This is a genomic window from Kribbella sp. NPDC056345, from assembly GCF_042262745.1.
Classification (GTDB): domain Bacteria; phylum Actinomycetota; class Actinomycetes; order Propionibacteriales; family Kribbellaceae; genus Kribbella.
The window spans coordinates 829944-1266152 of record NZ_JBHJQQ010000001.1; the positions used below are offsets into that span (position 1 = coordinate 829944).

Sequence of the window (436209 nt, forward strand, 5' to 3'; positions counted from 1 at the left end):
TGAAGGTTGCCGAGGCGGCCGTGGACCCCCTTCGCGTCTCGGTCGTGGTCACCGGCGGCGCCGGCGCGATCGAGCCCGCGGTGATGTGGGCCCGCCGTTCCCCCGACGTCGAGCTGGCCGGCATCGAGGTGCGGCTGCGGCTGTCCGAGGACATGTCCTGGAACGCCGACCGCGTCGTCCGTATGTGCGACGAGTACCTGGACGACGAGCAGGCGTACATCGAGACCGGGATGGACGGCAACTGGGAGAGATCCCTCGACCTCATCGCCGAGCACGGGTACCACGCCAAGCTGCGCACCGGCGGCCTCGAGGCGGACCTGTTCCCGACCGAGCAGCAGGTCGCCGCTTACATCACGGCCTGCCTCGACCGCGAGGTCGCCTTCAAGTGCACGGCCGGTCTGCACAACGCCGTCCGGCACACCGCGTCGGACACCGGCTTCGAGCACCACGGTTTCCTGAACGTGCTGCTGGCGACCCGGGCCTCACTCGACGGCGCCGCGCCGGACGAGGTGGCCGCCGTACTGGCTTCGCGCGACGGTACGGCGCTCGCCGCGCAGGCGCGTGACCTGTCCGAGGCGCAGGCGACGGGGACCCGCCGGTGGTTCCACTCGTTCGGATCCTGCAGCATCGACGAGCCGCGCGCCGACCTGACCGCGCTGAACCTGATGGAGGGCCTGTGAGCTGGATCGACATCCCGGACGGATCGCCGTTCGGGCCGGACAACCTGCCGCTCGGCGTGTTCCGGCACGGTGACGAGGAGCCGCGGATCGGCGCCGCCATCGGCGACCAGATCATCGACCTCGCACCGGTCGCGTCCGCGCAGATGCTGGACGGCGCGCAGTTGTTCGCCCAGCCCACCCTGAACGGTTTCCTCGCGCTCGGCCGGCCGGCCTGGCGCGCGACCCGCGCCTGGCTGCTCGACCTGGTCAACGATCGCGACGCCGTCGAACCGCACCTGATCCCGCAGTCCGCGGTGACCATGCTGCTGCCGATCGAGGTCGGCGACTACGTCGACTTCTACGCCTCCGAGCAGCACGCGACGAACCTCGGCCGGCTCTTCCGCCCGGACGCCGAACCCCTGCTCCCCAACTGGAAACACCTCCCGGTCGGCTACCACGGCAGGGCCGGCACAGTCGTTGCCAGCGGCACCGATATCGTCCGCCCGTCGGGTCAGCGCAAGGCTCCCGACGCCGCAGCACCGACGTACGGGCCGTCCCAGCGCCTCGACATCGAGGTCGAGCTCGGCTACGTCGTCGGAACACCGTCCGCACTGGGGAAGCCGGTCTCGGTCGACGACTTCCGCGAGCACGTGTACGGCGTCGTCCTGGTGAACGACTGGTCCGCCCGGGACATCCAGGGCTGGGAGTACGTCCCGCTCGGCCCGTTCCTCGGCAAGTCGTTCGCCACCTCGATCTCCCCCTGGGTCGTCTCGCTGGACGCGCTCGAATCCGCGACAGTCGAGTTGCCGACCCAGGATCCGCCCGTGCTGCCCTATCTGGCCGGCAAGAGCCTGGTGAACTACGACATCACCTTCGAGGTCCGCATCAACGGCCACCTGGTGAGCACCCCGCCGTACCGCGACATCTACTGGTCACCCGCCCAGATGCTCGCCCACATGACCGTGAACGGCGCCTCCGTCCGCACCGGCGACCTCTACGCCTCCGGCACCGTCAGCGGCACCGAGCAGGACCAGCTCGGCTCCCTGATCGAGCTCACCAAAGCCGGCCGCGAACCGATCACTGTCGACGGCAAGGACTACACCTTCCTTCAGGACGGTGACGAGGTCACCATCACCGCCCGCGCCGGCACGATCGGCCTCGGCGAGGTCACTGGACGGATCACCCCGGCGGTCAGTTGAGCAGCAACAACGTGTCCCACTCGCTGCGGGGATCCGCGTTGCGCGCATAGGAATCCAGCGCCAGCGCGATCCCAGCGGCACCCTCCAGGAGCCCCGGCAGATCGAGCCACAGCTCGGCCATCGGTTGGTAGTAGCGATAGCCGAACGGCGTGTCCGGGTTGTACGCCGTGATCAGCCGCTCGGCAATGGTCTCGGTGACCGCGGTGAACTCGCCGGGATGCCGACGATCCAGGCCGGCAAACATGTGCAGCAGGCCGGACCAGCCGTGACACAAGGCCTCATCGGTCACCGCCCAGTCGTCCATCGGCCGCGCGACGAGCGACCGGACGGCGTCCAGCCCGGCCGACTCCCACTCCGGGCGATTCAAGGCCTTGGTCGCGAGTTCGAGCGACCTGGCGATACCCGGCGCTCCGTAGCACCAGGACGCCCGGGCCGGCTTCGGTTGCTGCACCCGGTTGACGTAGTAGTCCAGGTTGATGTGGCCGGTCCAGTAGGGGCCGAAGGCATCGACCTCCTGCCACTCGACCAGCCAGTCGGCCATCGCCGCGATCGCTTCGGCCTGACCCGGGACCCGGACATCGGCAGTCCAGGCCAGGGCGAGCAGACCGAGCGGGCCGGGGATGCCGTGCGCGAGGCCGAAGTTCAGCTGCCCGTGCTCGAACCCTGCACCCACCACGGTCTTCGAGGTCGCGTCGTACCACCAGCCCGGGACCTTCACCCCGGCGACCTCGACCGGTTCGGTCAACGTGACCAAGGCCTTGAGTACGTCGGGCAGCGCGTCCGAACCGCGGTGCAGCAGATAGCGGCCGATGCCGGTGAGGCCGCCGATCAGATCGACCACGCCGGCGGTGGTCGGCCGGCCCGCGCCACGTGCCGCCGCGTGGGCGGCGATCAGGTACCGCGCTTGCTCGGCCGCCCGCGCGTCGAGTCGCGCCAGCAACGGCTCATAGGCGCCGCCCGCGATGCGTGCCGCGGAGACCAGAGACCCGAGTCCCTCGAACGGTCCGTCAAGCGGCAACTGCGCACACGCATCCATGGTCAGCCGAAGGTAGCGATGCGCATCCTCGGCCTGCCCGAGTTCACTGAACAGGATCGCCAGCGCGCCCGGTCCACGCGACAACGTCGGCGGATCCCACGGCGGGCAAGGAACATTGCCGATCTCGACCTCGGTGCCGTTGGCAACTGTTGCCGCGATCACCCGATCGGGATCCCGGAGCCGGTCGGCCAGCTCGGCGGCGATACCTGCCGCGCGTTCCCGGGTCATCGATGCTCCCTCCGCCCAACCTGCCGACGGACCGCCGCTCGCAGCAGCCCGTACGCACGGTGCTCAGCGGCCCGATCGGTCCCGAGCAACCGATTGGCGTGCAGATGGAGGACCGCGCCGATCGCCTGATGCTGTACGTCGTTCGTGCCGATTCCGATCAGTTCGCCGTACTCGCGGGCGGCCGCTCGTCGCGGTGTCCACAGCGGTACGACGTCGGCCGGCGGCTCGTCGATGACCGGCATCGCCGCCTTCCGGTGTGCCGGTGGGACGTCGTTCGACAAGGCGATCGGGAACGCGTTCAGGACCCAGTGCTGCCAGTCCCAGTCACCGAGGGAGGCGAGCAGATCGGCCTGGTTCGCCGCGACCAGCGTCTCGATCGGTAGGTCGAGCCGGCGGACCGCCCGGAGCTGGAGCTGACCGATCACGGCCGCACTGTCGGCCTGGAACAGACGCTCGGCGGGCCGCATGGCATCCGGACCGCCGTACCGGGCGACCTCGGGCTCGTACTCGTCCAGGACCAGCGAGCGCAGCGCACCCGCGGCCGCCGCTTCCTCGGCCCAGTCGTTGAGCACCGGCAGCACCTCGGCGCCATGGAAACGCAACCGGAGGTGTGCGTCAGGATCCTTGTAGCGAAGGAAGAACCAGCTATCGACACCACCAGGCAGCCGTCGGAGCAGGGCGTGGACCTGCTTGGCGAGCAACCCGTCATGACTGTCGGGTTGCGCGTAGACCTTGGCCGAGATCCACTCGCCACCCGGCCGATGCCGCTTGCCGGTGGTCGTCTGCCACGCCCTCGTCCGCGGTACGGCGGGGCGCGGAGCGCGCGCAACGACCGGTACGACGAGCTCGTTCGCATGACCCGCGGTGACGCCGAAGCCGCCGTACTCGAGTGGTGACTCGGTGATGATCCGGGTGCGCTTGAGTTCGTCCTCGAAGATCCGGCGGTGGATCGGCGACCGGAGATCCAGGTCGAGGTGGTTGTCGCCGCTGGTGATCCGGACGAGGTCCGGCACCTGCTGCCGGGTCCGCCAGCGGTCGAGTCCGGATCCGGTGAGTCCCCGCGGCACCCGCCAGCGGGCCGGTGCCAGGACAGTGCGGCCGTAGCTGACCCGTGGCAGTCGCGCGAGGGCGTCAAGGCGTCCCCATTGCCATGGGGTCCACAAGCGTCGACCGGCCAGCGCGACTCCGGCGACGAAGCGGGCCGCGTTCGGTGCGGCGGTGGCCATGTTGATCATGTGTGGCCGGATGACAGTGATCTCCCGATCGATGCCCTCGGCCACCAAGTAGAACCGCTCGCCGGTACTGCCGACCCGCACCTGGTCGATCCCCAGCGCACCTTCGGCGAACGTCCCGACCGACAGCGCGGGCAAGAGCCGCGGCACCCTCAGTACGTTGCCGAACCTCGGGTCGGCCGGCTGGAACTCCAGCTGGAACGGAACCGGGGCGTCCTGGTCAGCCGCCACGAGCTCTTGCAGCTCGGCCGTCAGGTCCAGCATGTCGGCGAACCGGCCGGACATGGCCCCGGCACTCACCGCGCCTGCTCCGGCGCCGCAGACGAGTAGGTAGTCACCCCGCGCGGCCGCGTCCGGTGACTCGGCCAGAACCTGCATACACAGGTCGAGCGAATCCGGCGGTGTGTCGTCCTGTTCACCGGCGAGCTGGTCGATCATGGCGTCGTCGAGCTCCAGCTCCCATCCGTCGAGCTCTGCGACCCACTCCCCCAGGAGCTCGTCCCGCCAGGCCGGGTAGGGATTCCCCGGCATCGGGATCTTGTTCCGCTCGGTCGGCGGCTGCCGATACTCCGACGGTGCACCGAGCCCGAGATGCGGATCGAGCAACTGCCGAACCGGTACGACGCGATCCACGCCGTACCGCTCGAGGAACTCCTGGTGGAACGCTTTGAGGTTCGGCAGCGCCTCACCGTGGGGCGCCAGCCGCCAGAGCACTTCGGCGATCCGGGCCGCGTCGTCGGCAATCGCCGCCGGCAGGACGACGTCTGCGTCCATCCGCAGATCCACCTGCACCGGGGGCCGCTCGCTCGGTACGAGCTCACGCATCGCGGTGACGAGCTCGCCGAAGCTGCCGTGACCTTCGGCGTACGCGGTCAGCTGACGAGCGGCAGGGCGGAGCCGATCGTCATCGAGCCGGTCGGCCAGCTCACCGAGGGTCAGTCCGGTGAGGTCGGTCAGCAGGATCTCGCGGTCGATCAGGCCGCCCAGCAGCGTGTCCACGTGCTGTGGCGTGGCCTCGGGGATGTCGCGCAACAGCAGCGCGTGTAGTTCGGCGTACTTGATCGGCTGTTGGGCCGCGGCGAGGACAGCCTGGACGGCTGCGCCGTTGGCGATCGAGAGGGCACGGCCCGAGGTAGTGCCGGCGTCGAGTTTGCGCAGATACGGGAGGACGACTCGGTCACCGCGGACCTCGACGAGGTTGCTCACCACCACGCGCAGCGTCTGCCGGTTGGCCGGCTCCCGGCACAGGTCGCGGACCAGCAGGTGCAGCCAGCCCGCGTCCGCGTGTGCGACGCGCTGATGCGCCGTACCGATGCGAACCTTGGCGTCGTCCTCCAGGGTGACTCGCGTGACGCCGGCCAGCAGTCCGAACGGCGTCGGACGCCCGCCGGCCCGGAGTTGGTAGCGGCTCACAGCCAGCAGGACACGCTCGAGCTTCGCGCGGTCGAGGTCGTCGATCCGGTCCAGGCTCGCGGCCAGCGAGGCGCTGGAGACGGCGATCGCCTCGGTCAGCAAGGGATCGGCGGCCAGCGCGCGAATGGCGTGCCGCAGCTCGTCGAGGCTGGTGGGATCAGCATCGGCGACAGCGCCGCGGCGGGTGGCCGACAGGCGGAGGACAGCGGGTCGCCCGGCCCGGAACAGTCCCGGACCGGGCGTGCGCTCGGTCAGCGTGCGCCTGTCAGCAGCACAGCCAGCATGCGGCGATGCCGACCGGATAGGTGTTCACGGTGCCCGGCGTGAGACTGCACTTCTCGTCCACCTGCTGGGCCTCATCGGGGCCGACCGGCTCGTGGCGGGTCGGGTCGGACACCGGGATGACATCGATGTCCAGGTCGAACGCAGTGGGGGTCATGAATGGTCTGCCTTTCGCTCAGGGATCGCCTTTGCTACAGGGGGAAGTCAGTCCAGCACTGTCGGTTGTTTGAAAGCAACACCTAACACCTGCACAACGGTGCCTTTTCACCATCTCGCCACTACCCACTGCTTTGTTCATTAGTGTTCGTTTCTCTTGACTAGTTAGCGCTTACGTGCGAACTTTCTGCGCATGAAACGTTCAGTGGGGTGTGCGGTGGTCCTCGTCGCTGGGGTCCTGACGGTCCCGACGGGGGCCCAGGCAGCGAGTGACCTGACGCTGCGGTCGCCGGAGTTGACGGTCACGGTGGGAGCTGATTTCCCGCGCGTGATCAAGTACGTCGAGAACGCGTCCGGCCAGGCGTTGGCCGGGCGCGCCGAGGCCTTGTCGGCGGTCACGATCGACGGGGTCGCGCGCACCGCGCACCTCGCCGCGGCGCCGACGGTCAGTGGCGGCACGGCGTCGTACAAGCTGGCGTTCGACGCGCTGCCGGGGGTTGAGCTGGACGCGAGTCTGAGCCTGGCCGGTCGGGTCACGACGTTCCGTATCGACGCTGTTCGTGACACCGAGAGCAGCCGCGTCCACACCATCGACATCCCGGACCACGACCTGGTCTCGGTGGCGAGTACGGATGCCGGGGCGACGACAGCGTTCACCACGCTGGACCCGGACTCGACGCGGACCGCGGACAAGATCACGCCGGTCACCGGTACGACGCCAGCCGATGCAGCGGCGGTCGGAGCGACGTACGCGTTCGTGAACACCAGTGGACTGGCCGCGGGGATCGAGTCGAACTCGGTCTACGACAAGCCGTCCGGGCAGTCGGTCGACGACGGGGCGCGGCTCTGGCATCGCGCGCGGAAGGGGACCGACGGGAGCACCCGGGTCGGCGTGTGGAGTGGTCAATGGACCTACCGCGCGGACACGTCGCCGTACACGGAGCCGTTGCCGTGGGCAAAGGTCGTGGTGACTCCGGATGCGAACAAGGACAAGGTCGTTGACTGGCAGGACGGTGCGCTCGCGTTCCGCTCGATCATGACCGAGCCGAAGGGCGGCGATCAGGTCAAGGACCGGGTGATCACGCACATCCCGTTCAACTTCGCGAGCCAGGCGACCCATCCGTTCCTGCGCACGCTGGACGATGTCAAGCGGATCTCGCTGGCCACCGACGGGCTCGGACAGATGGCGATCCTGAAGGGCTACGGCTCCGAGGGACACGACTCCGCGCACCCCGACTACGGCGGCAACTACAACCTCCGTGCGGGTGGGCTCGCCGACCTGAACACCCTGCTGAAGAAGGGCAAGAGCTGGAATGCCGGCTTCGGCGTGCACGTGAACGCGACCGAGTCGTACCCGGAGGCGAACGCCTTCAGCGAGGACCTGGTCGACAAGAACGCCAAGGGCTGGAACTGGCTGAACCAGAGCTACTACATCAAGCAACGACCAGACCTTGCCTCGGGCAACATCGTCAAGCGGTTCCAGCAACTGCGCGATGAGACCGACAAGAACCTCCAAGAGCTCTACATCGACGTCTACTACCAATCCGGCTGGCTCGCCGACGGTCTGACCCGGCAGCTCGGAGATCAGGGATGGCAGATCGCGACCGAGTGGGCCGATCGGCACGAGCGCACCTCGTTGTGGTCGCACTGGGCCACCGATCTCGACTACGGCGGCGCGACCAACAAGGGCCTGAACTCGCAGATCATCCGGTTCGTCCGCAACCACGAGAAGGACGTCTGGAACAACGACCCGATCCTGGGCCAGGCGAGCCTGGTCGAGTTCGAGGGCTGGACCGGTGAGGTCGACTGGAACAAGTTCTACGCCAACATCTGGCAGAAGAACCTGCCGACGAAGTTCCTGCAGCAGCAGAAGATCAGCGACTGGAATCCCGGCGAGATCAGTTTCACCGGCGGCGTCCGTGGCACGGTTGCCGACGGCAAGCGCACTCTGTACGTCGGGAATGCGAAGGTGCTCGACGGTGACAAGTACCTGCTGCCCTGGGACGGGAACAAGAAGCTCTACCACTACAACCCGACCGGCGGCAGCACGACCTGGCAGGTCCCCTCGGCCCTGGCATGGGCCCCGAAGTTCGGCGTCTACAAGCTGACCGACGCCGGTCGCGTCCAGGTCGGCACAGTGCCGGTACGGCGTGGCTCCGTCACGCTGAACGCGGTCGCCGGCCAGCCGTACGTGCTGTACCCGATCGCCGCGCCTGCTGCGAAACCGGCGTACTGGGGTGATGGCACCCATCTGCAGGACCCGGGCTTCAACGCCGGCAACCTGCAAGCCTGGAACGCTTCTGGCGGTGCGACCATCGACACGCTGCCGAACGGGCAGCATGTTGCCTCGCTCGGCACACGTTCCTCGTCGGTGCGGCAGCAGATCACCGGTCTGACTGCTGGCAAGACTTACAGCACGTCGGCGTGGATCGAGGTCGAACCGGGCAAGTCCCGCCCGACCACGATCACTGTGGACGGTGTTCGCAATGTGGTGGTTCGGTCGACTGCAAAGAACCAGGTCGCTTCGGACGACAAGCACGGGGCCTACTACCAACGGGCGCGGGTTGTGTTCACCGCCAAGGGTTCGACGGCTTCGTTGAGCATCACCGCCGCAGCCGGTGCGGCGAAGGTGCGGATCGACGACGTGCGGGTGGTCGAGACGACGAAGACCACCACGGAAGGCTTCGAGAACGTCGATCAGGGCTGGGGACCGTTCGTGAAGGGTGACGCCGGTGGCGTGACCGATCCGCGCACCGTGCTCGCCCGCAAGCACGCGCCGTACACGCAGGCCGGCTGGAACGGGAAGCTGGTCGACGACGTACTGGATGGCGAGTGGTCGCTCAAGTCGCACGAGGAGAACGAGGGCCTCGTCTACCGGACAGTGCCGTGGACGGTGAACTTCCAGCCGGGGCACAAGTACAAGGTCAGCTTCGACTACGCGAGTGGTCGGGCCGGGCAGTACGCCTGGGTGCATGGTGTGGATCGGCCGGATGCTGTTGAAATCAAGGCGATCCCGATCGGTGAGCAGCGGACGAAGGCGACGTTCGGGCAAGAGTTCGTGGCCGGGTGTGGCGGCGACAACTGGGTCGGGCTGCGCAAGCTCAGCGACGGCGGCAACCAGACCGACTTCATCATGGACAACTTCGCGATCACCGACCTCGGTGCGACCTCCGAGCCGGCCGACTGCACGTCGGTCGCGGTGACCGGGACGAGCGGCCTGGTCTCCGGTGAGGCGAACACGATCACGACCTCGTTCACCAACAACGATGTCGTGGCCGCGGCCGACATCACGCTCGGCCTGACCGGGCCGGCAGGGTGGACGATCGCGGCGACCTCACCGGCGACGTACAGCTCGGTTGCCGCCGGGGCCACCGTGAAGACGACGTGGGATGTCACTCCGCCGGCGGGAACGGCCGAAGGAAAGTACGTGCTGACGGCAACGGGTGGCCGGTCCGTGACGACCGCGGAGGCAACAGTGCTGCCGCCGGGGATCGTGCCGCAGTCCCGGATCAAGGTCGCCGACGTGAGCAGTGAGGACAGCGGAACCGGCGGTGCGGCGACCGCTGCGCTGGACGGGAATCCCAGCACCCTTTGGCATTCCGCGTGGTCCGAGGTGAGCACGCCGGCGACCTTCCCGCATCACCTCACGCTCGACCTCGGGTCGACGTACCAGGTGAACGGTTTGGGCTACCTGCCCCGGCAGTCGGGGACGAACGGCATGTTCAAGGGCTACGAGATCTATGTGAGTGCGGACGGACAGAGCTGGGGCTCGCCGGTCGCGACCGGGCAGTTCCCGACTCCACAGCGGTGCAGCGGGTCGACTTCACGGCTGTCGCCGGCCGCTACGTGAAGTTCGTCGGAACGAGTTCCTTGAATGGGGCAGTCTTCGGATCGGCCGCCGAGCTGAACGTCTACGGCACGCGGTAGGCGACAAACAAGCGGCGCCTGGCTTCTCCCCGAGGGGAGCCAGGCGCCGCTGGTGTTTTCAGATCACTTGGTGATGGTGACGGAGACCGGGGCGCTGGCGGTCTTCGCGGCGACGACGCGGAACTTGTTGACGCCGACGCGGCCGCTCTGGACCCACACCGAGTAGGTGGACTTCGAGGTCACCTTGGTGGTGGCGGGGAAGTTGACCCACTTGTTGTTCTCGAGCCGCTGCACCTGGACGACCGTGCCCTTGGCGATCCCGGTGGTCTTGCCGGTGAACGAAACCTTGGCCCACGCCTTGGCGGTGGTCTTGTCGGCCTTGATGGTGACGGACTTGGCCACGGCCGGCTGGGTGACTGCGACCGGCTTGGTGTCCGCGGCGTTGGCCTGCAGCGCGCCGGCGACCCCGAATCCGGTGGCGGCGAGAGCGATACCCGCGACGGCGGCGGCGGTACGACGGACGAACTGCGAACGGTTGCGCATGATGTTTGTTTTCCCCTCGTTGTCCAGGCCCTCGGTGAGCCTTTCACCAGAGGAGACGCCCGGACTCCGCAAGAGGTTGTGTTAAGACTTCGTCACAGGTCCTTCTCCAACGCAGGAAGGACAAGCCGAGCCAGCGCTCCGCCGTCCGGCGCGGTACCGAACGTGAGCTCGGCGCCGAGCACCTTGGCATGGCCGGCCGCGATGGTGAGACCGAGACCATGGCCGACACCACGCTCGGCCATCCCGGAGCGGAACCGGCGGGGGCCCTCGGCAATCAGTTCCTCGGGGTAGCCGTTGCCGTGGTCAACGACCTCGACGATCCGGCCGGTGACCGTCACCTCGATCGGTGGGCGGCCGTGGCGCAACCCGTTGACGATCAGATTCGCCAGGATGCGTTCGATCCGGCGGGAATCGGTCGAGACTGTTTCGTCCTTCCCGTTCACCTGTACGACGACGCTGTCCGGAGCGAGCGACTGCTGCATCCGCAACCGGGCGACCGCGGACCCGACGAACGCCCCGAGTCCGACGAGCTCCAGATCAGCCTGCTCCACGCCCGAGTCGAACCGGGCGATCTCCAGCAGATCCTCGACCAGCCGGCGCAGCACCTTCGCCCGGTCCCGGACCAGCTCACTGGGCCGGCCGGGTGGCAGCAACTCGGCCGCAGTCGTCAGCCCTGTGACCGGCGTACGGAGATCGTGGGCAACGTCGGCGGTGAACCGGCGCTCCGCCTCCAGCTGACCGCGCAGCGAGCTGGCCATCGTGTCCAGGGCCGCGGCCAGGGACGACACCTCGTCCTTCCCCTTGCCGACCGCCTCGGTCGCCGACGCGTCCAGATCACCGGCGGCGATCCGGCGCGCCGTACTGGCGACGGCCACGATCCGTTTGGACAGGCCGCCGGCCAGGATCACGCTGACCAGCGCGACCAGGCCGACGGTGCCGAGACCGCCGACGATCAGCGCCTGCTGCAGCGCCCGCATCGAGTCGTCGGTGGTCTCGTAGTCCTGCACGATCGAGAGGATCTTGCCGTCCTTGACCGTCACCGCCGCCCACATTTTCGCGTTCGGCGAACCGGTCTTGAACGTCGCCCGCTTCCCCTCCAGCACCGCCGACCGCAACTGCGCCGGCAACTGAGGATCGTCCACCTTCGACCCGAAGACCGGGATCTCGGTCTGGTCGTAGCTCTGCGCCGCGAGCTGCAGCCGCTCGTCGGCGAAACTCCGTGTCCGGTCCAGGCGCGCCGACTGGGCCTGCGTGTACACCGCCACGCAGAGCACCAGAATCGCCAGCGCCGAGACCAGCAGGAAGATGAGCCCGAGTTTGCCCCTCAGGCCCATGTCACGCCCTGAGCTTGTATCCGAATCCGCGGACCGTCTCGATGCGGTCGGCACCGATTTTGGTCCGCAGACGCTGCAGGTGGACATCGACGAGGCGGCCGTCGCCACCCCACTCGTAGTCCCACACCCGCTGCAGCAGCGTGGACCGGCTGAGCACCACACCCGGGTTGTTCGCGAACTCGATCAGCAACTTGAGCTCGGTCGGCGTCAACTGGACGGTCGCGCCACTGCGGCGTACCTCCAAAGCCTCCCGATCCAGCTCGAGGTCGCCGAACGACTCCACACCGGAGCCCGCGGCCGGAGCCGGGCGCTCGGGGTCGGAGACCGCCCGCCGCAGCACCGCCCGCAGGCGGGCCACCAGGACCTGGGTGTCGAACGGCTTGGTGACGTAGTCGTCGGCACCCGCCTCGAGCCCGAGTACGACGTCCAGCGCGTCACCGCGCGCGGACACCATCACGATCGGGACCGTACTCGTCTCCCGGATCCGGCGGCACACCGAGATCCCGTCCAGCCCGGGCAGCATGATGTCCAGCATCACCACATCGGGATGGATCTTCTCGAACCGCTCGATCGCCTCCAGGCCGTCCTCGGCCGTGGTGACGTCGTAGCCGTGCCGCTCGAGGGTCAACTGTGTCGCCTCACGGATCACCGCGTCGTCCTCGACCATGAGAATGCGCGCTGCCGGTTCTTCCGGTACCACCGAACTTCAGTCTCCCTTTTGGTCCGTCGAGCTCACCATGGTCATCTGCCGACCGTCCCAACGGTAGACCTCGACCTTGCCCTCGGAGGGGCAGCAGGGCTTGTCATTCGGCTGGAAGATTTCGGATGCGACCACCAGGTCGCCCTGGGGATTAGCGTTGATCGTCGGCTGATCCACCTTCAGGGTCCAGACCCGCCGAGGGCCAGCCGGTTCGAGCGCCATCAGGAAGGCGCCGAACACGAACTTTTCCAGGGTGTGGATGTAGACGACCTGCTGGTGAACACCGTTGTGCATAACATCAACGGTCGGACCAGGCCCGAGGCAACGCGAAATCACTGTGCATTTCACCAGAATCGCCCGCGAGTGGCTGTCGAGCCCCTTGTCGGCGAGCAATCTGGTCCGGATCTCGGTCAGCGGAGCGGGCGGTACCGGCTTCGCGCGCACGCTGGGAGAGGTGGTCGCTGACGGCGCAGCCACCCGCGGGCTCACCGAAGTCCCATCGGCCGGCTCGGCGCCTTCGACCCGCAGGCCGCTGCCGTTCCCGCAGCCGGACAGGACGGCCAGTGCCACCACGGCCGCGACGGCAGGGGCGAGCAGGCGCTGCATACGCATAGGGCGCCTCCTACCCTGCCTCATCGATTCCCCCGGGAGATTCAGACAACTACCTTCCATAGTGCTGGGCTCACGTCACATTCGACGGCCATGGACGTCGAATGGCCCCGGCAGTTCCGTTGCGGTTGGGTCACAGCCCTCAGCTCTCCACCACTTTGCCGGGATTGAGCAGGTTTTGCGGGTCGAGCGCGGCCTTGATCGCGCGGTGCACGTCGACCGCGACCGGACCGATCTCCTCGGCCAGCCAGGCTCGTTTCAGTACGCCGACGCCGTGCTCACCGGTGATAGTGCCACCCAGCTCAAGCCCCACCTCCATGATCCGGTCAAACGCTTGTTGCGCCCGCTCGGCCTGGCCTGGGTCGGTCGGATCGAAGACCACCGTCGGGTGCATGTTGCCGTCACCAGCATGCCCCAGGACACCGACAGTAATGTCGAGCTCGGTGGCCAGGGCCTCGACCGCACCGATGAAGTCGGCCAGCCGGGACCGCGGAACGCAGACGTCGTCGATCATCGTCGTACCGAGCTGATCGAGCGCGACCAGCGCGGCCCGCCGGGCCTCCAGCAGCAGCTCGCCTTCGGCCGGGTCGTCCGCCTCGATGCACTCGATCGCACCGTTGTCGCGGCAGAGCTTGGCCACCGCGGCGACATCGGCCGCGCCCGCCTCACCACCTGCGTCGGACTGGGCGATCAGCATCGCGGCCGCCTCGGTCGGCAGATCCATCCGCTTGTACGAGTTCACCGCGGCGATGGTCGTCCGGTCCATGATCTCCAGCAGGCTCAGCGAGACCCCGCTGCGGATGATCTCCACGATCGCCTCGCCGGCCGCGACGCCGCTGCTGAACAATGCCGCCATCGTCCGCGGGCGGGCAGTCTCCGGACGCAGCGCCAGGGTCGCCTCGGTGATGATGCCGAGCGTCCCCTCGCTGCCGACGATCAGCTTGGTCAGGTCGTACCCCGCGACACCCTTGACGGTCTTCCGGCCGGTGCGCAGGATCCGGCCGTCCGCCAGCACCACCTCGAGACCGAGTACGTAGTCGGTGGTGACGCCGTACTTGACGCAGCACAGACCGCCCGAGTTCGTGGAGAGGTTGCCGCCGATCGAGCAGAACTCCCAGCTGGACGGATCCGGCGGGTAGAACAGCCCCTGCTCGGCCACCGCCCGGGACAGTACGGCGTTGAACACGCCCGGCTGGGTGACGACGTACCGGTCGATGGGCTCGATCGCGAGGATCTTGTCCATCTTCTCCAGCGAGATCACGATGCAGCCGTCGAGGGCGTTCGCCGCACCCGACAGCCCCGATCGCGCTCCTTGCGGGACCACCGGAACGCCGGCGGCGGCGGCGACTTTGACCGCTGCCTGGACATGCGCGGTCTCCCGGGCCAGGACTACAGCGATCGGCATCCCGGCCGGGCAGAACATGGCCCGGTCGTACCGGTAGCTCTCCATCCGGTCCGGATCGGTCACCAGCGCCTCGGGCGGCAACACCCGCCGCAGCTCCTCGAGCACCTCACTCATACTGCGAGCCTAAGTGGTCCGAGTGCCGTGGCGGGTGGGTTGCCGTGTCCTGATTTTCAGCGGGCCTTGGCGGTGGCGTTCTCCGAGATCTCCTCGTAGCCGCCGCCGTAGTTGTGATACTCGCGCCCGATGGCGGCGAAACTGATGTTGTTGTTGGTGGCCCGCACCTTGGGCGTGCGACAGGTGCGCTGGCCCTGGACGATCTGGCCGTTGCCACCACTGCTGTTGCAGCTGAGCACGCGGCCGTTGTTGGAGCCGCCGTACTGCACCAGGAACGCGTTGGCCCTGGCGTTGGCGGGCAGTCGTGAATCCATCACGACCTCGGCCCAGTACTGCGAGCAGTTGTCGCGCATCAACCGGACCGAGCCCCAGCTCGGCGGACGGTGATCACGCAGCATCTGCGCGGACGAAATGGATCGTGCACCCGAACAAGCAGCGGCTTCGGCTGCCTGGGCCGGCGCCACGGCGAGCGCGATCGCGCCCACCCCGGCCAGGCCGGCGGTGCTGAGCAGAATGCCCAGAGTCCTCATGATGAAACCCTTCCTGAACACACGCCCCGACGCGCGTTCAGGAACGCACACTACGCCAACAACCCCTGCCTCAACAGTCATTCCGGTAATCGGACGGCGACACGCCGTACACGCGGTGTTTCGCCGCCGCCCGTTGCCAGTGGCAAGCGATTACAGGTTGCCGCGACGCTCCTGCTCGCGCTCGATCGCCTCGAACAGGGCCTTGAAGTTGCCCTTGCCGAAGCCCAGCGAGCCGTGCCGCTCGATCAGTTCGTAGAAGACCGTCGGCCGGTCGCCGAGCGGCTTCATGAAGATCTGCAGCAGGTACCCGTCCTCGTCGCGGTCGACCAGGATCTTGCGCTTCTGCAGTTCCTCGATCGGCGCCCGCACGTGACCGATCCGCTCGCGCAGCGCCGGGTCCTCGTAGTACGAGTCCGGCGTGGCCAGGAACTCGACGCCGTTGGCCCGCATGATGTCCACGGTGCGCAGGATGTCGTTGGTGGCCAGGGCGATGTGCTGCGCGCCGGGGCCGTCGTAGAACTCCAGGAACTCGTCGATCTGCGACTTCTTCTTCGCGATGGCCGGCTCGTTCAGCGGGAACTTGACCCGGTGGTTGCCGTTGGCCACCACCTTGCTCATCAGCGCCGAGTAGTCGGTGGCGATGTCGTCGCCGACGAACTCGGCCATGTTCACGAAGCCCATCACCTTGTTGTAGAAGGTGACCCACTCGTCCATCAGGCCGAGCTCGACATTGCCGACCACGTGGTCGATGGCCTGGAACAACCGCTTCGGGTGGCCCTCCGGGCGCTGCACCTGGGTCTCGGCCGCGACGAACCCGGGCAGGTACGGGCCGTGGTAGTTGCTGCGGTCGATCAGCGTGTGCCGGGTGTCGCCGTACGCCGCGATGGCCGCCCGGCGGACCGTGCCGTGCTCGTCGCTGATGTCGTTCGGCTCCTCGAGCACGGTCGCACCCTGCTCGCGGGCGTGCTTGATGCACTTGTCCACGTCCGGCACCTCGAGCGCGATGTCGGAGACACCGTCACCGTGCTTGCGGTGGTGGTCGTTCAGCGGGCTGTCCGGGGCGACGCCGCCGGTGATGACGAACCGGCCCGATCCGGCCTTGAGCACGAACGCCTTGTGGTCCTTGTTGCCGTGCTCCGGACCGGAGTAGGCGACCAGGTCCATCCCGAAGGCGAGCTGGTAGTACTTCGCGGTCTGGGTGGCGTTGCCGACGACGAACACCACGGCGTCCATCGCGGTCACCGGGAACGGGTCGGTGCTCTCGTCGTACGGCACCAGGCCGACGAGCTGCTTGAGCTGGTCGAGGTCGAGATCGGCGTCGAGCTCTGCGGGGGTGAGGTCGGTGCTGGTCATCGGTGGCTCCTCCAGAATCGGATCAGTACGCCGAGCCTGGTAGTCGGCATGCAGGTTGCGCAACAGTTCCTTGTTTCACTGGTCAGTTTGCGCAGTATGCTGGTGACTCTGCTGGACTATTTGGTCAGTCTGACCATCGCGGGAGGCGTCATGTCGGTGGATGCACTGGATGCCCGGATCCTGGAGCTGTTCGCGGCCGAGCCACGGGTCGGCGTACTGGAGGCGTCCCGCCGGCTCGGCGTCGCCCGCGGTACCGTCCAGGCCCGCCTCGACCACCTGCACCGCGACGGCGTCGTCCGCGGCTGGGGCCCCGACATCGACACCACCGCCATCGGCTACCCGGTGACCGCCTTCGCCACCCTCCAGATCGAGCAAGGCTCCGGCCACGCCGGCGTCGCCGCCGCCCTCGCCCGCATCCCCGAAGTCCTCGAGGTCCACACCATCACCGGCGCCGAGGACCTCTGGTGCCGCATCGTCGCCCGCTCCAACGCCGACCTCCAACGAGTCATCGACCAGGTCGTCAAAGTCCGCGGCATCCAACGAGCCAGCACCGTCATCGCCCTGGCCGAACAAATCCCCCACCGCGTCCTCCCCCTGGTCCAGGCCGCCACCCGCCCCGCCTAACCCGCACCCCACGCCAAGAACGCCCGCCCCCGCCCCTGGCAACACCAACGGATATCAGTTGGTGTTGCCCCTTCTCTCGCCGTATACGAGCTGAGCAGGGGCAACACGGACGGATATCCGTTCAAATGCACCCGGGGCAGGCGAGCAAAGGCGGGCCTGCGGAGACGCGGGAGTACGGCGGGGTGGTGTGGCGGGGTACGGCGGGTGGGTCAGGCGAGGCGTTTGGCTACTTCTACGGCGGCTCGGGCTACTCGGGGGCCGACGAAGTCGCGGTCGAGTTTGCCGAGGACGACCACGCCGATGGAGGCTTCGACGCCTGGTACGCCGAGGACCGGCGAGGAGACGCCTTGGGCGCCGGCCTGGAGTTCGCCGGAGGTGACGACGAAGGGGCGGCCGGCGGGGTCGGGTTTACGGCGGCCGGCCAGGATTGCCTTGCCGGCGGCGCCCTGGTCGAGGGCGTGCCGGGAGCCCATCCGGTAGGAGACGTGGAAGTCGGTCCAGGAGGGCTCGATGACTGCGATGGCCAGGGCCTCGTCACCGTCTGCGACCGTCAGGTGCGCGGTGGCGCCGGTGTCTTCGGCCAGTGAGCGGAGGACCGGGAGGGCGGCGTCACGGAGCGTGGGCTGCACTCGGCGGCTGTAGTGCAGGACGGCGAGACCGAGCCGGGCCCGGCCCTCGCTGTCGCGGCGCACCAGCCGGTGCAGCTCGAGGGTGTTCACCAGGCGGTAGACGACCGTCCGGCTGACCCGCAGCGCCGCGGCCAACTCGGTGATCGAGAGACCGTCCGGCGCGTCCGCGAGCAACTCGAGGACGGTGAGTCCCCGGTCGAGCGTCTGGGAGGTCTCTGCGGGCACCTGAGAAGCCTATCCGCTTTTACCTGAGGAACCCGTCGACCCCGTATCTTGCTGACGTGCGAAATTACTGGGCGCTCCTCCCCGCCATCGCCGTCATCGTCGGGCTGATCCTGCTCTACGCGATTCCCACGCTGATCAATCCGCAGTGGACCAAGACGGTGCTGAACCTGTTCCGTCAGTACCCGGAGGACGACCAGGCCGACGCCGGGCAGCCGGCCGGGACGCTCGGGGCGCAGCAGATCAAGTCGCGGCGGCGGCTGGCCGCGCTGCTGGTGGTCGGCGCGCTCGCGCTGGTCGGCTTCAACGTCAGCCTGAACCGCGAGTCCAACGGCTGCTACACCGCCGCCCAGGCGTTCGGCGCCATCGACGGCAAGCCCGCCGAGGACCCGTGCATCTCGATGATCTTCGGGACGTTCATCGGTGACGGCGCCGGCATTGCGACCGAGGACAAGCCCCAGCCGGTCACCGTCTACCAGGTGGTGGAGAAGAAGAACCCGAAATACCTGCGCTGGATCCAGAACCCACCGAAGTACGAGAACGACACACTGCTGTTCGGTACGTCGATCGAGTGCGCGATGGATCTCAAGGTCGAAGAGGACGACGACCAGATCACGGCCGTGATCGACGCCGACACGCCGTGCCCGCCGGCGAACCATGTGTCGCTGACCCCGGTCAAGCTCAAGCAGCCGCTCGGCACCCGCAAGATCGTCACCGTCGGGGACAAGGAACTGCAACGCATCAACCCGGACGCCGCCTCCTGGCCCAAGGTCCTCGGCAAGCTCGTCACCGGCGGTTAACTGAGGGCTCGGACCTCGGAGTCGTAGACGCGGAACGGGCGGTTGCGGGCCAGCAGGATGAGCAGGCCGACGATGCAGACCGCGGCGCCGCCGAGCAGGGCGATGGTCGGGGTGGTGAGGGAGGCCGACGTACCGGCGACGAAGTCTCCGAGGCGCGGCCCACCGGCCACGACCACGATGAAGACACCCTGCAGCCGCCCGCGCATCGCGTCCGGCGCCGCCGACTGCAGCACGGTGTTCCGGTACGCCGAGCTGACCATGTCGGCCGCCCCCGACAACGCGAGCAGCGCGACCCCCAGCCAGATCGTTCGGGCCAGGCCGAACAAGCCGACGGCCGTCGCGTACACCGTGATCGCGACCACGATCGCGACCCCCTGCCGCCGGACCCGCGTCACCCAGCCGGAGAACAGCACCCCGATCAGCGCGCCGATCGCCGGCGCCGCCTGGAGCAATCCGACTGTCCGCACTCCCCCGGCGAAGAACCCGCCCGCGACCGCCGGGAACAGCGCCCGCGGCTGCGCGAACACCATCGCCAGGATGTCCGCGAGGAACGTCGCCAGCAGGGCCGGCGCGGCACGCAGGAACGTGAACCCCTCAAGGACCGACCGCAGCCCGGCCCGCCGTACCAGCCCGGTCGGCGGCACCGGCGGCAGCCGGAACAGCGCGTAGAGCGCCGCCGTGAACGTGATCACGTCGACCAGGTACGCCGCCGCGAAGCCGTGCCAGGCGATCACCGCCGCACCGATCAGCGGTCCGGCGGTGAAGCCCAGGTTGAACGCGGCCTGGCTGAGCGTGTTCGCGGCCGGCAGCAGCTCCGGCCGGATCAGCCTCGGGATGATCGCCGCCCGCGCCGGGTTGTTCACCGCGAAACACGCCGACTGGCAGGCGACGACGCCGTACAGGACCCAGGTCTGGTTCCAGTGCAGCTGGGACTGGACGACGAGGACCATCGACAGCAGCCAGAGACCGCCCGACGAGAACAGCGCGAGCATCCGGCGGTCGATCGCGTCGGCCATCGCGCCGCCGTACAGGCCGAAGACGACCAGCGGCACGAGTGAGCACAGGCCGACCAGCCCGACCGCGAACGTCGAGTGCGTGAGCGCGTACACCTGGATCGACACGGTCACCGCGGTCATCTGCTGACCGAGCTGCGACACCGTCGACCCGATCCACAACCGGCGGAAATCGGCGGACTCCCGGAGCGGTCGGATGTCGGTGAGAAGCGGCACGAATCCGCACTTTATGTCATGCCGACCTCGGGGAAGTTCGCGTGCTCCAACGATTGACCTGCGGTGAGACCGAGACCATCGGTGACGACATGCCCGCCACCTGTGTACGTCGTCTCCGCGTCGACGTAGATCGTCACGTGCGCGATCCGCGGGTCGTCGGTGAGGTTGGGGGTCGCGGAGTGCGCGAGGTAGGCGTTGTGGAAGGTGCAGTCGCCGGCCTTCAGAGGGATCGTCAGCCGTTCCTCCCACCGCAGATCGGGTGCGACACGGAACAGGTCGTCGCGATCCGCGAGGTCCTGGGCACGCAGTCCTTGGTGGTCGTGCGAGCCCGGGATGAACGTCATACAACCGCGCTCGACCGGTACGTCGACCAGCGCGATCCACGCCGACAGCGACTGCCGCGAACCGCTGTGCGGCCAGTACGGCGCGTCCTGGTGGAACTCGGTCGCCGCCCCGTTGTGCGGCGGTTTGATCAGCAGGTGGTCATGCCAAATTCGGAGCGGCACTCCGGCGAGCGCAGTCGCAGCCGCAGCGACCCGCGGATGCAGGGTCAGCTCACGCAGTACGTCGTTCTGCTGCCACACGTTGACGTACTGGTTGAAGATCGCAGAGCCGGGGGCGTAGTCACTCGCCCTGCTGCTCTCCTCGAGGGCTGCGTCGCGGAACTTCGCCGCCTCCTCGGGGGTGATGACGTTGCGGATCCGGACCACGCCGTCCCGGCGGTAGGCAGAAATTGACTTGTCGTCGATCATCACGGCTCCTTGAATTTGGCAGCTGGTGCATCCAGCCTCGTCGTACAGCGGAACCGGCGACCAGACGACTGTTGACCACTCCTTGACTGGAATTGACCTCATGCACAAGATTCTGAGCAGTGACGTCTTCGGAGACCCCCGGCTGCCCGTCGCCGAGGAACTGCTCGAGGTGAACGCTGACGTCGCACCGCACAGCCACGCGTTCTTCGAGATCGCGGTGGTGGTCGCCGGCACCGCCGTCCATGTGTCAGCCGATGGGTCGCGCGAGCTGTCGGCCGGGTCGATCGTCGTACTGCGGCCTGGGCAGTGGCACGGGTACTCGGAGTGCTCCGGGTTGGTCGTCCGCAACGCTTATCTCGGGACCGACGTCTTCGGGCTGCTCTCCGGCGCGACCTCGCCCGCGGCAGCGCACCCCGCCGTACAGCATGCGATGCGGTTACTGGAGTCCGACCTCGCCGCGGCCTGGACCCTCGACCACCTCGCCGCCGCCGTGAACCTTGCCCCCGGCTACCTCGTCCGCCTCTTCGGGCGGGCCATCGCGGTGTCCCCGATGGCCTACCTGCAGCGCCTCCGCGCCGAGCGCGCCGCCGGCCTGCTGATCGAGACCGAGCTCCCGATCGCCACCATCGGCACCCTCGTCGGCTGGCCCGACCCGAGCCACGCCACCCGCCGCTTCCGCGCCCATTTCGGTCTGAGTCCAACCCGCTACCGAGAGGCATTTCGGCCCTAGGACAAGATGTCCCTGTGACTTCTGTGCGTACGCCTGACCCGAACCCCGGCTGGCTGTCCGATCTGGCCCTGCAGGAGACCCGTTCCCGGGTCCCGATCCTGTACGTCGAGGCCGTCCCGGCCCGCGTCGACTCGTCCGGAAACATCGAGCACGTCGGCGTCCTGCTCCGCGGTTCGACCCAGACCAACCAGATCGTCCGGACCCTGGTCTCGGGCCGCGTCTTCCACGGCGAGACCATCCGCGACGCCCTCCAGCGCAACATCGAGAAGGACCTCGGCCCCGCCGCCTTCCCGCGCCTCCCGGTCAGTCCGGTCCCGTTCACCGTCGCCGAGTACTTCCCGCTCCCCGGCTTCACTCCCCTGCACGACCCCCGCCAGCACGCCGTGGCCCTCGTCTACGTCGTCCCGGTCACCGGCGAGTGCAACCCCCGCCAGGACGCCCTCGAACTCACCTGGCTGACCCCCGAAGAGGCCCTGGCCCCCTCTCTCCTGGCCGACCTCGAAGGCGGCCGCGGCCAGTTGCTGAAGCAAGCCCTCGCCTGGTCCGGCGTCCTTATCTAGCGATCTACCACGGGAGTTGGCCTTCCTCGGCGTGCACCTGGCCGGTGGGTCCGTCGGTGTCGAGGGTGGCCAACCGAACCGCCACCGCAGCGCCCTGGGCCGGGGTGCGGGCGGCGTCCCAGCCACCCATGTCGGTGGCGCAGTTGCCGGGGTCGGCGGCGTTGACGAGGATGCCGGTGCCGCGGAGTTCGTTGGCGAGCATGACGGTGACCATGTTCACCGCTGCCTTGGTCGCGTTGTAGCCGACGATCCGCAGAGTCGACATCGGCGAATCCGGATCGCCGACCAGCGTGAACGAAGCCAGTCCGGTGGACAGGTTCACCACCCGCGCCTGCTCGGCCTTCCGCAGGAGCGGCAGCATGGCCTGCGTCACCGCGACCAGTCCGACCACATTCGTCTCGAACCCGTCCCGCAGTACGTCGCTCGCCACCTCCGACACCGCGGTGTCCCCGGCCGGGATGATCGCCGCGTTGTTGATCAGCACGTCCAGTCGCCCGTACTCGGCCGCGATCCGGTCCGCGGCCGCCCGCACCGACTCCGGGTCAGTCACGTCGAGCTGGATGGCCGTCGTACCGGCGAGGTCCTTGGCTGCTTCCTCGCCGCGGCCCAGGTCGCGCGATCCGAGGAGCACCTGGTAGCCGGCCTCCCCGAGCTGCCGTGCGATCTCCTTGCCGATGCCCTTGTTGGCGCCCGTGACAAGCGCAATCTTCTTCTCAGTCATGGCCCCAGGCTGGTGCCGGGACGCCGGGCGTGGCAGAGCGAGCCGAGCCTGGGATCGGCAGTCCCTGCCTGGCGTTCCCGCCGCCTGCAACCATGGACGCGTGGACCGAACACAGCTGGCCGAGTTCCTCCGGGTACGGCGAGAGCGCCTGACGCCCGCCGATGTCGGCCTACCCGCCGGCCTCCGCCGCCGTACGCCGGGCCTCCGCCGTGAAGAGGTCGCCACCCTCGCCACCATGTCCACCGACTACTACACCCGCCTGGAGCAGGCCCGCGCCCCGCGCCCGTCCCGCCCGGTCCTCACCGGCCTGGCCCGAGCGTTGCGGTTGAGCGACGCCGAACGAGCCCACCTCTTCCGCCTGGCCGGCGAACAACCCGGCCCACCCCCAGGCCCACCCTCCGACGTCCGCGACGGCATCCTCCGCATGATCGCCCGCCTGGACCTCCCCGCAATCGTCCTCGACGCGAAGTACGACGTACTGGCCTGGAACCGCCAGGCCGCCGCCCTCCTCACCGACTTCTCCGCCCTCCCACCCCGCGAACGCAACCTCCTGCGCCAACGCTTCCTGCACGGCGACCAGTCGCACTTCAGCCCCGAAGCCACCCGCGAGTTCGCCCGCGAAGCCGCCGCCGACCTCCGCGCCGCCTCCGCCACCTACCCCGACGACCCCGGGGTAGGTGGTTTGATCGCCGATCTGTTGGCAGGCAGCCCCGAATTCGCCGCCCTCTGGTCGCACCACGAGGTAGCCCGCCAGCAAACCCTCTGCCAAACCATCCTGCACCCCGAAGTCGGCCGCATCGACGTCATCTGCGAAGTCCTCGTAGTCCCCGATCGAGACCAACGAGTAGTCCTCTACACAGCCGACCCCGGCTCCCCCTCAGACCAAGCCCTCCGCCTGTTAGACGTCATCGGCACTCAGTCCCTCGCTTGATCCCCCACGCGGCGGAGTGCGGCGGGCCGGATCGGGATGGGGTGACGACGGGAGGATGCGGCCCCGGCAGGTACTCCCAGCCGAGCGTGATCGTCGGCCGGCGCCCTGTCCTCAGCCGTCTTCCGCACGGACGGTGGCATCTCTCCGCGCCCGTCCCGCCGTTCCACGCAGGCTCAAGGTTGACGCCGCTTCGTCGGTAACGACACGTAGTACTCGTCGCCCACGGCGCGTCTCACGCTTGGCCGTCTGCGTCGGAACGCCCTCGAACCGACTACTACGTGTCCTTCCCGACACGGACCGACAGGACCACCGCAGCCCCCGGCAGCCGCCGCGAGGGCTTGACTACCGCGTGGGTTGGCTGCGGGCTGCGAGTTCTTCGATGGCGGCGGCTACTTCAACGGGGGCTGAGATGAGGGTTAGGTGGCCTTGGTTGGGGAGGATTGTGGGTGGGGGTGCGCCTACTCGGGTGGCTGTTTGCTCGGCGGAGCCGCCTTGGTTGTCGAGGGCACCGAAGAGGACTGCTTTGGCGACTGGGGAGTTCTTGAGGAGGGCCAGGCGCTCGGGTTGGACTGAGGGGAAGTCGCGGCCGACCATTTGCCACAACGCTTTCTCGGCGCCCTCTTGGCGGAAGGGGCGGGTCCAGACCTGGATCTCGTCGTGGGTGAGTGGGGCGCAGCGATCCGCGCAGGCGTCGTTGTAGATGTTGCGGATGAGGCTGTCGGAGCCAAGGACCAGGCGGAGGGCGCTGGTTCGGTAGGGGTCGACGATGAGGGTGTCGACTACGGCTCGGGGTGGGCCGCCGCCGGGGATGGGGAGGCCGTCGCCGTCGAGGAACATGATGCCGCCGACCTTGGCGGGCTGTTCGAGGGCTGCTTCGGCGACTACGCCGGCGCCCAGGGAGTGGCCGACCAGGACGGGCTTGGTGAGTTTCATCGCGTCGATGAAGCCGAGTAGCTGGGCGGCCAGGTGCTCGATCGTGTACGGCGCTTTGCGTTCGCTGTAGCCGTAGCCGGTGATGTCGTACGCGTAGACGCGATGCGTGCGGGCCAGCACGGGCACCAGTGCGGACCACGATTCCACCGACTCGGCTGCGCCGTGGACGAGCACGATCGGAGTCCCCGTCGTACCCCAGGAGTCGTATCGGGTCTGCAGGTCCGCGGTCTGGACGAACCGCAGTCCAGGTGGCGGTTCAGCGCGTTCCCGGGTGGCGAAGTTGTAGGTCAAGGACGCTCCGGTGATCACGAGCCAGATGGCCACCAGTACGACGAAGATTCGCCGCAGTACTCGCACGAGCCGCTTCACGGGTCAAGTTTGTCGGACGGCTCAAGGGCCTCGCACCCTGGGGCAGCAGGGTGCGAGGCCGGAGAGCGTTACTGCCCGGTGAAGGTGAAGGTGGAACCGGGCTCCTTGACGATGTCACCGTCGCGGGAGTTCGTGACGACGACGTTGGTCAGGGTGGCGCTGCCGCGGGCGCCGCCCATCGCGAGGATGCCGGAACCGTTGTTGGACTTGTCGATCCGGATGTTGGTGAGCTGCACGTTCGGCATCTCACCGCCGCCGGTCTTGAACTGGATTCCGTCGTACGTCGAGTCGTGGATCTCGGTGTCGCGGATCGTGACACCGGGGATCGGCAGATTCGACGGGAACAACGTGATCGCGCCGAACTCCTGGTCCTCGTTCCAGAAGGCACCGCCGCAGCGGTAGAGCGCGTTGTTGGCGATCAGCGTGGTCCCCGAGAACGGCAGTGGGTCGTGGTCGGTGGCCAGCATGATGCCGGGGTAGTTCATCGTGTCGTAGATCAGGTTGTTCTCGATCTTGTTGCCGTACCCGCCGTAGATCGCGATGCCGTTGGCGCGCCACGGCAGCGCGACGGTGTTGTTGGTGAACGAGTTGTCGTGGCCGATGTCGATCGACTGATCCTTGACGTACTTGCTCGCCCACACCGCCAGCGCGTCGTCACCGGTGGTCCGGAACGACGAGTTGAACACCTTGGAGTTGCGGGTGCCGTTGGCGAAGTTGATGCCGTCGGCATAGGTGTTGCGGATCCGCATCCCGGAGAACTCGAGCCCGTCACCCGGACCCCACAGCTCGGGGATGTTGTCGAAGTCGCGGCCGACCCAGGCGCCGACGTTCGCGTGCTCGATCCAGACGTTGCTGATCTTCGTCCCGGTCCCGAACCGGCCGTTCAGCGCGACGCCACCTTCGGCGTTGCCGTCACCGCCGCGGATCCGGCCGGAGCCGAAGATCGCGATGTCCGACAGTTGCACGTTCTTGTCGATGTCGAAGCCGAAGTTGCCTTCGTGCGGGTGGTTGATCCCGCCCGCGTTCTGCGGCTCGATGGTCGAGTAGAGCTGCGAGTACCACATCCCCGCACCGCGGATCGTGGTGTTGCTGATCCCCACCTGGTTGAACTGACCCCGGTTCAGCGGGTCGTCGGTGAGGATCTTCTTCTCCTGCCGCCACTGCCCGGCCGGGATCCAGACGCAGCTGATCACGCCGTTCTGGTCGTCGGTGACCGCACGCTGGATCGCGTCCGCGTCATCGATCCCGTCGCCGGGCACCGCGCCGTACTGGGTGATCGACGTACAGCCGGCCGGCTGCGAGAGGGCGGGGGCGACCTGCTCGAGGTCGATCGAGTCGACGATGTAGTACGACGCCGTGTCGCCGGAGTCGCGCTGCAACTTGAACTTCGTTCCGGCCGGGTACGACGTACCGAGCAGGGCATGCGATTCGTCGAAGAGCCGGCGGGCGTCGCCGCCCGGGGTGTTGGTCAGCGCCTCGGGGCCGTCGCTGTTGCCGTAGAGCCAGCTGTAGTGCGAGGACAGGTTCAGCTTCTGCTTGAACGTTCCGTTCACGTACAGACTGATCGTGGCGTCGATCCCCTGCCCGTTGGCCGAGTCCGGGATCGAGTTGCGGACCACGATCGAGTTGGTCTGCACGGTCGAGGTGAACTCGACGTACTGACCGGTCGAATTGAGCCGGACCGACGAGCGGCCCGACGACTCGGTGGCGAAGTTGGTGTGACCGAAGGTGCGCAGCGGGTCCGTGGTCAGGAGTGCACCCGTGTACGCCGCTGCCTCCGCCTCGTACGACGTGTACGGTACGGCGGCGCCGCGGCCGACCACGATCGCCTTGGTGAACGTGTTGTTGTTCTCGTTGGTCTCGGCGACCGTGCTCCCAGAGTCGGCTGTGGCGACCAGGTTCGCGCCGCCGTTCACCGCGGTCCAGGTGCCCGAGATCGCGACGTTCGCCGTGGCGCCGGCCGCGATCGTTCCGGTTGCACCGCTCAACGTCGTCGAGCCGACCACCACGCGGGTCGTGCTGGCGCCGGCGGCCGTCGTACCGCGGTTGTTCACGGCAACTGTGAAGGAGACCGCGGTACCCGGTGCCGGGTCCGACGGGGTTGAGGTGATGCCGGTGATCAGGAGGTCCGGGCCGGGGGCCTGGGCGACCTGGAGCTGGCTGGTGGCCTGGAGCGTGTTGTTGGTTTCGCTCTGCTCCGTGACCGCGTTGCCGGCGTCGGCGACCGCTGCGACGGTGTAGCTGCCCTGGGGCTTGGTTCCGACGTTGGCCGTGACCGTGGCCGAGGCTCCGGCGGCGAGTGCGCCGACGGACGCCGTACCGGCGACGGAGCCGCCGAGCAGGAAGTTCAGGCTGCTGGCGGGCGCGGCCGCCGTACCGGAGTTCTTGACCGTGGCCGAGAGTGTGATCGGCGTGGTCTCGGACGGGCTGGCCGGGGACCAGTCGACCGCGGTGACGGTGAGGTCCGGGTTCGGGGCCGCGGCACCGAAGACCTGCAACTCCGCGACCTGGCCGCCGGGGGCGCCGGTGTTCGAGAAGACCTGCAGCCGTACGTCGGCGTACCGGCCGGTGACCGGGATCGTGATCGTGTTGGCACCGCTGTTCGGATTGAACTGGTAGTCGGCGCGCGCCTTGATCGAGGTGAAGGCGGTCGCCGACTGCTCACGGCCGAGCACCTCGATGCTCTGCGTGCGTGGGCCCCAGACGGAGTCGGGGTTGAGTTTGACGACCACGGAGCTGAGGTCGGCGTTCGCACCGAGCTTGGCGGTCAGGGTCGACGGGAAGCCGTTCGACTCCCAGTAGGTGCCGACGTTGCCGTCGTTCGCGTTCGTGGCGACGAAGTTGAAGACCGCGCTGGAGGCCTCGATCGGCTTGTTCGCCGCGAGATCCGTACCGGTCGGGGGTTCGACGGGCCCGCCACCAGGTCCGGCCAGGTCGAACTCCGACAGCTGGGCGGCCGGCCAGCCCGTGTTCGCGGTGAAGTTCAGCCGGACGTAGCGCGCCGCGGTGGTACCGAAGTCGATCGTGACGACATTGCCGGCGCCGAAGTTGTACGCCGTACCGGTGACGATCGTGCCGTACGTCGTTCCGTTCGTGCTGCCCTGGATCGACAGGGTCTGGGTGCGGGCACCCCAGCCGCTGGGGAGCTTCAGGGTGATCTGGTTGACGTCCGTGGTGGAGCCCAGGTCGGCCTGGATCCACTGTGGGAACGCGTTATTGGCACTCTCCCAGTACGTGTTCTGGTTGCCGTCACCGGCGTTGGTGCTGGGGTATCCCCCGACCGAACTGCTGGATGACAAGGTCTTGGCGAGGTTCGCGGTCACGGCCGCGGTCGCAGCGGGCACCAGACCCACTGCGACCACCACCGCCACCAGCACCCCGGTCAGGATCCGGCGGACAGGACTCTTCTTCCCTTGCATAAAGGGCTCCTCCGTCAGAGGGCGGATAGACGGACAGCACCGTGTGATCTGAAATTTTCAATACCTTGCCAATTTCTTGCACGACGGTAGTCGCATGTTGCAGCACCTCGTCCGGAAGGTCAACAGCTCGCGCACGCAAAAACGCCCCACCCGGAACCCGGGTGGGGCGTTAGTCGAACGAGGTCAGGCTCGGCGCTGGCTCGCCCAGTCGCGGATGAGCTCGATGCGCTCCTTCAGCTGCGTGGAGGAGGCCTGGGCGGCGGCCGGACCGCCCAGTTTGCGGCGCAGGTCGTTGTGGATGACGCCGTGCGGCTGGCCGGTGCGGTGGTGCCAGGCGGCGACCAGACCGTTGAGCTCGCGGCGCAGCAGGGAGATCTGCTCGTGGGTGGCGAGCTCGGTCGGAGTCGGATCCTCGCGCTCGTCACCGGAACCGCGTTGCGACCGCTTCTGCGCGGCGATCGACTTCGCCTGCCGCTTGCGCAACAGGTCGCGCACCTGGTCGGGCTCCAGCAGGCCTGGCAGCCCGAGGAAGTCCAGCTCCTCGTCAGATGCCTGATCGCCGCCCGTCCCGTAGTCACCGCCGTCGAAGACGACCCGGTCGAAGCTCGCATCCGACCCGATCGCCTCGAACTTCGCGTCGAGCTCGTCGCTGGCGCCCTCGGCCTCGTTCGCCTTCTTCAGCAGGTCGTCCTCGAGGGCGAAGATGTCGCCGTCCTCGTTGTTGTTCTTGCGGCCGAGGACGTGGTCGCGCTCGACCTCCATCTCGGCGGCGAAGCTCAGCAGCCGGGTCACCGACGGGACGAACACCGACGCCGTCTCACCCCGCTTGCGCGCTCGCACGAATCGCCCGACCGCCTGTGCGAAGAACAGCGGCGTCGAGGTCGGCGTCGCGTAGACCCCGACCGCCAGCCGCGGTACGTCGACACCTTCGGACACCATCCGGACCGCGACCATCCACCGCGACTCGTCCTCGGAGAACTTCGCGATCTTCTTGCTCGCGGCCTTCTCGTCGGACAGCACGACGGTCGGCGCCTGCCCGGTGATCTCGCGCAGGGTCTTGGCGTAGGCACGGGCCGAGTTCTGATCGCCGGAGATCACCAGACCACCGGCATCCGGCATGTGCCGCCGCACCTCGGTCAGCCGCTTGTCCGCGGCCGCCAGTACGGCGCCCATCCACTCGCCGGTGGGGTCGAGCGCGGTCCGCAGCGCCTGCGCGGTCAGATCCTTGGTCAGCGGCTCACCCAGCCGCGCCGCGACCTCGTCACCGGCCTTGGTCCGCCACCGCATCTCACCCGAGTACGACATGAAGATCACCGGCCGTACGACGTGGTCGCGCAGCGCGTGACCGTAGCCGTAGGTGTAGTCGGCCTTGCTCCGCGCGTGCCCGTCGGCCCCGTGCTCGTACGTGACGAACGGGATCGGGTTGTCGTCGCTACGGAACGGCGTACCGGTCAGGCACAACCGGCGGGTGGCCGGCTCGAACGCCTCCCGCACTCCCTCACCCCAGCTGAGCGCGTCGCCACCGTGGTGCACCTCGTCCAGGATCACCAGCGTCTTGAACCGCTCGGTCCGGACCCGGAACGCCAGCGGATTCACCGCGACCCCGGCATACGTGACCGCGACCCCGGTGAAGTCCTTGTTCGTCTTCCCGCGCCGCCCGGCGAAGGCAGGATCGATCGCGATCCCGGCCTTGTCCGCCGCATCGGCCCACTGCACCTTCAGGTGCTCGGTCGGCGTCACCACCGTGATCCGGTCGATCACCCGCCGATGCAACAGCTCGGCCGCGACCGTCAGCGCGAACGTCGTCTTACCGGCTCCCGGCGTCGCGACCGCCAGGAAATCGCGCGGATTGGTCTCCATGTACTGCGTGAGCGCCTCCGCCTGCCAGGCCCGCAGCTTGCTCGCGGTACCCCAAGCAGCACGGTCCGGATAGGCCGGAGGAAGCACGCCCGATCCACCAGGCACGTGCATTTCCACAGGCGGAACTCCCCCGAATCGACGACAAGTACGCCGTACAGGAACGTTACCCGACATCACCGACAGAACAGATTCGCCGCCCCTGGCAACACCCCCTTCGGTCGGGTCTGACCTGTGGATAAGTACCTGTGGCTGGTGGGGCGGATTACACTCGGGGGATGAGCACGCAGTTGAGTCCGGGTGCGGACACCGTTGTCGATGAGCGGACCCAGCCTCTGGAGGGTGGGGACCACGAGCGGTTCTCGCACTATGTGCCGAAGGACAAGCTGACCGAGGCGATGGTGATGGGGACGCCGGTGGTCGCCTTGTGCGGCAAGGTGTGGGTGCCCAGTCGCGATCCGCAGAAGTTTCCGGTCTGTCCGGAGTGCAAGGAGATCTGGGAGTCGCTGAACCCCGGGGACGGCGACGGCAAGGGCGACGAGTAGCCGCTCAGTTGTGCGTGGGGTCGTCCGGGTAGGTGGCCAGGTAGGCCAGCTGGTCGTTCTGGCGGCGCAGGACGCGGCGCCAGAGGGTGTCCGGGTCGAGGCCGAAGACGTCGTCGGGTTCGGACTCGACGACGTACCACGCGCCTTCGGTGATCTCACCTTCGAGCTGTCCCGACGCCCAGCCGGCGTACCCGGCGAAGATCCGCATCCGCTGGATCGCCCCGGCCAGGAGCTCCGGCGGTACGTCGAGATCGACCAGCCCGATCCGGCCGAAGCACTCACGCCAGCCGGGCGGGTCGGCGGACTCGATGACCTCGGCAACGGCCAGCGCGCTGTCGGTGCCGACCGGGCCGCCGATGAAGAGCACACCGGGTTCGTTGACCGTGTCGGACCAGTCCGGGAGGACCCGGTCGACGGTGAGATCGGCCGACCGGTTCAAGACCACCCCGAGCGCGCCGTCGTCGTCGTGATCGAGCAGCAGGATCACCGATCGGCGAAACGGCGGCTCGTCGAGCAACGGGGTCGCCACCAGCAGTGAGCCGGTGAGGGTCGTGGCCGTCATACCCCCATCATGTCGTGCGCGCGGTTCGGCGCACCACGGCCCACCCCATCCAGGCACCTGCAGCGACCCCGAGCAGGTCCGCGAGGGCGTCGAAGACGTCACCATCGCGATGCGGCAGGAAGTAGTGCTGGACGAGCTCGCTGCCGATCGCGTTGGCCGCCAGCACGGCCAGCAGCCAACGCGCGGGGACGCCGACGTTCAGCCCGGTGAACGCCACCGCGGCGAACAGGCCGAAGTGCGCGACCTTGTCGACCCCCGGGAACAGCTCCGACGGACCCGGCTCACCTGGCGAGTACACGCCGTACAGCTGCAGGGCGCAGGCCGCGACGAACGCGACCCGCCACGCCCACACCGAGAACGACGTACCCGTCGCCCCCGCAACCGTCGAGGTCATAGAACCGGTGAGTCGTCCGGGAAGAGCTCCGCGGCCGGCGCCTTGCCACCGGCGGCCTCCCGTACGGCGTGCGCTACGCGCTTGTGCACCTCGGGGTGGAAGACGCTCGGCACGATGTACGTCGCGTTCAGCTCGTCGTCGGTGACGACCCCGGCCAGCGCCTTCGCGGCGGCCAGCTCCATCTCGATCGACACCTTCGACGACTGCGCGTCGAGCAGGCCGCGGAAGACGCCCGGGAAGACCAGCACGTTGTTGATCTGGTTCGGGTAGTCGCTGCGGCCGGTCGCGACCACGGCCGCGTGCTCGCCGGCCTCGGTCGGGTCGACCTCGGGGGTCGGGTTCGCCAGCGCGAACACGATCGACTTCTCCGCCATCGTCGCGATGTCGGCACCGGTCAGGATGTTCGGTGCCGAGACCCCGATGAACACGTCGGCCCCGGCCAGCGCGCCCTTCAGGTCACCGCTGTACTGCGCCGCGTTCGTGTTCTCCGCGATCCAGCGCAGCTCGGGCGACAGGCCCTCACGCTCGGTGTGGATGATGCCGCCGATATCGGCGACACAGGTGTCCTTGACCCCGGCCGCGATCAGCAGCTTCAGGATCGCCGTCCCGGCCGCGCCGGCGCCGGACAGCACGATCTTCACGTCGCTGATGTCCTTGCCGACCACCCGCAGCGCGTTGTAGAGCGCGCCGAGGACGACGACCGCCGTACCGTGCTGGTCGTCGTGGAAGACCGGGATGTCGAGCTCCTCGCGCAGCCGGGCCTCGATCTCGAAACAGCGCGGCGCGGAGATGTCCTCGAGGTTGATCCCGGCGAAGCCCGGCGCGATCGCCTTGACGATCTGGACGATGGCGTCGGTGTCCTGGGTGTCCAGGCAGAGCGGCCAGGCGTCGATGTCGGCGAACCGCTTGAACAGCGCGGCCTTGCCCTCCATCACCGGCAGCGCGGCCTTCGGGCCGATGTTGCCCAGGCCGAGCACGGCCGAGCCGTCGGTGACCACGGCGACCGTGTTCCGCTTGATGGTCAGCCGGCGGGCGTCGTCGGGGTTCGCTGCGATCGCCAGGCAGACCCGCGCGACCCCCGGCGTGTAGATCATCGAGAGGTCGTCACGGTTGCGGATCGGGTGCTTGGCCTCCATCGAGATCTTCCCGCCGAGGTGCATCAGGAAGGTCCGGTCCGAGACGCGGCCGATCTCGACGCCCGGTACGGCGCGCATGGCCTCGACCAGCCGGCCCGCGTGCTCGGTGTCGGCGGCGGCGCACGTCACGTCGATCCGCAGCCGCTCGTGGCCGGACGCGGTCACGTCGAGCGCGGTCACCAGGCCGCCGGCCTGCTCGACCGCGGTCGTCAGCTTGCTCACCGTCGAACCGCCCGCGGGCACCTCGAGGCGAACGGTGATGGAGTACGAAACACTCGGCATGGCAGTCACGCGGGTGATCCTCTCATGTCACTGGTAAGGCGCCGGGGTTCCGTAAGTAAAGTGCACGGCAGACCTCTGGGAAATCCATTACCCGAGCGGTTAGGGTGCGGACTGTGCCGACGATCAGTGATGTGGCCGCGCGGGCGGGGGTCTCGACCGCGACCGTGTCACGAGCACTGAACGGGAAGGCGACCGTCGACCCGGAGCTGGCCGCGCGGGTCCGCCAGGCCGCGACCGAGCTCGGCTACCAGCCCAACGGCCCGGCCCGGAACCTGCGCCGTCAGGAGGCGGCCGTGGTCGCCCTGATCATCTCCGATGTGGAGAACCCGTTCTTCACCGCGATCGCCCGCGGTGTCGAGGACATCGCGCACGAGGTCGGCTACTCGGTCGTCCTGTGCAACTCCGACGAGAGCGCCGAGAAGGAGAACCGGTACATCGACATCGCGATCCAGGAGCGGGTCGCCGGCGTCATCCTTTCCCCCAGCGGTCCGGCGACGTCGGTCACCAAACTGACCGAACGCGGCACCGCGTACGTCGCCATCGATCGCCCGCTCCCGGATCACGCCAGCGACCTGGTCCTCGTCGACACCCGCCTCGCCGCCGCGGAGGCGACCGAGCACTTGGTTGCCCAAGGCTACGAACGGATCGGATGCCTGACCGGCCCGGCCGGCGTCCGGACCGCCGACGACCGCCTGGCCGGCTATCGCGATGTCGTGAAGACCACGAAGAAGCTGGTCCGACGCTCCGAGTACAAGGCCGCCGGGGCCCACCGTGCCGCCGTCAGCCTCCTCTCCCAACCCGATCCGCCGGACGCCCTGCTCGTCGCCAACAACGCCATGGTCGTCGGCGTCCTCCAAGCCCTCCGGGAACTCGACCTCCGCCCCGGCCGGGACGTCGGCCTGGTCGCGTTCGACGACGCCCCGTGGGCCGAGCTGCTGGATCCCCCACTGACAGTCGTCGCCCAACCGGCGTACGAGATCGGCACCGAGGCGGCCCGCCTGCTCCTGGCGAGAATCGCCGACAACACCCGCCCGCCCACCGTCACCACCCTCGGCGCCCGCCTGATCGAACGCGCCAGTTCCCACCGCTAACGACAGGTAGTAGGTATCTACGTATACCCCTCCGCACGCCTGGACCCGGGCGCCGAGGCCCGAATCCGGCGCACACCTCCTGTCGTTAGCGTCGCCAGCTCAGCCGGTGGGGTTCTCCTCGGCGTAGATCTTGGCGGCGTTCTCCTTGTCGATCAGGCGGGTCGGGAGGATCTGGGACTTGTCGATCGTGCCGCAGTCCACCAGGAGCTTCTTGGCGGCCGTGATCGCTTCCTTGCCGTTGGTCGGGTACGTGAAGGTCGCGCTGAGGCGGCCCTGCTCGACGGCCTTGATACCGCCGGACGGGATCGGGAGCGCGTCGATACCGATGAACTTCATCTCCTTCTCCCGGCCGACCGCCTTCGCCGCCAGATACGCGCCCTCGGCCATCGGGTCGTTGTGCGCGTAGACCACGTCGATCTTCGGGTTCGCCTTGAGCAGCGCGTCCATCTGCGCCTGCCCCTTCTCTCGCAACCAGTCGCCGCTCGCGTCCGCGATGATCTTGATCTTGGGGTTCCCCTTGATCGCGTCCACGAAGCCCTCGTGCCGCTCAGCCTGCGGAGTCGCGCCGGCGAGTCCCTTCAGCTCCACGATGCTGCCGCCGTTCGGGAGAAGCTTCTCGGCGACGTACTTGCCGGCCTCGGACCCGATCTGGACGTTGTCGCCACCGATGAAGCCGGTGTACGCATCACCCTCGACCTTGCGGTCCAGCACGATCACCGGGATGCCCTTGTCGAACGCCTTCTTCACCACCGCGGTCAGCGGCTTCGCCTCGTTCGGGCTGATGATCAGCAGGTCGATCTGCTGGGTGATGTAGTTGTCCACGTCCGCGACCTGCTTGGCGTTGTCCTGCGCCGCGTCGGCGAACTTCACGTCGAACTGCGGCACCTCCTTGGCCGCCGCCCGGATGTCGTCGTCCATCCGCTGCCGGTACGGCTCGGCGACGTTCGCCTGACTCATCCCGATCGTGTACTTGCCGTCGGCCCCCTTGCAGGACTTCGACGAACCGGCCGACGGGCTGTCCGAGGTCCGGTCGCTGGTGGTGCCACAACTCGCCAGCACCAAGGCGGCAACAGCGACTAGTGAAATCTGCACAGAACGCATGGGGGAACCTTCCTCACGAAGCGGGCCGGAGCCGTTGCAGCGCAGCCGCGGCAACGATCACGAGACCCTTGATCAACAGCTGGATGTTCGAGTCGATGTTGTTCAGGGCAAGGATGTTGTTCAGTACGCCGAGTAGCAGCGCACCGGCGACCGTCCCGGCGACCGAGCCACGGCCGCCGGCCAGACTGGTACCGCCGATCACCACCGCGGCGATCGCGTCCAGCTCGTAGCCGATGCCGTCGTTCGGGCTGCCCTGGTTGAGCTGGACCGCGTGCACGATGCCGGCCAGCGACGCCAGCAGACCGCAGATCGCGAAGACCGCGATCTTGACCCGGACCACCGGTACGCCGGACAGCCGGGCGGCCTTCTCGTTCCCACCAACGGCGTACAGGTGCCGGGAGAACGCGCTGACCCGCAAGAAGACCACGGCCGCGATCGCGACCACCGCGAAGATCAGCACCGGGATCGGGACCAGTCCGCCGAACGTCCGCTCACCGAGCAGTGCGAACGAGGCCGGCGCTTCGTTCGGACCGTCGCCGTACGAGATCGCGACGCCCTGACCGCCGGACCAGATCCGCGCCAGGCCGCGCGCTATCTGCAGACCGGCGAGGGTGACGATGAAGGACTGGATCCCGATCATCGCGGTCGCGACGCCCTGCAGCGCTCCGAAGATCAGGCCGATCACCAGCACCAGCAGGACCGACGGTATGAAGCCCCAGTCGTTCTCGACCATCAGGACGGCGGACCCGACCGCCGCTAGACCGAGCACCGCACCGACCGACAGGTCGATACCGCCGATCAGGATCACGAACGTCATGCCGACCGCGATGATCCCGATCTCGGACACCGCCCGGACCACGTTCGCGAGGTTGTCCGCGCTGACGAACAGGATCGCGCCGTTCTTGCGGGGCGAGAAGATGATCGCCGCGACGAACACCGCCAGCAGCCCGAACACACTCTGGAACCGAAACAGCGTCGCCACCACCGAAGGCTTCTCGGTCACAGGACATCTCCGATCACTGCTGCTTCTCCCATCGCGGCTGCCAACAGATCACCTTCACCCGAGTCCGCCGTACTGAACGACGCCACGTCCCGACCGTCCCGCAGTACGACGACGCGGTCGCAGACGCCGATGAGCTCCGGAAGCTCGGACGAGGCGAGCAGTACGCCGAGGCCCTGGCCGGCGAGTTCGCCCAGCAGGCGGTAGATCTCCGCCTTCGCGCCGACGTCGACACCGCGGGTGGGTTCGTCGAGCAGGAGCAGTTTCGGTTCGGTCAGCAGCATCCGGCCGAACACGACCTTCTGCTGGTTGCCACCGGACAGCGTCCCCACCTCGTCCTGCAGCCGGCCGAACTTGAGCCGCAACCGATCCGCCATCTTCACGGACGCCGCCCGCTCAAGACGGCGCACGATCACCCCGAGCCGCCCGTACGCCGGGAGGCTCGACAGCACGGTGTTCGCCAGGATCGAGTGGAACAGCACGAGTCCCGACGCGCGTCGATCTTCGGGGACGAGACCGATGCCGTGGGCAAGCGCCTGCCGCGGGCTTCGGGGGCGAATCTCCTTACCCTGCAGGAAGATTCGGCCCGACCGCGTTCCGGTCGGAGCGACGCCGTACAAGGTCTCGAGCAGTTCGGTCCGCCCTGCGCCGAGCAGGCCGGCCAGGCCGACGATCTCGCCGGCGCGGACGGTGAGCGAGATGCCGTCCGGGTCGCGGCGGCCGGGTCGCGGGCGGCGGGCGGTCAGCTTGAGGTCGTCGACGCGGAGCAGTTCGTCGCCGGTGTCGGTGTCGGGGGTGGTGAACATGGTCTGCACCGGGCGGCCGACCATCGCCTCGACAACCTCCGCCGTACTGAGTTTGCGTGGGTCGAAGCTGGTCACGATCTCACCGTTGCGAAGGACGGTCGCGCGGTCGGCGACCTGGGCGATCTCCTCCATCCGGTGCGAGATGTAGACGATGCCGACACCGGCCCGGCGGAGTTCGCGGATGACCTCGAAGAGCCGCTCGACCTCGGTGGTGGTCAGGGCCGAGGTCGGTTCGTCCATGATCAGCACCCGGGCGTCGAGCGAGATCGCCTTGGCGATCGTGACGAGCTGCTGCTCACCGACCCGCAGGTCGCCGACCGGGCGGCGCGGGTCGATCCGGACGCCACTGCGTTCGAGCAGAGCGCGCGCCTCGCGGTCCATCCGGCGGCGGTCGACGGTTCGTAGCGGGGTGCGCAGTTCGCGGCCGAGGAAGATGTTGTCGGCGACGGAGAGTCCGGGGACGAGGTCGAGCTCCTGGTGGATCATCGCGATCCCGGCCGCCTGCGCGTCGGTCGGCCCACCGAACGACACCGGTGTCCCGTCGATCTCGATCTGCCCGTCGAAGTCGGTGACATCACCGGACAGGATCTTCATCAGCGTCGACTTGCCCGCGCCGTTCTCCCCGAGCAGCGCATGCACCTCACCCGCGCCGAGGGTGAAATCCACCGCCCGGCACGCCTGCACACCGCCGTACCGCTTCCCGATCCGTTCCATCCGGACCAGGGCAGCGTTCCCGCTCATGGGGCCTCCGCCGTCGGGGTCAGTAATCGATTTCCCGGACGCTATGCCGCACCGTCGCAGCCCGTCAACCCCTCACCGACCGGCACGCCCGAACCGTGACCCAGCTTCGTCGGGGGACTGAGCAGGCGGGAGCTTTTCGATCTGGATGGAATAGGGCCGGACGCCCAGGCCATCACAATTGGTGCCGCGCGGGTCATCCCCCGCCTACGCGCCCCGCGGCGCGGCAGTTGTGATGGCCTGCAGGTCCGGGCCTACTGCTCGAGCCACGCCCGGACGGACTCGTCGTGCTCGCCCAACCGCGGCGGGGCGAGGTTGGTTTCGCGGGCACCGGCATACGGCTGGTCGTCGAAGCGGAGCGGCGGGCCGGGGAGCTGGATCGAGCCCAGCGTCGGGTGCTCGACGTCGATCAGCAGTCCCTGCGACAAGGTCTGGTCCCACTCGTACACCTGCTGGATGTCACGCACCTTGCCGGCCGGAATCCCCTGCGCAGCCAGCGTTTCCAGCCACTTGTCGGCCGGCGCCGCCGCGAACGCCGCCTCGATCACCGCGATCAGCTCATCCCGGTTCCCGACCCGCTCCGCATTCGTCGCGAACCGCGGGTCGGCCGGATCCAGCCCGACGATCGGCGCGAACGTCCGCCACTGCCCTTCGCTCCCGACGGCCACCTGCACACTGTCGTCCGCCGTCCGGAACATCCCGTACGGCGCGATCTGCGCATGGTGATTGCCGACCCGCCCGGGCACCTGTCCGGCGACCGTCCATTTCGTCCCGTGGAACGCGTGCACTCCGACCATCGCGGCCAGCAGGCTCGTCCGAACCACTCGGCCCTTCCCGGTCACCGAGCGCTCGTGCAACGCGGCCAGCGCGCCATAAGCGCCGTACATGCCGGCCAGCAGATCGGCGATCGGGACACCGACCTTCGTCGGTTCGGCGTCACCGGTGACGCTCATCAGACCGCCTTCGCCCTGCGCGATCTGGTCGTACCCGGCCCGGCCGCCCTCCGGCCCGTCATGCCCGAACCCGGTGATCGACACCACGATCAGCCCCGGGTTCAGCTCATGCAACCGCTCGACCGAGAACCCGAGCCGATCCAGCACCCCGGGCCGGAAGTTCTCCAGCAGGATGTCGGCCTTCCGCACGAGCCTGGTCAGGAACTCCTTGCCCTCGTCGGACTTGAGGTCCGCAGTCACCGACTCCTTGTTCCGGTTCGCCGACAGAAAGTACGTCGACTCCCCGTCCAGGAACGGCGGCCCCCACCCCCGGCTGTCGTCCCCACCGGCCGGCGTCTCGACCTTGATCACCCGGGCCCCGAGATCCCCGAGCATCATCCCCGCATGCGGCCCGGCCAGCGCCCGAGTCAGATCCACCACAACAACATCCGAGAGCAGCTGCATACCCCCGACCCTAGAGCTCCGCCCGACACAGCGGCGCGAAATGAGACTGACCCCTCAGCCGAGCGCCCCCGCCCAATTTGCCTGGCTAGGCACCGCACTTGGGGGTTCCGCACCGTGGTTAAGGGTGTAGAACCCCCGATTTGAGTGCCTAGCCAGCGAAATTGCTGGGGTCAGGCGAGGGCTTTGCGGGCTAGGGAGGCGAGGCGGTGGGTTACGTCGCGGGGGCGTTCCTGGGGGAGCATGTGGCCGGCGCCGGGGTACATCCAGAGGCGGGCGCTCGGGAGCTCGGCGGCGATCCGGTTCGCGTGTCGCGGCGGGAGGAGGCGGTCGCGGGTGCCGTGCATGACCTCGACCGGGATCTGGTCCAGCACCTTCAGGGCGTGGGCGCGGTCATGCTGCAGGATCGCCTCGAAGAAGCCGCTGTACGACGCTCCGGGCAGCAGCGCGAGTCCTTGCTGGAAGATCGCGATCTCGGCCGGGTCGACCTTCTTCCCGAACACGACCTGCCGCAGCGCGGGACGTTGCAACAGCGCGGCCACGTTGCCCGGGCGGCACGGGCCATCTCACGCCCGCCGACAACTCGTCCCGCGGCTCCACTGGCACTCACCGCCACACCTTCGACGGCGCCGGCGGCAGTCGTCGCCGCACGTCCAGCAGCGTCAGCGACTGCAGAAGCTACCCCTTCGGCAGCGACCACAGCGGTATCCGCAGCAGCAGCGGCCGCGGACGCCAGTCGCTCGGCGCGGCGGTCCACTCGCGTGCCGACCACGGCAGCGACGCGCGGCGCGATCCGTACGGCGGCCGGCTCGAAGCGCACCGGGATACCGAAAGCACCCCGAGCCGCCTGACCGGACGACGTACTGACCAGCGCCGCCGCCTTGATCCGCGTACCGAACAGATCCGGCCGCTTGTCGGCCAGCTCCATCAACGTCATCCCGCCCATCGAGTGCCCGGCGTACACGACCGGACCGTCACCGACGACCTCGTCGAGCACGGTCACCAAGTCATCGGCCAACTGCTCGATCCGCAGCGATCCCGGCGGTGCCGCATCCGACCGCCCGTGACCACGGTGGTCGTAGGTCACCACCCGTACGGCGTTCGCCCCGAGAATCCGCGGCAGATCGTCGACCTGGTGGTGCCAGGCGCGGGTCGAACACGTCCACCCGTGCACCAGCAGCACCGTGACCGGCGCGTCGGCCGGTCCGGTGGTCTCGACGTTCAGATGAATGCCGTCGGTTGTCGTTACACCCAGTCGCCCGAAATCAGACACACCCTGGATCGTCACGCAGTCTCCCGTTCCCGCTCACCGGCCGCCAGATGAGCCGCGCGCAGCCGCCCACCACGGGCGCCGCGCCCGACCAGCCAGGCGATACCGGCGATCTCCAGTAGACCGACCACACCCAGCAGGGCGTAGCCGCCGTTCCACATCCATCGTGGCACGTCGGTGCGCTCTTCGCGACGCAACGTCTCCTGCTCGTTGACGAAGGCAACGGTCTGACCGTTGGACACCTCGATCGCGGGCTTCTCGATCGCCGCGTCTTCGGGTGCGTAGACCCACATCGCGGTCAGGTCGCGCTGGCCGGTGTGCAGCCGGATCATCGACTTCCACTTGCCGTACATCGGCAGCGCGTCCGCGGACCGATAGGTGCCATCAGCAACCTTCTGCATCGGATGCAGGACCATCCCACCACCCTGCCACGAGAGCGCCTCGAACCAGCGCGCATCGTCGGCCGCGGTGGCCGGGTCGAGCTTGACCGTGACGTACGCGGTCGGCTCGGCCCCAGTGGCGACCCGCTCCAACGACACCGTCCCGGTCACGCCCGGCTCGGCCGACCGCGGTACACAGAAGAAGATGATTCCAACGACCGCGACCAGCCCGACCGCGCCGAGCTGATGGGTACGGCGAACGGCCTCCGGCCGCGTGCTCCGTACGTCGGTAGCCCGCTTCTCGCCCGCGACTTCGGCGTACCGGGTGGCCAGCCAAGCGCCGACCAGACCCGCACCGGCCCCGACCACGACGCCGTACCCGAGGGCCGACGGGAGGATCGACGACGGCCAGGCGATCGGCATCCAGACCTGACTCCACGCGTACTCGGCGATCACGCCGACGGTCCCGATCAGGGCACCGGCGACCAGGCCGAGACGGAAGCGGTTCTTGTTGCCGAGGACAAGGGCCACGGCCTCGACCAGGATCGCCTCGACGATCAGCAGCGGGAAGTGGCCGAGGATCTCGCCGAGCGGCTGATCCACCGCCCAGGCGATGATGCCGCGGACGATCAGGAAGATCGCGAGCGCGCCGAAGGTGATCCCGGGGCCGCGGCGGGCGCGCAGGATGGTAAAGGCCATCGCCGCGCCGAAGGCGATCAGCAGCGGGTGCAGGATCAGCGGGAACTGCGGTACGCCGTAGTTGAACTCGGTGCTGAACAGGTCCCAGGCGATCAGCAGCGCGCCGACCGACGCGACCTCCTGGAAGAGGCGGCGCTTGTTCATCCCCATCAGCTGCTCGACCTCGGCGACCGCCAGCAGCCGGGCGAAGATCGAGAAGACCACGCCGCCGATCATCAGCAGGTGGGTCGGGCCCCAGAGCGTGACATCCTCACCGAAGAGCCGGTGCCAGGTGTCGTCGAGCGGGAAGCCGATCAGCGCGAACGTGCCGCAGAACAGGATCAGCGCGGCGCTGCACGGGATCCGCCAGCTTTTGGTGAGCTTGATCGTCCGGGCCGGCAGCGGCTTCCCGGCGAGCGCGATCGGCAGCACGCCGGTCACGATCACACCGAGGATGCCGAAGAAGATCGGATAGTGCGCCGGCGTACCGAACGGGCCGGTGTCGCGCCCCTTGTCGATGTGGACGGCGATATCCCACCAGACGCCGAAGGCGCAGGCGAGCAGCGACACGACATGGAGATATGGCGACAGTGCGGCCCACCGGGGGACTCCGTCCAGCCTCCCGATGGTGTCCGCGAGCCTGCCGACGAGCGTGACGCGCCCGGTCCGCTCCCGCCACAGGAAGACGGCCAGCGCGACGTACAGCAGTCCCACCACGCCGGTCACGATCGCGATCTGATCGAACGTCGCCGTACCGGTCGTGGCCAAGGGGATCGCCATCGTGGAGCTCCTTCGGGACATCAAGCATGCGCCATGGCAGATGTTACATCTTCCATGTAACGTCCGATCTGGAAGACTGTCAAGAGTGGAACGAGACGAGGAGCTCACGGTCGACCAGCTCGCCGCCAAGGTGGGCATGACGGTGCGCAATGTCCGGGCGTACGCCGGGCGTGGACTGATCCCGCCGCCCCGGCTGGTCGGCCGCACGGGCTACTACGGCCAGGACCACGTGGCGCGACTCACGCTGGTCCGCGAACTGCTCGACAAGGGCTACACCCTGGCCGCCGTCGAGCGGATGCTCAGCGACCTGCCCGACGGCGCGATGGCTCTCGGCGTCTTCGAGACCCTGGTGAACCCCTGGACCCCGACCGAGCCCGAGGTCATCACCGAACAACAGCTCGCCGACCGCGCCGGCATCCCGCACGACCCCGCCACCATCGACAAACTGATCGAGCTCGGCATCGCCGAACGCGAGGACGGCGACCGCCTCCGGATCCCGAACCCGGACCTGCTCCGCACCGGCCTCGAGGTGATCAAACTCGGCGTCCCCCTGGACGCCATCCTCGTCATGCTCCCCAAGCTCTTCGACCACGCCGACGCCGTCGCCAAGGTGTACGTCGAACTCTTCCGCAGCACCGTCTGGCGCCAGTTCGCCGACGCCGGCCTACCCCCCGACGGCTGGCCCGAGATCCAGCGCACCCTCGAAGGCATCATCCCCCTCGCCGGCCAAGCCCTGGTCGCCGCCTTCCGCGAAGCCATGGGCCGCGAAATAGAACTGGTCGCCTACGAAGAACTAGGCGTAGCCCCCAAACAACTCCCCTCCACGGGCTGAGCATGCCGAAGCCCGGGCAGCCTGGTGGGCTGCCCGGGCTTCGGTGGAGTCGCTCAGCCGGCGAGGGCGAAGGACTGGGTGGCCTTCAGGAGGGCGGTGCCGAGGAGTTTGTAGTCGGTGGGGGCGCCGCCGACGGTGATCTCGCGCTCGGCCTGGTTGCTGCCGTGCTGGCCGAAGTAGCGGGTGGCGACCCAGCGGGTGGTCGTGCCGCTCCGGTAGGTGTAGACGACGGTGGTGAGGGTGATCTTGCCCTGGTTGTTGTTCGACTGCATCGTCGTCGTGTAGACGTTCTGGATCTTCAGCCCGGGCGTCCCCTTGAGCGCGGCGACCTTTCGCTGGCCGGCGACCACGGTGGTCGGAGCCTTGTCCCCGAGCGACAGGTTGAACCTGATCATCCTGTTCGCCGTCGGATCCTGGAACGCGGTCTTGCTGTCACCCTGGTCGACAGCCTTCCAGGTCTTCGGCAGTACGGCGGAAGCGTGGCACTCCTTCGGCTTCCAGCACTCGAAGTTGCGCCAGGTGTAGGTGACCGCACTCGTCGCCTCGACCTTCGTGGTCGTCTGCTCGCCGGAAATGTCCGCCGAGCTCGGCAGCATCGTCGCCAGCACCAGACCGGCCGCCCCCAGCGTGGCCCCCACCCCGGCCAGTACGGCGAAACGCTTCTTCTGCATGTGAACCCCTCAAAGCTCCGCGCCGGGCCCGTTGTGGACCCCGGCACGGAACCAGACGCAGCCACCGGCGGAATAGTTGCCGTCAACCGCGAGTCTCGACCGAGGTGGTTGCCTTGAGCAGCACAGTGCCGAGGAACTTGGAGTTCTTCGGGGAGCCGGCCACGGTCAGCTCGATGGCGGCGTCGGGGTAGCCCCAGGTGCCGATGTAGCGAGTGGCGACCCAGCGGGTGGTCTTGCCGCTCTGGTAGGTGTAGACGATCGTGCTGACGGTCAGCGGGCCTTGACCCGAGGTCGACTTCAGCTTGGTCGTCGCGGTGCTGACGATGCGCAGACCGCGGGTGCCCTTGAGCGCCACCTGCTTGTTCTTCATCGCCTGCGCGGTCGACACCTTGGCGCCGTAGCTGGTGTTGAACGTGGCGGTCTGATTCGCCTTGTCGGCGAAGCGGGTCCGGTACTTCGCAAGGTTCACCTGCTTCCAGGCACTCGGCAACTGTGCACTCGCCGTGCAACCGACATGCGCGAAGCAGTCGAAGTCGCGCTTCACGAACTTCACCGCCGGAACCTGCTGGGTGGTCGTCTGCGTCGTGCCGGCATTGCTGTGCAGCGCGACCCCGCCGAGCACGACTCCGCCGGCCGCGATCGTTGCCGCGACACCGCTGATGATCTTTCGCATTGGTCTACTCCCCCAAAGTGTTGGCGACTTGTGGAAGGACAGACGGCTGCACCACCTCGGCGGTTGGAGCTAGGCCGCGGGTCGGCACCTTCGGGCAATCAGCCGGCCGATGCGCGGTCGTTCTACCTCGACGGGAGGTCGCCCAGGTCGGCGTCCCAGTCGTCGTCGTCGCCTGGTGCGGCTTCGTTCCTGCGGGCGATGCGCAGGAAGGCGATGATCAGCAGGATCGGTCCGAGCACCATCGCGGTCTCCGGGATGCCGCCCATGTGCAGCACGATCATGAGGCTGTCACCAGCGCAATCCCGCCGGCGGTGAAGGCGACCATTGCCGCCAGCATCGGGTACTGCGCCTGCCGGAGTTGCCGCCGCCGGAACAGACCGGCCGCACGATCGTGCGCGGACACGACCCCGAGTACGTGTCCGAGCACGATCGCACCGATCTGTACGCCGGCGATCACCCCGGTACCGAGGAATGCGTAATCAATCCGCATCCCGCTGGTACCGAGCAGATCCCAGCCGCGCCCGAACGGATCGGTCGCGAGCAGCACACCTTCCTGCCCCTGGAACATCGCGAACGAGAAGTAGTGCGCGACCGCATACCCGATCGCGATCGGGACCAGCGAGTGCACGAACGCTCCGGGCAGCCCGGCTTCCCCGACCGCCCCCGGCCGGATGTCCGCCGTACCGGTGGCCCGAGCGGCAAGCACGAAGAGCGCGGTCACGATCGCCACCGCGACAATCAAGCCCCCGGTGTAAACAACGACATGGTTCAGCTCGGCGGTGCGGCTGGTCCAGGCCGACCAACGCGAGATCCCGTCGAACGCAGTCGAACCAAGCAGCAGGCAGAGCAACGCGACGATCCCCGGCCGCTGCGGCATGGTGGCCAGCCCGGCCAACGGGTTGCGGATCACCAGTCGGCCGTCGGCCCCGCGACCGAGCGGACTCAGCCGCGCCAGGATTTCGGCGTACACCTCGAAGGCATCGCCGATCCCGAACCACGCCGGCCCGTAAACGATGCCTGCGGCAACATTCACCACCGCGTAGACCGTGACGAAGGCTGCGACCACGATCGGTTCGGAGGCGTCCGGATAGACGAGTTCCAGCCAGAGGAACCCGGCGAGCCCGGCAACCGCCGGCCAGTAGGCGATCCGGTCGGGAAGACGCCGGTACGACGTACGCCGTACCAGGCTCGCGATCGTGCGCAGTGGATTGGCGAGCCGCCAGATCGGGCCGAACAGCAGGGACAGCGGGATGATGCCGACCCAGATCCACACATATAGCCAGGTCGGCGCGGGATTCTCCGCGGGAGAGTCACTGCCGAACCAGGCCGCACCGATCAGCAGCCCGAGCGCCAGGAGGCCGGCCAACTTGAGCGACCAGCGCACCAGGCGGGCATCGACGAGACGGGTCAGCCGGGCGAGCGCCGTACCGCCGGTGGTCTCGAAGCGCGGGCGTGACCAGAAGGCCGCGAGCGCGAAGAACGAAACGGCCACCGCGGCACCGGCCGAGTAGATCGCCAGCCAGAGCGGCACCGGCAGGTCTCCGCGACCGCCGATCCCGTGCAGCGGTACCAGCAGGTCCAGCACGGCGGCCCCTCCGATCAGCTATCTGACTGATCGAATGTAACACGCACGATGTCACATAGCGAGGGTCCGGTATTCGTCCGCATCGAAGCGCCGGGTGAGCTGCCGGAACCGGAAGGTGAATGACGGCCAGAGCGTGGTGTTGCGACCCTGCGCGTCGAGGTACCAGCTCGTGCAGCCACCCCGGGTCCAGATGGTGTTCTTCATCGAGGCCCGGACGCCGTCGACGAACGCCCGCTGCACCTCCGGCCGGACCTCGACCTCCCGCAGGCCCTGCGCGTCGATCGTTTGCAGCGCGTCCAGGATGTAGGCGATCTGGGACTCGATCATGAAGACCATCGAGCTGTGGCCGAGGCCGGTGTTCGGGCCGATCAGCAGGAAGAAGTTCGGGAAGCCGGAGACCGCCGTACCGAGGTGGGCCTCCATGCCGTCCGACCACGCGTCGCGGAGCAAGAGCCCATCGCGGCCGTGCACCATGTCCATCACCGGGAGGTCGGTGACGCGGAAACCGGTGCCGTAGATGATCGTGTCGACCTCGTGCTTCACGCCCGCGCTGTCGACGATGCCGGTCGGGGTCACCTCGGCGACGCCGTCGGTGATCACGTCGACGTTCGGGCGAGCGAGGGCCGGGTAGTAGTCGTCGGAGATCAGGACGCGCTTGCAGCCGAGGGTGAAGTCCGGCGTCACCTTGGCACGCAGCTTCGGGTCGCGGATCTGATGCTGGAGATGCTTCTCGGCGACCTTCTGCGCCTGCTTCATGATCGCGGGCAGCTTGGCGAAGCCGAGCACCATCGACTCGCGACCCCAGTAGATCGCGGCCCGAACCGCCTTCTGCACAAGGGGGAACCGGCGGTAGATCGCCTTTTCGGCCGCGCTGATCTTGCGATCCGGCCGCGGCATCACCCACGGCGGCGTCCGCTGGAACAGGTGCAGCTCCTCGACCTCGGGCTGGATCGCCGGGACGAACTGGATCGCCGACGCACCGGTGCCGATCACGGCGACCTTGCGGCCGGCCAGATCGAGATCGTGGTTCCAGCGCGCGGAGTGGAAGACCTCGCCCTCGAAGTCCTCGATCCCGGGCAGCTTCGGGACCGACGGCTCGGCCAGCGGACCCATCCCGGACAGCATGAACCGGGCGACGAAATCACCCTGGTCGGTGCGGATCCGCCACTCGCCGTCCTCCCAGTTCGCGGACTCGACGGTGTGACCGAACCGGATGTGCCGGCGAACGTCGTACCGATCGGTGACGTCGCGGAGGTACTGCTCGATCTCGGGCTGCGGGGAGAACGTCGACGACCACTCCGGGTTCGGCGCGAAGGAGAACGAGTACAGATGGGACGGTACGTCGCAGCGGCAGCCCGGGTAGGTGTTGTCCCGCCAGGTGCCACCGACGTCGTTCGCCCGCTCCAGTACGACGAAGTCGTCGTACCCGGCCTGCTTCAGGCGGACCGCCATCCCGATCCCCGCGAACCCGGTGCCGATCACCACGATCCGGTGCTTGTTCTCCATCGCAGACCTCCCTGTGGACGAACTTACTCTTAGTAAGTTACTCGGAGTCAGTTACGCTGTGCAAGTGACGTCCACCACTGAGCAGCCCCCGAAGCGCCGTCGCGACCGAGCCGCCCGCGAGCGCGAGATCCTCGCCGCCGCCGAGCGGATCTTCGGCGAACGCGGCTACCAGGGCACCTCGATGGACGACGTCGCCGCCGCGGTCGGAGTCTCGAAACCGCTGATCTACCAGTACTACGGCTCCAAGGACGGCCTCTTCCTCGCCTGCCTGGCCCGCCTCCGCGCCCAGCTCCTGGAGACCGTCTCGGACGCCGTGATGGCCGCGACCGATGCCGAGGACGCGCTCTACGCCGGCTTCGTGGCCTGGTTCCAGTTCCTCGACGAGCACCCGCAGGCCTGGTCAGTCCTGATCGACGAAGGCATGCTCGCCACCGGCCCGATGGCCGCCACCACCGACGAGGTCCGCAACGCCTTCGTCGAACTGATCGCCGCGATGGTCCGCCTGAACCTCCCACCCACTCGCCCGACGGACGACGACGAGATCGAGATCCTCGCCCACTCCATCTCCGGCGCCACCGAGCGCCTCGCCATCTGGCGCACCCGCACCCCGAATCCCCCCACCCCGCAAAAGGTCGCCCGAACCCTCAAGGACCTCCTCTGGCAGGGCCTCCAAACCCTCAGCAAAAGCTGACCCGGCAAGCGTTGTCCTAACCCGGTACCGCTTTCCCAGCGAGGTTTTCCGGGGGCGGTGAGAATGCGCATTCTCGGATGTCGTGACGCCTTGACGCGACTGGGTTGACGCAGGAAACTAACGGCACTTCGGTCAGATCTTTACTTATCTTCGCCTTCGCAACAACCGCCCCCGGAAGGTGCCGAGTCGACCGTTCGCTGGCTGCTGCCCGGGGGTCCCTCCGAAAGGACACCGCCCCCATGAAGTTTTCCCGAAGTCGCCTTGCGATTGCCGCCCTCGCCCTGGTCACCGGCACGGCCGGGCTGATCGGCAGCACCGTCTCCGCACCGGAGGCCGAGGCCGCGCCGGCGGCCACCACCGCGGCCGAGGCCTTGCCACCCGGATTCAAGAGTGTCGGTTACATGCCGTCCTGGTCGGGCAGCGTCACCGCGATCCAGTACAGCAAGCTCACCCACATCAACTACTCGTTCGCGCTGCCGAACTCCAACGGTTCACTGCAGGCCATCCCCGACCCCGGGAAGCTGAACCAGCTGGTCAGCCTCGCGCACCAGAACGGCGTCAAGGTGTCGCTGGCCATCGGTGGCTGGAACAACGGCAACGACTCCGCGTTCGAGCAGCTGGCCGCGAACTCCGGTTCCCGGACCACCTTCGTGAACGCCGTCATGGGCGCCATCAACCAGTACAACCTGGACGGTGTCGACATCGACTGGGAGTACCCGGATCCGGGTGTCTCGGGCGATCGCTTCACGCTGCTGATGCAGCAGCTGAGCACCACGTTGCACAACAACGGCAAGTTGCTCACCGCGGCCGTCGTCTCCGAGGGCGGTACGGCGAACGGCGTCCAGCCGGCCGTCTTCAACGCCGTCGACTGGCTGAACATCATGGCGTACGACGGCGGTAGCCCGCACGCCAACTACGACTGGTCGATCGGCGCTGCGAACTTCTGGAAGAACCGCGGCCTGCCGAAGGCCAAGACCGTGCTCGGCGTTCCGTTCTACAGCCGGCCGACCTACGTCGCCTACAAGGACATCGTCGCGCAGAACCCGAACAACGCGAACGTGGACTGCTACAACAACGGCGGTCAGCAGTGTTACAACGGCATCCCGACCATCAAGCGCAAGACCCAGTGGGCGGTCGCGAACGCCGGCGGCATCATGAACTGGGAGCTGTCCCAGGACGCCACCGGCAGCCTCTCGCTGCTCAGCGCCATCTTCGACGCGGCCGGCGGCACCCAGAACCCGCCGACCGGTAAGACCGGTCAGATCAAGGGCATCGCCGGCAAGTGCGTAGACGTTGCCGGCGGCAACAGCGCGAACGGCACCGCCGTACAGCTCTGGGGTTGTGGCACTGGCGCCGGCCAGACCTGGACGGTCAGCACCGACGGCACGATCCGTGCCCTCGGCAAGTGCCTGGACGTCGCCGCGGCCGGTACCGCCAACGGCACCGTCACCCAGCTGTACGACTGCAACGGCACCGGCGCCCAGACCTGGCAGGCCCAGAGCAACGGCAACCTCCGCAACCCGAACTCCGGCAAGTGCCTCGACGCGACCGGCCAGAGCTCGGCCGACGGCACCCGCCTGCAGATCTGGGACTGCGCAGCAACCGCCAACCAGATCTGGACCCTCCCGGCCTGATCGGCTCAGGGCAAGCGGGTCAGCCGCCCGTCCGGGGCGATCTTGATGCTGACCGCTGGGCGCCGACGACGAGATCGAGTACGGCGTCGGCGCCCGCCTCCCGGATCGTGTAACTGACCTGGTCCGCCACCGCCGCAGGCACGACGGCGGAGAGGATCCGGGCGTTCTGCCCGGTGTGCGTGAACTTGACGACCGGTGCCGGCGACACCGTGAAGATGTCCTTGAAGAACCAGCCCTGCGGCGGACTCTTGGTCCCCTCTTCGACTGTGGTGGTCCCGGACTCGCCGCCGATCGGAATGTGGAAGAGATGGGTCCGGAAGGTGTCGCCGGGCTTGGCGGCCACGGCGGTCGTCGGCGACTGGACAGCGACCTGCTGTCCCGGCGGCAGATGCCACAGCGTCTCGTACCGCTGCGGGTTGCTCGACTGCCCACGGTCCAGCGTGATGACCAGGTCAGGATCCTTGAGGACCAGCACATCCCGGGTCCGGTCGACGCCCTCGGCGGGCTGGTCGGACAACCCGAAGTAGTCCGCGTTCGACGTACTGGCTGATCGCACCAGGCGCGTGACCGGGCTCTTGGCCGTGGCGGTCGGGATCGTCATTTGGTTGTGCGCGGCCGGCCCCTTGGCCCACTCCTGCCGGGCATCCGCCTGATGACCGCCGTACCCGGGGTCGATCAGGATGTCGTGACCCTTCCAGTTGTAGGTGACCGCTGTGTGGTCCTGGTGACCGTGCCATTTGCGCGCGGGACCGAAGCGGATCGAGTACGTCGACTCCTCGGCGAACGGCCGCTTCTCACCCCAGCCCGTTCGCCCGAACACGTAGCCCGCCTTGTAGATCGCGGTTCGGGCCCGTGGCTTGGTTCCCTTCTTGCCCTGGGTCGCGACGTACTCCATCGGCGTACCGGGGACGTTGGGCAGTTTCTGCTGACCGGTGTTGCCGATCTGATGCAGGTATCCGCTCGAGGTGGTCGCCGTGGCCAGCCACTCCCCGAGTGCCCGCCGGCGATTCGCGATCGCCGGCCCGGGGTCCACTCCACAGTCCCGCAAGCGATCCGCGGCGCGTCCCCAGAGCCGATAGTTGAAGTCGGCGTACCCGACCGCCTGTTCGTTGGTCGACCCCTGCTCGTCGATCGCCGTCCGCACCGCCTTGTTCAGGCGCTGGGCAGCGAGCTTCATCAGGTCGGTCCGCCCGTACGTGCATCCCACGCCGAGGAGCGCGATGCTCTGATCGGTCCCGTGGTTGTGCGCACCGCTCCAGTTGTCGATCAGGTACCGGGCGTGCGTCAGCAGCGCATCGTCGAGCCACTTGTACTGCGGCGGTAGCGTCTTGGCCTTCAGCTGTGTCAGTAGCGACTGCCGCACACAGATCAGCACATTCGTCCGATGCATCGTCGATTCCGACGCACTCGTGTTGCGCTTCCACGAGAACGGGTTGTCCCGCACCCAGTCCTGCACGATCGTCAGTACCCGCTCGGTCGCCTTCGGGTCACCGGCCTTGATCGCATGAACGCCGTTCCCCAGCCAGCGCAGCGAATGCAGCCACAGGTGCCAACTCAGGTTCTGATAGGGATCGGAGTCCCACCTGATATCGCCGGCTCCGTCTCCCACCTGGTACGGCGCAGTGTTGCCCCAGGCAAAGGTGTCGGTCATCAACGCGGTCAGCGGCACCTTCTTCTCGATCCCGCTGAACCCCTGACACGGATACCCCGGCGTGCCCACCGCCGGCGCCGACATCACGATCTCAGGCCCCACCATCGCCCCAATTCTCTTACCAGGCTCGGATTGCGCCAGCACCCGGGGCAGCACCACCGCAGTTCCACAGACCATCACGATCGCCACGCCCAGCCCAACATGCTTCGCCCGTACGCCCATCGCCGTCGCCTCCGCATCCGCCGCCGTGCAGGCAAAACGGGTCGGCGGAAGCGAACCGTTGCACGGAGCTAACGATCCGGAACCAGGCGTTCCCCCGTCGGGAAGGACACGTAGTAGTCCACACACGCGCTGCCCGCTGAGCGCACCGCGCCGATGCGCAGGCCCGAATGCAGCACCTCTACGTGTCCTTACCGACTGCACCACCCCCGAGCGGGACCCTGAGTGGCGACCCTGGGTGGCGGCTGACGGATGTCATGGGCGGGTGGTGACGAGTGGCCGAGGGATGGCAGAGGCCGCGGCAGGAAGCTTCTTGGTATGACGACAACTACTGCGGTCAGCCTGATGGGCGTGACCAAGAAGTACGGGGCGGTGCAGGCTGTCGCTGGGGTGGATCTGAGTATCCGGGCCGGTGAGGTCGTCGCACTGCTGGGGCCGAACGGGGCCGGCAAGTCGACCACGATCGAGATGCTGCTCGGACTGGTACGGCCGGACCAAGGCAGCGTGCAGGTGTACGGCGGGTCTCCGGAGGAGGCGATCGCCAAGGGGCAGGTCGGGGTGATGCTGCAGAGCGGCGGGATCATCGAGGACGCCAAGGTCGGCGAACTGCTGAACCTGGTGGCCGGCCTGCACAGCAAGCCGATGCCGGTCCACGAAGCGCTCGACCGGGCCGGGATCGCCGACCTGTACGACCGCAAGATGAAAGCTCTGTCCGGCGGTCAGCAGCAGCGGGTGCGGTTCGCGATGGCGATCATCCCGCAGCCCGATCTGATCGTGCTGGACGAACCCACGACCGGCATGGATGTCGAGTCCCGACGCGACTTCTGGGCGTCGATGCACGCCGAGACCGCCCGCGGCCGAACCGTCCTGTTCGCCACCCACTACCTCGAAGAGGCCGACTCGTACGCCGACCGCGTGGTCCTGATGCGCAACGGGAAAGTCGTTGCCGACGGCACCGCTACACAGATCAAGGCGAGCGTCTCCGGCCGGACCATCCGGGCCACCGTGCCCGGCGCGGACCTGACGACCCTCGCGTCGCTGCCGGGTGTCCGCACGGTCGAGACCCGCGGTGACGTCGTGCTGCTGCAGTGCGCGGACTCCGACGACACCCTGCGCTACCTGCTCACCAGCACCAACGCCCACGACATCGAAGTGACGTCGGCCGACCTCGAGGACGCCGTACTCGCGATCAGCGCTCAGACAGTGTCTCAAGGGGAGGGGAGCCTGGCATGAACCGCAACTACCTGATGTTCGACATCCGCCGCACCCTGCGGAACAAGCGGGTGATGATCTTCGCGATCCTGATGCCCCTGGTGCTGTTCGCGGTCTTCGGCCTGAACCTCCCCAAGGACGCGTCCGAGGGCGGGATCTCCGCGATCGCCTACGTGATGGTCAGTATGGCGATGTTCGGTTCGATGTCCGCCGCGATGAGCAGCGGCGGCGTGATCGCGGCCGAACGCGACGGCGGCTGGAACCGGACACTGCGGCTGACTCCACTGAAGCCACAGGCCTACGTGATCAGCAAGGTGATCCTGTCGCTGCTGGTCGCCGTACCGCCGCTGCTGGTGGTCTTCCTCTTCGGGATGACCGTCGGCGATGTCCACCTCGGGGCCGGCCAGTGGATCACGGTCGCGCTCGTCTCCTGGCTCGGTGCCCTGCCGTTCGCCGCGATCGGGCTCGTCATCGGGTACGTCGCCAAGCCGGACAGCGTGCAGCCGATCACCGGACTGGCGACCATGCTGATCGCGGCGTTCGGTGGACTGTGGTTCCCGGTCGAGCAGATGCCGTCGGTGATGAAGCACATCGCGCAGCTGACCCCGGCGTACTGGACCGGACTGACCTCGCGGAGCGCCCTGACCGCGGGCGGGGTCGATACCCAGGCGCTGCTGGTGGTCCTCGCCTGGACCGTCGTGCTCGGCTTCATCGCCTTGCGCCGGTTCCGCGCCGACACCGCGCGGGCCTGATCGCATACCGTGAGCTTCATGAAGCGAACCCTGCCGGCCGCGCTGGCCGAGAACGACCGGCCGCCCAGCCGGTGGGGTTGGCTCGCGGTCGCCGTCTGGCTGGTCTATCTGGCCCAGCCACTGACCGAGATCTGGCAGACCCAGCACGGGATCACCCGGCTGCTCGGCCTGCTGAACCTCGCCGCCTTCGGTCTCTCGTACGTCGGCTTCTTCGGCATCCTGCGCTGGCAGGAGTTCCGGCCGGACAAATCGCCGTTGTGGCAGCGACTCGGCTATCTGGCCGTGATGCTGGGCCTGGCGCTGCTCCTGACCCTGACCGCGGGTGAGACCGCGCTCACCTGCATGGTCTATATCGCCGCGACCGCGGTGCTCTCGCTGGACCTGCGCCTCAGCGTGCTGATCGTCCTGCTGCTCCTCGGCGGTGTGGAGCTGTCGATGCGAGTGGTCCCCGGCTGGTCGGACGACAGTAGCTACGGGTTCGCGATCTTCCTCGGTGGCATCGCCGTCCTGGCCATGCGCCGAGCGGTCCAGCGCGGCTCCGAGCTGGATCGGGCCCGCAAGGACATGGCCGAGCTCGCCGTCCAGGAGGAGCGGAACCGGTTCGCTCGCGACCTGCACGACATCCTCGGCCACTCCCTGACCGTGATCACTGTGAAGGCAGAGCTGGCCGGACGGCTGATCCAGGTCAACCCGGAGAAGGCGGCGGCCGAGGTCGCCGATGTCGAGAGCCTCGCCCGGGCCGCGCTCGGCGATGTCCGCGCCGCCGTCGCCGGCTACCGCGAGCTGAGCCTGGCCGGCGAGCTGGTCTCGGCCCGGACCGCGTTGCAGGCGGCCGAGATCAAGGCCGACCTCCCGACCACCATGGACGAGGTCCCGGAGGAGAACCGCGAACTCTTCGCCTGGGTGGTCCGCGAAGGTGTCACCAACGTCATCCGGCACTCCGGCGCCAAGCGCTGCACGATCAAACTCTCCGCCCGCCAGATCGAGGTCCGCGACGACGGCAAAGGCCCCGGTGGCAGCACCTCCGGCCACGGCCTGATGGGCCTCCGCGAACGAGCCGACCAAGCCGGCGCCGCTCTCCAGGTCGGCCAGTCCCCCGACGGCGGCTTCCGCCTAGCTGTAAAGGTAGGCGTGTGAGTATTCGACTGTTGATCGCCGACGACCAGGCCTTGGTCCGCGGGGCCCTCGCTGCCTTGCTGGAGCTCGAACCGGATCTCGAGGTGGTTTCCCAGGTCGGGCGTGGTGACGAGGTGATCGCCGCCGCCAAAGCCAGTACGCCGGATGTCGCGCTGCTGGACGTGGAGATGCCCGGGCTCGACGGGATCGAGGCCGCGGCCGCGCTGCGGGCCGCCGTACCGGGTGTTCGCATCCTGATGGTGACCACCTTCGGCCGGCCCGGCTACCTCCGGCGCGCGATGGAGGCCGGAGCTGCGGGGTTCGTCGTCAAAGACACCCCTGCCGCTCAGCTGGCCGACGCCGTACGGCGGGTGCACCAGGGACTGCGCGTGGTCGATCCATCGCTCGCCGCTGAGACCCTCGTGGCCGGGACGAGCCCGCTGACGGGTCGCGAGTCCGACGTACTGCGAGCAGCCCGCGAAGGCGGCACTGTCGCCGACATCGCCAAGGAACTCCACCTCTCCGAAGGCACCGTCCGCAACCACCTCTCCGCCGCCATCGGGAAGACCGGCGCCCGTACCCGCGCCGAAGCCGCCCGCATCGCCCTCGACAACGGCTGGCTCTGAGGGATTTACCGTCCTAGGGTGAAGTATGTCGATCGAGCAGTTCAGTGTGCGGGGGCGGCTGGCGGATACCGGTGAGGGGATCACGGGTGACGAGCTGCAGCTGGCGGCGCGTAACCATGGGATTCCGCTGGAGGCATTGCGGTACGACGTGACGCCGGCCGGACTGCACTACGTGCTGGTGCATTACGACATCCCAGCGGGGAACGACGCGACCTGGCGGCTGGAGGTCAACGGATGCGTCGAGCAACCGATGTCGTTCGGGCTGACCGAGTTGCGCGCGATGGGGCGTCGAACCGTGCGGGTGACGTTGGAGTGCGCAGGCAACGGGCGGGCGTCCTTGCAGCCGCGGCCGATCAGCCAGCCGTGGCTGAACGAAGCAGTCGGTACGGCGGAATGGACCGGCGTGCTGCTCTCCGACCTGCTGCAGAATGCGGGGATCCGGTCGGATGCCGTCGACGTCGTCTTCACCGGCGCGGATCACGGTGTCGAGCGCGGGGTCGAGCAGGACTACCAGCGCGGCCTGTCACTCGGCGAGGCAATGGACTCCGGGGCGATCATCGCGTGGGAGATGAACGGCGATCCGCTGCCGCCGCAACACGGGTATCCGCTGCGCCTCGTCGTACCGGGCTGGTACGGGATGGCCAGCGTGAAGTGGCTGCGATCGATCGAGCTGATCGACCACGAGTTCGACGGTTTCCAGAACGCGGTCGCCTACCGGATCCGCCAGGAGGCCGGCGAGCTCGGGACCGCGATCACCCGGATCGAACCGCGCGCTCTCCTTGTCCCACCTGGCTTCCCGGACTTCATGAGCCGGCACCGATTCGTTGCCGCAGGCACCGTCACACTCGAAGGCAAGGCCTGGTCGGGCTGGGCGCCGATCGAGCGGGTCGACGTAAGCACCGACGCCGGCGTCACCTGGCACCCCGCCAAACTCGATGCCGCTAGCAACGATGCGCTCGCCTGGCGGTCTTTCAGCCACGACTGGGAGGCCGCTCCGGGCGAGCACGTGCTCACCGTCCGCGCTGTCGACAGCAGTGGCCGTGAGCAACCAATCGAGGCTCCCTGGAACCGCGGCGGCTTCGCCAACAACAGCGCACAGCGGATCACGGTCCTCGTCACCTGACCGCGTGTCGCTGGCGGATTCCGGCGTACCGCAGTCACATCCTGGAGAGGTACACGGTTCTCACTCCAGGAGTGATGCGGTGAACGAGTCGGACGAGCAACTGCACCTGCACGCACGGATCTTCCGTACGTCGGACGAGTGGTACGCGGACATCGACGACGGACTGTTCCCACAACCCGACAACCCCCTGTGGTGCGGCTCCTACGCCAGCCAGCGCGCCGCAATCGACGCCGCCTGCACCCGAATCGCCGCCATGCGCCGCCGACAACCCGCCACCCGCGACGACCAGGCCTCTTGACGCGTCGGGTCTCCTACTCGGGCTCGTTGTGGGCGTCGCCGCCGACGACGTAGGGGGTGGTGTAGCCGGCGTACATGAGGTGGGTCATGAGGCCTTCGGAGGCGTGGGGGAGGTTGTGGCAGTGGTCCATCCAGACGCCGGGGTTGTCGGCGCGGAAGGCGATCTCGTAGGTCTCGTTGTTGCCGACCTCGAGGGTGTCGGTCCACCACGGGGAGCCGGTTGAGGGGGCGCCGTTGCGGGTCAGGACGACGGCGTGGTGGCCGTGCAGGTGCATCGGGTGTGCTTGGCCGCTGGTGTTGCTGATCGTCATCCGGACCACGTCACCCTCGGCCACCATGTACATCGGTACGTCGGGAAACTTGTGCCCGTTGATCGTCCACCACAACCCCGGGACGCCGTCCAGGAACCCGGGCCGCCGGCCGATCCGGTACTCGAACCGCCGATCCGCCTTCGCCGGATCCAGTCCGAACCCCTTCGCCGTCCCGTAGCTCAGCAGGTCGACCGTCTCCCCCGGCAACTCCACGCTCGGCGGATCCACCGGGCCGATCCCGAGCGACAGCGCCGCCGTACCGGCGACGAGCCGCATCCCGCCGACCGGCACCACAGCTTCGAGATCCACCCGACCGCCCGCGGCCAGCGCATACCCCTTGCTGACCGGCGTCGGGCCGTTCACCTCACGCCCGTCGACCGCAACCACCTTGTACGGCGTTCCGGTCAGCCCGACCCGGAGGATCGCGTTGTCGGTGTTGATCACCCGCACTCGTGCGGTCGTCCCGGCCGGCAGATCGACACGCTGGGTACCCGTCTGCCCGTTGATCGTCCGCTTGCCGTCGTACGTGTGGATCGTGGCCAGCACCTCACCAGATGTCTTGGGCGCGATCACGATCGGGCCGAACAACCCACCCTTGACCTCATCACTCGACACCTGATGCGAGTGATACCAGTACGTCCCGGCATCATCCGCGCGGAAGCGATAAACATGCCGCCCACCGACCGGTACGGCGTCCTGCGTGACCCCGGCGACTCCGTCCTCCGCGTTCGGTACGTCGATGCCGTGCCAATGCAGAGTCGCGCCGGCGGGGACCGATTCGTTGACCAGCGTCACCTCGACGAGATCACCGCTCTCGGCTCGGATCAGTGGTCCCGGTGAGCTCCCGTTCACCGTGTATTCGGCCAGCCCCTTCTTCTCCTTCCGCGCAACGAGCGTGACCGCCACATCTGGCGTACCGGTCTTGGGCCCGGTCAGATCCGCGATGCTCATCTGGTGGTGCTCGTGGCCGCCTGCGGCTCCACCGCCGTAGTCGGCGTACCCCATGTCGGCCGCGTTGTAGGTGCCGGGGACGAGGCTGGTCGCCCAGAGGTACCCCAGCGGCACAAGTACCGCCAGGATGATCCCCAAGGCGACCAACCGGCCCCATCGACGCTGTGGCTTGTAGTCGGCCCCGGCGCCGGACACCGGCTCCTCAGCCACTGGTCGCGGGCTGCCGCGGCGTGGCCGCCCGCCCGATCGCGGTTCCGGCCATCGCACCGATCGCCAGCCCGTTGAGCCCGTGCAGCAAACCCAACGCCGGCAGCCCGAACGAAACCGTCGCCAGCACGATCTGCAGAACCACGAGCCCGACGAGGCCCCCGGCCAGCACCCGGCCCCGCGGCACGTCGGTCAGGAACGAAACCACCAGCAGGATCAGTGCCAGCAACGCGATCACCATCCCGGCGATGCTGTGGTAGCTCTGCCCGAAGTTGCTGTAGTCGGCCCCGATCGCAGCACCGTCGTTCGCATCCTTCGCCACCGTGAACCCGGCCAGCGCGATTGACGCCACCTGCAATCCGACCGCGAGCGCGATCAGCATCGCGACCACTCGATAGACGTTCCTCATGCCATCCGCCGCTTCCGGTACACAATCACTCCGGCCACGACCGCCGCGAACAGCAACACCGGCGGATGCCCACCAACCACCGTGCAGGCAACGGCCGCAAGCAGCGCGATCGCGCCCAGCGCCACCAGCAACGGCAGCGGAACCTTCCCGAACGGCGGACCCACCGGCCGAGCCTTGCGCGGTTCCTGAGCCTGCTGCTCGAACGGCAGGTCGGTGAACACCTCACCCAACTCGTTCTTCGTCTTGGCCCGCAACGCAGCCTCGACCCGCTCGCCGTGCTCGTCCGCACTCAGCCGTCCGGCCTCGTAATGCTCTCCCAATCGTCGGACCGCCTCTTCCCGCTCGGCGTCCCCGATCCGCATGTCGTCCATGACACTCCTCGATGCTCGCAGTTGGTTCAACTGCACCGATCGTGTCGCGACAGCACCCCCCACCGCGTCGGCCCGGCGGCGGCTCCTCACCTACCCCCGCAGGCGCACCACACCCCACAAGACGCAGTACGCCGTACTCCCCACGGAGTACGGCGTACCGGGGCGAACCCCTAGGCGTTGGCCGAGAGGATCTGGTTCACGTCGTCGTTCGCCTTGGCCAGGGACGCGGGCTCCGCCTCGAACGACATCACCGCGTCCATGGCCGGGGTCATCACGGCGGTGACGTCGGCCGCGTTCGGATTGGCCGGGAACGGGAAGACGTCACCCGCCTCGACGGTCTCCAGGAACGGTGTCACGTCCCAGCCGTTCTCCGCGAACTTCGCCTTGGCCGCCGGCAGGCTCGCCGACACCGCCGGGAACACCACGCCGGCCTTGGCGACGATGTCCTGCGCGGTCTGCGACCCCAGGAACTTCACCCAGGCCCACGACGCATCGCGCCGGGTGGTCCCGGCCCAGATGGTGTCCGCGAGCCCGTTCATCATCGACAGCCGCTTGCCGATCGGGCCGATCGGAAGCCGGGCCAGCTTCGTCTTGACGCCCTTCAGCGTCTGGTACGTGCCCAGCATCCAGGAGCCGTTCGGGGTCATCCCGTACTTCCCCGCACCGAAGGACGTGGTCACATCGACCCCGGACTTGGCCTGCGCGTACGTCGGCATGTACCCCTTGGTGATGAGTCCACGCCACCACCCGATGGTGTCGGTGAACTTCGGGTCGCCGTAGAAGAACTTCGTCCCCCACGGTTCACCCTCGGAGTACTTCCACCCGTTCGACGCGGCGTACCAGCTCCAGCTGGTCTGACCGTCCGCTCCGCCGGCATCGCCGTACCCGAGTCCGTAGACCTTGATGTTGTTCTTGTCGAACCCCGGCTGGTCGCCGCGACGCCCCTTCGAGTCGACGGTGAGGCGCCGCACGATCTCCTCGAACGTGCCGCCGTCCTGGGGATTCCAGGTCATCGAGTTGAGCTGCTCGGTCGTGATCCCGGCCGCCTCGGTGAACGCGCTGTTGTAGAAGTAGACCTCGGAGTCGAAGTCCTTCGGCAGTCCGTACCGCTTGCCATCGGCACCGATCCAGCGGTCGGCCAGACCCTTCTGATAGATGCCCAGGTCAACGGCATCCTTCGTGACGAACTCGTCGATCGCCAGCACCTGCCCCTTGTCCGCGAACAACGGGTACTTCGCGGAGTGCGAGGTGAATACGTCCGGTGCGGTCTCGGAGATGAACCCGGTGACCAGCTTCGACCAGTAGTCGCCCCAGCCGTACTGCTCGATCCTCACGCTGTACTGCGGGTTCTGTTCGTGGAAGACCTTCGCGCACTCGGTGTACATCGGCAGCTGGGCCGAGTCCCAGAGCCAGTAGATGACTTCACCCGGGCCACGCGCCGCGGCCCCGTTGTTACAAGCAGCAAGCGACGGTACGGCGAGCGCGGCGAGCCCGGCCTTCAGCAAGGTCCTGCGGGACACGTTCATCATTTGATCCCCGAGAAGCCGATGGAGTTGGTGATGCGCTTGGCGAAGGCCAGGAACAGGATGATCATCGGCAGCGCCGCGATCAGGGTGGCTGCCATCAGACCGGCCCAGTCGGGGCCGCCTTGAGGTGTCTGCGAGCGGAAGACGCCGAGGGCAACGGTGAGCACGCGGACGTTCTCCTGCTGACCGACCAGCAGCGGCCAGAAGTAGTCGTTCCAGGAGTTGATGTAGGTCAGGATCGCGAGCGTGGCGATCGGCGCGGCGCTCATCGGGATGATCATGCCGAAGAAGATCCGCCGGTGCCCGGCGCCGTCGATCATCGCGGCCTCTTCGAGTTCGCGGCTGATCCCGAGGAAGAACTGGCGCAGGAAGAAGATCGCGAACGGCGTCATGAACGCACCCGGCAGGATGATGCCGGCGAAGCTGTTCAGCAGGCCGAGGTTCTTGATCAGCACGAAGTTCGGCAGCGTGGTGAAGATCGGCGGCACCATCAGTGCGGCCAGGAAGACGGCGAACACCTTGTCCCGTCCGGGCCAGCGCAACCGGGCGAACGCGTAGGCCGCCATCGCGCTGAAGAAGACCTGGCAGACCGTGGTGATCGTTGCCACGACCAACGAGTTGCGCAGGTACAGCCAGAAGTTGACCGAGGCACCGGAACCACCCTGGGCCTGGGCCTCCTCGATGGTCGACAACCCGAGCACCCGCTTGAAGGCGCCGAGCGTGGTCTCGACCGGGAGCAGCGAGCTCGGGTTCCCGGCCAGCGCGGTGTTGTTCGAGAGCGCCGTACGGAGCATCCAGTAGAAGGGGAACAGCGTCAGGAGCAGCAGGATGATCAGGAACGCCCAGGCGAGGATCCGGCCTACACTGAGTTGCTTTCTCATGCGAGGTCACTCTCCTTGGCGCGGAGCAGGCGCAACTGCAGCAGCGAGACGATCGCCAGGATCGCGAACAGGACCATCGCCATCGCGGACGCGTAACCGAAGTCGAAGCGGGTGAACGCCCGCTCGAAGATGTAGTAGTAGATGACCCGCGTCGAGTTGATCGGACCACCTTGGGTCGTCACCGCGACCGTGTCGAAGATCTGGAACGAGCCGATCATGGTGACCACCAGGACCATCACCAGAACGGGGCGCAGCAGCGGCAGCGTGATCCGCCAGAACGTCTTCATCTCGCCCGCGCCGTCCACCTCGGCGGCCTCGTAGACGTACGACGGGATCGTCTGCAGGCCCGCGAACACCAGGAGCGCGGTGTAGCCCATGTGCCGCCAGACGTTGATCCCGGCAATCGTCGGGATCGCCCAGTTCGAGTCGCCGAAGAAGGCGATCGGGTCGATCCCGAGCCAGGTCAGGCCCTGGTTCACGATGCCGACCTGGAAGTCGAGCATCCAGTACCAGACCAGGGCGACGACCACGTTCGCCACCAGGTAGGGCAGCAGGATCGCGGCCCGGACGGTGATGGACCGGGTCAGCCGGTACATCACCATCGCGATGGCCACGGCCAGGACGGTCTGGACGCCGATGTTGATCACGACGTACTCGAGGGTGACGCCGAGTGCGTTCCAGAAGAAGCTGTCGTGGATCATCCGGTCGTAGTTGTCGAGACCGTTGAATTTCGGTGCTTCAAGCAACGAATACTCGGTGAAGCTCAGGTAGGCGCCACGCAGGGTCGGCCAGATGTAGAAGACCACGAACCCGATGGTCGCCGGCAGGAGGAAGACCATGGCGACCTTGAGGTCTCCCAGGCGCCGTCGCTTCCGTGGCGTCGGCGCCTGCTCCCCGTGACTTCGTTCGACATTAGGTGGTGCGTTGGTAGCAGCTGTCACGGGGATCTCCTTCGTTGGTACAGCAGGCGGTCAGTCGATCGCGGTCACGTCCAGCAAGAGCGCGTGCTCGGGCCACTGCACCGGGAGCTGGACACCGGCCGCGGCGAGCGCGGCACCGTTCAGCTCGACAGGTTCGGTCCAGGCCGGCAGCGAGCGGGGTTCCGGACCCGGCGTCGCGATCCGGGACACGCGGTAGGTGCGCTGCGGGTCGAGGCCCGGCAGCCGGACCCGGCCGACGGCCGAGGTGACGGATTGCGTCAGCTGGACGGCGGCGTACACGGCGCGGGAGGCGTCCTGGGCGACCACGCCGTGCAGCAGGAAGTCGTTCGGACCACGGTCGGCGCGAACCACCCGGCCAGTGTGCAGCAGCGGCCGGAGTTCCTTGTGCAGCGCGACCCATCCGGCGAGTTCGGTCCGCTCCTCCTCCGAGGCGAGCGTGATGTCCCACTCGATACCGAAGTGCCCGAAGAGCGCAGTGATCGCGCGGAACGACAGCGCCTGTGTGCGGCCGGTGGTGTGTGCCTTCGGCGGACCGACGTGGCAGCCGATCAGCTCGGGCGGCAGCAGCAGTTGCGTATACCGCTGGATCGTCTGCCGCTCGAGCGCGTCGTTGCTGTCACTGCCCCAGACGCGATCGGTGCGCTCCAGGATCCCGAGGTCGACCCGGGCACCGCCGGACGAGCAGGACTCGATCTCCAGGCCGGGGTGGCGACGCTTGAGCTCGTCGATCAGCCGGTACACGGCCAGCGTCTGCTCGTGGATCCCCGCCGTACCGGTCAACTGGTTGCCGCCGTCAACGAAGTCGCGGTTGTGGTCCCACTTCAGGTACGCGATGTCGTACTCGGTCAGCAGGCTGTCGAGCCGCTCGAGGATGTAGTCGTACGCGGCCGGTACGCCGAGGTTCAGGCCCTGCTGGTGACGCGCGGTCGGCGGGAATCGGTTGCCAGTGGCAAGAATCCAGTCCGGGTGCTCGCGGGCCAGATCGGAGTCCGGGTTCACCATCTCCGGCTCGACCCACAGGCCGAACTGCAGTCCGAGGCCGCGCACGTGGTCGACCAGCGGGTGCAGACCCTTCGGCCAGATGCCCTCGTCGACGTACCAGTCACCAAGTCCGGCGTGGTCGTCACGACGACCACGGAACCAGCCGTCGTCCAGCACGAACCGCTCGGCACCGACCTCGGCGGCCGCGTTCGCCAGACCCTTCAGCTTGTCCAGGTCGAGGTCGAAATAGACGGCCTCCCAGGTGTTCAGTACGACGGGCCGGTCGGTCTGCGGGTGGTTCTCGCGGGACCGCAGGTACTCGTGGAAACGGGCCGAGATCCGGTCGAGGCCAACGCCGTACGTGCCGTAGAGCCACGGGGTGCTGTAGGTGCCCTCCGGCGCCACGCGCCCTTCGCCCGGCAGCAGCAGCTCGCCACCACCGATGACGGCGTACCCGCTCATGCCGCGCTCGGCGTACGAGCGGTGGTTGCCGCTCCACGCGGTGTGCACAGCCCAGATCTCGCCGTCCCGGAACCCGAAGCCCTCGATGCCGGCGAGCAGCAACAGCGTCGCGTCGGCGCCGGTGCGCCCGCGGCGGTTGTCGCGAACGTGCGCGCCCTGGGTGAACGCGTGCCGCTGCGGGTGCCGCTCACCGATGTGCCGCCCGGTCAGATCGAGCAGCTCGGTCGCCTCGGTCGGCACCGGCAGTGCGAGGTGGAGTCCGTCGACCGTGTACGTCGTCGCCCCGGTGTTCGTGAGATCCGCCTTGGCGCGGACCAGCCCGGAGTCGGTCAGCTCGACGGTCAGGCGGATCGTCAGCCCGGCCTCGGTGTCGGCGGCATCGACGACCACGGTGTTGTCGGTCTGCGCGACGCTGGTGATCCGGAAGCTCGCCGAGAAGTTCTGCCCGTCGCGGTGCCCGTTCAGCCCCGGCAGCCCGAACCAGCCCGCCGAGTACTCCGGCACGATCGCGATCGGCCGGTTCTCGTCCAGCCCGTTCCCGTCCTGAACCGCGCCGGCGCCCCGACGTAGTTCCAACAGTGCCCGCTCGCTCAGCTCGCCCAGATCCGCGCCCCAGTGCAGCACGGACGGTAAGGCCGGTCCCGAGCAGTCCAGCACCAAACTGACCCCGGCAGCCCGTAGCTGCAGCACCTCAATGTTCGACACTGTTGATTCACTCTGCTTTCTGATTGATTTCAGGACGAAACTATTTACCTCGCCAGCCCTGTTGTCAATGCTTCACGAAGTTAAGTAAGTACCCTAAGCCTCCGCCAGGGTCTCTACAACGCTGCAAATCAGCGCGAGAGCCGGACGCGCACCAGGAAGTCGTGCAGCCCAGCCTCCGCAGCCGCACTCTCCGGCAGCCGACTGACCGCTTCTGCCTCATCGAGCGCGGCCTGCAGCGCCTCGATGTCAGCGGTCAGCGTCTCGACCGAGGGCCCCTCCACGGCACCGTGCTCAGCCTCGGCCTTCGCCGCCATCAGCTCCGGCAGGTAGCCCGGCGCCTCGTCGAGCAGTTCCCGCAGATCCGCCTGGACGACGCCGGTCCGCATGAGGTGGATCCCGGTCAGCAGCACCCGGAACGTGTACAGCAACGGCTTCAGCTCACCGGTCTTCCCGAAGAACTCCCATTGCGTCTTCGCGAACCCGCGGTAGTGGTGGGCGTGCCACTTGGTGATGCAGCCGCCCGCCAACGCGACCAGCTCCTCGTGTTCCGGCGTACTGAGCACAACCAGTGGCGACAGGACCTGCTCGAGCACATAACCGTTCCGCCGCAGCATCAGGCGGGCGAACTTCGCCAGGTCGTGGGTGACGAGGTCAACCTCAGCCTCGTTCTCGAACCAGGTCCGGTCCAGCGTCTCCGGTCCGGTTCGCAGCCCGACCACCTCGGCAGCCGGGAGCACATGCACCCCGCGCAGGTCGACATCCGAGTCACGCGACGGGAAGCCGTACAGGTGGGCACCGGAAACTGTTGCGAAGAGCAACGGATAGGGCTGCTCACCCATGATGTTCCGCAGCTCGGCATAGTCGAGCATCCGCATGTCACGCGTCATCGAGGCTCCTTCTCCGGACCGATCGCAGCCAATCGTCCACCCGCGGCACGTCCGGTGTCGCCGGCAATACCGTTCGACCGAGCGCGTCATCCAGGTCGGCGTGGAGCCCGAGGCGCCACTTCTCGACCTCGTCCCACGGGAGTTCACCACGCTTAACAGCAAGGAGGCGGTCCCGGTCGGAACCCACGTCGACAATCAACTCGGCAGTGAGCAGCAGGGATCGGGCCGAGAGCAGCAAGCGGATCAAGTGCATGACGTGCTTCCACTTCGGGGCGCCGTCTCGCCGGAAATCCGCCTCCAGCTTCTTGAACTGGCTCAGCACGTAGCCGGAGTAGGTCTGGTAGGCGAGCTGGGACAGGAACGCCTCCCGCAGTTCGACCAGCTCAGCCCCGAACTCGGTCTGCTGCACGACGAGTGGCGAGTGCAGGACCTCGAGGAGATTCGGGTTCGCCTTCAGCGCGAGCTCACAGAAGCGCTCGACCTCCCACGAGAACCACTCCGGCTCCGGCCCGTCCACATGGGTCGGCGGCTTCGCCAGCGACCAGAACGACTCGGTCGGCGCGACGTACACCCCGCGGGTGTCGGTGTCGGAGGCGTCAGTGTCGAGCCCGAACGCCCGCGACCCCACCACGACCGCAAAGATCGTGTGCTCCCGCACCAGCCGGTCCCCATCAGGCTGGGCCAGCTCAAGCGCCTCGTCCTGGTACGCCGTCCGCAGGCTCAACTGATCCCGCCGGGCAACCGTCTCCCGCCCATCCACCAGCCGAACCGCATACCGCCCGTCCGGCGTGATCCCGGCAACCCGCCCGGTCGACCCACGCTGCGCCGTACCGCCCCGGTCATCAGCCGCCGCGACCCGGATCACCACCTGCGTCCCCACCGGCAACTGCGGCCCCTCAACAGACATGCCGCCATCCTCCCCCAGCCGAACTCCATCCCCCGAACGACAGGACGTATACGCCCACTACACCGGCCCCGCACGCTCAGCCGCAGCCGCCGGGGCGCCGAAGTCGCCCACACCTCCTGTCCTTCCGCAGATCATCGGTGTATTGACAGATTTTCCTGTCAAGTGTCAGATTGGGCGCATGCTCGGTTATGTCGAGGAACCGGAGAAGGTGCGGGTGGCGTTGTCGCCGATCCGCCGGCAACTGCTGGAGCTGCTCCGCGAACCGTCATCCGCCACTCAGCTCGCGGCCGCGCTGGAGCTGCCGCGGCAACGGGTCGGCTACCACCTGCGCGAGCTGGAGAAGGCCGGGCTGGTGGAGCTGGTGGAGGAGCGGCAGCGGCGCGGGTTCACCGAGCGGATCTTCCGCGCCGCGACCCTGGTGATCGATCCGGCCGTGATGGGTCAGGCGTTCACCGGGATCCAGGACCAGTACGCCGCCGAGCATCTGATCGAGGTCGCCGCCGGAACCGTGCAGAACGTGGCCCGGATGCAGAGCGCGGCCGGCAGCAAGCGGCTCCTCACGTTCACCCTGGAAGCCGAGGTGCGGTTCGCCGAACCCGGCGACGTGCACCGCTTCACCGACGCCCTGACCGAGGCCGTTCGGCAGGTCGTCGAGCAGTTCGACACCGAGGGCGGACGGCCCTATCGCCTGATCGCCGGCGGCCACCCGGCACCCCGTCGTACCGAAGGAGAGTCATGACCAAAATTGTGGTGACCGTGGCGGCACCGGTCGACGCCGTGTGGGACGCCTTGCGGGACAAGGAGAAGATCCGGCACTGGCACGGCTGGGAGTTCGAAGGGCCGCAGGGCGGTCTGGAGCAGGAGATCGACCTGATCTACTTCACCGAGGTCGCCGAAGCCGGTACGACGCTCACGATCGGGAACGGCGACGTCTTCGCCGTCGAACCGGTCGAGGGCGGCAGCCGGATCACGCTGACCCGGGCTCCGAAGGGCACGAACCCCGACTGGGACCAGTACTACGACGACGTGACCGAGGGCTGGATCACGTTCCTGCACCAGTTGCAGTTCGCGCTCGAACGGCACCCCGGCGAGCCGCGCCGCACGCTCTTCTACTCCGGCACCGGCCCGGTCAACCCGATCACCGAGCTAGGCCTCCCGGCCGCCGAGGTCGACCTGCCGGACGGGCGCACCAAGGCGTCACCGTTCTACACCTCCGAGCACCAGACCGGGGTCGCAGTAGATGCCTGGGGCAACGGCTTGCTGGTACTCAGCCACATCCCGCCCGGCGATCTCCACCCCGAGGGCGCGACCATGGCCATCCTCTCGCTGTACGGCGAGGTCGACCGCGACGAGCTCGACTCCCGGTGGAAGGCCTGGTGGTCGGAGCGGTATCCGAAGAGCGTGGAGATGTACGGCTGACCCAGCGGTGACAGTACGCAAACGTGCCAGCACGCTCGGTCTGTTCTTCACCGGTTACCTGTGAGTACATAGGGGTCCCCTCCAGCAAGAGAGGACCCCCGGTGAAGAATCCGCCCAGTTCGCTCCGGCTCGCCCTGATCCTTGCGCTCGCCATGACCGGGCTCTGCCTGGTCGCCGCTCCCGCCCAGGCCGACGGCCCCGGCACCGGCACTCCGTACGTCGTCACGCTCGGCGACTCCTACATCTCCGGTGAGGCCGGCCGCTGGGCCGGCAGCTCCAACAACTCCGAGGCACCCGCCGACGCGCTCGGCGCGCATGCCTACCACGACAACGCGAGCGGTACTGCGGAAGCGATCCCGAAATGCCACCGCAGCCGCTCGGCCGAGGCGTTCATCGGCGGTGGCGTCGGCGGCCTCAACCTCTCGTGTTCCGGCGCGCGGACCGCGACCGGTACGGGCGACGACTTCAAGCCCGGCATCGACTTCTACGACAACGGCGCCGGCCGGGTCGGTCAGGCGAAGGCGCTGCAGCAGTTCGCGACCAGCCACAACGTGCGGCAGGTCGCCGTCTCGATCGGCGGCAACGACTTCAACTTCGCCGCGATCGTCACGCAGTGCGTGCAGAACTTCCTGCTCTCGCCGTCGTGGGCACCGGACTACTGTCGCGACGATTCGTCCGTGCTCGCCAACTTCACGTCCGCGAACGTGACCGCCGTCCGCGGCAAGATCGCCACCGCGCTGCAGAACGTCCGAACCGCGATGCGCAACGCCGGGTACGGCGACACCGCCTGGACCCTCGTCGTACAGACCTATCCGTCACCGATCCCGAACGGCAGCGGCTTCCGCTACGGCCAGACCGGCTACTCCCGGCAGAGCGTCGGCGGCTGCGGCTTCTGGAACGCGGACGCCGACTGGGCGAACAGCACCGCCCTCACCACCATCAACAGCACGGTCCGCGCAGCCATCACCCAGTCCGGCCTGGCGAACATCCGCCTGCTGGAGCTCCAGTCCGCCTTCAACGGCCGCCGCCTCTGCGAGAAGACCGTCGGCCTCTACGAGGAGGTCGGCCTCAGCTCCTGGACCCAATCCACCGCGGTCGACAGGACCGAGTGGATCAACCAGATCCGCACGGTCACCACGGTCGGCTCGAATTACTTCATCCAGGAATCCCTGCACCCCAACTACTGGGCCCAACTGGCTTTGCGCTCCTGTCTCCGCCAGACCTACACCCAGAACCGCGGCGGCACCTGCGCCATCGCAGGCACCGGTCTCACGAACGGTGAGCCACGTATGACACTTGGTTAGTTCCGGACTCAAGGGTCTCGGTACGGCGGTCTCCCCCGCGAGGGCGCCGTACCGCCTTGGTGCACTAGTGTTGCGAGTCTCACCAGGGCGGGGGCCCTGGACCCGATGTAGGTAGGAAAGGCAGAATCGCGCCGACGGGGTCGGCTGCCGGGTGGGGTGTTGGTGGAAACGGAATTTGCGCTGTCGCTCGGCACGCAACGCTGGCCCCTGCCCTCCAGTGCCGAAGAGATCACCCTCGGCCGCGCCGCCAACGCCGACGTCCGCCTCCCGGCCGACGACCAGATCTCGCGCATCCACGCCCGCCTGGTCCGCACCGGCGCCGCCTGGACCCTCCACGACGCCTCCCGCAACGGCACCGGCCTGAACAGCCGCCGCCTCACCGCCCCCACCCCCCTCAGCAACGGCGACCAGATCCACATCGGCCGCTCAGTCCTCACCTTCCACGCCACCCCCGCTGCACCACCCGCCGCGACCCCGGCAGCACCACCCTCCAACACGCCCGCCGCCGACCCGGGAGCAGCACCAGCCGCCGGCACGCCCGCCGCCCCTGAGGCAGCACCAGCCGCCAGCCCGCACGCCGCCGCCCCCGTGGCAGCCCCGACGCCCAGCCCGCCCGCGGCTGCCGGCGCGGCGCTGCCACCGCCCCCTGGCGGAGCTCCCACCTCACGTGAGGGCGGCACACCGACCACACCGCCCGGTGCACCCGCCCACGAGCCACCTGCCGCCGACCCGAACCGGCGGAACGAGCCAGCACCAGCCGACGCGGCCTCGAACCAGGGCAACTGGCAGCCGGCCTCCACCAGCGAGGACGGACGGTACGGCGGCGCAGAATCTGACTCGCGCCCGTCCGACGGGCACGACGCGGGCGCCGCGTCGACCACCCCGCCGCCTCCCGCACCCACCAGGCCGCTCACACCACGCCCGGCCCCCAGCAAACCAACCGCGGCGCCCAGCGGTCCGCCCGCGGACGCCGTACCGCGCAACGATCCGTATCCGGCCGACCGCGCAAGCATCAGTCAGCCGAACCCGGCCGACGCGAGCAACAGCGCGTCCTGGCCCGGCTACCCATCGGCGGACTACCTCGAGTCGGCCCGCTCACCGCTGTCCGGCGGCGATCGCGCCCAGATCATCCAGCCCGACACACCCCGCACCCCGTACGCCGATCGCCCGGACTACCCCAGCTATCCGGACGAACCGACCCCGACCCGCCCGGCACCCCGTCCGGCGAAGCGTCCGGAACGCCGTCCCCGCGAGACCACCGACGAGGTCGGCCAGGTCCGCCTGGCCCGGGTCTTCGCGATCGCCGGCGCCATGCTCGCCGTCGGCCTGGTCATCAACCTGATCGCCACGTTCCTCGCCGACGGACCCGGCGGCCTCCTCCGCTGGCTGATCGCCCCGACGCTCGCGCTGCTCGGCGCGATGACGTTCGCCATCCTGGACGCCGTCAGCCCCACCGAACGCGAACCAGGCCGGCTCGACGTCTCGGTGATCGTCGCGATCGGCGCCGTCCTGCTCGGGGTCGGCGTCGGCGGCTTCGCCGTCACCTCCGGAGCCGAGTACGCCGCCGGCTACCTCAGCGGCAACGAGTCCGGCGAGGACCGCCTGATCAAACCGGTCGGCAAAACCACCGCCGGCCTCACAATCACCATCGACAACGTCACCAACACCAGCCACTTCACCCGGATCCGCGTGACCGTCAACAACAAGGGCAAGGATTCCGTCAGCCTCCCGCTCGACGGCAACGCGACCTTCACCAGCGCCGAAGGCAACTCGATCCGCGCCGACGCCTCCCGCAGCAACTGGCCCGACCAGTTCGCCGCCGGCCAGTCCGAACAGGGCACCATCGTCTTCAAGGGCCACCTCCCCCAAGGCCAGAAGACCGCCATCCTCACCCTCCGCCCCGGCGACACCCCAGTAGTAGTCACCGGCATCCCCCTCAGCAACTAGCCGTCACCTCCGTCGGCAACGACACGTAGTAGTCGATCGCCGCCACCCGGCTCACGCCTGAAGCTCATCCCCGCCGGCACCCCCACGGCACCACTACGTGTCCTTACCGACGCCTGCAAGAATATCGATTCTTGTCCGTTCGACAGATGCCTGAGGCAACCATGCACCTGCAACCGGCACCGATCCACGTCTCCGACGAGGTTCTCGACGATCTGCGCCGCCGTCTCCGGGCTACCAAGTGGCCGCGCGACACCGGGAACGAGGACGGGTTCTACGGCGTCCGCCGTACTGACCTGCAAGAGCTCGTCGAGTACTGGGCCGACGGCTACGACTGGCGCGCGGCCGAACGCGCGATCAATGCCTATGACAACTACCGAGTCGACGTGAGCGGCGTACCGGTGCACTTCCTGCACAAGCCGGGCGTCGGGCCGGCGCCGATCCCGCTGATCCTGAGTCACGGCTGGCCGTGGACGTTCTGGCACTGGTCGAAGGTGATCGACCAACTGGCCGACCCGGCCGCGTACGGCGGCGATCCGGCGGACGCGTTCGACGTCATCGTCCCGTCTCTGCCGGGCTTCGGGTTCTCGACCCCGACCAGCCCGGACATGAACTTCTGGAAGATCGCCGACGTCTGGCACGAACTGATGACCGGCGTCCTCGGTCACGCGAAGTACGCCGCGGGTGGGTGCGATGTCGGCGCGCTGGTGACCGGTCAGCTCGGCCACAAGTATGCCGACGAGCTGTACGGCATCCACATCGGTTCGGGCCTCAAGCTGTCCTTCTTCAACGGCGACCGCGCCTGGGACCTCACCGGCGGCAATCCCCTGCCCGACAACCTCCCGCCCGCGATCCACGACGGCGTCATCGCGTTCGAACGCCGGTTCGCCGCCCACCTCGCCGCGCACGTCCTGCACCCGAGCACCCTCGGCTTCGGCCTTGCCGACTCCCCCGCCGGCATGCTCGCCTGGATCCTCGAGCGGTGGCAGAGCTGGTCCGACGGCGACCCCTTCACCCCCGACGACATCCTCACCCACGCCACCATCTACTGGGCCGGCAACGCGATCGACACCTCGATCCGCACCTACGCCAACAACAACCGCTACCCCTGGACCCCGTCCCACGACCGCCACCCCGCGATCGAGGCGCCCACCGGAATCACCTTCGTCGGATACGAGAACCCACCCGGTATCACTACCCCCGAAGCCCGGGTCAACCACTTCCTCGCCAGCGACCGAGCTCCCTGGTACAACCACACCAACCTCACCGCCCACCCGCACGGCGGCCACTTCATCCCCTGGGAAGTCCCCACCGAGTGGACCGCCGACCTGCGCAGAACCTTCCGGCCCCTCCGCTAGCCGTTCTTCTTCGCGGCCTCGGCGAGGGCAGCGTTGAGCGGCGACATCACCGCAGTCGCCGCCGCCAGCGCCTGCTCGAGGGACTGCCCAGCCGCGATCGCGTCGTCGAACGCCCTGCGGGCGTGCGCACGCTCGTCGACGGTCTGCGCGTTGTACCGAAGCATCCAGAGCGCCTGCCCCCGGATCTCCTGGCGGTTCGCCATGTCCTGGGTCTTCATCTCCTTCATCAGGTTCTCGTACTGGGCCGCGGTGAAGGGCTCCCGCCAGCCCGGGTGGGCCTTCTCCCACTTCTCCCAGGTCATGTTCACCCATTTGCGCGGCCCGTCGTCCGGGCCGTTCGAGGCGAGGCCGTTGCGGCCGTTCTTGTAGTCGGTGACCTGGTTGCGGGCAGCGCTGGACAGATCCGGGTCACCCATCGCGATCGCGTGCAGGTGCCACGGCCAGTCCCCCTGGGTAGGATCGCGGATCCAGGACGCGAACCCGACCTGCCGGGTCGCGCTGCGGATGCGTTCCCGCCTGACCTTCGGGAACAGCGCTCCCGTCCGGGCATCCTTGAGCGCGATATCCACCGCCCCGCCACCGTCGTGCGTGCCGGCCGACCCTTGGACGCCGCCGGGGTTGTAGGAGCCCTGGGTCAGGCGAAACGTCAACCCACAGACGAACTCCGCGCCCTCGATCATGTTGATAGTGCGCTGGTTGAGGCGCACACCTCGGTAGTTGAGGATCGTCTGCATTTGCTGACCTCACTTCGTCGGTAGGCGAGCCGGCGTTACCTCTCAGCTAACAGCACCCGGGGATCACCCAGCGTACGGGTGGCTCCACGGATCAGCACGTCGGTGCACGTCCGCCTGCCCCTGGCTTCGCGGTAGGTTCCGGCCATGTCGCCGAGCAAACCTCCTGCCACAGCAGGCATTGCGCTGCTGGTCGCCGTCGTACTCGGACTCACCGCGTGTTCGAAGATCCCGGGGTACGACCCGAGCGCTCCCACCACGTACACGACGAACCGGCCCATCACGCAGCCGGCCACCGTCGACACCCGCCCGACGGCCCCGCCTGCCCCCGAGCCCACGGTCGCCAAGATCGGCGAGTCCATCGAGGTCGCCGAACTCGGCAACGTCAAACTCTCCAGCTACGACCCGCCGCAATGGGCCAGGGCGACGATCACCGTGACCTCCTTCAAGAAGCTGACGACCGTGCCCGGCATCCCGGTCCGCTTCAAGCCAGGTCCGCACACCGTCTACGGCCGCGTCGACATCCGCACCAAGATCACCGCGGACCCCTTCACCCTCTGGGACCAGCACTTCACCCTCGTCGCCCCCGACGGCACCACCTACCCCCAGGACGCCAACGTCGCCTACCTCGACGACGAGTTCCGCAACGTCACCGACTCCAAGACCAGCGACACCCCCAAGAACCCCCGCCGAAGGCGTTCTCCTCTTCCAGATCCCCGACCGAGGCCTCCCCACCGGCACCAAACTCACCGCCGAACTCTGGAAGGGCCACCCCTTCAGCTGGCAACTCACCTGACCTGGGCCATGTCAGGGCGGTGTCAGTACGGCGTCCGTGGGGGTCGCAATCGTTGTTGGCATGAACAGTCGAGTGAAGAGGTTTTTAGCAGCGGCGGTGTCCATCGGGGTGCTGGCGGGGATGGCGGTGCCGGGGGCCGCGAGCGCCGTACCGGCTGGTCGGCCGGAGGTGCAGGCGGCGATGCAGTCGTTTGTCGACGCCGGGTTCGGCGGGATCCAGGTGCGGGTGAACGACCGGCAGGGTGAGTGGGTCGGTAGTGCCGGCGTACGGAAGCTCGGGTCCCCGGCCAAGCCGTCGACGGACGGGTCGTTCTGGGTCGGCAGCGTCACCAAGACCGTCACGGCAACCGTCGTCCTGCAGCTCGTCGCCGAGGGCAAAGTCGAGCTGGACGATCCGGTGGCCGGCTACCTGCCGCGGCTCGGCCTGGACCGGCGGATCACCACGCGGATGCTGCTGCAGCACACCAGTGGACTGTTCGCCTACACCGGCGAGTACTACGACGACGGCACCGTCGTCCCCGGCATCCCCGTTGTCGGCCAGGAATGGGTCGACAACCGCTTCCACCGCTACTCCCCGGAGGAGCTCGTCCGCTTCGCCCTCTCCAAGCCGCCGCGCTTCGCCCCCGGCACCGACCAGAACTACTCCAACACCAACTACACCCTCGCCCTGCTCCTGATCGAGAAGGTCACCGGCCACTCGTACGCCGACGAGGTACGCCGCCGGATCATCCGCCCGCTCGGGTTGACGCGAACCGTCGTACCGGGCAACCGCACCCAACTCCCCGGCCCGCACGCCCACGGCTACTACCGCTACACCCACAACGGCAAAACCAAGCTGGTAGACGTCACCCGCCAGAACCTCTCCCTGCTGGCCGGCGCCGGCGACATGATCTCCACCACCAAGGACCTCCACACCTTCATCTCCGCCCTGATGAGCGGCAAACTCCTCCCCGCCCCACTCCTGGCCCAGATGCGCGACCCCCACGGCAAACTCGGCTACGGCCTAGGCCTCTTCATCCAAGACCTCGGCCCCACCTGCGGCGGCACCATCTACCAGCACAACGGCAGCCCACCCGCCGGCTACGGCGCCATCATGTACAGCACCCCCGACGGCACCAAAACCCTCACCGCCTCCGTCACCATGGGCAACCAGAACATCAACCCCACCACCGAATTCCCCAAGGCCTTGGGCAAGCTCCTCACCGCCACCTTCTGCACCAGCTGATCCGTACAGACGGACGGGTAGTAGTCGCAGCCAACCGGCCCCTTCAGGCGCAGGGTCAGCCCTCGCGAGCCCGTCGAAGCCACCACTACCCGTCCTTCTGTACACCCAGGTCCCCAGGGTTGCCGTGGACTTCCCCGGACGCCCGCAGCCCTACACTCGTCAAGTGGTTGATCAAGGTTTCGGCGCGCTCCTGCGCGAACACCGCCAACTCGCGAGGTTGTCCCAGGAGGAGTTGGCACATCGCGCCGGCCTGAGCCCGAAAGCAATCTCGCTCCTCGAACGAGCAGCCAGAAAACACCCGCGGCGCCAAACCATCGACGCGATCGTCAACGCACTCGAGCTCGGAGCGGATGATCACGCGAAGTTCCTCAAAGCCGCTCGGCGCAACCGAACTGCGGCCGGCCGGGGGCATGAATCTCAGCTACCTCAACTGACTGCAGCGTTCACCGGACGAGAAGGTGAACTCCGTGCCGTTATCGAGGCTCTGTCCAACGAGTCGGCCAGGGGTCCCGCAGTCGAGATCATCGTGATCGACGGTATGGCGGGATGCGGCAAAACCACACTGGCGGTCAAGGCGGCACACGAGCTGGCAGCGCAGTTCCCCGACGGAACCCTGTTCATCGACCTCCACGGGTTCACGAAGGGCCTGTCGCCTGCGGATCCCATCGACGTACTGGGTCAGGCGCTGAGGTCACTCGGACTGCCCGGACAAGCAATTCCGGAAACACTCGACGAGCGATCGGCCCTGTACCGAAGCATGCTTGCCGACCGGCGGGTACTCGTCGTCCTCGACAATGCTGCCGGCGCTCAGCAAGTCGTTCCGCTCTTGCCCGGGAAAGCGAGCTCTGCGGTGATTGTGACGAGCCGGGTGAGGTCACTCGGCATCGCCGGCGCGCGAACAGTCACACTCTCGCCGATGGAGACAGCGGATGCCAGGGCTCTGTTCCGCCACATCGCCGGGGATGGCGACGACGAACAAGAGATCGACGATCTGGTCAGACTCTGCGGGAATCTGCCGCTCGCCATCGAGATGGCGGCTGCTCGCGCGGTAGGTGAGCATCGACCGCTGAAGGAACTGGCCAAGCGCCTCACCGACCAGAACAGCTCCCTGACCGCAACCGAGTCCGTCTTTGGCCTTGGCGCCGTCCTGGAGTCGTCCTACCGACCACTTGCGGAGGACCATCGGCTGGTCTTCAGGTTGATGAGTCTCAGTCCTGGGCCGAGACTGGACGAGTACGCCGTTGCGGCGGTCTCCCAGCTGCCCGTGCGAACAGTCCGGACGATCCTCGATGACCTCGTCGACCACCATCTGCTCATCGAGGACGAGCCATCCGTCTACGGATTCCACGATCTGATCCGCACGTACGCGTTCGGCGAAGCCACCGCGCAAGGGCTCGAAGCCGAGCGTGCGACCGCAGTCCGTACCTTCGAGCTCCACTACCTGCGCATGGCAGCTCGAGCGATGGACGTCATCCATCCCGCTGAGGCCGGCCGCCGGCCTCAGGTGGCGCAATCAGCGTTGTACTTGTCAGCACTCACGGACAAGGAAGAGGCTGAGAACTGGCTCGACCGGGAGACCGGCACCCTGCTCAAGGTCGCCGCCTCCAGCGACGAACTTGCCATGCAGGTCATCGACAACATCATGCGTCACCTCCAGACGCGGGGAAGGTGGCACGACGCGGGCGCCCTTCTCCCGGCGGCTTTACGGGCCGCCGAGCGGATCGGCGGCTCACAGCACGCGCGAACTCTTCTTCACCTCGCACTCTTCAGCCAGATCCGGGGTCGATCAGCCGACGCGACGGACTTGTACGAGCAAGCTCTGCCGATCGCTGAGCGCAGTTCCTGGGTTGTGGGCCAGGTGATGGCGGTGTTGGGTCTCGGTGAGATCCAACGGCTCACGGGGCGGCAAGCAACTGCAGCAACGCATTATGAGCGGGCCTTGCGCCTGGCCGATTCCATCGACGACCGACCCGGACAACTGCGAGCTCTGCTCGGGCTCGGCGACGTTCAATGCGAGCAGGGTGACTTCGACGAGGCAGGCGTGAGCTATCGGCGCAGTCTGTCGATCTCGCGCGAGATCGGAGACGATTTCAATGCGGTCAACGCCCAGGTAGGACTTGGTGACATCGACTACGACCGCGGCCACTTCCAGACCTCTATCACCAAGTACGAGCAGGCACTGGCACTGGCTGATCGAGTGCAGCACGGTCCCGTCCGTAAGTATGCTCTTGGGAGTCTCGCCAATGCCTACCGGAAGGCGGGCCGTTATCACGAGGCCATCGCGCGCCTCGAGGAGTCCTACCAGTACGGAAGGAAGATCGGAGACCGCGTAGCCGAGCTCTGCGACCTCCTGAATCTCGCCGACTGCAGGCTGGCGATCGGCCAGCTGGACGAAGCCGAAGAACTTCTCACGGCTGCACTCCCGCTGGCGATCGAGCAAGACGATCGCGACCGCATGGGGAGAATGCACAGCTCTCGAGGAGTACTGCACCAGAGACGGGGCGAACTCGACCTCGCGTTGAAGGAGTTCCGCGAAGCGCTCCGGTTTGCCGAGCTCGGCGATACTCCGCTCGACCTGGCACGTGCCCATCTGCGGATCGCCACCTGTCTGGTCGATCTCGAGCGAGTCAGCGAGGCGCTGCCCAGCGTGAAGTCTGCCGCTGACCTCTACACGGCGATCGGCAGCTTGGAACTCGCCGACGCGCTCGCCTTGCAGAAGCGCATCCAGCCTTGAGGCTGTGACAACAGCGCGCCACGACGGGGACCCGACGCGGGGGAGAAACAAAAGACCGGCCCCCCGGGGGGCCGGTCTTTTCAAGGGGTGGAGGTGGCGGGAATCGAACCCGCGTCCTTCAGCGTTGCTTCAAGACTTCTCCGAGCGCAGTCTGTTAAGGCGTTTTCTCAGTCCCAGCGCTCATACAGACATGTCGCTGACAGACTCAGTCACTGTAAATGTCCCGTGCCAACCCCGTGACCGAGTTGACAAAGCAAGCTTCCTAGCTGAGGCCAGGAACCGGGCCGGAAGCATTCCCGGGCTGACCGCTACGTTAAGTTCTCAGGCCGTCAGGCGGCGAGAGAGTAGCTGCTGCGAACTGTAGAGTTGGCAGTTATTGTTTTCCAGAGATCGTTTACGAGATAACCCTGGATCCTCGGCTCGCTTCTCTTGAAACTAACGTCCAAAGTCGAAACCGTTCACCCCCTGTTGAGTTTTCAAACTCCCACCGCTGCCCGAAGGCCGAGGTGGAAGGTCCACACTATCAAGTCCAACAAGCTGGGCGCACCTGGGATTCCCCTACTTGATCAGGCGCAGGGTGAAGGGGTAGCGGAAGTTGGAGCCGGCTGCGGTGGCGATGCCGCCGACGCCGGTCAGGATGAACCACATCACGCCGAGGATCGGGAAGGCGAAGCCCAGGAACGAGCCGACCACGCCGGTCAGGATGCCCAGGGCGGCGAAGGCCATGAACGCGGTCAGCTGGAAGTTCAGCGCTTCCACGGCGTGCCGGCGTACGGCGGGGTTCTGCTTGCCCGCGGTGGCGACCACCAGGGCGGGGCCGACGAAGAAGGTCGGGTAGCCGAGCCAGTGGGCGACCGTGCCCAGACCGCGGCCGTCGCCGGTGTAGCGCTGGATCGGGGCCGGGCGGCTGAAGGCGGCCGGGACGTGGGTCGGGACCGGGCGCGCCATCAGGCCGTCGAACGTGCTGTTCAGCTCGGCCCGCGTCCGCGCCTTCAATGCCAGTTCCAGGCGGGTGTCGAACTCGAACTTGTCGACCCGGCCATCGGCGTACATTTCCTGGAGAATCTCGACGGCGCGATCCCGCTGTTCGGTCGTCACCCGCAGCTCTGAAGTGGACATGCCTCCACTGTGTCCGCCGAACGTCGTCCACCCCATCGGGTGCGCCCCGGAGCCATCCCTGAGCGGACCCGGGGGCTAGTCCCGGCGGCGGGTGCGGTCGGACAGCGCGCGCTGGGCCTCGCGGCTCGCTTGACGCTCGGCGAGGGCGTGGCGCTTGTCGTAGTCCTTCTTACCGCGCCCGGTGGCGAGCTCGACCTTGGCGTACCCGTCCTTGAAGTACAGCGACAGCGGGATCAGCGAGACGCCCTGCTGCTCGACGGCCTTGACCAGCTTCGCCATCTCGTCCTTGTGCAGGAGGAGTTTGCGGGTACGGCGAGGCTCGTGGTTGGTCCACGTACCGTGCTTGTACTCCGGAATGTGCATTCCCTGCAGCCACAGCTCGTTACCGCGGACCGCGGCGAACGCGTCGACGAGGGAGGCCCGGCCCTGCCGCAGGGACTTCACCTCGGTCCCCGTCAGCACCAGCCCGGCCTCCACAACGTCCTCGATGTGGTAGTCGTGTCGCGCCTTCCGGTTCTGCGCGATCGGCTTCTCCTGGCCGGTCTGTTTCACCATCCGACCAGTATCTCAGACCGTCTACAACCACTTCATCGGATTAACCACGCGACCGTCCTGGTAGACCATGAAGTGCAGGTGGCAACCGGTCGAGTACCCCGTCGTACCGACGTACCCGATGATCTCGCCGCGGGTGACGCGTTCGCCGACGCGGGCCTTGTAGCGAGACAGGTGGTTGTAGACGGTGGTGACGGACGAGCCGCCGATCACTCCGTGTGAGATGAACAGCCGGTTTCCGTAACCGCCGTTGTAGTACTTGTCGGTCACGCGCCCACTGGCCGCGGCCCGGATCGGCGTACCGCAGCCGCCGCCGAAGTCGGTGCCGTCGTGCAGCTTCCAGTAGTGCAGGACCGGGTGGAACCGCATTCCGAACGGCGACGTGATGTAGGTGTTGAGCGGCATGCTCAGCCGCCCGCCGCCCTCATCCGGGTCGTTCGGCACCGGCCGCGGCGGACGGTTCTCGCGACGGGCCCGCTCGCGCTCGGCCTTCTCCCGGGCAGCCTTGCGGCGCTCGGCCGCGGCCTTCTCGGCGCGGGCCCGGGCGATCAGGATCTGCTCGACCCGGTTGCGCTCGGCAAGCAATGCGTTGTACTGAACCTGCTCGGAGATCTTCTCGCGCTCGGCCCGCTTGTAGAGGACGAGCTTCTCCTTCGTGACCGCCTCGGCCTCGGCCTTGTCGGCAGCGACCTGCCGGGTCAGCTCGGTCACGTCCTTGACCGTCCGGGCCGCCTCGGCCCGCGCGGCCGCCGCGGACTGCTCGGCGGCGGCGACCTTGACCTGCCGGCTGGCGAGCTGCGCCTGCGCGTTGTTCAGGTTCGTGATCGCGTTGCTCTGGATGCCGAACACGTTCCGCTGCACCTGGATGCCGGTGGCAACATCAGCCGGCGAAGCGCCTTGCAGCGCAATGCTCAGGCCGACCAGGCTGTTCTGTTGCTGGTACGCCGATCGTACGGCGCGACCGGCCAGTGCTCGCTTCTCCGCGAGTGCCCGCTGCCCTGCCTCGACATCGGCCACGGCCTTCCGCAGTGCTCGTTCGGCGCGCGCGAGCTTGCCCGCGGCAACGGCATCAGCGGCCTTGGCGGCAGCCAGCCGGCCCTGGGCGGCGGCGTACCGGGTCTGGACGACCTTCAGCTTGGCGTCGGCCTTGGTGTAGGCCGTGACGGACTGGCTGAGCTGATCGGAGGCCTCGGCCAGTTCGGTCTTGGACTTGCCGATCTGGGCGTCGAGTTCCTTCTTCTTCTTGGCTGGATCGGGCGGATCCGCCTGGGCAGGCGCAACCGCCGCCAGGACTCCGGCGGACAGGGACAGGACAAGGCAGCATGCGGCAACGACCGTCTGCCGCCCCTGCGATCTCGTGCGGGAACGCGGGCGCGGTGTGGCCGAGGTGCCGGTGCTGTCGTCTCGCTGGATGCTCGCCCGCTCACGCGGGTCTGCACCGGGGAAGTGCGGGACCACAGGTCGACCCCTTGCTCTGGGTTTAGTTGTCGTGCGATGAGACTTCTACTGCACGATAAGTCACCCGGGTCAGACTTTGAGGTATTTCCGCGTCGTCAGGAATGTCGGGATCACCGCGAGGACCAGGCCGACCACGACCATGATGAGCGTGGCCCGGAAGGTTTCGGTGGCACCGACCCACTGCCAGACCTTGAAGGTTTCCTGGGCGCGTCGCATCACCACGAAGTACACGCCGAGCCACAAGGTGCCGCAGGCAAGGACCGCGCCGATCAGCGCGGCCAGGATCGCTTCCAGCAGGAACGGCAGCTGGATGTAGAAGTTCGAGGCGCCGACGAGCCGCATGATCCCGATCTCCCGGCGTCGCGCGTACGCCGCCAATCGGATCGTGTTCGAGATCTGCATCAACGCGGCGATCAGCAGCAGGCCGGCCGAGATATAGGCACCCCACTGGACGCCCTCGAGGGCCTTGAACAACGGATCGAGGTACTGCCGCAGGTCCTGCACGTTGTCGACACCCGGCAGGCCGGCGACCGCGCTGACCAGGTTCTGGTACTGCTTGGGGTCGCGGAGCTTGACCCGGAACGACTCCTGCATCTGGTCGACCGTGACCGTCGAGGCGATCGGCGAGTCCTTGTAGAGCTTCTGGAACTGCGCGAACGCATCCTTCTTCGACTCGCCGAAGACACCGTCGGGCGCGGTGTCCGGGTTCGACTCGATCACCTGGCGGATCCGGTTCTTCTGGTCCTGGGTCACCTCGGCACCCGAGCAGCCGCGGCCACCGGTGTCCTTGGTGCACATGAAGACCGAGATCTGGATCTTCCCGTACCAGTTGCCCTTCATCAGCCCGACCTGCTCGTTGGCCAGCAGCGCGCTGCCGAACAGTGCCAGCGAGACCCAGATGGTGACGACGACCGCGATCGTCATCGACAGGTTCCGCTTCAGGCCGATGCCGAGATCGGAGAGGATGTAGTTCAAACGCATTGTTCAGTCAGTCCCTACTCGGCGGCGGTCAGTGCTGGTAGCCGTAGACGCCGCGCGACTCGTCGCGGACGACATGACCGTTCTCCAGCTCGATCACGCGCTTGCGCATCTGGTTCACGATCGACACGTCGTGGGTGGCCATCACCACGGTGGTCCCGGTCCGGTTGATCCGGTCGAGCAGCTTCATGATGCCCTCCGACGTCGCCGGGTCCAGGTTTCCGGTCGGCTCGTCGGCGATCAGGATCATCGGCCGGTTCACGAACGCCCGCGCGATCGCGACCCGCTGCTGCTCACCACCGGACAGCTCGTCGGGCAGCCGGTCCTGTTTGCCCTCGAGCCCGACCAGCTCCAGCACCTCGGGAACGGTCTTGCGGATGTGCGAGCGCGGCTTGCCGATCACCTGCAGCGCGAAGGCGACGTTCTCGGCGACCGTCTTGTTCGGCAGCAGCCGGAAGTCCTGGAACACCGTCCCGATCTGCCGCCGCATCTGCGGGATCCGCCAGCTCGCCAGCCGGTTCAGGTCCTTGCCGGCCACCATGATGTGACCCTTGGACGTCCGGTGCTCACGCAGGACCAGGCGCAGGAACGTCGACTTGCCGGACCCGGAGGTACCGACCAGGAAGACGAACTCGCCTTTCTCGATCTCGACGTTGACGTTCAGCAGAGCGGCCTTGGTCTGGCCCTCGTACGTCTTGGAAACATTCTCGAAGCGGATCACGGGATCATCCGGCCGTGGTCGGGAACAGGAAGCGACGCAACGGTAACCACGTGGTGCACCGTACGCCACCGGAGCGGCCGCGGTCAGTCTAGGTGGTCCCCGGGCGTGCCGCCGACAACGGAGTCCGATACCCGGCGTACGGCGAAGTGTGGACTCCGGCTGGATCAGGCCGGGGCGGGGGTAGGGCCGTTGCCGGGGGCCGGGCGGGCGCCGGCGATGCGGGCTACGGCGGCGTCGGGTTTGCGGCCGGCGCGGCGGGCTGCCTCCACGTGGAGGCGGGCCAGCTCTACGGCTTGGCGGGAGACCGTGACGGTCTTCTTCTCAGCCATGCTCATCGTCTCCCTCGACGACCTCGATCTCGGCGTCTGCAATCTCAGCGTACGCGGCCGCGCCGACGCGGTCGATGGCCACGGCGGCGGTCAGCGCGGCGACCAGGTCGTAGTCCTCCGGTTGTAACAGCTCCGACCTCATCAGTGAGCGGAGCGTGACGACACCGGCGTCCGTGCCGGCCTCGTCGTCGTCGAGGATCTGCTCGACCGCCCAGCGCACCATCCGCATCGTCTCCTCACGATGCCGCCAGGTGTCGAGCTCGCGGTCGGACTTGCGGGTCAGGTAGGCCCCCAGAGCGACGCCGCCGAGCGCCAGCAGCGGGCTGAGCGCCGTCATCACCACCCCGATGACCACCATCCAGCTCGGAATCACCGACACACCCCCCAAACCATCGGCTTCCTCCACTGTTCTGCTGCGTTGACCGGTCGATGATGTTACGTAGGAGCATTCCATCCGCCACCGACAAAAAGCGCGCCCCCGCGGTCGGCCGAGAGTTGTCCCAGAATGACAAGGAACGAGGTCACCGTGATCGACGAACCCGAGGCGTACGACGTGTTCGTCCAGGGGACGGTGTTCCTGGACATCGTGCTGACCGGACTGGAGTCCGCGCCGACGACCGGGACCGAGATCTTCGCCGAAGGGATGGGGTCCTGCCCGGGCGGGGTCGCGAACTTCGCGATCGCCGCCAGCCGGCTCGGTCTGCGCAGCGGCCTGGCCGCGGTCTTCGGTGACGACGTGTACGCCGATTTCTGCTGGCGGACCCTGGCCGACCAGGAAGGTGTGGACCTCTCGCACTCCCGCCGGATCGGCCACTGGCACTCCCCGGTCACCGTGTCGATGTCGATCGACCGGGACCGGGCCATGGTCACCCACGCCCACGAAGCGCCCGGCGACCCGAGCAAACTGGTCGGTCCCGGGCTGAACACCCGGTCCGCGATCGTCCCGGTCGCCGACGATCTGCCCGACTGGGTGCAGCAGGCGAAGCAGTCCGGCGCGCTGCTGTTCGGTGACGTCGGCTGGGACCCGACCGACGAGTGGTCTCCGGCGGTGCTCGACGTACTGGACGGTTTCCACGCCTTCACCCCGAATGCGGCCGAGGCGATGGCCTACACCCGCACCGACACCCCGAAGGCCGCGCTCCACAAGCTGGCCGAGCGGGTGCCCCTCGCCGTCGTCACGAACGGCGCGGACGGCGTACTGGCAATCGACTCCGAATCCGGTGAAGAGGAGCACATCCCGGCTCTGCCGGTGCGTTCGTACGACCCCACCGGCGCCGGCGACGTCTTCCTCGCCTCGCTCGTGCTCGGCACGCTCCGCGGCTGGCCACTGGCCCACCGCCTCGCCTTCGGCAACCTCTGCGCCGGTCTGTCCGTCCAGCACTTCGGTGGTTCGCTGGCGGCGCCCGGCTGGGGCGACATCATCGACTGGGTCCGCGACCACAGCCGGCACCGCCCCGGCGACGTCGACCCCGAGATCCTCAAGCACTACACCTTCATCGGCGACGTCCTGCCCGCCGGCCCGGTGCCGATCGTCCGCCGCGCCTCCGCCACCATCGCCCGCCTCTCCGACGCCTGACTCCTCAGGAGCCCGACCACGCTGCGGAAATCCCCGCGACGAGAGCCCCGGGAGTCGTAGGGTCGAGGGACCCTACGGTTCTGGAGGCGGCGTGATGGGTGGGTTCAGCAGGCGGCAGGTGCTGGGGCTTGGCGGCGGGCTGGCGGCGGTCGCCGTGGCAGGTTGCGGGTCCAACTCAGGTCGCCCCGACAGCGGCGACGGCTCGAAGGTGACGCTGTCGCAGTGGTACCACCAGTACGGCGAGGCCGGCACCCAGCAGGCGGTCGAGCGGTACGCGAAGGAGTACCCGGACGCGACCGTGACGATCCAGTGGTCGCCGGGTGACTACGACAAGAAGGTGGCCACCACGCTGCTCACCGAGCAGGGTCCGGACGTGTTCGAGTACGGCAACGGTCCGACGATCGACATGATCAAGGCCGGCCAGGTGGTCGACCTGAGCGACGTACCGGGTGATGCGAAGGCGGACTTCACGCCGGCGCTGATCAGCCGGATGTCGTACCAGGGCAAGCTGTACGCGATCCCGCAGGTCGCCGACATGCAACTGCTCGTCTACCGCAAGAGCCTGCTCAGCGCGGCCGGCGTCCAGCCGCCGCAGACCGTCGACGAGCTGCTCGACGCGGCGAAGAAGCTGACCACCGACAAGGTGAAGGGGCTGTTCGTCGGGAACGACGGCGGCGTCGGCGTACTCGGCGGGCCCGCGCTGTGGTCGGTCGGTCTCGACTACCTGACCGAGGACGGCAAGTTCGGCTTCGACGACCCGCTCGCGGCCGAGTCCCTGAAGAAGCTCCGCGAACTGTTCACGTCGAAGGCGCTGCTGCTCGGTGCGCCCGCCGACTGGTCCGACCCGTCGGCGTTCACGCAGGGCCTGACCGCGATGCAGCTCACCGGTCTGTGGACTCTCCCCGCGATCGAGAAGGCGCTGAAGGACGACTACGGCGTACTCCCCTGGCCGAAGCTGAACGCGACCACCGGCGCCCCGAGCGTCCCGGTCGGCGCCTACGGCTCCTGCGTCAGCTCGAAGTCGAAGAACGTCGACGCGGCGAAGAAGTTCGTCAAGTGGCTGTGGGTCGATCAGACCGACAAGCAGCTCGACTTCGCCCAGGCGTACGGCTTCCACATCCCGGCCCGCAAGTCACTCGTCGAGAAGGCCGAGAAGCTGAAGTCCGGCCCGGCCGCCGAGGCCGCCAAGTTCGTCAACGAGCACGGTCACGCCCAGACGCCGATCCTGTGGTCCCCCAAGTCCGGTACGGCGTACTCCGACGCCCTGAACCGGATCATCCGCAGCGGCTCCGACCCGGCCACCGAGATCAAGACGGTCAAGTCCGTCGTCGAAGCCGAACTGAAGCGGATCAACGGCTGATGGACCTGCGCCCCCTCACCCCCGAAGACCACGAGCTGATCGAGCTGGCCCGCCGTACCGTCGACGAGAACACCGACGGCCCCGACGGCATCTACACCATGGGCGCCGCCGTCCGCTCCGCCGACGGCCGCCTGTACGCCGGCATCAACCTCTACCACTTCACCGGCGGCCCCTGCGCCGAACTCGTTGCCCTCGGCCACGCCCGAGCCTCCGGCGCCCGCGACCTCACCACCATCGTCGCCGTAGGCAACGAAAACCGCGGCCTCTTCGCCCCCTGCGGCCGAGACCGCCAGATCCTCGTCGACTACCACCCCGGCATCCGAGTCCTCCTCCCCACCCCACAAGGCAACCGCTCAGTCCCAGCCACCGACCTACTCCCCACCGCCTACCACTGGCAACCCTGAGGCAGTCTGACTCAGGCGACCTTCCAGGTGCGGTCACCGAGGGTCGCCACCACGTCGACTGTGCCACCCAGGGCAGTCACATACGCGCGAATGATCTCGATGCCGGAGACCTCACCGCTCTCGATCTTCGAGATCCGCGCCTGCGAGACCTGAAGCAGCTCAGCAAGCCGAACCTGCGTGACCCCAGCAGCCTTCCGCATCTCCGCAAGCTGGTGCCCGCGCACGTACGCTTCGGTCCGCTCGCGCGCAGCCTGCTTCGCCGCCGCACGCTCCACAGGCGTCCGCGGGTCAACCGCCCTTGCCTTGGCCTTGACGTCTTCCCAGTTGGAGTATGTATTCATTTCACTCCTCCGCTTTCAGTGCGATCAGATGCTCAGCAAACCGCTCGTCCGCCAGCGGAACTGCCACCCGATACCAGCTCTCCCACTGCCCCGACTTGTCCCCGGCCACCAGAATGATGGCCTCACGCATCGGATCGAAGGCGAAGAGCATTCGGATCTCGCTCTGACCCGATGATGCCGGACGTAGCTCCTTCATGTTGTGGAATCGACTGCCTTTCAGCCGGTCAACCAGCGGCCGACCGACCGTGGGGCCCTCGCAGGCCAACAGGTCGACAGCACGCTCGATCAGGCCAGCCGTCTCCGGCTCGCTTTCGCAGAGTTCCAGGTACCACGCCTCGACCTCGGAGTGCAGTCTGATCGTCCAGCTCATGCAACCAAATATAACTTATTCATCATACCGACGAGCGTCGCTCAGGGAAAGGCTGGGATGATGTCTTTGGCGTAGGCGGCGAGGGTTTGTTCCTTGGCGTCGTGCTGGAGGTAGACGGCGAACTGGTCGACGCCGAGTGCTTTGAGCTCTTCCAGGCGGGCGAGGTGGTTCTCGACCGGGCCGAGGATGCAGAAGCGGTCGACGACCTCGTCGGGGACGAAGTCGGTGTGGGTGTTGCCGGCTCGGCCGTGCTGGCTGTAGTCGTAGCCTTTGCGGCCCTCGATGTAGTCGGTGAGGGCCTTGGGTACGCCGCCGCTGTCGCCGTACCGCGCGACGATATCGGCCACGTGGTTGCCGACCATCCCGCCGAACCAGCGGGTCTGCTCGCGCTGGTGCTCGAGATCGTCGCCGACGTACGCCGGGGCGGCCACGCAGAACTTGATGGCGTCCGGATCCCGGCCGGCCTCCTCCGCGGAACGCCGTACCGCGGCAATCATCCAGGCCGCGATGTCCGGATCGGCCAGCTGCAGGATGTAGCCGTCGCCGACCTGACCGGTCGCCGCCAGCGCCCTCGGCCCGTACGCCGCCACCCACACGTCGAGTGCGCCGTCCTTGACCCAGCCGAGCTTCAGCTCCTGACCGCGATGGGTGACCGTCTCGCCACGCGCCAGCGACCGGACGACCTCGACACACTGCTTCATGTCGGCGATCGTGCCGGGTTGCGCACCGAGTGTCCGCAAGGCCGAGTCGCCGCGGCCGATGCCGCAGACTGTGCGGTTCCCGAACATCTCGTTCAGTGTGGCGAACTGCGACGCGATCACCGTCCAGTCCCGCGTCCCCGGATTCGTCACCATCGGGCCAACGATCACGCGCCGGGTCGACGCCAGGATCTGGCTGTAGATGACGAACGGCTCCTGCCACAGCAGGTGCGAGTCGAACGTCCACACGTAGTCGAACCCGGCGTCCTCCGCCTTGCGCGCCAGCTCCACGACCGCGGACGCCGGCGGATCACACTGGAACACCACTCCGAAGTCCACAGCTGCCCCCTAGACCAGGTACGTCGACAGGCCGCGCTTCAGGTACCGGCCGCGACCCTTCCGGCCATGGTAGTTGCCGTCAGCCACGATCACCTCGCCGCGCGAGATCACTGTGCCCACCCGGCCCTGGATCTCGACCCCTTCGTACGCCGAATAGTCCATGCTCATGTGATGCGTCCCGACCCCGATCCGCGTCGTACCGTTCGGGTCGTAGATGACCAGGTCCGCATCCGAGCCCGGCGCGACGATCCCCTTCTGCGGGTACAGCCCGAACATCCGGGCCGGCGTGGTCGCGATCGTCTCCACCCAGCGCTCCAGCGACAACTGCCCGTCGACGACGCCTTGGTAGATCAGGTCGACCCGGTGCTCGACCCCGCCGATCCCGTTCGGGATCTTCGAGAAGTCACCGAGGCCGAGCTCCTTCTGATCCTTCATGCAGAACGGGCAGTGGTCGGTCGACACGATCGCCAGATCGTTGCTCCGCAGCCCCTTCCACAGGTCCTTCGCATGCGACTCGTGCTTGCTGCGCAACGGCGTCGAGCAGACCCACTTCGCCCCTTCGAATCCGGGCGCGCCCAGCTGGTCCTCGAGGGTCAGGTAGAGATACTGCGGGCAGGTCTCGGCGAAAACGTTGCGTCCGGCATCTCTCGCCTTCGCCACCGCCTCCAGTGCCCCGCTCGCCGACAGGTGCACGATGTACAGCGGGCAGTCCTTCGCGACCTCCGCCAGCGCGATCGCCCGGCTCGTCGCCTCGGCCTCCAGCGCCGCCGGCCGCGTGATCCCGTGATAGATCGGATCGGTCTCACCCCGCGCCAGCGCCTGCTGCACCAGGACGTCGATCGCGATGCCGTTCTCCGCGTGCATCATGATCATCGCGCCGTTCTCCCGCGCGGTCTGCATCGCCCGCAGGATCTGGCCGTCGTCGGAGTAGAACACCCCGGGATAGGCCATGAACAGCTTGAAACTCGTGATCCCCTCGTCCGTGACGAGCTGATCCATCGCCTTCAACGCGTCGTTGTCCACGCCGCCGAGAATCATGTGGAACGCATAGTCGATATGACAGTTCCCCTCGGCCTTGGCGTGCCAAGCGGCCAACCCGTCCTGTACGACGTCGCCCGTCTTCTGCACGGCGAAGTCGATGATCGTCGTCGTCCCGCCCCAGGCAGCCGCCCGGGTCCCCGTGTCGAACGTGTCACTGGCCGCCGTACCACCGAACGGCAGCTCCATGTGCGTGTGCGCGTCGATCCCGCCCGGTATCACATACTTGCCGGAGGCATCGACCACCTCGTCCGGGGTGATCGTTGCACTGAACAACGGATCGAGCAGGGCAACGATCTTCTCCCCCTGCACCAGGACATCGGCCAACTGCGTCCCGGTCGGCCCGATCACGGTCCCACCCTTGACCAGCAACGTCATTCTGGCTCCCTCTACGGCTTCGTCAGGTCCCCGTAAGCGTCCGGCCGGCGATCCCGGTAGAACTGCCACCGGTCCCGCACCGTGTCCAGCAGGCCGAGATCCAGATCCCTGATGATCAGCTCGGGGTCATGGTCGTGCCCGACCTCCCCCACGAACTTCCCCTCCGGATCCACGAAGTACGACGTACCGTAGAAGTCGTTGTCCCCGTAGTCGGACTCGATCCCGACCCGGTTGATCGCCCCGATGAAGTACTCGTTGGCCACCGCCGAAGCCGGCTGCTCCAGCTGCCACAGGTACGCCGACAACCCGCGACTCGTCGCCGACGGATTGAACACGATCTTCGCCCCCGCGAGCCCGAGCGCCCGCCACCCCTCCGGAAAATGCCGGTCGTAACAGATGTAGACCCCGATCCGCCCGACCGCGGTGTCGAACACCGGATACCCCAGATTCCCCGGCCGGAAGTAGAACTTCTCCCAGAACCCCTTCACCTGCGGAATATGGTTCTTCCGGTACTTCCCCAGGTACTTGCCATCAGCATCGATCACGGCGGCCGTGTTGTACAGCACCCCCGCCTGCTCCTGCTCGTACATCGGCAGCACCATCACCAGACCCAGCTCCGCGGCCAACGCCTGGAACCGCTCGGTGGTCGGCCCCGGCACACTCTCGGCGTACTCGTAGAACTTGGGATCCTGCAGCTGACAGAAGTAAGGCCCGTAGAAAAGTTCCTGGAAGCAAATAACCTTCGCCCCCGCCTGCGCAGCCTGCCGCGCATACTCCTCGTGCGCCTTGATCATCGACTCCTTGTCACCAGTCCAAGAAGTCTGCACCAACGCCGCCCGCACAACCTCCGCCACCGAAACCTCCCGAAGTCGCCGAGCACCCATACTCCATCCGCACCCCGACAGAGTCAACGGATGTTTCGGCGTACCTCTCCAGCGCCCCACCGCGGGCCTTGGCGGGGCCGCCGTGCGGCGGCCCCGGTTGCGATGCTGAACCGCTGTCAGCGGACAGGGTCACCCGGGAGGAGGGCCCTCCACCACGGGGTGTCGATCCATCGGCTGTAGCGGGCTTCCTGTGCTGCGATGGTGCTGATCTCGCTGGGCGGGGCATAGTCGAACAGCCACGCCCGGTGGCGGATGCCGAAGAAGGTTCGTCTGGTCCAAAGGTCGACCAGATCGCCGTCGACGGACCTTCCGTGGCGCATCCATGCGTCGGTCCTGGCACCCGCACAGCACAGCTTGTAGCCGTGTGGTTCGAGCCGGCTCCACAGTTCGACGAATGCTGTCCACAGGCCCTGGCCGGCTCCGGACCAGGTGCGGCCGTCGGGAGCCGTCAGGACCAGCGTCCAGTGCGAGTCCGTGGTCGAGCTCAGCTCCAACGAGCCGCACTGCTCCACCTCGTCGATCCAGACTGTGATCGGCCTGACCTCGTGATAGTCGACGTCTTCGCTCATCCTCTGAATCCTGGATTCGGTATCGAGTCTCCGATCCAGCCGAACGGACCGGACTGCCGCGCAGATTTGATGAATTCGGGCGGGATGGCTCGATCGAACGAGATCTCCTTCTCGGTCCGCAGGATCAGGTTCTTCAGCCCTCCGAGGTAGGGGCGCGCGTTCACGCCGCCACCCGGGTCGGCGATCTCGTAGACCCAGACCGGCTTGAAGGGCCTCTGCAGCCCGTTGGTCTGGGCGTTGCGAGCGCCGACCGCGGCCAGGCGTGCCTGCTCCCTGGACTTCGAGGTCGAAATCCATCGGCTCTTGTCCCCGAGCTTCCCGTACAGGTGATCCTTGAGGCTACCAATGCTTCCGCGTGCCTTGAAGCCGGTCTCGAAGATCTCCTTCGGCCCCCGGGTGTCGCCGCGCCAGAGGGTGCGGGTCTTGGCTGCAGCCTCGCCGGCGGTCTTGCCGACGAGGGCTTTGCCCACGCCGGAGGCGGCTGCTCCCGCAGCGGCGCCGGCAACAATGCCCAGTGCGCTGCCGGCGGCGCCCATGACGGCGCCTCCGACCACTTCTTTGGCGAAGTTGGCGGTGCTGAAGGATTCTTTGTCGTCGAGGGCTATTCGAGTGCCGTAGCCGAGGCTGGCGCCGGCGGCACCCATGACCGCGCCGGCCGCGATCAGGCAGCCGATACCGGCGGTCGCGCCGCAGAACGCGGCCACACCGACAACGGCGACACCGATGGCGACGGCGTTGCCGATCTCGGAGGCGTGGTCCTTGGCCCAGTCGTGAGCCTCGTCGACCTTGTCCTTGACGTCGTTGACGCGCTTCTTGAACCAGCCCCCGATACCGCTCTTCTTCTTGTGGCCGTCGTCGTTGTTGTTGTTGGTGCCGCCGTCGTTGGACTGGTTGTCGTTGTCGCCGGTGGAAACCTCAGGTGTCTCCGGCGTCGTGACGGTGACGGTGCCGCCACCACCTCCGCCACCGCCACCGCCATCGTCGTGGGCATTGATCATGCCGGACGGGTCGGAGCCGGAGACCGGGTTGTCGTTGGCATAGGTGTAGCCGAGCAACTGCTGGGGATCGCCGGCGTCCAGCAAGGGGTCGACGCTGATGAACCGGCCGATGGTCGGGTCGTATTCACGAGCGCCGACAGTGGTGAGCCCGGTGTCCTTGTCCTCGGGTTTGTTCAGGAAACCGTGGTTGTCGGGCCACGCTGCCGGGCTGGCGCCTCGAGGGTCGCCGAAGGGTTTGGCGTAGCGCTTGGTGGCAACCTGGGTATCCGCATCCACGGCCACTTGGGAGGTGCCGTGATAGTCGGTCACCAGCCAGGACATGTCCGAGACTGCGGTGCCGTTGGCCGACCGGACACCGATGGTCTGGCCGGCAAAGCCGTACTGCCGTTTGCCGGCGACCTTACGGGTGGCCTTGTCCAGGGTGAGCTCGAGCTCGCCCAGGAACAGCGTGGTCTGAGTGGGACCGCGCCGTACCAGCAGAGCACCTTCGGCGTCGTACACGTAGTTGGTGTCTCCGTTGGAGCCTGTCAGCTTGCGTAGCCGGCCCTGCTCGTCCCAGTCCAGCGTCTGACCGGGACGCACGGTGGTGTTGCCACGGGCGTCGTAGTCGTAGGACTTGGTCGGCACGCCGGTCTGGGTGACGCTCGCCAACGTATGCGGCTGGTCCGTGTTGTAGTTGTAGGTACTGGTGCTGTTACCGGCAACCGAGTGGTCGACCTGCGTCTTCCGCAGCCCGATCGAGGTGTAGGTCCACGACTGCCAGTACGGCGCAGTTCCGCCGAGGCCGATGGCGCTCGGGGCCTGCGTGCAGTCGGCGTCGGCCGGTGTCCAGGCCTCGGTCAGGCGACGCTGGCCGTCGTACGTGAAGCACTGGGCGTCGCCGCCGTCCACCAGGTTGTGATCCTTGAGCACATTACCGCTGGGGTCGTACGTGTACAGGTGGTCGGAGAAGGTTTTCGCCTTGCCGGCCGTGGTGCGAGCGAGACGGCGGGTGCCGTCTTCGTAGATGTGGTTGATCTCCATGTCGAAGCTCGCACCGAGCATGACCTTCGTGACGTCACCGAACGGGTTGTACTCGGTCCCGTTCACGTAGATCCGGTCGCTGCGCATCTTGAGCGGCAGACCGAGCGCGTTGTACTCGTAGTGGATGTCCTCGGCACCCAGCCCACCACCCGCGGACAACGAGGTCATCTCCAGGGTCTTGCCGTCGGGCTTGTAGCCGAAGTTGGTCCAGTAGCTGCCGTCGACCTCGATACCTTCGACGGACGGGATGACCCGGGTGACCTGCGTGGGCTTGTAGAGCACGTTCCGGTCGTTGATCAGTGTCCGGTAGGCCGGGCCCGACTTGCCCGCGGTGTAACTGGCAGACTCCGCGACCTGTCCGAGCAGGCCGGTCTTGTCGTACTTCCAGTCCGCCAGCAGGTTCTCCGGCGCAACACTCGACTTGTACAGGCCGGTCCTGCGATCCAGGGCGTCGTACGTCGTCACCATGGTCTGGTTCGCCGAGTCCGTGCTCGACACCAGCCGGTCGGCCTCGTCGTACGTCGAGGTTGTCCTGCCCGAGTCGGGGTCGACCCCTTCGATCCTGCGGCCACGGAGGTCGTACTTGTACGTCCAGGACGCGCCGGCACCGTCCATCCGGGTGATCCGGCCGGCCATGTCGTAGCTGTACCTGGTCACATCCGGCGTGCCGGTCGCGGTGTTGCCCTTGAACTCGCGCCGCTCGACGACCTGCCCCTCGGCATCGGTCACGGTCGCCGTTGCTGCCGTACCGGACGGCGGCAACACGGTCGTGATGTCGCCGCCGTAAACGGTCGAGGTCGACCACTTCGGTTGCAGCATGCTCATGAACGTCGACTTCACGTTCCGCCCGGAGCCGTCGTACTCGTTGAAGGTCTGGTTCGGAACCGACGCGTTCGGAATCGCAACCAGAGCCGGCGCAGGCGCTGCTGAGTTCCAGATGTCGCTGTTCGTGTAGACCGGCAGACCGCGGGAGTTGTACCGGGTCTCACTGATCACCCGGCCACCGTCGGCGCCCGGAGACTGGCTCTGCCGGTCGCGCAGCAGCGAGTCGAACAGCTGGTACCCCGTGTTGTACCCGTTCGCCTCGATGTTCAGCTGGTCGGTGCGGATGGTCGAGGCCACGGTGTTCGAGATCGTGTAGGTGTACTTCGTGTTGGCGAGCTTCGTCGACGCCGGCGCCTGGCTCGGCAACCAGACGCCGGTCAGCCGGCCCAGCGCGTCGTACGCGAGCTCGGTGACCTTGCCGTTCACGTCGGTCGTCTTCGACGGCACACCCCACTCCGGCCGGTACGTCGTGGTCGTGCTGAAGCTGACCGGCGTACCGCTGTAGTTGTTGACCGTCGGTTGCTTGACCACGCTCTGGGTCAGCGGCCCGGTCGTTGCCGGGGTGTAGGTGGTCGACCTGATGCGTCCGAGCGCATCCCCCGAGGAGAGGACGCGGCCGAGAGCGTCGTACGTCTTCGTTCCGGTCGTCTGGTAGACCGGCAGTCCTGCCGTGTAGTGATGCAGGCGCTGAACAGAGGTCGCATCGCCGAGTGTGGCGTCGCCGTAGGGCTTGCCGTCGTAGAAGGTCCGGACGTCGGTCAGGACCCGATCCTCCGGTGGGTTGGCAGAGTCCGCGTCGCAGGCACCGGTCGAGGTCACGTTGCGGATCGGCAGCGCGAGCAGCCAGGATGCCGGCTTCTTCAGGTAGTTCGTGACCGTGCAGGTCTCGTCGCCGGATTTTCCGGCATCACCGTGGTCGGTGACCGTGGTGGGCAGTGTGTTGTCCGGGTCGTACGTGGTGGCCGTTGCGCTGACGAGGTTCGGGCGGCCGCCGTCGCGGGCGATGCGGTTCTGCGTCGCGGACGATCCGACGAAGGTGGACTTCAGGGTGCCGCCGGGGACGGCGTACGACGCTTTCTGGGTGATGAGGTAGTCGGTGATGACGCCGGCTACCTCGGTGTTGGAGGTCGCGTGCTGGTAGGTGATCTGCTCGCGCGGGCTGCCGGCCAGCGGCTCGGCATCGGCCCGTACGCCGCCTGTCGTGTCCGTGACGTCGACGTTCTTGACGGCGGTGGTGCCTTCGAGTTTGTCGCCGTCCATGCCGCGGAAGTACTTCGTGACGGAGCGGCTGCGCGGGGAGGTGGTGTCGCTCGCGTCACCGGAGTACGTCGTGACCAGGCTGTAGCCGCGCCACTCGGACCAGGTCTTGTCGGCGTCCTTGAGCATCGGTGACTGCTGGTAGTGCCAGGCACCGCCGCCGGAGTAGACGTACTGCGTGACCATCGTTGCGCCGTTGCCGGTCTGGTCCGAGGTCACGACGCTGTCGACGACGTACTTGTGGAACCAGTCCTCGCGCTCGACCTCGAGCGGTGGCTTCCACTTCACCGGGTAACAGCGCTTGGTGTTGGTGTCCTTGGCCGGCCGCTCGCCGGACATGCACTCCTTGCCGGCGTAGTTGACCATCACCTTGGCACCGGTCTCGGTGTTGATCTCGCCGACCCGGTACCGCACGAGCCCCGGCAGGCCGTCCGAGGTCGTGTCGACCCGGTTGGCCAGTCCGACGGGCTTGAAGGTCACGTCCGGCACAGGCAGCGTCGTACCGACCTTGCCGCTGTGTGAGATGCCGTTCAGCCACATCGGCCGACCGTCGCTGCTGCTGCCTGGTGTCGGGAACGTCAGGTTGGTCTGCCAGAAGTCGACCGGCTGGTACGTCGTACCGGTCAGCACCTGGGTCTGAATCTGGTAGAGACGCTTGCGGGTGAAGAAGGTCGGCGAAACCTTGTTGGTGCAGGCCGTCGTGCCTTCGCAGACCTGGTCGAACGGGACGTCCGGCCAGTTGGCCTTGGTCGTTGCGTTGAGCACCGAACAGTTCGCGAGGCAGCGTTCGGCCGCGGTGAAGACGACCTGCTGCGGTGCCTTCACCCCATCGGCCAGCGACGCGTCCCGCAGGCCGTAGTCGATCCGGTTGAGATATCCACCACGCACGTACGGCGTACCGGGCGAAGCGACGCCGTTCTTGGCGTAGTTGTTGAGCTCCTTGGTGTACCAGTACGACATCGCGTTGCCGTGCAGGTCGACCACGTAGTCGAGGTTCCAGCGCCAGCCCAGGTTGCAGCCGGTGGACGTGGTGTTGCAGGGCTCGCCCGCGTCGTCGCCGTAGACCGGCGCGGTGAAGACCGAGTTGGTGACGGCAGTCAGGCCGGCCTTCAGCTTGTGCTTGCCGAAGAAGTACTGCGTCCCGTCGGTGGTGGTGACCTTCCAATACTCCTTGAGAGCGTCACCGTTGTCGTCGGCACCGATGATCTTCTCGACCTTCGACCCGTCGTCGTTCTTGAGCTTCCAGGTGCTGGCGCCGATCACACCACCGGAGGCCCGGACGAGCTCGTTGGACTTGCCGTTGAGTGTCAGCGTCGCGTTGTCGTACTTCCAGCACTGGTCGTACTTGCCGACCTTCCCGTCCTCGTCGCAGCTCGTGTACTTGCGCTCGACGAAGGATTCCGTCAGGTCGAACCCCTCACCGACCCACGAGACCTGGTTGTTGGTGGCCGAGGTCCGGCCGTCGACCGACTGCGCCGAGTACGAGAAGGCCAGGCTTGGCGTCGGGCCTGCCGCGGCGGGTGGTACCCGCAATGGGTAGGACCAGGTGAAGTCGCCACTCGACCCACCACCCGACCAGCTCGAGGACGCCGACAGGCTCGTCGCCGAGTAGTCACCGGCGCTCGAATCCGAACCGGCAGTAATGGCGAAGACCGACTGCTGCGCCCCCAGCGGCGCGGTGGTCGTGACAGTCTTCTTCGCCGAATCATTGGACGTCTGCAACGGCGTACTGGTCGCACAGCCCGGCGCCTTGGGCGTCGTGAGGACACAAGCCGGAAGCGCAACCACCTCCAGCCGCGAGGCCCAATCACCGCCGTACGCGTTCTCGTAGCCGGAGTAGTCGAAAGACAGCTGTACGTCGGACTTGGCGGCCGTGCTCGCCTTGACCAGTACGCCGCTCACCCCGGCGCGCGTACTGGCCGCCTGGTCGAGGAAGTCGAGATCGACCGTGGCCGGGGCCGCACGATTCGCGGAGCGTGCGGCCACCGGCCCGGCCGGCTTGTCGGTCGTGGCGTTGACCACGACACTCTGGCGTCCGGGAACTGGCCATTGCACCGGACGATGAGCGAACTCGGCCGTCTTGGCGACGGCCTTCTGGAGGTCGGCCGACTCGGCCGGTGGCGCGATCGGCGGGACGTCCTTGACCTTGACGCTCTTGACCTTGACCGGCTTCGGCCGGTTGGGGCTATTGGCCTCCGCCGAACTGGTCGGCCCGACGACCGCCACTGTCGCGGTCAGCGACAGGGCGACCAGGATCGGAAGTGCACGGGTCTTCAGCTTGAGTTTCATGAGCACTCCGTCGGGTCGCCGCCGAATTCGATGCAGAGCTGGCGTTGCGGGACGACGCCGGTGTAGACGCGCAGGTCGTCCAGGTAGGCGTTCAGATGTCCGTACGTCGTATCGGTCTCGTCCGGCCGGGCGATGATCATCGCGCCGCCCTGGACCGGGGTCGTGAAGCCCGCCGTACCGCCGTCACCGGAGCGATCGGTGACCAGCAAGGTCATCTGATCGGTAGCGGCGTTGTACTGCGCTGCCAACGCCGTCCACTCGCCCACTGTCGTCTGGTTGGTCGGCTGGGTCGCTGTCACGTAGGGGCCGGTGGCCGTGTTGTTCGCCGCCCGGCTGAAGACCCACTCGGCTTCGTCGTCCACGCCAGGCCGGTACTCGATCCGCCAGGCGTCCTTGTTCACGCCGATCTGCCGCACGATCACTTGTCGCTTGGTGGGATCCTGAACGCGCACCCAGACAGTCGCCGTGAAGCTCGCCGTCGCGTCGACCAGCGGCCGGTTGACGGCCAGGAGCTCCGAGGCGGCTCCGGTGGTGGCGAGGACGTTGCCGCGCTCGGGGTCCTCGACGATCGCCGCGGACTGGTCGGGCGAGCCGGCGAAACCGGAGACTGCCATCTCCTGGCCGTAGACGATCTCGTCGGTTGCCCACACCCCGTTGCTGCGGGCCGCGACGTTGTCGAACGGATACTTCGCAGCGAGCGAGGCAATCGTCGTGTCACTGCCGGCCGGACCGGTCCGCGGATCCGCCACGCTGTTGGCCTCGGCGGCCGAGAGCACCCGGGGATAGATCTTCACGTCGTCGATTGAGCCCGGGAACACGCCCTTCGCGGCGTTGAGGCGATAGGAGCCGACCTCGACCGAGCCGGTCGCCTTCCATGGCGTGTAGCCGTAGGCGGCCGTGGCCTGCAGGCGGCCGTTCACGTAGAAGGAGATCGTCTTGTCGTTCGCGTTGAACACACCCAGCAGGTGGGTCCACGCGTTCAGGACCGGTGGTGCGATCGAGTCGATCCGGGCCTGGGCTGCGGTCGCCGTGTCACTGACGTTCTGATAGAACGCCCAGTGGTTGACCGAGGCGGCGTACCGGAGGATTCCACCGGTCCCGGCGGTGCCATTGATCGTCACCACGCCCGCGTCCTTGAACTCGGTCAGGCGCACCCAGGCCGAGATGCTGAAGTTCTGCGAGGTGTCGACGATCGGGCCGGCGGCTGTGGCCCGGTTGGTACCGGCGTCCTTGCCGTCGAAGGTCAGCGATCCGGCAACCCGCCCGGCATCGTCGAACTGAGCGCCGGTCACGGCCAGCGGGCGGTTGTTGCCCGAGGAGTCGGCGGCCGTCGTACCGGATCCTTCGTCGAGGTTCCAGGCCGCGGCCGGTGGCAGGCCCGGGCCAACGTTGATCCGGAATCTCGCCGTCGTGCTTCGGGCGTTGGCCGCATCGTAGCTGGCCGCCTCGAAGTTCATCAGGGTCTGCCCGGGAGTGAGGATGTTCACCGTGACCGTTCGCCCGTTGACGCGGGTCAGCTGGTTGTTGAAGCCGTAGCCCAAGGCAACGACATCCGCACTACCGGACGAGATCGTGTAGGTCACCTTGGCACCGAACGGCACCACCTCGGGGCAGACGTCCGGCGTCGAGGTGGTGAAGCAGTCGGTCAGAGGGGTGCCGTTGTAGCTGGCGGTAATGGTCGGCGCAGGTGGTGGCGTGAGGTCGACTTTGAAGTAGCAGGGCGCTGACCAGGCCGACTCCAGCGGTGCCGCACCAGGGATGGGGTACAGCGTTCGGGCCTTGTAGGTGAACAGCGAAGCGGCCGACAGGTCCGTTGGAACGGGCAGCGACTGGAGCACGCCAGGTGCTACCAGCGCGCTCGTCATCTTCCAGGAGCGCTGGGACGGGTCGAGGATGAGGAACTCGATCACGACCCGAGCGCTGGGGTCACCGGTACCGACCCGTCCCTTGGCGGATATCCGGGGCCGAAGGGAGGCAACGACCGTCGGGTCGTTCGACGGTGAGCAGGAGTCGGGGAAGTCGGACGGAGTTGCCGCACCGAGCTCGTACGCCGGGAGCGGGTAGGCGACGTACTCGATATCCAGCTTGCCGGTGCTGTCGAACTGCTTCCACGCGATCGCGTCGGACTCGTTGGTCGCCCGGAGCCGGAACGTCGCGATCTTGCTGTTCGCCTTCGAGGTGTACTGGATCGAGTTGGTCACATTGAACTCGACCGCACCCGCCGGACACGACGAGTTGTAGCCCTTGGCAACGTTCGCACTGGCCACATCAGCTTGTACGGCGGGCTGCTTGTTCCAGGTCGTGGCGGTCGAGATCGCGGCTGTCCGCGACACGGTGATCGAGCGCGCGGCGCAGCTCGCGGAATGGATCTCGTAGGTCCGCAGCGATGCGCCGATGATCTTCTTGCCGGTGAACGCCGCGACGTCGAACTGGAAGAACGAGCGCACGATCTTGTGCTGCTCGAAGCCCTCGTACCCGACCCCGAGGCTGTGGGTCGTCTTCCAGAACGAGGTGGTCGGGTACAGCTCCCAGGCAGCGGTCCAGCCGTTGCGGTCCCGCGTCACGTTCATCGTCGGGTCGATCACCACCGGGAACACGGTGTCCGCCGCCGTCAGCAGCTTCTGGTCCGGAGTCACCGTCAACCCCTGCTTGCTACCGGAGAACCCCATCAAGGCACGCTTTGCCCGACCCGACGGCCCTCGTTCGACGCCCGCCGACTTCATGCTGGTTCCGGCGGAGTCCCACATGACCGGCTCACCGACCGTCAGGACCTGACGGCCGTTGGAGTCCACGTACGACGGTCGCCCGGGCTGCGTCGTACGGAGGTTCAGGTTCTTCGTGCTGACCGGGAAGGTCAGGCTGCGGAGCGCGGGGTTCGAGGCGGCTTCGCGGTTCTGAACCACCAGGTTGTAGCTGAACCTGCTGTCGGCCGCGTCGACGACGAGATCGACGCCCGGCAGCACAGCGGCGTACGTCGCCTTGGAACCGGACAAGGTAGGTGCCGGAAGCAACCAAGGTGCCTTGAGCTCGAAGACACCACCGTCCCGCACGAAACGGGCGAGCGGGCCGTTGCCACCGGCCGAGAACGCGATGTCGGTCGTCGACGCCTTGGGCGCCACCATGCCATCAGCACGCGGTGCCAGGGTTGTGTCGATGGCCGTCCAGACGCCGCCCTTCTGAACGCGCACCGGCTCGTTGGAAAGCTCAGTACTCAAGGTGCCGCGCGGAGTCGCGACAGTCCGCGTGTACTGCGTCGTCTTGTCCTCCACCTCCACCGAGGTGTTGAACTGAGCCGCGAGCCGACTGGCCTCGGCGACCGTCTTGGCCGACGTCGGGCCGGCCGTCTCAGCCGAGGCGGCTGGCCCGCTGACCGCCACTGCCGCGGTCAGCGACAGGGCGAGCAGGAGAGGAAATGCTCGAGTCCTCGTCATGAGCACTGCGTCGGGTCGCCGCCGAATTCGACGCACAGCTGACGCTGCGGTACGACGCCGGTGTAGACGCGAAGGTCATCCAGGGCAGCGTTGAGCGGGGCGAACGTCGTGTCGCCTTGCGGTCCCCACGAGAGGACGTTCGCGGTGCCCTGGAACGGAGTAGTGAACGACGCGGTGCCGCCGTCGCCGGACCGGTCGGTGATCAGCAGGGTCATCTGATCGGTGGCGGCGCTGTACTGGGCGGCCAGGGCCGTCCATTCACCCGCCGTCGTCTGGTTCGTCGGTTGGGTGACCTCCACGTACGTGCCGGTGGTCGTGTCGCTGGAGGCCCGGCTGAACACCCACTGGGCGTCGTCGTCCGTCCCAGGCCGGTACTCGATCCGCCAGGAGTCCCTGTTGGCCCCGACCTGCCGGATGAACACCTGCCGCTTCGCCGGATCCTGGATCCGCACCCACAGCGTCACGGTGAAGCTCGCCGACGCGTCGACCAGTGCCCGGTTGACGGCGAGCAGCTCGGAGGCCGTTCCGGTGGTGGCCAGGACCTTGCCGCGCTCGGGATCCTCGACGACCGCCGAGGACTGGTCAGGTGAACCGGCGAATCCGGAGACCGTCAGGTTCTGGCCGTACACGATGTCTTCGGTCGACCAGAGGCCGTTGCTCTGCGCAACCATGTTGTCGAAGGGGTACTTCGCGGCGAGCGAGGCGACCGGCTCGTCGCTGCCGGCCGGGCCGACGCGCGGATCGGCGACCCGGTTGGCTTCGGTCGCGGACATGACGCGGGGGTAGATCTTCACGTCGTCGACGGCACCGGCGAACACGCCGACGCTGGTGCCGGCCCGGTACGAACCCACGTCGACCATCCCCAGGGCCTTCCACGGCGTGTGGGCGAAGGCGGCGGTCCCCTGCAGCCTGCCGTTCACATAGAGCGAGATCGTCTTGTCCGTCACGTTGAAGACGCCCAGGAGATGCGTCCACACATTCAGGACGGGCGGTGCCAGTGAATCCACGCGGGCTTGTGTCGCGGTGCTCGAGTCGCTGGCGTTCTGCATGAAGGTCCACCGATTGCTGTTGGTGGCGTAGCGCAGGAGGCCGCCGAATGCCTGGGATCCGCTGACGGCCACCACTCCCCCGTCCTTCACGGCGGTCGGGCGGGCCCAGGCCGAGATGGTGAAGTTCTGCGAGGTGTCGACAACGTTCGCGGCGCCGGAGACGTTCGCTCGGTTGTTGCCCGCATTGTTGCCGTCGAAGGTCAGCGAACCGGCGACCCGGCCGGCGTCATCGAACTGGGCGCCGGTGACGGTCAGCGGGTGGTTCTTGCCGGAGGCGTCGGCGGCCGTCGTACCGGATCCTTCGTCGAAGTTCCAGGCGCCGGAAGCCGGCAGGCCCGGTCCCACGTTGATGCGGTGGTACCTCGTCGTACTGCCGTGGTCGGCCGCGTCGTGGCTGACCGCTCCCAGGGTCATCAAGGTCTGGCCCGGGGTGAGCAGGTTGACCGTGACCGAGCGTCCGTTGACGCGGGTCATCTTGCCGTTGAAGCCGTAGCTCAGCGCGGTGACATCGGCGCTGGTGGACGAGATCGTGTAGGTGACCTTGGCGCCGAACGGAACCACCTCGGGGCAGACGTCAGGCGTCGTACTGGTCAGGCAGTCGGTCAGTGTCACGCCGTTGTACTTGGCCGTGATCGTTGGCGCCGGTGGTGGTGTGGTGTCGACCTTGAAGTAGCAGGAGGGCGACCACGCCGACACCAACGTCTGGCCAGGAACTGCGCGGATCGTGCGGGCCCGGTACGTGTACATGATTCCGGTCGTCAGGGCGGTCCTCGGCTTCACCTTGACCAGGACGTTGGGCGTGACGGGAGCGGCGTTCTGGAACTCCTGCACGACCTGCGACGGGGTGACGAGCTGGAACTGAACGTAGATCGACGCGCTGGGCTCGCCGGCCCCGACCAGGCCCTTGGCGGAGACCTGCGGCAGCAGGGACGCCACGATGGTCGGATTGGTGGACGGAGCGCACGGGCTGGGCAGATCGGTGTCCGTCGCCACGCCGAGCCCGTACGCCGGGAGCGGGTAGGCGGCGTACTCGACGATCAGCTGGCCCGTGCTGTTGAACTGCTTCCAGGCGATCTCGTCGGACTCGTTCGTGGCGCTCAGGCGGAAGGTCGCGATCTTGCCGTTGGCCTTCGAGGTGGCTTGGACGGAGGCGGTGACCGGAAACTCGACCCCCCCGGCCGGGCAGGACGAGTTGTAGCCCTTGGCAACGTTCGCGCTGGCGACGGTGGCCTGGACCGCGGGCTGGTTGTTCCAGGTCGTGGCCGTCGAGATCGCTCCGGTGCGCGACAAGGTGACCGAGCGCGCCGCGCAGCTCGCGGAGTGGATCTCGTAGGTCTTCAACGAGGCCTTGATGATGTGCTTGCTGGTGAAGGCCGCGACGTCGAACTGGAAGAACGAGCGCACGATCTTGTTCTGCTCGAACCCCTCGTAGCCGACGCCGAGGCTGTGCGTGGTCTTCCAGAACGATGTGGTCGGGTACAGCTCCCAGGCAGCGGTCCAGCCGTTGCGATCGCGGGTCACCTCGATGCTCGTGGTCGGATCGATGACCACCGGGAAGACAGTGTCTGCCGCTGTCAGCATCTTCTGGTCAGGCGTTACCGTCAGGCCGCGGGCAGTGCCGGCGAACCCCATCAGGGCGCGCTTCGACTTGCCGGACGGTCCTCGCTCCACCGCCGCGGCCGCGGCCACCTTTGTCTTCATGCTGGTGCCGCCGGCGTCCCACATGACCGGTTCGCCGACGGTGATGACCTGGCGGCCGTTCGAATCCACGTACGACGCTCGCCCGGGCTGCGTCGTACGGAGGTCGAGGTTCTTGGTCGTGACCGGGAAGGTCAGGCTTCGGAGCGCGGGGTTCGAGGCGGCTTCGCGGTTCTGGACAACCAGGTTGTAGCTGAAGCTGCTGTCGGCCGCGTCGACGACGAGATCGACGCCCGGCAGCACCGCGGCGTACGTCGCCTTGGATCCGGCCAAGGTAGGTGCCGGAAGCAACCAAGGTGCCTTCAGTTCGAAGACCCCGCCGTCCCGGGTGAAGCGGACGAGCGGGCCGTTACCGCCGGCGGAGAAGGCGATGTCGGTCGTGGACGCCTTGGGCGCGATCAGCCCGTCGGGGCGGACAGCCAGATTGGTGTCGACGGCGGTCCAGGCACCGTCCTTGCGGACGCGGACCGGTTCGTTGGAGAGCTCGGCCTGCAGCGTGCCCTGCGCGGTCGCGAGGGTCCGGGTGTACGGCGTCGTCTTCTCCTCCACCTCCACCGAGGTGTTGAACTTGGCCGCCAGTCGCGTGGCCTCGGCCTCGGTCCGCGCCGAGGCCGGCGCGACCTCCGGCTTCGCCTGCGCGACCACCGGGATGGTTGCAAGCCCCGCAGCCAGCACCGATGTGATCGAAAGGACGCTGATCGGGCGCACGAACGCGCGCAAGGACCACCGATTGGAAGACATACCTCACCCCTGGAATTCAGCACCGCCGAAAACGCGAACCTCCCCCGAGGCGCACCACTCGGAGGTCGGCCGAGGGCGGAGCAAGACTGACCCGCGTCTTCGCGGCGGGTCAATGAAATTGCAGGTAGTGACAGACTTCGGCGAAGTACCTGGTGAATTTCCAGGGACGGTGTTTGCGCAGGTCAGAGGGCTATTCGACCCATACAACCCGGCCGCCGACCGTCGCCTGGGACGGCGGGAGGTGGGTGGTGTAGAGGTGCGAGCCGCGGCCTTGGACGATGTGCAGGTCGCGACCCAGCAAGGCGGTCAGCTGGGTCGCGGCGGAGCCGGTGGCTTCGTCCTCGGCAACGCCCATGGCGGGGGCGAAGGCACGGGAGCGGAGGATGCCGGCTTCCTCGTCCTGCCAGGACCAGAGGTAGGTGTGGCCCGCCGAGTAGGAGGCGGGATCTGCGGCGACGACGTCGGCAGGGGTCGCCAGCTCGGTCCAGTCCCAGGTGCTGCCCCAGCTGGTGTCGGCCTGGACGGAGACCAGGTCACCGTCGAAGGTGACGGGAATTTCGCCGGCCGGGGTCTGCAGGACCGGTACGGCGTGCCCTTGGCTGCGGAGCCACCAGGCGACACCGACAGTCGGGTGGCCGGCGAACGACATCTCGCCGGTGGCGGTGAAGATCCGGATGGCGCCGGCGGCCGCGTCGTCGACGTACACGGTCTCGCTGTAGCCGAGGTGGGCAGCCAGTGCCTGCCGGTCGGCGGGTGCGACGAGGTGACCGGCGACGATGCCCAAGGGGTTGCCGAACTTGCCGTCCGGGTCGGTGAAGACCGTGACGACGTCGACCGGGAGGTCGGTCAAGGGTTCAGAGGACCGCGATGAGAACGACGACCACGACCAGCAGGGCCGCCGCGGCGGCAACGGCGAGGATGCGGCCGTTGGGCTTGGACTCGGCCGGAGCGGCGCCCTCGCTGACGAAGGCCTTGAACATCTGGGTGTTCGCGCCCGGGTCCTGCTCGTTCTCGGGAAGGTTCTGGTTTGCCATGGCCCCTGACCCTACCGTGTACCATTTGGTACATGAGATTCGATCATTCTGTCACGATCCAGGCACCGGCCGAGCGGGTGTGGGCGGTGTACAGCGATGTCGAGCGGTGGCCCGAGTGGACGCCGACCATCACGAGCGTGGAACGGCTCGACGAGGGACGCATCCACCTCGGGGCGCGGGCGCGGATCCGGCAGCCGAAGCTCCCGGTGGCGGTGTGGGAGGTGACCGAGCTCGTGGAGGGGCAGTACTTCGAGTGGGTCTCCACTGCCCCGGGCATCAGGACAACAGGTGGTCACCGAGTGGTGAGTACACCGGAAGGCACGGTCGCGACGGCGACGGTCATTCAGGAGGGGCCGCTCGGCTGGCTGTTCGGCACGCTGTACGCCGGGCTGACGCGCCGCTACATCGCCACCGAGACCGAGAAGCTGAAGGAGTTCACCGAGCGGTGAGCCGGGACACCTTGCTCGGGGACGCGGTCGAGTACTTCGCGAAGAACGGGATCGGCGACGCCAGCCTGCGCGGAATCGCGGCCGGTATCGGGACCAGCCATCGGATGCTCATCTACCACTTCGGATCCCGCGAGGGGTTGCTGTCGGAGGTGGTCCGGGCGGTCGAGCAGCAGCAGCGCGACCTGCTCCAGGAGCTGACGGACCTGCCGGTCGCCGAGCAGTCGGAGCAGTTCTGGCGAAAGGTGACCGAGGCAACGTTGATCTACGGTCCCTTGTTCTTCGAGCTTTCCGCGCAGGCGATGCAGGATCGACCACACACAGCCGCGTTGAAAGCGGACCTGATCAACGTCTGGCTACCACCACTGGTTGCCCTGTGCATCAAAGTCGGCATCCCCGCCGAGGAGGCACCAAGTTATGCACGCCTCGGATTGGCGGCGTCCCGCGGACTGCTCTTCGACCTGCTGTTGACCGGAGACAGGACAGGTGTCGACGAGGCGTCGGCGTTGCTCAACCGGTTGTTCGGCCTGCCTCGGTAGGCGACTCGATCCAACCGGCAACGATCGGCAGCCGCGACTCCCGCAGGACGGCGGTAAAAGCAAAGGGACGATCCAGTACGACGTCCAGCCGCTTGGCCTGGCGAGTCACCATCGCAGCCCGCGTCATCGCCATCGACGTCACGGCCGCGGCCTCGAACCCGGTCGCGAAGAACCGCGCGAGGACCTCTTGCTTGGCCTGCCCGATGGCCAGCGGCGCCGGGCTGATCGCACTGAAATGACCGCGCTCCCCAGGGTTCGAGGTCACCGCGGACAGCCCGAACAACTCCGCGGACTCCAACAGGTCGTGCGACGACGAGACCTGGAACGACGGCAGCGACAACCGCACATCCGGCCGCGCGCTCGTCGTCTTCCCGATCCGCACCCCCGGAGCGACCTCGCCGGATCCTTCGATCAACGCACTACCCGGTACGCCGTCCGCCGGCCGACCCGCCGCGTCCAGGAGCCCGCCGACGACATCCCCGGAACCGAGACCGAGCAGTACGTCGACATCCGCGTCACCGCGGACCGTGATCACGGTCAGATCGTCGTACCGGCGTACGGAGTCGAGGTCGTGGTCGGTCCGCTCCAGCCAGTGCCAGGAGCCGGCCCACTGCCCCTGAAGGTGCTTGATCTGCTCGGTGAACGGGCGGGCCCAGGTCGTGCGCAGGCAGAGCGCGGAGGCGAGGACGAGCATCACGTCCGGGTCGATCTCGACGGGCATCTCCCGGATCAACCCGTCGGTGTGCTCGGTGGCCCACGCGTCGAGCTTCGGCTTGTCGACGGCTGACCGGCCGGTCAGCATCCCGACGACCGGAGCCGGGACGACGTCGCCGAAGGTCTCGGCGAGTTTGAGCTGCTCGCTCACCCAGACGCCGAGCGCGGCATGGAGGTCGGCGGACTCGTCGAGAGCCTCGATCAGCTGCGTGGCCAGCCGCGAACCGTCAGCCGCGGGCACCTCGGCAGCCGCCGCGAGCTCGGCGCGGCCGGGTTCGTCGGCGGCGGTGGCGAGGATCGCCAGCAACGGCCACAGACCGAGGCCGGACACGACCGCGTTCCCCGGCCCCAGGCTCCGGACCCAGCGGCCGGTCAGGTCGTTGACTGCACGCGCATTCATGAACCCAGCGTGCCACGCTTGAGCCAGCCCGAGCGTGGTGAGCCGGACCTGCACGCCATCACAACTGGTCCGACCAGCTCGCGCCCCCGCGGGAAGCCGCGGAACCACGGCAATTGTGATGGCCTGGAGATCCGGCCTGATCACGACTATTTCCCGATCTGACGCTGATTTTCATTTCGGCGGCGCGCTGAGTCCTCGTTCGAACGCGCTCCGTTGTGTCAGGATTCCGCCCATGAGCGCCCCCGCCGACGTCGACGAAAAGGCCGAGCAGCCGCCGAAAGAGCCGGCTGGATCGTCGATCGCGTTCACCGCGACGCTGATCCTGCTGGTGGGTCTGGCCCTGTTCGGCCGCCGGATCTTCGCTGGAGTCTTCACCGACGAGGTCGTCCGCACGTGGGCGACCATGTTCGTCGGGGTGACCGTGCAGGCGCTGCCGTTCCTGGTGCTCGGGGTGCTGCTGTCGGCCGCGCTGACCGCGTTCGTCCCGGCGTCGTTCTTCGCGAAGGCACTGCCCAAGCACCCGGCCCTCGCCGTACCGGTCGCGAGTGCGTCCGGGGTCATCCTGCCGGGCTGTGAGTGCGCCTCGGTGCCGGTGTCGGCCGCGTTGATGGCCCGCGGGGTCACGCCGGCCGCCGCGATCGCGTTCCTGCTGTCCGCGCCCGCGATCAACCCGGTCGTCCTGGCGTCCACGGCGGTGGCGTTCCCCGGGCAGCCGAAGGTGGTGGTGGCCCGCGCGGTCGCCTCGATCGCGATCTCGATGATCATCGGCTGGCTGTGGCTGCTGACCGGCAAGGGCGGCGCCTGGCTGAAGATCCCGAAGAACCGGCACGCCGAGGGCACCGGCAAGCTCGAGGTCTTCCGCTCGTCGATGCTGCACGACTTCCTGCACGCCGGCGGCTTCCTGGTGGTCGGCGCCGCCGCCGCGGCCACGTTGAACGTGATCGTCCCGCGGTCCTGGCTCGACACCGTCGCCAGCAACCTGCTGCTGTCGGTGCTCGTGCTCGGACTGCTCGCCGTACTGCTGGCGATCTGCTCGGAGGCGGACGCGTTCGTCGCGGCCAGCCTGAGCCAGTTCTCGCTCACCGCGCGGCTCGCGTTCATGGTCGTCGGTCCGATCGTGGACGTGAAGCTGATCGCCCTGCAAGCAGGTACGTTCGGTCCGAAGTTCGCCGTCCGATTCGCGCCCGCCACGTTTGTGATCGCGATATTGGTAAGTCTCGGAGTGGGGTGGTGGTTGCTGTGAAGCGCAACGTAGCCGGACTCGTGATCGTGTTCGTCGGGGCCGCGGTGGTGCAGCTCGCGGTGTCGAACACCTATCTGCGGTACGTGAAGCCCGGCATGCGCTGGATGCTGCTCGCGGCCGGACTGATCCTGATCGTGCTCGCGGTGGCCGACGTCCTCGCGGACACCCGCAAGAAGCCCGAGGGAGAAGAGCACGACCACAGCGGGGACGACGGGCACGGCCACCACGGCCTTCCGCGCGCGGCCTGGCTGCTCCTGATCCCGATCTTCGCCCTCCTGGTCGTCGACCCGCCCGCGCTCGGCGCCGCGGCGGCTCAGCGCCAGTCACCGGTGGCCTCGAAGCCGATCCAGCCGAAGAGCAACTCCTGGCTGGCGGACAACCCGCAAGGCGGCCCGGTCAACCTCGCCGTCCGCGATTATTCGGTCTGGGCGGTGTGGGAGAAGGAGAGCATGAAGGGTCGCTCCTTCTCGCTCACCGGCTTCGTGACCCCGGCCAAGAACGGCAGCTGGTACGTGACCCGGATGGGCCTGACCTGCTGCGTCGCCGACGCCACGGCCTTCATGGTCGAGGCCCGCGGCCAGGCCGCCCCGCCGAAGAACCAGTGGGTCACGGTCACCGGCGAGTGGGCCGAGCCGAGCAAGCGTGTCGACGGTGACGTCGCCGCCCTCACGGTCAGCTCGGTCAAGTCGGTCACCGCACCCGCGAACCCGTACGAGTAGCCCTCACACATCTGCGCGCTCCGACGTTCTATGGGGCATGAAGCGCACAGTCGAGCCCAAGGTCCTCTACTTCGGTACGCCGGTCGTCCTGATCAGCACGCGGAATCCGGACGGCTCCACCAACCTCGCCCCGATGTCCTCTGCCTGGTGGCTCGGCTACCACGCCATGCTCGGGATGGGAACGAGCTCGCAGACGGTCAAGAACCTGGTCGACCGCCCTGAACTCGTCCTCAACCTGGTTGACCCGGCGATGGTCGCCGCCTTGGACCGGATCGCACTGCTGACCGGCTCGGCGGAGATGTCGGACTCGAAGCGCGCTCGCGGCTACCGCTTCGAGCCGGACAAGTTCACCGCAGCAGGACTCACCCGTACGCCGGGTGCCCTGACCGGACTGGACACCGTCGAGGAGAGCCCGATCACGCTCGAGGGCCGGATCGAGGCGATCCACCCGATCGGCGGCCCCTCGGAACACCTCTGCGCACTCTCGATGAAGGTCGAGCAGGTGCAGGTCCGCGACGACCTGCTGATGAGCAACGACCGCTACATCGACCCGCTCCGCTGGGACCCGCTGATCATGAAGTTCACCGAATACTTCGCTGGCGGAGCTCCGGCGTACGAGTCGTCACTGGCTCGGGGATGGCAGATGCCCCCGCTGAACGTCTGATGACGGTACAGGCCATCCCACCGATGACCAGTACGGCGGCGATCGCCTGCTGCACGCCCACCGTTTCACCGCGCAGCAGCCAGGCGGCCGCCATCCCCACCACCGGCACCAGGAGCGAGAACGGTGCCACGGTGCTGGCGTCGTACTGGCGTAGCAGGTAGCCCCAGACGCCGAACCCGAACAGCGTGGCCACAGCAGCCAGATACGCCAGTGCGCCGACCCCGGTGAGCTCGATCCCCCGCAGCGCATCGAGGTCGGCCCGCGGCCCTTCGGTGAGCAGCGACAACAGCATGAGCGGTACGACGGCGACCGCACTGACCCAGACCATGAACTGCAGCGTGTCCTGCGGCTTCGCGTACCGGGTGATGGTGTTGGAGACGCCCCAGCATGCTCCGGCGAGGATCACCAGCGCGAGCGCGCCGAGCGGCGCGGACAGACCGCGGTCGAGCATGATCAGCAGCATCCCGCCACACGCGATGGCGATCCCGGCGATCTGGGCCGGCCGTGGGCGCTCCCGCAGGACCGTGATCGCGAACAGCACGGTGAAGATCACCTGGCATTGCAGAACCAGCGACGCCAGCCCGGCCGGAACCCCGCGATCCATGGCGACGAACAGCAGCCCGAACTTCGCGGCGCCGAGCGCGAGCCCGACCCCGATCACATAACGCCAGGCGACCCGCGGCCGGCCGAGAAAGAAGATTGCCGGAACGGCCGCGAATAAGAATCGCAGGGCGGTGAAGAACAGCGGCGGGAATTCCTCCAGCCCGACCTCGATCACCACGAAGTTCACACCCCAGGCGGTGGCGACGGCGAGCGCCAGGAGCAGGTCACGAGGTTTCATGCGGCCAGTCTGGTTCCGGATTAGACTTAAGCACCAGCACCGATTACTACCGCTGTCTCTGTAGGAGTGCTACATGATCGATCTCGGCCGCCTGCGGGCCCTGTACGCCGTCGCGCAGTACGGCTCGGTCAATCGTGCGGCCGAGGCGCTCGGCTACACGCCGTCCGCGGTATCGCAGCAACTGGCGAAACTCGAGCGCGAGACCCGGACCACCCTGGTCGAGCGGCAGGGCCGCGGGATCGCGCTCACGGACGCCGCGCTCCAGCTCGCCGCCACCGCGGCCCGCGTTCTCGAGTTGGTCGAGGACGCCGAGCTGACGTTGGAGGAGCAGCGTGGACAGGCGATCGGGAAACTGCGGATCGCAGCCTTCCCCACCGCCGCCCGGGGCCTCCTGCCGACTGCGCTGAGCCGGCTGATCGTCGATCACCCCGAGCTCGACGTACGGGTGAGCGAGATCGACCCGTTCGAGGCCGTTGCCTCGGTCAACCGGGGCGACGCCCAGCTCGCGGTGGTGCACGACTGGCACAACACTCCGCTGGCGCTGCCCGAGGGCCTGTCGCGGGTCAAACTCGGTTCCGACCCGGCCGACGTACTGGTGCCTGCGTCCCATCGGCTGGCAGGTAAGGAGTTCGTCCGCGCCGAGGACCTGGTCGGCGAGCGCTGGATCTGCCAGATCCCGGGATCGATCTGCCACGAGTGGCTGCTCCGGACCATGCGCCGGGCCGGCGTCGAGCCCGATGTCGCCTATTCAGTGGCTGAGTACCAGACCCAGCTGGCGATGCTTGCCCGCGGCATCGGGATCGGCCTGCTGCCGCGGCTGGGCAGAGGGCCGGTGCCGGACGGGGTGGTCGCCGTACCGCTGCATCCGGTGCCGAGCCGCCGCGTCTATGCCGTCTGGCGGACCGTCACCTCGCGCCGACCGGCCCTGGTCGTCACGCTGTCAGCGCTCAAGCAGGCGTGGCCGGAGCGCACTACCGCATGATCGGTTGCGATCACTTTGCGCGACCCGTTGACAACACTCAGCGCCGATATTAAGTTCCTCTCAATTATCAGGAAACTTTCCTAATAGTTTTAGTACTACCTCCCCGCCCTGATGTCATTGGAGGCAGTCAATGATGCGTTATCTCATGGCCGGCGTACTGCTTGCGGCAGGCGCTCTGGTCCCCAATCTCCCGGCTACAGCGGCAATCCCGGCGCCGGCAGCGGAGACCCCAGTATCGCGGAACGGGCAGCTGCGTGTCTGCGGTCTGAAGCTGTGCAATCAGAACAACCAGCCGGTCCAGCTCCGCGGGATGAGCACGCACGGCATCCAGTGGTTCTCGAGCTGTATCAAGACCGCGTCGCTCGACGCCCTGGCCTACGACTGGAAGGCCGACATCCTCCGCATCTCGATGTACGTCGCGAAGGACGACGGTGGTTACGAGACCAACCCGCGCAAGTTCACCGACATGGTGCACGGCTACATCGAGGAGGCCACCAGACGCGGGATGTACGCACTGGTCGACTGGCACCAGCTCGACCCGGGCGACCCGAACATCTACACCGCCAAGGCCAAGACGTTCTTCGCCGAGATCGCGGAGCGGCACAAGAACAAGAACAACATCATCTACGACATCGCCAACGAGCCGAACGGTGTCTCCTGGTCGAAGGTGAAGTCGTACGCCGAGCAGGTGATCCCGACCATCCGGGCCAAGGACTCCGACAGCGTGATCTTCGTCGGTACCCACGCCTGGTCGTCACTCGGGGTCTCTGACGACCGCGACGAGTCCGACGTCGTGAACAACCAGATCAACGCCTCGAACATCATGTACACGTTCCACTTCTACGCCGCCTCGCACCACGAGGACAATTTCAACGCCCTGTCGCGGGCGTCCACCAAGATCCCCTTGTTCGTCACCGAGTTCGGCACTCAGAACTACCTCGGTGAGGGTGCCAACGACTTCACCTGGTCGAAGAAGTACCTGGACTTCCTGAAGAGCAAGCAGATCGGGTGGATCAACTGGAACTTCTCCGACGACTGGCGCAGCGGCGCCGTCTTCAAGTCAGGCACCTGCTCCGGTAGCAGCTTCACCGGTACGTCGAAGCTCAAGGAAGCCGGTATCTGGATCCGCGCGCGGATCATCGACCGCAATCTGTAAAGCAGTAACCCCGCCCCCCGCCCCCGCAAGAGGAGGAACCCCTCCATGATTCGTTCCCTGTTGGCCGGTGCACTTCTGACCGCAGCCACTCTGATCCCGACCACCGCCCCCGCGACCGCGGCTCCCGCCGCGGACACCCCGGTCTCCCGCAACGGCCAGCTGCACGTCTGTGGCGTGAAGTTGTGCAACCAGAACAACCAGCCCGTGCAGCTCCGCGGGATGAGCACGCACGGCATCCAGTGGTACGCCAACTGCATCAAGACCGCGTCGCTCGACGCGCTGGCCTACGACTGGAAGGCCGACATCCTGCGCATCTCGATGTACGTGCAGGAAGGCGGGTACGAGACCAACCCGCGCAAGTTCACCGACATGGTGCACGGCTACATCGAAGAGGCCACCAAGCGCGGTATGTACGCCCTGGTCGACTGGCACCAGCTCACGCCCGGTGACCCGAACGCCAACCTGTCCAAGGCCAAGACCTTCTTCACCGAGATCGCCGACCGGCACAAGAACAAGAACAACATCATCTACGACATCGCCAACGAGCCCAACGGCGTCAGCTGGGCCGGTATCAAGTCGTACGCCGAGCAGATGGTGCCGGTGATCCGGGCCAAGGACGCCGACGGTGTGGTCTTCGTCGGCACCCACGGCTGGGCCTCGCTCGGGGTGTCCGACGGCCGCACCGAGGCCGACATCGTGAACAACCCGGTCCGGGCGACGAACCTGATGTACACGTTCCACTTCTACGCCGCGTCGCACAAGCAGGCGTACTTCGACGCACTGTCCCGGGCCTCGACCAAGATCCCGATCTTCGTCACCGAGTTCGGCACCCAGACCTACACCGGTGACGGCGGCAACGACTTCACCTGGTCGCAGAAGTACCTGGACTTCCTGAACAGCCGGCAGATCGGCTGGACCAACTGGAACTTCTCCGACGACTCCCGCTCCGGCGCAGTCTTCAAGCAAGGCACCTGCGCCGGGAGCACCTTCACCGGTACGTCGGTCCTGAAGCCGGCCGGCGTGTGGATCCGGGAACGGATCCGGAACCGCTAGTTCAGAACCTGCTCGCGTGAGTCTTGTCCCGGGCTCACGCGAGCGCTCGCCGGCCGCACCGCCCCGCGGCCGGCGGGGACCTTCGCGGTGACGAGCGTCTGCAGTTTGACCTCGGTCTCCGCGTCAGCGGCGGTGTAGACGTTCATCCGGCACTGGTTCGCCTGCGACAGCCACATGATCGCCGGGTCCACCCGCAACAACCCTGCCTCGGGGTGGTCGAGGACCTTGACCTGGGCGCTCGGCGCAGCGACGTCGTACCGCTCCCACATCGCGGCGAACTTCGGCGACCGGGCCAGCAGCCCCTGGGTCAGCTCCTGCCAGGACGGCTCGTTGAGATGATTGGCCAGCGCCGCGCGGTAGGCGGCGACCATGTGCAGACTGGTGGTCTCCGCATCGACGAACAGGCAGCGCCAATCGTCGGACACGAAACTCAGCCAGAGCATGTTGCGCTCCTCGACCGGGATCTCTCGCAGGTCCAGCACCACCTGGCAATAGGCGTCATTGAACGCGAGGATGTCGTACCGCTCGTTCATCACCAGCGCCGGGTACGGCGAGACCGCGTCGAGCGTCTTCTGGATCGACGGCGGTAACAGGGCGTCCTCCCCCGGCGCAGGACCGAACCGCAACCCGGCCAGCGTGTAGAGGTGATTGCGCTCCAGCCGGTCCAGCCGCAGCGTCCCGGCGACCGCCTCCAGCACCTGCGCGGAGACGTTGATGTCCCGGCCCTGCTCGAGCCAGGTGTACCAGGTCACCCCGACCCCGGCGAGCAGCGCAACCTCCTCCCGCCGCAATCCCGGCGTACGGCGGCGGAGTCCCGGAGCGAACCCGACTTCCTCGGGCTGGATCCGCTCGCGCCGGGTGCGCAAGAACACGCCGAGCTCTCGTCTCCGTGCATCCATGGTCTTATGGTGCACCGGCGCGCAAGCTGGTGCCAGGTGGTGTCAGTACCAGGATCAGCAGGCTCTCACCACCAGGATCCAGCCGCGTGCACCCTGGTACTCATGACTGACCAGCTCACCGCCACCCGACCGCCGGCAGCCTCGCTGGCACCGGCGGCGCTCACCTCGCTGCTCTTCGGCTCGCTGCTGCCGATGCTCTCGTTCTTCATGATCAACGTCTCGCTGCCCGCGATCGGTACCGACCTGCACGCCAACGCCGGTGAACTCCAGCTCATCGTCGGCGCTTACGGCATCGCGGTCGCCACCCTGCTGGTGGTCGCGGGCCGCCTCGGCGACGGCTTCGGCCGCCGCCGGCTGCTGCTGGGCGGACTGGCCGGGTTCGTCGTGGCGTCCGTGATCTGTGCCTTCGCACCGTCGGTGTGGGTGCTGCTGATCGCTCGGGTCATCCAGGGCGCGTCAGCCGCTGCGGTCACTCCGCAGGTGCTCGCGTCGATCACCAGCCTGATGACCGGCGAGCACCGCGCCCGCGGGATGGCGCTGTTCGGTGTCGCCAACGGCATCTCGGCCGCGCTCGGCCAGATCCTCGGCGGCGTACTGGTCGACGCGAACCCGTTCGGGCTCGGCTGGCGCTCGATCTTCGTCGTCCTCGCACTGGGCGGCCTGCTGGCGCTGATCGCCATCGCAGCATCCGTTCCGGACACCAAGGCCGCTGCGGCCCACCGGGTGGACCTCGTCGGCGCCGCACTCCTCGCAGTCACCCTGGTACTCCTCCTACTCCCCCTCACCGAGGGCCGCGCACTCCACTGGCCGCTGTGGACGTGGCTCAGCCTGGCGGCCGTCGTACCGGCTGTTGGCCTGTTGGCTCTGCACCAGCGTCGCGCTGAGCGGGCTGGGCATGCGCCACTGATTCCACCCTCGGTACTCCAGCACCGCGCGATGCGGATCGGTCTGGTGATGGCCGTCGGGTTCTTCACCAGCTTCGGCGGCTTCATGTTCGTCTTCGCCCTCGCCACCCAAGCCGGCGCCCACATGACTGCCCTGGAAGGCGGCCTGAGCCTCCTGCCACTGGCCATCGGCTTCCTGATCACCTGCATCTGGGGACCAGCCCTACAACGCCGGTACGGCGTCGCCATGGTCGTCTGCGGCTGGATCATCCAGGCGGGCGGCTACGTACTGCTCGCAGTCGCCGCACTGGCGCTCTGGCCAGACGTAACGGTCCTGAAGCTCGCCCTGCCCATGCTGGTGATCGGCTTCGGCGGCGGCTTCGTCATGATCCCCCTGATCGGCGTAGTCGTCAGCCAGGTCCCACCAGCCCAAGCGGGCCTAGGCAGCGGCATCCTCCTCACCACCCAGCAAACCTGCCTAGCCCTAGGCGCCGCCACCGTAGGCACCGCCTTCCTGGCCCTGGCCAACACCCCCTGGGGCCACGGCGGCGCCCTAGCCGCAGTATCAATCGCCCTAGCCGCCACAGCCATCCTCATGGCCCCCATAACCAACCAACTCCGCACCACCCGCCCGTAGCCACCTCGAGCGCCGTTCAGTCACCCGCCCGCCCAATTCATGGCCGAACCGCACACAAGGCCCCCGCACGAATCAACCATCCGCCGCAGGTGAACGTGGTCGACGCGTGCCCAAGGCCGCCCGGTCGGCCCTCGCCGAGCGGGTGCAGTCCGTCGAGTGGGTGCAGTCTGTCGAGTGGAACATGCGTGCTGCCGGCAAGCGATTGCCGGCAGCCATCTGTTTCCAGTCGACACGGTGGGTTCAGTGGCGCGATGCCAAGGCTGCACGGTGGGTTCAGTGGGCGGGGAGGGACGGGGTGGCGCATAGCATTCGGCGTGGAAGGGGGGATCTATGGCGCCGAAGCATGCACCCGACAATCCGCGAGCTCGGACTGTCGACCGCGTGCTCACCAGGCTCGGCTCGGTCGTCACCAGCGTGGTCTATCCGTTGGTAGCCGTGGGTTTCCTCGTATTCGTGATCGTCGATCTGCCGAGCATGCTGCGAGTCGCCCACGACGAGGGCATCGCCGGGACATTCACCGTGACGCGCAAGGAGTGCCGGGCCTGGTACGAGAAGGGCGGCTGCAGCACGTACGGCGACTTCGTCAGCACCGACGGCACCATCCGGCGGACGAACGTCCTGTTCGAGAACAACCCCGGCCGCGTCGGCACCCAGGTCCCCGGCCAGTACCTCCGGGAAGATCCCCCGATGATCTACGCGCAAGGATCCGGCCAGTGGAAGTTCTCGGTGGCGATCGGTGTCGCGGCGATTGGCTACCTCGGCTATCGCTTGTGGCGGTTGGTACGGCGGCGTCCGGCTACCAGTGAGACGGACGAGTGAGGGCTGCCGGGAGTTTCGTCTGAGCGTTGCCTTGGGCGGCGTTGAGCTGGGATTGGGTGAGGAAGAGGGTGTTGGTGAGGTCGGCACCGGCGAGGTTGGTGTCTCGGAGGTCGGCGCCGATGAGGTCCGCGCCGCGGAGGTTGGCGTTGGTCAGGTCGGCGGCTATCAGGTAGGCGCCGCGGAGGTTGGCGTTCGCGAGGTCGGCGTTGCGGAGGCGTTTGCCGATCAGGTCGGCGCCTCGGCGGTCCTTGGACTTGGGTTGTTTGCCGCGGCCGAGTTTGCTGGTTTTCAGCAGCAGCTCGTTGACGACGGCACGCTCCGCCATCACGTCCACGGCGGCAAGGTCCGTGGTGCGGCTCACGTGCTCGACGCGGGCGAACGCCGTACGGAGGTCTGCGTGGAGGGGCTCGGTTCCCTTGTAGGTAAGGGCTTCCGTCAGGTACCAGAGCAGTTCGTGCAGCTGGCGGAGGATCGGCAGGGCGGCGAACATGTCGGCGCCCGGCTGCTCGCGCCAGCTCTTACCTGCGCGGCGGGAGATCTCCTGGCCGGCACCGAAGCAGTCGTAGACCGTGCACCCCTGGAAGCCCTTGGGCCGTAGTTCGGTGTGGATGCGGCACCGGAAAGCGTCGTCGAGATTCCGGCAGGCCTCGCCCGCCGGCTTGTCGATCGCGAAGTCGGCGGACTTGCTGAACGTCAACGCGACACAGCAGAGCCCGAAGCAGCTACTGCAGTCGGCGCGGAGGTCAGTTCTGGTCGGCAACTGTCTGGCCGGTACGGCGCCAGCGGATGCCGGCCTCGACGAAGTCGTCGATCTCGCCGTCGAAGACGCCCGAGGTGTTCCCGGACTCGAACTGCGTCCGCAGGTCCTTCACCATCTGGTACGGGTGCAGGACGTAGGACCGCATCTGGTCGCCCCACGAACCCTGCACGTCACCACGCAGCGAATCCAGGTGGGCGCGCTCCTCGGCCTTCTTCAGCGCGAGCAGCTTGGCCTTCAGGATGACCATCGCGGAAGCCTTGTTCTGCAGCTGGGACTTCTCGTTCTGGCAGGAGACCACGGTGCCGGTCGGGATGTGCGTGAGCCGGACCGCGGAGTCGGTCGTGTTGACGCTCTGGCCACCCGGGCCGGACGACCGGTACACGTCGACCCGGATCTCTTCGTCCGGTACGTCGATCTCGTCGGTCTGCTCCAGCACCGGAACCACCTCGACCGCGGCGAACGACGTCTGCCGGCGGCCCTGGTTGTCGAACGGCGAGATCCGGACCAGCCGGTGCGTCCCGGACTCCACGCTCAGCGTCCCGTACGCGTACGGCGCCTTGACCGCGAAGGTGGTCGACTTGAGCCCGGCCTCTTCGGCGTACGACGTGTCGTAGACCTCGGTCGCGTAACCGTGCCGCTCGGCCCAGCGCAGGTACATCCGCTGCAGCATCTCGGCGAAGTCCGCGGCATCGACACCACCGGCACCGGAACGGATGGTGACCAGGGCGTCGCGCTCGTCGTACTCACCCGAGAGCAGCGTGCGGACCTCGAGGGACTGGATCAGCTTCGCGACCGAGGCGAGCTCCTTCTCCGCCTCCGCGATGCTGTCGGGGTCGTTCTCCTCGCGGGCGAGCTCGATCAGGACGCCGACGTCCTCGACCCGGGAACGCAACCCGGTGACCCGGTCGACATCGGCCTCCAGCCTGGACAGCCGTGACGTCACCTTCTGCGCGTTCGCCTGGTCGTCCCACAGGTCCGGCGCGGCCACCGCCTCACCCAGCTCGGCGATCTCCGCACGCATTGCAGGGAGATCGAGCACCTTCTCGATCGAGGTCAGCGTCGCGTCGAGCTGCTTGAGCTCAGCGTCAAAATCCAGTCCAGCCACAACAATGCAGCGTACCCGCTAACCCCTCGGCGCCGTTAAACCGTTTCCCATGCCGTTTCTGAGCACGGCGAACACCTCCGCCACCATCTCCTCCAGCTTGTGCTGCACCTCGACAAGCGTGTCCGCCGACGCGTTGTCCGGAAGGATCCGCATCAGCTCGTCCTCCAACGTGTTCTGAGCGGCGGCGTACTGAGCCGCGAGCAGGCGGTTCCGCAGCCGGTTGTCGGATCGCTCCTCGAGCACTCTGGCCAGAAACCTCACTAGCTCATCGCTGTACAGCCGGCGCCGCGCGAGCAGCGCGGGGCTGGCCTCGATCGTCCGGACGAACTGCTTCCAGGTCGCCAGGTGCCCGACCGCCAGCCGCTCGCGGGCCATGGCCAGGTAGTGCGCCTCGAGCACGTCGAGCGGCTCCCCGTCGGACTCGTGGATCGCCCGCGCCGGCCCGACCCACCAGCCCTTCTCGTCGAAGAACAGATCCTCCTTCGCCGGGAAGTGGTTGAACACGGTCTGCACGGCGACATCCGCGGCCTGGGCGACCTCGGCCACGGTCACCGCCTCGAACCCGCGCTCGAGGAACAGCTGCGTCGCGACCTGCGAGATCGCCGCCTTCGTCTGCTGTTTCTTCCGTTCCCGCCGCCCGAGCTCCATTGGACAACCGTAGAGCATCCTGCTTTACTGAACCCAATCTTGTAGCGACTACATGTTTGGAGTTCATACAATGACTATCCTCGTCACCGGCGGCCGCGGCGCGATCGCCCGCGCCGTCACCACCGGTCTGACCGCCGCCGGTCAGGACGTCCGGATCGCCAGCCGCGAGCCCGCCGACCTCGGCCCGACCGCCATCGCGTACGACCCCGCCGACCCAGCACCCGCTCTCGAAGGCGTCAGCCAGGTCTTCCTGTACGCCGACCCCGAGTCCGCACCGGCCTTCGTGGCCGCCGCCGATGCCGCCGGCGTGAAGCAGGTCGTCCTGCTCTCCTCGCTATCCGCGGCCTGCGGCCCCGACGACCCCCACGCCAGGACCGAGCGGATCATCGCCTCCGGCGGCTACGCCACCACGCGGATGCAGCCCGGCGCCTTCATGAGCAACGCCAAGTTCTGGGCCTACCAAGTGCGCGCCACCGGCCAGATCCGCCTCCCCTACCTCGACGCCGAGGAGGCCCCGATCCACGAGCAGGACATCGCCGACGCCGTACTCCAGGTGCTCCTCGACGGCCCAGGCCACGGCCACGACGACCGCGCCTACCCGCTCACCGGCCCCGAGTCCATGACCCGCCGCCGCCAGATCGCCCTGGTCACCGAAACCACCGGCGTACCGATCGAGGCCGTCGACCTCACTCCTGACGAAGCCCGTGCCGAGATGCCGATGCGCGACGTCGGCCAACGCGAAACCCTGTTCGCCTACTGGGCCTCACGCGTCGGCACCCCACACCCGATCGAGCCAGGCGTCGAGCTGCTGACCGGCCACACAGCCCGCCCCTTCACCACCTGGCTCACCGACAACCCCGGATTGTTCGGCTAACGGCCCTGGAGGGATTTGACGTTGTCGGCGAAGGTCCAGTTTTTGGAGCCGTCCCAGTTGATGGACCAGGTCATCAGGCCTTTGAGTTGGCCGTTGAAGCTGTTCCAGGACTGGGAGACCAGGGATGGGGACATGTAGCCGCCGCCGGCGCCGCTTTGCGCGGGTAGGCCGGGGACCTGTTTGTCGTAGGGGACCCGGATGGTGACGCCCTGGATTACCAGGCCGTTGTTGAGGCAGGTGGTCTGGGCTACGAAGCCTTGTACGGTGCCGGCGGAGTAGGAGTCGCCGGAGCAGCCGTACATGCTGCCGTTGTAGTACTGCATGTTCAGCCACCACAGCCGGCCGTTGTCGGCGTACTTCTTGATGATGGGGAGGTAGGACCCCCAGATCGAGCCGTAGGTGACGCTGCCGCCGGTCACGTAGGCCGTTTCCGGTGCCATCGTCAGCCCGAAGTTCGACGGCATCTGCGCCAGCACGCCGTCGATGATCCGGATCAGATTCGCCTGGGAGGTGGAGAGCTGGTTGATGTTGCCGCTACCGGTCAGGCCGGTCTCGATGTCGATGTCGATCCCATCGAAGTTGTACTGCTTCAGGATCGGTACGACGGTCGCCACGAACCGGTCGGCGACCGTGGACGAGCTGAGGTCGATGCCGGCCGTCGCGCCACCGATCGAGAGCAGGATGGTCTGGCCGGCCGCCTTCGCCGCGCACATCTCGGCCGGGGTGGCGACCTTCACGGTCGCGTCCATCCCGTCCTCCCATTTCACGGTGCCGTCGGAGAGGATCACCGGGAAGGCTGCGTTGATCACGTTGTAACCGTGCTGACCGATTCGCGAGTCGGTGATCGGCGTCCAGCCGAAGGGCGGGTGGACGCCGTTCGAGGAGCCGTCCCAGTTCTCCCAGTAGCCGTGCAGCACCTTGCCGGCCGGGCGCGACTTCACCGCGCAGGTCGCATTGGGCGGCGGGGTCGTCGGTGGATCGGTGGGCGGCGTGCTGTCGCACGCCCCGAGGTCGAGCCAGAGCGACGGGGCGGCGACCGGGTTCCAGCCGGAACCAGGCGGCGCGGTGTGCGCGGATCGGGCTTGGTAGGTGCGGCTCTGGTAGGTGACCTTGGCACCCGCCGCGTAGGCAACTCCCTCAGCCCAAGCGGGCGCCGTACAGGCTGCTTGGACGGACGACCCACCGGCCTGAGCCACCAGGCCGGCCGATCCGAAGAGGAGCCCGGCCGCGATGGCACTCGCGAGAACAACGCCGACCCGTCGATTCATGGCGACCCCTCAGTCAATACGTAGCGACCTTTCGTTTACCGTAAGGTGCTACTCCCCCGGGCCGCCACGACATGGCGGAAACCCGCCACGGACGTTGCCGGCAGGGGTTTACGGCAGGATCGAATCGACGTACCCACCGTCGACGCGGAGCGCCCCGCCGGTGGTCGCCGAGGCCTGCTCCGAGCTGAGGTAGACGACCAGGTTGCCGATCTCGTGCGGTTCGATCAGCCGCTGGATCAATGAGTACGGGCGGTGCTCCTTCATGAACTGCCGCTGCGCGTCCTCCCACTCCTGGTCGTCGCCGACCAGCTCGTGCACGAAGTCCTCGACGCCGGGAGTGTGGGTCGGGCCCGCGATCACCGAGTTCACTGTCACACCGGTCCCGGCCGCGGCCTTCGCGTAGCCGCGGGTCACCGCGAGCAGCGCCGTCTTCGTGACGCCGTAGTGCACCATCTCGACCGGCGTCACGATGGCCGAGTCGCTGGCGATGTTGAGTACCCGTCCGAAGCCCTGCTCGGTCATCCCCGGCAGGTACATCCGGATCAGCCGGATCGCCGACAGCACGTTCACCTCGAAGTACCGCCGCCACTCGTCGTCATCGACCTCGAGCACCGGCTTGGCCCCGAAGATCCCGAGGTTGTTGACCAGGATGTCCAGCTCCGGAACCTCCGCCCGCAACTGCTCAGCACCTTCACTCGACGCCAGATCCGCCGCAACAGCCACGACATCAGCACCCGGTACGTCGTTCCGCACGTGCGCGGCCGCAGTTTCGGTCTTGTCGGCGGTCCGTCCATTCACCACGACTGCCGCTCCGGCGCGCGCCAGTTCGGTCGCGATCGCCAGCCCGATCCCCTGACTCGATCCGGATACCAGTGCCCGTCGCCCGCTCAGCTCGATCTGCATTCCCCCATGGTGCCCACGCCGTACCGGCGAAATGCGAAAGACAGTGCCGAGCGATGTCAAGAAGCCGTGGTCGTCTCCGACCGAGGGGTGAGCACACCTCAGAAGGAGAGCATCATGCGGAAGATCATCTACTGGGTCCACACCTCGGTCGACGGGTTCATCGACGGGCCGAACGGCGAGTTCGACTGGCCGACGATGGGGCCCGAACTGTCGGCGTACTCAGACCGTCTCGACCAGCGGGTCGACACCTTGCTGTTCGGCCGGCCCGTCTGGGAGATGATGGTGGGCTTCTGGCCCAACGCCGAATCGATCACCGACGATCCGCACGTGGCCAGGTTCGCGCCGTTCTGGCGGGCCACGCCGAAGATCGTGTTCTCCAACAGCTTCCACGGCGACGAGTGGACGAGTCGGGTCATCAACAGTGACCTGGCAGCGGAGGTCGGCGCGCTCAAGGCTGCGCCCGGCGCCGACCTGTTGCTCACCGGCGGCGCCGCGCTCGCCGGAACCCTGGCCGAGCTCGGGTTCATCGACGAGTTCCACGTCGCGGTCCACCCGGTCGTGCTCGGCGGTGGCCGTCAACTCTTCGCCGCTCCCGACCAGCGGCGCAACCTCCGGCTGGTCGATTCGGCGGTTCTCGACAGCCAGGTCGTCGTGTCGCACTACCAGCCCATCGCCCAGTCTGCGTGAAGGAACCTCATGACAACTTCTACCTCCACAAAGCCCCGCAGCCCTCGGCTCGCGCTGGCGTTACTGGCCCTGCCGTCGTTGCTGATCGCGATCGACGTCAGTGTGGTCGGGGTGGCGCTGCCCAGGATGTCCTCCGATCTGCGCCCGTCACCGGCAGAACTGTTGTGGATGAACGACATCTACGGGTTCATGGTCGGCGGCACGATGGTCACGATGGGTGCCGTCGGCGACCGGATCGGGCGTCGCCGGCTGATCGTGATCTGTGCGGCGGTGTTCGCGCTCGCGTCAGCTGTCGCGGCGTTCTCGACCGCGCCGTGGATGATCATCGTCACCCGCGCGGTGATGGGACTCGCCGGCGCCGCGATCATGCCGGCCTCGATGGCGCTGCTCGGCCAGATCTTCCCGGATCCGAAGGCGCGGGTCTCGGCGATGGGCGCCTACATGACCTGCTTCCTGCTGGGGATGGCCGTGGCTCCGCTGATCGGCGGCGTGATGCTCCAGTTCTGGTGGTGGGGTTCGGTGTTCCTGCTCGGTGTACCGGTGATGGTGCTGACGCTGCTGGCCGCACCTCGGCTGCTGCCGGAATCGCAACCACAGCCCGAGACTCGATTGGATCTGCGCAGTGCCGCGTTGTGCCTGGTGTCGATCCTCAGCCTCGTCGCCGCGCTCAAGTGGGCCGTCAACGGCACTGAACTCTGGAAGATCGCCGGGCTGGGCGTGGTCGGTCTCGCCCTCGGCATCGTGTTCGTACGGCGGCAGCACACCCTCGAGCACCCGCTCGTCGATCTGTCGTTGCTGCGGCAGCCGGGGGTGACTCGCGCGCTGTGGGTGCTGTTCCTCACCGCGCTGCTGATGGGCGGTACGTCGATCTTCATCGCGTTCTACCTGCAGTCGGTGCACGGTCTGGAGCCGTTGACGGCGGCACTCTGCCTGATCCCGTCGACCATCGCGATGATCGCCGCCTCGAACCTCGGCCCCTGGCTCGGCCATCGGATCGAACCGAAGTGTGTCGTGGTCGGTGGTCTGGTGATGATGGCGATCGGCTTCGTACCGTTCGCGCTCCTCCCGGTAGGCGAATCCGGCATCGCCTGGGCGATCGGCGGTGCCGTCCTCACGACAGCCGGGGTCGGAGCCGCGTTCCCGTTCCTGATGAACGACATCATCTCGCACGCACCACAGGAGCGAGCCGGTTCGGCGGCATCGCTGGCGCAGACGGCCAACGAGATCGGGATCGCCACCGGCCTGGTGATTCTGGGCAGCCTGGCCACGGTCGTCTACCGGGCGCGGCTCTCCGGCGGCTCCGCGAGCGGCAGCTGGGTCGACGGCTTCGAACAGGCGAGCGGCGTACTGCTGGAGCAGGTCAAGCACGCCTTCGTCAGCGGCTATCACGCGGTCGGGATCGCTGGTGTGGTGACGATGGCAATCGTCCTCGTCCTCTACTTGCTCCCCTTACGCCGGACTGATTCAGCGAACCGGTACGACGGCTGACGCCTCGGTGGCGATATCCGCAGCGCTCGGGAAGCCGGGTGGCTGGAACGGCAGGTCGACCGACGACGTCAAGCGCACGGTGACCGTCGTACCGGTGACGTCGGCAGACCAGTCGAGCCCGTCGAAACGGTTGCTCGCGGCAACTTGATCCAGGTACTCGGCGGTCAGCCGGCGGGCTTGGTCGGGATCGAGCTCGGCGTTGCCGTCGGCCGCGGGCTGCGCGTAGACCGCGGCCAGCCCGTTGGCAGCAGCCAGTACGGCGCCGTCGGCGGTCGCGTCGAGATCGCGCCGGACCAGGAAGACCTTGGAGACGTCGGTGACCACGACGATCATCAGCAGGATGACGAAGGTGAAGCCGATGATCAGCACGGTCATCTGGCCCTGGTCATCACGTGGCCGGCGGTTCATCCGTCGCCCTTCGGCTCGCGATAGTCGCCGTACGGCTCGGTGTGCGAGGAGCTGATCGCGATCGCGGGCGGTTCGCCGCCGAGCGCGTCGGGGATCAACGGCAGCCGGACGCTGGTGTTCAGCGTGACGGTGACCGTCGAACCGGGTTGCAGGCAGGCGGGGTTGCAGCTGATCGTGAGTTGGTCCGAGGTCAGCTCCATGCCCTGGTCGCGCATGGCCAGTCGGGCCGCCTCGAACGCACGGGAACGGGCCTCGTCCTCCGACAGGCCGTCCGGCACGATGATGAACGCGCGCCCGGCCGCGCGGGTCGCCGCGGTCGCGCCGTACGAGGCTCGTTGAACGTCGAAGACGCCGAGCATCACGTAGATCAGCGGAACCATCAACAGCAAGGCCAGCCAGGAGAACTCGACCACCGCGCTGCCGCGTTCATCCTTCGTCATCGGCCGGTCTCCTTGACGGCGTGCCCGGCAACGCTGAAGTCGACCGCCGGACCCCACAGACCCAGCGACGGCATGTGTGCGCGGACGACGACCTCGACGCCCGGCTGACCGTCGATATCGGTCGCGCTCGCGTCGACGGAGTTGACCAGACGATCGTTCACGACGCCGCTGATCAGCTCGCGGGTCCGCGCCTCGCCTTCGACCGGTGTCCGGTTCAGGACTGCCGCGTAGTGGGCGCCCTCCGAGGCCGCGGCGGTCACGGTGTTGCGCACGTACAGGTAGAGGCCGACCTGCAGGATGCCGAGGAACAACGGCACCACCAGCGTCGAGACCAGCACGAAGTCCACGACCGCGGATCCACGGTCGCTCCTCCGTCTGAGTCGTTGGATCACTTGTTGGTGACTGAGTCCAGCGCGTTCTGCAACATCTTGGCCAGCTGATCACCGGCCAACTGCCAGATCGCCACCACCAGACCTGCAGTCATCACGGTGATGAGAACCCATCCCGGTACATCACCACGTTCCTTGCGCGCAGGCCGCGGCGTCAGCAACGCCACGCACAGCATCGTCGTCAATCGGGACATGACCTCTCCTCGTTTCATCCGGCAATCAACCGGATTCCGACAGCGCCTGGGAAAAAGGCGAACGCGATGGTGACCGGCAGAACCAGGAAAATCACCGGAACCATCATGGCGACCTCGCGACGGGCGCCGGACTCGATCAACTCGCGACGCCCGGCCTCACGGATGTCACCGGCCTGCGCCCGCAGTACGTCGGCCAGGGGTGTACCGCGTTCGAGGGCGACAGCCAGACCGTCCGCGAACCGGGACAGCGCCATCAGACCGGTCCGATCCGCCAACGCATCCAGCGCGCGGACCAGTGTGTCGCCGGCCCGAGTCTCAGCCAGCACCTGCTTGAGCTCGTCCGCAAGGTCACCACGGCAGGACCGCGCGACCCGGTCGAGCGCGGCGGCCGGGCCTTCCCCGGCGGCTACCGACAACGCCAGCAACTCGGCCACCGTGGGAAGCTCCATGAGCAGCCTGCGCTCGCGATTGCGAACCTGAGTGGTGAGATAGGTGTCGCGGGCAAGGACTCCGAGGACGCCCAGCAATGCGCAGAAGACCAGCATCCCGACTGGGCTGCCTATCCCGAACGCAACTGCCACCAGCGACGCAACCAGGCCGGCACCGAACGCCGCCGTACCCCACAGCAACTGCTCGATCCGGAACTCCTCGACCGTCCGGTCCAGCCCGGCACGGGCGAGTCTTCGGCGGATCGAGTTCGCACCGCCGAGCACGCGCTCCAACCGTCGGGCCCCAGCGCGCAACGACGGTCCGAACAGCCGCAGGATCGCGTAGAAGGGCGAGTTCGACGCGGCGACGCCGAGGAACACCTCGGAGCCGTCGATATCACGCAGGTACGGCGCGATCCGGGCGTCCGGCGTCGGTCGGCGCAGGAACGGCAAGCGCCGTACGACGATGAGCAGGCCGGCACCGAACAATGCGCCGAGCACACCACCGAGCAGGAGCGGAGTCATCGCAGCACCCGCTCCGGCTCGGGCAACCGGCCGATCCGCAACATCAACCGGTATGCGAGCACGCAGATCACGGCGCCCGTGCCGATGACGATCGCGCCCACTGCCGAGTTGTACCGCTGGATCACATCGCCCTGGAACGACAGCATCGCCAGCACGAGCCACGGGGCCGCGACCGCGACCCGCGCGCCGTTCACCGACCAGGACTGCCGGGACTCCAGCTCGGACCTGGTCCGTGCATCGTCGCGCAGGAACGTCGACAGGGATCGCAGCAGCCGACCGAGATCGCCACCGCCGACCTCGCGCGCGATCCGCAGGGCTTCCACGACCCGGTCACCAACCGGATCCGCGAGCCGTGCCTTCAACCTGTCCAGCGATTCCGCGAACCGGCCGGTCGAGGCGTAGTCCGCACCGAAGCGCCGGAACGGCTCCCGCAACGGCAGCGGTCCGCGCTCACCCACCTGCGCCAGCGCCTCGGACAGCGACAGCCCGGCCCGGACGGCGGACGCGATGTTGTCGACGACATCGGGCCACAGCTCGCGGAACTCGGCCAGTCGCCGCCGGGCGCGACTCCGCACCAACGCGATCGGCACACCGCCGGCCATCAGACCGAACACCACACCGACCGGCCAAGCACCCGACACCGCGAACATCACCACGAGCCCGATCAGGCCGGTGATCAGGCAGGCGCCGATGAAAGCGATCGGTGTCACGCCCTCGACCCCGGCGCTGGCCAGCAGGTCGCGGCTGCGCGTCACCAGGCGACCGTCCTGCGCAACGCGGGCCTCGGCGGGCGCCACGAAAGTCGCGATGATCAGCAGCAGGCCGACCCCGAAGAAGAGTCCGAGCAGAAGCCCCATCAGCCGGCACCTAACGGCAACTCCGTGAGCAGACCGGACACGTTGTACCCCGCCTGCTGGAACCGCTCGGGATGCGGCAGATGCCCTTCGGCCCGCCGCAACCGCCCGTCCACGGTGCCGAACAGCGTCTCGGTCTCGATTGCCTGATCCTCGATCCGCCCACTGACCGCCAGAATCTCCCGCACCCGACGGCGTCGGTCGGCAGCGATCCCGAGATGTACGACGAGGTCGACACAGCCGGCCACCGTCGGCAGCACGAACCTCGAACCGATGTTCTCACCGGCCAGCAGCGGCAGCGTGCACATCTTGGTCAGCGCCTCACGCGCCGAATTCGCATGGACCGTGCACATACCTGGGATGCCTGAGTTCAAAGCCAGCAACAGATCCAGGCACTCCTCGCCGCGAACCTCGCCGACGATGATCCGGGACGGCCGCATCCGCAGCGACTCCTTGACCAGGTCGCGCAGCCGGACCTCGCCGGTCCCCTCCAGGCCGGCCTGCCGGGTCTGCATCGACACCCAGTCCGGGATCGGCAGTTTGATCTCGAAGACCTCTTCACAGCTGATCACGCGTTCGCTGCCGGGGATCGAGCCGGCGAGTGCGTTCAACATCGTGGTCTTGCCGGCCTGGGTGCCGCCCGAGACCAGGATGTTCAGCCCACAGGCGACCGACGCGTCCAGCACGGCCGCGGCGTGCGGGGTCAGCGAACCGAGCTGGACCAGGTCGTTCAGCCGGGTCGCGCGGACCGTGAACTTCCTGATGTTGATCGCGGCGAAACGATGTGTGATACCGCCAAGCACGATGTGCACGCGACTGCCGTCGGGCAGGCGGGCGTCGGTGAACGGCTGCGAGACGTCGATCCGGCGGCCGGTCGTCTTCAGCATCCGCTCGACCAGGTCGCTGACCTCTTCCTCGGTCAGCACCGTGGTGGTCAGCTCGTGCCGGCCCTCGCGGGCGATGAAGACCCGGCTCGGCTCGTTGATCCAGATCTCCTCGACCGCCGGATCGTCCAGATATCGCTGCAGCGGGCCGAATCCGGCGACCCGGTCGTGGACCTCGCGGCTGACCGCCTCGATGTCACCGATCGGCGGAACCACGCCGGTCAGGCTGCGCTCGTCGTACTCCTTGACGACGGTGGCGACGATCGCGTTCACCGCGCCCGGGTCGCGGAGCGGGTCGATGCCCTCGCGCCGCACGACATCGCGAACCTGGGCGTCGATGAGCTCGACGGCACCGTCCCAGCCCGACCGGCGCGCGGCAAGTCGGTCGGCTGTCATCGGTCTCCCCGGGCATCGCGGCAGTTAATTGGTCACGGTGAGCGACCATCCTCCCAAGTACAGAGAGTTATTGCCACTAGCTCGGAGTTACCTGTGGATAAGTGTTGGCGTCAGCGGTGGATCAGGGTGTGCTCGAAGGAGTAGCGGCTGGCGCGGTAGAGGTGCGACCCGAACTCGACCGGCTGACCGTGGTCGTCGTACGTGATCCGGGTGGTCGCCAGCAGCGGGTGTCCCGGCTCCTCGGCGAGTAGCCGAGCCTGCTCCGGGGATGCCGGTACGGCGGAGATGGTCTGGTGCGCCACCTTCAGCCGCACGCCCTCGGCCCGCAGCAACTCGTAGAGACCGTGCTCGGCCAAGGTGGTCGGGTCGGTCTCGAGCAGGTCCGGCGGGAGCCAGTTGCGCATCAGAGCGAGCGGCTCGCCGTCTGCGCGGCGCAGGCGCTCCAGGCGCAGCACGCGGTCTCCGACCTCACACTGCAGCGCCGCCGCCACGTCTGCGGTCGCGGGCGCGATGCCGAGTCGCAGCACCTCGGTCTCCGGCTTACGGTGCGCTGCGGCCAGGTCGTCGTACAGGCTGGTGAGCTCGAGCGAACGCCGCACCTGGCCGGAGTTGCCGACCACCTGCGTCCCGACGCCACGCTTGCGCACCAGCAGTCCCTGGTCGACCAGCCGGGCGATCGCCTGCCGCACAGTGGGCCGGCTCAGCCCGTACGCCTCTGCGAGGTCCACCTCGTTGCTCAGCCGGGATCCGACTGGAAGCTCTCCCCCCTGGATCGCCGCCTCGAGCTGCTGTGCCAGCTGCACATGCAACGGCGTCCGACTGCTCCGATCAACCTGGACCTGCACGGTACTCATGGGCACATCCTGAAGCCTCCACCCTGATCAGTCGACCCGGGGCGGTGATTTGATCAGATCCCTTCCGATTACCCAACGTTCAACTACCACGACACACAGCGGCATGAACGGTGAGTGAACGTGCCCGAATCCGGGTCCGGATGGCGGTCCGGGGATATCTGCCGGGGCTTGTATACGGGAGGATGTCGCCTTCTGGATCATCCCGCCGGCCCACTCGGGGGGCTGTGCTGGCTACAGGCTGAGATGAGGAGAAGCATGGAACCGCTGCGTATCGGGATCCTTGGTGCGGCCCGGATCGCGGGCCGGGCGATCGCCGAACCGGCCCGGCTGACCGGCGCCCGGCTGGTCGCCGTCGCTGCCCGGGACCGGGATCGGGCCGTTGCGTTCGCGGCGGAACACGGTGTCGAACGCGTGCACGCGTCGTACGACGAGGTGCTCGCCGACCCGGAGGTCGAGGCGATCTACAACCCGCTGGCGAACGCGTTGCACGGCCCCTGGAACCTCAAGGCGATTGCCGCAGGCAAACATGTGCTGACGGAGAAGCCCTCGGCCAGCAACGCAGCTGAGGCAGCGTTGGTGCGCGACGCTGCGGCAGAGCGCGGTGTGGCTGTCATGGAAGGCTTCCACTACCTCTTCCACCCGGTGACCCGCCGGCTGCACGAGTTGCTCGCCAAGGGTGAGCTGGGCGAGCTGCAGCATGTGGAAACCACCATGGTGATGCCTCCGCCGCCTGAGGACGACCCACGCTGGTCCCTGCCACTGGCCGGCGGCGCTCTGATGGACGTCGGCTGCTACGCCCTGCACGCCCAGCGCTCTGTGGCTCCCTGGGCAGGCGGTGCGCCGCGTCTGGTCAGCGCTCGCGCCGGTGAGCGCAAGCGGGTACCTGGGGTGGACGAGTGGCTGAACGCCGACCTGGAGTTCCCGAACGGCGCTACCGGCGCAGTGCGCACCAGCATGGGCGCCGAAACCCTCGACTTCAGCTGCAAGATCATCGGTACTCGCGGTGAAGCCTTCGCACCAAGCTTCGTGCTGCCGCACAACGACGACCGCGTCATCGTCACCACGAAGGAAGACCACTGGGTCGAGCACCTCGGCCGCAAGTCGTCGTACGCGTACCAACTGGAGGCCTTCGCCGCCCACCTCCGTACTGGTGCCGCACTGCCGACCGACGCCGACGACGCGGTCGCCACGATGCAGCTCATCGACGAGGCCTACCTGGCGGCCGGCCTCAGCCCACGCCCCACTCTGGCTAGCTAGCTCTTGGTGCAGGCTGCGCGGGCGAAGGCCTCGATCAGTGCATGTGGTCGAGTGCCATCGCCCGCCAGCTCCGGCTGGAACAGCGTCGCCAGGTAGAACGGGTGGTCGGGCAGCTCCGCAATCCGCGGATCACCTGCGTCGTCGTACGCGCTGAAGACCATGCCCTGCTCGCGCAGCACGTCCAACCGACTGCTGTCGAGCCCGTAGGCACAGTGGTAGCGCTCCATCGACCGCTCAACCCCCAGTACGTCGGCCGCGCGCGTACCGGGCGTCACGTGGACCATGCCTTCGTGGCCGACGAGTGAACAGGCCAGCGGCACGATCAACTGATCCGGGGCATCCGGGTTGCTCTCGCCGTGCTGCACGGCCGTCCGGCCGCAGACGTTGCGGGCGAACTCCAGCATCGCATGGTGAAAACCGGCGCAGGTCCCGAGGAACGCGATCCCGTTCTCCCGGGCGATCCGGATCGCCTCGACCGCGCCGGCCTCGTCGCGGTACGGACTGCCCGGCAGCAGCCAGATGCCGTCGAACCCCTTGATCGCGGCGTCGACCTCGTCGGTCGGCACCCAGTAGACGTCGAGGTCGAGGCTGTCGCGTTCGCGGAGCCGGTCCAGCAGACCGGGCACCCGCGCATGCGATCTCACGTGGGGCGAACGATCACCGACGAGGGCGATCCGTGCGGAATAAGCGTTCATGACTTCATCCTGCGGCCTGGGGCGGCATCAGCGCCAACGATGATCTCTGCATCGGGTATCAGCGATACTTATCTCGTGGATCCGCATCTGCTTCGCACCTTCGTCACCGTTGCCGAACGCGGCTCGTTCTCCGCCGCGGCCGCCGAACTCGGATACACCCAATCGGCGGTCTCGCAGCACATCGCCGTGCTGGAAGCCGACCTCGGTACGCCGCTCCTCGGGCGACGGCCGGTGGCTCCGACGCCCGCGGGTGAGCGGCTGCTCGAACACGCCGGCGCGATCCTGCTCCGCCTCGCCGCCGCCCGCGCCGACGTCCACCGCACGGCGGGCGACCCACCGGGCACGCTCACCATCGCCGCATCCCCGCTGGCAGCCGCCGGCGGCCGGCTCGCCACGGCTCTCACCGCCGTACGCCGTTCGCACCCGGGAACCGTGGTCACGCTGACGGTCTGTGGTCGTGCCGAGGTCGCCCATGGGGTGGCGGTCGGCGAATACCACCTGGGCCTGATCGACGGTGTGGCCGCGCCGACCGACCCGCTCCTGCTCGTCGACGCCGGCACCCTGCGGACCAGTGCGGTCACACACGACACCCTGGTCGTTGCCCTGGCCAACGATCACCCGCTGGCGCAGCGGCGACGCATCGCGCTGCAAGACCTCATCGACGCCCGCTGGATCGACGCACCCGACGTCGCCGCACCCCTGGCCGCCCTCCGCGCCGCCACCGACTCCGACGGCTTCCGCCCAGCCCTCACCTACACCGGCACCGACCTGGCCACCCTCCTGGACCTGATCACCGCAGGCCACGGCCTCGCCGTACTCCCAGCGGCTCTGGCCGCGACCGCCGCCACAGTCCCTCTCACGACTCCACGCCTACAGCACCGCATCGACCTACTCCACGGACACCTCCCGGGAACCGCCGCGGACGCACTCGCCACCACACTGGCCGGCTGAGCAGGCAGGTACGGAACACCCGCACCTGCCTGCCGGACGATCAGTCGTGAGTGGGGAAGCCGAGGTTGATACCGCCGTGGCTCGGGTCGAGCCAGCGGGAGGTGACGACCTTGGAGCGGGTGAAGAAGTGGACGCCGTCCATGCCGTGGGCGTGGGTGTCGCCGAAGAAGGAGTTCTTCCAGCCGCCGAACGAGTAGTAGGCCATCGGGACCGGGATCGGGACGTTGATCCCGACCATGCCGACCTCGACCTCGTTCTGGAAGCGGCGGGCGGCGCCGCCGTCGTTGGTGAAGATCGCCGTGCCGTTGCCGTAGGGGTTGGAGTTCACCAGGTCGAGGGCCGCGTCGTACGACGGGAGCCGGAGCACCGACAGCACCGGGCCGAAGATCTCGTCGGTGTAGATCGACATCTCCGGGGTCACCTTGTCGAACAGGGTCGGGCCGAGCCAGAAACCGTCGGCGCCGCCGTCGAACTCACCGTCACGACCGTCGACGACGAGCTCCGCGCCTTCCTCGACACCGGCCGCCACATACCCGGAGACCTTGTCGCGGTGCGGGCCGGTGACGAGCGGGCCCATGTCGCACGAGCGGGTGCCGTCGCCGGTCTTCAGCTTCGCCATCCGGTCGGTGATCTTCGCGATCAGCTCGTCGGCGATCGGCTCGACCGCGACCAGGGCCGAGATCGCCATACAGCGCTCACCGGCCGAACCGAATCCGGCGTTCACCGCGGCGTCCGCGGCCAGATCCAGGTCCGCGTCGGGCAGCACGATCATGTGGTTCTTCGCACCGCCGAGCGCCTGGACGCGCTTGCCGTTCCTGGTGCCGTTCTCGTAGACGTACTTCGCGATCGGCGTCGAGCCGACGAACGAGACCGACTTGATGTCCGGGTGCTCGAGCAGCCGGTCGACGGCCTCCTTGTCGCCGTGCAGCACGTTCACCACGCCGTCCGGCAGGCCGGCCTCCTTCCAGAGCTCGGCCATCGCGTTCGCCGCCGACGGGTCCTTCTCGGACGGCTTGATCACCACGCTGTTACCGCAGGCCACCGCGATCGGGACGAACCACATCGGCACCATCGCCGGGAAGTTGAACGGCGAGATGACCGCGCTGACACCGAGCGGCTGCCGGATCGAGTAGACGTCGACCTTGGTCGAGACACCTTCGCTGAACCCGCCCTTGAGCAGATGCGGGATACCGCAGGCGAACTCGATCACCTCGAGGCCACGAGTGACCTCACCGAGCGCGTCGGACAGCACCTTGCCGTGCTCGGCGGTGATCAGCGCGGCGATCTGCTCCTTGCGCGCGTTCACCAGCTCGCGGTAGGCGAACAGCACCTGGGTGCGCTTGGTCAGCGAGGTCTGCGCCCACGCCTTCGACGCGTCGTGCGCGACCTTGACGACCTCGTCGACGGTGGCCGCCGAGGCGAGGTCGAGCTCACCGGTGACCTCGCCGGTGGCCGGGTTGTAGACCTTGCTGGTCCGCTCGGCGACACCGGTCCACGGGCTCCCGCCGACCAGATGGGTGATGCGCTTGATGTCAGTACTCACGTTCGGGTTCCTTCTTTCAGCGTCAGCCGAGAACGGCTTGGCGGTCGGCAAGGTCGACGGTCACAGGCTGGCCGGTGGTCAGCGAGGCAACCCCAGCTTCACAGACGGCCGCGGCGGCGTACCCGTCCCAGGCACTCGGACCGTCGATCTCGCCCCGGCCCACAGCCTCCACCCACCGCTGCACCTCAATGTCGTACGCGCGGTCGAAGCGGACTCTGAAGTCCGCCGGCATCGCGCCACCCCACTGCCCGGCAGCGCGGGTCAGCACGCCGGAGCCGAGCCCGATGGTTGCACTCCCGCGCTCGGCGACGGCTTCACAACGGACCTCGTAGCCGACCTGGAAGTTCACGAACACCTCGACATCGGCCATCGCGCCGTTGGCCATCTCGAACACGGCGAACTGCGGGTCGAACACGCCCTCTGGGACGGCAGCGGTCGGCTTCGGCCTGTGCACGGTGATCCTGGTGATCTCGGAGTCGAGCAGCCAGCGTGCGACGTCGACCTCATGAACCATCGAGTCCCGCACGATCATCTCGCTGCGGAACCCGGGCCCGTTCGCCTTGTTGCGGTGCACGTTGTGCAACAGCAGCGGGCGACCGAGTTCCCCGGAATCGAGCAGCTGCTTCAGGGCGGCGTACTCGGGGTCGAAGCGTCGCATGAAGCCGACCTGGATGAGCTGACGGCCGAGCTTGTGCTCGGCCTCGACCACCTGCAGCGAGGAAGCCGCATCCATCGTCAGCGGCTTCTCGCAGAGCACCGGTTTGCCGTGCTCGAGACAGGCGAACAACTGCTCGGCATGCGCGAAACCGGGCGAGGCCAGGATGACCGCGTCCACCTCCCGCGCGCCGATCAACTCCAACGGATCGGCAATCACCCGCACCGCGCCGTTGGCAGCCGCACCCCATCGCGCCGCGAGTTCCTCGGCGCGTGCGGTGTCGGGATCCGACACCGCGACCAGTCGCGCGCCGGAGATGTGCCGCACGATCCGCTCGGCGTGGTCCGCGCCCATCGCGCCGACCCCGACGATGCCGATCCGCAGATCACTCATCACTACTCCTTCTTGTCCTGTACGTCGGGCGCGAGGTCGCGCAGCTCGTGGGTCAGCGCCTCCAGCTCGGAGCCGCCGGCCATCTCCGTGGTCAGCTGCTCCAGCGTGATGTCGGCCCGCTGCGTGTCGAGCGCGACCCGTCCGAGCTTGAGCACCACGAAGTGATTGCCGACCAGGTAGGCGTGATGCGGGTTGTGGGTGATGAAGATGACCCCGATCCCGGCGTCGCGGGCCTTCACGACGTACTTGAGCACCACACCGGACTGGTTGACGCCCAGCGCCGCGGTCGGCTCGTCCAGGATCAGCACCTTGGCGCCGAAGTGGATGGCACGCGCGATCGCGACACACTGCCGCTGACCACCCGACAGCTTGCCGACCGGCTGCTCCAGGTCGGGGATCGAGATCCCCATCTTGGTCAGCTCCTCGTTGGCGATCCGCTTCATCGCCCGCTCGTCGAGCTGCCGGAACGGCCCGCGGGTGAGCTCGTTACCGAGGAAGAAGTTCCGCCAGACCGACATCAACGGCGCGAGTGCGAGGTCCTGGTAGACGGTCGCGATCCCGCTGTCCAGCGACTCCCGCGGGGAGGCGAAGTGCCGCTCCTCGCCGTTCACCGACATGGTGCCGGAGGTGTAGTCGTGCAGACCGGCGATGATCTTGATCAGCGTCGACTTGCCGGCGCCGTTGTCGCCGAGCACGCAGGTGATCTCGCCCTGCCGCACCGACAGCGAGACTCCACGCAGTGCCTGGATGTTGCCGTAGCTCTTGCCGACGTCCTCCAGGTGGACGATCGGTGCGGTCGGGCTGTTCGCGGCCTCGGACGCGAAGCTCTCCGTGGTGGTCATCGTGCCTCCGCCCGGTTCTTGACGATCAGGTTGACGATGGTGGCCAGCAGCAACATCGTGCCGAGGAAGGCCTTGAACCAGTCCGGGTTCCAGCCGGCGTACACGACGCCGAGCTGCACCATGCCGAAGATCAGTGCCCCGATCGCGCCACCGGCCACCGAGCCGTAACCACCGGTCAGCAGGCAGCCGCCGACCACCGCGGCGATGATGTAGACGAACTCCTTGCCGACACCTTCACCGGACTGCACAACACCGTTCTGGACGAACAGCAACTGCATCCCGGCGAACCAGGCGAAGAACCCGACGGCCATGAACAGGCCGATCTTCACCTTCTTCACCGGTACGCCGACCGCGCGGGCGGCCGCGGCATCGCCACCGACCGCGAAGATCCAGTTGCCGATCTGCGTCTTCAGCAGCACCCAGGCGGCGATCGCGACGAACACGATCCACCAGACGATGATGATCTTGATCGTCACCCCGCCGAGTTTGAATTCCGACGCGAAGACGTTCTGCGCGGCACTGAAACCGTCCATGTCGCTGATCGAGTTCGACGCGACCGCGCCCGAGGCCAGGCGGGTGACCGCGATGTTGAGGCCCTGCAGGATGAAGAAGGTGCCCAGCGTCACCAGGAAGCTGGGCAGACCCGTCCGCATCAGCAGCCAGCCGTTGAACGCACCGACCGCCAGTGAGACGGCCAGCGCGATCAGGATGCCGACCCACACGTTCACACTGAACTGGTAGGCGAACAGGCCCGCGGTCAGGCCGGACGTCGTCACGGCGACGCCGGCCGACAGGTCGAACTCGCCACCGATCATCAGCAGTGCGACGGGCACCGCCATCACTCCGACCAGCGCGGCCTGGTACAGGATCGTGCCGGTGTTGTTGATGTCGCGGAACGGCGGTGCGGCGATCAGGAAGAACACCAGGATGACCGCCGCGCCGACCAGCGATCCGATCTCGGGCCGGCTGAGCAGCCGCGCCCCGATCGACCGGGCCGAGACCCGGTCGTCGGCCGCGGCCGGTGAAGTGATGGTCGATGCCATGTCGCCTACCTCAGCGGGTCCCGGCCGCGGCGTACTTGGCGACGGCCTCGATGTTCGTCTTGTCGATGAAGGCCGGTCCGGTCAGGGTGGCCTCGCCACCGCCGATGGTGTCGCCGTTGGTCTTGTTCAGCCAGATCGCGTCCACCGCGAGGTAGCCCTGCAGGTACGGCTGCTGGTCGACGGCGAACTGCACGGTGCCGTCCTGGACCGCCTTGGCCATCTCCTTGCTCATGTCGAAGCTGGCGATCTTGGCCGCCGAGCCGGCGCCCTTGGCCGCGGTGACCGCGGTCAGCGCGATCCCGGCGTTCAGCGCGACGACGTAGTCCGCGTTCTTGTCCTGCTGCAGCTTCGCGGTCAGCGTCGCCTGCGTGCCCGGCTGGTCGGTTCCGTTGACGTTCACGTTCTCGACCGCGCCGAACTTGTCCTTGATGCCCTGGCAGCGTGCCTCCAGGCTGACGTTGCCCTGCTCGTGGATGACGCAGATGACCTTCTTCGCGCCGAGCTCCTTCAGCTTGTCCCCGGTCGCCTGACCGGCGATCCGCTCGTCCTGGCCGAAGTACCCGATCGCGCCGGTGCCCTTCCAGCTGTCGAGCCCGCCGTTCAGCACCGTCACCGGGATCCCGGCCGCGACCGCCTTCTTCAGGTTCGGGATCACGGCGTCCGGCTTGTTCAGGGTGAGCGCGATACCGTCGACCTTGGCGTCGATCGCGGTCTGCACCAGGTTCGCCTGGGCCGCGCCGTCGGGGTCGCTGGAGTACTGCAGCTCGATGTTGTCCTTCTTCGCCGCCGCCTCGGCACCCCGCCGGACGATGTCCCAGAAGGTGTCACCGGGCCCCGAGTGGGTGATCAGTGCGACCTTCATCCGCGGCGTGTCCGCGACACCGCCACCGTTGCCGCTCGAGCCCTGCTCCTCCTGCTTGCCCCCGGAGGAACTGCACGCGGCGAGTGCCGTGACGAGCACGACCGCCGCGCCCGCGGCCACTGCCTTCCTGTGCCACCGAACCATGACTCCAACCAGCCTTTCAGATGTTCCGCGGTCGACCCGCGGAGAGTTGCGTTGGGACCAGCGAGTTTCACACTCTGCTGGCCATCACACCGATACGCCACCCCCGTGGGATCTCAGATAGGCCAACGTCCGGGCCGCGATCGGCAGCGGCACGTCCGGCGGGCAGGGATACATGTCCTGCTCCACGATCGCGAACAGCTCCACGTCGAGGCCCGCGAGCTCCGCCAGCAGCGGCGGGAACTCCGGTACGCCGTGGGGTGGCTCGGCCATCACACCACGCTCGATCGCCTGGTCGAAGCTGAGCCCCTGCCCCTGGATCGCGGCCAGCACCTCGGGATTCACCTGCTTGAGGTGCAGGTAACCGATGCGGTCCGGATACTTGCGGATGAGCGCGAGGTTGTCACCACCGCAGTAGCTGATGTGACCGGTGTCGAGGCAGAGGCCGACGTACTGCGGGTCCGTCTCCTCGAGGAAGCGCTCGACGGTGTCCTGGTTGTCCACGTGACCATCCGCGTGCGGGTGGTACTGCAACCGGACACCGAACTCCTCCGCGACCCGGCGACCGAGCTCGCTCACCTGCTTGCCGTGCGCCGCCTGGGCGGCGTGGTCGAGGCGCTCCTCGGTGATGCTGCCATCCGCGTCACGCCACATCGACGGCATCACGACGAGGTGCTTGGCGCCCATCGCCGCGGCCAGCTCGGCCGTCGGCGCGACATCGCGCCACGTCGTCTCCCAGCCCTCCGGGCGGTGCAGCTGCTCGAACGTCGTCCCGGCCGTCATGGTCAGGCCGCGCTGGTCGAGCTCCGCCTTCAGCTGGGCCTTGTCGGTCGGAAGATAGCCGTACGGCCCCAGCTCGATGCGTGTGTACCCGGCCTCGACGACCTCGTCGAGGAACCGGGTCCACGGCGTCTGCCGCGGGTTGTCGGCGAACCAGACTCCCCACGAGTCCGGCGCCGTACCGACGTTGATCGCGCCCATGTCAGTCGCCTTCGACCGGTGCGAGGTAGCCGTGCTGGGCTTTCTTGCTCTCCTCGTACGCCGCCGCGGCGGCCTGCGTGGATTGCAGCTCTGACACCTCGCTCACCGGCACGTCCCACCACGCCTCGCTGTCCGGAGAACCGATCAGCGGGTCGGTGGTGACGTGGATCGCGATCGGGCCGGTGGCCGCCTTGGCGGTGTGGATCGCCTTCTCCAGCTCGTCGCGGCTGTGTACGTCGAGCACCTCGATTCCGAAGCTGCGGACGTTCGCCGCGAGGTCGACCGGGAGGTAGTCGCCGTCCAGCCGGCCGTCGCCGGTGCGCTTGCGATACGCCGTGCCGAACCGCTGCGAACCCAGTGACTCCGAGAGGGCACCGATCGACGCGAAGCCGTGGTTCTGCACGAGGACCACGATGATCTTGAGGTTCTCCTGGACTGCGGTGGCCAGCTCACTCGACATCATCAGGTACGACCCGTCGCCGACCATGACGAAGACATCGCGCTCCGGCGCACCGAGGCGGACACCCAGACCGCCGGCGATCTCGTAACCCATACAGGAGAAGCCATATTCGACGTGGTATCCCTTCGGGTCCCGGGCCCGCCAGAGTTTGTGCAGGTCGCCCGGCATCGATCCGGCTGCACAAACGACTACATCAGACGGCGCCGACAATTCGTTGACGGCACCGAGAACCTGGCCTTGGGTGAGCAGTCCTTCGGCCAGCTTCCCGGTCACCTCGGCGGAGGGCTTGTAATGTGCCGAGACAATGCCGTCCCAGTTCCTTGAGAGTTCCGTGGCCGTCGCGGTGTACTGGCTGTCCACGGACCAGTCACCGAGCGCGGATCCCAAGGAAACAAGGGCTTCCCGCGCATCCGCGACGAGAGGAAGGCCGGCATGTTTAGCACTGTCGAAGCGCGCCACGTTGATGTTCACGAAGCGCACCGCCGGGTTGGCGAAGGCGGTCCGGGAGGCCGTTGTGAAGTCGCTGTAGCGAGTGCCGATCCCGATCACCAGGTCGGCCTCGCGGGCCAGCGCGTTCGCTGCCGTCGTGCCGGTCGAGCCGACCGCGCCCATCGACTGCGGGTGATCGTAGGTCAGCGATCCCTTACCTGCCTGGGTTTCCGCGACCGGGATGCCGGTCGCTTCCGCGAAGACACGCAGCGCGTCCTCGGCACCGGAGTAGTGCACGCCACCACCGGCGACGATCAGCGGCCGCTGCGCGGACCGTAGGAGATCTACCGCCTTGTCGACAATTGATGCTTCCGGCAACGGGCGCGCGACGTACCAGGTGCGCTCGGCGAAGAGCTCCTCCGGCCAGTCGTAGGCCTCGGCCTGCACGTCCTGCGGGAGTGCCAGCGTCACCGCACCGGTCTCGACCGGGTCGGTGAGCACGCGCATCGCGTTCAGCAATGCCGACGGGAGCTGCTCGGGACGCCACACCCGGTCGAAGTACTTCGAGACCGGGCGGAAGGCGTCGTTCACCGACACGTCCCCGGCGGCGAAGCTCTCCAGCTCCTGCAGCACGGGGGTTGCCACCCGGGTTGCGAACACATCCGAAGGGAGGATCAGGACCGGGAGCCGGTTGATCGTGGCCAGGGCCGCGCCGGTCACCATGTTGGTCGACCCCGGGCCGACGCTTGCCGTGCAGGCGTAGGTCTGCAGCCGGTCGCGGGTGCGGGCGAAGGCGGCTGCCGTGTGCACCATGGCCTGCTCGTTGCGGGACAGGATGTACGGAAGGGCCGTCGGGTCCTCGAGCTCGGCCTGCAACAGTGCCTGGCCGACACCGGCCACGTTCCCGTGCCCGAAGATGCCGAGGGTGCCGGCGATCAGCCGCTGCCGGACTCCGTCGCGCTCCGAGTACTGGACGCTCAGGAATCGCACCAACGCCTGCGCGACCGTGAGACGCACCGTCATGACTCTTCTCCTTCGGCTCCGAGAGGCTGTGCTTGTTCGAAGGGCAGGCGGGGATCGATCTGTTGCGTGGCCCAGAGCTCACGCACCCAGCCGTGCTGCGGGTCGTCGGTGATCAGCCACTCGCGTTCCGTGCCGGGACCGGCCATCACGTTCAGGTAGTACATGTCATAGCCAGGAGGCGCCATCGCGGGACCATGCCAACCATGAGGTACCAGGACCAGATCGCCGTTGCGGACCTCCGCCAGGACGTCGATCGGCCGGTCCGCGGTGCCGTAGACCCGCTGGTAACCGATCGGGTCGTTGCCCTGGACACCTTCCGGGGCCGCGTCGGAGAGCTGCAGCTCGAAGTAGTAGATCTCTTCGAGGACGCTCTCCTTACCAGGCTTGTGCTCGTCGTGCTTGTGCGGCGGGTACGACGACCAGTTCCCTGCCGGGGTGAGAACCTCGCAGGCGATGATCGAGTCGGCCTCGAGAACACCCGGCGTACCGAAGTTGCGGACCTGACGGGACGAGACGCCCGCACCACGCAACTCGGACTCCACCTGCTCGGTGCCGATCCGGCGGAAGGGGTAGTCGTTCGCCGCCTTCGCATGCGGGAAGGCAATGCGGGCACCACCGGCGCTGGTGACGGCGACGGTAGTTCCGCGCGGGACATACGCGAAGTCAGTCGGCCCAGCGAAAACATCGGCCCGGCCACCGAGCGGTACGGTCTCGCCGTCGACGACGACTTCGGCGGATCCGCTGAGCGGGAGCACGAGGTACTCGCAGTCGTTGGTGTCGAACTCGACCGATTGCCCGGGGCGGAGCGTGGCGACGTACAGACCGCTGTACTCCCACTCCTTGTCCCCCGGCGTGACGGCAACATCGAAGCCGTTCCGCGCAGTGCTGCCCGCCCGCTTGAACCACTCTGTCATGCGGGGCCTCCGTGGACGAGGGATGCGGCTTGGTCTACGGCGTAGGCGACGTTGCCGTCGGGTGGGAAGAGGAGTGCTCTGCCGACCACCAGGCCGCGGACCGAGGGGAGGGAGAGTGCTTTGCCCCAGCGTGCGTAGGTTTCTTCGGGGGCGACCGTGGGGTCACCGCCGAGGAGGAGCGTGGGCAGGGTGGTCGCGTCCATCACGCGGTCGAGGTTGTCGACGACCGGGAGCTTGAGCCAGGTGTAGGCACTCGTCGCGCCGAGGCCGGCGGCGATGTGGACGGACTTGATCACCGAGTCGGCGTCGAGGACGTTCGTGACGCGGCCGTCCTTGCGGGTCGACCAGAACGGCTCGACCATCGCCATCAGCTTGTGTTCGGCGAGTTCGGTGACGGCCTTCGCGCTGGCTTCCAGGGTGGCGACCGTGCCGGGGTCGGCGAGGTCGATCCGGGTCAGCATCTTGCCGCCGTCGAGGCGGCGGGACGCGATGTCCGCGGCCGAACCGTAGGCGGTGAAGCGATCGTCGAGTTCGAAGGACGAACCCTGCAGGCCGCCGCGGTTCATCGAACCGATGACGACTTTGCCTTCCAGCGCACCGAGCAGCAGGAGGTCTTCGAGTACGTCAGGGGTTGCCAGTACGCCGTCGACACCGGGACGCTCGAGAGCTGTCACCAGTCGCTCGATCAGGCCGGGGCGACTGCCCATCGCGAACTGGTCGTCGCGGACACCCAGCGCACCGCGGGCCGGGTGGTCCGCCGCGACAATCAGGAGACGACCGTCGGTGCCCACCAGTTCGCGAGTACGGCGGCGCTGCCAGGCCTCGGCAATCCGCTCCGGCTGCCGGACGCGGATCTCGGTCAACTCGTTCAACCGAGCCAAGAGCTCCTCTCGCGCCGGCGGTGTCTCGGACCGTCCAACCGGTTCCACGGCCGGACGCGGCCGTCCACCTTCCGTCGCCGGATGCCAAGAGTCCACCGCAGGCACCACCCGAGCCTCCTCAACCGCAGCCGGTACGGCGACCGCCGGGTCGGCAACGCTCTCCGGAGCTCTCTCCTGGGCTGCAGCGGGCGACGCGACAACCGTCGGATCGTCAGCCGGGTAAGCGACTCCAGGCGCGGCCGCCACCACGCTAGGAGGCGGCGGGTACGCGGGACCGCTGGCCCCGGACGGGCTGGTCGGCACAGCGACAGTCGGGTCGTCGGCACCGGCGTAGGTGGCAGCCGGCACGACAACAGTCGGATCGTTCGCAGCCACGGACATGGTCGGCTCGCCCGCCGTACCACCCGCTTCGTTCATCGGAACCACCGTCGTCGGGTCGTCAGCCCCAGGCACCTGAACCCGCGCCACGATCGTCGGATCGTTCGGCACCCCAGCCCGCCGCCGAGCCCGAGCCGCCTGCACCGACTGCACCGCAGTCGGATCAGTCGCACTCACCCCACCCGCCTGCGCGGGATACCCCTGCCCAGGCATCGAGTCACCCGAGGGGCGCCGCTGCACCACCGTGGGATCCGTCGGGCTCACCCCACCCGCCTGCGCGGAGGGCGCGGATTGCGCGTGCGCGGGCGTCGAGTCACCGGAGGGGCGCTGCTGCACCACGGTCGGGTCCGTCGGGCTCACCCCACCCGCCTGCGCGGGATACGCATGCCCAGGCGTCGAGTCACCCGAGGGGCGCTGCTGGACAGCCGTGGGATCCGTCGCACTCACCCCACCCGCCCGCGCGGAGGGCGCGTGCGCGGGCGGCGCGTCACCGGAGGGGCGCCGCTGCACGACCGTGGGATCCGTCGGGCTCAGCGCGCCCGCCTGCGCGGAGGGCGCGTGCGGGGGCTTCGCGTCGCCGGAGGGGCGCCGGTGGACGACTGTGGGGTCGGTGGGGCTTGCTTCGTCGGGGTGGGGCTGGGGGGCGGGGATGGTGGGGTCCTCCGGGGTGGGTTGGCGGACGGGGATGGGGCGGCGGGGGTCGGTCATGAGGCCCCCTTGGAGAGTCGGGGGGAGGAAGGGGGCCAGGGCTCGGGGCTCGGTGGGGCTGTGTGTGGGTTCATTTGTTCTCACCCATTGTGGTGAGGACTTCGGTGGTGGTGGGCATGGCGGTGGAGCATTCGAGGCGGGAGGCGACGATGGCGCCGGCGGTGTTGGCGAAGCGGATGATCTTTTCCAGGGGCCAACCAGCCAGGAGGCCGTGGCAGAGGGCGCCGCCGAAGCCGTCGCCGGCGCCGAGGCCGTTGACTACCTCGACCGGGTGGGGTGGGACCTCGACGCGTTCGTCGCGGGTGCGGGCGAGGGTGCCCTTGGGGCCCTGTTTGACGACGGCGAGGTCCAGCCCACGGTCCAGCAGGGCCTGGGCAGCCTTGTCGGGATCGGTCTCGCCGACCGCGACCTCGCATTCCTCACGGTTGCCTACGGCAACTGTGCAGTGCTCCAGAGCCCGGCTGACCTGCGCGTGCGCCTCGGTCGGGTCGGCCCAGAACATCGGCCGGTAGTCCAGGTCGAGGACGGTGATCGCCTTGCGGCCCCGCGCTTCCCACGCCGCGAAGTGTGCCGAGCGCGACGGTTCCGCGGACAGGCCGGTGACCGTCGACCAGTAGATCCGGGCGTCCCGGATCGCGTCGAGGTCGAGTTCGGACGGGTTGATGACCAGGTCCGGTGCCTTCGGGAACCGGTAGAAGTACAGCGGGAAGTTGTCCGGCGGGAAGATCTCGCAGAACGTGATCGGCGTCGGCAGGCCCTCCACCGGTGTCACGAAGCGGTCGTCGACGCCGAGGTCACGCAGTGAGCTGTGGATGAAGGTGCCGAACGGGTCGTTCCCGGTCCGGCTGATCACCGCGGACTTCCGCCCGTGCCGAGCCGCCGCGACCGCGACATTGGTGGCACTCCCACCCAGGAACTTCCCGAACGAGGTCACGTCCTCCAGATGCGTGCCGATCTGCAGCGGATAGAGGTCGACCCCAATACGCCCGATCGTCAGTACGTCGTCCGCCATCAATCTCCCCGTCTCACAGCAGCAGCGTCCCAGCTCATCCGACAGCCTCCGCGATCGCCTGCAGGTGCGCGATACTCACTCGTACGTCGACCACCGGGCCCTCGTCGGCCGGCCGGTCCGGCAGGATTGTGTCCTGCTCCAGCACGTACCAGCCGTCGTACCCGGCCTGTTCCAGCGTGCTCACGATCGCGCCGAGGTCGATGTCACCGTGCCCGAGCGGACGGTACATCCCCTCGCTCACCGCGTCCGTGTACGTGACCTCACCGGCCTGCACCTTCGCGGCCCACGCGGCGTCCACGTCCTTCAGATGCGTGTGCTTGATCCGATCCGTGTGAGCCAACGTCAGCGCCACCGGATCCACCCCGCCGATCAGCAAGTGACCGGTGTCCAGCGTGAGCCCGATCGAAGATCCGTCGAGTACCCGCTCAACCTCAGCAGCGTTTTCGACCATGGTCCCGACATGCGGGTGGATCGTCGCCAGCACGCCACTCCGGGCAGCCAGTGCGGACAGCTTGTCCAGGTTGCCCAGCAGCGTGCTCCACCCGGTCTCGTCCAGCACCGGGCGATCGTCGTACCCATCGCTGCCAGTAGCCGCCGCCAGCACCAGCGTCCCCGCACCGGCGGCCACGAACCCCTCGAGCGCAGCAGCGACCTCAGGCGCGGGATCGTGCGCCGGATCATGCAGTACGACGGGAACGAACCCACCGACCGCCCGCAGCCCGAGATCGGCCAGCGTCTTCGCCTTCTCGGCCGGGTCCTCGGGCAGGAACCCGTCCGGCCCGAACTCGGTCGCGGCGAGTCCGACGGCGCGCATCTCGGCCAGGACGGTTTCGGCGTCGTACTGATAGCCCCAGCCGGGAACTTCGCAGACACCCCACGAGATCGGAGCACCCGCGATCCGGGCAGCCAGGTCAGTCATCGAGCACAGTCTCCTCTATCGCAGCAATGGGAAGGTTCAGAGCGTGACAACACGGTTCTCGGCCCGGGACAGCTCACACGCGTCAGCGACCCGGAACGCGGCGAGCGCGTCGCGGACCGTGCACGGCACGTCACGCGTCCCGGCGGCCACTTCGGTGAAGGCGGTCAGCTCGGCCACGTACGCCGGCTGGAAGCGATCCATGAAGGTGAGATGCGGCGGACCGGCCGGGAAGTTCACGCCTGGCTCGGCCGACCGCAGCGCGGTGTGCTCGTCGAGCCCGACCGCGATCGACCCCAGGCTGCCCTGGAGCTCCATCCGCACATCGTGGCCGGCCCCGTTGTAGCGAGTGCCGCTCACCATGGCGAAGGTGCCGTCGTCCAGCGTGAGCAAGGCGGCGGCAGAGTCCACATCGCCGTACTCGCCGAAGAACGCCTCACCGCGGTTCGCGCCGGTCGCGTAGGCGCTGACGATCTCGCGGCCGGTGACATACCGGATGATGTCGAAGTCGTGGACCGTGCAGTCGCGGAAGAAGCCGCCGCTCTGCGGAATGTACTCGCGGTGCGGCGGTACGGCGTCGTTCGTGTTCGCGCGGATGTGGTGCACGAAACCGAGCTCGCCCGACTCCACCGCGGCCCGCGCAGCCTGATACCCGGCGTCGAACCGCCGCTGGAACCCGATGTGCACCGGTACGTCGCCGGCCTCGACCAGCTCGACCACCCGCTGCGTCTCGGCCAGGTCGAGCGCGACCGGCTTCTCACAGAACGTCGGTACGCCGGCCGCGACACCCGCCGCGATCAGCTCCGCGTGCGCACCGGTCGCGGCAGCGATGACAAACCCGTCCAACCCGCTGCCCAGCAGCGAAGCGACATCCGGAGCGAACGCAAGGCCCAGCTCCTTGGCGACCGTCTCGGCCCGGCCGGCATCGGCATCGGCGACGACCACCTGATCCACCGCCGGTAACCCTTGGAGCGTCGACGCGTGGAACGCACCGATCCGCCCGACCCCGACCAGCCCGATCCGCATCCGCCACCCTCTTCCGTCGTCACACACCCTGGCCGGCAGCACCCGCAGCTACCGCGGCCAGCTTTCCCGCCCAGACCAAACGTGTCAATAGTTTGTTAACACATTCGCACGTAGAGACATACATACCTGAGCCATGTAATATCCGGCCCCATGGCGACCCTCCCGATCAGCATCGATCGGACGAGCCCGGTGCCGCTCTACCACCAGCTCGCCGAGCAGCTGACCGCTGCCATCAGCGGCGGCACCCTGCGCCCCGGCGACCCGTTCGAGAACGAGATCGCCATGTCGGACCGCCTCGGCCTGTCCCGGCCGACCGTGCGCCGGGCGATCTCCGAGCTGGTCAACAAGGGCCTGCTGGTCCGCCGCCGCGGAATCGGGACCACGGTGGCGAACCGGATGGTGCACCGCAAGGCCGAGCTGACCAGCCTGTACGACGACCTGGTCCGCGAGGGCCGTACCCCGCGCACCGACGTACTGTCGCTGACCACCGAGGCCCACGACGACCGTGCCGCCGAGATGCTCGGCCTACCCACCGGCACGGCCCTGGTCTCGATCGTCCGCCTCCGCTACGCCGGCGACCAGCCGCTCGCGATCCTGCGCAACTGGTTGCCCCCGGCCCTCAACGACCTGACCGTGGCAGACCTCGAACGTGACGGCCTGTACGCCGTCCTCCGCGCCCGCGGCATTCGTCCCACCGTCGCCCGTCAGCGCATCGGCGCCCGCAACGCGACCGCCGAGGAACGCCGTACCCTGCACATGTCCAAGGCCGAACCGCTGGTCACGATGACCCGCTCGGCCTACGACTCCGACGGCGCACCGGTCGAATACGGCAGCCACTGCTACCGCGCGGATCAGTACTCGGTGGACGTTCTCGTCTCCGAGCGCTAGTCCGGAAGCCGATCGGCGACGCCGGGAATGATGCCCCAGTAGTGCTGGGTGTCGGCCAGGGTCATCGACTTGCCTTTGAGCGGCACCCTCTGGCGAGTCTGGATGAGGACGCCCTGGTCGGCGTAGAAGTCTTCGTCGAACGGGCGGACGCCGAGGGCGGCCGCGTACTCGGCGAGCATCTCCGAGGTGAACTTGTCGCGCACACGGCGGGCCTCGTAGCGATCCGTGTCCTCGAAGGCCTGGACCGTGCCGTTCGCCTCGAAACTCCACCGGCTGCCGTCGTGCGCGGCCGAGATCGTCCTGACGTAGTTGAGGAAATCGGTCTGCAGCGGCCCGAACAGCTCGAACTGCACCGCGCCGTACCTTCCCGGCGTCTCCAGCCCCGTACCCACTGTGTGCGGCGTCGAGTCGATAGCCAGCCCCTGACACTTCAGTTCCTCAGCCAGGTACCCCACCGTGCTCACCGCGTCGGTGCCCTGAAATCCACAGTCGAAGTACGCCGTCCAGCGATCTCCCACCGTGCCGACGAGCAGCTCGCGCGGCCGCACGCCACCTGTCAGTGGTGGCAGCCGCCCGAGCATCTCCGCCAGACTCCCGCCGACCGGTTCCGCCTTCGCGCGGCCGTGCAGCTGTTGCCGCCACACGCCGAGCCCCGCGGCCGCCACGTCGAGCGGCACCTCGAGAAACCCGAACCGCGAGGTGGTCGGCGCGAACCGGTCGGACAGGAGGGTGATCACTCCAGCATTCTCCTTGCTGCCATCAGGGAACCGTGTAGAGGTGCACCTTGGCGGTCGGATCGTTCGCGATGATCCGCTGCTTGTGCCCCGGCGCCCGGGTGGGCGGCGGTACGTCGTACTCCGCGTAGTGCCGTCGGCCGTTCAGAGTGTATTGGAGGTCAGGCCGATTGACGCCGACCCTATCGCCGTTGATGTTCACCTGCTGCTGATTGACACGCATGTCGGTGGCACCGCGCGCCCGGAGCGCCCGGATGTCGTTCTGCAGCTGGGCATTCTGGGTCGGACTGTTCCCGATCGGGCGGTTCAGTGACTTGGCCGCCGGCGCGATCGGGCTGACTGCCTTGTCCCGAGCGGTGCGTGGCGCCACTCTGCCGGTTGCCTGCCGGGCGACCGCGGCGACCTTGCCCGCTGTCTTCCCGCCGGCGGTCTTGATCGCACCGGTGGCGGCCTTCGCCGCGCCCGATACGGCTTGGCCGGCCGCGGAGTTGGCGATCGACGTACCGGCCTTGCTGGCGGCCGCGGTCACCGCCTTGCCCGCGGTCGTGTTGGCGAGCGCTCTGGCCCCGGCTCCGACGCCTGCGCCGATTCCCGCGGTCAGACCACCGACCGCGGCCCCGACACCGACTTCGGTGGCCAGGCCGCCCCAGGAGAAGTCCTTCTTCCCCTCGGCGACATCGACCCCGTACCCGGCCGCCGCACCGGCCGCGCCGGCCGCCACACCAGCCATGACCAGGCATCCGACACCGGTCGCACAGACAGCGCCGATGGCGATGCCGACACCGATGCCTACGGCAATGTTGGTGATCAGTCCCTTGTGCTCGTCGACCCAGTCGACCGCCTTGCTGACACCGCTCTTCACGGCGTTCCAGGCACCCGACAGACTCCACAGGCCGGTCGGGTCGACGTACGTGATCGGGTTGTTCTCGGCGTACGAGTACGGGTTCGCCGCCTGGGCGGACGATCCGTCGGTCGCCGGGTCGGTGGACAGGAACCTGCCCAGGGTCGCGTCGAAGTACCGCTCACCGAGCGCGTTCAGCCCGGTGGTCGGATCCTTGATCTTGTTCAGCCAGCCGTGCTCGGATGGTAATGGTGGCAGCAGGTTGCGGATCTCGCCGTACGGCGAGTAGTAGGTCCGCGCCGCGATACTGGTGCCGTCGGCAACCGAAATCTGCGCCGACCCCTGCTGGTCGTTCAGCTGCCAGACCACGTTGCCCAGGGTCTGGCGGACCGCGATCGACACCCCCGCCTGGTCGTAGAACCGGCTGGACACCTTGAGGACACCGGCGACGATCGTGAGCTCCTGGCCGTCGATGTACAGCGTCGCGGTCACTCCGAGCGGATCGACCCGGGCCATCCGGGTCCCGTCCGGCAGATAGACGAACTGCGTCTGGCTGACCAGCGTGCTGGTCTCGGACTCGAGCCGCTGCTGGGCGTCCCACTCGAGCTTGGTCGGGACCAGTCCACCGAGCAGGCCGGGCCGCTCGATCATCGCGCCGTTCGCGTCGTACTTGAACCCGGCCGCGCCCGCCTTCGTCACCGCGTGCGGGTGCGCCGGATCGCCGTACGTGTACTTCTTCGTCACGCCCAGCGTCGTCTCCGACAGCAGGTTGCCGTCCGGCGAATAGGTCCAGGACTGGTTGTAGCCGGCCGGTCCGTCGTGGACGGTGTCCGACGAGCCGTCCGAACAGTCGGTCTGGTACGTGGTCCAGCTGTGGCTCAGCCGGTTGAGGCCGTCGTAGTCGAAGCAGGTGGCGACCGACTTCGGACCCGTGACGTCGGTGATCTGCTGAATGTTCCCGTCCGGATCCCAGGTGTAGCTGTCGTCCTGGGCAGCCTTGTCGTCGTCGATCAGGGTCTGGATCCGGGACAGTCGCTGGGTCTGTGGCTCATAGGCGTAGGCCCGCCGCAGCGAGTGATGCGCGTTCGCGTACTCGCGGCCGGCCAGCTTGCCGTCCGCCGCGTAGCCGGTCGACGTGACATACGGGTCCGTATGTGTGGAACCGGTCAGCGGATCCGTGAGCTCACCGGACAGCGTCGTCGGATTCCCCAGATTGTCGTACCCGGTGGTGATCGTCTCCTTCGGGTTGCCGAGCGCCGGCTCCTGGTACGTCGTGGTGACCTTGTTGTCGGCCTCGTCGTACCCGTAGTTCACCGTGTACGACGAGCCGTTCAGCAGGCCGCCCACACCCTGCGGGAACGTCCACTTGCGACCGGTGATCCGGCCGCGGGCGTCGTACCCGGTGGCGGCCCGGCTGAACGCCTTGCCCTTCCAGTACGTCGTCTGCGCGGTGCCACGGCCGATGCCGTTCGGGATGTCGGTCGAGTCGTACGTCCAGGCGGCGATCTTCTCGCCGGTCCCGGCCGGACCGGCGTACCGGGCGGTCGGCCGATCCAGAGCGTCGTACTGCGTGGACAGAGTCGGGCCCGGCCGTCCGGACGCCAGGGTCTTCGCGTCCCAGGTCGCGAGGACGTTCCCCTCGTCGTCGTACTCGGTACGGCTCCGGCCGGAGTCGGCGTCCACGGTCTCGGTCCTGCGCGCGAGCAGGTCGTAGCTGAACGTCGACTTGTGACCGCCCGGATCCGTCGTACTGGCGAGCTGACCAGACGGGTAGTACGTGTACGTCGTCGCCGCGATCGACGACCCGGTCCCGTCCTCGGTCTTCACCTGGCGACCGCGGACGTCGATCCAGGACGTCTTCACGACGCCGCCTTCGGGAGGTGTGGTCCGCACATGATCGCCGAAGTACGCGGTGGACGTGCTCCACAACTCCTTGCCCTGGGCAAAGTGTGCGGCCTTGGTATTACGCCCGAGGGCGTCATAGCTGTGCCGCGTCTCGATCACCTGATCACCCGGCACTGCTCGGAGCGAACTCCCCGCAGCACCGTCGACGACGACCGGAAGCGACTCCGCGGCAACATGGCCGGTGTCGTCGTAGCGGGTGTCGGTGACGATCGTCTTCGGCTTCTCGCCGGTCGACGCCGGCGAGACCTCTTGGGTCTGGCGTTCGCGGCCGGTCGAGTCGAGGAAGGACCACGACGTCACGTAGGTCGTCCCGGACTGCAGCTCCTTGGTGGTCACCAACGGAGGCTGTTTGTGGTCCGGGTCGAGCTGGTAGCTGAACACCTTCGCCGCGGGAGCGTCCGCGGCCTGACCGGGCAGCCGGACTGTCGCCAGACGGCCGAGCGGGTCATAGGTCTGGGACGTGATCTGGTTGTTGGCGTCCTTGACCGTCGACGGCTGCTGGCGATCGGGGTCCATCGTCGTGACCTCGGCCTGACCGAGGGCGTTGGTCTCGGTCACGGTGACCGGCCGGCCGGTCGCCGGGCTGTAGGCGGTCTTGTTCGTGTGACCGTTGGCGTCGGTTTCGGTGATGCCACGGCCGTAGGCGTCGAAGGTGGCTGAGGTCGTGGTGGTCTTGGTGATGTCGTTCGGACCGCTGGCGGTCACCGCCGAGACGGTCTTGGTGACGTCACCCTTGCTGACCGGGCCACCGACCGTCGCGGAACCGTCGTAGTACTGATCCTTGGCCGAGATCAGGCTCTTCGGTGCGGCACAGGTGCCTTCGTAGGTGCGAATCCGGTACGGGAACGCGAGCATCCAGTCCTGGATCGTGGCGTCGTCGCGCGCATAGCTCGTGCGCGTACAGCGGACATCGTCACCGGCGGTGTCCAGGACCTCGGTCGCCTGGCCGTACTCGTCGTACGTCGTGGTCAGCTTCGTGGTCCGGGTGCTGCGCGTTCCGCCTGACTCGGGGACGACGGTCTCCCGTTTCACCGATTCGCTCTCGACGACCAGGTGCGCATCGTCGTCTGCATCGGTCTCGCCCGGCTTGATCGGGGTCGTGTGCGCCGAGATGTAGGTGTGCAGCGAACCACCGAGCTCGTACGACGGGTTGCCGTCGGCGTCCAGCGCGAACTGCTGGGTCTCCCGTTCCTTCCCGCGCAACCAGGGCACGTCCTTGACCGAACCGCCGGTCGAGTCGACCACGTCGACGGACTTCTTACCGCCGTTCGCGAGCCGGTCCCCGTCCATCCCCTGGAAGAACAGGTTCCTGGTGAGCTCGAGCGGCTTACCCGCCTGGGACAGCTTGGCCACGTCGACCGAGCCGTACCCGCGCCAGTCGCTCCACGTCTTCCGCTTGGTCGGTGTGACGTCGTCATCGTCGTAGTGCCAGGACGGCTTGCCGCGGTAGCGGTACTCGTTCACCTGCTGTGGCGCGCCGCCGGCCTGGTCGACGACAGTGACCTTGCTGACCAGATACCGGTGCCACCAGCCGAAGCCGGAGCTGTCGCCGTTCGAACGCCAGCCCGGGAAGCAGGTCTGGGCGTTGGTGTCGGCCTTACCCTCGGGGAAGTTGTCGATCGTGCACCCGTCCGGCTGACCGTAGCCGACCTCGACCCGGCGGCCGAGCTCGTCGGTGACCGTGGTGACCCGCAACTTCTCGAGCTTCGGTACGCCGCTCCCGGGGGCGGCGTCGACCCGGTTCGGTGACTCGCGACCCGCGATCACGACCGGGGGCAGCTTCTCCGTACCGGAACCGCCGAGGCCGACCTGCTGGAACTTCTCCAGCCACAACGACGCGCTGGTCCCATCGGACGGCTTCGGGAACGAGTACGTAAAGTCCACCCGATCGACGTCGACGAAGTCGGTGCCGTCATTGCGCTGAGATGTGACCGAACGCAGCAGCTGGTTGGTGAAGAAGCTCGGTGACTTCTGCTCGTCGCCGGTACAGCTGCCGGTGCACACCTGGTCCATCGGTACGTCGGGATACGAGGACGCGTGGTCCTTGTCGAACGCGGGACACGTGCCGGACCCACCGTTTGCCTCGATACACCGCAGTTCGGTCGTGAAGTGCAGTCGCGCGGGCGCCGTCGTACCCTCTTCGCCGGAGCGCTGGGAGTAGACGATGTCGCGGACGTGGCCGCCGCGGATGTAGTCGGTCGACTTGCCGGACTCGCCGTTGCGGGCGTACCTGTTCTTCTCGGTCTCGTAGAAGTACGTCGTACTGTTGCCGTGGGCATCGACTACGCCATCGAGGTTCCAGCGCCAGGCCTGGGTGCACCAGGAGTCCTCCACGCTGCTCTTGTGACACGGTTCGCCGTCGTCGTCGCCGAAGACGGGCGCCGTGAAGACGGAGTTGGTCGCCGTACCGGTGGTCGCCTGCTTGCCGCGGCCGAAGGTGAAGGTCATCCCCTGCGGCGTCTGGACGACCCAGTACTCGCCGTCGTTGTCGCCGTTGTCGGCGTCCTTCTTGCGTTCCACTCGCCAGCCCGGATCCTGTTTGGCGCGCCAGACATCGCCGCCGGCGGCCTTGTCCTTGACCAGCTCGGAAGAGGTGCCTTCGAGGGACAGCATCAGCTGGTCACCGGCCCAGCACAGGTCACCGGTGTCACCGCCGTCGTCGGAGCAGCCGTTGTACCGGCGCTCGAGGTACGGCGTGTCGAGGTTCCAGCCGAGGCCCGCCCATGAGGGCTGGGCGTTCTCGGACGCGGTCATACCGTCGACGGACTGCGACGAGTAGGACAGGTCCAGATCCGGCGCCTTGCCGGAGAGCGCGGCGACCTTCGGGATCGGGTAACTCCAGTTGAAATCACCCGACTGCAGGCCGACGGACCACTTGCTCGACGACGAGAGCTTGGTCGCCGTGTACGAGCCGGCTTCGCCGTTCGGTGCCGCTGCGACGACGTACACCAGACCCTGCTGGGCGGCGGGCAACGTCGCGGTGAGCTTGTGGTTGACGAGGTCGAGCTTGCTCGGCACCGGCCGGCTGGTTGCGCACGCGGCCGCTGCCGGAGTCTTCAGAGCGCAAGCGGGCTTGGCGATCAGTCGCAGCCGGGACTCGAAGTTGCCGCCGTAGGCGCCGGCGAAACCGCTGATGTCGACGCTGACGCCGACCGGCGCGGAACGGCGGCTGCCGTCGGCGCGGGTGAGCTTCAGCGCGAGGCCGTGACCACCGAGCTTCTCGGCGACCTTGTGGTCGTAGGTCGCGACGGTCACCTGCTCCGGACCACCGGTGACCGGTTGCAAGGAAACGGCCCCAGCGCTACGGGAGCGGCTGGAGCCGGTGAGTTCGACGGTTGCGGTGCCGGCGGTGGGCCACACGACTTTCGTCGGGGTCGCCTGCGGCCGGGCGGTGCCGGCGGTGGACGGATCGAGTTGGGTCGGCACTGTCCGGTCCGATACGGAGATGACCGAATTCTCGGCGGACACCGGATCCGGCTTCTTCTTCGGACCGGCCGCGGCGGCCGGTGGTCCTTGCAGAACAGCGGCCGCGACAACGAGCGCCAGAACAGCCGCAGTGATGGATTTCGGGCGGGACGAATCCATGCCTCACTCCCCCAGAGAGTTGCGTCGTGTCGGGCGTAACACGACGCGATCAAACTTCTCTGAGGGTTCGGCCTTCTGTCAAGATGTTTGCTGAGGCTCGAATCTCTAGGCCTGGTTGGCCAACAAGGTCCGGACCAGACGCAGGCCGACCGAGAGGTGGGCGAGTTCGGGGCCCTCGGTGTCGACGATCTCTTCGAGCATGGTGGCTGCGCGGGACAGTGCCGTGGCGTTCTGGTCCTGCCAGGCGATGACCCTGGTTTCGGGGTCGGCGTTGGCGTCCGTGGTGGCCAGGACCTGGCGGGTGAGGCGGGCGTGGACGGCATGCAGGTCGTCGCGGAGGGCGGCCCGGGCCATCGTCTGCCAGCGGTCGGTCCGCGGGAGGCCGATGATGCGCTCGAGGAAGAGGCCCAGCTGGAGCCGTTCGTTCAACGCGAAGTGAACCTTGGCGACCTCGAAGATGTCGAGGTCGTCGGCCGAAGCGGTCTCGACGATGCCCAGACCCGCGTACGCCGGGGGCAGGATCGCGATGCTGGTCGCGACCTCGACGGGCACGGCCTTCTCGACCAGCGTCTCGCGACGGTGCTCGAACAACGCCAGCTCGCGCCCGCGCAGCAGCTCCGGCAGCGCCGTGGTGAGCTTGGCGATACCGGGACCGAAGGTGTCGATCAGGTCCTGGATGTCGACCGGCGGCCGGCGGTTGCTGACCAGCCAGCGGGTCGCGCGCTCGACGAGCGTGCGGGTCTCCAGCCGCATGTGCGTCTGGGTGGCCGCGTCGACCACGTTGTCCAGCTCGGCATTCGCCGACAACAGGTCCGGCTGCGCGAAGATCCGGGACGCGGCCAGGTTCGCCCGTACGACGTCCTCGACCGAACCACCGGTCTCCAGCGAGAGCCGGTGGAACGCGGTGATGCCCGACGTGTTCACGAACTCGTTCACCACCTGCGTGGTGATGATCTCGCGGCGCAGCTGGTGGGACTGGATCTGGTCGGCGAACCGGTCCTGGATCGCCTTCGGGAAGTACGACGCGAGTTTGTGCTTGAGGAACGCGTCGTCGGGCAGCGTGGTCTTCAGCAGCTCGGCTTCGAGCACGATCTTGGTGTAGGCAATCAGCACCGACAGCTCCGGCGAGGTCAGCCCACGCCCGTCGGCCTTGCGGCGCTTGAACTCCGCGACACTCGGCAGGAACTCGAGTTCGCGGTCCAGCAGCTTCTGCTTCTCCAGCCGCCGTACCCAGTCCTGGTGCACGTGCATCAACGCCGGGGCCTGCGCGGTCGCGTTCGCCAGGGCGATGTTCTGCCGGTAGTTCGACTTCAGCACCAGCCCGCCGACCTCGTCCGTCATCGACGCGATGATGTCGTTGCGCTGCTTCTCGGTCAGATCGCCGTCGGCGACCACCGTGTCGAGCAGGATCTTGATGTTGACCTCGTGGTCGGAGGTGTCCACCCCGGCCACGTTGTCGATGAAATCGGTGTTGATCCGCCCACCGGCCGCGGCGTACTCGATCCGGCCGAGCTGGGTGAAGCCCAGGTTCCCGCCCTCACCGACCGCCTTGGCCCGCAGCTCCGAACCGTTGATCCGGATCGAGTCGTTGGCCTTGTCGCCGACATCGCCGTGCGACTCGGCGGCCGCCTTCACGTAGGTGCCGATCCCGCCGTTCCAGAACAGGTCGACCGGAGCCTTCAGGATCGCGTTCATCAGCTCGGCCGGGGTCAGCCGGGCCGGTGAACCCGCGATCCCGAGCGCGTGGCAGATCTCGACCGAGACCGGGATCGCCTTCTCGGTCCGCGGGTAGACACCGCCGCCTTCGGAGATCAGCGCCGGGTCGTAGTCGGCCCACGACGAGCGCGGCAGCTCGAACAACCGGCGCCGCTCCGCGAACGACTTCGCCGCATCGGGCGTCGGATCCAGGAAGATGTGCCGGTGGTCGAAGGCCGCGACCAGCTGGATGTGCTCCGACAACAGCATCCCGTTACCGAACACGTCACCGGACATGTCGCCGACACCGACCACGGTGAACGGCTCGTTCTGGCAGTCGTGGCCCATCTCGCGGAAGTGCCGCTTGACCGACTCCCACGCACCGCGCGCGGTGATCCCCATCGCCTTGTGGTCGTAACCCACCGAACCACCCGACGCGAACGCGTCGCCCAGCCAGAAGCCGTACTCCTTCGCCACACCGTTCGCGATGTCGGAGAACGTCGCCGTACCTTTGTCCGCGGCAACGACCAGGTACGCGTCGTCGTGGTCGTACCGCACCACGTCCCGCGGCGGAACGATGTCACCGGCAACAATATTGTCGGTGATGTCCAGCAACCCGGAGATGAACGTCTTGTACGACGCGATCCCCTCCGCCAGCCACGCATCGCGATCCACCGAGGGATCCGGCAGCTGCTTGGCGTAGAACCCGCCCTTCGCGCCGACCGGCACGATCACCGAGTTCTTCACCATCTGCGCCTTGACCAGCCCCAGCACCTCGGTGCGGAAGTCCTCCCGCCGGTCCGACCAGCGCAGCCCACCACGCGCAACCGCGCCGAACCGCAGGTGCACACCCTCGACCTGCGGTGAGTACACGAAGATCTCGTACGCCGGCCGCGGCTGCGGCAGCTCGGGAATCGCCTTCGGCTCGAGCTTCAGCGAGATGTACGTCCGCGGCTGTCCGTCGGCGCCCGGCTGGAAGTAGTTGGTCCGCAGCGTCGCCTTCATCACCGTCAGGTACGACCGCAGGATCCGGTCCTCGTCCAGCGACTGCACGGTGTCCAGCGCCGCAAGGATCTCCTTCTCCAGCAGATCGCACTGCGCGACCCGCTCCGGGTCGTCGGCGTCTCCGCGGGTCGGGTCGAAGCTGGTCTCGAACAGCTGGACCAGCAGCCCGGCCACGTCCACGTGGGCGAGGAAGGTGTTCTCGATGTAGTCCTGGCTGAACGGCGTACCACCCTGGCGGATGTAGCGCTGGTACGCGCGCAGGATCGACACCTGCCGCCAGCTCAGGCCACCACGCAGTACAAGTGCGTTGAGCTTGTCGGACTCGGCCCGGCCCTGCCAGACGGCCTGGAAGGTGTCGGAGAAGAGCTGCCGGAGCTCCTCACGCTCCTCGGTCTTCGGCGGTGCCTTGAGCCCGAAGTCGTAGATGTAGACCATGCCGTCGTCGCGGCGGATCTCGTACGGGCGTTCGTCGATCACCTCGACGCCCATGTGGGTCAGTAGCGGCAGCACCTGGGACAGCGACAGCGCGGAGCCGGTCCGGAACACCTTGAACCGGCGCTCCCCCGCCCATTCCTCGTCGATCGGGCTGTACAGCGACATGGCCAGTCCGTTGTCGGACGGCAGCCCCTCCAGCACGGCGACGTCGTTCACCGCGACGCGGGCGTCGAAGTCCTCCTTGTACGCCTCCGGGAACGCATCGGCGTACCGGCGGGCCAGCTGGGTGACCGCTCCGTCGCCGCCCTTGGCGTGCAGGGCCGCGGTGAAGTCGTCCTCCCAGGCCCGGGTGGCCTCGATGATGCGCTGCTCGAGCAGCTCCTGGTCGTAGTCGCCGACCGTCGTCCCGTGCGCCATCCGGACGACGAAGTGGACACGTGCGAGCACGGACTCCGTCACGTACGCCGCGTAGGTGACCGACTCGGCACCGATGGCGTCCTTGAGGATCTGCTGCATCTTCAGCCGGACCGCAGTCGTGTAGCGGTCACGCGGCAGGTACACCAGGCAGGACAGGTAGCGGTTGTAGACGTCCCGCCGTACGAACAGCTTGACCGCGCGGCGCTCCTGCAGGTGCAGCACCGACTGCACGATCGGCAGTAGGTCCTCGACCGGTGCCTGCAGCAGCTCGTCACGCGGGTAGGTCTCGAGTACGTCGAGCAGTCCTTTGCCACTGTGGCTGTTCGGGTCGAAGCCGGTCAGCCGGAACAGCTCCAGCGCCTTGCGCCGCAGCACCGGCACCTGCATGACGCTCTCGGTGTATGCCGTCGACGAGAGCAGACCGATGAAACGGCACTCGCGGACCGGGTCGCCGTTCTCGTCGAACTGCTTGATCCCGACATAGTCCAGGTACGTCGAGCGGTGCACGGTGGACCGCGAGTTCGCCTTGGTCAGGATCATCAGCTTGCGCTCACGGGCCTTGGCGCTCACCTCGGGCGGGAGCTTGCCGGTGCCCGGCTTCGGGTCCGGCCGCAGGATGCCCAGGCCGGTCCCCGGACGGCCACGCAGGATGCCCTGGTCGCCATCCATGGTGAAGTCGTACTCGCGGTAGCCGAGGAAGGTGAAGTGCTCGTCGGCGAGCCACTCCAGCAGCTCCTTGGCCTCCTCCACCTCGTTCGCGCTGACGGGCAGGGTGGCCGGGTCCAGCGAGGCGGCGATGCTGGTCGCCTTCTCGTGCATCTTCGGCCAGTCCTCGACCGCTTCGCGGACGTCGTGCAGCGCCTGCTGCAGCGCCTCCTCCAGGGCCCGGTGCTGGGCCACGTCGGCGATCCGCTCGATCTCCAGGTGCATCCAGCTCTCGCGGACCAGGTCGTGCGCGTCCGAGGCGGCGGTGTCGTCCAGCACCTCCTCCAGGGTGCCGGTGACGTCGCGGCGGACCACGAACTGCGGGTGGATCAGCAGCTGGATCTCGAGGTCGCGGGCGGTGATCACCATCGAGGCACTGTCGACCAGGAACGGCATGTCGTCGATGACGATCTCCACGACGGTCCGCCCGTTGGCGGTCCAGCCGTGCTCTTCCAGGGTCGGGGTGAAGACGTGCACCTTCGCCGTGCCCTGCGGGCGGGAGACCGCGCTCTTGTAGTGGTGCCGGGCCGCCCCCAGGCAGTCGGCCGGCTGGCGCTCGGCCACGTCCTCGGCAGCGACGTGCCGGTAGTAACGCTCGAGGAAGGTCTTCAGCTTGCCGGGATCAGCCGACTTGTCGTGACCGTGTGTCCCCGCCGCCACCGCCTTGGCGAGTACATCCGCCTTCTGGACGTCCAGCTTGCTCTGCATTCCCCACCGTCTCCACGTGACCAAATTCGGTGCCGCCGGCACCGGCCGCACGCCTTTGTGCGGTCACTCAGAGATTAGTCCACCTTGGTCACTGGTGTGATGTCGGGACGGCCCTGTCCGGGCACTGGTCAGTAACCCTTAACAGTCTTGTCGAGACGCAGTGCCAGCGCCGGACAGGCCAGGACTGCACGGCGTGCATCCGGTACCTCACCAGCGGTGATTTCGCGGCCTTTCAGGACCGGAAAGCCCCACTCGTCGAGACCTACGTCACCACCCAGCAGCGTCGCGCACAGTCCGTGCCCGTCGCACCGGGTCCAGTCGATTTCCAGCCTAGCCATGGGTGACCTCCAGAACGCCTAGCACCGGGCGGCCGCACCCGCCGGCCAGGTGTTGTCGTACGTCGTCGTCGAATGTCTCGAGGGCCGAGGCGAGGAACCGGGCAGCGCCGTCCGGGTGGGCGCACGCACCCCGGCCCGGAACCAGGCCCAGGTGCCGCTGAGCGTCGTACCAGCCGGAGGCGTCGCCGCGGACTATGCGGTCGAAGTCGTCGACCAGTCCGGCGAGGCCGAAGACGCAGGGGCCGCACTGGCCGGCTGACTGACTCGCCAGCCACTGGGCGACCCGGTGGACCTCACCGAGCGGGCAGGTCTCCGTCCCGAGTGCCACGACGATGCCCGTGCCTTGCAGCGTGACGCCGGTCGTCTGAGGCACCCAGCGGCCGTGGTACCCACCGAGCAGCACCGGACCGGGGTCAGCGCCGGTGTATTGCAGCACTGTCTCCAGCGGTACGCCGGTCGGCGTCTCGATCACGCCTGGTCGTCGTACCGCGCCGGCGACGGTCAGCAGCTGGGTGCCCGGCTCGCTACTCAGTCCGGTGCTGCTGTAGCTGCGCGAACCAAGTCGGGCGAGTACGGCGAGCTGGGCGAACGTCTCGACGTTCGAAAGGAAGGTGGGGCGCCGGTGGTAGCCCTGCTGGGTGGGCAGCACCTTCCGCCCGGGCGGTACCGCAGGTCCACCTTCGAGAGCACTCAGCACTGCCCGCGCCTCTCCGGCCACGAACCGTCCGGGCGTTTCGGTCACCTCGATGGCCAATCGGTCGTCGCGTTCGAGGATCGCCTCCCGGACGGACAGCGCCGCTTCGGCGTCGTGGACGGCGATCAGCACGTGCGGTGCGCCCAGTGCATGGGCCAGACCGGTGGCGCCGTCCAGAACCAGATGCGGTGCGAGGGTGAGCAACAGCCGGTCCTTGCGACTGACGGGCTCGCTCTCGGAGCCGTTGACGACCACTGCCTCGATCCCACGCTCCGGAAGGCCGGCCAGCTTGCGGGCGACTGGGAAAGCCGCACCGCCGCGTCCTTTGAGACCGACTGCTTCACACAGCTCGGCGTACGCCGAGCGGGTGAGCTGGGGCTGCGCACCGTGGGTCCACAGATGCGCCTGGCGGTCCAGCCGACCACGGTCGAGTCCGGCGAGGAGACGGGCGTCTCCGATCACACTGGCTCTGCTCACGTTATTAGGCAGCAAGGTCGTCATCGGGTCCTCACGAGGTTGGGTGGCGCATAGGTGTGCGCGCGGTAGAAGCCGGCTCCGACCACGGCGACCATGCAGCCGAGGGTGATGCCGAGCATCCACGGCGTACTGCGGTCGGTTCCGGACAGGAGCGCGTGCCCGATGGACAGGGCCCAGCCGACTGAGGCGGCGATGTGGATCGTGCGCCAGTACTTACTGAAGGCTGGATACTGCGCCAGCCGACCACGGGCCGCTCCAGCGACCGCGGCCAAAACCAGCCCGTAGAGGGCGAGTGTGCCGATCGCCATGGCAAACGGGCGGTAGCCGGAGCCGAAGGGCCAGATCAGAACGGTCGGACTGATCGCCACGTTGCTGTCGGCGATCACTGCGAACACGTGGGCGCCGAGGAGCACCAGTCCGGTGACGGCCGCGGAGCGGTGCACGTACTGGAGCCAGAAACGGCGCTCCGGGTGCCGGTTGGCCGAGGTGATGATCCCGAGAGCCGCTGCCAGCGTGAACATGATCATGGCGACCACACCGGCCGCGCGGGCGACGTACCAGAGTGTCATCAGGCGGCCTGCGTCGATGCGGGCCAGCCGGCAACTTCGGTGACCTCACCATCGTTGGCGACCATCCGAGCCGGGTGTCCGGCCAGGGTCAGTCGCCCGACAGCCGCCTCGCCGGTGGCGATGAGCGCCGTACTGAAGGTGTTCGCCCGGACGGCGGTCGGCGCCCAGACCGATGCGGTTCGCCAGGGACCGTCAGCCGGCCGTCCGGTCCGCGGGTCGATGATGTGGTGCCCGTTCTCCCAGCAGCGTGAGGTGCGGGTTGAGGTGGTCAGGCCGCCATGGGCGAGCGTGACGAGTACGCCAGGGTCACCCGCCCGCTCAGCCACGGTGATGACCCACGGCTCGGCCGGCTCTCCGGCTGCACACAGGTCGCCACCGATCTCGACCAGCACTGCGCAGCCATAGCGCTTGCTCAGCACCAGTGCGGCACGGTCGGCGGTCCAGGCCTTGGCTGTCGCACCCAGGTCGAGTGCGGCACCTTCTGGTACGCCGAGCAGCGCGAGCTTGCGGTTGAGCTGCACGTGCTGCCAGCCAGGGACAGCCGCTGACAGCGGGGCCGGTGCGGCGAGGCGACGCCGTACGGTCTCGATGTCGTTGTCGTAGCCGGCGGCGATCACCGCGGCACCAACGGTCGGGTCCACTGCGCCACCACTGATCGAGGCGGCCATCAGGCTCACATCGACCAGGTCGACCAGCAGCCGGGAGACGGGGACCATCGCACCGCCACGCTGATTGACGATCGACAGCTCAGAGTCCGGACGGAAGCGGCTGGCGGCCTTGTCGACGCGATCCATCAGCGCCTTCAGCTCACCGCAGGCCGCGCCAAGTACGGCGGGGTCGTCGACGGTCAGGCGGACCGTGCAGCTCCAGGCGGTCCAGGTCCGGGAGGCGCTCATGATCCGTTGCTCCCGCCCTGCGGAGTGGAGTCGGTGGGGGCGGTGCCCAGACCGCTACCGCTCGAGGTGCTCCCGGTCGAGTCGCTGGACGTCGACGTACCGGAGTCGGTCGAGCTGGTGGCGGGGGTGGCGTGCCGGGCGGAGACGACGGCGACGGACAGACCTGCCGTGCCGATGCCGAGTACGGCGGTGGCCGCCGCGGCCACGGAGGCCCGCCGCAACCAGCGCCGCCGCCGGTCGGAGAAATCGTCGAACGCTGCTGTGGTGACCATGACCGACAGCCTCGTCGCGCGCGCCTCAGCCGCACTCCAAGAGACCCTCAAGCGAGCGTCAAGTTCTGCTGAGAACTACCTGAGCACGGCTCTCAGGTCAGCAGTGGCCGCGAACCTCGGGCGGGCACTCGGAGGACTCGTGCTTGCGGATGGCGTCGACGACCTCGGCCGACGCCTCGCCCAGTGCGGTCAGCCGCTCCGGACCGAACACGTCGACGAAGAACTTCCGGATCCGGGCCGCGTGCTCCGGAGCACAGGCCTCGATCGCCGCCCGGCCCTCGTCGGTGATCGCAACCTCCGGATACCGCGCGTCACACGACTCACGCCGTACCAGCCCGCGCTTCTCCATCCGGGTCAGGTGGTGCGACATCCGGCTCTTCTCCCATTGCGTCGCCTGCCCGAGCTCGAACGCGCGCATCCGCCCGGTCTCCGCCTCGGACAGGTTCACCAGGATCTCGAAGTCGGACCCGGACAGGCCGAACTCGCGCTGGAGGTGCCGCTCCATGTGCGTCTCGAGCGTTTTGCGCATCAGCAGATAGCTGCGCCATGCCTTCTGCTCGTCGTCGTCGAGCCACGGTCCTTTACCCACATCCACCATCCTACCCGACCCGGTTGACACATCAACCTAACGCGCTACGATGGTCTTGGAGTTGACACATCAACCTACCTCTCACAAGGAGCAGGAATATGACCGAGCGCAAACTGATCGCCGTCGTCGGAGCCACCGGCAGCCAGGGCGGCGGACTGGTCCGCGCCATCCTCGACGACGCCTCCGGGGCGTACGCCGTCCGCGCACTGACCCGCAGCGCGCAGTCCCCGTCGGCCCAGGCACTCGCCGCCCAGGGCGCCGAGGTGGTCGAGGCCGACCTCGACGACGAGGCAAGCCTGCGGGCCGCCTTCGACGGCGTGTACGGCGCCTTCGTCGTCACGAACTACTGGGTCCAGCGCACCCCCGCCGAAGAGGCCGCCCGCACCCGCGCCGAGATGGAGCTGGACCAGGCCGGCAACGCCGCCCGCGCCGCCAAGGCCGCCGGCGTCAAGCACCTCGTGTGGTCGACGCTCGAGGACACCCGCGAATTCTTCGGCGACCGCGACGACGTCCCCAGCCTGGACGACGGCCGCTACAAGGTCCCCCACTTCGACGCCAAGGGCGAAGCCGACGAGGTCTTCCGCACCACCGGCGTCCCCACCACCTACCTCCGCACAACCTTCTACTTCGATGCCTTCCTGCAAGGCATGGAGCCGAAGCGCGACGCCGACGGCAAGATCACCATCACCTTCCCGATGTCCGACAAGCCCCTCTCCGGCGTAGCTTCCGACGACATCGGCCGCACCGCCCTGGAAATCCTCAAGCGCCCCGACCTCATCGGCGAAACCATCAGCATCGCCGGCGACCACCTCACCGGCCACCAGTACGCCGACCACCTGGCCGCCGCACTAGGCGAACCCGTCACCTACCAACCCCCCACCTGGAACGAATTCCGCACCTACGGCTTCCCGATGGCCATCGAGATGGCCAACATGTTCCAGTACTACGCGGAAAACCACGAGGAGTTCACCGGCGACCGCAACCTGGACGCCGTACGGGAACTCAACCCGCATCTGCAGTCCTTCGACACCTGGTTGTCGCTGCACAAGGACGAACTGAAGGCGGTCGTGAACTGACTTCACCGGCGCCCTGCGGACGGTCTAAAGACCTAGGGTGGGGAGGTCGGGCCAGGCGTAGACGGACTCGGAGAAGGTCTGGCCCTCGTCAAGGTGTGGGCGGCTGCCGATCAGCACGGCGCCGAGGGACTCGTAGAAGGCGCGGGCCGGTGCGTTGGCTGTGAGCACGCCTACCAGCAGGCGACGGGTCCCTCGGTCGGCCAGGTGACGGGAGAAGTCGGCGATCAGCAGGCGGCCGATTCCCTTCCGCTGGTGGGACGGATCGACGTACAGGGCCCAGCATTCGGCCGTCGGGACCTCGCTCCGGGCGGTGTCATCGTCCGGCCAGGGGTGCGGTGGGCCGACCATCGCGACCCCGACCAGCTCGCCGCCGCTGGCCGCGACCGAGATGTACTCGCCGGGCGAGGGCGTGGTCAGGTCCCGTCGCCACGCGGCGGCTGACGACTCGTATGTCCTGGACTGCAGCACGTCCGCCGGGACCTGTCCCTGGTGCCCGGCCCGGAACGAGTCGACGAACACCCGGGCCATCGCGTCGGCGTCATCCACCCGCGCCGGCCTGACGATCACCGTCATGGGCAACTCAGCGGGCCGACCGCGATGAAGTAGTTCACGATGTCCAGCTTGACAGCTTGGTGGCCGCCATGTCGCGGCCGGGCAGCGATCATCGGCGGTGGTGGAGGCAGATGGCGGTGATCCAGGTCCAGGCGAGGACGATGGCGGCGCCGAACGCGAGAATGGTGGGTGGGATGCCCGCGCCGGCGCTGAGGCCGGCGAAAGCGGCGAAGAAGGCGATGCCGGTGATGGTGGAGTAGCGGGCCCAGCCGGTACGCCGGGTGCTGCGGTAGTGGGCCGCCATCACGAAGCATGCGGCGATCAGACCGGTGAAGCCGATCGTGCCGGCGACGAAGTGGCCGATGCCGCGAAGACTGACCTCGGCGTAGTCGGCGGGCGTTCCGGCCGGGAAGCCTGCGGCTGGGTCGGCGGGGAACGCCGCGGCCAGGAGCAGCCCGACCGCGTACGTGCCGAGCAGCCGCGGCGCCCAGCGGCTGCCCCGGCCGGTCAGGGTCCGGCGGAGCCCGACCGCGCCGGCCAGCGACAACAGTCCCGCGACGATGAAGTTGGCGGTCTGGATCCAGCCGAGGTCGCCGTTCGCGAGCAGGCTGGCTGGATGCCGGCTCAGGTCGAACGCCTCCCGTGTCAGGGCCTGGCTGAGCCAGCAGACGACGTACAGCGGCCCGGCGGCCGCACCGGCCGTCAGTAGGGTCCGGGTACGGGTGGGGACGGCGGTCGGGGTGGTGGTGACGGTTGCCATCTCGGTCTCCTCTGGTGGGGTGCTTTCACCACTGCGTCGAAGACCCGCGTCCAGAATCGACAACCCCGCGACAACTTTCTCCGGCCGCAGATCTGGCCAGCGGCATCAAGCGGTCAGTTTCCGCGGATGGCGGTGGGCTGTGGAAGCATGTGCGGACGGGAGTTGACGGCCGGATGCCTGGAGCTCGTGCGCCGTCGGCTCCGCCCGCCCGTGAAAGGTGCCGATTCATGCAACGGATCCGCTTGGTCGCGCTGCTGGGAACAGCGCTCGCCGTCATCGCCGGTAGCACGATGACAGCGACGACCGCCAACAGTGCTCCCCCGCCGCGCTTGCGTCATCTCGAACCAGGCGGGCAGCCGAAGCTCGTCGAGAAGCTGCCCGTCAACGTCGTCCTGGTGGGCTATCAGGCTGGGCAGGTCGATCCCCAGCAACTCCGCGCCGGCCTTCCCGCATCGTCGCGGCCCGTCGTCCGTAGCCGCTTGAGCTACGGCGTGACGGAAGAGCTCGGACTGACGTATCAGTACGACTACCGGGTCACGACGACATCGAAGCAGTACCAGGATCGGTTCTTCGCCCAGTTGTCGAAGCTGGCTCGGCCGGCGGCGCTGACGAAGTTCCAGCAGGATTACAACGCACAGGACAGGAACGTCCGGACCATCGACAAGAGTGTCGCGATCGATGCTCCGACCGTCGAACGCTGGCTGGCGAACAACCCGCCGCCGGGCGTCGACACCGCCAGGAACACCGTCTTCCTGATCAACTGGTTCGGCCGGGCGGACTTCAAGTACCACGTCTACACCAAGACCAACGAGCCCGACCCGGACACCGGCTACAACTTCGGCACCCAACGTGACAGCCGGAAGATCGTCGCCTGGGGTGGCACGACCGCGAAGGACGAGGAGGACGGTCTCGGTCGCACTCGCCGGGTCTGGTTCCACGACCTGTCCGCGGGACCGGACGCTTCGTCGGGAAGCTGGAACGTCGATGACGCGGACCTCGACGGCGACGACGAGGCCGACTACCGGATCCCGGTCGCCTGGGAGTACACCGCCGGCGGATTCCGCACACCGAGTGAACTCACCGGAGATCTGGCGAAGCTGGTGCGCTACGTGGCGCTGGACCTGTTGTTCACCAGCTCACCGCTGTATCCCGTCGAGCTTCCGCCGAGTACGCCGTCCGACACCGTGAACCTCGACAGCAACACCTACGAGGGATGGCCGGGCGTCGACGCGAGTACCGACTACATCGACAAGAAGCTCGTGGTGTCGGAGCTCTCGGAGCTGGCCTGGCGGAACAGGTTCAGCTACGACAGCCAGGACCTTCCGTTCACCGGTGACGCCAAGCGCTGCTACGAGTTACTGCTCGCCAACAAGTCCTGCTACCCCGAGCTGGGTTATCCGGCGTTCGCCAACCTGTTCCTGCAGAACACGAAGGAGCTGGCGCGAACGCAGGACGATCAGGGGAAGGTCGACTACGAGCTCCCGATCTTCAACTACGCCGTGCCGCCGGAACTGGACACCCCGGCACTCGGATTCGCCGACGACAACTACCAGGACGGCACGCAGAGCTACGTCTTCAACTTCCTGAACGAGTCGATCATCAGCAGCGGTTACGGCCTGACCACGACGATCATCCACGAGACCGGACACCACCTCGGTCTGTCCCATCCGCATGACGGGTACGACAGCACTTCAGGTGCGGACTTCGGTCCGAGCGGAGCGACGTACTTTGCCTGGCTCGGCGACTACTCGAACACGATGATGAGCTACATCGACCTGAACTGGGACTTCAGCCAGTTCGACCGCGACAACATGGACCGCTTCCAGACTGCCGCCCGCAACGAAGCAGCCAACGACCTGGCGGCAAGGGCTCTGGCTGCACCGCGGGCCGAGCGAGCGCACGACGAGCTGCGCCGCGCTGATCTCCTGCTCGGACTCGCGAAGAACGCGCTTGCCCGCCACGACTACAGCGCCGCCTACGCGCTGGCTTCGCAGACCTATTCAGTCGTCGAAGAAGGCGCCAGGCAGGCAGGCGTCGATGTCGACGCCTACATCGATGACACCCGCAAGGCAACTGCTGCCGAGCGTCACCGCGCCAAGGCTCATCCCTCGGGCGCCTTGGTCGACACTCTCGAGCCCGGCGGCCCGCGCTCCTTGCCGTAACACCACGAGACGCCGCAGCCTTTGGTTGCGGCGTCTCGCAGTTCAGCAGCAAGCACAGCCGGTGCGTCGGTGGGCTCGACCGGCAGTCGAGCAGGTCAGCGGAGGCGAGCGACTCCGCCGAACTCGATCCACTCCGAGGTCTGTTGCTCGGGAGCGGCCTCGCCGTCGGGCCGCCAGGTGGAAACCTCGACGAGCCCCGGCTCGAGGATGTCCATTCCCTCGAACCACTCGGCCACGTCTTTCTCCTGGCGGACACGGCCCCAGTTCCCGTGCGTGGCCTGGTCCATGAAGTTGGTGACGAAGTCGCGGATCTCTGGGTCCTCGCTGACCAGCTGGCACATCACCAGGTAGCTGCCCGGAACCAGTCGTTCGGCGACCCGGCGGACCACGGCCGGCGGACCGTCGGTCTCGCTGTCCGGGATGCAATGGAACACCGAGTTGAACAGCACGCCAACGGGCTGGGAGAAGTCGATCAGGCGCACGGTGTCGGGATGGTCGAAGATGGTGTCGGTGTCGCGCATGTCGGCCTCGATGACCGTCGTCGTGCGCTCGTCCTCGACCAGCAGGGCCCTGCCGTGCACGCTCACCAGCGGGTCGATGTCGAGGTAGACGACCCGTGAGTTCGCGTCGACCTGCTGTGCGACCTGGTGCACGTTGTCCTGGGTGGGCAAGCCGGATCCGTGGTCCAGGAACTGCCTGATCCCGTGCTCCTGTGCCAGCACCCGCACCGCCCGCTGCATGAATCGCCGGTTGTTGATGGCGAGCGCGCGGGTGCTCGGGACGACCTTGTCCAGCTCTGCGACGGCAGCGCGGTCAGCCGCGAAGTTGTCCTTGCCGCCGAGATAGTAGTCGTACATCCGCGCAGCAGTCGGGATGGAGGTGTTGAACTTCGCCGGAGGCAGATCGTCAGGCTGCATAGTCTTCCCAAGTTCCGAGCCGCGTCGAGCGGTCGCCCGACCGAAGACACACTACCGGGGGAAAGAATGCTCCACCGCCCGGGCGTGGCGAGCACCGAGTCCTTGATGTAGCAGCTAATTGGTCGACGATCTGCGGGACCGCCTACGGAGCGCCTTCAGGTGTGTCATCGGAATTTCATCGATGGTTCCTACGGTGATCTGTACGACGGACTGAAGGGAACTGGAATGACCATCAGGCGAGTTGCAGCATTGTTCGCCTCGGCGGCGTTGATCGTGGCCGGGGCCTATGTCATCAAGCCGACGACGACCACGGTGGACGCAACTGGGACGTCGGCCGGCCAGGGACACAGCGACGGGTTCGAGTGGAACTGATCGCCAGGACACGCCCCCGTCCGGGCGCTGGATGCGTTCCGGACGGGGGCTTTGCCGTTCTGGTCAGAAGACTCGCCAGCGCTGGTTGTACTGCTGGGCGCCCAGGTTGTCCCACAGTTGGATGGGCGTGCCGTTGGAGCCGATGTAGGAGAGGTTCGCGTCGAGAACCCGGCCGGAGGCCTTGTTCTTGATGGTGTAGTTGTGGTTCTCGCCGCTCTCGCGATAGACGAACCAGATCTGGTTGTGCTGACCAGGGCCGTAGCAGTCCCACAGCTGAACCGGTGTGCCGTTGCGGCCTCCCCAGGAGGCGTTGGCGTCGAGACAGCGACCGTTGGATTTGTTGACGATCTGGAACTCGCTGTAATAGCTGACCGACCGCATGATCCACTGCTGGTTGTCCCAGCCGTTGCAATCCCACAGCTGAACCGGTGTGCCGTTCTGGTTGAGGTAGTTGGCGTTCGCGTCCAGGCAGCGGCCGTTCCAGTTGTTGGTGATCGGAAGCGGGTAGCTGTCCCCTGCGTGCGCGGGTGGAGTCGTCGCTCCGAGCAGCGCTACAACCCCGAGCACGAGCGCACTCCAAGTCTTCAGGCCCATGGATCCCCCTTGTATGTATGGCTTCCTTTCACGATGGCAGAGCGGACTCCGCGACAGACCCACTGCAGATCAATCAGGCACCTTCAGGCAGCCACGACGGCCCCTAAGCACTCAGCTCACGTGGAGGCTTTATCGCTCGCAGGAGCTCGCGATCTTGACCTTCTCGAACGTGCTTTCCGTGGATGCGTAGAGTCCGACGCCGCCACTGCGGACTACGGTGTCGCGAGCTTTCAGGATCTCGACGCCGTTCAGCGTCACGGTGATGCGGTCGCCGTGGATCGCGGCACGCAGCCGGACGGGGCCGGTCAACGGGTTGCTGATCGATGCCGAGCCGAGCGTGAGCGGACCCGACGCGTGCGCCTCGCGGACGATGTTCGCGTACCGGTCTCCTTCGGCCGTCTTGCCGATGTGGATCCGGTAGCCGTAGGAGTCCGTGGTGTCCCGCAGCGAGATTCCTGCGTTACCGACGGATCCGTTGATCGTGACCGTGGTCTCCGCGACCAAGTCGCACGCCTCGGAGAAGCGTGACGGCAGGGTCGAGTTGGCGAGGACGTGTGCCCTGCCACCGGCGGGAGGCGTGAGGTGCAACTTCCCCGAGGCGACGGACACCGCGCCTGTTATTGCTCGCCAGTTGGCCTGATCGATCCCTTCCCTGATCACGATGTCGTCGAAGGTGGCGGCCCGCCGATGTGTGAAGGCGGCAGCGCCACCCGTCGGCAGCTGTGAGTCGTCCGCGGAGATCGACGTGTCGCCGACTTTGGCGGTCAGATGCTTCCCGATCGCGGAGACGATCAGCTTGTGCGCGGCGTTGGCGCCGGTGGGCAGTGCGGTCTCCGCGAGAATCTCGGTCTTCCCGTCGTAGACCTTCACGAGCTGCAGCGTCGCCCCCGACGAGGAGTTGAGCACGTTGGCCCGATAGTAGTTTCGGGAATTGTGGTAGCGGAACGCGAGACCGGTACGGGCCGTCGTCTGACTGCTGACCCCAGGAACGATGTCCGCGGACATCACCATGTCATCCGGTACATCCTGCAGCGCCGCGAACGACACACTGTCCGCGGTCGAGGTCTGCGCCATCGAACCGGAGCCGGTCAGCGCCCAGGTGCCCTCCACCGGCGTCCAGCCGTCAAAGGATCCGTTGAAGTCGTAGACGGTCCGGTCCAGGCCGGCATCGGTGAACTGCTCGTCGAGCACGGGTGCCGGGGAGAACGACTCCTGGACCCACAAGGTGATGAGGTCGCCCGTGCGGATGAACGCGGTCGGGGTCCCGTTCACCGTCACCGTTTTGACCTTCGGTGCGTTGATGGTGAGCCTGCCGGTGAACGGGTCACCCAGCGAGATCTGGGCGGCCGTGCCGCGCAGTTCCACACTGACGTCGGACACCGGCGCGGATGCGGCGACAACGGGGGCACCGTGGTCGACCAGCACCGACCCACGGGTCAACGCGTACCGGGTCAGCCTGCCGTTCGAACCACGCTCGAGGTAAGCGGTCTCGGCGTTGGTCGTGGCGGCCCCGAACGCCCTCCACGAGGGCGTCGCCTCCCGCGAAAGGTAGAAGCGTCCGTTCGCGTTCGGCAGGCCGATTTCCATCGCGGTCGCCACGGAGTGATCCACCCCAGGCATGGCAATGCGCTTCGCAGCCACCTTGGGCGCTGCGCCGGCCTTTCCGGGAACCACCACTGTGTCCAGTCCTGTCGCCCCAGTGGCGCGCCAGTCGTACGACAGGTAGTCGACGTTCGTGAGTACCTGCTCGCCGACGCGTACGGCGCCGGTCTTGTGGACAGTGGGTGTGAGCGCGGCGCCCGCCGGGGCCACCGGGACGAGCTGGACGCCGGCTCCCGGTGTGGCTCCGGGCACGGTGTCGAAGCCGACCGTGGCGACCTTCGTCTTCGGGTTGACGGTGACCGGATCACCAGGGAAGTGCCAGAGCTGCCGGTAGTCGTGCGCGGCGGTGTCACCGGTGAGGTCGTCGGAGACGACCCAGTAGCCGGGCTTGATGAAGTAGACGGCGCGATCGTGTACGACCGGCTGGTAGCCCTTCGTCGTACCGCGGTAGACGTCGAGGCCCGCGTTCGAGCGCCACAGCGACGTCGCGCGGGGGACGCCGGCGGTCTGCGGCTTTCCGTCGACCTCGATGGTGTTGTGCGCCTCGGTGGTACGACGCATCCAGTCGTTCGTCGGGGTCGCGCTGTAGTCCCCCACTCCGGAGTCGACGATCAGTGGACGCCCGTACGCCGACATCACCAGGCTGAGGTCGTCCGGATGCCGATGCGATGCCGTGTAGCTGGAGTTCTGGTTGTTGATCAGCATGTACCGCGCGTCGGCGTCCCATCCGGAGCGCTGTACGGCGAAGCTGATCGGGAACACCGTGGACGGCAGCGTCGGGGTGGTCCCCTCGGTTCGATCGGAGGCGACCCACTTGAAATCGGGCCAGGAGTTGCGGTAACCGCTGCGGCGAATGGCCGACGTACCCGCGAAGTCGTTGGGCGTGTCGCCGATCGCCGCGGGTTCGAGATTCGGCTGCCGGGTCGCGAACAACGAATCCGCGATCCAGTCCGCCGCCTGGACGAGCGAACGGGGAACGGTTCGCCCGTTGGCATCGGCCACGGCGATGACGGAGTTGAGCATGTCCGCCACGTAGGCCTGATAGTTGAACGCCGGCTCGCGGTACACGCCGTCGCCCTTCAAGTGCGCGCGCAGGAACCGCTCTGCCGAACGCACCGCGAACCCCTCCCAGCCACGCGATGCCGAGAACTCGGGCAGAAACACGGCTGCCGCGTGAACGGAGCGGGCCATCGACACGTACCAGTTGTTGCCGACATGTATTTGCATCACGCCGACGAGGGAGTTCGTCGTGGCGTGCACGCCGGACAGGTACGCCACCAGGTCGCTCGCGTCGATGCCCGGGTCGGACCGGAACACGGAGAACGCGCTGACCAGCTGGGCGAGCCGCTTGGCTGCCGACAGGTTGCGGCCCTGCGGCCAGGTCTGTACGTCGGCGAAGAAGTCGAGCGAGATGTCCATCCATGCGGCCGCGTACGCCGAACGTTTTGCCGGATCGCTCTCGGACACGTAGGCGAAGGTCAGTTTGGGCATGAACGTGAGATCGCTCATCAGAGTCTGCGCGCCGCCTGGGGTGGTCTGAGTACCACCCCAGGCGTCGTACCAGTCGACGTCGATCCGCTGCTCGGCGCTGCTGTAGAAGTTGCGGGTCTCGGCGCCGAACCGGAAGATCCCCGCCGCGAGCTCGTCAGCGCCTGAGTCGCCACCGCCCAGTCCCTCGGCCGGAGCCGGGTAGTGAACGTTGGTGCGACCCGCGTAGAACGCCTTGAGCTCCACGGCCGCGTCCGCTTCATTGCCGACGGCAAGCTTTGCCGCCACCGCGGCAAGTTCCGGACGCTTCAGGTCGAGCAGTTCGCCGAGATCGGACATACCGGCCGCGACAGCCCGGCCCGGCGACAGGACCGTCGCCACCAGAGCCACCACCAGCACCGCAGCGGCACAACGTCGCCTCACCATGGTCTTCTCCCTTACCCGTAAGAGTGTTTGCCGGCTACCAAGCCGAGTCAGCCGCGGTTGTAGGGCTGTACCGCTTCCTTGCTGTCGCCGATCCGCACGTTCCGGAAGTCGGAACGGAACGTCGCGCCCGGCTGGTAGTCCTTGTACATGCCGAACTTGATCTTGAACTCGTTCTTGAAGGAGTTGTCCTCGCACCTGACACGCGTCGCGTAGCCGAAGTACTCTTCCCGGTCCACGACCCTGTTCTCGACGGTGGTCGCTCCCACTCGCTTGTGGAAGACCGTGATCCGCCCCTTCGCCGCACCCTCGTGGTAAGGCGCCACGTGATACCTGATGACAAAGGAATGCCACTCGTCGTTGGTCCCGACGTTCGTGGTTGCCATCGAGATGTCGTAGTTCGTGTTGGGGTCCTCGCCGCGGCGGACGAACTGGAGATTGTGCCCGTTGCCGGCGCCGGACTGGATGCGTACGCCGCCGATCGGGTTCGCCTGGCATTGCCACAACTGCAGCACGTACGCCCCGCTGCCCGTCACGTCATCGGTGGCCGATGGGATGCGAATGTCGAACCCGACCCACACGTCGGTGTGGAACGGCAGTTCCCATTTCGTCGCCAGCTCCGTGCGGTCCCGGAGGGTGCCCGGGACCACGTAGTCCTTGTTCGTGCGGAACGTCAACGCCCGCGGGTCCGACCCGGTGATCTGGGGTGACAGCCCCGCTCCCTGACACCTGCCCTCGATCGTGCGTCCGCCCTCCACGAGGTTGCCGCCGGCGCCCAGCGTCGCATTGCACCCGCCAGGGTTCTCGATCGTGAAGGGCGCACCCGCAATGCCCATCGCGTAGCTGGGGACCGCCGTGGTTGCCGCGTCGGCGGGTCGTGGTTTCGTCACTGCGGCGATACCCAGCGAAGCGCTCAGGGTCACCGCCAGCGCAAGAACCGTCGTTTTTCGAGCAGGGGCCGAGAGCGAGAACTTCGTGAACATTGTGGGTTCCTCTCAGGTTGGGATGTGTTCCATGGCTGCGATTGACGGGATCTCGGGGGCGGGCAGATCTTGGCTTCGCAGGGTTTCCGCGAACGCTGTGAGGCCCGGGGTCCGGTAGACGGCGGCGGCTTCGTCGGCGAGCCAGAGCGCGGTTCGGTCGAGGTCCGCGGGCTGCCGGGGCCAGATCCATCGACGGTCGTCGCCTGCGTGGCCGGCCCAGAAGTGGAACGCGTCGCGGAGACTGCCGAAGCCGGGTTCGGCGGGCGCGTTCCAGAGGTCGCGGCCTTCAGCAGCTGCGACTCGGCAGCAGACGGCGAAGGCTCGTAGACAGTAGATGGTGTAGAGCAACGAGTCGGGACGAGCCAGTTCTCTCGGGAGCGCACCGCCGGCAGCGATGTGGCGCAGCCGGATGCCGAACCGATCGAGGATCTCGGTGAGCGCGGTCCGATCACCCACGAACTGCAGATAGCGCAGTACCTGCGCGTCCCACCAGACGCCGTGGTTGTTGGTCATCGACTCTTCCTGCCGGCCAAGCTCGCTGAGGCGCATCCAGCGGGTCAACTCGGCGAACCAGTCCTGCAAGAGCGGGAGGCCTTCGGTGAATCGTCCGGCCTTCACCAGCAGGTCGACGTGATCCAGGAGGTCGGTCAGGAGCGTCGCCTCGATCTGCCCGATCGCCGCACCGTCGTGCCGACCGGGCAGCGCGGCAGCGTGCGCGAAGTTGGGGCGCATCGCGGTCGCCGGGTCCAGGAACCACCGTTCGAGACGTTCGACCGCGCCGCCGGCGTACCGTGCCTCGCCGGTTCGGAGGTGGGCTTGCACCAGGGTGTTGACGGCCGCGACGGTCTGCCGGAACCGCCGTTTGTCGTAGCGATCGCTCCACGCGTCCGGGTTCCGCCGGCCGTCGACCCTGATGTACGGCAGACCGTCGGCTGTCTCCGGATTCGGCCAGGAGTAGTTGCCGACCGAGTAGTAGTCGTGGGCGTCTCCGGCCCAGTCCGACGGCTCACGGTCGAGGATGGAATACGGCCGAGCGGCCAGGAACTCGTCGGCTCGGGCCAGCAGCTGACGGCTCATTTGGGTCCCGCCGCCGAGAAGCCCTGCTCATACTCGGCCCGGATCTTGTCGCCGCCGCCGTTGCGCCACTTGATCACGGCCGCCTTCCAGCTCGACACGGGTGCGCGGCCGGCCAGGATGCCGTTCCGCGCATCGGTCAGGCTCTTGCCCAGCTGCAGACCCTTGGCCGCTTCGGTCTCGGAGTACAGGCCCTGGGTCGGATCAGGGGCGAGAATCGGCAGCGCGGCTTCCTGGTAGTCGAAGCGGGCCTGGGCGACATCGCGCCGGCCCGGGTCGTAGATGGCCTGGGTCGGTCCGCTGACGTACCCGAACGGCACCAGCCGCAGATTCTGGCCACGCGAGTTCAGGATCGGGTCCTTGCCCTCGAACGTGAACGTCTGGCCCTCGATCCCGAAGTTGCGCAGGAGATACTCGGACGATCCGAACGGCGCGGCGAGCCAATCGAGTACCCGGAGCACTTCGCGGACCCGGTCCGGTTCGGCCTTGGTCACCGCGGTGAACGCCTGAGCCGCACTCCCCCGAGGATGTGCGGGCTTGCTCGCCGCGTCGTAACCGAACATCGGCAGTGACCCGAGCTTGAAGCCCGGTACGTCGGCTCCCCACATCTCGTACTTGCTCCAGCCGGCGTACCCGCCGAAGACGATCGGCGTGGTCCCGTTGGTGAACCAGTCGTTACGTTGGTTGTTGGACGCCACCAGGCCGTCCGGGTGGAAGACGCCGGCGTCGGCGAGCTCGCGGGTGTCGGCCAGTGCCTTCTCGTACTCCTCGAGCTCGATGTTGGAGGTGAACTTCCCGCCGTCCTCGATCCAGTTGCCGGGGATGCCCAGGGAACCGGCGATCATGGTCAGGGTGTTGCCCGGATCGCCGCAGGCCCAACGGGACTTGCGCTCGTTGGTCAGCCCCTTGAGCAGTGCCTTGAACTCTCCGATGTTCTTGGGCTGCGCGGGCAGCCCGGTACCGGCGACGAGGTCGGCGCGGATCCAGGCGACCGCCGGGATCGGCACCCGGGCGATCGGCACTCCCCACAGGGCGTTGCCGTACACGGTCTTGCGCCACGAATCGGTGGACAGACCCGCCAGGTTCGGATAGTCCTTGACGGCATCGCCCGACAAGTACTCGGTCAGGTCGGTGAACTTTGCCTTCAGCAACGCGGGCAACTGCTGCACCGAGCCGTAGATCGACACCAGGTCGGGCAGATCTCCGCCGGCCACGGTCGTCGCGAACCGTTGAGCGTAGTCGGCCGCCGGCGCGTAGGTGATGTCGAGCTTTCCACCAAGTCGCGTGTCGACCTCCTGCCACAGCGGATTGTCGGACTTGCCGGGCGCCACCGGGTCGAAGGTGTAGGTGAGGGCGGAGATCTGGCCACCCGACAGCGGGGGCTTACCGACCGCCGCCGCGGGGTTCGGCGGGTACTCGAAGTACCCGCTCATGCCGAGCGGGCTTGCGCTCTTCAGCGCGGGTACGGCGTTCCCGGCCTGGGCGAACGTCGGGAGAACGTCCGCTCCGATTCGGCCGGACGTTCCCGTCGTCGTCTTGGCGGAGCAGCCGAGCGCTGATCCGGCGGCACCTGCGACGGCTGCCGCGGACAGCCCTTTGAGCAACGTACGGCGCGAAAGCGAATCCATGGTGACGGTTCCCTCCTCATGGCGGGCGTCCGGTCGATCAGCCTTTGACGGCGCCGATCAGAAGTCCCTTGCTGAAATGCTTCTGGATGAACGGGTAGATGATCAGGATCGGGATGACGGAGATGACCAGAATCGCCATCTGGATCGATGCCTGGGGTGGCAGCGACTCGGTCGACGCCGACAGCTCGTCCGTACCGAGCGGTGTCTGGTTCACGACGAACGTTCGCAGGACGAGCTGCAGCGGCCACTTCTCCGGCGACGGCAGGTAGAGCAGGGCAGAGAAGAACGCATTCCAGTAGGCGACCGCGTAGAACAGGCCGACCACCGCGACGACCGCCTTCGAGAGCGGCAGGACGATGGAGGTGAGGATCCGGAGTTCGCCGGCCCCGTCGAGCTTCGCCGACTCGGTCAGCTCACTGGGCAGCTCGAGGAAGAAGGACCGCATCACGATCACGTTGAAGGCGTTGACCACCACCGGCAGGATCAACGCCGCCAGGTTGTCGATCAGCCCGAGCTGCTTGACCGTCAGGTACATCGGGATCATGCCCGGATTGAACAAGAGGGTGAACAGCGTCATCAGCAGGATGGGCTTGTGCAACAGCGATCCCGGCCGCGACAGGGCGTACGCGAGCATGATGGTGCAGGCCAGCGACAGGACAGTGCCGACAACGGTGACCACGAGCGACACACCGAGGGCCCGCGTCACCACTCCTCCCGACAGCACGGCCCGGTACGCCGCGAGCGACGGATCGCTGGTGAAGAGGACAAGCCCACCGCGCGCGCTGATGTCGCGTTGCGACGCCAGACTCGTCATCACGACGGCGACGAACGGGACGATCACCGCGAGGCAGGCGACGGTCAGCAGCGCACCGCGCGCCGCGGTCGCCCAGCGCGGTTGCCGTCCCATCCACGCAGGCCGCTCGTCCGACGCCGCTTGACGGTTGCGCCGAGCCCGGCGTTCGGCGGTGGTCTCCAGTAGTCCGGTCATTTCGAGTACACCCCCCGCTCCCCCATCAGGTGGGCGAGCCGGTTCGCCCCGAGGACGAGAACCACGCCGACGAAGCCCTTCACCAGGCCGACCGCGGCCGAGACACCCCAGTTCCCGCCGATGATCCCGTTGTTGTAGACGTAGGTGTCGAGCACTTCGGAAGCTTGCGCGCCGACCGGACCCTGCTGCAGGAGGATCTGCTCGAAACCGACCGTGAGCGAATCACCCAGCCGCAGGATCAGCAGCAGGACGATCACGGGCCGGATCGCGGGCAGGGTGACGTGCCACAGCTGCCGCAGCGGGCCGGCCCGGTCGATCGCCGCTGCCTCGTACAGGTTCAGGTCGACCTTGGAGAGCGCGGCCAGGAAGATGATGGTCGACCATCCGGTGTCCTTCCAGATCACCTGCGACGTGATCAGCAGTTTGAACAGCTCCGGTACGCCGATGATCTGGAAGGTGCCCAGGTCCGCGGAACGCAGCCACTCGTTCAGCATTCCGCCGTTGCCGAACATCTGCTGGAACAACGCCACGACGATGACCCAGGACAGGAAGTGCGGCAGGTAAAGGATCGACTGCGTCAGCCGCTTGGCTCGTTCGTTCAGCATCGAGTTGAGGACCAGGGCCAGCGCGATCGGCAACGGGAACACGAACAGCACCTGGACCATCGTGATGATCAGTGTGTTGACGAGCGCGTTCAGGAACTCCGGGTCACCGTTGAAGATGACCGAGAAGTTGCTCAGGCCAACGAAATCCGATCCGCTGATACCGAGGAACGGCTGGTAGTCCTGGAAGGCGATCACGTTGCCCAGCAACGGCAGGTAGTGGAACAGAACCAGGACGATCACGCCCGGTACGGCGAGCACGAGCAGCACCCGGTCCCGGTGCCATCGGGTCGCGAGCTGCCCGCGGACACGAGTCGCGCGGGCGGCCGGCGTACCGGCAGGCACACCGGGATGGGCGCCGGCCCGCGGCCGCACCTTGATCCCCGACGACATCAGTGGATCCTGCTGCCGACCGCTGCGATGGCGGCCTCGACCATCCCCCGCACGCGCTCCTGCGCGCCGTCCCGCGCCTGTCCTGCGGCTTCGGCCGCGGCCGGCCGGTCGTCGACGATCTGCTGCAGGAGTTTCCCGGCCGCAGCTTCGGCCCCAGGTCCCAGCTCGACGAACGGCAGTCCGAGATCGTTGTACATCTGGCCCTTGATCGTGTCGGTCGGCTGCCGCAGGTAGACCGACGGAACACCTTCCGCCAACGCGATCAGAGGTGAGTGGCACTCCATACTCACGACCGCGCCGGCCCGCCGGTACACCGCGGCCGCCTCGGTCAGGTCCCAGAACCGCGGCAGGATGTGCACCAGGCCGGCCACGTCGGCAGGGAATGTCCCCGCGAGCTCGGCCTCGGCGACTTCCATCGCGTAGCTCATCTCCGGCACGACGAGCGCCGGCAGGCCAGTGGCTCGCACCCAGCCGATCACGGTCTGCCGCAGAACGTCCAGGTCGGACTTCAGATAGCCCGCGTTGTAGGCCGACCGGCGAACATCCTCGGGCTTGGGCGGGTAGTTCCGGATCTGGTGGTACGGCGTGAAACGCAGCCGCGGTACGGCGCAGAGGAAGCGTCCGGGCTGCAACCCGTACTCCGCGAGGACCGCCTGGCCGTCGCCGTCGTCGACCACGTCGAACATCACGGTGGCGTCCGGACCGAACGCGATCGTGGGCGCCCCGAGGTTCTGGCCGGCCAGGAACCGCTCGGTCAGCGAGTCCCGGCAGTAGACGAACGCGGCCGTGTCGAGCACTTCGCGCTCGAGCTCGCTGAGCAGGTCACCGTCGATCGCGCTGATCATGCTCGCCGCCCGGGCCAGCGTCGAGCCGTAGGGCCGGAGCGGATCTACTGTCACTCCGAAGATGCCGTGCGGCTTTCCGGTCCGCCGATGCCATTCGGCGACCTCCACCTGGGCAACGAGCGATGGCCCCGACCCGTGGACCAAAAGGTCGCCTTCGGCAAACAACCGCTCCAGATCCGGGCTGAGCGGCTCGCCGGGCACAACCCGGTCCTCGACGACCTCGACGTCCGGGAAGTAGCGGCCGAGCATCCGCCGTACACCCTCGTCGATACTGCGAGCCCACAGCGTCAGTTTCGCCTCCGGTGCGTAGCGCTGAAAGGCCCGGAGCGCGCCTGGCGTATGGGCGACGTCGCCGATGTTGACGGTTTGCCAACCGGAGGCGAGCACGACGTGAACCATGAGGAATTCCCTGTCCAGCCCACCTCGAGCAGCGATGGGCTTACGGTCGATTCGGAGCTACGACGAGCATCATGCCGATGATTCACCGGTTAATCAAGATCTCGGAATCTCGCGACCGTGGGCTCACGGCAGAACGGCGCTCAGCCGGCGTACGGTGCCGTCGATCCTCGATCGATCAGTTTCGGCGCCGGCCGCGTCACCTGAGCGGACTGGACGCGGCGGCCGTCGATCATCCGGCGCAGGGTCGTGTAGGCCCGCATTCCGGCTTGCTGCACAGGCATCCGGACCGTGCTCGGGGCCGGCCGCATGGCGTCGGCGATGGGCAGATCCTGGTACACGACGATCGACAGATCGGCGGGAATCCGCAGGCCGAGATCGAGGACGGCCGAGATCGCTCCCGGTGCCGCGATGATGTTGTCGATGATCAGCGCGGACGGCGGCCGGGCCGAGCCCAGGAGCTCGCGCGTCGCTGCCGCCAGGACCGGCGGCTCGTAGCCGACCTGCTTGATCAGCGACCCGTCGAAGCGGACCCCCGCTGCCCGCAACGCCGAGCGGTAGCCGTCGACCCGGGCGGCACTGGCGATCGGGACGACGGGGCCGCCGACCAGTCCGATCCGGCGATGCCCGAGACCCAGCAGATGCGTCGCGGCCAGACCGATCCCGGCCGCGTCGTCGATCCACACCGACACGGAGTCGTCAGGTCGCGGGTTCTGCAGGATCACGTACGGGATCGACCGCTTGGTGAGCTCCTCAGCGGTCTCGGCCCCCCACTGAGTGGACCGCAACAACACCCCGTCAACCATGCCCGTGCCGACGATCCGGCTCATCAGGTGACTATCCGGCCCGATCCACAGTGCGTCGGCCAGCAGCAGCACGTCACCGTGTTCCTCGGCGGCCGCATGCATGCCACGAATCGCCAGTTCGAAGACCGGGTTCGCAATCTTCGGCACCACTGCCGCGATCACTCCCGATCGGGACAGGCTCAGCGACTTCGCGGCATGGTTGACGCGATACCCCGTGTCCTGGATCGCCTGCTCGACGCGCAGCCGGGTCGCCTCGCTCATCCGGACATTGCCGCGAGCCCCGGAGACCACCGCCGAAACCACGGCCGTGGACACCCCGGCCCGCTTCGCAACATCCTTGATCGTGGTCATGTCGTCAGCCTAACGAAGTCCAACCCACCCGGCGCTGCCCGCGAAGTTCCGTCGCGGGTGGTCAGCAGCAGTTCTGGAGGTAGGCCTGGAGGTCCGCCAGGGCTGCGGCACTGCCTTGTTTGTCGGCTCGGTAGAGGACGGCCTTGCCTTCGCGGCGGGAGGTGACTACACCGCCGCGGCGGAGGAGGTCCAGTTGCTGGGAGGCCGCTGATTGGCTGACGCCGGCTTGGTCGGCGACCTCGTTGACCGAGAGTTCGGCGCCTCGGGCGAACAGGAGCATGATGCGTTGCCGGGTCGGGCTGGCGAGGGCTTTGAGGAAGTCGTGGGTCGTGGCGGCCAGTTCGACCGGCTCGGTCGCGGCGCACGACTGCGCTTCGTTCTTGGTGCGTGCGGCCATCGCTCACTCCCTCCGTTGGCTCCAGCGTAGCGTCGTACCCACGTACCATCATATTAGAATATGATGATACGTTCAGGCGCATGACTCGTGAACCTGTGGTGATCGTGGGTGCCGGGCAGTCCGGGCTGGCCGGGGCTCGGGCGGCGATGGATGCCGGGCTGCGGCCGTTGGTGCTGGAGGCGGGTGAACGCGCGGCCGGGTCGTGGCCGTCGTACTACGACTCGTTGACGTTGTTCTCGCCGGCGCGTTTCAGTGGTTTTCCCGGGATGCCGTTTGCCGGTGACCCGGATCGGTATCCGGTGCGCGACGAGGTCGTCGAGCAGCTGGAGAAGTACGCCGCGAGCTTGGGCGCGGAGATTCGGACCAGTACGACGGTCTCCGGCGTCACGCGAATCGGCGACGGGTTCGACGTGCAACTGGCCGGTGGTGAGACGGTGCACGCGGCGGCGGTGGTCGCCGCATCAGGCTCGTTCGGCAACCCATTCGTGCCGGAGGTCCCAGGTCAGGAATCGTTTGGTGGTGAGGTGCTGCACGTGGCCGACTACCGCTCATCGCAAGCGTACGAAGGCAGGCGGGTGGTGGTGGTCGGTGCCGGGAACTCTGCGGTTCAAGTCGCCTATGAGCTTGCGGCGGTGGCGGAGGTGACGCTGGCGACCAGGGCTCCGGTGCAGTTCCTGCCGCAGGTTCGCGGCGGATATGACATCCACTTCTGGCTGGGCAGACTGAAGCTTGACCTGCTACCACCGGCTGTCCTGGCACGATTGTTCAGCGGTACGCCGGTGCTGGATACCGGGATCTACCAATCGGCGATCGAGTCCGGTCAGCTGCCGCGGCGCGAGATGTTCAGCGCGTTCGACGCCGACGGGGTCGTGTGGCCTGACGGTGAGCGTGAGCCCGTCGACGTGGTGCTGTTGGCGACCGGCTACCGCCCGCACCTTCCGTACTTGCGCGATCTGGGTGCGCTCGAGGCGGACGGGATGCCGTTGCACCGGCGTGGGTTGTCGACGACGCATCCCCGGCTGGGCTATCTCGGCCTGGAGTTCCAGCGGTCGTTCTCGTCGAACACGCTGCGCGGGGTGCATCGTGATGCCCGATTCGTCATGGGTGCTTTGGCGCGGCGGTTGCGGCGATGAGCAGGCCTGCTGTGATGCAGGCGGCAGCGACGGCGAGGATGACGGGGCGATATCCGGCGGCGCCGGCCAGGAGGGCGCTGCCGAGCGGTGCGCAGGCTTTGGCGATGATGACGGGTCTGGCCAGGGTGCCGGCGGTGGTGGCGTAGCCGTGGGAGCCGTAGCGGTCGAGCAGGATCGCGGGGGTGGCGATCGAGGCCACTCCGAAGCCGAGCCCGAACAGGACCAGGCAGACGATCGCGCCGGCCAGGTGGCTGCCAGTGAACGGCAGCAGTGAGATCGCGGCACCTTGGACGACGAGCACGATCGCCGCGATGGTGGCCATCGGCAACCAACGCGACGACAAGCTGGTGATGATCCGGCCCGTCACCGACAAGAGGCCGAGGAGCCCGGCCAGCGTTGCCGCGACCGCGGGCGGGTGGCCGAGGCTGATCAGATAGAGCACGAGATGCACGGCAATGGTGGCGAGCGCTGCGGAGTGCAGCACGAACCCGGCTGCGAGTAGCCAGAACCCGGTGTCGCGAAGCACAGCAACTCTGGGCCGGCTCGAGGCCGGATGAACACGGTGACGTGGGCCGGTACGGCGGAGGGCGAGCGCATGCAGCGGGATCGCGAGTACGGCGTACCCGGCAGCGAGGATCAGCAAGGTGCGGCGCCAGGTGGTGGCCTCGAGCAAGTAACCGGTGAGCGGGATGAAGATCGAGCTGGCGAATCCGGCGACCAGGGTGATTCCGAGCAGCGCACGAGCGCGGGACGCCGGTGCTGTGACAGCGACGACGACGGCGAAGGCCGGTTCGTACAGCACCATCGCCGACGCGGCACCGATGACCGCGAACACGACGTACAGCTGGGCCACTGTCTGTACCTGCGACCAGGCCACGACCGCGGCGGCGCCGACCAGCGCTCCGGTCGTCATCAGCGCATGGCCACCGCGAGCGTCGAGCCATCGCCCGACCGGCACCGACATCAAGCCAGTGACGAGTACGGCGGTCGTGAGCGCACCGGCCGCGGTCGCGGTGGAGATGCCCAGCTCGCGGCTCATCGGGCCGAGCAGCGCACTGAACGCGTAGTAGAGAACGCCGTACCCAACGGTCTGGGTAATGGCCAGCGACGCAACCAGCCGCCCCGGTACTCCGGAACGGTCGCCACCCCTAGGGGAAGCGACCGTTGCGCGATCCATCAGTTGCAGCAGCCCGAGGCGGTGGAGGGCTCGGTGTCGACCACGGTGAGCAGCCCACCAGCGATGCCGGTGGCGAGACCACGGCCTGCCGGAGCGTCGATCGCTTGCGGCGCGGGGCCGCAGCAACCACTGGAGGCACCGGGGCTTTCGGCGAGGTTCGACGAGCAGACGCCGGTCTCCGGCAGGTCGAGCTGTACGTCGCGGGCCGCATCCCAGTCACCTGCCAGGCCAGCGACCACGGACCGGGCCTGCTCGAAACCGGTGGCCAGCAGGAACGTCGGCGCCCGGCCGTAGGACTTCGCGCCCACGGCGTAGTAGCCCGGTTCGGGGTGCGCGAGCTCGTCGACGCCGTGCGGCGTCACGGTGCCGCAGGAGTGCTGGTTGGGGTCGATCAACGGGGCCAGCGCACGCGTCGAGCCGAGGATCGGGTCGAGGTCGAGGCGCAGTTCGCCGACGATGTCGTGGTCGGGGCGGAACCCGGTCGAGTTCACGACCAGGTCGGCCACGACGCGCCGTTCACCGGCAATCAGCTCGACGCGGCCATCACTGGCCTGGTCGACGGCTTCGATCCGGAAGCTGCTGACCAGCTCCACTCGTCCGGTCCGGACGAGGTTGTGCAGGCGGGATCCGAGGGCGCCACGGGCAGGCAGTTCGTCGGCGTCGCCGCCGCCGTAGGTGCGGGCCTGGTCAGCGCCGCGCACCACCCACACGACCTCGGTGCCAGGAACCTGCTCGGCCAGTTCACCGAGGTCCAGGAGCGTGGTGGCGGCCGAGTGGCCGGCGCCGACGACCGCCGTACGGCGTCCTGCGAACTGCTCGCGGTCTCTGCCCAAGACGTCGGGGAGTGCCCGGGAGACAGCGGCGGCCGCTTCGCCGCGGGCAGGGATGCCTGAACCACCGAGCACGTTGGGGCGCCGCCAGGTCCCGGACGCGTCGATCACGGCCGAGGCGAGCAGCTCGGATCCGTCGGCCAGGCGGACGAGGAAGGGTGCGTCTTCGCGGCCGGCAGTTCGGATCCGGTCGAAGCCGACCCGGGTCACTGCCGCCACCGGCGAGTTGTAACGGATCTTGCCGCTGAGCTGCGGAGTCTTGGTCAGGGGCGCGAGGTAGGAGTCGATCAGGTCGCCGCCGGTCGGCAGCTTGTCGAGGTCCGGCTCGGTCCAGCCACCGGCCTGTTCCAGGAGCCTGCGGGACGCGGTGTCGATGTCGTAGCGCCACGGGCTGAACAGCTTCACGTGCCGCCATTCGTCGATCGCGGCGGCGACGCCCGGGCCGAACTCGAGGACGACGAAGTCGAGGCCGCGTTCGGCCAGGTGCGCGGCGGCGGCCAGACCGATCGGGCCCGCACCGATGACAACGACCGGCAGGTCGGAAGCTTTGACACTCATGGCGTTCTCCAAGCTGGCACTAAGTTGATGTTCATCTAAACAGCGATCCCCACCTTGCCTTCTGCTTAGACAGAAGTCAAGATAGACACATGTCGAAACAAGACGTCTCCCTCAGTCGCAGCGGTGGCTGCTGTACGCCGATCTCGGTCGCGGCGCTCGACGAGGCCACGGCGTCCGAAGGGGCGGCGGTGTTCAAGGCACTGTCGGACCCGATCCGGCTGCGGCTGATGTCGATCATCGCCTCGGCCGGCGCGGAGGTCTGCGTCTGCGACATCACCCCACACTTCACCGTGTCCGGCCCGACGATCTCCCACCACCTACGCGTGCTCCGCGAGGCCGGACTGGTCGACTGCGAGCGCCGCGGCACGTGGGTCTACTACTGGCCGCTGCCGGACCGGCAGCAGTGGATCTCCACCCTGCTCTCCGTACCTGAGCCGGCCGCCGAACTCCTTGCCTCCAGCAAGTACAACCAGAAGTAACTCACCAGCTACTCACTGTGTGCCTTTGGCAACGATGCCGAGGGCGTCGGGTGATGTCGTAAATCGGCGGTGCCGATCTCGGCCACACCGACGCCTTCCGTTGGTCGGGGGGCGTGCTCAAACTCGGAGCACCCCAAGCGCCCGTCCGGCGCGTCCCAGGTCGACCGATCGTCGCCCCCGCCTAAGGAGCAGTTGTGAACCGAACCCGAACCAGGTTGGCCGCCACCGGCGGCCTCCTCGCTGCTGTGCTGGTGGTGTCGCCCGCCGTCGCCGGTGGCACCGACCAGCCACCCCCTGGCGCCGTCGCCCACGAGTCGAAGTCCTTGGCCGCCAACGAGCAGGCGCAGGCCCCGGCGAGCGCCTCCGCGCTGGACCTGGCGTCGGGCGAGAAGCTGACCGTCAAAGCGGTTATCGAGGATGCCGGTGGTGGCAGGCATGTGCGTTACGAGCGCACGCTCGACGGGCTGCGGGTCATCGGCGGTGACCTGATCGCCCACAAGGACGCGAAGGGCGCGGTCAAGGACGTCACGTACAACTTCGGCCGCAAGAACATCACACCTGCTTCGCGGACCGCCAAGATCTCCAAGGCGGCAGCCCGGGCCAAGGGGCTCGCCACCGCGCAGGGCGCCAAGGAGGAGGCGAACGCCGGGAACGAGCTCGTCGTTCTCGTCACCGACCAGGGTCCGAAGCTGGCCTACGACGTACTGACGACCGGCATTCGCGCCAACCAGGTCCCCACCCGGCTGCACACGTACGTCGACGCCGGCACCGGCGCCGTACTTCTGACCGACGACGAGATCAAGACCGGCACCGGCGACGGCATCTTCGTCGGCGACGTCACCATCAACACCACCGCCAAGTCGGGCGGCGGTTTCGAGATGCGGGACGCGGCGGGCAACACGGCCACCGATGTCCACAACCAGGGCGACCCCAACACGGGTGAAGGCCCGGACGGCGACATCTTCACCGACGCCGACGACAAGTGGGGCACCGGGGCGCAGTCCGACCGTGCGTCCGCCGCGGTCGATGCGCTCTACGGCGCACAGAAGACCTTCGAGTACTACAAGACCCAGCTCGGCCGGAACGGCATCTGGAACGACGGCCGCGGCGCGCGCTCGCGGGTCCACTTCGCCGACGCGATGGTCAACGCGTTCTGGGACGGCACGCAGATGTCGTACGGCGACGGCGCGAACAACGCCGCCCCGCTCACCGAGCTGGACGTCGCCGCGCACGAGATGAGCCATGGTGTCACCGAGAACACCGCAGGACTCGTGTACAGCGGTGACGCCGGCGGCCTCAACGAGGCGACCTCCGACATCTTCGGTACGGCGGTCGAGTTCTACGTGAACAACCCCAGCGACGTACCGGACTACTTCATCGGCGAGAAGATCGACATCCGTGGCAACGGCACGCCGCTGCGCTACATGGACAAGCCGAGCAAGGACGGTGTCTCGAAGGACTGCTGGTCCTCGTCGCTCGGCGGCCTCGACCCGCACTACTCCTCGGGTCCGCTCAACCACTGGTACTACATGCTCTCCGAAGGCTCGGGTGCCAAGACGATCAACGGGATCAGCTACAACTCCCCCACCTGTTCCGGCGCCGCGGCCGTGACCGGCATCGGTCACGCGAAGGCCGAGAAGATCTGGTACCGCACGCTGGCGACCTACCTGACGTCGTCGAGCAAGTACGCCAACGCCCGCACCGGCGCCATCAAGTCCGCCAAGGACCTGTACGGCCAGGGCTCGGCAGAGTGCCAAGCGGTCGAGAAGGCCTTCACCGCCATTGCCGTCCCGGCAACGACCGAGACCTGTGGCACGGGAACCCCCGACCCCGGCGCACCGGCGGTCACCAACCCGGGCGCGCAGACGAGCACGGCAGGGACCGCTGACACGCTGCAGCTCGCAGCGACGGGCGGCACCAAGCCGTACTCATGGTCGGCGACGGGTCTCCCTGCGGGTCTCACGGTCAACGCCTCGACCGGTCTGATCTCCGGTACGCCGACCACCGCAGCCACCTCCTCGGTGACGGCGAAGGTCACCGACGCTGCGGGCAAGACGGCCAGTGTGTCGTTCTCGTGGGTCGTCTCCGCCGCCGGCGGTGGCGGGGCCTGCACCGGCGAGCTCAAGTACAGCGGCACCCTGACTGCGGGCGGCAGCAAGACGTTCGCGGCCTTCACCGACAGCGACCCGGGCCAGCTCAAGGTCTGCCTCGACGGGCCGACCGGTAGCGACTTCGACGTCTACCTGCAGCAGCAGCTGTTCGGCTACTACTGGGTGACGGTTGCCCAGGGCACCACTCCGAACCCGGACGAGTCATTCACCTACAGCAACACGGCGGGTACCTACCGCCTCGTGGTGAAGGCCGACTCCGGATCCGGCGCGTTCACAGCTTCCGTGTCTGAGTAACCCTTGCCAGAACGGCTCCGGTACGCCGGAGCCGTTCTGCAGCTCAGATCCAGTCTCGACGGCTCGCCTGGATCGCCAACTGGAACCGGCTGTGGGCGCCGAGGACCTCTTCGAGCCGAGCGATCCGCCGGCCGACCGTACGAGCGCTCACGCCCAGATCGCGGGCGATCGCCTCATCGGTGAGGCCCGCGGCGAGGTAGGACAGCAACTGCTGTTCCTCCGGATCCGGACCGCCCACCGCGTCGATCGGCCGAGACTCGGCCGACAGGGGCACGCCCATCTGCCAGAAGACGTCGAAGAGGCCGATCAAGCAGTCGAGCAGGCCGGACTCGTGGACGACGATGACCGAACGCCGCGCCCCGCGCTGGCCCGGTACGGCGATCAGCGCACGCCGATCATCGAACACCATCAGATTGAGCGGCACCTGAGCGAAGACGCGCGCCTGCTCGCCGGCCGCGATGCACTGATGGACCGCGGCAAGTCCTTCGAAGTCCTCGAGCAGCGAGACGCCGTACAGCCCGCGAGCTCGTACGCCGCGCTCCAGGGCGTCGAAGAATCCGTCCGCCACCTGCGGCCGCGGGATCTTCATCCCAGGTTGTACCTTCCGCGGCGACACCGGGCCGATGCACAAGCCGTCGACGGTGGAGGTCGTGTCATCCATCAGTTTGGCGTGGACGGCCTGGATCCGCGCCTCGTCGGCGATGACCTCCACGAAGTTCAACCGGTCGCCACCTTCGTTCCAGATATCGGCGAAAACCGAGGCGAGCCGACGCGTGGCGTCAGCGGCCCTGGCCTGCTCAGCGGCCACATGCTCCAACGGAATCCGGGGAGCGGCTGCTTCGATCGCCCCGTCGGTCACGTCCAGCAGACCGATGGCCGCAAGTGCCTCCACCTCGTGCGCAGCCCTGGCGCGGTCGATACCAGCGCGTTCGGCCAGATCCTCCAGGCTCGTCCGCCCGCTCACGACGGCAGCACGGTAAAGCGGCTCCGCGGCGTCCGAGAGGAAGGAAGCTGAGGACAGGTCCATTTGCACGTCCTACCACCTCCTGCGTCCCTGCGCGAGGGCTTGTCGTTCAGCTGGGCTTGGCGGGCGGGGTTTTCAGCAGGTCGGCGGCGAGCTTGTCGAGGCGTTCAGGCCACACGGCCAGCGCCTTGTCCGGAGTGGCCAGGCCGGTCTGGGTGAGGATCAGGCGAGCACCGTGGCCGGTGCCGGCAGTCAGCTCCCAGCGGGCGTCGTCGTACGCCGCAAGTAGGGGTCGTACCGTCTCTGCGGGGCGGGTCAGTTGGCGCTCGAAGCGAACCGTCCAGCCGTCCGGCGTCTCTTCGGCTGTGCCCTGGTTGAGGTTGAGCCGTTCGACAAAGCGGTCGTGCAGTACGCCGGTGTCCGGCTCGATGTCGATCGGTTTGCCGAGCAGGCGTAGGTCCAGCGCGTCCAGACAGAGCGTCCAGCCGGAACCGAAGCTCGCCGCGCCGAAGTGATCGTCGAAGGTGTGGCTGAGAACGAGCAGACAGCCGTCCTCGGCGGGCAGCAGCTCCCACCGCAGCACCTCGCCGCTCCAGGTGATCGCGAACACCCGCGGCGGATCGAACTCGAGCACCTCCCCGTCACCACCCGGCTCGCCATCCATCACATACTCGACGCGGCTGCCGATCCGCGGCTCCAGCTGCACGGACGCGGGGAACCAGTGGACCAGCTCGTCCGGGTCGGTGAGAGCGCGCCATACCTTCTCGGCCGGGTGCCGCAGGTGCCGCTCCATCCGCAGTACCGAGCGGCCCTCGATCGTCCGCAAGGTTTCGTTCGCCATCATCAGCCTTCCGTTCGGGGCCGGACCTCGTCCGGCATCGCGTCCAGGTGGTCCTCGAGGTCGTCCAGAGCGCGGTCCCACAGGATCCGGTACGGGTGCAGCCAGGCGTCCAGCTCGCGCAGCGGCTCCAGCCTCAGCTCGTACCAACGCCGCTGCGCGTCCTGGCGCACGCCGACCAGCCCCGCCTCACGCAGTACGCGTAGATGCTTCGACACACCCGGCTGACTGAGCCCGAGCTCATCCGTCAGCTCACCGACCAGCCGAGGCCGCTGCCGCAGCAAGTCCAGAATCTGCCGCCGCCTCGGCTCGGCCAGGACCTCAAAGGGAGCACTCACACAACCCAACATACCCAGGCGGCTATATAACCGCAAGGACATGTAATGGTCAGGGCAGGACGGCGAGCTTGGCGGGGTTGACCTGCCAGAGGACCTGGGTGATGCCTTGGTCCGAGGCATTGACGGTGACGATGGCGAAGACGTCGCCCTGCCGGCGGAGGCGAAGCGCGTACTGGCCGTTGATGGTGATCGGCTCGGAAGTGATGTCGATCCAGACCTTGGCAGCGAAACCGACGACCGCGGCCGCGATGGTGCCGGCGCCGTACAACGGCACTCGCGCCGCCAGGCGGCTGGTCCCACCGCTGTCGGAGTAGCTGACCACCTCGTCGGCGAGCAGTTCCTCCAGGCCTGCGAGGTCACCTGCTTGGGCGGCGGCCAGGAACTGGTCGAGCAGCCTGCGCTGTTCGGACGGGGCTACGGGCGTGCGCGCTTCAGCCGCCAGATGCTTCCGCGCCCGACTGACCCACTGGCGAGCGGTGACTTCGGTGGTTCCGACGATCTCGCCGATCTCGCTGTACGGATAGTCGAACGCCTCACGCAGGATGTACGCCGCGCGCTCGTGCGGCGGCAGCTTCTCCATCAGCATCAGTACGGCGAACTCGAGGGCAGCACCGCGTTCCGCACCCAGCTGTGGGTCGGCCGAGGTATCGACCGGTTCGGGCAGCCAGGGGCCGATGTAGGTCTCGTGCCGCGCGTACGCCGTCTTGGTCGCGTTGATCGCCAGCCTGGCGGTGACGGTGGAAAGAAACGCGACCGGGCTGCGCACCGTCGTACGATCGGCGGCCTGCCAGCGCAGCCAGACCTCCTGCAGCAGGTCCTCGGCGTCGCTCACGCTACCCAACATGCGGTACGCGATGCCGAACAGCCGTGGGCGCGCCTGAGTGAAGAGCTCCGTCGCGTCGCCCAGCCCAGTGTCTTCCATCGTGACCTTTCCCGGTGGATGCAGATCTCCTGTCGACAGCCATGACAGGACAGTCCACCGGAACGTGACAGCGGCTGCGTGCTTCGCAGTGATCACCGTGGGTACCGGTTGATCTACAAGGCGTAACGAGGTTGCGCAGGGCAAGAATCGGGTGGAAGGGCAGAGGGATGAGAACGAGCAGACGAATGATCGCGGTGGCAGCGATGGTCGTGGCGGTGGCTTGCGGTGGCGCCACCGCGGCGCACGCGGCAGATCCGGTCGTCCAAGCCCAGGGCGAAGTCGCCTGCGGCTACGACTACGACGCGTGCTGGGCCAAGTGGTACGACTACGGATTCGTCAAGAACTACATCGTCGGCGAGATCTACTACAAGGGCGGCGGCTATCACTTCTACTGGTGGAACTGACGCGCGGCTATCGGTCGCGCCAGCGGAGGTCGCAGATGACCGGGCGGTGGTCGGACGGGTAGACGCCGTCGTACGGATCGCCTGCGATCTTCGCTGATTCCACGGTGACCAACTGATCCTCGTGGCCTGGCCGGTAGAAGATGTGATCGATGCGTTGATCGACCAGTTCTGGTCCGGCTTCGAGCGGGGCCGACGGGTGGCTGGACGGCAGCGTGATCGCATCCGCGGCTCCACCACCGGCCGTCCAGGCGTCGATCAGCACTTCACGCAACGGTCGCAGTACGGCGCTGTCCGCGGCAGCGTTCAGGTCGCCGATCGCCAGTGACGGGCACGGTCCGTCGGTCGACGGGTCGGTCGCAAGGTCGGCGAGCAACGTGGCTTGCGCCAATCGATCGTCGCTATAGGTCGTCGCGTGCTCCAGGCAGGCCACGAGAACCGGCATCCGGCCGGCCGGATGATCCACTGCGGCCTTCAGTACGACGGGATCCCACGCCCGATGACGAGACGGCATCGCGATGCCGTCGTACTGCGCGATCGGCCAGCGACTGAGCAGCGCGACCCCCAGCTCGACGTCGGACCGGTCCGCAGCTGGATACGAGGGCGCGGCGAACGCGGCGTGCATGTCCAGCGCATCGGCCAGCTCCTCGGCCTGCGTTGTGTCCCGGGTGCCCCACACTTCCTGCAGCCCGACGACGTCCGGGGTGAAGCGGCGAATCGTCTCGAGGATGCCAGGTTGGCGTTCGCGCCAGCGCGGCCCGAAGCGCCACCAGATGTTCCACGTCATCACCCGGACCTGGTGATCAGTCATCGCCTGCTCCTCTCGAAAGGTCGGGGTGGACCACGCTGGCAGGAGTGGTCCACCCCGACCGATCAGGCAGCTGCCGACAGTGGGGCCAGGCGTTCGCGCAGGTCGGTGAGAGTCCGGCGCAGCAGACGGGATACCTGCATCTGGCTGACACCGATCTCTGCACCGATGTCGGACTGCGTCCATCCTTCGATGAAGCGCAGCTCCAGGATCCGCCGCTCACGCGGGCCGAGGTCCTCCAGAATGGGCTGCAGCATGTCGACTGCCTCCAGCTGGCTGACCGCGGTGTCCTCCTCGTCGGCCACGACCTCGGCCAGGCTCAGGCCGTTGTCCTCGGCCGGCCGATCCAGCGAGAGCGTGTTGAAGCAGCCCTTGGCCGCCAGCGCCTGCTCGATCTCGTCGGCCTCGACCTCGAGATACTCGGCCAGCTCCTCGGTCGACGGCTCGCGGCCCAGCTCCTGCTCCAGTTCGGGCAGTTTGGCCGCCACCAGGCCCTGCAACTCCTGCAGCCGCCGCGGAATGCGGACGGTCCACGCCGAGTCGCGGAAGTAGCGCCGTACCTCACCTCTGATCGTCGGTACGGCGTATCCGATGAACGGCGTGTCCGCATCCAGCCGGTAGTTCGTCGCCGCCTTCATCAGCCCGAGGAACGCCACCTGCTCCAGGTCCTCGAGCTCGACACCGCGCCCCCGGAACCTCCCCGCGATCCCCCGGGCGATCTCCAGATTCAGCTCGACGATCCGCTCGAGCAACATCTGCTGCTGCACCGGATCCGACGTTCGAGCCCGCTGCTCGAACAGTTCGACCGTCGCCGCCTCCCGGGCGGCCCGGTCCTTGGCCGACGAACACTGCGTCGGCACGGACTCACTCATCACAGAAACAGTCATTTTGACCTCGCGACTAAAACGTCACGGCGCGGCACTCATCTGAACCGCGGTCAAATGGCGTGGATCAACTACCCAGCTGTCTCGATCTCATGCGCGACCGGCGCCGATCGGGACGAACCGGTCTTCTCGGTCCCGGCCGGGCGCTTGGGCGCCGGACACACCGGACCTCGCTCGAGTGGGCCGCCACCGAGCCGGCGGCTCTTCCACTGCTTCTCGTCGTAGTCGTAGTACGTGTCGACACCACCGACAGTCATCTCGACTCCAGCCAAACCGTGTCACCGCTTCGACCGCTGACTTCTCAACAGCTCACCCTCCAGATTGCCACGTCTCCCCCAGGCCGCGCCAGAGAGCCGGCTCGAAAAGGTGGTTTCGGGTGGGTACCGGAGCGGCGCCATTCCAACGAGCGTTAGCCGACCAGTAGAGGAGACAACGATGTCCGCAGACGTCGTGGACCTGATCATGCAGGACCACCGTGAGGTCGAGCGACTGTTCGACGAACTCAAGGAGAGCCCGGAGAAACGCCCGAATCTGCTGCCGGTGCTGACGACGCTGCTGACCGCACACAGCCGCGCCGAGGAGGCCGAGGTCTACCCGGTCGCCGCCGAGGAGGCCGGCGAGAAGGAAGAGGTCTCGCACAGCCAGCAGGAGCACATCGAGGCCGACCAGTTGCTGGCCAAACTCGCCGCGACCGACCCGGCGTCGGCCCAGTTCGACACCGTGCTGCAGAACCTGATCGACGCGGTCTCGCACCACGTCGAGGAGGAAGAGACCAAGGTGCTGCCCGGGATGCGGTCGAACCTGTCCGATCAGCGCCGCGCCGAACTCGGGGAAGCCTTCGCCGCCAGCCGCAAGGAGCACCTCGGTGAACAGCCCGGCGACATGACCCGGGACCAACTCGCCCAGCAGGCCACCAACGCCGACATCTCCGGCACCTCCGGCCTGACCAAGGACGAGCTGAAGAAGAAGGTCGAGAGCGAAGGGGACCGCTGATGCCGTCGAAGTCGGCGAACGTCAAGAACGAGAAGCAGTACGAAGCGCTGAAGGACAAGGGCATGTCCAAGGAGCGCGCGGCCAAGATCGCCAACGCACCGAAGGCCAGCAAGCACGGCGGCGAGAAGAGCGGCTCCGGCGGCAACAGCAAGCAGGGTGGAACCACCGCCCAGAAGAAGGAAGCCGGCCGCAAGGGCGGTAAGGCCGCCGCCAAGAAATCCTGAGCACAGCAACGGATCCCCCACCCGAACAGGTGGGGGATCCGTTGATTCGAGTGACTACCGCGGTACGTCGCCGCGCCAGGCGCCGGTCTCCCCGCCACGCTCCTCGATGAACTCCTTGAACCGCTGGAGATCACCCTTCACGCGTCCTTCGACCACCCCGAACTTGTCACCGACCTTCTCCAGGAAACCGTCCGGATCGATATCCATCTGCGCGGTCACCCGGCTGGTGGTGTCGGACAGCTTGTGGAAGGTCACGACACCGGCATGCTGCGGACCCGAGTCCGACTTCCACGCCACCCGCTCATCGGGGTGCTGCTCGGTCACGGTCGCGTCGAACTCCCGCGTCGCACCACCGACCTTCACCACCCAGTGGTTGTGCGTCGGGTCGATCTGGCGAACCTCCTCTACGCCTTCCATGAACTGCGGGAACGACTCGAACTGCGTCCATTGGTTGTACGCCGTTGTCACCGGAACCGCGACGTCGATGGACTGCGTGATCGTGCTCATCGCCCTACCTCCAAGGTCTCTCGCTCGCTCGATCACCACCTCCGGTGCCCGTCCCGCGCTGGTTGATTCCCGCTGGGTACCGGGCGAGGCATGACGAACTCCGTATCCGTCTGGCTCGCCACCGCGACCATGCCCCGGTACGACGCGATCGCCGCCGACCGCCGGACCGACGTACTCGTGGTGGGTGGTGGAGTGGTCGGGTTGACGGCGGCCTTGGAGCTGCAACTGGCGGGCGTGGACGTCGTACTCGTCGAAGCCGATCGGATCGGGGCCCGGACCAGCGGACACACGACCGGGAAGGTCACTTCGCAGCACGGCGCGATCTATGCGCAACTGGCTGATCGGCATGGTCTTGAGGCGGCGCGCCAGTACGCGATGGCCAACCAGGCTGGGGTGGAACGAGTCGCGGACCTGATCGACCGGTTCGGGATCGACTGTGAGTTCACCCGCGCTCCTGCCTTCGTCTATGCCACCGAGGGCGCCGACCTCCAGCGGGAGGCTGAGGTCGCGGCCGAGCTCGGCTTACCGGCGCACTCGGCGGATCCCGGCGAGCTGGGACTCCCGCTGAAGGTGACTGACGCCGTCCGCTTCGACAACCAGGTCCAGCTGCACCCGAGTCGCTACCTGGCCGGTCTGGCGACGGCGTTCACCGCGGCCGGCGGGACGATCTTCGAGCACAGCCGGGTGACCGGCATCGAGGCCGGGATCGAGGCCAGGACCGAGCGCGGCCCGATCATCCGCGCCGACCACGCGATCGTGGCAACCCTGCTCCCGTTCGGGACCCTCGGCGGGTACTTCGCCCGGACCCGTCCGCAGCAGTCCCACGGCATCGCCCTCCGGCTGCCGGTCCCGGCACCGGCCGGTATGACGATCTCGGCCGACGGGCCGACCCGATCGACGAGGCCCTGGCCGGGCGGCGGTCCGAACGGACTGATCATCGTCGGCAACGGCCACGAGGTCGGTGATCAGACCGACACCGACGCGGCGTACCGCGGTCTCAGCGACTGGGCCGGTTCGCTGTGGAACGAACGCCTCGAACCGGACTACCGCTGGTCGGCCCACGACTACAGCACCCCGGACCAACTCCCGTACGTCGGCAAGGCGCCCGGCTCTCCGGTCCTCGTTGCCACCGGCATGCACAAATGGGGACTCAGCAACGGAACCGTTGCTGCTGGCATCCTTCGTGACCTGATCCTCGAACGGGACAACGCGTTCGGCACCGTGTACGACGCCGGCCGGATCGGCGACGCGCACTCCGTGGCCACTCTGGTGAAGGACAATCTCAAGGTCGGCAAGGAGTTCGCGGCCGGCCACCTGCGCCGCCTGGCCGGCGGCGGCCTGGACCACGTCGAGGTCGGCCAAGGCGGTCTGTACGACCTCGACGGCAAGACCGTCGGCGCGTACTGCGATCACGACGGCCGGCTGCACACCGTCGTACCGGTCTGCACTCATCTCGGCTGCCCCCTGCGCTGGAACCAGGGTGACGCCACCTGGGACTGCAACTGCCACGGCTCACGCTTCAACCCCGACGGCACAGTCCTCGACGGACCGACCACGACACCACTGGCCAAACCGCGTTAGACACCGACGAATCGGGAACAGGGGATCTATGCGACGCCTCTACGTAGTCTTGCTGGCCGGCCTCTTCATCGTGGCCGCTGCCGGCGCGCGCCCTATCGCGGGTTGGGTCGGATCAGGCGGTGAGGCCGCATCAGTGGTTCAGGCGCAGGTCTCCCCCACCCCGTCCCTGGGCGCAACGCCGCAGACCGGCGCGAACCCGCCGGGCGCAGGTGACGGCGATGCCCAGGACTTCGATCTCGCGCCTCTGGTCGTGATCGGCTTCATCGTCCTGATCGTGCTCATCGGCGGCGCGGTGCTACTGGCGGGGCTGCGCCGCCGACAGGGGTCCCACAGTTCATGAGTGATGCTGTCGTGGTCGGGGCCGGCCCGAACGGGCTGGTTGCCGCGAATCTACTGGTTGATGCCGGGTGGGACGTCGTACTGCTGGAGGCGAACGATGCGATCGGGGGCGCGGTTCGGAGTTCCAGGGATGTCGATCCGGCCTTCGTGCACGACACTTTCAGCTCGTTCTACCCGTTGGCCGCGGTGTCGCCGACCATCAAGGACCTGAAGCTTGCCGACTACGGTCTGGAGTGGTCGAACGCTCCGTCCCCGGTCGGCAACCCGCTGTCCACCGGCGGCTGGGCGCTCGTGCACCCAGAGCCGGCCGACACGGCCAAAGCGCTCGACGCGCTGCACCCCGGAGACGGTCAGGCCTGGCTGGATCTGTACGGCGACTGGGAACGCGTCGGGCCCGCCGTGATCGAGGCCCTGCTCAGCCCGTTTCCACCGGTTCGGGCGGGACTCGGCGTACTGCGGGAGCTTTTGGGGCCACGAGGATTGCAGCGCCTGCAGGTGTTGCTCGGCCCGGTCCAATGGGTCGGCAACCGCCGGTTCGCTGGCGAGGCCGCAAAGATGCTGATGGCAACGAACTCGCAGCACGCGGACATCGCTCCGACTGCACCAGGATCGGGCTTGATGGGATGGCTGCTGGTGATGATCGCGCAGCAGTACGGCTATCCCGTGCCCCGTGGTGGCGCCGGGGAGTTGTCCCGGGCGCTGGCCGATCGGTTCGCAGCTCGGGGTGGCACGACCATCTGCCAGGCACGCGTCGACCGGATCGTCATCCGCGACGGCCGGGCGGTCGCCGTACGGACTGTTGACGGGACCGAGTACGCCGCCGGCCGGGCCGTGCTCGCGGATGTCTCCGCGCCGGCGTTGTACCGGGAGCTCATCGCCGGGGAGGACCTGCCTGGGCATGTGCGGCAGCGGTTGCGCGCGTTCCGCTGGGATCCGGGCACGATCAAGGTCGACTGGGCGCTGAGCTCACCGATCCCGTGGCAGAACAGGCCGGAGCTGGCGCCTGGGACGGTTCATCTCGCGGATTCGGTGCCGGATCTGCGGCGCTGGTCCAAGCAGCTGTCGGAGGGATGGATCCCGGATCGGCCGTTCCTGCTGATGGGGCAGATGACGGCTGCCGATCCCTCGCGGTCGCCGGCCGGCACGGAGTCCGCGTGGGCCTACACCCACGTCCCGCAGCAGGTCCGCGGCGATGCCGGCGGAGACCTGACGGGACTCTGGGACGATGCCGAGGCCGAGGCGATGGCCGACCGGATCGAGGCTCGGGTCGAGCAGTTCGCTCCCGGATTCACCGAGCACATCACCGCGCGTCGCATCCTCAGCCCGGTCGAGCTCGAGCGCCGCGACGCCAACCTGGTCGGTGGCGCAGTCAACGGCGGTACGTCGGGCCTGCGCCAGGAACTGTTCCTTCGCCCGATGCCGGGCCTGGGCCGCGCCGAAACGGCCATCAAGTCCCTCTATCTGGCCTCTGCCTCGGCCCATCCCGGTGGCGGGGTGCACGGCGCCTGCGGCTCCAACGCCGCCCGCGCTGCCCTCTTCCACGCCGACTAGTCGGCCTTCAACGACGTGTACAGCAATTCCAAGGCCGTGGTGGTCGCTTCGTCGACGACACGGCCCGGATCACCGTCGAAGCGGTGCTGGACGACATCGACGCGTCCGCCTGAACTGACCGCAAGGTAGACAGTGCCCGGCGGGTGGCCCTCGTCCGGTTCGGGCCCGCCGACCCCGGTCGCCGCGACGGCGACCTCGGCACCCAGCAGGCGCGCGACCCCATTCGCCATTTGCGCAGCGCAACGAGCTGTCACAACCGGGCCGGGCTCAACGCCCAGCACGTTGAACTTGACCTCCGCGGCGTACGCGACCACGCCACCCGCGAACCAGGTACTCGCGTCCGACGCCGCGCCCAGCCGGCACGCGATCCGGCCGCTGGTGAGTGACTCCGCCACTGCGATCTGGAGGCCACGGGCCTTCGCCGAGGCGGCGATCCGCTCCGCCGCGTCCTGCGCCTCGCTGGAATTGTTACGCCGCATACCTGCTGGTACCCGGGCATATTCCTTGGCGAGTGAGAGAAGATATGGGGCATGGATCACGTCAGCCGGCCCGCGGCCTCCGGGATCACCAGCCCGGAGGAGCCTGCCATGCCCAACTTCGACCTCGCCGCGGGTAATGCGGCTGAGAGATTCGCAGAACTCGCCGTCGAGCTGCACTCCACGGAGGGTGTCGAGGAGACCGTCGAGGCAGTCGTCGAGTTCGCGCTGCAGGCACTGGACTGTTCACACGCGGGAGTTGCACTGTCACTGGCTGGTGGCCGGCTGGAGATCCCCGCCGTCACCGACCCGGTCGTCGCCGAGATCTACCAACTGCAGATGAACGGCGGCAAGGGCCCGCTGGCGGAGTCGATGCGGGACCGCTCGACCGTCCTCGTCGCCGACACCGCGGCCGACGGACGCTGGCCGGAGTGGGCCGGCAAGGTCCTCGGGCTCGGCGTCCGCAGCGTCCTCGACGTGCCGCTGACCACCTCCTCCGGCACACTCGGAGTGCTCGGCCTGTACAGCGTGCGAGCGGACGCCTTCGGTCCGGACGACCTGGCGGTCGCGCACATCCTGGCCCGCCATGCCTCAGTCGCCGTGGCCACGAGCCGCAACGAGCAGCACCTGGCCCAGGCGGTCGACGCCCGCAAGCTGGTCGGCCAGGCGATGGGCATCCTGATGGAGCGCTACGACCTCGACGGCGACCGCGCCTTCGAGGTCCTCCGCCGCTACTCCCAAGACACCAACCGCAAACTCCGCGACGTCGCCCAGCAGCTCATCGACACCCGCAAACTCCCCCACTGATCCCCGGGGCCACGTCAACGCACTGGAGGGCCAACCGCCGCTGTGACCGGCCAGTTGCGGGGGGTGTGAACAGGAACTGGTGGGTCGAGACAAGGAATACCGTGTTCAGGCCCACCACCAGCTCTGCTGACCCCCGTGAACTTCCTGACCCGGGCAGCCTCGGCTGATCGGCTCCTCCCCGTCACTGAGACGACAGGCGGCCCTGCTCGAGATCTCCCCATACTTGTACGAAGCGGTTGCCGGTCAGGTGGTAGAGCGCGAACTCCTGCAGTACGGCGGGTCGCCCGTCGGCCGTGGTGTAGGTGTCGATCAGGTGGGCGCTGAGCCAGTCGCCGTCGACCAGTAGCCGGTGCAGCTCCCAGTGGAAGTCCGGATAGGTGTCCACGACGGAGCGCAGGCCGTCGCCGTACTGCTGGAGGCTGGACGGCATGCCGTTGATCTCGACGTCCTCGGCGACGAATTCGCCGAGATCGTCGAAGCGGTGGTCGTTGCAGCGCTGGAGATAGCGCCGGTAGAAGTCCTGCACGGGCTTACGGGGTGAGGAGGACCTTGACGGCGCCGTCGCGCTTCTTCTGGAACATGTCGTAGGCGTCGGGTCCCTCGGACAGTGGGAGATGGTGGGTGGCGAAGGAGTCGACCTTCAGTGGGTCGTCGTCGCCGAGGAGCGGGAGGATGTCGTCGCTCCAGCGACGGACGTTGGCCTGGCCCATCCGGAGCTGGATCTGCTTGTCGAAGATGGTCAGCATGGGGAGCGGGTCGGCCATCCCGCCGTACACGCCGATCACCGAGATGGTTCCACCGCGCCGTACGACGTCGACCGCCAGCAGCAGCGCTGCCAGCCGATCCACGCCGGCCTTCTGCATCAAGGCACCTTGGACCGCATCGGGCAGCAGCCCGGCCGCTTGTTGAGCGAACCGGGCTCCCGGTGAACCATGCGCTTCCATCCCGACGGCATCGATCACCGAATCCGGTCCACGACCGGCGGTCAGGTCGCGGATCGCGTCGGCGACATCGTCGCCGTACTCGAGGATCTCGACGCCGTAGCGCCGCGCCCGCTCCAGTCGCTCCGCGACCAGATCGACACCGATCACCCGGAAACCGTGGTGCAGTGCGACCCGGCAGGACATGTCACCGATCGGACCGAGCCCCAGTACGACGACGGTGCCGCCGGCTGGGATCCCGGCGTACTGGACCGCCTGCCAGGCCGTCGGCAGCACGTCCGACAGGTACACGAACCGATCATCCGGCGGGCCGTGCGGCACCTTGATCGGCCCGTACTGCGCCTGTGGCACGCGCAGGTACTCCGCCTGACCGCCGGGGATCTGCCCGTAGAGCTTCGTGTAACCGAACAGCGCCGCGCCCATCCCCTGCGCCCGCACCTGCGTGGTCTCGCATTGCGTCTGCAGATCCTGGTCACACATGAAGCACGACCCGCACGCGATCTGGAACGGTACGACGACGCGATCGCCGACGCTGAGGTTGGTGACCGCGGAACCGGTCTCCTCGACGATCCCGATCGACTCGTGCCCGAGCACGTCACCGGCGTCCAGGAACGGGCTCATCACCTCGTACAGATGCAGGTCCGATCCGCAGATCCCGGTGGACGTCACCTTGATGACGGCATCGGTCGGCTCCTCGATCCGCGGATCCGGCACCTCGCCGTACTCGATCTTCCGTTTGCCTTGCCAGGTCAGGGCTTTCACGCGTCCGCTCCCGTCTTCGGTAGCCATGCCGGTTCCCCATGAGCAAGCAGTACCCGGCCACAATCCGTCTGATCAGCTCACCAGGTGACGGGGAGGGCGTGAACTCCGTAGATCTCGGCGTCGTGCTTGAAGGGGATGTCCTCCAGCGGGACGGCCAGCTGGAGGGTCGGGATCCGGCGGTAGAGGGTTCCATAGACGACCTGGAGCTCCATCCGCGCCAGCGGGGCGCCGAGGCACTGATGGATGCCGTAGCCGAACGCCAGGTGGCCGCGGGCGTCCCGGGTCAGGTCGAGACGGTCCGGCTCCTCGAAGAGGTCGGGGTCACGATTACCCGTGTCGCCAGGAAGGACGAGGCCCTCTCCGGCAGGCAGGATCTGACCGCCGAACTCGATGTCCTCGAGAATCGCGCGACGGCGGCCCTGATGAGTGACATTGAGGTAGCGCAGCAATTCTTCGACGGCGCCCGCGACCACCGCCGGATCCTCCGTGTCCCGCAACAGCGCGAGCTGGTCAGGGTGCTCGAGCAGTGCGGTGGTTCCGAGCGCGATCTGGTTGGCCGTGGTCTCGTGACCGGCCAGAAGCATCAGTACGCCGATGCTGACCGCATCCGGCCGGTCCAGTTCGCCGGCCTGGATGCGCTCGGCGAGGACGGACAGCAGGTCGTCGCCAGGCGTTCCGAGCTTGACCCCGACAAGCTGGTCCAGGTAGCCGACGATGTTGTGCAGAGCACCCACTCGCTCCATCGGGGCGGCGTCGACGCGGACGAGCTCCTTGGTGTTGTGCTGGAAGAAGGCGTGGTCGTCGTACGGGACGCCGAGCAGCTCACAGATCACCAGGGACGGCAGCGGAGTCGCCAGCGCCTCGACCAGGTCGGCCGGCTTGGGCCCGGCGAGCAGCGCATCGATCATCTCGTCGACGAGCTGCTGGACGCGCGGCCGCATCGCCTCGATCCGCTTGTGCAGGAACGGCGCCGTGACCATCCGGCGCAACCGGCCGTGCTCGGGGTCGTCCATGTTGACGAAGCCGAAGTCCAGGTTGGCACTCTTCAGCATCGCGGCCTCGGCCGCGGGGATCGGGAACCCCGGATGACCGATGTCCGCGCTCAGCCGTGGATCCAGGAGCAGCTTGCGCTGGTCGGCGTTGCGGGTGACGAGCCAGGCCGGCTTGCCGTAGGCCTCGATCCGGGCCAGCGGTCCCAGCTCGCGCAGTTCCGGCGGCGGGTCGAACGGGCACTTCGTGGATCGTGCCATCGGGTACGTGGGCGGCTCGTCGATGGTCAACTGGGTCCTCCGGTAGGTCAGCCGTTGAAGAGTTTGATCGGGTTCACGATGTCGGCGATGACGAGCAGGACGCCCATCACCACCATGCAGGTGGCGGCCACGTAGGCGACCGGGAGCAGCTTGCCGATGTCGACGTACCCGGGGTCGGGGCGGCCGAACAGCTTGGCGAAGCCGCGCCGGATGCCCTCCCAGATCGCGCCGATCATGTGGCCGCCGTCGAGCGGCAGCAGCGGAATGAAGTTGAACAGGGCAAGGAACAGGTTCAGCGAGGCCAGCAACGAGATCAGGAAGGCGATCCGCTCACCGCCGCTGAGCGACTGGTTGGCGGCGATCTCACCGGCCACCCGGCTGGCACCGACAACGCTGATCGGGCTGTCCTGTTCGCGCTCACCGCCGACGATCGACTTGGCGACACCGACGAGCTTGGCCGGGAAGTTGCCGAGTGCCTGCACGGTGGCGACGGTCAGCTCGCCCATCTTGTCCACGACGAAACCGAAGTCCTGCCGTTCGACCTTCAGCTGTGGCGAGACGCCGAGGAAGCCGACCGACACGATCGTGTCCGACCCGGTCTTCTCCCGGACCTGGTTCACGATCGTCGCCGTCCGCAGCGTCTGCCGGGCACCGTTGCGCTCGACAACGATCGTGGCCGGCTTGTCGGCGTTGGCGCGGATCAGCGGGGTGAGCTGGTCCCAGCTGGAGATCGGGGTGCCGTTGAACGCCACGATCCTGTCCCCGACCTGGAAGCCGGCGGTCTTGGCCGGCGACACCTTGTCGGTGTCGGTGCACTTGCGATCGGGGCCGGCCTCGGCGGCCGGGATCACGCAGTCGGTGACGGTGGACACGGTCGTCTGCGCGACGTTGGCGCCGTACAGCATGAACAACCCACCGAACAGGACGAACGCGATCACCACGTTCACCAGCGGACCGCACACCATCACGATCAGCTTCTTCCACCACACCTTCTGGTAGAACAGCCGCCCGTTGTCGGCCGGGTCGATCGTCTCGTACTCCGCGTTCCGCGCGTTCTCGACCATCGACTGGATCGGGCCGGTGCTGCCCTTGCGGACCGTCTCCGGGTGCTGGCCCTTCGCCGGGGGCAGCATCCCGATGATCCGGACGAAACCACCGGCCGGGATCAGCTTGATCCCGTACTCGGTCTCACCGCGCCTGGTCGACCAGACCGTCCGCCCGAAGCCGGAGAAGAACTGGGTGACCTTCATCCCGAAGGCCTTGGCCGGCAGCAGGTGCCCGAGTTCGTGCAGAGCGAAGGACAGCATGATGCCGATCAGGAACACCACGATGCCGAGAACAGTGAGAAGCACAGTCATAGCGTCATCATCCTTCGACCGAGGGTTACCCCGGTCAGATCAGCAGTCCGGTGAGGTGGAAGTAGTCCGCGGTCCGGGCCGACCGCAGGACGCCGGTCCGCCGGAGCAGGCCGAGGGTGGCGCGGGCGCCGCGCCGTACGTCGGCCAGCAGTTCGTCCTCGGGGTGCGACTCCGCGACGATCGCGTGCGCGGCCCGCTCGCCGAACCCCATCGCGGTCAGCATCTGCCGGTAGGCTGTCAGATCCGGGCGCAGGAAAGCCAGAATCAGATCCGCGAACACCGGACCGGCCAGTTGCTGCGACTCCGGATCCAGCTGCGGCCAGCCGATCTCCATCAGCTGGGCGAAGTAGGCGTGGTGGGTGCGCTCGTCCTCGGCATGGTCGGCGAGCGTCTCGCGGACGAAGCCGGCCACCCGCTGGTCCTGCGGGATCTGTGTCAGCGTGCCGGAGATCAGCGTCTCCGAGACCACCGAGGCGCACAGGTCGACCAGATCCGGTCGCAGGGTCGTCTTCAGTGCGCGGATCGTCCGGGCGAAGGCCGGCTCGGCCATCGTCGGCGCGACGACTCCGCTGATGCTCTCCACCTGGCGCTTCACGTCGACCGAGAAGAGCGCGTGGTAGGCCTCGTCACAGTAGATCTTGTGCGCATCGAACCGCATCTCCTCGGACAGCTTGAGGCCGAACGCGTCCCGGGACAGCCGGAGCACCACCGGATTGACGATCTCCTGCTCGAGCACGGTGGTGAAGTCCAGGTAGGAGTAGAGCTTGCGGGTCAGGAGCTCGCCGACGTCGTCCGGACCTCGATCCACGACCAGCTTGTGGCCGGCCGGCCGCGTCAGTTCGGGCGAGTAGAACAACGGCAGTTCGCCGCCGTCCGACAGCACCCGGCGCGGGCGGCTGCGGACCGAGCTGCGCAGGTCCCAGGCCGGCAACGACGGACGGTACTCCGGCTCCCGGCTGATCATTCCGCCAGTTCCTCTTCCAGCAGTGCCGCGAACTTCGCCACCGTCCGTGTCTCGAACACCGCCCGGATCGGCAGCTCCAGCTGCCAGGCCCGCCGTACCCGGGACACCACCTGGGTCGCCTTGATCGAATTGCCTCCCAGCAGGAAGAAGTCGTCGTCGGGCCCGACCGCGTCGACGCCGAGAATCTCTGCCCACAAGGCAGTGACGGCCTCCTCCGCGACCGAGAGGGTGCGGGCATCGGCCGGCGTTTCCACCGACCCCGCCTCGTTCGCCTTGGCCGCCGCCGCTGCCGCCGGCAGCGCTGCCTCGTCGAGCTTTCCGTGCACCGTCAGCGGGATCCGCTCGACCCGCGCGACGACCGTCGGCACCAGGTACGGCGGCAGTTCGGCGCCGAGTCCGTCCAGAATCTCGGCCGGGGTGACGCCGTCCACCACGACGTACGCCGCCAAGGTGTCCGGCAGCTCGACCGCGGCCGATCGCTGCGCGACCACCGCGCAGTCCCGGACCCCCGCGATCTGCCGGAGTACGTTCTCGACCTCGCCGGGCTCGATCCGGAATCCCCGGATCTTCAGCTGCCGGTCGACCCGGCCGACGAACTCGAGTTCACCGTCGGCCAGCCATCGGACGAGGTCACCGGTCCGATAGATCCGGCCGGCCGGGTCCGCCCGGAAACGCTCGTCGGTCTGCTCCGGCCGCCCGGCATAACCACGGGCCACTCCGGCTCCCCCGACGTACAGCTCTCCGGGGACGCCGATCGGCACCGGCCGCCCGGCGCTGTCGAGAACGCGCACCCAGGCGTTGCGGATCGGTACGCCGATGGACGGGCGACCCGATGACGACGACACGTCGGCCGACGTCACCCACACCGTGGCCTCGGTCGGCCCGTAGGCGTTGACCATCCGGCGCCCAGGCGCCCACTGCGCCACCAGAGCCGTCGGCAACGCCTCCCCGGCGACGATCAGCAACCGTAGCGACGGCAGGTCGACGACCGGAGTCGCGGCCAGCGCCGATGGCGTGATGGTCAGCGCCGACACATTCTCGGCCCGCAGCAGGTCGGACAGCTCCCGGCCCGGCGCAACCCGGTCGTCGTCGGCCACGACCAGACAGGCACCGGAGCCGAGGGCCAGCATCACGTCGAACACCGAGGCGTCGAAGGTGGCGGCCGCCCACTGCAGGACCACGTCGTCCCCGCTGAGGCCGAAGCGTTCGGCCTGGGCCAGCACCAGGTTCGACAGTCCTCCGTGAGTGACCATCACCCCCTTGGGCCGGCCGGTCGAGCCAGAGGTGTAGATGAGGTAGGCGATGTCGTCGGACGACACCTCGACTGCGAACAGCGCGTCGTCCGCCTGAGCGATCCGGGCAGCGTGCGCATCCATCAGGACCGTGCGTCCGCCCGTCCGGGGCAGTCGCGATCGCCTGTCCTTGCTGGTGATCAGGACCTTGACCTCGGCCTCGACGCTGATCGCCGTCAGCCGTTCGGCCGGGTGGGCCGGATCGAGCGGCAGGAAAGCCCCGCCCGCCTTGAGTACCGCGAGCATCGCGACGATCTGATCCGCCGACCTCGGCAGACTGATCGCCACCACGTCTCCGACCGACACCCCGGCCGAGCGCAGGTACGCCGCCAGCCGGTTGCTGTTCCGATCGAGTTCGCCGTACGACATCGTTCCGGTCTGGTGCCGGATCGCCGGTGCGTCACCGGCCCGCGCAGCTACCGCCGTGATCAGCTCGTGCGCGGGCCGGTCGGCAGCGGCGACCGGCGACACCTCGAACGCGGCCAGCTCGGCATCGGTGAGCATCGGTACGGCGGCCGCGGGCCGGCTGGGATCGTCCGCGATCGCGGTGACGATGGTGGTGAGATGGCCGAGCAGCCGACGGACATCCGCCTGCCGGACCCGGTCCGGGGCATAGCCGACCCGGAGGGTGAAATCACCCGCGGTGCCCGGGATCGCCAGCAGGGACAGGGGATAGTTCGTCCGGTAGCGGTAGTCACCCGCCCGCAGCCGAACCGCGCCGTCCCGTTCTCCGAGCGCACCGATCCCCGGCACGTTCAGCACCGTCATGATCGAGTCGAACAACGGGTCTCCGGCCGCGACCTCGCTCCACTGCTGGATCTGCGCCAGCGGACTGAAGTCGAACGACCGCATCGCCGCCTGGTCGGTCTGCAACCGGCGGCAGACGGCGAGCACCGAGTCACCGGCCTCGAGCCGGACCCGGACCGGCAGCGTGCTGATGAACAGCCCGGCGGTCTCTTCCACCCCGGGGAGTTCGGCCGGACGACTGGCGATCGTGCCACCGAAGACGACCTCGGTGCGATCGGAGTATCTGCTCAGCAACAGCGCCCATGCCGTTTGGAGCAAAGCGCCTACCGTGACCTGGTGCTTGCGGGCCGCCTGCTGGAGCGCACCGACGATCTCGGCACTCAACCGCGCCGATTCCTCCGGGTTGTCCCGTACGTCGTCACTCGCACCACCCGGAACCCCGATGATCGGGATCGGCGTCGGGTCCTGGACGCCGGCCAGCGCCGCCCGCCAGAACTGCTCGGCGTCGGCGATGCTCTGCCCGCGCACCCAGCTGACGTAGTCGTGGAACGGCCGGGCCGCCACAACCTCCGGAGTCTTCCCGTCGGCCAGCTGGTCGTAGTAACCGAAGGCCTCGTTCAGCACCATCAGGCCGGACCACGCATCGATCAGCATGTGGTGGTAGCAGAACACGAACCGGTACTCCCGCTCGGCCAGCCTGATCAGCATCATCCGGATCAGCGGTGCCGACTCCAGGCTGAAACCACTCAGCCGGTCGGCCTGGAGGAACGCCTCGAGTTCCTCCTCGTGCCGGGCCGCCGGACGGTCCCGCCAGTCGAGCGCCTCCAGCTCGACCTCGACCTCGCGATGGACGACCTGGACGAGTTCGGAGACGCCCTGCCAGTGGAACGACGTCCGCAGTACCGAGTGCCGTTCGGTGGTCAGCTGCCACGCCTGCCGGAGCGCCTCGGGGTCGACGTCACCGGTCAGCCGGTAGGTCACCTGGTCGACGTAGAAGGCCGCATCCGGGTCCTCGACACTGTGGAACAGCAGGCCTTCCTGCAGAAAGGTCAGACGGTAGATGTTCTCGACCCGCGGTGCGGTCATCGGCGGTTTCTCCTTCTCGGCTCCCGGACCGGCATGAGCTGGTCCGCGAGGATCTGCAGGTCCGCTTCGTCCAGACCGGTCTGGGGGAACAACTCTGGCCGGAGCTCGGTGGGATCGTGATCATCCGGCCGGGCCGGGGCGTCGGGCTCGGCGGCGTCGGCCGACGCCGCGATCGTGGCCAGCTGGGCGATCGTGGGGTTGGCCACCACGTCACCGGCACTGAAGCGCAGCCCGGCCGATCGTGCGGACGCGGCCAGTCGCATGCTCAGGATCGAGTCGCCGCCCAGCTCGTGGAAGTGGTCGGTAACACCGATCGGCTCGATCCGGAACAGGTCCTCCCAGAGCCGGACCAGTGCCTGCTCGGCCGCCGTCCGGGGCGGTACGCAGACACCGGCGCCGGCCGGCCGCGGATGCCGGCCCATCTTCTCCCGACCGGACCCGTCGACCAGCTCGGCCAGCAAACCCGCCCGATCCGCGGGCCGGCGCTCGGCCAGCCGGTCCCAGTCTGCCGCCGCGACGACTCGAAGGGCGGTGCTGCTGCCGCCGACGGCGAACGCTTCGAGACCTTCGGACACGTCGAGCGGAGTCACTCCCTCGTCGATGATCCGGAGCCGTTCCTGCTCGGACAGCCGCGCAACCATGCCTGCGTCCGCCCACGGCCCCCAGGCAATGCTGGTGGCCGGAAGTCCGAGCTGCCGCCGGTGCGCGGCCAGTGCATCCAGATACGCGTTGGCTGCGGCATAGGCCGCCTGGCCCTCGTTACCGATCACCCCGGCCAGCGAGGAGAACAGGACGAAGAAGTCGAGGTCGCGGTTCTGAGTTGCCCGATGCAGGTTCCAGCCGCCGTCGATCTTGGGTCGTAGCGGCAACCGGACGTGCTCCTCGGACAGGCCGTCGATCAACCCGTCGGCGAGAACACCAGCGGCGTGGACGACGCCACGCAGCGGCAGACCGTCGGCCTCGACCTTGGCGATCAGCCGCTCGACCTCGGCCGGATTGGCGACATCGCAGGCGAGGTAGTCCGGCACGGACCGATCGCTACGTCCGGTCAGGTAGACCCGCCCTGCGCCTTGGTCGCGCAACCATCCGGCGACCGCCTGTCCCAAGGCACCTGCGCCACCGGTGACCAGGTAGGCACCGTCATCGCGGACCGCGAGCCTCTCCCCTGCAGCTGTTGCCGGAAGCAACTTCGGCGCGAACCATCGCTCGCCACGAACAGCCAGCTGAGGTCCGAGCTCGTCGGCCAGTACGGCGCTCAGCACGGTCTGGGCGGCATCCGCACCGGCCACGTCCAACGCCGTACAAGCCAGGCCGGGACGTTCGAGCCGGACCACCCGGGCCAGTCCGTGCAGGCTCGCGTGCGCCGGCCGGATCTGGTCCCCCGCCCGGACCGGTTGCGCCGATGCCGTGACCAGCAGCAGTCGGCCGGTGTCCGGGGCCGCCTTCACCACCTCGATCGCCGGGAGCAGAGCATCCCGTTGATCGTTGCTGTCAGCATCGAGTGCGGTGAGCAGAACGGTCCGCGCGAACGAACCCACGACCGGCAGCTCACCAGGACCGACCACCGTCGCCTGTCCGCCGGCCGCGTCGATCAGGGTGGCCAGTCGCGCTCCGGCGCCGCCTCGGTCAGCAATGATCAACCAGTGCCCGACGGCCGCCGCACTGATGGCGGGCCGCGCGGTCTCCCGCCATTCAAGGTCGTAGTGAAGATTCTGCGCGCCGCCCGATCCGACCAGGACCCGACGGGTCGCACGCCGGAAACCGATGCCCTGGAACGAGACCAACTGCTTGCCGTCCGGAGCAAACAGGACTGCATCCGCACTGTCGGCGCTGGTGAACCTGGCCTGACCGATCGTCCGGTCCGGTAGCTCGGCGCCGCTCCAGTCCAGGGCCTCGATCCCAGCCGGTACGACGATGCCGTCGGAACGCGGGTTCAGCAGCTCTGGCCGGGCCGCGAACAGGAGTCGCAGGCAGGAGTCGAGCAGCCCTGGGTCCGGGCCACCGATGCGCCGGATTCCAGGCGGCCGCTCCAGCCGGCCGACCGCCGACTCGTCGGAGTGGACGGTGAGGTCGACGAGCCAGCGGAACGACGGGCCTACGCCGTAGCCCACGGAAGCCATCCGGTCCTGGAGTTCGCTCACCCCGCCGTCCACACCACCGTCGGGAAGGGGCCACGCGGTGAGCGGGAGCGGCAGTTCGCGGACGAGTCCGCCGGCGTGGATCCGCCACGGATCGTCACCGGTCGAGCTCACCACCTGGAACTCGCCGTCGGGGGCCACCACAACCTGGACGACGGTGCTGCCGTCCGTCGCCGGGACCAGCGGCTCGGTGAAGGTGATGCGCTCGAGGCGGCAGGGTTCGCCGACAGCAGCGAGCACTGCAGCGAGCTGGAAGGCGCCCGAGACCACCACCTCGTCGTACACGGTGTGGTCCTTGATCAGGGCCGGCCAGGGAGCACTCAGCGTCTGTTCGTGGACAGTGCCGCTGATGACCGGGGAACGCAGCTTCCGCCCGAGGAGCGGATGGCCACCGCGGGCGGCCGGCGGTTGCGTCTCGCGCCAGTAGCGCCTGCGCTGGAACGGGTACGCCGGGAGCGGCACATGCTCGCGGACGGGTACGTGCAGGGCACCGAGGTCGATATCGGCCCCGGCTGCGAAGGCCGCACCCGCTCCGGAAACCAGTGCGGCCCGGGCGTCCCGGCCGCGACGCAGCGAGCCGATCCAGCGCCGGTCCGGACCCAACAGGCCCTGGCGGCCGGCGACCTTCGCCAGCACCGGATCGGGGCTCATGTCGATGATCAGGTCGGTACCGCCGGCCAGCAGCGCCTCGACCGCCTGGTGAAAGCGCACCGGCTGCCGGGCGTTGTCCCGCCAGTAGCGGGCAGAGATCGCGTCCGGGGCGAGCAGCTCACCGGTGACGGTGGAGAAGATCGGCACCGTGGCCGGGCGGTGCACCAGCGCGCCGGCCTCGGCCTCGAGCGCGTCCAGGATCGGCTCGACCAGGGCAGAGTGGCCCGCGTACGAAACCGCCAGCTCACGGATCTCCGTGCCATCGGATCGCAACCGTTCGGACAAGGCGGTCACAGCGTCGACCGGACCTGCGACGACTGCCTCACCCGGTCCGTTCACCGTGGCGATCTCGATCCCGGCGTACTGGGTGAGCAGCGCGGTCAGGTCGCTCTCCGCCGCGTGGACCGCGAGCATCCGGCCCTTCTCCGGCAGGGATTGCATCAGCCGGCCACGGGCCACGACCAACTGCAGCGCGTCCTCCAGGCTCAGTACGCCGGCGGCGCAAGCAGCAGCCAGTTCACCCATGCTGTGACCGACGACGGCCGCGGGTTCGACGCCCCACGACCGCCAAAGCTGGGTCAGCGCGTGCTGCACGGCGAAGGTCGTCACGCCGGTCCAGCGGGTCTGGTCGAGCGCTGCTCCGCCTGCCTCGATCACTGCGAGCAGCGACCCGCCCATCAGCTCGCCCGCGAGCTCGTCGCAGCGTTGCATCGCGGCTGCAAAGACGGGCTCGGTCATCAGGCCGAGCCCCATGCCCTGATACTGGCTGCCTTGTCCGCAGAAGCTGAACGCGATTTTCGGCCCGGCGCCCCGCACCGCATCGACAGTGCAGTCCAGGACGTCCTGCCCGCCGGCCAGATCCCGCAGCCGACCAGCCAGTTGCGCCCGGTTCTCACCGACCACGGCAGCCCGGTGTGACAGCCTGCCCCGCCCCCGCCACGCCGCCGCGGCGACCTGCTCGGCCGCCAGGGCCGGTGTCTCGTCGAGCAACCGGCCGTACTCGGCCGCCAGGTCCCGGACGGCTTGTTCATCCCGCCCGGAGAACGTCAGCAGGACAGCCTGTTCGTCGCTGTCCGATGCGGCCGTCGGCTGGACCGGAGGTTCGCCCAGTACGACGTGCGCGTTGGTACCGCTGATCCCGAACGAGCTGACTCCGGCCAGCCGATCGCCGGCCGGCCACGGCCGTCCCTCGGCACAGACCTCGACCGGCAGCCGCTGCCAAGGGATCCGGCGGCTCGGCGTAGCGAAGTTGAGATGGGCAGGCAACCACTCGTGGCGCATCGCGAGCACCACCTTGATGACGCCGACCACACCGGCCGCGGCCTCGGTGTGTCCGAGATTGGTCTTCACCGAACCGATCAGCAGCGGCCGCTCGGCCGCGCGCCCCGGCCCGAGCACCGCGGCCAGCGCCTGGACCTCGATCGGGTCGCCCAACGGCGTACCGGTGCCGTGCGCCTCGACGTACTGGACGTCGGACGGGCGCGCCGACGCGGCGCTGAGCGCATCCGCGATCACTGCTTGCTGGGCGGGACCGCTCGGTACCGTCAGACCGCCGCTGGCCCCGTCATGATTGACCGCGGAGCCCCGCAGGACGGCGGCGATCCGATCACCTGAGCGTAGTGCGTCGGACATGCGCTTCAGCACCACGATGCCACAGCCCTCGCTGCGGGCGTATCCGTCGGCATCCTCGGCGAATGTCTTGCATCGGCCCTCGGGTGACAGCGCACCGCCGCGGCTCAGCGAGATCGAGCAGTCCGGCGTCAGCATCAGGTGGACCCCGCCGGCCAGTGCGATATCGCACTCACCGGTTCGCAAGGCGGCCGCTGCCTGGTGCATGGCGACCAGCGACGACGAGCAGGCCGTGTCGATGGCCAGGCAAGGTCCCCGCAGACCGAGCAGGTAAGAGATCCGGCCGGCCGCGATACTGAAGACGTTGCCGATTCCGGAGTAGAGATCGATCTGTGCCCGGTCGGCGAACTGCAGTGTCTTGTAGTCGTCGGTCGTCAGGCCGACGAAGACACCGCCACGCCCACCGCGCAAGGTCTCGGGACGGATCTGGGCGTCCTCGAGGGCGTGCCAGCTCGTCTCGAGCAGCAGGCGCTGCTGCGGATCCATCGACTCGGCCTCGGTCGCGGAGATCCCGAAGAAGCTTGCGTCGAAGGTGTCCACCGAGCTGAGGAATCCCCCGCGCTCGGCGTAGATCATGCCGTCGGTCGACTGATCGCCACCATGCACCGCCGGGTCCCAGCGGTCGGTCGGCAGCGGCGTGGTCGCATCGATGCCCTGGGCAAGCAACTCCCAGAATTCGGCCGGCCCGCCGGCACCGGGCACCCGGCAGGCCATCCCGACGATCACGACCGGATCCTCCGGGTCGTGCGCGGGCAGAGCTCCGGCCACTGGCGCCGCGGACCCGGTCAGCGCGGCGGCCAGCTCACGCACGGTCGGGTGGTCGAAGGCCATCGTGACCGGCACCGGTTCGCCGGTGATGGCCTCCAGACGCCGGGCGAAGCCCACCGCGGTCACCGAGTCGAAGCCGAGCTCGAAGAATCCCGCATCCGGTGAGACGGCCCCCGGCTCCTGGCCGAGGATCTCGGCGGCGATCACCAGAATCCGCTCTTCCAGCTCCGCCGCGGACAACGTCGTCCGGGCCGTCGTGGTGGTCGCGGCAGCTACTGCGGCCGGAGCACCGGCGGCGCTGGGCAAGGCACTCCAGTCGACCGGGACACCGGCCAGGTAGAGGTCGGTCACCGTCCGCAGCAGACAGCCGGCCGCCGGCCGGCCCGGGCGCAGGGTGGCGAAGATCTTCTTGCCCTGGGCAACCAGTCCCTTGGCGACCGCCGGTGCCAGCACGGGGTCCGAGCTGACCTCGACGAACAGGTCAGCCTGTTCCGCCGCGAGCGCGAGGGCCGCAGCGAACTGGACCGGCACCCGCCGGAGCCGTTCCCAGTGATCGAGCGTGAGCGCCGGCCCGGTGAGCTGCGTCCCGGTGACCGTCGAGATCAACGGTTTGCGGATCGGCACCGGGTGCACATCCGTCACGCCGGCGCGCCACGCAGCGGAGTACCGATCCATCATCGGGCCGTGGTACGCGTGCGCAATCTCCAGGCGCCGGTAGAAGATCCCGGCCGCGGCCAGCTCGGCCTCCAGCGCGCCGATCTCTGCGACCAGCCCGGACACCACGCAACTGGCCGGTGCGTTGATCGCCGCCACCGTCAGCGAGGGCCGGCCGGTCAGCCGGTCCGTCACCTGATCGGCCCCGAGGCCTACGGCAGTCATCGCACCGAGCCCGGCATCCGCACTCACGACCTCGCCTTCGCGAGCGACGAGTGCCATCGCGTCCTCGACGCTCAACCCCTCGGCCGAGTACGCCGCCGCGGTTTCGCCGATGCTGTGCCCGACCGAGACGGCCGGTACGACGCCTGCCGCGGCGAGCAAGTCGGTCAGCGCGAGCTGAACCGCGATCAGGGTCGGGAAGGTCCGGGCGGAGTCGCCGGACCGCTGACCTCCGGCGGCCAGTTCGTCCAGCACCGAGAACCCGGATCGGCCGGTGGTCGCCGCATCGCACCGGCGGAGAGTTTCGGCGTACGGCGGAGAGGCTTCCAGGCCGCTGCCCATCTCCGGGTAGTCCGTGCCCAGCCCGGGGTACAGGAAGCCGATCCGCGGAGCGACCTCCGGCACCTCGGCAACCCGGACGCCCTGCGCCGTACCAGACGCGGCGAAGGTGGCCAGCGCCTCGATCAGGCTCGCCGCATCCTCCGCCCGAACCACGGCCCGGAACCGCCCGGTGCCCGCCGCGGCAAACGCCTCCCGCTGCAGCTCCCGTGGGTCGTCGGCCCGCGTCGCGAACCGGCCCGCGAGTGCCCGCAGCTCCCCGTCGTCATTGGCGGCGAGTGGAATGATCCAGCCCTCGGTGGTCATCCCTAGATCGCCTTGTACGCAAGCACTTCGCGGACGACGGCAGCCTGCTCCGCGATCGAGTCGGCCACCAGCAGCCGATCGACAGCGATGTCCTGGCCGAAGTGTTCGCGCAACCGCACGGCCAGCCGTGCGGTCAGCAGCGAACTGCCGCCGAGGGCGTAGAAGTTGTCGTGGACCCCGATTCCCTCGAAACCGAGTAACGCCTGCCAGCTCGCGGCCACGGCTCGCTCGACGACATCGCGCGGAGCCACGAACTCGGTCAGCAGCTGCGGGCGGCTGTGGGCCACCGCACCGAAGTCCGCCTGCCGGGCCGGTTCGGTTGCCTCGACAGGCGCCGGTCCGCCCGACTGACGCAACCAGTAACTCTGTCGTTCGAAGGGGTACGGCGGGAGCGGCACCCGCAGGCGCGTTTCGCCTTGCTGGAAAGCGATCCAGTCGACGTCGAGCCCGGCCTCCCACAACCGGCCGAGGGCCGCCAGCAGACACGCTTGCTGAGGCCGCGGATCACGCGGATGCGGCAACGAGTTCACCACCAACGGCGCGTCCCGGTCAGACAACTGGTTCGCTGCCAGCAACGTGCTGAGGACCGTGCCCGGCCCCACCTCCACCAGCGCGAGGCCGGTCTCGCCCACCAACTGCGCTGCGGCATCGCCGAACCGGACCGTGCTGCGGAACTGACGCACCCAGTACGCCGGATCTTGCGCTGCCTCGTCGGACAGCCAGGTCCCGGTCACGTTCGACAGCAGCGGGACGGCCGGAGCCTGCAGGCCGATACCGGCCAGGTGCTCGGCGAAGCGCTCGAGGAAGGGATCGAGTGCGGCCGAGTGCGCGGGGCGGCGGACCTGCAGCCGCCGGCAGGCAACCTCGTCAGCGGTCAGCTTCGTCAGCAGCCGCTCGACCTCCGCCTCCGGGCCGGCCACGGTGCACTGACCAGGTGCGTTCACGGCCGCGAGCGAGAGTCCGCCGAGTAACGGCGTCAGCTCCGATTCGCCGAGGGCGACCGAGGCCATCCCACCCGGCGCCGCCTCGTCCATCAACCGGCCACGAACGATCACGGTCGCCAGGGCGTCTTCCAGGCTGAACACACCGGCCAGGCAGGCCGCAACGTACTCACCCAGGCTGTGGCCCAGGACCGCCGACGGTCGCAGCCCCCACGCCATCCAGAGTTGGGCAAGTCCGTACTCGACCGTGAACAGCGCCGCCATCGTCGCGGGCGAGGTGGCCAGGCGCTCCGCGGCGACCGGGTCATCGGTCTCCGCGCGCAGGAGCTCGCGAACGTCGTACCCGAGATGCCGGGTGGCAATTGCGGCGCAACGGTCGACAGCTTCGCGGAAGATCGGCTCGGCGTCGTACAACTCGCCGCCCATCCCCACGTGCTGACTGCCACCGCCGGGGAAGACGAAGGCCACCTCCCTGGCCCTGGCAGCACTGGACTCGTACGGCGCGCGCAAGGCGAGCTGTGCATCGGTGGCCTCGCGGCAGAGCACCGCGCGACGATGGTCGAACGCACGCCGGCCTGACTGCGTCGAGTAGGCCAGGTCAGCCAGCGACCCGCCATCGGCGACCCGCGCGTCGAACTGGGCAGCCGTTGCCTGCAAGGCATTCGCCGATCGGGCGGAGAGGGTGAGGAGCTGCCAGGGCCGTGACGGCCCGGAGCCGGGCCGCGTCGGCGGCTGCTCGAGGATCACATGTGCGTTCGTCCCGCCAACGCCCAGCGCGCTGACCCCGGCGCGGCGCGGACCGAGGGTGCCGGGCCACTCCTGGAGCTTGTTGTTCACATAGAACGGACTGGTCTCGAGGGCGAGCTTCGGATTCGGCTCGCGGAAATGCAGAGTGGCCGGGATCTTGCCTTCCCGGACCGCGAGGACGGCCTTCAGGAGTCCGGTCACCCCGGCCGCGGCGGCCAGGTGACCGACGTTGGTCTTCACCGATCCGAGGGCGCAGTACCCCGTGGCATCCGTCTCGGCCCGGTAGGCCCTGGTCAGCGCCGCCACCTCGATCGGATCGCCGAGCGGCGTCGCCGTACCGTGCGCTTCGACCAGGCCGACGGTCTCGGCCGGCACCCCGGCCACCGCCAGGGCATCGGCAACGACCTGGGCCTGGCCGTCGACACTGGGCGCGGTGTAGCCGGACTTGCCCCCACCGTCGTTGTTGACCGCGGTCCCCCGGATGACGGCATGGATGACGTCGCCGGCCTCGATCGCGTCCTCGAGCCTGCGCAGTACGACGATGCCCAGGCCACTCCCCCCGACGATCCCACTGGCGGTGCTGTCGAAGGCCCGGCAATGGCCGTCCGGCGAGACGCCGGCGCCTTCGCGGTAGATGTGACCGAACGACTCCGGGACGATCAACGACACCCCACCGGCCAGGGCCATGTCGCAGTCGCCGCTGAGCAACGCCTGTCCGGCCTGGTGAATTGCGACCAGGGAGGACGAGCACGCGGTCTGCAGGGTCATCGCCGGCCCGGTGAGATCGAGTTTGTAGGCGACCCTGGTGGCCAGGAAGTCGTCGTTCGCGCTGATCATCATCGGCATGTAGTCGAGATAGAACGACGGCACGATCGAGTCGTCGTGCAAGGTGTTGTACAGCAGGTAGGTGTTCATCGACTGCCCCGCGTAGACCCCGATCCGCCCGGCGAAGCGGGCCGGGTCCTGGGCCGCGTCCTCGAGCGCGTGCCAGGCGGTCTCCAGGAACAGCCGGTGCTGCGGATCGGTCATCTGCGCTTCGTGCGCGTTGAACCCGAAGAAGCCGGCATCGAACAGATCGCTGCCAGGCAGCCGGCCCTTGGCCGCCACGTAGTCGGGGTGTGCGTAGACGGCCTTCGGCAGTCCGGCCTCGGCGAGTTCGTCCGCCGTACCGACGGTCACGGATTCGGCACCGGCCACCAGGTTCGCCCAGAACGTGTCCAGATCAGGCGCTCCGGGGAAGCGCCCGGCCATCCCGACGACGGCCAGCGCGCTCGACAGGTCGTCCGTGGTGGGGGCGGCGAGATGGTCGGACATCACGATTCCTCTCGGTCGGAGATACCCCGCCGGCGACGGGCGAGTTGCCGGTCCCGGCCGGCCTTACGGCGGTCGGCGTGATCCTGGGCAGCGTCGCGGAGCCCGTCCCCGGCCGGTCGCCGGACCAGCCGGGCGGCCAGCCCGGCCGGCGTCGGATCCTGGAAGATGTCGGGGATCGCAATCTCGACCCCGAACTCGGCGGTCAGCGCCTCCTGCAACCGGACCGCCAGGAACGAGTGCCCGCCCAGCTCGAAGAAGTTGTCCCGCCGATCGACAGCGGTGACGCCCAGCAGGTCCGCCCAGATCGCCACGACGGCGGCCTCGGCCGGGTTCGCCGGACGGGTCACCGCCGTCCGGCGCGGGAGTGCGCGCGCGTCCTGCCAGCGGATCGCGGCCCGATCCACCTTGCCGTTCGCCGACACGGCGATCGCGTCCACCGTCATCAGCACCGCCGGGACCATGTGTGCCGGCAGCTGCCGTGCCAGCGCCGCCCGCAGGTCCTCGTCGGTCAGCTGGTTGCCTTCAGCAAGTACCAGGACGGCGGCCAGGGACCGGCTGACCGGATCGTCGCCGCGGACCGCGACCACCGCGGTCTCGATCAGCGGGTGTGCACAGAGCACCGCCTCGATCTCTGCGAGCTCGACCCGCTGACCGCGCACCTTCACCTGGTCGTCGGCACGGCCCAGGAAGTCGAGCTCCCCGTCCGCGGTCCAACGCACCAGGTCACCGGTGCGATAGAACCGCGCGCCGTCGCGCTGCACGAACTTCGCTGCGGTCTGTTCGTCGTCGAGATAGCCGCGGGCCAGCGAGCGGCCGCCGAGGTACAGCTCCCCCGGAACGCCGATCGGCACCGGGGCACCGGCCCGATCCAGCACCAGCGTGCGGACGTTCGCGATCGGCCGGCCGATCGCCGGCCGGCGCGGATCCGCCGGATCGACTGCACTGCTGGTGGCGACGACAGTGTTCTCGGTCGGTCCGTAGTGGTTGACGACCTTGCTCATCCCAGCGGCAACCGCACCGGGCCGCAGGGCGTCGCCACCGAGGAGCAGGTGCCGGAGCGCCGGCCAGCCGGCCGGCGCGGCGCCGAGGACGGCTTCACCGAGCGCGGTTGGCAGGAAGCACACCGAGATCTCCTGATCCGCGAGCCACTTCGCCAAGGCGGGTGGATCCGACCGAACGACCGTCGGTGGGATGTGCAACTCGGCTCCGGCACCGAGCGCGGTCCAGATCTCCCAGGCCGAGGCGTCGAACCCGGGGGCCGCGACCAAGGTGCAGCGGTCGCCGGGTTCGACGCCGTACTGCGTGAGGTGCCACTGCACGAGGTTCGCCAGGCCGTCGTGCTCGACGACGACTCCCTTCGGGCGGCCGGTGGACCCGGAGGTGTGCACGACGTACACGGCGTCGGTGGCGGACGGAACGTGTGCCACGACCTCGCCGTCCGCCGCTCCGGAGACGGCCAGCACGGGGATGTCAGTCGCGGCAAAGAGTCGTCGGCCGGACTCGTCGGCGAGCACAGCTCGTACCCCGGCCGCCGCAGCCATCCCGAGCAGCCGTTCAGCCGGGTGAGCCGGATCCAGCGGCACATAAGCAGCACCACTCCGCAGTACGCCGTACTCCGCGATCACCAGGTCGATCGACCGGTCGGCGTGCACTGCCACCAGATCCCCCGGCCCGCATCCGGCGGCCGCCAGCCGGCTCGCGACCGCCGTGGCCGCGGCCGAGAGGTCGCCGTACGAAACGGTTCGTCCGCCATCGCGGACGGCAACACTCGACGGCTCCTGCCGGGCGATCAGGTCCGGGACCAGGTCAGGGCCGAACTCCACCTCGGTACCCGTCCAGTCCGCTGTGACCAACTGCCGTTCCTCCTCGGTGAGCAACGGCACCTGGGACAGCGGCAGGTCCGGGTCTGCCAGTCCGCCGGCCAAGCAGCGCCGATAGTGGGCGGCGAACCGTTGGATCGTGCTCTCGTCGAACAGGTCGGTGGCGAACTCGAACTCGCAGTTCAGCTCGTCACCGACCTCGGTGACCAGGACCGACAGGTCGAACTTGGCCGCGTCACCGGTCATCGGCAACAGCTCCACCGTGAGCGGCCCGACCGTGCGGCTGGTCAGGCCGGGAAGGTTCTGCAGCGCGAAGACGATCTGGAAGAGCGGATGCCGGCCGGGATCCCGTGGCGGTGCGAGCCGCTCGACGACGAGCTCCAGCGGCGCTTCCTGATGGGCGTACGCCGTCAACGTCAACTCGTGTGTCCGCGCCACCACCGAGCGGAACGTCGGGTCGCCGGCCAGGTCGACGCGGAGCACCAGGGTGTTGGTGATCATGCCGACGATCGACTCGGTCTCGGTCGTCGTCCGGCCGGCCACCGGAGATCCGAACACGACCTCGTCCTCGCCGCAGTACCTGGCCAGCAGCGTGCTGAACGCGGCCGCCAGGACGACGTACCGGGTGGTCCCCCAGGCTGCCGCCTGCTTGTCCACGGCGATGGTGAGCTGGTGGTCGAGGCGCACCGCCAGCCGGCTGCCGCGCCAGCTCCACTGCTCCGGCCGAACCCGGTCCGGTGCCAGTTCGGTGGCGCGTACACCTTGCAGACTCTGTGCCCAGTGATCGAGGTGCTCGGCCAGCTCGCCGTTGTCCGCCCGCTCGGATTGCCAGGCGCTGTAGTCGCGGTACGTCGCTTCCGGCGCTGGGGACGCGGGCCGGCCCTGCGTCTGCTCGGCGTACAGATCGACGAGGTCGTTGATCAGCAGGCCGAGCGACCAGCCGTCCACGATGATGTGATGGGTCGTCAGCAGCAGGCGGCTCTCGGTCGGCGACCAGCGGACCAGTTCGGCCCGCAGCAGCGGTCCGGTTGCGAGGTCGAACGACGGCTGCGCCTCGACCGAACCCAGCTGCTGCCACTGCCGGTCACGCTCGGCCGGGGTCAAGGCCCGCAGATCCCGGATCCCCAGGGGCACGGCGAAGTCGGCGGCGACGACCTGCTGCAGCTCGCCACGCTCTTCGACGAAGGTCGTACGCAGTGCTTCGTGCCGGCTGCCCAGCCGCTCCAGCGCCGTTCGCAGCGCCTGCTCGTCCAGGGATCCGCGCAGGGCGAGCACAGCCGGTACCAGGTACGACGGATCGTCCGGACGAAGCTTGGCCAGGAACCACATCCGTCGTTGCGCGAAGGAGACCGGTGACCGATCGCCGGTCGCCCGGCCGGCCAGTCCGGTCCGGGCCGGGGCGAGCAGGTCGGCCAGACCAGCCTTCAGCCGGGCCTCCATCCGGGCACGCTTCGTTTCCGCCGCCGAGGTCATCGCGAGGCACTCAGTCCACGAGTACGGCGACGGGCGGCGTGGTGACCTCGAACTGGCAGCTCGCGGTCAGATCGGCAAGCCGGTCCTCCCCCGAACCACCGCGCATCTGGTCGGCGACGACGCCGTTGAAGTGACCGAGGAAGGTCTTGATCTGGTCCAGTGTCATCCCCTTGCGCTGCAGATAGAACGTGCTCCACTGCTCGAAGCCGAACTGCGGCAGCCAGATCGAGTTGTTCACCCCGGTGAACATGTCGTCGATGATGTCCACCGCCCGCGACCAGTCCATCGTCTGGTGCGACCAGTTGAACGCCTCACCCTTGATCCCGAGTTCGGCCTTCTTCTGGAAGATCGGGGTGACGGGGTCGCAGTACCAGAGCTGGGCCCGGTAGAAGTCCGGCTGCCCCTGCTCCAGCAGGCTGATCGTCTCGGCGACCGTCTCTTCGGTCTCGCCGGGGAAACCGACGATCAGTGACGCGTACGTCGAGATCCCGGCCTCGCCGAAGCCCTCCAGCGCATCGATGTAGTCCGCCCGCCGGGCCGTCTTGTTCATCGACTTGAGCATCACGTCACTGCCGGACTCGATCCCGAGGAAGACCCCCTCGCAGCCGGCCTGCTGCATCAGCTCGATGGTCGCGCGATCACCGTGGTCGCTGCGGTAGAAGCAGTTCCAGCGGAACCCGTAGTCCTTGTCGATGATCATCCGCATCAGGTCCCGGAACCGGTTCTTCGGCACGTTGAACGTGTCGTCGATGAAGGTGACGGTGGAGACCGAGCCGATCCGGGCGATGTTGTCCAGCTCGCGCTCGACGTCGGCCAGATCGAGGTAGGTGTACTTGCCGGCGCGTTGCGGGAAGCCGCAGAAGGCGCAGGAGAACGGGCAGGACTTGGCGGTCCTGGTGGTGACGAACTCGTTGAAGTCCTCGGACCGGAACAGGCTGTAGTCGACCAGGTTGTCGCTGAGCGAGTTCGACTCCAGCTCCGGCCGGGTGCGCAGGAATCGTCCGTCGACCAGGTAGGCCAGGTTCGGCACGGCCTGCAGCTCGCCACCGGTCCGCAGCGTGTGGATCAGCCGGGCCAGGGTCAGCTCGCCCTCCCGGCCGGTCACGTAGATGTCCGCGCCGAGGTAGTCGAACAACGCCTCCATGTCCGGCGCCGGCAGCGACGAGACCTGGTTGGAGATATAGGGGCCCCCGACAACAATAGGGATGTCGGCGGCGTGTTTGCGGATGAACGAGACGATCTCGATGATCGGCTGCGGCGAGACGTAGAGAGTCGTGGTGATGACGACACAGCGCGCGCCTTCGGCGAGCTGCTTGGCCAGCGTCTCCTTCTGCAGGTGGAACAGGTTCACATAGTCGAACGAGAAGCCTTTGCGGGCCAGGTAGCTGCCCAGATAGGTGACCACCGGCCAGAGGAAGTCCGAGTTGTGGAAGTAGGGCCGCGAGCCGTCTCCGGACGGTTCCCGCAACCTGCTCAGGACGTCGAGCGCCCGTTGCGGTCTGCCGTCGAGATCGGCGTACGCGAGCCGCAGGTCGCGGTACGCACCGGAGTCCTCGCCCATCATCCGGACGTCGTCGACGTAGGTCGGGAAGTCGACATCGTTGAAGCCGACGATCAGGCAGTCGATCATGAGAGTCCTTCGGGTCGGCCGGGCCAGTGACTGATCAGGCAGCGGATCGTCAGGTCCACCTGGTGCTGGGCGAAGAAGTGACCGCCCGGGACGGTGTGCAGGGCGAAGCCGGCCGAGGTGACGACGGACCACCCGGCCAGCTCATCGGCCGGGGCCAGCGGATCCTCGGTACCGGCGATCGCCACCACGGGTACCGGCAGCGGCGAAGTCTCGACGTACCGGTAGGCGGCCATCCACTCGAAATCCCCGCGAGCTCCGCGGAGCAGGTACGCCAGCAGTTCCGGCTCGGACCGCAGGTCCCAGGCCGTGCCGCCCATCGCCATCACCGCGTCGACGAACTCCTCGTCGCCGAGCCCGCCGAGCCGGATCGCGTGCTCCGCGGCCAGCCATGGTGGCCGGCAGGCCCCGAGGAAGAGCCGCTCGGGCAGCGGCAACTCCCGACGGTGCAGCTCCCGCGTCACCTCGAAGGCGAGCAGCGCACCGAAGCTGTGTCCGTACAACGCGAACGGGCGCCCGCCGGACGACACCACCTCCGCGATCCGCCCGACGTCGATCTCGGACTTCTCACCCATCCGGCTCTCTCGGCCCGGCAGCTGCACCGGCCGGACCGCTACCGGCGCCGGGAAGGCCTCCAGCCAGCTCCGGTAGGCGGTCGCTCCGCCCCCGGAATGCGGCAGGCAGAACAGGTCGGCGGTTGCGTTGTCCCGAGGCGGGAACACGAACCATGCCTCGTCAGTACGTGTGGTTTCCATCTGGCCAAGCCCCCCGAGTTGGTTACCGGCGATCAGAGCGCGAGTCGCACCTGGTACCGGGTCAGCCACTCGTTCAGGCTGAGCAGGATCTCCATCGAGAACCGATTGACGTGGGCCGCCGCCGGACCGCTGGGATCATCGACGTACGACCTGGTCAGTTCGAGGTTCATCAGTTGGCGGGCCGGCGCGTCCGGGTCGTTGACCAGATCTGCCACCCGGCCGGCCAGCACACGGTCGTACGCCGGGTCGTCGGTCGGCGGGTAGCCGGCCTTCTTGCGGTACAGCACCGACGGCGGCAGCAGATCGCGAACGGCGGCCCTCAGCAGGCTCTTCTCCCGGCCGTCGAAGGTCTTCAGCACCCACGGCACGTTGTGCACGTACTCGACGAGGCGATGGTCGAGGAACGGCACCCGCCCTTCGAGCGCGGACGCCATCCCGACCCGGTCCTTGCGGTCCAGTACGACGCTCCGCAGGTAGCCGTGGAAGTTGAGGAACGTCATCTGCCGCATCTGCCGGTCGATGCCGGACTCGCCGTCCAGTGTCTCGAGCTGCGCGAGCGCGGCGTCGTACTCGGCACGTTCGTACTCGTCGGCCTCCAGCGAGGCGACCAGGCCGGGGTCGAGCAGACCAGTGGTCCGCATGTGCAGCTTCGCCGAGAGCCGCCGCGCGAACTCCAGCCAGGGCAGGACCGGCAGGTCCCGGAAGCTCGGGTCGTGGTACCAGGGATAGCCACCGAACAGCTCGTCGGCCGCATCACCCATCAAAGTCACCGTGGTGTCCTGCCGGGCCGTCTTGCAGAGCAGGTAGAGCGAGGTGTCGAGGTCGCCCATCACCGTCGGCAGGTCCCGGGCCCGGAGGACGGCGGCCCGGACCGCAGGGTCGGTCAGCTGCTCGGTGGAGAGCTCCACGCGGGTGTGCAGAGTGCCGAGATGCTCGGTCATGATCTGCACGTAGGGATAGTCCGGAGTCGCCCGGACCTCATCGGCGTCGAACGTGTCGGCGTGGCCGGTGTAGTCCACCGAGTACGTGCGGACCTTCTCCTCACCCCGCTCACGCAGCACCCGGCTCGTCAACGCGGCCAGCGCGCTGGAGTCGAGGCCACCGCTCAGGAACAAGCCGATCGGTACGTCGGAGACCGTCTGCCGGCGGACACTGTCCTCGAGCAGCTCCCGAATGGTCGACACGGTGGTGTCGAGGTCGTCGGTGTGCTCACGGGCCGGGAGCGTCCAATACCGGTGGATCGACCGTCCGGCCCGGCTCAGCGTGAGGACGGTACCGGGCTCGACCTCGAACACGCCGCGCAGGAAGCCGCTGTCGGAGGGCTTCACCAGCGCGATCAGCGCGCGCAGGCCGGCCAGGTCGACCTCGGCGTCGATCTCCGGGTGTTCCAGCAGCGCCTTCAGCTCCGAACCGAAGACCAATCCACCACTGGTCTCGGCCCAGTACATCGGGTAGATGCCGAACCGGTCCCGGATGATCACCAGCTCGTCGGTCCGGCCGTCCCAGACCGCGAAGGCGAACATCCCGAGCAGCCGCTCCGCACACGCGGCCCCCCACTCCAGGTAGGCGCGCAGCACCACCTCGGTGTCGCTGACCGTCTCGAAGCGATGCCCGCGGGCGCCGAGCTCGGCCCGCAGCTCCTCGAAGTTGAAGATCTCACCGGTGTAGGCCAGCACGACCTCGCGCCCGTTCTCCGCGCTGTCGATCATCGGCTGCTTGCCACCGGCGATGTCGATCACCGACAACCGCCGGACGCCGAGGGCCGTGTGCGGCCCGGTCCAGACACCTCGGTCGTCGGGACCACGATCCCGCAGGGCATCCGTCATGGCCTCGATCAGACCACTGTCGACCGGTCGTCCCGGGCGATAGTCGACGTACCCGGAGATTCCGCACATGCGCTGGCCTTCCGTCGGTGGCACGAACGGAAACAAGTGGTACCAGTCACATTTTGCGATCTCCAACCCTTCGACCCAGACCGAATGGACTACCCAATCCCGGCCGCGGGTGGACGACCCTGTTCCGGTCTAGCATCCCGCGGGTGAACAGGTTGACTGCCACGGTCGGGTGTCTGGTGACCGCGCTGGCTGTGGTCGGTTGTGCGGCTGAGCAGCCGGTTGCCGATCCGTCGACTCCGGTTCCGTCGACGACGCCGACGAGCCCTGCAACCAGTGTCCCGACCACGCCGTCCGAGCCGCAGCGGCCGGCTGCGTGGACGGCGGCGCTTCCTGGGGCCAGGCAGTTCGAGAACGCGACTGTTCTTGGGCAGACCGTTGTCGTCCACGGCCTGCGCCTGGTCGCCGGGCTGAACCGGGCCGACGGGAAGGTGCTGTGGAAGGTCCCGGTGAGCGGTGACACCCGGGTTTCGGTGACCAAGGCGGTCGTGCTGATCGAGCAGGACAAGCTGATCCAGGGCGTCGACATCCGGTCCGGCAAGGTCCGCTACCGCAAGAAGCATCCCCATTACGGCATGATCGCCGGCGTCACCGCGGACTGGGTCGTCGTACCGGATTGTGCCGGGAAGACCTGTCGGGTACGCGGTCTGCAGTTGCCGAGTTTCAAGGAACGCTGGTACGCCGACTTCCCGTTTCGCGAGGGTCCCGCTGTCGATGCACCGGGCTCGGAGCTGACCAGCCACTACTACCGTCTGGCCGAACCGCACCTCGTCCCATCCGCGCCGTATGTCGTCTTCGGCCGGGAGGTGGGTAAAGAACGGCTGATGACTGCGCTCGCCACAGCCACCGGCAAGCCGGGCAAGACCTTCGAGGCCAGGGACCGGAGTCTGACGCCGACCACCGGGCGGCTGGCTCTCGTGTGGGACGAGCGGTATTCGGGCGGCGCGCGCCGGATCAACGGGCAGGATGTGTTGACCGGGCGGGTGCTCTGGGAGCAGGACGGCCAGCGCTGGGACAACGGCTCACAGGCGGGCTATCCGGCGTTGACGAGCCGGCTGCTGGCGGTACCGACGGAGGAGAAGACCCCGGCACTGATCGACCTGAGGACCGGCAAGATCCGCTGGACGAGCACGGTCCAAGGCGTTCCCGTCGGACTGGACGACCGGACGCTCGTGATCCGGACCGGTGAGCTCTCGAACGAGGTCGACCTGGTCGGCCTGGACACCGCGAACGGCAACCAGCGCTGGAGAATCGAGCTCCCTCGGACCATGCTCGCCGGCCAGGACCGCGCGGTCGCGTTGTTCGGCGACCGGATCGCCTACGAGGTTGCCGGCCCCGCCGTCCGCGTCAACGACGCCGGCACCGGCAACGTCCTGTGGACTGCGTCAGGATCCTCCGACCTGCTGGGTATCGGCTCCGACTGGCTGATCACTCAGTCTGCCGGAGCCGATGACCGTATTCAGTTCTTCAACGTCACCTGATCGTGTAGGCGAAGGTGTCGTGGCGGAGGGCTTCGCCGGAGACCTTCACGATCTTGAGGGTGTGCTGGGCGTTCTTCAGGCCGGTGGCGCTGAAGGCCTGGCGGGCGGTGACGCGGGCGTCGCCGTGCAGGTTGACCCGGCGGACGAGCTTGCCGTCGAGGTAGACGTCGGCTTCACCTTGGTCGGCAGCCAGGGCCGTGGACCAGTTGACCGCCGTACCGGTGAAGGTGAAGGAGACGGCAGCGCCGTTGGTTGCGGCGGCGTGGACGTCGTCGCGGTAGTCGCCGCGGAAGCGGAAGTCGAGGGCGGTTGCCCCGACCGGCAGCTTGGCGAGGTACTCCTTCTTGATGGTGACCGTGCTACCGGTGACCGTGTAGTCGGTCTCCTTCACGAGGTTGCCCACGCCGAGCAGCTCACCCGGGTCGCGGGCGATCTCGATGCTGACGTCGGCCGGCTGTGCCTTGTTGAAGGTTGCCTTGTCCGGGTTGAGCAGGCTCTCCTGACGGACGTTCAGCTTGTCCACCAGCATGAACTGGCCGGACTTCTTGACGCCACGGATCGTGTGGGCGCCGTTCGGCAGGTCGGAGATGCTGTAGACGACCTGCTGCGACCCACGACCTTCGGCCTGGTAGGTGTTGACGGTCTGCTTGAGCTGGCCGTCGATGTAGATGTCCACCTCGCCCTGCGAGTTGTGCGTCTCGGTCACGTAGTCGACGCCGTTCCCGACGAAGCTGTACGAGAACGAGTCGCCGTTCTGCTCGGAGTACTGGACGTCGTCCTGGTAGTCACCAAGTCCGCGGCCGGTACTGCGGCTCCACGAACCCGTGTAGACGATCTGCGGGTTGTCGTTGTTGATCTCGAGAGTCCGGGTACCGGCGTTGGCCGCGCCCGGGGCGCTGGCGCCGGCCGAGTCGGAGACCGTGACGTTCAGCGGCTCGGAGGTCGCCGGGACCTCGTAGTTGCCGTTCCGCTTCCAGTCGCCGTCGTACGAGACCCGCAGGTCGTCGTCGTTGACCTTGATCGTGGAGCCCTGCTGCGGCGTCACCTTGAACAGCCGAGCACCATGGATCGGTACGTCGTTCGCCGTGAAGCTGCCGTTGAACGTGCCGAGGTCCTTCTTGGCCCACAGGTCGCGGACCTTCGCGGAACCGGTCAGCCCGAGGTCGGCGAAGGTCGCCGTCATGTTCGCGTCGGTCTGGCCGAGGTTGAACAGGGCAACGGTGTAGCTGCTGTCGGCGTTGAGCGAGTACCAGACCTGGCGGTTCGACGTGGTGGACACCGGGTGCGCGGGCCGGCCGGCCTGGTTGACCGCGATGACCTCGCGGTTCGTCAGCAGGTCGAGTCCGTACTGGTCGAGCCGCGTCATGTCGTTGCCCGTGTACATCGGGGCGGCCGACACGGCCCACAACGTTGCCGCCGTACGGCGCTCGTCCTTGGTCATGCCGTCCATCTGGCCGTTACCGACGTTGAGCGAGTCGAGGTCGTTCCAGCCGCCGGGGCCGGCGTGCCGCCACCAGTCGGCGAGCTTCGGGAAGAGCCGGGCGATGTTCGGCCAGGCGGTCAGCGCGACGCCCTCGCAGTAGCACTCGACGTCCCAGTCGATCCGCCAGCCGTTCGAGTACTGCTTCCAGTAGTCGGCGTAGTTGATGTCGAGCGCCCAGGACAGTTCGAGCCAGATCTTGTGCTTGGCGAGCGCGGTCGACCAGGCCTTGACGTCGTCGCGCGCGTCCAGCGTCAGGTTGCTGACACCCGATCCCGGGGTGACGCTGTCGAACTTGAGGAAGTCGATTCCCCAGGAGGCGAACAGGTCCGCGATCGAGTCGATGTACTTCTGCCCACAGGGCTTGGAGAAGTCGATCTTGTAGCCGATCCCCCAGTAGTCGGCCTTCACCAGCGGCCGCACCGGCAGATCACCGGTCTTGCACTCGGGAGCGCCGTACACGGGCAGGTTCGCGTCGATCACCTGCTGGCCGATGCCGGGGATCGCGTAGATCCCGATCTTCTGGCCGTTGCCGTGGATGTGGTCGATCAGCTTCTGGAAGCCGCTCGGGTAGTTCGCCTCGCTCGGGGTCGGCCGGCCGTAGCCGTCGATCCCGCCGTTCCAGGCGGCGTCGATGTTGATCCGGTTGTAGCCGTAGGGCTGCAGCTTGGCCTTCATCGCGTCGGACTGGGCCGTGATCTGCTTCTCGTTGATCCAGGTGCTGCCGTTCCCGGCGTACACCTGCATGCTGTAGCTGCTCCAGCCCATGTACGGCTTGTCCGCCTGCGCGCCCGCCGGTCCACCAGGAGCCACGGTCACGTTGGACGGAAGGGGAGCAGCCGGTACGGCGCCCTGCTGCGAAGCGGCGTCGGGAACGGCACCCGGCCCCGGCCGCGGCGCCGCGGACGACACCGCTGTCGAACCGGTGGGGATGAGGGCGGCGAGGAGGATCGTGGCGAGCACGCCTCGCACAGCCTTGGTTCGGATGGATCTCGTCATCAGCGGCGACCTTCTGCCTGGCGGATCGGATAGGATATGGGAATCTTGATCGGGTTAAGTAAGTCCGTCAAGATCCGATAGGAAATCCGATGCCGCTAGGCCTCAAGTCAACGCTGGAGTGAGATACGGCGTGACGTTCTGGAGTGCTCTGGCTACGTATTCGTCCTTCTCGCCGACCGGAGCGACGTAGTGCATCGCGTCCTTGGCGGCCTCGAGACTGTGCAGCCGGGCGATCACCCAGGTGGCGAGATAGGTGGAGGCCAGACAACCGCCGGCCGTGGCGAGGTTGCCGCGCGCGAAGAACGGCTGGTTGAGCACCTCGACCCCGGCCGCCACGACCCACGGCTTGGTGATCGTGTCGGTACAGGCCGGGACGTCGTCGAGCAGCCCGAGCCTGGCCAGGACGAGAGCGCCGGAGCACTGCGCGGCGACGAGCTGGCGCTCGGGATCGAGCCCGCGCAGTACGGACATGATGGCCAGGTCCTCGACCACCTCACGGGTCTTGCGGCCACTGCCGACGATGACCGCGTCGGCACCCCAGGCCTCCCCGAGATCCATGGTCGCGTCGATGGTGACGCCGTTCATCGAGCGCACCTGCTGAGTAGGGCTCGCGATCGACACCTCGAAACCGGGGACCCGGTTCAGGACGCCGAGCGCGATCAGCGAATCGAGTTCGTTGAAACCGTCGAAGGTCAGGATCGCGATCTGCATACGCACGACGGTACGCCGATCGATCCATGACGATCCAAGAATTGTCATGCATACAATGCGGTGATGCGCACGCCGAAGTACAAGCGACTCGTCGATGCACTGGCAGCCCAGATCCGCAGCGGACGGCGGCCCGCCGGATCCCGGCTGCCCACCCATCGGGAGCTGGCCACGGCCGAGGGAATCGCGCTGGTGACCGCCTCCCGCGTGTACGCCGAGCTCGCCGCGATGGGCCTGGTGAGCAACGAGCAGGGCCGCGGCACGTTCGTCCGGGACCTGTCGGCGGCCTACGAGTTCGATCAGTTGTCGGTGGCTGTCGATGCGATCGATCTGCTCTTCAACTCGCCCTCGGTACCGGGCCAGGCCGACCTGCTGCGGAAGGCACTGCGGGACCTTGCGGCGGCCGGTGATCTCGAGTCACTGCTGCGCTATCAGCCGCATCGAGGGCGGGTGCAGGATCGAGAGGCCGTGGCACAGCATCTACTGCGGCGTGGTCTGAGCGTCGGCCGGGAGCGCGTGCTGATGGTGAACGGCGCTCAGCACGGCCTGGCCGTGGCTGCGATGGCGTTGTTCCAGCCGGGTGATGTGATCGCGGTGGACGCCATCACGTATCCGGGGATGGTCGTCCTGGCTCACACGCTGCGCCTGGAGCTGGCGCCGCTCCCCGCCAGCGACACCGGCGTGGACCTCGATGCGCTGGACCAGCTGTGCCGTCGGCGGCGGGTCCGCGGGCTGTACGTGATCCCGACTGTGCACAACCCGCTCGGCTGGGTGTTACCCGCCGAGGCCCGGGAACGGCTGGTCGCCATCGCTCGGCGGTACGAATTGGCGGTCGTCGAGGACGCGTCGTACGCATATCTGGCCGAGGATCCGCCACCTCCGCTGGCGATGCTCGCGCCGGAGCGCACGGTCTATGTGTCGGGGTTGTCGAAGAGCGTCGCGACCGGGCTGCGGATCGGGCACGTCGTCGCACCGGAACCGCTCGTCCCGGCGATCGAGCGCGTGATCATGGCGACCACCTGGCAGACGCCGGGCGTGACCGCGGCCATCGCCTGCCGGTGGCTCGAGGACGGCACGGTCGACCGGCTCGAGGTCCAGAAGCGTGCGGACGCTCGGGAACGGCAGGCCATCACGCTCGCGGCGCTGGGCGGGCTACCGTCGATCGGGCATCCGTCCTCGTACGTGCGGTGGTTGCCGTTGCCGCCGGACACCCGGCCGGACCGGATCGTGGCCGCACTGGCTCGGCGCCGGGTCGCGGTCTCGACGGCAGCGCCGTACGCCACCACACCCGTCGTACCGCAGGCGCTCCGGTTGGCGATCGGGTCGGTACCACTCGCCGAGCTGGAGAACGCCGTACAGGCTGTCCGGGAAGAGGTCGAGCAGGACGGCAACCGATAACCAGGATTGGGGAAACGGATGAGGATCGTCGCGCTGAGCTCGTATCTGCCGAGCTACCGGCTCATCTCGGACTGGGCCGCGAGGGCCGGGCATGAGGTCGTGCTGGTGGTGACGTTGCCGCCGACGGACCGGTACGGGAGTGGACCGAGCCCGTTCGCCGAAGTGGTGTCCGCGGAGACGGGCGTGCTGATGACCAGCAAGCTGAAGTCGACGGCGGCCGCGATGATCGGAGCGATGCAGCCTGACCTGGTGGTGTCGGCGGCCTTCCCGCGGTTGATTCCGGACGAGATTCTGCGGATCCCGGCGTACGGCGCGTTGAACCTGCACCCGAGCCGCCTGCCGAACGGGCGTGGGCCCAACCCGGTCCGGGTGATCTACGAAGGCGCGACCACGGTCGATGTCACCATCCATCGCACCGACAATGCCTTCGACACCGGCGCGATCATGGCTCAGCGCTCGGCCCCACTTCCCACCGACCTCACCGGCCCGGCGCTGTTTGCCGCGTGGATCGAGCTGCTCGGTGATGCGCTCGACGAGGCCGGCGCGAAGGCGTTCGCGCGTGATCCCGGTGTCGTGCAGCAGGACGACACCGCGTCGTACGCCGCGATGTTCGAGCCGGCCGAGTTCGAACTCGACTTCCGTGAGCCCAGCGCGACCATCATCCGCAAGGCGGCGGCCCTGAACATCATGGCGCCGCGCGCGGTGGCGGTCATCCAGGGTGAGCGGGTCGTGGTCAGCACGGTCAGGGTTGCCGAGGGCAACGGCACGGGCGCGCCAGGCGCCGTACTGGCCAAGGATCCGGAAGGCTGGGACATCCGGTCCGGCGACGGCGTGGTCCGGGTGACCGGCTGAGGAAGTTTCCGGGATTCGGACCCATCCGGGTTCGGAGCGGCCCCGAAGTGCTGGGTGTGAGCGAGCCCGCTCACCACCCTCACCTCAGGAGTTCGTCATGTCTCGTAAGATCGTCCGCGCCGGCCTCGCCGCGACTGCTCTGGCCCTTGTTCTGGCGACCGCCGCGTGTGGCAGTGACGACAAGAAGGCCGACACCCCCGCGGCCTCCCAGCCGACCTCGGCACCGACCAGCGCGCCTTCCAGCGAGCCGTCGATGGACAATGCTGCCGGCCTGGTCGGTCCGGGGTGCGCGGCCTACGCCAAGGCGAACCCGAGCGGCGCCGGTTCGGTCGACGGGATGGCCGCCGTACCGGTTGCCACCGCCGCCTCCGGCAACCCGCTGCTGACCACCCTCGTGGCCGCCGTCTCCGGCAAGCTGAACCCGAAGGTCAACCTGGTCTCGACCCTGAACGGCGGCGAGTTCACCGTCTTCGCGCCGGTCGACGACGCCTTCAAGAAGATCGACGCCAAGACCATCAACACCCTCAAGGCCGACGCGCCCCTGCTCACCAAGATCCTGACCTACCACGTCGTGGCCGGCCAGCTCGACCCGACGGCAGTCGTCGGCAAGCACGTGACCGCCGAGAAGCAGGAGGTCACCGTCACCGGTTCGGGCCAGAACCTGAAGGTCAACAACGCCAACGTGATCTGTGGCGGCGTGAAGACCGCCAACGCGACCGTGTACCTGATCGACTCGGTCCTGATGCCCCCTGCCGCCTGAGTACGACACTATGAGGGTCGAGCAGAGGAACCACCTGTGAGCGAACCGACCGCACTCCCCTGGCCGGGCAACGGGCCCCGGCCGGGGGTGACCGATGCCGACTTGCTGGCGCGGACCGCCGGTGGTGACACCGCTGCGTTCAGCACGCTCTACGACCGGATCAGCCCCTGGGTCTACGGCCTGGTACGGCGCGTCCTGCGGAATCCGGCCCAGTCGGAGGAGGTGACCCAGGAGGTGATGATCGACATCTGGCGGACTGCCAGCCGGTTCGACGCCGCCCGCGGCTCGGCGCACTCGTGGATCCTCACCATCGCCCATCGCCGGGCCGTCGACCGGGTCCGCTCCGAACAGGCCGCGAGCGATCGCACCGAGCTGGTCGGCGCCCGGAACGCGGAGGTCGACTTCGACCAGGTCTCCGACACCGTGACCACCAGGCTCGAGGCCGAGCAGGTCCGGCGCTGTCTCGGCACGCTGACCGAACTGCAGCGCGAATCCATCACGCTGGCCTATTACAACGGCTACACCTACCTGGAAGTGGCCCACCAGCTCGACGCCAAACTGCCTACCGTCAAAGCGCGGATGCGCGACGGCCTGATCCGGCTCCGCGACTGCCTCGGAACCACCAAAGGGGGTACGCCATGACCGAACCAGACGTTCACACGCTCACCGGGCCTTATGTCCTGGACGCGTTGCCCGACGGCGAGCGCACCCGCTTCGAGGCTCATCTGGCCGAGTGCCCGTTCTGCACCGCGGAGGTGGCCGAACTCCGCGAGGCCGCGATCAAGCTGGCCACTCAGGTCGAGGCGGCACCGCCGCCGCATCTGAAGACCAACGTGATGGAGGCGATCGAGAACGTTCGCCAGCTGCCACCGGTCGTCGCCGGTACGCCGGATGCCGTGGCACCGCGTCGTTACAGCCGCCGGTCGGTGTTCGCGCTGGCTGCGGCAGCGCTCGTGATCGCCGGCGCCGGTGGGGTCGCGGTCGACCAGTACCGGGACAAGAACGCGGCGGTCGAGGCCAACCGGCAGATGGCCGCAGTCCTCGCCCAGCCGGATGCGAAGACCTCGCACGGGGGAATCGCCGGCGGGGGGCAGGCGACCGTGGTCACGTCCGCGCGGGCCGACGCAGTCGTCGTCGTACTGCACGATCTGCGGAAGCCGCCGAAGGGCAAGGTCTGGCAGCTGTGGCTGATGGACGCCTCGCAGAAGGCCCGTTCGATCGGCCTCACCTCGGGTGACGTCGCGACGGTGATCCAGGGCGTCGCCGGCCAAACCACTTTCGGCCTGACCGAGGAGCCTCGCGGCGGCTCGCCTGCACCGACGACAACCCCCGTGGCCGCGGTCGAGATCTAGGGCACTGCGAGGGTGAGGACTACCTCGTTGCGGCGGATGGTGAGGTGGCCGCCGGTGGTTTCGGCGTAGCGGCGGGCGATGTCGAGGCCGAGGCCGGTCGAACCGCGGTCGCTGCGGCCGCGCTCTCCGGCTCCCAGCGGGATCCCGGGGCCTTCGTCCGCGATGGTGATCTGTACGGCGTTTTCCGTGCGTAGCAAGGTGATTCGGGCCGGAGTCCCGTCGGGGGTGTGGGCGACGACGTTCTCGACGAGGGCGTCCAGGGCGGCGGCCAGGTCTTCGGAGGCCGAGCGAACCATCGCGGGTGGGTCGGGCAGGTCGAGGGTGAGGTCGCGGCCCTGGTCCTCGAAGAGCGGTTCCCAGAAGGCTGCGCGATCGCGGGTCACCTGGACGGCGTCGCAGTTCGGGACGCGGCCTTCGCGCTGCGGTCTGCGGGCTGCGCTGATGACCGCGGTGAGGGTGCGTTCCAGGCTGGTGACCTGGGTGTTGAGCTCCTCGGCACGCTCGCGATCCGGGAGGGCCTCGACCTGCAGTCTGAGCGCGGTCAGCGGAGTGCGGAGTCGATGGGACAGGTCGGCCACGGATTCACGTTCGACGGCGATGACCTCGTCGATGCGGTCGGCCAGGCGGTTCAGGGCCGCACCGACCTTCGCCACCTCGGCCGGTCCGGTGATCGGGGCGCGGGCTTCGAGATCGCCGCCGGCCAGGCGCTCCGCCGTACCGGCTGTCTCTTCCAGCGGGCGGGCCAGACGGCGGGAGACGAGCTCGGCGCCGGCGATGCTGAGCAGCAGCACGAGCAGCCCGGCGCCGGCCACGACGAGGATGCGGGGCGTGAGGCCGTCGTACAGCTCGTCGCTGGTGAGGTACAGGCAGATCGAGGCTGGGCCCTTCGGCGTACCGACGTCGATCTCGACGGCCAGGCCGCCGTTCACGTCGCGGAAGTCCGGGTCGCCGATCTCCGGTGGGCCTTTGTGGTCGTCGTTGTAGTCGGCCGGTGTGTTCTTGGGTGTGGAGACACCGCCGGGCGGGGCCTGGCCGAGCGTCGTACCGTCGGGGAGGCGGACCGAGAGCCGGCCCGGACCGTCGGTCCTGCCTTGGAGGTAGGCCGCGATGTCGTCCTTGCTCTGGTCCTTGTCGCCGACGTAGTACGCCACCGACTCGGCTCGGTAGCGGGCCTTCTCCTTCGACTCGGCCACCGTCGTACTGCGCAGGAGCAGGATCAACGGGACGGCGAACCCGATCACCACGAGCGTGGTCAGGCCGACCGCCAGGAAGAGGATCCGGCGCCGCATCAGCTGTCCAGGATGGCGAGCTTCACGCCGACGCCGCGGACACTGTGCAGCAGTCGCGGCGCGGCGGCCGTCTCACCGAGCTTGCGACGCAGCCAGGACAGGTGGACGTCGACCGTCCGATCCCCGCCACCCCACGGCAGACCCCAGACCTCGGCAAGCAACTCGCGCTTGCTGACCACGGCTCCTGGCCGGCGGGACAAGGCGAGCAGGAGGTCGAACTCCTTGCGGGTCAGGTCGACCGGGTTCCCGTCGAGCGTGACCTCGCGGCTCCGCGGATCGATCTTCAACGGACCGACATCCACGGTCACATCCTGCTGATCGGTACCGAGCCGACGCAGTACGGCCCGGATCCGGGCATCGATCTGAGCGGAGCTGTACGGCTTGATCACGTAATCGTCGGCCCCGGCATCCAGCAGCTTCACCACACTCGCGTCATCATCACGCGCCGTCGCCACGATCACCGGCACATCACTCACCGCACGAACCATCGCCAGCACGTCCCGCCCATCCAGATCCGGCAACCCCAGATCCAGCAACACCACCTCCGGCCGCTCCCGGGCCACCCCCGCAACCCCCTCGGCACCCCCACTCACCGCCGTCACCACATGCCCGACCGCCGTCAGAGCCTTCGAGAGCGACGTACGAATCGCATCGTCGTCCTCCACCAACAACACCCGAGCCATGCCCAGAGCCTAACCACCCCTCCCCATCCCGATTTGGCTGGCTGGCCACTCGTATTGGGGGTTCTGCACCCATAACCACGGTGCTGAACCCCCAATTTCGGTGGCTAACCAGCCAAATGGCCGTGGGCGGGGGTTAGGTGGCGGGTGGGGGTTTGAGGCCGGTGGTGCGGAGTTCGAGGGTGGCTAGCTGGCGGATGACGGTGGGGTCGCCTTCGCGCCAGGCGGTGACGGGGTCGTCGGAGATTCGGGCGAGTTTGTGCATGGGCTGGTTGGCCATGGCGCGGAGGGCGAAGAGGTCGAGGTCGGCGGCGTTGTCGATGAAGCGCTGGGCCGCGGTGGCGCGGCGGATGAAGCGGATGCGGCGCGGGAGCCAGATGAGGAGGGCGAAGAGGATGGGGAGGGTGATGGTGACAGCGGCCAGGACGTAGGCGAGTTGTTCGACGGCGTGGGCCTGGTCGCGACCGGCCTGGGCCATGCGCGCGGCGGCCGCGGCGGCGCCGTCGATGGGCGAGCGGAGTTCGTCGCCGACCGCGGGGACCTTGCCGATGGGTTCGGACAGCCGACGGAGGTCTTCGGCCAGGCCGTCACCGGCCTCAGCAGTCTTGCGGCCCGGCGCACCGAGAGCGTTCGTGATGCGGAAGACCAGCAGGCCGACCTTCACGCACACGTAGATCCATCCGACCAGCAACAGGTCGCCGAAAAGCTGCCAGAACCGCTGCCGACCAACCTGCGAGTAGACCTTCATTGCCCAGACGCTAGAGGGAAGAACGCAGATCCCACAGCAACGGGTAGTAACGAAGGTCGAGACGGCTGCGGAGGTAGGTGGCGCCGGAGGAGCCGCCGGTGCCGGGTTTGGTGCCGATCATGCGCTCGACCATGACGACGTGGCGGGCGCGCCAGGCGGCGGCCAGTTCGTCGTGCTGGAGGAGGGCCTCGGCCAGCTCCCAGACGGCGCCGTAGTGGGCGCGGTCGCCGGCGACCTTGCGGAGGGCGTCGCTGATGGAGTCGTCCGTGTCGGTCTCGAAACCGGCATGACCCAGTACGGCGAGGAAGGCGTCCCACAGGCTCGGTTCGTCGAGGCGGCGCTCGAGGCGGGCGGTCTCGGCCTCGGTCAGGCCGCGGAACCGGCGTACGAAGGAGGGGTCCTTCGCGGCGGACAGGAACTCGATCTCCCGGAACTGGACCGACTGGAACCCGCTGGCCGGTGCCAACCGGTGCCGGAACTCGCCGAAGTCCTGCGGGGTCATGGTCTCGAGGATGTCGACCTGCTGGGTGAGGGTGCGCTCGATCGTGTGCACGCGGCGCAGGAGGTGCTGGGCCAGCCACAGCTCGTCGTTCAGCATCGCGTCCCGGGAGGCGGTCAGCTCGTGCAGCACCTGCTTGAACCACAGCTCGTAGACCTGGTGGATCGTGATGAACAGCAGCTCGTCGTGGGCCGGCGGGTTCGACTCCAGCCGTTGCTGGTCGAGCAGTTGCGGCAACCGTAGGTAACTGCCGTAGGTCAGCCGGCCACCTTCCTCACCGAAGTTGACCTCGACCCCGCCCCAACGCCCCGCAACCACCTCGTCTGCCATGAGGCCGAGGCTATCTCAGCCGGTTCGTGACCGGTCAGGCATTGGCTCGTTGGACCTGGGGAACACCGAACCAAGGAGTTGCATGACCGGTCACACTGCCACGCTCCGCGCGGCGGGCCCTGAGGCCTGGTTCCCTTTCTTCCCTCGTCTCTCCAGTCGCTTCGCTCCCTACGTTCCTCAGTCCAGAAAGGGGGCCTCATGACCGGCACGGTCGAAGCCCCGCTGGTCCCCGGACCCGTTCAGGGGCCGACGCGGGAAGAGCCGTCGGTCGAGGCGTTGCTGCTGGACGACTACCGGTCGCTGGTCCGCCTGGCCTATCTGATTCTGCCGCCGTCGATCAGCCGCTCCCGGCGGATCGCGGCCGCGCACCGCGTCGTGCAGTACGCCGTACCTCCGGGGCTCCCGGTGCCGGATCGGGAGCCCCGTGAGTTCCTGCGTCGCCGGGTCGTCCAGGAGGCGGCCCGGCAGGCGGCGAACCGGCCGGTGCTGGAGCGGCTGGGCAGTGTCTTCGCCCCCGCGGACCCGGCGAACTTCGACCCGTGCGCGATCGGTCTCGACCGCACCGCGATCGAGCGGCGGTGCCGGCGCGGCCGCGGGGTCGCACTGGCCGGCACCGGGGTGCTCACAGTCTGCGTGCTGGCCGCGTTGCTGCTGATGTCTTGACGTCGCGTTAGCTGCCACCTACTTTCGGTTCACCGCCTACCCCCTACCGCCCCAGGGAGTTTCGTGATGTTCGGTGGAATCGTTTCCAGTCTCAGCTTGCTCATCACTCCACTCGGTGCCCCAGCGCCCGCGCCCGCGACCCCGGAGGTCCCCTTGGCGCCGCAAGCCACGATCTGCAACAAGTACTGCGACGCCCGCGACCCGGCGCTGTCTCCCGGGGACCGCTCGCCGGTGTCGGCGACCCTGTTCGGCCGGACCTTCCGGCTGCACTTCGACGACGCCGACGCGATGGGTTGGGGATCGATCGAGGGCGGCAGCCCCGGTGACGAGGTCTGGCTGGACCGCTCGATGGACGGCGGCCGCAGCTGGGCCGGTGGCAGCAAGCTCGGCGTCACCACCATCCCGACCGGCCAGACCGGCTGGCGGACGCAGATGTACAACGTCGACGACTGGGCGAACGAGGGCGTCGGCGCGCTGCGCGTCTGCGGCAAGGCCGGCGACCGCCCCGACATCACCTGCTCCCCCTGGGCCCGGACGACCTGGAACGCCTGGGACCGCCGTACGGCGGCAGCGACCGCGCTGATGCAGGACTACAACCGGTCCACCGGCCTCTGGCGCACGACCGGCTGGTGGAACTCGGCCAACGCGTTGAACGCGGTCATCGACAACATCCGCGTGAGTGGCATGAACAGCTACAAGTACGCGATCGGCCGCACCTACGACCTCAACCTGAACGCCGCCCAAGGGCAGTTCCGCAACGACTACATCGACGACACCGGCTGGTGGGGTCTGACCTGGATCGCTGCGTACGACCTGACCGGGGAAGCGCGCTACCTGCAGACGGCTCGGGCCGACGCCGACCACATGGCGGCGCACTGGGACAACGTCTGTGGTGGCGGGGTCTGGTGGAGCCAGGCCAAGACCTACAAGAACGCGATCACCAACGCGCTCTACATCCAGCTCAGCGCGGCTCTGCACAACCGGATCGCTGGGGACACGACGTACCTGCAGCGTGCGCAGAGTGGCTGGACCTGGTTCCAGCAGACCGGGATGATCAACAGCTCGAACCTGGTCAACGACGGGATCAGCCTGTCCACCTGCAAGAACAACGGCGACACCACGTGGACCTACAACCAGGGGGTTCCGATCGCGGCACTGGTCGAGTTGTCGAAGGCAACGAACAACTCGGCGTACTTGACGACCGCACGCCAGCTTGCCAACGCGTCGACGACTGCTGCCGGACTGCACACCTCCGACGGCATCTTGCGGGAGCCTTGTGAGGGTGGCGACTGCGGTGGCGACGGGCCGTCGTTCAAGGGGATCTACGCGCGGGCACTGACGTATCTGAACGCCACGTTGTCCGACCACCCCTACTCGACGTACCTGCGTCGCCAGGCAGATCGCGCGTACGCCGCGGACCGGACACCGATGGATCAGTACGGACTGCGCTGGTACGGGCCGATCGACAAGCTGGACGGGGCTCGGCAGCAGTCGGCCCTGGATCTGCTCAACGCGCCGGTCTGATCGATTTGAGCCGGTCTCCGGCATAATTCGGCGGCATGAGTGCCGGGACGGATCTGGGTGGGCTGCGGCGGATCAACGAGCTGGCGATCCTGGCCGCGGTCCGCGCGGGCGCGGACACGCTGACCGAGGTAGTGCGGGAGACCGGGCTGGCGCGGGCGTCGGTCGGTGAGGTGACGCGTGATCTGGTCGCGAGTGGTTGGCTGAGCGAGGCGGCACCGGTGGTACGCGGTCGCGGGCGGCCGGCGGTTCGGTACGAGTACCGGGCTGGGGCGGGTGTGTTGATCGGCGCGGATATCGGGGCGTTCAATCTCCGGGTCGCGATCTCCGATCTGACCGGTCGCCGGCTGACTCAATCGAATCGGTTCACGACGCCGGAGGTGCCGGCGCGCCAGCGGCTGAAGATCCTGGACGCGGCGATCAACGACTGCCTGCGCGACACCGGCCGCGAGCGCAGTGACATTTGGGGCGTTGTCGCGGGGAGTACCGGGCGCGTCGGCGGCGGGCGCGTGCTGCTCTCCGCCGCGATCCCGGACTGGACAGGTGTGGACCTGGCCGGTCACCTCCGCCGAAGCCTGCCGGACGCCCTGGTCGCGGTCGACAACGACAGCCGCCTAGCCGCCCTCGCCGAGCAGCAACTCGGGGGCACCGGGGCGTCGCTCGCCCGCCAGGCCAGTCGGGGCACTCCCTCGGCGAAGGCCGCGGGTCGACCGGAGAGCCTGGTTCTCCTGCAGGCGGGGCGCCGGACCGGGCTGGGGCTGGTGGTGAACGGGCGGCCGCATGCTGGGTTTGGTGGGGTGGCGGGCGACTTGAGTCGTTTCCCGGCACTCAAGTGGGAAGGTGCGATGGAGTACCTCCAGCAGAGCGGGGTGGCACCTGCCTCTGGGGCGACCTCGGATCCTGTTGCCGACACGCTCAATGCCGCTATCGAGGGCTCCCCAGCCGCGCTGGCCGCCGTCCGGCGGTATATCCGGATGCTGGCCAACACCGCGGGCGCCGTGGTGTCGATCCTCGACCCCGAGGTACTCGTCCTCGGCGGCTCACTCGCGGCGTACGGCGACCTGCTGCTGCCACTGCTCGCCTCGGAACTCGAACTCCTCTGCCTGCGGATGCCCCGGCTGGAGGCATCCACACTCGGAGCCGACTGCGCCGTACTGGGTGCTCTCTGCGCGGCAGCCGAACTCGTCGACGACGCCCTGATCGGCTCCGGCCCGGGTCCGCTCCCGACCCATACCCGCCCGCTGGTTTCGACCTGAGTCGAAGGTTGGTTGCCAGGGCGATCCGCAACCCTTATATCTATGGAGTCCGTCATAAATGAGGGAGCTCCGATGTCCGCCACCGCCCCGCGTCGCTCAACTCCTACCAACCAACTGGTTGGTCGCCGGCAATTGCTCGGCTGGATGGGAGCAGGCGCTGTCGTCGCCGGTATCCCCCTGTCGCAGACCGCGTCCGCAGCCGGCCTGGGGACCGCCGCGGCCCCGCTGACGGTCTGGTTGCCGTCACCGGCGGACAAGATCAAGCGCGACCGCGCCTTCGGACCATCGACGGACACTATCCGCCTCCAGGCCGCCCGGAACGAGTACGAGTCGGGCCAGGTGATCATCAGGACCGCGAGCGGTACCACCAACGTCAGCGTCACCGCGAGCGAGCTCTCCGGACCGGGCGGCGCCAAGCTGACCGGGATCGAGGTCTTCGAGCAGCGCTACATCACCGTCGATCGACTCACCCCGAACGCAGGCGGATGGGGCCCCGGCACCTACCCCGACGCGCTGGTCCCACTAGCGCGCACCCGCCTCGTCACGGCGAGCGCCAACGCCAACCTGGGCATCTGGTTCACGGTGAACATCCCGAAGGACACACCCGCCGGGCACTACACCGGCTCGCTCACCATCACCGGCGGAACCGAACCCGCCGTCGTACCGATCGATCTCGAGGTCTGGAACTTCGAGCTCCCCGAGAAGTGGAGCACGGCGACCGCCGTGTCGATCTGGTACCAGCAGGTCGCCCGAGCACACGGCGTACCGTACGGCGACCCGGGGCACGAGCCTTTGATGCGCAAGTACTACGAGTTCCAGCTGAAGAACCGGCTGCTGTCCAGCGACATCCCACTGCCGGTCAAGCCCAAGGTCGGGGGCCGACCTGACCTGCTGACCCCCGGCCCGGGGCAGGACCCGACGCCCGCCGAGTTCCTGGCCGGCGCCGACAAGTATCTGAACGACCCGCGCGTCGTCAGGTACCGCATCCCGCTCTACACCACCGGCGACAACGAGAACGGCTACCACGTCGACGCGGACAAACTCCGGCAGGTGGTCGACGGCCTGCGGGCCAAGGGCATCCTCGACCGCGCGTACGGCTACTTCGCCGACGAGCCGATGAACGAGACGGCGTACACCCATGTGCGCAACCTGTTCGACACGGTGCGGCAGATCGCTCCCGACCTGACGCACATCCTCACCCTGGAGCACCTGCCCGAGCAGAAACTCCTCGACTTCGTGCGCGCGTGGTCCTTCGTGATCACCGTTCCGAAGCCGGAGCTGCCCGGAATCGTTGCCCAGCTCAAGGAGCGCGGCGACCTGGTCTGGTGGTACAGCGCGGTCGGTCACCACTACCCGCTGCCGGGCACCTTCATCGCCGACAGCGGTGTCGGGCACCGGTTGCTGCCGTGGATCCAGCACGACCTGGGCGTCGAGGGCTACCTGCACTGGTCGAGCACGGTGTTCGGCGAGTGGATCCACCCGTTGGGCTACAAGACCGCCGATCGCTGGACCAACGCCTACGGATTGGAGACCGCACCCGGCGACGGATTCCTGATGTACCCAGGGAACGCGGTCGGCATCGACGGCCCGGTCGGGACTGTGCGGCTGGAGTGGATGCGCGAGGGGTTCGAGGACCTCGAGTACCTCGCCCTGTACGACCGCAAGGCGGACGCGCTCGCGGCGGCCTGGGGTGTCCCGAAACCCCAGCGTGGACTGGGCTCCTACCATGAAATCCTGCACGACGGGCTGGCGCCGTACCGGGATGATCCGGCCTTGTTCCACAAGATTCGCGCCCAGGTCGGCGCCGAGGTCGCACAGTTGTTCGGGCCGACGCCGGCCCTGGTGCGGATCGACAAACCGACCGCGGGACACGTCGTGGTCGAGCTGGTCACGCTGAAGGACGCCGTGGTCCGGATCAACGGCAACGCCAGTACGGCGATCTCCGTTCAGGGGCCGTCGGCAACACATCGCGTGGTGCTCGACCTGCCGGCCGGTGAGCCGACGATCGCGATTTCGGTTGCTGATAGCAACTTCTCGCGGACGGTCAAGGTCGCTGCGGTCGCGACGCCGCACGAGATCGTGATCAACTCGTTCGAGTCCGAGGCAGACGTTGCGCGACTGGTCACGCAGGAGGCCAGCGCAACACTCAGCGACCAGCACCCGACCACCGGCGGCCGGAGCGCGAAGCTCGTCTTCAACGCGAACGCGGTCGACCCGCCATGGTCCGGCGTTTACCTGTACACACAGCGCGAAGGGCATCCCGAGCAGTCGATCGGCCGCAACGACTGGTCGACCATCGATGCGGTTGCCTTCGACGTCTACAACGACTCCGACGACCTGATCGTGATGTACTGCGACTTCCACGACCCGGTCCGCCTGGACAACGGCAACCCGTTCTATCTGGCACCGCGGAAGCAGCAGCAGGTCGTCGTACCGCTGGCCGGTCTGGTCAGCGACCTGCCGCGGATCACCTCCATCCACCTGCGTGTGGATCGACGGGCCAACCCGCTGACGGTGTACCTGGACAACGTCAGGTTCCTGCGCAGCAAGACCGGACTGCCGACACCGGGTACGTGGTCGCGGCAGGACTCCGACCAACGAGTGACCGTCCAGAGTGTCCGTCAGGACGGGACGATCGGGTACGCGCGGGAGAACGGCACCAGCTGGGAGGTCACGAGTGTCGCGGCCGGAGTCACCGGTCAGATCGCCGGTGCGGTCGACACGGCCACCCGGATGAACCTGATCGGGCTCACCAGCAGTGGGCAACTCAGGTGGAGCCGACTGGACGGCAGCTGGACGCACACGGCGGTTGACACCCCAGCCACGCTGACCGGTACGCCGGCCGCCGTACTGGATGCTCTTGGTCGTTTGACGTACTTCGCCCGCACCACTGGCGGCAATCTGATCCGCGGCCGGCAGACGGCGCCGGGAGCAACCACTTGGACCGCGGCCTACGTACTCGATGCCAGTGGCGCGAGAGCCGTTGTCAGCGGCGACCCAGCCGCGTTGCAGGACCCGTCCGGCAAGCTGACGTACTTCGTGCGCGGTCACAACGGTGAGCTCCTGCACGGCTGGGAGAACGCCCCCGGCAGCGACCAGTGGGGCGTAGACGTCATCCGCCAGGGTGGGAACGGCGCCGCCGCGCTCATCGAGGGACGTCCGGCGGTTTCACAGGAGATCTCCGGGCGACTCACGTTCCACGCCCGGACAGCAGCAGGTGGCGTCGTACACGGCTGGCAGTCGACACCGGGCAACGGCCCGTGGCGCTACGACGCCCTGCCGCTGACAGTCACTGTGGACGGCGCAGCCGAGATCGTCACCCTGGCCGGCGACCCAGTCAGCGCGCTCGATGCCTCCGGCAAGCTGGCGTACTTCGCGCGGACGACGGACAACCGCATCTTCCATAGCTGGCAGCGCTTCCCGGCCAGCGGACCCTGGGACGGCACGGTGATCCGGGCCGATGGCAACGCGGTCACCGTCGCAGCGGACGGCACCACCACGCAGTCCGCCGACGGCCGCCTGCACTACTTCGCCCGCCTCGCTACCGGCCGCCTCGGTCACTGGTGGCAAGACGCCCCCGGCATCGGCCCGTGGCACGGCGCCGACGTACCGAATGTGTGAGGCGGACATGCCCGCAGCTAGTTGGTGACCGATACGTGATGCCATGATGGCCCGATGGAACTGAAGCTGTCCGCGTCGTACGACGCCACGCCCGAGGAAGTGTTCGCAGTCGTCACGGACAAGACGTTCCGTGAGCAGGCCTGCGAGAAGACCAACGCGTTGTCGTACGACGTACAGGTGACCCAGTCCGGCGCCGACACGATCGTCAAGGTGACCCGGGAGATGGCGTCGGACGACGTACCGGACATCGCCCGCAAGTTCGTCGGTGGGACGCTGACCGTCGTCCAGACCGAGACCTGGCACGCCGCGGCCGCCGACGGGTCCCGCAAGGCCGACGTGGCCGGGGAGATCACCAACACCCCGGTCAGCCTGAAGGGCACCGCGGACATCACCCCGGGTGGCGCTCAGAGCACCCAGGGCATCACGCTGGACGTGAAGGTCGCCGTACCGCTGATCGGCAAGAAGATCGAGCCGTTCGTCGTCGACGCCATCCGCAAGGGTCTGGTCAAGGAGCACGAGCTCGGCCAGGACTGGACCAAGTAGAACCTCGTGTGTCGCTGCCGGGTCAGCCGACCCGGCAGTGGCACGCTGTGGAGTGAGCGCTCCCTGGAGGTGAGCCTGGATGCGGAAACTGCAGCTGTACGCCGACACCGCCCAGTACTGCGTGATCTGCGCAGGCACGATGCCGTTCGAACGCGTCGCCGCCGTTGATCACGAGCACGACGAAACGACCGAGCTGATCTGCGTGGCCTGTGGGTACGCACTGCTCGTCGACCCACCACTGCAGGAGCTCGGCCGCTCCGCCTGAAGTGCTAGACCGGTGGGCCGAAGAAGCACACGACGCGTTTGGCGTGGGCCGGGTCCAGTGCGTTGGCCACCAGCTGGGCGACGGTCGGGTCGAAGGCCAGGCCGACGTGGCCGACCGGGTCGAGCGGGCAGGTGTCCTGGACGAACTTGTTGGTGACGCCGGGCTCACGGATGAACGACGTCTCGTGCGGGGTGACCAAGGGGTCGAAACGAGTGGCGATCACCGTGTACTTGACGCCGGGCTGGGCGATCGGGCCGGCGGTCAGCTGCTTGACCGCGGAACCGCCGACGATCAGCTCGTCACACGCCGGGCAGCCGAACTCCCGCAGTACCTGATGCACCACCGGACCCAGGCCCAGGTAGTCGCCGACGCTCACCAGACCGGCGAACGTGGTCCCGTGGGTCGGGGGCGCCAGGGCGACGACCTTCCCGACCTGACCGGCGTACCCCCGGATCTTGGGACCGTAGATGCTCTGGAAGGCGCCTTCGGAGTGGCCCACGAGGTCCACCTTGGCGGCGCCGGTGGCGGTGCGGACGCGCTGGACGAAGGCCTCGATCTGAGCGGCCGACTCGGCGATCGGGATCGTGCCGCCGACCGGGAACAGCGGGCTCGCCTGGCCATAGGTCAGGGTGAAGGCGCAGTACCCCTTCCCAGCCAGGTACGGGCCGAGATAGGAGTAGTTGCCAGGGCCGTTGCCACCCAGCCCGTGCAGGAGCACGAGCGGGTTGGGATGCGCGGCCGACGGCTTGCAGGACCAGTTGTCGAACCCGGGCGTGGTGACGGCCGAGGCGGGCGTCGTGGTAACCAGGGCGGTTGTCACCACGGCGCTTGCCACCAGCGCGGCAAGGGTTCTTCGGAGGCGATTGGACATGACGGGCTCCCCGTGACGTATCGTTCGGTGACCGGCGGGTAACCGAGAGTTGAGCACGTCTTCGGGTTATTGACAAGAGCTCGTGTTCAAAACCAGCTCCGCTGGTTACAGAACCGGAACCGGGGGTAACGTCCAGCGCATGAGTAGGACCATTCGGGGACTGGACGCCGAGCAGCGCCGGGCGGAGCGACGCGAGCAGCTGCTCGACGCAGCGCTCAAACTGTTCGCGGCCAACGGCTACCTCGGTACGTCGATCGAGCAGATCTGCACGACGGCGTACATCGGGACCAAGAGCTTCTACGAGCTGTTCACGAGCCGGGAGGAGTGTTACGTCGCGGTGCTGCGCCGGACGTCGGACCGGCTCGAGGAGCAGATGCTCGATGCCGCTCGGCAGGCCACCGGGAACGAGCGGCAGGAGGCACCGCGGCTGCTCGCGACCTTCGTGCACGCACTCGTCGACGACCCCCAGGTCACCCGGGTCACCTTCGGGATGGCGTCGGGGATCTCGGAGAGCGTCGAGCGCGAGCGGCGAGCCAACCGCCGCTGGGCGGCTGGCTTCCTCGAACAGCTCTGGGACGCGTACGACGGCCCGCCGGCCGACGAGTTGCGCGCGGTCCGGCACGGGGTGGCGATCGGGCTGGTCGGCGGCATGTTCGACCTGATCTCCGACTGGCTGCTGGATGCCGACCTCACCAACCAGCAGCAGATCGAGACCCTCATCGACGACCTGACGACCTTCTACATCACCGTCCGCCGCGGCCTGACCAAATAGCTACTCGAACACCAGCGTGCGGAGGGCGACGTGGCCCTCCTCGTCGATGACGTAGTGGGCGTGGCCCGCTTGGTCGACGGCGATTCCCTCGACGCGGCGGATACTGCCGAACCGGTGGACGACCTTGGTGTCGGACGGGCCATCCTCGTCGAGGGTGAAGCGGATGTGCTCGGACTCTGCCACGGCACCTTCGGGGTGGTCGGCGAGCACCGTGGCGTTCTTGCCGATCGCGTCCAGGTCGCCGACGATCGCGTCGTACTCGTGTCCGTCGCGGGTGTCGAGGGCGCGGAAGCCCACCGGGGCCTCGGGTGAGCCGGCGTCGGGGAGGACCCAGGCCCGGCCGCAGCGGGGCACCGCCTCCGGGTCCGCGAACAGCTCGTCGACGTTCTCGAGCTCGACGAGGATCGGGTGGCCGTCGGCCGTGACCGGGTAGCGGAGGCCGAGCAGCAGCCGGCCATCAGCGGTGAACTCGGCCGCCTCGATGTTGACCGGGTAGTCGGTGGAGTGGACGGCCCCGCCCCAGCTCTTCAACATCCCCTTGGCGATCGTCGCCTCGACGTACGACGCCTGTCCGAGCGGGCCGAGCGGAATCAGATCGAGGCCCGCCAGTGCGTCGTTGATCGCGCGATGCAGACCGAACCGCATCCGAACTACCTCGAGCTCGGCCGGCGTTCCGTCGTCCAGCGCTGTGGCGATCGAGGCTTCGCTGACCCGCGCGATCCAGGACCGCTTGGCCGACAGCGGGCCGCGCTTCTTGCCGAATTGCGAGCCGACCAGGTACACGTACCCGTCGCGGGACGCACAGGCCTCCGCGTCCTCGGTCCGGCCGTTGTGCACACCGGCGTCGGCGGGCACCCGGACCGCCGTCCAGCCCTCGTCGAGCGGTGCGCCCGCGGCGTGCGCCAGCAGGGCGATCGCGTTCTCCGCGGTCGCCTCGTCCAGTACCGTCACGAACGCCCGGTCCCAACCCCGCCGTACCAGCTCGTCGGGGCCGAAGACGCGGCACAGGTCGGATGCTTCGTTGGGATCGAGGTGCAGATCGGTCTCATGCATATCGGGAAGACGCTCCGTCGGCCTCGATTGATTCCGCTTTTCGGAGATCCCCGGGACATCCCTGAGGAACTCCAGGGTGTCCCGGGGGCTCGCTCAGCCCTGGTGCGGGTAGCGGTAGTCGGTCGGCGGGGCGAAGGTCTCCTTCATCGACCGCGGGGAGGCCCAGCGGATCAGGTTCCACATCGAGCCGGCCTTGTCGTTCGTCCCGGAGGCGCGGGCGCCCCCGAACGGCTGCTGGCCGACGACCGCACCGGTCGGCTTGTCGTTGACGTAGAAGTTGCCGGCCGCGAAGCGCAGGTAGTCCGCAGCCTCGGCCACCGCGTGCCGGTCCTGGGCGATGATCGCCCCGGTCAGCCCGTACGGCGCCGAGTGCTCCATGCCCTTGAGCACCGACGAGTAGTCGGCGTCGTCGTACACGTGCACGCCGAGGATCGGACCGAAGTACTCGGTCGTGAAGATCTCGTCGGTCGGGTCGTCGGAGACCAGCAGCGTCGGCCGGACGAAGTACCCCTCCGAGTCGTCATAGGTGCCACCGGCAACGACCTGGATCGCGTCGGTCGCGGCGGCCCGGTCCAGCGCTGCCTTGTGCTTGGCGAAGGCCCGGTCGTCGATGACGGCGCCGATGAAGTTCGACAGGTCGGAGACATCGCCCTGGGTCAGGGAGTCCGTCTCGGCGATGATGTCGTCCTTGATCAGGTTCCACACCGAACGCGGCACGTAGGACCGGCTGGCGGCGGAGCACTTCTGGCCCTGGTATTCGAACGCCCCGCGAACCATCGCGGTCTTCAGCACCACCGGGTCGGCCGACGGGTGCGCCAGGATGAAGTCCTTGCCACCGGTCTCGCCGACGAGGCGCGGGTAGGTCTTGTACGACGCGATGTTCGTCCCGACCGTGGCCCACAGCGACTGGAACGTCTTCGTCGAACCGGTGAAGTGGATCCCGGCCAGATCCGGGTGGGTCAGCGCAGCCTTGCTGACGTCGATGCCGTCACCGGTGACCAGGTTGATCACACCGGCCGGCAGCCCGGCGGCCTCGAACAACCGCATCGTCCAGTGCGCCGCGAACTGCTGCGTCGGCGACGCCTTCCAGACCACGGTGTTACCCATCAGCGCCGGCGCGGTCGGCAGGTTGCCGGCGATCGCGGTGAAGTTGAACGGCGTGATCGCGTAGACGAAACCCTCGAGCGGGCGGTAGTCGACGCGGTTCCAGATCCCCGGGCTCGAGATCGGCTGGTCGTTGATGATGTTGCGCGCGAACGCGACGTTGAAGCGCAGGAAGTCGATCAGCTCACACGCCGCGTCGATCTCGGCCTGCTGGACCGTCTTCGACTGACCGAGCATGGTGGCCGCGTTGAGCGTGTCCCGCCACGGCCCGGCCAGCAGGTCGGCCGCCTTCAGGAAGATCGCCGCCCGGTCATCGAAGGACAGCGCCCGCCAGCTCGGCGCCGCCGCCAGCGCCGCATCCACGGCCGCCTTCCCGTCCGCTTCCGTCGCGTTGCCCAAAGTTCCAAGAACATGGGCATGCTTGTGCGGCTGCACCACCTGGATCGACGCCCCACCACCGAGCCGCTGCTCACCACCGATCGTGCAGGTCAGCTCGATCGCCCCCGCGGCGTTGAACTCCTTCAGCTTCGCCTCCAGACTCGCCCGCTCGGCTGATCCGGGCGCATAGCCCTTGACCGGCTCGTTCACAGGGGTCGGGACTGCAGTGACGGCATCCATGGGGTGCGGCGCTCCTCGGTCGGCTCTACTGGATCTCAGCTGGCGCTCTCATGGTGCCATGACCAACCCAAGACCACGAACCTGACAGGTACGTTCAACTCATGAGCGGAGTCGGACACTTCACAAACGCACAAGCCCAGGCCACCTATTTGTCTTTGTACGACGCGACGATCGCAGCCATCCCCGGTTCGCCGGACGTGCGCGACGTACCGACGACGTACGGCCAAGTCCGCGTCTACCGCTGGGGCTCCGCCTCCGGAACGCCGTTCGTGTTGTTGCACGGCCGCGGCGCCACCACCGCCATGTGGGAACCAAACATCCCGGCCCTGGCCGCCGAACGCACCGTCTACGCCATCGACTCCCTGGGCGAGCCCGGCCGAAGCATCCAAACCCTCCCCATCCGAACCTCCGCAGACCAGGCAGCCTGGCTCACCGAGGTCCTAGATTTTGTGGGAATCGAGCAAGCCCACTTCGCCGGCGTCTCCGGCGGCGGCTGGCTAACCTTCAACCAAGCCCTCCACACCCCCGACCGAGTAGCCACCGCCGCCCTGATCGAGCCGGCCAACGTCCTGGCCCGCTTCTCCCCCAAGTTCCTCCTAGGCGGCCTCTCCCTACTCCCCGGCGTCCCCCAACGCTACGGCGACCGCTTCCTGGCCTGGGTCTCCGGCAACCCCGACATGACCCAACCCATAGCCCAACTCCTCACCACCGGCATACGCAACTACCGCATGGCCTTACCAATGCCGGCCTACGGCACCGACCCCCTCCTCCGCAGCCTCCAGGTCCCCGTCCTAGCCCTCCTAGGCGGCCGCACCGTCCCCCACAACCCCCACGAAGCAGCCCGCCGAGCCCAGACCCTAATCCCCAACAACCAAACCGAAATCTGGCCCGAAGCCACCCACGCGTTGTCCGGCGAGTTCCCCGACCAACTAAACGAGCGACTACTTCGCTTCGCCAGCCACGTTGCGTAAGGGGATCGTTCCGCCCTCGCCGAATGCCACAACTGAATACCGCGACTTGTCGACTCGACACGACGACCAGCGCGGTAGGTTCCGCGCGCCATCACGGCTAGGACCGCACCCCGCAGGTCAGCGACAACAAACTGTGCCTCCGGCAACGAAACAGACCAGCCGCCACGAACTGCAAGTCGAATTTTCCGCCCCTTTGCACGCCTGCCGCACACGGGAACTCGCACAGCAGGCTACCGCTTTCCGAAATCGGACTCTTCTAACCCAGACCTCCGATACCTCAACCACTCAACTCGGAGGATGAATAACAGGCAAGGCCAGTCCAAACTCATGTACCTCAACACCCAGATCGAAAACCACATGGAATGCCACCGGCGGTCGATCCCACGGCTCGCCTTTCGCCACCCCCTCAGCCAACTCAGGTGCTACCTTATGAACTATTGAAATTAGAATCTGAAGGTCTTCCTTTGAACATCTGAGGAGGAATTCCGAATTGCGGAATACGGCAACGACACTACGATTCCCCATATATTCATAGATATCCGAGAGGCATTCATCAAAGGCGGGCCAATTCCGTCCGAAGTAGTCCGGGAATGAGAACTCCCGTGCCACGACATCGAAGAATCCGTCCAGCGTCTGCATCGACTCGGAGTCCAGCCCGGCAACGATTGCGCCTTCCGGTGCGGCTTTCAGGGCACGCCGGACCAGATCATTCCGCAGATCAGCCTTATATATCCAAGGCGGACCTGCCACGGTTGCTGGTTCGAGAAGTTGCCGAAGATCCACGTCTTCACCCACCAAATTCCGTAAAGGTACTGTAATGGTCGGTTGTATAGTAAGTGCGGCCATCACTACCAGTCACGATGCGCTGAGGTCCACGGTTCACTCCGCGAGTATACGGGTTTACGTCCCACTCCTTGTAAGTGATCGGCCCACCTGCGGAGTCTGTTCTCGGGAGGACCATTCCGCCTCCGCGCCCATCGTTACTAAAAGCCCTTCCGCCCTGATAGCCAGGAGGGGCGGTGCCATGCGCCTTCACGTGTGCGGCCGTGTCCAGTGCCTTTTGTTCCACCGGACCGAGAGGAATCTCTCGACACGTTCCGCTGTTGTGGACCAAGACCGGCATATTGCCGGCGAGCACATAGTAGGTGTGCTTCGTGGAGACTGTCAGATTGAAGACGCTGGTTCGCTCGGCGTGTCTGGCGATACCGACAATCTTCGTTGAGACACCACGCCGACTGGACTGCAGCTCATTGTTGAGCTTAAGGTCACCTGCCTGAACCCATTTCTTCGTCGACTCGACGTAGAAGGGGTGGCCGTCGGTGGCGGTCACCGTGGACTGCTGCGGGAGATCGAGGGGCGACGACCGTGTTTCCAGTTTGATCTCAACAAGCTTCTTCTCACCGACACCGACGATGAGAGCCGTCACTTCCTGCACGTCGGCTACGCCGTCCTCGGCATTTGCTGACATGACCTTGTCGCCGAGCTCGACCTCGTCGATCCGCTTTGTGGTGCCGTCTGCCATCAGCACGCGAGTGTCAGGTGTGAAGGAGTTTCCCCCACAACGCTTGGCGGCCTGCCCCATAAGCTTGCGGGCGAGACTGCGCTCCGCCTGCGCGGCCGCAATACCTTCGGCGGTCCTGACACCAATACCGACGAGTTTGCCGCCGCCCGTGAAGCCCAACGCCGTCAATCCAATGCCCAACTCGCATTTGTCCCAGCTTTGGGGACTTGGCTTCTTGACTGCAGCCTCGCATGCCTCATACGACTCGATCAGTGGGTCGACGAACAGTTCTTCACCCAAGTTTTCTGTGGGTGACTTGCCGTCCTCGTAGAGCCATTTCCACCAATCGCCTGATTCGCTAACGGCGCCAACCATGGAACCTGTGCGGTTGAGAGTTTGCCGGAAGAGGAAACCGGCGTAGTCGCCGGTTTCGTCGGTCAAATCGCCGTCGGTGCCGACGACTGTCGTTGGCTGCGACGGGTTCGCATAGCACAGGGTTGTGTTTCCGTTGGTGCAAGCAGGGCTTCCAGGCGGCGGCTGAGGATCGTTCTTGCCATGGTCCTCGATGTCTTCACGTTCTTCTTCGGCTTTACACGCCGGGGTGTTGCACTTCTCTGGTGGTTTGGGGTCGCAGTTCTTGCCCTTGCAACCACCGCAGTTCTTGCCTTCGCAGCCGCCACCGCCACCGCAGTTCTTGCCCTTGCATTCGCCGCAGTTCTTGCCTTTACAGGGACCGTGGCCGCAGTCGGTTTCGCCCTTGCCCTTGCCATCGCACTTTTGGTCGCACTTGCCGGTCTTCTTACAGTTCGGCTCTGGCTCTGGCTCCGGATCCGGGTCGTCGGGGCAGACTCTCTTCGGCCTGACGTCGTCGTCGCCAGCCGGCAGGACCCAGCGGCAGCCATGGTCGAGTTCTGGATCGACCGGTCGATGGCCGTCGGGGTCGTTGAGAGTTATGGGATTGCCTGCTCCATATCCGTACAGGTTGAGGACTGAGGAAGCGGCACCGCCCGCGTGCGAAATGGTGTCTCGGGAGTTGAAGGTGCCCGACTCGGGGTTGTACCAGCGGGCGCCTTGGTTTACGTCGCCGGAGCGGGGGTCGGTCCAGTCGCCTTGGTAGCCGATTCGGTATTTGAGGCCGGTGGCGTTGGTGGAGTTGCCGAAGGGGTCGAAGGTTCGGGTGTCGGGGAGGCCGGCGGAGAGGGTTGTGTCGGTGGGGTCGAAGCCGGCTATGGCGTCGCCGTGGCGGTCTGAGAGGACCAGGCGTTTGGTGGTTTCGTAGCCGATCGACAAGAGTCCGTCGGAGGCTGAGCGGCCGAAGAACTGGGTGCCGTCGGAAACTACCTCGTCGGAGAAGCCGGCGTAGCGCATGCGGGCGGTGCCTGCTTGGACGGGGCGGTCGAGGGCGTCGTAGGTGAAGTCGCGGTCGGCTGTGCGGATCATGCGGTCGAAGGCGTCGAAGGTGAAGGCTTCGGTGGTGGTGGTTCCGCCTTCCGTACTGACCTTCGAGAGCAGGGCTCCACGCGGGGAGTACGTGTACGTCGAGGTGCCGTCGTTCAGGAGGCGGTTGCGTTCGTCGTAGGTGGCTAGTTTGGTGCCGGCCTTCGTGCGGTTGCTGGCGTTGTCCCAGCCGTATTGGGTTGCGGTGGTGCCCTTGGTCCAGGTGGTTAGGCGGCCTAGCTGGTCGTAGGCGTAGGTGTTGTCGCCTGCGCCGGCTACACCGGTCGTCTTCTTCGAGGTGACGTTGTTGTCGGGGTCGTAGCCGTAGGTGATGGACGAGACCGAGGTGGCGCCGGCCTTCAGTACGTCGGAGTTCATCCGGCCGTAGGGGTCGTAGCCGATGGTGCGGATTCGCGCTGAGCCGTAGTCGATCGTCGAGAGCTGGCCGGCGGCGTTGTAGCCGAGGGTCTGCAGTGTCCGGGTGACTGGATCGGTGGCAGTGGCTGGGCGACCGTTGGTGTAAGTGAAGTCGGCGGTACCGGCGGCGTCGATGCGCTGGGTCAGCTGGCCGTCGGGGTTGTAGCCATGGGTTGAGGTACCTGAGGGGCCGTCGGCTCGGAGGAGCATGCCGCGGTCGTTGTAGGTGTAGGTGTTGACGCCGTCGAGGGAGCTCGTGGTCGCGACGCGGCCCGCCAGGTCGTAGGTCAGGTCGCGGGTCGCGGTTGAGGCCTCGGCTCCGGTGCCTTCCTCCTTGGACAGGCGACCGGCGGCGTCGAAGGTTCGGTTGCGTACGACGCCGCCGGGCGAAAGCAGCGAGACCGCGTTGCCGGCTGCGTCGTACGACGCCGTCCAGGTGCGATCGGCGGCTGCCGGGTGCGCCGTGGTCGACGGCTCGATGACCTTCTCGGGCAGCCCGAGCGTGTTGAGCGTGTAGACGGTCGAGTTGCCTCGGCCATCGGTGTACCGAGTCCGGTTGCCGGCTGCGTCGTACCCATAGGAGATGTTGATCGAATCCGTCGCATTCACCGGGTCGACCTGGGCGGTCAGCCGCCCGAGGGCGTCGTAGGTGTACGTCGTTGCCCTGTTACCCGAAGCCGGTGTCGACGACTTCAGGTTCCCGTCGGCGTCATAGGCGAGGATCGTCGTACCGAGGGCAGCGTTCGACGAGTTCAGCGTCTTCGACGTGATCAGCTGACCAGCCTTGTCATACGCCGCGATACTGCTGCGTCCCAGCGCATCCGAGGACCGAACCTGCCGGCCCGCGTAGTCGTAGCCGAAGCGGCTGACCACGTTGTTCGGATCCGTCGACTGGATCAGCTGACCGAGGCTGTCGTACGTGCTGGTGGCAGAGGCGCCAGCAGGCGTCTGGGCCTTCACGACGTTGTCCATGTCGTCGTAGGTCAGCCGGGTGACGAAGTTCGCCGCCGTCGGCTTCCGCTCAACAGCAGTCGACGTGACGACCCGGTCAAGATCGTCGTACGTCAATCGAGTCACAGAGCCGAGCGCGTCGGTCGTCGACTCGACGTCACCGTTGGGCGTGTACGTCGCCTTGCTGATCACGCGCTCGTCGTTCGTCTTGCCCGGCGCGTCGACCTGGACCTGCTGGTTCAGGTGGTCGTACGTGAATCGAGTCGCGTTGCCACGTTCGTCGATCTGCTCCAGCAGATTGCCCACCGGGTCGTAGCGGAATGAAGTCTTCGGAGTCAGTGCCGATCCACCCGGAGGTGTGTAGGACGGCGCTGCCACCTCGACCTGCCGACCGAGCTTGTCGAACGAAGACTTCACGACGTTGCCGAGGGCATCCTTCGACGAGGTCGCCTGCCCGAACGCACCGTACCCGACTGTCGCAGTCGGCTGCACATCAGCCGGCGCTCCACCGTTGGACTCGGTCTTGACCTTCGGTGCGACCGTCTTCACCAGCCGCCCAAGCTCGTCAAAACTCGAGACGGTCGTGAAGTCGGCCTTGACTGCGCCAGAGACGTTCCCGCGAGGGGAGGTCGAGGATGTGGCGAGGCCACGCTGGTCATAGGTCCAAGACGTCAGCAGGTTGCCGCCGGCATTCTCGACCGTCTGCGACACCCGCCGTCCGGCCGCGTCGAAGACGAAGGAGGTCGCCTCGGTGACCGCAGTAGGTCCGGCGATGTCCGCGTTAGACCATTCGCCCGTCGTCTCCTGGCGAGTCACGTTACCCGCGAGGTCGTGCGTGGACGTCGTCTTACGCTTCAGCCCCGTCGGGTCGGTGATCTCGGTCGTTACCCGTCCGACCTTGTCGATCGTGTAGGTCGTGGTCGACTTGCCGTTGTCGGTGACCGACTTGATCCGGTTTCCGGCGTTGTCGTAGAAGTTGTCCTCGAGGACGACATCCCGCGTCGTTCCGTCAGGATTGTGGAAATCTTCCAGCGTTCGAGTCTTCAGCGAGTCGTCCGCGTTGTAGGCGTACGTCACCACGCGACCCATCGCGTCGACCTCGGCGGCCTTGCGGCCGGCGGTGTCGTACTGCGTCTTGGACCGGACCTTGTAGTCGACGCCCTCGCGCGGCTCGTCGGTCGGCGGGTTGTTCGGGTCGACCGGCTGGTTCATGTCCCAGACCTCGGTCGGCATCTTCAGATCGCTGAACTTGTACTCGAACCGGTTGCCGTTGGCATCTTCCGACCACGTCCGGTTACCCGAGGCGTCGTACCCCTGCTGCGACTCGTTGCCATTGGCGTCGATCGCCCGTGAGATCCGGTTCCGGTCGTCGTACTCCATCGTCGAGACCCGCGGCTCGTCAGCCGTCTTGAGGTCCCGCGCCGTGGTCTTCAGCACGTTGCCGTCGTCGTCGTACTCCAGCTCGGCCTTCTGCTGGTGCTGCTCCCCCGTCACCGCGTCCGTGGTCACCGGACCGGTCACCGAGGTGATCCGCGACATCTTGTCGTACGTGTACGTCGACGTGACCCCGCCCGGATACGTGTCCGACACCTGCGTCTCGGTCTTCTTCCGGCCGATCTCGTCGTAGGTGTAGTTCGTGACGAGACCCGACGGGGCCGTCAGCTTGGCCAGCTGGCCGTTGCCGTCGTAGGCGTACTGGGTGTCGGAGTTCAAGGTGCTGTTCACCTTGACCCGCGCCAGCTTCAGCAGTCCTGGCGGCATGGTCTTGCCGTCAGGCCCGACTTCCGTCCCGCTGGTGTAGGTGTACTCCGTCTGGCCGCCGTCCGGCCTCTTCTCGAGCGCCACGTCACCGTTGACCGTGAGGATCTGCTCGCGCACGTAGGTGGTATCGGTCGCACTCGCCGAGCGCCCGTCGCGGAACTGGTACAGCTTGTCCCAGCGCGGATCGAGCGGCGGCCATGAGGCGAGCGAGTGGTAGGCGCTGTACTCCGTTCGGCAGTCGGTCCCACCGAGACCTCGGCAGGTCTTCGTCGACGCGACATTGCCGCGCGCGTCGTACGTCATCGAGACCTCGCCACCGGACTCGCTGGTGACCTTCGTCAGCTGCCCGGTCTTGCCATGGGTGTAGCTGCGAATGCCATACCCCTTGCCGTCCGCCCAGCTGGGTGTGCTCTCGGCATCCCACGGCTTGTGCGTGGTCTCACCGAGCGGTCGTCCGGTCCGCAGCAGCCAGCCACCGAGCGCGTCGTACTCATAGATGTACGACGTTCTGCCCGGCCCCGTGACCTCGACGACCCTGCGCAGGTCCTTCTCGCTACCGATGACATCGGGGTCGCTGATGGTCCAGTCGCCCCCGTCCTGGTCGATGTACTTCCGGACGCGGTCCGACGCCGGGTTGTACTCGACCTCTGCGGTCGTGCGCCCACCGGCCGAGGCGATCGACGTCAATTGGTCCGCGGCGTTGCGGCCCTGCTGGTAGTGGGTCTGAATCTCCTTGAAGGTCATCGGGTGCGAGTAGATCGCAACCTCGTCGATCTGACCGTTGAACTTCGTCGCCGCCTGCGTGCCGTAGCCTGGCCACGAACCCGGCGCCGCGGCTACCGCCGCACCGATCTGGTTCACCGGCATCCGGGAGTGATCGACGATGCTCTGCGTCAGCGTCTGCTGCGCCACACCGTCGAGGTACAGGTTCTGCTTGCTCCCCATCGCACTCAGTACGACGTGGTGCCACTGGTTGTCGTTGACAGTCACGGTCGAGGTCATCGGTACGGCGGAGCCGTGCCAGAACTGTCCACGCAGCTTGCCGTCGCTCCCGACGTACAAGACCGGCATTCCGCCCGTGGTTGAGGTGCCGAGCTTCCCGACCTGGTAGCCGATCAACGGCTGGCCCGTCGCACCGCCCGGAGTCTTGAACCACATCTCAATGGTCTCGTCACGACTGCGCGTGGCGAGCCCGTTCGGCAGCCCGACGCTCGCCGTACCGTTGAACTTCACGGACCTGTCCGCGTCACCAACCCCAGCGAGCGGACTGTCCTGGCTGAACTCCACACCCGCGTACGTGCCGAAGTCGCCCTTGCCGGTGACATCGATCTCGTTCGTCGCGTCGTTGTCAGCACCATCATCGGCGAGCCGGAAATAGCCGTCCGGCTTGCTGTCCAGGATGGCGCTCCGGTAGTGCGAGCCCTGCTGCGATCCGTACGTCGTGCACTTCTGCTCGGCGTTGCACGACTTCGTCAGCACGTCACCGGCGTACTCATAGGTCCAGGTCAGCGGCGTGCCGTCCACCGGCTGCGTGCTCACCGACGCGACATGCTTGTTGTCGCTGGTCCAGGTGAAGGTCAGCTTCCGGCCGGCACCGTCCTGACTGGCCGCCGTTTCGAGCGTGCCATTGGCGCGATAGCTCAGAGTCAGTGGCTTGCCCAGCGTCTTGTAGATCTTGCTCAGCCTGCCGGTACCGGCAGCGAACTCGTATTTCATGCCGGCCGCGATCTGCAACGTCCACGGCCCAGTTGCCGAGGTCGCGGTCAGCACGGTCTTGGTTCCCCGCGGGGCAGCGTACGTACCGTCGGCGTTCTTCCCGAACCGGACCTGACGTCCGTCCGGGTAAGTGATCAGCACGTTCTCGGTGTCCTCGTTGACCAACCGCATGTCGTAGCGGCTCGACCAACCGGCACCGAACGCTCCATCACGCCGCAGATCCAGGCTGTTGTAGGTCCGGGCCACGGTCAGCTCAGGACCGGCCACCGGTACGACGATGTCCAGCGCGGACGCGGTGTAGTTGCCGACCGCCGGGTCGTACGGCTTGTCCTGCGACTTACCGTCGTTGTTGGCGATGTGCGAAGTGATCGACGGCTGCGGGACATCGGTGAACAACGTGACTGGCGGTCCGGTCGTGACGGCACCGTCGTTGTCCTGCACCGAAACCTTCCACTGGTACTCACGGTTCCAGCCGAGCTTGCCCGCCGGGACGGCCCAGCCCTTCATGGTGCTGTACGCGCCACTGTCGAAGCAGCCGACCTGGGTGTTGGTGCCGACGACCTCACACACCGAGAACTTGTACTTCAGCGTGGTCTCCGGCTGATCCGGATCGATACCGCCCGCCCACAACGGCGGCGTCAGCGTGTAGGCCTGGGCCCCGTTAAGCGGCCAGACCTTCCCGACGTCCACCACCGGCGGGACGTTCTGGACCGTGATGAGTCGCGCGGCCGGCCGGACACCCCAGTCGGTGTACCAGCGCCGTACGGTCGTGTCTCGATGCACCATCGAGAACTCGATCTGATAGTCGACACCGGCTGGAGTACCCGCGAGCCGGCCGACGTTGACGTCGAGATTGATCTTGCCCCCGTGCGGAACGCTCGTCGTCACCGGCGTCTGCAGCTGGTTGACGCTCACGGTCTGGCCGTTCTTGAAGACCCGGTAGCTCATGTAGTCGTCGCTCGGGATCCACGTGCGACCACCGAGGTTGGTGATCGTCATCGGGAACTTGCCGTCCTTGTCCTGCGTGACGTAGTCGGCCGGCTTCTGCGCCCGGAACGCGTACGCCGCGTGGTACGGCGAGTGCGTGATCGCGAGCTTCGGCGGATTCGCAGCGTCCTGACCAACGAGCTTCTTCCATGAGTACTTGTCCGCCCGCTGCCGGGCGAACAACGCGAACCCGTAGTTCGAGATCCTGTCGTCGACGATGCCCTGCAACCAGGAAACACCGGCCGCGTTGAACGGAAGCGACTCGTACCTCGGCGCACAAGCCGTCGTACCGGTGCTGCCCGACACATAGCCGCGGGAGAATCCCTTGGCCGCAAGAACCGACCGACCGGTTGCCGGTCCGGGGTACTTGAGCTGCGGCAGCGGCGTCGAGGTCCAGTTCTCAGTGATGCCGTACACATCGAGGTCACGCGCCGAACAGGTGTCGGCCTGGTAGTTGTACACCTCGAACGAGGCAGCCACGATCGTGTCGTAGACGAACGGCGCCTTCTCCAGCATCGGGAAGTTCAGCAGGGCCGCGTAGGCGTTCCAGCCCGTGGTCGACGAGCAGTTCGCACCACCCGGCGGCGGCCGGCAACCGATCTGCAGCTCACTGGCGCCGCTGACCGCGCCGTTCAGCCCCACACTCACCGCGGTCCCCGAGGTGATCCGATCCGTCGGGATCACGGTCGGGTCGAGCCGCACCGGGTACACGCGCGCCGGGTCATCCAGCCATGCGTCGTCCGCGGTCACCTTCAAGGCTTGACGCCCGTTGATCGTGACCAGCTCGTACGTCACGGCGTTCGAGGTGGCCCGAACCTGCGCGGTGTTGGAATCCTCCATCGTTCCGGCCGGAATACGGGCTCGCTCGACTCCTCCGGCATCCTTCAGAACGATCTCGCGGCCCTGGAGTGCGGCGGTGAGGTTGCTCAGGCTCAGCGGGAACGTATACGACCTCGCCGCAGCCGGGGAGCGCAGAATCACCGTCTCCTTGATCCCACGCGGTCGCGACTCCAGCTCGAGATCAGCGTTCGGCAGGAAGCCGGGGTAGGTCACCCTGCTGCCGGACATCTGCCCCGCAGCACCAGCTGCACCCGTCACGCTCCAACCGATGCTGCGCCCCTGGCCCAAGTCGATCCGCGCGACCGGATCCGCGTCGGCCTGCGGTGCCATCCACGAGTACACCTCGGTCGAGATCGTCTCCCAGCCGCCGGGCTCCGCCGGCTGCAGGTTCGCGTTGATCTGCGCCCAGGAACCGTCCGCCTTCTGGAAGTTCAGCGGCGCGGGCGACGTGACCGTCGTCTCGGTGCTGTCTGCGTTCACGAACGTCTGCGTGAACCGGTCCCGCTTGTCCGTGCGCTCACGGCTGGTCTTCGCGTCGAAGCCTTTCACCACCGGCTGGTTCGGCGGCATGGCCTCGGCTGCCTTCGGGGCCGGCTGCTCGCTCGCCGCATCCTCGGGCTTGGCCTCACCTAGCGGGAACCTCGACCGCAACGACGGCGGCCGCACCTTGTTCCCACCTGGCACAGCGGCAGGCAGCTTCCCCGACCCCAGCTGCTGCTTCGGAGCCGAAGCCTCGCCCTTCCCCGACATTGCAGCCGGCGGAATCGGCGGCTCGGCCGCCGCAGCAACCGTGACCGGCGCAGCCGGCCCGATCCCGGCCAATGGCACCGCCAACGCGACACCGATCGCCAGCAGTTGCGCGACCCGAAGCTGGCGCTTGCGCGCACGAGAAGACAACCTGGACATGGCGGATCCCCCTGGGCGTGGATGACCAAGAACAGGCCCTGGAGTCCCCCGACTCCGCCAGCACCGCCAGGACCCTAACATCCGGTACTCGCCGAGATCTACGAAGTTGCACGAACAAGCAACGCCCCCGGGCACCGCCGAGGTCGCGAAGTATGTTGCGTGAGGCAACTGTTATGCCGCCTTTAGGGGCATGAGACCCTTCCTGCCCTGCGGTTGCCGCAATCTCCGGTACGGTCGAAGCGCAGGACGAGCGGAGGCCGGTGAGAGGATGGCGGTTCGCGGGCGGATGGCGGTGCCGGGTGCGGCACTCGCCGCAGTGGCCGCGGTGATCCTCGGCGGTCTGCTGCGCGGGACCTATCCGTTCGGGGCCCACGGCCGCAACATTCTCGACCTGCGGCAGCAATTCATCCCTATGCACGCCTACCTGCGTGACCTGGTCACCGGGGATGTGCCGGGTGACTTCTTCTTCAACTGGTCCAGCGGGTACGGCGTCCCGTACATCGGCGACTTCATGGCCTACAACGGGGCCGCGCTGTCCTGGATCGTGCTGCTGTTCCCGCGCGACAAGATCGACCTCGCGCTCTACGTGATCATGCTCGCGGCGATCGCAGCCGCCGCGGCCGCGATGACGGCGTACCTGAGGATGCTGCGACCGAGGGCGCCGGACTGGCTCGCGGCAGTCGCCGGCGTCTCGTACGCGACCTGCGGGTGGGCGCTCGACGACGGCGGCTACATGACCGGTTGGTTGTACGGCCTGATCGCGTTCCCCCTGATCTGTCTGCTGTGCGAATGGGTGCGGCGGAGGCGAACCGTCCTGCCGCTGGTGGTGGCGCCGTTCGTGATCGCCTTGTTCTGGTACTCGCACTTCTACACGGTCTACATGGCCACGTTGGGCGCGGCGCTGGTGCTGATCGCCCGCGTGCTGTCCGACCCCGACGGCGGCTCCTGGCGGCATCGGTTCACCGGTTCCGTGCGCTGTCTGGTCGTGGTCGTGATCGGCATCGCACTGTCCGCGCCGCTGCTGGTGCCGACCTTCAAGTCCGTCGGGTATGCCCGGCCGAGTCCGGACGAGCATTTCGACGCGATCAGCTGGCTGAGCTTCTTCGGACGGCTGCTGCCTGCCTCCGAGGGGGTCGGCAAGACGCCGGGGCTCGCCGTCGGGACCGTTCTGTTGCTGGCCGCGCTGAGCTTCCCGTTCAACCGGCGCATCGCCCAGCGGGAACGCGTCGTCTGGTCGACTGTCATCCTGCTGACGACCATCAGCATGCAGATCCCGCTGACCCACGAGATCTGGCACGGATTCGATACGCCGAACGGCAACCCGTTCCGGCAGGCGTTCGTGGTGGCCGGGATGCTGGTGATCACCGGCTGGCTCTCCCTGGCTGCGGGAGTGCGGGACCTCGCGGCGATCGCCGTACCGGTGGTGCTGCTCCTGGCCTTGTACGGCGTGGCGTTCGGCGCCTGGTCGACAACTCCGCTGACGCACGTGGTCGTCCCGGCCATGATGGTCGTTGCGGTCCTCGTCTGGGCAGCCTGGCGCTGGCGACCATCGCGATTGGTACGGCGAGCCGCCGCGGGACTGCTTGTTGTGGCGGTGTTGGCCGAGGTGACTGCCTCGACGTACGCGATCGACGATGCGCGGGCGGCGAGGTACACCGCTGCCCAGCCGTGGGGTCCACAGCAGGCGCAGGCCCGCGCATTGGGGCTGTCGGCGCAGGACTGGCCCCGGCAGCGAGTGTCGGCAGGCGCGTTCAGCACCGTGAACGATCCGATGCTGATCGGCGGCCAGGGGGCCGAGTACTACAGCTCGACGATCCCGGACGAGCTCACGGAGGCGCTGATCAACCTCGGTTTCGGGGTCTCGGCGTTCGGACGAGCTGTCGTCGATCCGGCCAATCCAGTGCTCGATGCGACCTTCTCGGTCGGCGCACGCATCCGGGCCGACGGCCAGGACGAGCTACACCTGGTACGGAGCCCTGCGTCACCGTTCGTGACGGTGCGGCCGGGCAAGACCTGGGTGTCGGCGAACCCCGGGGTCTTCGGAGTGCAGGAGACCGCGTTCGGTGCTGACGTCTACGCGGTCCCGAAGCTGACGGTCACGCCTGCCGCCGCTTCCCGGCTGGCGATCAGCGACCGGCGCCCCGGCCTGCTCACGATCGCGTTGCCCGCAGGCGCACCGGCCCCGGCGGAGTTCCGCCTCGTCGGGCGTTGCCGTCCTGGATCCCAGCTCTATCTGTCCGGGCCCCGGTTCGCCGGGGAGGCATTGGTGAATGGGCAATGGACATCGCTGCTGCCGCCACAGGGTAAGCGCCTGGGGACGTACAGCGGCGCGCTGATGTCGGCCGGCCCGGCCGACGCGAACGGTGCCTTCGACCTACGGCTCCGAACGTCGGTCTCGACCCAGTTGCCGGTCGGCGCCATCGGCTGTCTCGACCGCGTCAAACTCGACCAGGCCATCACCCGGCTCGAGCAGAGCCAACCGGCCGCCGTACAAGTCGGTGGGCACAGCATCAACGTCAGGCTGACGCCGGGTACGCAGGCGCGGGTGGTGATGGGAGTCGTGCCGACACCCGGCTGGCGCTGCCAGCTCGACGGCCAAGCGGCCCGCAAACCTACTCAGGTGGGTGGCCTGATGGCGATCGCCGTTGGCCCGCAGACCACCGAGGTTGCCTGCACCTACCGGCCTGCCGGACTGCGTCTCGGTCTGCTGGTAGGAGCCGCCGGGCTGTTGTCGCTCCTGGCCGCAGCAGCCCTCCTCGTGCTCCGCGAACGCCGCAACCATGAGATGACACCGACGGTGCCACCGGTCCGGTAGGCTCCCCGCGTCCGCGACGCTCGCGGCACCCTGGGAGGGGACATGCACGCACACGTCGCGACGGCGCCGAGTGGCCGGGCGTGGGCGGTTGCTGCGCGGCTCGCCTGGCCGGCGGTTGCTCTGTACGCCGTTACGCGGGTGCTGACGTTCGTCGTACTGGCTATTTGGAGTCGGAGTACTCCGGAGAGCCTTGGGAAGGTGCTTGGGGACTTTGATGGGGCGCACTATGTGCTGATTGCTGACAAGGGGTACGACGCTGTTGCGGGCGGGAAGGAGATGGCGCTCTTTCCTTTGTATCCGATGTTGGTGCGGGGGCTCGGCTGGGTTTCGCCGTTGTCTACGGTGCAGAACGCGGTTCTGATCAGTGTTGTGGCCTCGTTGGCCGCGGCCTGGGGCATCTTTGCCGTCGGCAACCACCTCGCGGACCGGCGGACCGGGATCTTGCTTGCGGGGCTGTGGGGCGTCGTACCGCATGCTTTGGTCGAGTCGATGGCTTATACCGAGTCGCTGTTCACCGCGCTGAGTGCATTTGCGTTGCTCGCGCTGCTGCGGCGCAACTGGGTGACCGCGGGTGTTTTGACCGCCGTGGCGGGGCTGACGCGGCCCTCTGCGATTGCGCTGGTCGGTGTGGTTGGGCTGGTGGCACTGATTGCGGTTGTACGGCGTCAGGACGGATGGCGGCCGTGGGTCGGCGGGCTGCTGGCGCCCCTGGGGTGGTTGGGCTACATCCTGTGGGTCGGCAACCAGACGGGTCGGATCGACGGCTGGTTCCACATCCAGAAGACCATCTGGCGTTCGTCGTTCGACTTCGGGACCTCGGCGTTCCGGGTCGCCAAGAAGACGCTGAGCACCGCATCCGCGCTGGACTACACGGTGGTCACCTTCGTGCTGGTGGCCGCGATCCTGCTACTGGCCCTGAACGTGGTCGATCGTCTCCCCTGGCCGCTGATTCTCTACAGCGCGCTCATCCTGGTCTCGTCGATCGGCGCGTCGAACTACTACAACGCCAAGGGCCGCCTCATCCTGCCGGCGTTCCTCCTGCTGCTCCCCGCCGCCCGGGCGATGGCCCGGACGCAGACTGCCAAGGCCGCGCTGATCTTCACGTTCCTCGCGGCCACGTCGGTCTGCTTCGCGGGCTACCTCGCCTTCATCTGGAAGCTGTCACCCTAGGCGCGCCAGGGCATGTGTTGGAGGGCCCAGGTGTTGCCGTCGGGGTCGGTGAACCAGGCGTAGAAGACGCCGCCTAGGTCTTCGATCTCGCTGACCTCTACACCTCGGTCTATCAGTTGCCGGCGGGCGGCTTCCAGGTCCTTGACGACCAGGTGGAGGCCGCGTTGGGAGCCGACTGGCATCTCCATCTGGGGGAGGCCGGTGGAGATCATGATGGAGCAGTAGGAGCCTGGTGGGGTGAGTTGCGCGAAGCGCAGGCCTTCGGACGGGTTGATGTCCACGTCGCAGGTCCAGCCGAGTTTGCCGGTGTAGAAGGCTTTGGCTCGGTCCAGGTCGGCTACGGGCATGGGGATCAGTTCGAGGAGGTAGGCGCCCGGCGCTACCAGGGGGTGCGCCGGGTCTACCGGGATCTCGGAGAGGTCCTTGGGTACTTCGGTTCGTTCGGTCATGGTTGGTCCCCCCACGCCGCTTATGCGGACTTCTTGGCGGCTTTCTTCGCGGTTTTCTTGGCTGCCGTTTTCTTGGCGGCGGCCTTCTTGGGCTCGGCGGCCTTCTTGGCGGGTGACTTGGCCGCGGTCTTCTTCGCGGGGGCGTCGCCGCCGCCGGCTCGGCGGGCCTTGGCTGCTTCTACGGAGGCTCGGAGGGCGGCTACCAGGTCCACGACCTCGGCACCTTCGGTCTCTTCCTCGTCGGACTCGGCGGGGAGGGGGACGCCGGCGGCCTTGGCCTCGACCACCTGTTCGAGGGCCTGGCGGTATTCGTCGTGGTACTGGTCGGGGTTGAACTCGCCGCGGAGGGTGTCGATGTAGGAGGAGGCCATGGCCTTCTCCTGGGAGCGGATCTCGACGTCCTCGGGTGGGGCGGCGAAGGCGGCGTCGCGGATCTCGTCGGGCCAGAGCATCACCTGGAGGATCAGGATGTTGTCGACGGTGCGGAGCAGGCCGAGGCTCTCGCGGGAGCGGAGCGCGACCTTGACCAGGGCGTACAGCTCGGAGCCTTCGAGGGCGTCGCGGAGCAGCACGTAGGGCTTGGCGCCGGGGCCGCCGTCGGCGGCCAGGTAGTACGACTTGCCCAGGTAGAGCGGGTCGACCTGGTCGGCGGGGACGAACTCCAGGACGTCGATGACCTTCTTGCTGGTCAGCGGCAGGTCGGCGAAGTCGTCAGGTTCGAGCACGATCATCCGGCCGTCCGGCATCTCGTAGCCCTTGCCGATATCGGAGTACGGCACCTCTTCGCCGTCGATCGAGCAGATCCGCTTGTACCGGATCCGGCCGCCGTCGGCGACGTGCACCTGACGGAAGGAGATGTCCTTCTCCTCGGTCGCCGAGAACACCTTGATCGGGATCGTCACCATCCCGAACGAGATGGCACCCTTCCAGATGGCCTGCATGTCACCAGCTCCCTAGAGTTTGCCGCGGGGACCTTCCGCGGCCAGCAGATCCGGGATCTCCTGGGTCGCGTACCACATCAGATCTTCACCCTCGCACGAGTCGAGGGCAAAGACGGCGTCGTCGTCGCCGTTCTGCGCCGCTGCCCACAATTCTGCGGCCTTTTCGACCGTTCCGGCAGCGTCGGCGGAGTCGAGATGGGCCGCGGCGACAGCGCGCCACGGCACGACTACGTGCAGCTCCAGCCGGGCGTCACCGAGCTCGGCGGCACCGTCAGCGGGCGGTACGGCGCTCACTTCGGCGGAGACGACCACCCGGCGGCGCGGCGTACCGGGATCGGCGGCGAGGAGGCCGACCGAGGCCCGGGCGGCCTGCGCCATCGCGGCGTACTCGAGTTCTTCGTCGTCGCCCTCGGCGTACCACTCCCGGAGCGCCGGGGTCACGGCGTAGACCGTGAGCGGCTGTGGCCCGAACTCGCCCGCGTGGCAGGCCTCGTCGAGCAGCCGCAGCGTGGATGGAATGTAGACCCTCATGTACCCGCCTTCTTGGTGGCACCACCGCGGGGCTTCTTCCGCCCCCGGGAGGCCCGGTTGCGGCTGCCCTTGGTGGTATCGACCAGCTCGTCCAGTGCATCGGTCACACATTGGGCGAAAACAGCCAGATCGGGCATCGCGGTGCGGTCCGCGTTCAGCCCGTAGAACACTTTGCCGTCGTACGACGTGACGCCGACGGACAGGCCTTGTCCGGGCATCAACGGGACGACCGGGTACGACGCCAGCATCGGAGCGCCCTGGGCGTAGAGCGGGAACTGCGGTCCGGGCACGTTCGTGATCACCACGTCGTCGGCCGGACGGACCGTGGCGGTGGCGACCCGGGCGGCGAGCGCGTGCAGGGTGGTCGGTGCGAACCCGGCGATACCGACCAGCGAGCGGGCGCTGACCGCACGACCGGTGTCCTTGTGCACCTTGGTCTGGTACGAGATCTGGTGCAGCCGCATGACCGGGGAGTTCTCCCCCACCGGGAGCGTCACCGCGGACGCGATCACCCGGGAGCCGAGCGAGGTCGGCTCCTCGTCATCGTCGTCGCGGATGCTGACCGGTACGACGGCGCGCACGCTGCGGGTCGGGCCGACGCCCTCGCCGCGCGTCATCATCCAGGCCCGTACGGCGCCCGCGACCACCGCGAGGACCACGTCGTTGACCGTGCCGCCGTGCATCGCCCGGACGGTCCGGTAGTCCTCGAGGTTGGTCTCGACCGTGGTGAAGCGGCGCTGACCGGAGGTCTTCACGTGCAGCGAGCTCTCCTGGGCGTGCTGCCGAGCAGCCAACGAGCCGACCACGCCGCCGAGGACCTCGCGGACCGAGGTCGATCCGGTCAGGCTGGCCATCTCGGCCCGCGCCAGCTCCAGGGCCGCGGTCGGGTGCCGGGTCGCGTCCGCGAAGACGCCGGCCAGCAGCTCCAGGGCGGACGGCGGGTGCTCGGGCTGCCAGGTGTCGGTCGGGGTCTCCTTGGGCTCGGCGGTCGCGTCGAGCACGACCTGACCGATGTCGACCGTGCTGTTGCCGTCGACAAGCGCCTGGTGCGACTTGGCGATGATCGCGAACCGGTCGCCCTGCAGACCCTCGACCAGATACATCTCCCACAGCGGCCGGGCCCGGTCCAGCCGCCGGGACATGATCCGGGCGACCAGCTCCAGCAGCTGGGCATGCGTCCCCGGCCGGGGCAGCGCCGAGCGCCGTACGTGGAAGGTGATGTCGAACTCTTCGTCGTCCACCCAGACCGGCCCGGCGAACCGGCCGGGCACCTGCTGGACCCGCTGCCGGTACCGCGGCACGAACGCGATCCGGTCCCGGATCAGCGCGACCAGGCTCTCGTAGTCGAACTCGTCGTCACCGTGCACCGGCGGCTCGAAGATGTCGACCGTGCCGACATGCATCGGGGTGGCCGGTGACTCGGCCTTGAGAAAGGTGAGATCCAGCGATGACAGCCGGTCTGGCATGAACGTCACCTTCCCCTTCTGGCGGATAGCTTTCCGTCACCCTAGCCGTCCCCACGGACAGTGGGCTGCGACACTGGCCCGGATGGGAACACTGAGTCATCCGTGTTCGTCAGGCAAGAGGGTGCGCCCCGCACCCCGGAGAACTGAACAGACCCTTTGAAAGGCCCCTCGACCCATGCGTTCGACGATCGCTCGCGGTACCGCCACCGCTCTCCTGCCCGCACTGGCCCTGTTCGTCCTGGCCGGCTGTGGCAACGACTCCAGCAGTGGCGGCTCCCCCAGCACCCCGACGACCGCCCCGACGACCGCGCCGACCGACGTACCGACGAACACGCCGACGCCGGGCAAGCCGAACTCGTCCGGCCCGTCGAACACGGCCGACCCGTCCGGTGACCAGGCTGACGTGACGCTGGCCATCACCGTTGCCAACGGCAAGGTCAACCCGAGCGGCGCGACCGTCAAGGTGAAGGCCGGTCAGTCCGTGCTGGTCACCGCGGTCAGCGACGCCGACGAGGAGCTGCACATCCACGGGTACGACAAGGAGCTCGAGCTCACCCCGGGCAAGCCCGCGCAGGTGAAGTTCACCGCGGACATGAAGGGCACCTTCGAGGTCGAGACCCACAAGAGCGGCAAGCTGGTAGCGAAGCTCGTCGTCTCGTGATCCCACTGCACGGGATCGGCGGTCGCCAGGACCTGCCGATCCCCTTCGGCCTGGCCGTCGGCGGTGCGGCGGTCGCGGTCGCGGTCTCGTTCGTCGTACTGGGCCTTGCCTGGCGGTCCCCCAAGTACCAGGGCAACAGGTCCGGGAAGCCGTTGCCCGGCGCAATCACCCGGATGGTCGACGCGGCCTGGTTCCGCTGGATCGTCCGCCTGGTCGGGCTGGCGATCTTCCTTTACGCGATGTTCGCGCTGGTGTTCGGCGTGGACCGGCTGACGAACCCGATCTTCGGCTTCATCTACATCCTGCTGTGGGTCGGCCTGGTACCGATCTCGATCCTGCTCGGCCCGGTCTGGCGGACGCTGAATCCGCTGCGCACGCTGCATCTGCTGCTCTGCAAGCTGCTGCGGCAGCCGCCGTCGAAGGGCCTGCTGACGCTGTCGCCGCGCCTGGGCCTCTGGCCGGCCGCCCTCGGCATCTTCGCGTTCACCTGGCTGGAGCTCGTCGCCCCCGACCGGGCCACCATCCCGGTACTGCAGGCGTGGATCGCGCTCTACGTGGTGATCACCCTCTTCGGCGCGGTCCTGTTCGGTGACCGGTGGTTCGCGACCGGCGACCCGTTCGAGGTCTACGCGACCCTCATGTCCCGCCTGTCCCCGTGGGGCCGCCGTACCGATGGCTCCTTGGTCGTACGGCGACCACTCGAGAACCTGGACGGCCTGAAAGCCCAGCCAGGGCTCGTGGGCATGGTTGCCGCGCTCCTGGGCTCGACGGCGTACGACGGCTTCTCGAACTCGTCGGCGTGGGTCGGATGGGCGCAGAACCAGGACATCTCGATGACCTGGCTCGGTACGGCGGCCCTGATCGTGTTCATGCTCTTCGTGCTCGGCACCTACTCCGGTGCCACCCTGCTCGCCGGGCGACTGTCGGACAGCTCCCGTACGTCGTTGCCCGGGCTGTTCGCGCATTCCGTCGTACCGATTGCCCTGGGCTACGTCATCGCGCACTATCTGACGCTGTTCATCCTGGAGGGACAGCGGACGCTCATCTACCTGAGTGATCCGCTCAGCAACGGCGCCAACGTGTTCGGTACCGGGCTGCTCGCGGTGAACACAGGAATCACCAACCACAGCACGGCAATCTCGGTCATCCAGGTGCTGGCCGTGGTCGGCGGTCACCTGCTCGGTGTCATCTCCGCCCACGACCGCGCCGTTGCGCTGTTCCCGCGCCACAAGGCCCTGGCGGGTCAGCTCCCCCTGCTGATCGTCATGGTCGGCTACACCGCCGGCGGCCTGCTCCTCCTCTTCTCCTCCTAGCCCCAGCTAACGTCCGACGATCCGGAGACCACCCCTGCAGGTCTGTCGGACGTTAGCGGAGGGGTTAGGCGGTTGAGCGGGTGAGGCCGCGGCTGGTGATCGCTAGGACGATAAAGGCGATCAGGCCGAGGATGAGGTGTGAGTTGCCCGGGATCGACTGCCAGAAGGTCCAGGCGAGCTCGCGGTCGTCGCGGTACGGGACCCACCAGATCGAGCGCAGCACGAACAGGCCGTACCAGAGCACCCCGGCGACGACCGCTGGGTTGAGGCCCCAGACGCGGTTGACGCCGCGGATCAGGCTGACGCCCAGCGGGATGATCCAGACCCAGTGGTGGCTCCACGAGATCGGGGAGGCGTAGAGGACGGCCAGTGCCATCACGGCGATCGCGGTGACGCGCTCATCGGCCAGCCAGTACTTGCGAGCCAGCCAGAGGACGCCCAGGCCAACGATGACCGAGGCAACGAACCAGGTCGGCTGCACCCAGCTCGCGGTGTTGCCGAGGCGGTGCAGGAAACCGTTGATGGACTGGTTGCCGCTGTAGGCGATGCCGCCGACCCGGTTGGCATCGAAGACGACCTCGGTCCAGTAGCGCCAGGACTGACGCGGGGCGAACGCGAACCCGATCGCGATCGTGGCGAGCAGGCCCAACATCGCGTTCCGCAAGGCCTTCCACTGCTTGGTGACGACCAGCAGCGCGAGGAACGGGAGCGGGGTCAGCTTGACCCCGATCGCGACACCGAGCCAGAACCCGCGCAGGCGGGCGCCGTTCGGCCGGGTCAGGTCCAGCAGGATCATTGCGGTCAGCAACAGGTTGATCTGGCCGAAGTCGATCGTCGCCCAGACCGGCTCGAGCAGCAGCGACACGATGGTCAGCGCGACCAGCACCGCCGTCCGCTTGCGCTGGGTGACGAACGACCAGAAGGTCTTCGGCAGGCTCGCGCGCCACAGCTGGGTGATGCAGAGCACGGACGCGGTCGTCCAGACGACCAGGGCCAGCCCCCAGGGCGCCAGCGCGAGCGGCACCATGGCGATCGCCGCGAACGGCGGGTAGGTGAACGGCAGCCCGATCCCCGGCAGCTTGGCGTCGTACAGGGCCGGGCCGTGCAGCAGCGCGTCACCTCCCAGCCGGTACACGCGCAGGTCGATCATGCCGTGGTACTTGCCGCCGATCCAGGCGCCGAGCGCGACCAGGACCGCGGCGGCGACCACGACGATCACGGTACGGCGCCGGTCGAGCGGCTGGGATGCGGTGGAGCTGGTGGTCGTCGTGCTCACGTCAGGTCTGCTCCGAACAGGGACTCCAGCTCGCGCCGGGTCTCGTCGTACGAGGTGTGCAGGATGCCGGTCATACCGACGGCACGGGCGCCGTCGACGTTCACTTGCAGGTCGTCAACAAAGACGCAGGCCGCGGGCGGAAGGTTCACCCGGCGGGCCGCGAGCAGGAAGATCTCCGGCTCGGGTTTGCGCAACCCGACCTCACCGGAGATGACGATGTCGTCGAACATGCCGTCCCAGGTGTCGCGGGGATAGCTGTTCCCCCACGAGTTCGACAGCAGGGCGGTCCGGATGCCGAGTGCCTTGGCCCGGCGGACCAGCGCGTTCATCGCCGGCTGATGCTCGAAATGCGCGAACATCCGCTCGATCAGGCCCTCGGAGGGCACCTGGCTGCCGTCCGGCCGGATCAGGATGGTGGCGAGTTTGCGCTCGAAATCCGGTACGGCGATCTGTCCGCGCTCGAGGGCGTGGACCGGGTTGATCTCCGCCGTCTCGGCGGTCTCGACCGGCAGCCAGGCCATCACGGCCTTCACGTAGGAATCGAAGTCGAACCCGTCCAGCTCGGCCCAGCGCCGCAACGCCGGATCCAGCTCCGAGGTCAGCACGCCACCCCAGTCCACCAGCAACCCACGGGGTACCGCGTCGACCTCTGCCATGGCGGCAAGACTACTCAGGACAAAACTGGGTCACCGACGTGGTCCTGCTGGTCACTGTCAGTTGCCGTACCCCAGGTCGATGTCGCCGGATGAGGTCTTCACCTTGATCGTGCGGGTGGCGGACGGGTCCTGCCGGATCTCCGGCTCGTTGTCACCCGACGAGGTATCGGTCTCGAGGTGATAGGTCTCGGGCCCCGACGGGATCCTGACCGTCACGTCACCGGAGCTGGACTTCGCGTCCACCGACAGCGGCGCGGTGGCGAAGACGACCTCGGCGCTGCCCGAGCTGCTCTTGGTCGTGACCGTGCTCGCGCTCAGCCCGTCGGCGTCGATGCCGCCGGAGCTGGACTCCATCCGGAGCGTGCCGGCGACGTCGTGGACCTCGATGTCTCCCGAGCTCGTCTTGAGCTCGGTGTCGGCGGTCATCCCGGAGACCTTGATCGGGCCGCTGGTGCTCTTCACCGTCAGCTTGACGTCGCGCGGCACAGTCAGCACGTACGCCGTCTTGCAGCCGAAGGAGAGGAATCCGCAGTTGGTCTCCTTGAGCTGGAGCTTGCCGTCCTTGAACGTGTCGGTCGGGTCGGACCCGAGCGCATTGCGCTCGAACTGCCGATCCACCTTCAACTCGTCGCCGTCACCCGGCCGGATCTCGACACTGGTCGAATTCCCCTCGACCACCAGCGTCGGATCGTCCAGCTTGTAGGTCGTCTGCCCGCTCCGAGGACCCTCGGTCAGACCGGTGAGCGCCCAGTAGACGCCACCCAGGATCAGCGCGACCGAGATCGCGATCCCGTATCTGCGCTCGGCGCTCATCGTGCTCGCCGACCGCCTCTGCGCCTCGGACATCGCTCTCCTCCTTGTTCCTCAGAAGCCTGACACACGAGCGGGCCGGTGTCGGTGGGGTTAACCCCCATATCTCCCTGGGCCGGACCCTGGCTACCGGACGAAGGTCCGGTCGATCGAGGTGGCGAGCTGCTGCAGGGACCTGCGGAGCTTGCTGGACTTCGCGGCCTCGGCCAGGCTGCGGCCGTGCGCCATCGCCGCGTCCACCGCGCCCAGGTCGTACGGCAGCAGGGCGGCCGCCTGGAGACCGGCGTACTGGCCGAGGGCGTCTGCGACCGCCTCCGCCGGGGTGCTGCCGAGGGATCCGGAGCGGACGCGGTTCACCACGACGCGGAGGTTGACCGAGGGGACGAGGCCGCGCACCTCGTGGATCGCGCGGATCAGCCGGGTCAGGCCGACCGGGTCGGCGGACCCGACCACGATCACCTCGTCGGCTTCCTCGAGCGTCGCGACCGTCGCTCCGTTGCGCCGTGGGGCGAGGGAGTCGAAGGAGATCTCCTCGTCGGTCTCGATGCAGAACCCGAGATCGACGATCGTGCATGGCGACAGCAGCCGCGCGGATGACCAGATCGACTCGACCGCGGCCGCTCGCAGCTCCGTCCAGCGGTCGGCCCGGCTCAGGCCGGTCAGCACCATCAGGTGCCGCTCCACCTGACGGGCGTGCTTGGCCAGCGTCATCATGTCCAGCGTCCCGCTTGAGGCGGAGCGGGCGGCGGCGGCCAGGCCGGACGTTTCGTCGAGCATCCCGAGCTGCTGGGCGACTGTGCCGCCGTACACATCGCAGTCGGCAAGCAGGGTGGGCAGGCCTCTGGCGGCGAGCTCGGAGGCCAGGCCGACCGCGACCGTCGTCCGGCCGGGTGCACCGGTCGGGCCCCAGACCGCGAAGATGCGACCAGTGCCTGCGGCGTACTCCGACTGGGCCGACCTGTGCTCGGTCTCCCCGCCAGTCGGCACGAAGCCGCCGGCAAAGTGCGACAGTGCGATCGGCGGGCCGGCGTCGACCGCGTCAGTGATCGCGCGGCCCAGATCCTCCGGGCTGACGTCGGCGGGCAGGATGCGCTCGATCCCCATCCGGCTGAGCCGGTCCTCAGGACCGAACGCCTCGCCTGTCTCGCTCGGATCGACCAGAGCCAGTACGGCGATGCCGCGCGCGTGCAGCGCGGACACTGCATCGGAGGTCAGCCGCACGAGGTCATCGGCGAGCAGCACCGCCCGGGCCTGACCGCTCGCCGCGGCCGCCATCACATCCGCGATGTCGACACAGCGCCGGACGACCCGGATGCCCGGTGCGCGCTCGGTCCGGCGTACGACGTCTGCCTCCCACGGCGCGCCGGTCACCGCAAGCAGGACCGGAATCGCCATCAGGCCGCCCGCCGGACCAGAGTCGGCTCACCTTGGCTCATCGCGGTCAGCGCGGCCGGGAGCTTCTGCAGGTCCTTCGGGGTCAGCGCGACCAGCACCTGTCTGCGCGCGGAGCCGCCTGCGACTCCTTTCACGGAGTCGATCTGCAGGACGCGGACGTTGCTCCAGAGCAGCTTGGCCGCCTGCCCCTCGTCCTTCGGCACCACCCAGATGTCGATCTGGTCACCGTTGGCGGTGTCCGACGGGAGTCTGCCGGTCGCCACCGACAGGGGCAGCTCGGTCCGGTCGCTGTCGGCCTGCGGTACGGCGGCGTCGCGCGGCACGAACTCACCGGCATCGATCGCGCGAGCCACGACCAAGCCCTTCAGCTCCGCGTCAGCAGCGACGTACTGGTCCGCGTCCTGACCGCTGGTGAAGCGGACGCGGACGGTGGTGAGGTCCTCGGCGGTCAGCTTGGTCCCGGCGGACAGGTCGCGCTTGGCCGCCCAGATCGTGGTGGTGTCGTCGGCGGACGACAGCAGCTTCGCACCGGCCAGTGCGGTGATGGCCACGAGCAGAACGCCCAGGACGAGGCGACCGTCCTTCCAGCGCGCCCGCCGGGTGCGCTGTGCCGGGACCGACGGCGCTCCGAAGCCACTCCGCACTGCTGTGTCCACCACGTCGGCTCCCCAGTGTCGATCGCTTCTGGTGTGCATTCTGCCGTGTTTGACGACTCTGCGTAGGCAGTCATCCACAGGCCGTCATGGGTTGGGGACAAACTTGATCGTCCTCGGGCGAACCGTGGCAAACTGAAGGAACCCGCTGCTACCTGAAGGAGTTCCTCGATGCCGGCACCGCGTTTCCTCCAGCTCGCCGACGTCGCCGAGGTCCTGAACATCTCCGCCAACCAGGTCTACGCCCTGGTCCGCCGCGGTGACATTCCCGCGGTCAAGATCGGCGGCCGCGGGCAGTGGCGGGTCGAGGCCATCGAGCTCGAGAAGTACATCGAGCGCCTCTACACCGAGACCAAGCAGTTCATCGACGCCCATCCGTTCGGCGAAGAGGCCGAGGACGCTCAGCTCTAGCGTCGGCGCACGGCTTGTAAGGCCTGGGTGGGGATCAGCCGGACGTTGTAGACCTCGGTACGGCGCCTGGGCGCGTCGAGGGGGTGCTCCGCGACCTCGAGGAAGTCCGCGCCGACGCGGTCGATCGTGCCGGTGATCGGGATTCCGCCGCAGAACAGGGTCACCGGTGAGCGATCCCGGGCGATACCGCGGAGCAGGTGCGCGAGGCCGAGCTTCCCGGCCACCGCGCCGACCGCAGGCTCGGCCCACGGTCCGAGCCGGTGCACGGCGACCAGTGCACCGACGGGCACGAGCCACTCCTCCCCGCGGTCGGCCTCGATCAGCAGACAGTCCTTGCCGACACGGGTGAGCAGTCCCTGCAGCGGCTCGACGGCGGCCAACTCGATCCGGACAACCGTGTCCACCGCACCCCGGAGCCGGTCGAGCACCGTGATCTTCCCGACCTCGGTCCGGATCCGGTCCGCGACCTCGCCGTACAGGTCGCCTTCCTGGAGCGCGTCGAACTGCGATTCCAGGTCCTCGAACAGCGCGTCCCACTGCATACCCGCCAACTTACCTCACCCTCCGTGACGCATTCACTTGCAAACTGTCGCCACTTCGGGTCTATAGTGATCAAGCCAAAGCAAACTAATGCAAACTCATAGATCGCAGGTGAACGGGATGCTTAGAGGAACGAAGAGCCTGCTGGCGATCGGCGCGCTGGGAGCCGCCGGGGTCGCACTGCGCTGGGTGACGGCCGGGACGATCACGACCGCCAACAGCCACGACCTGGACTCGCTGACCGTGCTCGCGGTCGGCACGGTCGCATGGGTCGCCTACGGGTGGCTGGTCCTCGCGGTGCTCGCGACGGCACTCGAGCACCTCCCTGGAGCGATCGGTACGGCAGCTGGCGTGCTCGCTGCCCGTATCACCTCCACGACCTCCCGAGCGCTACTGCGCTCCGCCCTCGGCGTCGCCGCAGTCACTCCCCTCACCGTCGGAGTCGCACAGGCAGCCTCGCCGCACGGTTGGCCAACACCACAGGCCGGAGCCGCCCACCCCGCCGCCACCTGGCGCACCACCGAGCCACAGTCGTCGGTAGCAATCGGCGCAACTCGCGCCGACCTCCACGCGACCGAGCCGCGGTCCGCGGTGGGGAAGCGGGTGCCGGTGGTTGGTGGGGTGCGGGTGCCGGATCGGCCGGGGGCTGTGGCGCGGTACGCGGAGGTGCGATTGGGGCGGGTGACTGTGGCGGCTGGGGAGACGCTTTGGGGTCTCGCGGCGCGGGAGCTTGGGGTGCAGGCGACGGATCGGGAGATCGGTGCGCGCTGGCTGCAGTGGTATGCCGCGAACCGGCAAGTGATCGGCGCCGATCCGAATCTCATCGTTCCCGGCCAAGTACTGCGAGTGCCGCCCATCCACAAGGAGCAGTGACATGAGCAGTGCGTACCAGGAGATCAGCACCTCGACTCAGCGGCAGCGAACCCGGCTGGGGGTGGTGCCGGCGGTCGATGGGACGCGGCCGGTTGTTCCGGAGGCGCGTGCTTGGGGTGGGCGGTTGGCGCAGGCGGTGTCGGAGGTTCTGGCGGGAGATCGTCCGGTGGCGCAGTTGGTGCGGTTCACCGATGAGGACGTGTTCGTCGAGCTCAATCGGCGGGTGCGGTTGCTGGGGCTGACCACCACGGCCAACGGTCGCGGGATCAGGGAGCGGTGTGCACTGCAGTCAGTGCGGGTCTGCCGGCCGAACTCGGAGGTGGCCGAGGTCGCTGCGCACGTGCGGCACGGCGGGCGCTCCCGGGCGATCGCGCTGCGGATGGAGATCCGCCGCAACCGCTGGGTCTGCACTGCACTCGAGGTGGGGTGAGCTTTCGGGCAGATCGGGAGACCGTTCGGGCGCGGGGCGAACAAACCGCGGAGTCCGGGAGTCCTTAGAGCGCAATGTGATCGTGTAGCTGTCGTCATGTGACTGGTGGGCCCCCGGCGTACCGTTGCCGAGGCGGTCGCCAGGCCGGAGTCGTTCGGGGGAACGAAATGCGCGAAAGCAATACCAAGGTGGGGCGGGTCGCACGAGCGGCATCCACTGGGGTGGTGCCGGCTCGTGGACCCGGTCAGACGAGTTTCGCTTGGCGGATCGGGCTTGACGAACTCAGTGCAGCAGAGCGCGCCCGGGTCGCTCCGGGTGCGCGTCGGCGACGCTGGGCCGAGCGAGTGCCCGCGCTGTACCCACTGGCGGTGCGCTACCACCGCGCCCGGAAACGCGTTGAGTGGCTGCGATCCAGTACGGCGTACGCGCGGGAGCGACGTACTGGCGATCTGCCGGTGCGGGTCAAACAGCACAAGTCGTTGCTGCTGCGTCAGCTCGGCGAGACCGAGATGTGGATGCAGCACAACAAGATCACCAATCTGCGGCTCGCGTGTGAGCAGGTTGACGGTCTGGTGATCCGGCCGGGCGAGACGTTCTCCTTCAACAAGCTGGTGGGGAATGCGACGCGCCGCAAGGGCTATCTCCCTGGGATGCGACTGTCGAACGGCCAAGCGCGGCCAGGGATCGGCGGCGGCATCTGCCAGCTGGCGAACCTGCTGCACTGGATGGTGCTGCACTCGCCGATGACGGTGACGCAGCGATCCACCCACAGTTTCGACCCGTTCCCGGACAACGGCCGCGTGCTGCCGTGGGGTGTCGGTTGCAGCATCGTCTACAACTACGTGGACCTGCAGTTCCGCAACGACACCGACCAGACGTTCCAGCTCCGGGTCGGGGTCAGCGATCGGTATCTCGAGGGTGAGATTCGCGCCGACGTACCGGCCGCGACGTCGTACCGGGTGTTCGCGCAGGGCGAGCGGTTCCTGCGGAGCGGGACAGACTACTTCCGGCGGAACGAGATCTGGCGGTCGGTGATCGACCGGCGCACCGGCCGGATCACGGCCGAGGAGCTGGTCCGGGAGAACGTTGCGCTGGTCAAATACGTGCCGACGGGTGTGACGGTGTACGACGTCGCGCGATAGGACACTGGGGTTGGATTGTCGGTGGGCGGTGCAGACTGGAGTTGTGACCGTCGAACGCCCTGCGCTCCTGCCCGGAGCTACCGTGTGGACCCGCACGGCGCCGGGTGGGGACTACCTGATCCTGCCTGACGGGTGCATGGATCTGCTGTTGATGGACGACGATCTGGTGGTTGCCGGCCCTGACTCGCGGGCCTGGACCGGTACGGCGAGACCGGGCACCCGGTACGCCGGGCTCCGGTTCGCACCGGGTGACGCACCGACGTTCCTCGGCGTACCGGCGAATGCGCTGCTGAACGAGCGGGTGCCATTGAGCGAGCTGTGGTCGCGGAGTCGCAGCCGCAAGTTGGCCGACCGCGTCCGCGCCGCGGCAGACCCAGCAACGGAGCTGGACCTCGCCGTGACGGAGTTGATGGAGACGCCGGCCGATCCGTTTGCTCGGCAGGTGTTCCAGCACGTCCGCGCTGACACGCTGCGGGCGGGGCGCGGGGTGCTGGGGCTCGCGCGCAAGTTCGAGATCTCCGAGCGTCAGCTGCACCGGCGGTGTCTGAGCGCGTTCGGGTACGGCGCGAAGATGCTGGACCGTGTACTGCGGATGAACGCGGCCCTGGACCGAGCGCGGACCGGCCAGGGCCTGGCAGAGGTCGCCGCGATCAGCGGATACGCCGATCAAGCGCACCTCACCCGGGATGTGAAAGCACTGACAGGCCACCCGCCGAGCACACTGCTGCGATGAGCCAACCGCAGGCGACCACGCTCCGGCACAACCCGCTGAACGCGGTGACGGAGACGGTGGAGCGGCTCACCTATGCCGACGGTCGTACGGCGATCCGCAAGCGGCTGCGGCGGCCGGTCGAGGCGAGCGGGGATCCGTGGGGAGCCTCCCAGGATCCCCGGCATTGGAACTACTGGCGGCGAGAGGTGGAGGTCTACCGCGACGAGGCGTTGCGGGAGCAGCTCGCCACCGCGGGGCTGGTGTTGCCGGACGCCGAGGTTGTGGAGGCCGACAGTGGCGCCGTGCTGATGCTGGAGGACGTGACTGGCCTGGCTGGCACGGACTTCGGGCTGGCGGAGCACGCCGCATTGGCGCGGGCCTGTGGGCGCTGGCAGGCGCGAGCCGCCGGGGAACGCGACTCGACGTCGCGAGCGGCCGGCGAACGCGAGTGGACGTCGCGGGGGTTCCTGCGGGAGTACTCGACAACGCGTGAGGTGCCGTGGGAGCTGGTGGACGAGGATGACGCGTGGCGGCAGCCGCTGATCGCGGAGACTTGGCCGGTGGGGCTTCGAAAAGCGTGGCGAGAGCTGCTGGCCAACCGCGGGAAGCTATTGAACCTGGTGGAGAGTTCGCCACGGACGCACTGCCACCTCGACCTGTGGGTGTCCAACGTGATCCAGCGCCCCACCGGCGAGTTCGCCTTGCTGGACTGGGCCTTCACCGGGGACGGCGCGCTCGGCGAGGACATCGGGAACCACATCCCGGATGCGGTCTTCGATCTGTTCTGGCCGGCTGAGCGCCAGGCGGAGCTCGCCGACACCTGTATCACCGGCTACCTCGCCGGTCTCGACGAGGCGGGCCGGCGGGGCGACAGCGACGACGTACGGCGGGCTGTGCTGGCGTCTGGCGTCAAGTACGCCTGGCTGCTCCCCCACCTCCTCGGTCGAGCAGGGCTGGAGAGTCACCAGGCGTACCACCAAGAAGCGGACAGCCGGCACCTGTACCACCAGCGTGGGCAGGCGCTTGCGTTTGTGGCCGAGTGGTGTGCTGAGGCGCTCAGGTGAGGCGGATGGCGAAACCACCAGCCGGTACGACGGTTCGGGGGCCGGTGGTGCGGTGGCCGGAGGGGGTGTAGCAGTGGGCGGGGTGACTCAGGTGCCGGGGATGGGGGCTTAGGTTGGTGATCAGGGTGGCTGGGCCGGCTTGCATGCTGCTCAGCACGGGGACCAGGAGGAGCGCGTCGAGCTGTGCTGGACCGCTGGCGGTGGTGGTGAGGTTGGTGGCACCGGCCGGGAGTGGGGTTGGCAGGGTGATGGGCTGCAGTGCGCCTGGTGCGGCGGAGATGCCTTGCGGGCCTGCTGCGCGGTGATCGATGGTGCCGAGGATTCCGTCGGAGGTCCAGGTGGTGCTTCCAGCTGTTGGATCGTCGACGAGGTTCACTACCGGCAGCACATAGCGCGGCTGGGCCGCCACCGGCAGGCTCCACACAGCGGACTGCCCTTCTGACAACTGCAGGTAGGCGTTACCACTCCACTGTGACTCCCCCGTCCAGGCCGACGGCGGAGTGATCACCTGACCGGGCCCTGCCGCGGACTCGGCTTCGATGACCTGCATGCCGTCGTACGTCGGTTTGGTCAGTCGGCGGGCGAGCCGGGCGACGGCCGGCTCCGCATCCAGGGCGAGCATCGAGAGGAGGCCGTGGATGGTTGACTCGGCGCCGGAGTTGCGGTTGATGGTGCCGTCCGCCGCAATGCCGTCGTAGGTGCGGCCGGTGGTCGGGTCGTACATCGGGAGACCGGCGCGGTTGGCGCCGAAGTACCAGCCGGCTACGAAGGCTGCGAGGTGCCGGGTTCCGGGGCGGTTGACGGCTAGTAGGCCCTGCAGGCGGGCGTCGACGCCGTAGGCGATTTGGGTGCGGTCGATCGGTGCGGGTAGCCAGCCGTTGTCGGGGCCGCCTGCTGTCAGCAGCAGCGGAGTGAAGCCGGCGGTGTCACCGACGGCAGGCTCGAGAAGGGTTGGAGACTTCAGGACGGCCGAAGCGGCGGCTAGTGCGGAGGGCATCTGTGCGCCCCAGGCGTGCCACATCGAGATCGTCTCCGCCGAAGGCAGCAGGGCACGGAACGGCCACTGGCGAGTTGACCCGGCGCTCATCGCGGCGATGCCCTCGGCGAACTGGGCCAGCGCCCGACGGACGCGGGCAGGCGCGCCGGCGCGGGCGTAGGCGGCCAGGCCGAGGACGGCCTCGGATGTGGCGTCTGCCCCGTTCACGATGAGCCATGCGGGCAGGCGACGACCGTCGACGACGTTCCACTGTCCGTACCGCACCAGCACCTGGCGTTCCAGAGCGGCGATAGCAAGGTCGAGTCGGGTCTTGAGGAAAGCGGCAAAGGCGCGGTCGACGTGCTGGAAGACCTCGAAGCCCTCCCCCAGCGCCCACACGGTCCGGGCCAGCCAGAAGGACGGTCCGGAGTCGGAGGGGTCGGGAAGCTCGACTGGATCCGCGCTGGGGTTGAGGGAGCCGTCAGGTTGCATCCAGAGCACCACGTTGCCGTTGGGCGACTGCAGGTAGGCCAGACCGCGCAGGAGATCACGAGCTGTGGCCAGTGAAGAGCCGCGCAGGTAGACGACAGCCGCGCGAGCGATGTCGTCGGCGTTGAACGCGCCCTGGCTGTACGTGTCCGTGGCGGCGTCGTACGGGCCGCCGCCGATCCGTCGGTACGAGCCGTCGGACTGGCGATCGGCGTACGTCCAAAGCACGCCGATCGGACCAGCGCCGTACGTGGTGTGACCCGGCGTCGGTGGCGGGGTGACCGACGTACGGAGGTAGTCGAGGTGTGCGAGGTTGCTCAACCGGTGCGAGCCTTCGGCTGAGGCCGGTATGGCGGTGCTGCCGGCGACAGCGGCGGCCGCGGCGAGGACGGTACGCCGGGTGGGTCTCATGAGAGCCGGTCCAGGCGAGCGACGCCGATGGCTGCGTCGGCCATGCCGTAGAAGACGTACCGGACGCCGTCCACCTCCTCGATCGCGGTCGGGAACACGACGTTGCCGACCGTTCCGACCTTCTCCTCCTCGGTCTCCGGGACCAGGATCGGCTCACTCGTCCGAGCGATCACCTTCGTCACATCGTCCGGATCGAGGATCAGCGCACCCGCCGCGTAGCAAACCTTCTGGGTCGTTGGATCGAATCCCTCGGGCTGCTCGCCGGTGACCCCGTGATGGATCACCAGCCATCCCTCCGGCACCCGCAACGGCGCCGGGCCGGCTCCGATCTTGAGCTCCTCGAACGGATACTCGGACATGGCCACCAGCCGGTGGTTCCGCAGATGGACGAGGTTGCGGAGGTCTTCCAAAACTGCGGAAACCGGGACGAACGACACCCAGATCCCCGGCCGCTCGTCGGTCACCCCGGCCGGTAGATGAACACCTTCGCCGTCGCGGAACCAGCCCAGATCCCACATCGGCCGGTGCAACATCGCGTACGACGGTTCGCCGTCCGGACCGCGGACCGGCTCGGGGAAGAACACCGAGTCCTTGTTCGGAAAGAGGTTCAGATCCGTGTCCAGCGCAGGCTGGTACTCGAAATGCAGCGGACCGAGCCGCCGCCACTCCCGCAGGTCCGACGACACCGCGAGCGCGGGCTTCGGCCCGAGCGGGCCGTAAGCGACATACGTCATCACGTGCAGGCCGAGCGACGGGATGAACGTCACCCGTGGGTCCTCCACCCCGGCGTTGTTCAGGCCGCGCTCCCACCCCTCGTCCGGTGCCAGTACGACGCCTTCGCGCCGAACGCCGGTGGGTACGCCGTCCACCAGCTCGACCGCGGCCAGGCCGACGCGCGACACGTTGCCTGCAGCAACCAGTCGCGGCAGTAGGTAGAGCTGTCCGTCGGGAGTGTGGCCGGAGGCCGGGTTGAGCACGCCTTCGGACTCGAGCTCGTTACCGGGCTCGGCCGTCATCAGCACGCCGACACGGGTGAGCGTATAAGGAACAGTCACAGGAAAGCCTTTCAGGGGAGGAAAAGATCAGCCCTTGACGCCGGACTCGAGGTTCGACGCGATGAACCGGCGCTGGAAGATCAGGAACAACGTCACCGCCGGTGCAGCCAGCACGCAGGCCCCGGCCAGTACGGCGCCGAACGGGTTCGCAGCGCGCGATGCGACCGTGGTCAGGTAGTTGGACAGCGAGACCGCGAGCGGTTGCAGATCCTGCTGTTTGGTGATCAGGAACGGCCAGAGGAATTCGTTCCACGGCCCGATGAACGTCAGCAGCACCCCGGTCAGCAACGCCGGCCGAACCAGCGGTACGGCGACCCGCCACAGGATGTTGAGCTCGGATGCCCCGTCGATCCGGGCGGCGTCGAACAGCTCGACCGGCAACTGCAGGAAGTACTGCCGGAACACGAAGACCGCGGTCGAGTTGATCAGGAACGGCAGGATCATACCCAGGTAGGAATCGGCGAGTCCGTAGCTGCGAACGATCAACACGTACAGGGGAATCGTCAGCAGCTGGAACGGCACCACCTGGATCAGTAACATCAGGTTGAAGACCAGCCCGCGACCGCGGAACTGCAACCGGGCCAGCGCATACCCGGCCAGTACGCCGAAGATCAGGGTCCCGAGAATCACGCCGCCGGTGAAGATGCCGGAGTTGATCAGTGAGCCGACCAGGTTGATCGCTTTGTCGATTTCGGCGTAGTTGTGCAGCGTCAGATTCCCCAGCGAAGGGAACGCCCCACCCACCGATGGGTCCGGCTCGGTCTGCAGGCTGCCGATCAGCATGTAGTAGAAGGGGAACAGGAAAACGAAGGAGCCGATCAGCAGGATGACGAAGCGTCTCTTCATCGGTCCTCCCTCGCAACGAAACGGCGTTCGATCAACGCGAGCAGCAGCACACCGATCACGAGCAGGACTCCGATCGCGGACGCGGTGTCCGGGTTACCCTGCTCGATCCCGCGCTGGTACATCACCAGCACCGGGGATGCCGAGGCACCATCCGGACCGCCTCCGCCGGTCAGCAGATACGGCTCGGTGAACAGGTTCGCTCCGGTCACCGTGGCCAGCAGGACCACCAGCGTGGTCGCCGGCCGCACACCTGGCACCGTCACGTTCCGGAACGACTTCCACCGGCCGGCGCCGTCCATGGAGGCGGCTTCGTACAGGTCCTTGGACACGTTCTGCAGGGCAGCCAGGTAGAGCAGGATGAAGAACCCTAGCTGTTTCCAGGTCACGTAGACCGCCACCGTCGGCATCGCCAGCCCGGAGTTCACCAGCCAGGACGGGTCCGGTGCGAGCGGTCCGAGGACCGAGTTGACGAGCCCGTTCGAGTTGAACAGGAACAGCCACACCCCGACCACAGCCACACTCGCAGTCACGTACGGCACGTAGTAGCTGACCCGGAAGAACGTCCGCCACCGGATCGCCGCGTTCAGCGCCGTCGCCAATCCGAGTGCCAGAATCACGGTCAGCGGCACGTTGATCACCAGGAACACGAGCACGTTCCCGAAGGCACGCCGTACGGCGGGATCCGACAGCACGGCAATGTAGTTGTCGAACCCGACGAACGGCCGGTCCACGATCGCACCGGGTGCCGCGAAGAAGTAGTCGTGGAAGGACATGTAGACGGCGAACCCGAGCGGGTACGCGAACACGGCCCCGATGAAGACCACGTACGGCGTGACGAACGCCGTACCGATCGGATGCTCGCCGAGGATCCGTTTCATGACTGTTTGACGAGCTCGTCGACCTTCTGGGCGGCGCCGTCGAGCGCGGTGCCGGTGTCTTCCTGGCCGAAGATCACGGACTTGGAGTAGGCGTCGCGGAAGGTCTGCCAGATGGTGATCGAGTTGGGGACGTTCGGGACCTCGACCGTGCGGGCGGCCTGGTCGGCGAAGACCTGGTAGTCCGGGTTCTTGGCGAAGTAGTCCGGGTAGGCCGCGGCGACGTCCTTGCGCAGCGGCATCTGGCCGGTCGCGGTCAGGAACTTGCCGTCCTGCTCCTGGCTGGTGGCGAACTTCAGCACGTCCCAGGCGGTGCCCCGGTTCTTGCAGGCCGAGTACATGGCGACGTTCTTGGCGTCACTGAAGGTGTGGATCTCGCTCGCCGGCTTGGCACTCGACGTCGGGATCGGTACGACGCCCCAGTCGACCTTGCCCTTGTACGTCGCGATCGCCCACGGACCGACCACGGCCATCGCGGCGGTACCGTCGACGAACGCGTCACCGGTGTACTTCTCCTGCGACGCCAGCTTGTCGGCGTAGACCGTCCGCCAGAACGCGGCAACCTTCTGACCCTCGTCCGAGGCGAACTGGGCCTTGCCGTCGGCAACCAACTGCTTGCCGCCCGTCTCGGCTGCGAAGAACGGGTAGAAGTCGAACCAGGACTGGTAAAACTCATTGCTCGGCGCCGGGTAGATGGCGACCTTCGCGGCCTTGGCGGCCACCACCTTGCGGGCAGTGGCGAGGAATTCGTCGTACGTCGCCAGTGGTGGCTTGGTGGTGTCGATACCGGCCTTGGCGAACACCTTCTTGTTGTAGAAGATCATCACCGGGTTCGACTTCCACGGCAGCTGGTAGTACTTGCCGTCGGCCGACTGGTACTGCTTCGCGATGTCGCCGGACCGGTCCTCGACGTACTGCTTGCCGTCGGGGAAGCTGTCCAGCGCCACCAGGCCGCCCTGCTTCTGGAACTGCGAGACCGAGGCCGGTGAGGTGTTGAAGATCAGGCAGGGTGCATTCCCCGCGGTGATCGAAGCACCGATGACCTCCTCGGAGCTCTTGCCGGCCGGAATCTCCTGTGCGTTCACCTTCTGATCCGGGTGCGCCGCGTTCCAGGCCGTGACCATTTGCTTGCCCCAGGCCACTTCTTCGGCGTTGTTCGAGTACCAGATGTCGATCGGTCCGCGGGCCTTGGCCGCGGCGTCGGCGTCACCAGCGCCGCCGCTGCCACCACAGGCTACGAGCGAACTGGCCAGCACAAGGGCCAGGGCTCCGGCGTACAGCTTCATGGGTCCTCCAGGGGACTACTCAGGGGGTGGTGCGGTGGAACGTCGTATGACGAGTTGTGCCGGAGGCAGCTCGACATCGGGTACGTCGAGGTCACCGTCGACGACCTGGTTGAGTGTTTGGGCGGCCGCGATCCCGAACTGGAACGGATCGGCGCGGACGGTGGTCAGGCCCGGGTGCACGTGTTCGGACAGCTCGCTGTCGTCGAAGCCCGCGATGCTCAGGTCGTCCGGGACGGTCAGCCCGGCTGCCTGCGCAGCTCCGAGACCGGCGATCGCCATCCGATCGTTCGCGTAGACGATCGCGGTGGGCGGCTGCGGTAGGGCGAGCAGCCGGCGAGTCGCCGAGATCCCGCCCGCGGCAGTGAAGTCGCCAGCTTCGATCGCCACCGGCTCCAGACCGGCCGCAGCCAAGGTCTCAACCAGGGCGGCCGATCGGGCGGTCGCGTGCACGAACGCCTCGGGTCCGGCCACGTGGGCGATGCGGGTGTGACCGAGCTCCAGCAGATGCTGGACCACCGCCACGGTGCCAGGCCGGTCGTCCAGTACGACGGCCGGGAACGGCGATGCGCTGTCCGGACGGTTCAGCGTGACCGCGGGCAGACCCAGCTCACCGAGCAGGTCGATCCGCGGGTCGTCGTGCCGCAGGTCGGACAGGATCACACCGTCGACCCGCCCGTCCTGCGCGAGCCGCCGGTATCCCGCTTCCTCCTCCGGCCCTCCGGTGACGACCTGCAGGACGAGAGCTTGCCCGCGGGTCGACAGCACGCTCTCGACCCCCGCGATGAAGGCCGGGAAGAACGGGTCCGAGGACAGCACGGCCGGGTCCCGGGTGATCACCAGGCCGAGCGCGAAGGCCTTCGAGACCGACAGCGACCGGGCCCGGCTGCTCGGCCGCCAGCCCAGCTCGTCGGCGGCCGCGAGGATCTTGTCGACGGTCGCCTGCGCCGGGCCGGGCCGGCCGTTCAGCGCGAACGAGACCGATCCCTTCGACACCCCGGCGCGGGCCGCGACATCGGCGATGGTCGGCCTGGCTTTACCCACGAATGACCTCACTTGGAGTCTTTGAACCGGTTTAACGAGACATTAAACCGGTTTAAACGCCAGCGTCAAGGGTTCACGGCGGTTCCTCCGAGGTGCGCAGTACCGCAATCTGGAGGCATTTCCGCGCACTTGTTTGCAGTTGGACCTTGACGCCCCGGCCGCGCCCTGGCTTAACCTGGTCGGCAGTGACGCACCCAGCCGGTAGCGGATCGATGATCCGGAGTCCGGTTTTCAGGCGCCAGGGCAGCCAGGACTGTGGCTCGCCCGAGGCGGGGTAGCGTTCTCGGGACCGATGGAGCAATCGTGTCCAAGCCTCGTTCAGTCATCCGCCGCGTGCTCCTGGCCAGTCTGGCCTCCGCCCTCGCGGCCACTGCCGTCTACTCCGCCCTCGACCTCGGCTCCGAAGCCGAGGCGGCTGCCACGCTGCCGCCGACCCATGCGAAGTTCGACTACCAGATCGGTGGCGCTTACACGCCGCCGTCCGGGGTTCAGGTCGTGACTCGGGACCGGACTGCCGCTCCGGCTGCCGGGCTCTACAACATCTGTTACGTCAACGCGTTCCAGGTTCAGCCCGGTGAGCAGGGCTCGTGGGCCTCCGACCTGCTGCTGCGGGATGCTCAGGGCAACCTGGTGATCGACGAGGACTGGAGCGAGCCGCTGCTCGACCTGCGGACGGCCGACAAACGCACCCGGGTCGCGGCCAAGGTGAACGGGTGGATCGACCAGTGTGCCTCCAAGGGGTACAAGGCGATCGAGCCGGACAACTACGACAGCTACGAGCGCTCGCAGAACCTGCTCACGAAGTCGCAGGCCAAGGCCTACCTGACGCTGCTGGCCACGCACGCGCACAGCAAGAACCTCGCGATCGCCCAGAAGAACACCGTGGAACTGGCCGCTGACCGGCAGTCGGTCGGCCTCGACTTCGCGGTGGCCGAGGAGTGCGGTCAGTACGACGAATGCGGCGACTACGTCGACTACTTCGGTCACAACGTGATCGTGATCGAGTACACCAACGCCGGCCGGCAGAAGGCCTGCAGCGGATTCGGCAGCACGCTGACGATCGTTCAGCGCGATGTGGACGTCTCGACGCCGGGGTCCGCCGGCTACGTCCGCAAGACCTGCTGACACCACCTCCTTTCCCCCGTCTCTGGAGACCGCTATGTCTCAGCATGCCCCTGTCCTGACCCGCCGCGGAGTCCTGCGCGTTGCCGCGGCGGTCACCGCCACCGGTGCACTTGCCGCGTGTGGGAAGACCGACGACCAGGCCACCGGCGGTGTCGTCGAGGTCGAGCTCTGGCACGGCCAGGTCGACACCGGCAAGGCCGCGATCGATGCCCTGATCAACGAGTTCAACCGGACCCATCCGGGGATCCGGGTGAACGGCGGTGGCGGCGGGGTCACGGCGGACAGCATGCTGCAGAAGGTCACCGCCGGTCTGGCGGCGGGGTCCTATCCGGATATCGCGTACATCTTCGGATCGGACCTCGCCAGCCTGACCCGCAGCCCGAAGATCGCCGACCTGTCCGGCGCTCTGCACCTCGACGACTACTGGCCGGCCGCGCGGGACTCGGTCACGGTCAAGGGCAAGATCCGCGCCGCTCCGGCTCTCCTCGACTCACTCTGCCTTGTCTACAACAAGAAACTCTTCGCCGCGGCCGGGCTGCCCGCGCCCAAGCCTGGCTGGACCTGGGACGACTTCATCAGTACTGCGAAGGCGCTCACCAACCCGGCCAAGGGCGTCTTCGGTACCGGCTGGCCGGGGGTCGGCGACGAGGACACGGTCTGGCGGCTGTGGCCGATGATCTGGGACCTCGGCGGCGATGTCGCCTCTTCGGACGGCAAGAAGGTTGCCTTCGATCAGGTCGGCGCCCAGGCACTCCGCACGCTCGAACGCCTGCGTACCGACAAATCCTTGTACGTCGACCCGAAGCCCGGCAGTGAGCAGCTCTACCAGGTGTTCCTGGGTGGCCGGATGGGCATGGTCGCGACCGGCCCTTGGCAGCTCCCCGACATCGCCGACAAGGGACTCGAGTACGGCGTGGTCCCGCTCCCGTCGTACTCCGGAAAGCCGGTGACGATCTCGGGGCCGGACACCTGGACGGTCTTCGACAACGGCAAGGCCAAGGTGAAGGCGGCGACCGAGTTCGTGAACTGGCTGATCCAGCCGCAGCAGGACATCAAGTGGGATGTCGAAGGCGGCAGCCTGCCGCTCAGCAAGGCGACCGCGGCCACCCCGGCGTGGACGAAGCACGCGACCGAGACGAACGGGCTGAAGGTCTTCGTGGACGCATTGGACTCGGCCCGGGTCCGCCCGACCATCACGGGGTACCCGAAGATCTCGCAGTTCCTCGGCGAGGCGATCGTCTCGGTCCTGCTCGGCAAGAAGAGCCCGGACGACGCGATCAAACAGGCCGTCGACCAGGCGAACGCCGTACTGGCAGTGCCGAACTGATGGCCAGCGTCGTCGGCACGTTCACTCTCGATCCGCGCACCAGGCCCAAGCGCCGGATCAGGAGTGAGAGCGCGACCGGGTGGGCGTTCGTCAGTCCGTCGGTGTTGCTCATCCTCGGCCTCAGCGTCGTACCGGTGGTGTGGTCGCTGCTGCTCTCGTTCCAGGTCAACGATCTGGTGTCGCCGAGCGAGTGGGTCGGGCTGGAGAACTACAGGGCGCTGGTGCAGGACCCGACCTTCGGCGCGGCGGTCAAGCACACGCTGCTCTACACCGTGCTCTACGTGCCGCTGAGCGTGGTCGGCGGGCTCGCGATCGCGATCGCCCTCGACCGGAAGATCAAGTTCATCGGGCTCTACCGGACACTCGTCTTCGTACCGTTCGTGGTGTCTGCGGCCGCGCAGGGTGTGCTGTTCTCCTTCGTGCTCGACCCCGAGTTCGGCGTCGCGAATTCGTTGCTGCACAAGCTCGGACTGCCCGCGCAGGGCTTCTTCAGCGATCCCGGTCAGGCGCTTCCGCTGCTGGTCGTGATCTCGTTGTGGAGCGGCACCGGCTTCTGCGTGATCGTCTATCTGGCGGGCCTGCAGGGGGTTTCGGCCGAGCTGGTCGAGGCTGCGCGGATCGACGGTGCGGGACGATTCGCCGTACTGCGCCATGTCGTCGTACCGGCGTTGTCACCGGTCACGGTGTTTCTGCTGCTCTTCCAGACCATCAACGCGTTGCAGCTGTTCGACCTCGTGTTCGTGACCACGAAGGGCGGGCCGCTCGGGTCGACGACGGTGATCGTGTACTTCATCTGGGAGAAGGCGTTCAAGAGCTTCACCGCCGGCTACAGCGCGGCCGCGGCGTACGCGCTGGCCGTTGCCCTGCTGGTGATCGGGATTGCTCTGCAGATCTCGCGGCGACGGGCCGCCCGATGAAGCGACCTAGCGCCTGGCATCTCGTGCTTGCTCCGCTGGCGTTGTTGTTCGCGTTGCCGTTGGTGTGGCTGCTGCTGAGCTCGGTGATGAGCAACGCGGAGATCAATCGGTTTCCACCTGCGCTCATCCCGTCGCGGATCGATCTGGGCGGTTACCGGTATGTGCTCGGCAACGCGTTGTTCCCGCGCTGGTTCGTGAACTCGATGATCGTTTCGGCGGTCGCGGTGACGGCCAACCTGGTGCTCGGTTCGCTTGGCGGGTACGCGTTCGCGCGGATCCGGTTCGCCGGGTCGAAGGTTGTGCTCGGGATGATGCTGGCCACGATGGTGATCCCGTTCCAGCTGACGATGATCCCGACGTTCCTGGTGATGAAGCGGCTGGGACTGATCGACACCCTCGGCGCGCTGATCGTGCCGTCGCTGGTGACGCCGCTGGCGGTGTTCCTGTTCCGGCAGTTCTTCGTCAGCCTTCCGCGGGAGCTCGAGGAGGCGGCCGTGATCGACGGCTGCGGGCGGCTCCGGATCCTGGTGTCGATCGTGCTGCCGCTGGCTCGGCCGGCGCTGAGCACGGTCGCCGTCCTGACCTTCCTGGCCACCTGGAACGACTTGACCTGGCCACTGATCGCGATCAACACCGATACCAACTACACCCTCCAGCTCGGACTGACCACCTTCCAAGGCCAGCACCACACCCAGTGGGCGGCGGTGATGGCGGGCAACGTCATCACGGTGCTGCCGGTCCTGCTCGGGTTTCTGCTGGCCCAGAAGGCGTTCATCCGCTCGCTGGCCTCAACCGGACTCAAAGGCTAATCCCTCATGACATATGACTTGTTAGTGATCGGCGACGCGAATCCCGATGTGGTTGTCGGGCCCGTCGACCAGCCGATCCTCTTCGGCCAACGGGAACGGCTCGTTCCCCATGGCGCACTGCTGCTCGGCGGCTCGGCCGCGATCATGGCGTGTGGCGCGGCCCGACTGGGGCTGCGCGTCGCCTTCGTCGGCCGGGTCGGCGCCGATGCGGCCGGCGACTTCGTCCGTACGGCGCTCGCCGGGCGCGGGGTGGATGTGTCGGCGATGATCGTGGACCCTTCGTTGCCGACGGCACTCACCACGGTCCTGACGTCGGGCGACGACCGCGCGATGATCACCTCCCCCGGGTGCCTGCCGGCCACCACGGCGAACGACGTACCGACTGCTCTGCTGCGATCGGTGCGGCACGTGCACGCGTCGTCGTTCTATCTGATGCCCGAGCTGGCGGCTGGCCTCGCGGGGTTGTTCAAGGAGGCCAAGGCTGCGAAGGCGACCACTTCGCTGGATCCGAACGACGACCCGTCCGAACGCTGGGACCGGATGGTCCTCGACCCGGTGTTGCGCGTCACCGACTACTTCCTGCCGAACGCTAGTGAGGCACAGCAGCTCACCGGACATCCGTCGACCAGGGAGGCGGCTGGGATCTTGGCTCGGCGCGGTCCGCTGGTGGTGGTGAAGGACGGCGCCTCCGGCGCGCTGGCGCACGACGGGGCCAAGGTGCTGAAGGCTCCGGCGTTGCAGGTCCCGTTCGTCGACGCGGTCGGGGCTGGGGACAGTTTCGATGCCGGCTTCGTCACTGCCCGGCTGAACGGGTTCGGGCGTGAGCGGGCGCTGACGATCGCGGCCGCGTGCGGCTCGCTGTCGACTCGTGCTGCTGGGGGCACCGCTGCCCAGGCCGACTGGGATCTAGCGCTGGGGAGCGTATGACGACCAAGATTGTCTTTATCGGTGCGGGCAGCGTCGTGTTCACGCAGGGGCTGCTGGCGGATCTGTTCGCGTTGGACCTCGGGCCGGTGCACATCGCCTTGCACGACATCGATCCGGAGCGACTCGACACGGCGGCCGGGGCGGCGTCGTACATCGCCTCGACGCGTGGCGTGACACCGCGGATCACCGCGCATCTGGATCGGCGGGCCGCTTTGGACGGCGCGGACTTCGTGATCAACATCGTCCAGGTCGGGATGAACGCGGCCACCCGGATCGATTTCGAGATCCCGGCCCGGTACGGCGTTCGGCAGACGATCGGGGACACACTCGGGGTCGGTGGGGTGTTCCGGGCGCTGCGGACGTTCCCGGTGCTTCGTGAGCTGGCCACGGATATCGCCGAGGTCTGCCCGGACGCGTGGCTGCTGAACTACACCAATCCGATGGCGATGAACGTCTGGTACCTGCATGCGCTCGGGCTGCAGAAGGTTGTCGGCCTGTGCCACTCGGTCTACTGGACGATGCATGACCTGTCCGCGCTGGTCGGCGTACCGCTGGATGAGGTGAACTACCTCGCGGCGGGGGTGAACCATCAGGCCTGGGTGCTGCGGTTCGAGCGGGATGGCGTGAATCTGTACGACCGGCTGGACGAAGTCATCGATGCGGATCCGGAGCTGCGGCGGCGGGTGCGGGTGGACATGTACCGGCGGCTCGGGTTCTATCCGACCGAGACGAGTGAGCATTCGTCGGAGTACGTGCCGTGGTACCTCCAGCATTCGTCGGAGATTTCGCGGCTGCGGCTGCCGGTCGGGGCTTATCTCGGGATCGTCGAGGAGAACCTGGCGTCGTACGAGCGGACTCGGGATGCGCTGAAGGCCGGGGAGCCGGTGCCGGTCGAGGGGACGATGGAGTACGCGCCGCAGATCATCCACAGCATGGTCACCGGGACGCCGCGGACGATCTACGGGAACGTGCCGAACACTGGTCTAATCAGCAACCTGCCGAGCGGTTCGGTGGTCGAGGTTCCTTGCCTGGTTGACGGTCTGGGGGTGCAGCCAACCGCGGTCGGGGCGCTGCCTGCTCAGCTGGCTGGTTTGAACAAGGGATATCTGAACGTCGCCGAGCTGGTGGTGCGGGCGGCGATCGAGGAGGACCCGCGGTCGATCCGGCAGGCAGTGATGGCCGACCCGGCGACCGCGGCAGCCCTACCCGTTGAGCAGATCTGGGCGTTGTGCGACGAACTGGTCGATGCCCACCGCAACTACTTGGCGCCGCCGTTGAGAGCGGCCCTCAGATAGTCCCGGTAGCCCGCGAAGCCGTCGAGAACCTCGGCGGCCGTGGGCCTGCCGGTGATCGCACCGACGCCTTGACCGGCGTAGATCGAGGCTTTGGTGACGTCCTTTGCCTTCGTTCCCTCGACGTACTGGGTGTGACCGGCGTCGTCGGTCTTGAGCTCCTGCTCGCGGCCTTCCCACTGATCGAAGTAGGCGTTCCGCAGGGCCCGGCCGCCGAACTCATCGGGCCAACCGGCGCGTGACGCCGCGTCGAAGACCGTGCCGTAGACGGTGTCGGTCTCGTCCGCCTCGATCACCCGCTGGGCTATGGGGTCGGTGGTCAAACCCTCGACGCAGGTGAGGAACGCCGTACCGATCCAACCGCCCGCTGCACCAGCAGCCAGTACGGCGGCCAGCCCGCGCGGCCCGGAGATCCCGCCACCGGCTAGCACGGGGAGGTCTGTCAGCTCGAGGATCGCCTGGAGGAGGGGGAGCGTTCCGACCGCGTTGCGCCCGTGTCCGCCGGCCTCGGCACCACGGGCGACGATGACATCCACACCGGCGTCGATCGCCTCGCGGGCGTCCGCGACGGTACCGGCCTGCGTGGCAACGACAATCCCCTGCTGCTGCAGAGGTTCGACGTACTGACCGTAGTCTCCGAAGCTGAGCGAGACGAGCGCCGGCTTCAACTCCAGCACAGCCTCCAAATGCTCCGGCCGCTCCTTCACCGACCAGGCCATCAACCCAACCCCATACGGCCTGCCGCCGGCTGCCGCGACCGCACCCTCGGTCCGGATCCACTCAGCACTCACCGCCGACCCGGCCCCCAACATCCCCAGTCCCCCAGCAGCCGAGATCGCCGCAGTCAGCCTGCCCCCACTCACATTAGCCATCGGCGCCCCCACCACGGGAACCGTCACCCCAAACCTCTCCTCCAGCCACATACCCCCAACACACCACACTCCCCACCCCAACCGCCATATCCCACACCGCACCCCGCCTATGCCCCCCGCTCCGGGCACGCGCGCTCCTTCGTCGCGTGCTCCGCCCGTTCGCCCCACCCACCCCTTCCACGCGGCTGCCGCCGCTTCCTTGCGAGAGCAGTTGCGGGGTGCCGTTCATTCGCCACCGCCGCCGCTAAGCCCGCTCCTTCGTCGCGTGCACGCGGCTTGCTGCACCGCGGTGAGCGGGACGGGTCCGAGCCGGTGAGCCAGACCGGGGCTGGCGTAGTTGCGGGCGGGGCGTGCGGCTCGGCTGCACCGGCGGGTGGGCGGCGCTGGACTCGCGGCGTGCGGCTCGGCTGCACCGGCGGGTGGCGCGCGGCGTGCGGCTCGGCTGGACGGGCTCGGCTGCACCGGGCGGCGTGCGGACCGCCAGCGCTCCACAATTGCTCCCGGCGAGAGCCCTCACGCCTGACCGCACCGGCCAAACCGCAATTGTGGAGTACTGCAGGTCCGCCTAGTCACGCTGAGCTTGCCGGTCCACACCACGGCGAGCGGACCCGGGCCGCCGCTCCCCGGCGGCCCTGCCCTCGCAACCCGGTACAGGCGAGCCGCGTGCACGCGACGGAGGGGCGCGCGCGCCCGGAGCGGGGGCATGCCAAAGGCCGGTCCCGAAGGACCGGCCTTGGTGTCGTGCGTCAGAACTTGTAGGCGTCTGAGGTGGGGTCGCCGTGGCAGCGCTTGTACTTCTTGCCGGAGCCGCAGGGGCAGGCGACGTTGCGGGGGGTGCCGGCGTAGAGGAGGGCGCCCTCGTCTACGGCGTCGCCCATGACCGAGACCTCGTCGTCGCCGTCGATGGTGGGGGCCGAGTAGGTGAGGCGTTGGGGCTTCTTGTCGCCGGTGAGGCCCTTGGCCCGCAGGCGCGGGGTGTCGCGGGGGCGCACCTCGTCCTGGACGCGGCCGGGGAACTCGGCGACGGGGGCGCCGGGGGTGAGGATGTCCTCGACCCGGCGGCCTTCGAGGCCCACACCGTCCAGGTCCAGGTTGACGCCGGCCGCTTCCGCCTGGGCGGCGGCGGCCATCTCGGCCTGCATGGCCTCGATGTCGACCTCGACGTTGAAGATGAAGGCGACCGACTCTTCCTTGATCGACTCCATCATGGTGGCGAACATGTCGTAGCCCTCGCGCTGGTACTCGACCAGCGGGTCGCGCTGCGCCATCGCGCGCAGGCCGATGCCCTCGCGCAGGTAGTCCATCTCGTAGAGGTGCTCGCGCCACTTGCGGTCCAGCACGCTCAGCACGACCCGGCGCTCGAGCTCGCGCATCGCGTCCTCGCCCAGCAGCTGCTCGCGCCGCTCGTAGGCCTCCTGGGCGTCGGCGATGAAGCGCTCGACCAGGAAGTCCGAGGTCAGGCCGGACCGCTCGCCGCCGGCCTCCTCGACCAGGATCTCTTCGGTCAGCTCGGTCGAGTACAGCGTCTTCATCGCGGTGAACAGGGCGTCCAGGTCCCAGTCCTCGGCGAAACCGTCGGCGGTCGCGCCCTGGACGTAACCGGTGACGGTCTCCTCGAGCATGTCCGACACCTGCTCGCGCAGGTTCGCGCCCTCGAGCACCCGGCGGCGCTCGTCGTACACGACGTGCCGCTGACGGTTCATCACGTCGTCGTACTTGAGGATGTTCTTCCGGGTCTCGAAGTTCTGCGACTCGACCTGGGACTGGGCCGACGCGATCGCCTTGGTGACGATCTTGTTCTCCAGCGGCTGGGTGTCGTCGTCGTTGCGCGACATCGCCCAGTCGACCATCTCGCGCTTGAACAGGCGCATCAGGTCGTCCTCGAGGGACAGGTAGAACCGGGACTTGCCCGGGTCGCCCTGACGGCCGGCGCGACCGCGCAGCTGGTTGTCGATCCGGCGGGACTCGTGCCGCTCGGTGCCCAGCACGTACAGGCCGCCGGCCTCGCGGACCTCGACCTGCTCGTCCTTGACCTGCTTCTCGAACCGCTCGAGGACGGCCGGGTACTCCGCCTCGTACTGCTCCGGGAACTCGGCCGGGTCGATCCCGCGGGACCGCAGGTCCTTGTCGGCCAGGTGCTCGGGGTTACCGCCGAGGATGATGTCCGTACCACGACCGGCCATGTTGGTGGCCACCGTGACCGCGCCCTTGCGCCCGGCCTCGGCGACGATCGCGGCCTCCCGCGCGTGCTGCTTCGCGTTCAGCACCTCGTGCGCGATGTTCTCCTTGCGGAGCTGCGCGGACAGCCGCTCGGACTTCTCGACGCTGGTCGTACCGACCAGGATCGGCTGCCCGGTCGCGTGCACCTCGACGATGTCCTTGACCACCGCGTCGAACTTGGCGTCCTCGGTGCGGTAGATCAGGTCCCGCTCCTCGACCCGGATCATCGGCTTGTTGGTCGGGATCGGCACCACGCCGAGACCGTAGACCTTGGAGAACTCGGCCGCCTCGGTCATCGCCGTACCGGTCATACCGGCCAGCTTGCTGTACAGGCGGAAGTAGTTCTGCAGGGTGATCGTCGCGAGGGTCTGGTACTCCTCCTTGATCTCGACGCCTTCCTTGGCCTCGATCGCCTGGTGGAGTCCCTCGTTGTAGCGGCGGCCGTGCAGCGTCCGGCCGGTGTGCTCGTCGACGATCAGCACCTCGTTGTCGACGACCACGTAGTCCTTGTCCTTGCGGAACAGGTCCTTGGCCTTCAGCGCGTTGTTCAGGTAGCTGATCAGCGGGGTGTTGGCCGACTCGTACAGGTTGTCGATCCCGAGCCGGTCCTCGACCTTCTCGATGCCGCGCTCGAGGATGGCCACGGTGCGCTTCTTCTCGTCGACCTCGTAGTCGGCGACCGGGCGCTGCTCCTCGGGGACCTTGTCGTCGGCGATCCGCGGCTTCAGCACGGTGGCGATCTTGGCCATCTCGACGTACCAGCGCTGGGAGTCCTCGGCCGGTCCGGAGATGATCAGCGGGGTCCGGGCCTCGTCGACCAGGATCGAGTCCACCTCGTCCACGATCGCGTAGTTGTGCTCGCGCTGGACGCAGTCCTCGATACTGGAGGCCATGTTGTCGCGCAGGTAGTCGAAGCCGAACTCGTTGTTCGTGCCGTAGGTGATGTCCTTGGAGTAGGACACCCGGCGCTCGGCCGGGGACATGTCCGGCAGGATCACGCCGTAGTCGAGGCCGAGGAAGTGGTACACCCGGCCCATCCACTCCGCCTGGAACTTGGCCAGGTAGTCGTTCACCGTGACCACGTGCACGCCCTTGCCGGACAGTGCGTTCAGGTACGTCGGCAGGGTACCGACCAGGGTCTTGCCCTCACCGGTCTTCATCTCGGCGATGTTGCCCAGGTGCAGCGCCGCGCCACCCATGATCTGGACGTCGTAGTGACGCTGGTGCAGGGTCCGCTTGGCGGCCTCCCGGACCACGGCGAAGGCCTCCGGGAGCAGCGCGTCCAGCGACTCGCCGTTGCTGTGGCGTTCCTTGAACTCCGCGGTCTGGCCCCGCAACTCCTCGTCGGTCATCCCGACGAAGTCGTCCTCGATGGAGTTGACCACTTTCGCGATGCCCTGGAGCTGACGCAGGATCTTGCCTTCGCCGATCCGCAGGACCTTGTCGATCACCTTCATGGTGGGGAGTTCTCTCCTTGCTGCTGTCGCCTGGATGCGGCCGATGCCGACGGGCACAGCCGGCCCACTGGAACGGCGTGCGCCCCCCATCGTACGGGGCCAGGTGTGCCAAGCCACGCCCGCAGCGTGCCCTCGCCCGTAACACACCCACGCTCAGGCGTGCCCGAAAGTTCCCGTTGCCCCGTCAAGAACCTCGCAGGGCGTCACTGAGCGCTGGCGAAAGGTCACCGCCACCGGCCACCCGGACCTGGTCCAGCCCCAGCCAGCCGGCCAGCTGGACCAGCTCGGCAGCCAGCTCCTCAGCGGTCTCGGGCGGCGCCTTGGGCTCCGCGTGGGCTGACTGGACCAGCAGTACGCCGCCCGCCCGGTCCGCCTTCAGGTCGACCCGAGCCACCAGTTTGTCGCCGAGCAGGAACGGCAGCACGTAGTACCCGTGGATGCGTTTCTCGGCCGGGACGTAGATCTCGATGCGGTAGCGGAAGTCGAACAGGACCTCCCCGCGGGTCCGCTCGAACACGAGCGAGTCGAACGGGCTGACCAGGGCCCGCGTGTTCACCCGCCGCGGCAGCCGCGCATCCCGGTGCAGGTACGCCGGGCGCTTCCATCCGTCGATCTGGACCGGCAGCAGCTCCCCCTCCTCCACCAACTCCGCGATCGCCTGCGCGGTCGGAGCAGGCGACGTACGGAAGTAGTCCTTCAGGCACTGAGCGGTCGCTACCCCGTGCGCCCGAGCTGCGATCGACACCAACCCGCGGTGCGCCTCGTCCAGGGTCGGTGTCGGGGTTTCGAGCACTGCCTGCGGCAGCACCCGCTCCGGTACGTCGTACTCCCGCTCGAACTGCTGGTTCCGCCGAGCCACCGTGACCTCGCCGGCGAAGAACAAGAACTCCAGCGCTCGCTTCACGTCCGACCAGTTCCAGCCCCAGTTCTCCTTGGACCGCTCCACGTCGTCGTCGATCTGCCGCGCCGTCAGCGGACCGTGCTCCCGGACATCGGCCAGCACCTGCTTGACCAGATCCGGTCGCTCCTTGGCGATCGACCGCGGCCCACCCCAGGCCTCCAGGGCAGCCCGGTCCATCCGCCACCGCATCAACGGGTGCGTCTCGACCGGGATCAGCGACGCCTCGTGCGCCCAGTACTCCACCAGTCGCCGCGGTGCCTTCCCCGATGCCTTGTCGAGCAGGGTCCGCGGATACGGCCCGAGCCGCGAGTACAGCGGCAGGTACTGCGCGCGGCTCAACACGTTCACCGAGTCGATCTGCAGCAGCCCGATCCGGCCCAGCACCCGGCTGAGCGCTCGCGCGTCGGGAACACCCTTCGGCCGCGGGTCCATGAACCCCTGGGCAGCCAACGCCACCCGCCTCGCCTGGGCCGTCGACATCACCTGGGTATTCATGGCATGGGATTCTGCCTGGCCCCACCGACAGAATTCTGCGGCGGCAGGATCAGCACCCGATCGCGCAGATCGTCGGTGACGGTCAGGATGCCGCGAGTCTCGAGTTCCTCGACCCTCGTCAACGGCGGCCAGAGCCGTTGCTGCAGGATCCGCGCGGCCACTTCCGGCGTAACACCCGGCAGGGTGGCGAGCACCTCGGCCGGGGCGCCGTTCAGCTCGACCAGTCCGCCGTCGTCCGTTCCGAGCCTGAGATCCGGCCGGCCGACACCTGCTCGCCGTACCGCCTCTGCGTCGTAGTTCGCGTACCGGCGCCAGCCCTCCCGGATCCGTGCGGCTGCTCTGGTTCGTTCGCGGTACGGCCACCAGGTCCGCGGCCACCACCGGCGATGTGGCGCGAGCAGGGTGGCCAGCAAGTGCCCGATCGATACCAGGATCAGCGGACTGGAGAGCAGGAAGGCGCCAGTCGAGTCAGAAGAGACGTACAGAACGCCGGGGACGGCGTAGACGGCAGCGGCGAGCAGCAGCGACCATCTGCGCCGAGTAATCGCCAGGGCCACGAAGGCAACGGACCCGCCGATGCCGCAGGTGATGACCGGCAGGAGCGCAGCGAGCACCGCCCGGGCGACCACCTCCGGCTGCCGGACCGGAGGCTCCGGCCGGGGCGCACGTTGCAGGTCCGTGGCTGCGACAGGCAGCATCAGCAGCGGGTCGAAGTTGACCATCCGTGCCCAGAGGGCTTTGAGCGCGAGCGACGGCAGGGCCTGGTGGGCTGAATCCAGCCTCGTCCGGTAGTCGTCGTACTCCGTCAAGGCCTGCGGCTGGCGGCCAACGCGGTACAGAGCGACCATCAGCGCGGCCCTGATCCGCTCCCGCAGCGGGTACTGAGCGGTCAGCGCGGACAGCTCAGGCAACACCTCCTCATGCCGCCCGGCGGCCAGCTCGACCTCGTACATGTCCTCGAGCGCAGCGATCCGCACCCCGTCGAGCCAGTGGCGGGCTCTGTCGAACAGCGGCCCGTGCAGACCGGCCAGCGGCTCTCCACGCCAGTTGGCCAGCGCGGCCCGATAGGCCTCCGCCGACTGTTCCCGCTGGTCGCGGTCACGCAGCTTGCGGGCTTCGGCCAGCCTGTCCTCGAACCGGAAGAGGTCCAGCTCCGCTCGCTCCAGGCAGAGCATGGGCCTGCCGTCGCTGAGCTCGATGAGGGCACCGTCGACGCCCGGCAGTCGATGCGGGTCGACGAGATCGCGCAGCTCCTCGAGCAGGACCTGCAACTGTTCAGGACCGTCGAGTGGTCCGGCCTCGATGAGCCTGCTGACATCTACCGGTGTGTTGGGATGCAACAGCAACAGCGCGAGCACCCGTTGCCGTTGTGAACCTTCCACCTCGACACGGCTCCCCCGCCGCCGGACGACGAGCGGCCCCAGGATTCCGTACTGTGCCGCGGCCGGACGAACACCTTGCATCGATCCCCCAGGTCCGATCCCGAACCCGGAGTGTACGGCTCCCAGCAGCTCACTCAGCCGCAGGCGGAAGGATCACCAGGAACGTCGCCACTGCTTCGGGGAGTGGCGCAGGGAAGAGGCCGCGGGCGACGAGGTCGTCGAGCGTGCTGAAAGGGCCCCGCTCGTCGCGACTGGCGACGATCAGGGCGGCGTGCTGAGCAGTGACGCCGGGGATCCGCGTGAGGACGCCGGCCGGTACTTCGTTCGGGTCGATCAGGCCGCCGTCGTCGTACTCACGGTGCAGGTGCGGGAGCCCGATGCCGAGACTGCGGGCGAACGCCGGGTCGCGGTCCAGAACCTGACGGGCCCGGACACGCTGGTCCAGGGCGGCCAGGCCGCGGAGGCGCCGTACAGAGACTGGGGCGACGGTGAGACCGAGGTGGATCGCGCTGGCCACCAGGGAGAGCACCATCAGGAGCAGACCGATGGTATTGATCGCACTGATCTGGTCCGCCTTGCCGAGCAGGGCGAGGACGCCTCCGAGCAGCCAGGAGAACAGGTAGCCTGCGCCGATCAAGCGGAGGAACCGGTTGTGCCGCAGGTATGCCACTACGAGCATCAGCACGCCACCGCCGAGACCGAAGGTGGCGACGGTGATGAGGACGGCGACGGTCTTCATCAGGGCGCGGCCGAGCAGGTTGCGCTGGGGTGGGATCAGATCGGACATGCCGATCGGCCAGCCGCGTCCCAGCGACCAGTCACGTCCACCGCGGAGCAAGGTCTGGGTGGTGGTCGTGGATCGCTGCCCAGCAGGGATCAGATCTGGGTCGTTGGCCGAGATCCGCGCTTGGAGCTGCTGCAGTTCCGGACCGGGCTCGACGCCGTACTCCTCGACCAGCTGGTCATGCAGATCCCGGTACGCCGCCAATGCGTCGTCGGATCGTCCGGTGCGGTGCAGGGCGAGCATCTGTACGCCGCGCAGCCGTTCCCGGAGCGGGAAGGCCTGGGCGAGTGCGGAGAGCTCTGCGGTGAGCGGCTCATGATGACCGAGCTCCAGCTCGATCTCGGCGCGGTCCTCGATCGCACCGGCACGCAGCTCGGTCAGGTGGCGACGAGCTTCGTCGAACACCGGACCGGTGAGTCCTTCGAACGGTTCACCGCGCCACAGGCTCAACGCCCGACGTAGTTGCTCGGAAGCCTCCACCGGCCCAAGCGCCCGAGCTGATTGGACCTGTGCCTCGAAGTCGTCGGTATCCAAGCCACCTGCGGGCACGGCCACCCGATAGCCACCCGCTTCCAGAACGAGCAGCTCACCGGAGCTCCGGGGTGCCCGGTCCGGTTCCAGCACGCGTCGCAGTCCTGCGACGTACTTCTGTACGACGTTGGTCCCGTTGACAGGTGGCTCGTCGGGCCAGACCGCAGCGATGATCCGTGCAGTCGGGACCACCTGGTTCGGGGTGGCCAGCAGGGTCGCGAGGACGGCCTGCTGTTTGGCAGGCCCCAGCTGCAGCTCTTCCCGCCCACGGGTCACTCGCAAAGGCCCGAGAACCTCGAACCGGACTGCACTCACCGGCGCTCCTCCCTGGGGGCGTCCTGGACTGGGATCACAAGTACGACGTCAGCGATCTGCCGTGGCACCGGCCAGGGGAACATACCCCGTGCGGCTGCGTCCTCGAGCGACCGGAACGGCCCCCGCGCGTTGCGCTCGGCCAGAATCAGCGCCGCGTGCTCGGGTGGAACTCCCGGCAGCGTACGCAGAACCTGCTCCGGGGCGCTGTTCAGATCGACCAGCACGCGCTGCGATTCCACCGTGGGGGCTCGGCCCGGGACGAGCAGCGCCACCTGAATGCCACCCACCACTGTGCTCACCAGGAGGGCGCCTAGCCCCACAGCGTCGATCAGGATGAAGTCCTCGGAGTCGGCCCGCTTGTCAGCGTAGACAAACCAGCCGACGGTGGTCACGAGGTAGCCGACTGCAGCCAGGCCCAGCTTCCAGCTACGGCGCTGTACGGCGAGGAGCGCCACCATCGGTGGGGTAGCCATGCCCATGGTGCACGGCGGCAGCAGAGCCGCAACCGCCTTCAGGGCCCAGCCCTTCCAGCCCAGTGGGCGCTTTGCCGTCCGATCCGGCCAGTAGCCCACCAAGTGCTCGGCCTGGAAGACAGGCGGAGCCGTTACGCTGGTAGCCATGGGCGCGGCCTGCAGGATCTGACTGTGGGCCGCCTGGAGCTCCGGGCTCGGCCTCCCGTCGAGGAGCTCCAGAGCCTGCTGATAGGACGTGAGGGCCTCGGCTTGGCGGCCGGTGCGGTACAGCGCGAGCAGGTGGACCGCACGGAGTCGCTGACGGAGGGGGTACTCGCCGATCAGTCGGGAAAGCTCCGGCAGCAGGGCCTGCTCACGGCCTTGGTGGAGCTCCAGCTCGGCCCACTCCTCCAGAGCCGCGGCACGGTCCTCAGCGAGCTGTGTGCGCATCGCAGCGAAATAGCTACCCGCCAGCCCGGCCAGCGGCTCGGACCGCCACAGTGCGAGAGCGGTCCGGACCTCGGAGGTCGCTTCGGCGAGCTGACCGCGCGCACGCAACCGACGGGCCTCGGCGACATGCTCGATGAACACGTCCAGATCTGAGCTACCTGGCGGGACCAGCAGCCGGTAACCGGTCGGAGTGAGTTCGAGCAGCTGTCCGGCCGCCCGCGGTAACCGGTCCGGTTCCAGGGTCCGGCGCAGCCCGGCGATGTACTTCTGGACCACGTTGGCGCCGTTTGCCGGCGGGTCGTCACCCCACACCTGGTCGACGATCTCCCGTGCCGGCACGGCGCGGTTCGCGGCGAGCAGCAGTGCCGCCAGAACCGCCTGCTGCCGAGCGGGGCCCAGGTCGAGCTCCTGGCGGCCCCGATACGCCCGCAACGGCCCGAGCAGCTCGAACCGGACGGCGTCCTCCACCGGCGCAGTCTATCCGGGCTGGAGGGCTCCACCAGACCGGAATGACGGCCCCTCTGCCGTCCGGCGGCAGCGGAACGGCAGTGATCCGCAGCGAGACCGCAGCTCACCGCAGAGCGGCTCACCCACAGTGGAAATCGGGACGCCGGCCGACCGGGCCGCCGTACGAGAGAAAGCACATCACCATGTCCTTCCCCTGGATCCGCACCATTGCCGCGACCGCACTCATCGCCGTGGGCACCACCGCCTGCGGCACCGACTCGAAGCCGCTGAGCCAGAGCTCGCCAACACCGACCACCTCGACGAAAGCCCCATCGCCAACACCAACCCCCACACCGACGCCCACCGGGGTCGCGCACCTGAATGCCGCGGCCCTGTTCGCCAAAGCCAGGTCGGTCGTCCTAGCGGCCGACAGCGTCCGGGTGCGCGGCTCGTGGGTCGATGCGGGTGAGAAGACCGCGATGGACATCCATCTGACCAAGACCGGCGGACAGGGCACCTTCAGCATCGACGGCAACCCGATGGGGATCATCGTCATCGGTAGGACCGCGTACGTGCAGCTCAGTGAGAAGTTCCTCCGGGCCCAGGGCAAGGCGGAGAAGGATTCGCCGGCCGAGATCGACGCAGGCGTCGAACTGCTCAAGGGCCGGTGGGTCAAGGTGACCGCGAAGGCCAGCGAATTCCAGGACATGATCGACCTCGTCAACCGCGACACCTTCGTCAAGAGCATCTTCCAGCCGTCCGGGAAGCTGACGAAGAAGCCGCAGAAGACGGTCGACGGTGTCGCCTCGATCGGGCTGTCCGACGGCGAGGGCACGCTGTGGGTGGACAGCCGCACCGCCAGGCCGGTGCGGATCGAGCTGGGGACCAACGGTGAGTCCCTCGGGTTCAGCGACTACGACCGGCTGAAGGCACCGAAGGCACCGGCTCCCGACCGCGTGATCGATGGGAAGAAGCTGGGTATCTGACCGGTCATAACTCCGGTATTACCGCAAGTGAGAGGTGCGCTACCTCCGGTAGCCGGGAGAGGGTCAGCCTGGAGGTCGTGCCGCCCGCACGGCCCCTGAGCCCTGGAGTGTGAGGCATGACAGCAAGACTGCAGCTGGTACGCGCCCTTCTCGCCGCTGGAGCCCTGACGGCGGCGTCCGTCGGCGCGGTCACAGCGAGCGCAGCACCGGCACCGGATGCCCCGAAGACCCGCATCGTCGGCGGCACCATCGCCCACACCGCCGACACCCCCTGGGCCATCGCACTCAACAACAGCGGCTCACCGTCACCGAGCAAGCAGTGGTGCGGCTCGACGCTGGTTGCGGCGAACAAGATCGTCACCGCCGCGCACTGCGCCCAGGAGGCAGTGTCGACGTACACGGCGATCCAGGGCCGGGACGTCCTCACTACGACCGGGGGCAAGGAGTCCAAGATCAGCAGCATCTGGGTCGACCCGGAATACGGCAAGCAGCCCGGCCACGACGTCGCTGTGATGACGCTGGCCACGCCGTTCACCGGCGTACCGACACTGGCGCTCGAGACCAGCAAGGCAGCCGACGCCGCGGGCGCCGCCTCTGTCGTCTACGGCTGGGGTGCCACCGAGGGCACCGGCCCGGAGGACACCTTCCAGAAGGTCGACGCGCCCGTACTCGGTGACGCCTACTGCGAGAAGGCGTACGCGAGCCAGGGCTACGCGCCGGACGGCGAGATCTGCGGCGGCTTCGAAGAGGGTGGCAAGGACTCCTGCCAGGGCGACTCCGGTGGGCCGCTCGTCCTGAACGGCCGGCTGTTCGGTGTCGTCTCGTGGGGCGTCGGGTGCGCGGACGCCGGCAACCCGGGCGTTTACGCCGAGGTGGCGACCTACGCAACCGCACTGCAGGCGCAGATCGGCTAGCCACCAAGGACCTTCACAGGGGAAGGCGAAAGGGCCGGGTTCCGCGAGGAACCCGGCCCTTTCTGTGCTTCAGACCGCCAGGCGGATCACGCCGTAGTCGTAGCCGCGCCGCCGGTAGACGACGCTGGGCTGGTTGTCGTCGGCATCGACGAACAGGTAGAAGTCGTGCCCGACCAGCTCCAGCTCGTAGAGGGCCTGGTCAAGGGACATCGGCTTGGCGGTGTGTGTCTTCTCGCGCATCACCAGGGGACCGTCTCCGGTGACGGTCAGCGAGCCGACCTTGTACGTCGCCACCTCGTCCTCGGCGGCGGTGTCCTCCACAGCGGGCTCAATGCCGTTCACCGGCTGCTTGGCGTTCAGGTGCCGCAGGCCCTCCGGGGTGCGTCCACCGTGCACGCGGCGGCGGTCGGCCGCCTTGCGGACCTGGGCGCGGAGCCGGTCCAGGCAGACGTCGAACGCTGCTTGCTTGGTCTCACCGCACGCTTCGGCGCGGACCACCGGGCCCTTGGTGTACATGGTGAGCTCGACACGCATCGCGCGATCGTGCTGTCGCGGGTTCTTCTCCTGACTGACTTCCACTTCGCACCGCAGTACCCGGTGATCGACCTTCTCGATTCGCTCGAGTTTTTCCTCGACGTACTGCCGGAAGCGGTCACTGACCTCGCAGTGATGACCCTTGACAACGACGTCCACGGAAACCTCCATCGATCGGCGACTTCTTGTTACGTCTCCGGACCCCCGAAAGGTCGGAACTCGACTCCTTGCTGAGTGGGCTACGGGTGCTGGGGAGCCCGAAACGAAAGACACCCGTCACCGAGCCGGTCGGAGTCCGTGGCCAGGATTCCGGCTGATCCGGTCCTGCGCCACATCCCTGCCCGACAAGCCCGAACGGGTGTCATAGGCCAACGCTAGTCGGCTTCGGCGAAAACCGGTAGGGAAGTTCTCATGAACCAGACGGCAAACGTCGCGGGGTCGCTGCCAGCACGGCACAGCTGAGCACCGGAATTCCCCGTGATTCCAGCGCGCGGCAGGCTTCGGCGAGCGTGGAGCCGGTGGTGATCACATCGTCGACGACCACGATCGGTTGATGCGTCAGCGGTTCAGCCCAGCGCGAACGGAGGCCGAAAGCCCCGGCCAGGTTGGCGGTACGGCGTTCCGCGGACAGGCCCGCCTGGTCGTCGGGACGCCGTACCAGCCGGAGTGCCGGAGCGACGCGGACGTCGAGCCCCCGCCCACGCAGGGTTCGCGCAGCGGCCCGGGTGATCCGCCCGAGCGGGTCGTGCCCACGCCGGCGGACGGTCGGCCTCGCCGACGGCACCGGTACCAGCCACGCAGTACGGCGCTCGCCAAGAGCAGCCTGTACGGCGGTCGCCAGCACGGCGCCGAGCGGACGGGCCAGCGGGTACCGGGCGTGCTCCTTGTGGGCGATCACCAGTCGCCGGACCTGATCGCCGTACGGCGCGGCTGCGGTCGGCGGCGGCAGTCCGGGCGGCCGTGGATCCGGCCAGGCACGGAACGGAGTCAGCCGACTCAGGAGCCCCCGGCAACCATCACACACCGTGACACCCGGTCGTCCGCACCCGGCGCAGCCGCCCCCGAGCAGCAGATCGACCGCGGCACCCCACACCCCACCACCTTGGTCACTCCGCACGCACTCCACAAGCAGCTTCCGCTTGCCTGTGGACAACTGCGGAGATCAGCCGGGGTAGATCAGGCCGTCGGCCAGTTTCTCGTCGTTGGGCGTCACCCAGTCGAGGTCGCGGCCCTGCCAGTGGATCCGGCCGTCGGGGTCCTCGAAGACCGGCAGGGTGTCCGGGTTCGCGTTGGAGGCGACGTTCTCGATCCCGAAGGTGGGGCTGCCGCCGGGCAGCGGCTGCGGATTCGAGCCGTCCGTGTTCACCAGCCAGGGCTGTGCGGTGGTGCTGCCCGCCGGCTTGCCGGCCACCAGGATGACCTTCTTGGACCAGGCGGCATCGGTGATCCCGGTCAGCGGCACCTGGAGGTCACGCAACTGGTCGAGGACCAGCCCTTTACCGCTCTCCGCAGGCCGGACAGTAGCGGTCTGGACGGTGTTCTTGCCGGTCTTGGCGGACTCGAGCACCAGCAACGCCCGGACGCCGTCCGGTGCCATCCGCAGCACCTGGGGCACGTCGCCGCGGAAGTTGACCGGGACATTCTCGATCACACCGTCCCTGGTGCGGACCCGGAGTCGCGGCACCGAACTGTCGGCCCGGTCCAGGATCCACAGGTTGTCCGCGTTGTCGTAGCTGGGTCGTAGGGTCCGGCCTTCGACAGCGATCGTCTTGACCTTGTCGCCCTGGCCGTTCTGCCCGCCGTCGTCCAGCTTCGCGTAGGCGACCACCCGCTTGCCGTTGTCCATCGTGACGATCGCCCCCGAGTCGCCGCGCAGATTCACGGCGAACGACTTCGCGTCGTACGCGTAGAGCTGGCTCCCGTTGAGTGCCCGAGCGGCCTGGTCGGAGGCGCCGTCGAGCCCGTCGACCCGGTGCACCTTCCCACCGAGCAGGCCGTAGAGGACCGTCGACGCCGACGTGGACGCCGCCGGGTCGTACTCACCCAAGGAGGAGAACTGGATCACGCCCGGGTCCTCCGGCAGCAGCGGTGCGCCGTCGACGGTGATCTTGACCTTCAGGCTGATCTGGTTCAGGGTCCAGACGATCTGCGCCGCCAGCTTGCGCCGGTCCTCGTCCACCAGCTGCCCGGCGGCCTCGTTCAGCGCCACGGTCGCCTCACCGAGCTCGACCGGGACGGAGACCACCACCGCCGTCCCCGGCGGCGCGATCGAGACGGCACCGTTGCCGAGCCGCTTCGTCGGCCCCTTCAGCAGCTCCTGGATCAGCTGGGTGGCGGCCTGGCCGGCGGACAGGTTGTTCTGTGGCAGGTAGACCGGGTCCGGGATCAGCGTCTTGCGGTCCCGGGCGAAGAAGTACAGGTCGCGCGGCGCGAGCTTGGCATCGAACTGGTTGGTGCCCAGCAGCACGCCCGGCGGCACCGAGTCGACCCGGAACTGCCCGTTCACCTTGACGATCTTGAAGGTGAAGTTGGCGTTGTCCTTCGGACCGGCCGGGAGCCACTCACCGCGGTCGTCGATGGTGGCGACTCTCCGCGCAGTCAGCTCGTAGTTGTCGCCCTTCTGCTCCGGCGGGCCGTCCCGCTGGTCGTAGACGACGGTCTGGGTCTCGGGCTTCCACTTCGCCGCTGCCTGCGGAGTCATGTACAGCCGAGCCTGGTCGAAGCCCTGCCGGGAGTCCGACATCGCCTCCAGGAAGCCGTTCACGATGTCGGCCGGCTGAGCACCCTCGCGCGGCGGCTTGGCCTTGACACCGACACCACCGGAGTCCGCAGCCAGGCCCTCGCGGTTGCTGTTGCGGATCGTGCCCTTTGTCGGCACAGTCGCGCAGCCGGTGACCAGCAGCGTGCCGGCCAGCAGCACCGCGAGCATGCGACGCCTCACTGCTCCTCACCACCCGTGAGCTTCTGGTACGGCGCTCCGACGTCGACCAGCGACTTCTCCGTGATCACCCGTACGGCGTCGACCGGGCGGGCCGGAAGCGGTGAGCCGGCCAGCGCCACGTCGGGGCGACGCGGCAGCGTCAGCCGGAAGTACGCGCCCTCGCCAGGTGAGCCCCAGGCATCGAGTCGACCGCCGTGCAGGCGGGCGTCCTCCAGCGCGATCGACAGGCCGAGTCCGGTGCCACCAGTGGTCCGGGCACGCGCCGGATCCGCCCGCCAGAACCGGCTGAACACCATCTCTGCCTCCTCGGCGCGGAAACCGACACCGTGGTCCCGGACCGCGACAGCGGCCGCATCGTCGTCGTACGCGGTGCTGATCAGGATCGGCAGGCCCTCGCTGTGCTCGATGGCGTTGCCGATCAGGTTCCGCAGGATGCGCTCGATCCGGCGGGCGTCCACCTGTGCGCGGCACGGCTCCGGCATGTCCAACTGCACCTCGCAGCCCTTGCGCTCCAGCAGCGTCTCGTGGTTCTCCAGGACGCGGCTGACGATGTCGCGCAGGTCCACGTCCTCCAGGTCGAGCGCGGCCGCACCGGCGTCGAACCTGCTGATCTCCAGCAGGTCCGCAAGGAGCTCCTCGAACCGGTTGAGCTCGTTCTGCAGGAGCTCGACCGAGCGGCGACTCATCGGATCGAACTGGTCGCGCGTCTCGTGCAGGAGGTCGGCCGCCATCCGGACTGTCGTCAGCGGCGTCCGCAGCTCGTGCGACACGTCGGAGACGAACCGGCGCTGCAGACGGGACAGGTCCTCAAGGCGGCGGATCTGGCGCTGCAGGTTGCTCGCCATCTTGTTGAACGAGACCGCCAGCCGGGCCAGGTCGTCGGTGCCGCGGACTTGCATCCGCTCCTCGAGCTTGCCGGCTGCGAGCCGCTCGGCGATCCGCCGGGCCATTCGGACCGGTGTGACCACCTGGCGGGTGACCAGCCAGGCCACTGCGCCGAGCAGCACGACCAGAAGCAGGCCGGCCGTGACCAGGGCACGCTGCACGACATCCAGCGTCTCCTGCTGGGCAGTGAGCGGGAAGAGGAAGTAGACCGCGTACTTGTCCCGAGTGCTGTCGACCCGCAGCTGCGAGCCGATCACCAGCCCCGGTGCGCTCCGGCCGTCGGTGTACTGGATAACCGTGTAGGTGTCCCAGAGCTTGGTGTCGTTGCTGTTCACCGACGACTCCAGGACCTGCGGCACGGAGCCGCTGTCGACCAGACCGGTGTAGCGGACCGCGTTCGAGCCGCTGTTACCGATCGGCGACAGGACGACGTCGTACAGACCCGGGCGGTTCGAGCCGAGGACCAGCTGGGACAGCTGCTGGTTGACGGCGGTCGAATCGGCCGCGTTGATGTTGCGCGTCAGCGAGTTGAGCTGGGCGATCGCCTCGGCCTGGGCGCTGAGCCGACGGGACTCCAGGACGCCGTCGGTGACCTGGCTCATCATCACCCAGCCGACCAGCAGCAGGACGACGGTCGACATCAGCAGGGTGCCGGTGACGATCCGGGCCTGGATGGAACGTCGCCAGATGTCCGGCCAGTACTTCGGGTGCGTCCGCCAGAGCGGTTGCGGGTAGGCATGCCACTCAGCCGCGGCGGCCGTCAGCTCCAGCTCCGTGCCGCGCGGCTCGGCCACCTCCTGCTCGGAGGCGGCCGACTGCTCCGGCCCTGCCGGTACGGCGGGGTCGGAAACAGCCTGCGACTCTTGGTCGCGTCCGTACTCGATCAGTCCGCACCAGCCTTGTAACCGACACCGCGGACCGTCACGACGATCTCCGGGTGCTCAGGGTCCTTCTCGATCTTGGAGCGCAGCCGCTGGACGTGCACGTTGACCAGCCGGGTGTCGGCCGCGTGCCGGTAGCCCCAGACCTGCTCCAGCAGCACCTCGCGGGTGAACACCTGCCAGGGCTTGGAGGCCAGGCAGACCAGCAGGTCGAACTCCAGCGGCGTCAGCTGGATGGTCTCCCCGGCCCGCTTCACCGAGTGGCCGGCCACGTCGATGGTCAGGTCGCCGATGGTCAGCGACTCCGGCCCCGGCTCGTCCATCCGGCGCAGGCGGGCCCGGATCCGGGCCACCAGCTCCTTGGGCTTGAACGGCTTGACCACGTAGTCGTCGGCCCCGGACTCCAGGCCGAGCACCACGTCGACGGTGTCGCTCTTCGCGGTCAGCATCACGATCGGTACGCCGGACTCGGCCCGGATCGCCCGGCAGACGTCGATGCCGTCCATCCCGGGCAGCATCAGGTCGAGCAGCAGCAGGTCCGGTTTGAACTCCCGGAACGCCGGTACCGCTTTGTCACCGGTCGCACACAGATACGTGTCGTATCCCTCGTTGCGCAGCACGATGCTGAGCATCTCCGACAACGCGGTGTCGTCGTCGACGATGAGAATGCGGCCCCGCATCGTCCGGTTACCATCTGCCACGCGCTGCTCCTTGCCGTCCGACTCGTCGTGCGCCCGGTGCATGCCGTCCGTACGCACTACGGATAGTGTCCCATTCCCGGGGTAGTGCACACGCCGGATCGCCGATTGACCCCGGTTTGGGCTGTGATCATGGTGCACGGCCCGGCGGTGCGACAACTCGGGGTGCACCCACAGGCGGAGGGGAGGCGGACGTGAGCGACGACATCAGGCTGCACGAGGACCCGGCGGCCGAGCCGCTGCGGCCCTGGCTGCCGGCCGATCTGCTGGACAACGCGGCCCGGACCATCTCCGACAACAAGACCATCATGCTCGGCCTGCCGGTGCTCGCCGCGGTCGCCCTGCTGGCCGTCCAGGCCGCTCTGACCGAGGTCGCCGTACCGGGTGGCATCACTGGGTTCTTCGGGGCCGACGACCCGTTCGAGCAGGCCGGTGGGGCCTTACTGCTGACGTACGGCGTTCAGCTCGTGCTGTTCGCAGTCGTGTCCAGCACGCTGGCCGGGATCATCGCGCTGGCCGCTGTCCGCAGTCAGCTGGGTCATCGGGTCAGCGCTCGCGAGCTCCTGCGGCTGGTCCGGCGCACACTGCCTGCACTGGCGGCCGTGGGACTGCTGCAGTCGCTGTCGTTCATCGTGCTGATCGGTGGCTGGCTGCTGGCCGTGTTCGGGATCGGCGCCGGCGCGGAGTCTGCGGTCTCAGGTGCTGTGGCCGGCGGAGTCGCCGTAGCGCTGATGCTCCTGGGCGGACTGCTCGTGCTGATCTTCGGAATCCGGCTGGTGCTGGCCGGGACCGTCGTACTGATGGAAGGTAAGCACGCACCGGACATCGGGCTGTACATCCCAGCCAGAGTGGGGATCGTCGGCGCATTGCGACGCTCCTGGCAGCTGGTGAAGGGCAAGTTCTGGCGGGTGTTCGGCATCCTGCTCTTCGCCGGTGTGGTCGTGAACATCGTCAGCTACGCCCTGCAGTTCGGTGTCACGACGCTGGTGATCACGGTCGGCTCCTGGGCCGATGCAAGTGACAGCAGCGGCGGCACACTGATCGCCATAGTGGTCGGAGCGGCGGCAGGGATCGCCACGGTGATGACCCTGATCGCCAGTCTGGCCTTCATGTCCGCCGTACAGGCTCTTGTCTACCTGGACCTGCGAGTACGGCGTGAGGGCCTGGACCTGTGGATGCGTCCGGCCCTGCGCCCGGGAGGTACCGCGTGATCTTCGCCGAACCGCCGGTCGACATCACTCGCGACCAGGCTGCCCGTGAGGCCGCTGAGGAGCTCTCGAAGTCCGCCTACCGGCAGTCGAGCGGTTCGCTGATCGAACGTGCCGTGAACAAGCTGATCGACTGGATCGCCGACCTGCTGGACAGCGTGAGCGGCACCTCCCCCGACGGTCACCTCGGACTGATCCTGCTGGTAGCACTGATCGCTCTGATCGTCGTGGTGGTGCTCTGGCGAGCCGGCGTGCTGCGGACCAGCAAGCGTGGCAAGCAGCAGCAGTCCGTGTTCGACACGTCCCGGCCGCGGAGCGCTGCGGAGTACCGGGCACAGGCCGAGAAGGAAGCTGCCTCCGGCGACTTCACCCATGCGATCCGCAGCCGGTTCCGGGCCTGCGTGGCCGAGCTGGTCGAGCGGACCATCCTCGACGACCGCGCCGGCCGGACGGCGTACGAGGTGGTCGCAGACGCCGGACGCGTCGCGCCGACGCTGCGCGACTCGCTGCAGCCGGCCGCACTTGCCTTCGTCGAGGTTGTCTACGGCAACCGTCCGGGGACACCGCAGCGGTACGTCGTGGTGGTCAAGGCAGATGAGGCGGCGCGTGTCGCACGGGTCAAGGTGAACGGATGACCACGAGTGTGCCGGTCGGCCGGGGCGCCGCGGAGAGCTGGCGTGCACTGCGGCGGCCGATGCTCGTCACGGGCATCATCGTGCTGGTGGCGATCGTCGTACTGATCGCCACTACTGCCAGCACGTCAGGACCGTTCAGCCCGGACTCCACGGAACGGGACGGTGCGCGGGCGCTGTCGAACCTGCTGAAGAAGCATGGTGTGAACGTCCACGGGACAGAGCGGCTCTCTGATGCTGTGAAGCCCGGTGCGGGCAAGGCGCTGCTCATCGGGCCGAGCGGCCAGCTGGATCGGGCGGACTGGCAGCGGATCGCGGACGCCGGCTGGAGTCACCTGATCCTCATCCGGCCCGGCCGGGTGCAGCTGAGTGTGCTCGCCCCAGGTGTCCGGGACGCCAGCCAGACACTCAGCTTGCGCAGCCGCGAGCCGGACTGCGACCTGGCGGCCGCAGTGAAGGCTGGGACAGTGACTGTCGGCGGGACGACGTACTCCGCTCCGCCGGGCGCCATCACCTGCTACGGCGACGGGATCAACCACACCGTGGTCCGGATCGACTCAGGTTCCCGGACCATCGACGTCATCGGTACGTCGCGGTCCTTCACCAACAATCAGCTTGCGGACGACGGAAACGCCGCACTGGCGCTGAACATGCTCGGCACCCATAAGGACCTGACCTGGTACCTGCCGCAGTTCGAGAGCGACGGTGTGGACGAGGAGCGTGGCGACGGACCGCCGCTGGTCCCGCCGGATGTCCGCTACATCGCCTGGGCGCTGGCGTTCGCCGTACTGGTGGTTGCGCTGTGGCGCGGCCGACGGCTGGGACCTGTCGTGGTGGAGCGCTTGCCGGTGATCGTGCACGCGGCCGAAACGACAGAGGGCCGCGCGCGGCTCTACCGCCGGTCGAGAGCACGTGACCGCGCAGCGGCGGCGCTGCGGGAGTCGGCACTCGGCAAACTGCACAAGGCGCACGGCATCCCACGACGAGCCGAGCCGAGCGCAGTGGTTGCCACACTGGCCGCTCGGACCGGGTGGGACCCACACACGCTGTACGAAGCGCTGTACGGCATGCCCCCGCTCGACGACGCCGCTCTACTGAACTTGTCCGACGTACTAGACGTACTCATGCAGGAGGTACGGAACCCGTGACCACAACTGAGGTCAGCGCTGACCAGGCGCGGCAGGCGCTGGTGGCGCTGCGGACCGAGATCGGCAAGGCCGTCGTCGGTCAGGAGACCGCGGTCACCGCACTGGTGCTGGCGCTGCTCTGCCGTGGCCACGTGCTGCTCGAGGGCGTCCCTGGTACGGCGAAGACGCTGATGGTGCGGGCACTGTCGATGGCGATGCGGCTGGACACCAAGCGGGTGCAGTTCACGCCGGACCTGATGCCGGGTGATGTGACCGGGTCGCTGGTCTACGACGCGAAGACGAGTGAGTTCGAGTTCCGGCCGGGTCCCGTGTTCACCAACATCATGCTGGCGGACGAGATCAACCGGACACCTCCGAAGACGCAGGCTGCGCTGCTGGAGGCGATGGAGGAGCGGCAGGTCACCGTCGACGGGGTGTCACGGAAGCTGCCGGTGCCGTTCGTGGTGGCCGCGACCCAGAACCCGATCGAGTACGAAGGGACCTACCCGCTGCCGGAGGCGCAGCTGGACCGGTTCCTGCTGAAGGTCACGCTGGACATCCCGCCGCGGGACGCCGAGATCGCCGTACTGGCTCGGCACGCGCAGGGGTTCGACCCGCGCGATCTCGAAGCGGCCGGACTGCGGCCGGTGGCCGGGCCGGAGGACCTGCTGGCCGGACAGAACGCCGTACGGCGGGTTGCGGTTCGGGAGGACGTCCTGGCGTACGTGGTCGACCTGTGCCGGGCGACGCGGCAGTCGCCGTCGTTGCAGCTCGGAGTGTCACCGCGTGGTGCTACTGCGCTGCTGCACGTGTCGCGGGCGTGGGCCTGGTTGTCGGGCCGGGACTACGTCATTCCGGACGACGTGAAGGCCATGGCGCGTCCCTGCCTGCGGCACCGGGTGCAGGTGCGGCCTGAGGCCGAGCTGGAAGGCGTCAGTGCGGATGCGGTGCTGGAGAGCGTCCTCGCGACCGTGCCAGTGCCACGCTGATGGTTCTCACAGGCAGGGCCGGGCTGCTGGCTGGTCTCGGGGTGGTTTTCGTCGCCCTGGTGATGCCTAGCTGGTCTGGCGTCGGTGTGGTCGTCGCAACCGTGGCGCTCGTGTGCCTGGTTGACCTGTTGCTGGCGGGGTCGCCGCGGCGGCTGCAGTTCAGTCGCGAGGGTGACACCGCCGTACGGCTTGGTGAGCAGGCTGCGGTGCAGTTGCTGGTAACCAATCCGGGGCGGCGGGTGCGCGGGCTGCTGCGTGACGCGTGGCCGCCGTCTGCCGGCGTACTGGACCCACCACACAAGTTGGACCTGCCTCATGGTGAGCGACGTCGGCTGACGACCCGCCTGGTGCCGACACGACGTGGCGACCGCCATGCGGAGCGGGTGACGATCCGGGCGATTGGTCCGCTCGGCTTTGCCGGCCGGCAGGGTGGGCATCAGGTGGCGTGGACAGTGCGGGCGTTGCCGCCGTTCAACAGCCGCAAGCACCTGCCGTCGCGGTTGGCCCGGCTACGCGAGCTGGACGGCCGTACGGCGCTGCTCGTGCGCGGACAGGGGACCGAATTCGACTCGCTGCGCGACTACGTGCCAGGTGACGACGTCCGCAGTATCGACTGGCGAGCAACGGCCCGCCGGGGAAGCGTCGTACTGCGCACCTGGCGTCCCGAACGCGACCGCCAGGTCGCCATCGTCATCGACTCCGGCCGGATGTCCGCTGGGCGCGTCGGTGATGCGCCCCGGCTCGACCACGCGATGGACGCGGCACTGCTGCTGGCCGCGCTCGCCACCCGCGCCGGTGACCGAGTCTCCTTGCTGGCCTGCGATTCCGCCGTACGGGCCGACGTACGACGCCCTGCGCCCGAGGACGTCCTGCCGTCCTTCGTGAACGCCCTGGCCAACGTCGAAGCCGAACTCGTGCAGACCGACTTCCGCGTCGTCGTCTCACAGGTGCTGGAACGCCTGGGCCAACGGTCCCTGGTGGTCCTCCTCACCGGCCTCGACCCCGCCGTCATCGAAGAGTCTCTGCTCCCCGTGATCGGCCCCCTCCTCCGCCGCCACGTCATCGTCCTGGCCTCGGTAGCCGACCCCCGCCTGACCGAACTCGAATCCACCCGCTCAGACCTCATCGAGGTCTACAACGCCGCCTCCGCCGCCCGAACCCGCCTCGACCGAGACCGCGTCACCGCCGTCCTCACCCGAGCCGGCGTCACCGTAGTAGACGAGAACCCAGACCAAATAGCCCCCGCCCTGGCCGACACCTACCTAGCCCTCAAAAAAGCCGGCCGCCTGTAGCCCCACGCACTACCTCACCCGGCGCCCCGGCCCCCCCGGCGCAACTTGAACGGATATCCCTCGGAAGTGCCCCTTCTCAGCTCGTATACGGCGAGAGAAGGGGCAACACCAACTGATATCCGTTCCTATAGCCCGGACGCCTTCGGGGGTGAATCCTCCCCGGTTCCGATCAGCCGAGGTGGGACTCGAACGTGTCGCGGTGGGTTGTGGTGAAGTTGTGTTCGCGGCGCGACCAGGTGATGCGGTCGGCTCGTTGTTGAGGGGTTACCTGGGCTGTGGTTTCGGTCCAGAAGCGGACGTTGCGGGACTGGCGTTCGAGGACGGCGTCGACCAGTGCGCCACGGTGCGGCTGGGTGAGTCCGTAGGCGTCGGCCAGGACTCTGACTTGGGTGGCTTGGCGGGTGGGGTCGTTGTGTTTGGAGGCTATGCACCAGGTCCAGGCGGCGTAGCCGAGGTCTTCCAGGGGGCTGCCTGGTTCGGCGGTGTCGAAGTCGATCAGGGCGGCTGGGAGGTTGTCGCGGAAGATCGTGTTGTTGGGGCCTGGGTCGTGGTGGCAGATGACTCGGTCGGGTGCTGTGCGGGTTGCGTCGTGGAAGGCTCGGAGGAGTACGCCGAAAGCTGCCAGCTGGTCATTTTCCCAGCGCTGGAAGCGGTCTGGGACCCAACCGTCGAGGTAGCTGAGGATGTCGCGCCCCTCCTCGTCCTGCCCCAGGTAGCGCGGCGCTCCGGCGAAACCGCGTGCTTCGAGGAGCCGAAGCAGATCCGGCGTTCCGGGTGACGCGGGGCGGTATCCCCAATCCGTACGACGCCTGGGGTGATGCGGCCGCCTTGCATCTACTGGGTCGGGCGAGCCTGGGCGAAGGTCCAGTGGTGGCCTTCCAGGTCCTCGGTTTCGTAGCGGCGGTAGCCGTGCTGGTGGATCTCGGACAGGATCTTGGCGCCGGACTGCTGGGTGTGGGCGAAGTGGGCGTCGAGGTCGTCGACGTAGATCCAGGTGCTGTGGTCGTGCTGGGGCGGGCGCTCGTCGGTACGCCGGAACAGGAGCAGACTGCAGTTGCCGACGTTGAGCTCGATCCAGGACGGCGTGGTCCCCTCGGCCGGGATCTTGTCCCAGGAGTCGAGGCCGAAGACCGTGTGCAGCCAGCGAGCTGCGGCCGCCGGGTCTTCGTAGTACAGGCCGACGGCCAGCCGGTCGAGCTCACGGGGCGAACTGGACGCGGCACGACGGGCGATCCATTGCGGAACCCAGTGGATGACGTTCGACCAGAAGTAGAAGGCCTTCTCGCCACCGGTGACGAGCGCTTGTACGACGGTCACTCGGGTGCCGTTGTCGTAGGCGGCGAAGGTGATCTCGGTTTCGGTGTCGTCGACGGAACTGCGGTAGGCGAAGCGGACGCCTGGCTCCCAGTCGGTGATGGTGCCGAGCACGAGGACGTCGTCGGGCAGCGAGTACACCTCGAGCAGACGGCCGCCGACACCTGGCTCGATCTGCATGGCGGTGGCGCGGGCCGCGTCGAAGAAGTTGATCGGGCCGCGGACCCACCACAGGTCGATCTCCTCGGTGAAGATCCGGAACGCGGTCGCCGGGTCGACCGGGACCTCTACGGTTGCTGTCGCTGACAAAGCGGTCATGAGTTCTTCTCCACATGTCGTTTGAAGGCACCGAGCTGGTCACGCCAGTGCGCCTGGACCTGGTCGAGCCAGGCCTGGACGGCGACGACGGGTTCGGGGTTCAGCCGGAAGAGGCGGACGCGGGCGTCGTCCGGGACGCGCTCGTCGGCGACCAGGCCGGCCTCGAGCAGGATCCGCAGGTGCCGGCTCATCGCGGGTGACGACGAGCCAGTGGCGACCGCCAGCTGACCGGCTCGCTGCGGGCCTTCGCCGAGCAGCCGGACGACCTGCCGCCGGGTCGGATCGGCGAGTACCTCGAAGAACCGGTCCACCTGATCTTCCACCATCCCGCAATAGTTCTATCCGCCGTTAACTATTGTCAACCCCTGGAAGAACCCCGCGTTTGGTTGGATAGGCGCCATGAGTGAGAGAGATGTCGAGAAGGACTACACGGTCGCCGAGTTCGCCGCCAAGCTGCGCCGGCTGGCCGACGCCCTGGAGGCGGGCAAGCCGTTCCGGATCCAGATCGCCGGAGAGCGTTTCACCGTCCCGAAGAACGCCCAGATCAGCGTCGAGCACGAGCGCTCCGAGGACGAGGAAGAGGTTGAGTTCCAGCTGAAGTGGGCCCTCGCCGACGCGGACGAGGACCCCGAGGACGACGACGAGGTGTGAGCCAACGACCTGCCGGGCCCCCAGGGTCCCGGCAGGTCAGCTCGCCGGCCGCAGAGCCGGTACGACGTGGCAGGCGACCTGCGCGTCGGTGGTCGCGGGAACGACGGGGAGCGGGGTCGAGTGGCAGGCGTCGACACCGTTGCCGGCGGCTACTAATTGGCAGCGGGGATGGAAGCGGCACCCGGACGGGATCTGCGTCGGGTCCGGCGGTTCCCCGGTCAGGATGATGCGTTCGGGCGACTCCGGCAGGACCGAGAGCAGTGCCTGGGTGTAGGGATGCTGTGGGTTCGTCAGCACGTCCTCGGTGCGCCCGGACTCGACGATGCGGCCGAGGTACATGACCGCGACCCGGTCGGCGATGTTCCACGCCAGCCCGAGGTCGTGGGTGACGACGAGCGCTCCGAGACCGAGGTCGTCCCGCAGGCGCAGCAACAACGCCAGGATCTCGCCCCGGATCGACGCATCCAGCGACGCGACCGGTTCGTCCGCGATCAGGATCTTCGGGTCCAGCGCCAGCGCACCCGCGATGACCACCCGCTGCCGCTGACCACCGGACAACTCATGCGGGTACCGCAGAAAGAACCGCTCTGGCGGACGCAGGCCCGCCCGGGCCAGCGCCGAGGTGACGACCGCTTCCTCGTCGGGCAGCTTGTGGATCCGGGGGCCTTCGGCAACCGCTTCATAGACGGTATGGCGGGGATTCAGCGACCCCATCGGATCCTGCAGGACGAGCTGGACCTGCCGCCGGAAGGCGCGTAATGCGCGACCCGAGTACTTCAGCGGCGAGCCGTCGTACGAGATCGTGCCGGACCTCGGACGTTCCAGGCCGAGGAGGGTCCGGGCGAGCGTGGTCTTGCCGCAGCCGGATTCGCCAACCAGGGCAACGATTTCACCGGCACCGACCGAGAGGTTCACCCCGTCGACGGCACGCGCCCGGCCGAACTCGACCACCACCTCAGTTGCCTCTAGCACGTTTCCTCCACCAGTACACAGGCGGCCGACCGGGCGTCCCCGGCCGGGCGAAGCTCGACCAGATCGGTTGAACACGACTCCAGCGCGACCGGGCAGCGCGGATGGAACGAGCAGCCACCAGGCAGGGACTGCGGGTCCGGCGGGTCACCGGCGAGGCCCCGCGGAGCGAGGCGAGAGGCCGGATCGCCGACCGTCGGGAACGCGGCGGACAACGCCTGGCTGTAGGGATGCCGGAACGCCGAACCAGCCGGACCGGTCTCCACCAACCGCCCGGCGTACATGATCGCGAGCCGATCGCAGACATCCGCGAGGACCGACAGGTCGTGCGAGATCATCAGCAGCGAGATCCCGTGCGAGGCAATCAACTCGCGGATCAGCGACAACACTTGAGCCTGCACCATCAGGTCCAGGGCCGTCGTCGGCTCGTCCGCAATGATCAGCTGCGGCGAACAGGCCAGTGCCATCGCGATCATCACTCGTTGCCGTTGGCCACCACTCAGCTCGTGCGGATAGCTCCGCGCCCGCCAGCCCGGCAACCCGACCTGCTCCAACAGCTCCGCCACCCGGGCGCGAGCCTGGGTAGGCGACGCCAGCCGATGCACCAGCAACGGCTCCGCGATCTGCTCGCCAATTCGCCGTACCGGATTGAGCCCGTGCTGCGCACCCTGGAAGACGATCGACGCCGACGACCACCGGACCGCACGCAGGCGGCCCCACTTCATTGCCACGACATCCTCGCCACCCAGCAGGATCCGCCCCTCGATCCGGGCGGACCGCGGCAGCAACCGCAACAACGACAGCGCGACCGTCGACTTGCCCGATCCCGACTCCCCCGCCAGCCCGACTGCCTCCCCGGCGGCCAGCGACAACGACACTCCCCGTACGGCGGGGACCTCGCCACCCGCCAGCCGGTACGTCACCGAAAGATCGTCGAGCTCGAGCATCATCGGGCCGCCCGGGTCCGGAGTCGCGGGTTCAGCACAGTCTCCAAAGCCCTTCCACACAAGGTGAAAGCCATCACCACGGCCACGATGCAGAGACCCGGGATGAGGATGTACCACCAGGCCCCGGCGGTCGCCGCACCCCAGTCGTACGAGCCGCGCAGCATCGTCCCCCAGGAGGTCTTGTTCGCGCTCACGCCGAGGAACGCCAGCGTCGACTCGGTGACGATCGCGCTCGCCACCTCGAGCGTCGTACTTGCCAGCAGCAACGGTGCCACGTTCGGCAGCACGTGCCGTGTCGTGATGTGCCAGTGGCCGGCACCGAGGGCGTGCGACCGTTCGATGTACGGGCGGGCCTCGACCGCGAGCGTCTGCGCGCGGATCAGCCGGGCCGTCGACGGCCACGACGTCACCCCGATCGCGATGATGATCGTCGCCGTACTGCCACCGAGAATCGCCGCCAGCACCAACGCGGTCACCAACGACGGCAGCACCAGGAACCAGTCGGTCACCCGCAACACGATCGCTCCGGCCCAGCCTCGGAAGTGACCGGCGGCGATCCCGAGCACAGTCCCGATCACCATGCTGAGCAGAGCCGCGAGGAACCCGATCAGCAACGAGGTCCGCGAACCCCACCAGATCATCAGCAGCACCGACCGCCCGGACTCATCGGTTCCCAGCGGATAGTCCCAGCTCGGCGGCGCCAGCTTGGCACCCGTGCCTGAAACCACATTGGTGACACCGGAGTCGATGAACAGCGGCGCGATCACCACGAGCACGACCGCCACGACCAGTACGACGAGGCCCGCCATACCGGCCTTGTGCGTGCGGAAGTCGCGCCAGAAGCGTTGCACAGAACGCTGTCGCCGCACCCAGGCCAAGTTGCTCATACCGACCTCACCCGCGGATCGAGCACGTGGTAGATCACGTCGGCCAAGGTGTTCATCAAGATCACCGACACCGTGATCAGCAGGAACGTGCCCTGCATCAAGGTGAAGTCCGGCACTCGGATCGCCTCGTAGAACAGCTGCCCGAGCCCCGGCCAGCTGAAGATCGCCTCGACCGTCACCGCACCTCCGACGACGAATCCGATCCGCATGAACACCAACGTCACCGTCGGCAGCAACGCATTCGGTACGGCGTGCCGCCGCCGGATGTCGTCGTCCTTCAGCCCCTTGGCCCGGGCGGTCGTGATGTAGTCCTGCTCGACCTCATCCAGCACCGACGACCGCATCACCAGCAGGTACTGCGCGTAAACCACCGCCACCAAGGTCAGACACGGCAACACCATGTGCTGAGCCACATCGAGCACATACCCGAACCCGTCGGGCGCATCGACGCTTGAGATTCCCCGCGTCGGGAACAACCCCGGGATCGGACCGATGCCGGCCGCGAACACCATCAGCAACAACAGCCCGAGCCAGAACGTCGGCACCGACCACAGCACCAGCGACACCGCCGTCGAGAACCGGTCGAACCGCGAACCCGGCTTCCACCCCGCCCGCGCACCCTGCCAGATCCCCAGGCTGACCGCCATCACCAGGGCGGTCCCGGTGAGCAGCAGCGTCGGCCCGATCCGCTCACCGATCAGATCGAGCACCGGCCGCTTGTACTCGTACGACGTACCGAGGTCGAACCGCAGCGTCTGCCCGACGAAGTGCAGGAACTGCTCAGGAATCGACTTGTCCAGCCCGAGCCGCGCGCGCTCCAGATCCAGCTGCTCCGGTGTCATGTTGCGCCCGACCGCCAGTGCGCGCACCGGGTCGCCCGGCAGCATCCGGAACAGGAAGAAGGTCGCCACGACCACCATCGCGATACTCAGCAGCGCCCCGCCCGCCTTGGTCGCCGCGTACCGCAGCAACCCGTGACGGGCCGGAGCCGCTTCGATGACAACGGTCATTCGCGCTCGTCAGCAGCACCCTGACGCCGCCGCGCCAGCACGAACCCACCGAGGGCCAGTACGACGACCGCCGCCGCGATGGCCGCGATCAGCCCGGGGTTCGGACCGCCGTCGCCTTCTGCGGCAGCATCCTTCGTCACCGCCTCGACGGTGTAGAACGGCCAGTAACTGCTGCCGCCGTACAGGAGGCCCTTGTCCTCGGGGATCGGCGTGATGCTGGCGATCCGGTCCTTGCGGTAGCCCTCGAGGTCGTTCGGGTAGTAGAGCGCGATCACCGGCGCGTCGACGTACAGGCGTTCCTGCATCTTCTTGATGAGGTCGGCCCGCTTCGGGCGGTCGAGTTCCTTCTGCTGCTGCTTGTAGAGGTCCTCGTACTGCGGGTCGCAGTAGAACGATTCGGTCCCGCCACCCTCCCCGGACGCGGTCGGCCGCCGGCTGCAGAGGTGCGTGCCGAGGACCTCTTCGGGGTCCGGGTTCACCGACCAGCCGCTGATCGCGATGTCGAACAGGGCCGTCGTGCCGGTCTCCTCGGTGAACTTGCTGGAGTCGAGCCGGCGCGCGGTGAGCTGGATCCCGAGCTCCTTGAACCAGCCGGTCAGGTATTCGGCGAGCTTCTCCTCGCTCGGCGCATCGGTGTGGATGCTGAAGCGGAACGCGAGTTTGCGCGATCCGTCCGGCATGGTTCGGATGCCGTCGGCACCCTTCTTGTAGCCGGCGTCGTCGAGGATCTTGTTGGCCTTGGCCGCGTCGTAGCTGATCTTCTCCGCGCCCGACGCCTCCCAGAAGAAGCTCTTGTACAGCGGCGGCACGATCGATCCGTCGGCCGGGCGGGCCAGCCCGTTCTGCGTCTCGTCGACCAGCTTCTGCTTGTCGATCCCATAGTGCAGCGCCTGCCGCACGCGCGGGTCCTTCAGCGCCGGATGACCGTCACCGATCGGCTTGTTGTCGCTGGTGGTGGCGCCGTGATTGACCTGCAGGTACGTCGCCCGCCGGCCCTCGGTGTTCCACTGGACGATGTTGTCGTCACCCTTCAGCGACTCGAAGTCCGGCGGTGCGAGCCGGCCGATCAGGTCGATATCGCCCTTCTTCAGCCCGACGATCGCGGCGGCCGGGTTGTCGTAGAAGATCAGCTGCAGCTCGTCGATCTTGGCCGGTCCGCGCCAGTAGTCCTTGTTCGCCTCGAGCCGGACGAACTGGTCCTTCTTGTACTCGACCGCGACGTACGGACCGCTGCCCACGGTCGGGTACTGATCGGCCTCGTACTTCGCGATGTCCGTGACCTTCTCCCAGACGTGCTTGGGCATGATCGGGACCGGGTTGTCGAGCATCGACGCCTGCGGCGCCTTCAGCTTGATCGTCAGGTCCTGGCCGTTCGCGGTGACACTGGCGAAGTTCTCGACCGCGGGACCGTTACCGGCCTTCGCCGCGTCGTCGGTCATCATCTTGGTGAACGTCCAGGCGGCATCGTCCGCGGTGATCGGCTGGCCGTCGGACCACTTCGCCGTACGGATCTTGAAGGTCCAGGTCAGCCCGTCGGGTGACGTCGTCCAAGACTCGGCGAGGTCCGGGCTCGGCTGCAGGGTCTTGGGGTCGGGCACGGTCAGGAAGCTGTACATCCAGCGCTGCAGCGACCCAGAGACCAGCCGGACGGCCAGGAACGGGTTCATCGAGTCGACCGCCTGGGTGACGCCGACCTTGACCACTTTGCGCGCCGGGTCGGCGGCGAACGCCGTTCCCGGTATCGCGATCACCAGGCAGAGCGCTCCGAGGACTGACAGCCACCGTTTGATCATGGGAAGAAACCACACCAGCACACGCTGTCCTGTCAACGAGGTACCAATCTTCGTCACATATACGTCATCATCTTTCCTCTTGACTACACGATCGTGTAGTTGTCTACTCGATTGTGTAGCTAGGAGGCTGGAATGAACGACGACCTGACCGCGCGGGCCCGGATCCGGGACGCGGCGATCAAGCTGTTCACCGAGCGCGGGATCGAGGGTGCCTCGATCCGCGATATCGCCACCGAGGCCGGTGTCTCGTCCGGGCTGGTCCGGCACCACTTCGGGTCGAAGGAGGCCTTGCGGGAGGCGTGCGACACCTACGCCCGCGACCGGATGTTCGAACTCGGCCGCGAGCTCGTCGACGAACAAGGGCTGGAGAACGTGAACGTCGGCACCGTGCAGCCCATCGCGTTCCCGCTGCAGACCTACCTGGTCCGGTCGATGATGGACGGCTCGGAGACCGCGGCTGCCCTGTTCCTGCAGACCGTCGAGTACGGCGAGGAGTGGGCGAAAACGCACGGCGTGGTCACCGACGACTTCCGAGCCTGGTCCGCGGTGATCACGGCGATGAAGCTCGGCGTCTACGTCCTCCGCGAGCAACTCGAACTCGCCCTCGGCGAGGACCTCGCCTCCACCTCTGGTTACGCCCGGCTGAACCGGGCCTTCGTCGACATCTTCTCCCACCCGCTACTCACCCCCGAGCAAGCTGCAAATCTCCGAAAGGACAACTCATGACCGCTGCGGCGATCCACACGGAGGGCCTGGTCAAGACCTTCGGGCGTACCCGCGCCCTGGACGGTCTCGACCTGACGGTCCGCACCGGTGAGGTACACGGCTTCCTCGGCCCGAACGGCGCTGGGAAGACCACTACGATCCGGATCCTGCTCGGCATGACCCGCCGCTCCGACGGGACCGCGCGCCTGCTCGGCGGCGATCCGTGGTCGGACGCGACCGCCCTGCATCGCCGGCTCGCCTACGTCCCCGGGGACGTGACGCTGTGGCCGAACCTGTCCGGCGGCGAAGCGATCGACCTGCTCGGCCGGATGCGCGGCGGTCTCGACAAGAAGCGCAAGGCCGAGCTGCTGGAGCGGTTCGACCTCGACCCGCGGAAGAAGGCCCGGACGTACTCGAAGGGCAACCGGCAGAAGGTCGCGCTGGTCGCGGCGTTCGCCTCGAATGTCGAGCTGCTGCTCCTCGACGAGCCCACCTCGGGGTTGGACCCGTTGATGGAGGAGGTCTTCCGCGAGGTCGTGCAGGAGACCAGTTCCGGCGAGGGGAAGACCGTGCTGCTCTCGAGCCACATCCTGTCGGAGGTCGAGGCTTTGTGTGAGCGAGTCACGATCATCCGGGCCGGTCGCGCGGTCGAGAGCGGGACACTGTCCGGGCTGCGGCATCTGACTCGAACGTCGATCACCGCCGAGCTCGCCGGCCCACCAAACGGTCTCGCCTCGCTGACTGGTGTGCACGATCTCCGGGTCGACGACGGGGTGGTGCGCTTCGACGTCGACACCGAGGAGATCAACGCCGTACTGCGTCAGCTGGTCGATGTCGGCGTCCGGAGTCTGGTCAGTCAGCCGCCGACGCTCGAGGAGCTGTTCCTGCGCCTGTACGAACCGGAGGCAACCCGATGACGACCCTGGCTGGAACCGGTGGGTTGATCCGGCTGATCCTGCGCCGGGACCGGATCGTGCTGCCGCTGTGGATCGTGTTCCTGTGCGCAATCCCGGTCAGCTTCGCGGCGTCGTACGGCGAACTGTTCCCGACTGCGGAATCGCGTCTGAACTACGCGAACAACGCGGGCTTCATCACCCTGTACGGCGAACTGTCCGGGACCTCGCTCGGTGAATTCGTCACCTGGCGGCTCGGGTTCGTGCCGCTGATGGTCGGGCTGATCGGTCTGCTCACGGTCATCCGGCACACCCGGGTCGAGGAGGAGACCGGGCGTTCCGAGCTGCTCGGGTCGAGCGTGGTGGGGCGGCACGCGGGACTGGCCGCCGCGCTACTGGTTGCCTTCGGCGCCAATGTGGTGCTCGGTGGATTGCTTGCCGTTGGCATGCACAGTCAGGATCTGCCATGGGCGGGATCCGTTGCCATCGGCCTCGAATTCGCCAGCGCAGGCTGGTTCTTCGCCGCGATTGGCGGGGTCGCTGCACAGCTGACCGCCAACGCCGGGACCGCGCGCGGGATGGCGATCGGCGTACTGGGGGCGTCGTTCGTACTGCGTGCGGCTGGAGACACGAGTGGGCATACCGACGGTCCGCTCGCCTGGTTGTCGTGGCTCTCGCCGATCGGCTGGGCGCAACGGATCCACCCGTACGGCGAGAACCGCTGGTGGCTGGGCGGACTGTTGCTCGCGGCAACCGCCGTACTGGTGGTGACCGCGGTTCAGCTCGCCGTACGGCGTGATGTCGGGTCGGGGCTGTTACCGGCTCGACTCGGGCCGGCCGAGGGACGGTTGGGGTCGCCGCTGGGATTGGCCTGGCGACTGCATCGTGGGCTGCTCGCCGCGTGGACCTCGGCGTTCGTCCTGCTGGGCCTGCTGTTCGGCGGCGTCGCCGAAGGGGTCGGCGACATGATGGGGGACGATCCGAAGATCCAGGAGATGTTCCAGCGGATGGGCGGCGCGGCCGGGCTGATCGACTCGTTCCTGGTCGGCGTCATGATGATCACCGGGCTGATCGCGTCGGCGTACGCAGTCCAAGCCACGCTGCGGCTGCGCGCCGAAGAGACCAGCGGCCGCGCCGAACCGGTCCTCGCCACCGCAACCAGCCGCCTCCACTGGGCTGCGAGCCACCTGGCCTTCAGCCTGCTCGGCCCAGCCATCGCCCTACTCGCCGCCGGCACCTCCGCCGGCCTCGCCTACGGCCTCGCAGTCGACGACCTCAGCACCCAACTCCCCCGCCTCATCGCCGCCGCCCTCATCCAACTCCCCGCCGTCTGGCTCCTCGCCGCCCTGACCCTCACCCTCTTCGGCCTCCTCCCCCGAGCCTCCCAAGCCGCCTGGGCCGGCCCCACCCTCTGCATCCTGATCGGCCTCACCAGCGCCGGCATCCAACTAGCCCCCTGGCTCAAAGACCTCTCCCCCTTCACCCACCTCCCCCAACTCCCCGGCGCCCCCATCCACCTAACTCCCCTAGCCGTCCTCCTAACCATCACCGCAGCCCTACTAGCCACCGGCCTAACCACCCTCCACCACCGAGACCTCCCCACCCCCTAACCCCCAACTCATGGGTCAACCCACCAGCTTGTGGCTTCTGCACCCACATGCAATGGGTGAACCCACAAGCCAACGGGTGAACCCACCAAATGCACCCGCCGCCCAAGCGCCCCGCCCGGGCAGCTCGCCACTGAACCCACTGGCTGAGTATCAGAAGTGGGGTAGACGGCTGGCGGGAGTGCCCAGCCACTCGGTCGTCGTCGGGGCAGGGGCGGACGCCCAGGCCATCACAAGTGAGCGATGGGCGGGGGCGTACGCCTGAACGGGGACCGTGAGGTGCGGTTGTGATGGCGTGGCGGTCCGCACTTGAGGGCGGCGTGCAGACCAGGGGCGGGTAGTTGGTGTCAAGAATCGGGGTACTGCTCCGACGTAACCTCTAAAGAGAGGAGATCGTCATGAGTGACGCACTACCGACGGTGACTGATCGGGCGGCGTTTCAGGCTGAACTGGATGAGCTGCGGGTGCGGGAGAAGGCGCTGACGCGGGAGGCGGATGCGATTGCGGCGGCTCGGCGGCGGTTGCCGATGGTTGAGGTGGATGCCGGGCTCACGGTGACCGGGGAGAACGGGCCGGTGACTTTGCTGGAGGCGTTCGAAGGGCGTCGGCAGCTGATCGCGTACTACTTCATGTGGCACGACGGGCATCCGGCGGCTGAGCAGTGTGAGGGGTGCACGTGGTGCAACGGGGCGGTGGGCGAACTCTCCTACCTGCACTCGCGCGACATCACGTACGCCGTGTTCTGCCAGGGCCCGTACGACGAGAGCCGGCGGTACCGGGACTTCATGGGCTGGACGATGCCGTGGTACTCGGCGGCCGACTCCCGCGAAAAACTCCTGGAAGGCCGGAAGGTCGGGCAGATGTACTTGGTCTGCTACCTGCGGGACGGCGACCGGGTGTTCGAGACGTACTGGACGACGATGCGTGGCGTCGAGGTGATGGACAACAGCTACCACCTGATGGACCTCACTGCGTACGGGCGCCAGGAGGACCACGAGGACTCACCCGCGGGCTGGCCGCAGAAGTGGTCATGGTCGAAGGTCGAGCACATCCTGGGGGCGAACGGCCGTCCGATCGCCCAGTGGTCACGCATCGAGGCCGGGCGATCGGACCAGCTCTAGGGCGTGTCTCTTGAGTCCGCGCCGTAGCGAGCATGTGCTCGGTGCGGTAGCTCGGTGTGCTGGAGGGGAGGCCTCGATGTTTTTCCATCGTGGTCTTTCCTCCAGTGCGGCGAGGTGCCGTGCCGAGTGCAGCGCAGTAGGCGTGGGCTTAAGAGACACGCCCTAGACCTTTGCGTTGCGGGACCAGACGAAGCAGTAGGCACCGAAGGCGGCGATGCCGAGGGCCAGGACGGTGAGCAGCACCGAGCCGAAGGGTTGCTGGTTGATCGTGTGCAGGGCGAAGTCGAGTCCGCCGGCCTTGTCGGGTTCGTAGCTGATCGCGGCCCAGCCGAAGAGCACGCCGACGACGACGAACGCGACGCCCTTGGCGGCGTACCCGATGCGGCCGAGCAGGATGGTCGTGTCGGAGACGCCGCCGACCAGGTCCTCGGTGAACTTCTTCGTGTACGCCTTGTACAGCTGGCGGATGCCGATCGCGATGACGGCCAGCCCGATCGCGACCAGTAGTGCCCGGCCGGCGCCGTGCTCCATCAGGCGGGCGGTCAGCGTCTTCTGCTGGTTGCTGCCCGAACTCCCCGCGCCGGTGGCGACCTTCACCGCATTGATACCGAGGACGAGGTAGACCACAGCGCGGCCGACCGACGACAACCGCTTCTCGGTATCGAGGTCGCCGTACGCGAGGTCGAGGACGCGCCAGCCGACCAGCGCGAACAGGCCGATCGCGACGATCCAGAGCAGGACGCCGCCGAGTGGCTTACCCGCGAGTTCCTGCAACGCGCCTTGCTCGGATGCCTCTTGCGACGACTGTCCCCAGGCCAGCTGCAGGGCGATCCACGCGATCAGCAGGTAGACGACGCCGTATGCGATCAGGCCGACCGTGACGGCGGTGGCGTACCACTTGCTGTGTCTGACTTCCTGGGCGGATCTCATCTTGATCCTGTGCCCATCGACAAACGACTACGTGGCAATTGGAGCAGCGGCGTCGACCTCTTCGACGTCGCCGGACTCGCCGAGCCGGGCGGCCCGGCGGCCGAAGATGAAGACGTAGAGGAAGAAGCCGATCTCGGCCAGGATGCCGATACTGATCCGCACCGGACCAGGCATGAACGGCGTCACGAACGCCTCGATCACGCCGGTGAGTAACAGGATCGCGGCCAGTCCGATCGCCATTCCGATCGTGGCGCGGCCGGTCTGCGCGAGGGCCTGCATCCGGGTTCGAGCACCGGGCACGATCCACGACCACCCGAGGCGCAATCCGGCGGCGGACGCGATGAAGACCGCGGTGAGTTCGAGCAAACCGTGCGGGGTGATCAGGCTGAAGAACAGGCCGCCCTTGTCGTGGCCGATCATCAGCCCGGCGCTGATTCCGAGGTTGAGCGCGTTGTCCCAAAGGATGAAGACCGAGGGGATCAGCAGAACACCCAGTGCGAGTACGGCGGCGCTCAGCGTGGCGTTGTTCAGCCACACACGCAGGGCGAAGTCCTGGGCCGGGTTCTCGGAGTAGTACGCCTCGAAGTCGTGGTCGACCAGCTGCTGGATCTGAGCCGGCGCAGCGATCGAGTCGATCACCTCGGGGTGCGCGAGGATTCGCCACGCGGACCAGGCCGCGACCAGGTAGAAGAGCAGGCCGATGGTCAGCCACCAGCGTCTGGAGACGTAGAGGGCGGCTGGGAAGCTCACCAGGAAGTACCTGGAGATGTCTCGCCAGACAGGCGCCTGTGCCCCAGTGACAGCACCCCGGGCGTCAGCAATGAGTCCGGAGAGCCGTCCGATCGACACTGGGTCCGCACCGGCTGCTCTGAGCGCGGAGAGGTGCGTGCCGACCCGCTGGTAGAGCGTGACGAGCTCCTCCGCCTCAGCACCGGTCAGACGCCGCTGCCGACGGGTCAGATAGGCCAGACGGTCCCACTGCGGCTGGTGCACCGAAACGAACGCCTCGACGTCCACAACACACCTCCTCCCCAGACTGGCTCCTTGCGCTGGCAGACTAGCCCGACCGGGTGTCTACAGAGGAGGGGGGCGGCAGCGTGTCTCAGTTGGTCACCGGCGAGGCGGTCGTCCTCCAGGTGCGGATCGCCCGGATGCCGACGCGGGCGCTGGCCTGCGCGATCGACGTGATCATCCAGATGATGGTGCTGAGCGGTCTGATCGGATTGCTGTTCGGATTCCTGATCGGCGAGCAGGCGAGTGAGGCACTGGCGATCGCGCTGGTGACGATCGTCGTACTGCTCGTGGTGGTCGGCTACCGCCTCGTGATGGAGACGCTCACCCGCGGGCGGACGATCGGCAAGCTCGTGCTCGGGCTCAAGGTGGTGCGGGACGACGGGTCGTCGATCCGGTTCCGGCACGCGCTGGTGCGGACGCTGATGTGGTTCTTCGTCGACTTCGCACCGTGGTTCGCGGCCAGCCCGGGCATCGTGGCGAGCCTGATGAACAAGCAGGGCAAGCGGATCGGCGACATGGTCGCCGGCACCGTGGTGATCCGCGAACGGCACCAGGCGATGGCGTCCCCGCCGCTGTTCGTGCCGGCGCATCTCGTGACGTGGGCGCAGTCGCTCGAGCTCTCCCAGCTCCCCGACGAGCTCGCGAACACCGCCCGCGACTACCTGGCCCGCTTCACCGAACTGCAGCCCGCCGCGCGTGCCGCCCTCGGCGAAACCCTCGGCCACCGCGTCGCCCAGCTCACCGCCCCCGCACCGCCCACCCCGATGATCGCCCCGGCCTTCCTGTCCGCCGTCCTGGCCGAACGCCGCCGCCGCGAGCTCATCCGCCTGGCCGTCATCCGCCCGGTCACCACCGGCCCATTCGGCCCGGCGCCGACCACGAACCAGTACGCCGTACCGGCCGGACCGTTCGCCCCACCCAGCCCGTACGGCGTCCTTCCGCCTGAGCCCGTGCCTACCTTCGCCCCGCCTCCACCGGCTCACGAACCCACCCCGGCCACCCACAACGCCCAGGGCTGGGCCACTCCGGGGAGCAACCAGTCCGGCTGGTGACCACGAGTTTTGGGCCGCCCACCGCCGAATAGTGATCTCCGCTCGCCCAGGCCCTGCGAAAGCGTGGCTATTCTTGCGACCATGTCGCATTTGGTGGAGTGGGATGCATGGTCGGCGCGGTGGGATGCCCAGCAGGCGGGCTACCTGCCGGATCGGGAGCAGCAGTTCGCGCTGATGCTGACGGTGGTGGAGCGGGTGGTGGGATCCCCTGGACGATTCGTCGACCTGGCGTGTGGACCTGGCGCGATCTCGGCCCGGGCGATCGCGCGGTTCCCCGAGGCCGAGGTGATCGGGGTCGATCTGGATCCGTTCCTGCTGGAGATGGCGCGGCAGACGGTCGCCGGAGCGCGGTTCGCGGCGGCGGATCTGCGCGAGCCCGGCTGGGACGACGTACTGGGTGATGCTCCGGTCGACGCGGTGTGCTCGGCGACCGCGTTGCACTACCTCGCACCGACCGAGCTCGCCGAGGTGGCGCAGGTCCTGGCCCGCCGCATCCGGCCGGGCGGGGTGTTCCTGAACGCCGACACGATGCTGCTCGGCCCGAGCGAGGTGCCGCGGCTGGATGCCATCGCCGTTCAGTTACGTGACGAGATCTGGTCCGCGTCACATGCCTCCGGCATCGAGGACTGGCAGGGCTGGTGGACCGCAGCCGGCGAGGAGCCCGCGTTCGCCGAGCTGCTCGCGCAACGGGCCCAACTCGTCATCAATCGGCCGAAGTCCCGCGAGATCACCCTCACCGACACCCTCGAGTCCTTCCGCAAGGCCGGCTTCGCCGAGGTCGCCGTACTGGGCCAGGTCGCAGACAAACACCTCTTCGCCGCCATCCGCTGAGGCAGCTTGCTGCCAGCCGCCCGGAGCTCCCTGTGGCAGCGCCTAGCGTTGCCGGCATGAGTCTGAGCTTGGAGGTTTTCGCCGCTCAACCGGACAGGTTGCAGCGGGCCATCGGCTCACGGGACGCGCGGCTCCTCCACGGAGTCAGGACGACGTTCGCCGGGCAATGGGCGCATGACGACGACTACTGGGCGGAGGAGATCGCCGCCGGGGCACCAACCAGCAGCTCGGCTGTGCGCGCCGTACTCGGCGGTGGTCCGTTCGACGAGCGGTACGGCCACCTGTACGGATCGGCGTTCAAGAACATCTGCTGGTTCCTGTTCACCGATTACGAACTGAGCGACGAGTACTTCAGTGGCTTCCGCAGTGGGTGGCTCGTCGAGGTCGACAAAGGGCTGCGGCAACTCGGGATCACCACACCCCAGCTGGACGATCTCGTCTTCAGCGGAATGCCGGACCCGCTACCTCACTCCGAAGGCATCGGGTACGGCGCGTGGGACACCGCTACCTGCCGGGCCGGGTTGGCGGAGTGGCAGGCGTCGTCGGCACAGCAACGGGCGGAGCTGCACCCCGAAGTGCTCGGCGCCGTCGAGAACTGTGTCGAGTGGATGACCGAGGCGGTCCTGCTCAGCGACCAGACCCCGGAGGAGTTCGGGGTCGTCGCCTTCCTTGTCTGACAACGCAGAAGCGCCCCACCAGCACGGTGGGGCGCCTGCCTGCGATTGCTCAGTAGCGGTAGTGCTCGCTCTTGTACGGGCCTTCGACCGGTACGCCGAGGTAGGCGGACTGCTCCTTGGTGAGCTCGGTGAGCTTCACGCCGAGCGCTTCGAGGTGCAGCCGGGCGACCATCTCGTCGAGGTGCTTGGGGAGCACGTAGACCTCGGTCGGGTAGTCGGCGGTCCGGACGAAGAGCTCGATCTGCGCCAGCACCTGGTTGGTGAACGAGTTCGACATCACGAACGACGGGTGCCCGGTCGCGTTGCCCAGGTTCAGCAGGCGGCCCTCGGACAGCACGATGATGGTGTGACCGTCGGGGAACCGGAACTCGTCGACCTGCGGCTTGATGTTCGTCCGCACGACACCGTCGGTCTTGTACAGGCCGGCCATGTCGATCTCGTTGTCGAAGTGGCCGATGTTGCCGACGATCGCCTGGTGCTTCATCTGCGCCATGTGGTCGGCGGTGATGACGTCCTTGTTGCCGGTGGTGGTGACGAAGATGTCGGCGATCCCGACGACCTCGTCGAGCGTGGTGACCTGGTAGCCGTCCATCGCCGCCTGCAGCGCGCAGATCGGGTCGATCTCGGTCACGATGACGCGGGCGCCCTGACCACGCAGCGACTCCGCGCAGCCCTTGCCGACGTCGCCGTACCCGGCCACGACCGCGACCTTGCCGCCGATCAGGACGTCGGTGGCCCGGTTGATCCCGTCGATCAGCGAGTGCCGGCAGCCGTACTTGTTGTCGAACTTCGACTTGGTGACCGAGTCGTTGACGTTGATCGCCGGGAACAGCAGCGCGCCGGCCTTGTGCATCTCGTAGAGCCGGTGCACACCGGTGGTGGTCTCCTCGGTGACACCCTTGATGCCCTGGCCGATACCGGTCCACAGCAGAGGGTTCTCCTGCAATGTCCGGGTCAGCAGCTTAAGTACAACGGCGTACTCCTCGGAGTCCGCGGTCGACGGGTCCGGGACGGCGCCGGCCTTCTCGAACTCGGTGCCCTTGTGGACGAGCATGGTGGCGTCACCACCATCGTCGAGGATCATGTTCGGACCCTCGGCGCCCGGCCACTTCAGCGCCTGCTCGGTGCACCACCAGTACTCTTCGAGCGTCTCGCCCTTCCAGGCGAAGACCGGTACGCCGGTGGGGTTGTCGACCGAGCCGTCCGGCCCGACGACGATCGCCGCGGCGGCGTGGTCCTGGGTCGAGAAGATGTTGCAGGACACCCAGCGGACCTCGGCACCGAGCGCGGTCAGCGTCTCGATCAGCACCGCGGTCTGGATCGTCATGTGCAGCGAGCCCATGATCCGTGCACCGGCCAGCGGCTTGCTCTCGCCGTACTGGGCGCGCATCGCCATCAGACCGGGCATCTCGTGCTCGGCCAGCCGGATCTCCTTGCGGCCGAACTCGGCCAGCCCGAGGTCCGCCACCTTGTAGTCGAACGTCATCCTGCTCCCCTGAAGCTCTTGGTGAGTGCTACCTAAGTTGCTTGCCTGAGCCTAGAGGGCCGAGCACCGGGGTTTGATCGCCTGACGGGCGTTTTTGACACCGAAATGTCAGGATTGGCGTCATGCGCATCACCGAAGCAGCGAAACGCCTGGGCACGACCCCCCGGATGCTGCGCTACCGGGAGGCACTCGGCCTGCTCCCGCACTCCCGCCCAGGCCAAACCGCCCAGCGCCAGTACGACGACCGCGACCTCGCCGCCGTCCAGCTCGCCCTCGACCTGGAACGCCGGTACGACGTCACTCCCGCCGCCCTGGCCTTCGCCCTCCGAGCCCTCGCCGAACCCTCGGTGGCCGCCGACCTCCGCAACCTCGGCTACCGCACCGGCCGCCTGACGACTCCACCCACCCAGTCCCAAATAGACCGCGAACGAGCCCTCCACTGGCTAGGCCGCTCCGGCGTCCTCCCACCCCGCCCCCGCTGACCCCATTTCGCTGGCTAGGCACGCAAATTGGGGGTTCTGCACTCTTAACCACGGTGCGGAACCCCCAACCTCGGTGCCTAGGCAGCCAAATCGGCGCGGGCGGAGGGGCTAGTGGGAAGGGGCTTCGGGGACGGCGGGGCGCTCGTCGGGGGTGTGGTTCTCGTTGTAGATGTCGGGTTCCAGGTAGATGTGGATCGCCATTGGTTCGGCGGCTCGGATGGCGCGTTCGGCGGTGTCGATGGTTTCGGCGATGGTGGCGCTGTCGGCGGCCGAATCGACGGCGAGTTTGGCGGCGACCAGGATCTCCTCGGGACCGAGGTGCAGGGTCTTGATGTGGATCAGGCGCTGGACGCCGACCGTGTTCTCGATGGCCTCGACGATCTTCTGCTGCGACTCGCGGGTCGCGGACTCACCGAGCAGCAGCGACTTCATCTCGATCGCCAGGAAGATCGCGACGACCACCAGCAGTACGCCGATCGCCATCGAGCCGAGACCGTCGAAGATGCCGTTGCCGGTGACCAGGGTCAGCACGACACCGATGAGCGCGAGCACCAGACCGGTGAGCGCGGCGAAGTCCTCGAGCAGGATGACCGGGAGCTCGGGCGAGCGGGCGTTGCGGATGAACTTGCCCCACCCGACGTTTCCGCGGACCTTGTTCGACTCGACGATCGCGGTCCGGAACGACAGCGTCTCCATGATGATCGCGGCCACCAGCACCACGACCGGGACCCACTTCCAGTTGTCGATCCCGTGCGGGTCGTGGATCTTGTGCCAGCCCTCGTAGAGCGCGAACAGACCACCGACGCTGAACAGCACGATCGCCACGATGAACGAGTAGACGTACCGCTCCCGGCCGAAGCCGAACTGGTGCAGCTCGTTGGCCTCGCGCTTGGCGCGCTTGCTGCCGACCAGCAGCAGCACCTGGTTGCCGGCATCGGCGACCGAGTGGATCGCCTCGGCCAGCATCGACGCCGACTGGGTCAACCCCCAGGCCGCAAACTTGGTGAGCGCGATCCCGGTGTTCGCCAGCAGGGCCGCGACCACGGCCTTGTTTCCGCCACCAGCCATGGTTGTTCAGGTCCTCCGTGAGAAAAATCAGGATGTGGACACGACGAACGCCGTGCCGGAACCACGCAGGTTACAGGGTCCCTCGGGTCCACCCGCGAACGCGGACTGCCCGGCGGACAACGTCACACCGCCATAGGTGCCCCCGGCACCGACTTCGACCGTTCCGTCCACACAACAGACGATCCGCGGCCCGGTCCCGGTGACCGTTCGTTCACCGCCATCAAGATCAACCCGCTGGACGGCGAAGTACTCGCACCCGGTCTCGTAGACCCCGTCGGTCGCGGTCAGCACCGGGTCGGTCAGCGGCTCGAAGTCGACGACGGACACCAGCTCCGGGACGTCGACGTACTTGCTCGTCAGCCCACCCCGCAGCACGTTGTCCGAGTTCGCCATCACCTCGAACCCAAGCCCGTGCAGATACGCATGCACGTTCCCAGCAGGCAGATACACGGCCTCGAACCGCTCCAGCCGAACCCGGTTCAGCAGCAGTGCCGCCAGTACGCCGGGATCGTCGGGGAAGTCCGCGCACAACCGCGCCAGCGTCTCGATCTCAAGCCGGTACGCCGAACCGGCGTACTGCGCGCATGCCTCGCCCAACGCAGACACGAGCGGCCGGATCCTATCCCGGTCGTTGCTCATGAAGTCGGTGAAGGCTTCCTGCAGCTTGCCGTCCCGCAGTTGCGAGGTCAGCCCCTCGAAGCCGACCGGCGCCAACGACTCGAGCAGCGCAACCGTCGACGCCAGCGGCCGGAACCCGACCAGCGCGTCGAACGGCTCCAGAGCAATGAGGATCTCCGGCTTCGGCCACGCGTCCTTGTAGTTGCGATCCGCGGCATCCCGCGGAATCCCGGCCGCCTCGTCCCGCGCATACCCGTCGATCGCCTGCTCCCGCGAGGGGTGCGCCTGGATCGACAACGGCTGCCCCGCCGCCAGCAGCTTGGCCAGGAACGGGAACCGCCCCTCGAACCGCTCGGCCGTCTCCACACCCAGTACGTCGGATGCGCCGGCCGCGACCACGTCGTACAGGGAGTCGCCTGAGGGCAGGACGGACGGCGCCGACTCGTGGGCGCCCATCCACATCTCCGCCTGCGGCTTGCCGTCCGGCTCCACACCGAGCAACTGCGGCAGAGCGGTCGGCGATCCCCACGCGTAGTCGCGGATGGTGTTCTGGAGCCGGACTACCACGCTGGGTCCTCCGACGGGATGCCCGGCTCGGCCGGTGCGTCGTCGGCCGGGGTCCCGTAGCGGCCCAGCCCAATACCCAGGTACGCCGCGGCATACCGGCCCTGCTGGGTCAGAGCGGCGTACCGGGCGATGTCCGTCCCGTCAGCCTGCTTGACGACGTGCACGCGCACCTCGTGCCGCTCGGCCTTGAGCGCCAGCTTGTTGCGAGTCTCGATGACCGAGTCGTCGGCCAGACCGTCGTCCAGGATGATCAGTGCGGGCCGCAGCTCGTCGCCCTGGTCGAACGGGTCGGCGAACAGGTCCCGCGGCGGCTGGTTGAGCACCGGCAACAGGTGACCGGCATCAGCGGCCAGCGCCGGTCGGCCACTGGCCAGCCGTAGCGCCTCGACAACCCGCCGCGCAGCACGGGCAGCCAGCACCGAGCCACCCCACACCAGCGGCAGCGAGTCGGCCAGCACGAGCGCGAACTCCTTGCCCGGGTTGGACGACACGTCGTTGTTCGGCGAGCAGCTGATCGCCACGTCGTCGAGCATCGCCGCCACGGACTTGGCGTCCACAACCGGCCCGAGCTCCATCTGGTGCAGCCCCTGCAGTACGGCGACCGCTGCGGCGAGCTGGTCATCGGACTGCGACGGCAGCCGGATCGCGTGGCGCAGACCGGCTGATGCGATCGCCACAGGCGAGTCCTCGGGCGCGGCGACCATCAGACCGCAACCGCGGCGCGCAGCCTCGGCAGCGGCCGACACAGCGTCGTTGTCCTCGGACTGTCCGCCCAGCACAATCACCAGGTCCAGCGGACCGGCCCACCCGGGCAGACCCGGTCCAGGCCACGCAACGAACGGCACCGGGCAGACCGGCTCCAGAACAGCGCGGACAAGCCGAGCGTCCCGACCGGCCGCCACAATGGCGCGCGGCCGGAAGCCGTCGGAGGTCAGCGAGGACAGTACGTCGTCCGCCGCCTCCAGCTCGGCCCGCACGCGCGCACCGGCCATGGCCAGCCGCCGCAGCAAGTGATCGGCCGCCCGCAGCGCGGCAGGGTCATCCAGACGAGAGTCGTCAAAGGCCGTCATGCCTGGTCCGCAGTCTCCTCGGTGCGGGTGTCCCGGGCCTCGTCGATCAGCAGCACCGGGATGTCATCGCGCACCGGGTACGCCAGCGCGCAGCCGGTGTTGGTGCAGACCAGTTCGTTCGCCTCGTCGTCCACCCGGAACTCCGAGCGGCACTTCGGGCAGACCAGGATGCTCAGCAGGTCCGGGTCCAGATTGACTGCCATCAGTTTTCCCCATTCGCAAGCGTGCCGGTGATCAGCGCCAGCACTTCGTCACGGACGCGCTCCATGGTGGCGCGGTCCGCCGCTTCGACGTTCAACCGCAGCAACGGCTCGGTGTTCGAGACCCGGACGTTGAACCACCACTGTGGCGCGGACACGGTCAGACCGTCCAGATGATCGACCGTGATGCCGTCCTGGCCGCCGTACGTGTCCTCGATCGCGGTGACCGTCGCCGCCGCGTCGTCGACCTTGTTGTTCAGCTCGCCGGACGCGACATAGCGCTCGTACACGGCGAACAGCTCGCTGGCCGGCTTGTCCTGCTCACCCAGCGCGGCCAGCACGTGCAGTGCGGCCAGCATGCCGGTGTCGGCCCGCCAGAAGTCCCGGAAGTAGTAGTGCGCCGAGTGCTCGCCACCGAACACCGCATCGGTCTCGGCCATCTTCTGCTTGATGTTGGAGTGCCCGACCCGCGTCCGCACCGGGACGCCGCCGTGCTCGGCGACAAGCTCCGGCACCGCCTTGGAGGTGATCAGGTTGTAGAGGATCGTCGCGCCAGGGTGCTTGGCCAGCTCCCGTACGGCGACAGCTCCGGTGATCGCACTCGGCGAGATCGGGTCGCCCTTCTCGTCGATCACGAAGCAGCGGTCCGCGTCACCGTCGAACGCGAGCCCGAGATCGGCCCCGACCTCGACGACCTTGGCCTGCAGGTCGACCAGGTTCTTCGGGTCGAGCGGGTTCGCCTCGTGGTTCGGGAAGCTGCCGTCGAGCTCGAAGTACATCGGGATGATCTCGACCGGGCCGGTCGCGAACACGGCCGGCACGGTGTGCCCGCCCATCCCGTTCCCGGCGTCGACGACCACGCGCAGCGGCCGGATCTTCGACAGGTCGACCAGGTCGTGCAGATGATCGGCGTACGCGGTGAGCAGGTCCTTCTCGCGGATCGTGCCCGGTACGGCGTTCGCCACCGGGCCGTCGACGAGTGCCTTCTCGACCAGGTCGGCGATGTCCCGCAGCCCGGAGTCCGCACCGACCGGCGCGGCGCCGGCGCGGCACATCTTGATGCCGTTGTACTGCGCCGGGTTGTGGCTCGCGGTGAACATCGCACCCGGCAGGTCCAGCCGGCCGGAGGCGAAGTACAACTGGTCGGTCGAAGCGAGACCGACCATGATCACGTCGGCGCCGGTGCTGGCGACGCCCTCCGCGAAGGCAGCCGCCAGTGCCGGGCTGGACGGCCGCATGTCGTACCCGACCACGACCGCCCCGGGACCCGCGAGCACGTCCAGGACCTCGACGAACGCAGCCCCGGTCGCCCGGGCCACCGACTCGTCGAACTGGTCCGGCACGACGCCGCGAACGTCGTACGCCTTGAAGATCGCCGCAACGTCAACCATGCGTGGACCCTATCCGGCCCAGTGTAAAAGCTGTATTTCAGCCCTTGTCGAACCAACCAGTGGCGCCTCGATGGTGCACCTCAGGCAACTGCCGCGGTACGACGGGAGCCGCCCACCCGACCGCGTTCGCGATCACCTGCTGGACGTCGGAGTTGTGATACGTCGGGAACTCCTGATCGCCCGGGCGGAAGTAGAACACCCGGCCCTGACCACGACGGTAGGTGCAGCCGGACCGGAACACCTCGCCACCGGTGAACGAGCTGATGAAGACCAGTTCGTCCGGCTGCGGGATGTCGAACAGCTCGCCGTACATCTCCTCGCGCTCGATCACCAGCGGATGCGGGATCCCGCGCGCGATCGGGTGGCCGGGGGCGACCGTCCAGATCAGCTCGCGGTCGTTCTCCGCGCGCCAGTCCAGCGAGCAGGTGGTACCCATCAGCTTGATGAAGATCTTGCTGAAGTGCGCGGAGTGCAGCGCGATCAGGCCCATCCCGGACAGCACGTGCTTCTGCACCCGCTCGACGATCGCGTCGTCGACCTGATCGTGGGCCGCGTGCCCCCACCAGGTGAGTACGTCGGTCTCGGCCAGCACCTCCTCGGTCAGACCGTGCTCGTCCTGCTGCAGCCACGCCGTACGGACGACGACGTCCTGGCCGAGCTTCGCCCGCAACGCCGATGCGATCGTCTCGTGCATGGTGTCCGGGTAGATCTTGCGGACGGTCTCGTCGCGACCCTCGTGGACGTTCTCGCCCCAGACGGTGACGCGAATGGGATCAGTCATGCAGCACTACCTCTCGTCCTGCCTTCGCCGAGGCGTAGCAGGCGTCGATGACCTCGGTCCGGAGAAGAGCCTCCGACCCGTTCTGCCCTTCCCAGTCGCCGCTCTGGACGATCCGGACGAACTCCCGCACCACAGCGCGGTGGCCGAGCCCCGGACCGGTCGCGGGCCGCACCTCGGCCGGGATACCGGCGACGTCGGTGTAGATCCGCAGCGTGTCGTCGTTCGTGTAGTTCTGGACGTCGATCTTCGCACCGCCCTCGGTACCGAACAGTTCGATGCCGAAGTTGTCACCCGGCGCCCGGTAGGTGGCCCAGCTGGTCTCCAGCTGCAGTGCGCCACCACCTTCGAGCCGCAGGTACGCCGTCGCCAGGTCCTCGACCTCGAACTTCGAACCGAGCGTGTCGACGACCGGTCGCTCCACACTGTGCACGCTGCCCCGGCCGCGCGGGCCGAGCTCGGCGAAGGTGTTCGCCGACACCGTGGTCACCTGCGGCTCGCCAAGCAGGTGCAAGGCCATATCGAGGATGTGGACGCCGAGGTCGATCAGCGGGCCGCCGCCGGACAGTTCCCTGTTGGTGAACCAGCCACCCATCCCGGGGATGCCGTTGCGGCGCATCCAGTGCGCCTTGGCGTAGTAGATGCGGCCGAGCTGGCCCTCGTCGATCTGATGCTTCAGCGCGATGACGTCACCGCGCTCACGGTGGTTGAAGACAACCTTGAGCACCCGGCCGGCCTTCTTCGAGGCCTCGACCATCGCAGTACCCTCGGCCACGGTCCTGGCCAGCGGCTTCTCCGACAGCACGTGCAGCCCCTTCTCCAGCGCGGCCAGCGCGATCGGGGCGTGCAACTGCGTCGGCGTACCGATGCTGACCGCGTCCAGGCCTTCGGTCTGGAGCAGGTCCTCCCACTTCTCGTACAGATGCGGTACGCCGTGTTTCTCACCCAGGCTGGTCAGCAGATCCTTCTCCAGCCCGGCCAGCGCGATCACCTCGACATCCGGCAGTTCGGAGAACGCCTCCAGCGCGGTGCGTCCCGCAAACCCCAGCCCAACCACTCCGACACGCAGCTTTTGATCGTTCACAGCAACGATCCTCCCCCGCAGGACTTGTCACGACAATCCGCTTCCCACACTACGGAACAACATCAAACACCTTCCCCCAATCTGTCGCACCTTCCCCGGCCCTTTACCTTCGCAACCACAAGAACGGATATCCCCCGGTGTTGACCCTTCTCCCCCCTTTGTGAGGCCGGAGAAGGGGCAACACGAGCGGATATCCGTTCGTGTGCGTGGGGCAGGGATGGGCGGGAGGAGGGGGCGGCGCGGGAGGGTCAGTCTTCGTCGGTGTCGAACTCCGGGTCGATCTGTTCTGGGGAGAGGGCCAGTACGTCGGCCAGCTCGAGCACCAGCGCGGAGCGGACCAGCCAGGACAGGGCGGCGCCGGAGCGTTCGGCGCGGAGCTCGATCGGGCGGCGGAAGACGACGATCCGGTACGGCTCGTGCGACGTACCGCCGGTGGCGTGGGTGAGCGGGATCTCGGTCGCGTCGAGCTCGAGCGTCGGCACGTCCTCGATGGCGAACTCGACCCGGGCGACGACCTGCGGCAGCCGCTTCTCCAGCCGCGTCACCTCGATCGCGACCACCTCGTCGAACTGGGCCGCGGCCGAGCGTTGCAGCGGCAGCCCGCGCGGCGCGAAGGAGCTCGGCCGGCTGATCGGGCCGAGCATGCCGCGCCCATGGCGGTCGATGTGCCTGCGATGACGGCGAGCCTCGGTCACGCGCTCAGCCTAGTGGGGGTAACGTCTTGTCGTGAGCATCGCCAGGATCTGTTCGCGCGCCGCCTGTCATTCGCCGGCCGTTTCGACGCTCACCTACGTCTATGCCGACTCGACCTGTGTGATCGGTCCACTCGCGACGTACGCCGAGCCGCACTGCTACGACCTCTGTGCCGACCACGCCGACCGGCTGACCGCTCCGAACGGCTGGGAGGTCATCCGGCTCGCTCCGGACCCGGCCGCTGCCGGACCGTCGACGGACGACCTCGAAGCACTGGCCAACGCGGTCCGCGAGGCCGCCCGCCCGCTGCCCCGCCGCGAACCAGGCGCCGACATGCCGGGCGCGCCGGTCGAGGTGACCCGCCGTGGTCACCTGCGGATGCTGCGCGACCCCGACGGCAACTGACCTCTTAGCGCAGAGCCGCTCGTACGTCGGGCTGCGCGCCCAGCTGGGCCCGGAACACCAGTGACGTGGTCAGCGGCCACGCTGCGACCTGCGGCGTGGCATTGCCCTTGGCTGCAGGCATCAGCGTGACACCGGCGACGACCGTCCCGCGGGTCTGCTCCACCGTCAGGTACGTCGGCCCGGTCTGCGGCTTGAACGCGATCTGAGTCGTCGAACCGGCGATCACGTCGACCGCGCGGCTCTGCAGCGACTTGCCTGCCGCATCCCGCAGGTCGATCTTCACACTCGATGCCTTGCCCGGAGCCGTCACCTGCAGGATGGCCGGCTGCGCATGCGCCGGCAGCACCAGGTACGCCGGTCCGGTCAGTCCCTCGGTCGCAGCGATCGAAGCGAAGTCCGAGCCACTCTTGTCGATCATCCGCAGCGAGGCAGTCACCGGCTGGTCCGACACCAGGCTGATGCCACTGGCATCGCCATGCAGCACCTTGGTCAGGTCGATCGTGCTCACCGCACCCGCGGGCAGCCGAACCGTCTCCAGCCCGGCTGGTTTGAACGGGCCGTTCGGACCGTTCACCGTCAGGCTGATCGTGGCCTGCAGGTCCGACGGGTTCGCCAGCACCAGCTTCCGCTGTCCGGGGCCGGGCGCCGCGGCCGGCACGTACACCTTGGTCGACGGTGGGACGGCGGGGCCGATCCAGTCGACCCCGGCCGGCGTCTTGTCGGCCTTGGTCGCGTAGTCGCGCAGTGCCGGAGCCACCCGGCCACCGGTCGACACGATGTGCAGCGCAAGGTCCTTCTGGCTGCGGGCGACCTGATCGAGGAACAGCTCGTACGTCGAGCGCGCCGGGATCACGAGTCCGCGGGCGGACGGCACATCCAGCTGGCCCTTGTTCGAGTAGATCGTCACGTTCACTGCGGCGTTGATGCTGTCCAGGTTGGTCAGCGTGAGCACGTCCCGGCGATCGGGAGCCGTGGACGCACCGACGAACCAGAAATCGGAGCCGGGCAGCTGGCACGGCGCACTGGCCATTCCGCTGTTCACACCGCTGGTGGCAATCGTCGTACTGGTCCCTACTGCACCTGCGGCGAGCGGACCGGTGCCGCGGATCGACAGGACCTGCGGCTTGGGGGCCGCGGGGCTCGAGCCGATCTTGCCGCGGACCAGCAGCGAGCCGAGCGGATCGGCAGTGGTGGCCAGCGGCGAGATCGACAGCGGGGACTCATCGCCCTTGGCGACCGGTGTGCCCGCGGGCAGGGCCGGCGCCACGCCACTCACCACACTGGTCTGCTTGCCACCCGCTGCCGGCGCCGGACAGGCCAGCGCGGTCCGGTTGACGATGGATCGGGTCGGGGCCTGCGCGGCCTGCGGCTCGACGTTGGGCTGCTTCGGCTTGGTGACGACGGCCAGCCCGCCGACCACGGCGATCGCCAGCACACACGCTCCGAGCCGGATGCGCGGATCCGACAGCACGCTGCTCATCGGTCCCTCCTGGCGTGGGTGCCATGCGGTACGGCGACCGTCCGGCGGACTGTCGGCAGGCAGAAGATCAGCGCGATGATCCACGCGATCAGGCCGAGGATGCGCCACAGGTTGTGGGTCACCTCGCCCAGCGGCGACTTGCCCTCACCGTTCGACCGGTCCACCAACCAGGAGGCGTCGCCCTCGTTGGCGCTGGCTCGGGTGAGGCCCGGCAGCGAGTCGAGTGTCGACTGCAAGGTCGGATCCACCGGTGCGGGCAGATAGACGTAGTCGACGGCCAGGGCAGCCAGCTGACGTCCTTCTTCACCGGAACCACCGCCACCCAGCGTCGACAGTACGTCGGTGATCGGCTTGACCTGCTCGGGCTTCGGAGCCGCCTCCACGGAACCCATCCGCGGACCGCCGTCCTTGACCAGCGAATACCGCATCGGGCTGCCTGGAGCCTTGCGGACAACCAGAATCGAATCGTTCGTCGGTGGACCCTGCGCCGAGATCAGGTACGCCGGGAGGTCCTGCGCCGATCCCCGCCACAGCGGTCCGTCCACACCACGCACCAGCCAGAAGCCGGCTGTCACGATCGTCGTCACCAGCACAACGCCCAGCACACCCTGGATGAGAACGTCACTGGTCTTCCCAACCGAGTCCCAGGCCACAGTGACCGCAATGACCCAGCCTGCGGTCATCAGGAACATCAGCGGACCGCTTCCGCCGCCCAGCCGGCTCGACACGAGTGTGCCGATCAGTCCGACCAGCGCGACGAACCAGCCGAGCAGCTCGTACCGCTGCCGCGACTCGCGCAGCAAACTGACCAGAGCCACCAGGATCAGCGGTATGGCGAACCACCAGGGCGTGGGGCCACCAACCGGCGTACCGGTCAGGAGATGCGGCAGGCTGTCACCCGGCCCGACCGCAGTGGTCGGCCGACCACCCGCCTCTTGCCCCAGCAACGACGGGTGCAGCACCAGCTGGATCGTCCACGGCAGCACCAGGACGAGGCCGAGCACCACGGAGAAGACCAGCTGCCGGCCTTGCCGGCGCCAGCCGAGGCCCAGCACACCACCGACGGCCAGAGTGACCGCGACGATCAGGCCGATCGCCGGAGTGAACGCGAACAGGATCGCCTGGCAGATACCGGCGAACCATGCGGCCCGCCAACTGCCCTGGATGACCACGCGACGCCGGCGCGCCACGGTGTGGACAGCAGCACCGAGCAGGGGCAGCATGATCGCCGCCACCACCGTCCCGATCCGGCCCTGCGTGATCGCGCCGTTCGTAAAGACTGCAATGCCGTACGCCGATGCGCCCCACGCGCGGGCACCCCGGTCGACGATGAACGCCCGTAGCAAGGCCCACGCGGCCAGTGCAGCCAGTGGGATCGCACCGAGCAGCAGAACGTTCGTTGCTCCCGACGGCCCGAACATGACCGCGGAGAGAGCCCAGAACTGCCCCAGCCACGCAGGTGGTGTCACGCCGGTCGGTGCGGACGCGGCTGCATGCCAGAGCGCCGCCAGATTCTCGTGCGCGGGCAGCAGCAGGTTGGAGCGCAGCACACCGCTACCGATCAGGCTGCGCGCGGCGATGAACGTGCCGAGTGCCAGCACCACCCACGCGACCAGGAACGGCCGCCGCATCAGCTGCCGACGCCAGCGCGGCTGGTCGACGGCTACCCGGGCTGTGGTCTTCGCACGACGCGCAGTGGTGACCACCTGCTCTTCCGGCTCGTCCGCCCAGGCTTCGCGGATCCGCTCGGAGATGGTGCTGGTGGTCTCCTCCAGGTTGTGCCGCAATGCGTGCACCGACCGGGAGAACAGTCCCTTGATGTCGTCGTACGGGACCTTGTCGAGATTGCGGCGGTCCTTGCGGGCCTGCGTCCAGCCACCGGCCAGCAGCGTGCCGAGCAGTGCCGTCCACTCGTCGACCGCACCGGACGGCGTCTTGCCGATCAGGAACCAGACCGACCGCAGGATCGTGCCGAGCAGGAACCTGAGGATCAGGATCGACAACAGCTTGCCAGGAGCGTTCGCCAGGACGGTGTAGTACGCATGGGCGCGGTCGAGCTGGTACGCGTGCCGGCGGGTGCCGGCCAGTGCCCGCTCACCGGTCGCCGCGGCCTGCGCGTGGTAGACCACCGCATCCGGCGCCACGCCGACCTGGAAACCGGCGCGGCTCGCGCGCCAGCCGAAGTCGATGTCGTCGCGGAACATCGGCAGCCGTGGGTCGAAACCCTTCAGCGATTCCCAGACGTCGCGACGGACCAGCATGCCGGCCGAGCTGACCGCCAGCACGTTCCGCGGCTGGTCGTGCTGGCCCTGGTCGAGCTCGCCGTTCTCGATACCGGTGTCGCGGCGGCCGCCCAGCGACGTGGTGACGCCGACCTCGAGCAGATCGCGGTCCCGCGGCCAGAGCCGCAGCTTCGGCCCCCAGATGCCCACTTCCGGTGCGATGGTGGCCTGGAGCAACAACTTCTCCAGCGCCTTGGGTGCGGGCGCGCAGTCGTCGTGGAGCAGCCAGAGCCACTCGACCACCGGCATGTGCCCGTCGTCGCCGTACGGCCCGTACGGCGAGGGGATCGGCGCGAACCCGACTGTCTCGACGCCACGGGCCACCGCCGTACCGAAACCCGTCCGGGCGGAGACGCTGACCACGGGCTCGACACCTGGCATCGAGGCGAGCAGCTCGGCGGTCTCGTCGGTGGATCCGGTGTCGACCGCGATCAGCCGGTCGGGGCGCGGGTTGAGTGCCCACAGCGCCTCGGACAGTCGCGGCAGCCAGGCCGCACCCTCGTGGCCGACCACCACCGCGGTCACGACGTGCCGGACCCGCGGGCGACCCATCGGGTCGTCGATGTGATCGGTCGGGAAGTCGACAGAGTCGAAGAACTCCCAGCCGGCCGGAGCTTCTTGTTCCATGCGGAGCTGTGACACCTCAATGGGTACGGACGGTCTGGGTCACCATACAGCCGCCGAGGTGACGGTCCGAAAAGCGTCCGGAACGCCGCGGGCCCCGGTGACAGGTGGTCCCCCGGGGCCTCGCGGAAAGTTCGTCTGAAGTTGTCTACTGACCTGGCGTGATGACCGTCAGACGGCCTTCTTCTTCAGCTTGCGGCGCTCCCGCTCCGACAGACCGCCCCAGATTCCGAAGCGCTCATCGTTGTGGAGTGCGTACTCCAGGCACTCACCACGGACGTCACACCCGAGACAGACCTTCTTCGCCTCGCGGGTGGAACCGCCCTTCTCCGGGAAGAAAGCCTCTGGATCGGTCTGGGCACACAGCGCCCGTTCCTGCCAGTTCGGCTCCTCCTCGATCGCCTCACCGTCGACAATCGCCAGTAGCTCTGTCACGGTACGACCTCCTCGACCCTGTTCGTTCCCCTGTACATGTGAGTTTGCGGTTCACATGCCTGACCTCGACCGTCCTGCACTCTGCAAAACGGTCCCCGATACCGAGTGTCAACGAACGACACGGTTGAAATTACATTCCTGCAATCCACGAAAGTCAAGCCGTGGTCTGCTATTGGCATCATCCGCAACATGGCTGCAAAACAACGAGAGGCCTGTGTACACAGGCCTCTCGTGTTCATGTGCTACGGCTGGAAACTGCATGAAGTTGTTTTGTCAACAGTTTCTGGTAAGGGCTTACAGCCTTACGGGGCAGGCGTCCGGTCAGGACGGCTGCGACCACCAGCCCTGCTGACCCTGCCCTGGCTGCTGGCCCTGGTCGTCCTTCTCGGTCTCGGAAACCCGCGGGTCCACCCGGGTTTCGTCGGCAGCCGGCTCGGCGGCCGGTGCCGGCTCCGCGGCCTCCGGCGTGGCAGCCGGGGCCTCCTCGGCGGGCCAGGACTGCTCACCGGACTGCCAGGTCTGCTGAGCCTCCGGCTGCGCCTGCTCGGCCTGACCGGACTGCGACGGCCACTCCTGCTGCGGGTAGTCCTGGCCGGACCACTGCTGCTGGCTGCCGTCACTCCACTGTGATCCCTGGCCCTGCTCCTGCGGCCACTGGGTTCCTTGGGCTTCCTGGCCGCCGTAGTGCTGCTGGCCTTCCGAGCTCCACTGCTGGGTCGGCTCGGTGCCCGGCTGGGCACCAGCAGACCAGGCCTGCTCGGCCGGAGCGTGCTGCTGAGCCTCTGCCTCGCCGGCGGACCAGGCCTGCTGCTGCTCGCCCTGGTTCCAGCCCTGCTCCTGCGGCCACTGCTGGTCGCCCTGAGCCGCTGCGTAACCGCCTGCGGCACCAGCGGCCGCACCTGCACCGGCTGCCGCGCCATAACCGCCGTACTGGCTCTGCTGGCCCTGCTCGAACTGGCCGCCCTGCTGCGGGTACTGACCCTGCTGGCCCGGCTGGCCGTACTGGCCACCCTGCTGACCGTACTGGCCACCCTGCTGCTGGCCGTACTGGTTGCCGTACTGCCCCTGGGGTGCGAACTGACCCGGCTTCGGCGCACGCACCGCGGCCGGCAGCCCCTGGAAGGTGTTGAAGATGTAGTAACCGACAGCGCCGTACAGAGCCAGGCCGGCCAGCGACGAGATGAACGTGGCTGTCAGCAGGCCGCCGGAGCCGTTGGCCCCGAAGACGGAGAACGTCGCGATCAGCCCGACCAGTACGGCGACACCGGCGATCGCGAGGGCGGCGATCGTGACGAGCCGGGCGTTCGTCGTACGCTCACCCGCCTCGTTGACCAGCCACACCGATGCGGCCAGGCTGAGCAGCAGCAGGATGCCACTGACGTCGGACGGCGCGAGCCGGCTCTGCGCGCGGAGGGCGTTGGTCGCGAAGGTGCTGTCGCCGAAGAACAGCAGGACCAGGACCGCCAGCACGGAAAGGGCAGCGAAAGCGAGCAGAATGTACGCGACCGGCTCTCTGAGCTTCTTGGTTGCGTCGGTGACCACGAGGGCTCCTCGGGATGTTGGGGGCCGTACAACTGAGCTGTGCGGATGTTCGGACCCACCGCAGCATAGTCGTGCGGTGGCTCGGCGCATTGACGACTCGTGCAGACTCTTCCCATGCGATTGACAGTGCTGGCCGGCGGCGTCGGTGGATCCACCTTCATCCGCGGGCTACTGAAGGCCCGCCCGGACGCCGAGATCACCGTGGTGGGGAACACCGCCGACGACATCACCCTCTTCGGTCTGCGCGTCTGCCCGGACCTGGACACGGTGATGTACACGCTCGGCGGCGGCATCTCGAAGGAGCGCGGCTGGGGCCGTGAGGACGAGACCTGGGTGATCAAGGAGGAGCTCGCCGAGTACGGCGTGGAGCCGACCTGGTTCGGGCTCGGGGACCGGGACGTGGCCACGCACCTGGTCCGGACCCAGATGCTGGACGCCGGCTACGGCCTGACCGCGGTCACCGAGGCGCTGTGCCAGCGGTGGAAGCTGCCGGTCCGGCTGCTGCCGATGAGCGACGACCGGGTCGAGACCCACGTCGTCGTGGACGACCCGGAGCAGCCCGGCAAGCGCAAGGCCATCCACTTCCAGGAGTACTGGGTGCGCTGGCACGCCGAGGTCACCGCCCACCAGATCGTCGCGGTCGGCCAGGACAAGGCCAAGCCCGCGCCCGGCGTACTGGAGGCCATCGCGGACGCCGACGTGGTGCTGATCCCGCCGTCCAACCCGGTGGTCTCGGTCGGCACCATCCTCGGCGTACCGGGAATCCGCGACGCCGTCCGGGAGACCGCAGCCCCGGTGATCGGGCTGTCACCGATCATCGGCACCGGTCCGGTCCGCGGGATGGCCGACAAGGTACTGGCCGCGGTCGGGGTCGCGTCGACCGCCTCCGCGGTCGCCCGGTTCTACGGGTCGCGGACGTCGGGCGGCGTACTGGACGGCTGGCTGATCGACACCTCGGACTCGATCCAGGCCGACTCGATCGCCGGAGCCGGAATTCATGTGCAGGCGGTGCCGTTGTGGATGACGGACGAGACCACCACCGCCGCGATGGCCGATGCGGCTCTGAACCTCGCGGAGGCAGTACGGCGATGAGGAAACACCTGGAAGTCTTCCCGGTGACCGGACTACCGGAGGTGGCGGCCGGCGACGACCTGGCCGCGCTGATCGGGCCCGCGGACCTCCGCGACGGGGATGTCGTGTCGGTGACCTCCAAGATCATGAGCAAGGCCGAGGGCCGAATCACCTACGGCACCCGGCAGGAGGCGGTCGACGCCGAGCTGGTGCGGGTCGTGGCGCAGCGCGGCGAGACCCGGATCGTCCAGACCCGCCACGGCCTGGTGATGGCTGCTGCGGGCACGGACACCTCCAACACGGCCCCTGGGACAGTTCTGCTGCTACCGGTGGACCCAGACGCCTCTGCACGGGCGCTGCGGGAGGCTCTGAAAGCCCAGTACGACGTGAACGTCGGTGTGGTCGTCACAGACACGCTCGGGCGGCCATGGCGCAACGGACAGACCGATCTGGCCATCGGGGCGGCCGGAGTGCGCGTGGTGGAGGACCTCCGCGGTACGACGGACAGCCACGGCAATGTGCTCGCGGTGACCGAGCCGGCGCTGGCCGACGAGATCGCGAGCGCCAGTGAGCTGGTGAAGGGCAAGGCGGACGGGGTGCCGGTGGCGATCGTGCGTGGGCTGGCGGACGTCGTACTGCCGGTCGGAGAGCACGGTCCGGGCGCTCGGGCGCTGGTGCGGGACGCCGAGCACGACATGTTCAGTCTGGGCACGCGGGAGGCGGCGCGGGCCGCCGTACTGGAGCGTCAGGCGCCTACTGGGCCCCGTGAGGTCGATCCGGCGCTGTGGGACGGGCTGCTGACCGAGGTCGAGGACGTCCACCTGCAGGTGCTCGACAACGCGGTCACGGTCTTCGGTGAGGAGCCGGTGACGGTCGGTCTGATCGCGGAGCGGCTGGCAGTCCTGCTGCACGCCGAGGGGTACGGCGTGAGCGTGCGGACGGGCCCGGGGAGTGAGGCGACGGTCACGTTCGGCTCACGGTCCCGATAGATTTCTAGGCAACTTCTTAGCAACTCCTCGTACACTGCATCCGCACGGCGGCGCGATGGCCGCCCCGATCCGGGAAGACCAACACTGTGGGTAAAGCGTCATCGCAGAAGCAGGCACGCCGCGAGATGATCGAGAAGATGCAGCGCGACCAGGCCCGGTCCGACAAGAACCGGACCCTGCTGATCGTGGTCGCCTCGATCGTCGTCGGTCTGGCCATCATCGCCTACCCGGCGATCAAGCTGATCCAGGACTCGCGGACCAAGGGCCAGGACATCACCGCGTTCGGCGTCAGCGCGAGCGCCGCCTCGTGTGACACGCCCACGGAGGACAAGGCCGGCGGCACCATGGACCACAAGCCCGAGGGCACCGTGATCATGTACAACGAGTCGCCGCCGGTGTCCGGTCCGCACTACCCGGACTGGGCGCCGTTCGGGCGCAAGTTCTACACCCTGGCCGACCGCCCGAAGGTCCCGAACCTGGTCCACAACCTGGAGCACGGCTACACGATCCTCTGGTACAAGGACACCCTGCCCAAGGACCAGATCGACCAGATCGAGCAGATCTCCAAGGCCAAGCTCCCGGAGTCGACCCTCGGCAAGTTCATCGCGGCCCCCTTCAAGGCCGACGAAGGCAAGCCCTGGCCCGACGGCAAGAACCTCGCCTTCGCGCACTGGTCCGGTAACAAGGCCGGCGCCACCGAAGCCTTCGGCCACCGCCAGTTCTGCGGCTCCGTCAGCGGCGAAGCCCTCAAAACCTTCATGGACAAGTACCCGGCCACCGACGCCCAAGAGCCCAACGGCGGCTGACCACCCAGCGGGGGTCTTAACCCCAAGTGGGGGCTGTGAACAGGTTATTACTTGTTCACAGCCCCCACTTCTTGTTCAAGGCCCCGTTTACAGGTACTTGGTGGCGTGGTCGGACTGGACTTGGGCTACCAGGTCTTTGACTCGTTCGCCGTCGGACAGGGGGCAGACCATGGTGACGTCCTGGGTGTGGACGATGATGTGGCTGCGCAGGCCTACGGTGGCGATCAGGTGGTTGGGGTCGTCGGTGACGATGATGTTGTCGTGGGAGTCGAGCAGGCAGCTCAGGGTGGTGCCGTCGGTGCGGTTGCCGTTCGGGTCTTCCGCGTAGGTGCCGGCCAGGGCGGCCCAGGAGCCGACGTCGAGCCAGTGCACGGGCATCGGTACGACGACCACCTCGGCGTCGACCTTGCCCTGGGAGGCGGGCTCCATGACGGCGTAGTCCACGCTGATCTTGCGCAGGTTCGGGTAGATCCCGGCCAGCGTTCCCTCGCGCTCAGGCGTGTCCCACACGGACGCGACCTGACGCAGATTCGCAGCCGACTCCGGCAGCAGTTCGTCGAGCACGCTCAGCACGGTCTCGGCCCGCCACACGAACATCCCCGAGTTCCACCAGAACCGCCCGGTGGCCAGGTACTCCTCGGCCGTCGCCAGATCCGGCTTCTCGCGGAACCGGTCCACAACGAACGCCGCCGTACCCTCGATCGCCGTACCGCGCTCGATGTAGCCCAGACCGGTATGCGGGTGCGTCGGCTCGATCCCGAACGTCACCAGCGCCCGCGGCCGCTGCTCCACGACCGCGAACCCAGCCTCGATCGCCGCCCGGAACTCGTCCTCCGGGCTGATCAGGTGGTCCGACCCGACGAACGCGACGACCGCGTCCGGATCGTTCCGCGCAACAACAGCCGACGCGAGACCCACCGCGTTCGCGGTGTCCCGGCGGGCCGGCTCGCCGATGATGGCGTGCGGGCCGAGCTCCGGAAGCTCCTTGCGGACAACGTCTGCGTACGCACCGACCGTGCACACGTAGATGTTCTCCGGCTCGACGAGTCCTTGCAGCCGGTTGTACGCCACCCGCAGCAGCGACTCACCAGCCGCCAACGGCAGCACCTGCTTCGGCCTGTCGTCCCTGGACATCGGCCACAGCCGCGTCCCCGAGCCCCCGGCCAGGATCACCACGTTTCGCATGAGGAGAGACCCTACCGGGCCTCGGAAGCAGGTGGTGGCAACCGCAGGTGCGCGAGGTCCGGCGGTACCGGCGAATCCCCGGGCAGGAAGAACGCATCCGACTCGCCGTCCACCCCGGTCGCGGGCGCGTCGGTCAGCCGGAAGCGATCCCGCAGCCGCCCGTAGAAGTCGGTCGGCCGCAACCGCACCAGCCGAAGCGGACGCGCCGACCCGTACACCCCGATCCAGTCCCCCGGATCCAGTACGCCGCGCAGCTGCCCGTCGATGCTCACCGCAGCCTGCCCCGAATGCGGCAGCACCCGCAGCGCGATCGGCTCATCCGGAGCAGCGATCACACTCCGGTTGAACGTCATATGCGGCGCCACCGGTGTGAACACGATCGCGTTCGTATTAGGCGACAAGATCGGCCCACCGGCCGCAAAGCTATATGCCGTCGAACCGGTCGGCGTCGCCACGATCACCGCATCCGCCGAGTACGACGCCAGCAGCCGCCCGGCCAGGTACACCCCGAGGGCCACCTGGTGATCCCGCGCAAGCTTCTCCAGTACGACGTCGTTCAGCGCCGTCACGTCGAGCGCGAGCCCCCACCCGTTCCCCTCCGTGCTCTCCGGCCGAACCGCCGGCGGCGGCAACGCAGGACCGTGCCCGTACCGCAGCAGCGACTCGATCCCGTCCGGAATCTCCAGCGCCCGCGAAGCCCGCATCGTGAGCGTCATCCGCTCCTCGATCGTCGCCCCACCGTGATGCACCGCCTCGAGCGCCGCCTCCACGTCCTTACACGCAACCTCGGTCAGAAACCCGACCTTCCCGAGATCCACCCCCAGTACGGCGGCATCGTTCTTCGCCGCGATCCGCGCACCCCGCAGGAACGTCCCGTCCCCACCCAGCGTCACCACCAAATCCGGGTCCCCCGCATGATGCAGCTCAGCCATCCCACTCCGCCGGCCCTCGTGGTCCTTCCACACGTCGATATCGGTACACCCGATCCCGTGCTTGTCCGCCCAGGCCCGCACCGTCCCTGCCGTCCGGACGGCCACCTCCCGCCCCTCGTGAACCACAAGCCCGATCCGCTCAACCACGCCAACCCCTCCTCAGCCAAGTCCCCCCACCGTAACCGCCCCTCGACCAGCACCACCGGCCGTGCAGCACCCCACCATCTGGTGGGTGAACCCACCGGATAGGACCTTCCCCCACCAAATTCCGGGGTGGGAACCTCCCCTTTGGTGGGTGCACCCACCAAATGCCGCTCGGGGGGGGCCGGTGGGGGTTAGCAGGTGGCCGGGGGTCAGTGGGGTTGGGTTTGGCGGTGCATGCGGGCGAACTCGGAGCGGAACTGGGGGCGGTCGGTGATTGGTTCCGACCAGGGGATGCGGACTTCGACCGGGTGGCCGGCGACGGTTGCGGTGAAGACGGCGGCGGTTGGGTCGAGGGCGGTGAGTTCGACGGCGGTGGCGTCGGGCTGGTGGCCGAGGATCTGGACGATCTCCAGCGAGTGGCCGCCGTGGTCGGTGTTCATGTGCTTGAGCACGGCCTCGACGATGTCTGGGGTGAAGGGGTGTGTCATGAGTGCTTCCTTCGGGTGGTGAAGGTGATCAGCAGGCCGGTTAGGAGGAGTACGGCGCCGCCGATGGGGAGCCAGAGGCCGGCGCCGCCGGTGTTGGCGAGGGAGCCGGTTGGCTTGGTGGGTGGGTTGGTTACCGGCGGCTGCGTTGTAGTGGGAGACGGGGTGGGTGTGGGGGTGGGCATCGGCGTCACGGCCGAGGTGACTGAGAAGTTCGCCGAGGCGGTCAGACCCGACGGTCCCATCAGAGTCAGCACGTGTTTGCCGATGGCGAAGTCGTTCGGCACCTTCCAGGCGAACCGCACGTTGCCGTCCGCATCCGCCTCCTGCTCACCCAGCGTCGTACCAACAGCCAGAGCCGAGGCCGTCGCAAACTCCAACGGCACCCGTACGTCGAACGCCCGGTTCGCCGTCGACCGGTGGTCCGCACGCAAGTACAGAACACAGCCGCGAGGGGTAGAAGTACAGTCGGTCAGGTCATCCTTCGACGCCACCGTCACTGTCGTTCGGGCCACCAGGTCGGTCCCGATCCGTACGACGATGTTCTCGGAACCGGCGTACGGATAGTTGGTGATCCACGCCGACTGCCCGCTCTTGCCTGTCAGATCGGCACCACCGATCGCCGGCGACGCGGTCTGCCCGGCACCGTTGTCGACCGCCGTCATCACGTAGAACCCGTTCGGCGCCGCCGCGGTGTTCTCGCGACTGTTCCGCAACCCGCTGACCTTGACCGCAAGCTGCGCGCCGTTCGTCAGCACGAGCTTGCCACCGGCAACTGACAAAGCCTTACCGTTCGCCGAGCTGACCGTCACCGTCTGACCATTCGCATTGCTGAAGCTGAACTCCGGCGCATCCGTCGCACCATCCACCGCCGCCGAAACCTTCCGCCCAGCCGGGAACCCGCTGCCCTCAGCAACCAATTCGCCGCCCTGCTTCACCGCAGACGTCACCGTGACCTTGGGATCAGCTCCGGCAACCGTCAGCACAGCAGCCGCAGACGTAGCCGACCCAGCTGCGTTGCTGAACACAGCCCGGAACCGCGCCCCGTTGTCAGCAGCCTGTACGGCGTCCACCTTCAACGTGCTCGTCACCGCAGACGGCGACGCGATCGGCGCCCACATCTTCCCCTCATCACCACTACGTTCCCACTGCACAGTCGGAACCGGCGTACCGGTCGCCGCCGCCGTGAACTCAACGTTGCCCCCAGCAACAATCGCAAGTCCACGCGGCTGAGCAGTCACGACCGGCAGCACCGGCTGCGGTCCAGCATTCTTGAAGGTGATCGCACGGAACACGTCCTGCGTCCGATCCCCGCGCAGGTCGACCGCCTCGTTGTCCGAGGCAAGCGGTGAGTTGAAGCTCGCGAGGTAACAAGCGACCGCCTCACAGTCGATCTTCACGCCTTCATTGGTAAACGTCACCGCAGTCTGCACCGTGGTCTCGAACGTCCCCGCCGCCGTGGTGACAACCCGCTGCGCCCCGGAGAACGGCGAGGGGTTCGACGAACCCGACGTACCTTGCGGCGTCTGCGCGACATACAGCGCACGGTTCGGCGCATACCCCGCACCCGTCACGCGCACGGTCTGCCCGTCACTCAGGTCGGCATGAGGCGCAACAGTCAGCACCGCAGTGCCGCCACCGAAGACCACCGGCTTGAGCAGTTCCTGCGGTGCATTCGGCGCAGCACCACCAGCGGCGTACGTCGCGATGCCGTAGGTCCCCGACGCCGTATCGGCCGGCTTCACGTTCACCGTGGCTTCGAAGGTCCCATCCGGGTTCAGCGTCACGAACGCCGGATCCTGCCCTGGGCGAGAAGCATCCGGCAGCGCCCACTTCTGATCGAGCACGCGGCGCGCACCGGCCGGTGCCCCCTCGGACGGCCGCCAGGTCTTGTCGAAGCTGCCGAACACGACGTACACACCAGCAGGCTTGCCGGGCGTAACCGGCGGCCGGGTCGACGGGTTCGACGCCGGGTCGAAGCCGCTACCGCGAACCGTCGCCACCACACCAGCCGCCGGGACGGTACCGAGCGGCTTGCCGTCCGGCCCCAGTACGTCGATCTTCGGTTGCCAGGTCGGGGTCGTGGTCAGCCGAACCGCGAAGCTGACCGGATCGAGCGCCGTACCGGCCGCATAAAAGCCGGCGAACGCGGGCACACCGGCCGAAGTCAGCGTCGCCGGCGCACCGACGACAGTCGCGACGCCATCCTTGATCTCCACCGGCTTGGTGGCGAAGTCGAGGGCGGCCAGCTCCACGTCGTCGTACGTCGCCGGCTGGCCGGTCTCCAGGCTCTTGCTGACCACGTCGGCGATGATCTTGCCGGTACTCCCGTTGAGCGCGATCCGCAGGTCGCGCACGGTCACCTCGAGCAGCGGATTGCCCGCCTGCATCTCGTGCCCCTTGAAGTACACGCCACCCTCGAAGCCCACCTTCTCCGCAGTCCCCGTGCCATTGGCGAAGCGGAACGAACCATCGGTACGACGAGTCGCCGGAGCCTGCACGGCGATCGAACCGTGCGCGATCGGGCCCTCGACGTACGTGCGGAACGATGCCTTCAGCCCCCAGTCCAGCGAACCGACCGGCGGTGGCGGGGTGGTCGGCGGGGTGTCGCCCGCGAACGTCACCTTGACGGCGAGCTCGTGCGCCGCGTTGACCGCACCGCCGCCGGGGTAGGTGTAGACGCCGTAGTTGCGCGGGTTCTCCGCAACCTTCTTCGTCTTCACCGTCAGCTCGAACGTGCCGTCCGGGTTCAGCAGAACCATCCGCGGCTTCTGCGCCGGGAAGTCGGTCGAGACCTGGTCGTACGACGGTTGCGGTACCGCCCACTTGGTGTCGAGCAGCGTCCGGGTGGTCGCGTCCGCACCGGTCGACGGCTGCCAGTTGTCGGCGAACGACCCGAACACGACGTACACGCCGGCAGGCTGACCGACGGTGACCGGCGGGCGCAGCGAGGCGTTGGCCGCCGGGTCGAACCCAGACCCCTTCACCACAAGGTCCTCACCCGCTGTGATCTCGGAGGTCTTCGAAACCTCGATCTTCGGAGTGAAGGTCGGTACTGCCGGAGTCGGTGTGACCTCAGCCGAAGCTGGGTTCAGACCGATACTGGACGCGGCGACCGCCGCCAAACTCGCGAACAGTGCGAAGCCGAGGCGGCGGCTCATGCCGAGGTCTCCTTCTGCGAAGTGGTCTTGCGTCGGCTGACCAGGATGAGGGCGGCACCACCACCGAGCAGTACGACGGCCGCTGCCGCGAAGCCGATCGCCAGACCGCCGGTGTTGGCCAGGTTGCCGGTCGGCTTGTCCTTACCGCCACCGGTGTTCGGGGTGCTGGGTGCGGTGGTGGGCTGGTTGGTCGCACTGGGCGTCGTGGTGGGCTGACCGCTCGAGCCCGTGAACGTGACCGGGATCAGCACGTCGGCGCTGCGATCCGCCGTGCGGGTGTGGTCTGCGCGTGTCCCGATCACACAGCCGAGTGGAGCGACCTTCTTGTCCAGGCAGTTGGTGAACTGATCCTTGGCCTTCACCGTCAGCTGCACCTGGAACGACCCCTTGCCACCCGACTGGGTGAACGGCCGCGCCAGCCCTTCGCCGTACGACGGCGGGTTCGACGAGATCCACACCGACGAACCGGATTCACCCTTCATGTCCACCCCACCCAGGCACGGCGAAGGTAGTTGCCCAGGGCCCTTGTTCACGCAGAACGCGACGTAGATCCCCTTGTTCAGGTCGAATCCGTTGCCGCGCACGGTGACCTTGGTCCCGGCCGGATTCAGCCCGGTCGTCACCGACGCCGTCACCGTCTGCCCGCTCGGCCCACTCGCCGCCTGCGCGGCCAGCGGCCAGCCGGCCACCCCCATCGCCACGACGGCCGCTACCAGCCCCACCCTGAATTTCACGCCACACTCCCTCACTAATTCAGTTTGGTTAGGCTAACCTAACTTAAGTGACCCTACAATCGGGCCCGTCGGCCACCGCTCAGCCGCCGTTCTCGCAACGCTTCCGGGAACGCAGTCAGCTCATGCACCGCGACACCGGTGCGAGCGCCTATCTCGCTGCCCTGACCAAGGGCCACCTCGACCTGAGCGGGTACGCCGCGCTGGTCGCTCAGCACGCGGTGATCTACCGCGCCCTCGAGGAGCTCGGCGAACAGCTCGCCGACGACCCGATCGCCGGCCGCTTCGTCTTCCCGGACCTGTACCGCCGCGAGTGGCTGCAGGCGGATCTCGAGTACCTCAAATCCCGCGGCCTCCCGATCCCGGAGCCGACGCCACAGACGCTCCGCTACATCGAGCGGCTCAAGGAACTGGCCACCTGGCCCGGTGGCTTCATCGCGCACCACTACGTCCGCTACCTCGGCGACATCGCCGGAGGCCAGTCGATCGGCCGCCAGGTCGCGACGCACTACGGTCTGGTGCCCGGTGGCGACGGCGTACGGTTCTATGTCTTCGACAAGATCTCGCCGAAGCCCTTCCGCGAGACCTACCGGCAGTTGCTGGACGAGACGCCGTTCGACGAGACCGAGCAGCAGCAGGTCCTGGACGAGGTACTGGTCGCGTTCCGCTACAACATCGACATCCTGACCGAGCTCGCCGAGCAGGTCCTCCCCCGCTACCCGCAGGTCGCGTCGTGACGCTCGATCTCTCCCGGATCTCCCGTACGGCGATCCTCGTCGTACTGCTGTTGCTCGTGGCAATGGGTTGCGCCGGACCGGCAACATCGAACACGTCCGCCGAGCAACCGGCGACTGTCGACGCCTGCCGCCCACCGGTGAAGGGTTTCGCGGTCACCGCCGATGCCGATGGCAATCCATTGCCCAAGGCAACCACATCCCCGGCCACCGGCGCCGACCCGCACACCCTGACCGGGCCGGCCACGGCGACGCTGACCGACCACGCGATCCACCCGGTCGCGTCGTCGGCCGCACCGAAGCTGCCGGTCGACGTGAAGTCGTGTGACGGCAAGCAGGTACAGGTCAAGGACGCCAGCCGGATCATCGCGGTCGACCTCTACGGCACGCTGGCCGAGATCGTGTTCAGCCTCGGACTCGGCGACAAGGTCGTCGGCCGGGACACCTCGACCGGCTTCCCCGAAGCGGCGCATTTGCCCAAGGTGACCCCGAGCGCTCACGACCTGAACGCCGAGGCGATCCTGTCGCTGGACCCGACGGTTGTCCTGACCGACAAGAGCATCGGGCCGCCCGAGGTGATCGAGCAGTTGCGGGCCTCCGGCGTACCGGTGATCTTCTTCGCCGACGCCCGGACCATGGACGGGCTGCCGAGCCAGATCCGCGCGGTCGCGGGCGCCCTCGGCGTACCGGACCGTGGTGAGGAGCTGGTCAAGCGGACGTCGACCGAGATCACGTCCGCGCTGGCCCTGGCGCCGACCGGTGGGAAGCCACTGCGGATGACGTTCCTGTACATCCGCGGTACGGCGGGGGTGTATCTGATGAGCGGTCCGGGTTCCGGCGCGGACGCGATGATCAAGGCGATCGGCGGGATCGACACCGGGACCGCTATCGGGCTGGACAAGTCGTTCGTGCCGCTGACCAGTGAGGCGCTGATCCGCGCGCAACCCGAGGTGATCATCGTGATGACCGAGGGGCTGAAGTCGGTGAAGGGCGTCGACGGGCTGCTCAAACTGCCCGGGCTCGGCCAGACGCCGGCCGGTCAGCACCGCCGGATCATCGACATGAACGACACCGAACTGCTCGGTTTCGGCCCGCGGACCGGCCGGACCGTCGCCGCGCTCGCCAAGGCGGTCTACACGCCTTGAGCCGGTTGCGTTCGGTAGGCCTGCTTGGCTTCCTGACCGTTGCGCTGGTGGTGCTGGTGATCGTGGCCGCGGGAATCGGGCAGCTCCGGATCCCGCCGGCCGAGATCGTCGGATCGCTGCTGCATCGGCTAGGACTGGATCTCGGGCCGATGCCCAGCCATCCCCAGGGCGACAACGCGTTGTGGAAGGTGCGGTTCCCGCGGGTGGCGCTCGCCGTACTGGTCGGGGCCTCGCTGGCGACCGCGGGCGCGCTGATGCAGGGCGTCTTCGGCAACCCACTGGCCGAGCCGTCGGTGGTCGGGGTGTCGTCGGGCGCCGCGGTCGGGGCTTCGCTCGTCATCGTCACCGGCGTGACGTACCTCGGCAACTGGACGATCGCCGTCGCCGCGTTCATCACCGGATTGGGTACGACGTTGCTCGTGCATTCGTTGTCCCGGTCCAGCGGGCGGACCGAGGTGGTCACGTTGGTCCTGACCGGGATCGCGGTGAACTCGTTGGCGTTCACGCTGATCTCCTTCGCCACGTTCATCGCGAACACGAGTGCCCGCGAGCAGCTCGTCTTCTGGCAGCTCGGCAGCCTGAACGGCGCTACCTGGCCGGCCGTGACCGCGGTTCTGCCGTTCACCGTGGCCGGTCTGATCGCGTCCGTCGTACTGGCTCGGCGACTGGATCTGTTGTCGCTGGGTGATCGGTCGGCGGGGCATCTGGGGGTGGACGTCGAGCGGCTGCGGCTGACCGTGATCGTGGTGGTTGCACTGCTGGTCGGGGCGAGCGTGGCGTTCTCGGGCATCATCGGCTTCGTCGGGCTGGTCGTGCCGCACCTGATCCGGATGGTCGCCGGGCCGGGGCATCGGTTGCTGCTGCCGGCTAGTGCTTTGGGCGGCGCGGTTCTGGTGATCGTCGCGGATCTGCTGGCCCGGACGTTGATACGCAACGCTGATCTGCCGATCGGCATGATCACCTCCCTCGTCGGCGCCCCGTTCTTCTTCTGGCTCCTGCGCCGGACCCGCACCCGGCAGGGAGGTTGGGGGTGAGGCGCCGGCTGCCGTCCCGGCTGCCAACCGGTACGACGATCGCCGAGGTGCGCGACGTGTCGCTATCACTCGGCGGTACGCCGATCCTGGACGGGGTCAGCCTGTCCGTCCGCACCGGTGAGGTGCTGGCTCTCGTCGGCCCGAACGGCGCCGGCAAGTCCACGCTGCTCGGTGTCCTGTCCGGCGACCACGCACCCGACGCCGGCTCGGTCTTCCTAGGCGGGGAACCGCTGAACCACTGGTCCCCCGTGGAGACCGCGATGCGCCGGGCCGTGATGTTGCAGCAGGCAACGATCTCGTTTCCGTTCAGTGTCGCCGACATCGTCGCCATGGGCCGCGCCCCCTGGTACGGAACCACCCGCGCCGACGACGACGAACACGCCGTACGCGCCGCGCTGGGGACCGCAGATATCACCGAGTTCCGCGACCGAGTCTTCAGCTCGCTCTCAGGCGGAGAGCGCGCACGCGTGTCGCTGGCCCGGGCGTTGGCCCAAGAAGCCCAGCTCCTCCTCCTCGACGAACCAACAGCAGCCCTGGACCTCCACCACCAGGAAGCAGTCCTCCAACTGACTCAAGAATCTGCAGGTGGAGGTGATGCGGTGGTGGTCGTGGTGCATGACCTCAACTTGGCCGCGGGCTACGCGGATCGGGTTGCTGTTCTCTCGCGCGGGAGGGTTGTTGCTGATGGGGAGCCGGGTGAGGTGCTGACTGCTGAGTTGCTCAGTGAGGTTTATCGGCACCCGGTGGAGGTGTGGCCGCATCCGGGGAGCGGCGCTCCGGTGATCTTGCCGCGGCGCTGACGATCGGGTCGGTCTCGTCGTCGAACTCACCGATGACCTGTTCCAGCAGGTCTTCGAGGGCGACCACGCCGAGCGGGTCGGTGCCGGTGCACACGACGGCCAGTTGGGAGCGGTGGTCGCGCATGGTGCGGATGGCGGTGGCTACTGGGGTGGTGGGAGCGAGGTTGAGGGGTGCGGTCATCAGTTCGGCGGCTCGGAGCGTCGTACCGCCGCTGGTGGTGGCGCGGGCGGCGTCGCGGACGTGCACGATGCCGCAGATCGTCGTACCGCTCATGACTGCGAGGCGGGAGCGGCCTTCGCGGCGGCTGGTCAGTTCGACGTCACGGGCCGAGGCGGTGGACGGGACGGTGGCGAGGCGATCCATCGGCACCATCACCTGGGCGATCGTGATGTTCTGCAGGGCAAGCATCGCGGTCAGCAGGTCGTGTTCCGGCTCCTCGAGGGTGCCGTGCTCGCGGGACGACTCGATCAGCAGCCGGAGCTCATCGGGGCCGTGGGCGCTGGCCAGTTCGTTCTGCGGGGTGACTCCGACCAGGCGGATGCACAGGTTGGCGATCCAGTTCAGCGCGAGCAGGAGCGGGCGAACGACGTACGTGAAACCGCGGAACGGCAGCGCCAGCGCCTGTGCCGCGCGCTCCGGGTTGCTGATCGCCCACGACTTCGGCGCCATCTCACCGAGCAGCACATGCAGCAGACCGATTCCGCCGACCGCGATGATCAGCGCGATCACGTGCCCCACGCCCTCGGGGATGTGCGCGAGCTCGAACAACGGGTGCAGCAGATGCGCGACCGCCGGCTCACTCAGCGAACCCAGCCCCAGCGTGCACAACGTAATCCCGAGCTGCGCACCCGCGAGCATCAGCGACAGCTCGCTGATCCCCCCGATGGCGGCCCGGGCGGACCGGCTGCCCGCTGCCGCGGCCTCCTCGAGCCGATGCCGCTTGGACGCGACCAGGGCGAACTCGGCCGCCACGAAGAACCCGTTCAGTGCCAGCAGACCAACCGAGATGATCAGGGCGAGCGACGTACTCATGCCACCCGCTCCATCTCGACGAGACCGGGCACGCGACGTTCCAACGTCTGTACGACGAGCTTGACGAACTCCGGCGGTATCGGCCGCCCCTCGTGGTCGAGCCGGTGCGGAAGCTCCACGACGATCTCGTCACCGACCACCGGGATCCGGCCGAGCCGTGCCATCACCAGCCCGGACACGGTCTCGTAGTCATCCGACTCGGGCAACGCCACCCCGGTCGCCTCCTCGACCTCGTCGAGCCGCCACCGCGCAGGCAGGACCCACGAGCCGTCACCACCCTGGACCGGCGAAGTCTCCGGCAGATCGTCCTCGTCCCGGATCGCACCGACCAGCTCCTCGGCGATGTCCTCGAGCGTGACGATGCCCGCGAAACCGCCGTACTCGTCGACCACGATCGCGAGCTGGCGGTGCGCCGTACGGAGCCGTTCGAGCACGACAGGTAGTGGGAGCGTGGACGGTACGACGACCGGCGGCGAGGCGAGTGAGCCGACGGTGACGTGGCCGCGGTCGGCCGGTTCGACCTCGACGACATCGCCGATCGCGATCACCCCGACCACCTCGTCGACCGAACCCGCGATCACCGGGAACCGGCTGTGCCCGGTGTCCTGCAGCTCGACCACCCTGGTCAGCGGCTCGTCCTGGTGCACGGTGACCACGTCGACCCGCGGCACCATCGCCTCGTCGGCGATCCGGCCGCGGAAGTCCAGACCACGGTCCAGCAGCCGCATCGTGTCCTCGTCCAGCAACCCCTGCTCGTACGAGGAGACGATGATCCGGTCCAGCTCCTGGGCCGTCGCACCCTGGGGCAGCTCCTCGACCGGTTCGATCCCAACCCGGCGCAGAATCCGGTTCGAGGCGGTGTCGAAGACGCGGATGATCGGTCCGGCGATCGTCAGGTACAGCAGCGTCGACCGTGACAACCGCAGCGCGATCGCCTCGGCCCTCGCGATCGCCAGGTTCTTCGGCGCGAGCTCACCCAGGACCATCTGAATCACGGTCGCCAGCAGTAGCGCGGCGATCACCGACACCGAAACACTCACGGTCTCCGGCACTCCAGCCGACCCGAGGACACGCGCGAGCCCCTCGCCCAGATACGGCTCGGCGAAGTACCCCGCCAGCAACGCCGTCACCGTGATCCCGACCTGCGACCCCGACAACACGAACGAAAGCCGCGAGGTCACCTTCAACGCCCGCACCGCCGCCGCATCACCGCCGTCGGCCAGCGTCCGCAGCCGGCTCCGATCCACCGCCACGTACGCGAACTCCTGCGACACGAAGTAGCCCGTGGCAACAGTCAGCACCAGGATCAACCCCAGGCCGCCCACAATCAGCATGCCCCGACCCTAGGTGATCACCCTCGTGGCGACACGACCGACAGGAGGTCTGGGGTCGCGCCGCGAGCCCGCCCGCTCACGGCGCGGCCGCAAACCTTCTGTCAGGCCGACACCTCCTGTCGTTAGTGCCGGCTCTCCGACTTCGGCGCAGCCTCGACCGCCGGATTCTGCTCGTCGTCGCCGTTCTGGACCTTCTTGAACTCCTTCAGCGCCTGCGCGGCGCCCCGGGCGAGTTCGGGGAGCTTGTTCGCGCCGAACAGCAGCACCACGACGACCAGGATGACGAGCCACTCGCCGCCCGCGGGCATCTCCAACTGTGGAACCATGACCAGCCTTCTTTCCGGTAGTCCCCTCCCAACGTACGTCCGCCGACGGACCGTAGGGTGGGCCATATGTCACAGGTTCTGCCCGAGGTTTTCGCCGCTGCGGTCCGCCGGGACGGCGCCGGCCCGCTCCTCACCTACTACGACGACGAGACGGGTGAGCGGATCGAACTCAGCGCGCTGACCACGGCGAACTGGGTGGCCAAGACCGCCAACCTGCTCGTCGACGAGTACGACCTGGAGGCAGGCGAGACCGTCGCGATCGGTCTGCCGCCGCATTGGCTCGGCGTGGTCTGGGCGCTCGCGACCTGGTCGGCCGGCGCCTCGCTCACCTCTGGCATCGGCGCCCTGGCAATCACCGGGCCCGAGCTGGATACAACTGGTGAGCGGGAGACGATCGCATCTGCGCTGCTACCGCTCGGCGGGCGGTTCCGCGAGGCGCTGCCGGACGGCGTCCACGACTACGGGGCCGAGGTCTACAACCACCCCGACGTGTTCGTCCCGTTCGACTCCCCTTCCGCCGACTCCCCGGCGTACGACGAACTCACCCATGCCGACCTGATCGGCACGGCGGAACCGATCGCCGACCGGATCCTGACCACCCGGGACCTGACGACCCGGGACGGACTTAGGGTCTTGATCGGGGTCATCATCGGCGGCGGCTCGATCGTGTTGTGCCGCAACCTGGACCCCACGAAGCTCGACCGCCGGGTGGCGGACGAGAAGGTCGATCGAATCCTGGAGGACTAGGTGCGGTTCGAGGGGCGGGTGGCACTCGTCACGGCGGGGGCGCAAGGGATCGGGGCCGCGGTGGTACGGCGGTTCGCGGCCGAAGGTGGTTCGGTCGTGATCACCGATCTGCAGGAGGACAAGATCGGGGAGCTCGCGGCCGAGCTCGGTGACCGGGCGATCGGGGTACGGACCGATGTGACGAGTCGCGCGGACGTCGATGCCGCGGTGGCCGCAGCGGTCGAGCGGTTCGGGCGGCTGGACGTCGTCGTCAACAACGCGGGCGGTTGTATCGTCACGAGCGTTCCCGAGGACACGACCGATGAGGACTGGCACCGCCAGCTCGACCTGACGCTGGTCGGCGCCTCGCGCTGTATCCAGGCGGCCCTGCCGCACCTGGTGGAGTCCCGCGGCAACGTGGTCACGATCAGCTCCGTCAACGGGTTGGCCGCCTTCGGCAACGTCGAGTACTCGGCGGCGAAGGCCGGCCAGATCGCGATGACCCTGAACTACGCTTCCCGCTACGGCAAGCTCGGCGTCCGCTTCAATGTCGTTGCCCCCGGCACCATTCGGACGCCGAACTGGGACAACCAGCTGGAGACGCTGGAGAAGTTCAAGAAGCTCTACCCGCTGGGCCGGATCGGCGAACCCGAGGACATCGCGGCCGCGGTCGCGTTCCTCGCCTCCGACGACGCCTCCTGGATCACCGGCCACACCTTGCCGGTCGAGGGCGGCGTGCTGACCGGTCCGAACCTGGTCGACCTGAGCCCGTCCGGGCCGTTCAAGAAGGAGTACTAGAAGTTGAACCAGTAGGCCACCCGCAACGGCAGCCCGCTGACCGCGATCCCGAACCACACTCCGCGTCGGATCAAGCACCCACCGCGATGCCCCCGCCGGGCCTGCAGCACGGTGGCACCCACCACGAGCAGGCCCAGTACGGCGAGCAATGCGGCTCCGAAGGTGGTCCAGCCGCCGATCAGCGAGCCGACGCCCAACGCGATCCAGATCAGCCCGCCGATGAAGGACGCCGGACTGTACGCCGAGTCCCGCGTCCGCCACGGTTGCCGGGGCGCCTCCGGACGCAGGTACGCCGGCATGTCGTCGAACCCATCAGCCATGGCCGGACTGTAGCCACGCCAGGGCTCAGCGGTTGGCGGGCCACGCCTTCCAGGCCGAGGCGAACATCTCGTCGACGGTGTGGGTGTTCTTCCAGCCGAGGTCACGGGCGGCGAGCTCACCCTGCGCGACCACGCGGGACGGATCGCCGGGCCGACGCGGGCCCTCGGTCGGGGTGAAGTCGATGCCGGTGACCCGGCGGGCAGCGTCCATGATCTGGCGGACCGACGTACCGGTCCCGCTCCCCAGGTTGTAGACGGGCTCCAGCGCCGTACCGGCGTCGAGGGCCCGCGCCGCGGCCACATGTGCACGGGCGAGGTCGGCGACGTCGACGTAGTCCTTCACCGACGTCCCGTCCGGGGTCGGGTGGTCGGTGCCGTAGATCTGCGGCACCTTCCCCTGCGAGAGCAGGTTGCAGACGATCGGGAACAGGTTGTACGGACTCGCGTCGTACACGGTCGGGTCGCCGGAGCCGACCACGTTGAAGTACCGCAACGAGGTGTGCCGCAGGTCGGTCGCCTTGGCCTGGTCGCGCAGCAACCACTCCCCGATCAGCTTCGTCTCCCCGTACGGCGATTCCGGCGCCGGCTCGGTCGTCTCGGTCACCGTCTCGACCTTCGGCGTCCCGTACACCCCCGCGCTGGACGAGAACACGATGTTCCGCACGCCCTTCTCGTCCATCGCCTCCAGCAACGACACCATCGCCGTCACGTTCTGCGTGTACGTGTGCAACGGCCGATCCACCGACACCCCGGCGTACTTGAACCCACCCAGGTGCACCACCCCACTCACCCCCTCCAGCGCACCCCGAACCGCCGCCCCGTCCAGCAGATTCGCCCGCACGAACGGCACCCCGTCCGGCACGAACTCCGCCTTCCCACTCGACAGGTCATCGACCACCACCACATCGATGCCATCAGCAAGGAACGCCCGCACCACATGCGCCCCGATATACCCAGCCCCACCAGTCACAAGCCATGTCATACAACGATCTTCGCACCCGGTACACACAAAACGGCTGGAACGGGCCAAACCCGTACCAGCCGTTCGGTGTGCTGCGGAACTAGGTCCCGATGGCTGACTCCGACTTGGGGCGCAGCAGGAACGCTCCGAGGTAGAGGACTGCGGCGATGATCAGGAGGCCGTGGAAGCCGATGATCAGGGCTGCGTACTCGAGGCAGCCGCCGAGCATGGCGCCCAGGAGGTTGGCGCCGAAGGACGCCGTGCCGTCGGCGGTGTCGGTGAAGCGCTTGGCGAAGATGACGTTGGCGGCGAAGATCGGGGTGAAGGCGATGATCACCGCGACCAGGGCGCGCAGGCCTACCGGCATCGAGAGCAGCCAGTCGTCGGGGAAGATCCAGGACACCACCAAGCCGCCGAACAGGATCGCGTACATCACCTTGGTGGGTGGTGTTCGGAAGCGTCTGGTGACTTCGACTGCGGCGAGCACCGCGACCAGGACTCCGGCGAAGACGATCGCGTTCACGACCCACGTCGTACCGAAGAGCAACGCGAAACCGGTGATGCTCTTGGTTTCCAGGAGCATGAAGCCGGCGCCGAGCAGGAAGAGGTCGGTGTACGGGCGCATGCGCTTGTACGACGATCCGCCGCCGGCGATGCCGACGCCGACGAGGCCCGCGACCAGGATCAGCCCGAGGGTGACCAGGTAGAGGGACGGGATGCGGTCGGTGAACAGGTACAGGAACGGGCGGTTGTCGGTGGCCGGCGGCGGAGTGACCGACGAGGCGCCGGCCCATTCGCCCTGGCAGTTCTGGTCGGCGGCCGTCAGACCGACGGTGACGACGGCCTGCTGCAGGGAGTCGCCGACCTTGTCCACGCAGGGCTTGTGGCCGAAGGCCTTCTCGGCGGTCAGGGCGAGGCGGTCGATCAGCCAGGTCTCGCGGTAGTAGTTGTACATCGCGAACGCGCCACCCGGGTTCAGGTGGTCACGCGCGGACTCGAACGCCTGCTGGGTGAACAGGTAGCTCTCCAGCCGCAGCGAGCTCGCACCGTTGACCAGGGTCAGCGAGTCGGGCAACGCCAGCAGGATCAGGTCGTACTTCTTGTCGGTCCGGGACAGGAACGCCCGCCCGTCGTCGATGTGCGACGACACCCGCGGGTCCTGGTACGGCCGGTCCGGGTGCAGCGCCTTGCCGATGTCGCGGATCTCCGGGTCGATCTCGACCGCGTCCACATGGGTCGCGCCCTTCTTCAGCGCGATCGCGACGTCCGAACCCGATCCCGCCCCGATGATCAGGACGTTCTTCGGCTCCTTACCGGCGTTCGCCCGCGCGTACGGCAGTCCGTACTGCGGCTCCCACTGCAACCGGGCATCCGCCGGGATCGCCTGCTGGTGCGGTACACCGTTGACCGTGATCGTCAGCAGCGGCACACCCTCGAACGTGTCCTTGGCGGTCTGCACCTTGTAGTACGGCGACCAACTGTTCTCCGACTTGGTCGACTCGTTGAACAGCACCCCGACCATCACCAGCAACGGCACCAGCACCAACCCGGCACTCAGTACGGCGGCCACCAGCGGCTGGGCGGCCACACCCCGCGCCCGGGGAATCATCAACCCGGCAAAGACGATCGTGACGATCAGCCCCCACCAGATCGGCGGCGCCCCCAGGAACGACAGGGCGGTGAAGCTGATGATGCCGATCAGCGATCCGACCAGGTCGTACCGGTACGCCGTCAGTCGCGGCAGCTCACTGAAGCAGCGGCCGACGAGTTCCGCCGGACCGGCGAGCACCACGGCCGCGGCGATGAAGACGATCGGCAGGATCACCCAGACCGGCGGACCGGTCGTGTTGAGACTGGTGAAGTAGATGACGCTCGACGAGGAGCCGCGGTCGACGGTGACGGGTTTCCACGCGATCACCAGGACCAGCAGGCCGAGCATCAGCGGCGAGTAGTACGGCAACCGCTTGGCCCGGCCGGAGCGCAGGATGCCGATCCCGATTCCGAGGAAGGAACCGAGCAGCACGAAGTTCGAGAAGTAGCTGAGATGGACGACGTTCGAGCCGGTCCAGCGAATCAGCGCGAGCTCGGTGAACAGCATCAGCGCGCTGGCCGCCACCAGCCGGGTCCGGACCCCGAAGGGGCTCGGCCAGTTCGTTGTCGTGACCTGTTCCGTGGAGGAGTCGACTGCCATGTGGCGCGACGTTACCCGAATCACAGTGTGCTACGTCACCCCAGTCCCGCCTCTGATGACGAACCGGCAGAGGCGGGACCGGATGACAGCTACTTGGCGAGGAGGCAGCCGGACTTGTTCAGGTCGATGGTGCGGGTGGCGGACAGGCAGGTGTAGAACCACCAGGTCTGCTGGCCGTACGCCGCTCCTTGGTCGACGGTGATGTTGCCCGCGGCGTCGACCTCGCACGGGTTGTTCATCGTGCAGCGTCCACCGTCCTCGTTCCCGGTGTTGTTGACGCCGATGACCTGGCCGGTCGAGGTGCTCACGATCGGCGAACCCGACGTACCGCCGATGGTCTCGCAGCCCGGCTGGCGGTACTTGATCGAGCTCTCCATCGTCCAGCTGGCTTCGCGGAGCTTGAAGATCGTCGACTGCACCGAGCAGGTGTAGATGCGCTTCCAGTAACCGGAGACGACGGCCATCCCGGCGCCGGCGGCCGGCGCGGACTGGGAGAGCGTCAGCGCCGGGACACCCAGCCGGGACTGGATCGCGGCGTAGGTCTCGGTGAGCCGGTACAGCGTGACGTCGGTCTTCGTCATCGTCGCGTACAGGACCCGGTTGGCCCGGACCGTACCGGCGTTGGTTCCGCTCGGCCGCAGCAGCGTGAACGAGCGGCTGGACGCGCGGTCCTTGATGACGACACCCGCGGCGGGCATACCGCCTTCGTAGCAGTGACCGTTGGTGAGAATCAGCGCCGGATCGGTGGACACCGACGAGGCGAACCGGACCAGCGAGCCGGAACAGTTACTGAGTGCAGCGATCCCGGTGAAGTCGCCACCTGGCGCCCGGACAGCAGTGGGAGCAGGAGCGGGGGCGGGCGCCGCCTGCGCAGCACTGAGGCCGGTCAAAGTGATCGCCGTGGCCGCAGCCACCGCAAAAAGGGGACGGAACAGTTTCATGGGGGGCGGTTCCTCACTGTCGATTTGGGCAGCACCAGGTAACCCATCTCAACGCCCGAACGCCATCACAACCGTGTGAATCTGCCCGATCACAGGGTGTATGCAGGGGTTTTCCTGCGCTCTGTGGCCGGGCTGCTACCCTTCGTCTTCGGACCCGCTCCGGCTCGAACCTTCGCGTCCCCCGGCACGTCGTACCAAGTGACCGTGGGGACGACACGGTACGGTCGGCAACAGCCCGCCCGAGCCGAGAACGGAAGGACCTCATGCCGCAGGAGAAAGCAGACCTGCGCAACCTCAGCGAGCCGGTGCGGTTCAAGCGGGCCCTGGCACTGCTGTTGATGACCCTCGTGCTGCCGGGGTCGGCGCAGATCGTGGCAGGTAGCAAACGTGCTGGGCGCTGGGCCTGGCGGGTCGTCGCGGGAATCCTCGCGATCGTCGTCTTCCTGGTCGTCCTGGGGCTGATCTGGCGCTCCGGGACCATCAACCTGCTCGCCCGCCCGGGCACCCTGCGGGTCGTCCAGGTGCTGCTGATCCTGCTGGCGATCGGCTGGGCCGCGTTGTTCGTGGATGCGTACCGGATCGCTCAGCCGATGATGCTGGAACGCAACCACCGGCTGGCGACCAGCATCCTGGATGCCGTCCTGGTGTTCGTGGTCGCCGGTGCGCTGATCTGGGCCAGCTCGTTCGTGAACACGCAGCGCGATTTCGTCGCCAGCGTCTTCGGCAACGGGCAGAAGTCGAAGGCCGAGCACGGCCGCTACAACGTGCTGCTGATGGGCGGCGACTCCGGTGCGGACCGGATCGGCACCCGGCCGGACAGCATGACGGTGGCCAGTATCGACGCGGACACCGGCCGGACCGTCCTGATCGGCCTGCCGCGCAACCTGGCCAAGGTTCCGTTCCCCGCCGGTACGGCGATGGCCAAGCAGTTCCCGAACGGTTTCGTGTGGAAGGGCTGCGAGGCCCAGTGCCTGCTGAACGCCGTCTACACCTACGCGGCCGAGCACAAGAACCTGTTCCCGGGTAACCCGAACCCCGGCGAGACCGCGACCACGCAGGCCGTCTCGGCGGTCACCGGGCTGAAGATCAACTACTTCGTCCTGATCGACCTGGCCGGCTTCCGCGACCTGCTGAACGCGGTCGGCGGAATCACCCTGGACATCGGCAAGCGGGTCCCGATCGGTGGCGGTACCTCGCCGATCAAGGGGTACATCGAGGCCGGGAAGAACCAGCACCTGGACGGGTACCACGCGCTCTGGTTCGCCCGGTCCCGGGCCGAGTCGTCGGACTACGAGCGGATGACGCGGCAGAAGTGCGTGATGTCTGCGATGCTGAACCAGCTGTCCCCGCAGACCGTGCTGACCAAGTTCCAGGGCATCGCCGCGGCCAGTAAACAAGTGGTCAAGACCAGCATCCCGGCCGGTGAGCTGGGCACCTTCACCGACCTCGCGCTGGACGCGAAGAAGCTGCCGGTGTCAAGCTTCTCCGCGGTCCCCCCGTTGATCCACACCGGCAACCCGGACTTCGACCTGATCCGTACCAAGGTGGCCCAGGCGATCCAGAAATCGGAAGCGCTGGACAAGGCCGCCTCCGAAGGAGACGGTAAGACCACCGATACCCCGAAGACCACGTCTACCAAGAAGCCGAGTACGCCGGCGAAGAAGCCGACGAACTCACCGACCAAACCCGCCAACGACGTCGATGACGTCGCTTCGATCTGTAAGGCCTGACCTGATATGCCGTTGTCCTCCTGGCCGCCCGTTTCCGTCGTGATGCCCGTGCTGAACGAGGAACGCCACCTCGAAGAGGCTGTCGGGCGCGTGCTCGACCAGAACTATCCCGGTGAGCTCGAGGTCGTGCTCGCCATCGGCCCGAGCAAGGACCGGACCCAGGAGATCGCGGACAAGCTCGCCGACCGCGATCACCGGATCAGCATCGTCGAGAACCCGACCGGCAAGACCCCGGCCGCGCTGAACGTCGGGATCGCGCACGCGCGGCACGACATCCTGGTCCGGGTCGACGGCCACGGCGCCCTCACCGACGGATACATCACCCGCGCGGTCGAGGTGCTGGACGAGAGCGGCGCGGACAACGTCGGCGGCGTGATGGCGGCCGAGGGCCGGACCCCGACCGAGATGGCGGTCGCCTGTGCGTACCGCTCGCGGCTCGGGCTGGGCGCATCGACGTTCCACCAGGGTGGCAAGGCGGGCCCGGCCGACACCGTGTACCTCGGGGTCTTCCGGCGTGCGGCGCTGGAGCGGGTCGGCGGCTTCGACGAGACCATGCACCGCGCCCAGGACTGGGAGCTGAACTACCGGATCCGCAAGACCGGTGGGCTGATCTGGTTCAGCCCGGATCTGTCGGTCACCTACCGGCCGCGCTCCTCGCTGTCCGCGGTCGCCAAGCAGTTCTTCCACACCGGCCAGTGGCGCCGCGAGGTGATCCGCCGGCACCCCGAGACCGCAAGCAAGCGCTACCTCGCCCCGCCGGTCGCCGTGATCGGGATCGTGCTCGGCACCATCCTCGGCATCATCGGCCTGATCACCGGCAACGCCTGGCTCGACCTGGGCTTCCTGGCCCCCCTCGGCTACGGCCTGCTCCTCCTCTTCGGCTCAGCCGTCGAGGGCCGCTACCTCCCCTGGAAGGCACTGGCCCAGATGCCCCTCATCTGCGCCACCATGCACATGTCCTGGGGCCTGGGCTTCCTCATCGGCCTCCGCGAAAAACCCCGCACCGTCTAGCCCGCACAGTCCAACCCAACCGTTCCCGGCCCTGTCCGGCCGCGGTTCATTTGAGCGGATATCCCCTCCTGTTGTCCCTTCTCAGTTCGTATACGAGCGGAGAAGGGGCACCGCGGACGGATATCCGTTGAAATTGCCTCGGGCCTGGGGCTGGGGCTGGGGCTGTGGAGGTGGGCGGGGGCGTTACTCGATCAGGCGGTGGCGGAGGCGGGTTAGGTCTTCGGTGGTTAGGCCGCCGTGGCGTAGGTAGGGCTCGGGGCCTCCGTAGACCTCGTCCACGTGGGCCAGGATGGCTACCAGGGACTCGGCTCGGGTGTCGCGGAACTCGATCATCTCCGGGTGCTTGGAGACGTCCGGTTCGGCGGCGAGCTGTTCTTCCAGCCACGGGGCGAGGCGGGACTGGGTGAGGTAGTAGTCGGCGATGATCTCGTCGCGTGGGACACCGGCGATGCTTAGGGCCAGGGCGACCACCATGCCGGTGCGGTCCTTGCCGCCGTGGCAGTGCACGACGACTGCACCCTCGGGTTCGTCCGCGATCGCCTTCACCGCGGCCGCGAACAGCGTCGGCCGCCGGTCCAGCATCCAAGTGCAGGCCGCGACGATCGTCGGCTGCCCGTGCTCCGGATCGGCCGGATCCGCCAGCAGTTGCCGAACCGCAATCGGTGATCCGGTGAACGGCGTCGGCGCATCCCCGACCTCACGGTCAGTGCGCAGGTCGAGGATGCGGCTGACCTCGGAACGCCGTACCGCCTCGACCCCCTCGGGCGTCAGATACTGCAGACTCTCGGAGCGGATCAGTACGCCGTACCGGATCGTGCGACCGTCGGCCGTGGGCAAGCCGCCGACATCGCGGGCGTTGCGGCAGCCGGGCCAGTCGAGATCCATTCAGCGGTCCTGTGGACGGTCGGGATTCGGACCCGGCGTGTACGGCGGCGGTGCCGGGTGCGAGTGCATCGGAGGGGCCGGCGTTCCGGGTGGCGGCGCGTAGCCGGGGACTCGGCCGACGGGCTTCCGGCGGCGCCGGAGTAGGCCGACCGTCAGCAGGACGGCTCCGAGGGCTCCGAAGATCAGGACCGAGCCGATCGCCCCGAAGATCGACAGTACGAACGCCAGCACCGAGCTCCGGGGGCCGACGGCGTAGGTCGCGCTGGTCTCCTTGTCGGTGCAGCTGACCACGTACTCCCCGGCCGGGACCGGGTCCTGCGACCGGGCCACGACGTACCAGCTGTCGCCGTTGACGGTGATCTGCTCGGTGTTCCGCGACTGCACGATCGCCACGTCGCCGGCCTGCGCGTCCTTGACCCGGCACGGCACTTCGAGCACGGGGATCGACGAGTAGATCGTCAGCCCCTTGTCCTCCAGCGTCACCGGCGTCTGGCTCTCGCCGACCGGTTGCGGCGAGGCTGGTGCCGTCGTGACGATCCGCACGACGAAGAACGCCGTGAGTGCCAGGCCGACCACGAAACATCCGATGCCGATCCAGATCGGCGTTCGTCGCGGCGCAGCCGATTGGGCGGATGAGCTGCTCATAGCAGCACGTTAGTCGGTTTAGGGAACGCCGAGGAGTCTGAGTCCAGCGGCGGTTGCGGCAGCGGCCACGACGATCAGGACGAACGGCGCTTTGCGCCAGGCGAGGATGCCACCGACCAGTACGCCGACCGGCCGGGCGACGCCGGCCGGACCGGTACCGTCGGTGAGCGCGGCGGTGGCGACGAGTGCGGTCAGCAGCACGATCGCAGCGGCCGCGAGCAGACCCTGGACCCGCTCCGGGATCTCGTACCGGCTGCGCAGCGCAGGTCCCGCGAACCGCAACGCGAAGGTGCCGACAGCAAGGATCGCAATAGCTGCCAGGAGCAGCGGGGTGTTGTTCATCGGACCGGCTCCAATGCGGGGGTGCGGTAGAACAGGAGGCCGGTCAAGGCGCACAGCACTGGCAGACCGGCGGGCAGGAACGGCGTGGTGGCCAGGGCGACGACGATTCCGACCAAGGCCGCCGTGCGGGTCGAGCGGTCACGCAGCGCCGGTAGGACCAACGCGAGCAGGACCGCGGGGAAGGCCGCGTCCAGGCCGAAGGCGTCGGTATCGGTGATGACCGAGCCGGCCGCGGAACCGATCAGCGTGCCGAGGTTCCAGCAGATGAAGATGCCGATTCCACCGGCCCAGTACGCCGCGCGGCGCTGCCGCGGATCGTCCTGGCCGATGGCGAAGGCAACGTTCTCGTCGGTCATCAGGTGGCTGCCGGGCCAGCGCCGCCAGCCGGACCCGATCGCGTCGCTGACGGCCAGGCCGAAGGGGACGTGCCGGGTGTTCACCAGCAGCCCGGCGATCATCGCCGCGATCGGGCTGCCGCCGGCCGCCACGATCCCGACGAACAGGAACTGCGAGGCCCCGGCGAACACGACGATCGACAGCAGCACCGGCACCCACCAGGGCAAGCCGCCGCCGACGCTGATCGCGCCGTACGAGATGCCGACGACGCCGTCGGCCAGGCAGACGAGGCCGATGTCGCGGGCCAGCCGCCGGTCGAGTGTTCGCCAGATCGAACGCATGGACATTATGATGAACACACGACCGCCCGTTCGTCAACTCGAACGACTGGACCGATGGAGCGAACACGGATGGACAACAAAGCCCCACTGGATGTGATCGCGGCTTCCCTGCGCCGGCACCGGGCGCGCGCCGGTCTCTCGCTCAGCGAGGTGGCCAAGCGGGCCGGTGTCGCGAAGTCGACGCTCTCCCAACTGGAGTCGGCCACCGGCAATCCCAGCGTCGAGACGTTGTGGGCGCTGGCGGTCGCGCTCGACACACCGTTCGCCACGCTGCTCGACCCGCCGCGGCCGAAGGTCCAGCTGATCCGGGCGGGCGAGGGACCGGTGCTCTACTCCGAGAACCCCGAGTACAGCGCGACACTGGTCGCCTCGAGCCCGCCATACGCGCGGCGCGACATCTACCGGATCGAGGTCAGCCCCGGCCCCGGACGCAGGTCCGACCCGCACAACCCGGGCGTCGTCGAGCACGTCATCCTCGGCACCGGGCGCGCCCTGATCGGCCCGGCCGACGAGCCGATCGAACTGCACCCCGGCGACTACATCTCCTACCCGGGCGACCTCCCGCACGTCTTCATCGGACTGGAAGAGCGAACGATCGCAACGCTCATTTCCGAGCACGTGTAACGTTAACTGCTCACCTCTGGACAATCCCGAGCAGTTCTGAGCATCATCATCGCGAGCGCTCCTGACCCGAAGTCCGCCCACTTCGCCCTGGAGGTCCGATGAAACTCAAGCCCCTACTGCTCTGCGCCCTGCTCAGCCTCGGCGCCGCTCTGATCCCAACCCTTCCAGCGCACGCCATCGGGGTCACGCCCGGCACGTACGTGAACTACACCTTCGACACCGCATCCCTGTCCCAGGCCGAGTTCCGGATGACGATCGACGCGTCACCGGGCCGCGCCAACGTCTACTGGGCCAACCAGTTCGGCTTCACCGCCGACGACGTCGGCGGCTACACCGGCCTGCAGACCCACCGCGACGGCGTCGGCATGTTCATCTACTCGCTCTGGAACTCGACCGCCTGGCGAGCCGGTGACACCGGGACGTACTGCCTCAAGTTCCAGGAGGACGGCACCGGCGGCAGCTGCCGTCTCGACCGCACTCCGGTCGCCGGCCACACCTACGCCTTCGCGATCGCCGACGAAGGCAGCGGCTGGTACGGCGTGACCGTCCGCGACCTGACCGCCGGTACGTCGTTCAAACTCGGCAGCCTGCAGACCGGCGACGGCAACCGGATCAGTACGTCGGGCATGGTCAGCTGGACCGAGTACTTCGACTGGAACAACAGCAAGGCCACCTGCGACGACGAGCCCTACTCGAAGCTGACGATGCCGCTGCCCACCAGTGGCAGCAGTACGGCGCGCTTCACCGGCAGCTCGGAGAGCAAGGGCTGCGCGGGCGACAGCCAGGTGACGATCTCCGGGACAACCGCCGTACAGGAGAACGGGATCGGCAACTCGTCGTCCGGTGAGATCCGCGGCAGCGGTGGGTGCCTGGACGTGTCCGGCACCGACAGTACGACGGTCCTCCTCTACAACTGCACCGGCGGGAACAACCAGAACTGGGTCCACGCGGAGAACGACACGCTGCACGCTCAGTTCAGCTGTCTCGATGCCAGTGCGACCCAGGCCGGAACCGTCATCGCCTACAGCTGTCACGGCGGCACCAACCAGCAATGGACAGCTGCCGCGGACGGTTCGCTCCGGGTCAACGGCAAGTGCCTGACCGCACCGGCCGCCCTCGGCAACGCCGTAACCGTTGCCACATGCAACAACTCGGCCAGTCAGCGCTGGACACTACCGGCGTAGAACGCGGTGTGCCCCGGAACTCACAGCTCCGGGGCACTTCGACGTACGGGCTAGAGCTTGCGGCCGACCGCGCCGACGATGCACTCCTCGACCTGGTTCAGCGGCTTGAGCCGCGGGCCGTCCGGCCACCAGTCGTCGCAGAGCACCAGGCCCGGGGCGACCAGCTCCTGGCCGGGGAAGAACTCCATCAGTTCCGCGCGGGTGCGGAACCTGCCGCTGCCCATCGGGCTGTGGATGAACTTGTCCTCCATCTTCTGGGCGACCTCGGTGTGCTCCGGAGTCTCCGGGTCGAAGAAGTGCGAGATCACCGTGTACGACCCGGGCACCACCGCGTCGACGTACTCCTTCATGATCTGCGCACCCTCGCTGCCGATGTAGTGGTGCAGCGTGCCGGCCTGCATCACGGCGATCGGCTGGCTGAAGTCGAGGAATTCACGCACCTCGGGGGTGCTCAGCACCTCTTCGGGCTCGAAGATGTCGGCGCTGACGAACAGCGTGTTCTCGTTCTCCTCGAGCAGCGCGCGGCCGTGCGCGAGCACCACCGGGTCGTTGTCGATGTAGAGCACCTTGGCGTCGGGCTGGATCCGCTGCACGACCTGGTGGGTGTTCTCGGCGGTCGGCAGACCGGATCCGCAGTCCAGGTACTGCGTGATCCCCGCCTGGCCCGCCAGGAACCGGCACGAGCGGATCAGGAAGTTCCGGTTCGACCAGGCCAGGTCCTGGGCCTGCGGCGCGGCGGCCTGGACCCCGCGCAGTACCTCGCGGTCGACCTCGTAGTTGTCCTTGCCGCCCAAGAAGGCGTCGTACACCCGGGCGATACTGGCCCTGGTGGTGTCCACCCCGACCGGAATCGAACTGGGAGCCTTGCTGGAGTCGGGCATTCGCGAACCTCATCACTGTCTGTCGGGAAGGCTACAGAGAGACTGTACTGACAGTAGGGCCCAGTGAACACGTCGTGCACGCGGGTCGCCCTGGACGGGCTTACATTCGGTTGTGAAATGATCCTTGACGACCCGAAGATCTCAGGAGGGCAGGCGTGACGGAACCGGCGTACGGCGGGCCTACCGCCCTGCGCATCATGCTCGGCTCACACCTGCGCAAGCTCCGCGAGGACGCCGGCATCACCAGGAGCGACGCGGGCTGGGCGATCCGCGGCTCGGAGTCGAAGATCAGCCGGCTCGAGCTCGGCCGGGTCGGATTCAAGGTCCGCGACGTCGAGGACCTGCTCGCGCTGTACAAGGTCGACGACGAGGTCGAGCGCGACCGGCTGGTGAGCCTGGCCCGGCAGGCGAACGACCCCGGCTGGTGGCAGCGGTACGACGACCTGACGCCGAACTGGTTCCATTCCTACCTCGGCCTGGAGATGGCCGCGGACCTGATCCGGGCCTTCGAGCTCCAGTTCGTGCCTGGTCTCCTGCAGACCCCCGAGTACGCCCGGGCCGTGATGGCGCTGGGCCGGCTGGACGAGCCGATGCCGCGCGCCGAGCAGGATCGCCTGGTCACCCTGCGGATGCGCCGCCAGGAGGTGCTGACCCGGCAGCGACCGGCCCGGCTGTGGGCCCTCATCGACGAGGCCGTGCTGCGCCGGCCGATCGGTGGCAAGACGGTTCTCCGCAACCAGCTCGAGTTCCTGATCGAGCAGTCCCGGCGGCACAACGTGACGCTGCAGATCATCCCGTTCAGCAAGGGCGGCTACACGGCGACCGGTGGCGCGTTCACCCTGCTGCGCTTCAACCAGGCCGATCTGAACGACATCGTCTACATCGAGCACCTGACCAGCGCGGTCTACCTGGACAAGCGCGAGGACCTGGACGCGTACATCGTCACGATGGACGCACTGTCGATCGCCGCCGCGCAGCCGCGGGACACCGAGCGGCTGATCCGCGCGGCCATCGACGCGATCTAGCTCGCCTCCCGGAGCACGGCACCGGGACCGGCCAGGATCGCGACCTGGCGAGGCTCCGGCTCATGCCCGGCCTCACACCGCAGTACGACGCTCACGTGCTCACCGCAGTCGCGATGGCGCGGCTCGATCGGCGGACCGCCCTCGGTCGCGAGGTACTGGTCGCCCCACTGGATGATCGCGACCAGGACCGGGTAGAGGTCGAGACCGGCCTGGGTCAGGCGGTACTCGTACCGCTCGCGCTGACCGGGTTCGCGGTACGGGTGCCGGCGCAGGACACCGCGCTCGATCAGCGCGGCCAGCCGATCGGTCAGCACCTGCCGCGGGATACCCGACCGGGTCCGGATGTCCTCGAACCGGCGGACGCCGACGAACAGCTCCCGCAACACGTGGAAGGTCCACTTGTCGCCGAGGATCTCCATCGTCCGGGAGATCGTGCAGTTCTGCGTCGAGAAGGCCATCGCCTCCGGTACCCGCGTACTCATGGTTCGAGGATAAGTCTGCTTGACAGACTTAGCCAACTCCAGTCAGGCTGAATCCGTGAATCAGACTCAGCTCGTACGGCATCAATCGGGAACGGCTCCCGCGATCCGTCGCGCCGGAGAAGCCGACCTGGACGCACTCGCATGGATGCTGACCGGACTGTCCGACCTCAGCCTCTTCTTCCGCTTCCAGGCCGGCGTCGGGCGGCCACCCCGGCCGGCCCTGCTGCTGCGGATGCTCTGCCCGAGCGGCGCCTCCTGGGTCGCCACCCGGGACGACGCGGTCGTCGGCCACGCGATGTGGGCGTGGGCAGTCGGCAGCCCTGGTACGGCGGAGCTGGCCGCCGTGATCAGCGATGCCGAGCAGCGTCGCGGCCTAGGTGTCCGGATGCTCGCCATCGCCGCCGCTGACGCGATCGCGTCCGGCGCAACCCACTTCCTGTTCGTGGTCAGCTCCGCGAACGACGCCAGTCTGCGGATGGTCCGCCGCCGCTGGCCCGACGCCACCGTCGAACGCGACGGCTCCCTGCTGATGTTCCACGCCCCCGCGCGGGTCCCGCCTCAGTCCGTCAGCCAGGCCCGCTCGATGGCAGCAACCAGTACGTCGGCCGCGGCAGCCGTGTCATAAGCCGGATCGGTCAGGGACTCGGCCACGATCGCGTCGATCCCGCCCCCGACCACCAGGGCAGCCGTCCGGAGATCGATCGACCCGTCGAGACCCCGCGCAGCCCGAGCTGCGGTGAGTAGGTCGGCCACGGCGGACCACCGGTCGGCCGAGGCGAACTCCGGAGTCACGTTCACCATCGCCTCGATGATCATCCGGGTATGCCGCGGATTGACGCGCAGATGCCCGACCATCGCCCGCACGTACGCCGCCGGCCCGTCGGCCGGTGCCGCGACGTCGACCGCCGTACCGACGGTGGTGACCAGCGCGGTCAGGACGTGTGTGTAGGCCGCCTCGACCAGCGCGTTCTTCGACGGGAAGTGGTACAGCACGGCGGCCTTGGTGATGCCGGCAGCCTCCGCGATCCGGGCCAGCGAGGTCGCCGGATAGCCGTGCTCGGCGACCAGCTCGATCGTGACGTCGATCAGCTGGGTCCGCCGGGCCTGCTCGGTGAAGGTCCGTTCGCGCATGAGCTCAACTTACCCTATGGTGGAATTACCTACCAAGTGGTTAGGAGAGCCATCATGAAGAAGCCGAAACGCCGACTGCTGATCGCGCTTGGAGTTGTCGGCGCTCTGGTACTCGCGGGTGTGTTCGTCCTCCGGACGCCGTCGCCGGTCGGGCACTGGAACAGTGCGTCCGGCTATGAGGACTACCTGGCCAAGTACGGCCGGTCGATGCAGGACATGCCGAAGCCGGCCGCGACCCTCGACGTCCGCACCGACTACGGACTCGTCCGGGTCTATCGCTTCGCCGGCGCCCAGCAGAAGTTCCACCCGCTGGTGCTGCTCCCGGGCACGATGTCCGGTACGCCGGTCTGGGCGGACAACATGCCGTCGTTGCTGAAGCTCGGCGATGTCTACGCCCTCGACCTGCTCGGCGAGCCCGGTATGAGCATCCAGAACCGGCCGATCACCAGCGCCGAGGACAAGGCCGCCTGGCTCGACCAGATGCTGGCCGCGCTCCCCGAGCAGAAGTTCAACGTGCTCGGCCTGTCGATCGGCGGCTGGACCGCCACCAACCTCGCCGTACGGCGTCCCGATCGGATCGCGACGCTGTCGCTCGTCGAACCGGCGCTCACCTTCGGCAGCATCCCGGCCGAGACGGCCGTCCGTGCCCTCCCGGCTTCGGTGAAGTGGCTGCCGCGATCCTGGCGCGACAGCTTCAGTTCCTACACCGCCGGCGGCGCGCCGGTGGAGCACGTGCCGGTCGCCGAGATGATCGAGTCCGCCATGAAGAACTACACGATCCGCCAGCCGCAGCCTGGGCAGATGACCGAGGAGCAGTTGGCCGGACTCAAGATGCCGGTCCTCGCGATCATCGCGGGTAAGTCGGTGATGCACGACCCGGTCAAGGCACGCGAGGTGGCCGAGCGGGCGCTGAAGAACAAGACGGTGAAGTTCTATCCGGAGGCCTCACACGCGATCAACGGCGAGTATCCCGACCAGCTCGCCGGCGATCTCCAGGCCTTCCTCACAATCCACGGAAGAACTTCCTGATGTCGTCGACCAGCAGATCCGGTGCCTCCAGCGCCGCGAAATGACCGCCGCGGGTGAACTCGGACCAGTGCACGATCCGGTGCCGGCGGTCGAGCACGCGCCGGATCGCCGGATCGGTCGGGAAGACCGCCACTCCGGTCGGCACCTCGGTCCGCGGCGGCCCGGGTTCGCCGCGACCTTCGTAGTACAGGTTCGCGGAGCTTGCGCTGGTGTTGGTGAACCAGTAGATCGATGCGTCGGTCAACAGGTGGTCGAGCTCGACCGCATCCTCGGGGAGCGCGCGGGCCGGATCGGTCCACTCCCAGAACTTCTCCAGGATCCAGGCCAGCTGGCCGACCGGTGAGTCGCTGAGTGCAAACGAGATGGTCTGCGGCCGCGTTCCCTGCAGCTCGGCGTACCCGGTCCCGACAGCACGCAGCCGCTCGGCCGCAGCGAGCCGCTCCCGCTCGACCTCGTTGAGGTGCTCGAGATCATCAGGCCGTACGTCGGGAAAGGCCAGCCCACCGTTGATATGAACGCCGATCACGTGCTCCGGGTCGACCGCCCCGAGCCACGGTGACACGACTGATCCGGTGTCACCGCCTTGAGCGCCGTACCGGTCGTAGCCGAGCCGGCCCATCAGCTCAGCCCACCCGCGCGCGATCCGCTCGTGGTTCCAGCCGGACTCGAGCGGTACCGAGAAACCGTGGCCCGGCACCGACGGTACGACGAGATGGAACGCGTCGCGCGGATCGCCGCCGTACGCCGCCGGATCGGTCAGCGGGCCGATCACCGGCAGGAACTCGGCCACGGAACCCGGCCAGCCGTGGGTCAGGATCAGCGGTACGGCGTTGCGTTCGGCGGAGCGGACGTGCAGAAAGTGGATCGTCTGGTCGTCGATCCGCGTCGTGTACTGCGGGTACGCGTTGAGGCGGGCTTCCCAGATCCGCCAGTCGTAGGACTGCCAGCGCTCGACGATCGCCTGCAGGTACTCGACCGGAACTCCACGGTCCCAGCCGGTGCCGGGCAACTGCCGGGGCCAGCGCACCGCGCGCAACCGCTCGGCGAGGTCCTGCACGGCCTGGTCCGGGATCTCGATCCTGAACGCGTCCATGCACCGAACCTACGCCGAGCGAGGGGCGTGCCTAGTCCTCTACAACGATCGCCAGGGCCGGGCACACCGCGGCGGCCTGGTGGACGTCGACGGCGAGCTCGTCGGGCGGGGTGTCGGTGAGGAGGACGACGATGCCGTCCTCGTCCCGCTGGTCGAAGACGTCCATGGCCGCGGTCACGCACTGCCCCGAGGCGACGCACTTGTCCTGATCGACAATGACCTTCATCAGCTTGCTTCTTTCTCTCGGTGGGCCGCGCGTTACCAGGTGACGGGGAGGGAGTAGACGCCGTACACGGCGCCGTCGTGCTTGAACGGGACGTCGTCGAGCTCGACCGCCCGGCGCAGCGTCGGGATCCGGCGGTAGAGGGTGCCGTAGACGACCTGCAGCTCGAGTCGCGCGAGTGGTTGCCCAAGGCACTGATGTACGCCGAACCCGAACGCGACATGCCGGCGGGCGTCCCGGGTCACGTCCAGGGTGTCCGGCTCCGGGAACATCTCCGGGTCGCGGTTGGCGATGTCGTTGGGGAAGATCACCCCTTCACCGGCCTTCAGAATCTGCCCGTTGAACTCGATATCCTCGAGAATCGCCCGGCGACGGCCGTTGTGGGTGATGTTCAGGTATCGCAGCAGCTCCTCGACCGCACCGGCGATCAGCTTCGGGTCGTCGGTGTCGCGCAGCTTCGCGAGCTGATCGGGGTGCTCGAGGAGCGCAAGGGTGCCGAGGGCAATCATGTTCGCGGTCGTCTCGTGCCCGGCGATCAGCAGCAGGACACCGATCCCGGCGGCGTCCTTGCGGCTCAGCTCACCGGCGTTGACCCGCTCGGCCAGCCCGGACAGGAGATCGTCCTTCGGGTTCTCCAGCTTGTCGCCCATCAGCTCGTGCAGGTAGCCGCCGATGTTGCCGCGCGCCTTGTTCCGCTCCTCGATCGAGGCCGTCGTGCGCAGCAGGATGCTGCTGTTGACCTGGAAGAAGTCGTGGTCCTCGTACGGGACGCCGAGCAGCTGGCAGATCACCAGCGACGGGATCGGCAGCGCGAACGCCTGCACCAGATCGACCGGCTTCGGCCCGGCCAGCAGGTCGTCGATCAGGTCGTCGACGATCTTCTGCACCTGCGGGCGCATCGCCTCGACCCGCTTGATCATGAACGGAGCAGTCACCATCCGGCGCAGCCGCGCGTGCTCCGGGTCGTCCATCAGGATGAACCCGATCCCGGGGCCGTCGTCATCGCGTGGCAACGGCACCGGCGTCGAGTTCGGATAGCCCGGTTTGGTGACATCCGAGCTGAGCCGCGGATCCGACATCAGCCGGCGCTGCTCGTCGTACCGGGTGACCAGCCAGACGGACTGGCCGAACACATCCACCTTCGTCAGCGGCCCCTCCTCCTGGAGTTCGCGCAGTCGCGGCGGCGGATCGAACGGGCATCCGGCCGCGCGGGCCATCGGATACTCCGGAGCTTGCTGAGTTGCTGTCATCGCATTCCCTTCCCCAGCGAGGGTTTGACGCTTACACCAGGTGTGCGCGGTGCAGGCGCGTCTGTTTGGGCATGTTCCAGCCGAGTACGGCGACTGTGCGGCCGTCGCGGCGGTAATGAGTGACGAACCGGCGGTCGTCGATCGCCCCCTCGGCGACAGTGATGTCGGCGTCGGCGCTCGGTAGGCCGTGCACCTGGATCTTGGTGGCGAACTGATCGGTCCAGAAATACGGGATCGGTGCGTAGGAACGGTTCTCGCCGAGAATGTTCGCGGCGACACACGCGGCCTGCTCGGTGGCATTGGTCCGATTCTCCAAGCGCAGCAAGGCATCCAGTCCGTCATGCCGCCACCTTGCGACATCACCAGCGGCATAGATCCCCTCGGCCGCCCGGCACTGCGAATCGCACACCACGCCGTTGTCGAGCGTGAGCCCACTGTCCACCAGCCACTCCGTAGCCGGCGTCGCCCCAAGCGCCACCACCACAACATCCGCCGGCAGATGCTCACCACTCGCCAGCTGCACACCGGTCACCCGGCCACCCGCCGACGTCAACCCAGTGACCGCCGTACCCAACCTCAGGTCCACACCCTCAGCCACATGCAGCTCGGCCAGCAACCCAGCCACCACCGCCCCAAACTGACTCTCCAAAGGAGCCGCCTGCGGCCCCGCCATAGTCACCGAACACCCAAGCTTCCGAGCAGTAGCAGCAACCTCAGCCCCCAGCACGCCGTCCCCCACAACCACCAAGCGCGGCGGAGCGGAGGAGGCGTCGCGGGGTGGCGTGGCTTCGGTGCCGCCCACCCTGGTTGCGCCCGCCAGGTCGCGGCGCAGGGCATCTGCGTCGCTCAGGGTGCGGAGGACGTGTACTCCTGCGAGGCCCTCTTGACCGGGCAGCATGCGGGGGCGGAGGCCGGTGGCGATGACGATTGCGTCGGCGGATAGTTCACGGCCCGACTCGGTGCTCACCAGGCGCCGGTCGACGTCCAGCGCTGTTGCCGGGTCGCCTAATACGAAGTTGGCTTCGAGCTTGGCGAGCATCTCCTCCGGGCGCAACCGGGTGCGCACCTCGTCCCAGTCACCACAGAGGTACTGCTTGGACAGGGGCGGGCGGTCGTACGGCAGGTGCGTCTCGGCGCCGAGCACGGTGATCGGCGCCTGATATCCCTGCCTGCGAAGGGCTTCCAGCGTGGATAGCCCAGCCGCGGACGCACCGACGATCAGCACGCTCATTGTGTCACCGGTGCGTTCCAGACTCCGACAATGCCGTCGATCAGCCCGGTCGCCATGTCGTGCCAGGTCGCCCGGTTGGTCGGCTCACCGTCTGCCAGCGCGCGCTCGTACTCCGCACACATCTGCAGGATCAGTAGGCGCGTCATACTGCCGCGCTCCATCCGAACCTCCAGCGGGAGGTCGGCGAGGATGGCGTCGAGCCGCTCGATGATCCACTGCATCGACTGCGAGGTCAGCAGGTCGTCGACGAGCGGTCCACGCAGCACCGGATCGTTCATCAGCTGCGCGTTGAATCGCGCCACCCAGCTCGGGATACCGAGCGTCGCGAGGTAGTCGGTGGTCGGGCGCACCAGGCAGCTGACCCAGACCCGCAGGTCCTGGCTGTCCCCGGCCTCGGCGATCAGCTCCCGCCGACGCTCCTCGACCTGGGCCGCATGCTTCTGCAGGATCGCCTTGATCAGGTCGGTCTTGGTCCCGAAGTGATACCCGACCGCGGTGTTGTTGCCCTGCCCGGCGGCTTCGCTGATCTGCCGGTTGGACACCTCGTGCAGCCCGCGCTCGGCGAACATCCGCTCAGCGGTGGCCAGGATCAGCTCCCGGGTCGCGTTCACCCGCTCGGCCCGGACCGTCTTCGCCATCATCACCAGACCACCGGCACCTTCTGCAGCCCGCCGACGAGCAGACCCTCGACCGGCGGCAACTCCCGCACCGGTACGCCGAGAGCCAGCGTCGGCAGTCGCCGCAGGAGGACCTCCAGCACGACCTGCAGCTCGGTCCGCGCCAGCGACTGACCGACACACGAGTGCGGTCCGACACCGAACGACATGTGGATGTTCGGGCTGCGCGACAGATCCAGCTCAGCCGCATCCGGGAACACGGACTCGTCGCGGTTCGCCGAACCCAGGCTGCAGATCGCCGTCGTACCGGCGGGCAGCGTCCCACCTGGCAGTTCCACGTCTTCATCGACGTACCGGGTCAGGCCGAACCCGGCGTTCGCGTCGTACCGCAGGGTCTCCTCGACCGCGGTACGAACGAGCGTCGGATCGGCCAGCAACTGCTCCCAGTGCGTGCGGTCGGCGAGCAGCATCGCCATCATCTTGCCGATCATGTTCGTGGTGGTCTCGTGCCCGGCGATCAGCAGACCCTTGCCAGTAGCAACGAGTGCGTCGTCGCTCAGATACTCACCGGCAGCGTCGGCGCGGGTGATCAGGTCACCGAGCAGGTCCTCCCCAGGGGCGTCCCGCTTGGCGGCGACATGACCAGCCATGTACGTCGTGAACTCCGCCTGCGCGGCGTCGACCTCGCCCTGGCTGTAGCGGCTGACACTCAGGAACGTGTCGGACCAGTGCGAGAAGCGATCGCGGTCCTCGTTGGGCACACCGAGCAAGTCGCAGATCACCCACACCGGGAGCGGGAAGCCGAAACTCGCGCGCAGGTCGGCCGGCTGGCCTTGCGCGATCATCTCGTCGACGAGCTGCTCGGCCATCGCCTCGATCCGTGGTCGCAGCTCGGCCATCCGCTTGGCGGTGAACCACTTGGTCAGCATCCGCCGCCAGCGCTGGTGACCGTCCCCGAGTCGCGGGATCGGTGACTCCTGCTGGTCCAGCATCGAGATCCGGGCTGCGTTCGCCTCGCTGGAGTTGCGCGCGAACCGGGGATCCGCGATCAGTTGCCGGATGTCGTCGTACCGGGTCAGCAAGGTCGCCTGGTCGCCGCTCGGCAGCCGGACGTGGGCCACCGGGCATTGCTGCCGCAGCTCCTCCCACTCCGCTGGGGGCTCGATGGCGGCAATGGGGGCCAATGGATAGTCGATCGCGTCACGCTCGGTCACGAGACATCACCTCCGTGTGGGTCTGACTTCCACTTTGCCTCGCGATCTTGCTTAAGTCAACTGACTGACTTAATCTTTGGTTGCAGAAACCAACCATCTTTCCAACCCCTTGCCCCTCGGAGGCATCCGATGTCCGCAGCCCCCGCCGACCCGCCGGTACGAGCCGGCGCAGTGGTTCCAGTGCTCGCGTCGGCCGGTATCACGGTCGCGTTGATGCAGACGCTGGTCATCCCAGTCATCCCCGAACTGCCGCGACTGCTGAACGCCTCGGCCGGCGCGACCGCATGGGCCATCACCGCGACCCTGCTCGCGGCCGCGGTCGCGACCCCGATCATGGGCCGGCTCGGTGACATGTACGGCAAGCGCCGGATGCTGCTGATCAGCATCAGCCTGCTGATCGCCGGTTCGATCGTCGCCGCACTAAGCAACTCACTCATCCCACTGGTCGTCGGTCGCGCGCTGCAAGGCTTCGCAGCCGGCGTGATCCCACTCGGGATCAGCATCATGCGCGACGAGCTGCCGTCCGACCGCCTCGGTACGGCGACCGCGCAGATGAGCGCGTCACTCGGGGTCGGCGGGGCGCTCGGGCTGCCCGCCGCGGCCTTGCTGGCCGAGAACCTCAGCTGGCACGCATTGTTCTGGGTATCGGCCGGACTCGGCGTACTCATCTTCGGACTGGTACTGCGCTTCGTTCCCGAATCCACCGTCCGCTCGGGCGGGCGCTTCGACGTACTGGGTGGAGTCGGTTTGTCGGTCGGCCTGATTTCGTTGCTGCTGGCAATCTCTCAGGGGGCCGACTGGGGCTGGGCGAGCGCTCCGACACTGGGGCTGTTCGCCGTGGCAGTCGTCACGATCCTCGCGTGGGGCTGGTGGGAACGCCGTACCAGCGAGCCGTTGGTCGACCTGCGGACGACCGCGCGACCGCAGGTACTGCTGACGAACCTGGCGTCGATGGTCTTCGGGTTCGCGATGTTCGCGATGTCGCTGGTCGTGCCGCAGTTGCTGCAGATGCCGAAGGCAACCGGTTTCGGACTCGGGCAGTCGATGCTCGCCTCCGGTCTCGTGATGGGCCCGTCCGGCCTGATCATGCTCGTCACCGCACCCCTGTCCGCCAAGCTCTCCGCCGCCCGCGGCCCCAAGATCACCCTGATGCTCGGCGCCATCGTGGTCGCCACCGGCTACGGCGTCGGCAGCGTCTTCATGGGTTCGGTCTGGGAGATCGTCCTGGTCTCACTGCTGATCGGCGCCGGTATCGGCCTCGCCTACGGCGCCATGCCCGCCCTGATCATGTCCGCCGTCCCCGTCTCCGAGACCGCCGCCGCGAACAGCTTCAACACCCTGATGCGCTCCATCGGCACCTCGGTCTCCAGCGCAGTAGCCGGCGTCATCCTCGCCCAGCTCACCATCAACCTGGGCACCTACACCCTCCCCTCCCAGAACGGCTTCCGCGTAGTCCTCATCACCGGCGCCGCCGCAGCCCTCATCGCCCTGGCCATCGCCGCCTGCATCCCCACCCGCTCCACCACAACCACCCCAGCCCTGGCCGATACGCCAGCCACCGCCTGACCCACGCCCCCGCCACACCCGCATTTCCCTGGCTAGGCAGCCAAATCGGGGGTTCTCCACCCATAACCACGGTGCTTAACCCCCAACCACAGTGGCTAGGCAGCGAAATGGGTCAGGGGAGGTTGGCGAGGAAGGCGAGGGTGCGCTGGATCAGGAGGATTGAGGCTTCCTGGTTGTAGTCCGCGAGGGAGGAGTCGGCGAAGAGGTGGGTTTTGCCGGGGTAGAGGAAGAGCTCGGCTTCGGTGGGGTTGGCGGCTACCAGGGCCTGGGCGGACGTGAGGTCGCCGTCTTCTTCGGTGAACCAGGGGTCTTCGTCCATGCCGTGGATCTGCACGGGGACCCCGGCCGGCCAGGTTTCGCTGAACTCGCTGACCGGCAGGCACGAGTGGTAGAAGAGACCGCCGCGGGCACCGGCCCGGGTCTGGGTGAGTTGCTGGGCCGGCATGACACCCATCGAGAACCCGGCGTAGACGACGTTCTCCGGCAGGTCCTGGGCGTAGGCGACACCGGCCTCGAGCAGTTTGCCGAAGCCGATGCTCTTGCCGTACGCCATGCCGTCCTCGATGGTGTCGAAGGTGTTGCCGTCGTACAGGTCGGGCGTATGGACGGTGTGCCCCGCCTGGCGGAGCTCCTCGGCGAAGGCTTTCACCCCGTCCGTGAGCCCCTGCGAGTGGTGGTACAGCACGACCTCGGTCATCTTCAGCTCCAATGATCCAAATATCTCGAACAATCGGGAATGCTAGTCTGTTCGACCGTGACAGGCAACAGCCCCGCGGTCCCGGACTACGAACTCGCGGAGACTCTCGAGCTGACGACCGCCGAGCAGGTGCGGGCGATCGCCGACCCACTCCGGACGACGATCCTCGGCCTCCTGCACGAGCGCGCCACGACCGTCACCGAGCTGGCCACCGCGGTGAAACGACCGAAGAGCACGGTCGCCCATCACGTGAAGGTGCTCGCGGATGCCGGCATCCTGCGCGTCGTCCGGACCCACAAGGTGCGCGCGATCGAGGAGCGGTTCTACGGCCGCGCGGCCCGCTCGTTCTACGTCGGCCTCGGCCGCCAGGGCGGCAAACTGCCCGAGGACTTCAACGATTTCGAGGTTGCTGCCGAGGAGTCCCGGAGCGCCTACGACGAGGGTCAGCTCCGCTCGTTCATCCGGCACGCCCGGATCCCCGAGGAACGCGCGGCCGAGTTCTGGCGCGGGGTCCACGAGCTGATCGACACGTTCGACAAACTCCCGCGCGCGGGCGGCACGACGTACGGGTTCACCGTCGGCCTCTACCCGATCGTCGACTACCCAACGCTGCCGCCGAAGGCCGACGAGTAGGGTCGGGGTTTGTGACGACAATTGACTTGGGTGGCACCGGGACCGCGGCTTCGCAGGTCGTCCTCGGGCTGATGCGGATCAAGGACAAGACCGACGAGGAGATTCGCACCCTCGTCGGGACCGCGCGCGATGCCGGGGTGACGATGTTCGACCACGCGGACATCTACGGCGGTCCGCACGGCTGCGAGCAGCGGTACGGCGAGGCGCAGCCGGTGCCGGCGTCCGAGCGGGACCAGATCCTGCTGCAGTCGAAGGTCGGAATCCGCTCGGGGTTCTTCGATTCGTCGCGCGAGCACATCCTGTCGAGTGTCGAGCAGTCGCTGACCGCGCTGCGGACCGACTACCTCGACGTACTGCTGATCCACCGCCCCGACACTCTCGTCGAGCCGGATGAGGTTGCGGCCGCGTTCGACGAGTTGCACAGCAGCGGGAAGGTTCGTGCGTTCGGCGTCTCGAACCACACTCCGGGTCAGATCGAGCTGCTCCGGAAGGCTGTCCGTCAGCCGCTCGTCGCGAACCAACTCCAGTTCAGCATCACCAACGCCGCGCTGGTCGCGCAGGGTCTGGCCGCGAACATCATGGGCCTGGAGCAGTCGGCCGACCGCGACCTCGGCATCCTCGACTACAGCCGGTTGTACGACATGACGATCCAGACCTGGGGTTCTGTGCAGTCCCCGGCGAACGGTGGCGTCTTCATCGGCGACCGGGAGAACTACCCCGAGCTGAACGACGCCCTCGACGAACTGGCGAACGCGCACGGCACCTCCCCCGACGCGATCGCCATCGCCTGGCTGGCGCGGCATCCCGCCAAGATGCAGATCGTCATCGGCACCACAACACCGAGCCGAGTCCAGGATGCCGCCGCCGGCGCCGCGATCACGCTCAGCCGCGAAGAGTGGTACCGCCTCTACACAGCTGCCGGCAACACCCTGCCCTAGGGCTGTCGCGAACGCGCGACGTACAGACCCGCGAGGTTGAGCGCGAGACCCCACAACGCGAACATCACCAGATTCGGCAGCACGTCCGATCCACCGTACTCGCCGTTCCACCACGGCTGCGCCGACCCGAACGGCGTCAGCCATGGCCGCGCACCTGGTGCAGTGGCGGACAGTACGCCGTACAGGCCCAGCGGGAAGACGATTGTCGCGGCAGCCGCGATCCAACCGCGCCCGATCAGCATGCCCAATCCGATCCCGACCAGCTGCGCCACAACCTGCGTGACGAAGGCTCCGATCACCAGGACCGGCGCGTGCTCCCAACGGTCACTTGCTGTCGATGGCACCAACCAGGCAACGAGAATCGACGCAACCAGCCCCACCGCCGCCAATCCCACGGCGTACCCGATCGCGAACCGGAACACCGACCGCTCCCGCCGAGCCGCCACCGCACCGATGAACGGCACCCCGATCGAGATCAAACTCTGCGCAACCTCGGACGCCGACGCGAAAGTCCGATCCGCCTCCGCAGCCCCGATCTGGCTGAGCACCGCCCCAAGAACTCCGACAACCCCAGTGACACCGGCTATCACGCGATATGCGCGCATCGAGCACCCCCAGCTCTAGTCGATACCTCAAGTATCGCGGCTGGGCGGGTCGCGGCTAGGCCAGATTGGCCTGCAGCTCGGCAGCCAGTACGGCGAGCCGCGGCAGCACCTCGTCACGCCAGCCCGGACCCATCCGGTCGAACGCCATCCGGTGCCGGTTGTTGTCGAGATCGAAGCCGGAGTGCTCGAGGAACAGGCGAGTACCGCGGCCCTCGGGAGTGAGCCGCCAGTCGAGCGTCCAGTCCCCGTTGAAGGTGTAGGTGAACCGGGCCGGCGCCTCGACATGCGTGACCTCGCAAGCGACCTCACCCCACTTCGGCATCTGCAGGTGGAACCGGTGCCCGACGACCGGCGCAACATCACCCGGCGCCCACCACCGCGCCAGCAGCTCCGGCTCGGTCAGCACCCGCCAAACCCGCTCCGGCGCCGCCGCCACGAACTGATCCACCACGATGGCCTTCTCACTCATCCGAACCCTCCAGGTCCTCGGCAACCTCGGCCAGCGCCCGCAGTCGCGGCCGCCAGTACTCCTCGAACGGATGCAGCCACTCGCCGACCTCCGCCAGCGGCGCACCGTCCAGCGAGTAATGCCGCTCGCGCCCCTCGGCCCGATCGCGCACCAACGCCGCCTCCCGCAACACCTTCAGATGCTCGGCCACCGCCGGCCGACTCAACTCGAACTGCGCAGCAAGGTCCCCCGCAGTCCGCGGCCCTGCCATCAGCAGCTCCAGCAACTTCCGCCGCACCGGGTGAGCCAACGCCCCAAACGCATCCGTCATACGTTCGAGAATATGTCGGGATTTTCCGACATGTCAACTATTCCCGACATATCCGGTCGTTGCCTTGCGGAGCAGTACGGATCCAGGCGGAGCACCTTCGCGCGTGAGGGAGTAGCCGGCCTGGCGATAGAGCGCCTGCGGACCAGTACTGCGAACGCCGGTGCACAACGCGATGGTCGCCGTACCGGCCGGGGCATGGGCTTCAGCGTGCGCGAGAAGTTGTTGCCCTAGGCCCTGATGTCGGTAGTCCGGGGCAACCATCAACCGCCCGATCAGCCAGGCATCCCCGTCCCGCCGGGCCCGCACGGACGCGATCAGTCGGCCACCGGATCGAATCACCCAGACGCGCCACTCCGCGAGCGCCGCCGCGACCTCCGCCGCAGTCTCGGTCAGCGCAGGCAGGTCGAGCGCCTGATTCGCAATCGCCTCGTCCACCCAGCAGGCACGCTGCAGCACGACCAGCTCCGGCACATCCCCTGCTTCTGCCGCAACGATCTGCCCATCCCGCTCACGCAAGGGCCGCAGTACGTCGGCCGCCCGCGCCAGCTGGGTCAACGCGCCGCGGGCATATCCGACCCGCCGCTCATCCACGACGACCTCGCCATCGACGACATCGTCGGCGATCCGCAGGTACACATCCCCACCGATCGAGAGCATCCGCATCGACGCCGCCACCCCGCGGGCCATCTGGACCGCCCGTGAGCCCGCCGACGTATTGCCGTAGCCGACGAACAAGCACGGCTTCCAGGCCCACTCGCGACTCAGGAAGTCGAACGCGTTCTTCAGCGTGGCCGGCATCGCGAAGTTGTACTCACTCGTCACGAACACGAACGCATCAGCCGCATCCACCCGGCTACTCCAGGCCCGGGTGTGCGCATGCACGTAGACGCCGGTCGACGGATGCTCCGGCTCATCGAGGAACGGCAGGCCCACCTCCGCGAGGTCGGCCACGTCGATCACGATCTCCAGCTCGGCCGCAGTGGCGACCGTCGCCCGGAGGAACCACTCCGCGATCGCCGGTCCGAGCCGCCCGGGTCGCGTGCTGGCGACGACCACCATGATTTTCATTGACATGTCAAAGACGATAGCAAGTTTCTATGACATGTCAAAGAAAGCTAGGATCACCGCATGACCCAGTGGCTGAGCACCGACGAAGAGCGCGCCTGGCGTGCGGTCCGGCGACTACTGACCGTGCTGCCGTCGCGCCTCGGCCGCGACCTCACCCAGCTCGGACTGTCCTCAGCGGACTACGAGGTGCTCAGCACGCTGTCGGAGAAGCCAGACCGCCGCTGGGGCCTGAAGGACTTCGCCGAGAAGATGCAGTGGTCGCGCAGCCGGCTGTCACATCACGCGGCGCGGATGGAGGCCCGCGGCCTGATCGAGCGCGAGCCGGATCCCGCCGACGCCCGCGGTTCCATCTACCACCTCACGGACGCCGGGTTCGCCGTACTGGCCGAAGCCGCGCCCGGCCATCTCGAGTCGGTCCGGGCCCGCTTCCTCGACCACCTCAACCCCGAGGAGATCGCCGTACTAGAGCGAGTCGCCGACCGGATCGCCGACCTGCCCGACTGACGCTTCACTCCGCGTCCCAGCGCTCCAGTACGTCGGCCACCCGGGCGAGGACGTCACGGGCGACGGCGTACTCCTCGGCACCGAACTCTTCGGCGAAGCGTTCTTCCAGGTCACGCAGGTGCTGGTAACCGTCCGCCGCCGCGTGCCGGCCGAGCTCGCTATAGGTGACCAGCTTGGCGCGGCCGTCCTGCGGATCCGGGCGCATCTCAAGGATGCCTAGGGCAACCATCTCGCGGACCACCTCACCCATCGACTGCCGGGTCATCCCGGCCCGGTGCGCCATGTCCGCCGACCGCGAACCCTCCGACTGCAGGGTGCCGAAGACGGCATTGTGGGCCTGCTTGATCTCCGGATGGCCGTGCTTGTGCATCTCGCGGACCATGTGCGTCTGGAGCACGCGATTGGCGCGGTCCACCAGGGCGATGAACGGTTTCTGGCCGAGCCGGGGAAGTTCAACGCTTGACACTCGTAAGGATTCCTTCCATTATTTCGACAGGAATCCTTACAGTATCAGGAGCGACCATGAAACCGAAGGAACTGCAGCCGCTGGTGGCGGAGCTGTTTGCGCGGGGCCGGCGCCGGAGCGTCCGGGTCGCGGTCGAGCAGGAGTTCCTGGTCGCCGACGCCACCACGGGGGCCGCCGTACCGATCGAGCGGGTACGGCGGGCAGCGGCCGGCGCGATCGCGGCGCCGTACATCAGCTTCGAGCCGGGCGGTCAGCTCGAGCTCAGCCTGCCGTGCACGCTCGACCCAGTCGGCCAGCTCCGCACGATGGTCGACGACCTCACGCACCGCCTGACCGCCGCGCACATCACCACCTACGCACTGCCGGTCGACCCACGGCCCGAGCACGAGGTTCCGCTACAACTGACGAGCCCGCGGTACGTCGCGATGCATCGACACTTCGATTCGATCGGACCGGCCGGTCGGCGGATGATGCGGCGTACTGCATCCACGCAGATCTGCCTGGACTGGTGGCCGGGGCAGGCGGGTGCGGAGCAGTGGCGGGTCCTCAACCTCGCTGGGCCTTACCTCGCGGCAACCTTCGCGCGAAGCTCCGGTCCGCACGGGCGGCTCACGACCTGGCTCGAGACTGATCCGGCTCGGACCGGGTTCGACGACCGGCTGGTCGCTGACGACCTTGTTGCGGCGTATACGGCGTTCGCTGCCGGCGCTGCGGTCTTCACTGGGAGCGCGGCCGAGCACCTCACCACGATGTTCCCGCCGGTTCGCCCGCGATCGACGTACCTGGAGGTTCGCTTCCTCGACGCGCAGGAACCATCCGACGTCGCGCCTGTCGTCGACGCGCTCACGAGGTTGATGTACGACGACGCCCACCGCCGCATCGTGTTACGGCGTCTGGAGGCGGATCGGGTTCACCTGGGTGAGCACTGGCTCGCGGCTGCCGACGGGCAGTTGGACCTGGAGCTGGCCGCATGAGCGCCATCCTGTTCGTCACCGACCCGCTCACCGGGCTGCAGGCCGATATCGATGCGACCATCGGCCTGATGGCCGCATCGCAGGACCTCGACCACGAGGTCTGGTGCTGTCAGCCGGAGGAGCTGGCCGTCATCGACGGCCGCCTGTACGCCCGCGCCCACCGGATCCGCCTCCGCCCACGACGCCCCGGCCACGATCACCGGTGGATCGTCGACCCCAGCTGGTACGACGAACTCGATACCGCGCTGATCGACGTTGCTTCCTTCGCGGTGGCGCATCTCCGGATCGATCCGCCGGTCGACGAACGCTACCTGCACGCGACGTACCTGCTGGACCTCGCCGGCACCCGCGTCATCAACCGCCCCGACGGGATCCGCGCCGTCCACGAGAAACTGATCGCCCTCCGGTTCCCTTCGTTGTGCCCGGCAACCTATGTCGGTACGTCGGTTGCCGCGCTCCGCGAGTTCGTGGCCCGCACCGGGACCGCGATCGTCAAGCCGGTCGACGGATTCGCCGGACTCGACGTCTGGCTCGTGCGGGACGACCACGCGGCGATGTCCCTGCTGGAGTCGGCCACCCGCGGTGGGCGGCGGCAGGTGATCGCACAGGAGTACCTGCCAGCCGTTGCGCACGGCAACAAACGACTCTTCCTGCTCGACGGCGAGATCGTCGGCGCCGTCCTCCGCCGGCCGGACGCGAACGACTTCCGCATTGGCCCGCCGGTCGCCATCGCCCCGATCGATGCCGCGGACCTCGCGATCGCCGCCGTACTCCGCCCGGTCCTCGTCCGGCACGGCCTCACCATCGCCGGCGCCGACGTCATCGGCGGCCGCTTGATCGAGGTCAACGTCACCTGCCCCGGCGGCATGCACAAAACCGACGCCCTCCTCGGCACCACCCTCAGCCACTCGATCGTCCAGCACCTCACCGCACGCGAAGGAGTCCTGACATGAGCACCATCACCATCGTCTGCATGGCCCTACTAGGCATCCTGCTCTTCCTGCTGGGCGCCAACGTCACCCGCCACCGAGCAATGCGAGGCAGCGGCAACCAAGCCCCCACCGACCCCGCCGACCCCCTCCTGATCGCCGTCCGAGCCCACGGCAACGCCGCCGAATACATCCCCACCCTGCTGGTCCTCCTCCTGGTCTGTTCCTTCCTCTCCACCAGTTGGCTGGTAGACGCCCTGGCCATAGCCGCCCTCCTGGTCCGAACCACCCACGCCATCGGCATGCTCACCGCCAAAACCCTCGCCGCCCACGGCCCTCTCCGAGACATCGGCGCCCTAGGCACCTACCTGGTAGGCATCACCATCGGCATCACCGCCATCGCCACCCTCTAACACCCCACCGACAGGACGTATACGCCCACCACCCACCCCCGCCCCGCTCACCACACCCGCCGCCACCGCCCAGCAGACGTATACGTCCTGTCCTTCCGCCGATCCCCAGACCCTCCACCCGACCCGGTACGACGTTGAGTCCTGCGATCTCGGGTTCGCAGGCTGTCCCGCGCGTTATCCGATGGATTTTCGTCACCGAGTCCCCAAAATCCATCGGATAGCGCCCGACCTCGGCCCTCACGCACCCCAGCCGCAGCCCGTCAGCCCCAGGCAACGCGAAACCGCGGTCACCGGCCTCGCCATCCGGCTCAGCCATCTGGGGTGGCGCGCCCTCTGGTTTTGTCGGCCGTCTTTGGCGGTCGAGTGGGCTGAGGCGCGAAAGGACTCGGCCGGGGACGTGCGCTGTGGTTGATCGCCGCGTCCGGCCGATCTGAAAGACAGCATGGCTGGGCGCCGCAGTGGCTGGGGTGGGTGGCGAGGTCGGTGACCGCGGTTCCACGTTGCCTGGGGCTGACGGGCTTTGGCTGGGGCGTGCTAGCCGTCGTTTTTGGGTGGTACGGCTCCCCGGCCCCGGACCGCGGCGGGTCGGCTGGTCGCGTCGGAGCGGAACGGCACAGGCCGACGTACAAGCCTCAACTGTTAGGGGGTGGGCCAGCCTGTGTAGGAGGCGGCCAGGTGGGCGGCGGCGGGGTGGGAGGTGGTGATGGAGGTTAGTTCGGCTTGTTGGCGGCGGAGGTCGAAGGCGTTGGCTTGGGGGAGGGTGTGGAGCATGCTGGTCATCCAGTAGGAGAAGTGCTGGGCTTTCCAGACTCGGGCCAGGGCTCGGGGGCTGTAGTCGTCGAGTGCGTCGTGGCCGTGGATGGTTCGTTCGAGGACTTCGGCGAGGACTCGGACGTCGGCGAGGGCGAGGTTGAGGCCTTTGGCGCCGGTGGGTGGGACGGTGTGGGCGGCGTCGCCGGCGAGGAGGAGGCGGCCGTGGCGCATGGGTTCGGCGACGAAGCTGCGGAAGCGGAGGACGGTTTTGCTGGTGATCGGGCCCTCGTTCAGGGTGAGGCCGTCGGGGCCGGCGACGCGGGACTGCAGTTCGGACCAGATTCGGTCGTCGGACCAGGCATTGACGTCTTCCTCGGGATCGCACTGGAAGTACATCCGTTGCAGGGTGTCGGTGCGCTGACTGATCAGCGCGAATCCCCGGGACGAATGCGTGTAGATCAACTCCGGCGCACTCTTCGGCGCCTCGGCCAGAATCCCGAACCAGGCAAACGGATACTCGCGCACGTAGTGCTGCCGCAACGACTCCGGCACCTCCAGCCGGCACATCGAATGCGAACCATCCGCACCCACCAGGTAGTCGCAGCGGACCTCGTACTCACTACCGTCCGCCCCGGTGTACAAGATGCCGGGCAGATCGGAAGTCACATCGACAACCCGGGTCTCAGCAACCCCGAACCGCACATCACCACCGTCACGAGCCCGCGCATCGGCCAGATCGATGAACACATCGGTCTGCGGATACAGCCACGACGCCGCCCCGACCAGTCCCTGGAAATCGATCCGATGACTGACACCGCCGTACCGCAGCACGATGCCGTCGTGCGCAATCCCCTCCCGGCGGACGCGATCCGACACCCCGGTCTCGACGAGCAGCCGGACGCTGCTCTCCTCGAGGATGCCGGCCCGGACAGTGTTCTCGATTTCCAAGCGGGTACGGCGATCAATCACGACCGTGTCGATCCCGGCCAGTGCCAGCAGGTGCGACAGCATCAGACCTGCCGGTCCAGCACCGACGATCCCGACCTGGGTGCGTGTCAGTTCAGTCATCGTTCAACACGTCCTGCGCGATCGCGAAGGCGTGGTTGGCAGCCGGCACCCCGCAGTAAACGGCCGACTGCAGCAGCACTTCAACGATCTCTTCAGAGCTCAGCCCATTACGACGCGCAGCCCGCAGGTGCATCGGCAGCTCGGTCCAGTGCCCTTGCGCGATCAGTGCGGTGATGGTGATCGCGCTCCGCATCCGGCGGTCGAGCCCGGGCCGCGTCCAGACCGAACCCCACGCATAGCGCGTGATCAGTTCCTGGAAGTCCGCGGTGAGCGCAGTCTTCCCGGCCTCGGCCCGGTCGACGTGCTCATCCCCCAGCACCTCTCGACGGACCTGCATCCCGGCGTCGTAATCGCTCATCGCACCCCTCGCTGAAAGAAGTCGGTCAGCACCCCAGCCACCGCCAGCGGTTCCTCGGCCGGCGGCAGATGCGCACTACCCTCGAACACGTATGAGGTTGCCCTCGGCAACCGATCAGCCGAGTCCCGAGCCACCTCAGCCGGTACGACGCGATCGTGGCGACCGGCAGCCACCAGCACCGGCACAGTCGCGGAACCCAGTCGATCCCGACCGTCGAATCGGGCCAGCGCCTCACAAGTCGCGGCGTACGACCGGGCATCCGCATCGGTCAGGCTGTCCAGCAACCGCGCGGCAGTCCGCGGATCGCGGTCGGTGAACCCAGGCCCGAACCATCGCTCGACCGACCCCGCGATCAACGCCGACGTCGACGCCGTGCGCACGAGATCCGCGCGTTCGTACCAGGCCCCGGCCTCCCCGATCTTCGCCGCCGCCGCGACCGTGGCGATCCCAGTGAACGGGCCCGGGGCAACAGCCAGGGCGAACCCGACCGCGCCGGCCACCGACACCCCGGCGTACCAGACGTTGCCGGTGGCAAGCTCTGCACCGACCTTCCGGAGACTGTCCGCGAGGTCCCCGAGCTCGAACCCGATCGCCGATGCGCTCCGGCCGTGCCCCGGCAGATCCCATCCGACGACCCGGAAGGACGGCGTCAGGTGCTGGACGCACGCACCCCATAGGGCCTCGACCGAGGTCCCCAACGAGGGTCCGACGATCAGCAGGTCGCCCGAGCCGCCGAAGTCGGTGCAGGTCAGCTCAACCACGATCCCACCGCTCCAGAACCTGGTCGACGAACGCTGTCGCTGACCCGAGATACTCCGCCGGGTCGTCGCCCGTACCGCGCTCAGCCAGCAGCTCGGCCGCCGCCTCCTGCGCGCGGTGAGCCATCACGTCGGCGTCGACCTCCAGGCCGCCAACCAGGTCAGCGGTCTGGGACAACGCGGTCACGCTCAACGTCAGAACCCGAGTAAATGCAGGCCATTCCGCATGCCAGGCACCGTCCGGTCGCTCGTCGACCGCGAGTGTGCTGCACAGGTGGAGCTGCCCGACCAACGACGGCACCTGCAACGCCGCGCTGCGAACCAGCACGCTGAGCACCGGGTTCACCTTCTGCGGCATGGTTGACGACGTCCCCTTCCCGGCGGACCGCCCTTCCCGGACCTCCCCGACCTCAGGACGGCCCAAAAATAAGACGTTCCCCGCGATGCCTCCGACCGCCGCGCATGCCTCGGCCATTGCGTCCGCGACGCGAGTGATCGGCGTACGACGGGTGTGCCAGGGCAGCGCCGATTGCAACCCGAGCTCGGCCGCGAACGCATCGACCACGGCATCCGGTACGTCGGTCAACTCCCCCAGCAACGACCGGGTCCCAGCAGCTCCCCCGACCTGCACGGGAAGCTCGATCCTGCGTAGGGCGTCCCGCGCATCCAGTACGCCGGTCAGCCACTGCGCAACCTTCAGTCCGAACGTGACCGGTACGGCGTACTGCGTGAGCGTCCGCCCCGCCATCACCGTCTCCCGGTGGGCGCGGGCGAGTTCGGCCAGCGCGGCGGCCGTCAGGGTGAGGTAGGTGTCGGCCCGGCCGATCGCATCCTTGGCCAGCAGCATCAACGCGGTGTCGAGCACGTCCTGACTCGTCAGCCCGCGATGCAGCACCTGCGCCGTCTCGTCGTCAACCAGTGACCGCAGGATGCGGACGAGCTCGACCACCGGGCTGCCCGCGTTCTCGATCGCCTCCGGGGCTGGACGAGGAATCCCGTTGGCAACCGCGGTGTCGAAGCCGGCAAGGGCCGCGTCGAAATCAGCAGGACCTGCGTCGCGGTCCGCAGAAGCACCGTCGCGGTTCGCCGAAGATGCGTCGCGGGACTGCTCGCTCGTGCGGCGGGCGGTTAGCCAGGCACGCTCGACTTTTAGCAGGGCGTGCCAGAGGCCGTCGTCGCCGAGAGCGGCGGCGCGGTGGTGCCCCGGCTCCAGCAGGTTGCTCATTTGTGGCCCGGGTAGGTCAGGAAGACCGATTGGTTGTCGCCTTGCAGGTGCAGGTCGAGCTGGAGGGAGCCGTCGGTGCTGCGGGTGGCGGTCAGCCGGGTGCGGTCGTCCGGGTCGAGCGACGTCAGCAGCTGGTCGTTCGCCAGCGCCGGGTGATCCGGCACGTAGATCCGGGTGAACAACCGGTCGAGCAGCCCGCGGGCGAACACGGTCACCGCGAAGAACGGCGCACCGCCGTCGACCGAGCCCGGCTCGACGGTGGAGAACCAGTACTCGCCCACCCGGTCGGTGGCGCAACGACCCCAGCCGGTGAAAACGCCGTTCCGCACCAACGATCCAGGGACGGCCGGGACCACCCCGGCCGCATCCGCCTGCCGAATCTCGATCAGTGCGTCAGGGACCGGTGACCCGGCGCCGTCGTACACGATGCCGTGCAATCGGATTCCGGTGCCGGGGGCAACCAGTTCGCGATCGCCGTCGTACGGGAGGGCGTAGTGGAAGAAGGGTCCGACGGTCTGGCCGGGGGTGCGCTCAGGCATCGGTCTCGTCCTCCAGCGGCGTGGCGTGGGATCCCGTCAGGACGATGTCCCAGCGGTAGCCCAGCAACCATTCGTGCTGGGACAGGTCGTGTTCGTACGTCGCGACCAGGCGTCCCCGCGCGGCCGGATCGGAGATCGACTGGTAGATCGGGTCGAGCCCGAAGAGCGGATCGCCGGGGAAGTACATCTGGGTGACGAGGCGCTGGGTGAAGTCGGTACCGAACAGCGAGAAGTGGATATGGGCCGGCCGCCAGGCGTTCCGGTGGTTCCGCCAGGGGTAGGGACCGGGCTTGATGGTGGTGAACGAATAGTTGCCGTCGGCATCCGTCAGGCAGCGGCCGACGCCGGTGAAGTTCGGGTCGATCGGGGCCGGGTGCTGGTCGTGCTGATGGATGTAGCGGCCGGACGCGTTCGCCTGCCAGATCTCGACGAGCTGATGACGGACCGGCCGGCCGTCACCATCCAGCACCCGCCCGGCGACCAGGATCCGCTCACCGAGCGGCTCACCACCCGCCTGAATCGTCAGGTCGGCCTCGAGCGGATCGACGTCGTGCTGCCCGAAGACCGGGGCGAGCAGCTCAGCACCTTCCGGGTCTGCCTGCCGCAGGTCCTTGGTCGGGAACCGCAGCAACGAACTCCGGTACGGCGCGAAGTCCAGGGCCGGCCCGGACGGTTCGACCCGCACGCCGCCGGGCCCGGCATGGGCGGCGGTGATCTCGGCGGAGATCTGCTCTTGGGCAAGGACAGGCGCGACGGGTTCGATCACCAGCCAATCGTCGCCACCGCGCGCCTCATCTGCCACGATGGTCTTCCGCTGAGTGGAAGGAACGTCGAGATGGCCGGCAGAGTCTCCACGCCAGGCGCGACGGTGGTGTCCCGCGCACTCAGCCTGCTGTTCGCCTTCGACGACGAGCACCGCCGCCTGCCCCTCACCGAACTCGCAAGCCGCGCCGACCTCCCCCTGCCCACCGCCCACCGCCTGGTCGGCGAACTCGTCACCGGCGGCGCCCTCAGCCGCCGCTCCGACGGCCGGTACGTCGTCGCCCGCAAACTGTGGTCCGTCGGCCTGCTCGCACCCCTGCCAAGCGGATTGCGCGAGACCGCCGGCCCCTTCCTGAACGACATCCACGCCGCAACCCGCGCGACCGTCCACCTGGCGATCCGCGAGGGCATCCGAACGCTTTACCTGGAACGACTCACCGGGCGCGCATCCGTGCCCATCATCAGCACCGTCGGCTCCTACCTACCCCTGCACTCAACCGGCGTCGGCAAAGTCCTCCTCGCCCACGCCCCCACCGAAATCCAGGAGGAGGCGATGACCCAACTGACCCGCTTCACTCCCCACACCATCACCCACGCCCCCCGCCTCACCCGCCAACTCGCCGAGATCCGAGACCGCGGCTACGCCACCACCACCGAAGAAATGACCCTCGGCGCCTGCTCCATCGCCGTACCAATCCGCCCCACCGGCCCCGACGGCCCAGTAGTAGCCGCCGTCGGCGTAGTAGTCCCCAACCTCCGCCCCCACCGAGCCGCCCTACTAGCCGCCCTCCAGGTCGCCGCCCAAGGCATAGCCCGCACCATCACCCCCTAACCACCTTTCCCCCACCCACCCACCACCTCAACCACCCGCGCCAGCCACCCACCACCCACCACAGTCGGCAGCCACGCACCCCCACACCAACCACCCCAACCACAGTCGGCAGCCACCCTCACGCCAGCCACACACCACCTCAACCACCGCTGGCAGGCTCTGCGTTCACAACAGACGGCCGGAGCGGCGAGCACCAGGCACCCACACTCTCGGCCGCATGGTCGCCTGCCTCCGCCCTGCAGATGCGGCCGGGAGCGTGCGCGGGTCGACCCGCCGCGGCGGCCGTCTGTTGTGGATCCAAGCCCCGGGCCTGTGGCTGAGGAGGTGCCTGGCGGGCGTGAGGGTGGGTGGCTGTTAGAGGGGGTAAGTGGGGGGTGTGGAGCGGAGGGTTATCCAGCGGGTTTCGGTGAAGGCTTCTAGGTTGGCGGTGGTGCCGCCGAAGCGGGAGCCGGTGCCGGAGGCGCGGACGCCGCCGAAGGGGGCGTTGGCTTCGTCGTTGACGGTTTGGTCGTTGATGTGGACGATGCCGGTGGGGATCTGGTCGGCGATGGCGAGGCCGCGGAGTGGATCTTTGGTGACGATGCCGAGGGAGAGGCCGTAGTCGCCGGCGGCGGCTAGGCGGATGGCGTCTTCGACGGAGTTGACCTTGGTGACGGGGGCGACCGGACCGAAGATCTCTTCGGTGAAGGCGGATGCGGCGACTGGTACGTCGGCCAGTACGGTCGGGCGGTAGAACAGGTCGGTGTAGGTGCCGCCGGCAACTAGTTTTGCGCCGGCGGTGGTGGATGCGCCGACGAGGCCGTGGATCTTGTCGCGCTGACCGGCATCGATGACCGGGCCGAGAGCGACCTCCTCGGTCGCCGGGTTGCCGACCGTCAACGAGGCTGCCTTGGCGGCGAGGGCTTCGACGTACTCGTCGTACACGCGGGCAGCGACGAGGTGACGGCCGGTCGTCATACAGATCTGGCCTTGGTGGAAGAACGAACCCCAGGTTGCCAGGTTGACGGCTTCGGCAACGTCGGCGTCGTCGAGGACCAGCAGTGCGGAGTTGCCGCCGAGCTCGAGGTGGGCTCGCTTGAGGTGTTCACCGGCCAGTGCGCCGATCCGGCGGCCGACCCCCGTGGAGCCGGTGAACGAGATGACGCGGACATTCGGATCGGTCACCAGCGCCTGGCCGACGTCCGCACCACCCGGAAGCATCTGCAGTACGCCGGGAGGTAGGCCCGCCTCCTCGAAGATGCGGGCCATCAATGCCCCGCCGGTGACTGCCGTCCGTGGGTCCGGTTTGAGGATCACTGCGTTGCCGAGGGCAAGGGCCGGGGCGACCGAGCGGATGCCGAGAATGATCGGCACGTTGAACGGCGAGATCACCGCGACCACCCCGGCCGGCATCCGGCGCGCCAGCGCGAGCCGTGGCTCCTCCGAAGACAGCACCTCACCGAGCGGATGCCCCGGCAGCCCGGCCGCCTGGTAGCACTCCTCGGCAGCGATGTGAAGCGAGAACCCAACGATGCCGGAGGTCGCCCCGACCTCACGCGTGTTCCAGCCAGCGATCTCCTCGGCATGCTGCTGCCACAGGTCGCCGGCCCGGCGCATCACCGCCGCGCGGGCCGGATGCGGGAGCGCTGCCCACGCCCGCTGGGCTTCGGCCGCGGCCAGCCCAGCCGAAGCGACGTCGTCGACGCCGGCCTGACCCATCCGGCCGAGTTCAGCACCGGTAGCGGGCTCGATGACGGCATACGCACCGGCCTGGCCCGGCTGCCAGCTCCCCGCTGTGAAGACGTTCCCCGACCAATCGGCGGTGTCCAGAAGCGTCATAGCGCTGCCCTCCTGTAGGTGGCGTCACCGTAGGAGCGGCCAGAAGGGCCTTCAACCACACCTTCCACTCAGTGAGAGCAGCAGGTCAATCCGCACTGGTTTCCGCTCTGAGGGCTGCGGCCACCACGTCGATCGCCGGTGTGCGGGCGCGGCGGGTGAGCAGGTAGACGGAACGGCCGACGTCGGCTTCGGCAGGTCTGCGTACGACGGCGCCCGGGGTGCCGTGGCGGAGCACCAGATCGGGGAGCAGTGCCGCGGCACCCGTCGTACGGACGAGTTCCAGCAGGATGAGGAAGTCATCGGAGCTGTAGCGCAGGTCTGGTTCGAACCCGCCGTACTCGCGGCAGACGCGCACCTGCATCTCGCGATGCCCAGTGCCGGGCTGACAGGCGGCCCAAGCGATGTCGGCGAGGCGGGAGATCTTCACGCGCTCGGCTTTGGCCTCCGGATGGCCCTCCGGGAGAACGACCCTGATGCGCTCACGCAGTAGAGGCTCTCGCTGCAGATCCGCGTGGACAGGTCGCGGCTGACCGTCGTACTCGTCACCGACCACCAGGTCGAGCTGCTGCAGCCGGAGCGCCGGCACGGCCTGCTCGACCTCACCCTCGGTCGCCTCGACCCGGATGTTCGGGTGGGTGACGGCCAGCGCCCGTACGGCGGGAGCCACGATCCGCAGGAACGCCGACTGGAACGACGCGATCCGGACGACACCAGCCACCCGCCCTGCCGCGACGGACGCCAGCTCGGCCTCGGCCGCCTCGACCCCTTCCAGCAAGGTCGCGGCATGTCGGACCAACACCAGACCGGCTGCGGTCAGCCGGACATTGCGGCCGACTCGCTCGAGCAACGGCGTACCGGCTTCTCGCTCCAGCACCGACAGCTGCTGGGAGACCGCGCTGGGCGTGTAGCCGAGCGCGCGGGCAGCGCCGTGCACAGTGCCGCGGCCGTGAACCTCGCGGAGTAGACGGAGTCGATGCAGGTCCAGCATCTGTTCAGGATAGCTACACAATCATGTCCACGAAGCCGTGATGGACGTGAACAGTTGAACGCGACGATCATCGTTCTCGTGGGCGCCCTCTTCTGTCTCCTTTCCGCTGCCGCTTTCGGCGCGATGGCCGTGTTCGGCAAACTCTCGTACGACGAAGGTGTGTCGGTCGACGCACTTCTGCTGGTCCGGTTCGGGCTGGCCGGTCTGGTCCTGATGACGATCGCCCTGGCGCGCGGAGCCTTCCGCGGAATCCCCCGAGGCGCGGTACTGGTCAGCCTCGCCATGGGCGTGTTCGGGTACGCCGCTCAGGCCGGGCTCTACTTCTCCGCCCTGACCCGGATCGACGCGTCGCTGGTCGCGTTGCTCCTCTACCTCTATCCGATCCTGGTGATGGCCGGCGCACTCTTGCTCGGCCGCGAACGCGCTTCCCGTCGTCGCGCATGGGCCCTCGGTCTTGCACTCGGCGGCATCATTCTGGTCCTCAGCGGCACAGCCTCCGGCCGCTTCAACCTGACCGGCGCACTGCTGGCGGCGAGCGCAGCCGTGGTCTACACGTGTTACATCCTCGTCGGCGATCGCACGACGACCGACGTACCGCCGCTCGCCCTGGCCGCTCTGGTCTGCACCGGCGCCTTCAGCACCTTCCTGGTCGCCACCCTGATCCGCGGCACCGCCGGCGAACTCACCGCAATCACCGGCCCCGGCTGGTTCTGGCTGGCCATCCTGTCGCTGGTCAGCACGGTCGCCGCGATCCTGCTGTTCTTCGCCGGGATGGCCCGCGTCGGCCCCTCAGTCGCCTCGATCCTCTCGATCCTCGAACCGGTGGTGACAGTCGTCTCGGCCGCCCTCGTCTTCGGCGAACACCTCAGCCCGCTCCAGTGCATCGGCGGTGCGATCGTCCTGTCCGCCGTACTGATCGTCCAATGGCCACACGAACGGATATCCGCCCGTCGTACTCCTTCTCAGTCCGTATACGGGGGTGAGAACGGGCAACACGAGGGGAGATCCGTTCCTGTTGCGGCGGGGGTTGAGTAACCGGACTGCGGTCCGCTACAGTCGCTGGCATGGAGATTGGTGCGGGACTTGAGCGGATCCGGGCGCTTGGGCGCCAGGACTTTTGGCTGGCGGTGCTGGTCACGCAGCGGCGGTCGGGGGAACCGGCGGCTTCGGTGGTGAATGCCGGCGTGGTGGATCACCCGTTGACCGGGGAGCCGGTAGTTGCGTTCGTTGCGCGTGGGCGTACGGCGAAGTTGGCGAATCTGCGGCGGAATCCGCGGGCCACGCTCGTGTTCCGGGCCGGCTGGGACTGGACCGGCGTGACCGGGCCGGTCGAGCTGGCTGGGCCCGATGACGAGCTGCCGGGGCTCGATGCGGAGGCGTTGCGGGTGGTGCTGCGCGACATCTACCACGCGGCCGGTGGCGAGCATCCGGATCTGGAGGAATACGACCGGGCGATGGCCGAAGACCGTCGTACGGCGGTGTTCGTCCGGCCCGAGCACTTCAGCAGCAACCCTCCGGGCACCGACCACGAGGAGGGCGAGTGAACGCCATCCAGGTCTGGTCGGATCTGTTGTGCCCGTTCGCGCATGTGGCGATCCACCGACTGCGAGTGGCGCGGGAGCGGCTCGGGATCGACGTACTGCTGGACCATCACACGTTCGCGCTTGAGCTGTTCAACGGGCCGCACCCGCGACCCGGCACGGATAGCGAGGCGGTCGGCCTCGGACAGTTGGAACCGGCCGCCGGCTTCCGGTTGTGGTCGCAGCCGGACTGGACTTACCCGTCGACGGTGTTGCTCGCGGCCGAGGCCGTGCATGCGGCCAAGGAGCAAGGGCTGCGGGAGTCCGAGGAGCTGGATCACGCGCTACGGAAGGCGTTCTGGCTCGATTCCCGGTCGATCGCACATCGGCAGGTGATCCTCGACGTGGCCACCGAGATCGGTATCGACAGCACCGCGTTGGCCGCTGCCCTCGACGACGGTCGTGCTCGCTCGATCATGATGGCCGACCACGCGGTCGCCGTGACCGATGCGATCCAGGGCAGCCCGCAGTTCGTCCTGCCTGATGGTTCCAGCATCCACAACCCAGGGATCACCGTCCGCTGGGAAGGACCCTTCGCCGAGGGTTACCCGATCGCCGCGAACACCGACCCGGAGTGGGCTGAGCGACTTCTCAAGCAGGCCGCGTGATCCGGTTCGAGCGGTTGGTCGTCGGCTACCTCGACACCAACTGCTGGATCATCGCGCCGGACGTTCCCGGCCGACCACCCGCGTTGATCGTCGACCCCGGTGACGACCCGGACTACCTGGCCGCGGCCGCGGCGTCGTACGACGTCGTCGGCGTGCTGCTCACCCACGCCCACGCCGATCACGTGCTGGCCCTGACCGCGCTCGCCGAATCCCTCAACACCCCGATCATCGGCCACCCCGCCGAACGCGAGGTCTGGGCCGCCGAACTGGACCACCTGAAGCGGCACGGCTACCTGGACGCCGGCACCGCCACCGCCGACCTCGTCGCCAACGGCCAAGCCCCACGCCCAACCCCCGGCGTCCCACTCTGGAACGGCCACCTCGACCAGGAGATCACCGCTCCCACCAGACTCTCGGTGGGCCCGCTCGACGTCCGGGTCATCCCGACCCCAGGTCACTCCCCCGGCAGCCTCTCCCTGTACGCCGACGGCCACCTCTTCACCGGCGACACCCTCTTCCCCGGCGGCCCCGGCCTCACCAGCCCCGACTACCCCCTGACCGACTTCGACGCCATCATGCAGTCGGTGCGCGACCTCCTCGCCTACCCGCCCAACACCGTCATCCACCCCGGCCACGGCCCTGACACCACAGTCGGAACCGAACTCCCGTACCTCGAAACCTGGCAGTCGCGCGGCTGGTGAGGTGAGCACGGTCTGTTCACAGTCGCGGCTGGGATCTGGACGGGTGGGCCTGGTTGGGGAGACTCTGTGCTCCCGGCTCTCGCCGGTTTCTGAACGGGAGCTCATGCCTTGACTGACTCTGTGCTTACTTCGGTTCTGTTGCCGATCGCGTTGGCGATCATCATGTTCGGGCTGGGATTGAGCCTGACCACCGGGGACTTCGCGCGGGTGGCGCGGATGCCGCGGGCGGTACTGGTTGCGCTTGGCACCCAAGTTGTCCTGCTGCCGGTGATCTGCCTGGGCCTGGTGGAGCTGTTCGGGCTGGCGCCCGCGTTGGCGGTGGGGATGATGTTGCTGGTCGCCTCGCCCGGGGGCACGACGGCAAATCTGTTCAGCCATCTGGCCGGGGGCGATGTCGCGCTCAACGTGACACTGACCGCGGTCAACTCGGTGCTCGCGGTGATCACGCTGCCGATCGTGGTGAACCTGTCGATTGCGCACTTCATGGACGGTTCCGGGCAGCTCGGGCTGCAGCCGGCCAAGATGCTGCAGGTGTTCGCGATCGTGCTGGTACCGGTCGCGCTCGGCATGCTGGTCCGGAACCGCAAGCCCGGCTTCGCCGACCGGATGGAACGCCCGGTCAAGATCGGTTCGGCGCTGGTGCTCGCGCTGGTGATCTTCGCGGCGATCTACACCGAGCGCGACAACTTCCTCGACTACCTGGCCGCGGTCGGCCTGATCGCGCTGCTGCTGAACCTGATCAGCCTCGGCCTCGGGTACGCGCTGCCCCGGGCCGCCCGGCTTGGTGAGCGCCAGGCCATCGCATGCTCGATGGAGATCGGCATCCACAACGCCACCCTGGCGCTCACCATTGCTCTCAGCCCCTCGCTGCTGAACAACAGCGAGATGGCCACTCCGGTTGCTGTCTACGGCATCGTGATGTTCTTCCCGACCGCCGTCGTCGCCTACCTGCTCAGCCGCCGTACGGCGAAGTCGCAGGCCCTAACCCAGTAACCAGTCGAAGACCCCGGCCGCGCCGAGGCGGGTGACGGCCGCCTCGGCGCTGTCCCGGTTGAGTTCCGCGACGACGATCACATTGGCCTCGTAGAACAGGCCACCGTTCTCCGTCTCGCCCTCGGCGTCCTGGGCGAGCCGGACCGGGTCGTAGACGATCACCGGGAACGTGCGGTCACCGTAGGCCAGGTGACCACCCATGAGCAGGCCGCGGTTCTCCACCTCGAACCAGTCGTAGTCGCCGAAACCGTCCGGGGCGACAAGCCGCCAGCCTGCCTGGGTCATGTCTTCTCCTCAGCTCAGAAATCTGAGCTTGTCGAGCAGTCCGAGGAAGTCCGCCTCGGACAGCTTGCCGGCTTCCCGGGGCATGATCTCGAAATGGGTGTTGCTCCTACCAGTCTGTCGCACCATGAGGTCCGGATGAATCGACGACTTGTCGATCAGCTTGGGGTTCCATTTACCCTCCAGCTTCGCGAGGTTGCTGTCGACCGACATCCCGTGGGTCGGCTTGACCATCCCGTTCTCGTCGAGCTTGTAGTGGCTCTTCTCCAGCGCCTTGGGATTGGTGCCCTCCTGCGAGCCCCGGTAGATGGGCTCGTCCGCTCGCGGTTCGCGGCCGAGCTCCCGTTGCTGTTGCTGCGGCCCCTTCGGCTTCTTCGGCTGCTGCTGCTGTGGCTTCTGCCGTGGCGGCTGGGGTTTGGCCGGGCCGTCCTGGGCCTTGGCCTTGGGGTTGCCGTTGTTGTTCCGGTTCTGGTTGTTCCGGTTCTGGTTGTTGTTGTTCCGGTTGTTGTTGCGCTGGGCCTTGTGGTTGTTCCGCGGCTTCTTCTTGTCCGCAATGTATTTGATGATCGTCTTGTAGATCACCACGACCCTCGCGACGACCCTCAGCACCATGACGGTGATCAGGCGCCAGAGAGTGACGATCACGGTGGTGACGACCTTGACGAGCTTGACGGTCGTGTGCCAGGCCCATTTCAGGACGTCCCAGACATTGCTGACCTTCTGCTCCCAGCTGACCGTCGTGATCTCCTGCTGATACGACTCCAGCCACTGCTGATACAGGATGATCAGGAAGAACATGAGGATCAGCACCGGAACCACGATGATGAGCGCCAGGTTTCCGTCGGCGTCGCTGTAGCTGACCGGGTTCTGGTTCGCGTACGAGTACCCGTTCATCTGCCGCGGATCGGACATGTCGATGACCGAGTCGACCGAGATGAAGCGCCCGGTGCTCTTGTCGTACTGTCGCGCTCCCATCTGCACGAGCCCGGTGTCGGGATCGCTGGTCCCGCCGTGGAAGTCGCGCTGCCCCGGCCAGTCCGCCGGCGCCGTACCGCGCGTTTCGCCGTACGGCAGCACCCGGCGCTTCTGCACGACCTGTGAGACCGAGTCGATCGCTGTCAGCGGCGTGCCTTGCAGGTCACCGAGCAGCCAGGTCAGCTTGTCCCCGGACCGTACGGCCACCATTCGTTCACCGAACCCGTAGTACCGGGTACCGGTGACGTTCTGACCGGTCTTGTCGAGGCGTAGCTCGGTTTCACCGACGTACAGCGTGGTTCCGGAGGCATCCCGGCGAATCAGCCGGTGACCTTCCGCGTCGTACACCGCAGTGGTCGAGGTGGTGCCCTTCGTGGTACCGCTGAGCTTGTTCTCGGCGTTCCACTCGAGGACCTCGTCGACCCCGTTGGCCGTCCGCCGGATGGTGTTGCCGACCTCGTCGTACCCGTAGGTCTTGGTCTTCGTCCCGGCCGGGCCGACGCTGGTGACACTGGTCAGTGCATGTGGCTTGGCACTGCCGTACTCGTACGTGCTCGTCGTGGTGCCGGCCGGTGTGGTGGTCGTCTCCGTCTTGCGGTTGCCCGACTTGTCGAAGGTCCACTCCTGCGCGTACGGCGCCGGTCCGCCGAGGTCCTGCGCGGCTGTGCAGTCGCCGCCGGTGTTGTCCGCGGCCGGTTTCGGGGTCCAGGCCTTGGTGAGCCGGCTCAGGTAGTCGTAGTCGAAGCACTGGGTGTCAGTGGCCTCGTTCGACGCCGCCGGGGCGATGTCGGTGATCTTCTTGATGTTGCCGCCCGGGTCGTACTCGTACCGGGTGTCGGACACCCGCTGGGGCGACAGTTCCTTGTCGACCACGACCCGGCTCACCCGGCGGGTGATCTGGTCGTACTCGAACTTCTGCTGCACGAACGGACCCGACGCCGTACCGAGAGTCAGTACGTCGGCGTCCTCGAACGGCGTGTACGCCAACTGGCGGACGTAGGTGTCCTGACCGGCCAGTGACGTCGGCAGACCCTGGTTGTTGTACCCCAGTGTCAGCGTCTCCGCTGCGATGCCACCGGCGGCCGGAAGCGACCGGGTGGCCAACTTGCCGTCGTCGGTGTAGGTCTGGCCGATCGTGTAGCTACCGGCCAGCTTCCCTTCGGAGGCCGGCAGCGTGATCGTGGTCCCGGTCGCCCGGCCGGAGCTGTCGTACCCGGTGATCGCGGTCGTGTAGGCCTCGGTCTTGCCGTCCTTGGTGACGTACCGGGTCGAGGACGTCGCCCGGCCGGCCGCGAGGGTGTCGTACTTCCACTCGCTCTGCAGCGGCCCGTCCGGAGCGTTCAGCCGCGTCGCGGTCTTCCGGCCGTTGTCGTCGTAGTCGAAGTACAGCTTGACCCCACGAGCGTCCGTGGTCGACACCAGTTGATCAGCCGCGTCGTACTCGTACTTGCTGATCCCCCGGTCCGGGTCGTTCTCCTCGATCTTGCGGCCCTGAATGTCGTACTTGTAGCTCCAGACGCTGCCGGCCGGGTCGGTGACGGTCTTCAGACCGCCGGACGGGTAGTAGGTGTACTTGGTGCTGTCGTACTCCCCCGTCGGCGAGTCACCCTTGTACTGGCGAAGCTCGGTCAGGTTGCCGTCGGCATCCAGGATCCGGGTCGTCGGCGTCTGCCCGGCGGGCGGGTCGATGGTCTGCCGGTTGGTCTTCATGTCGTGCTCGATGGACCACTTCTGCACACCCATCGACCGGAACGTCTGGCTCTTCGGCAGCTCGGCCTCGTCCCAGACAGTCACTTCCTGTTTGGGCAGCGTGGCCTCGTCGACGATCTTCAGCTCACCCTCGGCCAGGGTCGCGGTGTAATACGGGCCGTTGACCTTGGTCTCGAGACCGCGGGAGTCGTACCGGTTGTCGGTCACCAACCAGCCGCCACGCGGCGACTGCTCGTGCGTCTGCCGGACCCGGCCCAGACCGTCGTACAGGTCGTAGCTGATGTCGTACGTGCCGCTCTTGACCCGACGCTTCGTGGTGACCATCGACGGTCCGTCGTCACGCAGCCTGTACTCGAACTCCAGGTCGGCCGGACCGGTGGTCGGGTGCCCGGAGTCCCAGGTCCTGGTGACCCGGCCGATCCCGTCGAGTTGACGCACGCCGCGCCGGCCGTCCGGCATCTGCAGGGCCGTCTCGGTGCCGAACGCCGGTTCGAGCTCCTTGATGATCTGCTGGCCGTTGGTGGCGATGTCGGTGATCTTGGTGATCGGCCCGTACGCCGGCTCATACGTCCGGCGGGTCGGCCGGTTCAGCGCGTCCACGGACTCGGTTTGACGGCCTTGGGTGTCGAACTTGGCCGTGTAGGACAGCTCGTATTTCGGCTGGCCGGCGCTGTCGAAGCCGGACAACCGCTCCGCGCGGGTGATCTGCCCCTTGGTGGGAACCGCGGTCACCGACGTGGCATCGTCGTAGAACAGCCGCTCGTCGACCAGGACGTCGGCGTTCGTGAACGGCTGGTCGCACGCCTTCCCGACCTGCTGCAACCGGGCCGGCAGGTCCCGCAGGTTCTTCGCCAGGTTCTCGACATAGGTGTAGCGCGTGCAACTGTCGTCCGCCGGGTCGGACAGGTTGCCCGCCTCGTTCTTGCTGAGCAGGCGACCGTTCTGATCGAAGTTGTTCTGGGTGTCGATCTTCAGCGTGCCGGTATCGGTCGACTGGTACTGCGTGATCTGCTTCTGCCCCGAGTACCGCGAGGTCAGCGTGCCCCACGGTCGCGTCATCGTCGCGGTCGGCGCCGAGAGGTAGTAGTCGGCGATGCTCTTGCTCAGGACCGCGGCGCCCTTGTAGACGATCTGCTCGCGAGCCTGACCGTTGTACTCGTTGATGTCGTCCACCGCAGTGCCGGTGGAGTCGGTGACCTTGATGTCCTTGGCCCCGCCGGCCGCCGTCCGGTCACCGTCGAGGCCGCGGAAGTACAGCGTCTCGTTGACCGACTGCGGCTCGTCCGCACGCCCCTTGATCACCTTGACGCGACCGAAACCACGCCACTGCGACCAGGTGGACTCCTTCAGATCCGTCCCGGCGTCCTGCTCCTCGAAACGCCAGGCCGGCTTGTCGAGGTACTGGACACTCGTGACGACCGGCACCGGCGCCTGCCACGGGTCGTTGGCCGCGACCGTGCGATCGGTCTCCTGCACGGAGGTGACGACGTACTTGTGGAACCAGTCGGTGCGGTCGGGTGAGGTGTCCAGGAGCGACCACTTCTGCGGACGGCAGCGCCGGTCGTTGTTGTCCGGTGCCGGCAGACCTGTTGGCAGACAGTCGACCCCGCTGTAATTCACTGCGACGTCGCCGCCGGTTCCACCGTGGATGGCGTTGATCCGGAACCACTCCAGCGGCGGAACCGTGTCGCTGCCGGTGTCGACGCGGTTGGCCAGCGGGATGCCGTCGAAGCTGGTCGTGGGCATCTGAACCGGCGTACCGACATGACCGGTCGGAGTGATCTCCTTCAGCCACAGGGCCGGACTGCTGTTGTCACCGCGCAGATACTCGTGCCGGAAGGACCACGACTGCACATCGTCGAACTTGCCGGCCCCGGGACGCCAGACCTGCGTGGTCACCTTGTCCAGCCGGAGCTGGGTCCAGAAGGTCGCGGTGAAGTGGTTCTCGCAGTTGGTGGTGCTCGCGCAGGTCAGGTCCCACGGAGTGTCCGGGTAGGTCGTTTTCTGGGTCGGCCCGCACGGCAACGGCGTACAGCGCTCGGCCGTGGTGAACAGAACCTGGCCAATCGGCTTCTGGGTGAATACCTGGCCGTCGGTCTGGCCGTACTCGATCCGCTTCAGGTTGCCCGCGCGGACGTACGTGCTGACCGAGGCCTTGGTGAGGTTTCGGGCGTAACGGTCGATCTCGGTGTTGTAGAACAGGCTCATGGTGTTGCCGTTGGTGTCGACCACGTAGTCGAGCTGCCACTCGTAGGCCTGCTGGCACCACGAGTCCGCGAACGCGGTCTTGTTGCACTGCTCGCCGCTGTGGTTGCCGAAGACCGGCACCGTGAAGGCGGACTTGGTCTCCTCCTTGCCGGTGGCCCAGCCGGGCAGCCGGTTCAGGCCGAAGTAGTACTTCGTCCCGTTGGACGAGGTCATCCGCCAGTACTCGCCCTTGTCGGCGGTGGCCACACCCTCGTCGCCGTTCACGGCGCCGCTGAGCCGCTCGATGATCGCGCCGTCGTCGCCGCGCATCCGCCAGACCTCGCCACTGGCGTCCTTCTTGGCCAGGACCAGGTCACCGGTCTTGCCGTTGATCTGGATGTTCAGGCTGTCACCGGCGATGCAGAGGTCACCGGTCTTCCGGGTGCCGTTGTTGCCGTTCGGGTCCTTGCCGCAACTCTTGTACCGGCGCTCGATCGAGCCGCCGCCGGTCGTCGTGAAGCCTTGGCCGACAACGGAGGTCTGGTTGTTGGTGCTCGAGGACAACCCGTCGAGCGCACCCGACGAGTAGGTCAGGCCGACCTCCGGCTGCGGACCGCCGATCGACGGCGGCGCGTCGAACGGCAGTTGCCACTCGAAGTCGCCGGACGAGCCACCGATACTCCAGGTCGCACTGCCGTCGCCGGATCCCGACTTCTTGTAGTCGCCGGCACCGCTCGATTCGCCGGCCGCGACCATCAGGGTCTGCGGCTGCGCACCGACCGGTACGTCGGCGATCACGTCGCCGTTGCCGTTGTTCCGGCTCGGTACGACGACCGTCTTGCCGTCCTGCTGGGTGGTGAAGCGCAACCGGGTGGCCCAGTCGCCGCCGTACGTGTCGCGGAACTCGCGGTAGTCGACGCCGACCGTGACCTGGCCGGACTTCGCCGTACCGTCGGCGCGGGTGACCTTCAGCTCGAGCGCGTCACCGCGCCGGCCGACCAGGTCGACCTTGACCTTGGCCGGTGCGGTGGTCGCACCCTTGGCCAGGACTTCGCGTGCGGTCGCGGCGGTCGGCGCGACCCAGACCGGCAACTGACCGGCCTTGGCGCGCTGGTTGACGCGGCCGCCGTTGAGCGCGAGCTGCCAGGTGCCGTTCGCAGCCGGCGCCGGTACGGCGACCTCGGCGGAACCGGCGGCCGGCCAGCGGGTGGCGGTCGTGCCGTGGAACTCACGATCGGCGGTCTTCGCCGCGGGCCGGGGATCGGCCTTCGCGGTGCGACCGTCGATGGATTCGTATTCGGTGGACTTGAACGCGGGATCGGGCCGGGTTGCGGCCGCCGCGGTCAGACCTTGCTGCTGGGTGGTCAGGATCAGCGTGACAGCCAGTCCGGCGGCGATCGCCGTTCTGGCTACGAGTCTCGAGCGGAACCGTCGAGAGGGCATGGGCGGGCCTCCTGGGTAGACGCGAACACCTTGCCGCCTGCGCACGCACGGTCACCAGGTAAGAAGTGGACAACTTCCGGAACTGGCCAGTACCTAACGCGCCAGAGCCGTCGCGCGTCAACGAGGAACATGACAGGGTCGTCCTCGTCCGGCGGAGAACTCTGACGTGAGGGTGGTGGGGGTAATGCGTCGGCGACGCTTGTCCTTGAGTCTTGTCCTGTTTGCAGTGGCTGCGGTGCTGGTTCCAGGCCCGGCTCAGCCGATGGAAGCCGCAGCTGTTGAGGCTCCGGCGATGATGGATCCGGAGCTGGCCTCCCCCGAAGCGCGGGCGATGGCCACGGCCCTGCGTTCCGGGCAGCGGGTCGAGTTGACCGACCAGCGCACCGAGACCGGTCAGGTGTACGCGAACCCTGACGGCACCAAGACCATGGAGCAGCACAGCCTGCCGGTCCGGGTCCGCAAGGGCCGCGACTGGGTCGCGCCCGACCCGTCGCTGCGGCTGGAGGCCGATGGGCTGATCCGTCCGGTCGCCACGATCTCGCCGCTGGTCCTGTCCGGCGGCGGCGATCAGAACCTGGTGTCGATCGGCAAACCCGGTTCGCAGATCCGCCTGGGCTGGCCGGCCACACTCCCGAAGCCGGTGCTGAAGGGGAACATCGCGACGTACCCCTCGGTCATGCCTGGCGTGGACCTGCAGGTCACCGCTGAGGTGGATCGATTCTCGCAGCTGCTCGTGGTGCATACCCCTGAGGCCGCTGCCAATCCCGCCCTTGCCACGGTGAGCTTTCCGATCAGCGCCGATGGTCTGACGCTGAAGGTCAACCCCGACGGCTCGACCTCGGGGACCGACAAGAACGGCAAGCTCGTCTACACCGCCGACCGGCCGACGATGTGGGACGCGTCGAGTGTCGAGAAGCCGCGGATCGCGAAGCTCGGCATCCGGCACGAACGCGGCCGGTTCATCGTGACGCCCGACCGCAAGATGCTGACCGATCCGACGGCGAAGTACCCGCTGTCCATCGACCCGTCGATCTCCGGTACGTCGGTCAACTGGCTGCACATCAACAAGGAATCCAGCCATGCCGACGGCTGGACGTACGACCGGAGTAGCAGCACCAGCGATCCCCTGCGGGCGAAGGTCGGACCGCGGTACGGCGAGCCGGCCAACGTGTACCGGTCGATGTTCCTGATGCGGACGACCAGCGGCGCCCAGGCGATCGCCGGCAGCACGATCCTGAGCGCGCAGTTCCGGATCACGCTGGACTGGAGTTCATCGGGTACGGCGAAGCCGGTCCAGCTGTGGAGCCTGACCGAACTGGACACCGCGAACAAGAACATCAACTGGGGCACCACGACCCCGTCGTACTGGAAGACCTTGCTGGACACCCGCAGTGGTGCGGCGTGGCCGGAGGAGAAGTCCCTCCCGATGGAGTTCGGCGAACCCGAAGGCTCCACCCCGCTGCGGACCATGGTGCAGAACGTGGCCAACGCGCGGAAGCCCACCCTGTCGCTCGGACTGCGGTCGCCGAACGAGGGCACCACCACGGAAGCGCAGTACCACTGGAAGAAGTTCATCCCCAGCTCGGCAGCACTCGCGGTCACGTACAACACCGCGCCGAAGATGCCGAAGGGGCTCAGCCTGACCCGGCCGCGGCCGTGCGGTACGGCGGCAGCGCCGACCCCGGTGTTGACCGGGCAGCCGCAGTGGGCCTCGGTCGCGGACGACCCGGACCTCGGTGACAACATCACAACCACCTTGCAGATCAAGGACCCTGCCGGTGCGGTCGTGCACGAGAGTGCCGTTGGACCGACGGTCAGCGGTGCCGCCTTCGCCTGGCCGGAAACGCCGGCGGGCAAGCTGAGCAACGGTGTTGTCTACAGCTACACCGCCTTCACCAAGGACGCTGCGAACGCGACCAGCCCGACGACGCCGGCCTGCTACTTCGTGATCGATACGTCCGCCCCCGCCGTACCGCGGATCGAGTCGACGGACTTCCCCGACGCCGGTGACCCGGTGACCGAGGCGCGCAAGGTCGGGAAGGTGACCTTCAAGCCTGCTGGTGGCGAGACCGACATCGAGGAGTACGTGTACGGGTTCCAGGCCGATGCGCTGATCAGCCGGGTGAAGGCAGTTGCGGATGGATCCGCGACGATCCCGATCACGGTGCACCCCGATCCGGTGACCGGCGTACCGGCCTCGCGGCTGTATGTGCGCGCGGTCGACCGGGCCGGAAACAGCAGTGGTATCCGCGAAGCGTGGGAGCTGACGGCGAAATCCCCGACCACGCCGGCTTCGAGCGTGCGTGGTGACAGCAACGGTGATGGCCGGGCCGATGTCACTGCGGTGCTGGACCACGGGTTCGGCCGGACGGGCATCTGGAACGTCGTTTCGGCTGGATCAACCTTCTACGCCGGCCAGATGGCGTGGGACACCGGTGAGGGCACGGGCTTCTCGCTGGCGAAGGTCAAGCCGGTCCAGGGCGACTTCGACGGTGACGGCCGGACCGACATGGCGGTGTTCCGATCCGGTGCGGGTGGCCGGATGTGGTTGTACGAACTGCCGTCGGACGGGAACGAGTACCAGAACCCGCCTGCAGTGTGGACCACCGAGACAGCGGGGTGGCAGCTGAGCACCGCGCGGGTGGTGGCGGGTGATGTGGACGGCGACGGGAAGGACGACATCGTCGTACAGAACGCCGGTACGGGCGACAACTGGCAGGCGCAGGTCTTCCGGGCCGCCGACAACTTCGCCGTACCGGTGAGCTGGGTCGCGGCGACGGCCGGGAACACCTGGTCGCGGAGTGCGCCGCTCATCGTCGACATCGACAAGGACGGCAAGGCCGATCTGCTCAGCGTGCGCAACCTGACCGACTGCCGGACCGCGGTCGACCTCTACCGCTCGACCGGTACGGCGTTCGCCGCGGCGACCACGATCTACGACTCCGGCGTGGACGGGTTCTGCTGGGACAAGAGCCGGTTCACCGTCGCGGACCCGGACGGCAACGGCCGTGACGACGTGGTCGCGCTGACCGAGAACACGTCGACCGACGCCACCGTGGTCGTCTTCGCCTCCGACGGGACCCGGCTCACCAAGTCGGACTGGCGCCGGGTGACCGGGCTGGAACTGGCGAAGATGACGATGGTCAGCGGTGACTACGACGGTGACAAGCGCGACGACATCGGGCTGCTGTACGCGGCGGCCGAGGGTGATCGCGAGGTGTACACCCTGCACTCCACCGGCACGACGTTCGACGACAAGGTGAAGACCTGGTCGGGTGCGGTCGGTGCGGTGACCGGACCGAAGTTCGACATCGAGCACCGGCAGTACGAGCTGGTCAACAAGAACAGCGGTAAGTGCCTGAACGTCAAGAGCAGTGCCGTCACCGACAACGCCCAGTTCATCCAGTTCGGCTGCGTCGGTACCGCACTGAACGAGCGCTTCCGGCTGATGCCGATCGCCGGGACCGACCAGTACAGCATCCGCCCGGTACACACCGCGGTCGACACCGGACCGGTCAAATGCCTGAGCGCTGCGGGTGGCAGCTCGCAGGACGAGGCGAACGCCGTACAGTCCACTTGTGGTGGGGGTCTCGGTGAGCCGCGCGCCTGGGAGCAGGTGACCTTCGGGTACGTCGACGGCAGCGCCTACGAGACCGTCGTACAGCTGCGATTTGCCCACAGCAACAAGTGCCTCGACGTCGCCGGAGCGTCCTTGGACGACAGCGCGCTGATCCAGCAGCAGGAGTGCGGTCAGTCCACGAGTGAGCAGTGGATCCTGCGGCCGGCCTTCAACGCGACGCAGCTGGGCGGCAGCACCGGTGCGACCCGCTACCGGATCGATACGCCGGTCAGCACGACGACGGTCCTCGAAGTACCGAAGTGTGTGACCGCCGCGAGCACGCAGCTGAAGATGGGCACCTGGTCCAGCACCAGCCTCTGCCAGAAGTGGACCCTGAAGAGTCTCGGCGACGACATGTACAAGATCGTCGACGGCAACTCCAAGACCCCGGTGGACATCAAGGGCTGCTCGAAGTTGCCCAGAGCAACCATGATCATCTTCCCGGACAACACCTCCGAGTGCCAGAAGTGGCGGATCGAACCGACCCCCGGCGGCACCTACAGCGTCATCGCCGTCAGCTCCGGCCTCTCCCTCGACATCGCCAACGCCAGCTCCGCCGCCGGCGCCGAGGTGATCAGCTGGTTCTACCACGGCGGCAAGGGCCAGCGCTGGGCCTTCAAACCGCAGTAACAGCCGGGCCCGTACCGGCTGCAACCGGTACGGGCCCGAGCGGTTCCCGGCAGCGTCAGCTGCAGGTGCGGTAGTCGTAGCCGGCGACGCGCCAGACGTTGTCACCGTCCCGGAAGGCGTACTTTCCCTCGCTGTTGCGCACCACCGAGAAGCTGCCGTGATCGCCGTAGTACGTCATCTCGAGCTGCTTCCCCCTGGCCTCGCTGCCGCCCGTCTTCTTGAGCTCGTTGTCGGCGCGGCCGAAGGTGCCGCCGCCGACCTCGCCGTCGACGGTCAGCTTCCACCTGGCCTGCAGGTTCCGGGTCGCGTGATCCGTGTTCGCGCCGAACTCACCGTCGACATCCGCCGCGTCGAACTTGGTGCCGTCCTTCTCCTGGGCGCCCTCGGCCCAGAGGATCTTCTGCCACAGGCAGACAGCGTTCGACTCGTTGTGTTCCTGGAACCCGAAGGCCATCGGCCCCTCGTCGCCCCAGTCGCCCACGTAGGTGTCGTAGCCGCGCACATAGTTGTCAGACTGCGCGGCGGAAGCCGGAGACGCACTCAGCGCAAGCGCTCCCACCGCCACCGCGCTGATCACGCCGGCGACGAAGCGGATGCGTGTTGATCGAATTTTCATGACTCATCCTGTTCTCTCGATGCTGGGATCTACAGGGCCCCCGAACAGCCCTTACGTGCCTCAGCATCACCCGCCCGGTCCCGACAGACCTTGCACCAACCTTGTGCCGACCTTGCCGGACAGCTGTACGGTCGGGCGGTGAGATTCTTCAGCCATCAGCACCCCCCGACCGTCTCCGCCACGAACTAGCCACCGGCCAAGGCATGTAGGCGGGCTTTCGAGCGGCGGCACTCACCTGTGAAGACGGTGGCGAGGATGGGGTCGAGCACCTGGTGGTGACGGTCGGGTTGGCGGTCGGTGCGTAGGGAGAGGATGTCGGCCAGGCCGTAGACGGTGCTGATGATCCGTACGGCGGCGATGGGCGCGTTCACGCCGGATTCGACCTCGCCGCATTCCTTGCCGTTACGCACCGCGGTCACTACTCGTTGCTGCAGGGCCTCGTGGGCGCCCACAGCCAGGGCTGCCAGGTGTGGATCCTGGGCGGCAGCGAGTTGGAGTTGGTGCGCGACACGGTGCTCGCGACGGCGCTGCTCGTCGAGCGGAAGCAGCTCACGGACGACATCGTCGAGGATCCGGCGGATCGGCCAGCGCTTCTTCTCGCCTGCTGCCACTCCCGCCTCGATCCGCTCGTCGCGGCGCTGGACGAGGTCGTGATAGGCGAACTCGATCAACGCGTTCCGGTCGGCGAAGTAGTGCTGGATGAGACCGACCGAGATGTTCGCGCTCGCGGCGACGCGCGCATACGTCGTGGTCGCGAACCCCAGCTCGGCCACCTGCTCCTGGAAGGCACGGGCGATCAACCGCCGGCGGTCTTCGTGATCAACGATCTTCGGCACTCGTAAATCATATAGCCATATGGTAAAGATTGCCATATGGCTATACTGCTAAAACTGCTCGTGGCACTCGGCCTCAGCGTTCCGGCCGTGCCACTACCTCCTACCGAAGCCGGCGTACCGGGTGTTGCGTACGCCGTCGTAGGCGCCGAGGGCATCCAGCAGCAAGCCACGTCCGGCGTCGACGGACACGGTCAGAACGTGGGTCCGGGGACACCGTTCCTGTGGGGTTCGGTCTCCAAGCCGGTCACCGCGACCCTGGCGGTCCTGCTCGCCCGGGACGGCGTGCTGGACCTCGATTCCGCCGTCGCCACGGTGCTTCCGCCGTACCCGACAGCTCGGATGACTGTGCGCCAACTCCTCGACCACACCAGCGGCCTGCCCGCGGGACTGCAACTCACCGACCGGTACGACGAGGATCGGAGCATCACGTCGGTGATCCCGCAGATCGCTGACCTCGAACCGATCTCCGAGCCAGGCAAGAAGCACTCGTACTCGAGCCTCAACTACATCGTGCTCGGCGCGGTCGTCGAAGCAGTCACTCGGCAGCCGTTCGCTCAGGTTCTCTCGGAGCGGCTGCTGCGGCCGGCGCAGATGAGCCCGACGCTCGCCGACGCCGATCGAACGCTCCCGCCCGGCCATCGCTACGTATTCGGAACCGCCCGCCCCTTCAAGACCCAGATCGACCCAGCCACCGTCCCAGCCGGCTACCTGGCCGGCTCGGTGGCCGACCTAGCGGCGTACGCACGAACCCAACTGCCTGGTGGCCCCGTACTGACCGACAAGGAACGCGCCCTGCTGCACACCCCGCGAGCCGACAACAACGGCTACGCACTCGGCTGGCGTACCTCCCAGATCCCCGGCACCAACGAGCCCATGATCTGGCACGCCGGCGCCACCCCCGGCTACCAAGCCGCCATCCTCCTACTCCCCCAGCGACGCCAGGCAGTAGTAGTACTACAAAACGCCTACGGCCCCTTCCACGACGCCCGCCTACTCGACACCGCCCAAGGGATCGCCTCGCGCCTCGCGGGCACTACACCAGAGCGCCACGACATCGACCCGGCCTACCCAACCGCGCTAGCAGCCCTCAGCCTGGTCACCGCACTCCTGCTCGCCTTCACCATCGGTACGGCGGTCCGCCTGTTCCGAGGCCCAAAACCCGGCCCACGCAAGCCCCGCCTCATCAAGCTCGCCCTCACCGTACTGACCCTCGGCGCCCTGACCTTCGCCCTAGCCAGCCTCCCCACCCTCGCCGGCCTAACCCGCGCACAACTCCCCCTCTGGGCCCCCGACCTAGCCTGGCTAGTCCACGCCGGCCTGATCCTGGCCCCCACCCTCGCCGTCCTACGCGTCCTGACAACCGCCAACGCGCTCAAGATCTCCTGATCACTGCTGGGCTATTACTGTGTTGGCCTGGTGGGCCAGGGATTTGATGGTGGGGGTGAGTTCGTCCAGTTGGGGTTTGAGGTTGCGGACTGTGGCGGCCTGCAGGGCTAGGGCTCGGGTTAGTTGGTAGCGGGGCCAGCCTGCGGTGGTTGTGCAGTCGTACCAGGCGGCTGCTAGTTCGGACTCCTTGCTGGTGGGGACGTAGGGGCGGGCCGGGTTGGCCGGGCGGACCTGTAGGACGCCGCGTTTGTCCCAACCGCGCGACGGCTCGGGGCCTGCGTCGCCGAAGGGGACTCCGAAGCTTCGGACATCGGGCGTTTTGGAGGTGAAGCCTTTGGCTTGCAGGCAAGCCAGGACCGGTACGGCGAATCGGGGCGGCATCTTGTCGGCGTAGACCGGCCGCAGTGCCATCCGCAGTTGGTTTCCGAGGTCGTAGTAGCGGTTCTGCACCTCTTGGGCATTGGGGCCGAGGCGCGCATTCGCCTCTTGCGTGCAGCGATCCATCGCAGCGGAGAACTGCTGACTCGTACTGCGGACCGCCGGTGGTTCAGCCGGCACATCTCGGCCGAACCCGCGCCGCCGCGCTTCCGCAGCGCCCGTCGCGCCGAACGAACCAGCGGTGACCTTCAGATCGTCGAACGAACCCGAGACCGGCTGACCGCCAATCTCTTGCAGTTCGGGGTAGTCGGCTTTCGCCATGCAGCGGTCGCGTTCGACCAGTACGGCGGCCGCGATCACGTCGAGGAGGTCGCCACGGAAGGCGTCGTACGGCTGGGGTGGCGCCTGGACGCGGACCGTCGGGGCCGGAACGACGACGGCTGCGGGTGGGGCCGGCGTACCGCAGGCGGTGAGCAGGAACAGGGGCAGGATCCAGAGCCGGTTACGGCTGCTCGAGGAGCAGCCGTAACCGTTGTCGGGTGAGCTCATCAGCAGCGGCTGTGGCCGTTGTTGCGGTTCTGCTTGCTGACCGTGCGGAGGTCGCCCTTCCAGCCCCTCGGCGCGGTGAAGGTGACGAACCAGCCGCCGGTACTCGTGACGTCCCAGATCTTGATCGCGCACTCCGTGTCGCGGTTCCAGAACGAACCGGCGGTGTCCATCAGCTTGATGCTCGACTGCCGGTTGTTCGCGACGTCCCAGTAGTAGTCGTCGTTGTGCTGCATGTCGCCGTTCCAGAACTGCCGCCGGAGGTTCCCGAGACTGTAGTCGTAGTAGAAGCAGATCTCTCCGGTGTTGCAGTCGACATTGCCGTCACCGTTGTCGGCATGCGCCGGCACTGTGGTGATGGCGGCAGCAGCTCCGGCGACGGCGAGCACTGCGGCCAGGCGTGGCAAGAGTTTCATGGATGGTTCCTCCCGGATGTCGGCGATTGCGGGGCGGAGGCGGTGATCGCCTCGACACCCGGAAACGTAGAAGGGTGAACCGCTGGTGGGGTAAAACTTCGGGTGGGGCCGAATTGTTTGCGCAGGTCGGCGAGGGGGAGCGATGTGGCGCATCCATCTGAGTACGGACGACATCCGGCGGATCCGGATCGCACCGGATATCGATCCGCTCTGGGAGCTGGTGCACAGTATCCAGCTGCTCGACAGCGGCGGGCCGGTGATCTTCGGACCGTGGCGGCGCCGGGTCCGGCTGGCCGGGCTGGGCCGCTGGAGCATGTTGCGGCACCTGTCGCCGCCGACGGGCTACTTCGCCGACTTCCTGACGCCCGCGACCGGCACGACCGATCTGCGGGTCGGCATCGAGGAGGTCCTCAGGACACCGCGCGCGTGCCTGCGCAGCGATCTCGTCACGTTGCACGAGCAGTGCCCCCGCCCAGCCGGCTGGGTGCGTGACCTCGCAGCCGGCGACCGGCAGACCCTGCGCGCGCTGGGCACCAACCTGATCCAGTTCCACGAAACACATCTCAAGCCTTCGTGGGAGGAGATCCGCCGTCAGGTCTCCGACGAGCTCATTCGAGTACGACGTCTGCTGTGTGACGAGGGTGTCGACGCCCTGCTCGCATCACTCGGCGGCCACGTGCACTGGGAGGCGCCAGTCCTCGTCCTGCGCAACAAGCGGACCGACCGCGACCTGTACGTCGATGGTCGCGGCATCGTCATCCAGCCATCGTTCTTCGCGCTCGGTGACACGTCGATCCTCGATGTGCCGGGCGAACCGTTCGTGCTGGCCTACCCGATCCGGCATCGCCTCGGCTGGTGGGACACCCGCACCGAGGGCATCCGCCTCGACGCCGTCATCGGGAAGACTCGCGCCGACATGCTGGACTGTCTCGCGAACGGCGACCGCTCCACGACCGACCTTGCCCGCGCGCTCGATCTGTCCTCCGCGACCGCCAGCGAACAAACCAAGGCGCTGCGCGAGGCCGGCCTGATCACCACCCGCCGTACCGGCAAGAGCGTGCTGCACACGCTCTCCAGCACCGGCGCCACCCTGCTCGGCACGCCGGCACCGCCGAGCTGAGCATCGCGCCGCCGGCATTTGTTAGCGGTAACAGCTGCGTCCAACCCGTTACTTGTCCGTTGCCGGGAGGTCTTGACGGCCAAAATGTTAGCGCTCACAGTTAGGCAGCGCAATCTGGTAGCGCATTCCGACGGAAGGACTGGCAACGCCATGCTCAAGAAGATCTCCGCACTCGTGCTGGCCGGCGTCACCGCCGCCGCACTGACGTCGTGCGGCACGAGTGACAGCGGGGCAGCCGCGCCTGGTGGCGGCAAGACCACGATGGGCTTCTCGCAGGTCGGCGCCGAGAGCGGCTGGCGCACCGCGAACACGAAGTCCGTCCAGGAGGCCGCCAAGGCCGCCGGGATCGACCTGAAGTTCTCCGACGCCCAGCAGAAGCAGGAGAACCAGATCAAGGCCATCCGCTCGTACATCCAGCAGAAGGTCGACGTGATCGCCTTCTCGCCGGTGGTCGAGTCCGGGTGGGACACCGTGCTCAAGGAGGCCAAGAACGCGAACATCCCGGTCATCCTGACCGACCGGGCCGTCGACTCGGCCGACAAGACGCTGTACAAGACGTTCCTCGGTTCGGACTTCGTCGAGGAAGGCCGTAAGGCCGGCAAGTGGCTGACCGAGGAGTACAAGGCCGAGGCCGGACCGGTCAACATCGTCGAGCTGCAAGGCACCACCGGCTCCGCACCGGCCAACGACCGCAAGGCCGGGTTCGCCGAGGCGATCGGCTCCGACGCCAAGTTCAAGGTGGTGGCCTCCCAGACCGGCGACTTCACCCGGGCCAAGGGCAAAGAGGTGATGGAGGCCTTCCTGAAGTCCACCCCGGACATCGACGTCCTCTACGCCCACAACGACGACATGGCACTCGGTGCGATCGAGGCCATCGAGGGCGCGGGCAAGGTGCCCGGCAAGGACATCAAGATCATCTCCGTCGACGCGGTCAAGGACGGCATGCAGGCGCTGGCCGACGGCAAGATCAGCTTCATCGTCGAGTGCTCGCCGCTGCTCGGTCCGCAACTGATGGACCTGACCAAGAAGGTGCTCGCCAAGGAGGAGGTCCCGGCCCGGGTGGTGACCGAGGAGACCACCTTCACCCAGGAGCAGGCCAAGAAGGTCCTGGCCTCGCGCCAGTACTGACCCACCGACGGAAGGCAGGCGAATGACCTCGGCCGCACCGATCCTGGAACTGACCGGGATCGGCAAACAGTTCCCCGGCGTCACGGCGCTGGACGACGTCGATCTCCGGGTGCTGCCCGGTGAGGTGCACGCCCTGATGGGCGAGAACGGCGCGGGCAAGTCCACGCTGATCAAGGTGCTGACCGGTGTCCACCCGGCCGACAGCGGGACCATCCTGCTGGACGGCCGGGAGGTCACCTTCGCACACCCGCTCGAGGCCCAGAACGCGGGGATCAGCACCGTCTACCAGGAAGTGAACCTGTGCCCGAACCTCTCGGTCGCGGAGAACATCCTGCTCGGGCGGGAGCCGCGCCGGTTCGGCCGGATCCAGTGGAAGCCGATGCGCCGGCGAGCGGCTGAGCGGCTCGCCGCACTGGACCTCGATCTGGACGTGACCGCGCCACTTTCGCAGTACTCGCTGGCGATCCAGCAGATGGTCGCCATCGCGCGAGCACTCGAGGTCCAGGCGCGGGTGCTGGTCCTGGACGAACCCACCTCGAGTCTCGACACCGGCGAGGTCGAGCAACTGTTCAAGGTGATGCGGAACCTGAAGGAGCAGGGCGTCGCGATCCTGTTCGTCTCGCACTTCCTGGACCAGGTGTACGAGATCGCCGACCGGATGACGATCCTGCGCAACGGGCGGCGCGAGGGCGCCTACCCGACCGGCGAGCTCGGCCAGGTGGAGCTGATCGCGAAGATGATCGGCCGCGACCTGGCTGAGCTGGAGCGGCTGGAGGAGCGGCCGCCGGCCCGGACGACCGGCACCCTGCTGCAAGCCACCGAGCTCGGCCGCACCGGCGGTATCGAACCGTTCTCACTGACGATCCGCGAGGGCGAAGTGGTCGGCCTGGCCGGTCTGCTCGGCTCCGGCCGGACGGAGGTGGCGAGGCTGCTGTTCGGTGCCGACCACGCCACCGGCGGGACCGTCACGATCGACGGTGAACCGGTGTCGTTGCGGACTCCGCAGATCGCGATGACACACAAGATCGCCTTCTGCCCCGAGGATCGCAAGGCCGACGGGCTGATCCCGGACCTGACCGTGCGGGAGAACGTCGTACTGGCGCTGCAGGCCCGGCGTGGCTGGACGCGGCCGATCCCCCGTGAACAACAGGCCCAGCTGGTCGACCGATACATCAAGGCGTTGAAGATCAGCCCGGCCGATCCCGAACAGCTGGTCCGCAATCTGTCCGGCGGCAACCAGCAGAAGGTGCTGCTGGCCCGCTGGCTCATCCTCGAACCGCGGCTGCTGATCCTGGACGAGCCGACCCGGGGAATCGACGTCGGCGCCAAGGCCGAGATCCAGCGTCTGGTCGCCGAACTGTCCGACGGCGGGATGGCCGTGCTGTTCATCTCCGCCGAGCTCGAAGAAGTCCTCCGGCTCAGTCACAAGGTCGGTGTTCTGCGCGACCGTCGGCTGATCGCCGAACTACCCAACGACGACACCCTGACCACCGAGGTACTGATGCAGACCATCGCCAGCGGCGGACGGTCATGAACCGGCGGCTGCTCTGGCCGGCCGTCGTACTGGCCCTGCTCCTGTTGCTCAATCTCTTCTTCTCCCCCGGCTTCTTGTCGATCGAGGTGAAGGACGGCCACTTCTACGGAAGCCTGATCGACATCCTCCGCTTCGGCGCACCGCTGGTGCTGGTGTCGCTGGGGATGACCCTCGTGATCGCCACCGGCGGTATCGACCTGTCGGTCGGATCCGTGGTGGCCATCTCCGGAGCCCTTGCCTGCTTGGCGATCAGCCAAGGGACCGGCGTACTCGCAGCCGTCGCGCTGGCTGTTGCGGTGGCGCTGGTCCTGGGAGCCTTCAACGGCTTCCTGGTCGCGGTGATCGGCATCCAGCCGATCGTGGCGACACTGATCCTGATGGTCGCCGGGCGCGGGCTGGCCCAGCTGATCACCGACGGCCAGATCATCACCGTGACCGATGCGGGCTTCAAGGTCATCGGTGGCGGCTACCTGTTGATGCTGCCGTTCGGCATTCTGCTCGCGCTGGTGGTGCTCGCGGCCACCGTGTTCCTGACCCGGCGGCTCGCGCTCGGCCTGCTGATCGAATCGGTGGGCGGGAACGCCGAAGCCAGTCGGCTGGCCGGTCTGCGCTCGCGCGGCATCCTGATCACCGTCTACGCGTTCGCTGCGCTGTGCGCGGGGATCGCCGGAGTGATGGTGGCCTCGAACGTTTCCAGTGCCGACGGCAACAATGCCGGCCTGTGGATCGAGCTGGACGCGATCCTCGCGGTCGTCATCGGCGGCACTCTGCTGACCGGCGGCCGGTTCTCGCTCGGGGGCACCGTCCTGGGTGCGCTCGTGATTCAGACGCTGACCACAACGATCTACTCGATCGGCGTACCGCCCGAGACGACGCTGCTGTTCAAGGCACTCGTGGTCGCAGTGGTCTGCCTGCTGCAGTCGGCGGCCTTCCGGGCCCGGGTCTTCCCGCGCCGGGAGCGACCGGCCGCCCAGCCGGTGCAAGAGACAACGGAGGTTGCACGGTGACTGCCCTGACCGGCGCGGTGGTTCCGCGCAAATACCTGCCGGTGCTGGTGACGGCCGGGCTCTTCGTGGCCATGTTCATCGCCGGCGGCGCCCGCTACGAAGGGTTCTTCTCGACCCAGGTCGTCCTGAACGTCTTCATCGACAACGCCTTCCTGCTGGTCGTCGCCGTCGGTATGACGTTCGTCATCCTCACCGGCGGTATCGACCTGTCGGTCGGGTCGGTGGTCGCCCTGGCCACCATGGTCGCCGCGGTACTGCTGAATGCCGGGTGGCCGCCGCTGGCCGTGATCGTGGTGGTCCTGCTGATCGGTGCCGGTCTGGGACTCGGGATGGGCTGCATGATCCACTTCTTCGAGATCCAGCCGTTCATCGCGACCTTGGCCGGTATGTTCCTGGCCCGCGGCCTCTGCTACACGATCGGCACCGACTCGATCCCGATCACCGACCCGGCCTTCACAGCCGCCGCGCAGACCCAGATCAGCCTCGGCGGCGGGCTCTGGATCTCCCCCAGTGTGCTGATCGCCGTGGCCGTCGTGGCCATCGCCGCTTATGTCCTGCATCAGACCAGGTTCGGCCGGACCGTCTACGCGACCGGCGGCAACGAGCAGTCCGCACGCCTGATGGGGCTGCCGGTGGCCCGGACCAAGCTGGGGGTCTACACGATCAGCGGCTTCTGCTCGGCACTCGGCGGACTGCTGCTCGCCTTCTACATGCTGTCCGGGTACGGACTGCACGCGGTCGGCCTGGAGCTCGACGCGATCGCGGCCGTGGTCATCGGCGGCACGCTGCTCACCGGTGGATCGGGCTTCCTGATCGGCACCGTCCTCGGCGTACTCATCCTCGGCCTGATCCAGACGGTGATCAGCTTCCAGGGCACGCTCAGCTCCTGGTGGACGAAGATCTTCGTCGGTCTGCTGCTCGGTGTGTTCATCCTGCTCCAGCGCGTGATCACCTCCCGGAAGAAGTAGCGGACACTGTTCGGACTCGATTTGGGAACGCTCCCACCGAGCTCTTGACAGGCCCTGACTCTCCCTCGATGCTCCTGGGAGCGCTCCCAGATACCGGGAGTGCTCACGTATCGAGGAGGGGTCAGGCGATGAGCCAGACGAAGCGGTTCCTGGCAGTCACGGTGGCTGCCGTGACAGCACTGGGCATGGTCGGGGCATGCAGTAAGAACACCGAGGGCACCACGCCCGCGGCGGACGGCAAGATCACGCTGGTGGTCGACACCTTCGGGGACTTCGGGTACAAGGCGCTGGCCGCCCAGTACGAGACGGAGCACCCGAATGTGAAGGTCGAGCTGCGCAACGTGCAGAAGCTCGACGACTACAAGCCCAAGCTGGTCCAGTACCTGGCGGCCGGCAGCGGCGCCGGGGACATCGTGGCGCTCGAGGAGGGTGTCCTCAACGAGTTCAAGACCCAGCCGCAGAACTTCGTCAACCTGCTCGACCACGGAGCTGCCGAACTGCAGCCCAACTTCCTGCCGTGGAAGTGGGAGCTCGGCCGGGTCAGCGCCGACGGACCCCTGATCGGGCTCGGTACCGATGTCGGCGGCCTGGCGGTCTGTTACCGCAAGGACCTGTTCGCGAAGGCGAAGCTGCCGACCGAGCGGGACGCGGTCTCGAAGCTGTGGCCGGACTGGAACTCGTTCATCGCCACCGGCAAGAAGTTCACGGCTGCCAACACCGGCGCCAAGGGCTTCGTCGACTCGGTCACCACCAGCTTCTCGGCGATGCTGTCGCAGGCCGGTGACACCAACTTCTACGACCGCGACAACAAGCTGATCGCCGACTCGAACCCGGTCGTCAAGGACTCCTGGACCACGTCGATGACGATGATCTCCGAAGGCGTCAGCGCCAAGATCCCGGTCTGGTCGAAGGACTGGGAGGCCGGCTTCAAGAACGGCAGCTTCGCGGTCACCATGTGCCCGTCGTGGATGCTCGGCATCATCAAGGGCAACTCCGGCGCGGCGAACGCCGGCAAGTGGGACGTTGCCGCCGTACCTGGTGGTGGTGGCAACTGGGGTGGTTCGTGGCTCGCGGTACCGACCCAGAGCAAGCACCCGAAGGAGGCCTACGAGCTGGCCAAGTTCCTGACCTCGCCGACCGGCCAGGTGGCCGCGTTCAAGGAGGCCGGACCGTTGCCGACGGCACCGAAGGCGCTGGACGACCCGGCGTTCCTGGCGCTGACCAACGACTACTTCTCCAACGCTCCGGTCGGCAAGATCTTCGGTGACGGCGCCAAGACGCTGAAGCCGCTGGTCCTCGGCCCGAAGCACCAGGCGGTCAAGGAGCGGGCCTTCGAGCCCGCGCTGCAGGCCGTCGAGCAGGGCAAGCTGACCCCCGACAAGGCGTGGGAGCAAGCACTCAGCAGCGCTGTCAAAGAGGCGAAGTGACCTCTTCCAGCGTCGTCCGGC

At 67.8% G+C, this 436209-nt stretch carries 384 protein-coding genes and 1 other RNA gene (1 of these 385 cut by a window edge); 143 read left to right on the forward strand and 242 right to left on the reverse strand.

The genetic code is table 11. The features are described from left to right. A protein-coding gene (locus ACFCV3_RS03835; RefSeq protein WP_376025827.1) for a hypothetical protein crosses the window boundary here: on the forward strand, window positions 1-680 show its 3' portion. The gene continues 163 nt to the left of window position 1, outside the view; the window shows 680 of its 843 coding nt (coding positions 164-843); its start codon lies beyond the left edge, outside the window; it ends in the stop codon at window positions 678-680. After that, a complete protein-coding gene (gene fahA / locus ACFCV3_RS03840) occupies window positions 677-1858 on the forward strand; it encodes a fumarylacetoacetase (protein WP_376025828.1) in 1182 nt (393 codons plus the stop codon). The genes ACFCV3_RS03835 and fahA overlap by 4 nt, the downstream gene beginning before the upstream one ends. Here fahA and ACFCV3_RS03845 read toward each other — a convergent pair. The 3 genes from ACFCV3_RS03845 to ACFCV3_RS03855 form a co-directional block, all read right to left on the reverse strand. Continuing rightward, window positions 1851-3122, reverse strand: a complete 1272-nt coding sequence (locus ACFCV3_RS03845) for a lanthionine synthetase C family protein (protein ID WP_376025829.1) — start codon at window positions 3120-3122, stop codon at window positions 1851-1853. The genes fahA and ACFCV3_RS03845 overlap by 8 nt on opposite strands. Next, on the reverse strand, window positions 3119-5869 hold the full coding sequence (locus tag ACFCV3_RS03850; protein ID WP_376025831.1) for a lantibiotic dehydratase: 2751 nt from the start codon (window positions 5867-5869) through the stop codon (window positions 3119-3121). Before ACFCV3_RS03850 ends, ACFCV3_RS03845 begins: the two co-directional genes overlap by 4 nt. A gap of 163 nt (window positions 5870-6032) precedes the next feature. Then, a complete protein-coding gene (locus ACFCV3_RS03855; protein WP_165952627.1) occupies window positions 6033-6206 on the reverse strand; it encodes a hypothetical protein in 174 nt (57 codons plus the stop codon). A gap of 192 nt (window positions 6207-6398) precedes the next feature. Between ACFCV3_RS03855 and ACFCV3_RS03860 the strand changes: the two genes are divergently transcribed. Next, window positions 6399-10055 (forward strand): endo-alpha-N-acetylgalactosaminidase family protein, encoded by a 3657-nt coding sequence (locus ACFCV3_RS03860; protein WP_376025832.1) that lies wholly within the window; start codon window positions 6399-6401, stop codon window positions 10053-10055. A gap of 140 nt (window positions 10056-10195) precedes the next feature. On the opposite strand, the gene ACFCV3_RS03865 is transcribed toward ACFCV3_RS03860, so the two are convergent. The 7 genes from ACFCV3_RS03865 to hppD form a co-directional block, all read right to left on the reverse strand. Continuing rightward, the gene (locus ACFCV3_RS03865; RefSeq protein ID WP_376025833.1) at window positions 10196-10615 is read right to left on the reverse strand and encodes a hypothetical protein; all 420 of its coding nucleotides are present in this window, start codon (window positions 10613-10615) and stop codon (window positions 10196-10198) included. Between the two features lie 92 nt (window positions 10616-10707). Further along, window positions 10708-11949, reverse strand: a complete 1242-nt coding sequence (locus ACFCV3_RS03870) for an ATP-binding protein (protein ID WP_376025834.1) — start codon at window positions 11947-11949, stop codon at window positions 10708-10710. Between the two features lies 1 nt (window position 11950). Then, window positions 11951-12649: a two-component system response regulator CseB gene (cseB, locus tag ACFCV3_RS03875; RefSeq protein WP_132409936.1), complete on the reverse strand. Its 699-nt coding sequence runs from the start codon at window positions 12647-12649 to the stop codon at window positions 11951-11953. Between the two features lie 6 nt (window positions 12650-12655). Beyond that, window positions 12656-13255: a hypothetical protein gene (locus tag ACFCV3_RS03880; RefSeq protein ID WP_376025836.1), complete on the reverse strand. Its 600-nt coding sequence runs from the start codon at window positions 13253-13255 to the stop codon at window positions 12656-12658. A gap of 145 nt (window positions 13256-13400) precedes the next feature. Next, a complete protein-coding gene (locus ACFCV3_RS03885; protein ID WP_376025838.1) occupies window positions 13401-14777 on the reverse strand; it encodes an FAD-binding oxidoreductase in 1377 nt (458 codons plus the stop codon). Between the two features lie 56 nt (window positions 14778-14833). Next, window positions 14834-15307 carry a hypothetical protein gene (locus tag ACFCV3_RS03890; protein WP_376025839.1) on the reverse strand — a complete coding sequence of 158 codons (474 nt, stop codon included), beginning with the start codon at window positions 15305-15307 and terminating at the stop codon, window positions 14834-14836. 150 nt (window positions 15308-15457) lie between these two features. Beyond that, window positions 15458-16660 (reverse strand): 4-hydroxyphenylpyruvate dioxygenase, encoded by a 1203-nt coding sequence (gene hppD / locus ACFCV3_RS03895; protein WP_376025840.1) that lies wholly within the window; start codon window positions 16658-16660, stop codon window positions 15458-15460. A gap of 96 nt (window positions 16661-16756) precedes the next feature. Here hppD and ACFCV3_RS03900 point away from each other — a divergent pair, with 96 nt between their 5' ends. Next, window positions 16757-17284, forward strand: coding sequence for an Lrp/AsnC family transcriptional regulator (locus ACFCV3_RS03900; RefSeq protein ID WP_376025841.1), 528 nt, complete (start codon window positions 16757-16759; stop codon window positions 17282-17284). 209 nt (window positions 17285-17493) lie between these two features. On the opposite strand, the gene ACFCV3_RS03905 is transcribed toward ACFCV3_RS03900, so the two are convergent. Continuing rightward, window positions 17494-18138: an IclR family transcriptional regulator gene (locus tag ACFCV3_RS03905; RefSeq protein ID WP_132409924.1), complete on the reverse strand. Its 645-nt coding sequence runs from the start codon at window positions 18136-18138 to the stop codon at window positions 17494-17496. Window positions 18139-18194: 56 nt separating this feature from the next. Here ACFCV3_RS03905 and ACFCV3_RS03910 point away from each other — a divergent pair, with 56 nt between their 5' ends. Continuing rightward, window positions 18195-18935 (forward strand): hypothetical protein, encoded by a 741-nt coding sequence (locus ACFCV3_RS03910; RefSeq protein ID WP_376025843.1) that lies wholly within the window; start codon window positions 18195-18197, stop codon window positions 18933-18935. Here ACFCV3_RS03910 and ACFCV3_RS03915 read toward each other — a convergent pair. Together ACFCV3_RS03915 and ACFCV3_RS03920 are read right to left on the reverse strand one after the other, a co-directional pair. Next, window positions 18932-20164, reverse strand: a complete 1233-nt coding sequence (locus ACFCV3_RS03915; protein WP_376025845.1) for an MFS transporter — start codon at window positions 20162-20164, stop codon at window positions 18932-18934. The two genes, ACFCV3_RS03910 and ACFCV3_RS03915, sit on opposite strands and share 4 nt — an antisense overlap. An 11-nt stretch (window positions 20165-20175) precedes the next feature. Beyond that, window positions 20176-20916, reverse strand: coding sequence for a phytanoyl-CoA dioxygenase family protein (locus tag ACFCV3_RS03920; RefSeq protein WP_376025847.1), 741 nt, complete (start codon window positions 20914-20916; stop codon window positions 20176-20178). 100 nt (window positions 20917-21016) lie between these two features. On the opposite strand from ACFCV3_RS03920, the gene ACFCV3_RS03925 reads away from it, so the two are divergent. Together ACFCV3_RS03925 and ACFCV3_RS03930 are read left to right on the forward strand one after the other, a co-directional pair. Then, on the forward strand, window positions 21017-21646 hold the full coding sequence (locus tag ACFCV3_RS03925; RefSeq protein WP_376025849.1) for a helix-turn-helix domain-containing protein: 630 nt from the start codon (window positions 21017-21019) through the stop codon (window positions 21644-21646). Between the two features lie 14 nt (window positions 21647-21660). Then, window positions 21661-22206 (forward strand): NUDIX hydrolase family protein, encoded by a 546-nt coding sequence (locus ACFCV3_RS03930; protein ID WP_376025851.1) that lies wholly within the window; start codon window positions 21661-21663, stop codon window positions 22204-22206. A 4-nt stretch (window positions 22207-22210) separates the two neighbouring features. Here ACFCV3_RS03930 and ACFCV3_RS03935 read toward each other — a convergent pair whose 3' ends face one another. Then, the gene (locus tag ACFCV3_RS03935; protein ID WP_376025852.1) at window positions 22211-22927 is read right to left on the reverse strand and encodes an SDR family oxidoreductase; all 717 of its coding nucleotides are present in this window, start codon (window positions 22925-22927) and stop codon (window positions 22211-22213) included. A 100-nt stretch (window positions 22928-23027) separates the two neighbouring features. On the opposite strand from ACFCV3_RS03935, the gene ACFCV3_RS03940 reads away from it, so the two are divergent. Then, the gene (locus tag ACFCV3_RS03940; RefSeq protein WP_376025854.1) at window positions 23028-23858 is read left to right on the forward strand and encodes a helix-turn-helix transcriptional regulator; all 831 of its coding nucleotides are present in this window, start codon (window positions 23028-23030) and stop codon (window positions 23856-23858) included. Window positions 23859-24200: 342 nt separating this feature from the next. On the opposite strand, the gene ACFCV3_RS03945 is transcribed toward ACFCV3_RS03940, so the two are convergent. From ACFCV3_RS03945 to ACFCV3_RS03955, 3 genes are all read right to left on the reverse strand, one after another. After that, window positions 24201-25160 (reverse strand): alpha/beta fold hydrolase, encoded by a 960-nt coding sequence (locus ACFCV3_RS03945; RefSeq protein ID WP_376025855.1) that lies wholly within the window; start codon window positions 25158-25160, stop codon window positions 24201-24203. A gap of 68 nt (window positions 25161-25228) precedes the next feature. Next, window positions 25229-28579, reverse strand: a complete 3351-nt coding sequence (locus tag ACFCV3_RS03950) for a CARDB domain-containing protein (protein ID WP_376025857.1) — start codon at window positions 28577-28579, stop codon at window positions 25229-25231. Window positions 28580-28762: 183 nt separating this feature from the next. Next, complete coding sequence (locus ACFCV3_RS03955; protein ID WP_376026446.1) at window positions 28763-30550, reverse strand: DEAD/DEAH box helicase; 1788 nt, start codon at window positions 30548-30550, stop codon at window positions 28763-28765. Window positions 30551-30714: 164 nt separating this feature from the next. Between ACFCV3_RS03955 and ACFCV3_RS03960 the strand changes: the two genes are divergently transcribed. Beyond that, on the forward strand, window positions 30715-30981 hold the full coding sequence (locus ACFCV3_RS03960) for a DUF3039 domain-containing protein (protein WP_132405032.1): 267 nt from the start codon (window positions 30715-30717) through the stop codon (window positions 30979-30981). A gap of 4 nt (window positions 30982-30985) precedes the next feature. On the opposite strand, the gene ACFCV3_RS03965 is transcribed toward ACFCV3_RS03960, so the two are convergent. The 3 genes from ACFCV3_RS03965 to ACFCV3_RS03975 are packed head-to-tail and all read right to left on the reverse strand — an operon-like array spanning window position 30986 to window position 33364. Next, the gene (locus ACFCV3_RS03965; RefSeq protein ID WP_376025858.1) at window positions 30986-31543 is read right to left on the reverse strand and encodes a YqgE/AlgH family protein; all 558 of its coding nucleotides are present in this window, start codon (window positions 31541-31543) and stop codon (window positions 30986-30988) included. A 7-nt stretch (window positions 31544-31550) separates the two neighbouring features. Further along, a complete protein-coding gene (locus ACFCV3_RS03970; RefSeq protein WP_376025860.1) occupies window positions 31551-31937 on the reverse strand; it encodes a VanZ family protein in 387 nt (128 codons plus the stop codon). Further along, on the reverse strand, window positions 31934-33364 hold the full coding sequence (locus ACFCV3_RS03975) for an NAD-dependent malic enzyme (protein ID WP_376025861.1): 1431 nt from the start codon (window positions 33362-33364) through the stop codon (window positions 31934-31936). Before ACFCV3_RS03975 ends, ACFCV3_RS03970 begins: the two co-directional genes overlap by 4 nt. Window positions 33365-33468: 104 nt before the next feature. Between ACFCV3_RS03975 and ACFCV3_RS03980 the strand changes: the two genes are divergently transcribed. Continuing rightward, on the forward strand, window positions 33469-34446 hold the full coding sequence (locus ACFCV3_RS03980) for a LacI family DNA-binding transcriptional regulator (protein WP_376025863.1): 978 nt from the start codon (window positions 33469-33471) through the stop codon (window positions 34444-34446). 99 nt (window positions 34447-34545) lie between these two features. Here ACFCV3_RS03980 and ACFCV3_RS03985 read toward each other — a convergent pair whose 3' ends face one another. From ACFCV3_RS03985 to ACFCV3_RS04015, 7 genes are all read right to left on the reverse strand, one after another. Continuing rightward, the gene (locus tag ACFCV3_RS03985; RefSeq protein ID WP_376025865.1) at window positions 34546-35547 is read right to left on the reverse strand and encodes a substrate-binding domain-containing protein; all 1002 of its coding nucleotides are present in this window, start codon (window positions 35545-35547) and stop codon (window positions 34546-34548) included. Between the two features lie 13 nt (window positions 35548-35560). Beyond that, complete coding sequence (locus tag ACFCV3_RS03990) at window positions 35561-36550, reverse strand: ABC transporter permease (protein ID WP_376025866.1); 990 nt, start codon at window positions 36548-36550, stop codon at window positions 35561-35563. Next, window positions 36547-38094: a sugar ABC transporter ATP-binding protein gene (locus ACFCV3_RS03995; RefSeq protein WP_376025868.1), complete on the reverse strand. Its 1548-nt coding sequence runs from the start codon at window positions 38092-38094 to the stop codon at window positions 36547-36549. Before ACFCV3_RS03995 ends, ACFCV3_RS03990 begins: the two co-directional genes overlap by 4 nt. A 251-nt stretch (window positions 38095-38345) precedes the next feature. Next, window positions 38346-39488 (reverse strand): CaiB/BaiF CoA transferase family protein, encoded by a 1143-nt coding sequence (locus ACFCV3_RS04000; RefSeq protein WP_376025870.1) that lies wholly within the window; start codon window positions 39486-39488, stop codon window positions 38346-38348. A 170-nt stretch (window positions 39489-39658) separates the two neighbouring features. Continuing rightward, complete coding sequence (locus tag ACFCV3_RS04005; RefSeq protein ID WP_376026447.1) at window positions 39659-39958, reverse strand: alpha/beta fold hydrolase; 300 nt, start codon at window positions 39956-39958, stop codon at window positions 39659-39661. Next, the gene (locus ACFCV3_RS04010) at window positions 39862-40758 is read right to left on the reverse strand and encodes an alpha/beta fold hydrolase (protein WP_376025872.1); all 897 of its coding nucleotides are present in this window, start codon (window positions 40756-40758) and stop codon (window positions 39862-39864) included. The genes ACFCV3_RS04005 and ACFCV3_RS04010 overlap by 97 nt, the downstream gene beginning before the upstream one ends. A gap of 11 nt (window positions 40759-40769) precedes the next feature. Continuing rightward, on the reverse strand, window positions 40770-42593 hold the full coding sequence (locus ACFCV3_RS04015) for a hypothetical protein (protein ID WP_376025874.1): 1824 nt from the start codon (window positions 42591-42593) through the stop codon (window positions 40770-40772). A gap of 85 nt (window positions 42594-42678) precedes the next feature. Here ACFCV3_RS04015 and ACFCV3_RS04020 point away from each other — a divergent pair, with 85 nt between their 5' ends. Further along, window positions 42679-43425: a MerR family transcriptional regulator gene (locus tag ACFCV3_RS04020; protein WP_376025876.1), complete on the forward strand. Its 747-nt coding sequence runs from the start codon at window positions 42679-42681 to the stop codon at window positions 43423-43425. Between the two features lie 53 nt (window positions 43426-43478). On the opposite strand, the gene ACFCV3_RS04025 is transcribed toward ACFCV3_RS04020, so the two are convergent. From ACFCV3_RS04025 to ACFCV3_RS04045, 5 genes are all read right to left on the reverse strand, one after another. Then, window positions 43479-44096, reverse strand: a complete 618-nt coding sequence (locus tag ACFCV3_RS04025) for a hypothetical protein (protein ID WP_376025878.1) — start codon at window positions 44094-44096, stop codon at window positions 43479-43481. An 82-nt stretch (window positions 44097-44178) separates the two neighbouring features. After that, window positions 44179-44769: a hypothetical protein gene (locus tag ACFCV3_RS04030; protein ID WP_376025880.1), complete on the reverse strand. Its 591-nt coding sequence runs from the start codon at window positions 44767-44769 to the stop codon at window positions 44179-44181. 122 nt (window positions 44770-44891) lie between these two features. After that, a complete protein-coding gene (locus ACFCV3_RS04035; protein ID WP_376025882.1) occupies window positions 44892-45050 on the reverse strand; it encodes a hypothetical protein in 159 nt (52 codons plus the stop codon). Further along, complete coding sequence (locus ACFCV3_RS04040; protein WP_376025884.1) at window positions 45047-46354, reverse strand: hypothetical protein; 1308 nt, start codon at window positions 46352-46354, stop codon at window positions 45047-45049. The genes ACFCV3_RS04035 and ACFCV3_RS04040 overlap by 4 nt, the downstream gene beginning before the upstream one ends. A 51-nt stretch (window positions 46355-46405) precedes the next feature. Then, entirely contained in the window at window positions 46406-47860 is a 1455-nt protein-coding gene (locus ACFCV3_RS04045) for a flavin-containing monooxygenase (RefSeq protein WP_376025885.1), read from the reverse strand. 64 nt (window positions 47861-47924) lie between these two features. Here ACFCV3_RS04045 and ACFCV3_RS04050 point away from each other — a divergent pair, with 64 nt between their 5' ends. Further along, window positions 47925-48551, forward strand: coding sequence for a TetR/AcrR family transcriptional regulator (locus ACFCV3_RS04050; RefSeq protein ID WP_376025887.1), 627 nt, complete (start codon window positions 47925-47927; stop codon window positions 48549-48551). A 239-nt stretch (window positions 48552-48790) separates the two neighbouring features. Next, window positions 48791-50185, forward strand: a complete 1395-nt coding sequence (locus tag ACFCV3_RS04055; protein ID WP_376025889.1) for a glycosyl hydrolase family 18 protein — start codon at window positions 48791-48793, stop codon at window positions 50183-50185. A gap of 19 nt (window positions 50186-50204) precedes the next feature. On the opposite strand, the gene ACFCV3_RS04060 is transcribed toward ACFCV3_RS04055, so the two are convergent. Then, on the reverse strand, window positions 50205-51941 hold the full coding sequence (locus tag ACFCV3_RS04060; RefSeq protein ID WP_376025891.1) for a heparinase II/III family protein: 1737 nt from the start codon (window positions 51939-51941) through the stop codon (window positions 50205-50207). Window positions 51942-52373: 432 nt separating this feature from the next. Here ACFCV3_RS04060 and ACFCV3_RS04065 point away from each other — a divergent pair, with 432 nt between their 5' ends. From ACFCV3_RS04065 to ACFCV3_RS04090, 6 genes are all read left to right on the forward strand, one after another. Further along, window positions 52374-53288, forward strand: a complete 915-nt coding sequence (locus ACFCV3_RS04065; protein ID WP_376025893.1) for an ABC transporter ATP-binding protein — start codon at window positions 52374-52376, stop codon at window positions 53286-53288. Further along, the gene (locus ACFCV3_RS04070; RefSeq protein ID WP_376025895.1) at window positions 53285-54019 is read left to right on the forward strand and encodes an ABC transporter permease; all 735 of its coding nucleotides are present in this window, start codon (window positions 53285-53287) and stop codon (window positions 54017-54019) included. Before ACFCV3_RS04065 ends, ACFCV3_RS04070 begins: the two co-directional genes overlap by 4 nt. A gap of 18 nt (window positions 54020-54037) precedes the next feature. Beyond that, window positions 54038-55156 carry a sensor histidine kinase gene (locus ACFCV3_RS04075; RefSeq protein WP_376025896.1) on the forward strand — a complete coding sequence of 373 codons (1119 nt, stop codon included), beginning with the start codon at window positions 54038-54040 and terminating at the stop codon, window positions 55154-55156. Continuing rightward, entirely contained in the window at window positions 55153-55761 is a 609-nt protein-coding gene (locus ACFCV3_RS04080) for a response regulator (RefSeq protein WP_376025898.1), read from the forward strand. Before ACFCV3_RS04075 ends, ACFCV3_RS04080 begins: the two co-directional genes overlap by 4 nt. A 25-nt stretch (window positions 55762-55786) precedes the next feature. Continuing rightward, the gene (locus ACFCV3_RS04085) at window positions 55787-56884 is read left to right on the forward strand and encodes a sulfite oxidase (RefSeq protein WP_376025900.1); all 1098 of its coding nucleotides are present in this window, start codon (window positions 55787-55789) and stop codon (window positions 56882-56884) included. Window positions 56885-56963: 79 nt separating this feature from the next. After that, window positions 56964-57182 (forward strand): hypothetical protein, encoded by a 219-nt coding sequence (locus ACFCV3_RS04090; RefSeq protein WP_376025901.1) that lies wholly within the window; start codon window positions 56964-56966, stop codon window positions 57180-57182. A 13-nt stretch (window positions 57183-57195) separates the two neighbouring features. Here the strand turns inward: ACFCV3_RS04090 and ACFCV3_RS04095 are convergent, their stop codons facing one another. The 9 genes from ACFCV3_RS04095 to ACFCV3_RS04135 form a co-directional block, all read right to left on the reverse strand. Continuing rightward, window positions 57196-58653 (reverse strand): multicopper oxidase family protein, encoded by a 1458-nt coding sequence (locus ACFCV3_RS04095; protein WP_376025903.1) that lies wholly within the window; start codon window positions 58651-58653, stop codon window positions 57196-57198. Continuing rightward, window positions 58646-59059, reverse strand: coding sequence for a DUF6220 domain-containing protein (locus tag ACFCV3_RS04100; protein ID WP_376025905.1), 414 nt, complete (start codon window positions 59057-59059; stop codon window positions 58646-58648). The genes ACFCV3_RS04095 and ACFCV3_RS04100 overlap by 8 nt, the downstream gene beginning before the upstream one ends. Continuing rightward, a complete protein-coding gene (locus tag ACFCV3_RS04105) occupies window positions 59056-59430 on the reverse strand; it encodes a DUF1707 domain-containing protein (protein ID WP_376025907.1) in 375 nt (124 codons plus the stop codon). The genes ACFCV3_RS04100 and ACFCV3_RS04105 overlap by 4 nt, the downstream gene beginning before the upstream one ends. Window positions 59431-59600: 170 nt before the next feature. Further along, the gene (locus ACFCV3_RS04110; protein ID WP_376025909.1) at window positions 59601-60956 is read right to left on the reverse strand and encodes an extracellular solute-binding protein; all 1356 of its coding nucleotides are present in this window, start codon (window positions 60954-60956) and stop codon (window positions 59601-59603) included. Then, window positions 60956-61837: a carbohydrate ABC transporter permease gene (locus ACFCV3_RS04115; protein ID WP_376025911.1), complete on the reverse strand. Its 882-nt coding sequence runs from the start codon at window positions 61835-61837 to the stop codon at window positions 60956-60958. The genes ACFCV3_RS04110 and ACFCV3_RS04115 overlap by 1 nt, the downstream gene beginning before the upstream one ends. Then, entirely contained in the window at window positions 61834-62778 is a 945-nt protein-coding gene (locus ACFCV3_RS04120; RefSeq protein ID WP_376025913.1) for a carbohydrate ABC transporter permease, read from the reverse strand. Before ACFCV3_RS04120 ends, ACFCV3_RS04115 begins: the two co-directional genes overlap by 4 nt. A gap of 30 nt (window positions 62779-62808) precedes the next feature. After that, window positions 62809-64926, reverse strand: coding sequence for an alpha-galactosidase (locus ACFCV3_RS04125; protein ID WP_376025914.1), 2118 nt, complete (start codon window positions 64924-64926; stop codon window positions 62809-62811). 128 nt (window positions 64927-65054) lie between these two features. Continuing rightward, a complete protein-coding gene (locus ACFCV3_RS04130) occupies window positions 65055-65813 on the reverse strand; it encodes a DNA polymerase beta superfamily protein (protein WP_376025916.1) in 759 nt (252 codons plus the stop codon). Continuing rightward, a complete protein-coding gene (locus tag ACFCV3_RS04135) occupies window positions 65803-66720 on the reverse strand; it encodes a DNA polymerase beta superfamily protein (RefSeq protein WP_376025918.1) in 918 nt (305 codons plus the stop codon). Before ACFCV3_RS04135 ends, ACFCV3_RS04130 begins: the two co-directional genes overlap by 11 nt. 178 nt (window positions 66721-66898) lie before the next feature. On the opposite strand from ACFCV3_RS04135, the gene ACFCV3_RS04140 reads away from it, so the two are divergent. The 5 genes from ACFCV3_RS04140 (at window position 66899) to ACFCV3_RS04160 (ending at window position 72745) form a co-directional block, all read left to right on the forward strand. Beyond that, window positions 66899-67459: an ArsR/SmtB family transcription factor gene (locus tag ACFCV3_RS04140; protein ID WP_376025919.1), complete on the forward strand. Its 561-nt coding sequence runs from the start codon at window positions 66899-66901 to the stop codon at window positions 67457-67459. Then, window positions 67456-68139, forward strand: coding sequence for an SRPBCC domain-containing protein (locus tag ACFCV3_RS04145; protein ID WP_376025921.1), 684 nt, complete (start codon window positions 67456-67458; stop codon window positions 68137-68139). Before ACFCV3_RS04140 ends, ACFCV3_RS04145 begins: the two co-directional genes overlap by 4 nt. A 101-nt stretch (window positions 68140-68240) precedes the next feature. Continuing rightward, the gene (locus ACFCV3_RS04150) at window positions 68241-69443 is read left to right on the forward strand and encodes a hypothetical protein (RefSeq protein WP_376025923.1); all 1203 of its coding nucleotides are present in this window, start codon (window positions 68241-68243) and stop codon (window positions 69441-69443) included. Window positions 69444-69605: 162 nt separating this feature from the next. Further along, window positions 69606-71390, forward strand: coding sequence for an FHA domain-containing protein (locus ACFCV3_RS04155; protein ID WP_376025925.1), 1785 nt, complete (start codon window positions 69606-69608; stop codon window positions 71388-71390). Between the two features lie 146 nt (window positions 71391-71536). Further along, window positions 71537-72745 carry an epoxide hydrolase family protein gene (locus ACFCV3_RS04160; RefSeq protein ID WP_376025927.1) on the forward strand — a complete coding sequence of 403 codons (1209 nt, stop codon included), beginning with the start codon at window positions 71537-71539 and terminating at the stop codon, window positions 72743-72745. Here the strand turns inward: ACFCV3_RS04160 and ACFCV3_RS04165 are convergent. After that, entirely contained in the window at window positions 72742-73479 is a 738-nt protein-coding gene (locus tag ACFCV3_RS04165; protein ID WP_376025929.1) for a hypothetical protein, read from the reverse strand. The two genes, ACFCV3_RS04160 and ACFCV3_RS04165, sit on opposite strands and share 4 nt — an antisense overlap. A gap of 144 nt (window positions 73480-73623) precedes the next feature. On the opposite strand from ACFCV3_RS04165, the gene ACFCV3_RS04170 reads away from it, so the two are divergent. The 3 genes from ACFCV3_RS04170 to ACFCV3_RS04180 all read left to right on the forward strand — a co-directional run bounded on the left by ACFCV3_RS04170 (window position 73624) and on the right by ACFCV3_RS04180 (window position 78230). Further along, on the forward strand, window positions 73624-74517 hold the full coding sequence (locus ACFCV3_RS04170; RefSeq protein ID WP_376025930.1) for a hypothetical protein: 894 nt from the start codon (window positions 73624-73626) through the stop codon (window positions 74515-74517). Continuing rightward, window positions 74453-75496 carry a serine hydrolase domain-containing protein gene (locus tag ACFCV3_RS04175; RefSeq protein WP_376025932.1) on the forward strand — a complete coding sequence of 348 codons (1044 nt, stop codon included), beginning with the start codon at window positions 74453-74455 and terminating at the stop codon, window positions 75494-75496. The genes ACFCV3_RS04170 and ACFCV3_RS04175 overlap by 65 nt, the downstream gene beginning before the upstream one ends. 124 nt (window positions 75497-75620) lie before the next feature. Continuing rightward, window positions 75621-78230, forward strand: coding sequence for a tetratricopeptide repeat protein (locus tag ACFCV3_RS04180; protein WP_376025934.1), 2610 nt, complete (start codon window positions 75621-75623; stop codon window positions 78228-78230). Window positions 78231-78315: 85 nt separating this feature from the next. Here ACFCV3_RS04180 and ssrA read toward each other — a convergent pair. The 8 genes from ssrA to ACFCV3_RS04220 all read right to left on the reverse strand — a co-directional run bounded on the left by ssrA (window position 78316) and on the right by ACFCV3_RS04220 (window position 83766). Further along, window positions 78316-78696: a transfer-messenger RNA gene (ssrA, locus tag ACFCV3_RS04185) on the reverse strand. A gap of 92 nt (window positions 78697-78788) precedes the next feature. Further along, window positions 78789-79349 (reverse strand): DUF1707 and DUF4870 domain-containing protein, encoded by a 561-nt coding sequence (locus tag ACFCV3_RS04190; RefSeq protein WP_376025936.1) that lies wholly within the window; start codon window positions 79347-79349, stop codon window positions 78789-78791. A 75-nt stretch (window positions 79350-79424) separates the two neighbouring features. Further along, a complete protein-coding gene (gene smpB / locus ACFCV3_RS04195; RefSeq protein ID WP_376025938.1) occupies window positions 79425-79904 on the reverse strand; it encodes an SsrA-binding protein SmpB in 480 nt (159 codons plus the stop codon). 21 nt (window positions 79905-79925) lie between these two features. Further along, a complete protein-coding gene (locus ACFCV3_RS04200) occupies window positions 79926-81359 on the reverse strand; it encodes a M23 family metallopeptidase (RefSeq protein ID WP_376025939.1) in 1434 nt (477 codons plus the stop codon). 69 nt (window positions 81360-81428) lie between these two features. Then, entirely contained in the window at window positions 81429-82340 is a 912-nt protein-coding gene (gene ftsX / locus ACFCV3_RS04205) for a permease-like cell division protein FtsX (protein WP_376025940.1), read from the reverse strand. Between the two features lie 28 nt (window positions 82341-82368). Next, entirely contained in the window at window positions 82369-83058 is a 690-nt protein-coding gene (gene ftsE, locus ACFCV3_RS04210) for a cell division ATP-binding protein FtsE (RefSeq protein ID WP_132407842.1), read from the reverse strand. A 164-nt stretch (window positions 83059-83222) separates the two neighbouring features. Further along, window positions 83223-83387 (reverse strand): hypothetical protein, encoded by a 165-nt coding sequence (locus ACFCV3_RS04215; protein ID WP_376025941.1) that lies wholly within the window; start codon window positions 83385-83387, stop codon window positions 83223-83225. Further along, window positions 83380-83766: a hypothetical protein gene (locus ACFCV3_RS04220; protein WP_376025942.1), complete on the reverse strand. Its 387-nt coding sequence runs from the start codon at window positions 83764-83766 to the stop codon at window positions 83380-83382. The genes ACFCV3_RS04215 and ACFCV3_RS04220 overlap by 8 nt, the downstream gene beginning before the upstream one ends. 126 nt (window positions 83767-83892) lie before the next feature. Between ACFCV3_RS04220 and ACFCV3_RS04225 the strand changes: the two genes are divergently transcribed. The 3 genes from ACFCV3_RS04225 to ACFCV3_RS04235 all read left to right on the forward strand — a co-directional run bounded on the left by ACFCV3_RS04225 (window position 83893) and on the right by ACFCV3_RS04235 (window position 86727). Further along, the gene (locus ACFCV3_RS04225) at window positions 83893-84963 is read left to right on the forward strand and encodes a carbohydrate kinase family protein (RefSeq protein ID WP_376025943.1); all 1071 of its coding nucleotides are present in this window, start codon (window positions 83893-83895) and stop codon (window positions 84961-84963) included. A 94-nt stretch (window positions 84964-85057) separates the two neighbouring features. Next, on the forward strand, window positions 85058-86323 hold the full coding sequence (locus tag ACFCV3_RS04230) for an ABC transporter substrate-binding protein (RefSeq protein ID WP_376025945.1): 1266 nt from the start codon (window positions 85058-85060) through the stop codon (window positions 86321-86323). Then, window positions 86323-86727: a cytidine deaminase gene (locus ACFCV3_RS04235; RefSeq protein WP_376025947.1), complete on the forward strand. Its 405-nt coding sequence runs from the start codon at window positions 86323-86325 to the stop codon at window positions 86725-86727. Before ACFCV3_RS04230 ends, ACFCV3_RS04235 begins: the two co-directional genes overlap by 1 nt. 11 nt (window positions 86728-86738) lie before the next feature. On the opposite strand, the gene ACFCV3_RS04240 is transcribed toward ACFCV3_RS04235, so the two are convergent. The 11 genes from ACFCV3_RS04240 to ACFCV3_RS04290 form a co-directional block, all read right to left on the reverse strand. Further along, the gene (locus ACFCV3_RS04240) at window positions 86739-87068 is read right to left on the reverse strand and encodes a helix-turn-helix domain-containing protein (protein ID WP_376025948.1); all 330 of its coding nucleotides are present in this window, start codon (window positions 87066-87068) and stop codon (window positions 86739-86741) included. A 1-nt stretch (window position 87069) separates the two neighbouring features. Next, the gene (locus ACFCV3_RS04245; RefSeq protein WP_376025950.1) at window positions 87070-87438 is read right to left on the reverse strand and encodes a type II toxin-antitoxin system RelE/ParE family toxin; all 369 of its coding nucleotides are present in this window, start codon (window positions 87436-87438) and stop codon (window positions 87070-87072) included. A gap of 41 nt (window positions 87439-87479) precedes the next feature. Beyond that, window positions 87480-88475, reverse strand: a complete 996-nt coding sequence (locus tag ACFCV3_RS04250) for a TIGR03842 family LLM class F420-dependent oxidoreductase (RefSeq protein ID WP_376025951.1) — start codon at window positions 88473-88475, stop codon at window positions 87480-87482. Window positions 88476-88484: 9 nt separating this feature from the next. After that, a complete protein-coding gene (gene hydA / locus ACFCV3_RS04255) occupies window positions 88485-89891 on the reverse strand; it encodes a dihydropyrimidinase (RefSeq protein ID WP_376025953.1) in 1407 nt (468 codons plus the stop codon). A gap of 11 nt (window positions 89892-89902) precedes the next feature. Continuing rightward, window positions 89903-90745, reverse strand: a complete 843-nt coding sequence (locus ACFCV3_RS04260) for a nitrilase-related carbon-nitrogen hydrolase (protein WP_376025955.1) — start codon at window positions 90743-90745, stop codon at window positions 89903-89905. A gap of 146 nt (window positions 90746-90891) precedes the next feature. Continuing rightward, window positions 90892-91344 (reverse strand): hypothetical protein, encoded by a 453-nt coding sequence (locus tag ACFCV3_RS04265; RefSeq protein WP_376025957.1) that lies wholly within the window; start codon window positions 91342-91344, stop codon window positions 90892-90894. Next, complete coding sequence (locus tag ACFCV3_RS04270) at window positions 91341-97736, reverse strand: RHS repeat-associated core domain-containing protein (protein WP_376025959.1); 6396 nt, start codon at window positions 97734-97736, stop codon at window positions 91341-91343. Before ACFCV3_RS04270 ends, ACFCV3_RS04265 begins: the two co-directional genes overlap by 4 nt. Beyond that, complete coding sequence (locus ACFCV3_RS04275) at window positions 97733-101167, reverse strand: LamG-like jellyroll fold domain-containing protein (protein ID WP_376025960.1); 3435 nt, start codon at window positions 101165-101167, stop codon at window positions 97733-97735. The genes ACFCV3_RS04270 and ACFCV3_RS04275 overlap by 4 nt, the downstream gene beginning before the upstream one ends. Then, window positions 101164-104655 carry a LamG-like jellyroll fold domain-containing protein gene (locus ACFCV3_RS04280; RefSeq protein WP_376025961.1) on the reverse strand — a complete coding sequence of 1164 codons (3492 nt, stop codon included), beginning with the start codon at window positions 104653-104655 and terminating at the stop codon, window positions 101164-101166. The genes ACFCV3_RS04275 and ACFCV3_RS04280 overlap by 4 nt, the downstream gene beginning before the upstream one ends. 190 nt (window positions 104656-104845) lie before the next feature. After that, a complete protein-coding gene (locus ACFCV3_RS04285; protein WP_376025963.1) occupies window positions 104846-105505 on the reverse strand; it encodes a PhzF family phenazine biosynthesis protein in 660 nt (219 codons plus the stop codon). 4 nt (window positions 105506-105509) lie between these two features. Continuing rightward, the gene (locus ACFCV3_RS04290) at window positions 105510-105689 is read right to left on the reverse strand and encodes a hypothetical protein (RefSeq protein ID WP_376025965.1); all 180 of its coding nucleotides are present in this window, start codon (window positions 105687-105689) and stop codon (window positions 105510-105512) included. A 32-nt stretch (window positions 105690-105721) separates the two neighbouring features. Between ACFCV3_RS04290 and ACFCV3_RS04295 the strand changes: the two genes are divergently transcribed. Beyond that, window positions 105722-106138 carry an SRPBCC family protein gene (locus ACFCV3_RS04295; protein ID WP_376025966.1) on the forward strand — a complete coding sequence of 139 codons (417 nt, stop codon included), beginning with the start codon at window positions 105722-105724 and terminating at the stop codon, window positions 106136-106138. Continuing rightward, window positions 106135-106674: a TetR/AcrR family transcriptional regulator gene (locus ACFCV3_RS04300; RefSeq protein WP_376025968.1), complete on the forward strand. Its 540-nt coding sequence runs from the start codon at window positions 106135-106137 to the stop codon at window positions 106672-106674. The genes ACFCV3_RS04295 and ACFCV3_RS04300 overlap by 4 nt, the downstream gene beginning before the upstream one ends. On the opposite strand, the gene ACFCV3_RS04305 is transcribed toward ACFCV3_RS04300, so the two are convergent. Continuing rightward, a complete protein-coding gene (locus ACFCV3_RS04305; RefSeq protein WP_376025969.1) occupies window positions 106646-107788 on the reverse strand; it encodes a serpin family protein in 1143 nt (380 codons plus the stop codon). The genes ACFCV3_RS04300 and ACFCV3_RS04305 overlap by 29 nt on opposite strands. A 232-nt stretch (window positions 107789-108020) precedes the next feature. On the opposite strand from ACFCV3_RS04305, the gene ACFCV3_RS04310 reads away from it, so the two are divergent. Genes ACFCV3_RS04310 through ACFCV3_RS04320 form a run of 3 tightly spaced genes read left to right on the forward strand, consistent with a single transcriptional unit; the run spans window position 108021 to window position 110414 of the window. Next, window positions 108021-109031, forward strand: coding sequence for a permease (locus ACFCV3_RS04310; RefSeq protein ID WP_376025971.1), 1011 nt, complete (start codon window positions 108021-108023; stop codon window positions 109029-109031). Next, complete coding sequence (locus ACFCV3_RS04315) at window positions 109028-109750, forward strand: TIGR03943 family putative permease subunit (protein WP_376025973.1); 723 nt, start codon at window positions 109028-109030, stop codon at window positions 109748-109750. The genes ACFCV3_RS04310 and ACFCV3_RS04315 overlap by 4 nt, the downstream gene beginning before the upstream one ends. A 37-nt stretch (window positions 109751-109787) precedes the next feature. After that, a complete protein-coding gene (locus tag ACFCV3_RS04320) occupies window positions 109788-110414 on the forward strand; it encodes a flavin reductase family protein (protein WP_376025975.1) in 627 nt (208 codons plus the stop codon). Here the strand turns inward: ACFCV3_RS04320 and ACFCV3_RS04325 are convergent. Further along, the gene (locus tag ACFCV3_RS04325) at window positions 110332-111255 is read right to left on the reverse strand and encodes an EamA family transporter (protein WP_376025976.1); all 924 of its coding nucleotides are present in this window, start codon (window positions 111253-111255) and stop codon (window positions 110332-110334) included. The genes ACFCV3_RS04320 and ACFCV3_RS04325 overlap by 83 nt on opposite strands. Before the next feature lie 73 nt (window positions 111256-111328). Between ACFCV3_RS04325 and ACFCV3_RS04330 the strand changes: the two genes are divergently transcribed. From ACFCV3_RS04330 to ACFCV3_RS04340, 3 genes are all read left to right on the forward strand, one after another. After that, the gene (locus ACFCV3_RS04330; protein WP_376025978.1) at window positions 111329-112237 is read left to right on the forward strand and encodes a LysR family transcriptional regulator; all 909 of its coding nucleotides are present in this window, start codon (window positions 111329-111331) and stop codon (window positions 112235-112237) included. A gap of 130 nt (window positions 112238-112367) precedes the next feature. Then, the gene (locus ACFCV3_RS04335; protein WP_376025979.1) at window positions 112368-113393 is read left to right on the forward strand and encodes a glycoside hydrolase family 5 protein; all 1026 of its coding nucleotides are present in this window, start codon (window positions 112368-112370) and stop codon (window positions 113391-113393) included. Window positions 113394-113438: 45 nt separating this feature from the next. Next, entirely contained in the window at window positions 113439-114446 is a 1008-nt protein-coding gene (locus tag ACFCV3_RS04340; RefSeq protein ID WP_376025981.1) for a glycoside hydrolase family 5 protein, read from the forward strand. On the opposite strand, the gene ACFCV3_RS04345 is transcribed toward ACFCV3_RS04340, so the two are convergent. Beyond that, window positions 114443-115345: a helix-turn-helix transcriptional regulator gene (locus tag ACFCV3_RS04345; protein ID WP_376025983.1), complete on the reverse strand. Its 903-nt coding sequence runs from the start codon at window positions 115343-115345 to the stop codon at window positions 114443-114445. The two genes, ACFCV3_RS04340 and ACFCV3_RS04345, sit on opposite strands and share 4 nt — an antisense overlap. 102 nt (window positions 115346-115447) lie before the next feature. Here ACFCV3_RS04345 and ACFCV3_RS04350 point away from each other — a divergent pair, with 102 nt between their 5' ends. Beyond that, on the forward strand, window positions 115448-116866 hold the full coding sequence (locus tag ACFCV3_RS04350) for an MFS transporter (protein ID WP_376025985.1): 1419 nt from the start codon (window positions 115448-115450) through the stop codon (window positions 116864-116866). A 330-nt stretch (window positions 116867-117196) separates the two neighbouring features. After that, a complete protein-coding gene (locus ACFCV3_RS04355; protein WP_376025987.1) occupies window positions 117197-117685 on the forward strand; it encodes a hypothetical protein in 489 nt (162 codons plus the stop codon). Here the strand turns inward: ACFCV3_RS04355 and ACFCV3_RS04360 are convergent. Genes ACFCV3_RS04360 through ACFCV3_RS04370 form a run of 3 tightly spaced genes read right to left on the reverse strand, consistent with a single transcriptional unit; the run spans window position 117663 to window position 120198 of the window. Beyond that, window positions 117663-118445, reverse strand: coding sequence for a pentapeptide repeat-containing protein (locus ACFCV3_RS04360; RefSeq protein ID WP_376025988.1), 783 nt, complete (start codon window positions 118443-118445; stop codon window positions 117663-117665). The genes ACFCV3_RS04355 and ACFCV3_RS04360 overlap by 23 nt on opposite strands. Beyond that, window positions 118429-119550 (reverse strand): peptide chain release factor 2, encoded by a 1122-nt coding sequence (prfB, locus tag ACFCV3_RS04365; protein ID WP_376025990.1) that lies wholly within the window; start codon window positions 119548-119550, stop codon window positions 118429-118431. The genes ACFCV3_RS04360 and prfB overlap by 17 nt, the downstream gene beginning before the upstream one ends. Before the next feature lie 18 nt (window positions 119551-119568). Then, on the reverse strand, window positions 119569-120198 hold the full coding sequence (locus ACFCV3_RS04370) for a TetR/AcrR family transcriptional regulator (protein WP_376025992.1): 630 nt from the start codon (window positions 120196-120198) through the stop codon (window positions 119569-119571). A gap of 70 nt (window positions 120199-120268) precedes the next feature. Between ACFCV3_RS04370 and ACFCV3_RS04375 the strand changes: the two genes are divergently transcribed. Continuing rightward, window positions 120269-121072 carry an SDR family oxidoreductase gene (locus ACFCV3_RS04375; protein ID WP_376025994.1) on the forward strand — a complete coding sequence of 268 codons (804 nt, stop codon included), beginning with the start codon at window positions 120269-120271 and terminating at the stop codon, window positions 121070-121072. Here ACFCV3_RS04375 and ACFCV3_RS04380 read toward each other — a convergent pair. Continuing rightward, complete coding sequence (locus tag ACFCV3_RS04380) at window positions 121069-122340, reverse strand: glycosyl hydrolase family 18 protein (RefSeq protein WP_376025995.1); 1272 nt, start codon at window positions 122338-122340, stop codon at window positions 121069-121071. The genes ACFCV3_RS04375 and ACFCV3_RS04380 overlap by 4 nt on opposite strands. A gap of 108 nt (window positions 122341-122448) precedes the next feature. Further along, window positions 122449-123243, reverse strand: coding sequence for an SDR family NAD(P)-dependent oxidoreductase (locus ACFCV3_RS04385; protein ID WP_376025996.1), 795 nt, complete (start codon window positions 123241-123243; stop codon window positions 122449-122451). 114 nt (window positions 123244-123357) lie between these two features. Here ACFCV3_RS04385 and ACFCV3_RS04390 point away from each other — a divergent pair, with 114 nt between their 5' ends. Beyond that, complete coding sequence (locus ACFCV3_RS04390; protein WP_376025997.1) at window positions 123358-123930, forward strand: dihydrofolate reductase family protein; 573 nt, start codon at window positions 123358-123360, stop codon at window positions 123928-123930. Between the two features lie 9 nt (window positions 123931-123939). Further along, window positions 123940-125418, forward strand: a complete 1479-nt coding sequence (locus ACFCV3_RS04395; protein ID WP_376025998.1) for an MFS transporter — start codon at window positions 123940-123942, stop codon at window positions 125416-125418. Here the strand turns inward: ACFCV3_RS04395 and ACFCV3_RS04400 are convergent. The 8 genes from ACFCV3_RS04400 to ACFCV3_RS04435 form a co-directional block, all read right to left on the reverse strand. After that, window positions 125395-125826 (reverse strand): pilus assembly protein TadG-related protein, encoded by a 432-nt coding sequence (locus ACFCV3_RS04400; protein ID WP_376025999.1) that lies wholly within the window; start codon window positions 125824-125826, stop codon window positions 125395-125397. The two genes, ACFCV3_RS04395 and ACFCV3_RS04400, sit on opposite strands and share 24 nt — an antisense overlap. After that, window positions 125823-126266, reverse strand: coding sequence for a hypothetical protein (locus ACFCV3_RS04405; protein ID WP_376026001.1), 444 nt, complete (start codon window positions 126264-126266; stop codon window positions 125823-125825). The genes ACFCV3_RS04400 and ACFCV3_RS04405 overlap by 4 nt, the downstream gene beginning before the upstream one ends. Further along, window positions 126263-126613, reverse strand: coding sequence for a TadE/TadG family type IV pilus assembly protein (locus ACFCV3_RS04410; RefSeq protein WP_376026003.1), 351 nt, complete (start codon window positions 126611-126613; stop codon window positions 126263-126265). Before ACFCV3_RS04410 ends, ACFCV3_RS04405 begins: the two co-directional genes overlap by 4 nt. A 41-nt stretch (window positions 126614-126654) precedes the next feature. Then, window positions 126655-126849, reverse strand: a complete 195-nt coding sequence (locus tag ACFCV3_RS04415; protein WP_376026004.1) for a hypothetical protein — start codon at window positions 126847-126849, stop codon at window positions 126655-126657. Window positions 126850-126863: 14 nt separating this feature from the next. Continuing rightward, on the reverse strand, window positions 126864-127802 hold the full coding sequence (locus ACFCV3_RS04420; protein ID WP_376026005.1) for a type II secretion system F family protein: 939 nt from the start codon (window positions 127800-127802) through the stop codon (window positions 126864-126866). Then, window positions 127799-128659 (reverse strand): type II secretion system F family protein, encoded by an 861-nt coding sequence (locus ACFCV3_RS04425; RefSeq protein ID WP_376026006.1) that lies wholly within the window; start codon window positions 128657-128659, stop codon window positions 127799-127801. The genes ACFCV3_RS04420 and ACFCV3_RS04425 overlap by 4 nt, the downstream gene beginning before the upstream one ends. Then, window positions 128659-129936 carry a CpaF family protein gene (locus ACFCV3_RS04430; RefSeq protein ID WP_376026008.1) on the reverse strand — a complete coding sequence of 426 codons (1278 nt, stop codon included), beginning with the start codon at window positions 129934-129936 and terminating at the stop codon, window positions 128659-128661. The genes ACFCV3_RS04425 and ACFCV3_RS04430 overlap by 1 nt, the downstream gene beginning before the upstream one ends. A 110-nt stretch (window positions 129937-130046) precedes the next feature. Then, window positions 130047-130790 carry a GntR family transcriptional regulator gene (locus ACFCV3_RS04435; RefSeq protein WP_376026009.1) on the reverse strand — a complete coding sequence of 248 codons (744 nt, stop codon included), beginning with the start codon at window positions 130788-130790 and terminating at the stop codon, window positions 130047-130049. A gap of 255 nt (window positions 130791-131045) precedes the next feature. Here ACFCV3_RS04435 and ACFCV3_RS04440 point away from each other — a divergent pair, with 255 nt between their 5' ends. Then, window positions 131046-132047: a Gfo/Idh/MocA family protein gene (locus ACFCV3_RS04440; protein WP_376026010.1), complete on the forward strand. Its 1002-nt coding sequence runs from the start codon at window positions 131046-131048 to the stop codon at window positions 132045-132047. Here ACFCV3_RS04440 and ACFCV3_RS04445 read toward each other — a convergent pair. Then, entirely contained in the window at window positions 132044-132742 is a 699-nt protein-coding gene (locus ACFCV3_RS04445) for a hypothetical protein (protein ID WP_376026011.1), read from the reverse strand. The genes ACFCV3_RS04440 and ACFCV3_RS04445 overlap by 4 nt on opposite strands. Before the next feature lie 75 nt (window positions 132743-132817). Here ACFCV3_RS04445 and ACFCV3_RS04450 point away from each other — a divergent pair, with 75 nt between their 5' ends. After that, the gene (locus tag ACFCV3_RS04450; RefSeq protein ID WP_376026013.1) at window positions 132818-133693 is read left to right on the forward strand and encodes a LysR family transcriptional regulator; all 876 of its coding nucleotides are present in this window, start codon (window positions 132818-132820) and stop codon (window positions 133691-133693) included. A 40-nt stretch (window positions 133694-133733) separates the two neighbouring features. Here the strand turns inward: ACFCV3_RS04450 and ACFCV3_RS04455 are convergent, their stop codons facing one another. The 12 genes from ACFCV3_RS04455 to ACFCV3_RS04510 all read right to left on the reverse strand — a co-directional run bounded on the left by ACFCV3_RS04455 (window position 133734) and on the right by ACFCV3_RS04510 (window position 147900). Next, the gene (locus tag ACFCV3_RS04455) at window positions 133734-135236 is read right to left on the reverse strand and encodes a CoA-acylating methylmalonate-semialdehyde dehydrogenase (RefSeq protein WP_376026015.1); all 1503 of its coding nucleotides are present in this window, start codon (window positions 135234-135236) and stop codon (window positions 133734-133736) included. Window positions 135237-135258: 22 nt separating this feature from the next. Beyond that, on the reverse strand, window positions 135259-136284 hold the full coding sequence (locus ACFCV3_RS04460) for a Gfo/Idh/MocA family protein (protein WP_376026016.1): 1026 nt from the start codon (window positions 136282-136284) through the stop codon (window positions 135259-135261). Between the two features lie 2 nt (window positions 136285-136286). After that, the gene (locus ACFCV3_RS04465) at window positions 136287-137126 is read right to left on the reverse strand and encodes an ATP-binding cassette domain-containing protein (RefSeq protein ID WP_376026017.1); all 840 of its coding nucleotides are present in this window, start codon (window positions 137124-137126) and stop codon (window positions 136287-136289) included. Beyond that, a complete protein-coding gene (locus ACFCV3_RS04470; protein ID WP_376026018.1) occupies window positions 137123-138169 on the reverse strand; it encodes an ABC transporter permease in 1047 nt (348 codons plus the stop codon). Before ACFCV3_RS04470 ends, ACFCV3_RS04465 begins: the two co-directional genes overlap by 4 nt. A gap of 10 nt (window positions 138170-138179) precedes the next feature. Beyond that, the gene (locus ACFCV3_RS04475) at window positions 138180-139175 is read right to left on the reverse strand and encodes a substrate-binding domain-containing protein (RefSeq protein WP_376026020.1); all 996 of its coding nucleotides are present in this window, start codon (window positions 139173-139175) and stop codon (window positions 138180-138182) included. A gap of 84 nt (window positions 139176-139259) precedes the next feature. Further along, a complete protein-coding gene (locus ACFCV3_RS04480; protein WP_376026021.1) occupies window positions 139260-140153 on the reverse strand; it encodes a sugar phosphate isomerase/epimerase family protein in 894 nt (297 codons plus the stop codon). A gap of 1 nt (window position 140154) precedes the next feature. Then, a complete protein-coding gene (gene iolD / locus ACFCV3_RS04485; RefSeq protein ID WP_376026022.1) occupies window positions 140155-142065 on the reverse strand; it encodes a 3D-(3,5/4)-trihydroxycyclohexane-1,2-dione acylhydrolase (decyclizing) in 1911 nt (636 codons plus the stop codon). Next, the gene (gene iolB / locus ACFCV3_RS04490) at window positions 142062-142979 is read right to left on the reverse strand and encodes a 5-deoxy-glucuronate isomerase (protein ID WP_376026024.1); all 918 of its coding nucleotides are present in this window, start codon (window positions 142977-142979) and stop codon (window positions 142062-142064) included. The genes iolD and iolB overlap by 4 nt, the downstream gene beginning before the upstream one ends. Further along, window positions 142976-143860 carry a deoxyribose-phosphate aldolase gene (locus tag ACFCV3_RS04495; RefSeq protein WP_376026449.1) on the reverse strand — a complete coding sequence of 295 codons (885 nt, stop codon included), beginning with the start codon at window positions 143858-143860 and terminating at the stop codon, window positions 142976-142978. The genes iolB and ACFCV3_RS04495 overlap by 4 nt, the downstream gene beginning before the upstream one ends. Window positions 143861-145016: 1156 nt before the next feature. Beyond that, window positions 145017-145958 (reverse strand): 5-dehydro-2-deoxygluconokinase, encoded by a 942-nt coding sequence (gene iolC, locus ACFCV3_RS04500; RefSeq protein WP_376026026.1) that lies wholly within the window; start codon window positions 145956-145958, stop codon window positions 145017-145019. A gap of 34 nt (window positions 145959-145992) precedes the next feature. Next, complete coding sequence (locus tag ACFCV3_RS04505; protein ID WP_376026027.1) at window positions 145993-146877, reverse strand: sugar phosphate isomerase/epimerase family protein; 885 nt, start codon at window positions 146875-146877, stop codon at window positions 145993-145995. A gap of 36 nt (window positions 146878-146913) precedes the next feature. Further along, entirely contained in the window at window positions 146914-147900 is a 987-nt protein-coding gene (locus ACFCV3_RS04510; RefSeq protein WP_376026028.1) for a Gfo/Idh/MocA family oxidoreductase, read from the reverse strand. A gap of 150 nt (window positions 147901-148050) precedes the next feature. On the opposite strand from ACFCV3_RS04510, the gene ACFCV3_RS04515 reads away from it, so the two are divergent. Next, window positions 148051-148788 carry a GntR family transcriptional regulator gene (locus ACFCV3_RS04515; RefSeq protein ID WP_376026030.1) on the forward strand — a complete coding sequence of 246 codons (738 nt, stop codon included), beginning with the start codon at window positions 148051-148053 and terminating at the stop codon, window positions 148786-148788. Here the strand turns inward: ACFCV3_RS04515 and ACFCV3_RS04520 are convergent. The 9 genes from ACFCV3_RS04520 to ACFCV3_RS04560 form a co-directional block, all read right to left on the reverse strand. After that, window positions 148785-149525, reverse strand: a complete 741-nt coding sequence (locus tag ACFCV3_RS04520; protein WP_376026031.1) for a hypothetical protein — start codon at window positions 149523-149525, stop codon at window positions 148785-148787. The two genes, ACFCV3_RS04515 and ACFCV3_RS04520, sit on opposite strands and share 4 nt — an antisense overlap. Window positions 149526-149547: 22 nt before the next feature. Beyond that, a complete protein-coding gene (locus ACFCV3_RS04525) occupies window positions 149548-155853 on the reverse strand; it encodes an RHS repeat-associated core domain-containing protein (protein ID WP_376026032.1) in 6306 nt (2101 codons plus the stop codon). Window positions 155854-155958: 105 nt separating this feature from the next. Next, window positions 155959-160818, reverse strand: a complete 4860-nt coding sequence (locus ACFCV3_RS04530; protein WP_376026033.1) for an NAD-glutamate dehydrogenase — start codon at window positions 160816-160818, stop codon at window positions 155959-155961. A gap of 128 nt (window positions 160819-160946) precedes the next feature. Beyond that, entirely contained in the window at window positions 160947-161156 is a 210-nt protein-coding gene (locus tag ACFCV3_RS04535) for a ferredoxin (RefSeq protein ID WP_376026035.1), read from the reverse strand. Next, a complete protein-coding gene (locus tag ACFCV3_RS04540; RefSeq protein WP_376026037.1) occupies window positions 161149-162327 on the reverse strand; it encodes an NADH-ubiquinone oxidoreductase-F iron-sulfur binding region domain-containing protein in 1179 nt (392 codons plus the stop codon). Before ACFCV3_RS04540 ends, ACFCV3_RS04535 begins: the two co-directional genes overlap by 8 nt. A gap of 20 nt (window positions 162328-162347) precedes the next feature. Further along, complete coding sequence (locus tag ACFCV3_RS04545) at window positions 162348-162896, reverse strand: hypothetical protein (protein ID WP_376026038.1); 549 nt, start codon at window positions 162894-162896, stop codon at window positions 162348-162350. Next, window positions 162896-163792, reverse strand: coding sequence for an FAD:protein FMN transferase (locus ACFCV3_RS04550; RefSeq protein ID WP_376026040.1), 897 nt, complete (start codon window positions 163790-163792; stop codon window positions 162896-162898). The genes ACFCV3_RS04545 and ACFCV3_RS04550 overlap by 1 nt, the downstream gene beginning before the upstream one ends. Next, on the reverse strand, window positions 163789-164064 hold the full coding sequence (locus ACFCV3_RS04555) for a hypothetical protein (protein ID WP_376026042.1): 276 nt from the start codon (window positions 164062-164064) through the stop codon (window positions 163789-163791). The genes ACFCV3_RS04550 and ACFCV3_RS04555 overlap by 4 nt, the downstream gene beginning before the upstream one ends. A gap of 97 nt (window positions 164065-164161) precedes the next feature. Further along, the gene (locus ACFCV3_RS04560; protein WP_376026044.1) at window positions 164162-164662 is read right to left on the reverse strand and encodes a MarR family winged helix-turn-helix transcriptional regulator; all 501 of its coding nucleotides are present in this window, start codon (window positions 164660-164662) and stop codon (window positions 164162-164164) included. Window positions 164663-164751: 89 nt separating this feature from the next. Between ACFCV3_RS04560 and ACFCV3_RS04565 the strand changes: the two genes are divergently transcribed. Beyond that, the gene (locus tag ACFCV3_RS04565) at window positions 164752-165729 is read left to right on the forward strand and encodes an NmrA/HSCARG family protein (protein WP_376026045.1); all 978 of its coding nucleotides are present in this window, start codon (window positions 164752-164754) and stop codon (window positions 165727-165729) included. Window positions 165730-165753: 24 nt separating this feature from the next. Here the strand turns inward: ACFCV3_RS04565 and ACFCV3_RS04570 are convergent, their stop codons facing one another. Then, window positions 165754-166302: a GNAT family N-acetyltransferase gene (locus ACFCV3_RS04570; RefSeq protein ID WP_376026047.1), complete on the reverse strand. Its 549-nt coding sequence runs from the start codon at window positions 166300-166302 to the stop codon at window positions 165754-165756. Window positions 166303-166390: 88 nt separating this feature from the next. Continuing rightward, complete coding sequence (locus ACFCV3_RS04575) at window positions 166391-167041, reverse strand: DUF998 domain-containing protein (protein WP_376026049.1); 651 nt, start codon at window positions 167039-167041, stop codon at window positions 166391-166393. A gap of 227 nt (window positions 167042-167268) precedes the next feature. On the opposite strand from ACFCV3_RS04575, the gene ACFCV3_RS04580 reads away from it, so the two are divergent. Beyond that, window positions 167269-169203 (forward strand): hypothetical protein, encoded by a 1935-nt coding sequence (locus ACFCV3_RS04580; RefSeq protein ID WP_376026050.1) that lies wholly within the window; start codon window positions 167269-167271, stop codon window positions 169201-169203. A 95-nt stretch (window positions 169204-169298) separates the two neighbouring features. Here ACFCV3_RS04580 and ACFCV3_RS04585 read toward each other — a convergent pair whose 3' ends face one another. Next, window positions 169299-170120 carry an SAM-dependent methyltransferase gene (locus ACFCV3_RS04585; RefSeq protein WP_376026052.1) on the reverse strand — a complete coding sequence of 274 codons (822 nt, stop codon included), beginning with the start codon at window positions 170118-170120 and terminating at the stop codon, window positions 169299-169301. A gap of 225 nt (window positions 170121-170345) precedes the next feature. On the opposite strand from ACFCV3_RS04585, the gene ACFCV3_RS04590 reads away from it, so the two are divergent. Beyond that, complete coding sequence (locus ACFCV3_RS04590; RefSeq protein WP_376026053.1) at window positions 170346-170492, forward strand: hypothetical protein; 147 nt, start codon at window positions 170346-170348, stop codon at window positions 170490-170492. Window positions 170493-170555: 63 nt separating this feature from the next. Here ACFCV3_RS04590 and ACFCV3_RS04595 read toward each other — a convergent pair whose 3' ends face one another. From ACFCV3_RS04595 to ACFCV3_RS04640, 10 genes are all read right to left on the reverse strand, one after another. Next, window positions 170556-171086: an RICIN domain-containing protein gene (locus tag ACFCV3_RS04595; RefSeq protein ID WP_376026055.1), complete on the reverse strand. Its 531-nt coding sequence runs from the start codon at window positions 171084-171086 to the stop codon at window positions 170556-170558. A gap of 129 nt (window positions 171087-171215) precedes the next feature. Further along, window positions 171216-174602, reverse strand: coding sequence for an alginate lyase family protein (locus ACFCV3_RS04600; protein ID WP_376026056.1), 3387 nt, complete (start codon window positions 174600-174602; stop codon window positions 171216-171218). A 47-nt stretch (window positions 174603-174649) separates the two neighbouring features. Further along, the gene (locus ACFCV3_RS04605; RefSeq protein WP_376026058.1) at window positions 174650-175582 is read right to left on the reverse strand and encodes a hypothetical protein; all 933 of its coding nucleotides are present in this window, start codon (window positions 175580-175582) and stop codon (window positions 174650-174652) included. A gap of 12 nt (window positions 175583-175594) precedes the next feature. Continuing rightward, complete coding sequence (locus tag ACFCV3_RS04610; protein WP_376026060.1) at window positions 175595-176659, reverse strand: alginate lyase family protein; 1065 nt, start codon at window positions 176657-176659, stop codon at window positions 175595-175597. Next, window positions 176656-178284 carry an extracellular solute-binding protein gene (locus ACFCV3_RS04615; protein WP_376026062.1) on the reverse strand — a complete coding sequence of 543 codons (1629 nt, stop codon included), beginning with the start codon at window positions 178282-178284 and terminating at the stop codon, window positions 176656-176658. The genes ACFCV3_RS04610 and ACFCV3_RS04615 overlap by 4 nt, the downstream gene beginning before the upstream one ends. Window positions 178285-178321: 37 nt before the next feature. Further along, window positions 178322-179272, reverse strand: coding sequence for a carbohydrate ABC transporter permease (locus ACFCV3_RS04620; protein ID WP_376026063.1), 951 nt, complete (start codon window positions 179270-179272; stop codon window positions 178322-178324). Next, entirely contained in the window at window positions 179269-180267 is a 999-nt protein-coding gene (locus tag ACFCV3_RS04625; protein ID WP_376026065.1) for an ABC transporter permease, read from the reverse strand. Before ACFCV3_RS04625 ends, ACFCV3_RS04620 begins: the two co-directional genes overlap by 4 nt. Beyond that, on the reverse strand, window positions 180267-181511 hold the full coding sequence (locus ACFCV3_RS04630; RefSeq protein ID WP_376026067.1) for a polysaccharide pyruvyl transferase family protein: 1245 nt from the start codon (window positions 181509-181511) through the stop codon (window positions 180267-180269). The genes ACFCV3_RS04625 and ACFCV3_RS04630 overlap by 1 nt, the downstream gene beginning before the upstream one ends. 140 nt (window positions 181512-181651) lie before the next feature. Continuing rightward, complete coding sequence (locus ACFCV3_RS04635; protein ID WP_376026068.1) at window positions 181652-182665, reverse strand: LacI family DNA-binding transcriptional regulator; 1014 nt, start codon at window positions 182663-182665, stop codon at window positions 181652-181654. A 61-nt stretch (window positions 182666-182726) separates the two neighbouring features. Next, the gene (locus ACFCV3_RS04640; protein WP_376026070.1) at window positions 182727-183062 is read right to left on the reverse strand and encodes an ArsR/SmtB family transcription factor; all 336 of its coding nucleotides are present in this window, start codon (window positions 183060-183062) and stop codon (window positions 182727-182729) included. Between the two features lie 80 nt (window positions 183063-183142). On the opposite strand from ACFCV3_RS04640, the gene ACFCV3_RS04645 reads away from it, so the two are divergent. Further along, window positions 183143-184195 (forward strand): flavin-containing monooxygenase, encoded by a 1053-nt coding sequence (locus tag ACFCV3_RS04645; RefSeq protein WP_376026071.1) that lies wholly within the window; start codon window positions 183143-183145, stop codon window positions 184193-184195. Here ACFCV3_RS04645 and ACFCV3_RS04650 read toward each other — a convergent pair. Next, complete coding sequence (locus tag ACFCV3_RS04650; protein ID WP_376026073.1) at window positions 184161-185372, reverse strand: MFS transporter; 1212 nt, start codon at window positions 185370-185372, stop codon at window positions 184161-184163. The two genes, ACFCV3_RS04645 and ACFCV3_RS04650, sit on opposite strands and share 35 nt — an antisense overlap. Beyond that, on the reverse strand, window positions 185372-186760 hold the full coding sequence (locus ACFCV3_RS04655; RefSeq protein ID WP_376026075.1) for an FAD-dependent oxidoreductase: 1389 nt from the start codon (window positions 186758-186760) through the stop codon (window positions 185372-185374). The genes ACFCV3_RS04650 and ACFCV3_RS04655 overlap by 1 nt, the downstream gene beginning before the upstream one ends. 89 nt (window positions 186761-186849) lie before the next feature. On the opposite strand from ACFCV3_RS04655, the gene ACFCV3_RS04660 reads away from it, so the two are divergent. Both ACFCV3_RS04660 and ACFCV3_RS04665 read left to right on the forward strand, forming a co-directional pair. Beyond that, window positions 186850-187239 (forward strand): ArsR/SmtB family transcription factor, encoded by a 390-nt coding sequence (locus ACFCV3_RS04660; RefSeq protein WP_376026077.1) that lies wholly within the window; start codon window positions 186850-186852, stop codon window positions 187237-187239. A 194-nt stretch (window positions 187240-187433) separates the two neighbouring features. Continuing rightward, window positions 187434-189644 carry a M4 family metallopeptidase gene (locus tag ACFCV3_RS04665; RefSeq protein WP_376026079.1) on the forward strand — a complete coding sequence of 737 codons (2211 nt, stop codon included), beginning with the start codon at window positions 187434-187436 and terminating at the stop codon, window positions 189642-189644. A 43-nt stretch (window positions 189645-189687) separates the two neighbouring features. Here ACFCV3_RS04665 and ACFCV3_RS04670 read toward each other — a convergent pair whose 3' ends face one another. Genes ACFCV3_RS04670 through ACFCV3_RS04685 form a run of 4 tightly spaced genes read right to left on the reverse strand, consistent with a single transcriptional unit; the run spans window position 189688 to window position 192706 of the window. Next, the gene (locus ACFCV3_RS04670; protein ID WP_376026080.1) at window positions 189688-190671 is read right to left on the reverse strand and encodes a LuxR C-terminal-related transcriptional regulator; all 984 of its coding nucleotides are present in this window, start codon (window positions 190669-190671) and stop codon (window positions 189688-189690) included. 46 nt (window positions 190672-190717) lie between these two features. Next, entirely contained in the window at window positions 190718-191452 is a 735-nt protein-coding gene (locus tag ACFCV3_RS04675; protein ID WP_376026081.1) for an SRPBCC family protein, read from the reverse strand. Then, window positions 191452-191784, reverse strand: a complete 333-nt coding sequence (locus tag ACFCV3_RS04680) for an ArsR/SmtB family transcription factor (RefSeq protein ID WP_376026082.1) — start codon at window positions 191782-191784, stop codon at window positions 191452-191454. Before ACFCV3_RS04680 ends, ACFCV3_RS04675 begins: the two co-directional genes overlap by 1 nt. A gap of 49 nt (window positions 191785-191833) precedes the next feature. Next, entirely contained in the window at window positions 191834-192706 is an 873-nt protein-coding gene (locus tag ACFCV3_RS04685; protein WP_376026083.1) for a sigma-70 family RNA polymerase sigma factor, read from the reverse strand. 185 nt (window positions 192707-192891) lie between these two features. On the opposite strand from ACFCV3_RS04685, the gene ACFCV3_RS04690 reads away from it, so the two are divergent. Then, window positions 192892-193110 (forward strand): hypothetical protein, encoded by a 219-nt coding sequence (locus ACFCV3_RS04690; RefSeq protein WP_376026084.1) that lies wholly within the window; start codon window positions 192892-192894, stop codon window positions 193108-193110. Window positions 193111-193117: 7 nt separating this feature from the next. Here ACFCV3_RS04690 and ACFCV3_RS04695 read toward each other — a convergent pair whose 3' ends face one another. From ACFCV3_RS04695 to ACFCV3_RS04705, 3 genes are all read right to left on the reverse strand, one after another. Next, window positions 193118-193918, reverse strand: coding sequence for an endonuclease/exonuclease/phosphatase family protein (locus tag ACFCV3_RS04695; RefSeq protein ID WP_376026085.1), 801 nt, complete (start codon window positions 193916-193918; stop codon window positions 193118-193120). 62 nt (window positions 193919-193980) lie between these two features. Continuing rightward, window positions 193981-194787, reverse strand: coding sequence for a SigB/SigF/SigG family RNA polymerase sigma factor (locus ACFCV3_RS04700; RefSeq protein ID WP_376026087.1), 807 nt, complete (start codon window positions 194785-194787; stop codon window positions 193981-193983). A gap of 83 nt (window positions 194788-194870) precedes the next feature. Then, a complete protein-coding gene (locus ACFCV3_RS04705) occupies window positions 194871-195056 on the reverse strand; it encodes a hypothetical protein (protein ID WP_376026089.1) in 186 nt (61 codons plus the stop codon). Window positions 195057-195234: 178 nt separating this feature from the next. On the opposite strand from ACFCV3_RS04705, the gene ACFCV3_RS04710 reads away from it, so the two are divergent. Together ACFCV3_RS04710 and ACFCV3_RS04715 are read left to right on the forward strand one after the other, a co-directional pair. Next, window positions 195235-195792, forward strand: a complete 558-nt coding sequence (locus ACFCV3_RS04710) for a hemerythrin domain-containing protein (RefSeq protein ID WP_376026091.1) — start codon at window positions 195235-195237, stop codon at window positions 195790-195792. After that, the gene (locus tag ACFCV3_RS04715; RefSeq protein WP_376026093.1) at window positions 195792-196016 is read left to right on the forward strand and encodes a hypothetical protein; all 225 of its coding nucleotides are present in this window, start codon (window positions 195792-195794) and stop codon (window positions 196014-196016) included. The genes ACFCV3_RS04710 and ACFCV3_RS04715 overlap by 1 nt, the downstream gene beginning before the upstream one ends. Before the next feature lie 54 nt (window positions 196017-196070). On the opposite strand, the gene ACFCV3_RS04720 is transcribed toward ACFCV3_RS04715, so the two are convergent. Continuing rightward, a complete protein-coding gene (locus ACFCV3_RS04720) occupies window positions 196071-196523 on the reverse strand; it encodes an SRPBCC family protein (protein WP_376026094.1) in 453 nt (150 codons plus the stop codon). 90 nt (window positions 196524-196613) lie between these two features. On the opposite strand from ACFCV3_RS04720, the gene ACFCV3_RS04725 reads away from it, so the two are divergent. Genes ACFCV3_RS04725 through ACFCV3_RS04735 form a run of 3 tightly spaced genes read left to right on the forward strand, consistent with a single transcriptional unit; the run spans window position 196614 to window position 199994 of the window. Further along, entirely contained in the window at window positions 196614-198104 is a 1491-nt protein-coding gene (locus ACFCV3_RS04725; RefSeq protein ID WP_376026096.1) for an FAD-dependent oxidoreductase, read from the forward strand. A gap of 28 nt (window positions 198105-198132) precedes the next feature. Continuing rightward, window positions 198133-198444 carry a hypothetical protein gene (locus tag ACFCV3_RS04730; protein WP_376026098.1) on the forward strand — a complete coding sequence of 104 codons (312 nt, stop codon included), beginning with the start codon at window positions 198133-198135 and terminating at the stop codon, window positions 198442-198444. Beyond that, window positions 198441-199994: a phytoene desaturase family protein gene (locus ACFCV3_RS04735; RefSeq protein ID WP_376026100.1), complete on the forward strand. Its 1554-nt coding sequence runs from the start codon at window positions 198441-198443 to the stop codon at window positions 199992-199994. The genes ACFCV3_RS04730 and ACFCV3_RS04735 overlap by 4 nt, the downstream gene beginning before the upstream one ends. Here ACFCV3_RS04735 and ACFCV3_RS04740 read toward each other — a convergent pair. Beyond that, a complete protein-coding gene (locus ACFCV3_RS04740) occupies window positions 199991-200473 on the reverse strand; it encodes a CinA family protein (protein WP_376026101.1) in 483 nt (160 codons plus the stop codon). The two genes, ACFCV3_RS04735 and ACFCV3_RS04740, sit on opposite strands and share 4 nt — an antisense overlap. 51 nt (window positions 200474-200524) lie before the next feature. Here ACFCV3_RS04740 and ACFCV3_RS04745 point away from each other — a divergent pair, with 51 nt between their 5' ends. After that, the gene (locus tag ACFCV3_RS04745; protein ID WP_376026103.1) at window positions 200525-201277 is read left to right on the forward strand and encodes an ANTAR domain-containing protein; all 753 of its coding nucleotides are present in this window, start codon (window positions 200525-200527) and stop codon (window positions 201275-201277) included. 181 nt (window positions 201278-201458) lie between these two features. Here ACFCV3_RS04745 and ACFCV3_RS04750 read toward each other — a convergent pair whose 3' ends face one another. Genes ACFCV3_RS04750 through asnB form a run of 12 tightly spaced genes read right to left on the reverse strand, consistent with a single transcriptional unit; the run spans window position 201459 to window position 226980 of the window. Beyond that, a complete protein-coding gene (locus ACFCV3_RS04750) occupies window positions 201459-201803 on the reverse strand; it encodes an ester cyclase (RefSeq protein WP_376026104.1) in 345 nt (114 codons plus the stop codon). A 4-nt stretch (window positions 201804-201807) separates the two neighbouring features. Further along, window positions 201808-203007 (reverse strand): alcohol dehydrogenase catalytic domain-containing protein, encoded by a 1200-nt coding sequence (locus ACFCV3_RS04755; RefSeq protein WP_376026106.1) that lies wholly within the window; start codon window positions 203005-203007, stop codon window positions 201808-201810. 50 nt (window positions 203008-203057) lie between these two features. After that, a complete protein-coding gene (locus ACFCV3_RS04760) occupies window positions 203058-204260 on the reverse strand; it encodes a cytochrome P450 (protein WP_376026107.1) in 1203 nt (400 codons plus the stop codon). A gap of 17 nt (window positions 204261-204277) precedes the next feature. Continuing rightward, entirely contained in the window at window positions 204278-205588 is a 1311-nt protein-coding gene (locus ACFCV3_RS04765) for an RIP metalloprotease (protein WP_376026108.1), read from the reverse strand. Window positions 205589-205622: 34 nt separating this feature from the next. After that, window positions 205623-206552, reverse strand: coding sequence for a diiron oxygenase (locus ACFCV3_RS04770; protein WP_376026109.1), 930 nt, complete (start codon window positions 206550-206552; stop codon window positions 205623-205625). After that, window positions 206549-209677 (reverse strand): amino acid adenylation domain-containing protein, encoded by a 3129-nt coding sequence (locus ACFCV3_RS04775; protein WP_376026111.1) that lies wholly within the window; start codon window positions 209675-209677, stop codon window positions 206549-206551. Before ACFCV3_RS04775 ends, ACFCV3_RS04770 begins: the two co-directional genes overlap by 4 nt. Continuing rightward, a complete protein-coding gene (locus ACFCV3_RS04780) occupies window positions 209674-216384 on the reverse strand; it encodes an acyltransferase domain-containing protein (protein ID WP_376026112.1) in 6711 nt (2236 codons plus the stop codon). The genes ACFCV3_RS04775 and ACFCV3_RS04780 overlap by 4 nt, the downstream gene beginning before the upstream one ends. A gap of 2 nt (window positions 216385-216386) precedes the next feature. After that, on the reverse strand, window positions 216387-219386 hold the full coding sequence (locus ACFCV3_RS04785) for a type I polyketide synthase (RefSeq protein ID WP_376026113.1): 3000 nt from the start codon (window positions 219384-219386) through the stop codon (window positions 216387-216389). Next, window positions 219386-222646, reverse strand: a complete 3261-nt coding sequence (locus ACFCV3_RS04790) for an amino acid adenylation domain-containing protein (RefSeq protein WP_376026115.1) — start codon at window positions 222644-222646, stop codon at window positions 219386-219388. The genes ACFCV3_RS04785 and ACFCV3_RS04790 overlap by 1 nt, the downstream gene beginning before the upstream one ends. Window positions 222647-222689: 43 nt before the next feature. Further along, complete coding sequence (locus tag ACFCV3_RS04795; RefSeq protein ID WP_376026116.1) at window positions 222690-224309, reverse strand: PhpK family radical SAM P-methyltransferase; 1620 nt, start codon at window positions 224307-224309, stop codon at window positions 222690-222692. After that, a complete protein-coding gene (locus ACFCV3_RS04800) occupies window positions 224306-225061 on the reverse strand; it encodes a thioesterase II family protein (protein ID WP_376026118.1) in 756 nt (251 codons plus the stop codon). The genes ACFCV3_RS04795 and ACFCV3_RS04800 overlap by 4 nt, the downstream gene beginning before the upstream one ends. A 32-nt stretch (window positions 225062-225093) precedes the next feature. Beyond that, the gene (gene asnB, locus ACFCV3_RS04805) at window positions 225094-226980 is read right to left on the reverse strand and encodes an asparagine synthase (glutamine-hydrolyzing) (protein ID WP_376026120.1); all 1887 of its coding nucleotides are present in this window, start codon (window positions 226978-226980) and stop codon (window positions 225094-225096) included. Between the two features lie 119 nt (window positions 226981-227099). Here asnB and ACFCV3_RS04810 point away from each other — a divergent pair, with 119 nt between their 5' ends. After that, window positions 227100-228434 (forward strand): PQQ-binding-like beta-propeller repeat protein, encoded by a 1335-nt coding sequence (locus ACFCV3_RS04810; RefSeq protein WP_376026122.1) that lies wholly within the window; start codon window positions 227100-227102, stop codon window positions 228432-228434. Here the strand turns inward: ACFCV3_RS04810 and ACFCV3_RS04815 are convergent. Continuing rightward, the gene (locus ACFCV3_RS04815; protein WP_376026123.1) at window positions 228427-230913 is read right to left on the reverse strand and encodes a X2-like carbohydrate binding domain-containing protein; all 2487 of its coding nucleotides are present in this window, start codon (window positions 230911-230913) and stop codon (window positions 228427-228429) included. The genes ACFCV3_RS04810 and ACFCV3_RS04815 overlap by 8 nt on opposite strands. Before the next feature lie 102 nt (window positions 230914-231015). Further along, window positions 231016-231624, reverse strand: a complete 609-nt coding sequence (locus ACFCV3_RS04820; RefSeq protein ID WP_376026125.1) for a DJ-1/PfpI family protein — start codon at window positions 231622-231624, stop codon at window positions 231016-231018. Between the two features lie 63 nt (window positions 231625-231687). On the opposite strand from ACFCV3_RS04820, the gene ACFCV3_RS04825 reads away from it, so the two are divergent. The 5 genes from ACFCV3_RS04825 (at window position 231688) to ACFCV3_RS04845 (ending at window position 235983) form a co-directional block, all read left to right on the forward strand. Continuing rightward, window positions 231688-233019, forward strand: coding sequence for a PLP-dependent aminotransferase family protein (locus ACFCV3_RS04825; RefSeq protein ID WP_376026126.1), 1332 nt, complete (start codon window positions 231688-231690; stop codon window positions 233017-233019). Window positions 233020-233037: 18 nt separating this feature from the next. Next, a complete protein-coding gene (locus tag ACFCV3_RS04830) occupies window positions 233038-233871 on the forward strand; it encodes a methionyl-tRNA formyltransferase (RefSeq protein ID WP_376026127.1) in 834 nt (277 codons plus the stop codon). Between the two features lie 97 nt (window positions 233872-233968). Next, complete coding sequence (locus ACFCV3_RS04835; RefSeq protein WP_376026129.1) at window positions 233969-234631, forward strand: fasciclin domain-containing protein; 663 nt, start codon at window positions 233969-233971, stop codon at window positions 234629-234631. 36 nt (window positions 234632-234667) lie between these two features. Further along, a complete protein-coding gene (locus tag ACFCV3_RS04840; protein WP_376026131.1) occupies window positions 234668-235273 on the forward strand; it encodes a sigma-70 family RNA polymerase sigma factor in 606 nt (201 codons plus the stop codon). Continuing rightward, complete coding sequence (locus ACFCV3_RS04845) at window positions 235270-235983, forward strand: anti-sigma factor domain-containing protein (protein WP_376026132.1); 714 nt, start codon at window positions 235270-235272, stop codon at window positions 235981-235983. The genes ACFCV3_RS04840 and ACFCV3_RS04845 overlap by 4 nt, the downstream gene beginning before the upstream one ends. On the opposite strand, the gene ACFCV3_RS04850 is transcribed toward ACFCV3_RS04845, so the two are convergent. From ACFCV3_RS04850 to ACFCV3_RS04865, 4 genes are all read right to left on the reverse strand, one after another. Beyond that, on the reverse strand, window positions 235980-237272 hold the full coding sequence (locus ACFCV3_RS04850; protein ID WP_376026134.1) for a sensor histidine kinase: 1293 nt from the start codon (window positions 237270-237272) through the stop codon (window positions 235980-235982). The genes ACFCV3_RS04845 and ACFCV3_RS04850 overlap by 4 nt on opposite strands. Further along, a complete protein-coding gene (locus ACFCV3_RS04855; RefSeq protein ID WP_376026136.1) occupies window positions 237272-237955 on the reverse strand; it encodes a response regulator transcription factor in 684 nt (227 codons plus the stop codon). Before ACFCV3_RS04855 ends, ACFCV3_RS04850 begins: the two co-directional genes overlap by 1 nt. 133 nt (window positions 237956-238088) lie before the next feature. Next, window positions 238089-238700, reverse strand: a complete 612-nt coding sequence (locus tag ACFCV3_RS04860) for a hypothetical protein (protein ID WP_376026138.1) — start codon at window positions 238698-238700, stop codon at window positions 238089-238091. A gap of 10 nt (window positions 238701-238710) precedes the next feature. Beyond that, window positions 238711-239529 carry a tryptophan 2,3-dioxygenase gene (locus tag ACFCV3_RS04865; RefSeq protein WP_376026140.1) on the reverse strand — a complete coding sequence of 273 codons (819 nt, stop codon included), beginning with the start codon at window positions 239527-239529 and terminating at the stop codon, window positions 238711-238713. Between the two features lie 198 nt (window positions 239530-239727). Here ACFCV3_RS04865 and ACFCV3_RS04870 point away from each other — a divergent pair, with 198 nt between their 5' ends. The 6 genes from ACFCV3_RS04870 (at window position 239728) to ACFCV3_RS04895 (ending at window position 247398) form a co-directional block, all read left to right on the forward strand. Then, window positions 239728-240192 carry a hypothetical protein gene (locus ACFCV3_RS04870; protein WP_376026142.1) on the forward strand — a complete coding sequence of 155 codons (465 nt, stop codon included), beginning with the start codon at window positions 239728-239730 and terminating at the stop codon, window positions 240190-240192. A 153-nt stretch (window positions 240193-240345) separates the two neighbouring features. Then, window positions 240346-241716 carry a glycoside hydrolase family 76 protein gene (locus tag ACFCV3_RS04875; RefSeq protein WP_376026144.1) on the forward strand — a complete coding sequence of 457 codons (1371 nt, stop codon included), beginning with the start codon at window positions 240346-240348 and terminating at the stop codon, window positions 241714-241716. A 35-nt stretch (window positions 241717-241751) separates the two neighbouring features. Beyond that, window positions 241752-242969, forward strand: a complete 1218-nt coding sequence (locus ACFCV3_RS04880) for an ROK family protein (RefSeq protein ID WP_376026145.1) — start codon at window positions 241752-241754, stop codon at window positions 242967-242969. Window positions 242970-243041: 72 nt separating this feature from the next. Continuing rightward, window positions 243042-246590: a glycoside hydrolase domain-containing protein gene (locus ACFCV3_RS04885; RefSeq protein WP_376026147.1), complete on the forward strand. Its 3549-nt coding sequence runs from the start codon at window positions 243042-243044 to the stop codon at window positions 246588-246590. Between the two features lie 54 nt (window positions 246591-246644). Further along, entirely contained in the window at window positions 246645-247133 is a 489-nt protein-coding gene (locus tag ACFCV3_RS04890; RefSeq protein WP_376026148.1) for a DUF2505 domain-containing protein, read from the forward strand. A gap of 79 nt (window positions 247134-247212) precedes the next feature. Beyond that, a complete protein-coding gene (locus ACFCV3_RS04895; protein ID WP_376026150.1) occupies window positions 247213-247398 on the forward strand; it encodes a hypothetical protein in 186 nt (61 codons plus the stop codon). A gap of 4 nt (window positions 247399-247402) precedes the next feature. Here the strand turns inward: ACFCV3_RS04895 and ACFCV3_RS04900 are convergent, their stop codons facing one another. Next, a complete protein-coding gene (locus tag ACFCV3_RS04900) occupies window positions 247403-248269 on the reverse strand; it encodes an esterase/lipase family protein (RefSeq protein ID WP_376026152.1) in 867 nt (288 codons plus the stop codon). A 139-nt stretch (window positions 248270-248408) separates the two neighbouring features. Here ACFCV3_RS04900 and ACFCV3_RS04905 point away from each other — a divergent pair, with 139 nt between their 5' ends. Continuing rightward, a complete protein-coding gene (locus tag ACFCV3_RS04905; RefSeq protein ID WP_376026153.1) occupies window positions 248409-249041 on the forward strand; it encodes a TetR/AcrR family transcriptional regulator in 633 nt (210 codons plus the stop codon). Here the strand turns inward: ACFCV3_RS04905 and ACFCV3_RS04910 are convergent, their stop codons facing one another. After that, window positions 249042-250094 carry a hypothetical protein gene (locus ACFCV3_RS04910; RefSeq protein ID WP_376026154.1) on the reverse strand — a complete coding sequence of 351 codons (1053 nt, stop codon included), beginning with the start codon at window positions 250092-250094 and terminating at the stop codon, window positions 249042-249044. 93 nt (window positions 250095-250187) lie between these two features. Beyond that, a complete protein-coding gene (gene pruA, locus ACFCV3_RS04915) occupies window positions 250188-251816 on the reverse strand; it encodes an L-glutamate gamma-semialdehyde dehydrogenase (RefSeq protein ID WP_376026155.1) in 1629 nt (542 codons plus the stop codon). A gap of 101 nt (window positions 251817-251917) precedes the next feature. On the opposite strand from pruA, the gene ACFCV3_RS04920 reads away from it, so the two are divergent. Continuing rightward, complete coding sequence (locus ACFCV3_RS04920; protein ID WP_376026157.1) at window positions 251918-252787, forward strand: alpha/beta fold hydrolase; 870 nt, start codon at window positions 251918-251920, stop codon at window positions 252785-252787. 285 nt (window positions 252788-253072) lie between these two features. Here the strand turns inward: ACFCV3_RS04920 and ACFCV3_RS04925 are convergent, their stop codons facing one another. Further along, entirely contained in the window at window positions 253073-253582 is a 510-nt protein-coding gene (locus ACFCV3_RS04925) for a barstar family protein (RefSeq protein WP_376026159.1), read from the reverse strand. Continuing rightward, window positions 253575-263303: a LamG-like jellyroll fold domain-containing protein gene (locus ACFCV3_RS04930; RefSeq protein ID WP_376026161.1), complete on the reverse strand. Its 9729-nt coding sequence runs from the start codon at window positions 263301-263303 to the stop codon at window positions 253575-253577. The genes ACFCV3_RS04925 and ACFCV3_RS04930 overlap by 8 nt, the downstream gene beginning before the upstream one ends. A gap of 268 nt (window positions 263304-263571) precedes the next feature. On the opposite strand from ACFCV3_RS04930, the gene ACFCV3_RS04935 reads away from it, so the two are divergent. Further along, window positions 263572-266118: a YfhO family protein gene (locus ACFCV3_RS04935; protein ID WP_376026163.1), complete on the forward strand. Its 2547-nt coding sequence runs from the start codon at window positions 263572-263574 to the stop codon at window positions 266116-266118. Window positions 266119-266160: 42 nt separating this feature from the next. Continuing rightward, window positions 266161-267288: a hypothetical protein gene (locus tag ACFCV3_RS04940; protein WP_376026165.1), complete on the forward strand. Its 1128-nt coding sequence runs from the start codon at window positions 266161-266163 to the stop codon at window positions 267286-267288. Here ACFCV3_RS04940 and ACFCV3_RS04945 read toward each other — a convergent pair. From ACFCV3_RS04945 to ACFCV3_RS04960, 4 genes are read right to left on the reverse strand one after another with little or no spacing between them, the layout of a single operon-like run. Beyond that, window positions 267285-267737 (reverse strand): VOC family protein, encoded by a 453-nt coding sequence (locus tag ACFCV3_RS04945; RefSeq protein WP_376026167.1) that lies wholly within the window; start codon window positions 267735-267737, stop codon window positions 267285-267287. The two genes, ACFCV3_RS04940 and ACFCV3_RS04945, sit on opposite strands and share 4 nt — an antisense overlap. A gap of 20 nt (window positions 267738-267757) precedes the next feature. Then, window positions 267758-268678 (reverse strand): Ku protein, encoded by a 921-nt coding sequence (locus tag ACFCV3_RS04950; RefSeq protein WP_376026169.1) that lies wholly within the window; start codon window positions 268676-268678, stop codon window positions 267758-267760. 12 nt (window positions 268679-268690) lie between these two features. Continuing rightward, a complete protein-coding gene (locus tag ACFCV3_RS04955; RefSeq protein WP_376026171.1) occupies window positions 268691-269209 on the reverse strand; it encodes a DUF6912 family protein in 519 nt (172 codons plus the stop codon). Continuing rightward, the gene (locus ACFCV3_RS04960) at window positions 269206-270675 is read right to left on the reverse strand and encodes a wax ester/triacylglycerol synthase family O-acyltransferase (protein ID WP_376026173.1); all 1470 of its coding nucleotides are present in this window, start codon (window positions 270673-270675) and stop codon (window positions 269206-269208) included. Before ACFCV3_RS04960 ends, ACFCV3_RS04955 begins: the two co-directional genes overlap by 4 nt. A gap of 175 nt (window positions 270676-270850) precedes the next feature. Between ACFCV3_RS04960 and ACFCV3_RS04965 the strand changes: the two genes are divergently transcribed. Beyond that, the gene (locus tag ACFCV3_RS04965) at window positions 270851-271336 is read left to right on the forward strand and encodes a cupredoxin domain-containing protein (protein ID WP_376026175.1); all 486 of its coding nucleotides are present in this window, start codon (window positions 270851-270853) and stop codon (window positions 271334-271336) included. After that, window positions 271333-272649 carry a hypothetical protein gene (locus ACFCV3_RS04970; protein ID WP_376026177.1) on the forward strand — a complete coding sequence of 439 codons (1317 nt, stop codon included), beginning with the start codon at window positions 271333-271335 and terminating at the stop codon, window positions 272647-272649. Before ACFCV3_RS04965 ends, ACFCV3_RS04970 begins: the two co-directional genes overlap by 4 nt. A 64-nt stretch (window positions 272650-272713) precedes the next feature. Here ACFCV3_RS04970 and ACFCV3_RS04975 read toward each other — a convergent pair whose 3' ends face one another. The 5 genes from ACFCV3_RS04975 to ACFCV3_RS04995 all read right to left on the reverse strand — a co-directional run bounded on the left by ACFCV3_RS04975 (window position 272714) and on the right by ACFCV3_RS04995 (window position 277445). Then, window positions 272714-273925, reverse strand: coding sequence for a glycosyltransferase 87 family protein (locus tag ACFCV3_RS04975; protein WP_376026178.1), 1212 nt, complete (start codon window positions 273923-273925; stop codon window positions 272714-272716). Continuing rightward, window positions 273922-274581 (reverse strand): HAD family hydrolase, encoded by a 660-nt coding sequence (locus tag ACFCV3_RS04980; RefSeq protein WP_376026180.1) that lies wholly within the window; start codon window positions 274579-274581, stop codon window positions 273922-273924. The genes ACFCV3_RS04975 and ACFCV3_RS04980 overlap by 4 nt, the downstream gene beginning before the upstream one ends. Before the next feature lie 57 nt (window positions 274582-274638). Continuing rightward, window positions 274639-275427, reverse strand: a complete 789-nt coding sequence (locus tag ACFCV3_RS04985; RefSeq protein ID WP_376026181.1) for a DUF4097 domain-containing protein — start codon at window positions 275425-275427, stop codon at window positions 274639-274641. A 90-nt stretch (window positions 275428-275517) separates the two neighbouring features. Next, entirely contained in the window at window positions 275518-276786 is a 1269-nt protein-coding gene (locus ACFCV3_RS04990) for a CpaE family protein (protein WP_376026183.1), read from the reverse strand. Continuing rightward, window positions 276786-277445 carry an SAF domain-containing protein gene (locus ACFCV3_RS04995; RefSeq protein WP_376026184.1) on the reverse strand — a complete coding sequence of 220 codons (660 nt, stop codon included), beginning with the start codon at window positions 277443-277445 and terminating at the stop codon, window positions 276786-276788. Before ACFCV3_RS04995 ends, ACFCV3_RS04990 begins: the two co-directional genes overlap by 1 nt. Window positions 277446-277610: 165 nt before the next feature. Between ACFCV3_RS04995 and ACFCV3_RS05000 the strand changes: the two genes are divergently transcribed. Then, window positions 277611-277850: a helix-turn-helix domain-containing protein gene (locus tag ACFCV3_RS05000; RefSeq protein WP_376026186.1), complete on the forward strand. Its 240-nt coding sequence runs from the start codon at window positions 277611-277613 to the stop codon at window positions 277848-277850. Here ACFCV3_RS05000 and ACFCV3_RS05005 read toward each other — a convergent pair. Continuing rightward, window positions 277847-278392, reverse strand: a complete 546-nt coding sequence (locus ACFCV3_RS05005; protein ID WP_376026188.1) for a hypothetical protein — start codon at window positions 278390-278392, stop codon at window positions 277847-277849. The genes ACFCV3_RS05000 and ACFCV3_RS05005 overlap by 4 nt on opposite strands. Before the next feature lie 118 nt (window positions 278393-278510). Between ACFCV3_RS05005 and ACFCV3_RS05010 the strand changes: the two genes are divergently transcribed. The 5 genes from ACFCV3_RS05010 (at window position 278511) to ACFCV3_RS05030 (ending at window position 282611) form a co-directional block, all read left to right on the forward strand. Further along, window positions 278511-279263, forward strand: a complete 753-nt coding sequence (locus ACFCV3_RS05010; RefSeq protein ID WP_376026189.1) for a LysM peptidoglycan-binding domain-containing protein — start codon at window positions 278511-278513, stop codon at window positions 279261-279263. Between the two features lies 1 nt (window position 279264). Then, complete coding sequence (locus ACFCV3_RS05015) at window positions 279265-279693, forward strand: Rv3235 family protein (RefSeq protein ID WP_376026191.1); 429 nt, start codon at window positions 279265-279267, stop codon at window positions 279691-279693. 167 nt (window positions 279694-279860) lie between these two features. After that, a complete protein-coding gene (locus tag ACFCV3_RS05020; RefSeq protein ID WP_376026193.1) occupies window positions 279861-280835 on the forward strand; it encodes a VanW family protein in 975 nt (324 codons plus the stop codon). Window positions 280836-280878: 43 nt separating this feature from the next. Continuing rightward, entirely contained in the window at window positions 280879-281568 is a 690-nt protein-coding gene (locus ACFCV3_RS05025; RefSeq protein ID WP_376026195.1) for a helix-turn-helix domain-containing protein, read from the forward strand. Continuing rightward, on the forward strand, window positions 281565-282611 hold the full coding sequence (locus ACFCV3_RS05030) for an aminoglycoside phosphotransferase family protein (protein ID WP_376026197.1): 1047 nt from the start codon (window positions 281565-281567) through the stop codon (window positions 282609-282611). Before ACFCV3_RS05025 ends, ACFCV3_RS05030 begins: the two co-directional genes overlap by 4 nt. Here ACFCV3_RS05030 and ACFCV3_RS05035 read toward each other — a convergent pair. The 6 genes from ACFCV3_RS05035 to ACFCV3_RS05060 are packed head-to-tail and all read right to left on the reverse strand — an operon-like array spanning window position 282604 to window position 289590. Beyond that, entirely contained in the window at window positions 282604-284487 is a 1884-nt protein-coding gene (locus ACFCV3_RS05035; RefSeq protein WP_376026199.1) for a hypothetical protein, read from the reverse strand. The genes ACFCV3_RS05030 and ACFCV3_RS05035 overlap by 8 nt on opposite strands. Continuing rightward, window positions 284484-285542: a glycosidase gene (locus tag ACFCV3_RS05040; RefSeq protein WP_376026201.1), complete on the reverse strand. Its 1059-nt coding sequence runs from the start codon at window positions 285540-285542 to the stop codon at window positions 284484-284486. Before ACFCV3_RS05040 ends, ACFCV3_RS05035 begins: the two co-directional genes overlap by 4 nt. 27 nt (window positions 285543-285569) lie before the next feature. Then, the gene (locus ACFCV3_RS05045; protein WP_376026203.1) at window positions 285570-286388 is read right to left on the reverse strand and encodes a carbohydrate ABC transporter permease; all 819 of its coding nucleotides are present in this window, start codon (window positions 286386-286388) and stop codon (window positions 285570-285572) included. After that, window positions 286385-287266 (reverse strand): carbohydrate ABC transporter permease, encoded by an 882-nt coding sequence (locus ACFCV3_RS05050; RefSeq protein WP_376026204.1) that lies wholly within the window; start codon window positions 287264-287266, stop codon window positions 286385-286387. The genes ACFCV3_RS05045 and ACFCV3_RS05050 overlap by 4 nt, the downstream gene beginning before the upstream one ends. Beyond that, window positions 287263-288549, reverse strand: coding sequence for an extracellular solute-binding protein (locus ACFCV3_RS05055; RefSeq protein WP_376026205.1), 1287 nt, complete (start codon window positions 288547-288549; stop codon window positions 287263-287265). The genes ACFCV3_RS05050 and ACFCV3_RS05055 overlap by 4 nt, the downstream gene beginning before the upstream one ends. A gap of 15 nt (window positions 288550-288564) precedes the next feature. Continuing rightward, the gene (locus tag ACFCV3_RS05060) at window positions 288565-289590 is read right to left on the reverse strand and encodes a LacI family DNA-binding transcriptional regulator (protein WP_376026207.1); all 1026 of its coding nucleotides are present in this window, start codon (window positions 289588-289590) and stop codon (window positions 288565-288567) included. A 303-nt stretch (window positions 289591-289893) separates the two neighbouring features. Between ACFCV3_RS05060 and ACFCV3_RS05065 the strand changes: the two genes are divergently transcribed. From ACFCV3_RS05065 to ACFCV3_RS05090, 6 genes are read left to right on the forward strand one after another with little or no spacing between them, the layout of a single operon-like run. Then, window positions 289894-290715, forward strand: coding sequence for an endo alpha-1,4 polygalactosaminidase (locus tag ACFCV3_RS05065; protein WP_376026209.1), 822 nt, complete (start codon window positions 289894-289896; stop codon window positions 290713-290715). 34 nt (window positions 290716-290749) lie between these two features. Next, a complete protein-coding gene (locus ACFCV3_RS05070) occupies window positions 290750-292042 on the forward strand; it encodes an ABC transporter substrate-binding protein (RefSeq protein ID WP_376026210.1) in 1293 nt (430 codons plus the stop codon). Further along, window positions 292042-292959 carry a carbohydrate ABC transporter permease gene (locus tag ACFCV3_RS05075; protein ID WP_376026212.1) on the forward strand — a complete coding sequence of 306 codons (918 nt, stop codon included), beginning with the start codon at window positions 292042-292044 and terminating at the stop codon, window positions 292957-292959. Before ACFCV3_RS05070 ends, ACFCV3_RS05075 begins: the two co-directional genes overlap by 1 nt. Then, window positions 292956-293768 (forward strand): carbohydrate ABC transporter permease, encoded by an 813-nt coding sequence (locus tag ACFCV3_RS05080; protein ID WP_376026214.1) that lies wholly within the window; start codon window positions 292956-292958, stop codon window positions 293766-293768. Before ACFCV3_RS05075 ends, ACFCV3_RS05080 begins: the two co-directional genes overlap by 4 nt. 6 nt (window positions 293769-293774) lie before the next feature. After that, the gene (locus ACFCV3_RS05085) at window positions 293775-294695 is read left to right on the forward strand and encodes a carbohydrate kinase family protein (RefSeq protein ID WP_376026215.1); all 921 of its coding nucleotides are present in this window, start codon (window positions 293775-293777) and stop codon (window positions 294693-294695) included. Further along, window positions 294692-295990, forward strand: a complete 1299-nt coding sequence (locus ACFCV3_RS05090; protein ID WP_376026216.1) for an alpha-glucosidase/alpha-galactosidase — start codon at window positions 294692-294694, stop codon at window positions 295988-295990. The genes ACFCV3_RS05085 and ACFCV3_RS05090 overlap by 4 nt, the downstream gene beginning before the upstream one ends. Here ACFCV3_RS05090 and ACFCV3_RS05095 read toward each other — a convergent pair. From ACFCV3_RS05095 to ACFCV3_RS05120, 6 genes are all read right to left on the reverse strand, one after another. Next, entirely contained in the window at window positions 295954-296859 is a 906-nt protein-coding gene (locus ACFCV3_RS05095; RefSeq protein ID WP_376026217.1) for an NAD(P)H-dependent flavin oxidoreductase, read from the reverse strand. The two genes, ACFCV3_RS05090 and ACFCV3_RS05095, sit on opposite strands and share 37 nt — an antisense overlap. Window positions 296860-297605: 746 nt before the next feature. Next, on the reverse strand, window positions 297606-300536 hold the full coding sequence (gene secA, locus ACFCV3_RS05100; RefSeq protein WP_376026219.1) for a preprotein translocase subunit SecA: 2931 nt from the start codon (window positions 300534-300536) through the stop codon (window positions 297606-297608). A 184-nt stretch (window positions 300537-300720) separates the two neighbouring features. Continuing rightward, window positions 300721-301932, reverse strand: a complete 1212-nt coding sequence (locus ACFCV3_RS05105) for a winged helix-turn-helix domain-containing protein (RefSeq protein WP_376026220.1) — start codon at window positions 301930-301932, stop codon at window positions 300721-300723. Further along, entirely contained in the window at window positions 301929-303314 is a 1386-nt protein-coding gene (locus ACFCV3_RS05110; RefSeq protein WP_376026221.1) for a BTAD domain-containing putative transcriptional regulator, read from the reverse strand. The genes ACFCV3_RS05105 and ACFCV3_RS05110 overlap by 4 nt, the downstream gene beginning before the upstream one ends. Before the next feature lie 130 nt (window positions 303315-303444). After that, a complete protein-coding gene (locus tag ACFCV3_RS05115; RefSeq protein WP_376026223.1) occupies window positions 303445-304944 on the reverse strand; it encodes a BTAD domain-containing putative transcriptional regulator in 1500 nt (499 codons plus the stop codon). Continuing rightward, on the reverse strand, window positions 304941-306314 hold the full coding sequence (locus ACFCV3_RS05120; RefSeq protein WP_376026224.1) for a BTAD domain-containing putative transcriptional regulator: 1374 nt from the start codon (window positions 306312-306314) through the stop codon (window positions 304941-304943). The genes ACFCV3_RS05115 and ACFCV3_RS05120 overlap by 4 nt, the downstream gene beginning before the upstream one ends. 182 nt (window positions 306315-306496) lie before the next feature. On the opposite strand from ACFCV3_RS05120, the gene ACFCV3_RS05125 reads away from it, so the two are divergent. Beyond that, window positions 306497-307279: a hypothetical protein gene (locus ACFCV3_RS05125; RefSeq protein WP_376026226.1), complete on the forward strand. Its 783-nt coding sequence runs from the start codon at window positions 306497-306499 to the stop codon at window positions 307277-307279. Window positions 307280-307395: 116 nt separating this feature from the next. Further along, window positions 307396-308193 (forward strand): trypsin-like serine protease, encoded by a 798-nt coding sequence (locus ACFCV3_RS05130; RefSeq protein ID WP_376026228.1) that lies wholly within the window; start codon window positions 307396-307398, stop codon window positions 308191-308193. A 69-nt stretch (window positions 308194-308262) separates the two neighbouring features. Here the strand turns inward: ACFCV3_RS05130 and hpf are convergent, their stop codons facing one another. The 5 genes from hpf to mtrA all read right to left on the reverse strand — a co-directional run bounded on the left by hpf (window position 308263) and on the right by mtrA (window position 314114). Further along, entirely contained in the window at window positions 308263-308886 is a 624-nt protein-coding gene (gene hpf / locus ACFCV3_RS05135) for a ribosome hibernation-promoting factor, HPF/YfiA family (protein WP_376026230.1), read from the reverse strand. A 250-nt stretch (window positions 308887-309136) separates the two neighbouring features. Next, window positions 309137-309844 (reverse strand): ComF family protein, encoded by a 708-nt coding sequence (locus ACFCV3_RS05140; RefSeq protein ID WP_376026232.1) that lies wholly within the window; start codon window positions 309842-309844, stop codon window positions 309137-309139. Between the two features lie 45 nt (window positions 309845-309889). Next, a complete protein-coding gene (locus ACFCV3_RS05145) occupies window positions 309890-311668 on the reverse strand; it encodes an LpqB family beta-propeller domain-containing protein (RefSeq protein WP_376026233.1) in 1779 nt (592 codons plus the stop codon). After that, window positions 311665-313347, reverse strand: coding sequence for an MtrAB system histidine kinase MtrB (gene mtrB / locus ACFCV3_RS05150; protein WP_376026235.1), 1683 nt, complete (start codon window positions 313345-313347; stop codon window positions 311665-311667). Before mtrB ends, ACFCV3_RS05145 begins: the two co-directional genes overlap by 4 nt. An 89-nt stretch (window positions 313348-313436) precedes the next feature. Further along, window positions 313437-314114 (reverse strand): MtrAB system response regulator MtrA, encoded by a 678-nt coding sequence (gene mtrA / locus ACFCV3_RS05155; protein ID WP_141859693.1) that lies wholly within the window; start codon window positions 314112-314114, stop codon window positions 313437-313439. Window positions 314115-314326: 212 nt separating this feature from the next. Here mtrA and ACFCV3_RS05160 point away from each other — a divergent pair, with 212 nt between their 5' ends. Genes ACFCV3_RS05160 through ACFCV3_RS05180 form a run of 5 tightly spaced genes read left to right on the forward strand, consistent with a single transcriptional unit; the run spans window position 314327 to window position 319380 of the window. After that, window positions 314327-315343, forward strand: a complete 1017-nt coding sequence (locus tag ACFCV3_RS05160; RefSeq protein WP_376026237.1) for a hypothetical protein — start codon at window positions 314327-314329, stop codon at window positions 315341-315343. Further along, window positions 315340-315975, forward strand: coding sequence for a DUF4129 domain-containing protein (locus ACFCV3_RS05165; RefSeq protein WP_376026238.1), 636 nt, complete (start codon window positions 315340-315342; stop codon window positions 315973-315975). Before ACFCV3_RS05160 ends, ACFCV3_RS05165 begins: the two co-directional genes overlap by 4 nt. Then, on the forward strand, window positions 315972-317120 hold the full coding sequence (locus ACFCV3_RS05170; protein ID WP_376026239.1) for a DUF4350 domain-containing protein: 1149 nt from the start codon (window positions 315972-315974) through the stop codon (window positions 317118-317120). The genes ACFCV3_RS05165 and ACFCV3_RS05170 overlap by 4 nt, the downstream gene beginning before the upstream one ends. Then, window positions 317117-318088 carry an AAA family ATPase gene (locus tag ACFCV3_RS05175; RefSeq protein WP_376026241.1) on the forward strand — a complete coding sequence of 324 codons (972 nt, stop codon included), beginning with the start codon at window positions 317117-317119 and terminating at the stop codon, window positions 318086-318088. Before ACFCV3_RS05170 ends, ACFCV3_RS05175 begins: the two co-directional genes overlap by 4 nt. After that, a complete protein-coding gene (locus ACFCV3_RS05180; RefSeq protein ID WP_376026243.1) occupies window positions 318088-319380 on the forward strand; it encodes a DUF58 domain-containing protein in 1293 nt (430 codons plus the stop codon). Before ACFCV3_RS05175 ends, ACFCV3_RS05180 begins: the two co-directional genes overlap by 1 nt. Window positions 319381-319549: 169 nt before the next feature. Here the strand turns inward: ACFCV3_RS05180 and ACFCV3_RS05185 are convergent, their stop codons facing one another. The 3 genes from ACFCV3_RS05185 to ACFCV3_RS05195 are packed head-to-tail and all read right to left on the reverse strand — an operon-like array spanning window position 319550 to window position 321338. Then, window positions 319550-320248 carry an aminoglycoside phosphotransferase family protein gene (locus ACFCV3_RS05185; protein WP_376026451.1) on the reverse strand — a complete coding sequence of 233 codons (699 nt, stop codon included), beginning with the start codon at window positions 320246-320248 and terminating at the stop codon, window positions 319550-319552. Then, entirely contained in the window at window positions 320215-321012 is a 798-nt protein-coding gene (locus tag ACFCV3_RS05190; RefSeq protein ID WP_376026245.1) for a VOC family protein, read from the reverse strand. The genes ACFCV3_RS05185 and ACFCV3_RS05190 overlap by 34 nt, the downstream gene beginning before the upstream one ends. Beyond that, complete coding sequence (locus ACFCV3_RS05195) at window positions 321009-321338, reverse strand: ArsR/SmtB family transcription factor (protein ID WP_376026247.1); 330 nt, start codon at window positions 321336-321338, stop codon at window positions 321009-321011. Before ACFCV3_RS05195 ends, ACFCV3_RS05190 begins: the two co-directional genes overlap by 4 nt. Window positions 321339-321411: 73 nt before the next feature. On the opposite strand from ACFCV3_RS05195, the gene ACFCV3_RS05200 reads away from it, so the two are divergent. Then, a complete protein-coding gene (locus ACFCV3_RS05200; protein WP_376026248.1) occupies window positions 321412-321663 on the forward strand; it encodes an amphi-Trp domain-containing protein in 252 nt (83 codons plus the stop codon). Between the two features lie 36 nt (window positions 321664-321699). On the opposite strand, the gene ACFCV3_RS05205 is transcribed toward ACFCV3_RS05200, so the two are convergent. The 5 genes from ACFCV3_RS05205 to ACFCV3_RS05225 are packed head-to-tail and all read right to left on the reverse strand — an operon-like array spanning window position 321700 to window position 327269. Further along, entirely contained in the window at window positions 321700-322635 is a 936-nt protein-coding gene (locus tag ACFCV3_RS05205; RefSeq protein ID WP_376026250.1) for an ABC transporter ATP-binding protein, read from the reverse strand. Further along, the gene (locus ACFCV3_RS05210) at window positions 322629-323582 is read right to left on the reverse strand and encodes an ABC transporter ATP-binding protein (RefSeq protein ID WP_376026252.1); all 954 of its coding nucleotides are present in this window, start codon (window positions 323580-323582) and stop codon (window positions 322629-322631) included. Before ACFCV3_RS05210 ends, ACFCV3_RS05205 begins: the two co-directional genes overlap by 7 nt. Beyond that, the gene (locus tag ACFCV3_RS05215) at window positions 323579-324466 is read right to left on the reverse strand and encodes an ABC transporter permease (protein WP_376026253.1); all 888 of its coding nucleotides are present in this window, start codon (window positions 324464-324466) and stop codon (window positions 323579-323581) included. The genes ACFCV3_RS05210 and ACFCV3_RS05215 overlap by 4 nt, the downstream gene beginning before the upstream one ends. After that, window positions 324463-325476: an ABC transporter permease gene (locus ACFCV3_RS05220; RefSeq protein WP_376026255.1), complete on the reverse strand. Its 1014-nt coding sequence runs from the start codon at window positions 325474-325476 to the stop codon at window positions 324463-324465. The genes ACFCV3_RS05215 and ACFCV3_RS05220 overlap by 4 nt, the downstream gene beginning before the upstream one ends. Continuing rightward, window positions 325473-327269 (reverse strand): ABC transporter substrate-binding protein, encoded by a 1797-nt coding sequence (locus tag ACFCV3_RS05225; protein WP_376026257.1) that lies wholly within the window; start codon window positions 327267-327269, stop codon window positions 325473-325475. Before ACFCV3_RS05225 ends, ACFCV3_RS05220 begins: the two co-directional genes overlap by 4 nt. A 132-nt stretch (window positions 327270-327401) precedes the next feature. On the opposite strand from ACFCV3_RS05225, the gene ACFCV3_RS05230 reads away from it, so the two are divergent. The 4 genes from ACFCV3_RS05230 to ACFCV3_RS05245 all read left to right on the forward strand — a co-directional run bounded on the left by ACFCV3_RS05230 (window position 327402) and on the right by ACFCV3_RS05245 (window position 331595). Next, on the forward strand, window positions 327402-327995 hold the full coding sequence (locus tag ACFCV3_RS05230) for a TetR family transcriptional regulator (RefSeq protein WP_376026258.1): 594 nt from the start codon (window positions 327402-327404) through the stop codon (window positions 327993-327995). After that, window positions 327992-328891, forward strand: coding sequence for an ATP-binding cassette domain-containing protein (locus ACFCV3_RS05235; protein ID WP_376026259.1), 900 nt, complete (start codon window positions 327992-327994; stop codon window positions 328889-328891). The genes ACFCV3_RS05230 and ACFCV3_RS05235 overlap by 4 nt, the downstream gene beginning before the upstream one ends. Beyond that, complete coding sequence (locus tag ACFCV3_RS05240; RefSeq protein ID WP_376026261.1) at window positions 328888-330477, forward strand: ABC transporter permease; 1590 nt, start codon at window positions 328888-328890, stop codon at window positions 330475-330477. The genes ACFCV3_RS05235 and ACFCV3_RS05240 overlap by 4 nt, the downstream gene beginning before the upstream one ends. Before the next feature lie 395 nt (window positions 330478-330872). Next, a complete protein-coding gene (locus ACFCV3_RS05245) occupies window positions 330873-331595 on the forward strand; it encodes a DUF899 family protein (RefSeq protein WP_376026262.1) in 723 nt (240 codons plus the stop codon). A gap of 162 nt (window positions 331596-331757) precedes the next feature. Here ACFCV3_RS05245 and ACFCV3_RS05250 read toward each other — a convergent pair whose 3' ends face one another. Together ACFCV3_RS05250 and ACFCV3_RS05255 are read right to left on the reverse strand one after the other, a co-directional pair. Further along, a complete protein-coding gene (locus tag ACFCV3_RS05250) occupies window positions 331758-332525 on the reverse strand; it encodes a DUF1206 domain-containing protein (protein ID WP_376026264.1) in 768 nt (255 codons plus the stop codon). A 27-nt stretch (window positions 332526-332552) separates the two neighbouring features. After that, window positions 332553-333542, reverse strand: coding sequence for a stage II sporulation protein M (locus ACFCV3_RS05255; RefSeq protein ID WP_376026265.1), 990 nt, complete (start codon window positions 333540-333542; stop codon window positions 332553-332555). 80 nt (window positions 333543-333622) lie between these two features. Here ACFCV3_RS05255 and ACFCV3_RS05260 point away from each other — a divergent pair, with 80 nt between their 5' ends. The 3 genes from ACFCV3_RS05260 (at window position 333623) to ACFCV3_RS05270 (ending at window position 336099) form a co-directional block, all read left to right on the forward strand. Further along, entirely contained in the window at window positions 333623-334591 is a 969-nt protein-coding gene (locus tag ACFCV3_RS05260) for an RDD family protein (protein ID WP_376026267.1), read from the forward strand. A gap of 81 nt (window positions 334592-334672) precedes the next feature. Further along, window positions 334673-335422 (forward strand): class I SAM-dependent methyltransferase, encoded by a 750-nt coding sequence (locus ACFCV3_RS05265; RefSeq protein WP_376026269.1) that lies wholly within the window; start codon window positions 334673-334675, stop codon window positions 335420-335422. Between the two features lie 56 nt (window positions 335423-335478). Further along, entirely contained in the window at window positions 335479-336099 is a 621-nt protein-coding gene (locus ACFCV3_RS05270; RefSeq protein ID WP_376026271.1) for a hypothetical protein, read from the forward strand. 49 nt (window positions 336100-336148) lie between these two features. Here the strand turns inward: ACFCV3_RS05270 and ahcY are convergent, their stop codons facing one another. Next, window positions 336149-337585 (reverse strand): adenosylhomocysteinase, encoded by a 1437-nt coding sequence (ahcY, locus tag ACFCV3_RS05275; RefSeq protein WP_376026273.1) that lies wholly within the window; start codon window positions 337583-337585, stop codon window positions 336149-336151. A 122-nt stretch (window positions 337586-337707) separates the two neighbouring features. On the opposite strand from ahcY, the gene ACFCV3_RS05280 reads away from it, so the two are divergent. Continuing rightward, on the forward strand, window positions 337708-338067 hold the full coding sequence (locus ACFCV3_RS05280) for a MerR family transcriptional regulator (RefSeq protein WP_376026275.1): 360 nt from the start codon (window positions 337708-337710) through the stop codon (window positions 338065-338067). A 108-nt stretch (window positions 338068-338175) separates the two neighbouring features. Here ACFCV3_RS05280 and ACFCV3_RS05285 read toward each other — a convergent pair whose 3' ends face one another. The 8 genes from ACFCV3_RS05285 to ACFCV3_RS05320 all read right to left on the reverse strand — a co-directional run bounded on the left by ACFCV3_RS05285 (window position 338176) and on the right by ACFCV3_RS05320 (window position 345538). Further along, on the reverse strand, window positions 338176-339135 hold the full coding sequence (locus tag ACFCV3_RS05285) for a cation diffusion facilitator family transporter (protein ID WP_376026276.1): 960 nt from the start codon (window positions 339133-339135) through the stop codon (window positions 338176-338178). A 27-nt stretch (window positions 339136-339162) separates the two neighbouring features. Beyond that, window positions 339163-340320: a mannose-6-phosphate isomerase, class I gene (manA, locus tag ACFCV3_RS05290; protein WP_376026277.1), complete on the reverse strand. Its 1158-nt coding sequence runs from the start codon at window positions 340318-340320 to the stop codon at window positions 339163-339165. Further along, on the reverse strand, window positions 340314-341390 hold the full coding sequence (locus ACFCV3_RS05295; RefSeq protein WP_376026278.1) for an SIS domain-containing protein: 1077 nt from the start codon (window positions 341388-341390) through the stop codon (window positions 340314-340316). Before ACFCV3_RS05295 ends, manA begins: the two co-directional genes overlap by 7 nt. After that, window positions 341387-341593 carry a Trm112 family protein gene (locus ACFCV3_RS05300; RefSeq protein ID WP_132174184.1) on the reverse strand — a complete coding sequence of 69 codons (207 nt, stop codon included), beginning with the start codon at window positions 341591-341593 and terminating at the stop codon, window positions 341387-341389. Before ACFCV3_RS05300 ends, ACFCV3_RS05295 begins: the two co-directional genes overlap by 4 nt. Next, window positions 341593-342981: a phosphomannomutase/phosphoglucomutase gene (locus ACFCV3_RS05305; protein WP_376026280.1), complete on the reverse strand. Its 1389-nt coding sequence runs from the start codon at window positions 342979-342981 to the stop codon at window positions 341593-341595. Before ACFCV3_RS05305 ends, ACFCV3_RS05300 begins: the two co-directional genes overlap by 1 nt. Before the next feature lie 37 nt (window positions 342982-343018). Next, window positions 343019-343762, reverse strand: a complete 744-nt coding sequence (locus ACFCV3_RS05310; protein WP_376026282.1) for a ThuA domain-containing protein — start codon at window positions 343760-343762, stop codon at window positions 343019-343021. Further along, on the reverse strand, window positions 343755-344843 hold the full coding sequence (locus ACFCV3_RS05315; protein ID WP_376026284.1) for a Gfo/Idh/MocA family protein: 1089 nt from the start codon (window positions 344841-344843) through the stop codon (window positions 343755-343757). The genes ACFCV3_RS05310 and ACFCV3_RS05315 overlap by 8 nt, the downstream gene beginning before the upstream one ends. Window positions 344844-345091: 248 nt before the next feature. Continuing rightward, window positions 345092-345538 (reverse strand): metallopeptidase family protein, encoded by a 447-nt coding sequence (locus ACFCV3_RS05320; RefSeq protein WP_376026285.1) that lies wholly within the window; start codon window positions 345536-345538, stop codon window positions 345092-345094. A 31-nt stretch (window positions 345539-345569) separates the two neighbouring features. On the opposite strand from ACFCV3_RS05320, the gene ACFCV3_RS05325 reads away from it, so the two are divergent. After that, window positions 345570-345941 (forward strand): DUF3499 domain-containing protein, encoded by a 372-nt coding sequence (locus tag ACFCV3_RS05325; protein WP_376026286.1) that lies wholly within the window; start codon window positions 345570-345572, stop codon window positions 345939-345941. A gap of 4 nt (window positions 345942-345945) precedes the next feature. Here ACFCV3_RS05325 and ACFCV3_RS05330 read toward each other — a convergent pair whose 3' ends face one another. From ACFCV3_RS05330 to ACFCV3_RS05345, 4 genes are all read right to left on the reverse strand, one after another. Continuing rightward, window positions 345946-347421 (reverse strand): DUF5719 family protein, encoded by a 1476-nt coding sequence (locus tag ACFCV3_RS05330; protein WP_376026287.1) that lies wholly within the window; start codon window positions 347419-347421, stop codon window positions 345946-345948. Further along, the gene (locus ACFCV3_RS05335) at window positions 347418-350330 is read right to left on the reverse strand and encodes a glycosyltransferase (protein WP_376026288.1); all 2913 of its coding nucleotides are present in this window, start codon (window positions 350328-350330) and stop codon (window positions 347418-347420) included. The genes ACFCV3_RS05330 and ACFCV3_RS05335 overlap by 4 nt, the downstream gene beginning before the upstream one ends. Window positions 350331-350498: 168 nt before the next feature. Further along, window positions 350499-350750, reverse strand: a complete 252-nt coding sequence (locus ACFCV3_RS05340; protein WP_203589828.1) for a WhiB family transcriptional regulator — start codon at window positions 350748-350750, stop codon at window positions 350499-350501. A 333-nt stretch (window positions 350751-351083) separates the two neighbouring features. Further along, entirely contained in the window at window positions 351084-352304 is a 1221-nt protein-coding gene (locus tag ACFCV3_RS05345) for a hypothetical protein (protein ID WP_376026290.1), read from the reverse strand. A gap of 114 nt (window positions 352305-352418) precedes the next feature. On the opposite strand from ACFCV3_RS05345, the gene cofD reads away from it, so the two are divergent. The 3 genes from cofD (at window position 352419) to ACFCV3_RS05360 (ending at window position 355170) form a co-directional block, all read left to right on the forward strand. After that, entirely contained in the window at window positions 352419-353396 is a 978-nt protein-coding gene (gene cofD, locus ACFCV3_RS05350; RefSeq protein ID WP_376026291.1) for a 2-phospho-L-lactate transferase, read from the forward strand. Next, a complete protein-coding gene (locus tag ACFCV3_RS05355; protein WP_376026293.1) occupies window positions 353393-354364 on the forward strand; it encodes a coenzyme F420-0:L-glutamate ligase in 972 nt (323 codons plus the stop codon). The genes cofD and ACFCV3_RS05355 overlap by 4 nt, the downstream gene beginning before the upstream one ends. Window positions 354365-354450: 86 nt before the next feature. Beyond that, complete coding sequence (locus tag ACFCV3_RS05360) at window positions 354451-355170, forward strand: DUF3105 domain-containing protein (protein WP_376026294.1); 720 nt, start codon at window positions 354451-354453, stop codon at window positions 355168-355170. Window positions 355171-355257: 87 nt separating this feature from the next. On the opposite strand, the gene ACFCV3_RS05365 is transcribed toward ACFCV3_RS05360, so the two are convergent. The 5 genes from ACFCV3_RS05365 to ACFCV3_RS05385 all read right to left on the reverse strand — a co-directional run bounded on the left by ACFCV3_RS05365 (window position 355258) and on the right by ACFCV3_RS05385 (window position 361811). Continuing rightward, entirely contained in the window at window positions 355258-356355 is a 1098-nt protein-coding gene (locus ACFCV3_RS05365) for a mannose-1-phosphate guanylyltransferase (RefSeq protein WP_376026295.1), read from the reverse strand. A gap of 11 nt (window positions 356356-356366) precedes the next feature. Next, the gene (locus ACFCV3_RS05370) at window positions 356367-357434 is read right to left on the reverse strand and encodes an NAD(+)/NADH kinase (protein ID WP_376026297.1); all 1068 of its coding nucleotides are present in this window, start codon (window positions 357432-357434) and stop codon (window positions 356367-356369) included. A gap of 206 nt (window positions 357435-357640) precedes the next feature. After that, a complete protein-coding gene (locus tag ACFCV3_RS05375; protein WP_376026299.1) occupies window positions 357641-357919 on the reverse strand; it encodes a DUF2470 domain-containing protein in 279 nt (92 codons plus the stop codon). Then, complete coding sequence (locus ACFCV3_RS05380) at window positions 357916-361077, reverse strand: HtaA domain-containing protein (RefSeq protein ID WP_376026301.1); 3162 nt, start codon at window positions 361075-361077, stop codon at window positions 357916-357918. The genes ACFCV3_RS05375 and ACFCV3_RS05380 overlap by 4 nt, the downstream gene beginning before the upstream one ends. Further along, entirely contained in the window at window positions 361074-361811 is a 738-nt protein-coding gene (locus ACFCV3_RS05385) for a hypothetical protein (RefSeq protein ID WP_376026302.1), read from the reverse strand. Before ACFCV3_RS05385 ends, ACFCV3_RS05380 begins: the two co-directional genes overlap by 4 nt. A gap of 47 nt (window positions 361812-361858) precedes the next feature. Between ACFCV3_RS05385 and ACFCV3_RS05390 the strand changes: the two genes are divergently transcribed. From ACFCV3_RS05390 to ACFCV3_RS05405, 4 genes are read left to right on the forward strand one after another with little or no spacing between them, the layout of a single operon-like run. Further along, window positions 361859-362545, forward strand: coding sequence for a heme oxygenase (biliverdin-producing) (locus ACFCV3_RS05390; protein ID WP_376026303.1), 687 nt, complete (start codon window positions 361859-361861; stop codon window positions 362543-362545). Beyond that, window positions 362542-363687 carry a hemin ABC transporter substrate-binding protein gene (locus ACFCV3_RS05395; protein ID WP_376026305.1) on the forward strand — a complete coding sequence of 382 codons (1146 nt, stop codon included), beginning with the start codon at window positions 362542-362544 and terminating at the stop codon, window positions 363685-363687. Before ACFCV3_RS05390 ends, ACFCV3_RS05395 begins: the two co-directional genes overlap by 4 nt. Continuing rightward, window positions 363684-364721, forward strand: a complete 1038-nt coding sequence (locus tag ACFCV3_RS05400; RefSeq protein ID WP_376026306.1) for a FecCD family ABC transporter permease — start codon at window positions 363684-363686, stop codon at window positions 364719-364721. Before ACFCV3_RS05395 ends, ACFCV3_RS05400 begins: the two co-directional genes overlap by 4 nt. A 38-nt stretch (window positions 364722-364759) precedes the next feature. After that, window positions 364760-365521, forward strand: a complete 762-nt coding sequence (locus ACFCV3_RS05405) for a heme ABC transporter ATP-binding protein (RefSeq protein ID WP_376026453.1) — start codon at window positions 364760-364762, stop codon at window positions 365519-365521. On the opposite strand, the gene ACFCV3_RS05410 is transcribed toward ACFCV3_RS05405, so the two are convergent. The 3 genes from ACFCV3_RS05410 to ACFCV3_RS05420 form a co-directional block, all read right to left on the reverse strand. After that, the gene (locus ACFCV3_RS05410) at window positions 365442-366554 is read right to left on the reverse strand and encodes a hemolysin family protein (RefSeq protein ID WP_376026308.1); all 1113 of its coding nucleotides are present in this window, start codon (window positions 366552-366554) and stop codon (window positions 365442-365444) included. The genes ACFCV3_RS05405 and ACFCV3_RS05410 overlap by 80 nt on opposite strands. Continuing rightward, window positions 366551-367888, reverse strand: a complete 1338-nt coding sequence (locus tag ACFCV3_RS05415; protein WP_376026309.1) for a hemolysin family protein — start codon at window positions 367886-367888, stop codon at window positions 366551-366553. The genes ACFCV3_RS05410 and ACFCV3_RS05415 overlap by 4 nt, the downstream gene beginning before the upstream one ends. Window positions 367889-368010: 122 nt before the next feature. Then, window positions 368011-368214, reverse strand: coding sequence for a twin-arginine translocase TatA/TatE family subunit (locus ACFCV3_RS05420; RefSeq protein WP_376026311.1), 204 nt, complete (start codon window positions 368212-368214; stop codon window positions 368011-368013). 66 nt (window positions 368215-368280) lie between these two features. Between ACFCV3_RS05420 and ACFCV3_RS05425 the strand changes: the two genes are divergently transcribed. Next, window positions 368281-368961, forward strand: coding sequence for a TIGR03089 family protein (locus ACFCV3_RS05425; RefSeq protein ID WP_376026312.1), 681 nt, complete (start codon window positions 368281-368283; stop codon window positions 368959-368961). Further along, complete coding sequence (locus ACFCV3_RS05430) at window positions 368962-369738, forward strand: SDR family NAD(P)-dependent oxidoreductase (protein WP_376026314.1); 777 nt, start codon at window positions 368962-368964, stop codon at window positions 369736-369738. It begins immediately after the preceding gene. Here ACFCV3_RS05430 and ACFCV3_RS05435 read toward each other — a convergent pair. The 4 genes from ACFCV3_RS05435 to ACFCV3_RS05450 form a co-directional block, all read right to left on the reverse strand. Continuing rightward, a complete protein-coding gene (locus ACFCV3_RS05435; protein ID WP_376026316.1) occupies window positions 369735-370058 on the reverse strand; it encodes a hypothetical protein in 324 nt (107 codons plus the stop codon). The genes ACFCV3_RS05430 and ACFCV3_RS05435 overlap by 4 nt on opposite strands. A gap of 25 nt (window positions 370059-370083) precedes the next feature. Beyond that, window positions 370084-371040: a UDP-glucose 4-epimerase GalE gene (galE, locus tag ACFCV3_RS05440; RefSeq protein WP_376026317.1), complete on the reverse strand. Its 957-nt coding sequence runs from the start codon at window positions 371038-371040 to the stop codon at window positions 370084-370086. Between the two features lie 79 nt (window positions 371041-371119). After that, window positions 371120-373210: a spermidine synthase gene (locus tag ACFCV3_RS05445; RefSeq protein WP_376026318.1), complete on the reverse strand. Its 2091-nt coding sequence runs from the start codon at window positions 373208-373210 to the stop codon at window positions 371120-371122. A gap of 89 nt (window positions 373211-373299) precedes the next feature. Next, complete coding sequence (locus tag ACFCV3_RS05450; RefSeq protein WP_376026320.1) at window positions 373300-374151, reverse strand: serine protease; 852 nt, start codon at window positions 374149-374151, stop codon at window positions 373300-373302. Window positions 374152-374414: 263 nt separating this feature from the next. Here ACFCV3_RS05450 and ACFCV3_RS05455 point away from each other — a divergent pair, with 263 nt between their 5' ends. Both ACFCV3_RS05455 and ACFCV3_RS05460 read left to right on the forward strand, forming a co-directional pair. After that, window positions 374415-375881 (forward strand): LCP family protein, encoded by a 1467-nt coding sequence (locus ACFCV3_RS05455; RefSeq protein WP_376026322.1) that lies wholly within the window; start codon window positions 374415-374417, stop codon window positions 375879-375881. A gap of 12 nt (window positions 375882-375893) precedes the next feature. Further along, on the forward strand, window positions 375894-376892 hold the full coding sequence (locus ACFCV3_RS05460; RefSeq protein WP_376026455.1) for a glycosyltransferase family 2 protein: 999 nt from the start codon (window positions 375894-375896) through the stop codon (window positions 376890-376892). Between the two features lie 183 nt (window positions 376893-377075). On the opposite strand, the gene ACFCV3_RS05465 is transcribed toward ACFCV3_RS05460, so the two are convergent. The 4 genes from ACFCV3_RS05465 to ACFCV3_RS05480 are packed head-to-tail and all read right to left on the reverse strand — an operon-like array spanning window position 377076 to window position 379441. Next, entirely contained in the window at window positions 377076-377777 is a 702-nt protein-coding gene (locus ACFCV3_RS05465) for a tyrosine-protein phosphatase (protein WP_376026324.1), read from the reverse strand. Beyond that, complete coding sequence (locus ACFCV3_RS05470) at window positions 377778-378422, reverse strand: hypothetical protein (protein WP_376026326.1); 645 nt, start codon at window positions 378420-378422, stop codon at window positions 377778-377780. A gap of 18 nt (window positions 378423-378440) precedes the next feature. Beyond that, window positions 378441-378764, reverse strand: coding sequence for an AzlD domain-containing protein (locus ACFCV3_RS05475; RefSeq protein WP_376026328.1), 324 nt, complete (start codon window positions 378762-378764; stop codon window positions 378441-378443). Beyond that, a complete protein-coding gene (locus tag ACFCV3_RS05480) occupies window positions 378761-379441 on the reverse strand; it encodes an AzlC family ABC transporter permease (protein WP_376026329.1) in 681 nt (226 codons plus the stop codon). The genes ACFCV3_RS05475 and ACFCV3_RS05480 overlap by 4 nt, the downstream gene beginning before the upstream one ends. Before the next feature lie 69 nt (window positions 379442-379510). Here ACFCV3_RS05480 and ACFCV3_RS05485 point away from each other — a divergent pair, with 69 nt between their 5' ends. Then, a complete protein-coding gene (locus ACFCV3_RS05485) occupies window positions 379511-380065 on the forward strand; it encodes a helix-turn-helix domain-containing protein (protein WP_376026331.1) in 555 nt (184 codons plus the stop codon). A gap of 98 nt (window positions 380066-380163) precedes the next feature. Beyond that, window positions 380164-381249, forward strand: coding sequence for a ricin-type beta-trefoil lectin domain protein (locus ACFCV3_RS05490; RefSeq protein WP_376026333.1), 1086 nt, complete (start codon window positions 380164-380166; stop codon window positions 381247-381249). 50 nt (window positions 381250-381299) lie between these two features. Here ACFCV3_RS05490 and ACFCV3_RS05495 read toward each other — a convergent pair whose 3' ends face one another. Continuing rightward, window positions 381300-382130, reverse strand: a complete 831-nt coding sequence (locus tag ACFCV3_RS05495) for an SAM-dependent methyltransferase (protein WP_376026334.1) — start codon at window positions 382128-382130, stop codon at window positions 381300-381302. A 155-nt stretch (window positions 382131-382285) separates the two neighbouring features. Between ACFCV3_RS05495 and ACFCV3_RS05500 the strand changes: the two genes are divergently transcribed. Continuing rightward, window positions 382286-383155 (forward strand): helix-turn-helix domain-containing protein, encoded by an 870-nt coding sequence (locus tag ACFCV3_RS05500; protein WP_376026336.1) that lies wholly within the window; start codon window positions 382286-382288, stop codon window positions 383153-383155. Here the strand turns inward: ACFCV3_RS05500 and ACFCV3_RS05505 are convergent. After that, on the reverse strand, window positions 383152-383637 hold the full coding sequence (locus ACFCV3_RS05505; RefSeq protein WP_376026338.1) for a winged helix-turn-helix transcriptional regulator: 486 nt from the start codon (window positions 383635-383637) through the stop codon (window positions 383152-383154). The genes ACFCV3_RS05500 and ACFCV3_RS05505 overlap by 4 nt on opposite strands. 55 nt (window positions 383638-383692) lie before the next feature. On the opposite strand from ACFCV3_RS05505, the gene ACFCV3_RS05510 reads away from it, so the two are divergent. Next, complete coding sequence (locus ACFCV3_RS05510; RefSeq protein ID WP_376026339.1) at window positions 383693-384262, forward strand: GNAT family N-acetyltransferase; 570 nt, start codon at window positions 383693-383695, stop codon at window positions 384260-384262. On the opposite strand, the gene ACFCV3_RS05515 is transcribed toward ACFCV3_RS05510, so the two are convergent. Next, the gene (locus tag ACFCV3_RS05515; RefSeq protein WP_376026341.1) at window positions 384196-384768 is read right to left on the reverse strand and encodes a TetR/AcrR family transcriptional regulator; all 573 of its coding nucleotides are present in this window, start codon (window positions 384766-384768) and stop codon (window positions 384196-384198) included. The genes ACFCV3_RS05510 and ACFCV3_RS05515 overlap by 67 nt on opposite strands. A gap of 54 nt (window positions 384769-384822) precedes the next feature. On the opposite strand from ACFCV3_RS05515, the gene ACFCV3_RS05520 reads away from it, so the two are divergent. Further along, window positions 384823-385797 carry an alpha/beta fold hydrolase gene (locus ACFCV3_RS05520; RefSeq protein WP_376026343.1) on the forward strand — a complete coding sequence of 325 codons (975 nt, stop codon included), beginning with the start codon at window positions 384823-384825 and terminating at the stop codon, window positions 385795-385797. Here the strand turns inward: ACFCV3_RS05520 and ACFCV3_RS05525 are convergent. From ACFCV3_RS05525 to ACFCV3_RS05550, 6 genes are read right to left on the reverse strand one after another with little or no spacing between them, the layout of a single operon-like run. After that, complete coding sequence (locus ACFCV3_RS05525; protein ID WP_376026345.1) at window positions 385772-386890, reverse strand: epoxide hydrolase family protein; 1119 nt, start codon at window positions 386888-386890, stop codon at window positions 385772-385774. The two genes, ACFCV3_RS05520 and ACFCV3_RS05525, sit on opposite strands and share 26 nt — an antisense overlap. Window positions 386891-386921: 31 nt before the next feature. After that, window positions 386922-387116 (reverse strand): ferredoxin, encoded by a 195-nt coding sequence (locus ACFCV3_RS05530; RefSeq protein WP_132404597.1) that lies wholly within the window; start codon window positions 387114-387116, stop codon window positions 386922-386924. A 32-nt stretch (window positions 387117-387148) separates the two neighbouring features. Then, window positions 387149-388363, reverse strand: coding sequence for a cytochrome P450 (locus ACFCV3_RS05535; protein ID WP_376026347.1), 1215 nt, complete (start codon window positions 388361-388363; stop codon window positions 387149-387151). 31 nt (window positions 388364-388394) lie between these two features. Further along, on the reverse strand, window positions 388395-389594 hold the full coding sequence (locus tag ACFCV3_RS05540; RefSeq protein ID WP_376026349.1) for an NAD(P)/FAD-dependent oxidoreductase: 1200 nt from the start codon (window positions 389592-389594) through the stop codon (window positions 388395-388397). Then, complete coding sequence (locus ACFCV3_RS05545) at window positions 389591-390235, reverse strand: TetR/AcrR family transcriptional regulator (RefSeq protein WP_376026457.1); 645 nt, start codon at window positions 390233-390235, stop codon at window positions 389591-389593. Before ACFCV3_RS05545 ends, ACFCV3_RS05540 begins: the two co-directional genes overlap by 4 nt. Continuing rightward, complete coding sequence (locus tag ACFCV3_RS05550) at window positions 390235-391425, reverse strand: cytochrome P450 (RefSeq protein WP_376026350.1); 1191 nt, start codon at window positions 391423-391425, stop codon at window positions 390235-390237. Before ACFCV3_RS05550 ends, ACFCV3_RS05545 begins: the two co-directional genes overlap by 1 nt. 129 nt (window positions 391426-391554) lie before the next feature. Between ACFCV3_RS05550 and ACFCV3_RS05555 the strand changes: the two genes are divergently transcribed. Continuing rightward, window positions 391555-392991, forward strand: coding sequence for an MFS transporter (locus ACFCV3_RS05555; RefSeq protein ID WP_376026352.1), 1437 nt, complete (start codon window positions 391555-391557; stop codon window positions 392989-392991). A 112-nt stretch (window positions 392992-393103) separates the two neighbouring features. Here the strand turns inward: ACFCV3_RS05555 and ACFCV3_RS05560 are convergent, their stop codons facing one another. After that, a complete protein-coding gene (locus tag ACFCV3_RS05560; protein WP_376026354.1) occupies window positions 393104-393688 on the reverse strand; it encodes a dienelactone hydrolase family protein in 585 nt (194 codons plus the stop codon). 57 nt (window positions 393689-393745) lie between these two features. On the opposite strand from ACFCV3_RS05560, the gene ACFCV3_RS05565 reads away from it, so the two are divergent. Both ACFCV3_RS05565 and ACFCV3_RS05570 read left to right on the forward strand, forming a co-directional pair. After that, window positions 393746-394321, forward strand: a complete 576-nt coding sequence (locus ACFCV3_RS05565) for an ArsR/SmtB family transcription factor (RefSeq protein ID WP_376026356.1) — start codon at window positions 393746-393748, stop codon at window positions 394319-394321. Window positions 394322-394332: 11 nt separating this feature from the next. Further along, complete coding sequence (locus ACFCV3_RS05570) at window positions 394333-395259, forward strand: aldo/keto reductase family oxidoreductase (protein WP_376026358.1); 927 nt, start codon at window positions 394333-394335, stop codon at window positions 395257-395259. Here ACFCV3_RS05570 and ACFCV3_RS05575 read toward each other — a convergent pair. From ACFCV3_RS05575 to ACFCV3_RS05590, 4 genes are read right to left on the reverse strand one after another with little or no spacing between them, the layout of a single operon-like run. Then, complete coding sequence (locus ACFCV3_RS05575) at window positions 395256-395864, reverse strand: hypothetical protein (protein WP_376026359.1); 609 nt, start codon at window positions 395862-395864, stop codon at window positions 395256-395258. The two genes, ACFCV3_RS05570 and ACFCV3_RS05575, sit on opposite strands and share 4 nt — an antisense overlap. Before the next feature lie 55 nt (window positions 395865-395919). Then, the gene (locus tag ACFCV3_RS05580; protein WP_376026361.1) at window positions 395920-396333 is read right to left on the reverse strand and encodes an SRPBCC domain-containing protein; all 414 of its coding nucleotides are present in this window, start codon (window positions 396331-396333) and stop codon (window positions 395920-395922) included. After that, on the reverse strand, window positions 396326-396643 hold the full coding sequence (locus ACFCV3_RS05585; protein WP_376026362.1) for an ArsR/SmtB family transcription factor: 318 nt from the start codon (window positions 396641-396643) through the stop codon (window positions 396326-396328). Before ACFCV3_RS05585 ends, ACFCV3_RS05580 begins: the two co-directional genes overlap by 8 nt. A gap of 33 nt (window positions 396644-396676) precedes the next feature. Further along, window positions 396677-397717 carry a GNAT family N-acetyltransferase gene (locus tag ACFCV3_RS05590; protein ID WP_376026364.1) on the reverse strand — a complete coding sequence of 347 codons (1041 nt, stop codon included), beginning with the start codon at window positions 397715-397717 and terminating at the stop codon, window positions 396677-396679. A gap of 54 nt (window positions 397718-397771) precedes the next feature. Here ACFCV3_RS05590 and ACFCV3_RS05595 point away from each other — a divergent pair, with 54 nt between their 5' ends. Beyond that, window positions 397772-398215 (forward strand): MarR family winged helix-turn-helix transcriptional regulator, encoded by a 444-nt coding sequence (locus tag ACFCV3_RS05595; RefSeq protein ID WP_376026365.1) that lies wholly within the window; start codon window positions 397772-397774, stop codon window positions 398213-398215. Window positions 398216-398219: 4 nt separating this feature from the next. Here the strand turns inward: ACFCV3_RS05595 and ACFCV3_RS05600 are convergent, their stop codons facing one another. Next, window positions 398220-398681 (reverse strand): MarR family winged helix-turn-helix transcriptional regulator, encoded by a 462-nt coding sequence (locus tag ACFCV3_RS05600; protein ID WP_376026367.1) that lies wholly within the window; start codon window positions 398679-398681, stop codon window positions 398220-398222. A 56-nt stretch (window positions 398682-398737) separates the two neighbouring features. On the opposite strand from ACFCV3_RS05600, the gene ACFCV3_RS05605 reads away from it, so the two are divergent. From ACFCV3_RS05605 to ACFCV3_RS05615, 3 genes are read left to right on the forward strand one after another with little or no spacing between them, the layout of a single operon-like run. Then, window positions 398738-399655 carry a glutamate-cysteine ligase family protein gene (locus tag ACFCV3_RS05605; RefSeq protein WP_376026369.1) on the forward strand — a complete coding sequence of 306 codons (918 nt, stop codon included), beginning with the start codon at window positions 398738-398740 and terminating at the stop codon, window positions 399653-399655. Continuing rightward, window positions 399652-400608: a hypothetical protein gene (locus ACFCV3_RS05610; protein ID WP_376026370.1), complete on the forward strand. Its 957-nt coding sequence runs from the start codon at window positions 399652-399654 to the stop codon at window positions 400606-400608. Before ACFCV3_RS05605 ends, ACFCV3_RS05610 begins: the two co-directional genes overlap by 4 nt. Further along, entirely contained in the window at window positions 400605-400997 is a 393-nt protein-coding gene (locus tag ACFCV3_RS05615; RefSeq protein WP_376026372.1) for an MAPEG family protein, read from the forward strand. The genes ACFCV3_RS05610 and ACFCV3_RS05615 overlap by 4 nt, the downstream gene beginning before the upstream one ends. 639 nt (window positions 400998-401636) lie before the next feature. On the opposite strand, the gene ACFCV3_RS05620 is transcribed toward ACFCV3_RS05615, so the two are convergent. From ACFCV3_RS05620 to pcaH, 6 genes are read right to left on the reverse strand one after another with little or no spacing between them, the layout of a single operon-like run. After that, on the reverse strand, window positions 401637-402818 hold the full coding sequence (locus tag ACFCV3_RS05620; RefSeq protein ID WP_376026373.1) for a 4-hydroxybenzoate 3-monooxygenase: 1182 nt from the start codon (window positions 402816-402818) through the stop codon (window positions 401637-401639). Beyond that, a complete protein-coding gene (gene pcaC, locus ACFCV3_RS05625; protein WP_376026375.1) occupies window positions 402811-403176 on the reverse strand; it encodes a 4-carboxymuconolactone decarboxylase in 366 nt (121 codons plus the stop codon). The genes ACFCV3_RS05620 and pcaC overlap by 8 nt, the downstream gene beginning before the upstream one ends. Further along, window positions 403173-403937, reverse strand: coding sequence for an alpha/beta fold hydrolase (locus ACFCV3_RS05630; protein ID WP_376026377.1), 765 nt, complete (start codon window positions 403935-403937; stop codon window positions 403173-403175). Before ACFCV3_RS05630 ends, pcaC begins: the two co-directional genes overlap by 4 nt. Then, complete coding sequence (locus ACFCV3_RS05635) at window positions 403930-405159, reverse strand: lyase family protein (RefSeq protein ID WP_376026379.1); 1230 nt, start codon at window positions 405157-405159, stop codon at window positions 403930-403932. Before ACFCV3_RS05635 ends, ACFCV3_RS05630 begins: the two co-directional genes overlap by 8 nt. Beyond that, entirely contained in the window at window positions 405156-405698 is a 543-nt protein-coding gene (gene pcaG, locus ACFCV3_RS05640; RefSeq protein ID WP_376026381.1) for a protocatechuate 3,4-dioxygenase subunit alpha, read from the reverse strand. Before pcaG ends, ACFCV3_RS05635 begins: the two co-directional genes overlap by 4 nt. Beyond that, complete coding sequence (gene pcaH, locus ACFCV3_RS05645) at window positions 405691-406500, reverse strand: protocatechuate 3,4-dioxygenase subunit beta (protein ID WP_376026382.1); 810 nt, start codon at window positions 406498-406500, stop codon at window positions 405691-405693. The genes pcaG and pcaH overlap by 8 nt, the downstream gene beginning before the upstream one ends. Window positions 406501-406533: 33 nt before the next feature. On the opposite strand from pcaH, the gene ACFCV3_RS05650 reads away from it, so the two are divergent. Beyond that, window positions 406534-407292, forward strand: a complete 759-nt coding sequence (locus ACFCV3_RS05650; protein WP_376026384.1) for an IclR family transcriptional regulator — start codon at window positions 406534-406536, stop codon at window positions 407290-407292. A 354-nt stretch (window positions 407293-407646) separates the two neighbouring features. On the opposite strand, the gene ACFCV3_RS05655 is transcribed toward ACFCV3_RS05650, so the two are convergent. Continuing rightward, a complete protein-coding gene (locus ACFCV3_RS05655; protein WP_376026386.1) occupies window positions 407647-409110 on the reverse strand; it encodes an aldehyde dehydrogenase family protein in 1464 nt (487 codons plus the stop codon). An 85-nt stretch (window positions 409111-409195) separates the two neighbouring features. After that, a complete protein-coding gene (locus tag ACFCV3_RS05660; protein ID WP_376026388.1) occupies window positions 409196-410098 on the reverse strand; it encodes a LysR family transcriptional regulator in 903 nt (300 codons plus the stop codon). Between the two features lie 54 nt (window positions 410099-410152). Between ACFCV3_RS05660 and ACFCV3_RS05665 the strand changes: the two genes are divergently transcribed. The 5 genes from ACFCV3_RS05665 (at window position 410153) to ACFCV3_RS05685 (ending at window position 413980) form a co-directional block, all read left to right on the forward strand. Continuing rightward, window positions 410153-411133 (forward strand): DMT family transporter, encoded by a 981-nt coding sequence (locus ACFCV3_RS05665; RefSeq protein WP_376026390.1) that lies wholly within the window; start codon window positions 410153-410155, stop codon window positions 411131-411133. A gap of 29 nt (window positions 411134-411162) precedes the next feature. After that, complete coding sequence (locus ACFCV3_RS05670) at window positions 411163-411642, forward strand: pyridoxamine 5'-phosphate oxidase family protein (RefSeq protein ID WP_376026392.1); 480 nt, start codon at window positions 411163-411165, stop codon at window positions 411640-411642. Beyond that, window positions 411639-412286 (forward strand): DsbA family protein, encoded by a 648-nt coding sequence (locus ACFCV3_RS05675; protein WP_376026393.1) that lies wholly within the window; start codon window positions 411639-411641, stop codon window positions 412284-412286. The genes ACFCV3_RS05670 and ACFCV3_RS05675 overlap by 4 nt, the downstream gene beginning before the upstream one ends. Further along, window positions 412283-412987, forward strand: a complete 705-nt coding sequence (locus ACFCV3_RS05680) for an MBL fold metallo-hydrolase (RefSeq protein ID WP_376026395.1) — start codon at window positions 412283-412285, stop codon at window positions 412985-412987. Before ACFCV3_RS05675 ends, ACFCV3_RS05680 begins: the two co-directional genes overlap by 4 nt. Before the next feature lie 120 nt (window positions 412988-413107). Then, a complete protein-coding gene (locus ACFCV3_RS05685) occupies window positions 413108-413980 on the forward strand; it encodes a bile acid:sodium symporter family protein (protein ID WP_376026397.1) in 873 nt (290 codons plus the stop codon). On the opposite strand, the gene ACFCV3_RS05690 is transcribed toward ACFCV3_RS05685, so the two are convergent. Both ACFCV3_RS05690 and ACFCV3_RS05695 read right to left on the reverse strand, forming a co-directional pair. Then, on the reverse strand, window positions 413969-414265 hold the full coding sequence (locus tag ACFCV3_RS05690; protein WP_376026399.1) for a hypothetical protein: 297 nt from the start codon (window positions 414263-414265) through the stop codon (window positions 413969-413971). The genes ACFCV3_RS05685 and ACFCV3_RS05690 overlap by 12 nt on opposite strands. Before the next feature lie 9 nt (window positions 414266-414274). After that, window positions 414275-420577 (reverse strand): RHS repeat domain-containing protein, encoded by a 6303-nt coding sequence (locus tag ACFCV3_RS05695; protein WP_376026400.1) that lies wholly within the window; start codon window positions 420575-420577, stop codon window positions 414275-414277. Window positions 420578-420812: 235 nt separating this feature from the next. Here ACFCV3_RS05695 and ACFCV3_RS05700 point away from each other — a divergent pair, with 235 nt between their 5' ends. Next, complete coding sequence (locus tag ACFCV3_RS05700) at window positions 420813-424826, forward strand: RICIN domain-containing protein (RefSeq protein ID WP_376026402.1); 4014 nt, start codon at window positions 420813-420815, stop codon at window positions 424824-424826. A 55-nt stretch (window positions 424827-424881) separates the two neighbouring features. On the opposite strand, the gene ACFCV3_RS05705 is transcribed toward ACFCV3_RS05700, so the two are convergent. Together ACFCV3_RS05705 and ACFCV3_RS05710 are read right to left on the reverse strand one after the other, a co-directional pair. Then, a complete protein-coding gene (locus ACFCV3_RS05705; protein ID WP_376026403.1) occupies window positions 424882-425442 on the reverse strand; it encodes a peptidoglycan-binding protein in 561 nt (186 codons plus the stop codon). Between the two features lie 185 nt (window positions 425443-425627). After that, window positions 425628-426278, reverse strand: a complete 651-nt coding sequence (locus ACFCV3_RS05710) for a TetR/AcrR family transcriptional regulator (RefSeq protein ID WP_376026405.1) — start codon at window positions 426276-426278, stop codon at window positions 425628-425630. 36 nt (window positions 426279-426314) lie between these two features. Here ACFCV3_RS05710 and ACFCV3_RS05715 point away from each other — a divergent pair, with 36 nt between their 5' ends. Next, window positions 426315-427664 carry a serine hydrolase gene (locus ACFCV3_RS05715; RefSeq protein WP_376026407.1) on the forward strand — a complete coding sequence of 450 codons (1350 nt, stop codon included), beginning with the start codon at window positions 426315-426317 and terminating at the stop codon, window positions 427662-427664. Here ACFCV3_RS05715 and ACFCV3_RS05720 read toward each other — a convergent pair whose 3' ends face one another. Together ACFCV3_RS05720 and ACFCV3_RS05725 are read right to left on the reverse strand one after the other, a co-directional pair. Further along, window positions 427665-428591 (reverse strand): hypothetical protein, encoded by a 927-nt coding sequence (locus ACFCV3_RS05720; RefSeq protein WP_376026408.1) that lies wholly within the window; start codon window positions 428589-428591, stop codon window positions 427665-427667. Beyond that, on the reverse strand, window positions 428591-429004 hold the full coding sequence (locus tag ACFCV3_RS05725; protein ID WP_376026409.1) for a hypothetical protein: 414 nt from the start codon (window positions 429002-429004) through the stop codon (window positions 428591-428593). The genes ACFCV3_RS05720 and ACFCV3_RS05725 overlap by 1 nt, the downstream gene beginning before the upstream one ends. 142 nt (window positions 429005-429146) lie before the next feature. Here ACFCV3_RS05725 and ACFCV3_RS05730 point away from each other — a divergent pair, with 142 nt between their 5' ends. The 6 genes from ACFCV3_RS05730 to ACFCV3_RS05755 all read left to right on the forward strand — a co-directional run bounded on the left by ACFCV3_RS05730 (window position 429147) and on the right by ACFCV3_RS05755 (window position 436188). Continuing rightward, on the forward strand, window positions 429147-430124 hold the full coding sequence (locus ACFCV3_RS05730; RefSeq protein WP_376026411.1) for an ArsR/SmtB family transcription factor: 978 nt from the start codon (window positions 429147-429149) through the stop codon (window positions 430122-430124). Window positions 430125-430274: 150 nt separating this feature from the next. Further along, on the forward strand, window positions 430275-431252 hold the full coding sequence (locus tag ACFCV3_RS05735; RefSeq protein WP_376026412.1) for an ABC transporter substrate-binding protein: 978 nt from the start codon (window positions 430275-430277) through the stop codon (window positions 431250-431252). A gap of 22 nt (window positions 431253-431274) precedes the next feature. Further along, window positions 431275-432786 carry a sugar ABC transporter ATP-binding protein gene (locus ACFCV3_RS05740; RefSeq protein ID WP_376026414.1) on the forward strand — a complete coding sequence of 504 codons (1512 nt, stop codon included), beginning with the start codon at window positions 431275-431277 and terminating at the stop codon, window positions 432784-432786. Then, window positions 432783-433793, forward strand: a complete 1011-nt coding sequence (locus ACFCV3_RS05745; protein ID WP_376026415.1) for an ABC transporter permease — start codon at window positions 432783-432785, stop codon at window positions 433791-433793. The genes ACFCV3_RS05740 and ACFCV3_RS05745 overlap by 4 nt, the downstream gene beginning before the upstream one ends. Next, a complete protein-coding gene (gene yjfF / locus ACFCV3_RS05750; RefSeq protein WP_376026417.1) occupies window positions 433790-434761 on the forward strand; it encodes a galactofuranose ABC transporter, permease protein YjfF in 972 nt (323 codons plus the stop codon). Before ACFCV3_RS05745 ends, yjfF begins: the two co-directional genes overlap by 4 nt. 128 nt (window positions 434762-434889) lie before the next feature. Continuing rightward, entirely contained in the window at window positions 434890-436188 is a 1299-nt protein-coding gene (locus ACFCV3_RS05755; protein WP_376026418.1) for an ABC transporter substrate-binding protein, read from the forward strand. The last annotated feature ends 21 nt before the right edge of the window (window positions 436189-436209 follow it).

Excerpts from the sequence above, each read along its gene's own strand:
- ACFCV3_RS04660 (WP_376026077.1), top strand. The coding sequence starts at position 186,850 with ATGTCGAAACAAGACGTCTCCCTCAGTCGCAGCGGTGGCTGCTGTACG.
- ACFCV3_RS05220 (WP_376026255.1), bottom strand. The coding sequence starts at position 325,476 with ATGACCGTTGTCATCGAAGCGGCTCCGGCCCGTCACGGGTTGCTGCGG.
- ACFCV3_RS04515 (WP_376026030.1), top strand. The coding sequence starts at position 148,051 with ATGGCGACCCTCCCGATCAGCATCGATCGGACGAGCCCGGTGCCGCTC.
- ACFCV3_RS04085 (WP_376025900.1), top strand. The coding sequence starts at position 55,787 with ATGTCGATCGAGCAGTTCAGTGTGCGGGGGCGGCTGGCGGATACCGGT.
- ahcY (WP_376026273.1), bottom strand. The coding sequence starts at position 337,585 with ATGACGTTCGACTACAAGGTGGCGGACCTCGGGCTGGCCGAGTTCGGC.
- iolD (WP_376026022.1), bottom strand. The coding sequence starts at position 142,065 with ATGACGGTGCGTCTCACGGTCGCGCAGGCGTTGGTGCGATTCCTGAGC.
- mtrA (WP_141859693.1), bottom strand. The coding sequence starts at position 314,114 with ATGCGGGGCCGCATTCTCATCGTCGACGACGACACCGCGTTGTCGGAG.
- ACFCV3_RS05010 (WP_376026189.1), top strand. The coding sequence starts at position 278,511 with ATGCTTAGAGGAACGAAGAGCCTGCTGGCGATCGGCGCGCTGGGAGCC.
- ACFCV3_RS04575 (WP_376026049.1), bottom strand. The coding sequence starts at position 167,041 with ATGGCAACCGTCACCACCACCCCGACCGCCGTCCCCACCCGTACCCGG.
- ACFCV3_RS04440 (WP_376026010.1), top strand. The coding sequence starts at position 131,046 with ATGGAACCGCTGCGTATCGGGATCCTTGGTGCGGCCCGGATCGCGGGC.
- ACFCV3_RS05375 (WP_376026299.1), bottom strand. The coding sequence starts at position 357,919 with ATGACACACCCCTTCACCCCAGACATCGTCGAGGCCGTGCTCAAGCAC.
- ACFCV3_RS04265 (WP_376025957.1), bottom strand. The coding sequence starts at position 91,344 with ATGAGCGAAGACGTCGACTATCACGAGGTCAGGCCGATCACAGTCTGG.
- ACFCV3_RS04985 (WP_376026181.1), bottom strand. The coding sequence starts at position 275,427 with ATGTCCGAGGCGCAGAGGCGGTCGGCGAGCACGATGAGCGCCGAGCGC.
- ACFCV3_RS05420 (WP_376026311.1), bottom strand. The coding sequence starts at position 368,214 with ATGGTTCCACAGTTGGAGATGCCCGCGGGCGGCGAGTGGCTCGTCATC.
- ACFCV3_RS05380 (WP_376026301.1), bottom strand. The coding sequence starts at position 361,077 with ATGAGCCGCCGCCTCGGCTTCGCACTGTTCGCGAGTTTGGCGGCGGTC.
- ACFCV3_RS05075 (WP_376026212.1), top strand. The coding sequence starts at position 292,042 with ATGGCCAGCGTCGTCGGCACGTTCACTCTCGATCCGCGCACCAGGCCC.
- ACFCV3_RS04790 (WP_376026115.1), bottom strand. The coding sequence starts at position 222,646 with ATGGAGGCCCGGCTGAAGGCTGGTCTGGCCGACCTGCTCGCCCCGGCC.
- ACFCV3_RS04310 (WP_376025971.1), top strand. The coding sequence starts at position 108,021 with ATGAGCGCCCCCGCCGACGTCGACGAAAAGGCCGAGCAGCCGCCGAAA.
- ACFCV3_RS05425 (WP_376026312.1), top strand. The coding sequence starts at position 368,281 with ATGTCACAGGTTCTGCCCGAGGTTTTCGCCGCTGCGGTCCGCCGGGAC.
- ACFCV3_RS05520 (WP_376026343.1), top strand. The coding sequence starts at position 384,823 with ATGAAGAAGCCGAAACGCCGACTGCTGATCGCGCTTGGAGTTGTCGGC.
- ACFCV3_RS04730 (WP_376026098.1), top strand. The coding sequence starts at position 198,133 with ATGCGACGCCTCTACGTAGTCTTGCTGGCCGGCCTCTTCATCGTGGCC.
- ACFCV3_RS04480 (WP_376026021.1), bottom strand. The coding sequence starts at position 140,153 with ATGGGCGCGATCAACGTCGGTACGGCGCCGGACTCGTGGGGAGTCTGG.
- ACFCV3_RS04820 (WP_376026125.1), bottom strand. The coding sequence starts at position 231,624 with ATGCAGATCGCGATCCTGACCTTCGACGGTTTCAACGAACTCGATTCG.
- iolB (WP_376026024.1), bottom strand. The coding sequence starts at position 142,979 with ATGACAGAGTGGTTCAAGCGGGCGGGCAGCACTGCGCGGAACGGCTTC.
- ACFCV3_RS04630 (WP_376026067.1), bottom strand. The coding sequence starts at position 181,511 with ATGGTTCACGTCGTGCTCGCCTCCGGTTGGCAAACCGTCAACATCGGC.
- ACFCV3_RS05180 (WP_376026243.1), top strand. The coding sequence starts at position 318,088 with ATGGTTCTCACAGGCAGGGCCGGGCTGCTGGCTGGTCTCGGGGTGGTT.
- ACFCV3_RS03845 (WP_376025829.1), bottom strand. The coding sequence starts at position 3,122 with ATGACCCGGGAACGCGCGGCAGGTATCGCCGCCGAGCTGGCCGACCGG.
- ACFCV3_RS04955 (WP_376026171.1), bottom strand. The coding sequence starts at position 269,209 with ATGAGGGTCTACATTCCATCCACGCTGCGGCTGCTCGACGAGGCCTGC.
- ACFCV3_RS04340 (WP_376025981.1), top strand. The coding sequence starts at position 113,439 with ATGATTCGTTCCCTGTTGGCCGGTGCACTTCTGACCGCAGCCACTCTG.
- galE (WP_376026317.1), bottom strand. The coding sequence starts at position 371,040 with ATGACATGGCTTGTGACTGGTGGGGCTGGGTATATCGGGGCGCATGTG.
- ACFCV3_RS04735 (WP_376026100.1), top strand. The coding sequence starts at position 198,441 with ATGAGTGATGCTGTCGTGGTCGGGGCCGGCCCGAACGGGCTGGTTGCC.
- ACFCV3_RS03955 (WP_376026446.1), bottom strand. The coding sequence starts at position 30,550 with ATGCACGTGCCTGGTGGATCGGGCGTGCTTCCTCCGGCCTATCCGGAC.
- ACFCV3_RS04870 (WP_376026142.1), top strand. The coding sequence starts at position 239,728 with ATGACCGGCACGGTCGAAGCCCCGCTGGTCCCCGGACCCGTTCAGGGG.
- ACFCV3_RS05190 (WP_376026245.1), bottom strand. The coding sequence starts at position 321,012 with ATGACCGCTTTGTCAGCGACAGCAACCGTAGAGGTCCCGGTCGACCCG.
- ACFCV3_RS04645 (WP_376026071.1), top strand. The coding sequence starts at position 183,143 with ATGACTCGTGAACCTGTGGTGATCGTGGGTGCCGGGCAGTCCGGGCTG.
- ACFCV3_RS05620 (WP_376026373.1), bottom strand. The coding sequence starts at position 402,818 with ATGACTGAACTGACACGCACCCAGGTCGGGATCGTCGGTGCTGGACCG.
- ACFCV3_RS04655 (WP_376026075.1), bottom strand. The coding sequence starts at position 186,760 with ATGAGTGTCAAAGCTTCCGACCTGCCGGTCGTTGTCATCGGTGCGGGC.
- ACFCV3_RS04130 (WP_376025916.1), bottom strand. The coding sequence starts at position 65,813 with ATGACGCGTGACATGCGGATGCTCGACTATGCCGAGCTGCGGAACATC.
- ACFCV3_RS04025 (WP_376025878.1), bottom strand. The coding sequence starts at position 44,096 with ATGCAGAAGAAGCGTTTCGCCGTACTGGCCGGGGTGGGGGCCACGCTG.
- cofD (WP_376026291.1), top strand. The coding sequence starts at position 352,419 with ATGCGATTGACAGTGCTGGCCGGCGGCGTCGGTGGATCCACCTTCATC.
- ACFCV3_RS04475 (WP_376026020.1), bottom strand. The coding sequence starts at position 139,175 with ATGGTTCGGTGGCACAGGAAGGCAGTGGCCGCGGGCGCGGCGGTCGTG.
- ACFCV3_RS05740 (WP_376026414.1), top strand. The coding sequence starts at position 431,275 with ATGACCTCGGCCGCACCGATCCTGGAACTGACCGGGATCGGCAAACAG.
- ACFCV3_RS05495 (WP_376026334.1), bottom strand. The coding sequence starts at position 382,130 with ATGCCCGACTCCAGCAAGGCTCCCAGTTCGATTCCGGTCGGGGTGGAC.
- ACFCV3_RS04445 (WP_376026011.1), bottom strand. The coding sequence starts at position 132,742 with ATGAACGCTTATTCCGCACGGATCGCCCTCGTCGGTGATCGTTCGCCC.
- ACFCV3_RS04105 (WP_376025907.1), bottom strand. The coding sequence starts at position 59,430 with ATGGACGACATGCGGATCGGGGACGCCGAGCGGGAAGAGGCGGTCCGA.
- ACFCV3_RS05410 (WP_376026308.1), bottom strand. The coding sequence starts at position 366,554 with ATGAGTACGTCGCTCGCCCTGATCATCTCGGTTGGTCTGCTGGCACTG.
- ACFCV3_RS05465 (WP_376026324.1), bottom strand. The coding sequence starts at position 377,777 with ATGGATCTCGACTGGCCCGGCTGCCGCAACGCCCGCGATGTCGGCGGC.
- ACFCV3_RS04470 (WP_376026018.1), bottom strand. The coding sequence starts at position 138,169 with ATGGCATCGACCATCACTTCACCGGCCGCGGCCGACGACCGGGTCTCG.
- ACFCV3_RS04715 (WP_376026093.1), top strand. The coding sequence starts at position 195,792 with ATGCCGTCGAAGTCGGCGAACGTCAAGAACGAGAAGCAGTACGAAGCG.
- ACFCV3_RS04675 (WP_376026081.1), bottom strand. The coding sequence starts at position 191,452 with ATGATGGCGAACGAAACCTTGCGGACGATCGAGGGCCGCTCGGTACTG.
- ACFCV3_RS05455 (WP_376026322.1), top strand. The coding sequence starts at position 374,415 with ATGCCGCAGGAGAAAGCAGACCTGCGCAACCTCAGCGAGCCGGTGCGG.
- ACFCV3_RS04135 (WP_376025918.1), bottom strand. The coding sequence starts at position 66,720 with ATGTCTGTTGAGGGGCCGCAGTTGCCGGTGGGGACGCAGGTGGTGATC.
- ACFCV3_RS05355 (WP_376026293.1), top strand. The coding sequence starts at position 353,393 with ATGAGGAAACACCTGGAAGTCTTCCCGGTGACCGGACTACCGGAGGTG.
- ACFCV3_RS04940 (WP_376026165.1), top strand. The coding sequence starts at position 266,161 with ATGCACGCACACGTCGCGACGGCGCCGAGTGGCCGGGCGTGGGCGGTT.
- ACFCV3_RS04755 (WP_376026106.1), bottom strand. The coding sequence starts at position 203,007 with ATGGCTACCGAAGACGGGAGCGGACGCGTGAAAGCCCTGACCTGGCAA.
- ACFCV3_RS03855 (WP_165952627.1), bottom strand. The coding sequence starts at position 6,206 with ATGACCCCCACTGCGTTCGACCTGGACATCGATGTCATCCCGGTGTCC.
- ACFCV3_RS04505 (WP_376026027.1), bottom strand. The coding sequence starts at position 146,877 with ATGACTGACCTGGCTGCCCGGATCGCGGGTGCTCCGATCTCGTGGGGT.
- ACFCV3_RS04845 (WP_376026132.1), top strand. The coding sequence starts at position 235,270 with ATGACCGAACCAGACGTTCACACGCTCACCGGGCCTTATGTCCTGGAC.
- secA (WP_376026219.1), bottom strand. The coding sequence starts at position 300,536 with ATGAAGGTGATCGACAAGGTCCTGCGGATCGGCGAAGGCAAGATCCTG.
- ACFCV3_RS04795 (WP_376026116.1), bottom strand. The coding sequence starts at position 224,309 with ATGATCGACTGCCTGATCGTCGGCTTCAACGATGTCGACTTCCCGACC.
- ACFCV3_RS05730 (WP_376026411.1), top strand. The coding sequence starts at position 429,147 with ATGTGGCGCATCCATCTGAGTACGGACGACATCCGGCGGATCCGGATC.
- ACFCV3_RS04980 (WP_376026180.1), bottom strand. The coding sequence starts at position 274,581 with ATGGCAGAGGTCGACGCGGTACCCCGTGGGTTGCTGGTGGACTGGGGT.
- ACFCV3_RS04215 (WP_376025941.1), bottom strand. The coding sequence starts at position 83,387 with ATGGCTGAGAAGAAGACCGTCACGGTCTCCCGCCAAGCCGTAGAGCTG.
- ACFCV3_RS05480 (WP_376026329.1), bottom strand. The coding sequence starts at position 379,441 with ATGCGTTCGATCTGGCGAACACTCGACCGGCGGCTGGCCCGCGACATC.
- ACFCV3_RS04815 (WP_376026123.1), bottom strand. The coding sequence starts at position 230,913 with ATGACGAGATCCATCCGAACCAAGGCTGTGCGAGGCGTGCTCGCCACG.
- ACFCV3_RS04860 (WP_376026138.1), bottom strand. The coding sequence starts at position 238,700 with ATGAAGGTCTACTCGCAGGTTGGTCGGCAGCGGTTCTGGCAGCTTTTC.
- ACFCV3_RS05415 (WP_376026309.1), bottom strand. The coding sequence starts at position 367,888 with ATGCTGATTGTGGGCGGCCTGGGGTTGATCCTGGTGCTGACTGTTGCC.
- ACFCV3_RS04110 (WP_376025909.1), bottom strand. The coding sequence starts at position 60,956 with ATGAACGTGTCCCGCAGGACCTTGCTGAAGGCCGGGCTCGCCGCGCTC.
- ACFCV3_RS05300 (WP_132174184.1), bottom strand. The coding sequence starts at position 341,593 with ATGGCAGTCAATCTGGACCCGGACCTGCTGAGCATCCTGGTCTGCCCG.
- ACFCV3_RS04245 (WP_376025950.1), bottom strand. The coding sequence starts at position 87,438 with ATGAGCTGGACGATCAGACTGCACTCCGAGGTCGAGGCGTGGTACCTG.
- ACFCV3_RS04420 (WP_376026005.1), bottom strand. The coding sequence starts at position 127,802 with ATGACTCCGCTCCTGCTCGGTGGTGTGCTCGGCGCATTGTTCGGTGCC.
- ACFCV3_RS04545 (WP_376026038.1), bottom strand. The coding sequence starts at position 162,896 with ATGACACTCTGGTACGTCGCCCGCGCGGCCGGTGTGGTCGCCATGATC.
- ACFCV3_RS04855 (WP_376026136.1), bottom strand. The coding sequence starts at position 237,955 with ATGGCTCGGGTGTTGTTGGTGGAGGACGACGATGCGATTCGTACGTCG.
- ACFCV3_RS05240 (WP_376026261.1), top strand. The coding sequence starts at position 328,888 with ATGACGACCCTGGCTGGAACCGGTGGGTTGATCCGGCTGATCCTGCGC.
- ACFCV3_RS05475 (WP_376026328.1), bottom strand. The coding sequence starts at position 378,764 with ATGAACAACACCCCGCTGCTCCTGGCAGCTATTGCGATCCTTGCTGTC.
- ACFCV3_RS04560 (WP_376026044.1), bottom strand. The coding sequence starts at position 164,662 with ATGGTGGATGTGGGTAAAGGACCGTGGCTCGACGACGACGAGCAGAAG.
- ACFCV3_RS04690 (WP_376026084.1), top strand. The coding sequence starts at position 192,892 with ATGATCGCGGTGGCAGCGATGGTCGTGGCGGTGGCTTGCGGTGGCGCC.
- ACFCV3_RS05005 (WP_376026188.1), bottom strand. The coding sequence starts at position 278,392 with ATGCAGTGGGACGCGCTGTTCGAGGACCTGGAATCGCAGTTCGACGCG.
- ACFCV3_RS04225 (WP_376025943.1), top strand. The coding sequence starts at position 83,893 with ATGACAAGGAACGAGGTCACCGTGATCGACGAACCCGAGGCGTACGAC.
- ACFCV3_RS05605 (WP_376026369.1), top strand. The coding sequence starts at position 398,738 with ATGAAACCGAAGGAACTGCAGCCGCTGGTGGCGGAGCTGTTTGCGCGG.
- ACFCV3_RS04595 (WP_376026055.1), bottom strand. The coding sequence starts at position 171,086 with ATGGGCCTGAAGACTTGGAGTGCGCTCGTGCTCGGGGTTGTAGCGCTG.
- ACFCV3_RS04780 (WP_376026112.1), bottom strand. The coding sequence starts at position 216,384 with ATGACCACCGAGGGCTGGATCATTCCACTCGCCGCCAATGACGACGGG.
- ACFCV3_RS04275 (WP_376025960.1), bottom strand. The coding sequence starts at position 101,167 with ATGACGAGGACTCGAGCATTTCCTCTCCTGCTCGCCCTGTCGCTGACC.
- ACFCV3_RS04070 (WP_376025895.1), top strand. The coding sequence starts at position 53,285 with ATGAACCGCAACTACCTGATGTTCGACATCCGCCGCACCCTGCGGAAC.
- ACFCV3_RS03935 (WP_376025852.1), bottom strand. The coding sequence starts at position 22,927 with ATGACTGAGAAGAAGATTGCGCTTGTCACGGGCGCCAACAAGGGCATC.
- ACFCV3_RS04880 (WP_376026145.1), top strand. The coding sequence starts at position 241,752 with ATGAGTGCCGGGACGGATCTGGGTGGGCTGCGGCGGATCAACGAGCTG.
- ACFCV3_RS04590 (WP_376026053.1), top strand. The coding sequence starts at position 170,346 with ATGACCATCAGGCGAGTTGCAGCATTGTTCGCCTCGGCGGCGTTGATC.
- ACFCV3_RS04530 (WP_376026033.1), bottom strand. The coding sequence starts at position 160,818 with ATGCAGAGCAAGCTGGACGTCCAGAAGGCGGATGTACTCGCCAAGGCG.
- ACFCV3_RS04710 (WP_376026091.1), top strand. The coding sequence starts at position 195,235 with ATGTCCGCAGACGTCGTGGACCTGATCATGCAGGACCACCGTGAGGTC.
- ACFCV3_RS05525 (WP_376026345.1), bottom strand. The coding sequence starts at position 386,890 with ATGGACGCGTTCAGGATCGAGATCCCGGACCAGGCCGTGCAGGACCTC.
- ACFCV3_RS04380 (WP_376025995.1), bottom strand. The coding sequence starts at position 122,340 with ATGAATCGACGGGTCGGCGTTGTTCTCGCGAGTGCCATCGCGGCCGGG.
- ACFCV3_RS04355 (WP_376025987.1), top strand. The coding sequence starts at position 117,197 with ATGGCGCCGAAGCATGCACCCGACAATCCGCGAGCTCGGACTGTCGAC.
- ACFCV3_RS04170 (WP_376025930.1), top strand. The coding sequence starts at position 73,624 with ATGTCGCCGAGCAAACCTCCTGCCACAGCAGGCATTGCGCTGCTGGTC.
- ACFCV3_RS04065 (WP_376025893.1), top strand. The coding sequence starts at position 52,374 with ATGACGACAACTACTGCGGTCAGCCTGATGGGCGTGACCAAGAAGTAC.
- ACFCV3_RS05080 (WP_376026214.1), top strand. The coding sequence starts at position 292,956 with ATGAAGCGACCTAGCGCCTGGCATCTCGTGCTTGCTCCGCTGGCGTTG.
- ACFCV3_RS03870 (WP_376025834.1), bottom strand. The coding sequence starts at position 11,949 with ATGGGCCTGAGGGGCAAACTCGGGCTCATCTTCCTGCTGGTCTCGGCG.
- ACFCV3_RS04770 (WP_376026109.1), bottom strand. The coding sequence starts at position 206,552 with ATGATCAGCCGGGAGCCGGAGTACCGTCCGTCGTTGCCGGCCTGGGAC.
- ACFCV3_RS05450 (WP_376026320.1), bottom strand. The coding sequence starts at position 374,151 with ATGAAACTGTTCCGTCCCCTTTTTGCGGTGGCTGCGGCCACGGCGATC.
- ACFCV3_RS05210 (WP_376026252.1), bottom strand. The coding sequence starts at position 323,582 with ATGATGCTCGAGCTCGACGATCTTTCGGTGACGTACCGGCTGGCGGGT.
- ACFCV3_RS05540 (WP_376026349.1), bottom strand. The coding sequence starts at position 389,594 with ATGAGCGTGCTGATCGTCGGTGCGTCCGCGGCTGGGCTATCCACGCTG.
- ACFCV3_RS04635 (WP_376026068.1), bottom strand. The coding sequence starts at position 182,665 with ATGACCACGATCAAGGATGTTGCGAAGCGGGCCGGGGTGTCCACGGCC.
- ACFCV3_RS04945 (WP_376026167.1), bottom strand. The coding sequence starts at position 267,737 with ATGACCGAACGAACCGAAGTACCCAAGGACCTCTCCGAGATCCCGGTA.
- hydA (WP_376025953.1), bottom strand. The coding sequence starts at position 89,891 with ATGACGTTGCTGGTCAAGGGTGGGACCGTGATCGGGCCGACCGGGACG.
- ACFCV3_RS04570 (WP_376026047.1), bottom strand. The coding sequence starts at position 166,302 with ATGACGGTGATCGTCAGGCCGGCGCGGGTGGATGACGCCGACGCGATG.
- ACFCV3_RS04600 (WP_376026056.1), bottom strand. The coding sequence starts at position 174,602 with ATGGTGAGGCGACGTTGTGCCGCTGCGGTGCTGGTGGTGGCTCTGGTG.
- ACFCV3_RS04400 (WP_376025999.1), bottom strand. The coding sequence starts at position 125,826 with ATGAACCGCCGGCCACGTGATGACCAGGGCCAGATGACCGTGCTGATC.
- ACFCV3_RS05045 (WP_376026203.1), bottom strand. The coding sequence starts at position 286,388 with ATGAAGAGACGCTTCGTCATCCTGCTGATCGGCTCCTTCGTTTTCCTG.
- ACFCV3_RS05715 (WP_376026407.1), top strand. The coding sequence starts at position 426,315 with ATGGCTATACTGCTAAAACTGCTCGTGGCACTCGGCCTCAGCGTTCCG.
- ACFCV3_RS05580 (WP_376026361.1), bottom strand. The coding sequence starts at position 396,333 with ATGAGTGAGAAGGCCATCGTGGTGGATCAGTTCGTGGCGGCGGCGCCG.
- ACFCV3_RS04900 (WP_376026152.1), bottom strand. The coding sequence starts at position 248,269 with ATGTCCAATCGCCTCCGAAGAACCCTTGCCGCGCTGGTGGCAAGCGCC.
- ACFCV3_RS04385 (WP_376025996.1), bottom strand. The coding sequence starts at position 123,243 with ATGCAGATCGAGCTGAGCGGGCGACGGGCACTGGTATCCGGATCGAGT.
- ACFCV3_RS05285 (WP_376026276.1), bottom strand. The coding sequence starts at position 339,135 with ATGGCTGGTGGCGGAAACAAGGCCGTGGTCGCGGCCCTGCTGGCGAAC.
- ACFCV3_RS05280 (WP_376026275.1), top strand. The coding sequence starts at position 337,708 with ATGCGCATCACCGAAGCAGCGAAACGCCTGGGCACGACCCCCCGGATG.
- ACFCV3_RS05195 (WP_376026247.1), bottom strand. The coding sequence starts at position 321,338 with ATGGTGGAAGATCAGGTGGACCGGTTCTTCGAGGTACTCGCCGATCCG.
- ACFCV3_RS03960 (WP_132405032.1), top strand. The coding sequence starts at position 30,715 with ATGAGCACGCAGTTGAGTCCGGGTGCGGACACCGTTGTCGATGAGCGG.
- ACFCV3_RS05235 (WP_376026259.1), top strand. The coding sequence starts at position 327,992 with ATGACCGCTGCGGCGATCCACACGGAGGGCCTGGTCAAGACCTTCGGG.
- ACFCV3_RS05485 (WP_376026331.1), top strand. The coding sequence starts at position 379,511 with ATGGACAACAAAGCCCCACTGGATGTGATCGCGGCTTCCCTGCGCCGG.
- ACFCV3_RS03880 (WP_376025836.1), bottom strand. The coding sequence starts at position 13,255 with ATGCAGCGCCTGCTCGCCCCTGCCGTCGCGGCCGTGGTGGCACTGGCC.
- ACFCV3_RS04705 (WP_376026089.1), bottom strand. The coding sequence starts at position 195,056 with ATGACTGTCGGTGGTGTCGACACGTACTACGACTACGACGAGAAGCAG.
- ACFCV3_RS05655 (WP_376026386.1), bottom strand. The coding sequence starts at position 409,110 with ATGACGCTTCTGGACACCGCCGATTGGTCGGGGAACGTCTTCACAGCG.
- ACFCV3_RS05575 (WP_376026359.1), bottom strand. The coding sequence starts at position 395,864 with ATGCGCGCATATCGCGTGATAGCCGGTGTCACTGGGGTTGTCGGAGTT.
- ACFCV3_RS04045 (WP_376025885.1), bottom strand. The coding sequence starts at position 47,860 with ATGGAGAACAAGCACCGGATCGTGGTGATCGGCACCGGGTTCGCGGGG.
- ACFCV3_RS04510 (WP_376026028.1), bottom strand. The coding sequence starts at position 147,900 with ATGCGGATCGGGCTGGTCGGGGTCGGGCGGATCGGTGCGTTCCACGCG.
- ACFCV3_RS03885 (WP_376025838.1), bottom strand. The coding sequence starts at position 14,777 with ATGAGTGAGGTGCTCGAGGAGCTGCGGCGGGTGTTGCCGCCCGAGGCG.
- ACFCV3_RS05095 (WP_376026217.1), bottom strand. The coding sequence starts at position 296,859 with ATGGCTAATGTGAGTGGGGGCAGGCTGACTGCGGCGATCTCGGCTGCT.
- ACFCV3_RS04685 (WP_376026083.1), bottom strand. The coding sequence starts at position 192,706 with ATGGAAGACACTGGGCTGGGCGACGCGACGGAGCTCTTCACTCAGGCG.
- ACFCV3_RS04580 (WP_376026050.1), top strand. The coding sequence starts at position 167,269 with ATGCAACGGATCCGCTTGGTCGCGCTGCTGGGAACAGCGCTCGCCGTC.
- ACFCV3_RS04615 (WP_376026062.1), bottom strand. The coding sequence starts at position 178,284 with ATGGATTCGCTTTCGCGCCGTACGTTGCTCAAAGGGCTGTCCGCGGCA.
- ACFCV3_RS04290 (WP_376025965.1), bottom strand. The coding sequence starts at position 105,689 with ATGGCAAACCAGAACCTTCCCGAGAACGAGCAGGACCCGGGCGCGAAC.
- ACFCV3_RS04075 (WP_376025896.1), top strand. The coding sequence starts at position 54,038 with ATGAAGCGAACCCTGCCGGCCGCGCTGGCCGAGAACGACCGGCCGCCC.
- ACFCV3_RS05755 (WP_376026418.1), top strand. The coding sequence starts at position 434,890 with ATGAGCCAGACGAAGCGGTTCCTGGCAGTCACGGTGGCTGCCGTGACA.
- ACFCV3_RS03860 (WP_376025832.1), top strand. The coding sequence starts at position 6,399 with ATGAAACGTTCAGTGGGGTGTGCGGTGGTCCTCGTCGCTGGGGTCCTG.
- ACFCV3_RS04405 (WP_376026001.1), bottom strand. The coding sequence starts at position 126,266 with ATGACGAAGGATGAACGCGGCAGCGCGGTGGTCGAGTTCTCCTGGCTG.
- ACFCV3_RS04765 (WP_376026108.1), bottom strand. The coding sequence starts at position 205,588 with ATGACTGTGCTTCTCACTGTTCTCGGCATCGTGGTGTTCCTGATCGGC.
- ACFCV3_RS04935 (WP_376026163.1), top strand. The coding sequence starts at position 263,572 with ATGGCGGTTCGCGGGCGGATGGCGGTGCCGGGTGCGGCACTCGCCGCA.
- ACFCV3_RS04640 (WP_376026070.1), bottom strand. The coding sequence starts at position 183,062 with ATGGCCGCACGCACCAAGAACGAAGCGCAGTCGTGCGCCGCGACCGAG.
- iolC (WP_376026026.1), bottom strand. The coding sequence starts at position 145,958 with ATGGCGGACGACGTACTGACGATCGGGCGTATTGGGGTCGACCTCTAT.
- ACFCV3_RS03950 (WP_376025857.1), bottom strand. The coding sequence starts at position 28,579 with ATGCAAGGGAAGAAGAGTCCTGTCCGCCGGATCCTGACCGGGGTGCTG.
- ACFCV3_RS04295 (WP_376025966.1), top strand. The coding sequence starts at position 105,722 with ATGAGATTCGATCATTCTGTCACGATCCAGGCACCGGCCGAGCGGGTG.
- ACFCV3_RS05125 (WP_376026226.1), top strand. The coding sequence starts at position 306,497 with ATGTCCTTCCCCTGGATCCGCACCATTGCCGCGACCGCACTCATCGCC.
- ACFCV3_RS04950 (WP_376026169.1), bottom strand. The coding sequence starts at position 268,678 with ATGCAGGCCATCTGGAAGGGTGCCATCTCGTTCGGGATGGTGACGATC.
- ACFCV3_RS04605 (WP_376026058.1), bottom strand. The coding sequence starts at position 175,582 with ATGTTCACGAAGTTCTCGCTCTCGGCCCCTGCTCGAAAAACGACGGTT.
- ACFCV3_RS04930 (WP_376026161.1), bottom strand. The coding sequence starts at position 263,303 with ATGTCCAGGTTGTCTTCTCGTGCGCGCAAGCGCCAGCTTCGGGTCGCG.
- ACFCV3_RS05130 (WP_376026228.1), top strand. The coding sequence starts at position 307,396 with ATGACAGCAAGACTGCAGCTGGTACGCGCCCTTCTCGCCGCTGGAGCC.
- ACFCV3_RS04535 (WP_376026035.1), bottom strand. The coding sequence starts at position 161,156 with ATGGCTAGGCTGGAAATCGACTGGACCCGGTGCGACGGGCACGGACTG.
- ACFCV3_RS04370 (WP_376025992.1), bottom strand. The coding sequence starts at position 120,198 with ATGGAGCTCGGGCGGCGGGAACGGAAGAAACAGCAGACGAAGGCGGCG.
- ACFCV3_RS04305 (WP_376025969.1), bottom strand. The coding sequence starts at position 107,788 with ATGAATGCGCGTGCAGTCAACGACCTGACCGGCCGCTGGGTCCGGAGC.
- ACFCV3_RS04895 (WP_376026150.1), top strand. The coding sequence starts at position 247,213 with ATGCGGAAACTGCAGCTGTACGCCGACACCGCCCAGTACTGCGTGATC.
- ACFCV3_RS05735 (WP_376026412.1), top strand. The coding sequence starts at position 430,275 with ATGCTCAAGAAGATCTCCGCACTCGTGCTGGCCGGCGTCACCGCCGCC.
- ACFCV3_RS05245 (WP_376026262.1), top strand. The coding sequence starts at position 330,873 with ATGAGTGACGCACTACCGACGGTGACTGATCGGGCGGCGTTTCAGGCT.
- smpB (WP_376025938.1), bottom strand. The coding sequence starts at position 79,904 with ATGGTGAAACAGACCGGCCAGGAGAAGCCGATCGCGCAGAACCGGAAG.
- ACFCV3_RS05200 (WP_376026248.1), top strand. The coding sequence starts at position 321,412 with ATGAGTGAGAGAGATGTCGAGAAGGACTACACGGTCGCCGAGTTCGCC.
- ACFCV3_RS05505 (WP_376026338.1), bottom strand. The coding sequence starts at position 383,637 with ATGAGTACGCGGGTACCGGAGGCGATGGCCTTCTCGACGCAGAACTGC.
- ACFCV3_RS04585 (WP_376026052.1), bottom strand. The coding sequence starts at position 170,120 with ATGCAGCCTGACGATCTGCCTCCGGCGAAGTTCAACACCTCCATCCCG.
- ACFCV3_RS05530 (WP_132404597.1), bottom strand. The coding sequence starts at position 387,116 with ATGAAGGTCATTGTCGATCAGGACAAGTGCGTCGCCTCGGGGCAGTGC.
- ACFCV3_RS04145 (WP_376025921.1), top strand. The coding sequence starts at position 67,456 with ATGACCAAAATTGTGGTGACCGTGGCGGCACCGGTCGACGCCGTGTGG.
- ACFCV3_RS05490 (WP_376026333.1), top strand. The coding sequence starts at position 380,164 with ATGAAACTCAAGCCCCTACTGCTCTGCGCCCTGCTCAGCCTCGGCGCC.
- ACFCV3_RS05265 (WP_376026269.1), top strand. The coding sequence starts at position 334,673 with ATGTCGCATTTGGTGGAGTGGGATGCATGGTCGGCGCGGTGGGATGCC.
- ACFCV3_RS03920 (WP_376025847.1), bottom strand. The coding sequence starts at position 20,916 with ATGATCGACGACAAGTCAATTTCTGCCTACCGCCGGGACGGCGTGGTC.
- ACFCV3_RS04160 (WP_376025927.1), top strand. The coding sequence starts at position 71,537 with ATGCCTGAGGCAACCATGCACCTGCAACCGGCACCGATCCACGTCTCC.
- ACFCV3_RS04625 (WP_376026065.1), bottom strand. The coding sequence starts at position 180,267 with ATGTCGTCGGGGATCAAGGTGCGGCCGCGGGCCGGCGCCCATCCCGGT.
- ACFCV3_RS05555 (WP_376026352.1), top strand. The coding sequence starts at position 391,555 with ATGTCCGCAGCCCCCGCCGACCCGCCGGTACGAGCCGGCGCAGTGGTT.
- ACFCV3_RS05435 (WP_376026316.1), bottom strand. The coding sequence starts at position 370,058 with ATGGCTGATGGGTTCGACGACATGCCGGCGTACCTGCGTCCGGAGGCG.
- ACFCV3_RS05695 (WP_376026400.1), bottom strand. The coding sequence starts at position 420,577 with ATGCCCTCTCGACGGTTCCGCTCGAGACTCGTAGCCAGAACGGCGATC.
- ACFCV3_RS05270 (WP_376026271.1), top strand. The coding sequence starts at position 335,479 with ATGAGTCTGAGCTTGGAGGTTTTCGCCGCTCAACCGGACAGGTTGCAG.
- ACFCV3_RS05250 (WP_376026264.1), bottom strand. The coding sequence starts at position 332,525 with ATGAGATCCGCCCAGGAAGTCAGACACAGCAAGTGGTACGCCACCGCC.
- ACFCV3_RS04550 (WP_376026040.1), bottom strand. The coding sequence starts at position 163,792 with ATGAGCGCCTCCCGGACCTGGACCGCCTGGAGCTGCACGGTCCGCCTG.
- ACFCV3_RS04390 (WP_376025997.1), top strand. The coding sequence starts at position 123,358 with ATGCGGAAGATCATCTACTGGGTCCACACCTCGGTCGACGGGTTCATC.
- ACFCV3_RS04280 (WP_376025961.1), bottom strand. The coding sequence starts at position 104,655 with ATGTCTTCCAATCGGTGGTCCTTGCGCGCGTTCGTGCGCCCGATCAGC.
- ACFCV3_RS05545 (WP_376026457.1), bottom strand. The coding sequence starts at position 390,235 with ATGATGGCGAAGACGGTCCGGGCCGAGCGGGTGAACGCGACCCGGGAG.
- ACFCV3_RS05020 (WP_376026193.1), top strand. The coding sequence starts at position 279,861 with ATGCGCGAAAGCAATACCAAGGTGGGGCGGGTCGCACGAGCGGCATCC.
- ACFCV3_RS03970 (WP_376025860.1), bottom strand. The coding sequence starts at position 31,937 with ATGACCTCGACGGTTGCGGGGGCGACGGGTACGTCGTTCTCGGTGTGG.
- ACFCV3_RS04140 (WP_376025919.1), top strand. The coding sequence starts at position 66,899 with ATGCTCGGTTATGTCGAGGAACCGGAGAAGGTGCGGGTGGCGTTGTCG.
- ACFCV3_RS04350 (WP_376025985.1), top strand. The coding sequence starts at position 115,448 with ATGACTGACCAGCTCACCGCCACCCGACCGCCGGCAGCCTCGCTGGCA.
- ACFCV3_RS05085 (WP_376026215.1), top strand. The coding sequence starts at position 293,775 with ATGACATATGACTTGTTAGTGATCGGCGACGCGAATCCCGATGTGGTT.
- ACFCV3_RS04035 (WP_376025882.1), bottom strand. The coding sequence starts at position 45,050 with ATGATCGTGCTGCACATGGGCGGCATCCCGGAGACCGCGATGGTGCTC.
- ACFCV3_RS04650 (WP_376026073.1), bottom strand. The coding sequence starts at position 185,372 with ATGGATCGCGCAACGGTCGCTTCCCCTAGGGGTGGCGACCGTTCCGGA.
- ACFCV3_RS04725 (WP_376026096.1), top strand. The coding sequence starts at position 196,614 with ATGACGAACTCCGTATCCGTCTGGCTCGCCACCGCGACCATGCCCCGG.
- ACFCV3_RS04335 (WP_376025979.1), top strand. The coding sequence starts at position 112,368 with ATGATGCGTTATCTCATGGCCGGCGTACTGCTTGCGGCAGGCGCTCTG.
- ACFCV3_RS04230 (WP_376025945.1), top strand. The coding sequence starts at position 85,058 with ATGGGTGGGTTCAGCAGGCGGCAGGTGCTGGGGCTTGGCGGCGGGCTG.
- ACFCV3_RS05030 (WP_376026197.1), top strand. The coding sequence starts at position 281,565 with ATGAGCCAACCGCAGGCGACCACGCTCCGGCACAACCCGCTGAACGCG.
- ACFCV3_RS04740 (WP_376026101.1), bottom strand. The coding sequence starts at position 200,473 with ATGCGGCGTAACAATTCCAGCGAGGCGCAGGACGCGGCGGAGCGGATC.
- ACFCV3_RS04910 (WP_376026154.1), bottom strand. The coding sequence starts at position 250,094 with ATGCATGAGACCGATCTGCACCTCGATCCCAACGAAGCATCCGACCTG.
- ACFCV3_RS04430 (WP_376026008.1), bottom strand. The coding sequence starts at position 129,936 with ATGACAGCCGACCGACTTGCCGCGCGCCGGTCGGGCTGGGACGGTGCC.
- ACFCV3_RS04525 (WP_376026032.1), bottom strand. The coding sequence starts at position 155,853 with ATGGATTCGTCCCGCCCGAAATCCATCACTGCGGCTGTTCTGGCGCTC.
- ACFCV3_RS05035 (WP_376026199.1), bottom strand. The coding sequence starts at position 284,487 with ATGAGACCCACCCGGCGTACCGTCCTCGCCGCGGCCGCCGCTGTCGCC.
- ACFCV3_RS03865 (WP_376025833.1), bottom strand. The coding sequence starts at position 10,615 with ATGCGCAACCGTTCGCAGTTCGTCCGTCGTACCGCCGCCGCCGTCGCG.
- ACFCV3_RS04555 (WP_376026042.1), bottom strand. The coding sequence starts at position 164,064 with ATGGTCACCACAGCAGCGTTCGACGATTTCTCCGACCGGCGGCGGCGC.
- ACFCV3_RS05070 (WP_376026210.1), top strand. The coding sequence starts at position 290,750 with ATGTCTCAGCATGCCCCTGTCCTGACCCGCCGCGGAGTCCTGCGCGTT.
- ACFCV3_RS04905 (WP_376026153.1), top strand. The coding sequence starts at position 248,409 with ATGAGTAGGACCATTCGGGGACTGGACGCCGAGCAGCGCCGGGCGGAG.
- ACFCV3_RS05000 (WP_376026186.1), top strand. The coding sequence starts at position 277,611 with ATGCCGGCACCGCGTTTCCTCCAGCTCGCCGACGTCGCCGAGGTCCTG.
- ACFCV3_RS04920 (WP_376026157.1), top strand. The coding sequence starts at position 251,918 with ATGAGCGGAGTCGGACACTTCACAAACGCACAAGCCCAGGCCACCTAT.
- ACFCV3_RS05595 (WP_376026365.1), top strand. The coding sequence starts at position 397,772 with ATGACCCAGTGGCTGAGCACCGACGAAGAGCGCGCCTGGCGTGCGGTC.
- hppD (WP_376025840.1), bottom strand. The coding sequence starts at position 16,660 with ATGACCAGCACCGACCTCACCCCCGCAGAGCTCGACGCCGATCTCGAC.
- ACFCV3_RS04695 (WP_376026085.1), bottom strand. The coding sequence starts at position 193,918 with ATGACTGATCACCAGGTCCGGGTGATGACGTGGAACATCTGGTGGCGC.
- ACFCV3_RS05015 (WP_376026191.1), top strand. The coding sequence starts at position 279,265 with ATGAGCAGTGCGTACCAGGAGATCAGCACCTCGACTCAGCGGCAGCGA.
- ACFCV3_RS04190 (WP_376025936.1), bottom strand. The coding sequence starts at position 79,349 with ATGTCCACTTCAGAGCTGCGGGTGACGACCGAACAGCGGGATCGCGCC.
- ACFCV3_RS05745 (WP_376026415.1), top strand. The coding sequence starts at position 432,783 with ATGAACCGGCGGCTGCTCTGGCCGGCCGTCGTACTGGCCCTGCTCCTG.
- ACFCV3_RS04100 (WP_376025905.1), bottom strand. The coding sequence starts at position 59,059 with ATGAGGAACGTCTATCGAGTGGTCGCGATGCTGATCGCGCTCGCGGTC.
- ACFCV3_RS04465 (WP_376026017.1), bottom strand. The coding sequence starts at position 137,126 with ATGACCACCACGGAGAGCTTCGCGTCCGAGGCCGCGAACAGCCCGACC.
- ACFCV3_RS05705 (WP_376026403.1), bottom strand. The coding sequence starts at position 425,442 with ATGAAAATTCGATCAACACGCATCCGCTTCGTCGCCGGCGTGATCAGC.
- ACFCV3_RS05635 (WP_376026379.1), bottom strand. The coding sequence starts at position 405,159 with ATGAGCAACCTGCTGGAGCCGGGGCACCACCGCGCCGCCGCTCTCGGC.
- ACFCV3_RS04825 (WP_376026126.1), top strand. The coding sequence starts at position 231,688 with ATGCGCACGCCGAAGTACAAGCGACTCGTCGATGCACTGGCAGCCCAG.
- ACFCV3_RS04060 (WP_376025891.1), bottom strand. The coding sequence starts at position 51,941 with ATGGTGGGGCCTGAGATCGTGATGTCGGCGCCGGCGGTGGGCACGCCG.
- ACFCV3_RS03925 (WP_376025849.1), top strand. The coding sequence starts at position 21,017 with ATGCACAAGATTCTGAGCAGTGACGTCTTCGGAGACCCCCGGCTGCCC.
- ftsX (WP_376025940.1), bottom strand. The coding sequence starts at position 82,340 with ATGCGTTTGAACTACATCCTCTCCGATCTCGGCATCGGCCTGAAGCGG.
- ACFCV3_RS05690 (WP_376026399.1), bottom strand. The coding sequence starts at position 414,265 with ATGACCCAGGCAGGCTGGCGGCTTGTCGCCCCGGACGGTTTCGGCGAC.
- ACFCV3_RS04055 (WP_376025889.1), top strand. The coding sequence starts at position 48,791 with ATGAAGTTTTCCCGAAGTCGCCTTGCGATTGCCGCCCTCGCCCTGGTC.
- ACFCV3_RS05560 (WP_376026354.1), bottom strand. The coding sequence starts at position 393,688 with ATGACCGAGGTCGTGCTGTACCACCACTCGCAGGGGCTCACGGACGGG.
- ACFCV3_RS04325 (WP_376025976.1), bottom strand. The coding sequence starts at position 111,255 with ATGAAACCTCGTGACCTGCTCCTGGCGCTCGCCGTCGCCACCGCCTGG.
- ACFCV3_RS04890 (WP_376026148.1), top strand. The coding sequence starts at position 246,645 with ATGGAACTGAAGCTGTCCGCGTCGTACGACGCCACGCCCGAGGAAGTG.
- ACFCV3_RS04015 (WP_376025874.1), bottom strand. The coding sequence starts at position 42,593 with ATGGCGATCCCCTTGGCCACGACCGGTACGGCGACGTTCGATCAGATC.
- ACFCV3_RS04345 (WP_376025983.1), bottom strand. The coding sequence starts at position 115,345 with ATGGATGCACGGAGACGAGAGCTCGGCGTGTTCTTGCGCACCCGGCGC.
- ACFCV3_RS04320 (WP_376025975.1), top strand. The coding sequence starts at position 109,788 with ATGAAGCGCACAGTCGAGCCCAAGGTCCTCTACTTCGGTACGCCGGTC.
- ACFCV3_RS04670 (WP_376026080.1), bottom strand. The coding sequence starts at position 190,671 with ATGGACCTGTCCTCAGCTTCCTTCCTCTCGGACGCCGCGGAGCCGCTT.
- ACFCV3_RS04330 (WP_376025978.1), top strand. The coding sequence starts at position 111,329 with ATGATCGATCTCGGCCGCCTGCGGGCCCTGTACGCCGTCGCGCAGTAC.
- ACFCV3_RS04620 (WP_376026063.1), bottom strand. The coding sequence starts at position 179,272 with ATGACCGGACTACTGGAGACCACCGCCGAACGCCGGGCTCGGCGCAAC.
- ACFCV3_RS05515 (WP_376026341.1), bottom strand. The coding sequence starts at position 384,768 with ATGCGCGAACGGACCTTCACCGAGCAGGCCCGGCGGACCCAGCTGATC.
- ACFCV3_RS04165 (WP_376025929.1), bottom strand. The coding sequence starts at position 73,479 with ATGCAGACGATCCTCAACTACCGAGGTGTGCGCCTCAACCAGCGCACT.
- ACFCV3_RS05170 (WP_376026239.1), top strand. The coding sequence starts at position 315,972 with ATGACCACGAGTGTGCCGGTCGGCCGGGGCGCCGCGGAGAGCTGGCGT.
- ACFCV3_RS05305 (WP_376026280.1), bottom strand. The coding sequence starts at position 342,981 with ATGGTTGACGTTGCGGCGATCTTCAAGGCGTACGACGTTCGCGGCGTC.
- ACFCV3_RS04270 (WP_376025959.1), bottom strand. The coding sequence starts at position 97,736 with ATGAAACTCAAGCTGAAGACCCGTGCACTTCCGATCCTGGTCGCCCTG.
- ACFCV3_RS05590 (WP_376026364.1), bottom strand. The coding sequence starts at position 397,717 with ATGTCAATGAAAATCATGGTGGTCGTCGCCAGCACGCGACCCGGGCGG.
- ACFCV3_RS04720 (WP_376026094.1), bottom strand. The coding sequence starts at position 196,523 with ATGAGCACGATCACGCAGTCCATCGACGTCGCGGTTCCGGTGACAACG.
- ACFCV3_RS04415 (WP_376026004.1), bottom strand. The coding sequence starts at position 126,849 with ATGTCCCGATTGACGACGATGCTGTGCGTGGCGTTGCTGACGCCGCGG.
- ACFCV3_RS04425 (WP_376026006.1), bottom strand. The coding sequence starts at position 128,659 with ATGGGGCTTCTGCTCGGACTCTTCTTCGGGGTCGGCCTGCTGCTGATC.
- ACFCV3_RS05055 (WP_376026205.1), bottom strand. The coding sequence starts at position 288,549 with ATGAAGCTGTACGCCGGAGCCCTGGCCCTTGTGCTGGCCAGTTCGCTC.
- ACFCV3_RS05225 (WP_376026257.1), bottom strand. The coding sequence starts at position 327,269 with ATGATCAAACGGTGGCTGTCAGTCCTCGGAGCGCTCTGCCTGGTGATC.
- ACFCV3_RS04375 (WP_376025994.1), top strand. The coding sequence starts at position 120,269 with ATGACTATCCTCGTCACCGGCGGCCGCGGCGCGATCGCCCGCGCCGTC.
- ACFCV3_RS04240 (WP_376025948.1), bottom strand. The coding sequence starts at position 87,068 with ATGAATACATACTCCAACTGGGAAGACGTCAAGGCCAAGGCAAGGGCG.
- ACFCV3_RS05720 (WP_376026408.1), bottom strand. The coding sequence starts at position 428,591 with ATGAGCTCACCCGACAACGGTTACGGCTGCTCCTCGAGCAGCCGTAAC.
- ACFCV3_RS04960 (WP_376026173.1), bottom strand. The coding sequence starts at position 270,675 with ATGCCAGACCGGCTGTCATCGCTGGATCTCACCTTTCTCAAGGCCGAG.
- ACFCV3_RS04865 (WP_376026140.1), bottom strand. The coding sequence starts at position 239,529 with ATGGCAGACGAGGTGGTTGCGGGGCGTTGGGGCGGGGTCGAGGTCAAC.
- ACFCV3_RS04395 (WP_376025998.1), top strand. The coding sequence starts at position 123,940 with ATGACAACTTCTACCTCCACAAAGCCCCGCAGCCCTCGGCTCGCGCTG.
- ACFCV3_RS04830 (WP_376026127.1), top strand. The coding sequence starts at position 233,038 with ATGAGGATCGTCGCGCTGAGCTCGTATCTGCCGAGCTACCGGCTCATC.
- ACFCV3_RS05445 (WP_376026318.1), bottom strand. The coding sequence starts at position 373,210 with ATGGCAGTCGACTCCTCCACGGAACAGGTCACGACAACGAACTGGCCG.
- ACFCV3_RS05615 (WP_376026372.1), top strand. The coding sequence starts at position 400,605 with ATGAGCACCATCACCATCGTCTGCATGGCCCTACTAGGCATCCTGCTC.
- ACFCV3_RS04800 (WP_376026118.1), bottom strand. The coding sequence starts at position 225,061 with ATGGAAACCACACGTACTGACGAGGCATGGTTCGTGTTCCCGCCTCGG.
- ACFCV3_RS04850 (WP_376026134.1), bottom strand. The coding sequence starts at position 237,272 with ATGCGGCGCCGGATCCTCTTCCTGGCGGTCGGCCTGACCACGCTCGTG.
- ACFCV3_RS04115 (WP_376025911.1), bottom strand. The coding sequence starts at position 61,837 with ATGAGAAAGCAACTCAGTGTAGGCCGGATCCTCGCCTGGGCGTTCCTG.
- ACFCV3_RS04175 (WP_376025932.1), top strand. The coding sequence starts at position 74,453 with ATGCAGTCGTTTGTCGACGCCGGGTTCGGCGGGATCCAGGTGCGGGTG.
- ACFCV3_RS05610 (WP_376026370.1), top strand. The coding sequence starts at position 399,652 with ATGAGCGCCATCCTGTTCGTCACCGACCCGCTCACCGGGCTGCAGGCC.
- pruA (WP_376026155.1), bottom strand. The coding sequence starts at position 251,816 with ATGGATGCCGTCACTGCAGTCCCGACCCCTGTGAACGAGCCGGTCAAG.
- pcaC (WP_376026375.1), bottom strand. The coding sequence starts at position 403,176 with ATGAGCGATTACGACGCCGGGATGCAGGTCCGTCGAGAGGTGCTGGGG.
- ACFCV3_RS04030 (WP_376025880.1), bottom strand. The coding sequence starts at position 44,769 with ATGCGAAAGATCATCAGCGGTGTCGCGGCAACGATCGCGGCCGGCGGA.
- ACFCV3_RS03985 (WP_376025865.1), bottom strand. The coding sequence starts at position 35,547 with ATGCGTTCTGTGCAGATTTCACTAGTCGCTGTTGCCGCCTTGGTGCTG.
- ACFCV3_RS04835 (WP_376026129.1), top strand. The coding sequence starts at position 233,969 with ATGTCTCGTAAGATCGTCCGCGCCGGCCTCGCCGCGACTGCTCTGGCC.
- ACFCV3_RS04610 (WP_376026060.1), bottom strand. The coding sequence starts at position 176,659 with ATGAGCCGTCAGCTGCTGGCCCGAGCCGACGAGTTCCTGGCCGCTCGG.
- ACFCV3_RS05670 (WP_376026392.1), top strand. The coding sequence starts at position 411,163 with ATGGAGATTGGTGCGGGACTTGAGCGGATCCGGGCGCTTGGGCGCCAG.
- ACFCV3_RS04565 (WP_376026045.1), top strand. The coding sequence starts at position 164,752 with ATGACCGAGCGCAAACTGATCGCCGTCGTCGGAGCCACCGGCAGCCAG.
- ACFCV3_RS05050 (WP_376026204.1), bottom strand. The coding sequence starts at position 287,266 with ATGAAACGGATCCTCGGCGAGCATCCGATCGGTACGGCGTTCGTCACG.
- ACFCV3_RS04990 (WP_376026183.1), bottom strand. The coding sequence starts at position 276,786 with ATGGCGATTCCGGTCCTGCTTGCGGTGACCGGCGCGCCGTGGGAGGCA.
- ACFCV3_RS04235 (WP_376025947.1), top strand. The coding sequence starts at position 86,323 with ATGGACCTGCGCCCCCTCACCCCCGAAGACCACGAGCTGATCGAGCTG.
- ACFCV3_RS04700 (WP_376026087.1), bottom strand. The coding sequence starts at position 194,787 with ATGAGTGAGTCCGTGCCGACGCAGTGTTCGTCGGCCAAGGACCGGGCC.
- ACFCV3_RS05535 (WP_376026347.1), bottom strand. The coding sequence starts at position 388,363 with ATGACAGCAACTCAGCAAGCTCCGGAGTATCCGATGGCCCGCGCGGCC.
- ACFCV3_RS04000 (WP_376025870.1), bottom strand. The coding sequence starts at position 39,488 with ATGCAGCTGCTCTCGGATGTTGTTGTGGTGGATCTGACTCGGGCGCTG.
- ACFCV3_RS05090 (WP_376026216.1), top strand. The coding sequence starts at position 294,692 with ATGACGACCAAGATTGTCTTTATCGGTGCGGGCAGCGTCGTGTTCACG.
- ACFCV3_RS05585 (WP_376026362.1), bottom strand. The coding sequence starts at position 396,643 with ATGACGGATGCGTTTGGGGCGTTGGCTCACCCGGTGCGGCGGAAGTTG.
- ACFCV3_RS03890 (WP_376025839.1), bottom strand. The coding sequence starts at position 15,307 with ATGAGGACTCTGGGCATTCTGCTCAGCACCGCCGGCCTGGCCGGGGTG.
- ACFCV3_RS05215 (WP_376026253.1), bottom strand. The coding sequence starts at position 324,466 with ATGAGCAACTTGGCCTGGGTGCGGCGACAGCGTTCTGTGCAACGCTTC.
- ACFCV3_RS05335 (WP_376026288.1), bottom strand. The coding sequence starts at position 350,330 with ATGGAACAAGAAGCTCCGGCCGGCTGGGAGTTCTTCGACTCTGTCGAC.
- ACFCV3_RS05365 (WP_376026295.1), bottom strand. The coding sequence starts at position 356,355 with ATGCGAAACGTGGTGATCCTGGCCGGGGGCTCGGGGACGCGGCTGTGG.
- ACFCV3_RS05650 (WP_376026384.1), top strand. The coding sequence starts at position 406,534 with ATGGCCGGCAGAGTCTCCACGCCAGGCGCGACGGTGGTGTCCCGCGCA.
- ACFCV3_RS05105 (WP_376026220.1), bottom strand. The coding sequence starts at position 301,932 with ATGAATACCCAGGTGATGTCGACGGCCCAGGCGAGGCGGGTGGCGTTG.
- ACFCV3_RS03995 (WP_376025868.1), bottom strand. The coding sequence starts at position 38,094 with ATGAGCGGGAACGCTGCCCTGGTCCGGATGGAACGGATCGGGAAGCGG.
- ACFCV3_RS04460 (WP_376026016.1), bottom strand. The coding sequence starts at position 136,284 with ATGAGTGATCTGCGGATCGGCATCGTCGGGGTCGGCGCGATGGGCGCG.
- ACFCV3_RS05310 (WP_376026282.1), bottom strand. The coding sequence starts at position 343,762 with ATGACTGATCCCATTCGCGTCACCGTCTGGGGCGAGAACGTCCACGAG.
- ACFCV3_RS04775 (WP_376026111.1), bottom strand. The coding sequence starts at position 209,677 with ATGACCGCACCGCGGGTCGAGAACATCTACCGTCTGACCTTTCTGCAG.
- ACFCV3_RS05230 (WP_376026258.1), top strand. The coding sequence starts at position 327,402 with ATGAACGACGACCTGACCGCGCGGGCCCGGATCCGGGACGCGGCGATC.
- ACFCV3_RS04785 (WP_376026113.1), bottom strand. The coding sequence starts at position 219,386 with ATGTCCGACCATCTCGCCGCCCCCACCACGGACGACCTGTCGAGCGCG.
- ACFCV3_RS04435 (WP_376026009.1), bottom strand. The coding sequence starts at position 130,790 with ATGAGTACCGTGCAGGTCCAGGTTGATCGGAGCAGTCGGACGCCGTTG.
- ACFCV3_RS03900 (WP_376025841.1), top strand. The coding sequence starts at position 16,757 with ATGCTGGTGACTCTGCTGGACTATTTGGTCAGTCTGACCATCGCGGGA.
- ACFCV3_RS05295 (WP_376026278.1), bottom strand. The coding sequence starts at position 341,390 with ATGACGGCCTTTGACGACTCTCGTCTGGATGACCCTGCCGCGCTGCGG.
- ACFCV3_RS04885 (WP_376026147.1), top strand. The coding sequence starts at position 243,042 with ATGTCCGCCACCGCCCCGCGTCGCTCAACTCCTACCAACCAACTGGTT.
- ACFCV3_RS05725 (WP_376026409.1), bottom strand. The coding sequence starts at position 429,004 with ATGAAACTCTTGCCACGCCTGGCCGCAGTGCTCGCCGTCGCCGGAGCT.
- ACFCV3_RS05470 (WP_376026326.1), bottom strand. The coding sequence starts at position 378,422 with ATGAGCAGCTCATCCGCCCAATCGGCTGCGCCGCGACGAACGCCGATC.
- ACFCV3_RS03965 (WP_376025858.1), bottom strand. The coding sequence starts at position 31,543 with ATGACGGCCACGACCCTCACCGGCTCACTGCTGGTGGCGACCCCGTTG.
- ACFCV3_RS04965 (WP_376026175.1), top strand. The coding sequence starts at position 270,851 with ATGCGTTCGACGATCGCTCGCGGTACCGCCACCGCTCTCCTGCCCGCA.
- ACFCV3_RS05660 (WP_376026388.1), bottom strand. The coding sequence starts at position 410,098 with ATGCTGGACCTGCATCGACTCCGTCTACTCCGCGAGGTTCACGGCCGC.
- pcaG (WP_376026381.1), bottom strand. The coding sequence starts at position 405,698 with ATGCCTGAGCGCACCCCCGGCCAGACCGTCGGACCCTTCTTCCACTAC.
- ACFCV3_RS04745 (WP_376026103.1), top strand. The coding sequence starts at position 200,525 with ATGGATCACGTCAGCCGGCCCGCGGCCTCCGGGATCACCAGCCCGGAG.
- ACFCV3_RS05330 (WP_376026287.1), bottom strand. The coding sequence starts at position 347,421 with ATGAGCAGCGTGCTGTCGGATCCGCGCATCCGGCTCGGAGCGTGTGTG.